The organism is Pseudobutyrivibrio ruminis HUN009 (genome assembly GCF_000703005.1).
GTDB lineage: Bacteria > Bacillota > Clostridia > Lachnospirales > Lachnospiraceae > Pseudobutyrivibrio > Pseudobutyrivibrio ruminis_A.
This window is the reverse complement of sequence record NZ_JNLH01000001.1, coordinates 2333085-2701951: the sequence shown is the minus strand read 5'-3', so window position 1 is coordinate 2701951 and position 368867 is coordinate 2333085. Positions and strand designations below refer to the sequence as shown.

The following is a 368867-nucleotide window of genomic DNA, read 5'->3' as shown; positions in this document are numbered from 1 at the left end:
ATCCAGCAGGTACAGGTACATACTATTTCACACCTGGAACAGCTAACGCAGCTATTGGTCTTACAACAATTGACAAAGCAATTTACTACTTCAACGAGGCTTCACAGCTTCAGACAGGTTGGTTAGAGCTTGGTGGAAACACATTCTTCTTTGATCCACTTGCAAACGGTGCGCTCTACACAGGATGGTGGACAGATCCTACAGTTTGGTACACGTTACTTAGATACAACAGATGGACATATGCTTGTTGGTCTTGCTGTTATCGGTAAGGATATGTACATACTTCAATGGAGCAGGGCTTACAGCAGGTTAGGCTGGGGGTAACAGTTAATGGTCTTACATACATGTTCAATCCTAACGACAACGGAAAGATGTACAGGGCGATGGTGGACAGATGCAACAGGCCACATACTACTGTGATCCTTCAGATGCTCACAGAGTATCAGGTCTTGTAGCAGTTGATGGTTCTATGTACTACTTCAACGAAGCTGGTCAGATGCAGGTAGGTCTCATCACTATCGGTGGTGCTACATACTACTTCGGAGCAGACGGAAAGATGCTTACAGGATTACAGACAATCGGAACATCAGCTTACTACTTTGGTGCTGATGGAAAGATGGCAAACAGGTCTTGTAAATGCTGCTGATGGTAGTGTTTACTATGCAGGTTCAGATGGAAAGCTTATCGCTGGTCAGACAGTAAAGATTGGTGGAAGTGATTACCTCTTCGGACTTGATGGAAAGCTTGTAATTAATCAGACAATCCAGATTGGAACAACTTTGTATCAGACAGATGCAAGTGGTGTAGTAGTAGCTTCAGCTCCAGCTGCAGCTGCTGCACCAACTAAATAATTAATATAGGTTAGAGAAAGAGTAAGAAGACCCCTAGTAGACATCAAGCTCTGATAGTTCTAAAGCGAAACATGTTGTTGAGCGTAGAACTCATCAGGCTTGTAGTCGTAACTAGGGGTCTTCGTATTATTTATATTGTTTAGGTTATTTCAGACCTACGTATTTTTCTTCGCAGTATTTGCAGCGATAAATTTCACGCTCTTCATCAGTGAGGATAAAGATTTGGTCAAGCTCTTGCTCTATAGTGGCTGATGCAACGTGGGTTCTTGCAAGAGATTACATTTTTTATTTCGTGAGGTAGCTTAAGCTGTCTCTTTTCTACAATAACGTCATCTTTAATAATGTTACAGGTGATGTTGTGATCAATGAAACCAAGAATGTCTAAATCGACACGTTCGATTGGGCATTCTATTTTTATAATGTCTTTGCGGCCCATTTTGTTGGACTTGGCATTCATAATCATAGCGATAGTACAATCGCTGCCAAGGTTATCCAAATGAAGGTCGCGGTAAATTGTCATGGATTCGCCGGCCTTGATATGATCAAGCACGAATCCCTGGTGAATTCCACTTATATTAAGCATATTGTCCTCCTATACTAATTCCAAAAGAGTAAGTATCAAAGCCATTCGGATAAATACTCCGTATTTAGCCTGAGTGGAAATACATAGCTCGTGGATCATCGTCCAACATCTACAGAGATTTCGTTAACTCGTGGGAAGTGGATGAAGAACCATCATGTTTTTCTTTTGCAAGTTTCATCTTCTCTGGTGTAAGGACGAAGAAATCCTTCAAGCGGATGTAGTCTTCCTCGTTGAAGAAACGTTCCCTCTGTACACGTGTCATATAGAGAATATCTAGCTCTCCCATAACATCGTCCAAAGAATCAACTTCTTTGTATTCATATCCATTTTTTTCTAAAACATCTTCGCGAATATACTCAGGAACTTTGAGTTCTTCAGGTGAAATTAGTACGAATTTGATTCCAGGATAACGTACTAACGCATTGATAAGAGAATGAACAGTACGGCCGAATTTTAAATCACCGCAAAGTCCGATAGTAAGATCTTTGATTTCTCCACGTAGAGAGCGGATAGTAAATAAATCTGTAAGTGTTTGAGTGGGATGCTGATGACCGCCGTCTCCTGCGTTAATAACTGGAATAAGTGATCGCTGAGAAGCAACGAGTGGAGCGCCTTCTTTAGGATGACGCATAGCGCAGATGTCTGCGTAAGAAGAAATGACGCGAATGGTGTCGGAAACACTTTCGCCTTTGGCTGCTGAAGAAGAATCAGCTGAAGAGAAACCAAGGACTGAACCACCAAGATTAAGCATGGCAGCCTCAAAAGATAGTCGTGTACGTGTGCTTGGTTCGTAGAAACATGTAGCAAGCTTTTTGCCGTGGCATTTCTCGGAATACGAGTCTGGATGATTTTTAATATCCTCCGCCAGGTCCATTAGCTGCTCTAGTTCCTCTCTAGAAAAATCTAGAGGGCTCATTAGATGACGCATTGGAAATCCTCCCTATTAAAATTAATTTCCTGATAACTAAATCGTCTAATTATATCACACTCGTTTCAAAAATAAACTAGTTATGCTAAAATTGTTTTCATGAAATATGCGGATATAATTATTGATATCTCTCACGAGAGATTGGATAAGACATTTGAATATATAGTGCCTACAGAGCTTGAAAATCAAGTAACTGAGGGTGTTCAGGTAGTAATTCCATTTGGACAGGGCAATCGCGCTATTACTGGATATGTAGTTGGGTTGCACAACAAGCCGGAGTTTGATGTTACAAAGCTGAAGCCTATTGCAAGAGTGCTAAAAGATAGCATTGCCATAGAGTCTCAGCTTATTTCTTTGGCTGCATTTCTGAAAAAGAATTATGGTTCTACCATGAATCAAGCGTTAAAGACAGTTATTCCTATCAAGAAAAAGGAAAACGAAAAGCTTAAAAAGGAAATCAGCCTGAACATTTCACTTGAACAGGCTCGGATTGAGCTTACACAGATTCTTACCAAAAAGAATCATGCAGTGGGAAAGGAACGTCTCTTAAGAGAGCTTCTTGAGGTGGATGTTCTTGACTGGGAGCTCGCCACTAAAAAGCTTCAGATTCCATCGTCAAATATTAGGGATTTGGAAGCTAAGGGAATTGTTAAGGTTGAGTCTGTTAGAACATTTAGAAATCCTCATATCAATAAGGATGCAAGCCAAAAGCATATCGTTTTAAATGAGGAGCAGGAAACCGCTGCAGAAACAATCAAGGCAGATATAGATACAGGCCGCAGAAAGACATATCTTATCCATGGTGTTACGGGCTCAGGCAAAACAGAAGTATACATGGATGTTATGGAGCATGTGATTTCCATGGGGCAACAGGTAATTGTTCTTATTCCGGAAATCGCCCTCACATACCAAACTGTTATGCGCTTTTACACCAGGTTTGGGGATAAAGTAAGTATCTTGAATAGTAGGATGTCTCCGGGAGAGCGCTTTGACCAGTTTGAGAGAGCGAAATCCGGGGAAATCAGCATTATGGTAGGGCCTCGTTCTGCGTTGTTCACACCATTTGCCAATCTTGGATTGATTATTATTGATGAGGAGCATGAGCCTAGCTACAAATCAGAAGTCATCCCTAGATATCACGCAAGGGAAACTGCCGTGTATCGCGCAAAGCTTGCTGGCGCTACTGTAATCCTTGGCTCGGCTACTCCTAGCCTTGAGGCATACAGCCGCACACAGACAGGGGAGTATCAGCTCATCACTCTTCATTCCAGAGCTATGGGGCAAGATATGGCCTCTTGCGAGATTGTGGACCTTAGAGCAGAGCTTCAATCAGGCAATCGCTCTATGCTTAGTCGTAGATTGCAGGAGCTGATGGCAGATAGATTAAACAAGCATCAGCAGATTATGCTGTTTCTAAATAGACGTGGTCTTATGGGCTTCGTTTCTTGTAGGGCCTGCGGCCATGTGTTAAAATGTCCACATTGCGATGTTGCTCTTCATTTGCACGCAGGTGGCAAGATGAAATGTCACTATTGCGGCTACACAACAGTAGCAGCAAAGACTTGTCCAAGTTGTGGCAGCAAATATATTGGCAGCTTCAAGGCTGGTACTCAGCGTTTGGAAGAAATAGTTAAAGAACTCTTTCCAACAGCCAGGGTCCTTCGAATGGATGCTGACACCACAAAGGGGAAGGATGGCCACGAGGAAATCCTTTCAGCATTTGCAGCTCACGAGGCAGATGTGCTGATAGGCACCCAGATGATTGTCAAAGGCCACGATTTTGCAAACGTCACTTTAGTTGGTATAATAGCAGCAGATATATCACTAAACGAAAGTGATTATCACAGTGGGGAGCGTACCTTCCAGCTGTTGACCCAAGCAGTAGGACGAGCTGGTAGAGGCTCGGAGCCAGGCATTGCTGTTATTCAGACATATCAGCCTGAAAACTACGCAGTAGTTGCTTCTGCAAATCAGGATTATGACAGCTTCTATAGTCAGGAGTATGCATACAGACGCTTGCTTTCATACCCACCATGCTCACATATTTTGGGTATACAGGTTAGCTGTGACAAGCAGCAGGATGCTATTAAACAAGCAGATATTCTAGCAGATATCATTAGACAGGCGGATGCAAACATCATTATTATGGGGCCAGAGGACGCCTATATTGGAAAGCTAAAGGATGTTTACCGAAGGGTAATCTACGTTAAGGCTGACGAATACGACAGGCTTGTTAATGTAAAAGATACTATCGAGGCATTCTTATTGCAGCAAAAGCAATACAGAAATACCTCTACATGGTTTGATTTTGATCCGATATCTACAATATAACAGGATTTTAGAAAGGAATTATTATGGCACTTTTAGAAATTAGAGAATATGGTAAAGACGATGTTTTACTTAAGAAATGTAAGCCAGTAAAGGAGCTTACACCACGTCTTAAGACCCTCATCGGGGACATGCTTGATACAATGTATGATGCAGATGGTGTTGGACTTGCAGCACCTCAGGTTGGCGTTCTTCGTCGTATCTGCGTTATTGATATAGGAGAGGGCCCAGTTGTTCTTATCAACCCAGAGGTTATCGAAACATCTGGCGAGCAGACTGGTAGCGAGGGATGCCTTTCAGTACCAGGAAAGACAGGTATCGTAACTCGCCCAAATTATGCAAAGGTAAAGGCATTAAACGAAGATATGGAAGAGATTATCGTGGAAGGTGAGGAGCTTATGGCAAGAGCACTTCTTCATGAAATCGATCACTTAGACGGTCATATCTACGTAGATAAGGTAGAGGGAGAGCTCTACAATGTAGAAGATTTCCTTGAGGAAATTGAAGACGAAAAATAATAGTATCCTTTTTGATAAAGGCCATCAACTGTATGTTGATGGCCTTTGTTACATTTAATGGTTAAAATATAGACATAGATGATAAAAATTTAACAATGTGCCGGCAAATTAATTGTTAAATGTAAAAGGAGGAAATAAATTGAAGTATCAAGGACTTTTCGAGCCTATTAAAATTGGAAAGCTCGAAATTAAGAACCGTTATGCAATGGCTCCAATGGGCCCACTTGGTCTTGGAGATTGCGAAGGTGGATGGAATGACAGAGGTATTGATTACTACACAAGACGTGCACAGGGTGGCATTGGTCTTATCATTACAGGTGTAACTTTCTCTGATACAGAGGTAGAGAAGCCTTCATTTCCTAACACACCAAACTCAACATACAACCCAGTTCAGTTCGTAAGAACTAGCCGTGAGATGACAGAGCGTGTACATGCTTATGGCTCAAAGATTTTCTTACAGATGTCAGGTGGATTCGGACGAGTTACTATCCCTACAAACTTAGGTGAGTTCCCACCTGTTTCTGCATCAGCAGTACCTCATAGATGGTTAGACAAGACATGTCGTCCACTTACTGTAGAGGAGATTCATGGTATTGTAGAAAGCTTTGGTAAAGGCGCATACAATGCAAAGCGTGCAGGTTTCGATGGTGTTGAAATTCATGCTGTTCATGAGGGATACCTTATTGATCAGTTCGCTATTTCATTCTTCAACCAGAGAAATGATGAGTACGGCGGAAGCTTAGAAAACAGACTTCGCTTTGCTAAGGAAATCCGTGAAGAAATCGCAAAGACCTGTGGCTGGGACTTCCCAGTTGCAATGAGATTCTCTCTTAAGTCTATGATTAAGGACTTCAGAGAGGGCGCACTTCCAGGAGAAGAATTCGAAGAGAAGGGCCGTGACATAGAGGAAGGTATCGAGGCAGCAAAGCTTCTTGAGAAGTATGGATATGATGCCCTTGACGTAGATGCTGGAACATACGACGCATGGTGGTGGAACCACCCACCAATGTATATGGAAAAGGCTCCTTACAAGGAATTTGCAAAGATTACAAAGGAGCATGTAAACATCCCTGTTATTATGGCAGGTCGTGTTGACAATCCAGATACAGCACTTGATTGCTTAAACAATGATATCTGCGACATGATTTCACTTGGTCGTCCAACACTTGCAGACCCAGATATCGTAAACAAGATTCGCACAAACAAGCTTAGCCAGATTCGTCCATGTATCAGCTGTCAGGAAGGCTGTATGGGACGTATCCAGACATACTCACTTATCAACTGTGCAGTTAACCCACAGGCTGGTAAGGAAAGACTTAACACATACAATCCAATCGTAAAGAAGAAGAGAGTTCTTGTTGTAGGTGGTGGTGTAGCAGGCTGCGAGGCTGCACGAGTACTTGCAGAAAGAGGACATGAGCCTGTTCTTTACGAGGCAGCAGGTCGTCTTGGTGGAAACCTTATCCCAGGTGGTGCACCAGCATTCAAAGAGGATGACATCGCACTTGCTAAGTGGTATGAGGATGAAATGACTCGTCTTGGTGTAGAGGTTCACCTTAATACAAAGGCTACAGAGAAGGAAATTCTCGACAAGAGTTTTGATGCTGTTATCATGGCTACAGGTTCTCGTCCAAAGATGTTCTCTCTTGGCGATGATGAAAAGGTTTACTCAGCAGAGCAGGTACTCCTTGGTCAGAAGGAAGCTGGTGACAATGTTATCGTTGTCGGTGGTGGACTTGTAGGCTGCGAGCTTGCCCTTGATCTTGCACAGAAGGGCAAGAAGGTAACAATCGTTGAGGCACTTGATAAGCTTATGGCAGTGAACGGACCACTTTGTTCAGCAAACAAAGAAATGCTTGAAAAGCTTATTCCTTTCAACGGTATCGATGTTGTTACAGGAGCTCGCGTTACAGGCTTCAACAATGGCGTTCTTTCAGCTACTGTTGGTGAAGAGACAAAGGAACTTAATGCAGATAGCGTAGTTCTTTGTGTTGGTTATGCTAGTGAGAATACACTTTACAACCAGTACAAGAACGAGCTTGATGAGGTTTATCTCCTTGGTGATGCTAGACAGGTTTCAAATATCATGTATGGTATTTGGGATGCTTTCGAAGTAGCAAACCACATTTAATATAAATTAGTTTAATAACCATTTTTTTCGTATAATTTTTTACTCCCCGTGAATGGCCTTGATGGACATATTGTCTATCAAGGTCATTTATTCTATAATTAAATTTATGAATACAAGAAATTTTAAATGTTTTCAAGCTGTATATGAGGAAAGAAATCTACAGGCGGCAGCCAACAAGCTGTTTCTGTCACCACAGGGCCTTAGTAAAATTATCAAGGGCATTGAGGATGAATTTGGAACTAGTTTGTTCATTAGATCAAAGGAAGGTTTCATTCCAACCGAAAGTGGAAGATTATTCTACGAAAAATCCAAAACAATTAGCCGAGATTTAAATGATTTGTTTTCATCAATCGAGGCGTTAAATGAAAAGGAAAAACGTTTCAAGGTGGGCTTTGCAGCAGGAACTATTAGAGCAATTGATGTCCCTAGCGTAGCATCCTTTATGGAAGATAATCCTGAAATACTCGCCAGCTGGTATGAGTATGAAAATGAAAATGTAATTCAGCAGGTGGTAAATGATGAAATAAGCTTTGGATTTGTGGTAGGAAAGCAATCTTTACCAGGCGTAGTGTGCCAGCATGTAAAGGCTATTGATTTGGTTGTTTATGTGTATAAGGACCACAGATTTTGGAATGAAAGCCAAATTGAACTTAAAGATTTAAAGGATGAAAAAATCATTTCCATGAGTGAGAAATATCATGTGTATCATGATATTGTAAATGCATGTCATCTCAATGGTTTTGCTCCAAATATTGTTGCCAAGGTAGATGAAGGAGAGTCGCTGTATCTATTAGCAAAGAATAGAGCAGGTCTTGGAATCTCTCCAAGATTCTTCCCAGAAACAGATGAAATAAAACCACTAGTCATTAAAGACGCATACACATGGAATGTGTATGGAATTTACAGAGAGGACTCTGCGGACAAAGATTTAGCCAAAAAGTTTTTACAGGCTATTAAATAATTGGGAGAAATGAAAAAATGAATAATGGACATCGTGGAAGAGGCAGACGTCGCAGAAGATTGAGACGTAGAAGACAGCTGATGATGGCAGCCTGCTGTCTTGGTCTGGTTGTATTAGTATTGGGAACAGTTCTCATTGTCAAAAAGGTAAAAGGTACGGATGATGAGCCTGTAGAGGTTGCAGCAGAAGTAGATGTTGCAAATGAAGAGCCTGAGGATGGAACTACCATCGAAGTGGTTGAGCCAGAGGCGACAGAGGAGGCCACCGAAGGGACTGATGCAGAAGACCCAGGGGCTTCAACTCAGTCAGAACAGGGAGCGTCAGTAAATGTGGAGGATATTGTCAATGCCAGCAATGTTGGAGAAAACAGCAACACAACATACGGAATTGACGTATCAAAATTCCAGGGCACTATCGATTGGGCAAAGGTTGCCAGCTCAGGAATAAATTTTGCAATGATTCGTGTCGGCTATAGAGACTCTACAACGGGAGAGATTAAGCCTGATACAAACGCAAAATACAACATGCAGGAAGCTGAGAAGAATGGTATAAAAATCGGAGCCTATTTCTTCTCCACTGCAGTTACAAAGGATGAAGCCATAGAAGAGGCCGATTGGGTTGCAAGCTATGTAGCTCAGTATCCTATTACATATCCAGTGGGATACAACTGCGAGGGCTTTGAAAATAGCACCAGCCGCCAGTACAATCTTACAAAGGATGACAGAAGCAATATTGCTGTAGCATTTCTTGGAGAAGTTTATAACAAAGGATATACTCCAATCTTTTATGCTTCTAAGAATGAAATGGCATCAGATGCAAAATGGAACACATCCACAATTGGTGCCAAGTACAAAATCTGGATGGCCTGGTACAATCAGGATTCATCAAATTTGACCACAGGCCCATCGGCTGGATTCAAATATGATATGTGGCAATACACCAATCAGGGAACAATCCCTGGTATTACTAAAAAGGTTGATGTGGATGTAGCATACTTTGGGTACAACGGCACAGAAACTGCTAAGGATACTTCAGAACGAGCTACAGCATCAGCAGATGTTGAGGCATTGATGAAGTTTACAGAGGTCAATGAGACAGTTACAGCAAAGAGCAAGACAAACCTCCGTGATAAGCCTAGTCAAGGCTCAGACAGTAAGGTAATGGTTACTCTTGAAAATGGTCAAACAGCCACAAGAACTGGCACAAGCACCAGTGGCTGGTCGAGGGTAGTTTATAATGGCGCCACATACTACGCTGTATCAAGTTATTTGACCACAGATTTAAGTGCACCTGCACAAACTACTGCGCCAGCTGAGCAAGCTCCGGCAGCAGAGGAAGCACCAGCTCAGGCACCTGGTTTTAAAACTAAATTTACAGATGTTAATGAAACAGTTACTGCAAAGGAAGTTGTAAACCTTCGCTCAAAGCCTAGCGTGACAGATGCTGATTCTCAGGTTGTGGCTACACTTAGTGCAGGCCAGACAGCCATTCGAACAGGTATCAACAACGAATATGGCTGGTCACGTGTAGAATACAATGGACAAGTTCTTTACTGTGTAAGCAGTTATATAAAGGTTGTGGAATAAGAAAAAGCTGGCATTGCTGCCAGCTTTCGATTTATTCATGCTTCAAATAGAATATTGCTAATTGAGTTCGATCTCTCAGGTTGAGCTTTTCTAGAATGGTAGACAGATAGTTACGTACAGTGCCTTCCGAAAGGAAAAGCTTCTGGGAGATTTCTTTGTTGGAGAAGCCTTCAGCAACAAGCTGGATGACTTCAAATTCTTTTTCTGAAATATCGTATTTACGATAATCAAAGCCTTCATCATCGGTGTTAGCCTGATTCATGAGAGTAGGAAGTTTGTCGATGACAGCACCTCCAAATACGCTTTGACCGTTGATTGCAGCGTGAAGTGCAGCAGGAAGAGATTTATAGTCTTGCTTTAAGAGATAGCCTTTTACGCCGAGCTTTAACGCTTTTACGATATATTCATCATCTGAAAATGTAGTTAGGAAGAGAATAGTGGCATCACGGTGCTTTGAGAGAATCTCCTCGGCCGCCTCAAGTCCATTCATATCAGCCATACGGATGTCCATGAGAAGCAAATCTGGCTCAAGCTCATCATAAAGAGCTACAGCTTCCCGACCGCTTCCACCTTTTCCAACTATTTCAAAATCAGCCTCTGCAGAAATAATCATTTCTAGCGACATTGTGATAAGTTCATCATCATCTACAAGTAAAATTCTTTTCTTTTCCATAATCTATCCTCGCTTGTTTTCAAAAGGTAATCTGGCAAACACTGTAAAGCCATCGTTTAAATAGAAATAAGCTTCGCCCCCAAGGGAGCTTGCTCTGTTTTTAATGTTGGTAAGTCCTATTCCATCGTAGCCTTCTGTGGAAATCTTTGTTTTCTGCTCTGGAGTTAGGGTTCCGTTGTCAGTAATGGAAATAGTGCAGAAGCTGTTGTTTTGATGAAGGATGACAGCTACCGAATCGCCATTGGAATGCTTAAGGATGTTTGTAATAGATTCCTTCAGGATACCAATGATTGAAAGCTTGACCTCTGTTGGAAGTGCTTCGTCTAAATCCAATTCCGTATTTACGGTAAAGCTTTTTAGTTCTCCAAGTATTTCATCTATATTTTTCTTTAAGTCGATTGAATCATCATGTAAATCATGTACGGAGCTTCGCATCTTTTCCATGGATTCATCCAGGGTGTCAGAAAGCATCTTTAACTGAGGTGCGATAGCTTCATCTTTGTTTACTGTGACAATGGCTCCAAGTAGGAGGATTCCGCGGGAAAGCAGATGGCCAACATTATCGTGAATCTCCCTAGCAATACGGTTTCTTTCTGCAAGGGTAGCAAGATGTACCTGCTGATCCTGCTCCATTAGCAAAGCTTTATTTTTGCTTTTTAGCATTTCTTCCAGTTCGATACTGTCGTCTCTGGTGCGATGTAAATCATGCTTATAAAAAGTCATTTTGTTGTAAAGCAGGATAGACATGATGGTGAAGCCTGCCAATATTAGAATCAGTGCGAAATGGATTAAAAGATTGTCAGCACCGACGGCCACTAGATAGCTTGCAGCCAAAATAAATGGAATAGCGGTAAGAATTGAATAAATAATCTTCGTATTTACGATAATGCTAGTCTCCATTAATAAAAAAACACAAACAGACATTACCACTGAAATAGTGGTAATGCCATTTGTGTTTATTAGTAATGTTAAACCAATGGCTCCTAAAAGCCTGATGATTATATCATACAGCATATTGCTCCTTTTTCTTTGAGATGATTAGGCCGGCTGCAAAGAAGAGACAAGCGAAAAGCACCTCTATTAGCAAGTATTCAAAGAATGTCTTTCCAAAAATTTTATCTATAGGAGTATCATTTATAAGTCTGATTGCAGCAGTGTACCAATAAAGAGGCATGAAGTGTGCAACCTTTACAATGGATGGTGATAAAAACTGTAGGTCGATAAATACACCGCATAAGAAACTCATTGAAAGCACAAGCATGTTTGTAATCATGTTAATGATGTTTTCATTTGTAGTGATTGCGCTAATCATGTAGGCCATGCCCATTCCAATCAACATCAATGCTAAGACATTTATGCAGTAGAAGAAAAGCTTTCCGTTTGTATCAGCCATACCCATTAGTGCAACAAATAAAACTACGGCTGCTGTGATAATAAAGCCTATGCAGAACACTGCAGCGATGGTTGCAAAATTTCTTGATTTGAAATGCATTCCACTAACGCTTATACGGTTTTTAACATCCTTATCCTTTGTAAAACCAAGCACTGAGCTAATAGAGATACAAAGAATCATAAGTAACGTATATCCGTTAAATGTAAACATTCCAGTGTAGAACGAGCGGTGATTTTCATCAGAGGTATCCATGACAGTGGCCTTTGTATCAGAAAGCTTAATCATGTTTTCTTTTGTGAGAGCAATAGCCTCTTCCTCTGAATATCCACTATTTAAATATACCATAACATCCTGCATATAGGTACGTATTTTCTCGGTTAATAAAAACTGTGGAGCTGTAGCGCCAGGTGCAACGAATTCAAGTAAATCGTCCGTCTCTCCAGCCTTTGCACGTTCTGAGAAATCCTCTGGGATAATCAGTGCATAGTCGTAGATAAGGAATCGAACATTATCATTCATCTCAACCAAGGATGTGGTCTGTGGGTCAACTACGTTCTGAGTTTCCTTAAGGTAGTCTACTAAACCTTGGCTCAATGCAGAATTATCATTATCTGTAATAGCAACCTTTACCACTGAATCCTCAAACATGGTGTCTTTTGTGGTGGCTGATGCCTTTGCAGAAATGTTTCCAAATAATGCGAAGACCGAAAAATATACGATTATGGTAACAAGGCAAGCCTTGGTTGATTTTAGTATTGCATTAAAGACTGACATATTTTCTCCTCCTTAGGAATATGGATGCGACAATGATACAACCTATAACCATACCGCACATGATTGTGATATCCTGATGAAATTCGGCTGTGGCGCCGTAGGTTGAGCGAACGTACATAGCGTTTGTAAGTAGTGCAGCAGGATTGATTTTGTTGATGATAGGGCAGTTATACTGGATAATCTGTTTAATCTGTCCCCACATTAATCCACTGAAGAATGAACATATCATTGTGAAAAACAGTGGCACGGTTACAAGTAATCGTGGATTTCTGATAACAGAGCCCATCAGTGTTCCTGTTGAAATACCAAGAGCACTGCCGATAGTGCAAAGGAGAATCATAGTTCCCATTGGCACGCCCAGGTTGATTCCTAGAATATATTGGATATAAATCACAACTATGATATTTGAAACAATTTGTAAAAGAACTCCAGCAAGTAAGCTTGCAGTAATGCTCATAAACTTTGATGTAGGTGCACATTCAACTCGCTTGCCCATCTCAGACATATTTGCACACATTCCTTCTAGGATTGCTGTGCTAATCCAAGAGCTGAAAAGTGATGTCATTGCAAGCAAAGCGTAGAAGTACTGGATGTACTGACTGGTTTCATTTCCAAAGTTGTATTCACTGATGAAGCTGTTTTCAGAAGTGATTGCCTCAATGGCATCAGCTACCTTTTCAGGATGGTCCTTAGCAATCTGCGTGATTACATCAGTGTAATTATCGTATTCACGAACTATCTCGTTCATGATTGTGGAATCATAGCCATTTGAAATAATGATAGTTTCGACACCATCTTCTGATTCCAGATAGAAGCCTTTGATATCCCCATTATTCATAGCTTTTACAGCATCATCCTTCGAAGAGTATGTGTGAAGATTAAGCACTGTAGTTCCATCATCATTTTCCTTGGAAAGCTCTTCTAGAACCTGGTCAAAGCCAGCTGACACATCAAGTTCATTTACATATCCTACTTCCAAAGTCTGGAAGGTATCAGGATCTTCCTTTATGAGATTTCCGAATCCAAGAAAGAAAGCGGTGGCAAGAACCAGCGGGAAAAGAAAGTTCCAGCCTACCAGCCAGTATTTTCTGGATAAATTTTTTAATGAGTATGTAAAGATTCTAATAAACATTAGTCTCTAAGCTCCTTTCCTGTAATCTCCAAGAACACATCGTTAAGAGTAGGAAGTTCGGTAGTTACGCGGCCAAATGGAACATTGTTGTCTGTAAGGTAGCTGAGCACGTGAACCAGATTGTGTTCGCCGCCATCGCATTTGATTACTACATCATCTCCATCTTCCTTAACCTTGTATACGTGGTTGATTTCCATGAGTCCTGCAAGAATCTCAGGTGATTTGTCAGGCAATCCAATGCGGATTTTCTCGCGGCTGATAAGAGAAGACTTTAGCTCGTTTGTAGTTCCATTTGCAATGTTTTTACCGTGATCCATAATTACAACTCTTGAGCAAAGCTCCTCAACTTCCTCCATGTAGTGTGAGGTGTAGATGACTGTTGCACCGGCCTTGTTCATTTTTTTGATTCCCTCGAGAATTGCATTTCTACTTTGTGGATCAACAGCAACTGTTGGCTCATCAAAGATGACTAGCTTTGGCTTGTGGGCAATTCCGCAGGCGATGTTAAGTCTTCGAAGAAGTCCCCCTGAAAGCTTTTTAGGTTTTTGCTTTTTGAATTCTGTAAGTCCTGTAAACTCAAGTGCTTCTTCAACGTACTGCTTTCTTGTTGCCTTATCCTTTATATAAAGTCCGCAGAAGAAATCTACGTTTTCGTATACATTCAAGGTATCGATAACTGCCACATTCTGCATTACCACACCAATCTGTGATTTGATATCGTAGGCATCTGGACTCATTTCCTTTCCCCAGATTTTGATATCCCCTTTATCAAAAGTAAGAAGAGAAAGAAGACAGTTGATTGTGGTAGTCTTTCCTGAACCATTTGGACCAAGGAGTCCAAGGATTTCCCCTTCTTCAATGTTTAATGAGAAGTGATCTACAGCTACATTCTCACCATATCGCTTTACTAAATTGTCGATTGATACTACTGTGTTACTCATTTCATTTCTCCTTTTTATTTGTGTTACAGCCCTCGGCTGTTTGTTTCTTTTGTTTTGTTCTGAGATTATAATACCGAAACTTTTGTCACATCTGTAGTGAACTGCGTCATAAAGGCACATGACAATTGTCATGTTGTTGAAGTGAGTGGGATATGCTATATTCAACGTAATGTTGAATATGTGGGGGAGGATTACCACTAGCGACTGTAAACTAGGCTGATGCTAGTGGTAAGAAAAGATAGCATTACCACTAGCAATTACAAAGCAAGCCTGTACTAGAGGTAAAAAAAAGATAGCTGTACCACTAGCAATAGCGATTTCAAGGAATGCTAGAGGTAAAGAAATAAAAGATTACCACTAGCAAAGATAAATCTGGGATGTGCTAGAGGTAAAACTCAAAAAATGTACCTCTAGCAGGCAGGAATACAGCTGATGCTAGTGGTAAAGTCAAATATAAAAAGGGATAAGGGAGGTTTTACAATGAACAACATCGAGCGTAGAGACAAAGAGCTGGTATATATTTCCGATGATGAGGTATTTGAGGAGCAAAAGATTGCCAGAAGGCTTACACAGGAGCTGAATACTGTAGATAGGGCAGACTTTGATGCTATCAAGAAGATAGTTAATAAGCTTCTAGGAAAATCAGATAGTGATACATTTATAAATCCTCCTTTTTATTGTGATTATGGAAGCCATATAGAGGTTGGTAAGAATTTCTTCGCAAACTACAATTGCACCATGTTGGATGTTGGAAGAATTAGAATAGGTGATAATGTGCAGATAGCTCCAAATGTAGCTATATATACTGCGGGCCATCCAGTGCATCCTGCCACAAGAAACACTTTGTATGAATATGGAATAGATGTAACCATAGGCAACAATGTGTGGATTGGGGGCAATGTGGTGATATGTCCTGGAGTAACAATAGGGGATAACACTGTGATTGGTGCTGGTTCTGTAGTGACTAAGGATATTCCGGCCTGGTCTATTGCAGCAGGAAATCCTTGCCGCGTAATAAGAAAAATAACAGAGGATGACCGCAACAAATATTTTGCCGGCAGGGAGATAGACGAAGAAGCATGGCAGGATATTCTGCGAATCCAGCGCGAAGCAAATGATGAGCAGAAATATCCGAAGGCATAAACTATATCATTCTATAGTAGAGATATTCTATGAAATATGGCATTGTAGTTTCACCCAGGTTTTTTACATAGGACAGTTATTTCGAAAGAGATAGCTGCTCTTCTTTATTTCGCAAAAATTTAAATATTGTTGATTTGCAAAATTCGCAGATGGAATTAAAATATGATTTGTCTTGATTTTAGGCACTAAAGGTGCTATTTTTAATTTGTAACATAAAATACGTTACAAATTAAAAAGAGGTTTATATATGAAAGAATTTATAGAGAAGAGCATTGGGATGGAAGTAGATATTAAAGACATAGACTATAATGGAAGACTTCCAATGATCTATTCTTCATTATATGATTTTAAGATTGCGAGTATGCATAATATAGAGTGGCTAATAGCAATTCCAAAAGAAAAAATCAATTTGGCTCAATTACGAAAGAACCATAGGCAAATTGAAAAACTTTTGGATATGCGTTGTGCTTTGTATATAAAGAATACCAGCACTTACTCTAAGAATGCAATGATAGCAGATGGAATTCCTTTTATTGTAGAAGATAAGGAAATATATCTTCCATTTTTAGGTATTCTTCTTAATTCTGCTCGTGAAAGAACTATAAAGCCAGTTCAAAGAATATCATTTTTAACTCAAAGAATGGTTCTTACAGCAATTTATGAAAGATGGAGTGAGGTTACAGTTACAAAAGCGGCAGAACAACTAGACATTACAAAAATGTCTGCCTCTAGGTGTTTTGACGAGATAGATTTTTTTGATATGCCAATTCTTGGAACCAAGGGCAAGTCACGTGTCATTAATGTACCGGATGATATAAAGGAACTGTGGAGTAGCATTGAAGTTTATATGAGAAATCCGGTGATTAATAACTTTTATATTAATGATAATTTGAATCTTCCTGTCTTTGGTGGAATGTCAGCGCTTGCTGAATATTCGATGATATCTGATAATAAATATCCGACTTATGTTGTGGCAAAGAAAGATATAAAAGATTTGGTACTAAAGGATAGGTTGGTTGATATAAAAAAAGACGAACCTGGCTGTATTATACAGGAGGTAGGTTACGTGGTTTCTTTTGACAAAGGTGATGCTATTGATCCATTATCACTTTTATTATCATTGTCAGATGATGAAAAAAAAGATGAAAGAATCGAGATTTCTATAAGAGAAATGTTGGAGGAATATGTATGGTAGCGGGGTTGCTGAAATTTAAAGAGTACTTCAAAGACTACGCAGATAGTTATGTATTAATAGGTGGTGCCGCATGTGATATTTTATTCACAGAGAATGAGGCAGACTTTCGAGCAACAAGAGATTTGGATATGGTGCTTATTGTAGAGGCACTTACACCAGAGTTTGCCGGAGTCTTTTGGGATTTTATTAAAGATGGTGATTATAGGCATATAAGTGGAAGTACTGGAAAGCCACAGTTCTATCGTTTTGATAAACCGCAGGTAGAAGGCTTTCCAAAAATGATAGAGTTATTTTCTCGGACAGATTTTGAGCTTAAAAGTCACATTGGTATAACACCACTTCATGTGAGTGATGATATTTCAAGTCTATCGGCCATTCTTTTGGATGATGATTATTATCAGGTCCTTTTGAATGGACGAGTGATAGAGAATGGATTTTCTGTATTAAGACCAGAGTATTTGATTCTATTTAAGGCTAAGGCGTATTTGGACTTGAGTTCACGAAAAGCACAAGGAGAAAAGGTGGACTCTGTGGATATTAAAAAGCATAAGAAAGATGTTTTGAGATTGGCGGTTGAGATGGTTTTGAATCCTGTATCGGATTTGCCAGAATCTGTCATGGAGGATATTCATCATTTCATTAATAGTCTTCGAGAAGATGAATTTGACCAGAATAGTTTGAAGACATATAGAGTTACAAATGATCAGGTGGTGAGTCGCTTGGTAAGTGTTTTCGAAGCTTAAGGCCCAATAAGTACGTATTTTGGGGATAATGAAATTTATAAATCGGCAGTTTGTTGAGCTCTTTTATAAGGGGAAAGAACGCGATAACTTCCAATTTGTCGACATATTTCAAATTTAATATCGAACGTAACATAGAGCAGTTATCTCAAATTGAGATAGCTGCTTTTTATACTTGCTTTGCTAAAGCGCGTTGCACTGTCTTTTCAATAAATTCCATGGCAATACAAAGGGTAGAGAAATAAATAGAAATGTGGTAATATACAAAAGGCTATGACCAAAAGTGTCATAAATATTGAAAACACAGTAAAATCAATACTTTTAGAAGGAGATATATAGAAAATGAAACTAGGAATCGTAGGTTTACCAAACGTTGGCAAATCAACTTTATTTAATTCACTTACAAAGGCAGGAGCACTTGCAGCAAACTATCCATTTGCTACAATCGACCCTAACGTAGGTGTTGTATCTGTACCAGATAAGCGTCTTGATGAGCTTACAAAGATGTATAACTCTAAGAAGACAGTTCCAGCTACAATTGAATTCGTTGATATCGCTGGTCTTGTAAAGGGTGCATCAAAGGGTGAAGGTCTTGGAAACCAGTTCCTTGCAAACATCCGTGAGGTAGATGCAATCGTTCACGTTGTTCGTTGCTTCGAGGATGCTAATGTAGTTCACGTTGATGGCAGCATCGATTCACTGCGTGATATCGAGACAATCAACCTTGAGCTTCTTTTCTCGGACATGGAAGTTATGGAGCGTCGTTACTCTAAGACAGAGCGCAGCGCTCGTATGGACAAGACACTTCAGAAGGAAGCTGCTATGCAGAAGCGCCTTCTTGATCATATGGAAGCTGGCAACATGGCTAAGACTTTCGAGCTTAACGATGAGGATGAGGAAGCTTACTTCAAGGAATACAACCTTCTTACAGCAAAGCCAGTTATCTACGCTGCAAACGTAGAGGATGAGGACCTTGCAGATGATGGTGCAAACAATAAAAACGTACAGGCTGTACGAGAGTACGCTTCAAAGGAAGGTTCAGAGGTATTCGTTATCTCAGCTCAGATTGAGCAGGAGATTTCAGAGCTTGAGTCAGAAGAAGAAAAGCAGGAGTTCCTTGAGGCTATGGGTCTTGAAGAGTCAGGCCTTGATAAGCTTATCACTGCTTCATACAGACTTCTTGGCCTTATCTCTTACCTTACATCAGGAGAGGATGAGACACGTGCTTGGACAATCAAGAAAGGCACAAAGGCTCCACAGGCTGCTGGAAAGATTCACACAGATTTCGAGCGTGGATTCATCAAGGCAGAGGTAGTAAGCTACGATGACCTTATGGCAAACGGCTCTATGACAGCTGCTAAGGAAAAGGGGCTTGTTCGTATGGAAGGTAAGGAATACGTTGTTGAAGATGGAGATGTAATCACATTTAGATTTAATGTATAACAAATTGTGAATTATGTGGGAAAAATCCTTGATTTATCAGCATAGCTGTTGATAAAAAGATTTTGTTTGATATTATATTGATAAAGATAGTTAACAGTTTGTTTTTACCCATAAGGAGGTATTTATGAAACTTACTAATATTAAGGACACAGAAGCATTTTTTAAGGTTATCGATAGCTGCCAGGGAAAGGTAGAGCTTGTTACAGGTGAAGGTGACAGACTTAATCTTAAGTCAAAGCTTTCTCAGTTTGTTTCACTTGCAAATATCTTCCAGGCTGATGAGAGCATTCCTGAGCTTGAGCTTATTGCATACGAGCCAGACGATGCAAAGAAATTATTGGAGTTTATGATTAACCAATAATCACATTGAAAAGAGGAATGAACATTCCGAATTAGAAAGAAAAAGGTTCTCAGTGTACGCTGAGAACCTTTCTTAAAGTTTATAAATAATATTGGAGATTAGTTATGCGAGCTTATGAAAGACTACTAAATTATGTAAAGGTTTACACAACCAGCGATGAAGAGAGCACTACTGTTCCTTCAACTGCCAGACAGTTTGATTTGGCACACAAGCTAGTAGAGGAGCTAAAAGGCCTTGGCATCGAGGATGCAAAGGTAGATGACAAGTGCTACGTTTATGCAAGCATCCCAGCTACAAAGGGATACGAAGACAAAAAGACAATTGGATTTATTGCACACATGGATACTGCACCAGATTTCTGCGGTGAAAACGTAAATCCGATAATCGAGGAAAACTACAACGGTGAAGATATCGTTCTTGGCACATCTGGTAGAACAATCAAAGTATCAGATTTCCCACATCTTAAGGAATTAAAGGGACGTACATTGATTCACACAGATGGCACTACACTTTTAGGTGCCGATGATAAATCAGGTATTGCAGAAATCATGACATTTGCAGAGGAGCTTCTTGCAAGCGATGAGCCACACGGCAAGATTTGCATCGCTTTTACTCCTGATGAGGAGATTGGCGCAGGCGCAGATCATTTTGATGTTGAGTATTTTGGCGCTGACTTCGCATATACGGTAGATGGTGGCGAAGAAAACGCAGTTGAGTATGAAAACTTCAACGCAGCTGAAGCAAAGATTAAGTTCAACGGCGTAAACATTCATCCAGGTGATGCAAAGGACATCATGGTTAATGCAGCACTTGTTGCTATGGAGTTTAATTCAATGCTTCCACCAACACAGACACCTAGCCAGACAGAAGGATACGAAGGCTTCTTCCATCTTCTTGATATGTCTGGAGATGTTGCAGAGGCAAAGCTTTGGTATATTATTCGTGACCACGATGCAGATAAATTCGAAGAGAAGAAAAAGGTTATGGAGCACGCTGCTAACATCATTAATCAGAAATATGGTGAGGGTACATGCGAGCTTAATATTAGAGACCAGTATCAGAACATGCTTGAGATGATCAAGCCACACATGTTCCTTATCGACTACGCTTTCGAGGCATTAAAGGATGCTGGCGAGAATCCAAAGGCTGTTGCTATCCGTGGAGGTACAGATGGTGCTCGTCTTTCATTTATGGGATTGCCTTGTCCAAACCTTGGAACAGGTGGCTACAACTTCCATGGACCAATGGAGCACATTACAGCGGAGGGCATGGATACCGTAGTCAAGGTTCTACATGGTATTACAAGCAAATTTGCTACAGAATAAGTTAGCCAATGAGCTGGTAGCTATCAAGCTCTTGGTGTTGCTCAAGGAGCCAATCTCGCGACGGAGCAATACCAAGGCTTGAGAGCGTAACCAGCGGACTGGGGGAATTATGTCATCTGAAAAGAGAAAAGAATTATTTGTAGATATTTTGATGGATGCCTTGTCAGGCTTGTGTATTGGTATCGCAATTTATAACTTTGCTGCAGATGCCAAGTTTCCTTTGACAGGCTTAACTGGTATTGCAATGATTTTCTATCAGTACTGGGGATGGAAAATCGGTCTTATGACAATCATAATGAACATTCCACTGATAGTGGTTTCATACAAAGTATTGGGACGAAAGTTTCTTCTTAAGACTTTCAAGACTATGGCCATAGGAACTGTCATGATGGATTTTGTGGCACCCCTTGTGCCTAAGATAGAGATTTCAAATATCCTTTTGAATGCTCTAGTGGTAGGTGTGTTTACGGGATTGGGTTATGCTCTTGTTTATATGCGTAACTCATCTACGGGCGGTGCTGATTTTATCATGATGCTTATCAAAGCAAAGAATCCACACATGTCACTTGGTCGAATCTTTTTCATAGTTGATGTGGTTATCATTGTAATCGACACTATTGCATATGCTCATTCATTTGAAGCATTGTGCTATGGTTTTGTAATCAGCTATGTAGGTTCACTTGTTGTTGATAAGGTAATGATTAACGCCGATTCAGGTATGATGTGTATGATTGTTACCAACAAAGCAGAAGCAATTGCAGATGCTATTGATAAAGCAGTTGAGAGAGGTACTACAATCTTCACTGCAAAGGGCGGATACAAAGGCGATGAGCGCCAGGTATTGATGTGCGCCTGCTCTGACAAGCAGATGTATCAGGTCAATCGAGTTGCAAAAAAGATTGACGTGGACGCATTTATTGTCATAATGGAATCAAAGGCAGTATATGGTGAGGGGTTCAAGAGATTTAAACCTTAAGGAGTATAGAAATGTCAGAAAAGATTTGCGTTCTTGGTGTAGCAGGAGGATCTGCTTCAGGCAAGACTACAATTATTAAAAAGCTTCAGGATTATTTTGGAGAGGACATTGCGGTTATCAGCCATGATGCATACTACAAGGCACATCCTGATATGTCATTTGAGGAGCGTAGCAAATTAAACTACGACCATCCTGATTCATTCGAATCAGATAGAATGGCAGAGGATGTTAGAAAGCTTATCAAAGGATATGCTATCGATATGCCAGTTTACGATTATGTAAATCACAATCGTTCAGAGGAGACTATCCGAATTGAGCCAAAGACAGTTATTGTCATGGAAGGTATCCTTATTCTTGAGAACAAAGAGCTTAGAGATTTGATGGACATCAAAATCTTTGTTGATACAGATGCTGATGAGCGTCTCATGCGTCGTATCCAGCGTGATATGATTGAGCGTGGTCGTAGTATCGAATCAATCATTGGTCAGTACAGCGATACTGTAAAGCCAATGCACGAAGAGTTTGTTGAACCTTCAAAGAAGCATGCAGACATCATCATTCCACGTGGTGGAGAGAATGCTGCAGGTCTTGATATGCTCATCACATACATGAACAAAAAGCTTCATGAGGAAGAAAACTAAATAGACATTTATGCAATGTGCGACTTGTGCCACAGTGGTTTTTGTTGATAAGGACGAAAATCGCTGTGGCTCTTTTAATTCCTTTAATTTGGAATATCCCTATGCTAAAATTGAATAGTAATTGATAAAAAATTATCAATTATTGAGTATTAAAAGGGAGAAATAATTAATAATGGGAAACAAACCAATAGTGTTGGCTGTTGCCGGTAAGGGCGGAGTAGGCAAAACTTCGTTAGCTTCGGTGATGGTCAAGTTGTTAGTGGAAGCTTATCCAGACAAACGCATTCTAGCAATCGACGCTGACCCAGCGGTGGGGCTTTCGACAGCACTTGGTGTTGAACCAACTCTTACTCTTGATGATATCAGGAAAGAGGCAGTTGAAGCTGCAGAAAATGGTGATACCAAGGCAACTGTGGAAGTGCTTGGGGAGGCGAGGTATCGTATTTTCGATGCTATGGTAGAACTGGAGGGCTTTTCTTTTATTGCAATAGGAAGACCGGAGGCTGCTGGTTGCTATTGCAAGATCAATACTTATCTCAAGGAAGTAATCTCTTCAGTTTCAGACAATTTTGATTACATAGTAATAGATGGAGAAGCCGGAATCGAGCAGATTAATCGTCGCGTTATGGAGAAGGTTACACATCTCATCCTTATTACAGATTCAAGTAAGAAGGGGTGTGATGTAGTTAAGACTATCAAAAATGTAGCAGATGATTTGGTTATGTATGAAAAGGTGGGCGTTGTAGTAAACCGCGTACCATCTGAGGAGGTTCTGCAGTTTATGGATTTGGGAGACATCCCTCTTCTTGGCTGGATACCTGCAGACGCCAACCTCACCGAATGCGACCTTAAGGGGAAATCGGTGCTAGGAATTCCCAACGACACCGCTATTGTAACCGGACTAAGCACCGCGTTGAATAAGCTAGGAATATTATAAAGTGTACAATATTTATGTGAGCAGGTAACTATCAAGCTCTTGGTGTTACTCAAGGAGCTAATCTCGCGACGGAGTAATACCAAGGCTTGAGAGTGTGACCTGCGGACTAAAGGGAGAAAATATATGAAGGATTTAAAACATCTTATATATTTTGAGAACTTGCTTATGGATGCTGATAATGACCTGGTGCGCGCGGCTCAGGCTGAGGGCCGTGTATGCGTAGGCAGTGTGTGTTATCAGATTCCAGAGGTTCTCATGAATTTAGGCAATTGCTTTACCGTAAGACTTCGTGCACCAAGAACTGGTTCTATGGAGATGGGAACTTACTATTTGACCAGTTTCTTGTGTGAGTATTCAAGAGCATTGCTTGAGCGTGCAATTGAAGGGGGATATCAGTTTTTAGATTGTCTTATTGCACCAGATGGTTGCACCATGATTAACAGATGTGTTGAAAACATGGAGCTTCTTAAAATGAACGACAAGGAGCACTTTTTCTACAAGTATTTAGAGGTTCCAATGAAGGCTGATAATAATGGATTAAACCTCTATGTAGGCCAGTGTCGTTCAAAGATTTTGGAGCCACTTCACGAAAAGTTTGGAGTGGATATCAGTGATGAGGCACTTCGTAAATCCGTAGAGGATCACAATAAAATTTGTCGAATCATTACTGAACTTGGCAATTTCAGAAAAGAGGAAAAGCCACGTATCACAGGATACGAATTCCATATCATCACAATGTGCACCTATGTGTGCCCACAGGATTTACTTCTTGAAAAGCTGGAAGAGACACTTGAAGAAGTAAAGAATCGTGTGCCAGATGAAAAGTGGCCATATCGCGCCAGAGTAGCGGTTGTTGGCTCAGAGGTAGACGATATCGATATGATAAAGCTTATTGAGGAATCAGGAGCATATGTATGTGCTGATAGATTTTGCTTTGGCTCGTTGCCTGGCCGTGAGGAAATCATTCTCAATGATGAGGAGGATGTGCTTACTCAGATTTGTCGTCATTATATGATGAGCTGTATGTGTCCTCGACACATGGATACTCCAAAGATGAATCGACGTCGTGAATACGTTGATGAAATTGCTAAGGAGTACAAGGCTGACGGAATCATCTACGAGCAGATGAAGTTCTGTGATCCATGGGCTTATGAAAGAATGGTAGGAAGCCATGTTCTTCGTGATGAATATGGTTATCCAGTGCTTACAATCGATAGACCATATGCGGTGGGTTCATCGGGACAGATTCGTACCCGAGTCCAGGCCTTCGTGGAAAGTATCGAAATCAAAAAGATACAGGGAGGTAGACGCTAATGGGAAAAGCAGTAGGCAGCTCAAAATTAGGAGAGTTATATAGCGGAGATAAAAAGGTTTTTAAGCACCGTGAGTGGAGAGGAATCAGGGATACCTGGTACGACTACATCAGATGGCTTGGAATCATAGCTATGCTGGGAAAGTTTATGCTCCACCCAAAGAATGTAAAAGGATTTTTCAGATATCGTTGGATGCTTAATTATTTGGCAGTTCCAATGATGATTGACAAACATTCCATGGGACTTCGCGGAGCGCAGCTTCGTATTTGTCGAGAGGAATATGATTTAGTTGCATCTGACGTTGCAAAGCTTCTGACAAAGATTTTTTCAATGGACAGAAACCTTGGAGCAAGTCCAGAAAAGTCAAAGCATGTAGTTCTCATGGATGAAAACGAAATGACCAACATCATGTGCGGCTTCACAAATCTTGAGGGACTTAGCTGGGAGACAGCAAGCTGTTATGTATGTGTTCTTCTTCAGGGAGATGCCATGACACATTATCTGGACGTTGTTCAGGAATGCGGTATGCCAGGTGATGTTTGTCCAATGCCTGCATCTGAGGCCGGCATTTGTATCGATGGAGATATGCCGGTATTTGGTAAGTGCGCAGTTCAGTGCAACACCACCTGTGATGGTTCACTTATGGGAAATGGTGTTATTTCTAGAGCTCTTGAAAGAAATGGAATACCAGTTCATCAGCTTGCAACACCACTTCGTCATACTGAGCCTGGAGTTCAGGAATATGCAGCCCAGGAGGTTCGAAACGCTATCGCATTCATTGAGGAGCAGACAGGCGAGAAATTCGACTGGGATTACTACTTCGTATGTGCAAAGCGAATCAACATAGGTGCCCGTGAATGTACAGAATGGCTTGAACTTACAAAGACAGATTATCCGCAGGTTATTGGAAACAACATCCTGCTTTATCGCGAGACAGAATATATGGCCATCGCAGGAAAGGTTCCAGCATTTGCCAAGCTTGATAAGAAGATTACCAAGATGGCAACAGAGGCATACCAGAAAAAGACAATGCTTGCAAAAGAGTATCGTCATCGTGCAGTTATTTGGGGCGTTCAGTCTCAATTCTACACAGACTTTGTTGCATGGCTTTTGAACTGCTGGGGAATTCTTCCAATGTTCGACATGCTCACAATGGTATCTCTTGATCCTATTTCAGAGGATGACAAGGAACAGGCCATCTACGACATGGCACATCAGTATGAAAACATGATTATGAGAAATCGTACTCACGGTGGTTACGAAGTTCTTCTTGATGACCTTTGGAGATACTGTGAGGAATTCCGTGCAGACATGGTTATCCTTTGGGAGCACATCGCCTGCAAGGCCCTTGACGGTATGCACGGCATGTTTGAAGAGCAGGCGAGAGAACACGGCATCAAATTGGTTTGGGTAAACCATGACCTTTATGATCCACGTGTAATCCCTCGCAAGAATCTTCGCCAGGACGTAAACCGCTACATGCGTTCAGTCCTTCGCGAAGAACCCCTCGACCCATCGTTGGAGGATTACGACGATACTAATTTATGGTAGGAGAATAGAAAGATGAAATATTTTGGTGGATGTGACTCAGGTAGTACTTATACTAAATGCGTCATTATTGATGAGACAGGTAAGATGGTGGCGGACGTCACTCTTAAGAGTCGTATAAATGCAGTGCTATCTTGTCAGGATGCCCTTGATCAGGCAGTGGCACAGGTGCCAGATTTAAATAGTGCAGAGGATTTGACTTATCTTGTAGGTACAGGATATGGCCGTAACAAGGTTCCTTTTGCAGATGAGAATATCTCAGAGATTAGCTGCCATGCCATGGGTGTCCATGTGGCTGACCCAACAGTAAAGGCTATTATTGATATCGGTGGACAGGACGTAAAGGGTATCGCAGTTGATACAGATGGTACAGTTCTTAATTTTGCCATGAATGATAAGTGTGCAGCAGGAACAGGCCGTTTCTTTGAGGCTATGGCAAGAGCATTTGAGATGGATTTGGATGAGTTCTCAAATCTTTCCCTCAAGGCAAAGAATGTTATTCCAATTACAGCGCAGTGTACCGTATTTGCGGAGTCAGAGGTAATCTCACTTGTTGGTGAAGGAAAACCAATGGACGAGATTGCAGCAGGTATCGAGCTTTCAGTTGCAAAGAGATGCTTTGTAATGTCAAAGAAGGCTGGTGCTACAGACAAGATTACACTTACAGGTGGATGTGCAAAGAATGCAGGACTTAAGGCTGCTATCGAGCAGGTTCTTAAGCTCAAGGTTATCGACCTTCCAATTGACCCACAGCTCATGGGTGCACTTGGTGCAGCAGAGTTTGCTAGACAGAAAGGAAATAGATAATGTTGAAAATAATAGGAATTATCGCAATAGTGTTGATATGCCTTTGGATTTTATCCATGATTGTTTATTTCTTCAACCTGGATATGAAACTTACAAGCGCATTACAACCGCTGCTTGCAAAGCATTACGATAAGATTAAGAAAGACAGAAAAATTTAATGAAGCTATATGATGAAAGCATTAAAGAGCTGCTTGCTGGATTAGATATTTCTGAGGCCAAGAGTCTTGATATCGTAAATGCGAATTGGACTGATGTGGGAGACCACAATCTAATTCTTAGAGCTGATATGGCTTATGAGTTAGGAGGCGGCACTCATCCTGCAGTATCAGCTATGGCTGTTACCTGCAATGACAAATTCGTAAATGGGGATGAGGTCTTGCTTATTGGTCCAGATTTAAATGAAATCAAAACAGACACGCCATATGCAAGAATAGCCATTGTGAAGGTGGCTGAGGAAAGCCTTGGGGATGGCAATGCACTTTATAATGCAATTAGAAAAATAGAATACGTTAGGTATCACATTAATCCAAAGGGATACATGACCCGCATTTCTGCATCAAACAACAGAGAGCCGGTAAGAGTTGGGAAGGATGCCCTTAAAGATGGACTAGATTTCGCTAAGGTTGGAAAGCTGTTCCTGGATACCTACCATGAAAACAAAAATATTGAAGCTGTAAAGCTCATATTTATAACTGACCCAGCCTTCGACTACAAGTCATTAGCTGGCCAGGCAAAGCATCTTGAAGATATCACTGGCGCAATAGATCATATCTTCAAGAATGTAATGATGGACTGCGGAAGCTGCTCATTGCAGAAGGTCTGCGATGAAGTGGAGGGCCTTCGTGAGCTCCATTTCTCAGTTCATTAAACATTTAAGTGAGGCAGTAGGCGTAACTGCCGGATTATAGTTAAGAAAGGGAGTATAGGATATGCCAGAGATGAGCAAAGTAATCGTTCCACCACATATGAACGATAAGGAGCCAAGCAAGAAGATTATTGAGCTTGGAAGAAAAATAACAGATGTAATGCCACACAAGATGTTTGGCGTAAAGGTAGAGGACCCAGAGTACTGGGGTCTTGCAGAAATCGTAACAGAGGAGATGGCAGAGGTTGGCCTTACAATGAAGGTTCGTCATCACTACACATTTGAGGATCTCTGCAAAATGAATCCTGAGAAAGCAAAGGATAAAGAAGCTTTCCAGAAGTTACTTGATGATATGTCATACATCGGACTTTTAGAGTACGATTACGGCAATCACTATGATCACAACGGACGTACAGCTCCACAGTCTGAGAGAAGATATGTGCTTCCTATCTTCGTTCCAGGTTCTGCAGAGCTTTTCAACATGGAAGAGTCAGTTCCAGGTGAGCGTTCAAACAATAGAATTAAGCAGCATCCAGCTGTAGCATCATTCTTCGAGAGAATGACATTTATTCCACTTGATGGTTTGACACACCTCATCCCACCAGGAGGTGCTGGTGTAGGTATGCACGTAATTCCTGTTGAGAAGGCTATCGAGTTTGAAAACGAAAAGGTAGACCTTGAGCAGATTTCATATTGGCTCAAGAAATACGAGGGACATATCGGTGTAGGCCAGTGTTCATGCCGTGTATCACGTGCTTGCCTTGAAGAAGGTTGTGGTGATGACGAGATGAACTGGTGTATCGGTCTTGGTGATTTCGCTGACTACTGCCGTGAGACAGGCAAGGGCCACGATATCACATACGAAGAGGCTATGCGCATTGTTGAGCGTGCTGAGACACTTGGCTTCGTTCATCAGATTACAAATATCGATGGTGAGAACAAGATTTTTGGTCTTTGCAATTGTAATGTAAATATTTGTAACGCCCTTCGTACATCACAGCTTTTCAACACACCAAACATGTCACGCAGTGCATACACAGCTCATGTTGAGGCTGAGAAGTGCGTAGCTTGTGGTAAGTGCGTTGAGTACTGCCCAGCAGGTGCTGTTAAGCTTGGTCAGAAGCTTTGCAAGAAGGACGGTTCTGAGGTTGAATATCCAAAGGTAGTTCTTCCAGACAGAGTTCACTGGGGCAAGGATAAATACAACGAAAATTATCGTGATGACAATAGAAAGAACTGCTACGACACAGGTACAGCTCCATGTAAGGTAGCATGTCCTGCACACGTATCTGTCCAGGGTTATGTAAACATGGCAAAGAATGGTCGCTACGATGACGCTCTTGCGCTCATCAAAAAGGACAACCCATTCCCAGCTATCTGCGGCCGTGTATGTAACAAGAGATGTGAGGCTGCTTGTACACGTGGTACTATCGATGCACCAGTTGCTATCGATGATATCAAGAAGTTTATTGCTGAGCGTGATCTTCATGCTGAGACAAGATACATTCCACCAATTGACATCCCTTCAAACCGTTTAACACAGTGGGATGAAAAGATTGCAATCATCGGTTCAGGTCCTGCAGGTCTTTCATGCGCTTACTACCTTGCAACAAAGGGATATAAGCCAACAGTATTTGAAAAGAGCAGTCGTCCAGGTGGTATGCTCACATGGGGTATTCCTACATGGAAGCTTGAGAAAGATGTTGTTGAAGCTGAAATCGATGTTATCCGTCAGCTTGGTGTAGAGATTAAGTGTAACGTTGAGGTTGGTAAGGATATCACACTTGATGAGTTACGTGCTCAGGGCTACAAGGCATTCTACGTAGCAATCGGATGCCAGGGCGGCAAGATTCCACCAATCCCAGGAACAGATGCTAAGGATGGTATTGATATTGCTGTTACATTCCTTCACAAGGCACTTGAAGACCAGAGCCAGAAGATGGATGGTAACGTAGTAGTTGTCGGTGGTGGTAACGTAGCTATCGACTGCGTACGTACAGCTGCTAGATTTGGTGCTGGCAACCCACAGATGTTCTGTCTTGAGTCTAGAGACGAGATGCCAGCAAATAACTCAGAAATAACAGAGACACTTGAGGAAGATATTGCAATCAACAATGGTTGGGGTCCAAAGGAAGTTCTCAAGGATGCTGATGGCAATGTATCTGGTATCGTATTCAAGAAGTGTACATCTGTATTTGATGCTGACCACAAGTTCAATCCTCAGTACGATGAGGATGACACAATGACAGTTGAGTGCAAGCACATCATCTTTGCTATTGGTCAGGGCATCGAGTGGGGTGGACTTCTTGGTGATGGAAAAGAAAAGGTAGAATTCTGGCACGGCAATTATCCAGTAGCGGACAAACTTACATACCAGACAGCACAGCCAGACATCTTTGTTGGTGGTGATGTTTATTCTGGTCCTAAGTTTGCTATCGACGCTATCGAAGCTGGTAAGTGTGCAGCAGATTCTCTCCACAGATTCGTACAGCCTGGTTGCTCTATGACAATCGGTAAGAATCGCCGTGACTTTATTGAGCTTGACAAAGACAACATTCTTGTGGAAGAATATGACACAGCGGGCCGTAATGAGCCAGCTATAGATACAAGCATTGATATGAAGCATTCATTCCGTGATGCTCACCTTACACTTACAGAGGAGCAGGTAAAGGCTGAGGCTAGCCGTTGCTTAAAGTGTGGCGCATCAGTTGTTGATGAGAATAAGTGTATCGGATGTGGTGTCTGCACAACTAAGTGTGCCTTCGACGCTATCACCCTCCACAGAACTCATCCAGAGTGCACACACATGGTTAAGTCTGAGGACAAGTTCAAGCATATCGGTGCTTATGCAGTAAAACGTGCCGCTAAAATTGCATTCTCTCGCAAGAGTGAAGCAGAAAAGCAAGCGGAAAGAGAACATAAGGCCTATAAGAAGGCAAATAAGTAGTCTTCATGGCTTTATATGAGGCAGTAGGCATCAAGCTCTGAGGTCACTCAAGTGAAGCTTTTTATGCTGAACGGAGTGACTCTCAGGCTTGTAGCTGTAACTGCCGGGGTATATTAGAGAGGAAGTATAAGTAATGCATGAATTAGGTATTGTGTTTCATGTGGCGAAACAGGTAGAAGAGGTAGCTCAGGAGAATAACGCAGATCACATCAGCGAAGTAGTTCTTTCAATTGGTGAGGTATCTACAGTTATTCCGGACTATCTTATTGATTGCTGGGCTTGGAATGCTAAAAAGTATCCAAGACTTGATGGCAGTAAGCTTACTTGCGAAACAATTAAGGCAGTGACTTTCTGCGAGGATTGTAAGCAGGAGTATGAGACAGTTGCTTATGGCAAGACATGTCCACATTGTGGAAGTGGCAACACATATCTTGTTACAGGAAACGAGGTTATCCTCAAAGAGGTAATAGCTGACTAGTTAGAGAGCCAATAAGCCTTGCTTGACAATATTTAAACTGTATGAAAAAATATAATACAGTTAAAATATTGAAGAGATAACACAGAAAAGTAGGCGACTTATTATGAAGAAAAAACTATTATCATTAGCAACAGTGGTGCTTAGTGTTTTTGCTTTATCTACTCAGGCGAATGCCACAACACTTAGCCTAGTTTATACAGCATTGGGAGATAGTTTGACAGACCCAAACACATACGCTGGAAAAGATTGGACCACATATCCAGAATACTTGTGTACAGATATGCTTCAGTACGATGTGTATATGACGCTTTGTAATCACGGTATTGGAGGTTACAAGACAGGGGATGTGCTTGAACAGATTAAGACAGATGAGACTGTCATTAATGACATCAAGAATTCAAATGTAATTACATTACAGGTTGGTGCGAATAATATTACATACGCCATGATTTATAGTTTGGCAGATAGTGGATTGATTTCACTTCCATTCTATTATTATTTCCCACCAGAAACAGATATCCCTACCTGTATTACACAGGCTACTGACGTACTTGCAGATAAAGACAACTACTATCATCAAACATATATTACCGGTGTAAAAGATGATTTAGATCAGATTATTTCAACTATCCGTGAGTACAACGCAGATGCAGATATCTACATAGCAACAGTATATTTTGAGCAGGAAACCTTCACTAGAATGTTCCAGGATATGTTTGCTTTTACAACAGACGAAAGCGCATTGTTAGCTGAGCAGTATGGCGTGGCAGCCAATGAAGTTCAAAACTACTTTAAGGATGCAGCTGCTTATAATGACAAGGTATACTATGTAGATAATTCAGATTTGGCCAACATTTATTATTTCCAATATAATGAGGCAGGAGGAATAGCAGATATTCATCCAAATCAGAGTGGTCAAATTGGATTAAAGAACGATTTTAAAAATGCATTTGGAGCAGGTAAAAAGGATCAGATTTTCACTACCACTACAAATGATTTTACAAGTCTAATTCAGAAAGTAACTGATGAATTATAAATAATATTTAAAACGAAAAAAGAACCTTTGGGTGGCTGAAGCCCAAGGTTCTTTTCTTTTGCACATCAACCGACATGCATTTGAAGGGAGAAAATATATGAACGGTCCGAATGACCAAGTAATTAACTAATTAAAAGAAGCAACACAGGTTGCATAATAAGTTTAGAAATGCCATGCTGATGCACCATCTGGCTACACCAGAATATGGTCTGTAATAACCGTAGCTGGCACTTCTGTTTTCATACCAATTACTGCTGAAGTTGATGCTTTGCTCAAACTGTCTATATCTAAAGTTGCTTGGCTCTAATGCGATAGCCCTGGAAATGAATTCCCTGGCGTCGTTTAGATTGCCAAGCCCCTGAGATGCCACTGAAGCGAAGAAGTACCACTGCCCATTGCGGTCACTTTCAGGAATACCATAAAGTACATTTAATGCCGATACAAATTGTCTTGCATTGATGTAATTGGCAGCAGCCTGCATCTTTATAGTAGACTCGCTTGAGCTAGTGTTTTCGTATTCAAAACCACCAGCGTACCAGTTGCCATAACCTGTATTGCCGGAATAGCTGCCGTTTTGGCGCTCATCCATTATCTGGTTGTAAGCAGCCTGGATTTCTTTGAATTTTTCTTCTGCCTGAGCCTTGTTTGGATTGTTGATGTTGGCATCAGGATGATATTTTCTGCTGAGATTTCTGTATGCTTTTTTTATTTCCTCATCTGAGGCGCCTCTTTCGACACCTAAAACGCTGTAAGGATTGAGCATTTATGGTTTCTCCTTTGGAGTGTTTTTCTTTATCTGCAGGTATTCGTATTTGGTCCATACTCCAGTGTAGATAATGTTTCTAAGAATATCTGCATTCTCCACTATTGGCAATCGTTCAAAGGATTTTGCACATTCTGCCATGAGAGATGTAAGATTGATTCTCACGAAAGTTTCGAATTCCTTTGGCGACTCCTTCTTCATAAATGAAAGAGGGTTGTAGTTGCCATTTTTTTCATCCTTTTTTAAATCCTCGTAGGCATCAATGATATAAATGAACTTGCCCATATGAAAGCCCATACAGTGAAGGGTACAACTCCAATCGTCATCCTTCCAATTCATAAGTGTACCAAGCATTTCGCCTGTGTAGCTGGAAACCTTATCAATATTGGTTTCGCGGGCTTTTTCTGCAGCTGAAAGCTGCGCTATATATTTTTCAACAGCAGCAGTTTGCTTTGGATATTTATCCTTGATGCGATTGTAGTCTTTTTTTAGACTATCAGCTGCCAGCTTTGAAATCTTGGAATTGTCATCTTTATAATTATCCATAAGACTGTGATATGAGAGAATGATGTCCATATCAGCAGCATACTGAATGGCTTCGCTATTATAGAAGTCTTTGACCTTGAATGGATGTATTAAGCAACGATGAGTGTCTTTATTAAGATCAGGCTCATACAGGCTTTGCAGAAGTATAGCTAGAAAGCAAAGGTCGTAGTTGAGCAAGAGTTGTCCCTTGAACCCGGCCTCCTTGCCAAGCTGATGACACAATCCACAGTAGAATTGTTGATATATTTTTTTGTCATCCTCTGAAAGCTGCTTTATATCAGCATTTATATATCCAAACAAAATCGATACCTTATCTATACCCTTTTAATAAATTGAGCGTGACACTTACTACATGTTACTTGTATTTTACCTCTACCTCTTGGAGCACGAAGCTTTTGCTTGCAGCATGGGCATTTGAAAATCGCATATACCTTACGCTGCTCATAGTTTGCCTTTGTGCGAGAGAAGAATGTTTTTGCTTTATAAGGAAAACCGGAAAACTTTCTTCTTATGCCTGCTGTCTTTTCAAGGAACTTTTGATTCTCGTAATAACGTTTCTGATAGTTCTTTGAAAGCATGCGCCAAATACTATATACGAGACAAGCCATAGCTATCAGATATAAAATATTTGAACCCGTAATCATGGTGAGAAACATAAGAATGAGAGCAATCCATGTGACTGTTCTGCCAAGTGCATCTACGCCTGTTCTGCCTGAGAAAAACTGTGCCATTTTATATCTGAAATCGTTCATTTTGGCCTCCTCGTGTCGGATATAAATCCGTTGTTGTTTAGTTGCACTTTAACTGTTAAAATAGGGTTCGTCAACACTTTGGAATAGTATTTAATAAAAGTTTAAGATTTGATTTAGAATGCTTGAAATAATATAATAGTTAGTGTAAACTAACTTTAGTTTAATGAGTTGCACTGAGGTAAGTTTTATGATAAGGTTTATGTGAAGTGGATTGTGTGCAACTGAAATTTTATTTCAAAATCCATTTAGTTTAGGAGGAGTTGTTTTGAGAACTTTTGTAAACGAATCAGCAGAAAATTATCTTGAGACTATACTTATGCTCAGCAAGAAATTACCAGTTGTTCGCTCGGTAGATGTTGCTAATGAATTGAACTTCAAAAAGTCATCAGTCAGCATCGCTATGAAGAACCTTCGTGAAAAGAATCATATCACTGTTACAGATGCAGGTTACATATATCTGACAGATGAAGGCAAGGCCATTGCAGAGATGATTCTTGAACGCCACGAGTTCTTTACAGATGTTCTTGTAAAGCTTGGTGTAGATGAGGAAATCGCATCAGAGGATGCATGCAGAATTGAGCATGTACTTAGCAAGGAAAGCTTCAAGGCAATCAAGGATTACGCAGAAAAAAATATTTTAAAATAATACTCCAGCCCTAAAATGGGGCTGGGTTTTTCTTAGTTTTAGCAAGGGGTATTGAAGTATGGATATTATGGAAACAGAGCAGCGTGAGCTTATTATTCAGCAGCTGAGAGAATCAGGCTGTCGAATCACGAAACAGAGATTAACAATCTTGGATATCATTTTAAATGGTGATCCATCTTGTGTTAAGGAAATCTACAGAGAAGCAGTAAAAAAAGATAAAAATATCGGTAGCGCCACTGTTTATCGTATGGTAAATACCCTTGAGGAAATCGGCGTAATCAATCGTAAAAACATGTATCAGGTCGATTGCAGCAACTGCGGACATCTTTGCGAGGATGCAGATTGTGATGACTCATGTCCAGGTGGTAGTTGTCCTGTATGTGAAACCAATGTTGTAGTTACATTGGATGATGATTCTAAAATCGTTATTGGAAGAGAAGAACTTAAGGATTTACTCTACGAAGGGCTCAAGGCTAAGGGCCGTATAAGTGGCCAGAAAATTTCTCGTTTGGCCATGTAGTTGATGCCCTCAGATAGTTGAATTTATAGTTATTCTGATGTATTATTAAAAGGCTGTCAGTGTACTGACGGCCTTTAGTTATGTCAAATTTAGAAGAGGAGATACACAATGACTCAGTCACGTACACACAACTGTAACGAGCTTCGTCTTGCTGATGCAGGAAAAGAAGTTACTCTAGTTGGTTGGTTTGAAAACATTAGAAAGGTTTCGAAGAATCTTGGTTTCCTTATTCTTCGTGATTTTTACGGCACTACACAGGTAGTAGTAGAGACAGAAGACATGATGGCTATCATCGATTCTGTAAATAAGGAGTCTACAATCTCTGTAACAGGTACTGTTCGTGAGCGTTCTTCAAAGAACACAGAGCTTCCTACTGGCGAGATTGAGGTTGTTCCTACAGATATAAAAATCCTTGGTAAGTGTGAACACAATGAGCTTCCATTCGAGATTAACCGTTCAAAGGAAGCTGATGAAAACACACGTCTTAAGTATCGTTATCTTGATCTTCGTAATCCAGAGGTTAAGAGCAAGATTATCCTTCGTAGCAAAATTGTTGCAGAGCTTCGTAGTGCAATGATTGCTCACGATTTCATGGAGATTACAACTCCAATCCTTACATGTTCATCACCTGAGGGAGCACGTGATTACCTTGTTCCAGCACGTAATCACCCTGGCAAGTTCTATGCTCTTCCACAGGCACCACAGCAGTTTAAGCAGATCCTTATGGCATCTGGTTTCGATAGATATTTCCAAATTGCACCTTGCTTCCGTGACGAGGATGCACGTGCTGACCGTTCTCCAGGAGAGTTCTACCAGCTTGATATGGAGATGGCATTTGCTTCTCAGGAAGACGTATTTGCAGTAATTGAGGATGTACTTCCTCCAATCTTTGCAAAGTACGGTGTATACAAGAGTGCTTCAACAGCACCATTCGTTCGTATCCCTTACCGTGAGGCTATGGACAAATACGGTTCAGATAAGCCAGATCTTCGTATCGACCTTGTTCTTCAGGATGCTACAGATGTTATGGCAGATTGTGGATTTGGTCCATTCGAGGGCAATGTTGTTAAGGCTATCGTTGTTGATGGCCTCAACGCTACACGTAAGCAGATTGATGCTATGATAGCAGAGGTAGAGGTTGCTACAGCTCAGAAGACATACTGGTTCAAGCTTGATGAAAATGGAGAGCTTGTTGGTGGTATCGCAAAGTTTCTTCAGGAGAGAAAGCAGGCTGTTATTGATAAGCTTGGTCTTAAGCCTGGTGATTTCGTTGGTCTTGCTGCAGGAAACCTTCTTACAGCTCAGAAGACAGCTGGTGTATTCAGAAAGCTTCTTGGCGCAGCTGCTGAGGGCCATATGAAGAAGGACACATACGAGTTCTGTTGGATTGTTGATTTCCCAATGTACGAAATCGGCGAGGAGTCAGGAGAGCTTGAGTTCTGCCACAACCCATTCTCAATGCCACAGGGCGGCAAGGAAGCTCTTCAGACACAGGAGCCACTTGATATCCTTGCATACCAGTACGACTTAGTATGTAACGGTGTAGAGCTTTCATCAGGTGCTATCAGAAACCATGATCCAGAAATCATGATTGAAGCATTCAAGCTTGTTGGTCTTGGTGAGGAAGATGTTAAGGCTAAGTTCCCTGCTATGTACAATGCATTTACTTATGGTGCACCACCACACGGAGGAATCGCTCCAGGTGTTGACCGTATGATTATGCTTATCGCTGGTGAGGAATCTATCCGTGAAATCATTCCATTCCCAATGAATAAGAACGCACAGGATATTATGATGGACGCACCTGCTACTGTAGATCAGAAGCAGCTCGACGATGTACACATCGCAATCGTAATGCCTAAAGAAAATTAATCTAGAAATTACAAAAGCCCCCAGTTACGGCTACAAGCCTATCGATTTCTCAATTCGACGGAATGTCTCATTTGAGAAATGATAGAGCTTGTGTCCTACTGGGGGCTTTCTTAGTTTTTGAATTATTTATTTATTTTTTGTATTACTGGATAGAATACTGTGCAGATTACCACGCCGAATGTGGCTTGTATAAGGTTTGGAATGATGCCAGCCAGTGAGGCGATTACGCCAGCCTGTAAGTCAGTTCCATTTGCTATAGCAAGCATAAAGATTTCAAATATAAAATAACCAAATACCATAACAAGTTCCCCGATTATTCCACTAATAATTAACTGGGGCAATTCTGTTTTTGTACTAATCACCTTCACGAGCAATTTAAAAACCAGATAGGCAGTCAAGGCTGTTAATGCTTTTATAATAAAGGTGGCTGGCACATAAACAAAATAGCCGCCAATTAAATCTGATAATGCAGAGCCGATTCCGGCTGCAAGAGTTCCCCATATTGGTCCTAAAAGAAGACCTGAAAGTAATACGAAACCATCACCTGGATGAATGTATCCCATGGTAGGTGTTGGTATTTTTATAATCATTGTGCCTACACATGTAAGAGCAGCAAATAATGCGGCTGTGATTAGTGTGCGTGTACGTTCAGTAGTGTTTACAGTTGTTTTTGTTGCTGTGTTACTCATGATTGTCCTCCCATTATATTAATTCTGCGAAAAAGTACTTTCTCATTTGTTATGTTGGAGCTATAATATCACCAAACTGACATCATAAAAATACGCAATATTAACTATTTTTTAGGGGACAGATATGAAGGTATACGAAAAGGTATGTGAATATTACATTAAGCAAATGAAAGAGGGGGCCTTGAAACCTGGGGATAAAATGCCATCTATAAGGACTTCAGAAAAGATACTTGGGGTCAGTCGTACATCCATTGAAACAGGTTTTTTACAGCTTGCCGCTGATGGATATATTTATTCTGTGGAAAAGGTGGGCTATTTTGTTTCTGACATGTTGGAAAATAACAATGAGGATGAAGAACAGGCTCCTCAGAATATAGATTCCGGTTCGAGAGTTTATGAATATGATTTGGCTACCATAGGCGAAGATAAAAGCGTATCTTGTCTGAATCTATGGAGACGATATATGAAATCTGCTTTGAGACAGGAGGATAGACTTCTGTCATATGCTAATAATCAAGGGGAGTATGATTTACGCCAGGAGATTGCTGCATATGTTAGAAAGAATAGAAATATTATATGCAGCGCAGATGATGTTGTGATTGGCGCAGGTTTCCAAAACCTTTTGCAGATTTTAATCCCTTTGATTCCGGGGGAGAAAACTATATCATTCCCTACCAAGGATTTTATGGATGGAGCTATTCTATTTAAAAGTGCTGGTTTCACTGTTAATTTTAGAGATAAGGAAAGTCATGTCATTTATGTAACTCCATCCTACATGACAAAGTGGGGCGATGTAATGACTATGAAGCGACGTAGAGAGTTGGCGGAACATGTGACCAAAAACAATCATCTTCTTATAGAAGATGATTATCAAAATGAATTTGTCTATTCCAGTAAACCAACACCTAGTTTGTATGCCATGACAGGAGGGGAGAATGTGGCTTTTCTGGGTTCGTTCTCAAGGGTTTTGTTACCTAGTGTCAGAATAAGCTTTTTGATTCTTCCTAAAAAAGCCAGAAAGGAATACCTTCAGATAAGAGGTTTGTATAATCAGACTGCTTCTAAAGCTGAGCAGATTGCATTGACTCAGTTTTTAAGAGACGGGCATCTTGATAGACATATTAAAAAGATAAAACGTTTATACGATGATAAAAGAAACCTTATGTATGAAGTGCTTCAAAAACTCTTTTCTGCTGATGCTGAAATCATTATGGGGGAAAGCGGAATGGAAATGGCAATGAGGATAAAAGGAGCTGGAATTCTTGATAAAATAGAAAATTCACAAGTTGCAGTTAACATACTAGAAGCCTCCGAGGATGAAGTAACTGTGCTGCTTTCTTGCAGTAAAATCGAAACTGAAAACATTTATAATGCCATCCAGAAATTAAATGATAGTTTACAAAAATAATTTAGTATGATAATGTACTAAAGTATAAGATAGTTTAGTGATTTATCACACTAAAGTGCGTTAAACATAATTTTAGGAGGCGGATTATATGAAGAAGAGATTATTAGCTACTATTATGGCTTTAACAATGGCTATGGGGTTTGTTGCATGCGGAGCGGACCAGACAAGCCAAACAGAGAATACATCTGATACAGCAGAGTCTACAGAATCAGCAGAGGCATCAGAAAGCGATGTGGCTTATATCCAGGAGAAGGGTAAGCTTATCGTTGGTATCACAGATTTTGCTCCTATGGATTACAAGGATGATAATGGTGAGTGGGTTGGATTTGATGCAGATATGGCAAAGGCTGTAGCAGATAGCCTTGGCGTAGATGTAGAGTTTGTTGAAATCGATTGGGACAACAAAATTCTTGAGCTTGAGAATAAATCAATTGATGTGGTATGGAACGGTATGACACTTACTCCAGAGGTTACAAACGCTATGGAGACAACAAATGCATACTGCAACAATGCTCAGGTTATCGTTGTAAATGCAGACAAGGCTGATTCAGTAACAACAGTAGATGAGGCAAAGGAACTTAGCTTCGCTGTTGAGTCAGGTTCTGCAGGTGAGGCTGCCGCTTCAGACAATGGCCTCGATTATGTAGCTGTAAAATCTCAGGCAGATGCAGTTATGGAAGTTGCTGCAGGCACATCTGATGCATGTATCATCGATCTTCTTATGGCAGGTGCTATGGTAGGAGAAGGAACAAGCTATCCTGACCTTACACACACAGTAGAGCTCACAACAGAGGAGTACGGTGTTGGTTGTAGAAAGGGTTCTGACTTAGCTGCATATATTAATGACCAGTTCAAGACTCTTTATGAAGATGGCACAATGACTGAAATTGCTGAAACATACGGCGTACAGGATGCCGTTGTAGAGCAGTAATCTAAAACTATAAAAAGGATTATTAACAACATGTTTTCAACGGTTACAATATCGCTTTTAGAGGGGTTCTTCGGAACCCTAAAGCTTTTTTCGCTAACTTTATTATTCTCTTTACCACTGGGGCTGATAATTAGCTTTGGTTCTATGAGCAGGACTCCTGTGGTGAGAATGCCAATCAGATTTATCATATGGGTAGTTCGAGGAACACCTCTTATGCTACAGCTTTTGATTATTTTCTATGGACCAGGAATATTCTTTGGCATGAACTTGTGGGGCTCAGGAGATTCAGGCAGATTTACGGCAGCTCTTGTAGCTTTCGTAATCAATTATGCTTGCTACTTCAGTGAAATCTTCCGTGGAGGAATCCAATCTATTCCAAAGGGACAGTATGAAGCTGCCGCAGTGCTTGGACTTACAAGACAGCAAACCTTCTTCAGAATCATACTTCTTCAGGTTGTAAAGAGAATTGTTCCACCTATCTCAAACGAAGTTATCACTCTTGTAAAGGATACATCTCTTGCCAGAGTTATTGCTTTTTATGAAATCATTTGGGAAGGCGAGAGATTTATAAAGAGTGCTGGAATTATTTGGCCTCTTTTCTACACGGGAGTATTTTATTTGATATTCAGCGGATTGCTTACATTGCTTTTCGGCTACATAGAAAAGAAATTAGACTACTTTAAATAATGGATGTGAACTATGGCGATATTAGAAGTTAAAGATATTAGAAAAAGCTTTGATAAAGAAGAAATCCTAAAGGGCATTAGCTTTGATATGGAAAAGGGCCAGACTCTGTCTATTCTTGGAAGCTCTGGAAGTGGTAAGACAACCTTACTTAGATGCTTGAACTTTCTTGAAACTCCTGATTCAGGAACAATTACTGTAAATGGAAATCTTCTTTTTGATGGCAATAATAAACCAGGAAAAAACGAGAATTTAAGAGAAAAGAGATTGCACTTTGGAATGGTTTTCCAACAGTTCAATCTGTTCCCTCAGTATACAGCTTTAGAAAATGTTATTTTGGCTCCAAAGCTTGAAAATAATGGAAAAAGCCAGGCTGAAATTTTGGAAGAGGGAAAAATTCTTTTGAATAAAATGGGACTTTCGGATAGAATGGATAACTATCCGCACCAGTTATCTGGCGGTCAGCAGCAAAGAGTGGCAATTGCACGTGCTCTTGCCCTGAAACCTGACATCCTTTGCTTTGATGAACCTACATCAGCTCTTGACCCGGAGCTTACAGGGGAAGTACTAAAGGTAATCAGAGAGCTTGCTGACAATCATACAACAATGATTATCGTTACACATGAAATCGGTTTTGCCAGAGAAGTTTCAGATGAAATCATTTTCATGGATGGCGGAGTGATAGCTGAGCAGGGAACTCCGGCTCAGGTTATCGACAATCCAGGGGAGGAACGAACTAGACAGTTCTTATCAAATTATCTTAAGTAGAGGAGAATAAAATGGCAACACTAGGAATAGTTATTGCAATTGTAGTGTACCTTGCGGCATTGCTTATTATGGGTGCCACTTTTGCAAAGGACAATCAGACTATTGGCGATTATTATTTAGGTGGTAGAAAGCTTGGACCATTTGTTACAGCAATGAGTGCTGAAGCATCGGATATGTCCTCATGGCTTTTGATGGGTCTTCCTGGAATCGCTTATGCATCAGGTATTTGTGATGTGTTCTGGACAGCACTTGGACTTGGAATTGGAACATATGTAAACTGGTTAATTGTTGCAAAAAGACTTCGCAAATATTCTGAGAAAAACAATTCGGTTACAATACCAGATTTCTTTGAACATAGATTCAGAGACAAAAGCCACATCTTGATGGTGGCATCATCACTTATCATTGTAGTATTCTTTGTACCTTATGTAGGTTCTGGATTCGCTGCATGCGGCAAGCTTTTCTCATCTTTGTTTGGACTTGATTACACAATCGCGATGCTTGTATCTGCAGCAGTAATCATTGGCTATACAGCTACAGGTGGATTTACTGCAGCATCAGTTACAGACTTTCTCCAGTCAATTATTATGACGGTAGCTCTTATTGCAGTTGTTTGCTTTGGCCTATCAACTGTAGGAGGCGTAGCTACTGTTCAGGATTATTCACTTTCACTTGATGGTTATATTAGCCTTCTTGCAACTCATGATTTTGCATCAAGCAGTCGCGTGTCATATGGCGGATTAATCACAATCATTTCTACCATGGCATGGGGACTGGGATATTTTGGAATGCCACATATCCTTCTTAGATTTATGGCAATCGAGGATCCAGAAAAGATTAAGCTTAGCCGTCGCATTTCTACCGTTTGGGTATTTATCGCAATGGGCGTTGCAATTTTTATCGGTGTTATGACAAGAACAATGGTGCATGCAGGGGTGCTTCCAGAGCTTGAAGATTCAGAAAGAGCCATTGTTATCATTGCTCAGACATTAGCAGAGCATGGATTTTTAGCATCACTTTTAGCAGGTGTAATTCTTGCAGGTATCTTGGCATGTACAATGTCTACCTGTGATTCACAGATGCTTGCAGCCTCTTCATCAGTTTCAGAAAACATTTTGCATGAGACTTTTGGAATTGAACTTTCAGAGCATATGCAGATGGTAATGGCAAGAATAGTTCTTATCGCTATTGCGGTTGTAGGTGTAATCATTGCAAGAGACCCTAATAGCTCTGTATTTGGAATTGTTTCATTTGCATGGGCAGGATTTGGCGCAGCATTTGGACCGATAATGCTTTTGGCATTGTTTTGGAAGAGAGCAAATAGATATGGTGCCATCGCAGGAATGATTGGTGGCGGTGTAATGATATTTATTTGGAAGTTCCTTATCAAACCACTTGGTGGTGTATTTGGAATCTATGAATTACTTCCAGGTTTCATCGTAGCCCTTGTTCTTTGCGTAGCTGTAAGCTTGCTTACACCAGCACCAGAACAGGAAATAGTGGATGAGTTCAACTCTGTTTCATAACGTACGACTAAATACGAAGTAGAAAATCATACAGAAACTAAGAAAGCCCCTAGTAGGCATCAAGCTCTGATAATTCTAAAGCGAGGCATGTCGCCGAGCGTAGAATTCATCAGGCTTGTAGCCGTAACTAGGGGCTTTCGTAATACTTTAATTAGCCTTCTACTGAGTAGTTAGGAGCTTCCTTTGTGATGTGAATATCATGTGGATGAGACTCCTTAAGTGAAGCAGCGGAAATCTTAACGAATTTTCCACGTTCCTGAAGCTCTGGGATAGTAGGGCAACCACAGTAACCCATACCTGAACGGATACCACCGACGAGCTGGAAGATAACGTCTTCAAGGCTTCCCTTGTAAGCAACACGTCCTTCAACTCCTTCAGGAACAAGCTTCTTAGCACCTTCCTGGAAGTAACGATCCTTTGAACCGTTTTCCATAGCTGCAAGAGAACCCATACCACGGTATACCTTGTACTTACGACCCTGGAAGAGCTCGAAAGAACCAGGAGCTTCATCACATCCTGCAAACATTGAACCCATCATACATACTGAACCACCAGCAGCGAGAGCCTTTGTCATATCACCTGAGTACTTGATACCACCATCAGCGATGATTGGAATACCGTATTCCCTTGCAACTTCGTAGCATTCCATGATTGCAGAAATCTGTGGAACACCAATACCTGCAACAACACGTGTTGTACAGATTGAACCAGGTCCAATACCAACCTTAACGGCGTCTGCACCGGCCTCAATAAGAGCGCGAGTAGCATCGCCAGTAGCAATATTTCCTGCAATAACCTGAAGATTAGGGTAAGCAGCCTTAACTTTCTTTACAGCATCGATAATGTTCTTTGAGTGACCGTGAGCTGAATCCATTACGATAACGTCAACCTGAGCGTTAACTAAGGCTTCAACACGTTCCATCATATTTCCAGTGATTCCAACACCAGCACCACAGAGAAGACGACCCTGGTCATCCTTTGCAGCGTTTGGATATTTAATCTGCTTCTCAATATCTTTAATTGTGATAAGTCCCTTGAGCTTGAAGTTTTCGTCTACGATAGGAAGCTTTTCTTTACGAGACTTTGCAAGAATTTCCTTTGCCTCTTCTAAAGAGATACCTTCCTTTGCAGTGATAAGACCTTCTGAAGTCATTGATTCGCTAATTTTTTTAGAAAAGTCAGTTTCGAATTTAAGGTCACGATTGGTGATGATACCGATAAGTGTGCCGTCTTCCTTTGTGATAGGTACACCTGAGATTCTGAACTTACCCATAAGTTCGTTTGCTTCAGCAAGTGTGTTGTCTGGTCCTAAGAAGAATGGGTCAGTGATAACGCCGTTCTCAGAACGCTTAACTCTGTCTACTTCTTCAGCCTGAGCTTCGATAGACATATTCTTGTGGATGATACCGATACCACCCTGACGTGCCATGGCGATTGCCATGCGGGATTCTGTAACAGTATCCATAGCAGCACTCATCATAGGGATGTTGAGTTTAATTTTTTTAGTTAAGTTAGTGTGAAGATCAATAAGATTTGGAGTTACTTCCGAATACTGAGGAACCAGTAAGACGTCGTCGAAAGTAATGCCATCACCAATAATCGATGCCATAAAACAACCTCTCTTTCTTTAATGAACATAAATTTTTTAAAATTATATTTAACAAAGTTCCGTTAGTCAATAAAATTATTTGAATAAATATGCTGATTTTTTGCTATTGGAAGAAAGTTTTTTTGACATGTAACTCTGTGAAAGACAAATGTCCGCCTGTGAGGGCGAAAACAAAAAAAATTTACAATTTTGTACTCTAAAATAAACAGAAATGATACTTTGTTCTGTTGAAAAAAATTTTCATTAGTTCTATCATAAACTTACGACATTGTGGGGTTGGGGCCGGTGTTATATTCTCCAATCCTAGTAACTATAAAATGTCCTATATAATAAGGAGGATTTAAAAATGCCAAGAGCAAAACAGTCTATGGATGGTAACCAGGCTGCAGCACACGTTGCTTATGCGTTTACAGACGTCGCTGCTATTTACCCTATCACACCATCCAGCCCAATGGCCGACTTTGTTGATCAGTGGTCAGCAGCAGGCCTTGAAAACATTTTTGGAAATCAAGTAAAGGTTGTAGAAATGGAGTCTGAGGCAGGTGCCGCAGGTGCCGTTCACGGTTCACTTGGTGCAGGTGCACTCACAACTACATTCACAGCTTCACAGGGACTTCTTCTTATGATCCCTAATATGTACAAGATCGCTGCAGAGCAGCTTCCTTGTGTATTCGATGTATCAGCTCGTACAGTTGCTACACAGTCACTTAACATCTTTGGTGATCATTCCGATGTTTATGCTTGTCGTCAGACAGGTTTCGCTATGTTATGCGAGACAAATCCACAGGAAGTTATGGATCTTGCTCCAGTAGCTCACCTTGCAGCTATCGAGGGACATGTTCCAGTACTTAACTTCTTTGATGGTTTCCGTACATCTCACGAGATTCAGAAGATTGAAAAGTGGGATTATGCAGATCTTAAAGAAATGGTTAACATGGATGCAATCGCAGAGTTCAGAGCTCGCGCACTTAATCCAGAGCATCCTACAATGCGTGGTTCACACGAAAACGGAGACGTTTTCTTCCAGCATAGAGAAGCTTGCAACACAGCTTATGATAACTTCCCAGCAGTTGTTCAGAAGTACATGGACAAGGTAAATGCAAAGCTTGGTACAGATTACAAGCTTTTCAACTACTATGGTGCTGCTGACGCTGACAGAATCATCATCGCTATGGGTTCTATCAACGACGTTGCAGAAGAAGTTATCGATTACTTAAACGCACACGGAGAGAAGGTTGGTGTACTTAAGGTACGTCTTTACAGACCATGGTCTTCAGAGGCATTCCTTTCAGCACTTCCTAAGACAGTTAAGAAGATCGCTATCCTTGATAGAACAAAAGAGCCAGGTGCTCTTGCAGATCCACTTTACCTTGATGTTGCTACAACACTTCGTGAAGCAGGTCTTAACGACATCGTTATCTGCGGTGGTAGATACGGTCTTGGTTCTAAGGATACTCCACCTTCATCAGTATTCGCTGTATACAAGGAACTCGAGAAGGATGCTCCAAAGAGCCGTTTCACAATCGGTATCGTAGATGATGTTACTAACCTTTCACTTCCAGAGGTTAAGCCAGCTCCTATTACATCAGCTCCTGGTACAAAGGAGTGCAAGTTCTGGGGTCTTGGTGGTGATGGTACTGTAGGTGCTAACAAGAACTCTACAAAGATCATCGGTGACCACACAGATAAGTACATCCAGGCATACTTCCAGTATGATTCAAAGAAGACTGGTGGTGTTACAATTTCTCACTTGAGATTTGGTGACAACCCAATCAAGTCTCCATACTATATCAACCAGGCTGACTTCGTAGCTTGCCACAACCCAGCATACGTTACACAGGGTATGAAGATGGTACAGGATGTTAAGCCAGGCGGAGTATTCATGATCAACTGCCAGTGGTCAGATGAGGAGCTCGAGAAGCACCTTAACGCTGAGGCAAAGAAGTACATCGCTGACAACAACATCCAGCTTTACACAATCAACGCTATCGACAAGGCTATCGAAATCGGTATGGGTAAGCGTACAAACACAATCCTTCAGTCAGCTTTCTTCAAGCTTGCTGATGTAATGCCTATCGACCAGGCTGTTGAGTACATGAAGGCAGCTGCTAAGAAGTCATACGGCAAGAAGGGTGACGATGTTGTACAGATGAACTACAACGCTATCGATGCTGGTGTTGACGCTGTACATAAGGTAAATGTTCCAGATTCATGGAAGAACCCTACTCCAGACGCTCCTAAGGCTGAGCTTGAGGGTCGTCCAGAGCTCGTTAAGATGGTTAAGAATCTCCTTGAGCCTATCTCTAAGATGGATGGTGATTCACTTCCAGTTTCTGCATTCGTTGGCAACCCTAACGGACAGTTCGAGCTTGGTGCTTCTGCATACGAGAAGCGTGGTACAGCTGTAACAGTTCCTACATGGGATGAGACAAAGTGTATCCAGTGTAACCAGTGTGCATTCGTATGTTCACATGCTACAATCCGTCCATTCCTTCTTACAGAGGATGAGGTTAAGGCAGCTCCAGCAAACATCAAGCTTGCTGATACAAAGCCAAAGGCTTCTGAGCTTAAGTACACAATGTCAGTTTCTCCACTTGACTGTATGGGATGCGGTGAGTGTATCACTGTATGTCCAGTTGGTGCAATCTCAATGGTTCCACAGGCAGAAGAAGCAGACGAGCAGCCAGTATTCAACTACTTAGTTGCTAACGTTGGACGTAAGGAAGCAGCAGGTAGCGACCTTACAGTTAAGGGCTCACAGTTCAACCAGCCACTCCTTGAGTTCTCAGGATCATGTGCAGGTTGTGCAGAGACTTCATACGCTAGACTTATTACACAGCTCTTTGGTGAGCATATGTATATTTCAAACGCTACAGGATGTTCTTCAATTTGGGGTGGTCCTGCAGCTACATCACCATTCACAGTAAACAAGGATTCTAAGAAGGGTCCAGCATGGTGTAACTCACTCTTCGAGGACAACGCTCAGCATGGTATGGGTATGGAAGTAGGACAGAAGTACCTCCGCGAGCGCGCTATCGAGTCTGCTAAGAAGGCAGCTGAGGCTGGTTCTGCAGATCTTAAGGCAGCATTTGCTAAGTTCGAAGAGACAATCAACAGCACACGTGAGAACGGTGCAGCAACAGACGTACTCGTAGCTGAGCTCGAGAAGAACGGTTCTGAGGACGCTAAGGCAGCACTTGCTCTTAAGGATTACCTCGCTAAGAAGTCTGTATGGATCTTCGGTGGTGACGGTTGGGCATACGATATCGGATTCGGCGGTCTTGATCACGTACTTGCTTCTGGCGAGAACGTTAACGTTATGGTATTCGATACAGAGATGTACTCTAACACAGGTGGACAGGCTTCTAAGGCTTCTAACATCGGTGAAGTTTGCCAGTTCGCTGCATCAGGTAAGGAGATGTCTAAGAAGTCTCTTTCTGAGATCGCTATGTCATACGGTTATGTATATGTAGCACAGATCGCTCTTGGTGCTAACATGGCTCAGGCTGTTAAGGTTCTTGCTGAGGCAGAAGCTTACAACGGACCTTCACTTATCATCGGATACGCTCCATGTGAGCTTCACGGTGTTAAGGGCGGTATGAACCACTGCCAGGATGAGATGAAGAAGGCTGTAGAGGCTGGTTACTGGAACCTCTTCTCATTCAACCCAGACCTTAAGAAGGAAGGAAAGAATCCATTCACTCTTACTTCTAAGGAAGGTGACTACAGCAAGTATCAGGACTTCCTTGCAAACGAGACACGTTACTCTCGTCTTACAAAGGCATTCCCAGAGCGTGCTGAGAGACTCTTCGCACTCAACGAGGAGACAGCTAAGGAGCGTTACGCTCACCTCAAGAAGTTAGTAGATCTTTACTCATAAGATTTGACTTTTTACCCCGCACAGAAATGTGCGGGGTTTTTTGTTGCGTTCTTGTACCGTCTTTGATAAAATATACCTATATATTGTGGTATGTAATAAAATCATATATCAAAACTTGCTATTTATAGGAGACAGTAGCAGACAATCTCTTAGGTTTCTAAAGCGAAGCATTCTTCGCTGAGCGTAGAAACACTAAGGATTGTAAGCGTAACTGTCGGACTATGGATTAGTATACTTTTAGGGAGGGTTTTATGAAGTGTCCTTTTTGTGGTAGTAATGATACTAGCGTAATCGACTCAAGACCTGCAGATGACAACACATCAATCAGACGTAGACGTTCATGTCCAGAGTGTGGCAAGCGTTTTACAACATACGAAAAGGTAGAAACAATTCCTTTGATTGTTATCAAAAAGGATAACAACCGTGAGCCATACGACAGAACAAAGATCGAAAAAGGCGTACTTATTGCATGCCGTAAGCGTCCTGTTGCTGCAGCTCAGATTTCAAAAGTAGTAGACGAAATCGAAACAGAAATCTTTTCATTAGAAGAAAAAGAAATTCCTAGCACAAAAATCGGAGAGATTGTTATGGAACATCTCGAGACAGTTGATCCTGTTGCTTATGTGCGTTTCGCATCAGTTTACCGTGAGTTTAAGGATGTTGATACATTTATGGATGAGTTGAAGAGGGTATTGGATAAATAAACTCATTTAGTAGAAGGGGTTAAGTATTTGCTTATCTGGCCGATATAAGATATGTAAGCAAATATGGAGAGTTATATTAATGAACATTTCAGGTATTCGCCCATCTGTTGGGTTTTATGATCAAAATTCCATAAGAATTAGGCCTGAACTCAGTTCAATGTCTGTTGAAGAAACTACTACAGACATTCCTGAGGAGTCTTCATCAGCTTCAGTTACTGAGGAGGACATCGCAGCCGCTAGAAGCAATCAGACATTTGGTTCTTACGACTTTGCTACTCAGTACAAGCCAGGCACTGTATACGATATGAAGGGAGCAGATAGCGATATCAAATCTCTTGATGTTGAAAAGGCAGTCAGCGACATGGAAAAGGATTCAGCAATCCATCGTTATCAGTACTTTGTAGCTAACAAAGCTACCAGCACTTCAGAAACTGCACCAGTCAGAGGAACCGAAAATTTCTCATTATAATAGCAATTTATGAGCACATCAATTGATGTGCTCTTTTTATTGTGCTAAAATCGAGCCTATGAGTAAAAGAAATTTATATCCAAAAGACTATATTAAAAGCACATACGATATCGACTTCGCTAAATTATATGAGGAAGGATATCGAGGAGTTATTTTTGATGTGGACAATACACTTGTCCCACACAATGCGCCAGCAGATGATAGAGCTAAGGCTTTATTTAAAGAACTTCATGAAATAGGTTTTCAGGCTTTACTTTTATCTAATAACAAAGAACCTAGAGTAAAGACCTTCAAAGAGGCAGTAGAATACTGTACTTACATTTATAAGGCGGGAAAGCCTGGCACAGCTGGTTACAAAAAGGCTATGGAACAGATGGGCACAGATGTTACCAACACAATCTTTGTGGGAGATCAGATTCTCACAGATGTGTGGGGAGCTAATAGAGCGGGAATCCGTTCGGTAATGGTTCAGCCAGTTAAAAAGTGGCATGAAGAAATCCAGATTATCTTCAAAAGATTCTTGGAAGCCATCATTCTTCTTGGTTACAGGATTTACAAATTATATGGAACAGACATAAATAAAGTACCTACAAAAGATTCAAAAGGAGAATAAAAATGAAAATCGTAATTGCAAATGATCATGCAGGTGTAGATTTAAAAAACGAGGTAAAGGAATATATTGAAAGCCTTGGACATGAGGTTATTAATATAGGAACAGATTCAAATGAGAGCTGTCACTATCCAGAGTATGGCGCAAAGGCCGCTCGTATGGTAGCTTCAGGTGAGGTTGACTTAGGCGTTCTTATCTGTGGTACAGGTGTTGGTATTTCACTTGCAGCCAACAAAATCAAGGGTATTCGCTGCGGAGTATGTTCAGAGACTACAACAGCTCGTCTTATCCGTCAGCACAACAATGCAAACATGATTGCTTTCGGCGCTAGAATCGTTGGAAACGAGCTTGCAAAGGATATTGTTAAAAGCTTCTTAGAGGCAGAATTTGAAGGTGGCGGAAGACACCAGACAAGAATTGATATGATTACAGCTATTGAAAATGAGGCTTAAGTCTGATATAATTTGTCAGTCTGCGTAGTATAACGTACATAAAAGACTTTATAGTCTACCTATATATATGTTAGAGGAGGAATATTAATAAATGAACGTACAGGTAGAAAATCTTGAAAAGAACATGGCAAAGCTCACTATCACAGTTGATGCAGCTGAGTTAGAAAAGGCTATTACAAAGGCATATAATAAGCAGAAAAACAGCATCTCTGTTCCTGGTTTCCGTAAGGGAAAGGTACCACAGAACATGATTGAAAAGATGTATGGTGCAGAGATTTTCTATGAGGACGCTGCTAATATTATTATGCAGGATACATATCCACAGGCTTATGACGAGTCAAAGCTTGATATCGTATCTCAGCCAAAGATTGATATTACTCAGCTTGAAAAGGGCAAGGACTTCATCTACACAGCAGAAGTTGCTGTTAAGCCAGAAGTTAAGCTTGGTAAGTACAAGGGTGTATCTGTAACAAAGATCGATTCAAAGGTTACAGCTACAGAAGTTAACAACACAATTAAGGCAGAGCTTGAGAGAGCTGCTCGTACAGTTACAAAGACAGGCAAGGCTGCTAAGGGTGACACAGCTGTTATCGATTTCGAAGGCTTCATCGATGGTGTTGCATTCGAAGGTGGTAAGGGCGAGAACTATGACCTTGAGCTTGGTTCAGGTTCATTCATCCCTGGTTTCGAAGATCAGCTTATCGGCCACAAGGCTGGTGAGGATGTAGACGTTGAGGTTACATTCCCTGAGAACTATCAGGCAGAGGATCTTGCAGGTAAGCCAGCAGTATTCAAGTGCCACATCCACGAAGTAAAGGGTAAGGATATCCCTAAGCTTGATGACGAGTATGTAGCAGATACTACAGAGTTCGAAACAGTAGAAGAGTACAAGGCTTCTGTTAAGGAACGTCTTGAGAACAATAAGAAGGCAGAAGGCCGTCGTGCACAGGAAGACGAAGCTATCGCAAAGATCGTTGAGGATTCAGAGATGGAAATCCCTGATGCAATGCTTGACTACCAGGTAGAAAACATGATCAACGACTTCGCTAACAACATGGCACAGCAGGGTCTTTCACTTCAGCAGTACATGCAGTTCACAGGTATGACAATGGATTCATTCCGTGAGCAGGTTCGCCCAGATGCACTTTCACGTACACAGTCTTCACTTGTACTTGAGGCAATTGCAAAGGCAGAAAAGATTGAAGTAGCTGACGCTGACGTTGATGCTAAGCTTGAGGAAATGTCTAAGCAGTACGGCATGGAACTTGATCAGATCAAGAACCTTGTTGGCGAGTCTGAGAAGGAGTCTATGAAGAAGGATATTGCTATCGAAAAGGCAATCGAGCTTATCATGGACAATGTTAAGGAATCTGCTAGAAAGAAGGCTACAAAGAAGGCTGATGATGCTGAGGCAGATGCAGCTGAGGAGAAGCCAGCAAAGAAGACAACAGCTAAGAAGACTACTACAAAGAAGACAACAAAGAAGGCTGATGACGCAGAATAATTAATGTCTGACATCTTATAAAAGTATTAAAATTTTGTAAAATCAAAGACATTAGATTTAAAAACATATATAATATCCTTGTGTTGAAAAACATCTAGGAAGTTAATACACTAGCCTGAGCATACGCTCGGGCTAGGTTTATATTCGAAGGAGGACAAAAATGGCTACAATTCCTTATGTCATTGAACAGAATTCTCGTGGAGAGCGTTCTTATGATATTTACTCACGTCTTTTAAAGGATCGTATCGTATTTTTAGGTGAGGAGGTTAATGAGACTACAGCATCTCTTACAGTTGCTCAGCTTCTTTTCCTTGAATCAGAGGATCCTAGCAAGGATATTCATCTTTACATCAATAGCCCAGGCGGTAGCGTTACAGCTGGTATGGCTATTTACGACACAATGCAGTACATCAAGTGTGATGTATCTACTATCTGCATTGGTATGGCAGCATCTATGGGCGCATTCCTTCTTGCAGGTGGTCAGAAGGGCAAGCGTTTTGCACTTCCAAACTCAGAGGTTATGATTCACCAGCCACTTGGCGGAGCTAAAGGACAGGCTACAGAAATCGAAATCGCTGCAAAGAACATCTTAAAGACTAAAGAAAAGCTCAACCGTATGCTTGCTGAAAACACAGGAAAGCCATACGAGCAGGTTTGTGCTGATACAGAGCGTGATCATTGGCTTGATGCGCAGGAAGCACTTGATTATGGTCTTATTGATGAGATTATTACAAAGAAGAACTAATTTACCGATATATAATTAGTAGGGGTAGTTAGAGTTTAAAGAGGTAATTATGGCAAGAAACGATGATAGAGTTCGTTGTTCTTTCTGCGGAAAGACACAAAATCAGGTTCGCAAGCTTATTGCTGGACCAAATGGTGCATTTATCTGTGACGAGTGCGTAGATATCTGCCAGGAAATTATCGTAGAAGAGTTAGACGACTTCGGTCCAGCTCCTGAGACAGATTCAATCGAAATCAATCTTCAGAAGCCAGAGGATATGAAGGCTTTTCTTGATCAGTATGTTATTGGTCAGGACGAGGCAAAGAAGGTTCTTTCTGTAGCGGTATACAATCATTATAAGCGCATCATGGCTAATCCAGATGACATCGATGTTGAGCTTCAGAAGAGTAACGTTCTTATGCTTGGACCTACAGGTTCAGGAAAGACTCTTTTGGCACAGACATTAGCACGTGTACTTGGTGTTCCATTTGCGATTGCAGATGCAACAACACTTACAGAGGCCGGATATGTTGGTGAGGATGTTGAAAACATTCTTTTAAAGCTTATTCAGGCTGCTGATTTTGATGTAAAGAAAGCAGAAATCGGTATCGTTTATATCGATGAGATTGACAAGATTACAAAGAAATCAGAAAACGTATCAATCACACGTGATGTTTCCGGTGAAGGTGTTCAGCAGGCTCTTCTTAAGATTATCGAGGGGACTGTTGCAAATGTTCCTCCTCAGGGTGGACGTAAGCATCCTCAGCAGGAGACAATTGCCATCGATACAAAGAATATCCTATTCATCTGCGGTGGTGCATTTGAAGGCTTAGATAAAATTATTTCTCAGCGTACAGATGTTAGCCAGATTGGTTTTGGTGCAGATGTTAAGGATAAAAACAATCAAAAGGTTGACGAGCTTCTTCAGCAGGCTCTTCCACAGGATTTCATTAAGTTTGGTCTTATTCCTGAGTTTATCGGACGTGTGCCAATCAATGTATCCTTAAATGAGCTTACAGAGGACGATATGGTTCGTATTCTTAAGGAGCCAAAGAACTCTCTTACAAAGCAGTACCAGGCATTGTTCAAGATGGATGGCGTTAAGCTTGAATTCGAGGACGAGGCACTTCGTGAAATCGCAAAGAAGTCAATCGAAAGAAAGACTGGCGCTCGTGGACTTCGCGCAATCGTTGAAAGCGTTATGATGGACTACATGTATCATGTGCCATCTGATGAGTCAATCACAGAAATCACAGTAAACAAAGAAATGGTTGATAATAACCTTCTCCTTATCGACAAAGATGAAGAAGCAAGCGTTGTTTCAATCGAAGATAAAAAGGAAAAGAGTGCATAATGGTTATCAGATCATGCAATCTTGAAACAGTGTGCGGCCCTACATCCACACTTCCAAAGAATGACCTACCAGAGGTAGCATTCGCTGGCAAGTCAAATGTAGGGAAGTCGTCACTTATAAATGCGGTAATGAACCGCAAAGCACTTGCCAGAGTGTCAGCGCAGCCTGGAAAGACACAGACCATAAATTTCTACAATATCAATGACGAAATTTACGTAGTGGACTTGCCGGGCTATGGTTTTGCTAAGGCTTCTGAAAAGGAGCGTGAGAGATGGGGCAAGATGATAGAAACTTATCTGAACACATCCGATATGATTCGTGCAGTGTTCCTTTTAGTGGATATCAGACATGCACCATCGGCAAACGACAAGCAGATGTTTGAATGGATGGCCTATGTAGGCTACGATCCAATCGTCATCGCCACAAAGGCTGATAAAATTAAACGTAGTCAGCTAGACAAGCAGATTAAAATTCTTAGAGAGGGGCTTGGAGCTGACAAAGATACAATAATTGTTCCATTTTCATCACAGACAAAGCAAGGTCTTGATACAATCCAGGATTTCTTGGATCAGGTTATTGAAAACGAAGCAAGTCTCACTGATGTAGAGGATCTCGATTAATGAAGAAAAGCAAATATTTATTTGTGCTACTACTGCTCATCTCTATTAGTGTGGTGCTGCTGTGTGGCACATTTTTTTATGTAAAACTAAATAACAAGGAAAGTGATGATTCTGAACTTCTTGTAATGACCAGCTGCAATCCTGTATATCTTGCTACTATAAATGTAGTTGGTGATGCAGAAGGAGTTACAGTGCAGAATCTTTCTCAGCCGACCACAGGCTGCCTTCATGATTACACCCTCACCACAGAGGATATGAAAAATCTTTCAAAGGCAGATGTTCTTATTGTAAATGGCGGTGGTATGGAAGGATATTTGGAGGATGTTGTTGAGGCATATCCTAATCTTCCTATTATTGATACATTCGAGGCAGTAGAGGAGGATTATCCTGTTATCATCGAGGAAGAAGCCGAAGAAGAGGAAGAGGACCATAGCCATGGAACTTCAGAAGAACATCATCATGATGAAGGTGCTAATAGTCATATTTGGATGAGTGAAGAAATCTACGCAGGTCAGGTGCAGGCTATTGCTGATGGATTGGCAGCTTTGGATTCAAGCAATGCAAGCGTCTATGCTTCAAATGCTGATACATTTGTAAGCGTTATGGATTCACAGATAGATAACCAGGGTCTGGATGAGACTCTTTCTGGTGCTAATGTTGCAGTGCTTCATGAAGCCTTTGCATACACAGCCCAGTCTCTTGGAGCTAATATTGTGGCAACAATGGACCTAGATGAAGAGCGTCAGGTTAGTGCAGGTGAGGTCAGCGATTTTATTGATGCAATCAATGAAAACAATGTACAGGTTGTTTTTGCAGAATACGATTATGGTCATGCCATGGGCGAACTTATCACAGAGCAGACAGATGCCAAGGTAGTTTACCTTGAGACATTAGTTCATGGTGAATATAGTGGCTTGGATTATATTACTGTATTAAATAAAAACTACGCTGTAATTAAGAATAGTTTGTAGTATATAAGGAAAAATATGAAGAAAATTATTCCATGTGGTTTCCACTGTATAAAATTTAATAATTTGGGCGTGTCATTTGGTGACCAGCAGGTCCTTAGCAACATCAATTTGCATGTACACTGTGGAAACATGACTGCTATTATTGGAAGAAATGGAGCAGGTAAGTCCACATTAGTGAGAGCAATACTTGGTGAGGTTCCATACACTGGAGAGATTCAGTTCAAAAACAAGATGAACGGAACCATGCAAGGGCTAAAGATTGGTTATGTACCACAAAGTGTAAATATCGACAGAACGACACCGCTTTCAGTATATGATTTATTCCAGTCCTTCACAGGTAAGCTCCCTATTCTCTTCAGAAACAAAAAAGAGCATGACCATGTAAAGGAAGCATTGGCGGAGTTTGATGTGGCAGAGCTTATCGACCAGCCTGTAGGTACACTTTCAGGAGGGCAGCTTCAGCGTGTGCTTCTTGCTATGGCTGTGCACGATACACCAAATCTTTTGCTTTTGGATGAGCCTGTATCAGGCATTGATAAAAACGGTATGGATGCTTTCTATGAAAAGATGAAATATTTAAAAGAGACTCACGATTTGGCAATCATCCTTGTAAGTCATGATTTGGACTACGTATATAAATATGCGGACAATGTCATTCTTATAGACAAGACAGTTACCGCAGCAGGCAAGCCAAAGCAGGTTTTCGAGACTGATGCTTTTAAGCATGTTTTTGGCAAGGGCGCTGTAGGAGAAGTGGAGGTGAATGCAAATGTTTAACGAAATGTTTTCATACGCCTTCATGGTAAGGGCTACAATCGCAATTCTTTTGATTTCGCCGCTGTTTGGAATGGTAGGCACAATGATAGTACAAAAGCGCATGGCCTATTTCAGTGATGCACTTGGTCATTCAGCACTTACTGGAATTGCAGCCGGTGTTATTATGGGCATTGCCAACACCACAGTTTCTATGATTATATTTGGAATCTGCTTTGCACTGCTTCTTAATTACATCAGCAGAAAGGGCCTCAGCTCCTCAGATACATTGATTTCAGTATTTGCAAGCTGTGCTACAGCCCTTGGTCTTGCTATTTTGTCCAGGGGTGGAAGCTTTGCAAATTATTCAGCAATTTTGGTAGGTGACATTTTATCAATCACCTCAGCTGAGATTATCCAGTTGATTGTACTGTTTGTAGTTATCCTTGTATTCTGGTGTATCAGCATCAACAGACTTACTGCAATTAGCATTCATGCTACCCTTGCAAAGAGCCGTAGCATTTCAGTGCGAGTGATGGAAGATGCATTTGCGGTGCTTATAGCACTTCTGGTAATGCTTTCTATTAAGTGGGTAGGTATTCTACTTATTAATGCACTGCTGATACTTCCAGCAGCCAGCAGCAGAAATATCTCTGAAAACTTCAGAGAGTACACATACCTTTCCATGATATTCAGTATTTTCTCTGGTGTGGCAGGCTTGTTTGTATCATACTTCACAGATATGGCTACAGGCCCAATGATTGTAATCATCGCCAGTGTGATTTACTTTGCAACATACATATATGGAAAAGATAGATAATGGATGGCTTCCCTTAGGGGAAGCCTTTTATGTTGAATTATGATAAAAATTACATATTATGACGCTTTATGATGAATTATGATAGAACTAGCAAATTATGATGAATTATGATAGAACTAGCAAATTATGATAAATTATGATAAAGTTAACATATAGAAAGAATGCATGATGGAGGTCATAGTATGAAAAAGGATAATCCATTTACTCTTACTTTTGGAAAACAACCGGGTGAATATATCTATAGATATGAAAATACAGAAACTATAATCAGTAGCTTTGAGTCAGATAATCCTATAAGTCAGGCTTATCTTATAGAAGGTGTTAGGGGGAGTGGTAAGACTGTACTTATGACAACTATAGCAAATACGCTTTCAGAAGATGAAAGTTGGGTAGTTGTAGATTTAAACTCAACACAGGATTTAGTAGCAGATTTTGCGCAAAGATTAATTGATGCTTGCAAAAAATTACCTGATTTAATGAAGACAGGTTTTAATATATCTGTAGCAGGTTTTGGTGTTGGAATTAATGGAAGCTCTCAGCCGCAGGATGAGGTTAGTGTCATAGAAAGTATTCTTTCTTCTCTAAAAAAGAAAAACAAGAAGGTACTTGTGACAATAGACGAGGCTATGCCTAATGATAATATGAGGCATTTTGCAAGTCAGTTTCAGATATTTATTAGAAAAGAGTATAATCTATTTCTTCTGATGACAGGTTTGTATGAAAATATATATGCTATTCAAAACGACCCAGCGCTTACATTTTTGCTTAGAACACCTAAGATTAAAATGGAGCCATTAAGTATTCCCCAAATAACAAAGCAATATAAAACTATCTTTAATATGGAGATAGAGGAAGCTCACGATATGGCAATGGTGACAAAAGGATATGCTTTTGCATTCCAAGCTCTGGGAATGCTATATTTTGAATACAGAGATACTTTATCCTTTGAGGATATACTTTCTAAGTTGGATGATTTATTAGATGATTTCGTCTACAAAAAAATATGGGAAGGTCTTACAGATAAGGATAAAGAGATTATAAGAACTGTAGGTCCTAAGAGTAATACTGTTTCTAATATTTGCCAGGAACTTGGAATACCTAATACAAGCTTCCCTAGATACAGAGAGAGATTGATGAAGAAAGGTGTAATTTATACGCCGGAAAGAGGAGTTGTGGAGTTAGCGCTTCCTAGATTTGCAGAAGTAATAGCGTTGTATTAATAACAATAAAAAGATTTCTATGACTTTTCGGTGAAAAACGGTTACAACTAAAAAATGATGATATAATAGGTGATACAGATGGCGGGAAAGCTTACTGTATCGCCTTTTTTGTAACAAAAAAATTTTTTTAAAAAATTTTTCAAAAAGGGGTTAAGTTTCAGAATAAGCTTCCGATATACACTGTGTAAGGCAAGAGATAAATGAAACGGATTTCGTTTATCCAGGTTAACACATCATAATACATAACTAATTTTTTCGGACCAGGACAAGGATGTTAAGGATCGGATAATCAATAATCGTTTTCTATTTATCTATTGCAATCGCAATAGGATTTTTTCATGCGAAGGTAATTGAAAATTTAATACTAGTTTTAGAGCTTGAATTGTACACATACCCTTAATAATAATTTATGGCATGTCGCGCGAGTGCTGTAGTTATTATAGATGTAATTTATTAACAAGTGAGTGCAAAGGCACTTCTCCCAGGAAAGGAATCTAGGGAGTATCTACAAGGAGGTAGAATTTTATGGTAGTACAACACAATATGCAAGCAAGCAATGCTTCAAGAATGCTTAACATCACAACAGGTAATCAGTCAAAGTCAACTGAGAAGCTTTCTTCAGGTTACAAGATTAACCGTGCGGCAGATGATGCAGCTGGTCTTTCAATTTCTGAGAAGATGCGTAAGCAGATCAGAGGTCTTGATCAGGCTTCTACAAACGCACAGGATGGTGTATCTGCAGTGCAGACAGCTGAAGGTGCTTTAACAGAAGTTCACTCAATGCTTCAGAGAATGAACGAGCTTGCAGTACAGGCTTCAAACGGAACAAACAGTGAGTCTGATCGTTCTTCAATCCAGGACGAAATTAATCAGCTTACAACAGAAATCGACCGTGTTGCTGAGACAACAAAGTTCAACGAGACATACTTACTTAAGGGTTCAGATGGAAAGAAGACTGTTCATATTAATGCACATGATGCAGGTCTTGTTGGTACATTCTCACAGAACTCTGTAAAGGCTACATTCCAGATGAAGGCACTTGGCGTAGGTGACAAGTACACAATTGGTGGTACAGAGTATGAAATTGGTGCAGCGGATGCAGCTAGTGCAAAGACAGCAGTAGGGCTTAAGGATGCTGATAAAGCAAAGTATACAGGTCAGACAGTAGAAATCGCTGGAAAGACATGGACATTTGCATCATCAACAGATGAAGAGCTTTACACTCTTAACTATGACGATTTAGCAAACAAATTAAGCGCAGGCACAACAGTTAAGTTCAATGGTAAGTCTGCAACAGTTTTTTCTAAGACGTTAGAAACTGCAGATGGTGGTATCGATCCTAACAATAAGACTCTTATTACAGCAGATGCTGCATATAAGAAGGTTGGTACAGAGCTCATTGCTGCATCTTCAATTGGTACATCGACAATGGCATCTATGACTGATGATGATGGCGCTGATGTAACAGTAAACAGCGTAGACTATCGTAAGTTTGTCATCACAAAGGGCACAAACGAGACAGTTAACGACCTTAACTTCAATCTTCATGTTGGTGCTGACGCTGATATGACAAATAAGATTGGTGTTACAATCGAGTCTATGTCTTCAAAGAGCCTTGGTCTTGCAGGTATTAACGTATCTGATTCAACAGGTAAGGCTGCTACATACGCAATCGATGCAATCGCTGATGCTGTTTCTAAGGTATCTGCACAGAGATCTTCACTCGGTGCTGTTCAGAACAGACTTGAGCACACAATCGCAAACGTTGATAACGTAGTTGAGAACACCAACGCTGCTGAGTCTCGTATCCGTGATACAGACATGGCTGATGAGATGGTTAACTACAGCAAGAATAACATTCTTGCTCAGGCAGGTCAGGCAATGCTTGCTCAGGCTAACCAGTCTACACAGGGTGTACTTTCAATCTTAGGTTAATCCTTAATTGGATAAAGTTACATATTATTCGTTTCGCGCAGACTAGTTGAATAGCTAGTAAATTAGGGGACTTCCTTCGGGAGGTCCTCTTTTTTGTGAAAAAAGTGTGTTTAAAATGTGAAAAAGGTCTTGATTTTTTTTCTGAAATGAAGATAATAATATTAGCTGATGAAAAGGAATTCACAGCATACTTAAATAACGAGACAGAATAGGCTTTATTTCTAAATTCTATTTCTTTTCGATTTTGGGACAAGGATGTTATTAATCGAAACGATAATTTCAATTAATTAATACCCATATTTTATTTATTTTTATATTTGATAGTCGAACAGGTGGCGCGCGTCTGTTTTGATTATAGACTAAATTTTATTTTAAGTGCAGGACGCACTTCTTCTTCGAAAGGATTCGAGGAAGCAACTACATGGAGGTAGAAAAAAATGGTAGTACAACACAATATGCAGGCAATGAATGCCTCAAGAATGCTTAACATCACATCAGGAAATCAGGCAAAGTCAACAGAGAAGCTTTCTTCTGGTTACAAGATTAACCGTGCAGCAGATGATGCAGCTGGTCTTTCAATTTCAGAAAAGATGAGAAAGCAGATCAGAGGACTTGATCAGGCTTCTACAAACGCACAGGATGGTGTATCTGCAGTTCAGACAGCTGAAGGTGCTCTTACAGAAGTTCACTCAATGCTTCAGAGAATGAACGAGCTTGCAGTACAGGCTTCAAACGGTACAAACTCTGAGTCTGACCGTTCTTCAATCCAGGACGAAATCAACCAGCTTACAACAGAAATCGATCGTGTTGCTGAGACAACAAAGTTCAACGAGACATACCTTCTTAAGGGCGATAACGGTACAAAGAAGGTTCAGATTTCAGCTCATGATGCAGGTCTTGTTGGTACATTCTCACAGAACTCTGTAAAAGCTACATTCACAATGAATGAGCTTGGGGTTGGTGATAAGTATACAATCGGTGGCACAGAGTACGAAATCGGTGCTGAAAATGCAAATGCAGCTATGGCAGCTGTTAAGCTTGATTCAACAAATGCAGGTTCAGATGGTTCAAAGGTAAAGGGCCAGACAGTGGAAATCGCTGGAAAGACATGGACATTTGGAGATAAGACTGACGAAGAATTACATACAATTAAGTATGAGGATTTAAGCAAGAAGTTAAGTGCAGGCACAACTGTTAAGTATAACGGTAAGTCAGCTACAATTTTCTCTGAAAGCGCAGGTTCAGATGGAACAGACCCTAACAATAAGACACTTATTACTGCAGAAGGTGCATATACAAAGGTTCAGACAGAGCTTAAAGCAGCTTCTTCAATTGGTGCGACAAGTAAGACTCCAACAGTTACAGAAGCTACAACTTCACCAGCAGGTAAGAAGTCATTTACAATCGAAAAGGGTTATGTTGAGACAAAGAATGACCTTAGCTTCAGCCTTCACGTTGGTGCTGACGCTGATATGACAAACAAGATTAACGTTAAGGTTCAGTCTATGTCAGCTAAGAGCCTTGGTCTTGATGGTATCAATGTATCAGATTCAACAGGTAAGGCTGCTACATATGCTATCGATGCTATCGCTGATGCTGTATCAAAGGTATCTGCACAGAGATCATCACTTGGTGCTGTTCAGAACAGACTTGAGCATACAATTGCAAACGTAGATAACGTAGTTGAGAACACAAATGCAGCTGAGTCACGTATCCGTGATACAGACATGGCTGAGGAAATGGTTAACTACAGCAAGAACAACATTCTTGCTCAGGCAGGTCAGTCAATGCTTGCACAGGCTAACCAGTCAACACAGGGTGTTCTTTCAATCCTTGGCTAATAGCTATTTTGGTTAATAAATTACATTACGTTTTTATAGAGGCTTCCGTTGGAGGCCTCTATTTTTGTGCAAAAATTATTTTTTATAATTTTTCTAAAGTTTGATAGAAGTTTTCCGATAATTGTTATAGATGGAAACAGTAAACATAATGTTTTTGTTGTCCATCTGGGCAGTTTATCTTTTCATTATCGCGCGGAAAAGGGAATTGCCATAATAGCAGCTTTACAATTGAATAAAGCTTGTTATACTACTTTATTTCTTACCTTGATAGCATGTGGAGGTTGGTCACTCCCTTGTTATATAGATACTGGAAATAAGCCTAAAGTATGTATGTTTCCATGTCATGAAACTTATGATTTTTAGTTAATGTTATGCAATAAGCATCTCTCATGAATGGAATCGTGGGAGTATCTACAAGGAGGTAGAAATTATGGTAGTACAACACAATATGCAGGCAGCTAATGCTTCAAGAATGTTAGGAATTACAACAAATGCTCAGTCTAAGTCTACTGAGAAACTTTCAAGTGGTTTTAGAATCAATAGAGCCGCAGATGATGCAGCTGGTCTTTCAATTTCTGAGAAAATGCGTAAGCAGATTCGAGGTCTTGATCAGGCTTCAACAAATGCATCTGATGGTATCTCAGCAGTACAGACCGCCGAGGGTGCCCTTACAGAGGTACATTCTATGTTACAGAGAATGAATGAGTTGGCAGTTCAAGCAGCAAACGGTACAAATTCAGAGTCTGATCGTACATCTATTCAGGATGAAATTAATCAGCTTACAACTGAGATTGATCGTGTCGCAGAGACAACAAAGTTCAACGAGACCTATCTTCTCAAGGGGGATAATGGCACCAAGGAAATCAAAATCAGTGCTCATGATGCAGGCCTATTAGGTACTTTTTCACAGAACTCAATTAAGGCTACATTTACAATGACTGCTCTAGGAGTTGGTGATACATATACAATAGGCGGTACAGAGTATGAGATTGGTGCAGAAACAGCAAATGAAGTTTTAGGAGCGATTGGATTGGATGATTCTTCAAAAGCAATCGTTGGAACAACTATTCAGATTGCCGGAAAGTCATGGACATTTGTAGATAATACAACAGGTACAACTGATGAGGAGTTATTTACAATTAAATATGACGATTTAGCAAGCAAGATTAGTGAAGGCACAAAAGCTGAGTACAACGGTAAATCTGCAACAAGATTCTCTGTTGCAAATGCTAATCTTGTGGAGGAAACAGATCCAAATAATAAGACTCTTATCACAGCAACAGGTGCATACAACAAGGTTAAGACAGAGCTCATAGCAGCGTCTTCAATCGGTGCTACAAAGACACCAGCAACAATTGATACTGCAGGTGATGTTGCTGTAGCTAACGGTAAAAAGACATTTGTCATTACTAAGGGTGCTGTTGATACAAAGAATGATTTGATGTTCAATCTACATGTCGGTGCAGATGCTGATATGACAAATAAGATTGGAGTTAGAATTGAATCATTAACAGCGAAGGCTCTTGGTCTTGATGGTGTTAACGTATCAGATGCTACAGGAAAGCAGGCAACTTACTCAATTGATTGCATTGCCGATGCACTTGCAAAGGTATCTGCACAGCGTTCAGCACTTGGTGCCGTACAGAACAGACTAGAGCACTCAATTGCTAACTTAGACAACGTAGTTGAGAACACAAATGCCGCTGAATCACGTATCCGTGATACAGATATGGCTGACGAGATGGTTACATACAGCAAGAACAATATTCTTGCTCAGGCAGGCCAGTCAATGCTCGCTCAGGCAAATCAGGCAACTCAGGGTGTTCTTTCACTCTTAGGATAATTAGCGTGGCCAAACGCATAGGTACTTTCGAGTACTATCCACAAATTGGGGTCCTTCGGGGCCCCTTTTTAATATGCGAATTATAAAACTTGACGATAGTCAAGTTTTATAATAACATTTTTGTGAGGTGGATATTCATGGAAATAATAAAGAAACTTCAAGACTATAGATACTTAAATTGGAGCAAAACTAGACATAGTTCGGGTACTGTTGGAACTCTTCTTAAAGCAGAGGAGATTGGCCCGGAAGGGAAAATTTACTATAAACTATCTAGGTTTGATTCTCAAAATGGCATAATCGGACACGAAGCTGTTAACGAGCTTATTGTGGACAGATTACTTACAGCGTTAGATATCCCACACTTAAGCTATGATTTGATTCGAGCACAGATTGTTATTAATAATCAGGAATTTGAAACATATATAAACAGATCCTATGATTATAAGATAAAGGGAGAAAAGAAGACTGCTTTTGAGTCCTTTTATCTGGTTAATAAGTATTCAACTGAAACTCCATTTGAGTTCGCGGACAGGTATGGGTGGAAGGAATATATTTATCAGATGTTTATTGTGGATTATTTGATTCTTAATTGCGACAGACATGGAGCAAATATAGAAGTATTGAAGAATAAAAACAGTGTCAGATTAGCACCATTGTTTGATCATGGATTGTCATTATTATTTGATGTTACAAATCCTGACAATCTTAATAAGAATGATTTGTTGGAAGATAAAAAGGTTATGGATTTTGTTGGAAAAGGAAGCACGCTAGAAAATCTCGCTTCTATACCAAAGGAATATTTGATTCCTTTGCCTTCTAATAAAAAGGCTATAATTGGCGGATTGTTTGAAGGATTAGATGATGTTCTAACAGAAGCGTATATAGAAAAAATATCAGAAATGATATCTGAAAGGTGGGCTTTTTATGAAGTATTTCGAAATAAAAAGTGATTTGCCAGGGGATGATAGATTATATGGAATCTTGCAATATGATGAAACACTTGACCAGTATTTAGTGGAGTTACCAGATGATTTGGAATATTGCGATGCGCCACTTTTATTAGATTCTGCCATAGAAAAAGGAACTCGTACAGTGGGGCCCTATGTTTCATATCTTTGGGTAAAGGAACGTATTATTCCGGAAGATAGACAAAATATTGGATATATTCTAAAGGAAGCAGGATTAGATTATTACGATGAATTTAAACTGCTTAATATCAGCGATGGAAGATGCGCGCAGGATGATTTTTACCTGAAACCAATACCAGTAAAATATATGCCAATGGACATAAGTGGGCGACTTGAAAAAAGAGTAGAAGATTTTGTATTGCTACCCGATATGAGATTATTGGTCTTTTTCTACAATGGAAAAGTTAAACTATGTGATTTAAACAAATTTAATGACAGATATGAATGGATTAAATATTTGTCAATAAACGAAAAATATTATTATTCTATAAGATCACTTATTGCAGGTTATGGAGTGGGCTGGGAAGATAGTAGACAAATATCATGTGAAGAATTATTTCACATAGGTATAGAACTTCCACTATCTTACGATGATTTTAAAATGTTTGTTAACCAACGAATTATGTCAACATCAGATGTATGTGATGCATTGGAATGTAGCAGACAAAATGTTAATGATCTGATAAAAAGAGATAAGCTACATCCAGTAAAAGAAATGGATAACGGAAAGCTGTTTTTAAGGGCTGAAATTGAAAGACGTCTGTAGCCAAGTACTTGAAAAAATTGCCTAAAAAACTTATAATTTATTCGGATAAATTTCTTATCCGACTTTAATTTGCCGCTCCATTGGAAATTATGCGGCCATTAATAGAAGGAGTCATATGAAAAAAGTAGAAGATTACATCAGAACTATTCCAGATTTCCCAGAGCCAGGTATCATGTTTAGAGATGTTACTAGCATCTTGCAGGATGCGGAAGGGTTCCGACTTGCTATAGACGAAATGAAGAAGCTTATTGAGAATGTTGATTTCGATGTTATTGCAGGCGCAGAGAGCCGTGGATTCATCTTTGGTGCACCACTTGCATACGCACTTGGCAAGCCATTCGTACTTATTCGTAAAAAGGGTAAGCTTCCATGCGAAACTATCGAAAAGACATATGATCTTGAGTACGGCACAGCCACAATCGAGATGCATAAGGATGCAGTTAAGCCAGGTCAGAAGGTTGTTATCGTAGATGACCTTATCGCTACAGGTGGTACAATCGAAGCTGCAGCACAGCTTGTTGAGGAGCTTGGCGGCGAAGTTGTTAAAATCGTCTTCCTTATGGAGCTCGCTGGTCTTAAGGGACGTGAAAAGCTTGCAAAGTACGACGTAGAGTCAGTTGTTACATACGAAGGAAAGTAATATTAGATTATTGGGCAGTACATTTTGTACTGCCTTTTATTATTAAGAGGTATTGATGGAATTAAAAGAAATAGCATTTATACATACAGGCTTTACACAAAAGTTTGGGATACCCAGGCAAAGTGGTCTGGTTTCAGATGAGATAGGCTATATCGTATTTACGGAGGAGTTTAGAAATCCTACCTTTATCGACGGCATCACAGACTATGACTATCTGTGGCTGTTGTGGGGCTTTTCAAAAAACAAGCCTTTAGAAGGTGGCACAGTTCGTCCGCCACGTTTGGGTGGGGAAAAGCACATGGGAGTGTTTGCCACCCGTGCGCCATACCGTCCCAACAACATCGGCCTTTCATCTGTAAAGCTGATAGAAGTAAAGCAAACTGAAAAAGATGGCCTAGTGCTTGTGGTCAGCGGAGTGGATATGTTAGATGGCACACCTATTTACGATATAAAGCCATATATCCCTTATGCAGACGCTCATCCTGATGCAAGGGGAGGATTTACCGATTCACTTTCTAAGGGGGCTCAGGTAAAGGTGGAATTTCCAGAGGCGCTTCTGGCAAAATTACCACAAGACTTGCGGCAGTCTGCAATAGATGTCCTTAGTCAGGATCCAAGGGCAGGCTATGATAGAGGCAAAAATCGTGATTTTAGATTAGCTTATCATGGGTACGATATAGTATTTGAGTCAGTAAATGATTCACTGATAGTTAAAGAAGTTATCAAAATACTTTAGAAATATTTAAAATAAATATTGTGTTCTTAAAATAGATTTGATATATTAGAACTGTCCAAAGCAATGGAGTTTTGGGCAGTTATTTTTATCTTCAAACATTTTTAATAAGGGGCTTGATGTCTGAAGATTTTCGACTAATTAATGGAGGATAACGCATGAAAAAATTTATTTCATGTGTTCTAGCAGTTTCTATGGTTGGAGGTCTGGTGGCTTGCTCAAGCTCTGAATCTAAAGAGAAAAATTACACAGTCAGCTATGACGGTATTGCCACAGGTGACGTTTCTTCTTCGGGCGTCTCAGTCCACGACCCATCCATATTAGAAGTTGATGGAACATATTATATTTATGGTAGTCATATGACTGCAGCGAAAAGTACAGATTTACTTAATTGGGAAATGATTGGCGATGGCTATATGAAATCTAATCCTGTTTATGGTCAGATTTATGATGTGGAAGATGAAGCTTTTGCTTATTCAGGATCCAAGGATAGTATTATCAAAACAGACGATGGTGGCACACATGTGTGGGCACCGGATGTTATTTACAACGAGACTACGGGTCTTTACTACATGTACTACTGCACAACCAGTACATTTAATGCGTCAAATCTTTGCTTTGGTACCAGCGAATCGCCAGAGGGACCATTTGAATGGCAGGCACCGCTGATTTATTCAGGCTTTAACCTTAGCAATGTGAAGTCTACAGATGTACTTGACTATGTTGATGAGGACTATGTAAAGAAAAACTACATTAAAAGTGGTGGCTACAATTACGAAGATTATCCAAACGCAATTGACCCTACAGTATTTTATGATGCTGATGGAAGAATGTGGATGGTTTATGGCTCATGGTCTGGTGGTATATTCCTGCTTGAGCTTGACCCAGAGACTGGTCTTGTAATTCATCCAGAGGCTGATGAAGCAAACAATGTAGATCCATACTATGGCAAGAAGCTTCTTGGTGGAGGACATATTTCCATTGAAGGACCATACATTATGTACGATGCTAACACAGATTATTACTATCTGTTTGTATCTTATGGTACTTTGACTAGCAACGGTGGATATCAGATTCGTGTGTTCCGTTCTGAGACAGTTGATGGCGAATACGTTGATATGAATGGCGAATATCCAGAAAAGAGTGCTATGCATGAAAACTATGGATTGAAGCTTTCTAGCAACTATAAGCTGCCTAGCTTGGACAGAGCATACATGGCCACAGGCCACAACTCTGCTTTTGTTGATAGCGACGGAAAGGAGTATTTGGTTTACCATACTCGTTTCAACGATGGAGGAGAAAATCACTCTCCAAGACTACATCAGATGCTTATGAATGCAGAAGGATGGCCATGCGATTTACCATATCAGACTCAGGGTGAGACTGTTTCTGAAACCGGTTATAGCATGGATGAGGTAGAGGGAAGATACTATTTCATTAATCAGGGTACAGATATTTCTAGTGATATCGCAAATCCGATAATCATATATCTTAATTCTGATGGCACATGCGAGGGCAAAGAAGTATCTGGTACATGGACTATGACTGATGGCACCTACTATATGAACATCACAATAGATGGAAAAGATTATAGTGGCGTATTCTGCAAGATGCAGGATGAAGCTGGCACAGAATGCATGACATTCTCAGCTGTTGGAAGTAATGAGAGTGTCTGGGGAGTAAAATATTAATAAGGTTTAGGCGGAGAGTGAAAATGGACAAAAATTTTGAATATAACAAACCATGGATTTTGCAGAGAGCAGATCCATATGTATACAGACACACAGATGGCAAGTATTACTTTACTGCCTCTGTGCCTGAATACGATAAAATTGTGTTGCGTGTAAGCGACACATTGGAGGGCCTTAGGGTCGCTGGGGAAGTGGAAATTTGGCATAAGCATGAAAGTGGCCCAATGTCTAAGCACATTTGGGCTCCTGAACTACATTATCTTTTTGGTAAATGGTACATTTACTATGCAGGTGGAGAGGTAGAGGATATTTGGAAGATTCGTCCATATGTCCTTGAGTGTCAGGGAGATGACCCTATTCATGACGAGTGGATTGAAAAGGGCAAAATGACAAGAGCTGATAGTGATGAGTTTTCATTTGAGGCATTTTCTCTGGATGCAACAGTATTCGAAAATGATGGAAAATGGTATTATATTTGGGCAGAGAAAGTTAGCGTAGGCAAGCAGATTTCTAACCTTTATATTGCCAGAATGAAAAACGGATATACGTTAGAAACAGAACAGGTACTTCTTACTACACCTGACTATGACTGGGAACGTCATGGCTATTGGGTAAATGAAGGCCCTGCAGTACTTCAGCGCAACGGCAAGATTTTCGTTACTTACTCTGCAAGTGATACAGGTATTAACTATTGCATGGGTATGCTGACAGCAGATGCAGATAGTGATTTGCTTGATCCATTATCTTGGAAGAAGGAGCGTTATCCAGTTCTTGCTTCATCGCCAGAGCATGTGGTATATGGACCAGGTCACAATTCATTTACAGTAGATGAAGAGGGCAATGATATCCTGGTTTATCACGCTAGAACAGAAACAGAGATTGTGGGAGACCCACTTTACAATCCAAATCGCCATGCAATGCTTATGAAGTTTGATTGGCAGGATGGAAGACCAGTGTTTAATTATGATTGAAAACAGAGTTTGTGCAAGATGTCTGCTTAGAGATATGACAAGAGCAGATGCTGAAATGATTGAAAAATACAAAAATGAACTTAAAGCACAGGACCAGGTGGACGATGATGAATATGAGCGCCGCCTGGCCCTCTGTAAAAATTGCGTCCAGCTAAATGCAGGTACATGCATGTCCTGTGGATGCTATGTAGAATTAAGGGCAGCCATGAAGGCTGCCCATTGTCCACGTAAATCGTGGTAGATATTTAATTGATAGGGCTATAGTTGATGGATACTCTGATATCCTGACCATAGTTACCAAATGTCTTACCAAACAGTGTGACACCACCAATGTGTTCTGCGTCGTCTTCAACGGCGATGCGGAAATCAAGTGGCTGTCCAGGTTTGAGCTTCAAATCGTCTATAGTAACATCTGAAATCTGAAGACCATCGATATATGTACCAAACTTATTTACTACAAGAAGCTTTAAAAGGCCATACTGATTCCAGTTTGGTGGCCACCAGTCAGGTGTAAACATTCCAAGTATTTCACCACCGAAATCTCCAGGGCTAGTCCACATACCAACCTTTTGATCGTTGATTGAAAAAGAGATATCACTTGGCCAATTGTTATCAATACCAGGAGCTTCAGATGAAATCTCAAATGAGATGGAAATCTGAGTGATATTGTTGTTGCTAGGAACGAGATTTGGCAAAGCGTACTCTACGTAGCCTTTTGTGAACCACAGGATATCTGCGTTGAAGTGATCTGGATGAGCAAAGTATCTTGCATCATCGATTTCACCAATAACAGATGCACTGTTTGCAAGGCCACAGGTAGGGCAAATATCGTATTTTGAAAACTGTCCCACTTTAATATCTGTAGTAGATACGTTTGCTAAATCAAGTGGTTTTTCTATTTCTATGACTATTTTGTCTTGAATTACTGAGCATAGCTTTGAATTGCCGTGACTGGCAGATTCGTTAGAAGTGGAGATGAGTCCGCATTCTTCAAGCTTTTTAATGTGACCAGTGAGAGCGCCGTTGCTAAGATTTAGCTGAGTAGCAAGTTGGTTCATGCTCATGCGGTCGTTTTCTAATAGTATGTTTAGAATCTGAATACGAACATCAGAACCTAAAGCTTTAAAAAGCTCGACTCCATCATCCAGGGAAGTTATGTGTATCATAACGTTTCTCCTTTTTATGATTTCTTAAAATATTACTCTTAATTATAAAATTTAACAAAATGGGTGTCAATATAGTTGAGCTTTAGAATTCTATTATTTTAGCAAAAGATAAAATTATTAATGAAAATATACACTTGAAAGCCTGAATTGACAAACAACTTGTTAATAATTGCTAAATCATCCGTGTCTTTTTTGTGAATATTAAAAGAACATCCAAAATAGTTTAGAAAAAACTAAAATAATCATTGACTTGCTGAAGTGGCAGGTTATAATTAAACCATAATAGTTATTGAGCTTTTAGAAAAATATGTTGATTAACTACCAAGCCTCAGTTAATTGTACTATTTATAAAAGCTTGAAACAATTACAACATTTCTTTTTTACAAAAGGAGGAGAAGAATGAAGAAGAAATTGATTAGTGCACTTCTTTGCACATCAATGGCAGCTAGTTTATTCGCTGGTTGCGGTGGCGCTTCAGAAGGTGGGGTAGATCCTGATGCTGCTACAGAAGAAGAAGCTGCTGAGGAAACAGCAGAATCTGAGGTCGTAACAAACACATTTGGTGATCCAAATGGTACACACTTAGAGATGTGGACATTCGTTGAGCTTCACGGTCAGCACTACGGTGTTATGGCTGAGGAGTGGAACAAGCAGCATCCAGACAACACAATCGAAATTACATGTACAACATATCCATATGGCGATATGCACACAAAGCTTCTTACAGCTCTTGAGGCTGGCACAGGTGCTCCAGATATCTGTGACGTAGAAGTTGGTCAGTTCCCTAACGTAGTTGAAGGTCTTGATCAGTGGCTTGTACCATTAAATGATTACGCTGCTGATTACCTTGATACAATGGTTACATCAAGAATGGAAACATATCAGGGTGAGGATGGTAACTACTACGGAGCTCCATACCACGTAGGTGCTACAGTAATGTACTACAACGTAGCTGCAATGTCAGAAGCTATGGGACTTACACAGGATGAAGTAATTGCTAAGATTGATGCAGTTAAGACTTGGGATGATTATGCAGCGCTTGGTGAAGAGTACTTAGGAAATGTTACTGAGGAAGGTAAGTACTGGACATCAGTTGATACAGGCGGAGTTGACTGGCTCTGGATTGCAATGGCTGAGTACGGTGATGACTGGACAGGCGGTTTCGATAATCCAGCAAACGTTCAGCTTGATTCAGTTAAGAACATGCTTTCAATGCAGCAGGATTGGTTAAAGTCAGGTCTTGCAGAGGTTTCTCCAGACGGACATGTTGACCTTGAGGCAGGCTTCCAGAACATTATGGATAGAAACATCGTTTCATTCCCTAAGGCAATGTGGTATATGTCACGTTTCACAAACTACATGCCAGATGAAGCAGGCAACTGGTACATTGCTAAGTGCCCTGTATTCGAGGAAGGCCAGATTTGTTCTGTAGGTATTGGTGGTACAGGTACAGTTGTTACACAGCAGTCTCAGAATATTGATCTTGCAGCAGAGTTCCTTTGCTGGGCAAAGATGTCAGAAGAAGGCGAGCAGCACATCTGGGATACACTTGGATTTGACGTTTGTAACGCAGCTCTTTGGACAGATGATGCATTCGCACATGATGAGAACAACCAGTACAACCAGTTCTTCATCAACTATCCATATGATGTTTTAGCTGAAATCGGAATGGACAACATTGGAAAGATTTCAGTAGTTTCTATCAGCCCAACAATCAATGAGTACTTCTGCACAACAACACTTAACGAAGTACTTGAAGATCCAGATTACTCAATTGATGATGCACTTCAGGAAGCACAGGATGCAATTGATATGGAGCAGTAGGAATTTATAACTAAGGGCCGCTTAGGCGGCCCTATTTTAAAAGATGGAGAAAGGTGCATTATGAAAATCAAGAACTTTTTATATTCTCAGAAGGTGGCACCATACGTTTTTGTTTTACCTTTTGTATTAAGTTTTTTCTTCTTTTGGGTTTATCCTCTTATCACAGCTTTCACAATGAGCTTTCAGGATATTGGGGCTATTAAATCAGAATGGGTTGGGTTTGCTAACTATTCAAAGCTATTACAGGATAAGGTATTTCATATTGCTGTATGGAACAGTGTGAAATACATGTTCTTTACATTAGTATTATTAATTCCATTCCCTATGCTTTTTGCAGTTTTGCTTGATAGTCATTTGGTAAAGGCAAAGGGTGTATGGAAGGCAATTTTATACATGCCAGCATTAACATCAGTTGTTATTTCTGGTACACTTTTCCGCCTGATGTTTACTGAGTATACAACAGGTCAGATGAATATGATTACAGCGGCTTTAGGCCTTGGAACATATAAATGGTTAAAGATGGGCTGGTCAGGTATGCTCGCCCTCTTAATCGTAGCTTGCTGGAGATGGACAGGTGTAAACATGCTTTACTTCTTGTCAGGTCTTAAATCAATCGACAGCTCTTTATATGAAGCAGCCGATATTGATGGAGCTACAGGTTGGCAGAAGTTCAAGTTCGTAACACTTCCTCTTCTTAAGCCAACAACAGTTTATGTACTTACAATTTCAGTATATGCCGGTCTTGCAATGTTCCTGGAGTCATACATGTTATGGGCAGGAAATTCATCACCAAACAATATTGGACTTACAATTGTTGGATATTTGTACAAGCGTGGTATTGAGAAGAATGATATGGGTTATGCATGTGCAGTAGGTGTAGTACTTCTTATCGTTGCTCTTATCATCAACTTTGCTCAGCTTATATTCAACGGAACATTCAAGAAGGGAGAGGATTAATATGTCAAAGCAAAAGACAATGTCTGGCACTCCTAAGAGAACGGTAGGCACAATACTTGGAACAGGATTTTTTGTAATCCTATGTTTAATCATTATTTTCCCTGTATTTGCAGGTTTACTTGCTTCATTCAGACCTGGTACAGAGCTTATTCGTAGAGGTCTTTCAATTGATTTGAACCCTTCTACAATGAACCTTGATAACTACAAATACTTATTCAGCGGCAATGCTGACAGTATTAAATATTTCATGTGGTACAAGAATTCGTTATTAATTACCATTATTTCGGTAGCACTTACTTTGATAGTTTGTTACTTTGTTGCATATGGACTGACAATGTATGAGTTCAGATTCAAAAATCTACTTTTCACAATCGTACTTGCAACAATGATGGTACCTTTCGAAATCTTAATGCTTCCACTTTACAAGGAAATTATTGCATTAAAGCTTATTGATACTTACACAGGTGTAATCATCATAGGTATCTGCGGCGCATCTACAATCTTCTTCTTCAAGCAGTACTTATCAGGACTGCCAAAGGATTTGCTTGATGCAGCAAGAATTGATGGATGTTCAGAATATGGCATTTCAGTGAGAATCATCCTTCCTCTTGCAAAGCCTGCATTTGCTTCAATGGGTATCCTTTGCGCAATGGGTTCATGGAATGCAATTCTGTGGCCACTCTTAGTACTCAAGGGAGCAGAGAAGTTTACACTTCCAATCGGACTTAATACATTGCTTACACCATACGGCAACAACTACGATGTACTTATTGCTGGATCAATGTTTGGAATTTTACCAATCTTCATAATCTTCCTTATTTTCCAGAAGTACATTATCGATGGAATGACTGCAGGTGCGGTAAAAGGCTAAAAAATTTAGATGAGCCTGTAACTAACAAGCTATTATAATTCTCAAGCGAAGAATAACTGAGCGGAGAATTCATAATGCTTGTGAGTGTAACAGGCGGAATGGAGGATAGCCAGTGGCTAAATTAGTTATTAATAACGAAAACAAGAAGAGCACCATTGCTCCAGAAATCTATGGACATTTTTCTGAGCACTTGGGACGTTGTATTTATGAGGGCTTATATGTTGGAGAAAATAGCGATATTCCTAATGTAAACGGAATGCGTACAGACGTTGTAGAAGCTCTTAAAGAGATGAAGGTTCCAGTACTTCGTTGGCCAGGCGGTTGCTTCGCTGACGAGTATCACTGGATGGACGGAATTGGTCCAAAGGAAAAGCGCAAGAAGATGATTAACACTCACTGGGGTGGAGTAGTTGAGGATAATAGCTTCGGTACTCACGAGTTCTTCGAGCTTTGTAGACAGCTTGGCTGTAAGACTTACGTCAATGCAAATTTAGGTTCTGGTACTGTTCGCGAAATGAGCGAATGGGTGGAATATATGACATTCAACGGTGTTTCTCCAATGGCTGATCTCAGAAAAGAGAACGGACATGAGGAGCCATGGGTGGTTGACTATCTTGGAGTTGGTAATGAAAACTGGGGTTGCGGCGGCAATATGAGACCTCAGCACTATGCAGATGAGTATAGACGTTATCAGACATACGTTAGAAACTACAATGGAAACAAGCCAATAGCAAAGATTTGCTGTGGCCCTAATGTGGATGATTATCATTGGACAAAGGAAGTTCTTAATACATGCTTTGACCACACACCAGAACAATTCCATGGATTCATGGATGGTCTTTCTCTTCATTATTACACTCTTCCAGAGACAGAGGACGATTGGAATGTCAAAGGAAGCGCTACAGACTTCACTGAGGAAGTATTCTATCAGACATTGAAGCGTAGCTACTTTATGGAAGAGCTGATTAACAATCATGGTGCAATCATGGATCAATATGACCCAGAAAAGAAAATCGGTCTTATGATTGATGAGTGGGGTATTTGGACAGATGTTGAGCCAGGTACAAATCCAGGATTCTTATATCAGCAAAACACAATGCGTGACGCTCTTGTTGCAGGTATGAATTTGAACATCTTTAACAAGCATTCAGACAGAGTAAAGATGGCATGTATCGCTCAAATGATTAACGTGCTTCAGTCAGTAATGCTTACAGATGGTGAAAAGATGATCAAGACTCCTACATATTATGTATTCAAGATGTATCGTCATCACCAGGGAGCAACACTTCTTGGCTCAGACTTACTTAACGGCGGAACAGTAGGCGCTGGCAAGAATGAACTTCCAAAGATTTTCGAGTCTGTATCAGAGGATGCAGATGGCGTTATTACTATTACCCTAACAAACAACTCTCTTGAATCATCAGAGGATGTTGATGTTCAGCTTACAAAGGATGGCGGCGCTTACAACGTATGCGAGGCTGTTTATGTAACAGGAAAGATGGCTGATCACAACACCTTTGATAATCCAGAGGTTGTAAAGGAACTAGAGTTTAAGGACTACAGCAAGACTTCAGATGGACTGAAGGTTACACTGCCAGCTTGCTCAGTAGTCAGCATAAGATTAAAGAAATAATAATAATCTTCTTTTTCATATCCTTCCATAATACTATAGCAGCACTAGGTTTAGCGGGACTTAGTGCTGCTTTGTTATATCTAGAAATAATAAATGACACTTTACGGAAAGTGGTGTTTGTTAAAATTTAAACAAGATTTTATTGTAGTGCTCAATCAAATATGGTACAATTAAATCCCTCGTTGATATTTGGTTGGTTTTTACCACAAATATATATTTCATCAAAAGGTATTAAGGAAAGGAATGAAAAGATGAAAAAGAGTTTAGTAGCACTTATGTGCGCAGGTGCTCTTTCAGCATCATTATTTGTAGGCTGCGGTTCTACAGATGAGGCTGCAACAGAGCAGACTCAGGCAACTGAGACAACAGAATCAAAATGGACAGGAGAAGCTCCAGTAGCTGCAGAAGGTGAACTTCTTACAGGTATTGGTACAAGCGTATCAATCAACAGCTCAACTGATGCTACAGCAAGTGCTGATGGTACAGCTGAGGCTGATACAACAATCGCTGCTGTAACTGTTGATTCTAATGGTGCAATCGTTGAGTGCGTAATCGATATCGCTCAGACAAAGATTGGCTTCAGTGCAGATGGTAAGATTACATCTGATCTTAACGCAGAGTATCCTTCAAAGAGAGAGCTTGGCGACGATTATGGTATGAAGCCAGCTTCAGCAATTGGTAAGGAATGGTATGAGCAGGCTGATGCTTTCGCTGCATGGGCAGTAGGTAAGACAGCTTCTGATATTAAAGACATGGCAATCACAGAAGGAAAAGCTGGTGATGAAGATCTTGCAGCTTCTGTATCTATCAACGTAACAAGCTTCCAGTCAGCTGTTGTTGAGGCTATGTACACAGCAGTAGCTGGTGGTGCAGCAGAAGGAGACAAGCTTGGTCTTGGTCTTACAACAAGCATTTCTAGTTCAGCAGATGCAACTTCAGATATGGATGGTTTAGCTGAAGCTGATACAACAATTTCTGTTCTTACATTAAATGGTGAGGGAGTAATCACAAGCTCACGTCTTGATGTAGTTCAGGCTAAGATTTCTTTCGATACTAAGGGCGTTATCACATCTGACAAGTCAGCAGATACATTAAGCAAGAATGAACTTGGTGAAGACTACGGTATGAAGCGCGTTTCTGCAATCGGTAAGGAATGGTATGAGCAGGCTCAGGCATATGCTGATTACACAGTTGGAAAGACAATCGATGAAGTAAACGGTATTGCAATCGAAGAAGGCGTTGCTACAGAGGCTGACTTAACTGCATCTGTAACAATCCACGTTACTGATTTCAACACAGCAATCACAAAGGCTGTTGCAAGTGCACAGTAATTAATTTACAATTTGTAATGTAGGGAGTGTATTTACTACACTCCCTCTATTTTTTTGTTAGTGAGTATAATATGGATAAGAAAAAGATATTTGGATGTTTAGCAATAGTCGTATTGATTGCTTTTATAGTATTTATAAAGAAGTTTGGAGGCGATGGTCAGGGCAATGCTCTTACAGAAAAGACCAAGTATAATGCCACATTCTTAGATATATTCGATACAAGGACAGAGATTGTTGGTTATGCTGATTCAGAAGAGGAATTCGCCAAGATGGCTCAGCAACTTAAGGACCAGCTTATCATTTACAACAATCTTTATGATATCTATAACGATTATGAAGGTATAAACAATATAAAGACAATCAACGACAATGCAGGTGTTGCGCCAGTTGAGGTTGATCAGGCTATCATCGATATGCTTAAATTCAGCCAGGAGATGTACTATGAAACTGACGGCCGAGTTAATATTGCCATGGGTTCAGTGCTTTCTATTTGGCATCGTCACAGAGAAATTGGTATGGATGATCCTGAGCGTGCTACACTTCCTGAGATGGAAGAACTTCAGGCTGCAGCAGAGCATACTGATATCAACAATCTCATTATTGATGATGAAAATAACACGGTGTATCTTTCAGACCCTGAGATGTCACTTGATGTGGGAAGCACTGCAAAGGGGTATGCGGTTCAAAAGACTTTAGAGTACGCACGTGAGCAGGGTATGAATAATATCCTTCTTAGTTTAGGTGGAAATGTACAGGGTATCGGTGGTAGAATCGATGGTACTAATTTTAAGCTTGGCATTCAAAATCCAGATTTGGATGGTGAACAGGAATATATCAAAACTGTAGAGATTCAGGATGGACAGTGTGTAGTTTCAAGTGGTGATTATCAGCGATTCTATGAAGTTGATGGAAAAGTTTATTGTCATATCATCAATCCTGACACACTTTTCCCATCTGATACATTTGGACAGGTTTCTATTCTTACAGATGATTCAGGAATGGCAGATGCATTTTCTACCGCAGTGTATAATATGACCTTGGAAGAAGGCTTGGAATTTGTAAACAGCCACGACGGAGTTGAGGCTATGTGGGTGGACCACGAAGGGAATATTTATTATTCCGACAATTTTGAAGAAAGTATTGTAGAGTAATTATGAAGAAAAATGATTTAAAACTAATAGTAACTGTTCTTGCGGTAGCGGTAGTATTTTGGTTTGGAATGAGCTTGTATCAAAAATATAGCACTGCAAATCAGGCTTATGTATTAGTTACTATAGATGGAGTGGAATACGGCAAGTATCCGCTTAATAAGGACACTACCGAAAGGATAGAATTTGAAGATGGTTCTTATAATGTCCTTGAGATAAAGGATGGAGAGGCACAGATTTCAGAAGCAAGCTGTCCAGATCAAATCTGCGTAAATCACATGCATATTCATTACTCAAAGGAAATGATAGTTTGTCTTCCTAATGGATTGATAGCTGAAATTGTTAATGGTGAGGAAAGAGATATTGATGGTTCAACCCATTAATAATCTTGAGGTATAGATTATGAAAACAAATAAGGTGGCATTACTTGGCTTATTTATTGCCCTAGCTTTTGTCCTATCTTATATAGAGTTTTTGCTTCCATTTAGCATTGGAATTCCTGGGGCTAAAATCGGCCTGGCTAATCTTGCAGTGGTAGTAGCTCTTTTTATAATAGGAAAAAAGGACGCTCTAGTATTATCAATCATAAGAGTGTTATTGGTAGGGCTTACATTCGGCAATCTTGCTATGACCATGTATTCAATTGCAGGAGCTGCTCTTTCATACATAATGATGCTTATTGGCATGAAAACAAAGAAGCTTTCAATCACAGGTGTTAGTGTGCTTGGCGGCGTATTTCATAATGTAGGACAAATAATAGTGGCTATGCTTGTTCTTGAAACCGCAGGATTGATTTATTATTTGCCATTTTTGGTTATCATTGGAACTATCTCCGGAGTTGTTATCGGAGTTTTAGCAGCAATGATAGTGGAAAGGTTACGTCTAAACCTCAGATTTTAAATCTGAGGTTTTTTTGTTACAATTAAGGTTGTATAATATATAAATATATAAAATATTTTAAGGCGGTCTTATGAGATATATAAACATGTCACAGTTGGAACCAGGTATGAAGCTTGGTTCAGAAGTATTTGATTCATATGGGCGAGTTTTGCTTGGCGGTAAAGCAGAGCTTACTCAGGAATACATAGATAGATTGACATCACTTGGATTTGACGGATTATACATATCAGATGAGCTTTCAAAGGATATCGAAGTAGAACCAATCATCTCGCCAGTCTTGCGAGGTAAAGGTATAGATTGTGTCCGTAGGCAGGATATTGATGGATGTATGATAGTTGCCAGGGAAATGGTTAAGGAGATTCTTTCAAAGGCCTCTATCACCATTGATATGAATGACCTGCGTGAGACAGACGATTATACTTATTCTCATTCAGTCAATGTGGCATTGTATTGCTCCATTATCGGTCTTTCTCTAGACTATGACGAAAAGGCTCTTGAAGAACTGGCTTTGGCCGGACTCCTTCATGACCTTGGTAAAATGTCTATTCCTAGTGAGATTTTAAATAAAGAGGGGCGCCTAACTCAGGAAGAATATCAGATAATGAAAAGCCATGCTCAGATGAGCTACGATATTATTAAAGAACGATGGGATGTCACTCCTAATGTAAAGGTGGCGGTGCTTTTTCACCATGAAAATGTTGACGGTAGCGGTTATCCTAGAGGGATTACAGCTGAGGACATGACCGACTACACCAAAATCATCCATGTGGCAGATGTGTTTGATGCGCTATTATCAAAGAGGCCGTATAAGAATCCTTATTCTGCATATGAGGTTTCTGAATACATGATGGGAGCATGCGGAATAATGTTTGATAAGGACGTGGTTATGGCGCTTCTCAAGCATGTTCCACTTTATCCTAAGGGTACTGAAATGATTATGTCAGACGGTAGACATTGTATTATTGTTGAAAACAGTGACTTCCACAATTTACGACCAATCATCAGACTTATGGATGGCACCACAATCGATCTAACCGAAAAAGATTACCTGAATATTACTTTGGTTGCGGCAGCTAGTGCAGATTCTTTCTCTCGAGAATCAGAGGAAGAGCGTAATGTTATGATTCAAGCTTATAAACGTTATAAGGTCATGGTAGTAGATGACATGATGACTAATCTCCAAATGGCGAGGGGAATTTTGGAGTACTTCTACGACTTGACTCTTTTAAAAAATGGCAATCAGGCTCTTAAGTATCTGGAAAAGAATGAACCGGTTGATGCCATTGTAATGGATGTTGATATGCCGGGACTTGATGGCGTAGAGACAGCCAGAAGAATCAGGGAGCAGTTACACTTGGATATACCGATTCTGTTTGTTACTACTTTAAATGATAGTGAAACAGTAAAGAGGTGTAGAGAAGTGGGAGCTGGTGGCTATATAGTTAGACCATTCCAGCCTACATTTATCAAATCCGAGTTGAAGAGAATTATTACAGGACGAGGAGATGCTGAATAATGAACGGGGTGTTTACTTTATCATACCTAATTAATGTGGTATGTGTAGCAATTGGTTTTTTTACATTTATAAAGCTAGTATCGAATGACGTATATCTTAGCAGACACAGAATCCTGCCAACTATAGCAGGAATCATCACAGTGTATGATTTCTATTTGTGTATTATTCCATTTGTGCATAGTAAGGATACAGTGGATTTCTTACATTTGCTATGTGATATGTGTGCATTGGTCATCATGTTTATGATGTTTTTCTATTTCTTGTTTATAAAAACACCTAAAAATGTGGCCGTTATAATAACAATTGCAGTTACCATAATGATTGCTCTATGTGTATACGATTTCATAGAGTATTATTTTGGAATCCCAAAGCAAGTTGATGGAGATATGCTTGCAATAATATTTGTATTCATGTCTTCAGTAATAGTTGAGCTGAGAACACCATCAAGGGCATATTTTGACAGAATTGATATTATCGTCGGAAGATACATGCTTTTGGCATTTATAGTTGCTATTACAGGATATTTTTTGCACGACTATTTACTAGGAATGGATGCAATAAGATCTGTAGCATTTGCAATTGATTGCGTTATTTTCTTCTGGCTTGCTATGTCAAACAGAATTGAGGATACAGCAACAATTCTCAAATCGACGATGTTTGATCGAACTGAACGTCCAATTGCTCTTGTGAATTCAGAGTTCTATGTTATTGATGCCAATCAAAAGGCATTAGAGCTTTTTGCTGATGGTCAGGGAATAGGTTTTGCTTTTGAGGATGGAACTACAGAAAGCAAATTCGTCCTTGCAGAAAACATGGTAAAAAGAGAAAGAAATGACAGCGAGTATTATGCCTGCGAAAGATGGTATAGAGTACATTACGCACCTGTTACAGAGGGACAAGAAGTAAAGGGCTATATCATTTCAGCTGTAGATATTACTCAAGAACATAAAGAGGCTACAAATGCCAAGAAAGAAACTGCAAGAAAGAGCCAGTTCTTAGCACAGATGTCCCATGAGCTTAGAAGCCCTTTGCATGCCATTATGGGTGTAAGCGATATTCTTGCCACAAAGAAGGATATCTCAGAAAAGAACAAGAAGCTTATTTCTAATATCAAGAGGGCTTCAGAAAACTTACTTGAGCTTGTTAATGCAATTCTTGATTACAGCAAGCTTGAGGCAGGAAAGTTTGAGTTTACAGAAAAACAATATGATGTAAATGCCAATATTGAGGATATGGCATATTCAACACTCCTTAATTTACAGTCAAAGCCTATAGATTTTAATTTGGCAATCACATCATCTTACCCTAGATATTTGTTTGGAGATGCAATACGCGTCAGAGAGATTTTTCAAAATATCTTATCTAATGCGGTTAAGTTTACTGAAAAAGGAAATATTCATGCTGAACTTTCCTTTGATGAGTTAGAAGATGGTAGGGTGCGAATTGATTTTTCAATTGCAGATACAGGCCAGGGAATGTCTCCAGAGCAGCTTGAGGAGGTATTCAATGAATATGTATCATCTGCAGATGGAGTAGATACAGAAGGAACAGGACTTGGTCTTGCTATTACCCGTCAGCTTATTGCGAAGCTTGGAGGTTCAATCACTGCAGAAAGTGATGGTATATCAGGCTCTGTATTTAAAGGCTATTTTTACCAGAAGCAGTGTGGTGGCGAGCGCATGATGGAGCGTGTTCTCAATAGAAGAACTCTTCTCAATCCAAATCAGGGATTCCATGGATTGCCAGAAAAGGTTGATTACATTTATCCTAGAGCCAGAGTGCTTGTGGCAGATGATATGCGTATCAATCTTGAAATTATGCAGCAGTTTCTTGCACCATGGAAATGTGAAGTTATCACCATGCCTGATGGTGCATCTGCAATAGAAGAAGTTAGTAAAAATCATTATGATTTAGTATTCTTAGATCAGATGATGACGCCAATCAGCGGTTCCGAGGCATGCAAGAAGATTCGTGAGTTTTCAAGCGTGCCAATAGTTCTTGTTACAGCAAATTCCGAAGAAAATGCTAGATATGTAGTGGCTGAATATGGTTTCAGCGATTTCCTGGCCAAGCCAATTCTTGGTGTAAAGCTTCAGGAAATCATGGATAAATATATGCCAAGGAATTTGGCGGAAAAGAACGACAGTGAAACAGTTGTATCTGTTGTAAAGCGAAATCGTCAAAACAGCAGTGTATACCAAAAGACCTTGGATGCATTTGTAAAGGAAATGCAACCACTTCTTTTGAATTTACCTAACTATCGTAAAAACGATAAGGAAATGTTTAAGGTAAAGGTTCACGGTATAGGTGGTGTTAGCAAGCAAATAGGCAGAGAGACTTTTGCTGAGCAGGCTCAGATAATGGAGATGGCAGCAAAGTCAGAGACATGGAGCTACGTTGATGCTCACATGGATGAATTCCTTAATGCATTGTGTGAAGTAGTTGAAGATGCTACAAAGGAGCTTACACAGCTTGCGCCAAATGGCATAGAAGAGCAAATCGAAATAATAGACAGTTCCAATGAAGATGTAACAGATATTCTAAAGGAACTGCTGGATGCTTTTGATAAATATGATCTTAATGCTATTGAAGAGTCACTTGAAAAGTTGGATAAGAGTGATAAAAATCAAGAGTTAATGGCATTATATGACACTTTAAGGAATGCCCACGACAACTTGGAATACGAAGAAGGTACTCAGATTTTGGAGGAATATCTTCAGTTAAAATAATTGGGCGTGTTGCAATTCAATAATGTGTTGCGTTATACTCAAACAGGTTGAAAATTATTTTATGGAATAGGATGGTTTATGGGAGATTTTATTATTAGCTGCTGTTCAACAGCGGATGTGACAGAAGAGTTTTTAAAGGAGAAGGACATTGAACATATCTGCTTTCACTATTATTTAGATGACAAGCCATATGTGGATGATTTATTTAAATCAATGTCTCCTCAGGATTTTTATGGTGCTATGGTAGATGGCGCTATGACAAAAACATCGCAGGTTAATGCAGATGAGTTTTCAGCATACTTTAGAAAGTTTTTAGAGCAGGGAAAGGATGTTATCCATTTAACTCTAGCCAGCGGAATTTCTGGCGTTATCAATTCTGCTAGAATCGCTGCAGAAGAGCTTAGAGAAGAGTTCCCTGACAGAAAGCTTGTAGTTTTTGATAGCCTTACAGCTTCAGCTGGTTATGGCTTATTTATGGACAAGCTTGCTACACTTCGTGATGAAGGCTACAGCTTCGATGAATTAGTTAAGTGGACAGCTGATCATATCCAGAATCAGAACACATGGTTCTTCACTACAGACCTTACATTCTTTATCAGAGGTGGTCGTGTATCAAAGATTTCTGGATGGTTTGGTACAGCTCTCAACATTTGCCCACTTCTAAATGTCAACGATGAAGGGAAGCTTATTCCAAGGCAGAAGTGCCGTGGTAAAAAGATGGTTAAGAAGGCAGCTCTTGCAGCAATAAAAGAGCGTATTGAAAATGGTGAAGATTATGATCAGAATATCTTCATCACTCACTCTGTTTGCTACGATGATGCCAGAGAAATGGCCGATATGCTGGAGGAAGCATTTCCTAAGATGAAAGAAAAAATCCGTATTTTCGATATTGGTCCTACTATTGGAGCACACACTGGTCCAGGTACAGTAGCAATTGGATTCTGGGGCAGAGAAAAAGAGAGATAAATTATGAAAGAGAAAATTAAAAGCCTAAGACTAAATATTACAATATCTGCACTACTCAGTGTTATTATTGGTATTATGCTTTTGATATTTCCAGAGGAAAGTTTAATAACAATTAGCCGAGTTATTGCATGTATCATTGTTTTGGCTGGAATATTAGTGATAATCAGCCAGATTTATGAATTTGGAATGAATGCACTTGGAATAGTTGTTGGAGCAATTCTAGCAATAATTGGTGTATGGATTTTTAAAGCACCATCTTCAATTGTTTCTATCATTCCTATTGCTATTGGTGTAATTCTTATAGTACATGGTGTAATGGATTTAGGAATGTCAATCGAAGCAACAAAAGCCCATGCTCCTCGGGTTTGGATATCATATATTTTTGCTGCATTAAAAATGGCACTTGGTGTTATTTGTATTATGGCAGCATTTAAGCTGGTAACGGTGGCTGTTCAGGCTATTGGTATCATGCTTATTTATGATGGAATTGCAGATTTTGGTATTGTTCACAAGGTTAGAAGAGCAACAGGTTCTGTTGTAGATGGAACAATTACCCGAGAGGAAGATATATAATGGGTCAAATGGAATTTAAAATGGAACGCACAGGTCTCCTTGATATAGGAGATGTGCTTTCCATCACAGAATACGAGCTGCCTAATTCATATTATTATGTGTTAGGCAGGTCTTTTGCTATGTCGGCAAATTACACAACTTTGGAACGTATTAAGGCCAAAGAGGGAAAAGTGGTAGACGTAAAAGAGACGCCTAAGGGATTCTATGTTACAGTTGAATACCAGGATTCTTAAGGAGATATATGAATAATCAATCGCAGAATGCAATAGATATTGTTCTTGCAGAAAGTTTAAAAGAACTTGCTAAAACAAAGCCTATTGAGAAAATTACAATTAAAGAAATCACTGATAAGGCAGGAGTTATTCGCCCTACCTTCTACAATCATTTTCAGGATAAATATGAATTACTTGAATGGATTACTGTCAATGAATTGTTTATGCCTATAGATCCTCTTTTATCCAATGGTATGTTGAAAGAGGCAATCACTTTCGTACACACTACAATGGCAAGAGAAAAGGACTTCTATAAGCGAGCTGCGCAGCTTGAGGGACAGAATTCATTCAACGAAATATATAATCGATGCGTAGCAAATGCTGTTCAAAAGTATATTGATGTAGATAGCCTTGTTCAGATGGCTGATTATAAATGGCTCTCCAAGGAGCTTGTGGCAGAGTTTTTAGGTCATTCAATTAGCTGGATTACAATTCAGTGGATTAAACGAGGCATGACAGTACCAGTTGAAGAATTAACAGATGTTTACGTTAAAATGTTCCATAATTCGCTGATTGAAATAGTTTCAAACAAGTAGAATACAAATATATTACATTGTATCTTGCTAACAAACATGGTTTGGTGGTTGAATATTTTAGTAAATAAAAATTAGAGATATTATAAAATATATTAATAGATATATTAGGAACGGAGTTAGGAATATATGAGCTGGTTGGAAAACCCGCTGATGATAGCAGGTATTTTATTAGATGTATTTGCCGCTATGGAAATACAGGGAGCTATGATTGCTCGCATTAGAAAGCGTACTATTGTCATAGCCTGTACTGTTGTGGCTGGGTTGGAATTGATTTTTTACTTTATTGGTTTTGTTATATGCAGACTGCTTGCACTAAATGGATATGTGTCAGATCCTGTGAATTATGGTGAGATAGTAGCAGTCATAGTATTAGCTTTCCTTGGCATTCGTCTTATTGTAAAAGCAATCAAAAGAGAATTCATACAGGAAAAACGCAAGGATGTACTTAGAGTTTGGGACTACATCAAAATAGTTGTTGTCTCATGTATCTATACAGCAGCTGCAGGCTGTGCTTGTGGCTTGGTCGGAACAACAATCTGGCAGATTATAACCATCATACTTATCATATCTATATTGATGGTTTTGGCAGGCCTTTACACTGGTCTTCATTTTGGATTTGAAATGAAAACAATAGCTTATGTTGCTGGCGCAGCTCTTTTGTGGGGTGTCAGTGTAGAGATACTGTTACATAGAGTTATAGAGATTATATAAAAAGAGTGCTTACAGAAATTTCTGTAAGCACTTTATTTTATGCCAATAAATTATATGAATCTATTTTTTTTAGGATAGAATCTTTGAGAAGCATTTCGCTACTGGATACTTTGCTCTTTAAAAATTCAAGCTTTTGGTCCTGACCATTTTCTCTGTAATAATCAGCTAAGAGAGTGTAGGTTTCGCTAATATCTGAGCCTATTCCAACTGCAAATTCCAAAACTTCAAGTGCGTCATTATGTAGGCCGGCTTCCTTAAGGATTTTGGCGTATGAATTAAGTAAAACACATAATCTATCGAAATCCTCGCCAATTTTAGTCATGGTATCGAAATTAGGTACGCCATACTCTAGTTTAAGATCTGTATTTGATTTCCCAGTAAGGTTTAAAAGCTTATGTGTAGACAATTCTTGAAGTTCATTTTCGATTTCAAGAACTTTTGGGTCATCAGTAAAATTTAATGGAAATTTCTCTATTGGAATGGTAATATATCTTAGATTAGATATATCTTTTGCAGGGGTTATATTTGCGGCCCTTTCGCGGTCCCAAAAATCTTTCTGCGTTTTTTCTTGTTTAGCATCAAGACTCTTTATTCTAAAGGTCAGCCAAATTAAGAATAATAAGAAAAAAGGTAAAATTGGGAAGCCCATGGTTTCTCCTTTACATATTAAGTGAGGTATTTATATGAAGCGTTCTAAGAAGCATCAAATAATCGCAGGAGCAATCCTTGTAGTAGTGCTTGTATGCATGGTATTTACCACATTTGCTGCTGCTATAATCTAAGTTTACTTTGCGCACAATCTAATGTAAAGAGGATTTTGTTATGAATAGAAAGAACATATTACCTATATTATTGGCAACAAGCATGGTTAGTGGTCTTTTTGCAAATTCTACATTTGTCAAGGCGGATGAAATAGAAGAATCCGAGTCATCAGTATCTGACGAAGAGCTTGCCAATGAAGAGGCTGAATTGGCTGTTGCAGATGAAACAGACGATAGAATTATTCCAGATGGTATCTCCATCGCAGGCATATCAGTCAGTGGCATGACAGTTACTGAGGCAGATGCAGTAGTAGCTGATTATTTTTCGAAGTATGATGATGTTGAATTCACTTTATCGGCTAATGATCAAACCATTTCTGCTACAGGGGCAGACCTCTGCATCGGAGCAAAGAATAGCGATGTCACAGAAAAGGCGGCCACATATGGCACATATGGTAATTTTGGTGAGAGGTTCAAGGCTTCACAGGATTTAGCAGAAGGCCGCACAAAGGATTTTGCTTTGTCACTTGGAGTTGATAAGGATGGCGTTATCCTTTATTTGAATTCAGCATCTACACAGGTTAATGATGAGGCCAGTGATGATTATCTTACCAGAGAAAATGGGGAATTCGTTTTCCATGAAGGTACATCAGGAGTAGTTGTTCAAATAGAAGAATCAGCAGCTATCATTGTTGATTATATTGAAAACAGTTGGGATGGAAGTGCAGCCACAATAGCACTTGCCACAGAGGTCAAAGAGCCTAGAGGCAGCAAAGAAGAGCTTGCCGAAATCACAGATTTACTTGGAAGCTATAGCACAGATTACAGCTCATCATCCGCAGCTCGCAAAAACAACGTTGCAAATGGTGTTGGATTTATAAATGGCACAATCCTTTATCCAGGGGATGAATTTTCAGTGCTTAATACAATCACACCATTCTCAGCAGAAAATGGATACATGCTTGCAGGCTCATACGAAAATGGAACTACTGTAGAGACTTACGGTGGAGGTATTTGCCAGGTTTCTACTACTTTATATGGTGCAGTTAGAGCGGCAGAGCTTGAGGTTGTTACTCGTTCATGTCACTCCATGATTGTCACATACGTGCCACCTTCACAGGATGCGGCTATTGCGGAATCTGGTGGAAAGGACTTCCAGATTCGAAATAATAAAAATTATCCTATCTATATCGAAGGATATTGTGATGGCAACAATGCATATTTCAATATCTACGGTAAGGAAGAGGATGATGCTGGACACAGCGTTGAATACGAAACAGAAATTACAGGTGTGAATGTTCAGGCTACCACATGGGTTGCAGATCCAAATGTACCACTCGGTAAAATGACTACTACAGTCAGTGGCCACACAGGATACACAGCTCGTCTTTGGAAGATTGTTTATGAAAACGGTGAGGAGGTAAGCCGTGATGTTTACAACAACAGCCGTTACAATCCATCCAACAGAACAGTTACTGTAGGTATAGCATCGATAGACCCAAATCTTTCATATGCTATGCTTCAGGCGGTAAATACACAGGATGCAGCCACAATAGCAGCGGCTATTTCCTTGTATGCACCAGGAGTAGTTAATTCAACACCGTTTGAAATCACTCCAAAGTATTCTGTTACAAATCCTACATCGGATACAACAGATACCACTACAGACACCACTACAGATACAACAACAGACACTACTACAGACACAACAGTTACAGACAACTCAGAAATATAATTATGGAAATTGGAAAATTACCAGAGAGCGTTCTTAAGCGCTCCGTCATTAAACAATTACATGTAAAACGACCAGAGGTTGGCAATGGTCCAGGAATTGGTGAGGATTGCGCCACACTTAGTGTTGGTCCAGACGAAGAAATCGTTCTTTCAACAGACCCAATCACCGGCACAGCTTCTGATATTGGAGAGCTTGCAGTTACCATTTCTGTAAATGATTTGGCAAGTGCAGGTGCAGAGCCTATCGGCATCCTTCTTACAGTGCTTCTCACACCACGTATGCGGGAGGCAAAGCTAAAGGCAATTATGGAGCAGGTTGATGCAGCCTGCAAGCGCTATAATGTCCAGGTTATCGGCGGTCACACAGAGGTTACAGAGGCTGTCAATCAGCCACTCATTTCGGTGACAGCAGTTGGCAAGGTCAAGAAAGGCCAGATGATTTCCACAGGTGGAGCAAAGCCGGGCATGGATATTGTTCTTACAAAGTGGATTGGCCTTGAAGGAACATCCATCATTGCAAAGGACCACGAAAAGGAATTGCTAGAGCGTTTGCCACAATCATTAATTGATACAGCAAAGGGCTTTGATCAGTACCTTAGCGTTCTTCCAGAAAGTCGCATCGCCGTAGAACACGGAGTGGCAGCTATGCACGATGTTACTGAAGGCGGCATATTTGGTGCACTTTGGGAGATGGGAGAGGCCTCAGGTGTTGGCCTTGATGTTGATTTAAAAGCCATTCCAGTAAAGCAGGAGACTATCGAAGTCTGCGAGTTTTTCGGAATTAATCCATACGAGTTAATTTCTTCAGGAGCGATGCTAATCGCAACCGAGGATGGCAACGGGCTTGTTAGAAAGCTTCGTGATGCGGGGGTAGCATCCGCCATTATCGGGAAGTCCAACTCTTCGAATGATAAGCGTGTAATAAATGGTGATGAGGAACGATTCCTTGAGCCACCAAAAACAGACGCATTGTATAACGTACATTAGCTAAGAAAGTTTAGGGGTGATTATAATGAGAGAAAAGATTTTAACTTACATTGAACATAACAGTAGGATTGATTTAGCAGATTTAGCTATGATGCTTGGCACAGACGAAGCTACAATCATGAACGAGCTTGAGGCTATGGAAAACGAGCATATCATTTGCGGTTATCCTACACTTATCAATTGGGATAAGGCAAGCGTAGAAAAGGTTTCAGCTCTTATCGAGGTACGCGTTACACCTCAGAGAGGTATGGGTTTTGATAAGGTAGCTGAGCGCATCTACAATTATCCTGAAGTTGATGCTGTTTACTTGATCTCAGGCAGTTACGATTTTATGGTTTCAATTGAGGGCCACACACTTAGAGAGGTTGCAGACTTTGTTTCTGCTAAGCTTTCTCCACTTGATTCAGTGCTTAGTACACAGACAAACTTTGTCCTTAAGAAATACAAGGACCACGGCATAATTATGGCGGAAAAGCATGTTGATGAGAGGGAGAAGGTGAGCTTATGAGAAATCCTTTAAATCAAACTATTACAGAAATCAAGCCATCTGGAATCCGTAAGTTTTTTGACATTGTTGCAGAAATGCCAGATGCTATTTCCCTTGGTGTTGGCGAGCCAGACTTCGACACACCATGGAAGGTTAGAGACGAAGCAATCTATTCTCTTGAGAGAGGCCGTACATTCTACACTTCAAACTCAGGTTTAAAGGAGCTTCGTATTGAAATCGCTGATTTTTTAAAGCGTCATTATAATCTAGAATACAATCCACTTACTGAAATGCTTATGACAGTTGGTGGATCAGAGGGTATCGACATAGCACTTCGAGCTATGCTTGATCCAGGTGACGAGGTTCTTATTCCACAGCCTAGCTATGTTTCTTATGAGCCTTGTACCATTTTGGCAGGTGGTAAACCAGTGCCTATCAATCTTAAGGAAGAAAACGAATTCAGACTTAAGCCAGATGAGCTTGAGGCAGCCATCACAGACAAGACAAAGCTTCTTATTATGCCTTTCCCAAACAACCCAACAGGTGCTGTTATGGAAAAAGCAGATTTGGAGCCTATAGTAGAGCTTGTTAAAAAATACGATTTATTTGTTCTTACAGATGAAATCTACGGAGAGCTTACATACACTGGTGAAGGACATGTTTCAATTGCCAGCTTCCCGGGAATGAAGGAGCGTACAATCTACATCAATGGTTTCTCAAAGAGCCATGCTATGACTGGATGGAGATTGGGATATGTATGTGCACCAGAAATCCTTGTAAAGCAGATGACAAAGATTCATCAGTTTGCTATTATGTGTGCGCCTACCACAAGTCAGTATGCAGCTGTTACAGCTATTCGCGATTGCGACGAGGATGTTGCAAACATGCGTGAAGAATATAATGACAGACGTAGATATCTTGTGAATCGTTTCAAAAAAATGGGAATTAAATGTTTCGAACCATACGGAGCATTCTACATTTTCCCATCTATTGCAGAATTCGGAATGAGTTCAGAAGAATTTTGTACAAGACTTCTTCGAGAAAAGGAAGTTGCGGTAGTTCCAGGTACAGCCTTCGGAGAAAGTGGCGAGGGAAATGTGCGTATTTCATATGCATACTCCCTGGAAAATCTTAAGCGCGCCATGGACCGCATCGAAGAGTTCGTGGAAGAATTGAGAGCGAATTAATTTAGAAAGAGTAAGTCAGTAAGCATCAAGCTCTTAGATTTCTCAAGGGAGACGTGATGTCGACCGGAGAAATACTAAGGCTTGTAGCTGTAACTGACGTAGGTATTTGTAATGTTAAACATAGTTTTACATGAGCCTGAAATTCCAGCAAACACTGGAAACATAGGGCGTACATGCTGTGCCACAGGCACACGTCTTCATCTGATTGAGCCACTTGGTTTTGTGCTCACAGACAAGACGGTGAAAAGAGCAGGCATGGATTATTGGGATAAGCTAGAAGTATTCCGGTATGATGATTGGGAAGATTTCAAGGCAAAGAATCCTGATGCAAAGGTTTATATGGCTACTACAAAAGCCAAAAGGACACATACCCAGGTGAATTATGAACCAGACTGCTACATTATGTTTGGCAAGGAATCAGCAGGTATCCCTGAAGAAATCCTTGTAGAAAATGAGGAGAATTGCGTTCGTATTCCAATGGGACACGATATTAGATCACTTAATTTATCAAATTCAGTAGCCGTTGTTTTATACGAAGCACTGAGACAGAATGATTTCCTCGGACTTGAAACTGAGGGCAATTTGCATAGACTCAACTGGAAGGAATAGTGGGTACCATGGCAATAATAAGGTCAAAAGAATTAGTACATGAATATATTAGACGTGACGAAGAGGGCAACGTGGAGAGCATTCAGCTCGCCCTCGACCACGTTAATCTCAACGTTGAACCAGGACAGTTCATATCTATTTTAGGACACAATGGTTCAGGCAAATCTACATTCGCAAAGCACATTAATGCGCTTCTTACTCCATCAGAGGGCACAATCTGGGTAGACGAGATGAACACATCTGATGATGAGTACACATTTGCAGTACGTCAGACTGCAGGTATGGTTTTCCAAAATCCTGATAATCAAATAATAGCCAGTGTTGTAGAAGAGGACGTGGCTTTCGGTCCAGAAAATATCGGCGTTCCTACAGAACAGATTGTGGAACGAGTTGATAAGTCTTTAAAGATGGTTGGAATGACAAAGTATAAGGCTCATTCTCCAAACAAACTATCAGGTGGCCAAAAGCAAAGAGTAGCAATAGCTGGCGTTATGGCGATGGAGCCTAAATGTATCATTTTGGATGAGCCAACAGCCATGCTTGATCCTGATGGACGAGCAGACGTGCTTCGCGCAGTTCACACTCTCAACCGTGAAAAGGGGATTACTGTTATCCTGATTACTCACTACATGGAAGAGGTTGTAGACTCCGACTATGTCTACGTAATGGAAAAGGGCAAGGTCTTCATGGAAGGCAAACCAAGGGAGATTTTCAAGGATGTTGAGCTTCTCAAGGAGCACAGCTTGGATGTTCCTCAGGTTACACTTCTTGCTCATGAGCTTAGAAAAGCAGGGCTCAATCTTCCTGAATGTGTCCTTACAAGACAGGAGCTTGTAGATGCTCTTGCACAGCTTGGAATGAAAAAGGCATCAGGTGTGCGGGTTGCAGAAAAGCCTGTGGCAGAAGATGCTGCTGATAAAAAGAATGTGTTAATACTTGATCATGTTTCATACAAGTATTCGCCAAATACAGCCTATGAAGTAAAGGCCCTAGACGATGTTAGCCTTTCCATAAAAGAGGGAGAGTTCATCGGTATCATTGGTCATACAGGTAGTGGTAAATCTACTCTTGTTCAGCACTTGAATGGACTAGAAAAAGCTACAGAAGGCACAATCTACTACAATGGCCAGGATATTTACGACAAGGATTTTGATATCAGAGACTTGCGTACACAGGTAGGAATGGTATTCCAGTATCCTGAGCATCAGCTTTTTGAAACTACTGTTTTCAAGGATGTTCAGTATGGTCCAAAGAATCAGGGACTTGATGAAAAGGAACAAATCAAGCGTGCATATGAGGCACTTGGTCTAGTTAAGCTTCCAGAAGAGCTATATCTTGCATCTCCATTTGAGCTTTCAGGAGGTCAAAAGCGAAGAGCTGCTATTGCTGGTGTAATTGCAATGAAACCGGCTGTGCTTATTTTGGACGAGCCAACAGCAGGACTTGACCCAAAGGGAAGAGATGATATACTTGGTCTTATTTCAGATATGCATGAAAAACGAAAAGACACAGTTATCCTGGTTTCTCATTCCATGGAGGATGTGGCCAATTACGTTGACCGTATCATCGTAATGGATGCAGGTCGTCCAGCTTTCGATGGCACACCAAAGGAAGTCTTTGCTCACTACAAGGAGCTTGAAAAGATGGGACTTGCCGCTCCACAGGTAACATATGTTATGAATGATTTAAAGGAAATGGGTTATGATGTTGATGCCTCTGCAACAACAGTTTCAGAAGCAACAGAATCCATTTTGAAAGCTTGTAAATAATAGCCGAGACCTTATTGGCTTGGACTAAAAAAGGATTATAAATATGCTACGAGAAATTACATTAGGACAATATTATCCAGCAGAATCAGTTCTTCACTCACTGGATCCAAGAGTGAAGCTGTTTTCTACATTGATTTTTATCATCACATTGTTTTCAGCAGACAATGCAGTTTTATTTGCAATAGTTTTGTTGGCAATGATTGGCATTATTAAGCTTAGTCACGTACCATTTTCATTTATGGTAAAGGGACTAAAGGCCATTGTTGTATTGCTTATTATTGCCGGTCTGTTTAATCTGTTCCTTACACCTGGAAAGACTTTAGTATCATTTTGGATTCTTTCTATTTCAGATGTGGGACTTAAAAATGCAGTGCTTATGACAAGCAGAATGATTCTTCTTATTGTAGGCACATCAATTATGACACTTACAACCACACCAAATCAGCTTACTGATGGTTTGGAGAAATCACTTGGCTTCATGAAAAAGTTCAATGTGCCAGTACATGAGATTTCAATGATGATGTCCATTGCACTACGCTTTATCCCAATCCTCATCGAGGAGACAGACAAAATCATGAAGGCACAAATGGCCAGAGGCGCCGATTTTGAATCAGGCGGACTTATCACAAAGGCCAAAAACATGGTGCCACTGTTAGTGCCACTTTTTGTTTCAGCTTTCAGAAGAGCTAACGATTTATCCCTTGCCATGGAGGCAAGATGTTATAATGGTGGCGAAGGTCGTACAAAGATGCATCCTCTCAAGTATAATTCACTTGATCAGCGAGCATATATTTGTGTAGCCCTTTACATCATCCTATTTTTTGCAGTAAAGGTTATTTTGTAATATGAGAGTAATGATAGTAGTTGCCTATGATGGCAGTAACTATAGTGGCTGGCAGATTCAGCCAAATGGAGTAACAATCGAACAGAAATTGAATGAGGCCCTTACAGATCTTTTGCAGGAGCCAATTTCGATTATGGGAGCAAGTCGTACAGATGCAGGCGTGCATTCACTTGGAAATGTAGCTGTCTTTGACACTAATTCTAGAATGCCAGCTGATAAAATCAGCTTTGCTTTGAATCAGCGTTTGCCTGACGATATTGTGGTTCAGTATTCTTGCCAGGTGGAGGATGATTTTCACCCACGCTACGCAGCTTGCCGTAAGACATACGAATATAAGATTTTAAATCGCAAGATGCCAGACCCTACAAAGCGCAAGGACACATTTCACTATTATTACGATTTAGATGTAGATAAAATGAATGAAGCTGCAGCTTATCTTATCGGTCAGCACGATTTCACTTCATTCTCATCAGTAAAGGCACAGGTTAAATCCCGTGTCCGCACCATCTACACAGCAAAGGTCTACAAAGAAGACGACGTCATCCATATCCGCCTTACAGGCGATGGATTCCTATACAACATGGTTCGTATCATCGCCGGCACCCTTATCAAAGTTGGTGCAGGAGAGATGGAACCAATGTACATGCTTGAAATATTCCGTGGTCGCAACCGCGAGCTTGCTGGACCAACCGCTCCAGCCCATGGGTTAACTATGATTGGAATTGAATATGAATAATATAGCTGAATTGGGAAGGTTTAAGTAGCCCTTGGCTCTAATGAGTCAAGGGTTTTATATTGACAACGAATACGAGATAACCGTATTATATATACGAGGTGATACGAATATGAAAACAGTTGATAAGCAAAAGAAAGCAAATATTTCAATGAATATAAAGTATTTGTTAGAAGTGGAGGATAAACCTCGTAAAAAGGTGTGTAGCGATTTGGGATTCAAGTACACGACCTTTTGTGATTGGGTAAAAGGGAATACTGCTCCCGGATATCATATTCTAGAAAAGCTTGGAGAATATTTTAATGTAGAGCCCTGGGTATTTTATGAGGATGTAGAGGTTATGAAAAAGGAAAGAGCTAAACGTCTTGGAAAATATGCTTTTGGATTAAGTGAAGGGAAACTATTGGATATGGAAGTTATTGAAAAGCTTAATGATGAGCAAATTAAGGAATTAATAGTTACTGGTTTTAGATTTAGACATAGATCATTGGAGGAGTATGTTGAACTATCAGGGAAGCCATTACAGGCTTCTACAGAAATAGAATGGGGAAAACATGTAGGTAGAGAAGTATGGTAGAGCAGGGAGATATTATAAAAATTAATGGTATTAATCACTTGGCATTAGTGATTAGTAAGGATTCATACAATAAGTCCGGTATGGCTATTGTATGTCCTATACTTCAGAAATCTATTGGTTCTACTTTTGAAGTAGAGGTGAGCATTAATGATTCGCTTATGTATGTTGCTAGCGATAGTGTTAGGCAGCTAGATTTGAATATTAGAGAGTACAGCACAAAAGGGCGAGTACCATACAGTAAATTGATTTATATAATAGATATGGCCCAGTCCATAATTGATTATTATTAAATGCTATATAGTCCAATTTTATGGTTGACGGATACAGATTCCTATTGTAAAATGAAACGGTTGATGTAGTAAGGTAACTTATTTCTGTTAGCCCGGAAGTGAGTTTTACTATAATATTCTAGGAAGTGCCCGGACATCACCGACTAGAAGCTTTAGATTTATTTAAGGAGGAATTCTCATGAATACTTATATGCCAAACCCATCTCAGATTGAGAGAAAATGGTATGTAGTTGACGCTGAGGGTCAGACACTTGGACGTCTTTCAGCAGAAGTTGCAAAGGTTTTAAGAGGTAAGAATAAGCCAGTCTTCACTCCACACGCTGATTGTGGTGACTATGTAATCGTAGTTAATGCAGAGAAGATTAAGGTTACAGGTAAGAAGCTTGATCAGAAGATTTACTATCATCACTCAGATTATGTTGGTGGTATGAAGGAGACTTCTCTTCGCGATATGCTTAACACACATCCAGAGAGAGTTATCGAGCACGCTGTTAAGGGCATGCTTCCAAAGGGACCACTTGGTCGTCAGATGTACACAAAGCTTTTCGTATACGCTGGACCAGAGCACAAGCAGCAGGCACAGAAGCCAGAAGTGCTTACATTTTAATAGGAGGTAGATCATGGCTAAGAATACAACAAAGTATTATGGAACTGGTAGAAGAAAGTCTTCAGTTGCTAGAGTATATCTTGTACCTGGCACAGGTAAGATCACTATAAATAAGAGAGATATTGACGAGTACCTTGGTCTTGAGACATTAAAGGTAGTTGTTCGTCAGCCACTTGTAGCTACAAACACAGCTGACAAGTTCGACGTTATCGTTAACGTAAAGGGTGGCGGATACACTGGCCAGGCTGGTGCTATCAGACACGGTATCTCACGTGCACTCCTTGAGGTAGATGCTGAGTACAGACCTACACTTAAGGCTGCTGGATTCCTTACAAGAGATCCTAGAATGAAAGAGCGTAAGAAGTACGGCTTAAAGGCCGCTCGTCGTGCTCCACAGTTTTCAAAGAGATAAGGATTGTTGCAAATTGTGCAACTACAAAAATGCTCCAGGAAGCTTGCTTCCTTGGAGCTTTTTTATTTGCACAATTTATTAGAAGACAAGAAATGATGAAATAGCCCGTAGGGCTATGAATTCATTTTTTGGATTTGCAACAATCCTTATAAATCTATGAGTTCAATCTTATATTGCAGTAATATTTATCTCTTTGCTATGAATTCATTTCTTGGATTTGCAACAATATTTATCTCGTAATAAAATAAATATAGATACTATTTACAAGGAGTTCGCAATGCAAGAATTAGTTTTACACAGAGTATACAAACACTTCAAAGGGGATTATTATTTAGTTGAAGATATAGCTAGGGATTCTGAAACACAGGAAGAAATGGTAGTATATCGCAAGCTGTACGATGATGGTTCTTTGTGGGTAAGACCTAAGGAGATGTTTTTATCCGAAGTGGATCATGAAAAATATCCTGAGGTTACTCAGAAATATAGATTTGAGCTTCAGGAGATTGCTAGCAAAAAGAATCATTAGCTTATTTATTGGTTTATGTTTTGTGAGAGGTATTATTACATGACCAAGATGATGAAAAGAGCTCTAATCAATCTAGGGTTCAGAGTTTTTGTATTTCTATTTATATTGGGTGCATACATATTTCATAAAGAGATGTTGGTAGGTTTTATGACCCATGAGTTTACCTTTGGTATTTCGGAGTATGGAATTAGTGCTTTGCATGTTCTGTGGGGAATCTTTATGATTATGATGCTTCAGCATATCATTCCCCATAAGTATCTTTCTATGGCTTACTTTAAAGGCGATGTCAAAACCTTTGATGAGGTGGAGGGATACTCAAGGCTTGATCTTTTAGAATTTGTCCAGCAGATGAATGTAAGAGCTTGGATTGTAATGCTAGTTTGGTTGACATTTAATGCTGTGTTTGCAGTATTGTATCTCTTTAAGGTAATAGGTGCTGCAGATATGTTGATGTTGACTGTTTTTTTCTATTTGAGCGATTATATATGCATTCTAATTTTCTGTCCATTTCAGTCATTTATCATGCATAATAAATGCTGTATTAACTGCAGAATCTACGACTGGGGATATTTCATGATGTTCACCCCAATGCTGTTTATAAAGAATTTCTTTTCATGGAGTCTTTTCTTTACAGCACTTATAGTTCTTATCAAATGGGAAGTAGGCTATGCGAAACATCCTGAGACATTTTGGTTTGGCAGTAACAAGCATCTTCAATGCATCAATTGCAAAGAAAAGCTTTGTGTAATAAAAAAACAGAAAAGGTCATGAAAGAGTTTAATAAAGCCTTATCGAATTTCATAAATGACGCAGCAGCTGGCGGGGCAGTACGTCACTTGGCTGACTTAGGGTATTCTATATCCCAGATAGCAGATAATCTTGATTATCCCATTCCAAAAGAAAAGATTGCAGGCTATATGTGGGAGCATTTTCTTAATATTGGAAAGATAAGCTTGGAAGAACCAAAGGCGTCCCACGAGAAAGCGTTCTTCGTCAAAGAGCAGGATAGTTTTGGACGAATTAGCTTTAGAAAAGTAACTGAAAACGTTGATAATTCTAATAAGAAATATGTCCAGTGTGATTTTGGAAAGCTACTATATAAACGGGATGAAGCCTTTATAAAACAGCTAGAAAAATTAAATCCAGGTGATAAGGAATACATAGAGCTTATGCCGTGGCCACTTGAGCCTGTGTACCATGAATTGGATGAAAGAATGACCAGAATAAAAAATATAATATAAGTTTAAATTTTTGCTTCAAGGCTCTTCCTTGAAGCAATTTTTTTTGCTATACTATGTTACTGTACAAGTTTAACAGCTTAAAGTATTAAAGTAACATGGAGGAGTAATTAATTGAAAAAAGGTAATCGAGGTAGTTTCTCGGGAAAGATTGGTTTTGTGCTTTCAGCAGCTGGAGCATCAGTAGGATTAGGAAATATTTGGAGATTCCCTTACTTATGTGCTAAATATGGAGGAGGAATCTTTTTAATTGTTTATATAGTTCTTGCTTTAACATTTGGATACACAATGATCGTTGCAGAGACTGCAATAGGACGCGCTACAAACAAAAGCCCAGTAGGGGCATTCAAGGATTTAAGTCACAACAAAATAATGGAATTAGGAGGATGGATTAATGCAATCATTCCAATTCTTATCGTTCCTTATTATTCTGTTATCGGTGGCTGGGTATGTAAGTATCTATTTGAATATATCAGAGCAGATGTAAATGAAATTGCAAGCGATACATTCTTTGTAGATTTCATTACAAATGGATATGATGCAGAGTTTTGGTTTATCGTATTTGCGATATTAGTTTTATTTGTTATTTATAAGGGAGTAGAAAATGGTATTGAGCGAGTATCAAAGTTCGTTATGCCAATCCTGGTAGTTCTTGCCATTCTTATTTGTATTTACTCAGTAACAAGACCGGGTGCGTTTGGTGGAGTAAAGTATTTGTTCATTCCTAATTTTAAGCATTTTTCTATCATGACAATTGTTACTGCTATGGGGCAGATGTTTTATTCTCTATCAATTGCCATGGGTATTCTTATTACATTTGGTTCATATGTAAAGAAGGAAGTTAGCATTGAGGAATCTACAAAACAGGTAGAGATTTTTGATACTGCAATTGCAATTATGGCAAGCCTTATGATTATCCCAACTGTGTTTGCTTTCTCAGGTGGAGATGAAAGCGCATTAAATGCTGGTCCATCCCTTATGTTTATTACCATGCCAAAGATTTTTGCCAGCATGGGATTTGGAAGAATTATCGGTATTCTTTTCTTTGCACTTGTTTTATTTGCTGCAGTTACAAGTGCTATTGCACTTACAGAAAGTGCAGTTTCCACATTTGAAGATGAATTCAAGTGGAGCAGAAAGTTTGGAACAAACGTTATGGCTGTTATCATGGTTGTTCTCGGAAGTTTATCATCACTTGGAAATGGACCACTTGCAAATGTTAAAATCATTGGCATGCAGTTCTTGGATTTCTTTGATTTCCTTACAAACTCAGTGATGATGCCTATAGCAGCGTTTGCTACATGCGTTCTTATTACTAAGTTTATGACAGTAGAAAGACTTGAAGCAGAAGTTGAGCAGGAGAATCATCCATTTAAGAGAAAAGCAGTATTCTCTTTCATGATTAAATTCCTTTGCCCACTGTTTGTTGTTATTATTTTGATTAGTGCTATACTTAACGTGTTTGGGATTATTTCAATGTAAAACATATGATAACAGAAGAAATCAGAGTAGATTTATTTGCAAACCAGGATATTAAATATAGAGATTTTCAAAGCAAGCTTACACCTACTATTGCAGAAGGTTCGGCTATTGGAGTACGCACGCCAATCCTTCGAAAGCTTGCAAAAGGCTATAGTAAGCGAGATGATGTGGCAGAGTTTCTTGATGACTTGCCACATCAATATTTTGATGAAAATCAGATTCATGCCTTTTTGATTGGTGAAATCAAGGATTATGATGAGTGTATATCTAGGCTCAATCAGTTTTTGCCATACGTAGACAACTGGGCTACATGTGACCAAATGTCACCAAAGTGCTTCAAAAAGAATCATGATTTGTTGTCTGGACAGCTTTTAAAATGGATTGGGACAAATGATACCTATACAATCAGGTTTGCTATTGTTTCATACATGTCCCATTTTCTAGATGAAGACTTTAATGAAGAATATTTGAGAATAGTTGCATCAGTCAAATCTGATGAATACTATATAAATATGGCTATAGCATGGTATTTCGCCACAGCTCTTGCTAAGCAGTATGATGCGGCGTTACCATACATAGAAAATAATGTGCTTGATAAATGGACTCATAACAAAGCTATTCAAAAGTCAATTGAAAGCTATAGAGTCAGTGATGAACACAAACAGTATCTTAAATCATTAAAACGGAAGTAATAAACTATGAAGTCACGACAAACATCTGAATCATTCTTACTAAGCGCTATAGTTTCTGCTTCAGGAGGCTTTCAGGATGCCTACACCTACAATCTTAGGGATAAGGTATTTGCAAATGCTCAAACAGGAAATATAGTTCTTATGTCTCAGCATTTAATGCAAAGAGAGTGGGCAAAGGGGCTGCATTACTTATTGCCTATTCTTTCTTTTGCAGTAGGAATACTTATTGCAGAGCAAGTCAGCTTCCATTATCGAAATGCTAAAAAGATTCATTGGCGTCAGATAATACTTTTGATAGAGATTATAGTATTATCGGCTGTAGCATTTGTGCCAGCTTCTTTAAATGTACTGGCAAATGTTTTAGTATCCTTAGCATGTGCTATGCAAGTCCAGTCCTTTAGAAAGGTCAACGGATATCCATATGCAAGCACCATGTGCATTGGCAACCTGAGAAGCGGTACAGAGAGCCTATCAGTTTACCTTAGAAACCATGAAAAAGGTGCTTTAAAAAAGGCAATGCACTACTATGGCATTATTATCGTATTTGCGATAGGAGCAGGTATCGGTGGCATTTTATCTATCATTTTAGGATATAGGTGTATTTTAATATCAAGTATGTTATTATTATTAGCTTTTTTAATGATGCGAAAAGAGCATCTATAAAACAGATTAAATAATTAATCTGATGTCCTTTACACAAATTGTTGACAATTACTAAGTATACTTTTTACAATATAAGTACTGCTTTTAGATTGGAGACAATAATTGGAACTTAATAGTTTTTATGATTTTTATGCAAATAATTGGATTTCAAATGTAATAATAGTCGTAGGAGCAACCATCATTGCTTTGCTCCTCGCCTATCTATTACCTTTTTTTGATAATAAAATCTGTAACAAAATCGGTTTAAATCTACAAGGCGGTGTTAGCTCCAGCAAAAATGCTGGAAAAAGTTCTCTTATCAGACGAACTATCTTAAATGCCGCTTTTGTAATTTATCTTTGCTTTCTATTTTATCTTGTGCTCCTTGCCAGAACACCAAATCCTGATTATGTTGTTCGTAATGCAGGATTTAGTATTTTCACTATGACATGGCAGGATATTGAGCTCCCAGAAGAAGAGTTTATCGAATTCTATCTCAATGTTATGGTATTTATTCCTATGGGATATTTACTTCCATATATTTTCAGATGGTTTAGAAATCATGCATGGAGTAGATCGCTTCTTATGTGTTTTGTTTCATCATTACTTATCGAAAACTTACAGCTTATCACAAAGCGTGGAACATACGATACTGCGGATGTTATAGCAGATACATTTGGTGGATTTATAGGCATAGCCCTTTACATGCACCGTGCATACACTCTTACAAATCCTGAGTGGAGAAAGGACTTTAAGTATTATAAGCGCTGGAAGAAGCTGGCAAAAAATGGAGTTCTTTTTCCATTTGCTAAAAGACTATCTATTAGTCGAGTTATTTTACAGGCAACAGATGAGGATGAGATTTGGAATTTCTATGTAAAGGATTTGGGATTTCAGATTAAGAAGATTATTATTCCAAAGGATGTTACTCAGACAAACTTGCTTCTATCAATGGGACGAACTTCGCTGGAAGTTCATTGCTTAAATAAACAGACCCAGATACCTGCACAGTCAATTGTTTTAGCACATCATAATTTAGATGGAATAAAGAGAAGATTAGATAAAGCGGAAATTACCAGTGAATGTGGAACGGACCCATACACAAATCATAGAATACTGACTGTGATGGGCCCGGATGATACTAAGATTATTTTCCTTGAATCTTAGGCTTATTCAGTTTTTAGATTCATGTACCATCTAAATACTGCAACACCAATGATGATGGCATATCCTGCAATACTGAGGATTGAAGGAATTTCACCTAGGAAGATAATTCCAAGGATTGCCGCAAATACAACCTGTGTATAGTCAAATACGGAAATCTCTTTCGCTGGTGCATACTTGTAAGCGGTTGTAATTGAAAATTGTCCAAGTGATGCACTTACGCCAGCCATAAGTAGGCAGAGCAATTGTGTTGGATTCATTGGTGCGAAATCTGTTATTAAAAATGGCAGAGTCACCACACATGAAAAGAATGAAAAATAAAATACGATAACAGGTGTTTTTACTCCCTGTTGTCCAAGCTTGCGGACACAAACATATGCTGTTCCTGCGCCAAAGCCACCAAATAGGCCGATGAGTGCAGGAACAGTTTCTGTTATAAGGCCTGTTGGTCTGATGATGAATAATGCACCAATAAAAGCAATGATAGTTGCTGCAATATCAATACGCTTTGGATATTCTTTCAAAATAAAAATCGAAAGAATAATAGCAAAGAATGGTGATAGCTTATTTAACATATTGGCATCTGCAATTCCTAATCTATCAATAGCATAGAAGTTTGCAATTAATCCTGATGTTCCGAAAAAGCATCTTGCAAATAAAGGTGGAATACTTGGCCATTCAACTTTAATTCCTACGTTGGCCCTTAGAAGAGCTGCAATGGCAACAAACATGGCCACGAAGTTTCTAAAGAAGGCTTTTTGCATGGTTGGCAAATCTCCTGAAATACGTACAAAGAATGTCATAAGTGAAAAGCCAACAGCGGCTAGTAGGATACATATTATTCCCTTGAGTTTATTATTTTTAGTCATAATTGGTCTCCTAATTCTTGATTATTCCCCAAACACACATTATACAATTAAAGAGTATAGCACGTAATTCATTTTTCTGTCAGCAAGAAGTCATAACTAAATTATGTGAATTGCACCTTATAAAGTTGGTATTGAAGTTGCAAGAAAAATATTGGTAAAATAAGCATAGTAGGAAGGGGGAGAGGCTATGCACAGGATGTCAACAAAGGAAATTTTGGCAGAATCTTTCAAAGAGTTGGCAGAGACAAAACCAATTAATAAAATTACGATTACAAATATTACAGATAATTGTGGTATGACGCAGCCTACTTTTTACAATCATTTTAGGGATAAATATGATTTGATAACTTGGATTTATTTGCAGGAAGCTCAAAAGCATATTAAAAACGTAGGGAAAGATGGCTGGACATGGAAGGATGTAATTAGTTGTAATCTACAGTATTTTATGGAAAACAAGTCTTTTATAATCAACGTATTAAAGAATACCAAGGGGATGGATTCTTTTGTTTTTCAGATGGCCAATACAAACCGTGATTTACTTGTAAAAGAAGTGAAAAGTAAAACAGGAAAAGATGAGTTATCTGATGAAATGATGGCATTGATTAAGATGTATGTATGTGGCATTTGCCAGTACATATGTGGCTGGTTATTGGAACCAAATCCAATGCCATGCGATAAACTAGCCGGCGTTATACAGGAATTTGCTCCTTGTGAAATACGTCCATTTATTTGCGCTTAATTTTGTAAAACTAAATCAATGCAAAATGATTTAGTATTTGCGTTTAGCTATATCTCGACTTTCTGTGATATCGTTGATACATTATTATTGTACACAATACTAATGTGAACGAATTATAGGAGAGTATAAAATGACCAAAACATCAGATAAGGTTTTGTGTTTGGAGAATCAGCTTTGTTTTCCATTGTATGCATGTGCTAAGGAGGTTGTACGTAAGTATAGAAAGCCTCTTGAGGAACTCAATCTTACCTACACCCAGTATATTGTTATGATGGCTTTATGGCAGGCTGGCGATTTGACTGAAGGAGAAATTGGAAAGTGCGTGCATTTGGATTCAGGCACTTTGGCTCCACTTTTAAAGCGATTAGAAAAGCAAGGCATGATTACCAGAGGAAGATCTGAAAAGGATGAGCGAAAGCTTGTTATTAAGCTTACAGATGAGGGGCAGGCATTAAAAGAAAAAGCTAAAAAGGTTCCAGCTCAAATGAAAGGGTGCCTAAATCTTTCAGATGAGGAAAAGGCTCAGTTAAAGAAGCTACTGGATAAGGCTATGCAAGGAATAGGTGAAGAATAAAATAGATTTTTACAATCTTCACATAGATTTCAGATAAGTAACAGTACAAGTTCATAATGGGAGAGTAATATACAATCATCGCAAGAGCGATAAAACTTTTTCATATATCATTCTCCCAAAAAAAGCTGCTGGCGGGCAGCTTTTTTTACTTTGTATTTATAATTGAAAATGATTATCAACAGGAGTATAATGATTTTACAAAATCAAATTACATACAACTGATGCGACGGAATGATACGATCATTTAAGAGGTGTATATATGGAAAAGGAATTTGATATTCAAGCGTATATGACAGCTGGTGTAGAGCGAGTTGTAAAGGATTCAATTCGTGCTACTTTGAAAGATCCAGCTGAAAGCATTTTTATGGCAAAGTTTGCATTAGCAACAAAGAAAGCTTCTGATATTAGAAAGAAATATGAGGGGGAGGGCATACATGTTCCTCCATTTTTGATAGCATCAATCACTAGCAATTGCAACTTACATTGTGCAGGCTGTTATTCTCGTCAGAACGACGCAACAAAGGATTGCGAGCCTGTAAATCAGCTTAGCGATGAACAGTGGCTTACCATCTTCGATGAAGCAGAGGATTTAGGAATTAGCTTTATTCTTTTGGCAGGTGGAGAGCCTCTTCTTAGAAAAGGTGTCATCAAGGCAGCTGCAAAGAAGCCTAATATTCTTTTCCCAATCTTTACAAATGGAGTATTCATCAGTGATGAGTACTTTGAACTATTCGATAAAAACAGAAATCTTGTGCCTATCATGAGCATTGAAGGCCACAAGGAAGCAACTGACAGTCGTCGTGGAGAAGGCATCTACGACAAGCTTATCTCCAACATGGAGACATTCAAAAAGAATAGTCAAATCTTTGGCAATTCTGTAACAGTTACTACAGAAAACTTTGATGATGTTCTTTCAGATGATTTTGTCTCTATGCTTCAGGGATACGGCTGCAAAGCAGTAATTTATGTTGAGTATGTACCTGTATCAGATGAGAGCAAGCACCTAGCCCTTAGCGAGGAGCAGGAAGAGCAGCTTAGAGCTAGAATCGCAACCCTTCGTGAAGACTACGAGGACATGGTTTTCATTTCATTCCCAGGGGACGAAAAATCATCAGGTGGATGCGTTGCAGCAGGCAGAGGATTCTTCCACATCAATTCCCATGGTGGAGCAGAACCATGCCCATTCTCGCCATTTTCCGACACAAACGTAATGGACATGGGCCTTCGAGGTGCTATCTCATCACACCTCTTTCAGGTGCTCCAGGCAGGCGACATCCTAAAAGACGACCACGTAGGCGGCTGCGTTCTCTTCGAAAAGAAGGATCAGGTAGAGGCAATCCTCAAGGAAGCGTAGGATGCCTATTCTCACTAAAAATAGAGGAACAAGTGGCGCCCGCCCTGGGCCCGCAGCCTCACCCCTCCCATGTATCATTGGAGCAGATTTTTTGGATTACCTTAATGTGTAAAGTCGCCCATATGTAGGTGTACTTACGAAGCTTTTACTATTCGAAGGTAATGTATGGGTGGGACGGACAATGTAGTTTATATAATCATCTAGTCTTAACTAGTCTTTGTATTATTACTTTTGCTACTCCGCTCACCAAGAATAATTAAAAAACAGGTTTTGTATACATAAGCACCGCCCTTAAACTCAGTCCATTTCGTTGTCGGGCTTTCGGCGCCGTCCATGGCGCCTCATGCTTATCTATTACAAAACCTGTTTTTATTATTCTAAGTTCGCTCCAAAGCAAATAGTAATTAATACAAAGCTAGTTTAAGACAGATGATTACTAAGAATAGTGTTTGTCCGTCTTCACCCATACCTTACCGATAGAATTGTAAAACTTTGTAAGAACACCTACTAATAAATATGGGCGACTACACATTTAGATAATCCAAAATCTGTGACGTACATGGGATGGGTGAGGCTGCGGGCCCAGGGCGGGCGCCACTTGCTCTCAGGGGATTTGTGAGAATAGGTACTTTGCAATTAGGTGTTGATTTTTTGCCACACTTGTAGCATTATATGTAAGGAATTTAATATGAGACGGGAGCTTGTAGACAGGCTGAGAGGAAGGTGTGACCTTCGACCGAGAACCTGATTTGGATAATGCCAACGTAGGGACGCCGATTAATAATGATATTGATATTATGCGGAAGCTATTTGAGAAATCAGGTAGCTTCCGTTTTTTTATGCAAAAAGGAGGAATAATGGAGTTTAATAGCGAGCTTTATTTTATTACTGACAGTACACCGTATGAGCTAGATGAATTCCTGTGGCGAGTTGAGGATGCTTTAAAGGGTGGCGTTACTTTGATGCAGCTTCGAGAAAAGAATCGAACCACTAAGGAATATATTGAACTGGCACAGGCTGTCCATAAGATTTGCAGAAAGTACAATGTTCCGCTGATTATTGATGATCGTGTGGATGTAATGCTTGCTGTGGATTGCGAAGGGGTCCATTTAGGGGCAGAGGATATGCCACTTGAGATGGCCAGAAGGATTATCGGGCCTGAAAAGATTTTAGGAGCTACTGCAAAGAAGGTTGATGTGGCAAAAGCAGCCTACGAGGCAGGGGCTGATTATCTTGGAGTTGGTGCCATCTATCCAACAACCACAAAGGTAAAAACGATTATTACGTCCACGGAGACATTGGATGCAATATGTAAGGCAGTTCCTGTACCAGTTAATGCTATTGGCGGTTTGAATGCTTCTAATATGGATGTATTAAAAGGAATTGACATAGCTGGGGTATGCGCTGTTTCAGCCATTATGAAAGCAGAGTCACCTAGGCTTGCGGCTGAAAGTATGAAGAAGAAATTTAGGGAGATAAAAGGATGAAGGTAGTTTTATCGATTGCAGGAAGTGATAGTAGTGGCGGCGCAGGAATCCAGGCAGATTTGAAAACTATGACTGCCCATGGAGTCTATGGAATGACCGCTATCACCGCTCTTACTGCACAAAACACTACAGGGGTTACAGAGATTGTAGAGTCAAATCCACATTTTCTGGAGGAACAAATAGATGCCTGTTTAACTGATATTCCGGCAGATGCGGTAAAGATTGGAATGCTTCCATCAGTGGAGCAGGTGAGAGTTGTTGCCAGAAAACTAAAGGAGTATGAAGTGAAAAATATTGTCGTAGATCCGGTTATGGTGGCAACAAGTGGAAGCAGATTGATGGAAAACTCCACACCGGATGTGATGGCTAAAATGCTGTTTCCACTAGCTAGAGTTATTACACCCAATATACCTGAAACTGAAATATTAACAGGAATGCAGATAGAAGACAAGATTGATATGGAACAGGCCGCCAAAAAGCTTGGTGAAAAATATGGCTGTGGAGTTCTTGTAAAGGGGGGCCACTGTGTAGAGGACGCCAGCGATGTTCTTTTTGATAGTGGGTGTGTTACATGGTTTGAAGGCGAAAGAATTAATAGCTCTAACACTCATGGAACAGGCTGCACATTATCAAGTGCTATTGCATCGAATTTGGCGCTGGGGTTTGATTTGAAGGAAGCTATAAGGAATGCAAAAGGTTACATATCTAAAGCAATAGCAGCTGACCCTAATTTGGGAAAAGGTAGTGGACCACTTAATCATATGGTGGCGGTTTAAAAGGAAGGAATAGTAAATGGTTTTCTTAAATGGAAAAGAATATGAGCTAGAAAACATGACACTTGCTGCAGTGTTAGACGTTTTTAAATTTGATGTTAGGACTATTGCAGTGGAAGTCAATGAAGAAATCATTCCAAAAGCAACTTATAATCATACGATTCTTAAGGATGGAGATATCGTAGAGGTAGTAAGTTTTGTTGGAGGTGGTTGATTGATACCGACAAAAGAGGAGTTTTATCAGGCATTGGTAGAACGGCATGGAGCAGACAATCAAAAAAAATTCGACGAAGCGGTTGTTGCAATATGCGGACTAGGAGGTTTGGGGTCCAATATAGCCACATGTCTTGCAAGAGCAGGAGTTGGACACCTAATACTGATAGATTTTGATTCTGTTGATGTAAGTAATTTGCATAGGCAACAGTATAAGATTAATCAGGTTGGAATGGCAAAAACGGATGCCTTATCAGAAAACTTGAAAGAAATAAATCCATTTATAAAAATAGAGACCCATCAAGTTAAGATGACGGAGGCAAACTCAAAATCATTACTAGAAAAAGCATCGATAATATGTGAGGCTTTTGACTCAGCACAATACAAGTCAATGCTTGTAAATCTGGTACTGGAACAAATGCCAGATAAGTATATTCTCTCTAGTTCTGGCATGGCAGGATTTGGTAGTGCCAACGATATAAAGGCTAGAAGAGTATCAAAGAAATTTTATCTTTTAGGTGATGGTGTTAGCGATGTTAATGATGGTATCGGATTGATTTCATCTAGAGTGATGGTTTGTGGAGCACACGAGGCACACATGGTAATTAGAATTCTCATTGGAGAATTGGATGCATAAATGTTAATAGAAAGAGGAAAATGGAATGGAAAATGACAAACTGGTAATCGGTGGTAAAGAATTTGATTCTCGTTTTATCCTTGGCTCTGGAAAGTATTCCATGAAGCTTATTGAAGCGGCAATTAAAGATGCAGGGGCGGAAATTATAACACTTGCCGTTCGTAGAACAAACACCAAGGATGAAGAAAACATTTTGGATTATATTCCAAAGAATGTAACTTTGCTTCCAAATACAAGCGGCGCAAGAGATGCAAAGGAAGCTGTAAGAATAGCACGACTAGCCAGGGAGCTTGGCTGTGGTGATTTTGTAAAAATCGAGATTATGAGGGATACAAAGTATTTACTTCCTGATAATTACGAAACAATTAAGGCTACAGAAATTCTTGCAAAAGAAGGCTTTGTGGTTATGCCTTATATGTACCCAGATTTGAATGTTGCAAGAGAATTGCAAAATGTTGGAGCTGCTTCCATCATGCCACTTGCATCACCGATTGGCTCCAATAAAGGTCTTGCAACAAAAGAGTTTATACAGATTCTTATTGATGAAATAGATTTGCCTATTATTGTAGATGCTGGAATTGGAAAGCCATCACAGGCATGTGAAGCAATGGAAATGGGAGCTGCAGCAATAATGGCAAATACTGCTCTTGCAACAGCTGGAGACTTGACACTTATGGCATCAGCATTCAAAGATGCTATTGAAGCAGGAAGAAAAGCATACTTGGCAGGCCTTGGAAGAGTGCTTACACGTGGTGCAGCAGCATCAGATCCACTTACAGGTTTCTTACATTAGGAGGCATCATGGAAAACACATTTTTATTTGACTCTAAGGAATTATCAGCAACAGGACTAGAGCGAAAGCATCAGATTGAGACAGATCCTTCATCTAGAATCAATCATATGGAATATTTGCCGGGGATGGATATTATTGAGTCGGATGTTCGTAAAAACGTAATGGAACATTTTAATTCCTATGATTACAGCAAATACACAGCTGCAGATGTTAGAAGGGCCCTTGCCAGCGATAAATGTACAATAGAAGATTTTAAGGCACTTCTTTCACCGGCTGCAGAACCATTTTTGGAACAGATGGCAAAGAAGGCACAGCAGGAAACGAGCAAGCACTTTGGAAATACAGTGTATCTTTTTACTCCAATCTATATAGCAAATTACTGCGAGAACTACTGTGTATACTGCGGATTTAATTGCTATAACAAAATAAAAAGATTAAAGCTTTCATATGAGCAAATAGAGCATGAAATGCAGGTTATTGCAGATAGTGGAATGGAAGAAATATTAATTCTTACAGGAGAAAGTCCAGCTAAATCAGACGTTGAATATATAGGTGAAGCATGTAAAATTGCTAGAAAATATTTCAAAATGGTTGGAATCGAAATATATCCTGTAAACGTAAAGGATTACAAATATCTGCATGAGTGCGGTGCGGACTATGTAACCGTTTTTCAGGAAACATACGATTCTGACAAGTATGAGACTCTGCATTTGATGGGTAACAAGAGAATATGGCCATATAGATTTGATGCTCAGGAGCGAGCTCTTATGGGTGGAATGCGAGGGGTTGCCTTTTCTGCACTTTTGGGGCTTTCGGATTTTAGAAAGGATGCTCTGGCATCAGCCTTGCATGTCTACTATTTACAGCGCAAATACCCTTATGCAGAAATGTCATTATCATGCCCTAGACTTCGACCAATTATCAATAATGACACAATCAATCCACTTGATGTAGGGGAAAAGCAGTTGTGCCAGATTATATGTGCATATCGTATATTTTTGCCTTTCTGTGGAATTACAGTATCTTCAAGAGAAACGGCAGAATTTAGAAATGGGATAGTAAAGATTGCTGCTACAAAGGTATCAGCAGGAGTATCAACGGGTATCGGTGACCATGAAGAAAAATATACTGGTGAGGAATCAAGTGACCCTTCTGGGGATGAGCAATTTGAAATTTCTGATGGCAGGAGCCTGGGTACTATGTACATAGATATTTCTGACGAAGGATTACAACCAGTTTTCAATGATTACATATATGTTTAAGGAGAAGAATAATGAGAAAATACACAACACAGATGGACGCAGCAAGACAAGGAATTATTACACCAGAAATGAAGCAGGTGGCCTTAAAGGAGTATCGTACACCTGAAGAAATAATGGAGCTAGTAGCAAGAGGCCAGGTGGCAATTCCTGCAAATGTAAATCATAAGTGTCTTAATCCAGAAGGTGTAGGAAGCATGCTACGTACAAAAATCAATGTTAATCTTGGCGTATCTAGAGACTGTAAGGATTATGATATTGAAATGCAAAAGGTTATGGCTGCAGTGGATATGGGGGCCGAGGCCATTATGGATTTATCCAGCCATGGAAACACAGAGCCATTTAGAAAGAAGCTAGTAGATGAATGTCCAGCAATGATAGGAACTGTGCCTATATATGACAGTGTAATCCATTATCAAAGAGATTTGGCTACACTCACAGCAAAGGATTTTATTGATGTAGTACGTCTTCATGCAGAAAACGGAGTGGACTTTGTTACACTACATTGCGGAATTACACGTAAGACAATTGATCAGATAAAGCTTCATAAAAGAAAAATGAACATTGTATCAAGAGGAGGTTCACTTGTATTTGCCTGGATGTCTATGACAGGGGAGGAGAACCCTTTCTATGAATATTATGATGAGATTTTGGATATCTGCCGTCAGTATGATGTGACAATATCTCTTGGTGATGCATGCAGACCAGGCTGTCTTGCAGATGCCAGCGACGTGTGTCAGATAGAGGAATTAGTTCGATTAGGAGAGCTAACAAAGCGTGCGTGGGCCAAGGATGTTCAGGTTATGGTGGAAGGTCCTGGACATATGCCAATGGACGAAATCGCTGCAAATATGAAGATTCAGCAAAAGGTTTGTATGGGAGCACCATTCTATGTACTGGGGCCTCTTGTTACTGATATTGCTCCAGGATATGACCATATTACATCAGCAATCGGAGGGGCGATAGCGGCTCAAAACGGCGCAGCATTTCTTTGTTATGTTACACCTGCAGAGCATTTGGCTTTGCCTAATCTTGAGGATGTTAAACAGGGAATCATTGCTTCAAAGATTGCAGCACATGCAGCAGATATTGCTAAGCATGTACCACATGCAATGGATAGAGATAATGCCATGGCAGATGCCAGACAGTGTTTTGACTGGGATAAGCAATGGGAATGCTCAATTGACCCAGAGACTGCCCAGGCTATTCGTGCTGATCGCTCACCAGAATTTGATGACACATGTTCTATGTGTGGTAAATTCTGTGCTGTAAGAAGCATGAATAAAGCCTTGGCAGGAGAGTACATAGATATTCTTGGTTAATAAACAAGAACCATCAGGTCAAATGGCCTGATGGTTTTTGTTATTTAATCGAAGGAAGAGTACAAATATTGTCTCCGATTGTAATGTTGTGCTTATTCAAGAACGCCATGAACTCAGGGTTAAGCTCTGGCTGACAAACTGACTGTGGATCGTGAGCGTCACAGCCAATTACAAAGTTGGCCCCCATCTCTGTGGCTAAGTCAAAGAACTTGTCACAAGGATAATTGCGTTTTCCTGTAAATCCAAGAAGATTTACTTCTAGTGGAATATTTAAATCAATGGATGCGGCAATGAGACGTTCCATGTGCTTTTTATAGGTATTGTCATCGCCCTTGTAATAAATCAAATCGGGATGGGCAAGATATGTAAACATACCTGTTTGCATTCCCTCGATTGCAGTATCTACGTAATCAATCAAGTGCTGATCATCAGTGGTAGGAGCTCCAGCATAGAATCCATCAATCTCGTCAGGAATGAAATGCTGTCCCTGAATAATATAATCAACAGGGTAGTTTCTGAGCTCTTTAATCAGCGCATCAAAGTATTTTCTAAAGTATTCTACCTCGAATCCTATGTAAATAGTGATATCGTCCTTGTATTCTTCTCTAAGCTTTACAAGTGTATCAACATAGTTTTCTAATTCCTCCATACCCATTCTGATATGTGATTTATAACTGGATGGATATGGCTGTGGTGTGTGATCTGAAAAACCAAGAATTTTAAACCCATTTGCTATGGCAGATTCAATGTATTCTCGTTCACTGCCAGTGGCGTGATTACATCTTGGTGTATGTGAATGATAATTTGCTAACATAAAAGTTCCTCCGACAATTGAACATAATAACACAAAATAATAAAATATGATAATTAAGGAGGATAAAATTATGTACGACAAGATATCACGATTACTTATGTTTGGGGATTTAACAGAGGATAGTATTCTTTATCAGCTTGGAAAAGCTATTGATATGGTGGAGTCTGGTGATTATAACAAGAGGGAAGCTACCCGCCAGATTAACGCAATTTCAAAGCGACTTCTTATGCTTGCAACGGATTATGGGTTTGATGATAATCTTTGGCATAATTATTTAACCTTCTACATTATTATGAATGAAAATCCATTTTCTCTAGTTACAGAAAAAACTGATGTGAAGCCAGGTTCTGTAAATCATTTGGTAGAAAATGATTTTAGAATTCTAAAAGAACTATTTGATTACGATTTTTCATCTTTGGAAAAGGAGTTGGGCATTGAGTCATTCTCCGTATTTACGAACTACAATTCTGTTAGAAAAAATGAGCAGATGTATAATCGCAATGTTAGTGAAAAGGTTAGAAAGCTGTCAAAAGAGCTTGAGGCTGCAAGGGATGAAAAGGAATTCTTTAACGTAATTACGAATTTCTATAAGGCTTACGGTGTAGGTATGTTTGGCTTGAATAAAGCCTTCAGAATCGAGGAAATAGGATTAAATGATATCAAGTTTGTTCCTATCAATAACATGGATGAGGTTGTCCTGGATGATTTGATAGGATATGAATATCAAAAGCAACAGCTAATTGATAATACGGAAAGCTTTGTAGCTGGCAAAAAAGCAAATAATGTGCTTTTGTTTGGAGATAGTGGAACTGGCAAATCTACAAGTATTAAGGCTATTGTTAATCAGTACTATGATGACGGTCTTCGAATGATTGAGATATATAAGCATCAGTTTAGATATCTATCAAAGATTATAGCCAGCATTAAGAATCGTAATTACAAATACATCATCTATATGGATGATTTGTCATTTGAAGAGCATGAAATAGAGTACAAATTCCTAAAGGCTGTTATTGAAGGTGGCGTTGAGACAAAGCCAGATAACATTTTGATTTATGCTACTTCAAACCGTAGACATTTAATAAAGGAAACATGGAATGATAGAAATGATCAGACCAACACTGATGACAGACATCATTCAGATACAGTAGAAGAAAAGCTTTCGCTTGTTCATCGCTTTGGTGTTACTATCAGCTACTCAAAGCCAATGCAAAGAGAATATATAGATATTGTTCTTGGATTGGCTTCAAGAGCAGGCATCACCATGCCAGAGGAGGAACTTATTGCGAAAGCAAAGGTATGGGAAATGGAGCAGGGTGGTCTTTCAGGAAGAACAGCCCAGCAGTTTATATATCACATATTGGGCCAGCAGAATTAATCTGTCAGCTTGTTTTCTTTGAACATTTTCATCATCTCATTTGTGAGGCTGTAGTCGAGAGGCTGTAATTCGATATCCTCTCGGCTCACCCACTGAGCATATTTCAGTTCTGATTCATCCATTGTAATGGTGTCATCGCCATCTACATCGCAGTAATATCCCAGCAGAATATCGCTGGCAATTCCCCAAGGCTGAGATTTGTAGTAGCGGATATTTTTAACTTTTAGTCCTGTTTCTTCCATTACTTCACGTTCGACAGTTTCTTCCATAGTTTCACCGATTTCTGTAAATCCGGCCACAAGAGCATTGTGAGCAAAACCGGTTTTGTATTTTGTCAGTAATAGCTTATCGCCATTTTTTACACCAACTATTACAGCAGGATTGATTCTAGGGTATCGTGTGCGGCCACAGTTAGGGCAAACTAAAGCGCGCTCAGATTTTGAATGTTCATTCTTTGTACCACATTTTCCACAGAATCTGTTTGCCTCATACCAATCAATCAAGTGGATGGCAGTGTAGGCTGCAAATACATAGTGCTTTGGATAAAGATAATCATTTCTGATTTGTCGCATCGTAAAGAACTGAAAACCTTCAGGAAGAGCGGAGGTATCAGTGTTTGTATCTGTATTGTAAAAGAAGTTTTCTCCATCAATTTCAAAAAAGTATATAGGATTAAGATTTGATTGAATGTCTTTTATCTGTGGGAAAGAAATGGTTTTGCTTTTTTCATCAACATTTAACAGGATTTTTCCGTCGCTATGAACAATGATTAAATCATCTGACTTAGGAATAGCGTCAGTTTTATAGCTATTATTAAGTTTGCTTGGAAAAATATCTTGAATCATATGTACCTCCGAAAATTGATTTTGTACAATTCATTATGTACTTAAAAGTGAAAATGTCAATGTTATTTTAGTATCATCGGGGTTATGGTAGAATATTGTAAATTTGTATTAAATGGTGAAAGATATGATAAAAATTGAAAGTATAGATGATAGTAGAGTAGATATATTTACAAAGTATAACGAGGCTCAGCTATATCATTATTATGAGCCTAATGGAGGCGTATTTATAGCAGAAACTCCAGAGGTAATAAAGAGGGCACTGGCTAGAGGCGCAGAGCCTATTGCTTTTTTAGTTGAGGAAAAGGCATATGAATCACAGGTTGTGCAGGAATTGTTGAGTGATATCAGTGATGATGTAGAAGTATTTGTGGCAGAGCTTAATGTCATCAACAAAATCACTGGTTTTAATCTTACAAGAGGAGTTTTGGCTGCCTGCAAAAGACCGAGCTTGCCTTCAGTTTCTGAAATCCTTCAAGCCTCAAAACGGGTGGCAATCCTTGAGGATGTTATGAATCCAACAAACGTAGGCGCAATATTTAGATCTGCAGCAGCCCTTGGCGTTGATGGCATTATATTAACTCATGATAGTGCAGATCCTTTCTATAGAAGAGCGGCTCGTGTTGCTATGGGAACTGTGTTCCAGGTACCATGGACATATTTTGACAAGGGTTCTGATTATGTTGCTGCTCTTAAAGGAGATGGCTTTGCAGTTGTTTCAATGGCCCTGAAGGATAATGCAATATCTCTTGCAGAACCAGTGCTGAAGGAACAGGAGAAGCTGGCGATTGTATTTGGTACTGAGAGTACCGGAATCAAGCAGGAAACAATAGATGCGTCTGATTTCGTTACAATCATTCCTATGTATCATGGAGTGGATTCTTTAAATGTTGCAGCAGCCAGTGCGGTAACATTTTGGGAGTTATGCAAAAGAGAGTAATAGTTTACAGGAGACTTGATATATGGCTGGAATATTATATGGAATAGGAGTTGGCCCTGGTGATCCAGAGCTGCTTACAATAAAGGCTGTAAAGGCAATTAGGGATGCAGATGTTATTTGCTTGCCTAGAGCTGAAAAGGATAAGTGTAGAGCATATCAAATTGCTCTTCCGGTTGTGCCAGAGCTTGCTTTCAAAAAGGTTATTAGCCTCGATTTTGAGATGACAAAGGATGAGGCTAAGCTCAAGGAAATGCACGAAAGCTTTTATAGTAAATATAAGGAGCTTTTGTTTGAAGGATACAACCTTGCTTTCCTTACAATAGGAGACCCAACTGTATACTCAACATTTGGGTATATAATGAAGCTTGCAAAGAAGGATGGAATAGAAGTAGAAATCATCAATGGTATCACATCATTCTGTGGTACAGCATCTGCGGCGGGAATTCTTATCAGCGAGGCAGATGAAAATGTTCATATCCTTTCAGGCCAAGGAAATCTGGATGAAGAATTAAAAATGTCTGGCACAAAAATAATAATGAAAAGTGGAAAAAATGTTTCTGCAATAAAGGATAAGCTTGTAGAGATGGAAAATGCTGGGATTGTTAACGTATATGCGGTAATAGACTGTGGCATGGAAACAGAACAAATCTTTACAAGTGCTATGACTATTCCAGATGATTCTAGATATATGATGACAATTATAGTAAAAGAAAAATAGGAGAATAATAATGAAATTTGTAGTTCAAAGAGTTAATGAAGCATCTGTAAAAGTAGATGGAAATGTAATAGGTCAAATTGGAAAAGGTTTTTTAGTCCTTATTGGTGTAGCAGATTCTGATACAAAAGAAATAGCAGACAAAATGGTGAAAAAGCTACTAGGGCTTCGCATATTTGATGATGAAAATGACAAGATTAATCTTTCTCTATCAGATGTAGGCGGAGAGCTTCTTTTGATATCTCAATTTACCCTATATGCAAACTGCAAGAAGGGATATCGTCCTTCTTTTATAGAGGCTGGTGCACCGGATATGGCAAATGAAATGTATGAATACATTATTGAAAAATGCAAAGAACAATTCCATGTGGAGACAGGAGAGTTTGGCGCAGATATGAAGGTGTCTTTGCAAAATGATGGCCCATTTACAATCATTTTAGATTCAGCAGAAATCTGCTAGATTTTTAATCATTTATGGGCCTAGAAAGCCTTGACTTGCTATCTGAAATTCTATAGAATACTAAATGTTCGCAGGAATGGCGGAATTGGCAGACGCGCAGGCTTCAGGTGCCTGTGGTAGCAATATCGTGTGGGTTCAAGTCCCATTTCCTGCAGCTTAGCCTCAGTTTTTACTGGGGCTTTTTTTATACAACAAACGAGCGACACCAATTCGAAATCAACCGATTCCTAACTGGTGCCGCCCCTTAACATCGATCCCAATGGACTATACCTCTCTATCTAACTTATTTTAAAAGTAATAATTGTCGCGTGGTTAAAAAATTAATTCTCTGGTGGACCATACCTCCAATCACTAGATTTTGTAGTTACTAAATTAATTCTCTGGTGGACTATACCTCCCTTTCTGCTTTTTTCTCTCTGTTATTTGATAAGTCTATTATACATCCAGGAAGATAAATTGCAAGATAAATGCACGATAAAAATATTATTTGTCAGACAATAACAATGTTCGGATAAGTGTTTTGTGTATAATTCCAATTGAAATCTAAGTTAAAACCCGGAAGGCGGGGTGGAGTGGAAAAGAAAAAAGGCTTCGGTAAAACCGAAGCCTTCGATATGCGGAAGGCGGGACTTGAACCCGCACGCTCGCAATGAGCACAAGATCCTTAGTCTTGCTCGTCTGCCAGTTCCGACACTTCCGCGAACAAAAGATATACTATCAGAGTCTGACTCACATGTCAACAAAAAAATCACATTTTTCTTGTAAGATTTTTTTAGAACTAGTATAATGGGTTGAGATAAATTAAATTGCATAAAACTAAGGAGAGACAACGATGGTATTTTCGATTATTGTTATCATACTGACGGCTCTTTATATTGCAGTGCTGGAGCTGTCTAAAAATATATTATTAGGCTGGGTGGTTGGCATACTTGCGGCTATCTCAATGCTAGTATTAAGGGCAATGCTTATAAAAAGAGATTCGTATAATGTTAAGTCAACAATCATTATGTGGATTGTATTTGTTGCTATATTGGCATGTAACTATGTATTAACAGCTCCACCTTACAAAAATGTTCCAGCAGTTGCAAATAAGAATCCTGATGTGACAGATGTAGTTTCTGTTCAGCAGGGAGATTTGACTGGAGTATATAACGAAGATCATTCTGTAAAGGTATACGCTGGTATTCCTTATGCAAAGGCACCAGTAGGTGAGCTTCGTTTTAAAGAACCACAGCCAGCTGAAAGCTGGGATGGTGTAAGAGCATGCGATGAATTTGGCCCTATGGCGATGCAAGCCCGTACCAATCCTTTATATGACAGTTTGTCACACATCCTTGGCTGGCATGACTATAGAGTGCAATTAGGTGATGAGTATCTTGAGGCTATGAGTGAAGATTGTCTGTATCTTAATGTTTTTGCACCAGAGGAGGCTTCAGACGAGCCATTGCCTGTTATTTTCTATGTTCACGGCGGCAGTCTTTCTACAGGTCAGTCTTCATATACGGAGTATAGAGGCGAGGACTTGGCAAAGAGGGGTGTTATATTCGTAAATTTTGCTTACAGATTAAATGTTTTTGGCTACTATGCAGCTGATGATTTAAAAGAAGAATCGGCTAACGGTACTACAGGTAACTATGGTCTGCTAGATCAGATAGCTGCTCTTCAGTGGGTTTATGACAATATAGAAGCTTTTGGTGGAGATCCAAATCAAATCACAATTGCTGGAGAATCAGCAGGCTCATCTAGCGTAAATGCAATGTGCGTATCACCTCTTACAGATGGATTGTTTAATTATGCTATTGCGGAGTCCAGTGGTATTCTTGCAAGAAAGCCTTTCCATACTTTCAGAGATTATAGTGAGGCAGTAAAAGAAGGAGATGCAGTTCGCAAAGAATTTGGTGTAACTTCTTCTGAGGAGCTTAGGGATATTCCAGCAGAAGAGCTTGTGAAGACATCAACTGACCAATCGGCAATGACTGTCGATGGCTATGCCATTACAGAACAGCCTTATCTTACATATGAAAAGGGGCAAAACCATGAAAAGGCTCTGTTAAATGGATTTAATGCCAAAGAATCAGATGCCTTCTTGCTAGGAACCAAAGCGACAGCTGACAATTATGAGAAGTTATTAGCGGAGGATTTGGGGTCTTACGCAGGGGATATGGCAAAGATTGTTCCGGCAGATTCACCACAGCGTGACCAGCATTTTATTGTTGATGCAATGGGAGATGCCAAGGGTGCATTAAATATTAGCTATTCAGCAATTTGGTTCAGCTATTCACATTATCTTTGGAATAACTATTTGGTGGAACAGGGCGTTCCTACCTATGAATATTACTTTACAAAGACCAATGATTCCTTATCAAATTACCATGCCGGCGAGTTGCCATATGCATATGGAAATCTTTGGAGACATCCAGGATTGTATACGGAAGAGGATTATGCGCTTTCAGATATAATGCAACAGTATTGGGTGAATTTTGCCAAGACTGGAAATCCTAATGGAGACGGACTTCCTAAATGGGAGATGAGAGATGAGAATCAGACAAAGTTGCTGCAGCTTGATACTGATATTAAGATGATAGAAGATCCTAACAGCGAACTATATAAAATAATCGATAAATATCAAGCAACATTTAATTAAATTTATAGAAGAAAAAATAAAAGGGTTATTGTATACTAAATACGAAGGAAACTTTGGGAGAATACAATGACCTTTTTTGATTTGATTTTTATTTTTAGATTGGTACCAATCTTTTTGATTATATATTATATTTTGCCATGCAATTGTCGTGCATGGCTTTTATTGGTTGCAAGTATAGGATTTTACTATATTAATGAGCCGGTGTATATTGCTGTAATTTCAGCGGCTACACTGATTAATTATATTCTGGCTAAATTTCTATCCAAGAAAAAATCAAAGGTTATACTTGCAATCGGTGTTATTATAAACTGTTCATGTCTGTGCTTTTTCAAGGGAGCATCTTCATTTGGTTTAAATATAGTTATTCCTCTTGGCGTTAGCTACTACATTTTCAAAATGATATCTTACCTGGCAGATTTATATAAAGGTAAGATTCAAAAGGTTGAGCTAATAAGCATGGCCAACTATTTCTTTATGTTTCCACAGATTACATCAGGTCCTATTGCCAGATACGACTATGTTGAAAAAAATGATTTTTGGAAAAAGAATGATAAAACAAAGAAAGAAAACTTTTGCAGTATTCTTTTGCAAATAGAAGATGGACTTAAGTATTTTGCCATTGGATTGTTTATGAAGGTGATGATTGCAGATCATCTTTCTGTTCTTTGGAATGATATGAAAACTATCGGATATGAAAGCATTTCAACGCCTCTAGCGTGGCTTGGTGCATACACTTTCTCTTTTGAGTTATATTTTGATTTTTGGGGATATTCACTTATGGCAGCTGGCCTTGGAGTGATGTTGGGATTTCCTTTTATTAGAAACTTTGATCAGCCATATTTTTCAAAGTCTATCTCTGAGTTTTATAGAAATTGGCACAGCACACTAGGTTCGTGGTTCAGAGATTACGTATATTTTCCTCTGGGAGGAAATCGCAAGGGAAAGATACGTACTGTTTTCAATTTATTAGTAGTCTGGATTTTGACTGGTCTTTGGCATGGTCAAACATATAATTTCTGGATATGGGCTGGAATAATATTTTTGATTATTACAATTGAGAAGTTTATTCTGAGCAGATTTGAAAAGCTATTTATGGTGGTAGGGCGTATTAACGTTATGGTAATCATTCCTATTACATGGGTTGTGTTTGCTATTCATTCTATGAAGTATCTTAGACTATATATGTTAAGACTTTTCCCAGTTATAGATATTTCTGTTGCAGTTAATAGTAATGATTATTTGTACATGCTTGAGGATTATTGGATATATTTAGTATTGGCTATTATTTTCACTATTCCAGCATTAACAGGTTTCTATAAAAAACATAAAAATAACGTATTTACGATTTTAGTGATATTTGCAATGTTTTGGATAAGCATTTTTAGTTTGTCTAATTCTGCAGGCAATCCATTTATGTATTTAAGATTCTAGGTGAAGATATGAAAATAAACAGTATTTTATTGTTACTGCTTACAATTATAAGTTCTATTGCGATTGCTGTAGTTGGAGTTGTTTTTAGGGGTACCGTATATACGAAGTATTATTCAAATCCTTATAAAACAACTTCTATAGGTGCCGTTATGCAGGCTGCATCAAATGGCATCTATCCATGGTCAAAAATAGAAGTAAATGAAGAAAAGCAGTCGACAAAAGCAACTAAAAAAACAAATGTAAAGTCTAGCAAGACAAAAAAATATATATCTGTAGATGATAGCTATTTTGATGATGCTTTGTTTATAGGCGATTCACGAATGGTTGGTCTTTCTCAGTATTGTCAGGACATTGATGCTAGAGCTACCTTTTATGCTAAGAAATCCCTCTCTATATATAACATCAGGGATGATAAATGGATAGAAACTGAGGATGGTGATGAAATTAGTTTAGCTGAGGCTTTAGAAACTAATCACTTTTCAAAAGTATATATAATGGTTGGCATAAACGAGCTTGGAAGAGGAGATGAAAATGATTTCAGGCAAGCCTATCAGGACGTAATCAACCAGATTCAGGCAGCAGAGCCAAATGCTTATATATTTATTAATAGCATCATGCATGTTTCAAAAGAGAAAAATGAAACAGATGAGCTATACAACAATACTAATATCAATCTCAGAAATGATGCTATTAAATCATTAGAAGATAAGCAAAACATTTTCTATTTAAATATTAACGAAGCGGTAGATGACGAGGAAGGTAATCTTGATGCGGAGACCACAACAGATGGTGTTCATTTAAAGGGAGCGTGCTATGAACCATGGCATGAATATTTACTTTCTCACGGTGTGGAATAATACACAAAATAAATGTGCAGAATTTTCAGATTTAGCACGTTAAAGTTAGACACTTTAATTTGCAAAAAAGCGTTGACTATTTAGGAATGCGATGCTATTATAATCAAGTCGTCAGGAACAAGTACTGATGTGCGGAAGTGTCGGAACTGGCAGACGAGCAAGACTAAGGATCTTGTGCTCATTGCGAGCGTGCGGGTTCAAGTCCCGCCTTCCGCATTGGTTTGTAGAGCCTAGAAACATTGAAAATTCAATGCTTCTGGGCTTTATTTTTTTGTCTGCACACTTAATAATTCGGACAACTAGGGACAACCTAGCCGTTTAATAGTGTTCTAATCTCATCATCTACATTTATTCTTGCATATGAATAATGTCTTAGATTAGTTTCCACACTGTGACCGAGTAGGCGAGCCCTATCTGTCACTGGGATTCCTTTCGGAATAAACTCATTAGAATTTAAGCTCATTCTAAATGCATGATTTCTAGTGATTGAAAATCCCATACTTCTCATTAATCTTCGTAGGCATGTTTGGTATGCTCCTACTGTAATCCAATCACCATTTACGTCACAGAAAACATATTCTGAAGCTATATGTTTTTCTTCTTGAAGAGTTTTTAAATTCAATAATATTTTTGCTATCTTGTCTGTGATGGGATAATATCTTCCTCCTTGAGATATTCCCTTTTCATCTTTAGTCCATGGCACATAGTACACAATTCTGTTACCAGTTTCACGGTTTGAAAGTTGCTGAGAATGGATATGTATCATACGGTTATCTAATATATCAGCCCACTTGAGTGAACATAATTCAGCGGCACGCATACCAGTTTCTATGGCTAAAAGAATCATAAATCCATAGATAAAATATCCATTATAACGAGCAAATTGCATCCTGCGATATATCTCGTTTTGGATTCTTAGTATGTCATCACGAGAAAGTATTTTCTCTTTGCTTTTTGGCTTTGAATTATCGCATTTAGAGCGAAACTGTTGATTAGATATCCCCTTAACAATATCTACTTGTACATACCCATATTCGACAGCATATCTCCATATAAGATTTAATACGCCTTTGTATTTTAGGAAAGCTTTTGGAGTAGGATTTAAGCGTTCTAACATTTCATTAGTGTATGCTTTCAAATCATCTTTGGAGATTGATTTAATATCCCTTTTCCCAAATTCATCACTAATAAAGTGATTATATTCCTGACGTAATCTTTTTATAGTGAGAGGACTACAATTATCTGTCTTTTCTTTGGTTTCAATTGCCAGTTCAAAGATGTGTTCTAGCGTATTAGCTACGACATAGCAATCGTAATAATCAAGAATCTTATCAATTAATAATTCTTCAGTTCTGGCGTGTAGACGAATATCTCCACTAATTTTAGTTACCCAAAGGTCTCGTGATGCTTCATAACGAATACTCTTAGGTGTTCCATTTGCTTTTATATGTACTTGTGCGACAAGCTTACGCTTTAGAGCAAGTTCTTTTGTTTTACTCATTTCTATTTCTTTTTGCATGTCGGCAACTGAAATGATACCACATTTATATTCATTTTCTAGGTTTAATTGGTAATCTTTTTGATTATTAATCATTCTTCTTAGTTCATTACTAAATTTGAATATCTTGTTCATACTTTTATTCCTTTGATATTAATCTAATTTTGCTATTGCTACATTTTTATGATTTGATAAGTACTTATTCATCAACGATAGTTATCTTACCACCAGATTTGAAAAGATTTTTGAAAGTTTGTTGAAAATAGAAAAAGCCCCTTGCGGAGCTTTTATTATTGTTTGAACCAGAAGTTCTTGTACAGTTTTCTGTAGCCACCTGGATATATGACTATTAGTTTATTTCCTAGATTTGCAAACTCGCTAGGTTCTACAAGATATTCTCGTTTTTCTGTTTGAGTCACACTATTACCTGTTTGACTTAGATTTATTTGCGTATCATAACCAATTAACCTAGCCCAATATTCTTGTTCGTCAGGTTCAGCTGAGTCCAAAATAACCTTGAAACGGAAGTTTGACATCTGTGCTTTTCTATTTTTTTCTGAGTAGGTTAAATCCAAATCTACAAGCCCTTGCGTTAAACATAGTATTGAGACTTTTCTTTTACGATACTTACGCAATCCGGGCAACACGTCTATGATACCAAGGGATGCCATCTCATCAAGACATAGGAGGATTTGGTGGTCAGCCTTTAGTGAACGGGATTTGAAATAATCAAGACATTGTGCTGTTAGTATTTGTGTGAGAGGTGCTAAGTATTCAAGCTGCTCATCAGGTATTCGCACAAAGCAGTTTTTGTATTCAATTACTGACGGTTCAAATGCTATTTCTCCATCTTTAGGTCTTCTTATAGATTCTCTTACTTCTTTATCTGTTACAAACAGAGAAAGTTTTTTATCACATGCTTGCTTTGCGCTTGACGTAAAGCGCTCATCTACGCCTTCAAATGAATTAATCAATGTGATAGCAGTATGATTTCTAGTGCTATCTATATTATTGAGGAGATTTCTCCAACTACTTGATACGATTTCTTCACAAATTTCCACAAAATCCATGCCTTTAAAGTAAAAGGCGGTAAGGCTTGCTGTCAGCATTTTTCGACCTTCCTCATTGTAATATGCACCTGCTTCACTAGCATTTGGGTCATCCGGCATTATTAAGTGTGCAAGCAGTGCTAGAGCCTTTTCTTTTTCCTCGACTGTCTTTTGTATATCGATACACCCAAATATATTATAAGGTGTTCTAGTGCGTTCAGTTATTGTTCTGTCATCTGAATCTTTCAGTCTAACTGGTTCATAGATGATTCTATTACCTATGGTGCTATCTCTACTAATGTCACCGGATATATCAATGACTAAACATGTATTCTTCGGATTTTTTTTATTCCAGCTATTAATTGTGGGCACGAGTATCGAGCTAGTCTTGCCTAGTCCTGTTCCCCCAACGACAAGACAATGTCCCGACGCCTCACTAGGGGAATATAAGACCTTATTACTTTTCTTAGAACCTTTTGGCATTAATCCAAAGATTATTCCACTAGCCTCGTTTTTATCAGCTACTTTCAATTCCTTATACAAAGGATTTGAGCGTTTGTTTTGACCGGGTTTTCCTTGCTTTGATAAATATAGTTCACTATAAAGATATATTACCAACGCAATTACGATTAAGAGGGCTAATGACGGATTATCAATGGCATATTCATGTATATATTTTACAAAGTCTAACATTACCATCTACCTCCGATTGCTCTACCATATTCTCGTGTATACTCCCTACTAGGAGACAGTTGTTTGAGTTCTTTTACTGTTAGGGCTCTTCCATATGCGTTTCTTTTGGTTGCACCATTGAGTATTTTACAACGTAAACCGCATTCATCGTTAAGATATTTTTCAAGGTCTTGATGTAATGTCGAAAGTTGCTGTCTGTTAATTAAATCTCTACTATTGAATCTTAACTCGGTCTCCCCATTTTTCAGTGTTTTATTCATTACTGGTAAGAACGCAAAGTGCATATGTGGTGTTTTTTCGTCCAAATGAACATAACAAGATATGACTCCATTTTAAGGATTTTCAAAATCACCACAGAATCTTTTCATTAAGAAGTTGTATGAATTCCTAAAGAAGGCATCGTGATGCTTAGCATCTAAATTTTTTGGAACAGTCAATATTAATCCTGCCATTACTACAAGGTCTTTCCTTTTCAAATGAGGAATTTCTTCTAGTGCATCTCTTATGTATTGCATTTGAGTGCAATCTCTTTTGGGGGCAAGATTATAATTCAAATGTGTTCTTGAAGGGTCAATATTTTTATTACTATAGTTGTTGGCACTTCGTTCAAAGTGTCTAGTGATATGTCCGCAAGCGGTTATTTTATATTTGGCAATATGCATTTTTTATTTATTCCTTTCTTTATATTTTCAAAACCTTCATTTCAGCTCAATATAATTTTGCAAAGGTCGTAACATTAGCGTTTCGCAATGGTCAAAAATCATCCACTGGATAATTTTTTTCTTGCTCAATCTCAATGTTGCTTCCAATGCAAAATAATAAAGCTTCATTTGGTTTTACATGGTATACCAAAATTTTCGTAGAAAATTATTGGTATTCTCTCGCAAGCTTCGGTACCATGCGAGCCTTGCAAGCTCAACCGGCTGTCATCTGTTCGCATACGACCAGCTGCCATAGGAGCGACTGCGTCCTCCTACGTTCAGATATTTTATTTACTTTTGTAAATAAAATGATCTTCACTACCACAGCCACTAGTTCCTCGAATAATTTCTCAGAACTAGCAAAGGACGTTCCTTCCTTTACGTTCCACGCTTATTGTTGCGCGTGGAACTATTCCTCCCTTGAAGCGCTACAGCCATAAATAGCAGCAAACATATTCTCCTAGAGATGTTGCATAGCAAACAGAAAATCCGTAGTTATTTAGGTCTGTTACAGCTTCTTCCGTAAAAACCCCCGCTATTTGTATTGCCGAAAAATCGTTACTCTTTGAAAAATCCAATAATACATCTAGCATTGCTGAAAGGTTAGAATCGTATTTAAATCTTTTTTCATTAATTACGACCAAATGGTCTTTAGGCAGGAAATGTGCTTCAATTTCATTATTGCCCTCAGCTTTAATAACTGAAATTGAATATGGGTCAGCATTACCACCGCTTGGCACTATCCAACAGCCGTTGTAGTAATACAAGACCTCTGGTCTTTTTCGTGTACGTTTTACTTTAAACGTTTGGATTATTTCTTGTCTTTTCTTCAATATAATATCCTCCATAGATAATTATTGGTTTCGCGTAAAGCATTGACATCACCGGCACCTAAGTCGGTACATATTTAATATGGGAAATTTTTTTGAATAAAAAAAATAAGATGTTATTTAAGATATATTTTTATAGATGTTTATTTGGACTTTTTGACAATAAAAATGGCACAACAGAGTTAAATCTGTTGTGCCAAAGTTATTTTGTTTCCCTTTTATTTTTACATTAGTATTAATTCTTTCTGATAAGCGAAAGAGCGCCAATGATAAAGACAACTGCACCTGCTCCAAATGCTAGTACAACTGCTAATGGAATAGGGCAAGTTTGAGGTATTACCTCAGTTGTTATTAAATCGTCGCATACAGAACAATAAATTTTGCGTTCTCCCTCTGAAAATGAAGAAGCCATTTTAGTTACCTTTGCATCTGATTTTACGTGCTCTGCAAGAGGTAATTCATCTGAATATACGTCTCCACATGTACTGCAAGTATAAGTATCGTATCCATTATTGACACATGTAGAATCTACATGCTCAGATAACGCATATGAGTGCTCACCTGTAGCTGGAATAGCTTCAGTTTTTGTCTTACCTGTAAGTGAGTTCTTGTATGTAATAACACCATCCTTGGCACAAGTAGCCTCAGTTCTGCTAGACTCTACCCAAGCAGCCTCAATTTCTGCATCTGTATACTTAGGTGCAGATGAGGTCTTCTGATTTGTAGCAGAAGATGATGAAGATGATGAAGATGTACTTTGTGAAGCCTTTTCCTCAGCTTCATATTGTGCTGCTAGTTCTGAACAAGCAGCCTCATACGCTGCTGTTAGTTCATCATTAGAACGACCATCACCTTGAATATGAACAGCATAACCATCGAAGTATGCGCCATCCTCTTCAGCTCTAACCTCTGCAGTACCTAATGTAAGTCCTGCAACCATAACAAATGTAAATATAACAATGGATTTAATCAATCTCTTCATTGATTTTTCCTCCTTATTTCTTTCTTTTTAATTAAATTAGCGGTGTTCTATTTTTTGAGGGTTTTCGCGTTTCGCGAAAACCTAATACGTTACAAGTTAACAGTAATATCTCAAAACTGACGTATTATATAACATTATTAGGGATGTGTCAATATCAAGAAAAAGCACTGTCCTTTTTGTCGACAGTGCTTTTGATTAAACCTCTTTTTTGATGTTCCTTTTACTGATTCCCCCAGTTGGCAGCAAGGCTTTTTATTAGCCATGCTGTTTCTGCAGTATCACGAGGTGTCTCTGTATGCGTATCTTGCAGGATATTGCATATTAAACAAGTGATATCTAGTGTTTCAGGATATTGTACCACAACATCCCAGTGACAAATAATAGATGCTAGTAATGTTTCCACTTCAAAAGAATTATACATGTTTAATGTATCTTCAATTCTTTTAAATACACCACTAAGTGAAGGTTCTATCTCATCGGATTGGAGATGTAGCTGCATGCTTGTTATTGCTGATGCGAATTCAATTTTTTGATTTTCTGTTCTAAATGAACATTCTTTATTCACCGATAGTTTTCGGAGTAGTTCGACAGCTTCTAGTGCATAGTTAGGATATTGATTATTGAGACTAAATCTAGAGCTCGTTACGCCGAAGAACTGTCTCAGCGCTTCAATACTATTGATTTGGGAGCTATATAGCTTCCAGCAGATTTTCTCTGCGTCAACATCTTTTGGAAGTGTTACTTCTTTAAACAGTTTCAGCAGTGCCTCTCCAAATGTCTCTTGATTTAAAGATGCGGTAGCTATTATTACTCCTTCTACGAATAAACGGTCTTGTTCACTCAATTCTGTGAACATGTTTTTTAAATATTTATCAGTCATTTTCTGACCTCCTTTGTTTTTAATCTTCGACGTCGATATAGGTATACTATCATCCATAGAGTTGTATGTTAAGCCGGACATTGCTTTTTAAAATTATCACATCAAACCCTTGTAAATAAAGGATTTATGTTTTTAGAAACAGTGCCTAGGTAGCTGCTTTCTGGATTGATGCTTTAAGAGTTTCCTCTTGTCGTTTCAGCTTTTCGATTTGCTTTTGTAAAGTCGAGAGTCGGGTTTTATCATCTCTAGCTTTTTCTGCTGAGTTGTATGCTTCTCCTTCGACATAGTTGAGCCATACTTTTTCACGGGCATTAATTGTTCCTTTAAATACAATGTCTGGATTAACTATGTAAGCTCCATTAGCTTTCCTTATTAAGTCTGCTTGCATCATTTCTTTAAATGTCAAATTTACAGTTTGGATACTGACATTGACCTTTGAAGCAATTTGGTTTTGTGTATATATAAGCTGATTTTCTCGATTTAAATGATTTAATATCCAAAAAGCGACTTTCGTTTTCTGATTAAATATTCCTTCCATAGAGTCAGTTAATTGAGCAAGCCAAATTTTATGAAAATTGAAATCTCTGCGTTCTGTGGATTCTACTTTTAGTGAGACTAGTTCACCTGTATCCTTATTTATATATTCTTGTGTTCCAACCTGCTTATATTTAGTTTTGGTTCTTTTTCTTGCTATCATATTTATATTTCCTTTCCATGTATCATGTAGCTTAATTTTTGTTTATAGAAGCGCTTCAGTTTTAATATGGTTGGAAAATATAAAAAGTAAAAATAAAGCTCCATTTCCAATATTTTTTTTACGGAATCATTCTTAAACTTAACTGACTTTTATACTATATAGATAAGAGTACGAATGAGTGAAAAACACTCTAAATGTTGTATTTATAAGGTTGGTTGGGATTTAGAATATTATGAGATTTCATAATGTATTTTTGATATTGAAAAATATGAGATAGTAAATGTCGTTTTTTATGATATAATTGTGAACGTTGCCACCCCTAGACTAGGCATCAGAAAGGGGGTGCCTCATTGGAAATTCTTATTTCATTTCTAGTTTCCGTTATGGCAAGTATAACAGCCTATTATATTTGCAAATGGTTCGACGGCGACGATAATGGCAATGAGCCTAAGGTATAAGCCACCTTGACCAAAACGGCATAGAAAAAAGCTAGGAGTTGCCGCTCCTAGCTTTTTTTGCTTCATTGTTGAAACTCTTATCTCATTTCTTTGCCTATGTTCATTATATCAACTATTTCTAAATAGTCAACTGGGTGGATTTTCACTGTCAAAATCCTAATGACAAAAGATATTTTATATTTTTTCAAAATAAAATGCAATCGATTATTGAAGGGGCAACCAAAAGGACAACTAGCATTGCCGACATGCTTTTCTCCTTGATTTTATAGGCTTTTCTTATGTAGTTGCGCCTTCAAGTCCCGCCTTCCGCATATTTAGAAAGAGTAACCAATTGATTGGTTGCTCTTTTTTTTATTCTTCTCTAATACATATATAACCAATCAACTGGTTACTCTTTCTTTTCCACCTCACCCCGCCTTCCGCAAGCTGAAAAGAAAATTAAATAATTACAAGTCATATTTGGATTTTTGAGGATAATGTTGTATCCTTTTCTATAAAGAATACAATAAATCGCAATCTTACGGAGGGACATAAGTATGGAATGCATGAAATGTAAAGCGGAGATGTTGAAAGCAAAATTAAAAGGAGATGTAGTTGGTACTGGAGTATACGTAACAACTAAGAGAGAAGGACTATTTGCAACAGAAAAAAATAGTTCGGTTTCTTGCTATGTGTGTCCTAAATGTGGATACATTGAATTAGTTGCTGATAATCCTCAAAATCTTATTTTGTAATTACAACAAATTGATACAAAATCTGACTTATATGGAATTGATATTTCGACTGATATGTTAGAGCAGGGAAAAGAAATCAAGGCATTTATAGCATTATATTAAATAAATATCCTACATATTTGTTAAATATGTCCATTAATAATTAGGATATTAGTCTCGATATCAATACGTAAGAATTTTTACTAGGCTAGGGAAGCGCTTATTTCAACGGAATGAAGTTGAGATAGGTGCTTTTTTTAGTCATCAACAACCCGCTTGGACCTTTCTGGAAAGCGGAGCAGCTTTGACTGACAGATGAGCTGCAGAAAGGAGTTTTATGGCAGAATATTTAGCAGAAAGCAATTATCTATTTCAGAGTAGCATTTCAAGTAGTTATCTTTATTTTTCAAATTTTGCAAATAGAGATACAAGCTTCGAAAATGCTTTGAAAACAACGTCAGATGAACAATTGAATACCCAGGAACTAACAGATGGAGGAAAAAATAAGGGAAATAGCTACACTCGCATTGTATCTGCAACAGTGATGAATAGTGAGTTGCGAACAACTACAGGTGAAGGTGGCATTGCAGCATTTTCTTACCAGGGCGTGATGCAACAGTTTGAAATCAGAATAGATGTTAATGGTGATGATAGAAAGTACACAGCCATCGGTACAGATAAGGATGGAAAACCATTTGAAAAAGAGATAGATCCTTATAATGTTGACCCAACAGATGCAGATTTTACAGAATTTGCTGCTTTATGCTCATATATTCGTGAAACTGAGAATCTTGCTGATGAGACAATGAAGTTTGTGGGAGATTTTGAGGTAAATGATATTTTCGAGAGTATGGATTATCTTACTGTTTTCTCTAGTGAAATGGGAAAGTATGAAAAGGCTGGAATGGGAAATCTTTCCTTAGAAAACTTCATGCCACATATCAATAAGTTGATGGAAACACTTATGGGAGTAACCATGGAGAAGTTCAACGTAAGTCTTGATACTGTTGTGGAAGAACCAGCTGAGCTTCAGACAAAGGATTTGGGATTTGGATTTGTATTGTCACCAGGATCTGCCTTTGGAATGACCGCAACTCAGATTATTAATCCAGACTCAGATGATGTTATTGTTAGAGTGAAGATGTCGGAAGCAAGTGGAGGCGAGACTTTCGATGTAAATATCTCAGAAGTAGATCCAAGAAGTGCAACGGCGATTGAAATGTTTGCATATTGCCAGTACGCCGATTCTATTGGAAAAGGCATAGCAAAGAGTAATTTTCCAAGCTGGAACACGGTGAATAGATATATGGACCCAAGCGGAGTGTTTGAGTTTGATTCTGTTGAGCAGGTAGCTACGAAAAAATTCAATTGGGTTGAAGCAATTTCGGAATCGGATATCTCTTATAAGCGTGAATCAACAGGTGAAATACTTGGTTCAAAAGATATTTTGGAAATGCTCATTGAGAGCTATAAGAAAATCCATGAGAAGGACGATGAAGATGGCGATTGGCGTAAAATGACTGATGAGGAATGGGAAAAACTCTTGGCAAGAGTTGATGCTGATATTGATGATATGGTAGAACGCGTTAAAGAGGAAACTGAGGCGGCTAAGGAAGAACAAGCTAAAGCAGAATTAGAAAAAGAGGCAGAGCTGTTATAAATTGCAGGTGATTGCAGCAGTGACACTTAATGTGTCCTGCTGCTTTTTTGACTTTAAAAATACAAGTCATATTTGGAATATTGAGGATAATATAGTATGCTTTGTAGTAACCTATGCAACTCAAGCGTATTTTTTTGATTTTGGGATGTATGTTTGGTCATTTACTGAGATAGAATCAATTAATTCTAGTTTATAGGTACAACACATGATTAAGACAAAGCGTTTATTATTAAGACGAGTAAAGAAAGAGGATTGGAAAGCAATTCAGAGAATATGGGAAGATGAGGCCGTTTCGCCATATGCTCAGTATGATAATATAAAAGAACTTGATGATTTATCTGTTACCAATAGAATTGCAAGATGGGGGCGCGAAGCAGAATATTATAATCACATTTTCTTTGCAGTCTGTTTACAAGACGAAATTATTGGATACATTTCCTGTAATCGATGCGTTGATGCTTATGAAATAGGATATTGTTTTCATTCAAAATATCATGGACAGGGCTATGCAAAGGAAAGTGTTTTAGGTGTAATTGCTTATCTGCGCGATATTGGTGCTAGTAGATTAGTAGCGGGAACGGCAATAAAAAATATACCATCAATCAGATTATTAAACTCGGTAGGTTTTAAGCAGGTAGGAGCTGAGAAAGTATCTTTTTATAAAGATTCAGAGGGAAAAGATATTTATTTTGATGGTGGAATATTTGAATTGCAACTTGGATGATTATATGGATATGGATTATTGCTGCATCATTGCTATAGAGGGAAATCAGATAGAAATAACGATTTAGTAACTTCGAAGGTGGTGTGGCATAACTTTTAATGGCAAAAGAGAAAACCTACGTGTTATATTCAAAAAACGCATTTTGAACCGTAGAATTTGACTAGGTTCGAAAGAATTATGCTTAGTGCTCTTTGGGTATGTCCTCATATTTAGTGATTAGTCTAATAAAATTAATAATATTTCAATCATTTTAGCAAGATAATACACACTAGGGGTTGAAATTCATATTTTTCTACGGTTGAAATTATAGTTTTAGAATATCAACCGTAGGATTTGGATTTTTTGTTATAAATGGAGCTAGATTAGTAAGGAACGTTGAACGGTAGCCAGTAAAATAATCCCATTTTGTAAAAATTAAAAAAGGATATCCTTTTTTTGTATGTAATATGTATTTTAGAGGTGTCGTTTTATGCATAAAAAGGGGGACAAAATGGGCACAATTCGAGAGATGATTGAGCAGATGGAGAGGGAAACTCTTAGCCCTTATGCCACACTCAATGAAAATTCACGTGGCCGAGAAAAAGACGAGCCACAGTGTGATATCAGACCTCTGTTTCAGAGGGATAGAGATAGAATTCTTCACAGTAAGGCATTTCGCCGTTTGAAGAATAAGACACAGGTCTTTCTTACTCCTCAGGGTGATCATTACAGAACAAGATTATCTCATACTCTAGAAGTTTCACAGAATGCCAGAACTATTGCAAAGGCTTTACGTCTCAATGAGGATTTGGTAGAAGCTATTGCATTAGGGCATGATTTAGGACACACACCATTTGGACATGCTGGCGAAGCTCAGCTAAATGAAATGTGTTCTACTGGTTTTGTGCACTCAGAGCAGAGTGTGCGCATTGTTGAAAAGCTTGAAAAAGGCGGTCAGGGACTTAATCTTACCTGGGAAGTCAGGGATGGAATTCGCAATCACCAGACAAGCGGTCATCCAGCCACACCAGAAGGTCAAATCGTTCGCCTTTCAGACAAGATTGCATATGTAAACAGTGATATAGATGATGCCATTCGTGCGCACATCCTCACAGAAGAAAGTATTCCAATGGAGATTCGCAAGACTCTTGGTATGACTTCAGCAGTCAGATTGGATACTCTTATTCACGACGTTATTATAGAAAGCACTGACAGTCCTGTTATAAAGATGTCTCCTGAAATCGAGCAGGCTATGGCAGAGCTTCGTAAATTCATGTTTGCAAATGTTTACAAGGATTCTGTGGCAAAGACAGAAGAGGTTAAGGCAAAGCGAATGATTCGTGAGTTGTATATGTATTACACAGAGCATTTCGAAGAATTGCCTACTCGCTATCGTGCCATGGAGGATGAGGGCGAAAGCCAGGAAAGAATTATTTGCGATTACATCTCCGGAATGACCGATCAGTATTGCATTACAAAGTTTAATGAATACTTCATGCCAAAAGCATGGGTCGTTGATGGATTCTAATATTATATTTTAGGGAGAATACATGCCTTATTATTCAGATGAAATCGTCGAGGAAGTCAGAACCAGAACTGACATAGTCGATGTTATTTCTCAATATGTTAACCTTCAAAAAAAGGGCAGCCAGTATTTTGGACTTTGTCCCTTTCATAATGAAAAAACAGGCTCATTCTCGGTAAGCCCACAAAAGCAGATGTATTATTGCTTTGGATGTGGAGCCGGAGGAAATGTTTTCAGCTTCCTTATGAACTATGAAAACATGACTTTCAAAGAAGCTATCGAAGAACTTGCTCCTAAATGTGGTGTTACCCTTCCTCAGAGGGAAATGACCTACCAGGAGAGGCAAAGGGCCGACAGACGCAGTCGTTTATTTGAAATAAATAAAGAAGCTGCAGGCTATTACTATAAGATGCTTCGTTCTAAAGAAGGGGAGCAGGCAATGGCCTACTTCACCAAGAGAGAGCTTACAGCTGATACACTTCATAAATTCGGTTTGGGGTGCACCAGCAAATATTCTGATTCCTTATACAAATACCTTCGAGGTAAAGGATACGAGGATGAGATTTTAAAGGATTGTGGTCTTATAACCATCGATGAAAAACGCGGTGGTCACGATAAATTTTGGAATCGTGCCATGTTTCCTATTTTCGATGCCAATGGCAAGGTTGTTGCCTTTGGTGGACGAGTTATGGGGGATGGCGAGCCAAAATATCTTAACTCTCCTGAGACAGAGATATTCAATAAGTCTAAGACCTTGTTTGGCTTATACTTTGCCAGAAAAACAAGGCGTCAGCAGTTCATTCTATGCGAAGGCTATATGGACGTTATATCTTTGCATCAGGCAGGATTCGATAATGCAGTTGCCTCACTTGGTACGGCTCTTACAGAAGGCCATGCCGGCATGCTGAAGCGATATGTCAAAGACGTATATCTCAGCTATGATTCAGATGGGGCAGGTCAAAAGGCTGCACTTCGAGCAATCCCAATTCTCAAAAATGCAGGTATTTCATGTAGGGTCATCAATATGTCACCATACAAGGATCCTGATGAATTTATTAAAGCCTTAGGAGCAGAGGAATACGAAAAACGTATTCAGAATGCGGAAAATAGCTTTATGTATCAGGTGAGAATGCTTGAAAAGAATTACGATTTGACTGATCCTGAAAAAAAGTCCGACTTCCAAAAAGAAGTTGCAAGAATGATTGTTACAGAGTTTCCGACTCAGCTTGAAAGAGAGAACTACACTGAATCAGTGGCGGCTCGTTTCAACATACCTCGTGAAGCTCTTGGCAAATATATTATCGAGCTTGGACAATCTGGAATTACAGCAAAGAACCAGACACAAAACAGAGATTCCGAGCGCCGAAGTACTCCAAAGCCAAAGGACGACGGCATGAAAATGTCACAGCGTTTACTTCTTACCTGGCTTGTAGAAGATACAAGCATATATGGAAAGATACAGGAGTATGTAACACCTGACGATTTCGAAGAAGGTGTTTACAAACAGGTAGCAACAGAGGTATTCAAATATCTTGCCGACGGCAATGCTGTTGATACCGCTCGAATAGTTGATTTGTTTATGGAAGACGAGGATAGGCGAGTAGTTGCCGCTCTATTCAATACAACTGTTGGAGAACTTACAGACAATACGGATCTTAGCAAAGCATTAAAAGAAACTTTGCTTAGAATAAAAAAACATTCACTGGAGCTTGCACAGAAAAACGGTGCAGATTTAAAGAGCTTAGTGGAAGGAAAGAAGAAGCTACAACGACTTGAGCGTTTAGAATTCTCACTATAGAAAGGAATAAAAATGGCAAAAAAGAAAGTTGAAGAACTAATCGAAAACCAGGATTTAGAAGCAGCTGCAGATGCATTTTTAGCAGAAGCAGACGAGGCTGAATCAGAAGAGTCAGAGTCTGATGACAAAGATGTAAACTTTGCAGACTTAGAAGAGATTTCAGCAGAGGATCTTGAATTTAACGAGCATGATTTCGACAACATTGATGAGACAGCTGATGATGAGGACGTTGATGAGTTCCTTGCATCTGTAGGAGCAAAGACATCAGTTGATAGAGATGATGACGATGATGACGATGATGACCTAGATTCATTCGGAAGCGATGAATTAGATTCAAAGGTTACTGAGCTTGTAAAGATTGCAAAGTCTCAGAAGAGCATTATCGAGGATTATGAAATTTCAGAGTTCTTAAAGGACTATAAAATCGATGCAAAGCAGATGGAGCGTATCCTTACATACCTTGATAAGAGAGGTATTGATGTAAACTTCTCTTCAGGCCCATCTGATGCACTTCTTCTTGCTAGTGATGATGAGGATATTGAAGATATCGATATGTCAGTACCTGATTCAGTAAGCATCGAAGATCCAGTTCGTATGTACCTTAAGGAAATTGGTAAGGTACCACTTCTTTCAGCAGAGGAAGAGGTTGAACTTGCTCAGAGAATGGAGGACGGCGATCAGGAAGCAAAGAACAAGCTTGCTGAGGCAAACCTTCGTCTTGTTGTTTCTATTGCAAAGCGTTACGTAGGTCGTGGAATGCTTTTCCTTGATCTTATTCAGGAAGGTAACCTTGGTCTTATGAAGGCTGTTGAAAAGTTTGATTATCACAAGGGTTACAAGTTCTCTACATATGCTACATGGTGGATTAGACAGGCTATCACTCGTGCTATTGCAGATCAGGCTCGTACAATCCGTATCCCTGTACATATGGTTGAGACAATCAACAAACTCATCAGAGTTTCTAGACAGTTACTACAGGAGTATGGCCGCGAACCAACTCCAGAGGAAATTGCAGCAGCAATGGGCATCACAGTAGACAGAGTGCACGAAATCTTAAAGATTTCTCAGGAGCCAGTTTCACTTGAGACTCCTATCGGTGAGGAGGAAGATAGCCACCTTGGTGATTTCCTTCCAGATGAAAATGTTCCAGTGCCAGCAGAGGCTGCAACATTTACACTTTTAAAGGAACAGCTTCACGAGGTTCTTGAGACACTTACAGAGCGTGAGCAGCGCGTTCTTATCCTTAGATTCGGTCTTGAGGATGGAAAGGCACGCACACTTGAAGAAGTAGGTAAGGAATTCAATGTTACTCGTGAGCGTATCAGACAGATTGAGGCAAAGGCTCTTAGAAAGCTTCGTCACCCAAGCCGAAGCAGAAAGCTTAAGGATTACCTTGATCAGTAAAATCATGATTTAATTACAAGGTTTATACATAAATAAATGATAAAATTATCTCCAAGATTACAAATTATATATGACATGGTGCCTAAGTGTGACACCATTGCCGATGTTGGCTGTGACCATGGCTATCTTACAATTTCTCTTTTAGAAAATAAAATGGCTAATAAAGCCATAGCAATGGACGTAAATAAAGGTCCGCTTGAATCAGCAAAGGTTAATGTTGAACGGGCTAATCTTTCAGACCAGGTCACATTCAGATTATCAGATGGATTGGCCAAGCTTGATGAGTCTGAGGCAGATGTCATATGTATTTGTGGTATGGGTGGTGCCTTAATCAAGAGGATTTTAGATGCAAGGCTTATGGTTGCAAAGAGTGCAAAGACACTTATTTTGGAACCTCAGTCAGAATACAGAGCTCTTCGTGAGTATCTTGTGGAAAATGGTTTTCAATTTCTTGATGAAAGCTTATGTACTGAAGAAGGCAAGATTTATCCTATAATGAAAGTTTCGTTTTCTGGCCAACGCACCGAGCTTTCGGATGCTGAGCTTGAATATGGTCCAATCATTATTGAAAAATCTCCAGATTTATTGCAGGTGCTTTTAGAAAAGAATAAAAGAGAATATACATCAATCCTCAATAAGCTTGAATCACTTCAAGCATCAGAAGTCACTGACCCAATACAACATAGAAAAGCGATACTGTTGAATGAGCTTGAGCTAATACAGCAAGTGGAGCTGAAACGGAGGAAGAGTCATGGCTAAAGTAATTATTAACGGTAAGGAAGAGATTTACGAAGACGGTACAAAGTTATTAGACATTGCAGAAGCTCATCAGGCTGATTATAAGGATGATATTGTCCTTGCAAAGTACAAAGGCAGCCTTACCGAGCTACACACGGTTGTAACAGGTGTTGCAGAGCTAGAATTCCTAACTACAGCTGACAAAGACGGTCGTAGAGCATACCGTAGAAGTGTAGTATTTTTACTTCAGCGCGCTCTTATGGATGTATATCCATTGCCAGCAAATCCATACCTTAGGGTAGAGCATTCCTTGGGTCAAGGGGATTTCTGCACTATTGATGGAGTTGGTGAAATCACAGAGGAAAAGCTTGAGGAGCTTAAAAAAGTAATGCTTGATTTAGTTAAGCAGGATATTCCTCTTAAGAAGTATTCAATTAAAACCAGCCAGGCAAAGGAATTGTTCAATAGCTTCAATATGAAAGATAAGGAGCGGTTGCTTAAATATCGTACAAGTTCAAATATAAATGTGTACGATTTGGATGGATGTATTGATTATTTCTACGGATACATGGTACCATCTACCAAGTATCTTCAGTATTTTGATTTGATGAAATTTGAACATGGCTTTATGTTGTTATTCCCTAATGCAAATAAGCTTAAGGGAGACTCAAGGGTAGTTGCAGAGTTTACCAGTCCAATGAAGCTATTTTCAGTTCAGCAGGCAGCATCTGAATTTGGACGAACAATGGGAGTTCCTACTGTTGGTGCATTAAATGATGCTATAGCAAGTGGCAGAATAAAAGACATTGTCTTATCTCAAGAGGCAATTATGGAGCGTAATATTGGCGAGCTTGCTCGTACAATTGCTTCAAACAAGGATGTTAAGTTTGTTATGATGGCTGGCCCTTCATCATCAGGAAAGACCACATTTTCACACAAGCTTTCTGCACAGCTTAGAGCTTTAGGTTGCGTGCCTCATCCAGTACCACTTGATGATTTTTATTTAAACCGTGATCAAATGCCTATAGATGAATATGGAGAAAAGGACTTTGAGTCAATAGAAGGCCTTGATATTCCATATTTTAACGAGTGCATGGTTAAGCTTTTAAAAGGCGAAAGAGTTCTTCTTCCAAATTTTAATTTCAAAATTGGAAAAAGAGAGTATAATGACCACTATATGCAGTTAGGAAAAAATGATATACTTGTTATCGAAGGAATTCATGGACTTAACGATCGAATGAGTTCATCACTTCCTGCTGAAAGCAAATATAAGATTTATCTTTCTGCATTGACACAGCTTTCAATTGATGAACACAATCCACTTTCAACTGCTGACGGCAGATTGATTCGTAGAATTGTACGAGATTCAAGAACGAGAGCTACATCTGCGGCAGAGACCATAGCAATGTGGGATTCTGTTAGAAGAGGAGAGGAAAAATACATTTTCCCATTCCAGGAGCAGGCAGATCATGTTTTCAACACAGCTTTAATATACGAGATGGCAGTGCTTAAGCTATATGTTGATCCTCAACTATATGCAATTCCATCTGATCATCCAATGTATCCAGAGGCAAAGCGTCTCATAAAGCTTTTAGATTACTTCCTTCCAATGGCACCAGATGTTATTCCAAACAATTCTCTGGTTCGCGAGTTTATTGGAGGAAGCTGTATTCTTTAATAATGTTTATAAAGGGCTAGATGAGTAGTCGCTGTTCTATTGTAATGATAGGAGAGAGGAAAGTCCGGGCTTCACAGGGCAAGGGTGCCAGCTAACGGCTGGTGGAGGCAACTCCAAGGATAGTGCAACAGAAATAAACCGCCCATTTTATTGTGGGTAAGGGTGGAAAGGCGGTGTAAGAGACCACCGTTTCGTTGGTAACAACGAAAGCCATGTAAACCCCATCCGAAGCAAGTTCTAAAAAGTGCGTACGCGGCCCGCCAGCACTAGGTTGAACGCTTGAGATTATTGGCGACAGTAATCCTAGATAGATGACTACTTTAAAAGACATAACCCGGCTCACAGTCTAACCCTTTTCTTTTTTCTTTTAATTTGTCAGAATGTTGTCATTTTTTACAAATTCCATCTTACAATTTTAAATATTCGTGGGAATAATTCACGAATGTGAATTTTTTGTGTCTAGACAAGGCAAATCGTGCTATAATAGACCTATCGAAACTATATCTTAGGGGAATAGGAGTTATGGAGGTACTTGTTGTAATGGTTTAGAAGGATGGTGTAAAATGGAATATCAGGTAGGCGATTATTTAGTTCATGAGGGCAGTGGTGTTTGTCAGATTGAAGATATTGATGACATGGAGCTTATGGGCAAAGGTTCTCGCAAAACTTATTACTGCATGTCGCCTGTATTTAAGGCAGGGGCAAAGGTATTTACTCCAATTAGTGGCTCATCAGTTAGGTTACGTCCAGTAGCAAAGCAGGAGACTTTTACTAGAATTCTTGAAAACATTGACAACATTGAGTGCATTGAGGAGCCAAACGAAAGAGCTCTTCAGGAAAAATTTAAAGAGGTAATGGGTGAGTTTACACCTGAGTCATTGGCCCAGGTAGTAAAGACAGTACTTATCAGAAAGTGGCAGAGAATTGCTGCTGGCAAAAAGGTAATGGCCCTTGATGAAAAGACACTTTCAGTCGCAGGTCGCAAGCTTTACGAGGAAATGGCTTTTTCTATGGGAAAGGATATTACATTTGCACAGAATCTTTTTGAGGAAGCTGTTAAAACACATACCGCAAATACTGTTTTAATAGGTGCATAATTTATGATAGCTTACAAAGCAATTACAGAACATATTAAAAATAATAATGGTCTTGTTACAGCTCTTAATGTGCTGGACAAGGCCATTACTTATATTACAGTCTTGCTGTACGCAGGATATCTTGTTTACGGGGCGTTCTTTGACCCTTCAGGAGACTATAATCTTTTGTATAGAAGCATTTTAATTCCTGGGGTTTCTTTTATAATCGTTTCTCTTTTTAGAAAAATCATTAGTGCTCCAAGACCATATGAAGTATATGATTTTGTTCCAGCGTTGAATAAAGATACAAATGGAAAAAGCTTTCCAAGCCGACACGTATTTTCTATTTTCATGGTAGCTTTTACAATCATGCAGTCATCTGTGGCATTAGCAGTGTTTGTGATAATCCTTGGATTAGCACTTGCCGTAATAAGAGTTATTGGCGGTGTGCATTTTATCAAGGATGTAATCGCAGGCTTTGCCGTAGCCCTTATAATTGCAGTTATTTGTTATGGTATTTTATGTGGCGTTTTTGGCCTCATTATGCTACCATTTTAAGTAGGATTATATTGTAGGAGCAATTATATTATATGAAAAAGAGTGCAAAGAAAGCCTTAGCTGTGCTATTTAGCGTTCTTGGCACAGTCCTCGGCTTATATATTGGAGGCTATTGGCTATTTGTTCGGCCAGTTTATTGGCTAGTTACAGGTTTTACTGGTGGTACCCTTACAGCCGGCAATTTAATAATAAACGTTATCAAGATATTTATTGCATCCACCATTGGAGGAGGTATTTGGTGTGTATGCGATATTATTGCAGGGCATTTTAGGGACGATCCTAGAGATGATTGATTTTTGGGGATTATTGCAGCACTAGCTGTTGATAATAAATCATGAAACTTAAATGATTGGGGGTAAAATGTAATGACTGGAAACGTAATTGTGGGACAATCAGGCGGACCGACCGCCGCAATCAACTCTTCTTTAGCAGGAGTGTTCAGAACAGCAAAAGACCGTGGTGCTGGCAAGGTATACGGTATGCTCCACGGAATCAAAGGCTTGATGGAAGAGGATTATATTGATCTTTCTGATTTCATCAAAAATGATTTGGATGTTGAGCTTTTAAAGCGAACTCCAGCAGCGTATCTTGGTTCATGTCGCTTCAAACTTCCTGAAATTCACAAAGACATGGCAACCTATGAAAAAATATTTTCAATTCTTAACAAGCTCGAAATTGAGGCGTTAATCTACATTGGTGGTAACGATTCTATGGATACCATCAAGAAGCTCTCTGATTACGCCATTCTTACAGGTTCCGAAATTAGATTTATAGGATGTCCTAAGACTATCGATAATGATTTAGCACTTACTGACCACACACCTGGATTTGGTAGTGCTGCTAAATATATTGGTACATCAGTTAAAGAGATTATCCGCGATGGCCACTGCCTCGAATATGACAAAGGCCTTGTAACAATTGTGGAAATCATGGGACGTAATGCTGGTTGGCTTACAGGTGCATCTATCCTTGCAAAAGGAGAGGATTGTGAGGGACCAGATTTAATCTATTTACCAGAAGTTGCTTTTGATCTTAGTAAATTTAAGGAAAGAGTTGTAAAGCTTCTTAAAACACAGAAATCAGTAGTTGTATGTATATCTGAAGGTATTCATACAAAAGAAGGTAAATATGTATGTGAGCTAGGTGATAATGTTGAATTCGTAGATGCATTCAATCACAAACAGCTTACAGGAACAGCTGCTTATCTATGTAACTACATTGGAAGAGAGCTTGGCTGTAAGACAAGAGCTATTGAGCTTTCTACACTTCAGAGAGCTGGCTCACATTTAGCTTCACGTGTTGATATTCTTGAAGCATATCAGGTTGGTGGTGCTGCCGTCCTTGCTGCAGATGAGGGAGATACAGGCAAGATGGTTACACTTACTCGCCATTCAGATGATCCTTATCAGTGTGGTACAGAGGTTAAGGATGTTCACAAGATTGCTAATGACGAAAAGCTTGTACCTAGAAATTGGATTACTCATGATGGTACATATGTAACAGAAGCCTTTATTACATATGTTAGACCACTGATACAAGGGGATGTATCGCCTATCATGGTAGATGGTATTCCAAGACACATTTACAGACCAGTTAAAAAATAGTTAATGAGGGGTATGGAGGAGAAAAATGCAGGTATTTCATGGAACAATAATCACTTGTGATGAAAACAATACAATTGCTAATTACTTGGTTGAAAGGGAAGGGCGTATTGCTTATATTGGCAACACATTACCAACTCAGTATGAGGTGGTTCCTCCTATCGAGTTAGGCAAAAATGTTGCTTTGCCTGCATTTGTAGATACCCATACACATTATTCTGGCTTTTCTGTATTACATAAGATGTTTCCAATAAATGATACTGATTCCAATGCAAAGATATTGGAACAGTTGGAAAAATATGCAAAAGAATCAAGAGAGAGTATAATCGTAGGCTTTGGTGCAACAGAGTTTTCTGTTTCAGAAGGATATTTAATTCTTAGAGAACAGATGGATAAGGCTTGTCCTGAAAAGGCCGCATTTATCATAAAACATGATGCCCATTCAGGTGTTGCTAATAGTCTTTTTATTGAGGCTGTTAAGTCTAAGGCGGAAAATCTTAGAGGATTCAATCCTGTTACAGGAGAATTGAAACAGGAAGCTTTTGCTGCCGCCTGCGAATTTATAACTCATGGCTTATCTACCAAGAAAGTCATTGATTCAATGATGGAAACATCAGATTTCCTGGCAAGTAGAGGAGTCGGATTGATTTGCTCAGCTAGTGGTTTAGGTTTTATTCGAGATTATGATTTTGATATGGAGCGTTCGGTAGCGAAAGGACTTGATAATGGAATGCAACTGAGAGTTGCATATCAGTGCTCTAATGTGGATAAGATTACCAAAAAAGATATGAATCGTGTAGTATTTGCAGATTTGGATGGTACTTTTGCCAACTTAGATGCAGCTTTAATAGATGATTATGCTACTGTAAAAAACAAAGGTGTCTCATATTATGATGATATCGATGTTCAAAAGTTCTGTATTAATGCCAACAGGGCGGGCTATCAAATAGCTTTACATGCTGTTGGGGATGCAGCCTTTGAACAGGCGGTAAATGCAATTGCATTAGCCCTTGAGGATTATCCTAGATACGATCATAGACATATCATTTTACACGGTTCACTTCCTACAGAGCGTGCTTTAAAGACCTGCAAGAGATACAATATTATGATTTCCGCTAGGCCTTCTATGCTGTCACATATTTCTGGTGTAGATGATTTTGTTAAAGCGATGTTGTCAGATGATAGATTTGAAAGAATTAATCCACTTAAAACTATCAATGATATGGGAATAAAGGTGTGCTTTAATTCAGATGCTCCTGCCTCTGACCCAAATCCAATTATGTGGATTCACGATGCTTGTAACAACAGAAATCCAGAAGAGTCTGTGTCTGTTTTTGATGCCCTTAGAATGGCTACATATAATGGAGCCTACTCATTATTTGATGAGAAGGAGAGAGGAACGTTGGAGATGGGCAAAAGCTGTGATATAGTTATTCTTGATTCAAATCCATACGAGGTTCCAGTGGAAGAATTAAAGAATATTAATGTTGCAGAATTATATTTGAAGGGAAAGCCTTACCAGAGGTCTAGAATGGGCTCTATGGCAACTATGCTACGAGGTATGTTCCCTCAATAATCACTAGGAGTAATAATGTCATTATCATTAATAATTGGTAACTCGGGTAGTGGTAAATCCACTACCCTTTATAAAAGAATAATAAAAGAAGCTATGGCAAATAAAGACAAGAATTTTCTTGTTATTGTGCCAGAACAGTACACCATGTCCACCCAAAGACTTCTTGTTTCTATGCACCCTAACAAGTGTATTATGAACATCGATGTTCTATCATTTAATCGCTTGGCATACAGAGTATTTGAAGAACTTGGAGCTGGTGTAAATGCTATATTGGATGATACAGGAAAATCACTTGTGATTCGCAAGCTAATAAACTCTAATATTAATGACATAAAGACTTTAAGGAATAATATTACAAGAATCAGCTACATTACTCAGGTTAAGTCATTAATTTCAGAGCTTACTCAGTACAACATCACTCCGGAAAAGCTCAAGGAGATGATTGCCACACCTGTGATGTCGGAAAGCTTCAAAAGAAAAGCCTCGGATTTGTTAGTTTTGTACGAGGCTTTTTTAGATTTTATAAATGGTAAATACGTTACCACTGAGTCTATTCTATCTACTCTAAACGATATGTTAGATAGCTCAGAAATAGTAAATGGTTCAACAGTTGTTTTGGATGGATTTACAGGATTTACGCCTATCCAGTATCAGCTGGTGGAGCACATGCTTGCAATATGTGAAGAGGTTGCTGTTACTATCACAGCAGACGAGGATACACCTCTTTTAGAAAATCTGGCAGATGATGAGTTGTTTTCAATGTCATCTGAATTTGCGATAAGAATGAATAAAATCGCCAAGAGAGTTGGCGTAACTATAAATAAACCTACCTATATTTCCAGAGAAAATGGTTGGCTATCAGATAATGAAATTCTCAGTCATCTTGAAAAGAACATTTTCAGGGCAAAACCACAGAAATATTTAGGTGAAGAGGAGCCAAATAACCACGTTTTGCTGACTAGTCTTAGAAGTCAGCGTGAAGAACTACAGTATGTTGCTATAGAGATTAATAAATTGGTTAGGGAAGGAATGCACTACAAGGATATTGCTGTTGTGGCACCTAACCTGGAGGAGTACAGATATTTAGTTTCAGGGATATGGAGCGATTATGATATCCCTTATTTTGTTGACGCAAAAACAGAGATTTTGTTCCATCCTATGACAGAAGCTATAGATGCTTTGTTTGATATTTTTGATAATGATTTCAGAAGAGAGGACGTCTTTAGATTCTTAAGAACAAACCTTACAGATTTGACCTTCGAAGAAATGGATTATCTGGAGAACTATCTTATTTCTACAGGAATCCGTGGCAAGAAAAAGTATTTTCATCCTTTTGCAATTCGTTCAAATTCTTATTCTAAGGATGAGGACTTACTCAGAGTAAACGAAATTAGAGAAAAGTTTATCGCTCCTTTCATGGCTTTTGATAAGCAAATCTCAAAAAAGTGTTCAGTAAGAACTATTGCTACAGCTTTGTATGAGATTATTTGTTACTTCGATTTTGAAGGACAGATTAAATCAAGGGAAAAGCTATTTGAAGAAGGAAATCAGCCAGTAAAGGCAAAAGAGTACAGTCAGATTTATCAGGTTATAATGGATATACTTGATAAGCTTGTGGGAATTCTTGGGGATGAGGAAATGGATTTGGAAGAATTCCATGATATTTTCGAAGCAGGACTTTCAGCGGCATCAATAGGTGTAATTCCTCCAGCGAATGATAGTGTTATTCTGGGTGATATTGAACGTACACGTTTATCAAATATCAAAGTGCTGTTTTGTATAGGCGCATCTGATGATGCTATCCCAAAGAAGGTGGAGAATGGCGGAATCCTTTCTCAGCTGGAAAGAGAACAGCTTCTTGCTCAAGGTTTTGAACTGGCGCCGTCAGATAGACAAAAATCATTCAGGCAGAGGTTCTACCTCTATCTTATGCTTACAAAGCCAAATGAAAAGCTTTATATTACAATGCCAAGAGTAGATTCAGCGGGAAAAGCTGTTAATCCGTCATATCTTATTGATCTATTAAAAAATATGTTCGAGAATCTGTCCTTAAAGGAGATAGAAAGCTTTGCAATAGAAGATAGATTGTTATCAAAGAAAAGCTCATTGAACTACATGATTGAGCTTGTGAATAAAGCAGCTTCTTTTGGTTTGGAAAGTTTGTCGGAGCAGGAGAGAGTGGTCTTACAGGAGCTTTTAAACTGGGCAAAGGAAGATAGTGCCGAAGAGCTTGATATTCTTTTAAAGGGAGCATTTTTTGAACATAAGAGAGAAGATTTCTCGGATGATATAATGCTTGCCGTTAATGAGGCTTTAAATGCTGATGAGACTATAAAGGGCTCAGTATCCAGATTTGAGCTATACAATGAATGTAGTTATAAATATTTCCTGACATACATTATGAAGCTTCAGGAGCGAGAAAAGTTTGAATTATCCAGCATTGATATGGGTAACTTTTATCATGAGGCAATTCAAAGATATTCTGATAGCCTGAAGGCAGATAATAAAACATTTAAAGGGGTAACAGAGGAAGAGCGTGAAGCATATATTGAGACCGCTATTTCTCAGACATTCCAGTCTATGGCAAAGGTTGCAACTCTGGAGGATTCTACCCAGAGATACATTGTAGAATCTATGAAAGCGACCTTAAGACATGTTGTGGAGATAATTACTACACAGGTATCAAGAGGAGAATTTGAACCTGAACTTTTTGAGAAGAAGATTCAATCTGAAATTATCAACCCTGTCAGTGGGGAAGTGGTTGCTAACCTAAATGGTAAGGTTGACAGAATTGATTTGACAGAAGGGGACGATAGAGCTGTTAGAATCATCGATTATAAATCTAGCGGCCATAAGCTGGATTTGGATGAGTGCTATTATGGCATATCGATGCAGCTGCCTATTTATATGGGAGTCGTTTTAGACAAGCTTAAGGATAAATATCCAAATTCTACTATGCATCCATCAGCTATGCTTTATTATGAAATGGCTAATAAGTTTTTGGAGCTCAGTAGCAGTGGAGAAAACGTCAAAGAAAAACAGTTAAAGCTTAGTAGAATGGAAGGCATCCTTTCATCTGAACCAGAGGATTTGGCTGCAAACGATAGCACAGTTGGAATAGAGGATTGGCAGACAAAGGAATCTTCAATTGTTCCATTTGGTGTAAAAAAAGACGGCGAACTTTTAGCGTCAGCTAATGCAATTAGCAGGGAGGATATGAAAACAGTAATTGATTATGCAGCTTTATCTGCAGCAAAGACTGCCGAAGGCATAATCAATGGCCAGTTTGAACCTGCACCTGCAAAACTTGGAACACAGATAGATGCTTGCAAGTATTGTGGTTTTAAAAGTGTTTGTCACTTTGATGAAAATGAACCAGGATATCAGGCTAGAAATTTGGATAAACATAAAAACAAGTCTGATGTGTTGGAGTTAATGAAGGAAGAATTAGGAGACAAGGATAGTGGCACTAACTAAAGAACAACTATTAGTGAAGGATACAAGAGGCAAGAATATGCTTGTTAGCGCTGCCGCAGGTAGTGGTAAAACCTTCGTGTTAGTTGAGCGAATTATATCTGAAATTCTAGATGAAAAAAATGGAATAGATGTGGATGAGATTCTGGTTGTTACTTTCACTACTGCAGCTGCTGCGGAAATGAAAGACAGAATCAGACGTGCCATTGATAAAGCAATTGCAAATAATGGTGCGGACGCTAGAATCAGGGCGCAGGCTACCCTTATACACAATGCTCATATCCGTACAATCGATAGCTTCTGTAGCTGGGTTGTAAAGAACTATTTCTATGAAATTGATATGGATCCTGCCTTTAGAATTGGAACCTCAGGCGAGTTAAAGATGCTTTGCGATGAGGTGTTCAATGACCTTTTGTCAAAGTATTTGGAAGATGGTGACGAAGATTTTAAGCTACTTGCAGATGCCTATATTTCTGGCAGAAGAACAGACACTTTAAAGGAAATGGTTTTTGCATTACATGATAAAGCTACCAGTTTTGCATGGGTAGATGAATGGTATGACAATGCTTTAAACCTATACAATATTGATAGTGTAGAAGAATTAGAAAAATCTGAATTAGTACAGCAGATTATCGCATATACGGATTTATATGTAGCTGGACTCATAGATTCAGTTGCAAGGCTTTTAGATTTATATGATTCAGATTGTGATTCAAAGGATAAAAACATATTTTCAAATGAGTTGGCACAGCTTAGAGGCATAGCCGAAGCTACTTCTTTTAAAGATAAATACAGTGCTGTTATAGGTACAGATTTTTCTGAAAGATTTGGAAGCAAAGGCACATCCATAAATGAGGATGATTTAGCCAGAGCAAAGGCGCTTAGAGCAAAATACAAAGATGTAGTTGGTAAACTCAAGGAATCATATTATTCAGCCAGTTTGGAAGATATGTTTTCTGATTTGATGTATGTGAAAAAGCAGGCATCAGCCCTGATTAGATTTACAAAAGAATACACAGATGTTCTAAACAAAATAAAAGCCAAGAAAAACATATACGATTTTAATGATATAGAACATATGGCTCTTGAAATCCTTAGAAATAAGGATTCAAAAGAGCATGAAAAAAGACCTGTAGCTATAGAACTGTCGCAGCATTTCAAAGAGGTTATGGTAGATGAATACCAGGATTCTAATGAATTGCAGGAGCAGATTCTTACTGCAATTAGCAACGGAAGCAATTATTTTACTGTAGGTGATGTTAAGCAGTCTATCTACGCTTTCAGACAGGCTAGTCCACAGTTGTTTATAGACAAACTATACTCATATCCAGCTGAGGGAACTGGCAATGATATTCGAATCGATTTAGATAATAACTTCCGAAGCAGATGGCAAGTTCTTGATTTCTGCAATCAGGTATTTGCGCCTCTTATGCAGATGGATGTTGGTGGAGTTGCCTATGATGAAAAGGCAGCTTTAAAGCTTGGAGATAAGAGTTTTCCTGGTGATGAAAAGGACTATGAGTCAGAAATAATAATCGCAACTCAAAATACCGATTCAATGAAGGAGATGAATATTGATAATGGCGATGAGCTTGAAGCCTTAGTTGTAGCAAAGCGCATTAAGGAACTGATGGCGTCAGGTTTTCAGGTCAGTGGCAAAAACGATGAGGGACGATATCTTAGAGATATGCGATTATCAGATGTTGTTATCCTCATGAGAGGTACAAAGGGGCATGCGGACAAATATATTTCCACTCTAAAAGATTATGGCATACCTGCATATGTTGCCGAGGAGACAGGATTCTTTGATAGAGAAGAAATTGAAACAGTACTGTCGATGCTTACAATTATTGATAATCCTTTTAATGATATTCCTCTGGCGGCAGTACTTCATTCTCAAATGTTCGGTTTTTCTTCTGAAAGACTTGCTGAAATACGTACAATTAATCCGGATGAATCATTGTATGGATGCTTGCTTGAGTGGGATAAAACAAAGTCCACAAAGGATGTTTCAGAGTTCCTTGATACATTAAACTATTTCAGGGAGCAGGCAATAGATACACCAATCCATGAAATAATAGAAAATATTTTGGAATATACCAAATATGGAATGTACTGCAAGGCTCTTCCTAATGGCAAGATGGCTTCTGCGAATCTGGATAAACTTGTTGATGAGGCAGTCAATTTCGAGAGCACCAGCTTCAAAGGCTTGTCACGTTTTGTAAGCTATATTGAAAGTCTTAGAACCTATGATGAGGATTTGGGACTGGCTAAAACAGTTGGTGAAAATGATGAGGCTGTCAAAATAATGACCATTCACAAAAGTAAGGGATTGGAATTCCCTGTAGTTTTTGTTTGTGGATGTGGTCGTAGCTTTAGAAACGATACAAGCAATTTTTCATATGATGCTTCACTTGGTGTAGCTTTAAATTATAGAAATCCTGCGACAAGGATTACCTACAAGACACCATTTTTTAATCTGATTCATGCAAAAGCGGCAGCTGAAGAGAGAGGAGAATACTTACGAATTCTCTATGTTGCCCTTACAAGAGCTGTTGATAAATTAATAATTACTGGTGCAATAAAACCATCGAAAGATAAAAGTGTTGTTGATAAGTTAGAAGAGTTTAGCGGGGATGGAAGCAAGCTTAGTTTCCCTACTAAAATAGGGGCATCCACAAGCATCGAGCTTATTATTCGCGCTTTAAATGCATCAGCTAGAGACTACAATAGACGTATTGTAGATTGTCAGGAATTATTTATTGACCAGGTTGAAAAGGGAATTGTAAAGGAACAGGTCAAGAAAACAATTGAAACTATTATTCAGTCTGACAGGGTAGAAAAAAACACTATCGTAAATACATTATCATTTAAATACAATGGTCTTGCAGATAGTAAATATAAAAGTAAGTATTCTGTTTCAGAAATCAAACATCAAGCAATGGAGGATGCGTTTAAGTTTAATGAAGATGCAGCACCAGCTTTTATTCAGAGCGATGAGGAAAGCTATATTCCGCAGTTTATGCGTACAGCTGTAGAAGGAAAAGATGATGAAAGCAAAGTCCCTTCCGGTGCCTTATATGGAACGGCAATGCATAGATTTATGGAATGCTTTGATTTTGCCAGAGATGATTATAATTCAAGCTTTGATGAGCAACTGAAATACATGGAAGCAACAAAAAGCTTATCGGAGGATGAATTTGCAAGAATTAACCATAGAAAACTGAAAGTATTCCTAGAGGATGATTTATCTAATCGTATGTCAAAGGCGGCTTTAAATGGAAAGCTATATAAGGAAAAGCCTTTTGTATTTGGAAGTGATGCAAAGGAATTGTTTGATGATGACGATGTTACTGACGAGATGATCTTAGTGCAGGGTATTATCGATGTATTCTTTGAAGAAGATGATGGAATAATTCTTATGGACTACAAGACTGATAAGGTGGACGAAGATAATGAATTAGTGCTAAGATATGAAAAGCAATTAAAGCTATACAAAGATGCAATTGAGCATGCATATGATGTTCCGGTTAAGGAAGTGCTCATTTATTCATTTGCACTTGAAAGGAGTATAAATATATGTACGACAAATTAGTAGTAGAAACATTTTTGGAAAAGCAGTTACAGCTATTCCCTGAAAAGGTTGCAGAAGATTATGATGAGGCAGTAGAGTTTTTAGAGGACGTATGTGCCACAGTCTGCAAGAATAAAAAAGAGGTACTTGAATATCTTGAAGATGAAATGGATATCACTGGCATGAGCGAAGAAGAAATATTATCAGCCGAAGAAGTTTTCTCTATTTCTGATGGTAGATATCTTGTAGTAGAGGGTTAATATGAAGTTTTATAAGAAGTTATTACCTATCGCATTTGCGATATGCCTAGCGGTTAATTTTACTGGATGCACCATAGGAGATAAAGTAGTTTATTTTGATACATCTAGTGGATATAATACCGTGTTTAAAATCGGAGATTTTAAATGCTCTAAAAAGGAAGCTCTGGTTTATCTTTTAAATGAGAAAAACATATATGGATCTGTTGATGGAGTGAATCTTTGGTCAGAGGATTATGACACTGATACAATGACAAGCTCAATCAAAGATTTAACTATGGAACATTTGACAAGAGTATACATCTTAAATCTTTATGCAAGTGAGCAGGAAATAGAGCTTTCAGAATCAGAAAAAAACGCTTGCTCAGATGCTGCTGAAGAGTACTATAAATCATTAAATTCGGCAGAAAAAAGTTTTACAAAAGCAAAGAAAAAAGACATCGAAAAAATGTATATGCGATATGCTTTGGCCTCTAAAGTATACGAAGAGTTAATGAACTCTGTTGATGAGGAAGTATCAGAGGATGAGGCTCGCGTAATGGAAGCATTTGTACTGTATGTTTCAGACGAATCCACAGCTGAAACTATCCAGGGAATGATAGATTACGGCTATACATTTGAAAGACTTGCATCAACATACACAGAGCTAGATTCTTACCAGGTTACCTTCGCAAGGGGAGAGTATCCTGAGGAAGTAGATGATGTAGTTTTTAATTTAGATACAGATGAAGTTTCAACAGCAATTGCTGCTGATGGAGGATATTATTTCTTCCAGTGTTTGGATAAGTATAACGAAGAATTATCAGAAGAAAATAAAACTGTAATCATTGAGAATCGTCGTAAGCAGGTGCTTGAAGATATTGTTTCTGATTTAGAGGAAAGATATTTTTCAGACATGAATACAAAGCTTTGGGACTCAATAGATTTTCCAGAGGATTCTTCTGAATTAACAAGTGCAAGTTTTTTTGAAACTTTGAATAACCATTTTTAGATAATTCAAAATATAATCAACTTTCTATATATAATTGCAATTTGTACTAAAAAGAATTGATAATTTATATTTTATTAGTAATTTGGTAGAAAATTAATTGAATGTACTAGCAATTGTGTGAGTAAATGACTATAATAAAGGGCATATAAAAAATAATAATTGTTTGCTCATATAGGAGGGTGAAAAAATGGTAACAAATGCAAAGGTTACAGTTGACGATGTAAAGAAGTCAGCTGCATCTGCTGCTACAACTGTAAAGACTGCAGCAGCAAGCGCTAGTGAAGCAACTAAGAAAGCAGTTGCAGAAGTTAAAAAGGAAGCTACAGCAGCTAAGAAGACAGCTACAAAAGCTAAAGCAACAGCAACAAAGAAAGCTACAGCAGTTAAGAAGACAGCTACAAAGACTGTTAAGAAAGCAGCTGCTAAGTCTAAGAAGGCAGTAGTAACAACAGCTGTTGTTCAGTATCAGGATCGTGAATTTACAGAAGCTGAGTGCCTCAAGAAAGCACAGGCTCAGTTCAAGAAGGATTACAAGAAAGAGACTCTTGAAGAGCTCAACATCTACATCAAGCCAGAGGAGCGCAAGATTTATTATGTAGCAAACAAGGATCGTGTTGGTTCAGTAGATCTTTAATCCTAAATAATTTTTATGTCGTAGCACAAAGCTGTATCGTATATACGATGCAGCTTTTTTACGGTCATGCTACGTGGAGGAATGATGAAAAAAAGTTTATTCGCAGTGGCCTATTGGATATTTATAGATATCCTTTTCCTGGCTATTATAGGAGTGTTTACAACACATCCTATTAATTGGTTTATCGCCATTTTAATTGTTGTGTTATGCAGTGTTTATAGTATTGTAAAATCTATTAAAGATACAGGCTATATAAAACAGACATTAGCGATACCAGAAAACAATCATAAACCAGTATATGATTATATTCGTGCTCTTGCGGTATTATTTATTATGTTTGTTCATGTGCTGGCTTTGGATTGGCCATATGCATCAGGTATGGCAGGTACCCCTTTATATGAAGCTTTAAATCTTATTAGATGTATTTCCGGGGTAGGAGGCAACTGTTTATTTTTAATGATATCAGGTGCATTGTTACTACGATTTAAGGATGAAAATCTTTTGACATTTTATGGCAGAAGATTTACCAAGATAATAGTGCCTCTTGTAATATATTATTTTTATTATTTGTGGGAGTATAATGCGCAGCGCTATACATCATTTACAACTGCAATTTATAAAATAATTACTGCAGATTATTCTAAGGCAAATGTTCATCATTTTTGGCTTATATATGTAATCATTTCTTTGTATGTACTGGTACCGTTTTTACGATACATGCTTAAAGAATTGCCATACAAGAAAATGACTGCATTGATATTTGTTCTATACATATATTTTGTTCTTACAAAAGTAATTATCAATGAAAATGCCATGCCAATGAATTTTACATTTTGGCTTATGATTTTCTTAATAGGATATTGGTATAGCTTGGATGAGTCACGCAAATACGATAACATTGCAATGGTGGCTGGAGGAATTGCGCTAATATTATTTGAAGTGGCAATACATATGTATCCACCTATGTCAGATGATTTGGCAGCTCATTATCCATATATGATAGTTGCATCAGTTGGCATAATGGCTTCATTCTTTAAGCTAGGTGATAAGCTTAAAAATATCTATCTCATAAGACTGATTAGTCAATATAGCTATGGCATTATCTTAGGGCATATGTTGGTGCTGGTTTTTGCAGTGAGAAAATATTGTTATGCATTTACCAGCTCGTTAATGCATAAAGGCATGGGATTTTTATTCCTTTCACTAGCTACATTAATGGGTTCTGTAATAATTGCCTATTTCATAGACAACATAACTGTTAAACCTATATCAGCTTTATTTGATATAAAAAAAGTAAATAATTAACATAGCGGCTTTAACATATATCACACGTTTGACATATGTTAAAGCTTTTTTTGTGCCCATATTAGGTGAATAATGCACAAAAATAATTCCAACAATTTGACCTATTTTTACAAAATGAACACTTTAAGCCCTGAATTGTATGTCAACCGATTGACATAGTATATGTTGCATGCTAATATCCAAATTGTAAACAACACACGAACCTATTTGAAGGAGGGTTAATTCTAATGAAGAAGAGGTTATTATCACTTATGGTGGTAGCTGCAATGTCAGCTTCACTAGTTGCTTGTGGTAGCTCAGAGGGTGGTTCATCTGACGGTGCTTCAGGCTCAGGCGTATCAATCACAGTACTTAATTCAAAGACTGAGATTCAGACACAGTTCGAAGAAATGGCTGAAGCTTATGAGGAAGCTACTGGCGTACACGTAGAGGTATACAACGCTGATACTGATACAACAGTTGCATCTCAGGTAGCAACAAAGTATGCATCAAACGATCCATACACACTTACAATGGTTGATGCAAAAGATATTTATTCACTTGCTGATGATTATGCATATGATCTTTCAAATGAAGATTGGGCTAGTCACACAACACTTGGTATCACAGTAAACGATAAGCTTGCTGGTTTCCCAGTTTGTGTAGAGGCAAGAGGAATTATTTACAACGCAGATGCAATTGAGGCAATTACAGGCGAGACATTTGATCCATCATCAGTTGCAACACTTGATGATTTCCAGGCTCTTTTAGATGAGCTTAAGGCTGGCGGAATGGAGACTCCAGTTGGTGTCCTTTCTGAGTATTGGTCACTTGGCGCACATTACTTCGCAGAAGTATATGAGCAGCAGGAAGATCCAGATGCATTCGTTAACTCATTATTAGCTGGCGAAGCTGATCTTGGAAGCAACGAAAAGTTCAACGAGCTTATGGATACATTCGACACATTAATCGCTTACAACTATGCTAAGGGTTCAGCAGCAAACGCTGACCGTGAAGAGTCTTCAATGATGCTTGCACAGGGCGATATCGCATTCATGTTTGGTGGTAACTGGGATTGGTCAGTAATCAACCAGTACGATTACACAGAGAACATGGGAATCATGCCAGTACCTGAAAACACATCTGATGACACAAACACAAAGCTTGTTGGTGGCGGTTCTAAGTACTTCTTCGTAGATAGCTCAGATGCTACAAGCGATGAGCAGAGACAGGCAGCACTTGACTTCCTTAACTGGTTAGTAAGTGATCCTGAAGGAAATGCATTCCTTACAGAGCAGTGCGCACTTGTTCCAGCATTTGACAACATCGATGCTTCAGCACTTGACCCACTTTCATTATCAGTTAAGTCTTATGCAGATGCAGGAAAGCTTATTCCTAACTACAACTACTTACCAGATGATCACATGACAGTTGTAGGTCAGGAAATCATGCAGAAGTATTTGGATGAGGCTATGACAAGAGACGAATTGGTTACAGCAGTAGAAGAGTACTTCAAGACAGCAACACCAATCGAACATTAATATTTGTTAATAAGGGGCCTTGGACTCCAAGGCCCCACTTTTTTTGAAAGGGATAGAATTATGAAAACAAATACAATGAGCTATAAAATAAAGCAGTATTTGCTTTTTGCAGGTATATCAACAGTTATATTTGCCTGCGTGGTAATCATACCTTTCATTTATGGTTTATACTTAACACTTACCAGCTGGGATGGTGTTTCTCGTAACAAACCATTTGTGGGTATTCAAAATTACGTTAACGCATTTGCGGATTCAGGTTATTGGGTTTCATTAGGACGCACATTTATTTATTCAGCAATTGCAGTTGTTCTTGTAAATGCTGTAGCTTTTATCATTGCCTATATGGTAACAAGCGGAATTAAAGGGCAGAATTTTTTCAGAGCAGGTTTCTTCGTACCAAACTTGATCGGTGGTATCGTACTTGGTTACGTTTGGAAATTTGTGTTTAATAAAGCTTTTGTAGCATTGGGAAGCTTTATTTCATCAGGCAATGCTAAGTCACTCCTTGCAACAGAAAATGGGGCGATAGCAGCACTTATTATAGTCTCTGTATGGCAATATGCAGGCTATATGATGCTTATCTATGTTGCAGGATTTATGAGTGTTTCAGAAGATGTTATTGAGGCGGCTAAAATTGATGGCTGTACAGGAACACAGTCAATCATTCACATATCAATTCCACTTATGACAGCGTCATTTGTACAGTGTCTGTTCCTTACAATCACCAGATGTTTCATGGTTTATGATGTAAACCTTTCATTGACAAACGGTGATCCATACGGTAGCTCAGCTCTTGCAGCTATGCACGTATACAATCAGGCATTCGTTAACAAAAACTATGGTACAGGCCAGGCTGAGGCTTTGATCTTGTTTGTTATCTGTGCTGTAATCGGTGGAATTCAAGTTTACGTTGGTAAGAAAGGGGAGGTGCAGGCATAATGGAAAATGAAGTAGCAGCTCGTAATAAAAAAATTAAACATGCCATTATGATTATCGTACTTACGTTATTATTTATTGCATTCGTATTCCCTTTCATAATGGTTATCTTGAACGTTTTCAAGGTTAAGGCTGATATTACAGCAAGTCCACTTGCACTTATTGGTAAGCATGGATTTACACTTGAAAACTTCCCAAATGCTATCAAGAAAATGAATTTCTTTACAGTATTTGGAAACTCATTGTTCGTAACAATTCTTTCTACAATAGGAACCATCATTCTTTCATCTATGACAGCATATCTTATTGTTAGAAATAATTGGAAGGCTAACAAGATTTTATTTGTACTTATGATTGCATCAATGGTTATTCCTTTCCAGGTGCTCATGGTACCTCTTGTTTCCCTATATGGTGGAATTTTTGGTATTTTAAATCATAGAGTTACATTAATATTTATGCACATAGGTTTTTCACTTTCAATGGCAACATTTATGTTCCATGGAAGTATTCACACTAATGTACCTATTTCGTTGGAAGAAGCAGCTACAATTGATGGCTGTAACAAGTGGCAGATTTTCTCTCAAATCGTATTTCCGATATTGAAGCCAACTATTGCTACAGTAGCAATCATTGATGCTATGGCATTCTGGAATGATTATTTGCTTCCATCACTTGTACTTGGTAGAAAGGAATTATATACTATTCCTATTGCAACGAAGGTATTCTATGGGCAGTTTTCTACAGACACAGGATTAATTATGGCAGCACTTTTGCTTGCTATGTTACCTATCCTCATTCTTTATATTTTCTTACAGAGATATATTGTAGAGGGAATAACAGCGGGGGCTGTTAAATAAACAACATTGAATTCGAGGAACGAAGAATTCAGTGTTGTCACTTCCCGTAGAAGTATAAGGGGGTTACAATGGCAACATTAAAAGATGTGGCAGCAGAATGCGGACTGACTGTCACCACGGTATCGAGAGTATTAAATAACAGAGGTTACATTAGCGATAAAACTCGTAAAAAGGTTTATGAAGCTATGGCTAAGCTTAACTATAGACCGAATGAGGTAGCAAGATCTCTATCAAAAAAAACAACTAATACTATCGGGGTCATTGTACCTCATATTAGGCATCCATACTTTGCAGAGATGATAAGTAACATCGAAAATGCTGCTAGTAAGCATGGTTACAAGATTATTTTGTGCAACTCCAAGGGGAGAAACAATAAGGAAAAAGAGTATTTGGATATGTGCACGAGCAATAGGGTTGCAGGAATCATTCTTTTCTCTGGAAGTGTGGCAGTACAGGAATTTACGGACAGCAATATAGCACTTGTTACAGTTGAGCGTTTTGTTGAAAATGGAACAGCAGCTGTAGAGTGCGACAATAAACAAGGGGGAGAACTTGCAGCTCAGCATCTTATTGATTGCGGTTGCAAGAGACTTCTACACGTCAGTGGTATTTTGAATAATTCCATGCCAGCTGATGACAGAGCCCTAGGGTTCATAGAAGTCTGTGAAAAGAACGGAGTATTTTATAAGGTTGTTGCTACTAATATGGGACAATACAACAGCCTTGATTATCATGATATGCTGGAAGGTGCATTGGAATATGACGAAGAAATCGATGGAGTCTTTGCCAGTTCAGATTTGATTGCTTCTCAGATTTTGCAGGTCTGTTCCAAGCTTGGAAAGCGTGTACCTGAGGATATCAAAATAGTTGGATTTGATGATGTAATGATTTCTCAAATCACAAATCCACCAATCTCTACCATTCATCAGCCAATAAAAGAAATGGCTGAGGCGGCTGTTGATATGGTAATAGCAGCGTCAGAAGGCAAGATGGTTCCTAAAAGAACTTTACTTCCAGTTACGCTTGTAAAGAGAGAAAGTACATAATATTTCAGCTCACATCAGGGTTTGATGTGGGCTGTTTTTTTGTTTTAAATAATTTATAATATCTCTAGTTAATTGAAAGGAAGTTATATTATGAGTGAAGAATTAATGGAGATGTTAGCAGAATCTCTTAATGCAAATGAATTTGTAAAATATAATCATATCGTTATGGACGATATTGAGTTGACAGGTGCCACTGCACATATTGATATTGTGCCAGAAACACGTAATGTTCTTGGAATTGCCCACGGTGGAGCGCATTTCACATTGGCAGACACCTGCGCTGGCTATACAGCAAGAGCAGATGGACGCCAGTATGTCACACAGCAGTCAAACTACTATTTCCTTAAAGGCGCCAAATCTGGACGTATTACAGCCAAAGGAAAGGTTGTAAAGCGTACTCGAAAGTTCTGTATCATTGATGTAGAAGTAACAGATGACAATGGAGAATTAGTTAGCAAAGGAACCTTTGATTATTACTGTGTTGCAGATCACCAGTAATGGGTTTAACGAGGAATTATATGAAAGAGATTACATTTGAAGAGCTTTCAAAGCTTGATAATAATAAATATGTTTTGGTTGATACAAGAAATGAAGGAAGTCTTAAGTATGGCATGATACCTGAGGCTATTAGTATCACTCATGAACTATTCGAAGTAGATTTAGATAGCGTGGTAAATAAGCTAGACAAGTCAAAGCAAATAATTCTGTACTGCACCAGAGGACAGGCTTCTATAGAGGATGCAGAAGTTTTAGCAGAGCATGGATTTGATGCAGTAAGCCTTAAGGGTGGATACAACAGCTACCTTTCATACATGATGGATAAGCAAAACTCTGAGGCAGACGACGAGCTTAATGAACAGAGAGCAGAAATAGAAAAGAGCATTCGAAAGAAATTCCACAAGAGCTTGTTTTCTCCATTTGCCAGAGCTTGCAAGGAGTATGAGCTTATAAAAGAAGGGGACCATATCGCTGTTTGTATTTCAGGTGGGAAGGATTCCATGCTGATGGCAAAGCTTTTCCAGGAAATCCAAAGGCATCAAAAGGTCAACTTTGATCTGACTTTCCTTGTAATGGATCCTGGATACAGTGAGGTAAATCGTCGCCTCATTGAGAGCAACGCAAAGCTTATGGGAATACCAATCGTTATCTACGAAAGTGATATTTTTGATGCCGTAGATACTGTTGAAAAGAACCCATGCTACTTGTGTGCTAGAATGCGCCGAGGTCACTTATATTCAAAGGCAAAGGAATTAGGGTGCAACAAAATCGCCCTTGGTCATCACTACGACGATGTTATCGAAACAATCCTTATGGGAATGCTTTACGGAGCTCAGATTCAGACAATGATGCCAAAGCTTCATTCTACAAATTTTGAAGGCATGGAATTGATTCGTCCACTTTATCTTGTTAGACAGGATGATATTATTGCATGGCAAAGATACAATGGATTGCATTTCCTTCAGTGTGCATGTCATTTCACAGAGACATGTGACAGCTGCTCAGTAGATGGTACAAGCGCTTCAAAGCGTCTTGAAACAAGAAATCTTATTGCAGAGCTAAAGAAGGTTAATCCTTATGTAGAGTCGAATATCTTCAGAAGTGTTGAGAATGTAAATCTTGCTACTGTAATAGCTTACAAGCAGTATGGAGTAAAGCATCACTTCCTAGATGACTATGATAATTGCCTATAACGACAATAAAAATGATAAAAAATTATACTATTAGCACTCATTGTATATGAGTGCTAATTTTTTATTGACTTTGATTTTTCCCAGTATTATCATATATTTCAGTGAGATTACTATTCAAAGGAGTGATTAAAATGGGTAACAAAAAAGGTAGTTTATCAATTACAAGTGAAAATATTTTTCCAGTGATCAAAAAGTGGCTATACTCTGATCACGACATTTTCTATAGAGAGCTTATTTCAAATGGTTGCGATGCTATCACTAAGCTCAAGAAGTTGGATATGATGGGAGAGTATTCACTCCCACTTGATTATAAGGCAAAGATTCAGGTTATTGTTAGCCCTGAGGACAAGACACTTACATTCATTGATAATGGTCTTGGTATGACAGCTGATGAGGTAGATGAGTACATCAATCAGATCGCTTTCTCAGGTGCTACAGATTTCCTTGAGAAATATAAGGACAAGGCTGATTCAGATCAGATTATTGGTCATTTCGGTCTTGGATTTTACTCCGCATTTATGGTAGCAGATGAAGTACACATCGATACACTTTCATATAAGGAAGGAGCTACACCAGTTCATTGGGAATGCGATGGCGGCACAGAATTCGAAATGGGCGATGGTGATTGGGACCAGGTAGGTACTAAAATCACATTATTCTTAAACGAAGATTGCCTCGAGTTTGCTAATGAATATAGAGCTCGCGAAGTCATCGAGAAATACTGTTCATTCATGCCTACAGAGATTTTCCTTTCAAAGAAGGATGCTCCAGAGGAGTATGAGACTATCGATGCAGCTGACAAGCTTGATACAGATAAAGTCATTGAAGAAATCCATGAGGATGCTAAGTTCGAGGAAAAAGAAAATGAAAATGGAGAAAAGGAACAGGTAGAGGTTTCTCCTGCAAAGGACAAGCTTAAGATTGTTAAGCGTCCAGTAGCTCTTAATGAGACACATCCACTTTGGACTAAGAATCCTTCAGAGTGTACAGAGGAAGAATACAAGGCATTCTATCGTGATGTATTCCATGACTACAAGGAGCCACTTTTCTGGATTCACCTCAACATGGATTATCCATTTAACCTTAAGGGTATTTTATACTTCCCTAAGATTAACACTGAGTATGATTCAATCGAAGGTACAATCAAGCTTTACAATAATCAGGTATTCATCGCTGACAATATTAAAGAGGTCATCCCTGAGTTCTTGATGCTTCTTAAGGGTGTTATTGATTGTCCAGACCTTCCACTTAATGTATCTCGTTCAGCGCTTCAAAATGATGGCTTTGTTACAAAGATTTCTGAGTACATTACTAAAAAGGTTGCTGATAAGCTTACTGGTATGTGCAAAACAGAAAAAGAATCTTACGAGAAATACTGGGATGACATCGCTCCATTCATCAAGTTCGGTTGCTTAAAGGATAATAAGTTCTGCGATAAGATGAACGATTACATCTTATTCAAGGATATCAATGATAAATACATCACACTTCCTGAGCTCTTAGTTAAGGAAGAAGAAAAAGCTACAGATGAAAATGGTGAAAAGGTCGAGGCAGAGGTTGTTGATGAGGCAAAGACTGACGAGACAAAGGCTGACGAGACAAAGGCTGACGAGACAAAGGCTGACGAGACAAAGGAGCCAGAAGATACTAGAAAGACAGTTTACTATGTAACAGATGTTGCTCAGCAGGGCCAGTACATCAATATGTTCAAAGAGCAGGGCATGAATGCTGTAATCCTTGATCATGCAATTGATACTTCATTTATTACTCAGCTTGAACAGAGAAATGAGAACTACAAGTTCTGCAGAATCGATGCTGATGTTACAGATTCTATGGTTGAGGAAACATCAGAAGACGAGCTTAAGAATGAGACAGAAACATTAACTGAGGTGTTCCGCAAGGCCCTTAACAACGAAGGTCTTGAGGTTAAGGTAGAAAAGTTCAAGAATAAAGATCTTTCTTCTATGCTTACAGTATCAGAAGAGAGCCGCCGTATGCAGGATATGATGAAAATGTACGCTATGGGCGGCATGGATATGAGCATGTTTGGTTCAGCTTCTGAGACACTTGTACTTAATGCAAACAATGACTTAGTTAAGTACATCCTTAATAACAAGGATTCAGAGAATGTACCTACATTTGCAGCTCAGCTTTACGATTTAGCAAAGATTGCAAATGCACCACTTTCACCAGAAGCTATGACAGCGTTTGTTGCAAGATCTAATAAGATCATGATGTTATTAACTAAATAGTAGATGCAAAACTTGCATAGATTTATAACGGTAGGCGTATAAGCCTGCCGTTTTTTTAATATTGCAAAATATATTTAGAATTATCGCGCAACTTATCCGCATTTGTGTGTAAATTGTGAATAAATCATTGAAAAAATGTGTCAACTTAGTTATTATTAATCTATCACACACAATGCTATGGGGGATAGTTATGGCTTCAACTAGTACAAAAAAATGGTGAAAAATGCTATAGTTTATCAAATATATCCACGCTCATTTTGTGACAGCAATGGCGACGGTATAGGGGATATTCCGGGCATAATCTCTAAATTACATTATCTAAAAGAATTGGGTATAGACGCCATTTGGCTTAGCCCAGTTTATCGCAGTCCAGGCTATGACAATGGCTATGACATTTCTGATTACAAAGACATTAATCCCGAATTTGGCACAATGGAAGATATGGAAAGGCTTATTAGTAGAGCCAAAAGACTTGGGATAAAAATCATAATGGATTTGGTTATTAATCATACTTCTGATGAGCACGAATGGTTTCAAAAGGCCTTGGCAGGAGATGATAAATACAGAGACTACTATTATTTTAGAGAGGGTGTAGGAAGCAGCTATCCAAATAACTGGGGCTCTTTCTTTGGTGGTCGAGCATGGTCAAAAACTGAAAAGGGTGATTATTACTTACACCTTTTTAGTAAAAAACAACCGGATTTAAATTGGCAAAATCCCGATGTCTTTGATGAAATAACAGATATCATGAGATTTTGGCTAGATAAGGGTGTTGCTGGATTCAGATGTGATGTAATCAATATCATTTATAAACAATCACTGGAAAATGGAAAAAAGCGTTTAGCATTGACAGGTAGGGAACACTATCTAAACACTGAAGGATGCCATGAATTATTAAAGCGTTTCAACGAGGAAGTGTGGAGCAAATACAAGACATTTATAGTTGGTGAAACTGTTTTTGTGACTCCTGATGATGCAAAGCTTCTTAGTGATGAAAATCGTAAAGAGCTTGATGCTGTGTTCTTCTTTGAGCACATGGATGTAGATAACTACGGAATAAAATGGTTTAAAAAGGGATTTAATCCAAGTAAGCTTATTAAAGTGTTGGATAAATGGCAAAATGCATTGGAGATCCCAGCCAATTATCTTGAAAACCATGATCAGATTCGCTCCGTTAATCACTTTGGAAATGTTGGCAAATACTGGGAGAAAAGTGCAAAACTTTTATGCGGTTTAAATCTTAGCCTTCGAGGAGTTCCTTTTATATATGAGGGTGAGGAAATTGGCATGACAAATGGCGATTTTAAAGGCCTTAAGGAACTAAAAGACGTAGAATCATATAACATTAATCAATCTTTGAAAAAGATGTTATTGGTCCACTCTATTCGACGCAAATTAATTCTTCAGACCACAAGAGACAATGCAAGAACTCCCGTACAATGGGATGCAAGCGATAATGCAGGTTTTACTACAGGTACACCTTGGCTAAAAATTAATGCTAATAAATCATTTATTAATGTTGAGACAGAGCTTAGAGATGATAATAGCATCTTAAACTTCTATAAGAGTATGATTGAATTCCGAAAGAATTCAGAGGCACTACAGGATGGAAATTATAGAAGAGTAGCCTCACCAAGTGATGTTTATATCTTTACCAGAGAATCTATTCATGAAAGACTTTACATTTACTGCAATCTTTCTAGCTTCAACAAGGCTGTAGAATTTTATGGTGACAATATCATCTTTAGTAATTACGAGGAAGCAGAAAGAGAAAACTTCTTCTTAAAGCCATATGAATTTAGAATAGTGGTGGCAAATATATGATAAACAAAAAGCCAGCTCTGCGGAGCTGGCTTTTGCTATATTACTCAGCCTTAGCCAAGTTTTTATTTGCTGTAGAAAGCATAAGCTTAATACGGTTAAGCTGGTTAACTTCAGATGCCCCTGGATCGTAGTCGATAGCAACGATATTTGCCTCTGGGTGCTCATGACGGATACGCTTGATAACACCCTTACCAACTACGTGGTTTGGTAAACATCCAAATGGCTGGATACATACGATGTTGCTTGCACCTGTTTCAATAAGCTCAAGCATTTCACCAGTAAGGAACCATCCTTCACCAGTTTGGTTTCCGATTGATACGATTTCCCTCGCATTTGCTGCAGTATCAGTAATGTATGCTGGAGCAGTAAATCTCTTCGACTTGTTAAATTCATCTCTGGCAGCACTTCTGAGCCATTCAAAGAATTTAATTCCCATGTTGCAATAGAACTTTGTCTTGCGACTTGCACCAAGGTTTTCTTCCTTAAAGTTTGCATTGTAGAAACTGTAAAGAAGGAAGTCAGTAAGGTCTGGTACAACTGCTTCGGCACCTTCCTGCTCAAGTAATTCAGCAAGCTGATTGTTAGCTGCTGGAAGGAACTTAACAAGGATTTCTCCTACGATACCAACACGTGGCTTCTTAAGACCTTCGATGATAGGAAGGTTATCGAAATCACGAATCATTTCGCGACACATTCTCTTAAACTTGCCATGAGAGAGTATCTTTGTGTTAGATACAAACTCTACAACCTTCTTTCTCCACTTATCGTGAAGCTCGTTTGTTGAGCCAGGAACTGCTTCATAAGGACGTACTCTATAAACACAGCGAAGTAAGATATCGCCAAAAGTAAGAGCGTAAAGTCCATGCTGGATAAGGCTTGGTGTAAGCTTGAATCCAGGGTTTGGCTCGAATCCGTTAAGGTTTAATGAAATAACTGGTACATCAGGATATCCTGCCTTTGCAAGAGCTCTACGGATGAATCCAATGTAGTTTGATGCACGACATCCACCACCTGTCTGAGAGATGAGAAGTGCTGTGCGGCTCATATCAAACTCGCCTGTATCGATAGCAGCCATAAGCTGACCGATTACCATAAGTGAAGGGTAGCAAGCATCGTTGTTTACATATTTAAGACCTACATCCACACATGTACGTGTTGGAATGTTTGGAATCACAAGATTATAACCAGCTGCATTGAATGCAGGCTCGATTAAATCAAAGTGGATAGGTGACATCTGTGGGCAGAGGATTGTGTAATTCTTCTTCATTTCCTCTGTAAAAACGATACGGTTGTAATTAGCTGGAACAATAGTGCGCTCCTGCTTCTTCTTTTTCTTAACACGAAGTGCAGCAAGAAGAGAACGAACTCTGATACGAGCAGCACCAAGGTTGTTAACCTCATCAATCTTGAGGCATGTGTAAATCTTGCCAGACTGCGTAAGGATATCAGCTACCTGATCAGTTGTAACGGCATCAAGACCACAACCAAATGAGTTGAGCTGGATTAAATCTAAGTTATCATGCTTCTTAACGTAGTTCGCAGCTGAGTACATACGTGAGTGGAACATCCACTGGTCCATAACGATAAGAGGACGTTCAACCTCACCAAGGTTTGAAATAGAATCCTCAGTAAGTACTGCAATGCCATAGCTGTTGATAAGCTCTGGAATACCGTGGTTAATCTCTGGGTCTACGTGGTATGGACGTCCTGCAAGAACTATACCATGCTTTCCGGTTTCTTCTAGATACTTAAGAATTTCCTGGCCCTTTGCATACATATCATTTCTGAAATGCTCCTGCTCAAGCCATGCTGCATGTGCAGCTGCTTTTACTTCGCTAGCTGAGATATCAAACTCTTCCTTGAATACCTTTTCAAGCTGAGTTGTAAGAATCTCTTCTGAAGAGAATGCCATAAATGGATTAAGGAAACGAACCTTTCCAGTTGTAATTTCATCCACATTATTCTTAATATTTTCAGCGTAAGATGTAACGATAGGGCAGTTGTAGTGGTTGTTTGAATCAGGGAACTCATTTCTCTCGTATGGAATACAAGGATAGTAAATGAAGTCCACATTACCTTCGTTAATAAGCCACTGAACATGACCGTGCGCCATCTTTGCTGGGTAGCACTCTGACTCAGATGGGATTGACTCGATACCCATTTCGTAAACCTTACGGTTTGAACGAGGAGAGAGAACTACTCTAAATTTAAGAGCTTTAAAGAATGTAGCCCAGAATGGGTAATTCTCATATAGGTTAAGGACACGTGGAATACCAACTGTACCACGAGTTGCTTCCTCCTCAGAAAGTGGTTCGTAATCAAATAATCTGTTGTACTTATATTCATAAAGGTTAGGGATGTTTTCTTTGTTCTTAACACCGCCTGCACCCTTTTCACATCTGTTACCAGTGATGAATGAACGTCCGCCTGAGAATCTATTGATTGTAAGTAAGCAGTGGTTCACACAGCCCTGACAACGAGTGAGCTTTGTATCAAATGTAAGGTTGTTAATCTCATCAATGCCAAGTGTAGTTGTAGTAGGATTTTCTTCGTAACGTTCCTTAGCGATAAGGGCACAACCAAAGGCACCCATGATACCTGCAATATCAGGACGAACTACATTTACACCTGCAACCTTTTCAAGAGAACGAAGAACTGCATCATTGTAGAATGTACCACCCTGAACAACGATGTTCTTGCCGAGCTCTGAAGCATCAGAAAGCTTGATAACCTTGAAGAGTGCGTTCTTTATAACTGAGTAAGCAAGACCAGATGAAATATCTGCAACTGAAGCACCTTCCTTCTGTGCCTGCTTAACCTTTGAATTCATAAATACGGTACAACGTGTACCAAGATCGATTGGGTTGAGAGCGAAGAGCGCTTCCTCGGCGAAATCCTGAACTGTGAAATCAAGGGACTTTGCGAAAGTCTCGATGAATGATCCACAACCAGAAGAACATGCTTCGTTAAGTTGTACGCTATCAACAACTCCATTCTTAATACGGATACACTTCATATCCTGACCACCGATATCAAGGATACAGTCTACATCAGGATTAAAGAATGCTGCAGCATAGTAGTGAGCGATTGTCTCTACCTCACCGTCGTCAAGCTGAAGTGCTGCCTTAAGTAAAGCCTCACCATAACCTGTTGAGCAAGAGTGCACGATATGTGTATCTTCAGGCATGATAGAGTAAATTTCTTTAAGAGCCTTAAGTGATGTAGCAAGTGGGCTACCATTATTGCTTGAGTAGAATGAGTAAAGAAGTGTGCCGTCATCACCTACAACAGCAAGCTTTGTAGTAGTAGAACCAGCATCAATACCAAGGTAAACATTACCGTGATAGTTAGCTAAATCACCCTTCTTAACCTGAGCCTTTGCATGTCTGTCCTTGAAGGCTCTGAAATCGTCCTCGCCCTCGAATAAAGGCTCTAGTCTGGCAACCTCAAAGTCCATTTTGATTCCCTGTGAAAGCTTATCGATAAGCTCGTCCATAGGTACGTTCTGATCTTCCTTTGAGTTAAGTGCAGAACCAATAGCTGCAAAAAGATGAGAGTTATCAAGCAAGATAGCATGTTCATCATCTAATTTAAGTGTACGAATAAATGCTTCCCTAAGTTGATCCAAGAAGTGAAGAGGACCACCAAGGAATGCAACGTGACCACGAATTGGCTTACCGCATGCAAGACCTGAGATAGTCTGATTAACTACTGCCTGGAAAATAGAAGCAGATAAGTCTTCCTTTGACGCACCTTCATTGATAAGTGGCTGAATATCTGTCTTTGCAAAAACACCGCAACGAGCAGCGATAGGATAGATAGCTTTATAGTCTTTTGCATATGCATTAAGGCCAGTAGCATCTGTCTGGAGCAAAGAAGCCATCTGATCGATGAATGAACCAGTACCACCTGCACAGATACCGTTCATACGCTGCTCAACATTACCATTTTCGAAGTAAATGATTTTGGCATCCTCGCCACCAAGCTCGATAGCAACATCTGTCTGTGGAGCGTAATGTGTGAGGGCTGTAGAAACAGCTATAACTTCCTGTACAAATTCTACGCCAAGGTGCTTAGCAAGGGTAAGTCCGCCTGAGCCAGTAATCATAGGACGAACTTGAATCTGACCAAGCTTAGACTTGGCTTGAGTTAATAAATCAGTGAGAGTTTGCTGGATGTTAGCAAAGTGTCTCTGATAGTCAGAAAATAAAAGATTGTTATCATCGTCAAGCACTGCAATCTTAACGGTTGTAGAGCCTATATCGATGCCTAATTTGAATAATTTGTTTTCCATATAATAATAATTCTTTCTTATTAATATAATATTTTTGCAACATTACGTATTATAAATGTAGATAAGCAAATATACAATAAACAAAATCTTAAAAATGTTATTCAATTAAAAGACAATTATATTTTATGCAATCGAAAATTTATAAAAAATTTTCTTTACAAATGAATAATGCTGTTGTAATATTTCAGAGTAATTGAGCGTATTTTTTTTAGGAAAGATTTTTCCAAAAAAAAAACGCTTTTTTTATTTTGGAGGGAGCATGTCAAATCTATCAGTAGAAGATATCATCGATTTCGTTGAAGAAAACGACGTAAAGTTTATACGTCTAGCCTTTTGTGACCTATACGGCACGCAAAAAAACATATCAATAATGCCACAGGAGTTGAAACACGCCTTTGAAGAAGGCGTGAATTTCGACTCCTTTTTAATTTTAGGCTATCATGATGGAGATAGTCAGGATTTATTCCTTAAGCCAGATCCGGATACACTTCATATTTTGCCTTGGCGTCCACAATCAGGACGAGTTGTTCGTATGTATTGTGATGTAGTTCTTGCCGACGGCACTCCATTTACTTATGACTATCGTAATTTCTTAAAAGAAACCCTTAATGAATGTGAAAAAGCAGGATTTAGTACTCGTATGGGTCTTAAATCTGAGTTTTATCTATTTAAAACAGATGAAGATGGAAATCCAACTAAAGAACCATTTGATAATGGTGGATATCTTGATGTTGCGCCAAGTGATAAAGGGGAAAACATTCGAAGAGAAATTTGTCTTACCTTGGAAGAAATGGGAATTATTCCACAGACTTCTCATCATGAGAGGGGGCCAGGTCAAAATGAGATTGATTTCATGTCTGCAGATGTTCTTACAACAGCAGATAACCTTGTTACTTATAAAAATGTTGTTGAAAATATAGCAGCCAGAAATGGTGTTTATGCATCTTTTGATCCACTTCCATTGGAAGATGCACCTGGAAATGGTTTACATATCAAGATGGCAAATTACAAAGGGAATGTAAATCTCCAAACAGCTGATGAGGATTTCTCAGAAAGTTTTATGGCAGGTATTCTCAATAGAATGCGAGATATCACTTTATTCCTAAACTGTAGAAAAGATTCTTACAACAGATTTGGAATGGCAGAAGCACCAAAGTATATTACATGGTCTTCACAAAATAACTCAAGACTATTTAGAGTTCCTGAAATTAATGGCAAGAGAGATCATTTTATACTTCGTTCTCCAGATTCTTGTATTAATCCATATTTAGCAAGTGCAATTATTCTACAGGCAGGTCTTGCGGGAATCAAAAATAAAGAAAAGCTTCCACCTGCATTAGAAGTAAATTCTAGATTCTTAACAGAGGATAGATCTGCTTATTTGGAAATGCTACCACTTTCCATTGAGGAAGCTATCGAGTGCGCTGAGAATAGTGAGTTTATCACTAAGTCTTCTTTCAGTGAGGTTACTCAGCGATATATTGATATCATAAAATCTTATATTTAATTTGGAGAGGTTTTATGGAAAGGGCATTGATTGTCTGCAACAACGAAAAAGGAACTCTGTTTTACAAATCCTTTCTTAAAGAAAATGGAATTGTAGATGTGGTTGCAACTGACAATGGACCTCGGGCAAAAAGAGCTATTTTGGACTACGATTTTGATATATGTATTATAAACGGACCTATAGATAATAGCTCTGGAGAAGATTTAGCAATAGATATTGCTGAAAAGAATAATTGCCAGGTCATATTGTTTGTTAAAGCAGAATTTATTGACGAAGTTGCAGAACACGTTGAAGATTACGGTATTATAACTGTTTCAAAGCCAATAAATAAGCAGTTATTTTGGCAGGCTTTGAAACTTGCAAGAGTTGCGCAAAGACGTATTAGTATGGCTCATAAGGAAAGCGCAAAACTAGAGCAAAAGTTAGAGGATATGAAAATCATATCTAGAGCAAAGCTTCTATTGATTGTTAATAATGATATTTCAGAGGAAGGAGCTCATAAAACTATAGAGAAACAAGCAATGGATATGCGAAAATCTCGTGTTGAAGTTGCTAAAGATATTATAAAGAAATACGAAGGAGTTTAAGATGACAAAGCATGTATTTGTTACAGGTGGTGTAGTATCAGGATTAGGAAAAGGTATTACAGCAGCGTCATTAGGACGTTTATTAAAAATGAGAGGTTATAAGGTCGCATCACAAAAACTTGATCCTTATATGAATGTTGATCCTGGCACAATGAGCCCATATCAGCATGGTGAGGTTTTTGTTACAGATGATGGAGCGGAAACAGATCTTGATCTTGGACATTATGAACGCTTTATTGATGAAAGCCTTAACAAATATTCAAATCTTACTTCAGGAAAAGTATATTGGAATGTTCTTAATCGTGAGCGTAAAGGTGAGTATTTAGGCCAGACTGTTCAGGTTATTCCACATATCACAGAAGAAATAAAGAGATTCATTTATATGGGTGCAGAAACATCTGATTGTGATGTTTTGATTACAGAAATTGGTGGAACAACTGGTGATATTGAGTCACAGCCTTTCCTTGAGGCTATTCGCCAGGTATCTCTTGAAAAAGGTCGTGAAAACTGCTTATTTATTCATGTAACTTTGGTTCCATGGCTTTCAGGCTCAGAAGAACATAAATCAAAGCCAACACAACATTCAGTTAAGGAACTACAGTCTCTTGGTATTTCGCCAAATATTATTGTTTGCCGTGTTGATCATCCACTTGAGCAGTCTATTAAGGATAAGATTTCTCTATTCTGTAATGTAAAGAAAGACTGCGTTATTGAGAATGATACCCTTGATTGCTTATATGAAGCACCTCTTATGATGCACAAGTATGGTCTTGATGATGTGGTATGTCGTGAACTTGGTTTAGAAAATCCTTCTCCAGACATTGAAGAATGGGAAAAAATGGTAGATAATATAAAAGGCTTGAAGAAGGTGACAAAAATTGCTATTGTTGGTAAGTACGTTGCACTTCATGATGCTTATTTATCAGTTCGCGAAGCATTATACCACGGCGGATATGCAAACAGTGCTCACGTTGATATCGAATGGGTCGATTCTGAAACAATCACAAAAGACAATGTAAAAGATGTTTTAGGTGGTGTAGATGGAATTCTTGTACCAGGAGGATTTGGCGATAGAGGAGTAGAAGGAAAGATAGTTGCTTGCCAGTTCGCGCGTGAAAATGATATTCCTTATCTTGGCATTTGCTTGGGTATGCAGGTTGCTGCAATTGAGTTTGCAAGAAATGTTTGCGGCCTTGAGGATGCCAATTCTCGTGAGTTTAATAGCACAGGAAAGAATTGCGTAATCGACCTTATGGAAGAGCAGATGGCTGTTCTTAGAAAGGGCGGAACAATGCGCCTTGGAGCATATCCTTGTGCAGTTCAAAAAAATACAAAATTATATGAAGCATATGGTTCAGAAAATATATCTGAGCGCCATAGACATAGATTCGAGTTTAATAATCAATATCGTGAGCTTATGACAGAAAAAGGTCTCACAATTTCAGGTACTTCACCTAATGATGAAGTTGTTGAAGCAATTGAAGTTTCAACAAACAAATTCCATGTAGGTGTACAATTCCATCCTGAGTTTAAGAGCCGCCCAAATAAGCCACATCCATTGTTTGCTGCGTTTATTAAAGCAAGCTTGAAGTAGTTCCCTATAAATTTTTTATATAAAGGAGAAAAAAATGTTAGAGAAAAGATTTAAACTCAAAGAGAACAACACTTCTGTAAAGACCGAAATCATCGCTGGTCTCACCACATTCATGACAATGGCTTATATCATTGCCTTGAATCCAAACCTTCTTACTGGTTACGGTGCAGGCGGTCAGGCACTTTGGAATGGTGTATTCCTTGCCACATGTATTTCATCAGCGGTTGCTATGTTTGTTATGGCTTTCCTTGCAAATAAGCCTTTCTGTCTTGCTCCAGGTATGGGACTTAACTCATTCATGGCTATTGTAATCGGCAACCTTGTTGCTATGACTGGTATGGGATATGTAGAGTCATTCCAGGCAATGCTTTGCATCATTCTTATCGAAGGTATTGTATTCTTTATCCTTTCACTTCTCAATATTCGTGAAAAGATTGTAGATGCAATTCCACTTGGCATTCGTCTTGGTATTTCACCAGCTATTGGACTTATGCTTCTTAACATTGGTTTTGGCTCAAATGTTTACATTGCAGATTCAAACTTCAATCAGTTTTTTGCAATGAAAGATTTCTTCGGAGCTCTTACAGCTTCATACGCTAAGCAGACAATGACAGATGCTTACCCAGTAATGGTTCTTTCTGTTATTACAATGTTTGTTGGTTTGTTTATTATTGTAGTTCTTGCATCAAAGGGTGTTAAAGCTTCAGTTATTATTGGTATGCTTGCTGCATCAGTAATTTACTGGATTGGCGATTTCTTCGTACTTGGCCAGAATCCTTTTGCATCACTTGCAACAGCATCATTTGTTCCTGCATTTGGTGATATGGCTACAACAACACTCTTTAAGTTTAATTTTGCTGGTCTAACTCAGATGGGGTGGTTTACAGCAGTAACACTTGTTATCACATTCTGTATCATTGATATGTTCGATACAATTGGAACATTAGTAGGTACAGCTTCTCGTGCAGGTATGGTTGATAGAGAAGGCAATATGCCAAACATGAAGGAAGCTCTTCTTTCAGATTCTGTCGGAACAATTTTCGGTGCTTGCACAGGTACATCAACAGTTACAACATTTATCGAGTCAGCTTCAGGTGTTGAGGCAGGAGGACGTACAGGTCTTACAGCACTTACATGCGGTATTGCTTTCCTTCTTTGCATTTTCCTTGCACCTATCGCAGCAATCATTCCAGCAGCTGCAACATCAGCAGCGCTCATCTATGTTGGTGTTCTTATGATGACAGGTCTTAAGAAGGTAAACTTTGATGACCTTTCAGTATGTGTACCTGTTACTATTATGCTTATTGCTATGCCTGTTTCAGGTTCAATTGGACATGGTATTGGTCTTGCAATGATTTCTTACACAGTAATCAAGGTGTTCACAGGCAAGGCAAAGGAAGTATCTGCTCTTACATATGTAATCTCAGTACTTTTCCTTATCAAGTTCTTCTTGGCAGTATAAGAAATAATATAGACATTCAAAGGCTAGCTCTAATTACAGAGCTAGCTTTTTTATTGAAAGTGAATATCTGAGTTTCTATTGACTAACTATATGGAGTGTGGAGTATTATGTAAATAGATTTTGCACAATTGAAAGGAGAGGACTAATGGCAAATATATTTGGGGATAACACTAAAAAACTCGGTTTTGGTTTAATGCGTTTACCAAGATTAGATCCTAACAAAGAGGATTCAATTGATGTAGAGACTCTTAAAAAGATGGTTGATACCTTTATTGAAAGAGGATTTACATATTTTGATACTGCTTGGATGTATTGCGGATTTAAGTCCGAAAATGCTACAAAAGAGGCATTGGTAGATAGATATCCTAGAGACAAATTCACCCTTGCCGACAAACTTCATGCTGGCTTCTTTAATAAAGCCGAAGAGATGGATGATATTTTCAACAAGCAGTTGGAAAAGACGGGCGTTTCATATTTTGATTATTACCTTATCCACGATGTGGGCGAGGGACACTATAAGAAATATACAGAGCTTGGAAGCTTTGAATGGCTGGCTAAAAAGAAAGAAGCAGGCCTTGTTAAGCATATGGGATTCTCTTATCATGACAGAGCTGAGCTTTTAGACAGAATTCTCACAGAGCATCCAGAGGTTGAATTCGTTCAGCTTCAGATAAACTACCTTGATTGGGAAAGTGAAGCTATTCAATCAAGAAAATGCTACGAGGTATGTGTAAAGCACAATAAGCCAGTAGTTGTTATGGAACCAGTTAAAGGCGGTACATTAGCAAATGTGCCAGATGCAGTGACAGATTTATTCAAGAACTACGATGCTAATGCTTCAATTCCATCGTGGGCTATACGTTTTGCGGCGTCACTCCCAAATGTAAAGATGGTTCTTTCTGGAATGGGAAGTGAACAGATGCTCCTTGATAACACAGGCTATATGGCAGATTTTAAGCCTCTATCAGAGGAAGAACAAAAGCTTGTTGCTATGGCAAGAGATATTATTAACGGTGCTATTGCAATTCCATGTACAGCATGTGCTTATTGCGTAGACGGCTGTCCAATGAATATTCCAATTCCAAAGTATTTCTCATTGTATAACGCAGAAAAACAGGAATCAAAGGATAAAGGATTTACTATTCAACGTGAATACTACGAGCGTTTAAATGCAAATTTTGGTAAGGCTAGTGATTGCATTAAATGCGGTAAATGTGAGAATATTTGTCCACAACATCTTCCTATTAGAAAGAATCTTGAGCTAGTAGCGGAATTATTTGAAAACTAGAAGTCCATAAATATGTACATACCTTCTGATATTATCTTATACATAAGATGATTCAGGAGGTATTTTTTATGAAAAAGAAACTTGATAAGGAATTAATAGTATCATTGGCAGCTATCTCATTTATTGTAGCAGTAGGAATTATTTTCTTTTTATTATTTATATTTGATATACATATTTCTAGTAATAATGCAGGCGGAGTAATAGGCTCATTCTCAGGGCTTTCTAGCTCAATTTGGCTCTATTTACTTTGTAGAAATTGTTGACTAAGTATTGGGGGTTACCTATAATTAAAGTATCTATATATAGTGTATTTATATTAGCGAAAAAGGCTTTTTCACCGATATAATGTACACTGGGTTTTTAAGGAAGGTAATTGATTATGAATAAATTGTTTAAAAGAGCAGTTAGCTTTGCAGCTATAGCTGTAATGGTTTTTGCGTTTAATATTGTTGCTATGGCACAGGGAACAACCACTATTAATGTTTCTAAAAGTTCAGCGGCAGTTGGTGATTCCATCACAGTTTCAATTTCAGCAACTGAAAGCGGCACAATCACAGTTAAGTATACAGCTAGCATGCTTTCACTTAGTAGTTGCAGTGTTTCTGGGTACACATCTGAAGGAAATGCAGTTTCTTTCTCTGGAAAGGAAGGGGATATCGTATTTTCAGCAGCTTCAGAAGGAACAGCTTCTATCATAGTTTCTTCATCCGCAAATTCAGGTAGCAGCACAACACTTACTATCGGAGGCTCATCTAGCACTTCATCTACAAGCACAGCTACTGAGTCTTCTACAGAAGAAACAGCAGCAGAAGCTACAACAGAAGAAGCTACTGAAACAACAGAAGAGACCACAGAGGAAACACCTGTTGAAACTACAGCGACAAGCGGTGTTGGTACATTAAATTCAGATGGCGGATTTGATATAGATGGTGTTGCGTATGTTGTTTCAGAGAGATTCTCCGATTCTGACATGCCAGCAGGTTTCTCTAAGACAACTGTTACAATCGGTTCAAGTACATACAGCGAGCCTACAAATGGCGCTCTTACATTGCTTTATTTAAAGCCAGCTGACAACACATCTGGCTCAGGTGTTTTCTATTTATATAATGCAGAAGCAGGCACTGTTTCGCCATTCTTAATGCTTGGAACAGCAGATAGCTACGTTATTGTTAGCGATAATGGCTCAGCGCCTACATCTTCTTTTACAGCTACTACACTTGATGTGAATGGTGGTACAGCTACTGCATACACAATTGATGGAGCAGAGTTTTTCTATGTTTATGGTTCAAACCAGGACGGTGCAACAGGCTGGTTTGTATACGACAGCACTTATAAGACTGTTTCCAGGGTAGATGAATCTGCACTTTCTGCTTCAACAACTACAGATACTACAGAAGAGGTAGATGAAACAGAAACAACTACCGACAATAATTTATATGTAGAGAAGCTTAACTTATATCGCAAAATCATCATGGGACTTATAGTTCTTTGTGTGGTACTTTTATTTATCATCATCAACAAAGCTATTAGAGGTCATGGTGATGACGATGATTTCGATGGTGATGTATTTGCTAAGGCACCTACAAAATCTTCTCGTAGATTGCCTCGTTCTATAGTTTTTGGCGGAAAAGATCGTGGCGAAAACGATGGCGAAGACGATGAAGAAGATGATGAATACGATGACGACGAAGAGTACTATGACGACGATGACGAAGAGTACGATGATTTTGATGAAGACGATGAAGACGATGACAGAGATTTCTCTAAATCTAGATTTGAGTCAGAATCATATGAGGCTCGTAGAGCATCTAGTCTTAATATGATGGATTTAAACGACCTATAAAAGGAGCGAAAATATGGAATATTCAAGACAAGCAAAACGTGCAATCACAGGAGCATCAAAGCTTTCAAAGTCATTGCAGCATAGCTATGTTGGTACTGAGCATCTCCTTATTTCTATTATTGAGCAGGAGAACTCACTTGCTGCCAAGGTTTTGAATTCTAATGGTGTAGATAAAGCAGCGTTACTCAAGCTTGTGGAGGAGCTTATCTCTCCAGGCGGTGAGATAGCCATTCAGGAGAGAGATGGCTACACACCTAAAATGGAACAATTATTAGAGCATGCTAGTGAAGAAGCAGCAAAATGCAATTCTAAGACTATAGGAACAGAACATCTTTTATTAGCTATGATTCGTATGCAGGATTGTTCTGGTGCGCGTCTGCTCAATTCCTTAGATATTAACCCACATAAACTATTTTCTGAATTAGTTGCAGGAATGGGTGCAGAAGGTGTTGTATACAAGGAAGAGATGCAGGCTATTAATAGTGGCCGTTCACGTAAAAACGAGGCATCTTACCTGGATCAATTCTCTAGAGATTTAACGGAACTTGCTGAAGAAGGGGAATTGGATCCTGTTGTTGGAAGAGATTCTGAAATTCAGCGTGTAATTCAAATTTTATCTAGACGAGGAAAGAACAACCCTTGTCTTATTGGTGAGCCTGGTGTTGGTAAAACAGCAATTGTTGAAGGCTTAGCAGAAAGAATTGTTGACGGAAATGTTCCTGATTCTGTAAAGGATCTCAGAGTACTTTCACTCGATTTGTCAGGAATGGTTGCTGGTTCAAAGTACCGTGGCGAATTCGAAGAGAGAATTAAAAAAGTTATTGCTGAAGTTATTGAAGAAGGCAATATTCTCCTATTCATAGATGAAATCCACACATTAATTGGGGCTGGTGGAGCTGAAGGTGCTATTGATGCATCTAACATTTTGAAGCCAGCTATGGCTCGTGGCGAGATTCAGATTCTCGGCGCTACAACTATCAATGAGTATCGTAAATACGTAGAAAAGGATGCTGCATTAGAAAGACGTTTCCAACCTGTTATGGTTGAGGAACCTTCTATAGAAGAAACAATTGATATCCTCAAAGGTGTTCGACACTTATACGAAGAGCATCATGGAATCACTATTCCGGATGAAGCTGTTGAGGCATGCGTGCATCTTTCAGAACGCTATATAGCAGACAGATTTTTGCCTGATAAAGCCATCGATTTAATGGATGAGGCAGCTGCTGCTATCAAGCTTAATGACGTAAAGAAAATAACAAAAGATGACAGCTTAGATAAACAAATAGACCAGCTTTCAGAAGATATGGAAAATGCCATTATTGCTGGTGATATTGCGCTTGCTAGTTCAATCAAAAAAGAAAAGGATGAGCTTATCCTCAAGAAAGAAGCGGAGCAAAAGAAGCTTAACAGACGTTCAAAGTCAAAACCTGTTGTTCTCACGGAAAATGATGTCGCAAAGGTTGTGGCATTATGGACAAAGATTCCTGTATCTAAATTAACAGAACAGGAGTCAGTAAGACTTCGTAAAATCGAAAGCATTTTGCACAAGCGTGTTGTTGGCCAAGAAGAGGCAGTTTCTGCAGTTGCCAGAGCAGTTCGTAGAGGTAGAGTGGGACTTAAAGAAAAGGGTAGACCAATTGGTTCGTTCTTATTCCTTGGTCCAACAGGCGTTGGTAAAACAGAGATTTCTAAAGCATTGGCAGAGGCAGTCTTTGGTAATGAATCATCAATGATTAGAGTTGATATGAGTGAATATATGGAGAAGCATTCAGTTTCTAAAATGATTGGCTCACCTCCAGGATATGTTGGTTATGAGGAGGGCGGTCAGCTGTCAGAAAAGGTTCGTCGTAATCCATATTCGGTAATTCTATTTGATGAGATTGAAAAGGCACATCCAGATGTATTCAATGTTCTATTACAGATTTTGGATGATGGTCACGTTACAGATTCACAGGGACGAAAAGTTGACTTTAAGAATACTATTATTATCATGACAAGTAATGCAGGTGCTCAAGCAATTATAGAGCCTAAAAAGCTTGGTTTTGCATCGAAAGAGGATGCCAGCAAAGATTACGAGTTTATGAAGAATGGCGTAATGGAAGAGGTTAAGCGAATCTTTAAGCCTGAATTCCTAAACCGTATTGATGAAACAATAGTATTTAGAGCTCTTACAAAGGATGATATGAAAGAGATTGCTGGCTTGCAGGTTAAGCAGTTTATTGCTAGATGCAAAGAACAGATGGATATTACAGTTACAATTCCAGCATCGGTTAAGACATGGATAGTTGATAAGGCATTTGATCCTAAATACGGAGCTCGTCCAATTCGTAGAAAGATACAGACGGCTCTTGAAGACGTAATGGCAGAGGATATTTTAGCAGGCAAAATAAAGCCATCTGATTCAGTAAAAGCAAAGGTTAAAAAAGACGTAGTAGTTTTTGAAAAATGCTAATAATAATTTGTGGGTCTTGTTGTTAAAATGATATTCCTTTGCTATAATCTGAATAAGACAATCTGCAGGTAAGCAGTGGCTACAGGAGGAATAAAAATGGCTGTGATTAGTGAGTTGATTCGCAGTGAAGCAGACGGAACTATCAGCTTTGGGGATTATACATTAGCTGATAAGAAGAAGCTTGAAGACTACAAACACGACGGAGATTTGTACAAGGTAAAGACATTTTCAGATATCACTAAGTTAGAGCGTAATGGGATGTTTGTTTATGAATCTGTACCTGGTACAGCAGTAGAAAAGTTCAATTGTACTTCTGATTCTGTTTCGTTTACAGTTGAGGGCAAAGAAGATGCAATGATCACTTTAGAGCTTGAACCAGAGACAAGCTATGACATTACTGTAAATGGCGCAAGCGCAGGTCAGATGAAGACTAATCTTGGAGGCAAGCTTAATCTTTCAGTTGAGCTTGATCCAGGGGTTGCAGTAACGGTTCAGGTTAGTAGAGTTTAATACTGTAATTTAAACTATTATCTTCCCACAAATAAAGGTGGGAAGATTTTTTTATTTAGAAGGAGATATATTATGGCAAATAAAAAGGTTTCGGTGTTTTTCTGTCAGGAATGTGGAAACGAAACATCTAAGTGGGCCGGCAAATGTCCATCATGTGGCGCGTGGAACTCTTTAGTTGAAGAAGTTATAGATAAGACGTCCGTTAAAAGTCGAGCAAAGGTATCGGATGTAAAACCTACAAAAATCATCGATGTTACTGCATCCAATGAACAGAGAATATCTACAAATATCGAAGAGTTTAATCGAGTATTAGGCGGAGGAATTGTTCCTGGTTCTATGGTTTTGGTTGGCGGTGATCCTGGTATTGGTAAGTCAACGCTTCTGCTTCAGACATGTCAAAAGCTGTGTTTGTCTGGGGTAAATGTCATGTATGTTTCTGGTGAAGAGTCATTACAGCAAATAAAAATAAGGGCAGATAGAATTGGCAAATTTAATGATAAACTGGATTTATTATGCGAAACAAATCTAGATACTATAAAAGCAGTTGTAGAAAGAGAGATGCCAACTGTTCTTATCATAGATTCTATTCAAACGATGTTCAATGAAGCTGTGGGTTCTGCTCCAGGCTCGGTTTCTCAGGTTAGAGAATCAACGAGTGTATTAATGGAAATAGCCAAAGGCAAAGGTATAGCTGTCTTTATAGTAGGACACGTAACAAAGGAGGGTACTGTTGCAGGACCGAGAGTATTGGAACATATGGTAGATACGGTGTTGTATTTTGAAGGAGATAGGCATGCTTCTTATAGAATACTTCGCGGAGTAAAGAATAGATTTGGGTCAACCAATGAAATCGGCGTTTTTGAAATGAGAGATACTGGTTTAGAGCAGGTGAAGAATCCTTCTGCAGTTATGTTAGATGGCAGACCTGAAAATGCTACTGGTTCTATCGTAACATGTTCTATGGAGGGAACCAGACCTATTCTTGTTGAGATTCAGTCGTTAGTTAGTAAAACGGCTTTTGAAATCCCTAGAAGAATGGCTACAGGGTGCGATTATAATAGAGTCAATTTGTTGGTTGCAGTACTTGAAAGAATGAGAGATGCTAAGGCTAACAAAGCTTGTGGTATATTCTTAGGCAGATCCGACGTATATGTAAATATAGCTGGTGGTATTAGAATTAATGAGCCTGCAATCGATTTGGCAATAGCACTTGCTATATATTCTAGTGAAAAGGACATACCTGTTGACGAAGGAACGATAGTATTTGGTGAGATAGGTTTGTCAGGCGAAGTTAGATCTGTGTCAATGGCAGAGCAGCGAGTTAACGAAGCTAAGAAGCTTGGATTTAAGAGGGTAATAATGCCTATGTCAAATATACCTTCTGTGAAAAATATTGATGGGATTATAGTCGTTGGCGTATCAAATATAAAAGAAGCAGTTGATGCTATATCTCGATAATGAAGATGCTTATGTGACCTATATATGGGCGTCAAAATAGAATTGATAAAATAATTGGTACAATTCACACAATTGCGATGCGATTAGTTAAATAGATTTACTTTAAAAAAACACAGAAATTCTGTTGACACGCCCTATTTTAGGTGATATTATAATCGAGCACTGAGGGAAACGAAGTGCTGAACGGAACAAGGAATTGAAAGAATTGTATAAACAATTTTGATTTCCTAAAAAGTTCACAAAATAAATCAAAAAGTTGTTGACAAAAACACAGCATCGTGATAATATAAACGAGTTGCTGCTGAGGGCAACAACAAAGCGAAGATTGATAACTGAACAGTGAAACAAACCTTGAATTAATACAAGTTTTTATTTAAACATGTATCCTTGAAATTCATTTAAGTTTCTTAATGAAACGAAACCTTTATTAGTAAACAAGTCAGTTTTATACTGATTCGGAATTAAACTTTTTAACATGAGAGTTTGATCCTGGCTCAGGATGAACGCTGGCGGCGTGCTTAACACATGCAAGTCGAACGAAGCAGCTTATTACGATCCCTTCGGGGTGACGATTTGTTGACTGAGTGGCGGACGGGTGAGTAACGCGTGGGTAACCTACCTTGTACAGGGGGATAACAGTTGGAAACGACTGCTAATACCGCATAAGCGCACGGTATCGCATGATACAGTGTGAAAAGTTTTTCGGTATAAGATGGACCCGCGTCTGATTAGCTAGTTGGTGAGGTAACGGCCCACCAAGGCGACGATCAGTAGCCGACCTGAGAGGGTGACCGGCCACATTGGGACTGAGACACGGCCCAAACTCCTACGGGAGGCAGCAGTGGGGAATATTGCACAATGGGCGAAAGCCTGATGCAGCGACGCCGCGTGAGCGAAGAAGTATTTCGGTATGTAAAGCTCTATCAGCAGGGAAGATAATGACGGTACCTGACTAAGAAGCACCGGCTAAATACGTGCCAGCAGCCGCGGTAATACGTATGGTGCAAGCGTTATCCGGATTTACTGGGTGTAAAGGGAGCGTAGGCGGTTTTACAAGTCTGATGTGAAAGCCCGGGGCTCAACTCCGGTATTGCATTGGAAACTGTAGAACTAGAGTGTCGGAGGGGTAAGTGGAATTCCTAGTGTAGCGGTGAAATGCGTAGATATTAGGAGGAACACCAGTGGCGAAGGCGGCTTACTGGACGATTACTGACGCTGAGGCTCGAAAGCGTGGGGAGCAAACAGGATTAGATACCCTGGTAGTCCACGCCGTAAACGATGAATACTAGGTGTTGGCTTCCATAGGGAGTCGGTGCCGCAGCTAACGCAATAAGTATTCCACCTGGGGAGTACGTTCGCAAGAATGAAACTCAAAGGAATTGACGGGGACCCGCACAAGCGGTGGAGCATGTGGTTTAATTCGAAGCAACGCGAAGAACCTTACCAAATCTTGACATCCCGATGACAAAGCATGTAATGTGCTCTCTCTTCGGAGCATCGGTGACAGGTGGTGCATGGTTGTCGTCAGCTCGTGTCGTGAGATGTTGGGTTAAGTCCCGCAACGAGCGCAACCCTTATCTTTAGTAGCCAGCATTTAGGATGGGCACTCTAGAGAGACTGCCCGGGTGAACCGGGAGGAAGGTGGGGATGACGTCAAATCATCATGCCCCTTATGATTTGGGCTACACACGTGCTACAATGGCGTAAACAAAGGGAAGCAATTGGGTGACCATGAGCAAATCTCAAAAATAACGTCTCAGTTCGGATTGTAGTCTGCAACTCGACTACATGAAGCTGGAATCGCTAGTAATCGCGAATCAGAATGTCGCGGTGAATACGTTCCCGGGTCTTGTACACACCGCCCGTCACACCATGGGAGTTGGGAATACCCGAAGTCTGTGACCCAACCGTAAGGAGGGAGCAGCCGAAGGCAGGCTCGATAACTGGGGTGAAGTCGTAACAAGGTAGCCGTATCGGAAGGTGCGGCTGGATCACCTCCTTTCTAAGGAAAAAGTAGAGGATTGTTTCACTGTTCAGGTATTAATCCTGAATTAAATATTTGATTTCCGGTGGCGATGCGGTTAGGGGTAACACCCGTTAACATCCCGAACACGATGGTTAAGACCTAATCGGCCGATGATACTATGCTGGAGACGGCATGGGAAAGCAGGTGGCTGCCGGGTTTGCTAAAACAGCAAGGAAACTTGCTTTCATATATAAACATCACCGCTAAAAGCGGCGATCATTTGAGAGCTTAACAAAGTTAAACTTTCAAATGGTTGAAAGCGAAAGCTTTTGATCAAAATAGCAACTTGAAAACTTCATACAGTAGAGATAAATGATTTTAAGATAATCTTAAATATCAAGACATCCGAGAATTAACAAACCAAACAAGTTCTTATTGAACGATTTTGAAAAATATCAAGCTACATATTTTGAGAGATTAAACAATCAAGAGCGCAGGGTGGATGCCTTGGCACTAAGAGCCGATGAAAGACGTGATAAGCTGCGAAAAGCTTTGGGGAGCTGCAAATAAGCAATGATCCAGAGATATCTGAATGGGGAAACCTAACTGGAAAGACTCCAGTTGACCTAACGCCAACACATAACGTTAGGCCGGGAACCCGGTGAACTGAAACATCTAAGTAGCCGGAGGAAGAGAAAGAAAAATCGATTTCCAAAGTAGCGGCGAGCGAAATGGAAAGAGGGCAAACCGAGATGCGTGCATTTCGGGGTTCGGACTACATAATTGATTCGCAAGTTTTAGCAGAATGGTTTTGGGAAAGCCAGCCAAAGAGAGTGAAAGCCTCGTAAGCGAAAAGATGAGCGACATGGTAGTATCCAGAGTAGGACGAGACACGAGAAACCTTGTCTGAATGAGCGGGGACCACCCCGTAACCCTAAATACTTCTTAGTGACCGATAGCGCATAGTACTGTGAAGGAAAGGTGAAAAGAACCCCGGGAGGGGAGTGAAAGAGAACCTGAAACCCTGTGTTTACAAGCTGTCGAACCACTTTATAGGTGGAACGGCGTACTTTTTGTAGAACGGTCCGGCGAGTTACGATTACTGGCAAGGTTAAGCACCAAAGGTGTGGAGCCGAAGGGATACCAAGTCTGAATAGGGCGAGTAGTCAGTGGTTGTAGACCCGAAACCGGGTGACCTATCCATGTCCAGGCTGAAGTTTCCGTAAAAGGAAATGGAGGGCCGAAGCCACATCCGTTGAAAAGGGTGGGCATGAGGTGTGGATAGCGGAGAAATTCCAATCGAACCCGGAGATAGCTGGTTCTCCTCGAAATAGCTTTAGGGCTAGCCTCGTATTAGACTACTGGAGGTAGAGCACTGAATTCTTAAGGGGGCGTCAAAGCTTACCAAGAGATATCAAACTCCGAATGCCAGATAGCCGATGTACGGGAGTCAGACTATACGAGATAAGTTGGATAGTCAAAAGGGAAACAGCCCAGACCTACAGCTAAGGTCCCAAAGTGTGTGTTAAGTGGTAAAGGATGTGGGATTTCATAGACAACTAGGATGTTGGCTCAGAAGCAGCCATACATTCAAAGAGTGCGTAACAGCTCACTAGTCGAGAGGTCCTGCGCCGAAAATGTCCGGGGCTAAAACACAACACCGAAGCTTAGGAATTAACTTCAGTTAATTGGTAGAGGAGCATTCTTGCGTACGACGAAGCTGTACTGTAAAGAGCAGTGGAGGAACAAGAAGAGAGAATGCCGGAATGAGTAGCGAGATGAAGGTGAGAATCCTTCAGGCCGAATATCTAAGGTTTCCAGAGTAAAGCTGATCTGCTCTGGGTAAGTCGGGGCCTAAGGCGAGGTCGAAAGACGTAGTCGATGGATAACAGGTTGAGATTCCTGTACTGCAATAAATCAGAACTGTGGGGACGCATGGATAAAACTTAAGCCAGGAATGGAAAGACTGGTGCAAGCGAAAGAGTGGATAGGTTGGCAAATCCGCCTATCAACACAAAAGCGTGATGCGTATCGAAATTAAAGTAGAGAAGTAAGTAGAGTCTGTGCCGAGAAAAGCCGCTATTGTATTTATTGTACCCGTACCGTAAACCGACACAGGTGGATGAGGAGAGAATCCTAAGGCCGACGGAAGAAGCATTGTTAAGGAATTCGGCAAAATGACCCCGTAACTTCGGGAGAAGGGGTGCCTACATAAGTAGGCCGCAGAGAATAGGCTCAAGCAACTGTTTAGCAAAAACACAGGTCTATGCGAAACCGTAAGGTGATGTATATGGGCTGACGCCTGCCCGGTGCTGGAAGGTTAAGAGGAGAGGTTAGCGCAAGCGAAGCTTTGAATTTAAGCCCCAGTAAACGGCGGCCGTAACTATAACGGTCCTAAGGTAGCGAAATTCCTTGTCGGGTAAGTTCCGACCCGCACGAAAGGCGTAATGATTTGAGCACTGTCTCGACAATGCATCCGGTGAAATTGAAGTACCAGTGAAGATGCTGGTTACCCGCGCCAGGACGGAAAGACCCCATGGAGCTTTACTCCAGTTTGGTACTGGGATTCGGTACTGCATGTACAGGATAGGTGGGAGACTATGATTATGGGACGCCAGTTTCATATGAGTCACTGTTGGGATACCACCCTTGTAGTATTGGATTTCTAACCAGCCGCCGTGAACCGGTGGTGGGACAATGCCAGGCGGGGAGTTTGACTGGGGCGGTCGCCTCCGAAAGGGTATCGGAGGCGCTCAAAGGTTCCCTCAGAATGGTCGGAAACCATTTGAAGAGTGCAAAGGCAGAAGGGAGCTTGACTGCGACACCGACGGGTGGAGCAGGTACGAAAGTAGGACTTAGTGATCCGGTGGTATAAAGTGGGATTGCCATCGCTCAACGGATAAAAGCTACCCTGGGGATAACAGGCTTATCACTCCCAAGAGTTCACATCGACGGAGTGGTTTGGCACCTCGATGTCGGCTCATCGCATCCTGGGGCTGTAGCAGGTCCCAAGGGTTGGGCTGTTCGCCCATTAAAGCGGTACGCGAGCTGGGTTCAGAACGTCGTGAGACAGTTCGGTCCCTATCCGGCGCGGGCGTAGGATATTTGAGAGGAGCTGCCCCTAGTACGAGAGGACCGGGGTGGACGGACCACTGGTGTATCAGCTGTCGACCAACGGCATAGCTGAGTAGCCAAGTCTGGACGGGATAAACGCTGAAGGCATCTAAGCGTGAAGCCCCCCTCAAGATGAGATATCCCATTCCTTCAAGGAAATAAGATCCCTTATAGACGATAAGGTAGATAGGTTCAAGGTGTAAGTGCGGTAACGCATTCAGCTGATGAATACTAATAGATCGAAGGTTTATTCTAAAAGGAAGATGTGTAGCGAATTTTCGGACACTAAGTTTTACTGTGTGAAGTTTTGAGGTTGCTATAAGAGAAGTAGCAAGCAAGAGCTTGCTTTTTTCGTAGAGAAACCACTATTTGGGGGCGTAGCTCAGTTGGGAGAGCACCTGCCTTGCAAGCAGGGGGTCAAGAGTTCGAATCTCTCCGTCTCCACTAAAGTTCTTGCTAAATTGCAAGAACTTTTTGTTTGCCTATGATAGGAAAATTAATGTGAAAATTTTGTGATTTTTCTATTGAAAGCGACTAGATATTGTGTTAATATTTACTAGTCGCGTGGGTGAGGGACTCAAATCAATTTTGGGTTTTTCGCTTACGATTTAGGGGATTGGTCAAATGGTATGATAGGGGTCTCCAAAACCTTTGGTGGGAGTTCGATTCTCTCATCCCCTGTTTCTAAAGCCTTGAAAGCAATGCTTTCAAGGCTTTTTTCGTATTTAAACTTGATATAAATACACTACTTAATTAATTGAATGTGTAAAAACAAAATGTTATAATAATCTAAAATAGTCAGAAAATTCAATTTATAATTTTCTTAAGGGGTTTTACAATACTACGTGCAAAGGAGAAGGAATTATGCTTGCTACATTGGTACCACTGTTTTATGAAGATATGTCAGTTGCATCATATTGCTTATATGCGCAGAAGGAGAATTTATATGAACATCCCCATTTGCTTGGCGCAGGAAAATATGATGGTGCTGGTTCTATAGTAGGAATTGAAGTTTTCGATAGTGTTTCGGAGGATGACCTTGTTGCAAATTGCAGCATAATGATTCCGATTAATAATATTTCATTGTTTTCTAATATTGAACAGCAGTTGACTGGATTTGATGGTAGAATCGTTTTACTAGTTGATCAGACTATTAAACCAGAGGAATCATACAATAAACGTTTACTTGATTTGAAAAGTAAGGGATTTAAGCTAGCTATGAAGGATTTACCGCTTGCTAGTATTGATGATTTTAAGTTTATGTTAAATGATTTCGACTTATTCCTGATTAACAGTGACGCTGGTGATGTTGTTGCTCAGGCTAAAGAGTTCAAAAAAGTTGTTCCTAATATGGATTTTTGCGCAGAGAACCTACACACAAAAGAGGAATTTTATGCTGCTAAAGATTCAGGTTTATTCAAAATCTTTGAAGGTACTTTCTTTAGAGTCCCTATAAATGAAAAGGATACAGAGGTTTCTCCTATTAAGATTAATTATATGAAGCTGATGACAGTTATAAATCAGCCTGATTTTAATCTTAGCGATGTTTCTAATGTTATAGGGCAGGACCCTGCACTTTCAATTGAATTATTGAAAATTGCCAATAAGCTAACAGTTAATTCTAATATAAGATCAATTGCTCAAGCTACAGCATTGCTTGGACAGAGAGAGATTAGACGTTGGTTAAATACTACATTATTCAATGGCTTGGCGGCAGGTAAGCCTAATGAGATTACACGACTTTCGTTAGTAAGAGCCAGATTTGCGGAGAATCTGGCACCTGTATTTGATTATGCTATGAGAAAAGATGAATTGTTCCTAATGGGACTGTTTTCTCTACTTAATTTAATCTTGGATATGCCTATGGAAAAGGCTCTTGAGCAGGTTGGTGTTAGTAATGAGATAAAGAAGGCTTTAGTAGAAGATGATGGCATCTTTTCACCTCAGCTTGAATTCTTGCTTAGTTACGAAGCTGGTGATTGGCAGGAAGTATCCAGATTAATGGTTCTACACGATATTGAAATGCATGATGTGTACGATGCATATGTAGAAGCCTTGAAATGGTATGGCAATATGTTCATTTAGTGATTTTGTACTCATTTAAATACAAATTTACAAAAATTTAATAATTTGGACACTAAATCAATATATTTTGGTTCCTTGGAAACGCACACTCTGAAAATACTGTTAAACGGCGTAAAATAGGCGATATATGGAAACTGAAATTTATAAAAGTGTTCAGATAAACTTCACATAGCAACTTTTTATAAAAATCAAAAAGTTACTGCACGAATTGATAAGTCTGTGACAAAAATTGCATTGACAGCATTTATAAATGGTGTTATAAAGTATCAAGTACGTTAAGGAAGACGTATTGTAGTAAATGGATTTTGGTTTTTATAGGAGTTGATTTGTTTATGAAGTTTAAAATTAGACTTGAGAACACACAGGACGCAGAAGAGTTTGTTACAGCAGCTGCTAAGTGTGGCGGCGATGTCGATCTTCATAGCGGAGTAGTTTATATCGATGGTAAGTCCCTTCTTGGAGTACTTGCAATGGGAATCAAGAGAGACATGGATGTATATGTTTCAGATCACATCGAACCATCATTTAAAAACGCTGTTAAGAAGTTCGTTGTTGCATAGAATAGAATAAGGTATAATAACCCTGTGTTTATCACAGGGTTTTTTATTTATGAAAGTTTCTAGATTAATAACTCCTGAGGGAGAAAAGGCACAAATAAATATTTCGGTTCGCAACTTGGTCGAGTTTCTCCTTAGAGAAGGAGATATCGATGATAGGAAAGGATCGGTAGATCCTTTTGAGGCAATGCAAGCAGGAAGTAGGATCCATAGAAAAATACAAAGTTCTATGGGTCCATTTTATAGTGCAGAAGTTCCTCTTAAATTCCAGATAGAATATGAAGACTATGTTCTCGGTTTGGAAGGAAGAGCCGATGGCCTTGTTTTAGATAGAGATGAATCGGGAAATGTTGTTACAGCCACTGTAGATGAAATAAAGGGAATGTATATGGATGTAATGACATTTGAGAAGCCTGTGCTAGTACATGAAGCTCAGGCTAAATGCTATGCCTATATGGTAGCTTCTGAATATAAATTGGAAACAATTGAAGTACAGATGACTTATGTTAGTCTAGAGACTGAGGAGGTTAAGTACTTTAATTATGTATATACTTTCGAAGAAATAGAAGATTGGTTTTTGACCATTATTGGAATATTTAAGAAATGGGCAGATTTTCAATACTATCATAAAATGGATCTTCTTGAATCCGCTCAAGGTTTGGAATTCCCATATGATTATAGAGATGGACAAAAGAAGCTTGTTAGCGATGTTTATCGAAGCATATATAGAAGAAAGATTTTGTTTATGCAGGCCCCTACTGGTACAGGAAAGACTATTGCAAATGTTTATCCTGCTGTAATGGCCTTGGGGCAGAATCTTGCTGAGAGAGTTTTTTATCTTACTGCTAAAACAGCTACGGCTATTGCAGCTAGGGATGCATATAGTCTTTTGGTGGAAAAAGGATATGAAGGAAAGACAATTATGTTAACAGCGAAGGAAAAAATGTGCCTTTGCGATGAGGCTGATTGTAATCCGGATTATTGTCCTTATGCTAGGGGCCATTTTGATAGAATTAATGATGTTATATATGAAGTAATCACTAAAGAAACAGTAATAACAAGAGATGTTATTTTAGGCTATGCAGAAGAATACGTGGTTTGTCCTTTTGAATTGGCTCTTGATGTTAGCACATGGTGCGAAGGTATTATCTGTGACTACAACTATGTGTTTGACCCAAATGTATATTTAAAGAGATTTTTTGCTGAAGGCAAAGGCGGAGAGCATATATTCCTTATTGACGAAGCTCACAATATGGTTGATAGAGCTAGAGAAATGTATTCTGAAACGTTGATAAAGGAAGAGATTCTTTCTATAAAAAGATATGCCAAGCCAGTCAGCAAAAAGCTTGTTAATGCATTGGAAAAGTGCAATAGAATAATGCTTGAATATAAGCGCGAGTGTGATCATGACATAACTGTATTAGATGACGTTGATATGCTTTTAAATGCTTGTGACAATTTGCAGATGATATTGGAACAGCTATTTAAAAAAGAAATCAAATTTGGAATATATCAGGATGAAGTTCTAGATTTTTATTTCAGATTGAGAAACTTTACAGCGCTTGCTTATCAACAGGATAGTGACCACTATCGAATATACTGTGATTTTGATGAGGATAAAAACTTTAATCTTCATTTATATTGTATTGATCCATCTGCGCAGCTGCAGGATAGACTTAGAATGGCAAGAGCAACAGTATATTTTAGCGCAACATTACTTCCTATAGATTATTACAAAGATTTGCTTTGTAATGACAAAGATGTATATGCAATATATGTGGACTCGGTTTTTGATCAGAAGAATCGTCTTTTGATGTTAGGCACGGATGTAACCAGCAAGTACACAAGACGAGGTGATGACGAATATCAGAAATTTGCCACTTACATAAATACTATCGTAAATGCGAAGCAGGGAAACTATATGGTTTTTGGTCCTTCATATAAGTTTTTAGAGGATATACAAAGCAAATATAGTGACATAATGGGCGATGTTGATGTAATTGTTCAGCAGCAAAATATGACAGAGCAGGAACGAGAAGATTTCTTGCTGGAATTTGAAAAGAAAAGAGACAAATCAATGGTAGCGTTTTGCACTCTTGGTGGAATCTTTTCAGAGGGAATAGATTTAGTTGGTGGAAAGCTTATTGGCTCAATTATACTTGGAGCAGGCCTTCCTCAGGTTGGCAATGAGCGAAAGCTTATGTCGGACTTCTTTGATGAGAATGGTAAAAATGGATTTGAGTATGCATATTTGTATCCAGGAATGAATAAAGTAATCCAGGCAGCTGGACGTCTTATCAGAACTAAGGACGACGTGGGAGTTATTGCGTTGCTGGACGAACGATTTAGATTTGGAAGTTACAGAAAGACATTTCCAAGAGAATGGAATGACGCTGTATTTACATCCGTAGAAAATGTAGAAGACCAGGTAAAAGCTTTTTGGAAAGATAAATAAACACTTTCGTTAAAAAGTAACAAATTTAATTAAAAAAATAGACTGAAAAAGTATTAGGACATGTGAACAAATTGTGATATACTATCTACAACTGTGGGGTGTGCGAGGTTTTGTACATCCTGCGATACAAAATAAATATCACGGAGGTGTAAAGTGGGCAAGGTAAGAAGAGTTTACGTTGAGAAAAAACCACAGTTTGCAGTATCTGCTAAGTCACTGTATTCCGAAATAGGAAGTTACTTAGGCATCAAGGGTGTTACAGGAGTCAGGGTTCTGATTCGGTATGACATTCAGGATGTTTCTGATGAGGTCTTTAAAAAAGCGGTAAAGACGGTATTTTCGGAGCCACCTGTCGATGATGTTTATGAAGAAACATTCGATTACAATGGCAGAGTTTTTTCTGTTGAGTTTTTACCAGGTCAGTTTGACCAGAGAGCTGATTCTGCGGAGCAGTGTCTTAAACTTCTAAATGAGGATGAGAATCCTACTATTCATACAGCTACTACCTATGTTATTGAGGGTAGCATTTCTGACGATGAATTTAGTGCTATAAAATCACATTGTATTAATCCAGTTGATTCTAGAGAGACTTCACTTGAAAAGCCAGAGTCTCTATCTAATAATTTCGATGAGCCAGCCGACGTTAAGACTTTTGACGGATTCATTTCTATGGCTGAAAATGATTTACGTAATTTATATGATTCCTTAAATCTTGCTATGACATTTAAGGATTTCCTTCACATTCAGAACTATTTTTCCAATGAAGAACACAGAGACCCTACTGTTACAGAAATCAGGGTATTAGATACATATTGGTCTGATCATTGTAGACATACTACATTCTCTACAGAGTTAAAGAACGTTACTATCGAAGATGGTTATTACAAAGCTCCTATCCAGGCTACTTTTGATGATTATCTTGATAACTTCAAGATTCTTTATAAGGATAGAGACGATAAGTTTGTCTGCTTGATGGATTTGGCACTTCTTGCTATGAAGCGTCTTAAGGCTGATGGAAAGCTTGATGATCAGGAAGAATCTGACGAGATTAATGCATGTTCAATCGTTGTTCCTATTAATGTAGATGGAACAGAAGAAGAGTGGCTTATCAACTTCAAGAATGAAACACACAACCATCCAACAGAAATTGAACCATTTGGTGGTGCTGCTACATGTCTTGGAGGTGCAATCAGAGATCCACTTTCAGGACGTACTTATGTATATCAGGCTATGCGTGTTACAGGCGCTGCTGATCCTACAGTTTCAGTAAAGGATACAATCGAAGGAAAGCTTCCACAGAAGAAGCTTGTTCGTGAGGCTGCTCATGGATATAGCTCATATGGTAACCAGATTGGTCTTGCTACAGGATATGTAAAAGAAATCTATCATCCAGATTACGTTGCGAAGCGTATGGAGATTGGTGCTGTTATGGGTGCTGCTCCAAGACGTGCGGTTCAGAGATTAAATTCTGATCCAGGAGATAGAATTATCCTTCTTGGTGGACGTACAGGACGTGATGGTATTGGTGGTGCTACAGGTTCATCTAAGGCACACAATACAGAATCTACTGCAGTATGTGGTGCAGAGGTTCAGAAGGGTAATCCACCTACAGAAAGAAAGATTCAGAGACTTTTCAGACGAGAAGAAGTTTCATATATTATCAAAAAATGTAACGACTTTGGTGCCGGCGGTGTATCAGTAGCAATCGGAGAGCTTGCTCCAGGTCTTACAGTTGATCTTGATAAGGTTCCAAAGAAGTATGCAGGTCTTGATGGCACAGAGCTTGCTATTTCAGAATCTCAGGAGAGAATGGCTGTAGTTGTATCACCAGCTGACGTTAATAAGTTCTTGCAGTATGCTGCAGAAGAAAACCTTGAGGCAATTGAGGTTGCAGTTGTTACTGAGGAGCCACGTCTTGTTCTCAACTGGAGAGGTAAGGAAATCGTAAACCTTTCAAGAGCATTCCTTGATACAAACGGTGCTCATCAGGAGACAGATGTATATGTAGAGCTTCCTGATAGCAATGATAAATATACAGATAAAATTGGCATTGAAAAGGTAGCAAAGGACATTGAAAATAATGATTTAAAGGCGGCATGGCTTGATACACTTGCTGATCTTAATGTTTGCTCACAGAAGGGACTTGTTGAGATGTTTGATGGCTCAATTGGAGCTGGCTCAACACTTATGCCTTTCGGTGGTAGATATCAGCTTACAGAAACTCAGGCAATGGTTGCTAAGGTTCCTGTTGCAGATGGAAATACAGACGCTGTTACAATGATGGCTTATGGATTTAATCCATATGTAAGCTCTTGGTCACCATATCACGGTTCACAGTTAGCAGTACTTGAGTCAATCTCACGTATCGTAGCTACTGGTGGTGACTACAAGAAAATCAGATTTACATTCCAGGAATACTTCCGCAGAATGAGCGAAGATCCAAAGAGATGGAGCCAGCCATTTGCAGCACTTCTTGGTGCTTACAAGGCTCAGATGGAGTTCGGTCTTCCTTCTATAGGTGGTAAGGATTCAATGTCAGGAACATTCAATGAAATTGATGTTCCACCAACACTTGTATCATTTGCTGTAGATGTTGCAAAGCAGCAAGATATTGTTACTCCAGAGCTTAAGGAAGCAGGAGATAAGCTTTTCTTACTTAGAATTCTTCGTGATAATTATGACCAGCCAAATTACAGTCAGGCAAAGGTTGTTTATGAAGTAGTAAGACAGATGGTTGAGCTTGGAAATATCAAGGCTGCATATGCTCTTGATGCATATGGATTAGTACCAGCTGTTTCTAAGATGGCTTTCGGTAACAAGCTTGGTGTAAAGCTTGTTGATGAATGCCAGAACGGATTGTTATTCGGATGTGTAATTGGCGATATCGTAGTTGAAGTTTCAGAGGATGGCGCACTTGCTATCATTCAGGAGCTTGAAAAGAGAGGATTCTCTGATTGTGGCTACGAAGTTGGAGAAGTTACAGATGATGCAACATTCACATACAAGGATGTAAAGATCTCTATGGATGAGGCTCTTGCTGCATGGACAGGAACACTTGAAAAGGTATTCAAGACACGCAGCCATGATGATACATCTCTTGTAAATACAGAGCTTTACAAGGCTAAGAACTTCTACATCAGCAAGAACAAGATTGCTAAGCCAAGAGTATTTATCCCAGTATTCCCAGGAACAAACTGCGAATACGATTCAGCTCGTGCCTTTGAAAAGGCAGGTGCAATCACAAATGTAAAGGTATTCAAGAATCAGAATGCCGAGGATATCAGAGAATCAGTAGATGAGTTTACAAGAGCAATTGCTCAGTCTCAGATTGTTATGTTCCCTGGTGGATTCTCAGCTGGTGATGAGCCAGAGGGTTCAGCTAAATTCTTCGCAACTGCATTTAGAAATGCAAAGATGAAGGAAGCAATTACAAATCTTTTAGAGAATAGAGATGGTTTGATGTTAGGTATCTGTAATGGATTCCAGGCTCTTATTAAGCTTGGTCTTGTACCTTATGGTGAAATCCATACACAGGCAGCTGACTCACCAACTCTTACATACAACACAATAGGACGTCATATTTCTAAGATTGCCTACACAAAGGTAGTCAGCAACAAGTCACCATGGCTTGCAGGTGCACAGCTTGGAGAGACTTATTGTTCACCAGCATCTCACGGTGAGGGTCGTTTCGTCGCATCAGAAGAGTGGATTAAGAAGCTCTTCGAAAACGGACAGGTTGCTACTCAGTACGTAGATGAAAACGGCAATCCTACAATGGATGAAGAATGGAATATCAACGGTAGCTACTATGCAATCGAAGGTATCACAAGTCCAGATGGTAGAGTATTTGGTAAGATGGCTCATGCAGAGCGTAGAGGAAGTGGCGTAGCACTTAACATTTATGGTAATCAGGACATGAAGATTTTCGAATCTGGTGTAGATTACTTCCGCTAAATAAACCGTAAACTCCAAGGTAAACTTTATACCTTGGAGTTTTACTAAAACGAAAATCAATGTGATTTTCTAGAGATTAGTTTAAATAGCTCCCTTCATATTTTTTTTAAATGCCATTTGATATTTCTTGCTATTCTAGTGAGTATAGCGAAAGCGATACTAGAATAGTTAGAAATATCAGATGGTAAATAAGAAGAACTGGGGAGGGAGCGAGAGAAAAAAAGGGTAGAAAAGAGGAAAGATGAAAGCATTTTTAATTTTGGAAGATGGCACAGTATTTGAAGGCACAAGCATAGGATCTACCAGAGAGGTCGTTAGTGAGATTGTTTTCAATACTTCTATGACTGGATATTTGGAAGTTCTGACAGATCCTTCTTATGCAGGCCAGGCCGTATGCATGACATATCCACTTATTGGTAATTACGGTATTACAGATGATATGGAAAGTGGCAGACCATGGCCTGATGGATTTATTGTTAGAGAGCTTAGTAGAATTCCATCAAACTTCCGCTGCAAGGGAACTATTCAGGATTTCTTGGTTAAGCACAATATCACCGGAATTTCAGGTATCGATACACGTGCTCTCACAAAAATCTTACGCGACCGCGGAACAATGAACGGAATGATTACTACAAATGAGCACTTTAATTTCAATGAAATCAAGCCAAAGCTTCAGGCATATAGAACAGGTGACGTAGTTTCAAAGGTTACTTGCCAGGAGAAGACAGTTCTACCAGGAAACGGAAAAAAGGTGGCACTATTAGATTTTGGTGCAAAGAGAAATATTGCAAAGTCTCTTAATGATAGAGGATGTGAGGTTACTATTTATCCTGCTCACACTCCTGCAAAGGAAATCCTTGCAACAGAGCCAGACGGTATTATGCTTTCAAACGGACCTGGCGATCCAAAGGACTGCGGGCCTATCATTGATGAGGTTAAAAAGCTTTATGACAGCAATGTACCAATTTTTGCAATTTGCCTTGGACATCAGCTTATGGCACTTGCAACTGGTCTAGATACTCACAAGCTTAAGTACGGACACAGAGGTGGCAACCATCCTGTAAAGGATTTGGAGACTGGCAAAGTATACATTTCATCACAAAACCACGGTTATGTAGTTGATACAGATGGACTTGATGAAAAAATTGCAGTACCTGCATTTGTGAATGTAAACGATGGAACAAATGAGGGACTTAAGTATACAGGAAAGAACATTTTCACTGTTCAGTTCCATCCTGAGGCATGCCCAGGACCACAGGACAGCGGATATTTGTTTGATAGATTTATTAAGATGATGGGAGGAGAGCAGTAATGCCAAAGAGAAGTGACATTAAGAAAGTAATGGTGATTGGCTCAGGTCCTATCGTCATCGGACAGGCGGCAGAGTTCGATTATGCTGGAACACAGGCATGTCGTTCACTTAAGGAAGAGGGCATCGAGGTTTGCCTTGTTAACTCCAACCCTGCCACAATCATGACTGATAAGGAAATAGCTGATCAGGTTTACATAGAGCCTCTTACAGTAGATGTTTTAAAGCAGATTATTATTAAGGAAAAGCCAGATTCACTTCTTCCAACACTTGGTGGACAGGCTGGACTTAACCTTGGTATGGAGCTTGCAGAGTCAGGATTTCTTGAGGAGCAAGGTGTAAAGCTTATCGGTACAACTGCTGAAACAATTTTCAGAGCTGAGGACAGACAGGCATTCAAGGATACAATGGAAAAGCTTGGTGAGCCTGTTGCAGCATCCCTTGTTGTAAACACAGTTGAGGACGGTATTAAGTTTACTAACACAATCGGATATCCAGTAGTTTTAAGACCTGCTTATACACTTGGTGGTTCAGGCGGTGGTATTGCAAACAACCAGCAGGAGCTTGTAGAAATCCTTACAAATGGACTTAGACTTTCTCGTGTACATGAAGTGCTTGTTGAGCGTTGCATCGCCGGTTGGAAGGAAATCGAGTACGAGGTAATGCGTGATGCCAATGGCAACTGCATCACAGTATGTAACATGGAAAACATCGACCCAGTTGGTGTACATACAGGTGACTCAATTGTAGTTGCTCCTTCACAGACACTTGGTGACAAGGAATATCAGATGCTTCGTACATCTGCACTTCGTATTATAGATGAGCTTGGAATCACAGGTGGATGTAACGTACAGTATGCACTTCACCCAGAAAGCTTTGAGTACTGCGTAATCGAGGTAAATCCACGTGTATCTCGTTCTTCAGCTCTTGCATCAAAAGCTACAGGATACCCAATCGCAAAGGTAGCAGCAAAGATCGCACTTGGTTATACACTTGACGAGATTCCAAACGCAATCACAAAGAAGACTTACGCATCATTTGAGCCAATGCTTGATTATTGCGTAGTAAAGATTCCAAGACTTCCATTTGATAAGTTCATTACAGCTACTAGAAAGCTTACAACTCAGATGAAGGCTACTGGCGAAGTAATGTCTATCTGCAACAACTTTGAAGGTGCCCTTATGAAGGCAATCCGCTCACTTGAGCAGCATGTAGATTCCCTTCTCAGCTACGATTTCTGCGATATGACAGATGAGGAACTTAACGAAGCACTTAAGGTTGTTGATGATAGAAGAATTTACTGTATCGCTGAAGCCCTTAGACGAGGAGCATCATACGAGACTATTCACAATATCACAAAGATTGATATGTGGTTCATTGATAAAATTAAGATTCTTGTTGAAATGGAGCTTAGACTTCAGCAGGAAGAGCTTACAGTTGACCTTCTAAAGGAGGCAAAGAGAATCGAGTTCCCAGATAGCGTAATTGCACATTTAAATGGCAAGATGACTGAGGACCAGGTTCGTCAGATGCGTTATGACAACGGCATAGTAGCTGCATACAAGATGGTTGATACATGTGCAGCGGAGTTTGATGCCATGACACCTTACTACTACAGTGTTTACGGAAGCGAAAACGAAGCTGTAGAGACAAAGGACAGAAAGAAGGTACTTGTACTTGGTTCTGGTCCTATCAGAATCGGTCAGGGTGTTGAGTTTGATTACTGTTCAGTTCATGCTACATGGGCGTTTGCAAAGGAAGGCTGGGAGACAGTTATCGTAAACAACAACCCAGAAACAGTATCAACAGACTTTGATATAGCAGATAAGCTTTACTTCGAACCTCTTACAAACGAGGATGTAGAGTCAATTGTAAATCTTGAAAAGCCAGATGGAGCAATCGTTCAGTTCGGTGGCCAGACAGCTATCAAGCTTACAGAGCACCTTATGAAAATCGGTGTGCCTATCCTCGGTACAAAGGCAGAGGATGTTGATGCAGCAGAGGATAGAGAGCTCTTCGATGAAATCCTTGAGCAGACACAGATTCCAAGGGCTGCCGGTGGCACAGTATTTACAGCAGAGGAAGCAAAGGAAGTTGCTAATCGACTTGGTTATCCAGTGCTTGTTCGTCCTTCATATGTACTTGGTGGACAGGGAATGCAGATTGCTTTCAATGATGAAGAAATCGAAAAGTTCATGGACATCATCAATCAAATTGCTCAGGATCATCCAATCCTTGTAGATAAGTACTTACAGGGCAAGGAGATTGAGGTTGATGCCATCTGCGACGGTGAGAATATTCTCATTCCTGGTATCATGGAGCATATCGAGCGTACTGGTATCCACTCAGGTGATAGTATTTCGGTATATCCTGCTCACACAATCAGCCAGGATATTAAGGACAAGATTGTAGATTATACAGAGCGACTTGCAAAGGCTCTTCACGTACTTGGAATGATAAATATCCAGTTCATCGCCATGGACGGAGAGGTATATGTAATTGAGGTAAACCCACGAAGCTCACGTACAGTTCCATACATCAGTAAGGTAACAGGTATTCCAATTGTTGACCTAGCAGCAAAGGCAATTCTTGGTCACAAAATTACAGATATGGGATACAAACCAGGTCTTCAGCCAGTAGCTGACTACATTGCAATTAAGATGCCAGTGTTCTCATTCGAGAAGTTACGAGGAGCTGAGATTAGCCTTGGACCTGAGATGAAATCTACTGGTGAGTGTCTTGGTATTGCAAAGACATTCGAAGAAGCTCTTTACAAGGCCTTCCTTGGTGCAGGGGTTGTACTTCCTAAGCATAAGCAGATGATTATCACTGTAAAGGATGCTGATAAGCCAGAGGCCCTTGAGGTTGCAAAGAGATTTGAAAAGCTTGGCTACAAGATTTACGCAACACGCTCAACTGCAAAGTATTTGCAGGACGGTGGTGTAGATGCACTTCAGGTTAACAAGATTTCACAGGAATCTCCAAACGTTATGGACCTTATCCTTGGTCACAAGATTGACCTTGTTATCGATACACCTACACAGGGACACGGCGATAAGACAAGAGATGGATTCCTAATTCGTCGAAACTCTATCGAGACTGGTGTAAACTGTATCACAGCAATCGATACTGCAGTAGCACTTGCTACATCACTTGAATCAGCTCCTACGGAATACACTCTTGTGGATGTGGCTAAGATATAAATATATGATTGATTTAAAGCTATCTTGCATTGATATGCAGGATAGCTTTTTTTATTGCTTGACATAGTTAGGATTGGGATGTATATTAAAAATATAAATTGCACGCAATTAAATAGCATATAAAAACGATTATAATTCAGGAGGTAAATTATGGTAGCAGTTAGATATTATTCAAAATCAGGAAATACAAAGCTTCTTGCGGAGGCAATTGGAAAAGGTGCTGGTGTTATTCCTATTTCTGTTGATGAGGATAGCGCAAAGATTACAGAAGACCTTGATGTTTTATTTATTGGCGGTGCTTTGTATGCCTATGGCCTTGATAAAGTGATGAATGAATATTTAGCAGGCATTGATGGAAGTAAGGTTAAGAAGGCAGTAGTATTTTCAACTTCGTGGATTTCAAAGCACTCTATTGATTTAATTAAGAAAGCTTTAGTTGCAAAGGGAATAGAAGTTGCTGATGAGACTTGCTATGTTAGAAATAAGCCAAATGATAAGCAGCTTGCAGAGGCAGAAGCATTTGCTAAGAAGTTTATATAAATTGAAAAAAGGCGTGAACTAAGATTAATAAAAGGATGCTATCTAGTGTTATACAGGTGGCATCCTTTTGTTGTTGTCTTTGGGGCAGTGTTAGAAGTTTTTTAGGGCCTTGTACAGTTATTTTTACCTAATATCGGAAAATAACTGTATTCTAATGCTCTCAGAGTGAACTTGATTTTTGAAAATACAGTTTTTTTGATAGAGTTTTAAATAAAAACTGTATGCTAATATTTGCGATACAGTTTTTTTCAGATGAAATGTATTAAAAACTGTATCAGCGGAATAGTGATAAATGTTACGTACAGTTATTTTAAAGAATTGTATCAAAATAACTGTCATATCAAAAAAATGAATAATTCATGTACAGTGATTTTTTACTGTGTTAGGAAAAAAACTGTACTAACTAGTTCTGTAAAATCATATTCAGCAAGAAGAGAAGCAAGTGGACAGAGATTATGGTATACTTTAAAATAAATGTGGATTATATGCAAAATTTAAGAAAAGTGTTGACCTTCCATCTTATGGAAGGTTTATATTTCAAGCATAGACAAGGCCAAGTCAAAAAAAATACATGGGAGGAATGACATGGAAACAGTACAGGTAGCATCAATGATAGGAATGTGTTTTACACTATTAATTTCATTTGGTTTGCCAATAGGATTATTGTTATATGCAATGAACAAGCTAAAAGCAAAAATGATTAGCTTTTGGATAGGGGCTGCTACATTTGTAGTATTTGCTCTTGTATTAGAGCAGTTGTTGCATGTTGGAATGATTAACCAGTTCGGTGAAGCACTTACTGGAAACATCCTTATAAAAGCAATTTATGGTGGTCTAGCAGCAGGAATCTTTGAAGAGGTTGGTCGTTTTGTTTCAATGAAATTGTTTATGAAGCGACTCCTTAATAAAGAAAATGCATTTATGTACGGTGTTGGTCATGGTGGAATAGAGGCAATGATTATAGTAGGACTGACTACTGTATCAAATCTGATTAGTGCTTATATGATTAATACTGGTTTGATGGAGAAGTCATTGGAGTTATTAGACAGCGATATCAAACAGCAGACTATTGATCAGCTTTCATTATTGTGGACTACTAGCCCAGTGGATTTTTATATGGCAGGGGTAGAGAGAGTTGTTGCCATTACATTACATCTGTCACTTTCCTATATTGTTTATAGGGCAGTCAAAGATGGAAAGATTCAGCTACTTTTCTTATCAATTGCATTACATGCCTTTGCAGATTTTGTAACTGTTTTGGTGGCAGGATATGCACCGGTTATAGTAGTGGAAATCGTATTGATTGTAATAGTTTCCATTATTGCAGTATTTGTTTATAAGAAATTTTCTGCTGAGCAGACAATTGCCTTAGGAGAATAGTTTATGGTCGAAAAGGTTTATAGTACCAGATGCGGGAATATTCATTATTGGATAAATACTAATGGTGAGTGTCAGGATAAACAGCTAGTGTTTTTACCTGGGTTAACTGCAGATCACAGATTATTTGATATGCAGATTGAGTGTTTTGAAGGGAAGTATCCTGTGTTTGTATGGGATGCACCAGCTCATGCCACTTCATATCCATTTGATATGGATTTTTCCTTGGCGGATAAGGCTACTTGGTTAAATGAAATCCTTGTGGAAAATGGTTTCGATAAGCCTGTTATCATAGGGCAGTCTATGGGTGGATATTTGGGTCAGATGTTTATGCAGCTTTTTCCTAATAAAGCGGTCGGGTTTGTATCCATTGATTCCGCTCCATTGCAAAAGCAGTATTATACAGGAATTGAATTGTGGTTACTTCATAGAATGACTCCGGTGTATCGCTATTATCCCTGGAAAACTCTTTTACGGCAGGGAACAAAAGGGGTGGCAACCTCTGAATATGGACGTGCCTTAATGAAGGAGTTTATGATGACCTATGACGGTGACCAGGAAAGATACTCACGTCTTGCAGGCGGTGGCTATAGGATTTTGGTAGAGGCTGTGGAGGAAGAGCTTCCTTATGAGATTGCTTGCCCTGCCATGCTTATATGTGGCACAAAGGATATGGCAGGCTCTACTAAAAGGTACAATAGAGCTTGGCATGCTCGCACCGGATTGCCACTTCATTGGATTGAAGGGGCGGGACATAACGCAAATACGGATAAGCCCGACGAAATTAACAGGCTAATAGAAGAGTTTTTGGAGACAGCATGAAGATTAATCAAGTAGAAGAACTAGTTGGAATTACAAAAAAGAATATTCGCTTTTATGAAGACCAGGGATTGATATGCCCAGAGAGAAATAGGGACAATGGATATAGAGAGTATTCCTTGAAGGATGTGGGACTTCTAAACAAGATTAAGCTCCTTAGAAGCCTGGATGTTCCAATTGAGGATATTCGCAAATTGGAAACAGGACAGGTATCTATGACAGATTGTTTGGATAGCCACATATCTCTTTTTACGCATCGTCAGAAAGAGCTGGATATCATGAAAGAGATGTGTAAAAAAATCATAGAAGCCAATGTTCAGTTTGATAATCTACAGGCTGATTCTTATCTCGAGGATATGAGGAGACTTGAGAAAGGGGGCGTTAAGTTTATGGATGTTAATAAAACTGATATTAAGAAAACAAAGCGAGGTCCAATTATAGCAGCCACAGTAAGTATTATATTTTTCGTTGCTATGATTGCTTTTATTGGATGGGCTGAAATTACAGATCCTGAGACACCAATTGGATTTGTAATTGCTATTATAGTGTTATTTGGAGCAATGATTGTGGGAACACTTCTTGCTTTAAAAGAAAGATTAAAGGAAATAGAAGGAGGAGAAATAAATGAAGCTCGTAAGTATTGAAACAATTCCAGGACAGGAGTTTGAGGTGATTGGAGTAGTAAAAGGAACTATCGTACAGTCTAAAAACTTTGGTAAGGATTTCATGGCTGGTATGAAGACACTTGTTGGTGGTGAGATTAAAGGCTATACAGATATGATTGTTGAAGCCAGACAGATTGCTACAAAGAGAATGGTGGATGAGGCTGAGCAGCTTGGGGCAGATGCTATTGTAGGAGTGAGATATGCTTCGTCATCTGTTATGCAGGGAGCAGCAGAGGTGCTTGCCTATGGAACTGCTGTAAAGTTCTTATAAGACACATTGAGCCAGAAGTTAAAGCTTCTGGCTCTTTTTATATTTATGATGTATAATTGTGCAAAATTTAAATTTATTCTAATGGAGATACGCTATGTCATATTTAATTAAAGACACAACAAAAGAAGAAAGAGAGCAAATTGTAAAGGAATCTCTTGGTAATATTGAGGCAAACTGTGATGGATGCATGGCAGGCCTTGCTGAGATGTATGAGGATTACATAGAAGGGAAAAAGGAGCTTCGAGAGATTAACATGGAATTCAATGCCAGATATGTAAAGGATGACAACATGGAAGGCAGAGATGGCAGAAGCTGCGTAATGTAGGAGGAAATATGACAGATTATAATTTACTAGCAGACCAGATTAAATCACTAGCTGAGGATGAGCCAAATTTCATCCCAGTTCTTTCAAATGCATCGGCAATTTTGTACGATGCAATGCCAGATTTAAACTGGGCAGGATTTTACTTGATGAATAAAGGATCTCTTTTATTGGGACCATTTCAAGGCAAGGTTGCATGCATCAGAATAGCTCTTGGTAAAGGTGTGTGTGGCACTGCAGCAGGAAATGATGAGACACTTGTTGTACCAAATGTGCATGAATTTCCAGGGCATATAGCCTGCGATAGCGCATCCAACTCAGAGATTGTTGTTCCTATTCACAAGGATGGCAAAGTAGTGGGGGTGCTTGATATTGATAGTCCAAAACTTAATAGATTTTCAGAGGATGATAAGCTTGGATTAGAAAAGTTTGTAAAAGCTTTAGAAGAAGTAATTACCTTTGAATAAAAAATGAGTCATTATTACTCAACCTATAGTAAAATAAGTTGGGTAATTTTTTTATATTTTTTTGTAAGATACGAATCTAATTCCTGTCTATATAGATGTAAGGCCTACAAATAACAATTCGAAGGGAGCAAATATGAGAGACGAGGAGATAATAGAGTTATATTTCAATCGTAATGAACGTGCAATTGAAGAGACAGATGTTAAGTATGGCAATTATCTGGCATCTATAGCAGGAAATATTTTGAAGTGTCCAGAGGACGTAGAAGAAACACTAGATGATACATACATGAAGGCTTGGAAAAGAATTCCTCCAACAAGACCTCAGATATTTAGAATTTTCTTGGGAAAGATTACTCGTAACATTGCATTTAATAAATACGAGAATATGACAGCGAAAAAAAGAGGCGGTGGAGAAATAGCTGAAGTACTTGATGAGCTTGAGGAATGTATACCAGATTCAAGTGATGTAGAAGGCTCAATTTTAGGGGCAGAACTATCGCGAATCATCAGGGATTTTGTAAATGGTTTGCCTGAAAGGGAAGCATATATTTTCTCATGTAGATATTTTTACACCGAGGATATCAGTACAATTGCTAAAAAGTTTGGAATGACTCAGAACAACGTATCAGTGACTCTTAGCAGATTAAGAGGAAAGCTACAGAGAACATTAGTAAGGGAGGGATATTTAGCATCATGAGAAGTAGAGATTTGTATTTAAGTATGGTTGGAATCGACGATACAGTATTAGCAAAAGCATATAGATATTCAGATGGAAAAAAGGTTGTAAAATTTCATAGGAGATTATCATTTGTTGCATGCATCTGTTTTGCATTACTTGCAACAGCCACAGCTGCAGCAGCTATACATCATTTCTGGGGAAGAGGAATGAGTGGTGCGCTAAAATCATCTGATGCGCAGCAACAGGCTTTAACTGAGCAGGGCCAGGCTATCGTATATCCTGAGCTTACTGATTATTCTTCATACCAAGTGACAGATCAGGGAATCACTATAGCTCCTGACACAGTAGTTGCAGATGATAAATTTGCTTATGTTTCATTTAAAGTTTCAGGATTTAGCATTTCTGATAAAGAAGAGCCAGGAGTGGATATAGATTATTATTTAGGTGATGAGAAAGATTCAGAGTCTTCATGGGTAAATGGAAGTAGCTACTTCTATGATGGAATTATAATTGATGACAATGGCATGGGCGTTTATGAGGATGGAACACCACTTGAACAGGATGGCTTCATTGGCCATTACCTTGATGAGAATGGAGATTTGGAATATGTAATCCAAATTCAGGCTGTTGATGGATTAAATACAATCCTTGGAAACACTCTTCATATTGAGTTTTCATCACTGGGAATATATCCTGGTAAGGCCGAGTATGAGGCGCAAGTAAAAGGTGATTGGAGCTTTGAATTACAGCTTCCAACAACTAGCAACGCTCAGACTATAACAGTGAATAAAGATGTACCTGAGAGCAATTTTACAATCACAACTATTGACATATCACCTGTTTCAATAACAGTGAACTATAAGGTGAATGGAAAAGTAGAGGCATCTGAGGATGGCACAGGAATACCTTCGTTTACAGGATTTGTTATGAAAGATGGCACTCGATTTCCTTATGTTGGAAACGGAGGTTCCAGCGGATTTACGGATGAAACCGAAGAGTATGCAGTGTGTGCAAGCTGCTTTGATAGAGTTATTGATATTTCAGAAGTACAATCATTGCTATTATGGCCAACTGACTGCGGTGGAGTGGATCAAGTAGAAGTGGAAATACAGTAAAAATATAAATAACGTAAATAAAATGGGACATTCTGGATGGAATGTCTCATTTTTTTATAAAAAAAACACAAAATTGTTGTAATATGTTGCCACATTAAGGTTGTACACAATTCAATTTTAGCATATCATAGAAAAGAATTTTTTTTCGAAAGGAGTATTATATGGAAAAGTCTAAAAAGGAAGGACTTAATCTTCATTCAATTTATGTGAAGATACTTGCACTGATAATAATCAGTGTTGTTGCATTCTTTGTGCTTAACATTGCTTATATTATTCCTAGAGCAAAGGCTACTATCCAGAAAGTAAACGAAAACAATATGCAGGATTTAGCTACTCTATGTTCTGAAATCGTTGAGCAGGAAATTGCAGCAAAAGGACTTGAGGGAGTAGACTATGAAGTACTTAAACCTATTTTTGAGGGAAGAGGTTTAAATGGTATAGATTCGAGCTCGATTTATGTCGTAGATCAGGATGGCATTTTCTTATATCACAAGAAAGAAGATAAAATCGGTACAGAGGTATTTAATGAGGATGTGAAAAATATACTGGCACAAATACCAACCGGTTCCTATGTCCCAAGTGGTATTATTCATTATGTAGATGAGAATGGCGTTGCTAAATATAGTTCATATCAGGTTATAGAGTCAGCAGGTTGGGTTACAGTTTGTGTGGCAAATGAATCTGAGATTATGGCGGAGATTAACCAGATTAGAAATCTTGGAATTCTTTTGTCATGTATAGTCGGTGTTATCGTACTCGTTATTGGTATCATTTCAGCTAAAGGAATTACTGGTCCAATTAAAATTATTACAAACGTAATTGGTAATGTATCAAAACTTGATTTTTCTGCAAATGATGAATTGGAAAAAATTGAGCATAAAAAAGATGAGACTGGAATTATGGCTAGAGCAGTAGGCGATATGGAAGAGAGTCTTCGAAGCATTGTGGAACGTATTGCAAATACTTCTGTTGATTTGGAAGGACATGCTCTTAGACTTAAAGACATCACTGCAGAAATTGATTCTGCCAATGCAGACAATTCAGCTACATCTGAGGAGCTTGCTGCGAGCATGCAGGAAACAAGTGCTACTACAGATGTAATTAGTGAAAGAACAGTTGCAATCAAAGAGAATGCTGATGCTATCGCAGATGAAGTTAAGGTTGGCGCAGACAATGCTGTACAAACTCGCAAGAAAGCCAGCGCAGTTTATGATGAGACAGTAGCAGCTAAGGAAAAGACGGAAAGAATTTACGAAGAGATTAATGCACAGGGACAGGAAGCTCTTGAGAAATCAAAGGCTGTTGAAAAGGTTAATTCTCTTGCTGCTGCAATTCAAGATATTGCAAGCCAGACAAATCTCCTTGCATTAAATGCATCAATAGAAGCAGCTCGTGCAGGCGAGGCAGGTAAGGGCTTTGCTGTTGTAGCTACTGAGATTGGAGGCCTTGCAACTCAGTCTAGCGATACAGTTGCAGGTATTATGGAAATTGTTTCAGAGGTACAGAATTCAGTAGACTTGATGAATGAGTGCCTAACACGAACACTTGCATATATCGAGAACGATGTAGCAAAAGATTACGATAGCTTCCTTAAGATGGCAGATAACTATAAGCTTGATGCAGAGAATTTCTCTGATGTATTAGGAGAGATATCTGATAAGATTGGAGAACTTCAGGAGTCTACAACAGCAATTTCTATTTCAGTTGATGAGATTTCTAAGACTGTAGGTGAGGCAGCAGAGGCTGTTACAACAGTGGCAGAAAAAGCTACAGATGTGGCAATGCTTTCTGACGGTGTGGTAAAGGTCGTTGGAGAGACAGAAGAGAATTCTAATGAGCTTAGAGATATTAAAGATTCATTTACAATTTGATGAAGACAATAATAAAACCAATCCCTGTCATGGGGATTGGTTTTTTGTTTTATTTGAATAATGACATTAGCTTTTGGAAAAATCCTTTTTTGCGTTTTTTATAGGTGAATTCTAGTTTGCTATATTTAGATAGAGGGTCTGCATGTGATTCAAGCTTTGTCAGGAATACTTTAATCCAAACTACATCCTCGTCTTTTCCTTGGAAGTCATCAAAGCTGCTTTCGGCATTGTTGAGACTGTCGTAGCGAACTTTCATTTTTTGTAAGCGAGCGATTGTATGATCCCACTCTGGTAAAACATCTCGTACATCAATTACGGCATTTTTCATTTCTTTTATATATCTGACCACACCGTTTTCCTCAATTTTAAAACGCTTTGCCAATACAGAATCGAAGTACTTGTATTCATCATAGAAGTTTTCATTCACAATTCTGTTTGTATTCATAGTATGTCACCTTTCGTATATTATCTACGTTTATCAGGATAGGCTTCGTAAAAGGCATTTTTATCCTCGTACATGTTTTCATCTGCATATCTCATTGCCAGTCGAAGATTTCCGCTATTTGCATCGTAATAATGTCCTATAGCAAAATTTAACCAATCTGGATCACAGGCCTTTTGTCGCAATAGGGCAAGCTTTTCTAAAAATTCCTCTTCTGTGCTGTTAAGGGATATGATGGCGAATTCGTCACCGCCTGCTCGATATATTTGATCACCTATGAAAACTTCCTTAAGCACCTTGGCAGCATCCTTTAATAATTCATCCCCTGAATTGTGTCCGCCATGGTCATTTATGGTTTTTAATCCATTTAAATCGCAGAAGGCAACTGCAAATGGTTTAGGATCAAGCTTTAGTTTTAGTGAAAGCTCATCAACATTTACATTCATGCAATTTCTGTTTAGAACGCCTGTAAGAATATCAACGTTGCTAAGATATTCTAGCTTTTCCAAAATCATGTGATTAGCAACTTCAGCAGTAAGGAAGAAGCTTATTAGCTCTAAAGTATCCTTTAGACGAGTTGTTTCATTTGTATCAAAATTGGAAATATAAAGATATCCGATGATAACACCATGATGAATAAATGGCATTAAGCACAAGGCCTTACCCCCGGCATCTTTGTAGGTCTTTATCCAATCAGGTGCCTGTGATTCATAGTAGGACATATCTTTATTATTTTGGATAATAATATTATTTGTTTCAGAGAGAAGTTTCTCCCAGCATCCAACAATTTCAAAAGAAAAATTGGAAAATATATCTTTAATACAGTAAGCATTATTACGTACTGATTCACTAATAATTTCAAATTTTTTTTGGTCTGAGTCTACCGTTAAAATACAAGCAGATTCAGAATTAGCATATTCCCTTAAATCTCGTGTGATAATGTCCATACTATTGGAAAATGCATTTTCATTTCGCATCTCCAAACAAACCTTTATTACGAAACTGGAAATATCAGGAGAAACAGCACTAAATTTCCCTGTATCCATTTCTTTGTTTAGAGTGTACATAAACTGGCAGTACGCTATTGTTTCATCATGTTCGCAGTTGACTGGTAATAATATATCTTCAGTCCAGTAACCGTACATTTTTGTAGTATCTACATAGGTGTGAATATGCTCTTTTCCCCAAGCGGCTCTGAAGCATATGTCTTCGAATTTTGGTTCTTTAGGGAGATGAGCTGTATATAATTGCCCTTCAATTACCTCGTCAAAATCTTCAAAGGTAACTTTATTATTACCTTCCTGTTCAATAAACATGTCGTAGTAGCTTCTTTTGAAGATATCGTTTATGGCGTAAAAACGAATGTCACCACAGGTGCCATCAGATTTTTTCTCTACAGACATGATTGTGCATGGAAGAGAAGATAGATTTGCTGTTTGTTTTAGTAGTGAATATAAATTGTTACCCATATCTTACCTATAGAAATAACATTGTATAAGGATTATTATTTATTCTATTTAATATTTGTGCATACTTTGTGAAAAATGTGGTGTTTTTCAAATGATTTTATATTGAAATGACTAGAGTTTTATTTTATTCTATCCCATAATAGAATTATCTACTAAATTGATAGGAGATATATTAAAATGGACGATAGACTAAAAAAACAGTTGGATTTTGCATTAGAAATAGACAAAGAGAAGAACATATTTAGACAAACACATTTGTCAGGCCATGGCAGAAATGAAAATGACGCGGAACATGCTTGGCATATGGCTATCATGGCGTATCTTCTTAGAGAGTATTCAAATGAACCAGTTGATATAGGTAAGGTAATGCTGATGTGCTTGATTCACGATATTGTGGAGATAGATGCAGGGGATACCTATGCATACGATGAGGAAAACAAAAAGACTCAGGCTGCCAGAGAGGAGGCTGCAAAGAAGCGTATATTTGGAATGCTTCCGGAGGATCAGGCAAAGGAATTGATGGCGCTGTTCGAAGAGTTTGAAGCTTATGAAACAGCAGAGGCTAAGTTTGCTCGTTCAATGGATAATGTACAGCCGCTAATGCTTAATAATAGCAATGGTGGGGAAGATTGGCGCAAGCACGGAGTTACTGCTACACAGGTGCATGGTAGACAGGATAAGACAGCCTTGGGTTCAAAAAAGCTTTTTCAGGTAGTTGATGCAATTATTACCGACAATGTAAGTCGAGGAAATATAAAAGACGAATAGTTTTGGAGGAAAAATGAAAGCACTTATTGCAATGAGTGGTGGCGTAGATAGTAGTGTTGCCGCTTTAATGATGAAGGAAAAAGGATATGAGTGCATTGGCTGTACAATGAAGTTGTATGCCAATGAGGATATAGGAGTATGTGATTCTCATACATGTTGTTCTTTAGATGACGTTGAGGATGCTAAGGCTGTAGCACGCCGTTTAGGTATGCCACATCATACCTTTAATTTTCAGGATAAGTTCAGAGAGACTGTAATAGATGATTTTATTTATTGCTATGAAAATGGTATGACACCTAATCCTTGTATTGAATGCAACAAGAACATGAAGTTTGATGAGCTTTATCGCAGAGCCGAGATTCTTGGATGCGAAAAAATTGTTACAGGACATTATGCCAGAATAAGAAAGACTGACAATGGATATCAGCTATTGAAGGGATTAGATCCAAACAAGGATCAAAGCTATGTTTTATATGCTATGACTCAAAAGGAACTGGCACACACTGAATTCCCATTAGGAGAGATTTCTAAGGATGAGGTTAGAAAAATCGCTGAAAGCCACGACTTCATAAATGCAAATAAGCCGGATAGTCAGGATATTTGTTTCGTTCCAGACGGGGATTATGTTTCAGCATTAAAGCGTTTTACGGGTAAGGAATATGCACCAGGTGATTTTGTTGATCAGGACGGCAATGTCATGGGCACCCACAAGGGAATTGTGGGATATACAATAGGTCAGCGAAAGGGACTTGGTATTTCAGCAGAACATCCTCTTTATGTAACAGCACTTGATGTGCCTAACAACAGGGTAGTCCTTGGTAAAAATGAGGATCTGTTTACAACAACAACTATTGTTAAGAATATTAATTGGATTGATCCAACAGATGACCGTCCAACATTTAAGTGCAAGGCTAAGGTTCGCTATAGAATGACTGAACAGCCATGTACAGTAGAGAGACTTGATGCTACTTCAGCAAAGATTGTTTTTGATGAGCCACAGCGAGCAATCACTCCAGGCCAGGCAGCTGTTTTCTATGATGGCGATGTAGTACTTGGCGGTGGAACAATTTTAAGAGACTAGAGTTAAGCGGGTTTTTAAGAGGAGAAATAATGACTAGAGCGGATTTTAGAGAGTTACTTGAAAAAAGAATTGTATTTATTGATGGTGCTACAGGTACTGAGCTTCAGAAAAGGGGAATGCCTGCAGGTGTTTGTCCTGAAAAATGGATTATCGATAATCCTTGGGCTATTCAAGAACTACAAAGAGCTTACTTTGATGCAGGTTCTGATATTGTGCTGGCGCCTACTTTTACAGCCTCTAGAATCAAGCTCTCAGAATATGGATTAGAGGGCAAGCTTGTGGAAATGAATAGACAGCTTGTTCGTTTAACAAGAGAAGTGGCAGGAGATAAAGGCTTTGTTGCAGCAGATATTTCCATGACAGGCAAGCAGCTATATCCTCTTGGGGACCTTATGTTTGAGGATTTAGTGGACTGCTATAAGGAGCAGGTAGAAGCCATTCTTCAGGAAGGTGTTGATCTTTTTGTGGTAGAAACTATGATGAGCCTACAGGAGTGTCGTGCAGCAGTTCTTGCCATTAAAGAAACCTGCGATTTACCAATCATTGTTTCTCTTACATTTAATCCAGATGGAAAGACATTATATGGAACGTCACCAGATACAGCCATGATTGTTCTACAGTCCATGGGTGTAGACTGTGTTGGTATGAATTGTAGTACTGGGCCTGATGCAATGCTTGAGCTTGTTCAGCAGATGGCAGCTGTTGCAAATATTCCTATTATTGTAAAGCCAAATGCAGGATTACCAGAGCTTGAGGATGGCAAGACTGTTTATAAGATGAGCCCTGATGTATTTGCAGATGCCTGTGAAAAGCTTTATGAAGCTGGGGCTTGGCTTTTCGGAGGATGTTGCGGTTCTACACCGGAGCATATATCAGCTTTGGTTTCTCGATTAAAAGATAAAAAACAACATCAGATAGAAAAGAAGCCTATGAGGGTTGTTACTTCTGAGCGAATGAATACCTGGATTGATTTAGACGGACCATTTATGGTAATCGGTGAAAGAATTAATCCTACAGGAAAAAAGAAGTTTCAGGCTAGCCTTTTAGAAGGCTCTTTATCAATGGTTGTGGATTTCGCCAGAGAGCAGGAAGAAAAGGGAGCCAACATTCTCGACGTAAATATGGGTATGAATGGCATCGATGAGAAACAGATGATGCTTGATAGTATTTACGAGGTAACATCGGCAGTTGATTTACCATTATGTCTGGATACCAGTCATGTGGATGTTATGGAAGCTGCACTTCGCATTTATCCGGGGCGCGCGCTTATCAACTCTATATCTGCTGAAAAAGAAAAGATGGAGCCAATGCTTAAGCTCGCAAAGAAATACGGAGCAATGTTTATCACACTGCCTTTATCAGGTGCTGGACTTCCAAAGGATATGGAAGAAAAGAAAGAGCACATTTCAACTGTTCTAAGTGCAGCAGAAGCTATCGGCTTGGAGAGGGATGCAGCAGTGGTGGATGTACTTGTTCAGACAGTAGGTGCTGAGGGCACAGCTGGATTACAGTGCTTTGAAACTATAGAATACTGTAAGAAGGAATTAGGACTCCCTACAGTATGTGGCTTATCCAACATATCCTTTGGAATGCCAAACAGACAGTTTGTAAATGCCACATATCTTACCATAGCTGTTAGTAAGGGCCTTACAATGGCTATTGCAAATCCAAGCCAGGATATGCTTATGTATCAGGCCGCCGCGGCTGATACACTTATGAACAAGCCTGGAGCCTTGGAAAAATATGCATCACTTCCGGTGTTGTCAATGACAGCAGGTGGAGCTGCAGCACAGGCTAGTGCCAGTAAGCCAGCCGCTGATGCTACATCTTCAGAAAGCGCAGTAGCAGAGTGCGTTATTAAAGGCAAAAAGGACCAGATAGTTTCTGAGATTCAAAAGCTTTTAGATGCTGGAATGGAGCCACAGGAAATTATTGAAAATCATCTTATCAAGGGAATAAATGTGGTAGGTGATTTATATGATAAAAAGAAATACTTCCTACCACAGTTAATAGCTGGTGCAAATGCAATGGAAGTTGGTATGAAGCATATCGAGCCGCTTCTTGCCAGCGATTCTAATGAATCAAAGGCTACGGTTGTTATTGCCACGGTGGAGGGAGATATCCATGATATTGGGAAAAACTTGGTTGCTCTAATGCTTAAAAACTACGGTTTTAATGTTATAGATCTGGGCAAGGATGTACCAGCTGCCACAATCATCGATAAGGCAGTAGAGGTAGATGCAGATATTATCGGTTTGTCGGCCCTTATGACTACCACAATGATGCGCATGGATGATGTAGTTAAGCTTGCTAAGGAAAAGGGATGTAGAGCTAAGATTATTATTGGTGGAGCATGTATTAATGAATCCTTTAAGGACGAGATTAATGCTGACGGATATTCGGCTGATGCAGCAGAATGCGTAAAATTGGTTCAAAATATTATGGAGAAATGGGCATAGATTTTTTAACTAAAATCTAGTAATGTATTATTAGTGATATGTGAAATCAAAACGAGGGAGTTTGACTATGACAAAAGAAGAATTAGCTGAGAAGCTTCAGGGATGCCATTATGGTCTTTCAGATGTAGAGGATTCTCTTATTGAAGAGGCTAGAGTGAATGGTCTTGTTATCGGATATGGTAGCTTAAATACTGTTATTCAGTTTGAGGGAGCTACATACGAAGAGGGCGATGAGATCTCTGATGAAAGCGAAATGATGTATGTGGACTATGAAAGTCCAAACACAATCAAGGCTTATTGGAAAGGTCTTTGCAAGGGAGAAAAGGGTGGTAATCCTGATTACTCATGGAGCTACGAAACATCTTTCCCAGTAGCTCATTTCAGAATGATTGGTCGCCGCACTAGAATCAACGACGAAAAGTATTGTGAAGGAATCGTTTTTGAATTAAAAGATCTCCAGGCAAAACATATTGATTTGGAAGGTACAATGTCATATTTCTAAGATTAAAGCAGACTTTAATGTCTGCTTTTTGATTGTTTCTTTCAGGTAATTCCTCTATATAAAAAAAATATTGCGAAAATTAATAATTCTGTTGACATTGTGTGCTTGTTTTGTTATCTTTATGGAGTCGCTTGAAGCGGTAAAACGCTTATAGCTCTGGGATCTTAGCTCAGCTGGGAGAGCATCTGCCTTACAAGCAGAGGGTCACAGGTTCGAGCCCTGTAGGTCCCATTTAATTTAATAAATATGGCGAGATAGCTCAGTTGGCTAGAGCACGCGGTTCATACCCGCGGTGTCGAGGGTTCGAATCCCCCTCTCGCTACTAAAAATAAAAGCTAGACCAAATGGTCTAGCTTTTATTTTTATTCAGCTCGATGTGGATTCAAACAGCCGGCAGGCGAGAATCGAATCCCCTTTCATTCTTTATCATTTTCTTTGTTCGACTTCCGAAACTCACTGAGTTATAATTGTTGCAAAAGCAAAAACTAGGGGGACGGTACATGAGAAAAAGATTATTTGTATTTACGTTGTGCCTTACAATTGCAGCAAGCACCATAGCATGTGGAAAAGATAATGTCTCAGGAGAGGTTGAGCCAGAGGAGCTTGAGGATGCCATTGAGGAGAATAAATCCGAAAACGAAGCAACTGAAAATAAAGATGATTCTTCAAGTGAAGAATCCGAAAATCTTCCAACTATCGAGGTGGTAGAGGGCTATAATTATTCAGATGAATACAATGCAGCTTTTGAGCTTGATGATAGAGTAGGAGCTAATTATAGGGCATCAGGTGCCTCAGAGGTAAGTGAGTTTGCATCCTGGAAAGAAGGCTATAAGGCTTTAGTAGAGGATTTGAGTAGCGAGGATAGTGTTGGGTTTTCATTGATTTATGTTGATTCTGATGACATTCCTGAGCTTATCTACAAGGTTGATGATTCAGATATAGTAATAGCTACATTTACTGGCTCTACAGTAAACCTACTGAGTGGTCAGATTGATTCGGTTTCCTATGTAGAAGGAGACAATGTGCTTTTAGCCACAGAGCATGTTGATGCTAATACATACAATAGTGTAGTGGCAATTAAAGATGGTTATTGGATTAATATTGCTTATGGTACTCAGGGGCCACTTGATCCATGGGCAGAGGATAGCTTTGATGAAAACGGAAATGCGATAATTTCTTATTGGGAGATAAATGGAGAGGAATTGGCCAGTCAGGATGAATATGATGAGCTGTTTGGTAAATACTATGATTCCTCATTTGGCAAAGAAATTACAGAGTTTACTTCTGATGCCTCCCAAATACTAGAACAAATTGAGGCGCTTTAATGTTAAAAGATAAAGATATAAGAGAGCCTCTATTCGATTTTTTAGAGGGATGCTATGGTAAAACACGAATCATCGAGGAAAAGATGATGGGAAAATCAAGGGCAGATGTGATTATGATAATTACCGATGCTCTTGTAGGAATCGAAATAAAATCTGATGCGGACACATATACGAGGCTTGAAGGTCAGATAAAAGACTATGATAAATACTTTGATTACAACATAGTGGTAGTAGGCTCAAGTCATGCAATGCATGTGGAAGAGCATGTTCCAGATTACTGGGGGATTATCACAGTTGACGAAATTGATGAAAAGCCTGATTTCTATTTTCTAAGAAAGCCTGAATACAATAAAAAGGTAAAGCTTAATAGAAAGCTGGAATTGCTGTGGCGACCTGAATTGGGAATCCTTTTACAAAGACTGGGGATGCCGGAATACAAGTCTTTAAGCAAACCTGCAGTTCGTAAAAAGATTATTGAGTGGACAAAAGCTCCAATTGCAAAAGCTGAGGTGGCTCGTATAAAAAGAGTTGCAAAGGAAGCGGGAATGGAACCGGTGATTCCAGAAACCAAGGTCGACCCTGCAGATGTTAGTCATGAGATTAGTGAGCTCTTATTTGAAAGAGATTATGAAAAGCTGTTGGCTGAGATTGCAGCCTTTAGAAAAGCACATTCTCCAAAAAGAAGAGGCCCTAAGAAAAGGACCTCCATCAAAAGAACTAGGCGTGCTGGTAAATAGGAAATTTTAATTCAATAGTGAATGTATCCAAGGTGGTTTTAGCGATGCTAGAGCCGCCTTGTCTTTTCATTAGGCTATTGATGCTAATAAGTCCTATTTTTGCACTTTCATTTTTTCGCGGAACAGATCGAATCTTGTTGCAAATCGAGAGTGTAGCAAACTCACTGTCACATTTTAGTGCCACATGAACCGGTTCGGCTTCATCGGCATATTTGTCTATGTTCGTAAATACGTTGTTGAAGATTCTAAGAATATCATCCGTATTTACGTTTATCTTAAAGGCTTCAGTTGGTTCACCATACTCAAAGTTGAAACCCTGCTCTATTAGTGGAAGTGATAATTCACTTATTATCTGCATTAAGAAATCAATTCCATCGTAGCATGAGAGAGTTTCTTTTGAACGCTCTGGATGAGGATCAAATGCAAGGAAGTACTCGAAAAGTCTATCTGACATTTCTTTAATCTGAAAGCAAGTATCCAATGCGGTATTTACATACTTATCCATTTCTTCTTCTGAATGATAATGGTGCTCTTTTAGAATTTCCAAATAGCCCATCTGTGTGGTGAGAGGAGTCCGCAAGTCGTGGGATAGTGCTGTGACAAGGCTGTTATTGGCCTGTATAGCTTTCTTTTCGTTTTCTATTTGGTTTGCAACAGCAATACTCATTGAGTTTATGTTATCTGCTACATTGGAAATCTCATCATTTCCTTTAACGGGAATACGATAGCTTAAATCTCCACCTGCCAGGATTTCAATTCCAGAAGTAACTTCATTAATGTATCTGATTTTTTTTCGAACCAATATAGTGATTATGACAATAATGAGTAATGCACTTATTCCAATATTAGCAAACTGAATTTTCGAGTATAAATCATATTTGAAGTCCTCAAACACATGCATCTTGCACTCCCCATCAGATAGGGTGATGGTGTAAGTGTATACATATGGATTATACTCATAGGATTCCTCAATCAGTTCGGCGTCAGCTTCTGATATTTCTGCAGCTGAATCATAAGAATAGTCCACGTAAAAATTGTATATGATAATGCCATCACGCTCTAAATAAAAGTACATAAGTGGATGTGACTTAGACCATTTATAAATAAGAGTTTTGTCTTCACTAGATATTTGGTTTTCATCAATATACTCCTGAAAATCTTCTACTGATGAATCCAATCGAGATGGTATATAGACCTCATCTGCCCATTTTGAAAAATAGATAAGCTCATTAACCCGCTGCAGCAAAAAGAATGAAACACCACCGATTATCAAGGAAACAACTATGGATAGCCATAGTTCTAGATATAAGGATTTAGAAAAGAACTTCTTAAATTTTTTCATTGTAGTTTATATCCCTTTCCCCATACTGTAAGAAGATGAACTGGATTAGATGGATCATCCTCGATTTTGGTGCGAAGATTTCTGATGTGAACCATAATAGTAGCGTTGGAACTGTAGAAGTATGGCTCATTCCATATAGTTTCGTATATAAGCTGGGCTGGGAAAACACGCCCCGGGCTTTCTATTAAAAGCTTGAAAATCTGATATTCCAACTCAGATAAATCGATAGCTGTTTCCTGTCCATCTGGGCTGATAACAAAGACTTCATTTCTGTCCTTTGCCACTTTAAAAATGTTATAAGTGTAGTAATTGTCTGAGACAGCTTCCTTTTTGCCCTGATATACATAGTAGCGGCGGAGCATGGATTTTACACGGGCAGTAAGCTCACTATGTGAAAAAGGCTTTGACAGATAATCATCGGCCCCAATAAGAAGGCCCAGAGATTTGTCAGAGTCAGTTCCCTTTGCTGTAAGAAAGAGTATTGGCATTTGATATGTTTCTCGAATTTTCTTGCATACATCCAGTCCAGAAATGCCGGGCATCATAATATCAAGGATTATTAAATCGATAGAGTCGTCCACCATAGTAAGTGCAGTTTCGCCATCGCAAGCCTCTAGAATCTGATAGCCTTCACTTTCTAATAATATATGTAGAATATTTCTTATTTCCTCGTTGTCATCAACAACCAGTATCTTTTGATTTCCCATATTCACTCCTATAAAAAGATAGCTTTATCTGTTTGTATAGTAACACAAAAGCTGTGAATAAATAGTAAAAAGTCATTTCTTTAGATTTCTTTAGATTTACTTAAGGTATTTCTTAAGAATCAAATGGCACAATAGCATCTGTTGATAGAAATCACATGGAGGAAAAAATGAAACTTAAAGAGATACTTAACAAATTGAATTTTACCAACAAATTATATGAAGAAGAATTTTTAGATGAAGAAATAGATGAAAGCTTAGATGAGGAAATGTCTGCAAAGGACAGAACTTTCTTTAAGAAGATGAATAAAAAGGTTGTAGCTTGCATGATAATAGCAGCCCTTGTTATTTCATCTGTGGCAGGAGTAGCCGGGTTTAAATATGTAAAGGCTAAGGGACAGGATTCTGAAAGCGAACCAATTACAATTGAGGCAACAAAGCAAAACATTGAAAAGACTCTTAGCGCTACAGGAACGATTATTTCTGCAGAGGAAAGCGGACAGTTTGCAACTACAACAAGTTCTTATCCCGTAGAGGAAGTATATGTAAAGGTTGGAGATGTTGTAAAGAAGGGAGATCCTCTTTACAAGCTTGATATGACAACTATGGAACAGACACTTTCATATCAGCAGCAGGCTCTCAATATCCAGAATCAGCAAAATGAGATTTCTCAGCAGAATGCAAATCAAGCACTTGCAGACGCACAGAGAAACGGTGCTAATCAAATTAATGATTCAAACAGAAATCTTGAATCAGCTAAGCAGGATCAAAATACTGCAAATCGAAATAAACAGAATGCTAATAACAGTCTTACAGCAGCAAGCAATAGTGAAAATGATGCAAAAAAAGAAATGGATGCTGCAAGCGCAACATTGTCTTCAGCACAGCAAAAGGTGGACAATTTAAACTCAAAAATAACTGATTTACAGAATCAGATAAATAATCCAGGAACAGAACAGGTACAGAAGACTGATGAAAATGGGCAGCTTATGGTGGATGCAGAGGGAAATCCGGTGTACGAAACTAAAACAAAGGATACCGCTGATCTACAGAACCAGTTATCTCAGGCAAAGACAGATTTAGAAACAGCAAAAACTGAGCTTTCTAATGCACAAAGCGATTTTGAAAGCAAGCATACAGCATATAAGAATGCTGTAGCAGCAACAGAATCAGCTAAACAATCTGTACAGTCTGCAGGAGATTCAGTTTCATCTGCAAACCGTTCAGTGGAGTCTGCTCAATCTAGCTTAAATAATACTACAGACTCAGCTAATTCAAATGTTTATACTCAGTCTCAGGCTATAAAGTCTAATGAGTTAAGTTCAAAGTCAAATACTTTATCTGCACAGCAGGAAATTGAAAAATCCCAGGAAGAGCTTTCAAAGGCAACAGTATATGCTTCCCAGGATGGAACAGTTACCAATGTAAACATCGTAAAGGGACAAACATACAGTGGAACAGATGCAGTTGTAATTGATAATGTTACAAGCTTAAAGGCAACAGCTGATATTGATGAGGCTCAGATTCCAAGCGTCCAGGTTGGGCAGAAGGTTCAGATTAAAACAGATGCTACAGGAGATGAGGTGTTAAACGGTACAGTTGTATTTGTTTCTCCTACGGCCACAAAGAACAGCACTAAAACTACAGATGCTACATCTACTACCGCTTCTGTATCAAAGAGCAGAGCTACTTATAGAGTAGACGTCCAGATTGAGGATGCTAATGAAAACCTACGTCTTGGCATGACTGCTAAAATGACATTTATTACTGCATCTTCCGAAAATGCCATTGCTGTACCATCATCAGATATTAAGACTTCAGATGATGGAAGCAAGTATGTAGTGATTCAGACAAAAGACGGAAGCACAAAGAACGTTACAGTGACAACAGGAATTTCAGATGACTTCTATACAGAGATTACTGGCGGAGACCTTAAAGAAGGTGAAATGATTGTTGAGTCTGATATAGATGAAAACAGTGCAGATGCTACATTAGAGTCAATGGGAACTGACGGAGGAATATATTTTGAGTAATGATATTTTGCTATCAGCAAAAAATATAAGAAAAAGCTACTATATTGGAACTCCAAATGAGTTGGAGATTTTACATGGAATAGATTTGGATATTCATAAAGGTGAGTTTGTTTCAATTGTAGGGCAATCAGGCTCAGGTAAAAGTACCCTGATGAATATTCTTGGAATTTTGGATAGGCAGACCTCGGGAGAATATATTCTTGATGGAATAGATATTTCAAAGGCCCCTAATAAGGCATTATCAGCTCTAAGAAATAAGCATATTGGATTCGTTTTTCAGACATACAATCTAATCGCTAGAACAGATGCTATAGCCAACGTGGAGATGCCTATGCTTTATGCAGGAGTTCCGGAAAAGCAACGTAGAAAAAGAGCTATAGAGCTATTAAAGATGGTAGGCATGGAAGAACGTATGCACCACACTCCTGATGAGCTATCAGGTGGACAGAAGCAGCGTGTAGCTATAGCAAGAGCCATGGCGAATGACCCAGATATAATTCTTGCAGACGAGCCAACAGGTGCACTTGATTCTGGAACAGGTAGACTTGTTATGGATATATTCCATGAGCTTCATGAAAAGCAGGGCAAGACCATTGTGCTAATTACTCATTCCAATGAGCTTGCAGCAGAGACTCCAAGAATTGTAACTATTAGCGATGGAAATATTATAGCTGAGAAAAAGATGGCCTAGGTGGCTTGAAAGGAATAGATATGATTAAAGAAAACTGTAAGCTTGCTTTGCTTAGCATTAAGGCAAACAAGATGAGAGCCTTCCTTACAATGCTAGGTATTATCATTGGCGTTGCAGCAGTTATTGCTATCATGACGGTAGGTAATTCTATGACAAAGGGTGTGCAAAAACAGCTGGAAAGCTATGGTGTTCAAAATATTACCATATACGTTAATCCAATTGATTATAACCAGGAGCTTTCAGAGGCTGATTATCAAAATATGAAAATCACTCCAGAAACACTTCATAAACTTGCCAATCAGTTTAAAGGAAAGATTAGTGCAATCTCTGTTGAGTCTAGTGCTGGCTCTGGTACAGTCATTAAGGATGCCAACAAGGCTAATGTAGAGATAACTGGAGTCAGTGCTGGTTATTTTAAAGCCAATAACATAAAGCTTAAGGGCGGTAATCTATTTAACGAGTTTGCATACGAGCAAGGAAAGAATACTGCTATTGTGGCGGACAAATTTGCAGAGCAGCTTTTTGGAGCAAATTATTCATTGGATGATGTGCTTGGAAAAGAGTTCGAAGTTAATGTTGACGATGAATACATGAATATTACTGTAATAGGAGTGTATGAGTATCAGCAGTCGGGCAGTATGATGCGTGGTAGCAATAAAAATATTAGCACTAGTGTATACATTCCACTGAAGACTGCATGGAATTATTCTCATGACGAAACAATCTTTGATGCTACGGTGGTTGCGGCAGAAGGTCAGGACCCGGTAGCTTTATCAACAGAGATTAAATCATATTTAACTGATGTTATGTCAAATACATTAGGAGATAAGTTTTATATTGATGCCTATAGTAATCAAACTATGATTCAGGAGAATACAAAAACTATGAATCAAATGACTCTTGCTATTTCAATGATAGCTGCAATTGCACTGATAGTTGGTGGAATAGGTGTAATGAATATTATGACAGTATCAATCACTGAGCGAACCAAAGAAATCGGTACAAGAAAAGCCTTAGGAGCCCCTGATGGAATGATAATGCTACAGTTTATAAGTGAGGCTATTATCATTTGTCTGATAGGTGGAGTGATTGGAATAGTGGTAGGACTTTTGCTTGGAAATATAGCTGCGCATTTTATGGGATATACACCAGAGGTCTCAATTGCAAGTATATATATGTCGGTAGGATTCTCAATGGCAATAGGTGTATTCTTCGGATACTCACCAGCTAAGCATGCAGCAAATATGAATCCAATTGATGCATTAAGATACGAATAAAATGAATATTATGCATATTATTAATAGCTTCGATGAATATCGGGGCTATTTTTGTTATATTTTTATTGAATTTCCTCTTTATTTTTTATAATTATGTGGTATTATGTTTTAGTATAAAAATACATTATTGAAGAATAATTATACGAAAGAGAGACGGATTATATGAAAAAGAAAGCTACAATTCTTGCATGTATGCTTGCCGCACTTTTCATTGGCTGTGGAAGTGCTGACAACACAAAAACTATTTCATCTATCGATGATTTAGAGGGAGCAAAAATCGGTGTTCAACTTGGAACAACTGGTGATATTTATGCCAGTGATTACGAAGGAGACGAGGCTGGAACAACAGTTGAACGTTATAATAAAATCACTGATGCGGTTCAGGCCTTAAAGCAGGGAAAGATTGATTGTGTTATTGCAGATGAGCAGCCTGCTATTGCAAGTGTTGAAAACGAGGGTTCGCTTGTAATCTTAGATGAGCCATTTGCATTGGAAGAATATGCAATCTGTATTGCAAAGGATAATGATGAGCTTTTAGAGCAGGTTAATGGTGCTATTGCTGAACTTCAGGAAGATGGCACACTTGATTCAATCATTTCTAACTATATTGGAGATGATACAAAGGGCAAGTTTCCATATGAGTCACCTGAGGGAGTTACATACGAAAACGGCACAATCGTAGTCGCTACTAATGCTACTTTTAAGCCATATGAATACTATGATGGTGGCGAAGTAGTTGGTATCGATATGGACATTATGCATGCCATTGGTGATAAGCTTGGTATGAGCATCGAAATAGAAGATATGGAGTTTGATTCAATTATCAATGCAGTTAGCTCTCATAAGGCAGATGTTGGTATTGCTGGAATGACAATGACAGAAGAGCGTGCAAAATCTATTAATTTCTCTACATCATATATCACATCAAAGCAGGTTATGATTGTTAAGGATGCTAATGCAGCAGCTGATGGACAGACATTTACAGAAAAGCTTTATGCGAACTTTGTAAAGGATGGCAGATATCAGTATCTTCTAACAGGTCTTAGAAATACACTTTTAATTGCTCTTTGCGCTGTAATTATTGGTGTAATGATTGGTTTCTTTGTAGCGGTTATCCGTGTCTCATATGATAAAACAGGAGCGCATGTAATCCTTAATGGAATTTGTAAAGTATATCTTACTATCATTCGTGGAACACCAATGATGGTACAGCTTTTGATTATTTACTATGTTGTATTCAAGTCAGTTAATGTTTCTAAGGTGCTTGTAGCAATTATTGCTTTTGCTATTAACTCAGGTGCTTATGTGGCAGAGATTATGCGTGGTGGTATCATGTCTATCGACAATGGTCAGATGGAAGCAGGACGAAGCCTTGGACTTTCTCATAAGCAGACAATGACTGCCATCATCTTGCCACAGGCTATCAAAAATGTTTTACCAGCTCTTGCAAACGAGTTCATCATGCTTATTAAGGAAACATCAATTTGTGGTTACATCGGTCTTACAGATTTGACTCGTGGTGGTGACATTATTCGAAGCCAGACATACGAAGCTTTCCTTCCACTTGTTGCTGTAGCATTCGTATACCTCATTATCGTAGAGTTGCTTACAGTACTTGTTGGTAAATGGGAAAAGAGCTTACGCAAAACAGAAAGAAAGGCTGATTAAGGAGAGATAGCATGAGTGAAGTATTAATTAAAGTAGAAAACTTATCAAAATCATTCGGAAAGAATGAAGTTCTTAAAAATGTAAATATGCAGATTGAAAAGGGCGAGGTTATTGCTATCATCGGACCATCAGGCTGTGGAAAGTCTACATTCATTCGTACATTAAATCAGCTTGAGAATCTCACAGATGGAAAGATTTATCTTGATGGCGAGGATATCACAGCAAAGGGAGTAGATATAAATGATGTAAGACGTCGTGTAGGTATGGTGTTCCAGCACTTCAACCTTTTCCCACATCTTACAATTCAAAAGAATCTTACACTTGCTCCAGTAAAGCTTGGTCTTATGACAGAGGAAGAGGCAAACAAGAAAGCTGCAGAGCTTCTTGAGCGAGTTGGACTAGCAGATAAGGCATCAGCTTATCCAGACAGTCTTTCTGGAGGACAGAAGCAGCGTATTGCTATTGCACGTACACTTGCTATGAATCCGGAGGTTATTTTGTTTGATGAGCCGACATCGGCACTTGATCCTGAAATGGTAGGTGAAGTCCTTAACCTTATGAAGGAACTGGCTGATGATGGTATGACAATGGTAGTTGTAACTCACGAAATGGGATTTGCAAGAGAAGTTGCTGATAGAGTACTGTTCTTTGATGAAATGGGAATCAAAGAAGAAGGAACTCCAGCAGAAATTTTTGATGCTCCAAAGTCTCAGAGATTACAGGACTTCTTGTCAAAAGTACTTTAGTTTTTAAGATAAATGACTATAATAGTATTGAACATTAAATGATAATGGAGCAATACGATTATGGAATCAACACTTAGACGTACATGGGCCGAGGTTAATCTCGACGCCATCGCATATAATTACACAAAGATTCGTGAAAAAATAGGCAGTGATGTCAAGTTTCTTGGCGTAGTAAAGGCCGATGCATATGGACACGGAAGTATTCAAGTTAGTCAGCTCCTTGAGGAATTAGGAGCTGATTATCTTGCTGTCAGCAGTGCAGATGAGGCTTTAGAGCTACGCGTAAATGGCATCAAGATGCCTATTCTTATTTTAGGACATACTCCAAAGGAGCAGGTCCCTCGTCTTATCGAATACGGAATCACTCAGGCTATCACCTGCAAAGCAAAGGCAGATGAGTACAGCGCAGAAGCGGTGAAGGCCGGAGGGGTTTTAAAGGTTCACATCAAAGTTGATACAGGAATGTCCCGCTTAGGGTATCTTTGTGATAATGGCTATTTTGATACAGGTGTCAGCGGTATTGTTGAAGCTTGCAAGATGCCAGGGCTTGAGGCAGAGGGAATATTCACTCACTTTGCAGAGGCAGATGAGTTTGGTCAGGCCAATGATGATTACACAAAGCATCAGTTTGAGTTATTCACTAGAGTCATTTCTGCTGTAGAAGAACAGCTTGATAGCAAGTTTAAGATCAGACATTGTGCCAATACAGGTGCAGTTGCCAGATTTTCTGAAACATACCTAGACATGGTGCGCCCAGGCCTGTTATTATATGGATACGGTGAGTTCGCTCATCAGATGGGACTTCGTCCAGCCATGACTATGAAGACAACTGTCAGCACAATCAAGATTTACCCAGAAGGAACTGCTGTCAGCTACGGCGGAATGTTTGTTACAGACAAGCCAACACGTATTGGTGTTTTGCCATATGGTTATGCAGATGGATTTCTTAGAAGTCTTTCTAATAAATGTTCACTTTACACAAAGGAAGGTCCAGCAAAGCTTAGGGGTAAAATTTGCATGGACATGTGTATGATTGATATCACAGATATGCCTACTGTTGATGTAGGAAGTGAAGTTGAAATATTTGGGGAGAAGAACAGTATTGATGACTTAGCTGCTTGTGCAGGTACTATTCCTTACGAATTAACTTGTGCAGTTAGCAAGCGTGTTCCTCGAGTTTATTATCGAAATGGGGAAGTTATTGATCGTGAGTTAATGCTTAGGATGTAGTAATTGAGGATTATATGAGTACTTCTTTCTTAGATAAAGTAGTAAATGCTATTGAAAATCGAGAAATCAAAGCGTATTATCAGCCACAGTATGATGCCAGTACTGGTAGAATTGTTAGTGCAGAAGCACTTGTTAGATGGGTGAAGCCCAATGGCGAAATAATTAGCCCAGACAAATTCATACCGAGACTTGAAAAGACAGATGATATTAATATCTTAGATTGGTATATGGCAGAGGAAGCCTGTCGAACTATCCATGAAATGGGAGATAAGGCAGTTCCAATTGCTGTTAATTTCTCTAGATGGCATGTAAAGGAAAAAGATTTTTATCGTAAGTTACAAGCCATTCTTACAACATATAAAGTAAAGCCAGAGATGTTTGAGGTTGAAATTACAGAGTCAGCCCTTGCTGTGGAAAATTTAAAATCCATAGAAGAATGGGCCAGAAACATCGCAGACACCGGTGTTAAAATCGCTATAGATGATTTTGGCGCGGGCTTTACATCATTACAGTTTGTAAAGAATCTGCCAGTTAGTTTTTTGAAAGTTGATAAAGCTTTCTTGGAAGATAATTGTCAGGATGATAGGGGACGTGGTACCCTTGAAACTGTATTTTTCTTTGCAAGACGTCTCAGTCTAAAGACTATAGCTGAAGGTGTAGAAACCATGGAGCAGCTTAAGTTTTTGCAGAATATGGACTGTGATAGAGTTCAGGGATATTTATTCTCGAAACCACTTAAAAAAGAAGATTTCCTTGTTGTTGCAATGATAGATAATGCTCCTATGGTTGACGATGATGATTTCCTTAAGAAGCAGGGAACATTTAGTACTCACAGCCTGCTTTTAAGAGCTATGAAGACAGAATACGACATGATAATGTTTGGAAATCTGTATAAGAATAGCTATTATATGATGTATCAGAACCCAGATATTTTCTTTGATGCGCCTACAGCAGGTGTTATTGATGATATGACTGAGAGCGCTTTAAAGATATGTGTTGGAGAATCTTATAAAGTTTACGAAGATAATCTTACAAGACCAGCGCTTTTGAAGGCATTCAATAAAGGAAAAACAAGGGTAGAGGTTGTTGTAGAGCACAATGTAGCAGGTGTTCCACTTAAGTTTAGAACTATAATTCATCTTATGAAACATCCGCACAAGGATGATGTATTGATGATAGGTTTTTCAAGAAAAGTTGAAGAATAAGAAAGAGACCTTTTAAAAGGCCTCTTTTTCTTTATCAAATAGAATTCTATATACACCAATCAAACTTGTGATAAGTGAGAAAACATCGAATGCAAATACAACCCAGTTCTTAAGGAAGAAATCATAAGTTCCAAAACAAAGAATACTGCCGATGCATCCAAGCTTTATCATTAAATCCTTTTTAGATCTAAGTGAAAGTGTAATCATAGTTGCTGCAGCAAAAGGGAGCCAGTCAATCCATCTGTTTTGAGTAGTGATGAAGGTGAATACACCCTGAAAGCCGATGAAGAATATCTGAAGCGGAATAGTAAGATTCCATTTAATGCAGATAAGGTTTCTAAGTAGGCTAACCATGTTTCCTACAACTGCGGCAATACCACCAAGGCAAGCGTAGGATATAGAAAAAAGAACAAACTGTAGGTTCTGTGCCCATAGGATTGTTTTTTTGTGCTTAAGGTATCCGATTAACACCATAAGGATACAAGCCAAAATTGAAAAGATTCGTCCGACTAAAACTAAATTCATTTATTAACTCCTATCAAAAATCATATTTACATATAATATAACAATCTTATGATTTTTTGAAGTTTTTACCTCTTTAAATCGCTAAAGAATTAAGGTAGAATAGATTAACTAGAAAATGTGACAACATGTAAAAGGAGGAAATATGGGCAAGGTATTTAGATTTCACAAAGATGTAGATACAGATCAGATTATCGCTTCCCAGTATCTACTTTTTCCCACAATAGACGAAATGAAAGTGCATACATTTGAGTCCCTAAATGGTGATTTTGCATCTGCGGTAAAGCCTGGTGATTTTGTTGTGGCTGATGAAAACTTTGGATGTGGCTCATCAAGAGAGCAGGCGCCAAGTGTTCTAAAAGCACTAGGAGTTAAAGCAGTTATAGCTAAGTCTTTTGCTCGTATTTTTTATAGAAATTCCATTAATATTGGCATGCCGGTTATTGTCAGTAAAGAGCTTTATGATGTAGTGAAAGATGGTGATGAAATGGAACTGGATTTGAATGCTGGCATCATCAAAGCAAATGGAAAAGAGTATTCTTGTACTAAGCTACCTGAAAAGATGCAGGAAATTTTGGATCAAGGCGGTCTTATAGCATCTTTGGATAAGGAGGATTAGATATGGGAATGACAATGGCAGAAAAGATTATTGCCGCGGCAGCAGGTAAAGAAAGCTGCAAGGCTGGTGATATCGAGACAGTAACACTTGATAGACTGATGAGCAACGACGGCACTACTCATCTTACAATAGACATGTACAACAATTTAAAGCATCCACGTATTGCAGATGTGGATAAGCTTGTATGGGTTATTGACCACAATATCCCTGCTGATAGCCCAAAAACTGCAGCGAGCCATAAAAAGATGAGAGACTTTGCTAGAGAGCATGGAATCACTTTTTATGAGGGGGAGGGAGTATGCCATCAGGTTATGATGGAAAAACACGTACGCCCTGGTGAGTTGATTTTTGGAGCAGATTCACATACATGTGCTTATGGAGCTTTGGGAGCTTTTGGTACTGGCGTTGGTTGCACAGATTATTTATATGCTATGGTTACAGGAACATCATGGCTACTAGTACCTGAGACAATTCGCTTTAATCTCCATGGAAAGCTTAATAAGGGTGTATACGCTAGAGATTTAATCCTTACTATAATTGGTAGAATTTCTGCTAATGGAGCTAACTATAAAGCCATGGAGTTTGCTGGAGAGGGGCTACATGACCTTTCAATTGCTGATAGAATCTCAATCTGCAATTTGTGTGTAGAAGCAGGCGCAAAGACTGCTCTTATGGAGGTCGATGATGTAGCGATGGAGTATTTAACGGCCCATGGACGTGAGCCTAAGGCATTGTTCTCATCAGACGAAGATGCAGTGTTTGCCGAAGTTTATGATATCGATTTATCGGAGATTCAGCCAATTGTTGCAAAGCCTCATTTTGTAGACAGCGTTGTACCAGCATCGGAATGTGAGGGTACAAAGATTAACGAAGCGTTTCTTGGTAGCTGTAACAATGGACGTATAGAGGACTTGAGAGTTGGTGCACAAGTAATCAAAGGAAAGCATGTTGCTGAGGGGGTTAGATTTTTAGTAGTTCCGGCAAGTAGGGAAGTTTACAAGCAGGCTCTAAAGGAAGGACTTCTCGATATATTTATGGCTGCTGGCGCTATGGTTATGAATCCTAATTGTTCAGTGTGTTGGGGTGCGTGCCAGGGAGTTATCGGTGAAGGTGAAACACTTATCTCTACAGGCACTCGTAACTTTAAGGGAAGAGCTGGCCATAAGGATTCCTTTGTATATCTTGCATCAGCGGCAACCGTTACTGCATCCGCGGTAGAAGGATTTATAACTACTGCAGATAAACTTTAGATCAGACTAGATTGGAGAGAATTTATGAGTGACAAGTTTACGGCTAGGATTTGGGTCCTTGGAGATGACATAGATACAGATATAATCTTACCTACAGAGTATTTGGCGTTTAAGACGGTGGAGGAAATGAAGCCTTATGCTTTTAGTCCACTGCGTCCCGATTTGGCATCACAGATTCAGCCAGGAGATATGATTGTTGCAGGTAACAATTTTGGCTGCGGCTCTTCAAGAGAACAGGCTCCAGAGGTTGTAAAGGCCCTTGGGGTTTCATGCGTTGTTGCAAAATCTTACGCAAGAATTTTTTTCAGAAATGCCATTAATAATGGATTACTTTTAATTGAAAATCAGGATTTGTATGATGAGGTAAAAGAAGGTGATATTGCTGAGGTTACACCAGGCAAAGAAATCGTGGTAAATGGTAAATCCTACGAAATAGCCTCACTTCCTGATAACCTGCTGGAAATACTTGAGGCTGGTGGCTTGGTAAAAGCTATGAGAAAGCGTAATGGATTGGATTGATGGTGAAAAAATGGGAAAGACATTAGTAGAAAAAATAATTGGAAATAAAGTAGGGCATGATGTAAAACCAGGAGACATTGTTACTGTAGATGTAGACTGGTGCATGATTGATGACATCATGGTTCCATTTGCTGTTCAGAAGTTTGAAGAGATGGGTTTTTCTAAGGTAAAAAATCCTGACAGCGTTGTTCTTATTTATGATCATTTCCTTCCTGCTACTCAGGTAGATGACACTCGTCATTTCAGAGAGGGAGATGAATTTGCCAAGAAATACGGTATAAAAAATGTTCATAGAACAGACGGTATTTGTCATCAGCTTATGACAGAAGCAGGATATGTTAAGCCTGGTGATATTGCCTTTGGAACAGACAGCCATACAGTTACATATGGTTGTGTTGGCGCCTTCTCAACAGGTATCGGATATACGGAGATGGCGGGCATTCTTGGAACAGGTCAGCTTTGGATAAAAGTTCCTGAGACTATCAAGATTGAAATAGATGGTACATTGCCTGGAAATGTTACATCAAAGGATATAATTCTTAGAATAATAGGGGATTTGACTGCATCTGGAGCTACATATCAGGCTATTGAATTTACTGGAAGCACAGTAGATGCCATGAGTGTAGCTAGCCGAATGACAATGTCGAATATGGCTGTGGAAGCTGGGGCAAAATGTGGTCTGTTTGTTCCAGATGATAAGACTTGTGACTATTGTAAGATAAAATATGACGATAGCATAAAGGCTTTGAAGCCAGATAATGATGCCAAATATTCAAGAATTCTCAGATATAGAGCAGAGGATATGGTTCCGGTTTTGGCATGTCCATCTTTGGTGGATAACATTCATCCAGTTTCAGAGCTTAAGGGGACAAAGGTGGATCAGGTATTCCTTGGCTCATGCACAAATGGTAGATTAGAAGATCTTAGAACAGCAGCCACTATTTTAAAGGGCAAGCATGTTGCACCATTTGTTAAAATGATTGTTACTCCTGCCAGCCGAAAGATTTATAGAGAAGCATTAGCTGACGGCACACTTGAAATCCTTTCAGACGCCGGTGCGATTATTACTACTCCAGGTTGTGGTTTGTGCTGTGGAAGAGGAGGAGGAATTCTTTCAGATAATGAAGTGGTGGTTGCCACTAACAATAGAAATTTCCTTGGAAGAATGGGAACTAGCAAGGTACAGATTTATCTTGCCAGTCCTGCAACAGCTGCAGCAACAGCAATTGCAGGCAAGATAACAGAAGCTTAATTATCGGCTTCCATAAATTCACGGATTTTGCTTTCATTAAGGTTTTCGCCGATTACGATGAAGACCTGCTGACCTACAGACATTGGTGTTAGTTCAAATTCATTTTTTGTAACATTGAACTGATACCAGGTATCGTCTTCATTAAAGAAGCCTTTTGCTCGGAGGATTTCGCCAAATGAAGAATCAGACATAAGAGTGAGGATTTTTTCTTTTAGGCATTCCTTTTTCAATGGGAGCTCAAGAAAATAAACTGTTTTATAACCACTGTCATCAGTGGTTATTTTTTTTATGTATGATCGTGAAGCATAGCTGCTGTTTGAAATTAATTCGAAATCGTTATCATCTAAATCATCCCAATTTTTTTCAAAGACAATAGAATCTACATTTATATTAAGGTTTGCCTTTTCTGCCGCAGATTTTAAGTGTGACTTGGTATTTGCGATATGTTCATTGTCTGTAAGCTGAGTTCTGCTGAGAATGATGCGCCCAGCGTTTGCTATTTGGCTGGCTAAGAAGAAATCTGAATCATCAGAAAGATTATCTTCTAATCGTGCATCAACGATGGTTAAAACTGTACCGATTTCATACCATCTATCAAGTGGCTCATCTCTGAGAACATCAAAAAATTCATCAACATCAAAAATGCCTGATGGTTCAATGATGACTCTATCATAACCACTCATAGCCATGGCGATAAGCTTTGTTTTAAAACGACGTTTGTGACAATCAGCGTCACATCCACCAGCTACCATTTCAAGCTCGCAATTTTCCCCTCGCAAATCATTGAGTAGGAGCATATCAACATTTACTGCGCCGTAGTCGTTTTCTAATATTCCAATACGTTTGCCATGGGAAATGAAGTAATTTGCGTATTTTTTAAGAAAGGTAGTTTTGCCGCTACCCAAGAATCCTGTAATTAAGTCTACTTTTATCATGGTATACCTCGTATCATAGTTATGTAACAATTTAGGTATATTATAAAGGACAACACATTGGTAGTAAATTATTGTTTAAAATTCTAAAAGCATGTGATAGTATTTATACATTGTTTAAAAAGGAGTAATTAATAATGGGAATTGTAGTACTAGGAGCAGTTTTTATTGATATTAAAGGTCACTCTACAGCAAGCTATATTCCAGCAGGTAGAAATGTTGGTACTGTAGAGGAAGTACACGGTGGCGTTAGCCGAAACGTTGTAGAGGATATTGCAAATGTTGAGCTTCGTCCTACTTTTGTTAGTCTTGTAGATGAAAGCGGTATCGGTACAGGCGTACTTGAAAAGCTTAACAATCACAAGGTAGACACCAGATTTGTTCGCCGCACTCCTGATGGAATGGGAAAGTGGCTTGCAGTTTTTGATAATCACGGAGACGTTGTTGCATCTATATCAAAGCGACCAGATCTTTCTGTAATCAATGATATTCTTGATGAAGAGGGAGATGAGATTTTCAAAGATGCAGATAGTATTGCTCTCGAGATTGATATGGAAAAAGATTCAATCAAAAGAGTATTCAAATATGCAGAAAAGTATAATCTTAAGGTATATGCAGCTGTCTCAAACATGAGTATTGCTGTTGAACGCAGAGATTTCTTGAAGAACGTAGAGTGCTTCGTTTGCAATCAGCAGGAGGCAGGCATCCTTTTCATGGATGATTATTCAGAAAAAACACCTGAGGAGATGGAAGAAATCCTTGCAAAGAAAATTCAGGGTGCTCAGATCAAAAAGATGATTGTCACGCTTGGTAGTCAGGGTGCAGTTTATGCAGATATTGATGGCAACACAGGATTCGTACCAGCTAGAAAGGTAGATGTTAAGGATACAACCGGTGCTGGAGATTCATTCTTCGCTGGCGTAACAATTGGTCTTACATACGGCAAAACAATTGAAGAGGCTTGTGAAATTGGATCAACACTTGCAGCATCTGTAATTGTAACTTCAGATAATGTATGCCCACGATTTTTACCTAGTGAGTTCGGCTTAGAAGTATGATAGAATAGTCATGAATAATTTAGGATAATTGATTGGGCTAGAGTAATGTTAGAAAATGATAATCTAAAATACAGACAGATGTATTTTGATATGGATGGTGTTATCAAGCAAGAGACATACGTTTATCACAGAGAATTAACACCAGAGGAGCAGGAGAACTACGACAATTTAGTAGCCGATTCTGACCAAATGACTATTTTTGACTTTATTACTGATTAGACCTTGGATTGCCAAGGTCTTTTTTGCATTATATAAAAGGAGAAATGCTATGAGTTTAACTAATTCAACACTGCAGGAATTTACAGAGAAGCTTGCTTCAAAGACATCAGTACCAGGAGGCGGTGGCGCAAGTGCTATGGTTGCCAGCATTGGAATTGCTCTTGGAGATATGGTTGGGGAGTTTACTGTTGGAAAAAAGAAATATGCAGAGGTAGAACCTGAAATAAAAGAGCTTATGGAAAAGGCTCAGGATATTAGAGTTAAACTTTTAAAATGCATTGATGATGATGCAATTGCCTTTGAACCTCTTTCTAAGGCCTATTCTATCCCAAAGGAAGATCCTACCAGAGATGAAATAATGGAAAAGTGCTTGAAAGATGCTGCACAGGTGCCATTTCAGATTCTTCAGTTGGCATGTGAAGCTGTTGATTTGCAAAGGGAATTTGCAGATAAAGGTTCAGTGCTTATGATTAGCGATGCGGCAACGGGGGTTGCTATGCTTCAAGGTGCAATTAAAGGGGCAGCTGTCAATGTAAAGATAAACACTAAATCCATGAAAGATAGAGATTATGCTACAGATTTAGATTCGAAAGTGACAGCACTAGTTGATGAGTATGTAATAAAATCTGATGAAATATATAAAAGCGTTATGGAAAGATTATAAACTGGAGGAATCATGGCGAAGTTATTAAAAGGTAAAGAAGTAGTAGATGCATTAAATATAAAAATGGCAAATCAGGTGGAAAACCTTAAAACAAAGGGAGTAAATCCTACACTTGCTATTCTTAGAGTGGGTGAGAGAGCAGATGATCTTTCCTACGAAAGAGGAGCAATAAAGCGTTGTGAGCAGGTGGGAGTGACAGTTAGAGTAGAGGCGCTTGACGAGGACGTTTCTGAAGAGGCCTTTTTTGAAAAGCTAAATGAGCTAAACGAGGATGACTCTGTTCATGGAATTCTTATGTTTAGACCACTTCCAAAGCATATTGATGGTGAAAAGGCTAGAAATATGCTTAAGGCTGAAAAGGATGTGGATGGCTGCACAGATCTATCCCTTGCAGGTGTATTTACAAACACGAAACTTGGTTTTGCACCTTGTACAGCAGAGGCTGCAATGGAAATACTTAAGCATTACGAAATTGCACTTTCAGGTAAAAAAGTAGCAGTTATAGGTCGCTCTCTTGTTATTGGAAGACCAGTTGCAATGATGCTGATGCATGAAAATGCTACTGTTACAATTTGCCATACAAGGACAGTAGATGTTCCTTCTATCACAAAGGATGCAGATATCGTAGTGGTTGCTTCTGGTCAAATGGAAAGCGTTGGAAAGGAATTCCTGAAAGAAGGCCAGACTGTAATTGATGTTGGAATAAGCTGGAATGATGAAAAGGGTAAGCTTTGCGGCGATGTAAAGTTTGATGAGGTTGAACCAATTGTAGAGGCCATTACACCTGTGCCAGGAGGTGTTGGAGGTGTTACAACAAGCATTCTTGTAAAGCATGTTGTGGAGGCAGCAGCTAAAAAGACTGTTTAATTTTATAATGTGTGAATTTTTTATACAAAAACTCCGATTAATTATGTAGAATAGTTATTATAAGGGGTTAAGGGAGACGAATTATGATTATCGAGCAGCTAAGGTCAGGGCAGGAGGTCACACTAGAGGTATTAATTGGTGGCTCATCATTTGAATTAAAGACAGAGGTGGTTGGAACTAATGCAGAAACAGGGGCATTGGTTAAGCCCTATGTGTATAACGGACAGGTTGTGGATTTCGCGAATGGTTCTCCGCAGAGCATGACATTTTCACTTCATTGCATAGATCCACACACTGGCGGTAGAGTTGTGTGGAAAAATGTAGCTGTTAACGTTATCAAATTCAGAGGTGTGGATTACTATGCCGTAGATGCCAAGGCTTTTGGTAAAATTGCAGCATCCAGTGAACGAAGAGAGGATGTTAGAGTGCATGTGAAAAAGCCAGGCTCTGCTCTTATGGAAGATGGTCGACGATTCTCCATCTCAGTTTTGGATATTAGCGACAGTGGAGTTTCCTTTATTGGTAATGCTAATAGAGTCACAATAGGTGACATTGTAGAGGTTAACTTTGCTGATAATGCTCATAATTCAGATTTTAGCTTGGCAGTAAAGGCTCGTGTAAATAGAGCTGAAGCTGAAAACAATGGCATATTGTACGCTGGTAAAATTTTAGAGAGAGATAATAAGCTTTTAGCGTATCTATGCTTTAAAGGCATGGACGAAAAGTTAGATAGATAGCGATAGGGACGAATTATATGGCAGACGATAAGTTACGACAAGAGCTACTATATATGGTTCGACTTACTTCTAAATACGATTTCAGTCGTATGGAGGTTGTTGAAGGTATACTGAGGCTAGAAAATGAAAGACAAATTCTAGGCTCTGTTTTTGGTAAGAGATTCAAAACAAGAATATTTGATATAGCAGCTGGCCAAGCTGTGGATGAGACCTGTGTTATTTGCGGACAGCACGCTGATAATAAAGTAATATGCCAGCATTGTCTTTCAACAATAGGTGAAAGCGATTATGCTAAAAATAAAATCAAGACTAAAGAAAACGATAAAAAGCTTAAGCTTCCTGATTTTGGAAAGATAATAGATAAATTAAAATCTATTACTATAAAGAAAGAGGGAAAAGAAGAAGGCAAAGAAACAGTTAAAGAAAAGGCTCCTGGCAAGATTAGTGTTGGCAAAGTAAAACGTTATGTGCAGGGAGTTTTAATTGTTTGTTTAACCTTGATTTTATTTATCCAAATATGGATTTTTGGATTATGGCTTACTATTCCGGATTATAATCCAACAGAGGAAGCTAGGGTTTCTTCAAATCAGGTGGTTCCTGTGGAATCCGCGGATGATGCTTATTCACAGTTGCTGCTAGATTTCCCTGAGGAGGAAGGATATACAGTTACATTTTCCAGAGAGGATGCTGATTATGTGGGAAGGTTTTTGCTTAATCCTGGAGATTGTTGCTTGGAAATAGAAGATAATCTTACTGATGAGGAAAGATACGATTATTTCTTTAAGGAAGATGTTTACGTTTTCTATATTTCATATTTAGAGGAGAATACAGGAAAGGTGGGGATTGCCGAGGTAAACCATGCAGGTTCTATCTTGATAGAAGGTTCGTTTAACGATGGACGTCGTACAGATTCCTTCTATAAATTCAGATAGAATTATCATATTCTACATATTACATTCACAGCCTGGACATAATTCTTTGGTACTATTTCAACTGCGATTTGTAATGAATATGGTTTTTCTCGGAGGTTTTTATGAGACTTAGACCAGATGAAGAGGCAAGATTAAATAGTATCTTGGCGCCAATTAAAAGTGACTTAAGAGTTCAGAAAATGAAGAACTACATCCAACATGGGAGAATAACAACTTTTGATCATGTGGAAAGTGTCACAAGACTTAGTTTTTGGATTAATAAAAGACTTCGTATAGGAGCAGATGATAGAGTCCTTACAATAGGAGCTTTTTTACACGACTATTATTTATACGATTGGCATGTTACTGATGAGGGACATGGGCTTCACGGTTTTTCTCATTCAAACACTGCAAAAGAAAATGCCATTAATGATTTTGGGATAGGAAAAAGAACACAGCATGTTATTGAGAGCCACATGTGGCCACTTAATATCACGAAGGTTCCTAAAAGCAGAGCAGCTTGGATTGTATGTATAGCTGATAAATGCGTATCAACCCGAGAAACACTACTTTGTAGATAAAATTAAATCAAGAATATATTACGCTAGGGCCATTGTATTTGCTTGCAATGGCCCTATATTAATGCTATAACTGTATTAAGGGAAATAGAACAGTTAATGTTCATCGAAAGGACGAATGATATGAAAAAAAAGGTTATAGCTATTGTGCTTGCAGCGATAATTGCGGCTGCAGGAATTTTCGTGTGGAAATCAGGAATTATATCAGGAGGTGCAACTGGTTCTGATGATTCTGCAGAGGTATATGTTATGTCTTTGTCTGATATCATGGGAACTAACAGTGGATATTCCACAAATGTCTTTATGGGCGTTGTGGAAGGCCAGGAGTCTACAGGCATCACAAAAAGTTCTGATAGAGAGTTAGATCAGCTTTTTGTATCTGAAGGCGACACTGTTACAGTTGGTACACCTCTTTTTTCGTATAAAACAGATTCTTTGGTAGCTGAGAATACTCAGTATGGCTTTGAAATTGAAGGCTATAACCTTAGTATTGCTGATTACAACAATGATATTACCAAGACTCAGACTGAGCTTGATAAAATCAAAGGAAATACAGACGAGGATAAAACTAAAAAGGAAGAGCTTACCAACCAGATTAATTCATTAAATACAGACATTGCAATTGCTCAGAACAATATTGAAATGGTAAATGCAAAGATTGAGGCTAACAATAATAAAATTGCAAATTCTACTGTAACTTCTACTGTTGATGGCACAATCACAAAGATCGCAGACGATACAAATCCATACACAACAGATGGTTCTTTTATCACAATTCTTGCATCTAAAGAGATGAGAGTAAAAGGGCAAATTAACGAACAAAACGTTTGGGCAATCAATGTGGATGAGCCTGTAACCCTACGTTCTCGTGTGGACAGCAGCCAAACATGGAAAGGAACTATCACTAAAATCGATACTGAGTCAAAGCAGGAAAACAATGATTCAAACTCGTATGGTGGTTCTTCTGATGCTAGCTCCACAAAATATCCTTTTTACATAACACTTGAGGATAGCGAAGGTCTTATGATGGGTCAGCATTTGTATATTGAGCTTGGTCAGACAGATGCTCCTGAGATGGATTTTACAGATGGAACATATCTGTATGATTACTACATTGCCTATGATGAAGAGGGCAATCCATTTGTATGGGCAGACAACAAAGGACATCTAACAAAGGTTTCTATCGAACTTGGAGACTATTATGAGGAGCAGATGGTTTATTCTGTTTCTGGAATAGACAACGACACATTAATAGCTTTCCCAATGGAAGATTACACAGAGGGAATGAAGACTGTTAGCGAATACGAGGGAGAATAAGAATGATTGTAAAACTTGAAAACATTTACAAGGTTTACGGTGAATCTGGCACAGAAACCTCGGTTCCAGCTTTGAACGATGTGTCACTTACTGTAAACGAAGGTGAATATGTAGCAATCATGGGACCATCAGGTTCGGGAAAGAGTACCCTGATGAATGTTATTGGTTGCTTGGATAAACCTACATCTGGTGTATATTACTTTGAAGATAAGGATGTTTTAAAGCTTAAAGATAGACAGATGTCTGATTTGCGACTTCACTCTATCGGGTTCGTTTTCCAAAGCTTTTATCTTATGAACGAGGAAAATGCAATTGAAAATGTGGCTCTTCCCCTTTCATATGCAGGAGTACCTAAAAAGGAAAGAGAAAGAAGAGCAATTGAGGCACTTACAAGAGTAGGCCTTGCTGATAGAGTAAAGTTCCGTCCAGATCAGCTTTCTGGAGGTCAGAAGCAAAGAGTTGCCATAGCAAGGGCTATTGTTAATAATCCAAAGGTGCTTTTGGCTGATGAGCCTACTGGTGCGTTGGATCAAAAATCTGGTGCAGCTATCATGGACCTTTTTGAAAAGCTTAATGAAGAAGGCACAACAATAATAATGATTACTCATGATGCCAATATTGCCAGTCATGCGAAAAAGACATACAGAATTGTGGATGGCAAGCTTTATCATGGATTAGAGGAGGATAAGGAATGAAAAAGATAATTAAACCTGTCCTCATAATAGTTATAATTTTAGCTTTGGCCGTTGGTGGCTTGTACGGAGGCTACAGATACAGCCAAAGTAAAAAGACTGCCGAGGTTGTTTCACTTAGCATGTATGCTATGGATGGCTACTGGGGAGATTCAATCAATAGCTATGGAGATGTAACATCAGACAAATCCCAAACAACTTATCTGTCTTCAGGAACAGAAATATTATCTGTTAATGTTCAGCCTGGGGACCATGTTAATGAGGGCGATGTCCTGATGACAGTCAAGAAAGAAACACAGGACATTAAAGGCAAAGAGCTTGAAGTAGAAAAAGCTAGACAAGCCTATGTAGCAGACACAGTTACCCTTGAAAGACTTCAGAATACAGCACCTATTCCTGAATATATTTCAAGCTCACCAGACACTCGAACAAGAGAGATTCTTATTGGCAAGGAATATAGATTAAAGGTTGGATCTACTTTTGGTGAGTACAAGGAAGATCATATTGTCTATGAAGAGTTTTTTGATCAGTCAGGAAATCTTACATCTACTCTTTATTATGACGAAAAGGGAAATTCTTTGGACGAAGTAGACGACACTGATAAAATCAACGCAATTGTAAATGCGGACCATTCTCTTTTCGAATGCTACGAAAATTATGAAACAACAGAAGTTACTGTAGGTACATTCTATTACAATGCAGAAACAGGAGAGATGATTGGTCACGAAGGTGTTGATGGCGAAGGAAACGTTGTCGAACGATACAATGCGCCTGTAGGTTATACACCAACTCAGCTTAAGGACAAAATCGAAGAGGTTTCCAACGCACTTAAGAAACACGATCTTGATCTTAGAAAGAAGGAAAATGAGCTGGAGGTTATGAAGAACACCAATGACAATGGTGAGATTCTAGCAAAGGTCTCTGGTACAGTATCGAAGGTTCAAAATAAGGACAATTACAACAACACCCAGCCATTCATGATAGTTACAGCTACAGATGAGTACTATATTTCTGGTAGTATCGGAGAATTCTATCTGGATAGTGTAAATGTTGGAGATACAGTTACTATTTCTTCTTGGGATACAGGCCTTACAGCAGATGCTGTTATTACTTATATCAGTGATACTCCAAATACAGATAACAATAATTTCTATTCTGGAGATGGAAATACAAACAGCAGCAACTATGAGTTTAAGGCAAGCTTCGATAGAAGTAGCGGTATTGAAATAGGTTCAGCAGTAGATATTACAATCACGCCAGCTGGTCAGGAAGATACCGGCCTTTACATCTCAACATACTTTGTTCGTAAGGATGCCGGTGGCAATTATGTTATGAAAATGAATGCTGACAATAAGCTTGAAAAGGTTTATGTAAAAGTTGGTAAAAGCCTTTGGGGGTCAATGATTGAAATTAAAAGCGGTGTTACTATGGATGATTACCTTGCATTCCCTTATGGAAATGGGGCAGTTGAAGGTATGAATTGCAAAATAGTAGATTCTTTTGCGTATTAAGGGAGGACTTATGTTAGAAAATTTACGATTAGCCTTTAGAGGTATATGGACACATAAGCTTAGATCCTTTTTGACAATGCTGGGTATCATTATTGGTATTGCGGCTATTATCGCCATAGTATCTACTATCGAAGGAACCAATCAGCAGATTAAGGAAAATCTTATTGGTTCTGGTTCTAACACAGTTGATATTCAGCTTTATCAAAATGATTGGCCACTTGATTTAAGCTACAGCGAGGCACCATTTGGAGTTCCTCAGGTAAGCGACGAAGCTATATCTGAAATCAGGGATTTGGATGAAGTCAAATCTGCAAGTAAATACGCTAACCGTCAGGTTTATGATGGAGTATATTATTTAAACAATTCCATGAATGGTGGCTATGTAAAGGGCGTTGAAACAGACTATTTTTCGACAGCCAATCTTACAGTTAAAGATGGTAGACTCTTCACTGAAGAGGAGCTTAAAAACTATAAAAAAGTATGCGTTGTTGACGATGGTGTGGTAGAGGATCTGCTTCATAATGATGAGCCAATTGGAAAAATCCTTGAGATTCAGGGTGATTCATATGTAGTAATTGGAGTTGTTGCATCACGTTCAACATTTGAGCCTACAATCAACTCAATTTCGGATTATGAAACTTATATGCAGGATGAATCTGGAACAGTTTATATCCCACTTTCAACCTGGCCTATAAGCTACAAATATGACGAGCCAGAAAATGTTTTAGTTAGAGCTAATTCTACTGATGATATGACTGCGGCAGGAAAGAAGACTGCAGATATTATGAACTCATACATCAGCCCAACTGATGACACTATAAAGTATCAGTCCAAGGATTTGTTGGAACAGGCACAGCAGCTTCAGCAGCTTTCATCATCAACAAATTCAATGCTTATTTGGATTGCCGCAATCTCACTTTTGGTTGGTGGTATCGGCGTAATGAATATTATGCTGGTATCTGTTACAGAGCGTACTGCAGAGATTGGTCTAAAGAAAGCTATTGGAGCTAGAAAAGGAAAAATCATGGGACAGTTCCTTACAGAAGCTGCCGTACTTACATCCATGGGCGGTGTGCTTGGAGTTGCTAGTGGTATTGGACTTGCTCAAATAATATCCATTATGAGTGGCACACCTGTTGCAATATCTTGGCCAGCTGCTTTTATAGCAGTAGTATTTTCTATGGTTATTGGTATTGTATTTGGTATTTTGCCAAGTCATCAGGCAGCTAATCTCAATCCTATCGATGCATTAAGAACTAATTAATTAAAAAATGAAAAACTCACCATTTATGGTGAGTTTTTTTGTTGGACAATATAAATATATATGTATAATTGTCGATACAAAAAATAGCAAGGATGCTAACTACTAGAACTATGGATGGTTCATTTTTATTGTTCACAATAAATCGGTGAGGACGGGTTATGGTAGTTCAGCACAATTCTGCAGCTAGTAATGCTAGCCGAATGTTAAATATAACAGATACATCAATTTCTAAAACCTCTGAGAAGTTGTCCAGTGGATTTAAGATTAACCATGCTGCTGACGATGCAGCCGGACTTTCTATTTCTGAAAAAATGAGAAAGCAGGTAAGAGGGTTAACAAGAGGATTGGATAACGTTGAAGACGGTATTTCTTTTTGTCAGATAGCAGATGGAGCACTTTCTGAGGTTAACGATATGCTTAACAGAATGAAAGAGCTTTCTATTCAGTCTGCTAACGGCACAAATTCACCTTCAGATAGACAAGCCATCAATGAAGAAATTCAACAACTGAAGAGAGAATCTGAAAGAATATTTACCACAACTACGTTTAATCAAAGACAAATCTGGGAACGTAATCCTGTAAGTGAGACTGTAACAAAGGAAATTGAATATAGACCAATTACTTTTAGCGCCCCAAGTTGTGATTATAAAGTTACCAATGAAAATATTGCATCATGGCCAAATGGCGGTTTTAAACTAAAAGTTGTTGAGGCAAATGAGGCTACAGGTGAACCTGGTGGACTAGCCTTTACTTGGAAATCATCAGATTCTAAACCTGTTGAGTATACATCTGCTACAATACCATGGCCTAATCCTGAGACTGCAAGTCAGACTCTTGAATTGGCCAATGCTTTTACTGATGAACAGAAGAGTAACTCTGCATTAAAGGGCGTCAATTGTAAAATCTATTATTCAACTGATTCTAATACAACTATTGATGAAATTAAGAATTACTGTAAACAGGTATCAGTATCTGCTTCCCCAAGTAATTCTATTAGTACAACAATTACTTCCAATGGAGGAGTATCGGCAAGTGCTTCTTTATCGGTATATGCCATACAAAAAACAAATATAAACCTTAATGGATACTCAGACACTTCATTTGCAGAGCCTAATGGTATGACAGCAGTTGATTCTTCAAATGGATTAACTTTTACATTTGATTTTACAAGTAGAGAAGACCCAACAAAGAAGATTGCTGTAACAACAAAACCTTCTAGTGTAAGAATATATAAATATATATCTAGGTTTGATCCGGTAGATAGAGTATCTGTAGATGATCAAACTTTACACTATACAAAAGCGCACAAAAACTCTATATATGAAAACTTCTCCCGTGATGGATGGTGGGGAAAATATGCTACTTTTGATATAAATGGCAATTTTGATGGCTATCAGAATTACACATTGAACTACAGCATTGACTCACAAAATTTGAAAAACTCGCTATTTGATGATGACAGCATAAAAGAAATTCTTTCAGGAAATTATACAAAAAATGTTGGAAATGCAAAAAATGTTGGCGGATTAATGGATGATAAGAATAACAATAATGAAAACATTGCAATTACGTTTTATTATTCTATGAAGGATGCTGATGGAAATAGTTATGGAAATTTTAATTTGACTGTTTCTGGTGATGAAAGAGAGGGCGCGGATTCTTTTATTAATCGCATTAAGGCCATTACAAATAGTGATTTATTTGCAGGAAGTTCAAACTCGGATAGTACAAGTGAAGGAACAGGTACTCGTACTAGTGTGCAATTTCAATTGAATAGCGTTAATGATTATATACCTAAATCTACATTAGAAAAGACCTTTGAACAGCTTGTTGGTTATGAAGATTTGGCGAAAAATATCCATTCAGGTCCTGATTCAGATATGGATGAAAAGCTTGGCATATTCTATAAATGCTTGTCAAATTTTACTATAGGACTTGAAGATGTAGACGTGCTTACAGTTGAATCATCTGAAAGAGCCATGGGACTTATAGATGCAGCGGCAAAGATGGTTGTTGAACAGCGTTCTGTATTTGGAGCATATCAGAATAGACTTGAGCATACTGTAAAGAATCTTGGTAATGTAGCAGAAAATACAACTGCTGCGGAATCTAGAATTAGAGATGCAGATATGTCTGGTGAAATGGTTAAGTATTCGAAGGATAGAATTCTTGGCCAGGCAGGTGAAGCAATGCTTTCACAAGCTAATACTAACGCTAACAGTGTTATGAATTTGTTGCAATAAGAGGCTTGAATGTGATTCTTAGAACAATTAAAATCAACATAGGAATTTTAAAAGCTAGGGAAAATTCCCTAGCTTTTTCATATATGGAGGTTATATGAGTAAATTTATTTCATGGAATGTAAACGGTCTTAGAGCAGTAGTGGGAAAGGGCTTTTGGGATTATTTTGATGAGGTAGATGCAGATATTTTTTGCCTTCAAGAAATCAAGCTCTCCGAGGGACAGTTTGATTCTGAAAAGGAAGGATACCATGTATACTGGAATTATGCAGAAAAGAAGGGCTATTCTGGCACAGCCATTTTTACAAAGAAAGAGCCTATTTCTGTAAGCTATGGTATTGGAATAGAAGAACATGACCATGAAGGAAGAGTTATAACTCTCGAATTCGAGGACTTTTACTTTATTACATGCTATACACCTAATTCTCAGAATGAGCTTAAGCGTCTTGATTACAGAATGACCTGGGAAGATGACTTTAGAGCCTATATGTGTGAACTCAACAAGAAAAAAGGCGTAATCCTTTGCGGCGATTTAAATGTTGCTCATGAGGAAATAGATATCAAGAATCCTAAGACAAACCGTCGCAATGCGGGCTTCACAGATGAGGAGCGCGGCAAGATGACAGAGCTTTTGAATGCTGGATTCGTGGACAGCTTCAGATACTTTTATCCAGACCAGACAGAAATCTATTCATGGTGGTCTTACAGATTCCATGCCAGAGAGAAGAATGCTGGTTGGCGCATTGATTATTTCATAGTGTCAGAGGACATAAAAGAAAGAATGAAGGATGCCAAGATACATACAGAAGTTATGGGCTCAGATCATTGTCCAATAGAATTAGATTTTGAATAGGCATTAGGCAGGCAATATGCTATCATAGATTATATCAGTGGGAGGTGTTTATTATGGCAGATAAAAAAGAAGGTACATTTGTAGTACATGTTAATAAATGTGAAAACGACACATGGCAGGGACAGGTCACATGGGCAGACCGTGACGAAAAGCTCAGCTTCCGCAGCGCCATGGAGTTAATGTCAATTATTGATGCTGCTTTAAACGCAGACGAAGAATAAAACTAACGGCTAGCCATCTGGCTAGCCGTTTTTTTACTTATTTGCCTTTGCAAGGAACTTTTCATTATTGATGATAAATCTTTCGTGAGTACCCATTCCAACAACACCACTTTCATCTGAGCACACAACCTCAAAAGAAAGCTTACGGCCATCTATCTCAATAAGAGTAGCCTCACAAATAATAGTCTTACCAATAGCAGATGGAGCCATATGGCTAACATCTACCTTTGTACCCACCGTACCAAGTCCTTCCTCAAGCTCTGGCTGAACCATTTTCCAGCAGGTTTCTTCCATAAGAGCAATCATCGCAGGCGTTGCAAACACCTCAAGAGCCCCACTAGTAAAAGCCTTCGCAGTATTATCAATGGTCACAACCGTCTCAGCGGTATTCTTCATCCCAATTTCCAACATAGTATAAGTCCTTTCCCTACAAATAAAATTTCTCAACCTCTCCCTATAATACCATACATCACCCCGTACAGACTATCAGTAAAGACTAATTCCTCATCTAATTGTATGCATAAATAGTTTGTGGTATAATTGAACACCGCAAGATTAAGATTATATACGGAGGACGAGATGAAAGAGATTCTTGGACAAATAAAAGAAGTCGTCATCGCTGGTTTTAAAGCAGCTGGTTACGATGAAAAATATGCAATGGTAACACTTTCAAACAGACCTGACCTTTGCCAGTTTCAGTGTAATGGTGCAATGGCAGCAGCTAAGGAGTACAAAAAAGCTCCTATCGCAATCGCTAACGAAGTAGTTGAAAAGTTAGCTGACAATGCAATGTTTTCTAAGTGCGAGGCATGTCCTCCAGGATTTATAAATATGAACCTTTCTGATGAGTTTATTGCTGCATTTGTTAGCGGCATGGCATCAGATACAGAGCGTTTTGGCGTTGATAAGGTAGCCACACCAAAGAAGGTTATGATTGATTACGGCGGACCAAACGTTGCTAAGCCACTTCACGTTGGTCACCTTCGTTCAGCAATCATCGGTGAGTCTATTAAGCGAACAGCTCGCTTCATGGGTGATGAAGTTTACGGTGACGTTCATCTTGGAGACTGGGGTCTTCAGATGGGACTTATCATCACAGAATTAAAGCTTCGTAAGCCAGAGCTTGTATACTTTGATGAAAGCTTTGAGGGAGAATACCCTACAGAAGCTCCTTTCACTATTTCAGAGCTTGAAGAGATTTATCCATGTGCATCTGGAAAGTCAAAGGAAGATCCAGCATACAAAGAAGCTGCTATGACAGCTACATACGAGCTTCAGCATGGCAGAAGAGGATATCAGGCACTTCTTTCTCATATTCTCAATGTTTCAGTTACAGACCTTAAGAGAAACTACGAAAAGCTTGATGTTACATTCGACCTTTGGAAGGGTGAAAGTGATGCACAACCATACATCCCAGATATGGTTCAGAAGATGAAAGACGATGGTTTTGCATACATTTCTGAGGGTGCATTAGTAGTAGATGTCAAAGAAGACACAGATACAAAAGAGGTTCCACCATGTATGATTCTTAAATCAGATGGTGCATCTCTTTACAATACAACAGACCTTGCAACAATGGTATGGCGTATGAAGGATTACAATCCAGATTCAATCATCTACGTAGTAGATAAGCGTCAGGAGCTTTACTTCACACAGGTATTCCGTTGTGCAAAGAAGACAGGCATCGTTCCAGCTGATAAAAACTTATATTTCGTAGGCTTTGGTACAATGAACGGCAAGGACGGTAAGCCATTCAAGACACGTCAGGGTGGCGTTATGAGACTTGAGTATCTCCTTCAGGAAGTAGAAGAGAAGATGCTTGAGAAGATCAAAGAGAATGGTACAATGGATGATGAACAGGCAGCAAAGACAGCATCAGTTGTAGCTCTTTCAGCTGTTAAATATGGTGACCTTTCAAACCAGGCTTCAAAGGATTACATCTTTGATATAGACAGATTCACATCTGCTGAGGGTAACACAGGCCCATATATCCTTTATACAATCGTTCGTTGCAAGTCTATTCTTGCTAAGGCTGGAGTAGACAATGTCGATGGCGATATCTTGCCAGCTCACTCAGAGTCAGAGAGAGGATTACAGCTTGAACTTACAAAGTTCATGGCAGCTCTCACATCTGCTTATGAGGACATGGCACCACACAAGATTTGTGCATACATCTATGATTTAGCTAATGCATTCAATAGATTCTATCACGATACAAAGATTTTAGCTGAGGAGGATGCCGCTGTTAAGGCTAGCTATCTCAAGCTTCTCATGCTTACAAGAGGAGTTCTTGAGAAGTCAATCGATCTTCTTGGCTTCAAAGCACCGGAGCGTATGTAATGTCTGATCAAACATTTTTACCAATTGATTTCGTTAATCGCATGGAGCAGGACTTAGGTCCTGACTTCCATGCGTTTTTACGTTCTTATGATGAGAACAAAATATCAGCCCTTAGATTCAATCCAATTAAGGCAGACGATGCAGCAAAAGCTGCCATCGGCAATATGTTGACAGGCTCAGTAGAGTGGAGCCCAAATGGATATTATTACGATGAGGACACAAGACCAGGTCTTCATCCTTATCATAGCGCTGGGGTATACTATATTCAGGATGCCTCGGCACAGCTTCCAGTAGAAATGCTTTCACCAAATCCAGGGGATTTTTGCCTTGATTTATGCGCTGCACCTGGCGGTAAATCTACTCAGATTGCAGGATATCTTAATGGTGAGGGAATTCTTGTTTCCAACGAGCCAATGAAGAATCGTGCAAAGATTCTTTCAGAAAATGTAGAACGTCTTGGTATCAAAAACTGTATTGTTACATCAGAATATCCAGATAAGCTTGCGGAGCGTTTCGTGGAATACTTTGACAAGATTATGGTGGATGCACCATGCTCTGGTGAAGGTATGTTCAGAAAAAATCATGATGCTTGTAGCGAATGGTCTCTAGAGTCTGTTGAAATGTGTGCAGCAAGACAGGCAGAGATTCTAGACAGAGCCTACGAGATGCTTATCCCAGGTGGAAGAATGTGCTATAGCACATGTACTTTTGCCAGATTAGAGGATGAAGAGGCTGTTGCAGCATTCATTTCAAGACATCCGGATATGAAGCTGATTAAAGAACAGCGTTTATGGCCACATCAGGTAAAGGGAGAGGGACATTACGCAGCTTTACTTGAAAAGGCAGATGCTGATAATCGATATGAAGAATGCAAAGATAATAGGGAAACCTATTCCTTAAAGAAAATAAATGATAAAATATTAAATGACTATTTAATATTCATTAAAGAGACTATGATAAATCCAAAGGAGTGGAGAGGCAATTTGTTGTTGCTTAATGATTTGCTTTATATGTTGCCAGAAAACTGTCCGGATTTTGATGGTCTTCATGTATTAAGAGGAGGCTTGTTCTTAGGCACATTAAAAAAGAACCGCTTTGAGCCAAGTCATGCTCTGGCTTTGGCACTTAAGCCATTTGAGGTGACTAACAGTCATAACTTATCATCAGATAGTGCTGAAATCGATGCATATCTTACAGGGCAATCTATCAGATGTGATGTGAAGGATGGATGGACTCTTATTACAGTTGATGGATATTCAATTGGGTGGGGAAAGGCTGTAAAAGGCCAAATTAAAAATCATTATCCGAAAGGACTTCGTAGGTATGATACATAAAATATACATGCATAAACAGGATATTTATGAGTATGTAATGTTTACAATAGCAGCTGCTGTAATGGTTATTGGAATTTACTTTTTTAAATTCCCAAATCATTTTTCCTTTGGTGGTGTCAGCGGTATTTCTATTGTGTTGGCTGCCCTTTTGCCACATACTCCAGGAAACATCAACCTGGTTATCAATATCTTTTTGTTAGTGCTTGGATTCTTCGTTTTCGGAAAAGAATTTGGAATCAAAACAACATACATCACCTTGCTTGTTTCTATAGGACCAAGCCTTCTTGAAAAGATTCATCCAATGGATGGCCCACTTACTGACGAGCCAGTATTGGAGCTTATGTTTGCAATTGCTTTGCCTGCCTTTGCATCTGCAGTTTTCTTTAATTTAGGTGCATCTTCTGGTGGAACAGATATAGTTGCAATGATTCTTAAAAAATATACAAGTATAAATATTGGAACGGCATTGTTCTTATCAGATGTATTTATCGTTATTTGTGCTTGCTTTGTATTTAATATTCAAACTGGTTTGTTTTCATGTGTAGGCTTATTGGCTAAGTCTTTAGTTGTTGATGAGACTATAGAAAATATTAATCTGGCAAAATATTTTACAATCATATGTTCAAATCCAGATCCAATTGTAAAATACATTACAGAGGAACTGGGAAAGGGCGCCACTATATACAAGGCGGAGGGCGCTTACGGTCATCAGGAAAAGACTATTATTCTTACTATCCTTAAAAGACAGCAGGCTGTAGATCTTAAGAACTATATCAGAAGAAATCATCCTGGTGCATTTATTGCAATTACAAACAGTAGCGAGATTATAGGTAAAGGCTTTAGAGGGTATAACTAATGAACACAACGTGGGGAATACTTGCGCATGTTGATGCAGGTAAGACAACATTATCGGAGGCGGTTCTTTACAACGCAGGAGCTTTGGCGTCCACCGGTCGAGTAGACAAGGGGGACGCCTTTTTAGATACTGATCAGCAGGAGAAGAATAGAGGGATAACTATCTTTTCGAAGCCTGCTGTTTTTGACGTGGAAGGGGGAAGTATTACACTTCTTGATACTCCAGGTCACGTGGATTTTGCAACTGAAACTGAGCGTGCTATTTGGGCTCTGGATTTTGCAATCCTTCTTGTAAGTGGCACCGATGGTGTTCAGGCCCACACAAAGACTCTTTTCGATTTGCTTTCTAAAAACAAAGTTCCAACTATTATTTTTATAAACAAGATGGATATGCCTTCTGTGGCGGCAGATTCTCTACTTCCTAATCTCAAAGAAAAGCTTAGTGGCAACTGCGTTCTTCTTTCAAATTATGAGGATATTGCTGCAGAAGATGAAGAGGCAATGGAGGAGTTTTTTGAAACAGGTAAGCTTTCCGATTATCGTATTTACGATATGATTATTTCAAGGAAAATCTTTCCTGTATTAACTGGATCAGCCCTTAAGGATTCAGGCGTGAAAGAGCTTCTCGACTTTATGAAAAAGTTAAGCAACTATTCAGGTGAGAGGAAAGAAAAGGAAACTGAGTTTGGTGCAAGAATTTATAAAATCGAAAGTCTGGCACGAGATTCAAGACTTACCTTTACAAAGATTACCACAGGTAGCTTAAAGGTAAAGGATACACTTCCAAATGGAGAGAAAGTAGATCAGATAAGACTTTATTCTGGAGCGAAATATACTCAAATAGATGAGGCAAAGGCCGGTGATGTTGTTGCGCTAATTGGTCCTAAAGCTACATTTGCCGGTGAAGGTATGGGAGTGGAGGATAACAGGCCAGAGCTAACTTTAAATCCTGTTCTAAAATATACTCTTAATTTTAAAGACGATACTGTACCTCGTCTTGCTTATCAAAAGCTTAGTGCATTTAATGATGAGGATCCATCTCTTAATGTTAGCTGGAATGATAAGCTTGAGGAAATAACCTTTAATTTGATGGGTGAGGTTCAAACTGAAATCATTCTTAACAGAATCGAAAACGAGCTTGGCATTAAAGCAGAGTTTGTAGAATCAGGTGTTTTATACAAAGAGACTATTGCAGATAAGGTTGAAGGCGTAGGACATTTCGAGCCACTTCGTCATTATGCAGAGGCTCATATTTTGATGGAGCCTGTAGAGCCAGGTAGTGGTATACAGGTGGACACTGATGTTTCTACTGATGATTTGGCTATTAATTGGCAAAGACTTATAACTACACATATTCTTGAAAAGGAGCACCTTGGAGTTGCTATTGGTGCACCTCTTACAGATATAAAGTTTACTGTTATTGGCGGAAGAGCCCATATCAAACATACTGAAGGTGGAGATTTCAGAGAGGCTACCTATCGAGCTATCAGACAAGGACTAATGGAGGTAGGGACAACAATCCTGGAGCCATATTTCAATTTCGAAATTTCCGTTCCTTCAGAACAAATCGGAAGAGTAATGACTGATGTGGAAAACATGAATGGTTCATTTGAAGTTCCGGAGGATAATGGAGACCTTAGCATTATCAGAGGATATGCTCCTGCAGCTGCAATCAGAAACTATCAGTCTGTTCTTGTGACATTTACAAAAGGACAAGGCCAAATTAACCTTACATTTGCTGGTTATTCAGAATGCAAAAATCCAGATGAGGTAATGGAAGCCTACGGATATGATCCAGAATCAGATATAGAAAACCCTGCTTCTTCTGTATTTTGTTCCCATGGTGCAGCGGAAGTTGTTCCATGGTACCAGGTTAAGGATAGATGCCATGTGCCTTGCAGACAGGATAAATCAAATACAGCCATGGATAATGATATTCCTATTAATTCTAAGCGCATGAATCACAACGAAGATGAATGGCTTGATCCAGATGAGATAGACAAAATCCTTCAGCTTGCTACACATAGTAATCAAGGCAAAAATCCTAAAAAGGGATGGCATTATGGGGACAGCAACCGACCAAGAAGAGTTGATTCTGACTATATATATAAAGCTCCAAAGGAGGTAAAGGCAAAGGATAAATATCTGCTTGTGGATGGATATAATCTTATCTACGCTTGGCCTGAATTAAAGGAAGTTCTGGAAATAAATCTGGATGGTGCTAGAGGAAAGCTACTAGATATTCTTAGCAATTATAAAGCCATGACAGACTACAATGTGATTGCAGTTTTTGATGCATATAGAGTGAAAGGCCATGAGGTCACAGCATCTGATTATTTAAATATACATCAGGTTTTCACAGCGGAGGCTCAGACGGCCGATGCATACATAGAGCGCTTTACCCATGAGCATGGTAAAAAATACGATATCACAGTTGTAACCTCTGATGGCTTAGAGCAGGTGATTATCAGAGGAGCTGGGGCAAGACTTCTGTCTTCTAGAGAGTTTATAGAAGAAGTGGAGAGAAAAGCCAAAGAACTTCGAGAAAACTACAACATAAAATAATAGTTTACAAGAGGAAAATAATGAATTTTTAACAATTAATTCATATTAATTATTTATAATCGATGTATTGATGAGGCATAAGTAACCATACTATCAGTTGGAGGGTGAAAAATGACTAGATATCATTTTAAGGATACAGAGAGAAAGGTACTTGAGAAACTTAATATTCCTCTTGTAATCTACCAGCTTATAGATAAAAGAGTTGTGACTATTCTTGTTACAGATGGAATGTGTAAGCTTATGGGAGATTCCCGAGATAATATTGCCAAGTTATTCGACGAAGATATGTATCGGGATACACATCCAGATGATAAGGCAAGGGTTGCAGATGCCGCATTGAAATTTGCTTTAGGCGGAGATAATTTCGATTGTGTTTACAGAACACTTTCACATATCACTAATGACTATGTAATTATACATTCTCATGGTGAACATTTCATTACAGAGGATGGGACTATGCTTTCCAGTACCATATATATGGTGGAAGGCATGGGCGAAGATTTTGAAAATCCCCTTACAGAAAAACTGGCTTCTAATTTCAGAGACATGATGTCAAAGGAAAGTCTGATAAGAGATAATTTTTATGATACTCTTACAGGCTTACCAAACATGTCATATTTTCTTGCTTTGGCAGATGCAGGTAAGCAGGCGATATATGATGAGGGTAAAACTCCTGGTATAGTTTTCTTTGACTTCACCGGTATGAAATACTTCAACGAAAAATTTGGCCTCAAGGAAGGGGACAACCTACTTATTGCATTTGGAGACATTTTAAGGAAATATTTTTCAAATGAAAATTGTGGAAGAATGGGTTCTGACCATTTTGCTGTGTTTACACAGATGGAAGAAATTGAAGCTACACTTCAGAACATTTTCAAAGATATGAAGCACGCAAATGATGGCAAAACCTTGCCGATTCATGTAGGTGTATACTCCATGGCATTTGAGGATGTTCCAGCCAGCAGTGCCTGCGATAGAGCAAAGATTGTTAGTGACAAGGAAAAGGGTGCTTACCTTTCCAAGTATGCCTTTTACGATGAGAATACACATGTTGTTGCCACTCACTATGAATATGTAATTAATACATTTGAAAAAGCAATCAGAGAAGGTTGGATTCAGCCTTACTATCAGCAGATTATGAGATCTGTAAATGGCAGAGTCTGTGATGAGGAAGCTTTGGCACGTTGGATTGATCCAGCAAGAGGAATTATTCCACCTAATCATTTTATTTATGTTCTGGAAGATGCAAAGCTTATTCATAAACTTGATTTATACATTTTGGAATGCGTATTAAGAGATTTGGAAGAAGTGGTTAAGAAGGGATTGCAGATTGTTCCTGTTTCTATCAATCTTTCGAAATACGATTTCGAATTATGCGATATTGTAGAGGAAATAAAAAAGCGAGTAGAGGCCTCAACAATTTCTTCTGAGATGATTACCATAGAAATTACAGAGAGCGTCTCTACATTGGATGAGGAATTCGTTTCTGAACAGATTAGAAGATTCCACGATGCAGGTTTTAAGGTTTGGATGGATGATTTCGGTAGCGGATATTCATCCTTAAATATTTTGCAAAAATTTGATTTTGATTTAATCAAGCTAGATATGCGTTTTATGCGTGAGTTTGGTATGTCCAAGAAAAATCATGTCATAGTAAAAGAGCTTATACAAATGATTACAAAGCTGGGAATTGATACAATTGTAGAAGGTGTCGAGACAATAGAGCAGGTTAAATTTTTGCGAGAAGTTGGGTGTAGCAAAATGCAGGGATTTTACTTTGCAAAGCCTATCCCACTTGATGAATGGTATACAATTTATGGTGCCAAAGTTGGTAATATTATAGAGGCTTTAGAAGAAAGCGAATATTATGCAACCGTTGGCAAAATCAATATTATAGAACCAATCGTAAATAATGATTATAATTGGGATGCTAATGAATTCTTTGGACAGATTCCTACTGGTGTTTTAGAAATTCGGGATGATAGCTCATACATTCTTAGATACAATCGTAACTTCGCAAGGTTCCTTATGAAGATGGGATATCTGGATGAAGTAGATTTGGGAAATGCCATGATTCAACAGAAAAAGGAGCCTATAAAGGAATTCATGGAAGCAGTGGATAAATGTAATGATATCGACAAGTGGGTTCACGTAGAGAATTTGCAGGAACAGGATTATTACACTAGCTTCTTTATTAGGAAAATAGCTGTTAACCCAATTCATGGATATAAGGCCTACGAAGTGGCTATTTTATCAATTGCAGAGGATTGATATTGGTTTGACACTCCATTATAAATGTGGTATTTTCTTTAAGAAATTTATATCGTTCATAGGATTTAGGTGCCCATAGTATTTATGTATGTATGGGTGAAAAGGGAATCTGGTGAGAATCCAGAGCGAAGCCGTCACTGTGTTAGGGAGCTCGCTTTCATATCACTGAGTATTCTTGGGAAGAGAAAGCGTGCGATGATCGAAGTCAGGAGACCTGCCTATTTCTTGTAATTATGATTTGCGGGACTCAAATCATTATTCGCATGAATCTTGGAGGCTAATTGCCTCATGTTTTTGTGTTTTGAATGATTAGAGACTGCCTTTGGCGGTCTTTTTCTTTTCGTGAGTTCTTTTGCAAATTTTTAATTTGAACGATTTTATAGGAGGAAATCATGAAAAAGAGAAGTTTACAGGTTTTAGCACTTTTCATGTCAGCAGCATTTGTATTTGCTGCTTGCGGTAAGACTGCAGATGTGGCTGAGACTACAGAGGAAAGTGTAGAGACAGAGGAGATTGATGATCAGGTGGCAGCAGATAATGTAGCAGCACTTATTGATGCAATTTATGTTCAGGAAAGAACAGATGAGACAGATGCTCAGTGTACAGCTGCAAAGGAAGCATGGGACGCTCTTACTGATGCTCAGAAGGAGCTTGTAGAAGGTGAATATGCAGATCCAGATTATTTTGGAAGAGATACAGGTGATGCTTCTAAGGATGATTCTTTAAACCAGGATGATATTGGTGAGAATGAAATCCTTGTTGTTAGTTTTGGTACTTCATTTAATGATAGTCGTGTTGCTGATATTGGCGGAGTTGAAAAGGCAATTGCGGCAGCATATCCTGATTGGTCAGTAAGACGTGCATTTACAGCACAGATTATTATCAATCACATTCAGGCTCGTGATAATGAAAAGATTGATAATGTGGAGCAGGCTCTTGATAGAGCAGTTGCAAATGGTGTTAAGAACCTTGTTGTTCAACCAACACATTTGATGCACGGCGCTGAGTATGATGAATTAACAGCAGCAGTTGAAGAATATGCTGATAAGTTTGAATCTGTAAAGATTGCTGAGCCACTTCTTGGTGAAGTAGGAGCAGATGCTACAGAAGTAAATGCAGATAAGGAAACAGTTGCAAAGGCTATTACAGCTGAGGCAGTTGCTGATGGTGGTTTCGAAAGCAGAGAAGCAGCAGCTGAAGATGGTGTTGCATTTGTATTCATGGGACACGGTACAAGCCACACTGCAAAGGTTACATACAGCCAGATGCAGACACAGATGGATGAGCTTGGTTATGATAACGTATTTATCGGTACTGTAGAGGGTGAGCCAGAAGAGACCTCTTGCGAGAACATCATCGCTGCAGTTAAGGAAGCTGGTTATACAAAGGTTGTTCTTCGTCCACTTATGGTTGTTGCAGGTGACCATGCAAACAACGATATGGCTGGTGATGATGAGGATTCATGGAAGTCAATGTTTGAGGCAGATGGTTCATTTGAATCTGTAGAGTGCCAGATTGCAGGCCTTGGTGAAATTGCAGATGTTCAGGCTATCTACGTTCAGCACACATCTGATGCAACAGGCGTAGAGCCAGTAGAGTCTGCACATACAGACGAGCTTAAGGAAGGCGAGACATATCTTGCTGACTTTACAACAGACAGCAGCATGTTTCATGTAAATGAAGCTGAAAACGGCAAGGGCGAGCTTACAGTTAAGAATGGTAAGATGTCTATTCACGTATCATTAGTTTCAAAGAAGATTGTTAACCTTTATCTTGGTACAGCTGCAGATGCAGAGAAAGACGAAGCAAATTGGCTTCAGCCAACAGAGGATGAGGTAACATACTCAGATGGAACAACAGAAACTGTATATGGCTTTGACATTCCTGTTGAAGCATTAGATAAGGAATTTGATTTAGCATTATTAGGAGAAAGTGGAAGCTGGTATGACCATAAGGTTTCAGTTTCAAATCCTGAATTAGCAGAATAATAATTTATGAAAAAGAAATTCATTTTTGCTGCAGCGCTGGCTATTAATTTAACAGCCTGCAGCTTTTTTAATAGTAACGAAATAGAAAATACAACAGATGAGATTACAGATGGTGAGTATAGCTGTAATGTTACTCTTACAGGTGGTAGCGGAAAGGCTACAGTAGAATCGCCAGCCACAGTTGTGGTGGAGGGAGAGGAAAAGACTGTTAAGCTTGTATGGTCAAGCTCTCACTATGATTACATGGTGGTTGATGATGTTAAATACGATAATGAGGCAGCGGTAGATGAGAACTCCGTATTTACGATACCATTTTCGGAGTTTGATGAGCCTTTTATTGTAATTGGTGACACTACTGCTATGAGCACTCCTCATGAGATAGAGTATGAGCTGACGGTGTATGCTCCTGGCGAAAATGGGAACGACGAAGCCAAAGAATCTACAGATACAAAAGCAGATTCAGATGATACTTATAGTTTGGGCAACCTAAAATATAAAGAATCATTGGATCTTGATTACGCCAAGGATTTTACAGTTGATTATTATATCGATGATAACAATGGAGAGTATGCATTCATAACAATTACAGGGGCAAGTGTTAATCAGTACTTCCTAAGACCATTACAGAATTCTGAAGCTGAGATTACAGGATTATCGGATAACATTCAGGTTCTTTCTGATATTGATAAAACATATCTTGTTTCCACATCAGTAATGGATTTGATAGTTAATACAGATAGCCTCAATAGCATTAAGTTTTCTGGCACTGATTCAAAGGATTGGTACATAGAAGAAGCTGCGTCTGCTATTAAAGCAGGGGATATTTTATATGCAGGAAAGTATTCTGCTCCTGATTATGAGCTGCTTGTATCAGATGGATGCAATTTTGCTATAGAAAACACCATGATATACCACAATCCGGAAGTGAAGGAAAAGCTTGAAAGCCTTGGAATACCAGTTATGGTTGAGACTTCAAGCTATGAGACATCACCATTGGGAAGACTTGAGTGGATTAAGCTTTATGGCGTGCTGTATGGCAAGCTTGATGCTGCGACGGAAGTATTCGATGCCCAGGTTGCCCGTACAAAAGCTGTTATGGATATGGAAGAGACTGGACTTACAGTTGCATTCTTTTCTGTAAATTCCAATGGCCAGATTACAGTTAGAAAAAATGGTGACTATATTTCTTCTATGATAGATATGGCAGGGGCTACTTATGTACCGGAGAATCTTTCTAATTCAGAAGACGCCTTATCTACAATGAAGATTTCAATGGAAGATTTTTATATTGGAGCAGTAGACGCTGATGTTCTTATTTATAACAGCACTATTGAAGGAGAGCTTGAAAGTGTGGAGGATTTAGTTTCATCTGCACCATCCTTGGCAGATTTTAAAGCTGTGAAGAATAAAAATGTTTATTGTTTAAGCGAAGGCTATTTCCAAAAGACCACAAGTGTGGCAGAATTTATAGAGGAACTGCATTTAATACTTACAGATTCCTACAAATCGGGAGAATGTTTTTACAAACTGAAGGAGTAGCTATGAACTCAGAGAAAAAGAGATTTACATGCCTTTTTATTTCAATGGCATTACTATTATTAATTTGCTTTATTTTTAGTCTTGGAGTTGGCAGTGCGGATATTACCGTAAGTGAGATTATCAAATCTATGATTTCTCCAGGAGATGTTCAGTTTGGAAAAATTATCATATCAATAAGACTTCCTAGAATTATTGCTGCAGTAATTCTAGGAGGCGCTCTTTCAGTATCTGGATATTTGCTTCAAATTTTCTTTGGAAATCCTATTGCTGGTCCATACGTACTTGGAATTTCATCAGGTGCCAAGCTGTTCGTTGCAATTTGCATGGTTGTCTTGGTAGGGCAGGGTGTTTACATAAGCTCATTTATCATGGTTGTAGCAGCATTCATAGGTTCACTAATTGCTATGGGAATAGTAATGATGTTGGCCGGTAAGGTTAGAAATATGTCTTTGTTAGTGGTATGTGGAGTAATGATTGGATATATTTGCTCAGCAGTCACAGAGTTTATTATTACATTTGCAAATGATTCAAATATTGTAAATCTTCATAATTGGTCATTAGGAAGCTTTTCAGGTATAAGCTGGGAGCATGTAATTATTTCAGTAATTATAGTTACAGTAGCTCTTGTGCTTTCATTTGTAATGTCAAAGCCAATTGGGGCGTACCAGCTTGGTGAAGCCTATGCTAGAAATATGGGAGTTAACATCAAACACCTTAGAGTGATATTGATTCTACTTTCCAGCATTTTATCTGCAACTGTAACTGCATTTGCCGGACCAATTTCATTTGTTGGTATAGCAGTGCCTCATATAATGAGAGGAGCAATGAAGACAGCAAAGCCTATAATTATGATTCCTGCATGTTTCTTTGGAGGGGCCATAATTACTTTACTTTGCGATTGTATAGCTCGTACCGCATTTGCACCTACGGAAGTAAGTATTAGTGCAGTGACAGCTGTATTTCTTGCTCCAGTAGTTATTTATATGTTGGTTGCTAGGAGGGCTCTAAGCCGTGGATAAAAAACTTAGTACTATAGCCCTTGAAGTGGGATATAAAAAAGGACAGCCTGTTGTAAAGCAGGTTTCTTTTGATGTAAAGGCTGGGGAGATTATTGCGGTAGTTGGAGCAAACGGAGCAGGCAAATCAACAATACTAAAAACAATCACAAGACAGCTTAATAAGCTTGATGGTAATATTCGCATTTGCGATATAGATGATTCTGAGATTAACGAGGAAGCTATGGCGAAAAAGGTTTCCATGGTTACTACAGAGCGAATTCATCCAGAGCTTATGACCTGCTATGATGTGGTGGCCACAGGTCGCTATCCATATACAGGCAGACTGGGAATTCTCAGTGATGAAGATAGAGAAGCTATCGCATATGCCATAGACTTAGTTGGTGCCGACACCATAGTAAATGAAGATTTTTCCAAAGTCAGTGATGGCCAACGACAGCGAGTAATGCTTGCTAGAGCCATATGTCAGGATACGGACATTATGATTTTAGACGAGCCTACATCCTTTTTGGATATTCAGTTTAAGCTGGATATTCTATCTATTATTAGAAGGCTAGCCAAGGAGCAGAACAAAGCAGTGGTAATGTCCATCCATGAGCTGGAATTTGTTCCTGCAGTGGCAGATACAGTAATTGGTATATACGATAATAGTGTTTATAAAATAGGTTCGCCGAAGGAAATTCTCACAGGAGAAAACCTTGAAGTTATGTATCACATGGCAGCAGGCGAGGGAAAGATTATGGCAGAAGGCTTGTGGCAGTATGCCAATGCTCTTGAGAGGTTGATATGTCAAAAGTAATAATGGTCCAGGGGACTATGTCAAATGTAGGTAAAAGCTTGCTTGTAGGAGGACTATGTAGAGTCTTTGCACAGGATGGATTAAAGGTAGCGCCTTTTAAATCCCAGAACATGGCTCTCAACTCTTTTGTTACGGCTGATGGGCTGGAGCTTGGCAGAGCTCAGGCTATGCAGGCAGAATGCGCTGGGGTTGCTCCTAGTGTATATATGAATCCTATACTACTAAAGCCAACAAATGATGTAGGCTCTCAGGTCATTGTAAATGGTGAGGTAGTTGGCAATATGAGTGCCAGAGACTACTTTGCATATAAGAAGCAACTCGTGCCAGATATTATGACTGCCTACAACAAGCTTCAAGAGTGGGCCGATGTTATTGTAATAGAAGGGGCAGGTAGCCCAGCAGAAATCAATTTGAAATCAGATGATATTGTGAATATGGGCATGGCAAAGCTTGTGGATGCACCAGTTATACTTGTTGGAGATATAGATAGAGGCGGTGTATTTGCGCAGCTCCTTGGCACACTAGAGCTTTTGGAAGAGGATGAAAGAGCCAGAGTAAAGGGCCTTGTAATAAATAAGTTTAGAGGGGACAAGAGCTTACTAGATTCAGGAATCACTATGATAGAGGATATGGGAAAGGTGCCGGTAGTAGGTACAGTTCCATATGTTCATCTTATGATAGATGATGAGGATAGTCTTAGCGAGAGGCTAGATAATAAATGGGATAGTAGCTCAGAGTCATTAATTGATATAGCTGTTATTCGTCTTCCTAGAATATCCAATTTCACAGATGTGGCTCCATTTGAAAGCATTAATGGTGTAAAGATTAGGTTTGTGAATAATCCTAGGGAGATAGAAGGAGCAGATTTGGTAATTATCCCTGGCAGCAAGAATACCATTTCTGATATGAAGTGGATGAGAGAATCGGGAATGGAAGCTGCAATTAATCGTTTCTCTGTAAATGGTCCGGTTGTTGGAATATGCGGTGGCTTCCAAATGATGGGAAATACCATATTGGATCCAGAGGGCGTGGAGAATGAATCAGAGGATGGACTTGCATTATCTTCAATCAGAGGCTTAGGCTTGCTTCCTCTAATGACCACATTACAGTCATCTAAGCATCGCTCTCAGACAGAAGATTGCTTTGATGACCTTACAGGCATCTATGAATCATTATCAGGTGAAGAGTTCGTAGGCTATGAGATTCACAATGGTATAACAAACATAGATTATGATTCTATAGAAGATACATTTCCTAAGACTGAGTCTCCTGATTTGGTGGAACGAGATGATGAAGGAAATATCATCCTTGTACAGAACGGAAATATACTTGGAACTTACGTACATGGTATCTTCGATAATGGAGATTTGGCATATAGGCTGGTAGAGGCCATTGCGTCTGGAAAGGGAGTTATACTTCAGGCACAAGATTATGATTTTAATGCAATAAAGGAAGCCGAGTATGACAAGCTTGCAGATGTTGTAAGAAATAATCTAGATATGGATTTTATATATAGTCTAATTAAGTAAAGCAGGTAAATATATGGAAATCGAATACGTTTTACCAACGGAAATAGAAAAGCGTAGTTTTGAAATAATCGGTAAAGAATTACAGGATATGGGTATCACCCTAGATAGGGAACAGGAACCAATCACCAAAAGAGTGATACATACAAGTGCAGACTTTGATTATGCAAATACAATGCGCTACTCAGATGGTGCAATAGAAAAAGCAAAAGAGCTAATACGAAATGGTGCTCATATAGTTACAGATACTAATATGGCCTTATCTGGCATTAATAAAAAGCGTTTAGCAGAATATGGAGGCCAGGTCCATTGCTTTATGGCAGATGAGGATGTTGCAAGGGAGGCCAAGGAACGTCAGGTTACCCGAGCCACTGTATCTATGGAACGAGCTGCCGGTTTAAATGTACCGGTAATATTTGCTATAGGTAATGCACCAACGGCGCTAATATCCTTGTATGAGCAAATGACTGAAGGTAAATTCACTCCTGAGTTTGTAATAGGAGTGCCAGTAGGCTTCGTTAATGTGATTGCAGCCAAAGAACTATTCTTAAATTCAGATGTGCCATACATTATTAACGAAGGCAGAAAGGGTGGTAGTAACATAGCGGCGGCTATCGTAAATGCCATACTGTATAATATAGATAAATAATAAATTGAGGTGAAGAATGAAAAAAGGCTTTACCACAGGAAGCTGTGCAGCTGCAGCAGCAAAGGCAGCTACATATATGCTTTTAACAGGAACTAAAAAAGAAAAAATCAGTATAGAGACTCCTGCAAAGATAATGTTTGATGCAGATATAGTAGATATTACTATGAATGAGAATCATGTGAGCTGTAGTGTTGTAAAGGATGGTGGAGATGATCCAGATGTTACAACAGGAAGTCATGTGGTTGCAGCAGTCTCAATTGAGGATAATGGGACAGAAAGCAGTACCGATTCTAATCTCTCTATCATGATTGATGGAGGAGAGGGAGTAGGAAGAGTTACTTTGCCAGGACTGGACCAGCCAGTAGGCAATGCAGCAATCAACCATGTCCCAAGGAAAATGATAATAAAAGAAGTATCAGAGGTATGTCAGCTTCTAGACTTCAATGGATGCTTGAAGATAATCATATCGGTGCCAGAAGGGGAAGAACTGGCAAACAAGACCTTTAACCCAAGGCTTGGTATTGTTGGAGGAATATCCATACTTGGTACAACAGGAATAGTAGAGCCTATGAGTTCAAAAGCTTTGATAGACACTATTAAAGTGGAGCTTAATCAAAAGAAGGCCCTTGGTATGAGGAATGCCATTATAACCCCAGGCAACTATGGTCTAAAGTTTATGGCCGATAATTACGGATACGATCTTGATAAAAGTGTAAAGTGTTCCAATTTTATAGGTGAGACTGTGGATATGGTTTGTGACCTGGGATTTGAAACAATGCTTATTACAGGACACATAGGTAAGCTTGTAAAGGTTGCAGGGGGAATAATGAATACCCATTCCCATGAGGCTGATTCACGAATGGAAATTCTTGCCAGCTGTGCCATAAGAGCAGGGGCAGATGCAGCAGTAGCTATAAAGATACTAGATTGCTTTAATACAGAAGAGGCATTACACATAATAGAGAATGCAGGTCTTTTGAAGGAGACCATGGATATTGTACTTGAGAAGATTTTGTTCTATCTCAACTTTAGAGCACAAGGTCGTATAAAAATCCAATGTATTTTATATTCAAATGAGTTTGGCTTATTGGCAGAATCAGAAAGGGCCAAAGCTATATTAGAGGAGATTAGATGATTTATTTTGTTGGAGCAGGATGTGGTGCAGCAGACTTAATTACTGTAAGAGGTATGAACCTTTTAAAGAGTGCTGATGTTATCGTATATGCGGGATCGCTTGTTAATCCACAGCTACTGGATTACGCCAGTGAGGATTGCCAAATATATAATAGTGCCACTATGACATTAGATGAAGTTATGGATGTGATGGTAAAGGCTGCAAAGGAAGGTAAAAAGGTAGTTCGACTTCACACTGGAGAGCCAAGCATCTACGGGGCAGTACAGGAGCAGATGCATGTTTTGGATGAAAAGGGGCTTTCCTATGAAAGCTGTCCAGGTGTTAGTGCATGCTTTGGTGCAGCAGCCAGTTTAAATCTTGAATATACACTTCCAGAAATCAGTCAGTCTCTTATTATTACAAGAATGGAAGGCAAGACTCCAGTTCCTAAAAAGGAATCAATCGAAAGCTTTGCGGCACATGGAGCATCAATGGCCATATATCTTAGCAGTGGAATGATGGATGAGCTTTCAAAGCGTCTTATAGATGGGGGATATTCAAGTGATACACCTGCTGCCATAGTGTACAAAGCGTCTTGGCCAGATGAAAAGAAATTCATTTGTACCGTAGGTACTTTAGCTGAAACAGCAGATTCAAACGGTATCAAAAATTTGGCAGTGGTTTTAGTAGGGGATGTTATTTCTAAATCCGGATATGCGTTATCCAAATTGTATTCAGCAGATTTCGAAACTGGCTTTAGAAAAGCAAGGAGTTAGGGTGAAAGCAAAAATAATAGGGGTTACATATTTTACCAATAACGGAAAAAAGGTTTTTGATAAGCTTAAGGCTGAATGCAAGGATTTAATTATCGAAGAAAAGCCAGATGATATTGAGTTATCGGTATGGACCAAGGAAGCCTTCGAGTGCCATACACCTCTTATTTTTATATGTGCAACAGGCATTGCTGTTAGAACAATTGCCCCATTTGTAACAAACAAGCTTTCCGACAGTCCGGTAATTGTTATTGATGAGCTGGGCAAAAATGTAATTCCAATTTTGTCAGGTCACTATGGTGGAGCAAACGATATTGCAAACACATTGGCAAGAGCACTTAATGCAGGTCTGATTATTACAACTGCAACAGATATTAATAACGTATTTGCGATAGATGTATTTGCAAGAAACAACGGATTTAAAATAATAAATAAGGATGGAATAAAGGATATCTCTAAAAAGGTTTTAAATGGTGGAAGGATATCAATTAAGTCAAAAATAGATAGCACTATTGTTGGCCAGGTTCCTAAAGAAATAGAAATGGTAGAAAAGGGAAAGGCTGATGTGATTATCTCAGATGAGGTAGCTAGTGGTTTCACCTTAGTACCTAAAAGACTGGTTCTTGGTATGGGATGCAAAAAGGGAAAGAGCTTTAAGGAACTTCTAACCTTTGTCACTTGTGAGTATTCAATCGAATATTTAAGAGAGCATCTATATGGTATTGCTACAATTGATGTAAAAGAAAATGAAATCGGATTGATTAAGCTGGCTCAGTTTTTTGGAGCAAAGTTTTTAACTTATACATCAGAAGAACTTGAAGCAGTTGCAGGAGATTTTACTGATTCAGAATTTGTAAAAAACACTGTTGGGGTTTCAAATGTTTGTGAGAGAGCAGCAGTGCTTGGGGCAGGACTATCAACCAGAGACTTGGTACTGGAAAAGACTGCTGATAATGGTATGACTCTTGCAGCAGCAACTAGAAAGACAATAGACTTAAAGTTTTAATCAGGAGGATTAATGACAGGACATATTTATATCATTGGCATGGGGCCAGGCTACAAAGAAATGATGACATACGAAGCATATCAGGCTATGGCTATGTCTGATGTGATTGTTGGATATACAGTATATATAGACTTGGTAAAGGAACATTTTCCAGATAAGGAATTTTTCACTACACCAATGAGGCAGGAAATCGAAAGGTGTAAGGCCTGCTATGATTATGCCAAAGAAGGAAAGAAAGTAGCGTTTATTTGCAGCGGAGATGCAGGAGTCTACGGTATGGCGGCACCGATGTATGAGCTTTTGCCAGAATATGAGACTCAGAATATTACATCAGATGACATTACTGTTATTCCTGGAGTGACAGCTGCAATTTCTGGTGCAGCCCAGCTTGGGGCACCAATTAATCATGATTTTTGCGTAATAAGTCTTAGCGATTTACTTACACCATGGGAGACCATCGAACGCAGACTTAGGGCTGCTATTCAGGGAGATTTTGCAATTGCAATTTATAACCCTTCTAGCAAAAAGCGACATGACTATTTAAAAAAGGCATGTCAAATTATGCTTGATGCTGGAGCAGATAAAAACAGAGCCTGTGGTTTCGTTGAAAATATAGGACGAGATGGCACAAAGACTGTGGTTTGCACTCTTGATGAGCTTAAGGATGCTCAGGTGAATATGTTTACTACTGTGTTTGTTGGAAACAGCAAAAGTGAAATTATTCAGGGGAAGTTAGTTACAAAAAGAGGGTATGAAATCTAATGAAAAAGGTAATCATTTTTGGTGGAACAACAGAGGGAAGAATTCTTGCTGAATCATTAGCTCATGAGCAAATTGGTTCGGTTTATTGTGTTGCCACTGAATATGGCAAGCAACAGCTTGAGTCTTCTGAATACATCCAGGTTAGATGCGGAAGAATGGATTTCAAGGAAATGGCAAAGCTGTTTTCTGAGGTAAATCCAGATGCCATTATAGATGCCACACATCCCTTTGCAGAGGTTGTTAAGCAGGAAATAGAATCGGCGATTTTCGCATACAAGGATGTACCTTTTTTCAGAGTTGTTAGGGATGAAGAAAATGTAGATTACAGCAACTGCACATTTTTTGATTCCACAGAAGAATGTGCTGATGCCTTAGAAAAAATAAATGGAAAAATTTTTCTAACAACAGGTAGCAAGGAGCTGGCTGTATTTTGTAAAAATGAAGCAATAAGAGAACGCATTATAGCCAGAGTGATTCCTAGTGAGGAGAGTATTCGTATCTGCAGTGAAAATGGGCTGAAGGGAAGTCAGATCATTGCAATGCAGGGACCATTTTCAGCTGGTATGAATCTTTCATTCCTCCGTGAAAGTGAAGCGAAAGTACTTGTAATGAAAGAGGGAGGAAAGGCTAGCGGAGAGGCTGCACGTATTGTTGCTGCAAATAAAGCTCAGATTCCTACCTACATCATCAGAAGGCCAGAAGAAAAGGTGAAAGGGTATTCACTTTTTGAGACGAGAGATAAAGTACTTCAGTTGTTTGGAATCGAAGCAACTGAATATGGCGTATTAGAGGGAGTTGATACCAAAATCTATGTTACCTTAGCAGGCTTTGGCATGGGATTTGGTTCAATCACAGCAGAAGTAGAACAGGCTATCCTTGAAGCAGATTATATTTTGGGCGCTCCAAGAATGCTTGTAGGTATAGAGACAGATAGCAAGAAATTCCCTTATTATTTGGCAAAAGATATTGTACCAAAGCTAAGTGAGCTAGCTACTGATATAAAGTTTGGTACGAAAAAAGCAGTTGTATTATTTTCAGGAGACACAGGCTTTTACAGCGGCGCTAAAAAGCTAAAGGAAGCACTTGATAAAGAGCCACTTCTTAAAGCAAGTATTCTTCCAGGAATATCATCAATTAGTGCTTTAGCTGCCAGAATTGGTGAGTCGTGGCAGGATGCAAAGCTTCTAAGCACCCATGGTGTTGAAGAACAATTGTGGATGCCTTTACTTACTGAGCAAATAAAACACAATGAAAAAGTGTTTGTTATAACATCAGGCAGTAAGGATGTTAGGGCAATAGGTGAAATCCTAAAGAATCTTGATACAGCTGGAACCCCAAGATTTTCAATACTTGTTGGAACGAATCTATATGCTGATGAAAAGGTTCAAAGACTTTCAATCGACAAGTGTGGCAACTTCAATGAAGACGGACTTTCCACAGTATTTATTAAAAATACCAAACCGGAAGCGAAGGTTCTTACTCCAGGACTTTCGGATTTAGCTTTTGATAGAGATAAAGTTCCTATGTCCAAGGAAGAGATTAGAGCACTTTCCATTTGTAAATTGCAGATTACAAAAAATGCCGTTTGCTACGACATTGGAAGTGGCAGCGGTTCTGTTGCTGTTGAAATGGGATTGCTGGATTCATCGGTACAGGTCTATGCAGTAGAATTCAAGCCAGAGGCATGCCAGCTTATTCAAAAGAATATTGATAAGTTTGGTTTGAAAAATGTTCATTTGATTTCTGGTATCGCACCAGATTCACTTCAGGATTTGCCTGCTCCAACTCATGTTTTTATTGGAGGAAGTGGAGGTAGACTTGAGGATATTTTGCACGTACTGATGAAGTACGAAAAGCCAATTAAGGTAGTCATCAATTCCGTTACAATCGAAACTATCGCAGAGATTAATTCTGTGATTAAGAAATATAATTTTAATGATGTTGATGTAGTGCAGATTGCTGTAAGCAAAGCTAAAAAAGCAGGAGACTACAACATATTACAGGGACAGAATCCTGTTTACATTGCTACATTTACACTATAGATATTGGAGACAAAATGACAATTCCAAGAATTATGATTGCTGCGCCAAATAGCGGCTCCGGCAAAACTACAATTACATGTGGAATGCTACAAGCTCTGAAAAATGCAGGGAAGAATCCCTGCTCATTTAAGTGCGGTCCTGACTACATTGATCCTATGTATCACAGGCAGGTACTTGGCATTTCGGCTGGCAATTTAGACACCTTCTTTACGGATAAGCAAAAGACGGTCTCTATTTTTGCTGAGGAGGCCGAAGGCGACATCGCTGTTATTGAAGGAGTGATGGGGTTATTCGATGGAGTTGGTGGCATACAGGAAATGGGCTCTAGCTATGATGTGGCTCATGCCCTGGAATGTCCAATTATTCTTGTGGTTGATGCCAGAGGAGCAGGCAGGTCCGTGCTGGCTCAGATAAAGGGATTTTTAGATTACGATAAATACAATCTGATAAAGGCAGTAATTCTCAATAAAACATCACCAAGCTTTGGTAATATTCTAAAGCCTCTCATAGAGGAGGAGCTTGGAATCAAATGTCTTGGAGTGATGCCTAATGACAGTCAGATTCTTGTTTCAAGTAGGCATTTAGGATTAGTTCTTCCAGAAGAAATATCAGACTTAAAAGAACAGCAAAACAAAGTGGCTAACCTTTTGACGGAAAATATTTCTATGGATGAGCTTTTTAAAATAGCAAGCTCTGCTAGTAATCTGGTTGAAACAGGTGACCAAGATAAAATAGAATATAACGTAAATACGAATCCTATTAGACTTGCAGTAGCTAGAGATGAAGCTTTCTGTTTTTACTACAGAGAAAATCTCAGAATGCTTCAAAAAAATGGTGTTGAGTTGGTAGAGTTTTCACCTTTAAATGATAAGTCTCTTCCAGAGAATATATCAGGCTTGTTGCTAGGAGGCGGATATCCGGAAAACTATCTTGATGAGCTTTCGGCAAATTCTAAAATGAAGTCGGCTATTAAAGAAGCACTGGAGTCTGGAATACCTACGCTGGCAGAGTGTGGCGGATTCATGTATTTGTTAGATGAAATACTGGATAAGGAAGGCGCAAGCTTTCAAATGGTTGGCGCATTAAAGGGGAAGGCTTATTGGACTGGCAAGCTGGTTCGATTTGGCTATGTTATAATCAATGATAATAGTGGTATGGAAATAAAGGGGCATGAATTTCACTATTATGATACAGATAATAATGGTGAGGATTGCGTTGCTACAAAGCCTACCGGAAGCAGGTCATGGGCATGCATTCATCATAAAAATGGAAGCTACATGGGATTTGCCCACATGTACTATCCATCCAATCCTAAGTTCGTATCAAATTTTGTGGAGGCTATGAAAAATTATGGGAGAAACTAGATTTTTAATTGACGACATTCTTGAAAACAAAATTAAGCTAGAACCAGTCAACAAAGATGCTTTTGCAAAAATGAAAAAGGAATGGGACAGAGTATCAAAGCCAATTGATAGTTTTGGAACTTTTGAAAATATCCATTCAAAAATTGCTGCAATTCAAGGCTTTGAAAGTCCAGATTTATATCATATGCGTCTTGTTGTGTTCTGCGGAGATCATGGTGTTGTTGAGGAAGGCGTTAGCCAGACAAGCCAGGATGTTACACGTATCTGTGCTACTAATATTGGCAAAGGGCTTACAACTGCTGGCACAATGGCAAAATCTCTTGGTATAGATATTGTATCTGTTGATGTGGGAATAAATAGTCCAAAGGAAGTTCCCTACACATTAAACAGACGAGTAAAATATGGAACATGCAATTTCCTAAAGCAACCAGCAATGTCAGTGGAAGAATTCTGTCGTGCTGTTCAGGTTGGTATGGACCTTGCCAAGGAAAGCAAGGAACAAGGATTTACATGTCTTCTTGTTGGGGAAATGGGAATTGGCAATACCACATCGGCTGCTGTAATGGCAGGGTATTTGCTTGATTTAAATGCAGAGGCTGTTACCGGTCGCGGGGCAGGTCTTGATGATGAAGCCTTCAGCAAGAAGCGTGCAGTAGTTTCTATGGCACTTTCAATGTACAGTGGATTATCACCAGTAGAAATCTGCAGTAACTTTGGCGGATTGGAGCTGGCTGCAATGACAGGTATGATTTTAGGCGGCGCTCTCTACAAAATCCCGGTTATTTTGGATGGTATGCTCAGTATGGTTTCTGCTCTAGTGGCAGACAGACTTCTTGATAACACAAAGGATTACATGATCCCTTCTCATATCAGCAAGGAGCCAGTTGCAATGAAGCTTGCATCTAAGCTTTCTCTGGAGCCAGTCATCGATGCAAAGATGGCAGTTGGCGAAGGGGCAGGTGCAGTGATGGTAGTGCCAAGTCTTCGTCTTGCAGATGTAGCTTTTCATGATGCACTTAAATTCGGTGATTCCGGAGTTGATCAATACGAAAATTTTTCAGAGGCAAAATGATTACATTAGTTTATGGTGGAAGCAGTAGTGGTAAATCTGAATATGCAGAGAACCTTGTTTGTTCCACAGGATATAAAAATAAATATTACCTTGCGACCATGAAGCACAGTGATGATGCTAAGGATAGAATCATGCGTCACAGAAATCTCAGGCAAGGCAAAGGCTTTGTAACTTTAGAGCATGATGTGGATATCGTAAATGCCATATCTGAAATCGACAACATTGACTCGGGAGATTTCTCTACAAACAAGGCTGACTTAGATGGAGAAATAGTTCTACTGGAATGTATGTCTAATCTGGTGGCCAATGAAATGTTTAGAGATGGCGAGATTAATTCGGCGGGTGATTGTGTTGCAAAGATACTTTCGGATGTGAAGGAGCTTGAAGAAAGCGTTTCTTCCCTTGTGATTGTTTCAAACAATGTATTTGAAGATGGCATATCCTATGATGTTGGTACAAAAGAGTACTTAAGAGCGTTAGGTGCTATCAATCGAAAGCTTGCTGCAGTTGCAGAAGAAGTATACGAAGTAGTTGTAGGAATAGGAATAAAATTATGAAAATTATAAAAGCATTTATTGTGGCTTTTTCCATGTATTCGAGAATACCAATGCCAAAGTTTAATTGGGAATCAGAGGATATGAAATATCATTTGATATTTTTCCCTTGGGTAGGAGCCGTAATTGGTGGACTTGAATATTTACTATATATTTTCTATGAGACATATCAGATTCCAAGCCTTGTGATGGCGTTGCTTGCAATCGCCATTCCTTTGGGAGTAACTGGTGGATTTCATTTGGATGGATTTATGGACATGGAAGATGCTATGAGTTCATGGCAAACCAGGGAGAAACGCTTAGAAATTTTAAAAGACCCACATATTGGAGCTTTTTCTGTAATTAACGTAATTACGGTAGGGATACTTTTTTTTGCAATGGTTTTATTGATGTCAAAACAAGTATTTACAATCTGGTGCTTTAGCTTTTTTGTTTCAAGAGCGTTAAGTGGTATCTGTGTTGTTCGTTGCAAAAAGGCAAAGGAAGATGGATTGCTACACACAGAAGCTAAAACTGCAAGTGATAAGGTTGTTTTTGTAGCATTACTTATCCAGCTTATATTAGTTATTTTGTTTAGCATATATTTAAATCCTTTATATGGCATTTTTATGGCAATAATGGGAATTGAAGTAGCAATCATAGATATGAGAAAAGCAAAAAGGTTGTTAGGCGGCATAACCGGAGATGTTATGGGATGGTTTGTTGTAAATGCAGAAGTGTTAATAGCTGTTGTTCTTGGATTAACAAGTATTAATTGGTGATTATATGGTTTTAATAGTAGGCGGAAGCTATCAGGGAAAAACAGAATATGCTACATCTAATTTTGCTGGTTATAAATTCTTCAATCAGCTTCATCTTTTTATTAAAAAAAGAATGGATGAAGGCATGGGGCAGGAAGCTATTTTAAAAGAAATCCATGAAGCTATTTCAGAAGGCGACTGGGTTCTTATAGCAGATGAACTGGGAAACGGCGTTGTTCCAATGGATGAAAAGGATAATGAATGGCGCGAGGTTTCCGGACGCATTCTAATCGAGCTTGCAAAGGAAGCCGAGGAAGTCCACAGGGTAGTGCTTGGTATTGGTCAAAGGATTAAATGATGGATAGAACAATTACTCTTATAAGGCATGGCCGTACATCAGGAAATCGTGAGAAGAGATATGTGGGGGCCACTGATGAGGCCCTTAGTTCAGAAGGGGAACTTGATATAAAAACAAGAGCTTATCCCAAAGCTGATATTGTTTTCTCAAGCCCAATGATTCGCTGCTTGCAAACAGCAAGTATTATTTATCCAGATATGGAACCTATTGTTATTCCTGAATTCAGAGAGACTGATTTTGGTAGATTTGAGGGAAAGAATTATCAGGAACTTTCAGGAGATAAGGAATATCAGGCCTGGATTGAATCTAATGGAGAAGCTCCTTTTCCTGGCGGAGAAAGCAGAAGCCAGGCTTCATTAAGAGCTATGAAGGGCTTTGAAAAGCTTTTGGCGCAAAGCCTAGATTATGAAAACATTTCGGTTGTTGTTCACGGTGGCACAATCATGGCCATTTTAAGCAATATATTTGGGGGAGATTATTATTCATATCACGTAGAAAACGGCGAGGGATACACATTTGATTTATCACATGACGGCCTTTATAGTGGGCTTTGTACTAGATCTTTTAATAGGTGATCCATACTGCTTACCACATCCTGTAAGATGGATAGGAAAGCTGATTGATTATCTGACAAACAAACTCCTAAAACAGGAGTACACATCTAAAAAGAAAAATAGAAATGGTTTAATTCTGGTTATTCTTGTAATTCTAGCTACGATAGTGATATCAGGCTCTATTTTAGTAGTATCTTACACGATTAATTCATATTTTGGAATTATAATAGAATCTGTAATGAGCTATCAGTGTCTTGCTTCCAAGAGCCTCTATACTGAAAGTATGAAAGTATATTATGCTTTAAAGGAGAGAGGGCTTGAAGCTGGAAGAGAGGCAGTGTCTATGATAGTCGGACGAGACACAGCTTCTTTGGATGAAACTGGTGTGACAAAGGCTGCAGTGGAAACCGTGGCAGAGAACACATCAGATGGTGTGATTGCTCCGATGGTTTATTTAGCTATTGGTGGACCTGTTTTGGGTATGGCTTACAAAGCTATCAACACCATGGATTCCATGATAGGTTACAAAAATGACAGATTCTGCGACTTTGGGAAATACGCCGCAAAGCTGGATGACATTGTAAATTATATTCCTGCTAGAATCAGTGCACTTTTGATGATTTTATCCTGCCTGTTTTTGGGGCCAGGCTATAGCATGTCAAATGCATTTAGGATTTTCAAAAGGGATAGATACAATCATGCCAGTCCAAATTCCGCACAAACAGAAAGTGCTTGCGCTGGAGCGCTTGGAATTAAGCTGGCTGGCCCAGCAAGCTATTTTGGTAAAATTGTAGAGAAGCCATTTATTGGAGATGGACTTAGAGCTGTAGAGCTTGAAGATATTAAAAGAGCGAATAAGCTGATGCTTGCTACATCGGTGGTTTGCGAATTATTATTTGTTTTTATTTTAGTTTTATTGTTGTAAGGAGATTTTGACATGCATGGAGGAGACATCTACAGAAACAACATACACTTCGACTTTTCAGTTAATATAAACCCTCTTGGAGTTCCTTCGGAGGTGCAATGGGTATTAACTGAAGCGGCATTACATGCTAATAAATACCCTGATATTTATCACGAGCAATTGGCAAAAGATACAGCTGCCATATTTGATTTATTAGAAACCGAAGTTGTTTTTGGAAATGGTGCATCCGAATTGATAATGGCCATATGCCATACATTTACACCTAAAAAGGCTATGCTTTTAGCACCTAGCTTTTCAGGATACGAACATTGCATTACAGGAGCAGCACCGGATTGTAATATTATTTATCATTACCTCAGAGAAGAGGATGATTTTGCATTAAAGGAAGATTTACTAGATAAAATCAAGGATGAAAAGCCAAACATCCTATTTCTGACCACACCGAATAATCCTAATGGCTTGCTTATAGAAAAGACATTGCTGGATGAAATCATTTCCCTATGTGAAAAGCAGGGGACAGTAGTTGTAGTGGATGAATGTTTCTTAACACTTACAGGAAAAGAAAAGGAATTGTCATTGGCTTACAATATACGGAATTATAAAAATGTTATTGTGCTTAGAGCCTTCACAAAAACCTTTGCTATCCCAGGTGTAAGAATAGGATATGCAATTTGCAGACAATCATTAGCTGATGCTATTAAGATGCATTTGCCTGAGTGGAATTTATCTATATTCGCTCAAATGGCTGGGGCCGAGTGTTTGAAGCATCAGGATTACATTTCAGAATCAGTTAGAATAATTAATGATGAAAGAACGTACTTATCTTCTGAATTAAAAGATTTAGGATTTAAGGTTTATCCATCAGATTCCAATTACATTCTATTCAAGTGTGATATATCAGATTTAAAAGAAAAGCTTTTAGAATTCAATATTTTGATTAGAGATTGCTCTGATTTTAAGGGACTTACTAAGGGCTTTTACAGAGTTGCTATAAAGCAGCACAACGAAAACGAAGGGCTGCTTTCAGCAATAGAAAGTATCGTTAAGGGTTAACTATCCAGTTCCTTAATGTATTTTCTCATAGTGTTCATTACAAGCTTCTTATTGCCACTCCAAAGGGGTGCGATAAGGAGCTTTTTTGGTCCATCTCCAGTGAGTCTGTGAATAACTGTTTCCTTTGGAAGAACCTTGAGACATTCACCTACAACCTGGCAGTATTCCTCCAGTGATAAAACATGAAAAGGGTTTTCCTCATAGATATCAGCAAGCTTTGTTCCAGTCAAAATATGAAGAAGCTGTAGCTTTATTCCAAATAAAGTGGGAGAGAGCTGGCCTAAGTATTTTACAGATTCAATCATGTCAGCAGTGGATTCTCCTGGAAGCCCCAAAATCACATGGACTACAACTTTAAGCCCTGCATCAGTAAGTCGTTTGTATGCATCTTCAAATACACTCAATTCATAGCCTCTGTTAATGAAGCGGGCTGTTTCTTCATGGATTGTTTGCAGTCCAAGCTCTACCCAAACTTCCTTTTTCTGATTCAGCTTACCTAAAAAGGCTATCATTTCATCAGAAAGACAGTCGGGACGAGTTCCAATAGATATGCCAACGATATATTGAAAGCTGATTGTTTCTTCAAAAAGCTTCATTAAGCGTTTTTCATCACCATAAGTATTAGTGAAGGATTGAAAATAAGCTATATATTTTCGCTCTGATTCTGGGATTTTATTTGATATTTTTTGATCTACCCTGGATTTGGCTTGGATAATCTGTTGCTCTATGTCTGTATTATAGGAGCTGGCAAAATCACCAGAGCCTCCTTCGGAACAGAAGATACATCCACCGGTGCTTAATTTTCCGTCTCTGTTAGGGCAGGAGCAGCCAGATGAAAGTGACAGCTTGTAGACCTTTGTATTGTATTTTTCCTTTAGATAATCAGATAAACTTGTATATTCCATACACTGATTTTATAAAGTTAAGTAAAATCTTTCAACACAAACTAAATAATGGTCGAAAAAATAATAACTTAAACGTTTACGAAACTTTTACGAAACTATTGACAGCGAATCAATTGCATGCTATCTTACTGTCTTGTAGTGTGTAACTTGTAACCAATCAAGGCACGAACTATGCATAAACTTATTGTATTTATGTGGGTTCGTGCCTTTTTCTATGCCCATAAATCCTCAAATGTTGCCAAATTGGTAATTTGAGATTCATTAAAAGGCTCATTCACATAGATACGGGAAAATGTATAGTGAAAAGGAGTACTTTAAATGAAAGACAAAATTTTTGCAGTATTGCAGCGTGTTGGTAGATCATTCATGTTGCCAATCGCAATCCTTCCAGTAGCAGGTTTGTTACTTGGAATCGGTGGTTCATTCACAAACGAGACAATGCTTGAGACTTACCACCTTACAAAGGCATTAGGCCCTGGAACAGTTGGAAACGCTATTCTTACAGTTATGTCTGATGCAGGTAATATCGTATTTGCTAACTTACCAATCATCTTTGCTATCGGTGTTGCAATCGGTATGGCAAAGAAGGAGAAGGAAGTAGCAGCTTTAGCAGCAGCAATTGCATTCCTTATCATGCATGCTTCAATCGGCGCTATGATTACAATTCACGGTGGCCCAGAGGCACTTCTTGAGGGTGCAACAACTTCAGTTTGTGGTATCACTTCATTACAGATGGGTGTATTCGGTGGTATGATCGTAGGACTTGGTGTTGCTTCACTTCACAACAAGTACTACAAGATTCAGCTTCCACAGGTATTATCATTCTTCGGTGGTACAAGATTCGTACCTATCGTTTCAGGTTTGGTATACACATTAGTTGGTATCGTAATGTTCTTCGTATGGCCATTCGTACAGCAGGGTATCTACGCAGTAGGCGCTGTTGTTCTTGATTCAGGTTATTTTGGAACATGGGTATACGGTCTCATGGAGAGACTTCTCATCCCATTTGGTCTTCACCATGTATTCTACCTTCCATTCTGGCAGACAGCTGTTGGTGGAACATTAGAAGTTGGTGGACAGGTAATTGAAGGTGCACAGAACATCTTCTTTGCGCAGCTTGCTGATCCTACAGTTGATCACTTCGCAGTATCTGCAACAAGATTTATGTCAGGAAAGTTCCCACTTATGATTTTTGGTCTTCCTGGAGCAGCTCTTGCTATGTATCGTACAGCTCTTCCAGAGAAGAGAAAGGAAGTTGGTGGACTTCTTCTTTCAGCAGCACTTACATCTATGCTTACAGGTATCACTGAGCCAATCGAGTTTACATTCTTATTCGTAGCTCCAGCTCTTTACGGTATCCACTGTGTATTTGCAGGTGCAGCATACATGCTTATGCATATGTGCGGTGTTGGTGTTGGTATGACATTCTCAGGTGGTCTTATCGACTTAACACTTTTCGGTATTCTTCCAGGCAATGCTAGAACAAGCTGGATTTGGGTACCTATTGTCGGAGTAGGTTATTTTGTAGTATATTATTTCTTATTTAGCTTCCTTATTAAGAAGTTTGATCTTAAGACACCAGGTAGAGACGCAGAAGAGGAAGTTAAGCTTTACAGACGTAGTGATTACAATGCAAAGAAAGAGTCAGTTTCTGACGAGACTTCTGCAAAGATCACAAATGGTCTCGGCGGCAAGAAGAACATCTCTGATGTTGACTGCTGCGCTACAAGACTTCGTTGTACAGTTTTCAAGCCAGAGCTTGTAAACGATGCTTTACTTAAGAGCACAGGTGCTTCAGGTGTAGTTCACAAGGGTAACGGCGTTCAGATTATTTATGGACCACACGTTACAGTTATCAAGTCAAATCTTGAAGATTATCTTGAGACTGCTCCAAATGAAGAATATAATGGGGCTAACGAGGCAGTAGCTGAAGAGGCTAAGGCAGAAGAGACAGCTGAGCCAACAGGAAAGCTTGTTAAGACAGTAGTTCTTGGCAGTCCACTTACTGGTACAGCAGCTGATTTATCAGAGACTCCAGATGAGGTTTTTGCGCAGAAGATGATGGGTGATGGCGCTGTTATCACACCAGCAGATGGAAAGGTTTACGCTCCAGCTGATGGTACAGTTGTATTCGTATTCGATACAAATCACGCAATCGGATTCAAGACAGATGATGATGTAGCTATGCTACTTCACTTTGGTATTGATACAGTTAAGCTTAAGGGCGAAGGCTTTAACGTACTTGTTAAGGCTGGACAGCAGGTTAAGAAGGGTGATGTATTGATGGAAGCTGATTTAGATTTCATCTCAAAGAATGCACCTTCAATCGCTACTCCAGTTCTTTGCACAGAGCTTAAGAGTAATCAGAAGCTTCGTCGTATCGGCGATGGTTCAATTAAAGCAGGAGAGGATTTACTCGCAGTAGACTTTTATGAGTAAATGTATTTAGGAGATCAGATGTATAGAGTTGAAAAAGTTCTAAATCACAATGCGCTGATTGGCATCTTGGATAATACGACCCAAGAGTACCTTATTATGGGCAAGGGAATTGGCTTCGGCAAGCATGTTAGTGAAACGATAGAAGTATCAGAAGAACATAAGGTTTATTCCTTAAAAGAATCTACCGAACGTGGTGGAAAAAAGGAATTAGCAACTAGTATTGACCCTGTATATCTTGAAATCGCAAATGAGATTCTGGACAGAGCGGAGGCAGCATTTAAGACAATCGACAGAGACGTTATGTTGCCTTTGGCTGACCACATTGAATTTGCCGTTAAACGTAGCAAAAACAATGAGCAACTTAGAAACCCCTTAACGGACGACATTAGAGTTTTGTTCCACGCTGAATATAAAGTGGCAGAAAACGCTAAAGGTCTTTTGAAGGAGCGTCTTGACGTAGAGCTTACCGACGACGAAATCGGATATATAGCTTTGCATATACATTCATCTATTATGGATCAGGCAGTTTCGTCTGCTATGCAAATGGCTGAGGCTGTCCGAGAATGTGTCACCATGGTAGAGAAGGAAACGGGAAAAAAGATAGACACAACTTCATTGTCCTATAATAGGTTGTTGAATCATATAAGATACATGATTGCCCGAACTATGAATGGCGAGGTGATTAAACTTGATATGAACGATTATATCAACGCCTCTGCTGCTAATTCATTTAAGATGTCTCAGAAGATATGTAAAGAGCTAGGAAAGAGCTTGGGAAAAGAAATTCACCAGGCGGAAATCGGGTACTTAGCGATGCATATCGAAAGAGTCGCTCTTGATGAAATGAACTAGATACTTTAGGTTGCCTAGTAATAGGCAACCTTTTTTTGTATCCATTTTCCAAAGAATATATAAATAATTGTACACAATTAATACAATGATAACTATAGAACTTTTCACAATTCTGTGCTATCATATTTCGTTAGTGGGTTTATAATATATTCTTTGGAAAAGAGAGGTTTTTAATATGACAAAGATTGATATAATTTCAGGATTTTTAGGTGCAGGAAAGACTACTTACATCAAGAAAATGCTTGAAGAAGCATACAAGGGTGAGAAAGTAGTTCTTATTGAAAATGAGTTTGGTGAGGTAGGTATCGATGGCGGCTTCCTTAAGGATGCTGGTATCACTATTTCAGAGATGAACTCTGGATGTATTTGCTGTTCACTGGTTGGTGACTTTGATAAGAACTTACACGAGGTTCTTGAGAAGTTCTCTCCAGACAGAATCCTTATCGAGCCATCAGGCGTAGGTAAGCTTTCAGATGTTATGACATCTGTTATCAAGCTTGAGGATACAGCAGATGTTAAGCTTACAGGTCTTGTTACAGTTGTTAATGCACTCAAGGCTTCAAAGCAGATGAAGGCTTTTGGTGAGTTCTTCAACAACCAGATCGAGTTCGCCACAACAGTTGTACTTTCACGTTCACAGACAGCTACAGAAGATCAGCTTGAGTTCTGTGTAAAGCAGATTCAGAAGCTTAATCCAAAGGCTGCTATTATTACAACTCCATGGGATGAAATCTCAGGAGAAAAGCTTCTTTCAGTTATGGAAGGACAGGACAACCTTGCTTCAGAGATGAAGCATCTTGCAGAGGAAGCTCACGAGCATGAAGAGGAAGAGCATGAGCACGAGCATCATCACGATCACGACCACGACCATGATCATGAAGAGCATGAGCATCATCACGACCACGACCATGACCACGAGGAGCACGAGCATCATCACGATCATGACCATGATCACGAAGAGCATGAGCATCACCATCATCATGAGCATGATGAGAACTGCACATGCGGTTGCCACGATCATGAACATCATCACCATGCTGATGAAGTATTCAATACATGGGGAATTGAGACTCCTCACAAGTTCGAAAAGTCTACAATCGAAAAGGCTATGAAGGCATTTGCTGACACAACAGACTACGGTACAATCATCCGTTCAAAGGGTATGGTTGAGGATGTTAACGGCGGTTGGATTTACTTCGACTTCGTTGACGGTGAATACGAGCTTAGAGCTGGCGATCCAGACTACACAGGACGTCTTGTTGTTATCGGTGCAGATATTGATGAGCACAAGGTTGAGGAGCTTTTCGGTCTTTAATCAGTAGTTCGTTAGATTTAATTAATAGAGGTTAATATGGCAAAAGATATACCAGTTTATGTCTTTACTGGATTTATGGATAGTGGAAAAACTACCCTTATCCAGGAGACATTGTTTGAAAATGACTTCACTCAAGGTGGAGACGATAAAATCCTCATTTTGTCTTGTGAGGATGGAGATGTTGAATATGACATCGAAAAGCTTAAGACAATCAATGCAAAGGTTGCTACAATCGAATCAGAGGATGAGTTCAATCTTGAAAATCTTACAAAGATTTCAAAGGAATATGATCCAGATGTAGTTTTCCTTGAGTACAACGGTACATGGGGCGTGGATCACATTTATGATGAGCCACTACCAGAAGGATGGGTACCAGCGCAGTCACTGGCTACAGTTGATGCTACTACATTTGAAAACTACCTTAATAACATGCGTACCATGATGATGGAGCAGCTCTTTAAGGCAGAGGTAGTTATCTTCAACAGATGTACTGATGCCACACCAAAATCAAAGTTCCGTGGTCAGATTAAATCAATGAACAGACCAGCACAAATCGTTTATGAGCGTGCAGATGGATCAATTGATGATACACCAGAGGAGCTGCCATTTGATTTAAATGCAGATGTAATCGAGATTTCTGATGCAGATTATGCTTTGTGGTTTATGGATTGTATGGATTCGCCAAAGAAATACGATGGCAAGACAGTCCACTTCACTGGTTTAGTCTACAATCCAAATGATGGAAAGCTTAGAAGAGATGTATTTATTCCAGGAAGATTTGCAATGACATGCTGTGTTGAGGATATTCAGTTCCTTGGCATGAAGTGTAAGTGGGATAAGGCATCTACTTTAGGTCACAGAAGCTGGATTGATATTACGGCTACAATCAAAGTAGAATTCGCAAAAGAATACAAAGGAAAAGGCCCTGTTCTCTATCCAGTATCGGTAGAGCCTACAGAAAAGCCAGAAGATGAATTGGTTTATTTTAGTTAAATAAAGTTACATCAAATGTAACCCCACACAACATTCATAATAAAGGCAATTATCTATGATGTGTGGGGTAATCTTTTGCTTAATAATAATTTTAAATATTTAAACTTTTATAAGCACAAATTTGCTTTAGCACTTTACAAAGCTAAAGAAATGATATACATTATATAGAAATGTGAAAAGGGAAGGAGTCTATTTTATGTATCAAATCTTAAAGAAGGAAATGCTTTCAGATAAGATTTACCTTATGGTAGTAAAAGCCCCTAGAGTTGCATCAGGATGTCTACCAGGTCAGTTTATCATTGTAAAAATTGATGAAGAAGGAGAAAGAATTCCTCTTACTATATGTGATTACGATAGAAACGAAGGCACAGTTACTATTGTATTCCAGACAGTTGGTGCTTCAACTGAGCGTATGGCTTTACTTAACGAAGGAGATGCATTTGATGATTTCGTTGGTCCTTTAGGTCAGCCTTCAGAGCTTTGCATCGAGGCAAACCTTGAAGAGACAAAGAAAAAGAAAATCGTATTCATCGCAGGTGGTGTTGGAACTGCACCAGTTTATCCACAGGTTAAATGGCTCAAGGAGCACGGTGTTGATTCAACAGTTATTATCGGTGCTCGTACAAAGGATATCCTTTTCTATGAGGATGAGATGAGAGCAGTAGCTACAGAGCTTTATCTTGCTACAGATGATGGAAGCTATGGATTCCACGGCAATGGCTGTCAGCAGCTTCAGGCTCTTATCGATGAAGGAAAGAGCTTCGACCACTGCGTTGCAATCGGTCCTATGATTATGATGAAATTTGTTTGCCTCCTTACAAAAGAGCTTGGCATCCCTACAGTTGTATCTATGAACCCAATCATGGTTGATGGTACAGGTATGTGTGGTGCTTGTCGACTTGTAGTTGGTGATGAAGTTAAATTCGCTTGTGTAGACGGTCCTGAGTTTGATGGTCACTTAGTTGACTTTGATCAGGCTATGGCTCGTGCTAAGCAGTACAAGACTGAAGAAGGAAGAGCTCTTCTTAAACTTCAGGAAGGTGACACTCATCACGGTGGATGTGGAAATTGCGGAGGTGACAAATAATGGCAGATATGATGGTTAGAGTACCTATTTCTGAGCAGGATCCAAAGGTTCGTGCTACAAACTTTGATGAGGTATGTCTTGGATATACAGAGGAAGAGGCCGTTGCAGAAGCAAGCCGTTGCTTAAACTGCAAGAATCCTAAATGCGTAGGCGGATGTCCTGTATCTATCAATATTCCTGCATTTATCGAGCAGGTTAAGAATCGTAACTTTGAGAGAGCATACGAAATCATTTCTGAGTCTTCAGCACTTCCTGCAGTTTGCGGTCGTGTATGTCCTCAGGAATCACAGTGCGAAGGTCAGTGTGTTCGCGGAATCAAGGGTGAAGCCGTTGCAATCGGTAAGCTTGAGCGTTTTGTTGCTGACTGGGCTAGAGAAAACGGCATCAAGCCAAAGAACACATCTACTCCAAATGGTCACAAGGTTGCAGTTATTGGTTCAGGCCCTTCAGGTCTTACAGCTGCTGGTGATCTTGCAAAGGCTGGATACGATGTTACTGTATTTGAAGCACTTCACGAAATGGGTGGTGTATTAGTATACGGTATTCCTGAGTTCCGTCTTCCAAAGGACAAGGTTGTCAAGGCTGAGGTTGAGAACGTAAAGGCTCTCGGCGTTAAATTCGAAAAGAACGTTATCATTGGTCGTTCTATTACAATTGATGAGCTTATTGAAAAGGAAGGCTTTGAAGCTGTATTTATCGGCTCAGGCGCAGGTCTTCCAATGTTTATGCATATTCCTGGCGAACAGGCAAACGGAGTATTCTCTGCTAACGAATTCCTTACAAGAAACAATCTTATGAAGGCATTCAAGGAAGGATACGACACACCAATCGCCCGTGGTAAGAAAGTAGTTGTTGTTGGTGGTGGTAACGTAGCTATGGATGCAGCTCGTACAGCACTTCGTCTTGGAGCTGAGGTACACGTTGTATACCGTCGTAGCGAAGCAGAGCTTCCAGCAAGAGCAGAAGAAGTACATCACGCAAAGGAAGAAGGCGTAATCTTTGATCTTCTTCAGAATCCTGTAGAAATCCTTGTTAACGAGGAAGGCGCAGTTCGTGGATGCAAGATTATCAAGATGGAACTTGGTGAGCCAGACGCTTCAGGTCGTCGTAGACCAGTAGAAATCCCTGGCAGCGAGTACGAAATCGAGTGCGATACAGTTATCATGTCACTTGGTACTTCACCAAACCCACTTATCTCTAGCACAACAGCTGGACTTGAGACAAACAAGAAAGGCTGCTTAATCGCAACAGAAGATGGCGCAACCACAAAGACTGGCGTTTACGCTGGTGGTGATGCCGTAACTGGTGCCGCAACCGTAATCCTTGCCATGGGAGCCGGCAAAACAGCCGCAGCTGCCATCGACAAGTACTTCCAGTCAAAATAAACTCAAATTCCCATGCCTCTGGTAACTCCAGGGGCATTTTTGCACCCCGCTATATTATATTTACTGTCAGCCCCAGCCCCTAAGGCAGTCCCTGCCACCAAATCCCTGCACATTGCATTCAGATTATGATTTTCTAAGTGGGCAGTGTCGCTTTCTTTATATGCAGGTGTTCTTTCAATTCTTTGCACTGCTAACGCCTATGTATGTAGCTAGGCAGACACTCTCTATTTTTAGAATTTATCTCCACAACAAACTTAGGAATAATTGCGGCGACATTTGTAGTGAGCCTAGAAAATTAGAAAGGGGTATTTTGAGATGATTATGCGCGAGGCGCCATGGACGGCGCCGAGAGCCCGACAACGAAATGGACTGAGTTAAAGGGCGGCGCATAAACATCCAAAATCCCCTTTCTAAATTTTCTTGGCAAACGGAGTATGAGCGCAATTATCCTAAATTTGTGTGGAGATAATAATAAGCCTAAAGGTGTCTGTCCTCTACATACATTGGCTTCGCATTGCAAAACCAATGAAAGGACACCTGCTAAAAGCTCCCTTTGCCCACTAAGAAAATCTATAATCTTCGCAAAATCGTGCAGGGATTTCGGTGGCAGGTACCTTCTTAGGGGCCGGGGCTGGCGTAGTTTTTTGGTGGCGGGGTGCAAAATGCCGGAAGATGTGAGAGGGGCATGGGAATTGGGGAGACAATAAGAAAGGGACTCCCGATTGGGAGTCCCTGTTATTTTTGTAGTGAAAACAGTTCTTAGTCGAACTGTCCAAAGGCGTACTTGAAAAATGAAACTGGTTCAACGCCTTCCTTTTTCTTTCTTGCACAATACTTTTCGTAATCAGCATACACGCTGTACATTTGGAATGATACTTCTTCGAACATTCTAATTACCTCCTAAAATCTCTCTTTATCTTTGTTACAGCTGATATATTAAACCCATATTTGTCATTTGTCAACAAAAATAATTTGAAGATATTGTGAAAATTGTATAAACGGAATTGTATTGAGATAGTTTCCAGACTTTAGTATAATTTAGCTATAGGAAACTGAATATATAAATTATAGTTTTTGGGAGTTTAGTATGAACGAGCGCATATTAGAAGGAGCCTTAAAGGTTTTCAGAGAAAAAGGTCCGAAATTTACAATGGATGATATTGCTTCTGAGATGAAAATGAGCAAGAAAACCATTTATACCATCTTTACAGATAAGAACGAGCTTATGTGTGAGATGATGAATTTTGCATTTGACCTTATTAAAGAATCAGAGGATAAGATTTATTACGATAATAGTCTTACTAGAATAGAGAAGATTCGTAGTATTTTGTCTGTTTTACCTGAGTCTTACTATGGCTTTGAATATACAGCGATGCATCAGTTGGCTACAAAGTATCCTAAGGCATACGAGATTATGCAGGAGAGATTGGATAGCGGCTGGGACAAGACACTCGATCTTTTAAAGGGCGGTATAGCTGAAGGCGAAATCAGAGAGATTGACCTAAATATCTTCAAGCTTATGTATGAAGCTTGTGTTGAACAGCTTTTAATGGGAGATTTCCTTCAGGGAAGTTCTAAAGATTATCCTACAGCTTTGGCGGAAGTTGTGGATGTAATGGTAGACGGTATAATTGTAAAGGGAAAATGATAAATGGCACAAAGAGTATATTTAGACAGAAAGTGGAGATTTAATGAAAAATTTGAAGAGGAAATGATAAGTCAGCCTATGAAGGAAAGCACACTTATCAATATTCCTCACACTGTCAAAGAGACACCTTTTTCATATTTTGATGAGGGTATCTACCAGATGGTTTCAGCTTACCAAAAGAGTATTTTTGCTCCTGCGCAGTGGGCTGACAAACTTCTTATTCTTACATTTGAAGCAGTTGGACACTGCTGTGATGTCTATATTAATGGTCGTCATATGAAGCATCATGAGTGCGGCTATACAGCATTTTCAATCGATGTATCAGATGTTCTTAATTATGGTGAAGAGAACCTTATCACTGTAAAGGTTGATTCCAGAGAAAGTCTTAACCAGCCTCCATTTGGTTATGTAGTTGACTATATGACTTATGGTGGTATCTATAGAGATGTTTATTTCGAAGTTAAAGAACAAACCCATTTTAAGAGCCTGTTTGTTCAGCCTTCATTGCTTGAGCGAGTTTCTACAAGCAAGAGAACTCCAAAGCAAATCAAAATGATGAAGGTTCAGGGTATTATTAAAACTGAATGTATCCTTTCTGAAAACATTTATGAGCTTGCTGTTGATGAGCATGTTTTTATTAAGCAGTATTTAGACGAGGATTTGTTGATATCTCAGCCTGTTGGTGGCCTTGAAAAGGTGGAGGATGGATATCTACTGAATCTTACCACAGCACCTACCACTGTTAAGCTTTGGGATGTTGAAAGCCCACATCTGTATCAGATTAAGACACAGCTTGTTATTGATGACAATGTTGTAGACGAGCATGTTGAAACTATCGGTTTCAGAAGCTCAGAATTCAGAAAGAATGGCTATTACTTAAATGGTAGAAAGCTAAAGCTTAGAGGATTAAACAGACATCAGTCATATCCTTATGTTGGATATGCAATGCCAGAGTCTATGCAGCGTTTGGATGCCAAAATTCTAAAAGAAGAGTTGGCGCTTAATGCAGTTCGTACTTCACATTATCCTCAGTCACATTATTTCATTGATGAATGTGACAAATTAGGATTGCTTGTATTTACAGAGATTCCTGGATGGCAGCATATAGGTGATGCTGATTGGAAGAACATCGCTGTAGAAAATACAAAGGACATGGTTCTTCAGTATCGTCATCATCCTTCAATCATCCTTTGGGGAGTTCGTATAAACGAATCACAGGATGACGACGAGTTTTATACTAGAACAAACGAGGTTGCACACGAATATGACCCTACACGCCCTACAGGCGGCGTTAGAGCCCATGCAAAGAGCTCGTTGCTAGAAGATGTCTACACATACAATGATTTCGTTCATTCAGGCGCTAATAAGGGTTGCTCAAAGAAATCAGATATCACTTCAAATGATGAAAAGCCTTATTTGGTTAGTGAGTACAATGGTCATATGTACCCAACAAAGACTTTCGATGCTGAGGAACACAGACAGGAGCATGCAATTAGACATGCAAATGTCCTTGATGCAATTGCAGGGGAGCCTGATATTGCAGGTTCATTTGGATGGTGCATGTTTGACTACAACACACATAAGGACTTCGGCTCTGGTGATAGAATCTGTTATCACGGGGTAATGGATATGTTCAGAAATCCAAAGCTTGCGGCTTCAGTGTACTCAGCTTTTTCTGATATAGAGACAGTATTGGATATCACTACAAGCTTTGATATTGGTGAGCATCCAGCCTGCAATAGAGGAAAGTCATACATCATTACAAATGCAGATTCTGTAAAGATGTATAAGAATGATGTGCTTATTAAGGAATACTTCCCATCAGATAGCAAATATGAGAATCTCAAGCATGGTCCAATTCTCATTGATGACTTTGTTGGTGATGCTGTAGAGCAGGATGGAGAATTCACAAAGGGCCAGGCAAAGCTCATTAAGAAGGCTTTAAATGATGTTACACTTGGTGGTTTCAAAATTACACCATCGCTTGCATGGACAGCCTTTAGATTGGTTGTTTTCCATCATGTGAGTCCAAGCAAGGCGGTTCCAATTTACAACAAGTTTATTGGTGACTGGGGCGGTGAATCTAGAGAATACAAATTCGAAGCTATCAAGGACGGTCAGGTAGTAAAGACTGTTAAAAAGGCGGCTGTTACAAAAGCTCATATTAATGCCAAAATCAGCCACACACTTTTAACAGAGCTACACACATATGATGTGGCAGAGGTTCGCATCACAATAGCTGATCAAAATGACAATCAGCTGTATTTCTTTGGTCAGCCAATTTCCTTCGAGGTTGAGGGGCCTTTCGAAATAATAGGACCAAAGGTGGTATCCCCAATGGGTGGTTCCACAGGAGTATATATAAAATCTATAGGTGAAGATGGAGACGGAAAGCTTACAATCTCATGTGATGGATTGGAGCCAGTGGAAATCGGTATATCTGCAGAATGTTTAATTAATTAAGGGGTAAAAAGATGGAAGACAAAAGTAAAGTAATTTTTGGAAACGTAATCTCAGATAAGGATTACAAAAAAGCATGTAAAACAAAGGAAAAGAACATCAAGAAATATGGTGATGATTCAAATGTAGATTACAATATCGTAATTGCGAAGAATGATCACATTGGTGACTCTCTTGGTGTATATGACGTTCTCTTAAAGGACGGCGAATCTAAGGAATCCTTTGATACTGAAAAGGGTGTTATCGTTGGAAATATCCGTATGGGATTTGGTCATTATCGTATTTCCATGGCTATGGCATCAGCTGCAAAGTCTATGGGCTACATACCATATTGGATGGATTTAAATGGCTATCCACAGACTACCTGCACAAAGGTTATCAGCGCTCAGAATGATTTGTATTCACTTGGTTCAAGACTTTCAAAGAACAAGCTTTTCAACAAGTTTATTTGGGAGCCAGCAAACTATGAGTGGTTTAGAAAGCTTTCTTACAACTCTTCAGACCAGAAGAATGCCGAGCTTATGGCTACAGTTTACAAGAATGTTCCAAAGGAAATCCCTGTAATTGGTACACATGCATGGCCAGCTCAGGCTGCTGTACATGCAGGAATGAAGTATGTTGTAAATGCTATTCCAGACAACTGGCCAATGGCCCTTCATTTTGCTGAAGGAGCAGTTCATGCTATTCAGTGTAAGAATGCATATATGGGATACAGAATCTGCAATGGTATGGCGGGAGATACAGTTTGCAAGCCAATGCCAAATGATTCTTTAGTATACACAGGTCACTACATTGATCATGAGCTTGTTTCTAATATCGAGGTAGATTGCCAGGCTCGTCTTGATAGAAAGAAGAATGGCAAGCCAATGCGTTTCCTTCTTACAATCGGTGGCGCTGGTGCACAGAAAGAAATCTTTGCTGCAATCATCAAGTATTTATTGCCTGAGATTAAATCAAATCGTGCAGCATTATATGTAAATGTTGGCGATTACAAGAATGTATGGGATGATTTGATGGCAGAAATCCCTCAGATGAAAGAAGTTGTTACAGAGCACTTCAATGAGTTTGATGCTACAACTAAGTTTGCTGAGGAAGCTTTGACAGGTGATGTTGAAGGAATCCACGGATTCTATCACGAAAACATTTTTGAAGCAGTTTACTGCACAAACTTACTTATGAGAAGCTGCGATGTACTTGTTACAAAGCCATCAGAGCTTGCATTCTATCCAGTGCCAAAGCTTTTCATCAAGCGTGTTGGAAAGCACGAAATGTGGGGCGCTATCCATTCAGCAGAAATGGGTGATGGAACACTTGAGTGTAGAGATATTCCTCATACACTTCAGATGATAGATTTATTTATGCAGGACGACAGACTTCTTACAGATATGTGTGAGAGCATCAAAGTTAATAAGACTGTTGGGGTTTACGATGGTGCGTATAAGGTTGTTGAGCTTGCCATGGGGCTTAAGAATAAGAACTAATTAGGAGGAGAGTATAATGGCAGAAAAAAGAAGTTTATCGGGAGTTGAAAAATTTGCCTATGGTATAGGAGCTGTTGGAAAAGACATGGTTTACATGCTTTCAGCTTCATACGTACTTTACTATTTCCAGGACATCATGGGTGTCAATGCAATTGCGATGGGTATTATCCTTTTGGTTGCCCGTGTATTCGATGCATTCAATGATCCAATCATGGGTGTAATTGTTGCAAAGACAAAGACTCGTTGGGGAAAGTTCCGTCCTTGGCTTTTAATTGGAACTATTACAAACACAGTTCTTTTGATTTTAATGTTTTCGGCACCACCAACAGCTACAGCTAAGGGGCTTGTTGCTTACGCAGCTGTTACATACATCATGTGGGGCGTTACATACACAATGATGGATATTCCATACTGGTCAATGGTTCCAGCTTTTACAGATAGCGGTAAGGAGCGTGAGGGCTTATCAGCACTTGCTCGTTCATGCGCTGGTGTTGGTTCTGCACTTGTTACAATTGTTACTGTTATGGCTGTTGCAGCACTTGGTTCTAAGGCAGCTGCTAATAGCACAGACAATATCACAAAGACATTTGATTCTAGCAACACAGAGTTCTGTCTTTATGTTGTTGAGCGTGATGCAGATGGAAATGCTACATCAAACACAGGAACTGTTATTGGAAATGATATTGTACTTAATGTAACAGGTATCCAGAAGGTTTTTGACGGTATTGTAGATGAAGAAAACGGTTACAATGGCGTTGTATCTTTAAATGGTGATAACACAAATTATAGCTTTACATATGGTGACACTACTTATGTAGAGGGAGATGATTGTGATATTAACGTAGCTATGGATAGCGTAGATTCAGGTAAGGTAGCTATTGCACTTTACGTTCCAAGTGATGCATTTGCAAAGTATATGGACGGAGAGGTTGATCTTAGCAACGTAACAATTGATATGACTTCTACAATGGAAGTTGAGCGTCTTGGCTTCAAGTACTTCTCAATTATCATCGGTGCATTATTCATTCTCTTTATTGGCATCACATGTGCATGCATTAAAGAAAAGTCTACAGTAGATATGCAGACAGCATCAATTGGTCAGATGTTCAAGGCTCTTATCCAGAATGATCAGGCAATGACAATTGTTATAACAATCGTTCTTGTAAATACAGCACTTTACATTACATCAAACCTTTTGATTTACTTCTTCAAGTATGATTTAGCAGGAAGCAACTGGCAGGGTAATTACACATTGTTCAACACATTTGCAGGTGGTATGCAGATTCTTGCAATGATGATTTTATTCCCTCTTCTTAGAAAAGCCTTTACAACACTTCGTATTTTCTATATTTGCGTAGCAGCAGAAATAGTAGGATACATCGTTCTTCTTGTAATGGCACTTAGCGGTGTAACAAATGTATTTATTTTCTTCTTACCAGGCTTCCTTATCATGTCTGGTGCAGGAATCCTTAACGTTGTAGTTACTGTATTCCTGGCAAACACAGTAGATTACGGTGAGCTCAAGAACTATCGTAGAGACGAATCAGTTATTTTCTCTATGCAGACATTCGTAGTTAAGCTTGCATCTGGTATTGCAGCTCTTGTTGCATCAGTTTGTCTTGCTATTTTCAACATCCAGAAGGATAGTGCAGCAACTCTTGATGTGGCTGGTCTTCAGGAAAAGGTTGCAAACAGTGGACTTCTTGAGTCTATTGATGCAAATTCAGTAATCGGACTTAGAATGATTATGACAGTTGGACCAACAATCGTTCTTGTTATCGCATTCTTGTTCTTTAGATCAAAATATATTTTGACTGATGAAAAGCTTGCTGAGATTTCAGATGAATTAAAAGCTCGTAAATAAATAATATGTTAAGATTAATCTTGTAATTTTTACAAGAGTTGGAGGTTTTTAGATGATTAAAGCTGATGGAAAGGTATTTTTCTTAAATACCAAGTCAACAACATACGCATTTCGCGTAATGGAAACAGGTCAGCTGGAACATATGTATTACGGAAGGCTCATCAATTGCGATGAGCCATCTGTGCTTAAAGAAAAGCGTGCATTTGCTCCAGGAAATACTATTACATACGATGATGCACACCAGGATTTAACATTAGAGGATGTTAGACTTGAGCTTTCTGCAATTGGTAAGGGTGATTTAAGAGAGCCTATGCTAGAAGTAGTTTGTGCTGACGGAAGCACATCATTGGACTTCGTTTATGATTCATATGAGGTTATTTCAGGAAAGCCTGAGTTCAAGACTTTGCCAAGCTCATACGACGAATCAGGCAAGGTAGAAACTCTCAACGTAACCATGAAGGATAAGAATCACGGATTCACTTTGATTCTTTCATATTCAGTGTTTGAAGAGTGCGATGTAATTACTCGCTCTGCCAAGTTTATTAATACTTCAGATGAAAGCGTTCGCCTTACACGTATGCTTTCTATGCTTATGGATTACGATCATCCTGGTATGAAGATTACTTCATTCCACGGTGGCTGGACACGTGAGATGAATAAGAGTGATGTGATTCTTCCAGCAGGTAAGTTTGTTAATGCATCATTTACAGGCACTAGCTCAAATAGATGCAATCCTTTATTTATGATTTCTGAGCCAGATTCATGTGAGGAATCTGGTGATGTATGGGGATTCAATTTACTTTACTCTGGCAATCATTATTCAGCTACAGAGGTTTCTTCATTTAAGAAGACAAGAGTTGTATATGGAATCAATCCTCAGAACTTTGCATGGGATTTAGCAGCAGGAGAGGAGTTTGAAGCACCAGAGGCTGTTCTTACATATTCAGCTGCTGGTTTCAGACAGATGAGCCTTAATATGCATGATTTCGTTCGTGAGCATATTACACGTGGCCCATGGAAGAAGAAGGAACGTCCAGTTCTTATTAATAGCTGGGAGGCTTCTTACTTTGATTTCACTGAGAGTTCACTTCTTAAGCTTGCAAAGACAGCTAAAAATGCCGGCGTAGAATTGTTCGTTATGGATGATGGCTGGTTCGGAGATAGAAATGATGACCATAGAGCCCTTGGCGATTGGGATATTGTTAATAAAAAGAAGCTTCCAGGTGGCTTAGAGGGTCTTTCTAAGAAGGTAAATGACCTTGGTCTTATGTTTGGTCTTTGGGTTGAGCCAGAGATGATTAACGTTGATAGTGAGCTTTACAGAAAGCATCCAGATTGGGCTATCGATATTCCAAACATGGATCATTCAGAGGGACGTTTTCAGCGATTACTTGACCTTTGCAATCCAGAGGTTGTTGATTACATGATTGAGAGAATGAGTGAGATATTCTCTACACCTGGCCTTGCTTACATCAAATGGGATATGAATAGGAACTTCTCAGATTACTATTCAAAGTATCTCCCAGCTGATAAGCAGCTTGAGGTTAGCCATAGATATGTTCTTGGCTTCTACAGACTGTTAAAGACATTGGCTGAGCGCTTCCCAGAGATTCTGATGGAAGGTTGTGCATCTGGCGGTAACAGATTTGACCTTGGTGTGCTTTGCTATTATCCACAGATTTGGGCAAGTGATAATACAGATGCTGTTAGCAGACTTGCTATTCAGGATGGATATTCATACGGCTATCCACAATCTACATATACAGCACATGTTTCTGCATGTCCAAACCATCAGACACTTCGTGTTACACCACTTGAATCACGCTTTGCTGTAGCAAGCTTTGGTGTGCTTGGATATGAGCTCAATCTTAACGATATGAAATCAGAAGATATTGCAGCTGTTAAGGCACAAATCGAGCTTTACAAGCAGTATCGTAAGACATTGCAGTTTGGCGATTTCTATCGCCACAGAGCGGACAACATTTATCAGTGGAGCATCGTTGATAAGGATAAATCTACATCTGTTTCAATGCTTATGCAGCGTGAAATCGTAGCAGGAGACCAGTACTTGAAGCTTGAGATGGCGGGCCTTGATCCACAGACAAAGTACCACTTCTTTGGACGCAAGCTTGAATATAACGTAAAGGGATTTGGTGATTTGGTAAATACAGTTTCTCCAATCCATATTAAGCAGGATTCACTTGTACATAATCTTGTTGCGAAGTTTGTTAAGATGCCTGGTGAAATAGAAGATTACGTGGCTTATGGAGATGCACTTAATTCCAACGGAGTTAAGCTAATGCAGAGCTTCGTAGGTACCGGCTACAACGAAGAAGTTCGCTACTTCCCAGACTTCGGAGCACGCCTCTATTTCGTAGAGAAAGCAGAATAGCATAAATACAAAAAGAACCAGTAACTATCAAGCTCTATGTGTTACTCAAGGAGAACTTTCCATGTTCGACGGAGTAATACATAGGCTTGAGAGTGTAACTGGTTCTTTTTAATTTACTGGTTCTTTTTTATTTTACTCTGTTACAGTACTTTCGATACTGAAGTAGTTCATCTTGTCGTTGAGGCTTACGGCAAGGTCCTTGAGTTCGGCGGCAGCTTCGTTGATCATAGCGAATGTTGTGTTGAGCTCTTCCATAGAAGCAGTAGTCTCCTGAGAAGATGCTGCATTCTGCTGAGAAATAGCAGAGAGCTCTGAAATAATATCGTTGAAGCTTGCCTTAAGGTTGTTAAGAAGTTCAACCTTATCAGCAATTGTCTTTGTACTAATATCTACGCTGTTTACGTTGTTAACAACGCCGTCCATATCTGACTTAGTGCTGTTAAGCTGAGCGTTTTGCTTGTTAAATGCTACGTTAAGCTTTTCAATAGTATCAACACTCATCTGTGACTCTTCAACAAGCTTGTCTACAATGTCATTAATTGAAACAGCTGCATCCTTTGATTGGATAGCAAGGGAACCAATTTCAGAAGCAACAACGGCAAATCCTCTACCGTATTCTCCAGCTCTGGCAGCTTCGATAGAAGCGTTAAGAGAAAGGAGATTAGTCTGCTCTGAGATAGAAGTAATAGCGCTTGAAGCATCAGCAATGTTCTTAACAGCGTCATTTGTAGCCTGAATCTGAGTGTGAATTTCTGTCATAGCAACCATAACCTGTTCGTTCTGAAGCATAAGCTCATTGATTGCATCTACAGTGTGGTTTGCATCTTCAAGCATTTCTGTAGCAGCCTTTGAAAGCTCCCTAACACTTGAAGTGATATCATCAATGCTTTCACCCATTTCTGTTGTATTTGATAATGAGCTTTCAACGTTTTCAGCCTGAGCTACTGCGCCCTTGCTGATATCCTCTACAGCGTTTGCTACCTGATCTGCAACATGGAGTGCAGTGTCAGCAGAAGTTGCAAGACTTTCTCCTGATTTTGTAACCTCGTCAGACAGATTAAGTGTTGTTTGGATAACATCTGAAAGCTTATCACGAAGTTCTGCAGAGCTTTCGGCAATGACTCCAATTTCGTCAGTTCTATCAAATGTTTTGTCATTTATATAGAATGAAAGTTCACCATCCTCTAATTTCTTTAAACCATCAACAATGTCCTGAATAGCCCTTGTAGACTTGTTTACCATCCAGTGACCGATTGAAAGGTTAAGGAAGAAGAAGAAGACATAAACTCCCATGATGATTAAGCGAGCATGCCATAAAGCAGCTTCTACTGAATCAGTTTCCCTACCAGCAAATACCATACCAACAATTGAACCATCAGAATTAGTAAGAGGTAAGTAGTATGCATACCATTTGCTATCACTGCCATCTATAGTAAAGTTTGTTGCAAGATATTCTTCACCATTTGTAAGAACTTTTTCTACAACAGTATCTGAAGCCTTTGTGCCTTCCATACGTTCGCCTGTTTCAGAATTTACAAGGGAAGTGATGTAACGTGTGTCTCCGTAGAAGACTGTGAAATCCATTCCAGTCTGCTCGTGCAAGCTATCAAGCTGCTCTTGAAAATCATCGTGTACAGCGAAATTCGCCTTAAGAATTGTTCCATTTGAAGCAACTGACCAATCACCGTTCCATTCGTGGTCCATTGCATCCATCAAGAATACTGCAGATGCATGAAGCTCTTCTGTAAAAGAATCATAATATGCTTTCTTAACGAAAGAGATTCCAATAATAGCGATTGTTGTGGCCATAAGCAATGCTAATGCAGATGCTAATAATAATACCTGGCGCACTAATTTCTTATTTTTTTTCATGATAAACCTTTCTGATTGCAATACAATCAAACTCGACAATAAAATAAGCATGGGACATATAATATGACACCATGCTTAGAATTCGAGTGTATATATTAAGTAGTTGCAACTGGCTGACATTTTAAAGTCCCTATAGTTTTGCGTCACAAGCTTTCGCTTGTTTTGCCCATATAAAGTGTTTGTTCACAAATATTTCACAATTTGCTCGAAAACAGTCACAATTATATACGCTGTTTTTTAGGTTGGCAACTACTTTTGTTAATTATTTATCATTTTTGACAGTTTTGCATAATTTAAATCGTATACAGAATAATTTTATTGTACATGCTTATCAATATAATTGCTGCGGTACTTGCTGTATACAATCTTTTGAGATTTGTATAGGCCAGTGTAGCCTGATACCCAATAGCTGAAGGCTACAGCAAGCAAGAAGTAAGGCATCGGTTCATAGCCGAATAGCTCAAAGCATATTAGTAAGCTTGAGATAGGACAGTTGGTAACACCACAAAACAGAGCGCCCATTCCTACAGCTGCCATTAGAGCTGGAGGGAATCCTATTAAACCACCGATTGCTGCACCAAGTGTGGCACCAATGAAAAGAGTAGGAACAATTTCACCACCTTTGTATCCGCAGGACAATGTAAGGGTGGTAAATATCATTTTTAAAAGGAATGCGCCAAGCCCGATAGATGCACCTGTGAAGCAGGACATTATTATAGAAGATCCTGTGCTGTTATATGTTTGATTTCCTACTAATAATGTAAGAATCAAAACTGAAGTACCACCAACAACGGCTTTAATATAAGGATTGATGATTTTGCCACTAAGGAATTCTTCGTACTTGTGAAGCATAGTGCAGAACAATATAGAAGCAAAGCCGCATATTATAGCAAATACACAGATGATAATAGCTGTTTTGATAGTAAACTTTGGGATGACCTCTATTGGATAGATTTCAGCACCAAGTCCAAAGTATGCAGCGATGTATCTTGCAACCAGTGATGAAATAACACATGGAACAAGTGCTGCATAGTGCATGATTCCAACGGAAATAACTTCCATGGAGAAAATTGCAGCTGCCATTGGTGTGCCGAATAAAGCTGAAAATGCTGCACTCATACCACACATTATCATAGTCTTTTTGTTAGTGTCACTAAGGTGAAGGGCACGACCCACACCATTTCCTATAGCGCCGCCCATCTGTAAGGCAGCTCCCTCACGACCGGCAGAACCACCTACTAAGTGTGTAATCAATGTAGCTATGAAAATCAGTGGAGCAAGTCTAAATGGCAGACGCTCATCTGACTGAATCGCAGCAATAACAGTGTTTGTTCCGCTGTCTTTAACCTTTAGAATCTTCTTATATATAAATGTGATTAGCACTGCACCTATCGGCAAGAAATATATAAGCCATGGATTGGATTCGCGGACAGATATGACTTCTCGCATGCTAAGTCCGAAGGCGGTAGCAAATAATCCTACTAGAACACCTATTACGATAGCTGCGATTGTCCAGCTGAAAACAGACATTGCTCGATGACCGTTGTGATCGATTTTGTGAAATAACGTTTCTTTAAATTCTCTATTATCCATATTTTCCCTCTTTATTTGATATATCTTGTATGCTAACACTCTGTATTTTTTCACGCAAGAAATACATTGACTTTACTTGATAAAATATACAAAATTATTTTAGAAACAATATTTGGGAGACAATATGGAAAACGTATTTATTGTAAACAAAGCGAGTAGAACAGGAAAAGCTGAAGATGTTTGGAATAAGATAGAAGAATATCTTGAAAGTGAAGGTGTAGATTACGAAGTTCACTTTACAGCCAAGGCTTATGATGCAACTGAATTTGCAAAGAAAGCCACATCTTCGGGAGAGGATGTTCATTTATTTGTTATGGGTGGAGATGGCACTTTAAATGAAGCGCTTAATGGAATAGTAGATTTTGAACATACCTTATATACACCGCTGCCATCAGGCTCTGCTAATGATTTTGTTAAAGGCATAGGATTGGAAGGAAGCACGCTTGATATTTTAAAACGAGCTCTTAAGGATGAGGGTTTCAAAAGCATTGATATAGGAAAGGTTACTTATAATAAAGAAGGAGAGGAGCATAGTCGTCTTTTTGGCGTTAGTGCGGGAATTGGTGTAGATGCCTATGTTTGCTTACAGGCACTTGATAGCAAGCTAAAGAAATTTCTTAATAAGTTTGGCCTTGGTTCGGCAACATATGGCCTTCTTACTGTGGGAGATATTTTCACAATGCCATTTTCAGATGCGGTTGTTACCACCTATTTTGATGGAGTAAAAGAGGAACGTAATATTAAAAGTACTATATTCGCTGCTGCCATGAATTGCCCGGCAGAGGGCGGTGGTATACCAATGGCTCCAAAGGCCACAGCTGACTCCGGATATCTTACAGCATTTATTGCCCATGACATTAGTAGAATTAAATGTTTTGGATTATTACCTTTTTTAGTTGCAGGTAAGCATGAGGGAAGGAAGGGATTTGATTTATTAAAATTTAATAAATTGGAGATATCTATGGATGATCAAATGTGTGTACATGCTGATGGTGAACATGTTGGATTTTATAATAAAATTTTATTTGAATGTTTGCCCTCAAAGTTGAAAATTAGGGGCTTTTAAGGAATACAAATTCTTAAAAATGTATTAAATTTTTATTAAGCAAAATATTGTTATTTTCTTGACGACCAAGTATAATAGAAACTGAGGGAAAGAGAAGAAGTTTCTCTTTTAATTTCTAATAATTATTAAGGAGGATGGATATGTTTTTCCAAATCACTAATCTTTGGCAGATCCTTGGATGGTTCCTTGTATTTGCAGGATTAATTCTCATGAACGAACTCGGCCGTCGTACAAAGGTCGGCGGAATGATTATTTTCGTAATCATCCCATGTATTCTTACAGTATATTTCATTCTTGCACACGTTGGTTTATTCGGCGGTGCAGCAAACCCAACTGTTGCTTATATGGATGGTTGGTTCCACTACTTCAAGCTCTACGCAGCAGATATCGGATGCGTCGGCTTCATGATGATCAAGTATAAGTGGGGCATTGGTAAAGAAAAATGGTTTGCTTGGTGGCCATGGTTCATCGTAGCAGCAAACATCATGATTGCTAATGTTTCAGATATGGAGTCTGCTCTTGCAGCATACTCAATCACAGGCGACCTTTCAGGTGCTTGGTGGTGCTCAAACGAAGGTGTATTCATCTACGGTGGATGGTGGAACGTTGTTAACGCTCTTGCTGGTATGATCAACATCTTCTGTATGACAGGTTGTGTAAAGCTTTACACATCAAACGACAAGAATCAGGCAGATATGATTTGGCCAGATATGACAATCTGGTTCATCATCGCATATGATGTATGGAACTTTGAGTATACATATCTTAACCTTCCTACACATACATGGTACTGTGGTGTTGCACTTCTTCTTGCTCCTACATTTGCTAACGCACTTTGGAACAAGGGTGCATGGATCCAGAACCGTGCTAACACACTTGCAATCTGGTGTATGTGGGCTCAGGTAGTACCTCTCTTCCAGTTAAAGGGTACATTCGCAGCTGTACTTCCACGTGTATACGGTGGCGCTACAGAGGCTGGTGTTACAACAATGGATCTTTATGAGAAGGCTATCGCTCTTTACCAGGCAGGCCAGGGCAAGACAGCAGCAGCTAACGAAGCTATCGCAGCAATGGGTATCACAGCTGATCCTTCAATGCAGGGATTTGTAGCTATGATGGCACTTGCAATTAACGTTCTTTGCATCTCTGTTATCATTAGAAACGCAATCAGAATCGGTGGAAACCCATATTCTAACTGCGTATTCGAGGGAACAAAGGACTTCGACGAGGCTATGGCTCGTGCAGCAAAATAATTCATGAGATTTTAAGGCATCCGCTTAGGCGGGTGCCTTTTTTGTATTCATCAATATTTAGTGAATAGTATTTTAAATTCATCTAAATATAGGTATAATATTCACATGAATATGCCTAATTTTGATTAAGGCGATATATTAGGGAGAATCTAATGTACAAAGTTTACTATATTATGCATAGTAGCTTCTTGGTGGAGCTAGAAGATAGATATTTACTATTTGATTATTTTGATAAATCAGTAGTGGCAGATACAGTGCAGTTTCATGGCTGCCTGCCAGAGCTTAATCCTGATAAATACCTTTATGTTTTTGCAAGTCATAGCCATAAGGATCATTGGTGGCTGGAAAATCTCCGTCTTGCTGACTCAAGAGACAATATCAAGTTTATTTTGTCGAAGGACATTAGATTAGGCCGCAACTATCTTATTAGAAATGGCTTTGATTTATCTATAAAAGACAAGATTCAGTTTGTAACATCCATGAAGAAGTATCAGGTGGATGATATGACTATAGAAACCCTTCGTTCTACAGATGCGGGAGTGGCATTCGTAATCAGCGTAAATGGCATGAACATTTATCATGCAGGGGATTTAAACTGGTGGAATGCTGAGGGCCGTGGGGAGCTATACGGTGAAGTATATGGTCGAGAGTACAAGCGAGCTTTGAAATCTATTTTAAACAAGCATTTTGATATAGGATTTGTCCCATTGGATTCTCGAATGGGGGAGGATGGTTATTTCCTTGGCTTGGATTATTTCATCAAGAACATTGATTGCGACAACATCTTCCCTATGCATATGTGGGGAGATTACAAATGGATTGATAGATTCAAGAGTCGCCCAGATATTGCAAATCTTAGGGAGAGAGTTGTGGATATAGATAGGGAAAATATGATTTTTGAGATAGAGGACTAGAATGGTTTTTAGCAAGAGTCTTACAGCGGAAGAATTTAATCCAGAGATTATCATGAATTCTGGACAGGTTTTTAGAATGAAGAAGGAGACTGCCGGCGCAGACGGCATGCCTGATACATATAGCGCCTGTTCAGGAGATAATGATGTTTATTTCTATTTGAATAGAGAAAAAGATACCTGGGATTTTGCCTGTGAAGAAAGCCAGTGGGAATTCTGGTGCAGATATTTTGATTTCGACACAGATTATACTTCCTACAACAACATTATTCGAAAGAGTAATGATAAGTTCTTAAAGGATTCTTTGAAGGATGCTTTTGGTATGCGTATCCTTAGGCAGGATTTGTGGGAAGTTTTCATATCCTATGTGATTTCCCAGAATAACAATATCCCAAAGATTAAGAAATCTATACAGATTCTTTGTGATAGATACTCAGATGGAATACATTTTCCTAAGGCAGATGTGCTTGCCTTCATACCAGAAGCAGAGCTAATGGATGGCACAGCCTTAGGCTATCGCGCAGATTACATAAAAGGAATATCCGAAAGGGTAGCAGCAGGTATGCTTGATATAGAGGCTATTAGCAAGCTTCCTTATGCAGACGCCATGGAAGCGCTACTTAAAATCAAAGGTATAGGGCCTAAAGTAGCAAACTGCATTATGCTTTACGGATTCCATTTTATGGAAAGTTATCCAATTGATACTTGGATGAAGAAAATCATATCAGAAGACTATAAGGACTATAATACTAAGGATGCTTATTTGGATTACATCAACAGTGAGTATCCCGGTTTTCAAGGGTATGTTCAACAATTACAGTTTTATCATAAGAGAAAAGGCTGAGTAATGTTTAAATATCATATTTTTGCACTTTTATTGGGAACCATATTGGATTATGTATTTGGAAACATATATTGTATATGGAATCCTTTCGACACAATTAAAGATTGGGTAAAGTTTTTGGATAGAGCCTTGCTGGGAGATGAGATTATCCTTTTGGAGAAGTCAAAGCAGCGCAGCCTTGGGGCTTGGTTGATTATTCTTGTTGTATTTCCTGTATTTGCTGGAATTCTCTTTTTTGCCATGCTTACATATGAGATACATCCATGGTTTGGCGTGCTTTTTGAAGCATTGGCTACATATTATTGCTTGAATTACAACAGACTATATTATGGCGGATTAGGTGTTGCGGCAGACTATTATGGTAATGGCACTGCAGCTATGAAGCACACTGCCAGTCTATTAATTGGATGTCAGGTGGAGGTTGATACAGAAGATGCTATCACGTCAGAGACTATCACTTATATTGCAAATGAAGCATCAGATAGTGTTTTGTCACCGCTTTTTGTAATGTTTCTATTTGGGCCAGTGGGAGGCTTTGTTTATATGGCTCTTGATATTATCGAAGGTCAAATCGGCACTTATGAATCGGGCACATTCAACTCTCGATACGATTATTTTGGTCAGCCTATTGTAAAGCTTAATAGCATAGTGGACTATTTGCCATCCAGGTTTAGCGGTGCACTTGTTGTTTTTGCTGCAAGACATACATTTGGAGGCTTCAACGGCAAAAACGCTAGATTTATTCATTTAAGAGACAGGAAAAAAGCTATATCTGCATTTGCAGGAGCATTAGATATCGGGCTGGACAATGGCCTAATAGGAGATTTTGATAAACCAATCGAAGTATCAGATATAAATAAAGCAGTAAACCTACTTAAAAACAGTTTTATGTTATGCCAGGCAATTTTCGTGATTTTATTGTTATTTTTCTGAATTACGGGTGGAATTTAAAAATACTTTGGATTATAATTTAACCAAGTATGTAATATAGGTTTAATTGGCTATAAATATTGTGATTAGGAGGAATTGCTATGTCTGCATTTTTATCTTGTTTTGCAAGTTATCTAATTAAAATGATCATACTAGTTGCTTTAGGTCTTTGTGGCGGTTTTATTGGAATTAAGCTCCGCCAGTCTAGCGACAGGAAGAAGGGTGTTTCTGAGCAAGTAACAGAGGCTTCTTCCGAAGAATAATATTTGGAGGACTATTGTTTTGAATACCGGTGTTAATGATTTACGACGCGCCTACTTGGAGTTTTTTGAGAGCAAGGGCCATCTTTGCCTCAATAGTTTTTCTCTTGTACCACATAATGATAACAGCTTATTGCTTATCAATGCTGGTATGGCACCACTTAAGCCATACTTTACAGGACAGGAGATTCCACCACGTAGACGCGTTACAACATGTCAGAAATGTGTTAGAACAGGAGACATTGACAATGTAGGTAAGACGGCTCGCCATCTTACTTTTTTTGAGATGCTTGGTAATTTCTCATTTGGTGATTATTTCAAGCATGAGGCAATTGCCTGGTCATGGGAATTCCTTACAGAGGTTCTCAAACTAGACAAAGACAGACTTTATCCTTCTATTTATGGTGAGGATGAAGAAGCCTTCGAAATCTGGACAAAGGAAATCGGTGTAGCTCCAGAGCGCATCACTCGTTTCTATCGTGATCCAGAGACAGGCGAATGCGACAATTTCTGGGAGCACGGTGCTGGTCCTTGCGGTCCTTGCTCAGAGATTTACTATGATCGTGGAGAAAAATACGGATGCGGCAAGCCAGATTGTAAGGTCGGTTGTGATTGCGACCGCTACATGGAAGTTTGGAACAACGTATTTACTCAGTTTAATGGCGATGGCCATGGCGGCTATGAAGAGCTTGAGCAGAAGAACATCGATACAGGTATGGGTCTTGAGAGACTTGCTGTAGTTATGCAGGATGTTGATTCTGTTTTCGATATCGACACTATGAAGGCAATCCGTGACAAGATCTGCGAGATGTCTGGAAAGAAGTATCATGTTGATGCTCTTGACGATGTTTCAATTCGTCTTATTACAGATCATATCCGTTCATCTACATTCCTTGTATCAGATGGTGTTACACCTTCAAACGAAGGTAGAGGATACGTGCTTCGTCGTCTTATCCGTCGTGCTGCAAAGCATGGTCGCGCACTTGGAATCCAGGGCACATTCATGGCTAAGCTTGCAGAGACAGTTATCAATGAATGTAAGGATGGTTATCCAGAGCTTTGGGAGAAGAGAGAGTACATCTTCAAGACTCTTACAGCTGAGGAAGACCAGTTCAATAAAACTATCGACAAGGGTCTTGAAATCCTTGCTGGTATGGAAGAAAAGCTTGTTGCTTCAGGTTCAAAGGAGCTTTCAGGCGAGGATACATTCAAGCTTTACGATACTTATGGATTCCCTGTAGATCTTACAGCAGAAATCCTTGAGGAAAAGGGATTCAGCTACGATGCTGCTGGATTCGAAGCTTGCATGGAAGAGCAGAGACAGAAGGCTCGTGCTGCTCGTAAAGAGACAAACTACATGGGTGCAGACGCATCTGTTTACGATGATATCGACTTGAATGTTACTTCTGAGTTCGTAGGCTATGACAAGACTACATCAGAATCTACAGTTACAGTTCTTACAACAGAGACAGAAATCGTAGATACAATCGCAGAAGGTACAGTTGGTACAATCATCGTTCCTGAGACACCATTCTACGCTACAATGGGTGGTCAGATTGGCGACACAGGTATCATCTCTACACCAAACGGTGAGTTCGAAGTTAAGGACACAATCAAGCTCAAGGGTGGCAAGATTGGTCACGTAGGTCAGATGGTTTCTGGTATGATTAAGGTTGGCGATAAGGTTACTCTTAAGGTAGACGATGCTCGCCGTGCTCGTATCTGCAAGAACCACTCAGCTACTCACCTTCTTCAGAAGGCACTTCGCGAGGTACTTGGTACACACGTAGAACAAAAGGGTTCTTACCAGGATGCTGACAGAACACGTTTCGATTTTTCTCATTTCTCAGCAATGACAGATGAGGAAATCGCAAAGGTTGAAAAGATGGTAAATGACAAGATTGCTGAAGGACTTGAGGTTACAACAGCTATCATGTCAATTGATGAAGCAAAGAAGAGCGGTGCTATGGCTCTCTTTGGTGAGAAATATGGCGACGAAGTTCGCGTAGTAAAGATGGGAGATTTCTCTACTGAGCTTTGCGGTGGTACACACGTTGCAAACACATCAGAAATCTCAGCATTCAAAATTCTTTCAGAGTCAGGTGTTGCTTCAGGTACACGTCGTATCGAAGCTATCACAGGTGCTGCTGTATTCGAATACTATGCAGATATCGAAGCTAAGCTTAATGCTGCAGCTGCTGCTCTCAAGTGCCAGCCTGCAGATGTTGAGGAAAAGATTGCACATCTTCAGAAGCAGCTCAAGGAGGCAAACTCAGAGCTTGAGTCTATGAAGGCAAAGGCTGCACAGGCTGCTGTTGGTGATGTTATGGATTCGGTTGAAGAGGTTAATGGAGTTAAGCTTCTTGCTACTTCAGTTTCTGGAGTTGATATGAACGGACTTCGTGATCTTGGTGATGACCTTAAGACAAAGCTTGGCGAGGGCGTTATCGTTCTTGCATCTGATTGCGATGGCAAGGTAAACCTTGTTGTTATGGCTACAGATGAGGCTCAGGCTAAGGGCGCACACGCTGGTAACCTTGTAAAGGCTATTGCACCTAAGGTTGGCGGTGGCGGCGGTGGTCGTCCAAACATGGCTCAGGCTGGTGGAAAGAACCCAGCAGGCATCCCAGATGCCCTTGCGGAAGCCAAAGCCGTATTAGCAAGTATGGTCTAAGAGTTGTATAAATTGCGTCCCCATATCCTTGGCAAGCGCGAGGAGGAAGGCTAAACGTAAGCCAGTAAGCAACAAGCTCTTAAATCTCTCGAGCGAGACATTTTAGTCGAGCGGAGAGATACTAAGGCTTGTAGCTGTAACTGGCGATGTATGGAAGGTGGCCTCCGGGAGCAAGATATACTTGGATGACGCAATAATATAAAAATATAGTTGACAAATACTTGATTTATGCTAAAATGCTTGTTAGTGCTTTAGAGTATTAAGTACAAGTCCCCAGATGGAGGGAGGTTAGGAATAGACTATGTCATATGTTACAGTTAAAGAAAACGAATCATTAGACAGCGCTCTTCGCAGATTTAAGAGAAACTGTGCTAAGGCTGGTATCCAGCAGGAGATTCGTAAGCGTGAGCACTATGAGAAGCCTTCAGTAAAGCGTAAGAAGAAGTCTGAGGCTGCTAGAAAGCGTAAATTTTAATTAAAATTTATGTTTAAGAATTTATGAAATCATGGCCTGTACCAGTTTTGGGTACAGGCTATTTTTCGGTTTACGTAAAGTATATTATTTTGGAGGTTATATGGCACGTTCAGTTGAAGAAGAGATTAAGAGACGTCGTACTTTTGCAATTATTTCCCATCCCGATGCAGGTAAGACTACCCTTACAGAAAAATTCCTTCTATACGGAGGACAGATCAATTTAGCTGGTTCGGTAAAGGGAAAAGCTACAGCAAGACATGCAGTATCGGACTGGATGGAAATCGAGAAGGAGAGAGGTATTTCCGTTACTTCTTCTGTTTTGCAGTTTGAGTACGATGGTTATTGCATTAATATCCTTGATACACCTGGACACCAGGATTTCTCCGAGGATACATATAGAACACTTATGGCTGCCGATTCTGCAGTCATGGTTATCGATGCATCAAAGGGTGTTGAGGCACAGACTAGAAAGCTTTTCAAGGTTTGTGTTATGAGACACATCCCTATTTTTACATTTATTAATAAGATGGACCGTGATGCAAACGACACTTTCGAGCTTCTTGACGATATTGAAAATGAGCTTGGAATTGCCACAGTTCCTGTTAACTGGCCAATCGGCTCAGGTAAGGGATTCAAGGGTGTATATGATAGAAACGAGCGCACTGTGCGTATGTTCTCTGATACACAAAAGGGTACAAAGCAGGGTGAGGAGCGTATTCTTTCTATAGATGATCCTGCTCTTAAGGATGAAATCGGACAGGAAAAATACGACCAGCTTATGGAAGAACTTGAGCTTATCGATGGAGCTGGTGCTGAGTTTGATCAGGAGCTTGTTACAAAGGGTGAGCTTTCACCAGTATTCTTTGGATCAGCCCTTACAAACTTTGGTGTTGAAACATTCCTTGAGCACTTCCTTCAGATGACATACAGTCCACTTCCTAGAAAGAGTGATGCTGGCGAGATTAGCCCATTCTCTGAGGATTTCTCAGCTTTCGTATTTAAGATTCAGGCTAATATGAATAAGGCTCATCGTGATAGAGTAGCATTCCTTCGTGTTTGCTCAGGTACATTCGATGCCACAAAGGAATATCTTCACGTGCAGGGGGGCAGAAAGGCTAAGCTTTCAGCACCTCAGCAGATGATGGCTGATGAGCGTAAAATCGTTGATAAGGCTTATGCAGGCGATATTATTGGTGTATTTGATCCAGGTCTTTACAGCATTGGTGATACATTTACATCTGCTAAAAAGCCATTCAAGTTCGAGGGTATTCCAACATTTGCTCCAGAGCATTTTGCCCGCGTACGTCAGATTGATACAATGAAGCGTAAGCAGTTCATGAAGGGAATCACACAGATTGCCCAGGAAGGTGCAATCCAGATTTTCCAGGAGTTTAATACAGGTATGGAGGAAATCATCGTAGGTGTTGTTGGTGTTCTTCAGTTTGATGTATTAAAATATAGATTGAGCAACGAATACAACGTTGAGATTGCTCTTGAAAACTTACCATACGAGCACATAAGATGGATTGAAGGAGACTACGATTTAGATAAGATTTCTGGTACATCTGATATGAAGAAAATCAAGGACTTAAAGGACAGACCACTTCTTTTATTCGTAAATTCATGGTCTGTTGGAATGGTTCAGGATAGAAACGAAGGATTAGTTTTATCTGAATTCGGTACAAATTAATGACTATAAAAGAAGCTGCTATTGATAGAAAAAATAACCTTAATATAATTCGACTTATTGCCAGTCTTATGGTTGTGTACATGCATGCCTTTGCGATTTGCATTGCAGATCAGTCAAAGGATGTGTTTTACACACTTACCAACCACAAGGCTTTGGCTGGTGGAATTGCGGTGTACATTTTTTTCATCATTAGTGGCTTTTTAATTTGTAGGAGTTTCGACAGAACGAAGAGTGTAGTTAAGTATTTCAAGGCACGTTTTCTTCGTATTTGGCCACTACTTTTTGTGGTTGTGATGGTGATGGCATTTGTACTGGGACCTATTCTGTCGGAATACAGCTTTGAGGAATATATGCAGGGAGATATTCTTGGCTTTCTAAAGAACATCTTCTTTATCCATGACACCACCACTTTGCCAGGCGTATACAATTATCACTATAATCACAGCTTAAACGGCTCTTTATGGACTTTGATGTACGAAGTTATGTGGTATGTCATTGTGGCCGTCATTTCGCCTCTATGGAAGCGATTCAAGGCATCTGGAATACTTATGGTTGTGGCTTTAGGCGGCATCTATATTCTTTACACATACAATAGCCCTGGGGACATCGGGCCACTTACAACAAGCTTTATGCTTAATTTTTCAAAGCTTGGTATGTTCTTTGCTATGGGAATGTGCTATTACCTGTTCGGAGATTACATCATAATTTCTTGGAAGATAGCACTAGTTGCAGTAGTTGGGCTTATCCTTGGAATTTGTTTTACAGATTTCATTATTATATTTTGCATTTTTGGAGCGTACATCATTTTTTATCTTGCCTTCCAAAAGCGTTTTGTAGCCACCTGGTACGATAAAGTAGGAGATTTGTCTTACGGAATATATATCATGGCGTTCCCAATCCAGCAGACTTTGGTTGAGTGCATAGGCACACCTACTGAGATATATCACACCATGTCTATGGATCCATATTTAAATATGTTGTACACATTACTAATCGTTATTCCTTTGGCTTGGATTAGCTGGCATTGCATCGAAAGACCATGTTTGAGGCTAAAATAAAGCTTGACGATGGTTTTTATACCGTGTATATTATTGGGCAGTGACTTATGTCACTGTCTTTTATTTTTTCGAATTTTTTTATCCCATTTTTTGTTGACATTTATAAACAGGTTCACTATTATTATATTAAAGAAACGAACAGTTGTTCCGAACGGAGGTTTTATAAAATGGCAAACGAAGATAAGCTTAAAGCATTAGATGCTGCGATTTCGCAGATAGAAAAGCAATACGGAAAGGGCTCAGTCATGAAGCTGGGAGAGGGAGCTAACATCCAGGTAGAAACAGTTCCTACTGGCTCAATCAGCCTTGATATTGCACTTGGACAGGGTGGTTTCCCTAAGGGACGTATCATCGAAATCTACGGTCCAGAATCATCTGGTAAGACTACACTTGCACTTCACGCAGTTGCTGAGGTTCAGAAGCAGGGGGGTATCGCAGGCTTCATCGATGCAGAGCATGCTCTCGATCCTAAATACGCAAAAGCAATCGGTGTAAACATCGATGATTTATATATTTCTCAGCCTGATAACGGTGAGCAGGCGCTTGAAATCACAGAGACTATGGTTCGTTCAGGAGCTATGGACATTATCGTTGTGGATTCAGTTGCAGCTCTTGTACCAAAGGCAGAAATTGACGGAGATATGGGTGATTCTCACGTAGGTCTTCACGCACGTCTTATGTCACAGGCTATGAGAAAGCTCACAGGTATTGTTGCAAAGACAAACTGCGTAGTTATCTTTATCAACCAGCTTCGTGAAAAGGTTGGTGTTATGTTCGGTAACCCAGAGACTACTACTGGTGGTCGTGCTCTTAAGTTCTATGCATCAGTTCGTATCGATGTACGTCGTATCGAAGCATTAAAGCAGAACGGCGAGGTAATCGGAAACAGAACACGTGCCAAAATCGTTAAGAACAAGGTAGCACCTCCATTCCGTGAGGCAGAGTTCGATATCATGTTTGGCGAGGGAATCTCTCGTGAAGGTGACATCCTTGATGTTGGTACAAATCTTGATATCATTCAGAAGTCTGGTGCTTGGTATGCATACCTTGGCGAAAAGATTGGCCAGGGCCGCGAAAACGCTAAGATGTACTTGAAGCAGAATCCAGAGGTTTGCGAGGAGATTGCACAGGCAATTCGCGACCACTATGCAGAAACTGACGAGAGCGAAGTTGGTCTTGTTGGTGGTGAAAAAGAATCTGATATTCCTACAGAGGTTATTGAATAATCATGGAAGTAGTATCTCTTGTTAAATTAACAAAGGGAAGAGCAAAAATCTGTCTCGCTGGCGGGGCAGATTTTGTTCTATATAAAAAAGAATACGAAAGCTACGGTATCGAAGAAGGGGCGGATTTACCGGAGGATAAATACCAGGAAATCATTACCGAAATCATCATTCCTCGTTGCAAGAAGCGTGCCCTTCACCTTCTAGAAAAGCAGGACCGTTCCGAGAAAAATCTCAGGGATAAGCTTCGTGAGGGCGGATACTCAGAGGATGTGGTGGATATCGCTATCGACTACATCAATGAATATGGCTATTTGGATGACGCCAGAATGGCTGCCAGCCACATCCGTTTTTATCAGGATTCCCGCAGCAAACAGAGGCTCAAGCAGGACTTAATTGGCAAGGGCATATCTAGCGATGTTATCGACAGAGTTTTGGAAGAGGAGTACACCGGGGATGAATCAGCGCTCATAGAGCGTCTCCTTGAGAAAAAGCATTATGATAAGGAAAATGCCACCTACGAAGACAGAGCCAAAATCTATCGCTTTTTAATGGGGAGAGGTTTCTCATCAGATGCTATCAATAGGGTGATAAAATAGTCCCTAGGCTCCACTATATATGGTATACACATGCTTGACATAGACCATTTATACAGTTAAACTAAATGTGTTGATGTTTATAAATGAGGGCATTATAGCTTTTATTTTATATTCCAATTAGAAAATTAAATAAGGAGGTGCTCCTGTGAACGCAGTAACGATGATTATTGTTGCACTTGTCGTTGCCGTTGTTGCAGTTGTTATCACTCTTGCTGTTTCAAACAAGATTCATGAGACACAGGGCAGAAACAAGATTGGTTCTGCAGAGGAGAAGGCTCGTGAAATCATTGATGAGGCAGTTAAGAATGCGGAGGCTAAAAAGAGAGAGGCTATGCTCGAGGCAAAGGAAGATGCCATGAGACAAAAGAACGATCTCGATAAAGAAATCCGTGAGCGCCGAGCAGAAATTCAGAGAAGTGAGCACAGATTATCTCAGAAAGAAGATAACCTTGATAAAAAGCTCGATGCAGTTGAAAAACGTGAGGCTGAATTCGCTCGTCAGGAACAACAGCTTAACAAGCAGCGCGAGGAAGTTGCAAAGCTTAATCAGCAGCGTGTGCAGGAACTAGAGAGAATCTCAGGACTTACCTCCGAACAAGCAAAAGAACAACTTTTAAAATCTGTAGAAGAAGATGTCAAATTAGACGCAGCAAAACTTATTAAGGAAAGCTTAGCTCAGGCAAAGGATGAGGCTGATAAAAAGGCACGTGAAATAGTCGTTAGTGCTATTCAGAAGTGCTCAGCAGATCATGTTGCAGAGACTACTATTTCAGTAGTACAGCTTCCTAATGATGAGATGAAGGGAAGAATCATTGGTAGAGAGGGTCGTAACATTCGTACTCTTGAAACTATGACTGGCGTAGAATTAATTATTGATGATACACCAGAAGCAGTTATCTTATCTGCATTTGATCCAGTAAGACGTGAGATTGCACGTATTGCTTTGGAGAAGCTCATTGTAGACGGACGTATTCATCCAGCTAGAATTGAGGAGACAGTAGAAAAGGCTAAGAAAGAAGTAGAACAGCAAATCCGCGAGGAAGGCGATGCAGCTGCACTTGAGGTTGGTGTTCAGGGTATTCACCCAGAGCTTCTTAGACTTCTTGGAAAGATGAAATTTAGAACCAGCTACGGTCAGAATGTATTAAAGCATTCAATTGAGGTTGCTCAGTTATCAGGATTACTTGCTGCAGAGCTTGGTCTTGATGTTAGATTAGCAAAGCGTGCAGGTTTGTTGCATGATATTGGAAAGGCAGTAGATAGAGAGCAGGAGGGTACTCACGTACAGCTCGGAGCAGATCTTTGCCGCAAGTACAAAGAGTCTCAAACAGTTATCAATGCTGTTGAGGCACATCATGGCGATGTAGAGCCAGAAACTCTTATAGCTTGTATTGTTCAGGCAGCTGATACAATTAGTGCAGCTCGTCCAGGTGCAAGACGCGAGGCTATGGAGACATATACAAACAGATTAAAAGAACTTGAAGAAATTTCAAACAGCTTTAAGGGTGTTGAAAAGTCTTTTGCTATTCAAGCAGGTAGAGAGATTCGTATCATGGTGGTTCCTGAACAGGTTTCAGATGCCGATATGGTCATCATGGCGAGGGATATTTCAAAGCAGATTGAATCACAGCTCGAATATCCTGGACAGATTAAGGTTAACGTAATTCGTGAATCACGAGTTACAGACTACGCAAAGTAAAAAAACTTAGCGGGTGGATATCCACCCGCTTTTTTTGAACCCATTTTTAGGAAAATCATTAAATTAGGGGTTGATTTAATCAATACAAAGTATTAGAATACTACCATAATGAAAAGCAACAGGGAGAATATAATACAAGGAGAATGATTATGGAGAAAATTGAAAGAGTAAAGAGAGAGCTAGTACATAAGGGGGCAATCCTGGACATTTATGAGGACACTGTTAGGCTTCCTAATGGAAAGGAAGAAAAGTGGGATTTTGTCAGCCACAGAATGGGAGCAGCTTGCGTATTGGCTATTCATCCTAGCGGCAAAATCATCATGGTGCGCCAGTACAGAAACGCACTTGATAGATTCACACTTGAGGTGCCAGCTGGAAAGCGTGATTCAGTAGATGAAGATACCAGCATTTGCGCAGCCAGAGAGCTTGAGGAGGAGACAGGATTCAGAGCAGGAAAGCTAGAAAAGCTTTTATCACTTAAATCTACAGTAGCATTCTGCGACGAATTTATTGATGTTTATTTGGCTACAGATTTGAAAGAAATTGGAGAGCAGCATTTGGATGAAGCTGAAGATATTGAAATAGAGCTTTATGATTTGGAAGACCTTCTTGTTATGTGCTATTCAGGCAAGCTCCAGGATGCCAAGACTGTTGCAGCTATCATGGCCTACGCAGCGAAAATGAACTAGAAATAGTCTTAATTTAGGAAAGCTCTTTATGCTTCTCTAAGTTTTAGAATAATGGAGAAAAAATATGGATGAAAGAGATGAGAATAAAGCTGCGGTTCACCGAGTTTTTATATTTTTAGTAGGATTGCTTGGAGTGGGAATTGTTTTATTCGGAGCTTACAATACTGTGCTGACTTTTTTATATCTAAAATGGGGGCTTTGGAATAACAATTACTTCGCATTTACGATAGGTATTTATAGCGTAATATCAGTCATAGGATTGATTACAATCTGGTGTGCATTCAAGCTTCGTATTAAGCTACTTCCTAATGAAATTGATATTGAAAGAAATCTGGAAAAATCAGAAAAGATTGCAGACATTAGAGAAGCCAGGGAGAAAAAAGCCTTAGAAAAGCAAAATGAAATCGATGCTAAGAATCGTGAGAAACGAGCAATTCTTGCTGAAGAACGTGCTGCTAAGTATCAGGAAAATCTTCGCAAGAAAGCAGAAATCGAAAAGAAGAATGTTGAGCGTGGCAAGAAGCCTGAGTTTACAAATTTTGCGGCAAAGCACTATAGCGATAAGTTGGAACTATTCTCTACAAGAAAAATGTATCTTTGGTATTATCTTAGGATTGTCTTTGGATTTGCGCTTATGGTTGGAACAGTGGTGTTTGGTGTTAAATACACCAGCTATGCTGGCTCAACATACAGTGGCATGTTCTATTTTATGCTGTTTTTGATGGTCGTTTTCTTTTGGACAGGGCTTCTTATGTTCTTTGGTGCAATAGGAACGCTGGCTCGTCTAAAGACTAGCTATATTGTGAGCTTCCAGGATAAGCTTTATGTCTTTAGATTGAAGTGGATCAGAATTGAAGAGGCTGCGTCAATTGAAGGCGTGTTTGCTCATTCTGTCTTTGGCAAGCTTATAAACTCAATTGCAATATATGCAGCTATAGGTGAATACAGTAATAAGTTTAGACAAGTTATCGATTCAGAAGATATTAATGACAAGGTGATGGGCATGATGGGCGGCTACGAGTTTGATAGCTTGGTAGAACTGCTGCCAATTAACAGCAAAGCCATGACTGTAAGTGTAAGAAAGCTTTATTATAAAGCTTATGTGAAAGCAGTAGGATAGCTTCTTAGGGGAGATGCTTATATAAAAAACTGGCGCATACCTAAGTGGGCAAGCAAATAGGTATACGCCATTTTCATTTCTGAAGTGGGCAAGCAAATCAGAATATGAAAAAATGGTGCCAAAATAGAATCCCCGCTTAGGGACTCTATTTTGACACCATTGTCTGAAAAAATATTACTATATCAGATAATTAAATGCAAGAATAAAAATTTAATTTTAAGAGGGAGCAAAATGGAAGATTTACAAAGAATTCAGGAGCTGGAGGACAGAGTCCAGAAGCTTGAAGCTGAAGTGAAGGAGCTGAAGAGTGCTGTAGCAGTAAAGCCACAGCCACAACCTCAGCCAATAATGCGGGACAGTCACCCGGGGCAGTACTACAATCAGTATATTCCACCAGTGCAGCAAACACCACAGCCAACTCCACAGCCAGCGCAGCAGTACTATCAGCCACAGCCAGCCAGGACACAGGCGAAGGCGCAGCCTACCAAGCAGAGCATGGAGTCATTTATTGGGAAATATGGCATGGCCATTGGCGCATCACTGCTTATATTCATAGCCATAGTTATGTTTGCTGTTTGGATTATTCCAGTGTTGGGAGATGCTGTGAAGATTGCAGCAATGTTTATTTTCAGCGGAGCCTTTATAGTAGCGGGAGAGCTGAATGCTAAAAAGAAGGGAGTAAACAAGTGGAATACGTCTCTGACAGGATGTGGAACAGGTGCTGTTTTTGTTTCGCTGTTTGTGACCTATGGTTACTTTGAAGCAATCAACATCATTGCACTTTACGTACTGCTTGTATTATGGGCGGCAGCGTTGTGTTTCCTTGGCAGAAAGAAGTCATTCGTATTTACCATAATCGGCCAGACCGGAATATTTGTAGCTGCAGTATTTAGTGCTATTCAAATGCATACCTTGGATGAATGCCTGGTAGTGCTAGTGATGCTTGTACTTGCGGAAGTATCATTCTTTATAAATGACCTATTGGTGAAGAACTACTGGAGTTCATTCTCCACATGGTGCGGAACGATTATCGCATTTACGTTAGTCACAATCAAATACCTGGCAGGTGTCTATGGATTTGGTGGCAATGAAGTAAATCCAGTGGACATAATAATATTAGTATTCACACTTGTGGTAATTATGTATTCATCACTGGTGCAGCTTTTATTTTTGGAAAACGAAAAGCATACCATTACCTTTGTAGTTCAGACAATCCTAACACTATTTCCAATGGAATTTTTGTTGATCTATTCATTAAATGGGTACATTGGAAATCTGGAATCAGAGAGAATAGGAGATTTGCTAATACTTACAATTGCGCTTATCGATTTCTTTGTTGTTGATAGATTCGTTAAGCTTGAAGCTGCAAAGATTGCTACATACACAGCAGAAATTATTTTTGCATTATTTATTTTTATTGCAAACTTCAACATGGTGGTTTGTGATCATGAATCCCTATCTGTAATAGGTGGTATTCTTGCAGTATTGATAGAGATAGGAGCATGTGTATATTCAAGATTCAAGCGCAATTTGGTTGCCAGATTCTACAGCCTAACAATGATTATATTGATTATTGCTGCTGAATTTGATAATTCGATATTTGGACTGATATTGGTTGTTACAATGTTTGCGTTTGCAGTAGCAGAGAGAATTACCGAGAAAGAAGAGCATGTTAATGTGGTTTATGATAATGTGCTTTACCTGTGGATTATAGGAATGATTGCATATACAATCCATTTAATCAATGATATTCATAAAATCTCTGGATCATTTGAATTATTCTGCATTATAATGACAGCGCTGCAGATATTTGCTTACAAAAAGAAATTTGCAGCTATTAAAGTGTCATATGAAAAGACTTGCAATATCATGTTCTATATTGTTAACGTCTTCCTGGTTGTATTCTACACAACCGAAATGATGATATTTACAAAATCGCCATTTGCAATTCTCTACGGCCTATTGATTACTACATTGGTATCAATCAATGTAAAGAGCCTGCTGGATAATTACAAATGGGCTGGGGCATATGTTGCTTTCAAATATACCTATGTATGCTTGATGTTCTTGCTTGCATATGAATCATATGGCATCATGCTAAGCGTGGCATTCCTCGTGATAGCGCTGGCATCGATTATCCTGGGATTCAGGATGAAGTACAAGTCCATGAGACTGTACGGCCTGGTGCTTTCAATTGCAAGCATTGTGAAGCTTGTGTTGATTGATGTGAACTATGAGGATTTGCTGCTTAGAGCAGTGGGATTTTTGATTTGCGGATTCCTTTGCTTTGGAATCAGTTATATTTACAACAGACTGGATAAGCAAGAGATTCAATAAAGAAAACTCAAGTCGGATTAATCTGACTTGAGTTTTTGTTTTAGTTGCGTTCTGCAATTGTATAAAGAAGATGACGTGTGTCTTCCCAACCAAGGCAAGGGTCTGTGATTGACTGGCCATATGTCTGGTGGTCGGAGATAGGCTGGCAACCTTCGATGAGGTAGCTTTCTATCATGACACCCTTAACAAGATTCTTGATATCTTCCGAATGATTTCGATTGTGCATTACTTCCTTCACGATACGAATCTGCTCTTTGTACTGCTTGTTTGAATTTGAGTGGTTGGCATCGATGATACATGCAGGATTAACAAGATCCATCTTTTCGTACATGTTGTGAAGTCTGATTAAGTCTTCGTAGTGGTAGTTTTGCACGCTATTGCCGTGCTTTGATACGGCACCGCGGAGGATTGTGTGGGCTAGTGGATTTCCTGTAGTGGTTACTTCGTATCCAGAGAAGGTGAAGTGATGTGGATGCTGGGCCGCATATACGGAATTTAGCATTACAGAGAAATCGCCAGATGTAGGATTCTTCATTCCCGATGCTACGTCGAAGCCTGAAACAGTGAGACGATGATGCTGATCCTCAACTGAGCGGGCACCGATTGCCACGTAGGAAAGAAGATCATCTACATAGCCCCAGTTTTCAGGGTAGAGCATTTCATCAGCAGGAGTGAGCTCTGATTCTGTCATGGCACGGATATGCATCTTTCTCATTGCAATGAGGCCTGCCACCATATCAGGGGCTTCATTTGGGTCAGGCTGAGAAGCGATTCCTTTGTAGCCGCTGCCTGTGGTACGCGGCTTGTTGGTGTAGATTCTAGGAACTACCAAAACTCTGTCTTTTATATCCTCAGCAACTCGTGCTAGCTTTTCGATGTATTCGCAAACGGCGTCCTCATTATCAGCAGAGCATGGACCAATTATGCAGAGAAAACGGTCATCTTTTCCAGTGATTATGTCGGTCACTTCTTTGTCACGTTGCTTTTTGATTTCCTGGACCTTTGGTGGAACAGGAAGCATCTCCTTGATTTCCTCTGGAGTAGGCATTTTCTTAAGATAATTGAAACTCATTATTTTCCCTCACTTCTATAGATTTAGTCAAAACATGTCTCTTTAATTAAGTCGATTGGCATATCCTTGCCAGTCCAAAGCTTAAAGGCTGCAGCCCCTTGGTATAGAAGCATGTATTTGCCATTCATTGTCTTGCAACCGCAGGCTTTTGCATCCTTTAAAAGTCTGGTTTCAGCAGGATGATAAATTACATCGCAAACTGTAAGTCCAGGATGAAGAAATTCCTTTGGAACAAGGGAACGGTCGTCGTCGCCCATACCAACATTTGTACTATTTATAAGGATATCACTTTCTTGAAGAGAAAAGTTGAGAATATCCATGTCTTCCATGTCGTAAACGAAAAGATCGCAGTTGGTAGATTTTGTAAGTCGGTCTGCAAAATCTACAACCTTCTGGAAAGATGCGTTTTTTCTTTTGAAGATATTAATCTTTTCCACACCTTCCATGGCCGCCTGTGTGATGATAGAAGTGGCAGCGCCACCAGCACCAAGAATAGTGATAGTAGTACCAGTGTATTTGATTCCACAATCCTTCATAGATTGAAGAAAGCCAATGCCATCTGTGGTGTAGCCTACTAATTTGCCATCCTGACAAACGCAGGTGTTTACTGATTGAGCCAGTTCAGCTGCTTCATCGATTTCATCCAGAAGTGGGATGATAGCAGTTTTTAAAGGCATTGTGAGATTGAAATTACAGCAGTTGATTTTTTTCAAACCCTCAACAGCTGTAGGCAAATCTTCCTTACTTACATCAAAGGCCATATATGAAAAATCAAGCCCTAAAGCATCAAAGGCTGTATTATGCATCGCTGGTGAGATGCTGTGTGAAACTGGACTGCCGAGTAAACAAATTAAATTAGTAGAACCTGTAGGATTCATATACAGTTACCTCCTTGTGTAAGATTTTTCATATACTTTATCACTTTTATCAACTAAAGTACATAAATTTTTGACGAAAGGTGTATTTAGTTTGTAAGTTGTGTTAAAATAAATCGGCAAGTAAATACGTAGGCGTAGCGTAGCTGGATAACGCATCGGACTCCGACTCCGAAGACCGCCGGTTCGAATCCGGCCGTCTACAGTTGTTCGGCAAACTATTTGCAGCATGGAGGGCACATGAACTTACAAGATTTAAAAACAAAACTTAAAAATATAATTGATATTTCAAAGGATTTTATCATTAATTATAAAAGATACTTTTTAGCAGGTGGAATTTTCATCGTCATGGCGTTGGTTCTTTTCCTTGGAACTAGCAGTGGCGGTGGTGATAGCAAATCCACATCGGGAGTTTATAAGAGCTTCAAAAAGAATAATAATTCAGAGCTGACTACTCTTATTAATAATTACTACACAGCATACGCAGAGGGCGATACAGACACACTTGCCACTCTTGCAACACCTGTTAGTGATCAGGAAATCAGCTACATTGCTTTCTATAGCCAGTACATCGAGAGCTTCAACGATGTTCAGATTTACACAAAGCCAGGCCTCACAGATAATTCTTATCTCGTAACTACAGAGGTTGAGCTCAAGTACAACGACATCGATACAGCAGCTCCTGGCCTTGATTTCTTCTATGTTGAAACAAACGAAGATGGAAAGCTTTACATCAACAACATTTACGGTTCATTCAACCAGAACAACAACATTTACGAGATGGATACAGAAATCTCTGATCTTATTGCAGTTTACATTCGTCAGCAGGATTTGCTTGATTTAAAGGCAGAGGTTGATGAGGCATACGAGTCAGCACTTGAAAGTGATGAAAATCTTTCAGCACTTATGTCAGATACATTGCCAGCAGCTATCATCCAGTGGAACACAGATTACACTGCTCAGGAAGCGGCAGCAGCTGAGGAAGCTGCAAAGGCAGAGGAAGAAGCGGCAGCAGCTGCAGAGGCCGAGGCACAGGCAGCAGCAGAAGCTGAAGAGGAAGCAAACTCTTACACAGGCACTACAAATGCAAAGGCAAATGTTCGCTCAGCAGCAGATGCTAGCAGCGATAAGCTTGGTTCTCTTGAAAGTGGTACCGAAATCACTATCTACGGTGAGGAGGGAGACTTCTACAAGTTTGATTACAACGGAACAAAGGCGTACATCACAAAGGATGCGGTTAATGTAGGCGACGCAGAGGAAGAGACAACAGAGGATACAGAGGACACAGACGAGGAAGAGACAACAAACGCTGCAGCACTTACAGCTGGTGATAAAGTCACTCTTACATCTACAGTAAATATTCGTTCAGCAATGGATTCATCTGCATCAAAGGTTGCAGTTGCTTATGCAGGCGAAGAGGTAGAGGTAGTTATGAGCTATGCCGAAGGCTGGACAAAGGTTAAGTATGGAAAGAAAGAAGGCTACATCAGAACAGACCTTTTACAAGAGTAATTCAGATTAATGATTAATTTTAATGGAGACCAAGTTTTTTGGTCTCCATTGTATTATGGAGGCATACTTGGAAGAGAGTATTAGATTAAATAAATATTTGAGCGATGCCGGGGTATGTAGCAGGCGAGCGGCGGACAAGGCAATAGAGGAGGGGCGAGTTCTTGTAAATGGCAAGCCTGCAGAAATGGGCATGCGCATAGGGCCAGATGATGATGTGGTTTTCGATGGCAAGCCAGTTTCAAACGCAGATAAAAAGCCGGTGCTTATCGCCTACAACAAGCCTGTTGGGATTGTTTGCACAGCAGAAAAGCGCGAAAAGAACAATATCATCGACCACATCAATTATCCAGAGCGCATTTATCCTATTGGCCGTTTGGACAAGGATAGCAACGGTCTGATTCTTCTTACAAATCAGGGTGATTTAGTAAACAAGATTATGAGAGCGGCTAATGCTCATGAAAAGGAATATATTGTTACTGTTGATAAGGATATAGACAGTGATTTTATTAAGAAAATGTCGGCTGGCGTATATTTGGATGAGCTGGAAGTGACCACCAGAAAGTGTCAGGTTGAAAAGCTTTCCAAAAGGACATTCAAAATCATTTTGACTCAAGGACTGAATCGACAGATTCGTCGCATGTGTCAAATGCTTGGCTACAGGGTTCGAAGCCTCAAGCGCGTTCGTATTATGAATATCGAGCTAAAGGACCTTCAGGAGGACACCTACAGAGACGTTACGGAAGCAGAGCTAAAGGTGCTCTACAAAATGCTTGAAGGCTCTAGAAACTAAGGTAAAAGGGGTAGAATAATGGAACTTAATGAATACAAGAAATTAATCGATGAAATCGATTATCACATGGATAGATACTACAATCAAAACGAGCCAGAAATCAGCGATTTTGAGTATGATCAGCTGATGCAAAAGCTCAAGGCAGCCGAGGCAGAGCATCCGGAATGGGTGACACCTGATTCACCTTCTCAAAAGATTGGTGGCGTTGCCATGCGTGAAGCTGGTGTAAAGGTTACTCACGATGTGCCAATGCTTTCTATAGAGGATGTTTTTGACAAGGCTGATGTAATAGCCTGGATTGCAAAGGTAAAGGCGGTACATCCTGATGCTAAGTTTAGTGTGGAGGCCAAAATCGACGGCCTTAGCATGACTCTTCGCTACGAAAAGGATTCAAAGGGCAAGCTAAAGCTCAAGATGGGAGAGACTCGTGGTGATGGACTTATCGGCGAGGATGTTACCGCAAATGCATTAGTTATCCCAGATGTTAATCAATATCTTGATTTGCCATATGATAGCCTTCAGCTTCGCGGCGAGGTTTATATGTCTCACGAGGATTTCGATAGATACAATGCCACTCAGGAGCTTAATGGTGGAAAGCTTGCTGCCAATCCACGTAATTTGGCGGCCGGTACACTTCGTCAGCTTGATGCAAACATCACCAAGGAACGTGGATTAAAGATGTTTGTATTCAACGTACAGCAGGGGCCAGAGGAGCTTACAAAGAGCCACTGCGACGGCATGGATATACTTGAAAAGGCAGGTGTTGCCACTGTCTTCCATAAAAAGTGTGAAACAGCAGAGGAAGTCCTTGCTGTAATTGATGAAATCGGTGATTTAAGAGGACAGTTCCCATTTGATATTGATGGCGCAGTTGTAAAGATTGATCAGGTTTCTTACCGTAATGATTTTTCTACCAGTGCTAAATACACTAACGGCCATATCGCCTACAAGTACCCACCAGAGGAAAAGGAGACAAAGCTTCTTGATGTGGAGCTTTCAGTTGGTAGAACAGGCCGTGTTAACCCTACAGCTATTTTTGAGCCAATTCGTTTATGCGGTACAACAGTTAGCCGCGCCACTCTTCACAATCAGGATTTCATCGATGATTTGGATATCGGTATCGGAGATACGATAGTAGTTTACAAATCTGGCGAAATCATTCCAAAGATAAAGGAAGTGGTTCACTCAAAGCGTCCAGAAGGCACAGTTACTTACAAGATTCCAAATGTGTGTCCTGTATGCGGTGGTCCTGTTTCCAGGGATGCTGACACAGCAGATATGAAGTGTTTGAACCCAAGTTGCCCAGCTCAGTTGGTTCGCCATATCATCAATTTCGTATCAAGAGATGCTATGGATATCAAGGGATTTGGCGAGGTTTATATTGAGGACCTTGTCAGCCAGGAATATATAAAGGATATTGCAGATGTATTTGCCCTCAAGGATAAGAGGGATGAGCTTATCGAAAAGGGAATCATCGGCAAGGAAAAGAACACAGACAAGCTTCTTGGAGCAATCGAGGCAGCAAAGAGCAACGACGCCTACAGATTGTTTACAGGCTTTGGTATTCCTAATGTTGGAAAGGCAGCTGCTAAGGCCCTTCTTTCCCAATTTAAGGACATTGAAAAGATTATGAGCCTTACAGTAGAGGAGCTTATTCAGGTAAACGATATCGGTGAAATTAGCGCTAATTCTATTTATGATTATCTTCACGATGATGTGAATATCGATATTATTAATCGTCTGAAGGCAGCTGGCGTAAACATGGTAGAAGAGGAAAAGGAAGGCGCAAGTGATAAGTTTGCAGGACTTACATTTGTTATCACCGGTACTTTGCCTACTATGGGCAGAAAAGAAGCTCAGGAGCTTATCGAGCTCAACGGCGGTAAGTGCTCTGGCTCTGTTTCTAAAAAGACTAATTATGTATTGGCAGGCGAGGCTGCAGGCAGCAAGCTTGATAAAGCCAATGCTTTGGGGGTAAATGTTATAAGTGAGGAAGAGTTAATTTCCATGTTAAATAGTTAAATGGTAACCATTTATCTATAAATAAAACACATATGGATACTATAATGTGTGTATGTTAGATTTATCCCGTTTTAATGATTTGAAAAAATACCTGGTGCTTCCATTGCTATTAGCATTCGTAACAGTTGTGCTTTTAGTATTTGGAAGCTCTAGATTCACAGTGAATTCAGAATCCAAGATCAGTCCTATCGATGAAGGCTGGTCTGTTTTTCGTGGGGTTGAAGTTCGGCGTGATATAAACTTAGGCGATTACTATATAGGCGAAAGCAAGCGAGGAGAGACTATTATCACTGAAAATGAAATTTCAGTGGAAAAACAAGGCACAACCCTTATGTTTCTCAGCAAGCTCAACACAGTGGATGTGTATTTGGATGATGAATTGATTTATACATATGGCAGAGAGTACCTGAAAACAGGAAGCTTTGTGCCAAAGAAGTATAATATTGTGACTCTTGATACAAAACCTGGAGTTCATAAGCTTATTATTGTGTATACCTTTACAGAGAATAATTCCATCAGAAGGTTTATGCCTGTTTTTTACGGCCAAAAGAGCGATTTAATAAAGACATTTTACAGTCACCACAGAATATCTATTTTCATTGGTGCCTTTCTTGTGATGTATTCCTGCATTATTTTTGCATTGTGGGTTTATTTGCTGATTACAAGAAAGAATGATATCGAAATTCTGGTAGGAGCAATTTTTGCAAATTTGCTAGGAGTATATATATTTGCCAGAAATGACATCTTTTGTTTTATAGGCAATCGAGAGATGTTTTTCTCTATGGTAGAGTATACTTCCTTTTACTTGATTCCATTGGGATTTAGTATGCTGATCTATTCTATTCATAGTCATAATATTCAAAATAAGATACGTGTAATTGCTGTTGTTAATATAATTTTCCCTATTGTTATATGGATTTTGCATATCTCTAATATTGTACATGTTAACCATTTTTTAAATGCTGTGGGTGTACTTGATATTGTCGAAATGTTTATAATTCTGCCATCTCTTATTAAAAACCTGGTAGTTTACAGAAGAGAACATGCGGATAGTGATATAAGCGTAGGAATGGACGCTGAAATATATCTGTTTATCGGTTTCATAATAATGATGGTAATGTCACTTATCGAAATTGGAACTAAGCCTAGCGTTAAGGTTAATGAAAGTGAGTATATTTCCCATACAGGACTATTTACTTCTATTAATTTCCTTGAGCTGGGCATGCTGTTTTTTATCATGTGTCACTTTATCTATTACTTCATGAACAGCGTTAATCACATCAGTGCAAATCGCATCAAGGGACAATTAGAAGGCTTGGCATATACGGATGCTCTTACAGGACTGATGAATAGAGCGGCCCTAAGTGAGTTTTATAGCGCTCTGCGAGGAAACTATGGAATAGTAAGTATCGATTTGGACCGACTAAAGTACGTTAATGATAATATGGGCCATATGGCTGGTGATAGGATGCTTAAAACATTTGCCAATATCCTGAAAAAATCCTTCAAGTCTGCAGGCATAATAGCCAGAACTGGCGGTGATGAATTCCTCGTTGTATTCCAAAGCGCTAATGAGCTGTTATGCAAAAAATGTATAGATGAAATGAATCGGGAGATGGCTGAGTTTAATAGTGTAAATGATGAATTCACACTTTCGGCATCAGCAGGATTTGCATTTAATCACGAGGTGAAGAGTGGCAGATATCAGGATGTATTTTATCTTGCTGACCAGCGTATGTATAAGATGAAGGAGGCTCACCATGGGTAAAAAGATTTTATGTCTAGGCGTAGCCATGGGAACATTTTTAATGTTGATGTTGGTGGGCCATTTCTTCTTGAAGCCTCATAATTACGACAGCGTTGTTGTGTTAGATGAGGGGTGGAGAGTTTATTACAACGACACCATTTATGAAAATGTGGCATTGTCAGATTTAAGAAAAATAATTGGCAACGGGACTCACAAAGGGGATGTGATACATATGGTGCATCCTAGCGTAGAGGTGAACAAGTTTGTGTCACCTACTATTATGTTTGAGTCCAGATTCAGCGCTTGGATTTTGTACTCCAGCACCCTAGAAGTAGAACATGAATTTCTAGATTCCTATAAGAATGGAAAGTTTATAGGTTGTGAGAATAATTTCGTAAGCCTTCCTAACACAGATAGGCCGGTGGATATTTCCATTTCACTGTTGGTTACTGAGGATGGAGCCTACAATTACTTTGAAGCTCCGGCCTTGGCAGGCTATTATACATTGCTTTTATATAGTATTTATAATAATATATTTATTTTTATGTCGGCGGCTTTTCTTGTAATATTTGGACTTATGTTTTTTGCTGTAGGCTTGGGATTTCGAAGTGATATGCCAGAGATAAACATGCAGATGTATTCTTCACTTGTGTTTATAGCCCTGGGAATATGGCTTTTGGCTCAGTTCAGACTTTTAGATTTGTTTGTGGAGACAAATGGTCATCAGACAGAGATAGAATACATTTCTTTGTATATGGTTGTACCGCTGATGTATTTGGTAATGGGGTCTATGAGAAATTACCTTCATAAGACTTTGTTCCAGTTTTTCTTAACAATTGGAGCAATCATTCCTTTGGTTTTGATAGGATTGCATTTTGTTGGAATTGCTCACATTAATCAGTATCTGTTTATTTATCAGATAGATGCTATGGTCCTGATTGTATTCATGTTTGTAATGATTTTAGTTAAGGATGCAGGCTCAAATCTGATAACACAGACACAGTACATACAGATTATGGGACAGGCTATGCTGGCCATATCCTTTATCTTTAATATTTTCTTCTACTACATGGAAGTGCTGGGATATTCAAAGCAGATAATGCTTTCGAAAAAAGCTGTGCCTCTGGGAGCCATCAGCATGGTATTTGCAACTTTGGTGAACTACAATATTTTCATTTCAGAGTCAATCGCTAGAAAGAAAGAGTACGAATCTCTGGCGCATTTGGCATATGCCGACGAGCTTACAGGCATAGCAAATAGATCTAAATATGAGAAATACATTAAAAGCATTTCGGAAAAGACAGATGATTATTGTATTATCAGCATTGATTTAAATGGATTGAAGGAAATCAATGACAATCAGGGGCATTTGATGGGAGATAAATATCTCTTTGAATTTGGTGGCGAGCTGGAGAAATGCTTTGGAAATGATGGATTTATAGCACGAATCGGTGGAGATGAGTTTGTGGTTATCCTTACCGGAGAGAGCATGTCACAGGTGGATTATTTGATAGATGGAATGAAGCATGCACTTGCAACGCTCAACGAAAAGGACCCAATCATCAATCGAAGTGCAGCTATCGGATATGCGTATCGCCACGAATGCGAGGGCAAGGATGCCAATGCGGTATATCTGCTTGCAGATGAAAGAATGTACAAGAATAAACAATTGATGCATGGCACAAGAAGGTAGGTTGTGTTATTATTAGAAATTATAAATTGAGAAGGATTTTTTTATAATAACAGAGGAGAATAATAGGTATGCCAATCAGAACACAAAACGATTTACCTGCAAAGGCAATACTTGAGCATGAGAATATTTTCGTCATGGACGAAAATCGATCTACCCACCAGGACATCAGACCTATCAGTATTGGGATTCTTAATCTGATGCCATTAAAAGAAGCCACAGAGCTTCAGTTGTTACGTTCTCTTTCAAACACACCTTTGCAGGTGGATGTGACTTTCCTTACAGTAGGAAGTCACGAAAGCAAAAACACAAGCAAGACTCATCTGAACAACTTCTATGAAAAGATAGAAGATGTGTATGACAGATATTTCGATGGACTTATCATCACAGGCGCACCACTGGAGCAGATGCCTTTTGAAGAGGTGGAATACTGGGATGAGATGTGCAAAATCTTTGAGTGGACAAAGACACATGTGACATCCACTCTGCATCTGTGCTGGGGATGCCAGGCGGGGCTTTACTACAGATACGGCATCGATAAATACGATTTGGACGAAAAGAAATTTGGCGTATTCCCACACCGAGTATTGAATCGCAAGATACCACTTGTGCGTGGCTTTGACGATGTTTTCTATGCACCACACAGCCGTCACACTGGCGTGCGCACCGAGGATATCGAAGCATGCGAGGATTTGGTAGTGTGCGCAAAGAGCGAGGAAGCCGGGGTATTCCTGTGCATGTCTAAGGATGGAAGCAACATCTTCGTGATGGGCCACCCAGAGTACGACCGCTACACACTAGACAGCGAATACAAGCGCGATTTGGGCAAAGGCCTTGAAATTGCAATGCCTGAAAATTATTACCCAGACGACGATCCGGAGCAGAAGCCTCTGCTACAGTGGCGAAGCCACGGGAATATCTTGTATTCGAACTGGTTGAATTATTACGTATATCAGAACACCCCTTACGAGTGGAATAAGATTAGCGAGAAATAAAGAATGAATTGATTTAAGTGCCGCTGCCTTTTGGTTTCGGCACTTTTGATTTATCACAAGAAGCCTGTCAGCCCGCTATCTTCCATTGGGCTGTGATAAATTTTGTCTGATTTGACTTAGGATTTATCACAAGTGAACGAAGACAAGGGGCTGCTGAGACTTCTTGTGATAAAAATCAGTCAAAATCCTCAAATTTTTATCACAAACCAACGACAGCATGCGGCTTCCGAGACTTCATGTGATAAAATCTAGTGTAAATTTTCATTTTTTTTATCACAGCAAGTCTGTCCAGCCCGCTATCTTTCGTTGTGTTGTGATAGATAATTTAAAGTGGGGCGTAAGTGAATTATTGGTTAATTATCTTATATGAACTTCATAAGGCAAGATATCTATACTTGAAAAGATGTATATTGTTTTTTTGAAGTAATCCGATATATTATGTAAGTAAGAAAGGCGTATGCCTTGGTGGGTTGACACCTAAAATCTGATACTTTTTCCAGACATAGGTGCTGGAGGTTGGCAGGCAACGGAAAAACCTGATATTTTCCAGACATAGGTGCTGGAGGTTGGCAGACAACGGAAAAATCAACCACTGAATGGGGATGTACATTGCTACGGCATATGCATTCCCATTTTAAATGTTAAGGATAATAGGTGTTATGGACGATAAAAAAGATGAAGCTTTACAAGCTCTAAATGAATATTATGAGCAAATAGATGAGGATGAACAATCGGTTGACGAGAGCTTTAAGAGAGATATTGACGATTTGTTTCAATGATGCTAATATCTTTATTAGTGAACGTACTGGAGAAACTTGTGAAGCCTCTGGTCCGGAAGGCTCCTGAGGGGGCCTTTCGTTATTTATAGGGAAATTATGGATAAACCGTTCAAGACATATGATGAGTTGCTTGATTTTCTAGAGAGCAAAACTGAAGAAATATACATAGACCAGCGACTCTGGTGGAGCCCAGAAGTACTGGTCTATTTTTATGCCAAGGATCAGGTGCCCACTGACTGAAGGCATATATAGTAACTGTCAATAGATATAAATAACCGTGTCGATTATGTTTTAAATGCACAGAAATGGAAAATATAATTTTTCAAACAACTGTATCTATGGTAATATTAGTTCGGTAATTAAGTGGAGGATGAATTGCTGTGGACTTAGAAGTTAAAGAATTATGCGCTTTAGATATAAATATATATAAATGCATCACAGAGAATATTGACACAGATAGGGTCGTTTTAACAAACAAGTCAGTTATTCATATAGCAGATCATCATCCAGATGCATATAATGACGTTCTTATAGAACTTAAGGATACTATAATTAGTCCAGATTTTATTATTAGTGACAGTAAGCATGAAAACACTGGACTTGTTATAAAGAAGATTGAATCTAGTGAAAAACCTGACCAGCATACATTTATTGTTTTAAAGATATGTACAGATTCGCAGAATGGGCAATTAGCTAATTCTATTATTTCTGGATGGAAAATCAGTGACAAACGATTACAAAGCTATTTGAGGAATAAGCAGGTTCTTTACAAAAAAGAGAAATCTTGATACAATATTCATACAAATAAGAGATATTTGAGGTGGTAAATTTCGTTGCAACCACACACCCTATGGGTCAAAAGAGATGCTACAGAGGCGACGGTAGCCAAATATCTTTTAGAACGCAGAGGACTCTGAGAAATCAGGGTCCTTTTGATATTTATAAGTGGTTTATATAGGCCAGAACTCTGGTGCCGCCCAGACTAACTGGTCTATTATTATGTCAAAAATGGTGTTTTGATCATAATTAATGGCTCCATCTACTTACAAATGGAGCGCAATGGAGCGCGGTTTTGGAAAAGCCCTTTTAGCCCGCTGGAGGAGCGGCTTTGAAAAATTTGCGCCCGTGTTATTACGTGTACCAGAATACTCCTTATGAGTGGAATAAGATTAGTGAGAAATAAAGATTGAATTGTGCCGACACTGACGGCACAATTTAGTTATGAAGACTTCTGTCGGAAACGGCAGAAGTTTTTAATTTATTTCGTAAATACGATATAATAGTGAAAAATGAATTTGATCTTTGTTAACAAATCGGCGTTTTTTAGGGCTCTTTTTTCTTTGAAGGTATAATCTTGGGCTGATATGGGAGGTAGTTATACCCTTTTATTATTTATGAGGGACTAATATGAAGTCAAAAAGGTATAACTGGCATAGGAATTTATGGAAGGTTATACCTTATAGTGGGTAATGAGACAATGGATTGAAGTCAAAAAGGTATAACTAAGAGCAATAATGATAGATGGTTATACCTTTTTGTCCAGCAGGTAAGCTTCAATTGTTCTTTTAATAATATCTTCGGTAAGTGGTGAATTAATAGTTTCAAAGGTACATATCAGATTATGGCCTGGAACATAGCCTTTGTTGATATAACTATTAAGTTTGTTCATTGCATTGAATCGATATTCAGTATTGTCCATCATTCCAAAGTGTTCCCAGATTAATTCAATGTCTTCAGAAGCCTTATATATTGTAAAATCTGGGAAATATATAGTTCCATTAATCTCGAGCCCACATTCATATTTAAATGGAATACTATAATCTGATAATCCACGAACTATAAGCGTCTCTGATTTAGATCTTACGGTAATTCCAGCAGATGTTTTAAATCGAAGTGTTTCCTGGTGTTTGTCATTATGTATATAAGGTTGTGATAGCCATTTCTGCTGTTTTATGTAATTGGGATTTAGCAAGGCCTGAAGAAGATTACTATAGCCTGGAATGTTATAGAGTAGATCTGTTGAAGAGATTTTTGGAGTTCTATCTAATTTTAGTTTAATTGATGCTATCTCATTTTCAATTTCTTGCTTGCGAACCTTGTTATATCGCTTCTTGGCAAGGGCAGTTGCTAATGCAATCTTTTCTTTTTTGATGTAGGTTCTTTTTACAGTTCCATGGTTCTTTTCTATTTGAAAATATTTGAAACCATTTGAAGTTTTAACCGCATTAAGTGACCCATTAGGGGCTTTGGAAAGTTCCTTGGTAATTTTAGCTAGCTCAGATTTTAAATCGTCAATTCTTTGCTCTTGTGATGAAGTTTTGTTCATTAATATCCTTTCTAAATTAATAGTAAAATCAGGGAGTTATCACTCGAATGAGCATTTGAAAAACAACAAAAATATATAACAAGATTTATGCTTAATCAAGAACCAAATTATGATATATGTAGATTATTATAGTTACTTTACATATTGCTGCAAAGGTCTCATCGCAGGCTGCAAATGCCCCCGCATTGTTTATTTCGTAAATATTTAATAAAATAAATTCAGGAGGATGGAGGGTAGATAATGATGATATTGAGAGATTTCAAAAAAGAAGATGCTCAGATAATAACCGGGTGGCTCAGATCGGAGGAGGAATTATACAAATGGTCTGCTGACAGATATAATAAGTATCCGCTTTCAGGCGAAGATATTAATGATAATTATGCCTCTCAGCTTGAAACGGGGAGATTCATTCCTCTCACTGCAGTGGATGATAATGAGGATATTATTGGACATTTCATCATAAGGTATCCGAGAGATGACGATGACAGTTCTGTTCGATTTGGTTTTGTAATTGTGAGTCCTGAGTTTCGGGGAAAGGGATACGGAAAAGAGCTGCTCAAGCTTGGAATAGAGTATGTAAAGGAAAATATGACTGCCACAAGAATTGACCTGGGCGTATTCGAGAATAATGAGAGCGCAAGGCATTGTTATGAAGCGATAGGGTTTACGGAGTATGCAAGAAGAGAGTGCCAGATGCCAATCGGCATCTGGAATTGTGTGGATATGGAGTTGTTTATAAAAAGTTTTTAGCAACAATAGGAGGAAAGGTAGAGCTTACTGATAGAATTGCTTATTATCTTGAGATTGGAAAAGTTAAGAAGGTAACTAAGACAAAGAGGTACTCTATTGACGTAGGTGTAATAACTGAAGATACAATCACAAAATATAGTTTGTTCAGAAAAGCATAGAGCCTTTTTCAAGGAAAAAATTGGTAAAACATTTTCTTTTAATGTACAGTTTCAGAAATGGCTAAAAGCAAATGTTGGAAATACAAAAAGAGTTTACCAGGGCAAAATAGATATGAGGATTCTGACCTAGATGTATTAAGTAGATAATGGTGTAACAACATGATTTTATAAAATAGAAATGTGCAGAAAATGCAAATTGCAAATGCAGAAAGATTTTGAGTTGTTTGCACTGCTTAAATATTATGGTACTATAATAGTGATCTGGGCGAGAGCTCTTTGGATCACCGTAGGCGGGAAGAATTTCCCGCCATTTTTTAGGTATTGATAAAAAGCGATTATAAAGTTTTTTCATAGATCAGCGACTATTGGGACGCCTAGAATTTTTGGTCTATTATTATGCCCAGATTGTGGGGACATTGCCCCCACAATCTGGGCATAATAAGTAAAAGCCTTAAAGGATAAAGAACTATAAAGTGAAAATTTTGCAACATGGTGTTGCAAAATTAGTGTACCTCATAGGGCTAGAAAAATCAGTTGATTTGGCGAGGGTATTTCAGGCTAAATGAAAAAATACCTCAGCGAAAAGCCAGTGTTTATGAGGAGTTGAAATTTCAAAGTACATGGTTATTACGTGTATCAGAACACTCCTTATGAGTGGAATAAGATTAGTGAGAAATAAAGATTAATTGTGCCGACACTGACGGCACAATTTAGTTATGGAGACTTCTGTCGGAAACGGCAGAAGTCTCTTCCTATTTCAGCCAGAATTCTGTATATACAGTGTTTATGGGAATAAGTGAAAAAATCACTGTAATAGGAAATGTGTACATACAGTTATTCTTAATGATGATGCGATAATAACTGTATAAATGTATTAGATAACTTCTGTTTTAGCAATATTGGATAGATTTTTTAGCTTCTAATAACGGTCTAATAACTGATAGTACAGTGATTATTATAATTATAGAGAAAAAAACTGTATGAGGCCAAATTTGAAAATATTTTTGTACAGTGATAATGTCATTAAGTTCAAAATAACCTGTAGAAGGTACGATGCATTTTTTTATTTTACAGATTAATCTGTTATACTATTATTAGTATATAGTTGAAACTAGGTAGAGGAGATTAGTAATATGAATCAGGAATCATTTTCATTTGTAATATATATGATTCATGCTTGTGCTAATAAATGGGGAAAACTTCCTTCTGAAGTTTATTCATTACTTAGTAGTGTTGATTGTATTAATAATTATTTGGTAAAGCACTTTGATATTATTCACACGCAAAGTACGTCATATGTTATCGATGACATTACAGATTATTTGAATGCAAGAGGAGTGAAAATATGATTGTCTACCATGGTGGAATAGATGTAATTGAAAAGCCAGATATCAATCATTCTTATAGACCTTTGGATTTTGGTAAAGGTTTTTATATTACCACAGTTAAGGAACAGGCAGAAAAATGGGCTAAAAGAAAAGCTGATATTTTCGATAAGGATGTGGCTGTTGTCAACTGTTATGATATGAAAGAAGGCACTGATAGTTTTATAATTAAGACTTTTCCTGATGATTTGACTGAATGGATAGATTTTGTTTGTGCTTGCCGTGATGGAGCTGAAGAATACAAACAATATGATATCATTATGGGAAAAGTAGCTGATGATAAAGTTTTTAGAGTAGTGGATATGTATCATCAAGGCATTTGGGATAGAGATAGAGCTTTAAAAGAAATTAAGGTATATGAAACTTATGATCAGATAGCTTTTATTTCTCAAAAAGCTATAGATAGTCTGTTGACTTTTAATTGTTCTTATGAGGTAAAATAATGGATGATAGAGTACTGGAACAAGTATATCAGGAAAGCTTAGAAGAAAGGCTGATTTCTTATATAGCTGATGAAAATAATATTTCTTTAGAGAAAGCCATGGCTATATATTATGGGAGCAAACTTTCTAATAAAATAAATCAAGGTAATGAGGGAATACAATACTTGGATTATAAGGTTCTTGCGGACATATTGAAAGAGACAGAACCGGAGCTTTTTGATAAGTAAATAAGATATATTATTTTGCCCTGAGCAATCAGGGCATTTTTTATTTTACCCAATTAAGTGTATAATGCATTTATAAATTTTTTAATTAGGAGGACATACTATGATTAAGATATACGGAATGCACACATGCCCTTACTGTGACTTTCTGCAGCCACAGATTCAGGGAAAGGAAGATCAGTTTCAATATATAGATATAGGTCAGCATGTTCAAAATATGCATGAGTTTATGGATATGAGAGATAACAGACCTGAGTTTGACCATTCAAAGGAAATAGGAGATATAGGAATTCCATGTTTTGTATTTGAGGATGGAAGAATCAGTCTTGACCCAGCAGATGCAGGACTTGTTGAATACGATGGTACATCTTCTTGCTCTATCGAGGATCATAAAGCTGGCAAAAAAGGTTGCTAGTTAAATGGCAGAATAATACGTGGCAGTTCTTAGTGTTTTTTAGGAAAACATAATCAAGCTTAATCCCATCAACTGGAATTTCTGTAAGCATATTTAGGTATAGGATGATGGAAAGGGAGAAGGGACATGATTAGTAAGCTTTTAGCGGAAAAGTTTATTGAACAGGTAACAGAATACACTTCATATAATGTAAACATTATGGATGAGGATGGTGTAATAATAGCAAGCAGAAACAGTGAGCGAGTGGGGCAGTATCACGAGATTGCTTACAGGATTGTTCATGGGGAAGAGGATATAGTTGATACTACAACCATTGAGCAGTTTCCAAACGTTCTTCCAGGCATAAACATGGTAATTGAGATGGATGGAAGGCGAGAGGGAGTAGTTGGTCTTACTGGAGAGCCAGAGGAAGTCAGACCTGTAGCAATGATTGTAAAGATGGCAATTCAGTCTATGCTTCGCTATGAAAAGCAGCAAGAAAAAGCTAGACTACGTGAAAATCGAAAAGAACGTTTTATCCATATGTTAACTGAGGTTGAGTATGCAGATTCGCAGGAAATACGTGAGTTGGCTGAGGAACTTGGCTATCCTGAAGAGAGAATAAGAATTCCTATCTTAGCTATTATGGATGGGGTTAATGCATCTGATTTTTTAGTACATCTTAAAAAGAGTCCTTATCATACTCTAAAAGATGTTTCTTTGGCTCTTGATGAAAAGAGAGTTATCATATTTAAGACTATGCCTGACACAGTTAGCGAATTATTCTCTGATTACAAATACATAGTTGGAGAGTATTTAAGCCCAGTTCTTAGGTGGATGAAAGAAAATGATACTCAGGCGAAGTTTTATATTGGCAGTTTCCAAGATTCTTATGCGCGGTATTACTATGCATACAGACATTGCAGATGGTTACAGGAATATATAAAAACAGAGGGAAGCTCTGTCTTCTTCTATGATCATGTAGGAGAGTATTTGCATTTCATTACTCCAATGAGAGATATGGCAAATATGTTTTATATCTTTGAAAGCAAATTCCCGGAAGGAAAGATAGATGATTTCATAGAGACAGTTGGAGCTTTAATTAGAAATAACTTTAACTTTAATAAAGCAGCCCAGGAGTTATTCATACATAAGAATACATTGGTATATCGATACAATAAATACAAGGAATTGATGGATATAGATCCAGTGGCTAAAGCTTCTGATAGAAGCTTTTTGGAGAGTTTCTACACCTATTTGTATAGGAAGAGGAACAAATACAATATATAATGTGTTGTGTTCTCAACACAAAAAATCAATGCTCTTTTTGTAATGATAGTACATTAAATTCTATAACGCCCTCCCTTATCATAAAAGTATCTTATAAATGCTTTAAGAAGGGAGGGCGGTTCCATGACTGGATTTCCGTTAATAATCATCTTTATTTTGGCAATCGTATTAATGATTGTTATGATCTCAAAATTCAAGATTCACCCATTTATTTCAATTATGTGCATCTCTTTGGTATTAGGTCTGTTAGCGGGTATTCCTATTGTTGATGTCACATTAGAGGACGGAACAACAAAGGCTGGTATAGCTACTGTAATTGGTCAGGGCTTCTCTGGCACATTCACATCTATTGGTATTGTTATTATCCTTGGTGCTTTAATAGGAAGTATCTTGGAGAAAACAGGTGCAGCTTTAAAACTTGCTGACATAGTAATTAAGATTGTAGGCAAGAATCATCCTGTACTTGCTATGGAGCTTATGGGTTGGGTTGTTTCAATCCCAGTATTCTGTGATTCAGGATTTGTAATCTTAAACCCTATCCGTAAAGCTTTAGTAAAGAGAACAGCTTCATCGTCTGTTGCAATGACAGTTGGTCTTGCAGCTGGTCTATTTACATCACACGTATTTATACCTCCTACACCAGGTCCAATTGCTGCAGCAAATACACTTGGAATTGGTGACAATTTACTTCTTGTAATTGGACTTGGTTTAGTATGTTCAATCTGTCCACTTATTGCAGCATATTTCTATGCTACATTCATTGGCAAGAAGGTTAAAGCTGATGATGAATTCGATACAAATGCTGTTAGCAAAACATACGAAGAATTAGTTGCTGAGTATGGTAAGCTTCCAAATGGATTCTCAGCTCTTGCACCTATTATCGTTCCTATCATCCTTATGGCATTATCTTCAATTGTTACAATGGCTAAGGTAACAGGCGCTGGTGCTAACATCTGCAAGTTCTTAGGAACACCTATTATCGCTCTTGCAGTTGGTACAATCTTTGCTGTTATTCAGCTTTGCGGAGCTAAAAAGATTGATGAGTTTTATGACATCGTAAATGATACTTTAAAGACAGTTGGTCCTATTCTTTTCATTACAGCTGCTGGTGGTGTACTTGGTAAAGTTATCGCTTCTTCTGATATGGTTAACTACATTTCAGAGCATGCAACAGTACTTTCAGCAATGGGCATCTTTTTCCCATTCTTACTTTCAGCTATCTTAAAGAGTGCTCAGGGATCATCTACAGTAGCACTTACAACAACAGCTGGTATTGTAGCTCCACTTCTTCCAGTGCTTGGATTTACTACACCAGCACAGATAACACTTGTATGTATGGCAATCGGAGCAGGTGCTATGACAGTATCGCATGCTAACGATTCTTACTATTGGGTTGTTACAAACTTTGGTGAGATGACTCCTGAAAGAGGTTACAAGACCTGGACAGTAGCATCACTTGTTATGGGTATCGCAGCTATTATTGAAATAGCTATTCTTAGCCTATTCATACATTAATAATATGACCGAGGAAGTTTTATGAATCAGAAATTAAGGAATGATATTGATTATATTGTTGAAAACACTATAAAAGAAGTTCTGCCTGATGAGGCGGTTACTAGAGCTCTTAACAATTTCTCTTATGGAAAAGGTAAAGTGATTCTAGTAGCCGCTGGAAAGGCGGCTTGGCAAATGGCCGCAGCAGCAAAAAAGGTTCTTAAAAGATTAGATGGCGGCATTGTAATAACAAAATATGATCATGTGAAAAGCAACATTGAGGGGATACAATGCTTTGAAGCAGGACATCCAGTACCTGATCAAAATAGCTTTGATGCGACAAAAAAAGCTATTGAATTAGTGGAAGGCCTAGCAGAAGAAGATACAGTTATCTTTTTGCTTTCCGGTGGTGGAAGTGCCCTGTTTGAATTGCCATTAATTTCTGGTGAAGAACTACAAGATATTACAAAGCAGTTACTTGCTAGTGGTGCAGATATAGTAGAGATAAACACTATTCGCAAGCGTCTTAGTAAAGTAAAGGGCGGTAGATTTGCTCTAGCTTGTGCTCCAGCCAAAGTATTTAGTATTGTGCTTAGCGACATAGTTGGTGATCCACTTGATATGATAGCAAGTGGTCCAGCATATCCTGATTTTTCTACATGTGATGAAGCAAAAGAAATAGTTCGTAAATACAATATCAAGCTTTCTAAGGAAGCTGAAGAGCTATTAGATAAAGAAACTCCTAAAGAATTAAATAATGTTGAAACTCACATAACGGGATCTGTACGAGAGCTTTGTAGAGCTGCTGCTAGCAACAGTGGAAAGTTAGGTTACAAGCCTATTATTCTGACCGATGAACTTTGCTGCGAGGCAAGAGAAGCAGGAAGTTTTCTTGCTAGCATCGCAAAGACTAAAGCAAAAGAAAATGAAAGGCTTGCCATTATTGCTGGTGGAGAGACAGTGGTTCATCTTACTGGTACAGGAAAGGGTGGAAGAAATCAGGAACTTGCACTCAGCGCTGCTATAGGAATAGCTGGAAATAGAGGCATTGCTGTAGCATCAGTTGGAAGTGATGGAACAGATGGCCCAACAGATGCCGCTGGAGGCTATGTTGATAACGAGACTCATCAAGAATTACTGGCTAAAGGAATCAACATACATGATGTTTTAAAAGATAATGATGCATACAATGCATTAAAAGCAGTTGATGGTCTGATAATAACTGGCGCAACAGGAACGAACGTGAATGATGTTGCTATAGCATTGATTGATATCTAATCACTGAGGACTCTGAGTAATCAGAGTCCTTTTTTTAGATATGTCGCCTCTTTTTTCTTTGAACACTATATTATAAACTAATATATATTAAACTCACGGGAGGATTATTAGGTGATAAGTATCTTACTTGCGAAGAAAATAGCAGAATTTTTTATTTTTATCATTTTGGGATTTTTAATTGTTAGATGCAATATTTTGAAATCGACAGACTCAGAGGTAGTTACAAAACTTTGCATCTATCTTATGACTCCTGCAATAATTATTAATGCCTTTCAAATAGACGCTACCGGTAATGTTATAAGAGGATTGTTATTAGCAGTATTTAATGCTGTCATTATTCATATAGTCTGCATTATAATAGCCAAACTATATGGAAGACTTACAAACGCAACCGAAGTAGAAAGAGCATCTATTATATATTCTAATGGTGGAAATCTAATAGTACCTATAGTCGGATCGGTTCTCGGTGATGAATGGGTTGTTTATTCTGCAGCATTTGTTGCAGTCTTTAATATATTCGTATGGACCCATGGAAGAGGAATGTTTGCTAAAGAAGATGGCATTCCATGGAAGAAAATATTACTTAATGTAAATATTATCTCTATAGGAGTAGGGTTATTTATGTTAGTTTTCGACTATAAATTTACAGGAATTGCATCTTCCGTGATATCCTCCCTAGCAGATATGGTTGGTCCGGTATCAATGATTATAGTTGGAATGGTTTTAGGGGGCATGAAAGTACAAAACATCTTTTCTAACAATAGAATCTGGGGCGTAATATGTATGCGTTTGATCATATGTCCTCTTGTCATTCTTTTAATAATGAGCTTATTACCAGTTGAATCTTTTGTCCCAGGAGGAGATACAGTTATGCTTGTCTCTTTTTTGGCAGCATGTGCTCCATGTGCTGCAACAATAAATCAATTTGCCATTTTGTATTCAAAAAATGCCGAATACGCAAGCGCAATAAATATTTTGTCTACTTTGTTATGTATTCTTACCATGCCTATAATGGTTTATTTATTTCAGATTAATCACTAATATAGAGTTCAATTTTTACAAAATGGTTGTCAATACAGCTTGCATCTCTAGGAGACAGTTAACGTTTTAATCACAGGCTGGTGCTATCATAAATCCATGGAGGGGTGAGCTATGGATGCTATGGTACCAGTTAAAGATGATCAAGAAGCTGCAAATGAATACTTCGAATTATATATGTCGCTGCGAGTTGCGCTGAGAGAGGGCAAGATTGAAACCACTGATGTGGAAGAATATCTGGCATATAAGGAACGAATGCTCCCAAAGAAAGCTAGGGAAATTGCGCAGGAGATGATTTTAAATGTTAAAGACTACCAATAGGTGGTCTTTTTGCGTATAGAAACCATGGAGAATTTTTATGGGAGTATTAATTATTATAGGATTAATTTCAATATTTGTACTTAGTGCAATAAACAGTACACCTGAAGCTATTGGAAAAAGAGGCGAAAATGAAATCGCAAAGGACCTTTATAGCATATATTTTTGGGGATACGAGGGTTATTGCCTAAAGAATATTTATGTTCCCAGAGAAGATGGCTCTACTTCGGAAATAGATTTGTTATATATAACATGCAAAGGTTTTTTTGTTATTGAAAGTAAGAATTATAGCGGATATATTTTTGGCGACGATAGAAGGAGCGAGTGGACCAGTACGCTTTATGGTGGAAGAGCTTGGTTTGGCCGTAGTAAGGTTAATAAATATAAGTTTTATAATCCTGTTTGGCAAAATAATACTCATATTAAAGCTTTAAAACATTATTTAGGAGATATATCTGCGATATCGATTATTGTATTTGGCAGCAACTGTGAATTAAAAAATATAAATGTAAATGCGAATAATGTATATATCTGTTACGAGAATGACCTTAAGAAATTAATAAAGAGTATTTGGAATTCAACACCTACAAGATATACTAGGGAAGAAGTAGACAGGTACTACAATAGGCTTTTGCCATTGACGGGTGCTACTACTGAAGCGAAAAGAGCTCATGTTCAAAAGATTTACGAGAAACAACAAGGCGAAAAGTGTCCACGTTGTGGAGGAACTTTGATATTAAGACAAGCTAAAAAAGGAATCTATGCAGGCAATCAGTTTTACGGATGTTCTAATTATCCAAGGTGTAAATATATAAGAAACAATTAGACATGAAAAACGCCCAAGAGAAACCTCTTGGGCGTGATTATTTATAACAAGCAACAAGGATTTTGGGCGGGCGTCCAATAGCTCCCGCATCTCTCGGAGTTACCTCCTGTCAAACCATCGGCGTGTAGACGTGGACGAATTCTTCTACCTCCAAAACCCTTGTATTTGTTATTATCATAATATCATGACTATTTTTTCTTGTAAAGAATAGCCTTATTCTTTAGAAGTCTTTTCCATTCTTTTTCACGAATGGTTTGGAATGTAATCACTGAGTTTTTATACTCAGGATTATCTGTAGATGTTGCGAGTCGAACAACAGCTTTTAGGTGAATATTATCATCTATTAAAATATCCTTTAATGCAACAGCACTATTGGGTTTATTAGCTTCAATAATGTAGTCTGGTTCTTCGACAGTCGTTTTAATATATTCAAGATAAAGCTTGTAGTCATTTGGATGGCGTTGCTTTATGTGTTGTAGTCGTTCATTAGTTAATATAACATCATCTGTTACTATATCTTCTGTGACACAGTTATAAATAGCTTTATGTAGCTTAGCTATAATATTCATTTTTTGATTCTTTCTAGTAGCTGATTTATCAAGCTACTCATATATTGTAACATATAAGATTCGAACATAAAATCGAAAAGTGTTCGAGAAAATGTTCGAAATCGAATACATATTTTGAAGGGTAGTAGAAAAAAACAAATAGTTTTATTTAACGGTTTAATCACAGTGGAGTGCTATCATACATCAATGGAGGTGATATAAATGAAAAAAATAGTAAGTATATTATTGATATCTCTAATGCTTAGTTTAGCAATGGGGTGTGGCAGTACAAATTCTGAAAAAATACAAGGCGATTCGCAAAGTGTCACAAATCATACAGATGAAGAAGATGTTAATAATGATACTAATCAAAAGGTTGAAGTGGATGAAGGTTTGATCGATGTCGAAGTCACTCTTCCTGCTTCTTTTTTCTCTGATTCAGAGGAAGAAGTAACTCAAGAGTCATTAGAGGAAAAAATTAAGGATGAAGATGGTATTAAATCTGTTAAATTAAATGAAGATGGCTCGGTTACATATGAAATGACAAAAAAGAAACAGGGGGAAATGCTTGATGAAATAAAAGCAAGTATTGATGAATCCTGTCAGTCACTGGTTGATAGTGAAGACACATCATTTGTTTCAATTGACTACAACGATGATGTAACAGAATTTACTTGTGTTATGACAAATACAGAACCTAATTTATCGGAAAGTTTTTCAGTTATTTCTATTTACTTGCTTGGTGCTTATTACAATACATTTGCAGGTGAAAGCGATTTTGATGTAAAAGTTCAATACGTAAACGAAGAATCTGGTGAAACAGTTTACGAGGGAAGCTATCAAGAATGGTTGAAAAAAACAGAATCATCCGATAATTAGGCTTAATAATAAAGCATATATCCAGGTTTTATAAGAAGGCGGAGCATAAGCTCCGCCTTTATTAAAGTTTATAATTAGTAACCAACACCAGCAACGCCATATAATGCTTGATCTTCAGTGAAGCCTTCAAATAACAATTGTGCAATAAGTCTGTCACGAGAGAATGCAGACCAACTCATATATGATTTTGCTTTTTTCACTGCTTGGTCATACCAATTAGCACCACAATTAGTAATGGCATATTCTGCCTCTAGTTCGGTATATCCTTCAAATAATAATTGATTATATAATCCACTTTGAGAAAAAGAAGTCCAGCTCAAATATGATTTAGCGTCAGAAAGTGCTTGGGTGTACCAATTAGCACCACAATTAGTAACAGCATATTCGGCTTCTATTTCGGTAAATCCTTCAAAAAGTAATTGTTCATATAAACCTTCCTGAGAAAAATTAGTCCAACTTAAATATGATTTTGCCTTTTTTAATGCTTGCTTGCCCCCAGTAGTGTTAGCAACTGCCTTCAGTTGTTGATCTTTTAGAATGATAGCATTTACATCTGTACCTGGAGCGTATGGCAGTCTACCTTCTTTTGCTCCGTTTGTCAGATAGTGATTGTATAGTGCAGTTGAATCGGTGCCTAAAACAGCAACTACATCTGGATTTGATATAGCATAAAATTCAGCATCGAATACAGAACCGTCACTCATAACAGCTGGAGCTGCAAATGCAGTTTCTGATAAAACAAAAATAGATAAAGCGATTGCAAGAAAACTAAAAAATGTTTTTTTCATGTAAATCCCTCCTTGATAAAAACATTTTTATCTCCCGGATTTTCATTCTACATTCATATATTGTTTATTTTGTGAAATGAAGTTTCAAAATTAATGAAGAAGTTGCTGGATATCAGCTGCAAATATGTTACAAAAAAATTTATGTGCTATAATATCCCTAGTTGATTTAAGAATTAATATATCGTATATACGATTTTACGTAGGAGCTATTTATAATGATTGTTTACGATGGGGTGAAAACAGATTTTCTAAAAAGCTGTGAGAATGATTCTATAGCGCTAGAGATAGAACAAAATATTCTTTCAAAAATGGGTAGACATACTCCTAAAGCAGAATTTCGTTCTTGGGAAAACTCACTTAACTATATGTACAAGGTTCTAAATGACGATGAGATTCCTAATGATTCTGGTATAGCTATCGAGTTCAACATTCCTCAGACTTCTAAACGAGTTGATTTCATAATTTCAGGTTACAACGATTCCCATGAACCAAATATGATTATCGTGGAGCTCAAGCAGTGGGATGAGCTTAAAGCGGTGGATGGGGTAGATGCACTTGTTGAAACATATACTGGTGGTGCAGTCAGAAAGGTAGTTCATCCATCGTATCAAGCTTGGAGCTATGCTCAGTTAATCAAAGATTATAATGCGTCAGTTCAGGATAGACGAGTGAAATTACATCCTTGTGCTTGTATGCATAATTATGTTCGTCAGAAAGACGATCCTGTCGATGCAGAACAGTATAAAGACTATTTAGAAGATGCTCCTGTATTTACAAAGGGCCATGCTTCGGATTTACGAAAGTTTATAAAGCAATCAATTGTCTACGGTGATAAGAAAGATATTTTATATCTTGTTGATCATGGCAAGATTCGTCCATCTAAGAGTTTGCAAAATTCCATTGCATCAATGCTTAAGGGCAATAAAGAGTTCATTATGATTGATGAGCAAAAGGTTGCATATGAAGAAATTTTGCGACTTTCATTGATGTGCCAGAAGGATTTTAAGAAACGTACTATTATTGTAAAAGGCGGTCCTGGTACAGGGAAATCTGTTATAGCTGTAAACCTTTTGGCGGAACTTACATTACGAGACCAGATGGTACAGTATGTTTCAAAGAATAGTGCACCACGCCAGGTTTATCTTCAGAAGCTTAAGGGAGAGATGAAGAAAAGCTCTGTTGATAATATGTTCAAGGGCTCAGGTACATATACGGAAACAGGATTGAACGTAGCTCATACGTTGTTGGTTGATGAAGCTCATAGACTGAATGCAAAATCTGGTATGTTCCACAACAAAGGAGAAAATCAGATTAAGGAGATAATTCATTCAGCATACTGCAGTGTGTTCTTTATAGATGAGAGTCAAAGAGTAACAATGGATGACATTGGCTCTGTTGAAGAGATTGAAAAATGGGCTAGAGAAGAAGAGTCAGAATTGTCATATCTTGAATTGCAATCACAGTTTAGATGTAATGGTTCTGATGGATATTTGGCATGGCTTGACGATGTTTTGGATATTCGAGAAACAGCTAACTATGATTTAGAGGGAATAGATTATGACATACGAATTCTAGATTCTCCTATGGAAGTGCGCAAATTGGTTATAGAGAAGAATAAATCTTCTAATCGAGCGCGTATATTAGCTGGCTACTGCTGGGAATGGTTAAAGGCCGAGCAAAACAATACTAATTATCATGATATCAAGATAGATGATTTTGAAATGAGCTGGAATCTTGGTGGAGGCGAACCATTTGCAGTGAGTGATACTTCGGTAAATGAGGTTGGTTGTATTCATACATCTCAGGGGCTGGAGTTTGATTATGTTGGTGTTATCATAGGTGATGATATGCGATATGAGGGTGGAAAAGTTGTTACAGACTTTACTCGTAGAGCTAAGACAGATCAATCACTAAAGGGAATCAAGAAACTTTACAAAGAAGATCCTGAGCTTGCAAATAGTAAGGCAGATGAAATAATCAAAAACACATATAGAACATTGCTCACTAGAGGAATGAAAGGGTGCTATATATATTGTACCGACAAGAATATGGAAGCATATTTAAAGAAAAGGCTTGAAATGTGCCATAAAAATTAGAGAGTCTACGGACTCTCTTTTTCTATGCCTATAAGAAAAATTATATGATATAATTATTTTAGTTTGGTGTTATATTACTCAGGGAGAATAATAGTGGGAAAGTTAGTAAGGGATAAGATTCCACAGATAATCCAGGCTGATGGAAAGAGTCCAATAATTAGGACTTTGTCTGAAGAGGATTACTTGCAGGAATTGGACAAAAAACTAAATGAAGAAGTGGCAGAGTATCAGGCTGACAAATCCATAGAGGAAATGGCTGATGTGTTGGAAGTGCTTTATGCAATATGTGAAGCCAGAGGACACTCTTTGGAGGAGCTTGAGCAAGTACGCAAGGAGAAGTCTGATAAGCGCGGAGCTTTTAAAGAACGTATTTATTGGGAGGGGAACCGCTGATGAATCTGCCATATTCTGATGAACTTCATATCGAATATCTGAGTCGACTTTTTGATAATACTAGCGAGTGCTATAAGTTCTTTTGGTTTAAGGCTATTCTTGAAAAAGTGGTTACTGGCCATACAGAAATAGCATTTGAAGGACTGGTTGATGACATGATTGCTAGTGCCTGGTACATGGTTACAGAGTATCATCTGAACCTTGGACCAAAGGATACGTTGGAAAGTCTGGTCAATCTCATAAAAGATAAGAATCCAAGCTTTACTTCAAATATCAAAAAGCCTGAGCTTATCGCATATTTATCTGAGACGCAGGATAAAGAAATAAATTCAAAGAAGAGAACATTGATATTAAATGTTCCTTATCGTTTACAAGCACCTTTTGTTCCTGGAATAAAGGGGAAAGCTTGGGATGTTCCCAAAGATACACTTATTGAAAATATTAATAGTCACAGTGGCATCATCTATTACTTCCTAGGGTTAAACGGCCTCTCATCCAAAATCATTGTGAAGGATGAATGGGTTAATTACTTTGTGAAGAATCAGGAGATTATTCGAGGCTGGCTTGAGTACAACATGATTCTATATTTGCAAAGAAGAAATCCAAATGTGCCAGGTATTGCTGATAAGCTGTACCCACCACAGGAACGTAAATTGGATGATGTGAAGAAATACTGGAAGCTGATTCTGACTGTATCGCCAGAGCCAGTGGAAGAGATTTATGGCAAGACTATACTGACTCCAAACGATATATCTATAGATCATTTTGTGCCTTGGTCATACGTGGCGCATGATGAGATGTGGAATTTGCATCCGACTACTAGGAGCATCAACAGTTCAAAGAGTAATAACTTGCCTGAGTGGAATACCTACTTTGAACGTTTAGCGGAGCTTGAGTATCGTTCATATAGAATGATGCGTAAATTCGATATAGTCCGTAAGGAGTTTGAGAAGTGCGCCAAGAAGCATTTCAATGATGACAAAATTAAATATCGTATATACGAATCAGAAATAGAGTATGAACAGTTTCAAAAAGAGCTTGAAGCGGTGATACTTCCGGTATATAAGTCGGCACAGAATTGCGGATTTATGGAATGGAAGTATCTAGAAAATGTAAAATTTTAATTTGGTCATTTTTAGTTTAATTTAGTCATTTGAGGGTCAAATGACTAAATTAAAAATTGTGATGACTAAATTGAATTGTGTTAAAGCAGGGAGATTATATGGAAACTAGACGCAGATTATTTGAAATCATTGAGGTGGCAAAGGAAAATGACAGGGTGAGTGATATTTATGACACCTTTATGTTGCTTGTTATTGTGATAAGTATAATTCCTTTGGCCTTTACATCTACAAATATTGTTTTCAATATTATAGATAAAGTCTCAGCAATTATTTTTATAATTGATTATTTGGTTAGAATGGCAACCGCCGACTATAAGCTAAATCGAGGTCTGAAATCTTTTGTAATGTATCCATTTACACCTATGGCAATTATTGATTTGGTTTCTATTTTGCCATCAATAACTGTAATTAATAGTGGGTGGAGACTTCTGAAAATCTTTAGGTTGTTTAGAACATTAAGAGTGTTTAGGGTGTTCAAAGTAGTTAGATATTCTAAAAGCATTCATATTTTTATCAAGGTATTCCAAAAGCAAAGAGAAGCTTTTATTACAATTATGGGAATAGCCATTGTGTATATTTTAGTTGCAGCATTGGTAATTCTCAACGTTGAGCCAGAAACATTTGGAGATTATTTTCATGCAGTTTATTGGGCGACAATTTCATTAACTACAATGGGATATGGAGATATATATCCTGTATCTGCTGTCGGACAACTGATAACTATGATTAGTTCTTTTATAGGTATTGCAATTGTTGCAATGCCAGCTGGAGTTATTACAGCTGGGTTTATGGAAGAGCTTAGTAAGCACAATAATAATTTGAATTAGAAAGAAAAGATATGGGGGAAGAAAAAATATTTTTTTTTAGTAAAGGTGGATTGGATAAACATTGGATTTATGGAAATAAATTGAACTATAATCTCAGTTGCGATTTTATTCAAAAACTAAATTACGATTATGAGGACTATATCGAATATACGAATCCTAGAAATATAAAAGGGCGGAAGGATGTTTATTATATGGTCCAAGTGGCAGTATGGATAATGGATACTTGCGAAGCATTTGAAAAACTGATAGAACCGCAATTATTGGCAAATTTTGTCTTTTCAGAAACAGATAAAATGATGTCTATTCAAAAGTATTTAAAGGCAATCCGATCTGCGCTTGTTGCACATCCTTTAAGTACGAATAGACATCCTAATTATGGATTTAATGGGGATTTTATATCCATAGATATCGGTTATCCCAAAAAACAAATTTTTTTTGAAGTTTTTAAAAACAAGTTTTCTGTGATTACTTTGGCTGGTATTGTGCCAGCAAAAAGTTTCAGGGATTGCGATTTTTGTATTACAGGGTATCGAAAAGATAAAGGGGCAGAGTTTTATGAGCACATAGGTTTTAACAAATCGGATATTGATACTTGCGTAAAACTATATAAACAAAAAATGTATGAATTGGATGTATATATGAAAAAAATGAAGAGAAAGGATTGGTGGTAGTGTTAAGCTTGAAAATATATAAATAATATAGAATTGAGGGGGTTTTATGAAGATTATTAGTATGACATGTCCTAGTTGTGGGGCATCAATTCAGGTAGATTCAGACAAGAAAAATTCAAATTGTAATTACTGTGGAAATCCACTTTTTACAGACTATAATAATTCTGAAGAAGCAATTAATAATACAAAAGATATAGGAACCAGTAATTCTAATGCTCAGTTTGGAAGGGCAGAACAACCTAAAAAAAGAAAAACATGGTTATGGGTTTTGGGATGGCTATTTGTATTTCCTGTGCCTCTTACAATGTTAGTTGTAAGAAGCAAAAAGCTTAGCAAGCCAATAAAAATCACAATAATTGCCGTAGGCATAATTCTATATATGTTAATTGCATTTATTGGAAACAGTTCTAGTGATTCAAATGATTTATCTTCAGACGGAGTTACAAATAATATTAAAGAATTTTCTATTTATAAAGATGAATTTGAAGTTGTTGAAGGAGAGAGCACAACAGCTTCTAGTATTAATGTTAAAGTAAAGGATAGAGATTCCTTTTCTCCAGAAGATGTAGTATTTAAAAGTGATAACGAAAACGTTGCAACTATAAGATATGAACGAGATGCAATGACAACTACATTATATTATGTTATCGATGGTGTAGCACCAGGTGAAACTGAAGTTTACGCAACATCAAAAGATGGGACAATTGAATCTGAGCATATCAAAGTAGTTGTAAAGGATGATGGCTTGATTGATCCAGAATCAATTGAGTTGCAAACAGAAAAAACTGTTTTAGGATTAGGTGGAACCACATATATATCAATCATCACTACTCCAGAAAATGCGTCGGTAAAAAATGTCAATTGGAGTTCAAGTGATGAAAATGTAATAACCATAGATGAAAATGGCTGTGCAAAAGCAGTAGCTGCTGGGAGTGCAACCATAACTGCAACAGTGCAAGGAAATATTCAGAATTCGTGTGATTTATCTGTTGATGAAAACATGAGAGCAATGAAGGTAAATGTTCAACGCTCTCGTTTGAGTTCAAATAATATAGGTAGTGATTGGTCCTATTCTGATCAAATTGATGGTGAAAATGTATCTGGCACGAAAGAGATTTCTGTGGGGGATACAATTACATTTTATTCTAAGTATGTTGAATCAGATGAGAATCCAGACGTTGGTCAAGGTTCAGCAACTCATATAGTTACAGCAGAAGATTTACAAAATGGATTTTCAGAAACAATCGATTTTTATGTAACTGAAAATGGCGGAAAAAATAGTGGGCAGAGTGTACATTTTTCTGTTACATATAATTTTACAATAGAGTAGTGAGGACATAAAAATGGGAATGCGATTCAGAAAATCTGTAAAAATCTGTAAAGGTGTTAGAGTGAATTTTTCAAAGTCTGGCGCAAGCTTGTCTTTGGGCGGACAAGGACATTCTCTGAATGTTGGTGGACGTGGAGCTAGAGCTACGGTAGGAATACCAGGAACGGGGTTGTCGTATAGTAAAAGTCTTACTAGCGGTCATAGGTCAAAATCTTCAAGAGGATATCACAATTCAACATCTGCTAATAGAGAAACCGGAGCAGCAGTTCCAAGTCAGGTGCAGCTTGTGATGAATGCTGAAGGAAGAGTTGAAATTAGAGATAAAAATGGTGCGCTAATTACAGATCAGTCTGTAATCAGAAAGATTAAAGCTACAGATTCCTATAAGAATATGGTGCGGAATCTTGAGACTCAACGCCAAGAAAAATTAGATGAAATTTATAATAATTCTATAGATGATAATAGTAAGTTTATTGATATATATAAAATGTCTCCACAGGTAGACAATGAAGAACAATATATCAATATCTTAAATAGTTTACGACCACCTGTCTATGTTAAAAAAGAATTTGAAATTATATATCCTACAGAAGAGCACATCCGAAATATTCTTATTGCAGAAGCCAGGGAAAATGTTAAGGGGAATATCTTTAATGTTGGAAAATTGCGTAGGGAATATGTTACAGCTAATCTTCAAAATCGATTAAACACGGCTATCGCAGATTGGGAACAAAAAAAGTCTCAATTTGATATGGAAGAAGCTGCTAATGAGGTTTCTCAGAATGAAAGATTTAACACTGAATTCATAGCTAATAAGCAGTATCTGATTAATTTAATTAATGGAGAAGATGAAGAAGTAACTAATACGGTTGAATCATGGATTTCTTCTTGCGAATTACCAGTAGAGATAGATGTTGATTATGATTGGCATAAAGCAGCGCATATAATGTATTTAGATGTAGATTTACCTGAAATTGAGGATATTCCAAATCAAGAGATAGTTAGATTAACAAGTGGTAATCTCAAAGAAAAGAAAAAGTCTCAAGCTACTCTCAAGCAGGAATATGTAAATTTAGTATTCGGATTGGCGATTTTCATTTCTGCTAATGTTTTCAATGCTAGTCCGAGCATTAAAGGAATAACTATTTCGGGATACACTCAGCGGCGTAATAAAGACGGAGACATTAATGATGAGTATGTTTATTCGATAAAATTTGTACGAGATATATTTGAAAGTAGCATCTTGAAAAATGTAGATCCAAGAGACTTTTGCATGAGATTTGAAAATCGTTGCAATATTACGAGTAGCATGTTAATGAAAAAGATTGAGCCATATGCTGCGGAGGATGGCTATGCTTCAACTGATAGTCGCCCAGTGAATAAAACTGCTTTATATATTGAGAATAATGTACAAGCCAGCGATTATATAAGCAATGAGATTGTAGAAAACAGTATCACTGATATCAAATCGCGAGAGCAACTTATTATGCAGTCATTTGCAAATAGTTTGGAACAAAATAATCTTGCTATTTCTTATAAAACAAAGAGGCTAAATGATGGAAGTTTAGAGGTCTCATATAAAGGGAGAGTTTTAGGCGCTATCAATGTAGAAAACAACAATCATTATATTACATACCAAATGGGAAACAGCGGTAAGTACAAACAATTTGATGGCGAAGACAACGAATTGGCTGAAAATACTGCAAAATGGATTAGATATATTCTGAATTATATATAGAAACGGCTTGATTAGGAGGATATATTACATGGCAAAAAATGCAAAGGAAATATTAAAATTTTTATTTCCGGAATATCAAATTAAAGTGGCCATAGATGAACATGGATTTATTGCAAAATCAGAAAATAACGTGCGTGAAAAGGAAATCTCAGAACAGATTATCAGGCAAAACAATGTTCAGCAAATAACAACACCTTCATATTCTCCTGTGCAAACGCCACTCCCTAAAGTGAATTCGTCTTCATGTACTTCTGGCATATCAAAAACATCAACTAAGGCATATGCTCCGATAAAGGAAGATTCAAAACTTGTATCAAAAGCGAATGATGCGTTTGAGGGCTTAGATGATGCACTAAAGGAGTATTGGGTTGGCTCAAAAAATGATTGCATTTCTATTTGTAAGGCTTTTAAACGTCCATATGTTAAAGGATTTGATAACAAGAAGCCTAAGAATACAATTTTAATTATAGGTGAGGAAAGTAGAGGAAAAATATATTCAATTAAGTGCATCAGTGACTTACTAAAGAAAAAGAAAATATTTAGATATTCTGAAGTTGCAGTTATGAATCTAATTGATTATACAGCTGACACTTCAAATGGATTATTCCTTAGCGATTTATATAAAGTGTTAAACAGTAACACTGAGACGGTCGCTTTTGAAAATATTGATAAAGCAACCCTGCCCCAGCTTGATATTATTTATCAGCTCATTGTTGAAGGTTCATACAAGTTATCAAAACGTTATATGGTAAACAATGGTAGCTTAATTGAAGCAACAGGAGTACTAAATACAGAACTGATATCGGATATTGTATCTAATGGAAAATTCTTCGTATTGACCACGACTGTCGCCCAAGAAAAAATAGTTTCTATTCTAGGAAATAAGATTGTCAAAGAACTAGGAGATGTAATTGTTCTTGATTCAATTAACGAAGAACAAGTAAAAGATTTAGCATACACTTTATGTATAAATATGGCTGGTAAATGCCGCAATAATTTACACATTAAAGTAGAATTTGATGATTCTCTTGTTAATGAATTGGCAAAGCATTATCGGGTAAATCAAGGAGTTAAGGCCTTAGCTGATTATATAGACGATAACCTATACGAAACTCTTGCAGAAATGAAGCTTCAAGAAAAATTGTGGGATGATGAAAAAGCAAGATTAACATACGATAATGGGTATTGTGTGCTGTTGATGGGCGGAGAAATTATAAGGGTATCTGATTATAAAAAGAATTTTAATTCAATGGAACTAGAAGATGCTCGTAAAGAGTTAAATCAAGTTATAGGACTATCAGGGGTTAAAGAGTATGTTTTGAATCTTGAAAACAACTATAAAGTTCAACAGATGCGAGAAGGGAAAGGTTTGAAGAAATCTGACGTCTCTATGCATATGATCTTTGTCGGTAATCCAGGAACAGGTAAAACTACAATAGCAAGAATTGTTGCTAAATATTTAAAAGCGATAGGAGTACTTTCATCTGGTCACTTATGTGAGGTTACTCGAGCAGATTTGGTTGGTCAATATGCTGGTCACACAGCTGTTAAAACTACAGATGTGATAAAGAGCGCTATTGGCGGAGTTCTATTTATTGATGAAGCATATTCTTTATGTAGAGGAAAAGAGGATATTTTTGGGTTAGAAGCTATAGATGCACTTGTAAAAGGAATGGAAGATAATAGAGATGATCTTGTCGTAATATTAGCTGGTTATAATGATGAAATGCAGGAGTTCTTGAAATCAAATAGTGGTTTAAAGTCACGATTCCCTAATATAGTGCAATTTGAGGATTATACTATTGATGAAATGCTACAGATTGCAAATGTAACAGCAAATGCAAAAGGATACAAGATATCTACTACATGTACTGAAGGTTTGCAACGCATTTTCGAAAAACATCAAATAAAAGGGAAAAATGACAGTGGCAATGGTAGATTAGTAAGAAATATCATTGAAGAAGCGATTTTAAATCAATCTCAAAGAATTATAAAAAATCCAGAGGATGATATTGAATTATTAATACCATCAGATTTTGGATTAGATAAAACAGTAGAATTTGATTTAGAAAAAGAGCTTTCAAAAATTATAGGTCTTGATAACGTAAAAGATTTTGTTCGTACTCAGTACAAAATGTGTTTAGCTAGAGAAAAACGATTGAAAGCAGATATTGATGTAGATACATCACAAGCTTTAAATATGATATTTTCCGGCAACCCAGGAACAGGTAAAACTACGATTGCACGTGTTGTTGCAGATATGTTCAAATCAATGGGAATATTAAAGTCGGGCCAGTTAATTGAGACGGATAAAACTGGTCTAATTGCTGAATATGTTGGACAAACTGCAAAGAAAACTGAAGATGTATTTAAAAGCGCATTAGGTGGAGTTTTATTTATTGATGAAGCATACTCAATTACAAATGACGGGGGTAGTTTTGGGCAGGAGTGCATAGATACGCTTGTTAAACTTATAGAAGACTATAAAGGCGAGATAATAGTAATCCTAGCTGGTTATACAAAAGAAATGCATGATTTTCTCAAAGGAAACTCTGGTCTTGAATCCAGATTTCCACTAAGAATAGACTTCCCTGATTATACTGAAGGAGAGTTATTCAAAATAGGAAAGCAAATGATTAATACTCGTGGTTTTTCTATTACACAAGAAGCTGAAAAAGTATTTGAGGAAGAGATAATCAACTTAAAAAAACATTCTACTCAGTCTTCTGGAAATGGCAGAATGGTGCGTAATTATATTGAAGATATCATCCGTAGGCAAAGTTCTCGAATAGCTGAAGAAGATGTTACAGGTGTAGACTTAACGCAAATTATTCCAGAAGATATTAAGTCTTTAAATAATGTATCCAACGAATATGATTTGGAAAAAGAACTATCTAAAGTCATTGGTCTTGAATCTGTTAAAAAGTATATTCGTAGTCTAAATGCACGCTTACTAATGCAGACCGAAAGGAAACGTGCTGGACTAAAAACAGATTCAACTCAAACAATGCATATGATTTTTGCTGGTAACCCTGGAACTGGTAAAACCATGATGGCTCGAACTGTTGCAGATGTTCTGTATCATATGAATGTCATTCAATCAAATAAATTGATAGAAACAGATCGTTCAGGGCTAGTAGCTGGATATGTAGGACAAACAGCAATAAAAACGCGACAGGTGATTGAAACTGCATTAGGTGGGGTCTTATTTATTGATGAAGCATATTCACTTGCTCAAGGTGGTGAAAATGATTTTGGACAAGAAGCAATAGATACGCTTGTAAAAATGATGGATGATAACAGAGATAGGCTTGTCGTTATTCTAGCTGGATATACTGAGGATATGAATTATTTTCTAAGCAAAAATGCAGGTTTGCAATCACGCTTTGCGAACATAATAGAATTCCCTGACTATAATACAGATGAGCTTCTTCAAATTGCAGATAATATGTATTCGGAACAAGGATATACATTGAATAATGAAGCAAAAGCCGTTCTGAGAGAAAAACTAGATGTTGCGCGACAAAATAAACAATTTGGAAATGGTAGATATGTCAGAAATGTATTTGAAAGATCACTTAATAATCAAGCATTGAGACTTAGTACAGATACTAATTTAACAAAAGAAGAGCTTGTTACTATTACAAAAGATGACCTACAGGAGGCATAGATATATGAAAGAGATTATTTTTAATATAATAGCTGCAATTTGGTTTATCGCCGTCCTTTTAGGTACATTATTTTTTGGTACAATATTTACGGTTATGGTTTTCTTTTTTGATATAGTGCAAATGCTGAAAACAGGCTTTTCTGTATCGCCAATAGGATTTGTTTTTTGCTTTATTTTTGGATTAGTATTCGCGATTACAGGATTTGTTCCAGTTTTTAGAAGATGCTACTATAAATTGCCTTGGCTTTATCCATATTGCGTAATGTTGACAATGAATCTGTTTATTATTTCAATTGCCGAAAGTATTCTTGCTAAAGGCTTTTCGGTGATTAGTACTCCACGGCATATTATTACGGTGATATTAATGTTGGTTCAGGTTATCGGCTGTCGAATAGCCATGAGTGTATACTTTAATAAATATCCAATGATTTTGCACAAATATGATAGAGCAGCATAGGAGGAATTCTGATGGACGAAATACGCCAAAATAATTCAAATTCAGATCTCGTAGATGAAAAAAAAATAAGTGATGTACACTCCAATAACTATATCCCATTGGAAGATGAACATGAGTATATTAATGATTTACCAACGGATTCTTCAAATAAATATGAGACAAATGAATCAAAGTTTACAAAAAGAATCAAGCGTGGTGCGGGTATTTTTTTAGCAGTTGGAATAATAACTATGATAGCATATGCCACTATAGGTTCGAGTTCCTCAGTCAATACAAGCGCTGATGCCAAAGCTGCATTAGAAACACATATGTCAACAACACTTACAGCAGGTACTAGAATTTTAGCAAAAGATGAAACCTATATTGGAGGGGATCTTACTATTACACATTCATCCAACGAAGATGAAACAACAATATATGTATGGGATTACGCAGCAGAAGATGGGGATTATGTCCAAATAACAGTAGATGGAACCCCTTTAGGAGACCCTTTTATGATTAAGAATACACCAGTAACATTTTCTGTACCTACTACAGGAGAAATAACTGTAATCGGCACTAGAGATGGAGGTGGAGGCATCACTTATGGTGTTTATTACGAGGTAAATCAAACTACTTATTTTAATGGTATGAATCAGGGTGGTGATAATACATATACATTGATACGAGAGTAATTGTGCTATTGTTTTAGATGTAAACTTTGACATTTTAGAGGATAAATGGTTTATGAGAAAAGTATTAAATTTTATTTTCTGGATTTTTTCGATATTGGATATAGTTATTGCCCTAGCGTATTTTACTGTTCAAGTATCTGCGGGCATACCTTTTTTCATTGCTGCCATCGTTATAAATCCTATTTTACACAAATTAATTCAAGAAAATATTAAGCATCTGAATCCTTTAATTTATTTTCTAGTAGCATTTGTTTTTATTATCTTTGGGTTTGCCGTAGCACCAGTAATTGAAAATGAAGACTCTGAACAAATTGTTACTGAGGAAGACGTTGAAACTGCGAGTATACCAACAAAAGAAGATGTCAAATCAACAACTGATTCATCAAATACAATTAATAATTCAGTGGATTCAACAGAAGAAGCTACACCTGATAATAACTCAGATGAAGAGGAAATTGTTTTATATGAACCATGCAAAAATATTAATAGTTTTCTAGTAAGGTATAATGAAAAAGTAATAACCGATTATGCCATTACTTCAGATAATGTTGGAATTAGTGAGGCTAGTATTTCTTCAGCGAAATATCATGCACAGGCATATTTTGGTACTATGTATGCCAATATATTTAGTTCTTCGGGAACAGGGCAGATATCTGTGGATTTGAGTGGAAATACAAATTTAGTTGATGCCAGGGCTGAATTAGAAGGAATCTGCTTAGCAATAGAAGATGAATTATCCGATGACGAATTAGAAAATATTTATCAGATATTATTAGATGGGAAGTATACAAATAATTATCAAGGATACAAAATTGGAAAATTAAATATTTATGGCTATACTAAGACATCAGATGGAACTAATGGATATGTAGAGTGGAACATTATAGGTGAAGATTTAGATTGGTTGGATTAGTGTAGTTGTCTTAAATATCAATAAGAAATGTATATGGGAGGAATTATATCATGAATGTAAAGAAAATAATAGAATGGATAGGAGTAGCTTGTTTTGCTATGTTGGCATTGGCAGCATTTGCATTAGGAGGGATAGTAAGTGGAATTATTTTCTTGCTAATTGCTTTTATCTGTTCACCATTTAGAGGTTTACTGTTAAATCTTTTACCTGAGAAATTCAATAATAAGGTAATAACAATTGTTGCTGCAGTTGTATTATCTTTTTCTGCTTTAATTGGGATTCCTACAGATTCAAGTGAGCCAGTTGGGGAAACCACAGAGAAATCAGTAGAAAAAGAAACAACTAAAGAAGTTGCAACTGTTGAGGAAAAAGATTCAGATGAAGCTAATTCAGAAACAAGTACAGAATCAGTTGAAGACGTGGCTTCGGATGCTTCAACTATTCAAGAATCCGAAGAAAAAGAAGAGTCTAAAACAGAATCTAAGGCAGAAACAGATGCAACTTCAAATACTGCGAATTCAAATAATCAAGAAGCTGTAGCAAGTACACAAACAGAAGAATCTGCTTCTATTCAAACACCAGCAAATGACGTTTCAAACAATCAAGAATCAACCAATAATCAATCAACAGCTTCAGCAAATACTGGCAATGCAAATAATTTTTCAACTGGAACAGCCCCAGTATCTGGTAGTTATTATATAGTCAATAGTACAAATGGTAAGGTACATACTTCTTCGTGTAGTCGATTACCAGATAATGATCATCAGATAATATACAACACAAAAGAAGAAGTTTTGAATGCAGGCTATAGCGACCCTTGTGGTATATGTAAACCTTGGTAGTTATCTAATAATGTAATAATAAACAGTGTATAAGAGGATACTTTTAAGAGAGTATCCTCTTTGATGTATGAGGAATATCGAATGCAGACAACAAAAAAGTTCTTACAAGAAGAATTTCCGGATATAGCAAAACTATGGCATCCTACGGCTAATGGAAATCTCACTCCAGGAGATGTAACACCATATTCAAATAAAATTGTATATTGGACATGCGACAGTAACCATCTATATCCACGTTCTGTATATTCTCAAACATCCAAAGGGCACAATTGTCCTGTATGCAATGGGAAACTACTTGTTAGGGGAACCAATGATCTTAAAACTAAATTTCCAGACGTGGCTGCGGAATGGGATTATTCGCTTAATGATGATGATCCACAAAACTATTCATATATATCACGAAAAGTGGTTAATTGGAAATGTGTAACCTGTGGTCACGAATGGCGAAGGGCAATAGGGGATAGATGTATTCATGGGAGTTGTTGCCCTCAATGCGCAAATAAAAAAAGATGGCAAACAAGATATAGTAATATGGTTCTAGGTATCACGGACCCAGCTTTACTTGAAGAATGGGATTATGAATTAAATGAAAAAGGGCCTGAATGCTATACTCCCAAGAGCAATGCGACTGTATTTTGGCATTGTAAAAAGTGTGGATATCGCTATCCTGCAAAAATATCAAATAAAGCTAATGGGCGAAAGTGTGCCTGCTGCCAAAGGAAAATAGTTGTACCAGGAAAAAACGATTTAGCCACAACCCATCCTAATTTGGCGAAAGAATGGGACTATGAGAGGAACGAAAATCTCACTCCCCAAATGGTTTTATACGGTACAAGGAAAAAAGTATATTGGAAATGTCCAGCTGGCCATAGCTACCCTGCCGCAATAAATCATAGAACTTCCTATGGGCATGAAACAAATTGTCCTATTTGTAATAGTGGTAGACAAACATCTTTTGCCGAGCAAGCAGTATTTTTTTATGTAAAAAAATATTTTCCTGATGCTATTAATCGTTATAAAGATATATTCAATAATGGTATGGAACTAGATATTTTTATTCCGTCAATTAGAATAGCGATAGAATATGATGGCGAAGCTTGGCATAAAAAAGACAAACGTGAACGAGAGAAAAAGAAATGGGAGATATGTAAAAAAAATAATATTCGTCTTATACGTCTAGTTGAAAAAATGAGCCCTGGAGAATGGATACAGGCAGATGAAGGATTCTCTATCGAAGATGGTCCTATGTATGAACCTGAGCAATTGGAAAAAGTAATTCGCTTTTTATTAGACAAATTACAATTTTATCTTCCAACAAGAAAACTATTTGATATAAATATAAAACGAGATGAGCCTACTATAAGAAAATATATGACAATAATAAAAGGCTCTTTGAAGGAAAAATACCCTCTTATTGCAAATGAGTGGAATTATGAACTTAATGGTAATCTGACACCAGATAAAGTCAAACCAGGTTCCGATATCATGGTATGGTGGACGTGCCCGGATTGTCGAAATATATATCAAGCTACTGTAAGTCATAGAACTGGGAAAAAACCTACTGGTTGTCCTAAATGTAGCATAAAGAAAAATGCAATGGCAAAGTCGCGTGCTGTTGAAATGATAGATCTAGATTCTGAAAAAGTAATACAGGAATTTGTTTCACTATCAGAAGCGTCTAGAAAAATGAACATTAGTCAGGGAAATATCGGCTCTGTTTGTAGAGGAGGCACTGGACGAACCCAGGCAGGTGGATATGGTTGGAGATACAAAAAATAATACTTAGAAATTATTTATGCTGATGTTGATATAGGGAGATTATGTAATCATATATGCTTGGCCTCATTGAGGACAGGCAATTTTTTAGGATAGTGTGTACAGGAGGGTAATTCTGTATATAAGGGGATAGAAAATTAATAATTATATAAACTTGAAACGAGGACCAAAATGCTAATATACAACGGAACGAAAATGGATTTCATGCATGATACAGAGAATGACTTACTAGAGAATAAGTTGTATGAAACAATAAAGAAAAAGATGAATAGAACTACAGGATTGAGTGAGCTTAATTCATGGAGAAATTCCCTAAAAGAAATGTATATTACCATGAATGATTCAGAAATCCCAAACGATGTAGGTGTAGCTATTGAATATAACATTCCACAGACTTCAAAAAGAATTGACTTTATGATTTCAGGATTAGATAAAGATAATAAAGGGAATGTTGTAATAATCGAGTTGAAACAATGGGAAGAACTTACGGCAATCAAAAGTCAGGATTGCATCGTAGAAACTTTTATCGGTAAAGCCGATAGAAGAGTTCCTCATCCAAGTTATCAGGCGTGGTCTTATGCAGCGTTAATAAAGGATTACAATGAATTTGTACAGGAGAAGGAGATAAAACTACATCCATGTGCATATTTACATAATTATCCTCGCAAAGCTAATGATCCGATTGATGCGGAACAATATCAAGAAATTTTGGATGAAGCTCCTGCATTTACTTATGGTCAGCGTGAGCAGTTAAAGAATTTTATAAAGAGCAATATTAAAAAGGGGGAATATGACCAGACCCTTTTAAGAATCGATAATGGAAAGATTAAGCCTTCAAAACAGCTCCAGGATTCAATTGCCAGCATGCTTAAAGGTAATCAAGAATTTGTAATGTTGGATGATCAAAAAGTTGTTTATGAAGAGATTCTGGAAAACTCTCTCAAATCTCAAAAAGATAGAAATAAAAGAACAATTATTGTACAAGGTGGTCCTGGAACAGGAAAGACAGTAGTAGCAATTAATCTATTAGCGGAACTTACAAAAAGAAATCAGTTTGCACAGTATGTAACTAAGAATGCCGAAGTACGAAAAGTGTATTCATACAAACTAAAGGGCTCTTTTAAAAAGAAGAGTGTTGATTTGTTGTTCACTGGGTCAGGAAGTTTTACAAGTGCTCCTAATAATTCTGTGGGAACTATTATTGCTGATGAAGCGCATCGTTTAAACGAAAAGTCCGGCATGTTCCAAAATCTTGGCGAGAATCAAATTAAAGAAATCATTCATGCGGCAGCATGTAGCGTATTCTTTATAGATGAAAGTCAAAGGGTGACTACAAAGGATATAGGTAGTGTTGCTGAAATAGAAAAATGGGCTGAGTTGGAAGGCTCTGAAGTTACAAAGATGGAGCTTACATCTCAATTTAGATGTAATGGTTCAGATGGTTATCTAGCATGGTTAGATAATGTTTTAGAAATAAGAGATACAGCAAATTTCGATTTGGACGATATAGATTATGATATCCGTATTTGCGATACACCTTTTGAACTTGAACATTGGGTAGTAGATAAAAATCACCTTAGAAATCGGGCTAGAATTCTTGCTGGGTATTGTTGGAATTGGCCTAAGACAACAAGAAGTGATTCATCATATCATGACATCCAAATAGGTAATTACGGTATTAGTTGGAACCTTGATAATGGTGATGCGTTTGCCGTTAATGAAGAATCAGTACATGAAGCTGGATGTATTCATACTTCACAAGGTTTGGAATTCGATTACGTTGGAGTAATAATAGGTGATGACATGCGATATGAAAATGGTCATGTTATTACTGACTTTACAAAAAGAGCAGATACTGATTCTTCAATGAAGGGCATAAAGACGTTGAATTCAAAACATCCTGCTGAAGCTCAAAAGATTTCAGATGAGATTATTAAGAATACTTATAGAACACTTATGACTAGAGGAATGAAGGGATGCTATGTATATTGCACTAATCAAGCCTTAGCTCGTTATTTAAAGCAACAGTTGAAACAAGAGGTATAGAAAAGTATATGAACATACAAATCTTCGGCACGAAGAAGTGCAACGATACAAAGAAAGCAGAGCGTTTTTTCAAAGAGCGTGGCATCAAATATCAGTTTATCGATATGAAAGAAAAAGGCATGAGCAAGGGTGAGCTTACATCTGTTGCTTCTGCTAATGGTGGTATCGCAAATATGGTTAACGTAAATGCGAAGGACCAGGATGCTGTTGCTTTGTTTCAGCATATTACTGATGAGGACAAGTTGGAGAAGCTTCTTGAATCACAGCATATTATTAAGACTCCAGTTGTGCGAAATGGAAAGCAGTCTACACTTGGCTATCAGCCTGATGTATGGAAAAAGTGGGAGTAGAACTACTATAAATGTAGTGAAAAATAGAGACTTAAAATGTCATGAGTAGGGGGAATATAAAATGTGGGAGATGGATTACGATGCGGCAGCATCACATTGGGAAAAGAAGGATGCGGACTCTGTTCATATGGAGCCAGCAGCATTAAAAGAAAAGATTGAAGCTTTTATCGGTGCTCATAATACATGTGCATTGGCTACAGCTTCTATGGATTGCGTGCGCAACACACCTATTGAATATAACTATGTAGATGTAAACTTTTACTTTTTCTCAGAGGGTGGCTTGAAGTTCAGAGGGCTGAAGGAGAATAAGAATGTGGGTATTGCCATTTTTGAACCTTACGGTGGTTTTGGTCAGCTGAAAAGTTTGCAGGTGCAGGGAGTGGCGTCTATGGTGGAGCCATTTTCGGATGAGTATCTGAAACTTATGGAGCACAAGAAGATCCCTGTGGAGGTTATGAAGAAGTTGCCGCAACCTATGAATTTGATTAAGGTTGAGCCATCTTCATTTGACTATCTGGATTCAGAGTTGAAGAAGGATGGGTTCGGGAGTAGGCAGCACTTGGATGTATAGAACCAGGCGATTAATACAAGTGCTAATTATTATAAGGAGCACTATACAAGAGATTTTGAAATAAAGGCTACTGATATAGGTATTGTAAATGGTCCGTTTGAGGACGATGTTCTAAAATTATACACATTGATTTGATAATATATAAGAGCTTAATTGTTTATCATTATGATTTTCATTTAAGCTCTTATTGTTATTTTATCAAGATGTATGAGTAGTTATTATTATTGGAGTAAATAGAAATGGTTGAGGGTCTATTAACTATTATTCTTTCTTTAGGGCTATTTGTTTGGTTTAGTTCATTACTCGAAAAAAAAGCTTACAAATTAAATAATAATTCCAATAGAGTTATTGAAAGAAAGGTTATTCTTGATTCTCATTTAAAATATGAGGTTGAGATTACTGAGAAAGAAATATATGCCAAAGTAATAGGGCATATAGATTTTGATATGAATCCATTATTAAATATTCCCGAAAGAATAAACGGGATACCAATTGTTAGTATTGGGGATGGAGCGTTTGAGAATGATAACAATATTGATACTGTTAATATATCAAATACTATTGAAGAAATTGGTACTAGGGCATTTGCAAATAGTTCTATAAGAAAAATAATAATAAATGAAGAAAACAGCATTAGAATAATTGCTGATGGTGCATTCTATTGGTGCAAGAATCTTTACATTGATATGTTTTGCAATCTTCATAATATTTACATAGGCAGGGAGGCATTTAACTATGTAAAGCTTGGTGATATTGTGTTAAATGATACATATGAGTTTACTTGTGGTTCCTTCAAAGGTGCACTAATAGATAGTTTAAAAATTGACATTAGTGGAGAAGAGCTTCCTAAAGAGGCATTCATGTTTTCTTCTGTAAAAAGTGTTCATATAAATGGTCAAACGATTAAAAAGATTTGTTCGGATTGTTTCAGTGGATGTTCAAAGTTAGAGAAAATCCTTATTCCTGATTCGGTTAATTATATAGATGATGATGCTTTTGAAATTAAGGAAACAGCATTTGTTCATAGAAAAGATGGGGAAATAGACTTGAGATATAATCCTATTCATAGGAGTTCGATTACAAAGGCGATATTTTATTGTAACGCTGGTTCTTATGCTCAATCATATGCACAGAATAAAAAAATTAAATGTCGTCCATATGGTGAATTCTTTCAATAATAGAGATAAAAATCGCATATTTAAGATAGATGTTATAATTAACTAATATTTAAATTATAAAAAATGCATGAGGGCAAAGACAATTTTCAAATTCTATAGAAAATGGAGATAAGATAGGGAATTTTTGACTGGTTACTATACTAAAGAGAAGCGTGTCGTTGGTGTTAAGCGGATTATTGGACATAGTAATTAATAAGTTTGATATTTGGAATGGTTTCGTTGAGGTATATTGTGCGGGATAATTCGGGGTTTGGAGGAAACTCTTTATTTGATTCAAATCATGATGGCCATATAGATGCTTTCGAAGCAGATCAGGCTGAATGCTTTTTACATGACTGTGATACATATGATCAGATTGCTTTTAAATCAAGCGGCAGTGATGGGGATAAATCGACTACAAGATACTCTAACAGCTTGAAAGTTGAAAGAATACATGATAAAGAAGTTGTTAACATGGCGTTCTTGAAGCAACTTGGTATTGTTGTTGCTTCTATAGTTGCTGGAATCATAGCCATACTAGTTATCTGGAAAATTATAGATGCTCCTTATGCAGCATATGAAAAATCATTAGCCCGCTTGCAAGGAAGTATTCAAAATATAGATTACGATAAATATGTAGCTCAAAACGATTGGCTATTTTCTATATCAACTACTAGAGCAGAATTTGAAAGTGACAAATATAAATATGATGCGGGAGAGGAAGTTACTCAGAATAATAGTGTCTATGTTGATGGAGTATACGATGTAGGATTTGAGAAGCAATCCAGTAAAGCACAGGCATTACTTATGTGCTCAATGTGTAATCAAGTAATTCAAGAGGCTGAAGATATTTATCATAACAGTGATTATTATGAAAAATACGGTAAGCTATTAGAAGCTGGTGAGACAGTTCCATTTAGAAAGGATGTTACTATTGTAGGTTATGAGACAGAATATCGATTGCAAGTAGGTACTCTTGATGGGGACTACTTTCTAACAATGCGTTCAAATGGTGAGGGCAATTTTGTTTCAAAGACATATATTAATGACCAAGAATATTACTACAAATATGATTTGCGATACACAGATGGGGAGCTTACTACATTTAAGTTACAATCCTATGATACTCCTTATGGATATGGTTATTTCTTTGATGACGGGGAATTAATTTCACATACGAAGAGCAATTCGAACAGCAGTAGCAATGATGCATCATCTTATAGTAATAATTCTTATAGTAATCGTGATTCTTATAATAGCGGAAGATATAAGGATGCAGACAGTTTTGCTGAAGACTATTATGAGGAATTTTATGATTATGATGATTACGAAGACGATGAAGATGCTTATGATGAAGCAGTGGATTATTGGAACGATTGGAATGATTAGATAGTTTAGAGGTGTTTATGAGATATAAAATTAGACAGGTTGAGGTTGTTGAATATGTACTTGAGGCTGATAATGTGAATGAAGTAAATGAGTTTATACAATGTCACACTTCAAGGGAATTGCGAGCTGTATACCCAGATTTAGATACAATATATTCTGCTGAAATACTTGAGAAAACGGTTATGCCAGCCAATTTTAGATACTCGGATAATATTCCGATGATTCCTGATGAGTGGCCTGATTACTATCAAAAGAGCTATTTGCCTGATGAGGATGATCCTGATATACCGTTTAATTAAAGCAATGTTGATAGTCTTATAAGGCAATAAATCGCTTGTTGCTGCTTTACACATAACTTATAATAAAATCGATATTAGGAAAAGGAGGTAGTTGCCTATGTACAATTACTCAAACTTCCTCCACAATGTGGAGGCCTAATCTCGATTCGCGGGTTGAAGCGAAGCTTGCCCGCTCTTATATATTAGCTGCAGGGCTTGCTCTGCAGCACTTTTTAAATTCTATCGGCGAAGCCGATTACAATCCTTCCTTGCTCGCGTTAGCGAGTGGTCTGTGGAGCTCGGGCAGACCTGGCCCTGGAAGGGCCTGCTAGGAATGGTACAATAATAAAAACAAGGAAAAAGGCATGAGTTGGAGAAGCTTCTTGAATCACAGCAGATTATCAAGACTCCAGTTGTGAGAAATGGAAAGCAGTCTACACTTGGCTATCAGCCTGATGTTTGGAAGAAGTGGGAGTAATATGGCAGAAGAGATTTTTGACATCGTGGATGAAAACGGGCAGCCTATGGGCGAAACAGTGACCAGATCACAGGCGCATGCTGAGGGCATTAGACATAGAACAGCACACATATGGGTGGTTCGTGAAAATGGAGATAAGACAGAGGTTCTTTTACAGAAGAGAGCTATGAATAAGGATTCTTTTCCGGGCAGATATGACACTTCATCAGCTGGGCATATTCAGGCTGGGGATGAGCCATTGGAATCTGCTGTTAGAGAATTGCATTCGTCTATATCTATGACGAGGAGGTAGGAATCGATAACCTTACCATTCAAAAGGAAGAGCTGGACAGTGTAGAGTGGTTCGACCTAGAGGAAGTGTATCAGGCATGCCAGCCACCAAGGGATGAGAAATTCTGTGTTCCTATGGGCGGGCTTGAGATGATTCGTAAATACGTTCTACAGACATTCGCACAATAAATATCTCTAAAATAATGTGCGAATGCTCATATTTTATTGACATTCACACATTATTCGATATAAAATTAATGTGCGAAAGGTGGTGGAGAAATGAGCAATATTATTGATAAATTAATTGCAGAATCGACAGA

General features: G+C 38.8%; 320 protein-coding genes, 8 tRNA genes, 3 rRNA genes, 1 other RNA gene, 7 pseudogenes and 3 riboswitches (1 of these 342 only partly in view). Of the genes and pseudogenes, 297 read left to right on the top strand and 42 right to left on the bottom strand.

The window, feature by feature from the left end:
- From BO15_RS0112285 to BO15_RS0112275, 3 genes and pseudogenes are all read left to right on the top strand, one after another.
- Nucleotides 1–269, top strand: a pseudogene (locus BO15_RS0112285) (hypothetical protein); the annotation flags it as partial.
- Nucleotides 270–394: 125 nt separating this feature from the next.
- A complete protein-coding gene (locus BO15_RS0112280; protein ID WP_033154569.1) occupies nucleotides 395–646 on the top strand; it encodes an N-acetylmuramoyl-L-alanine amidase family protein in 252 nt (83 codons plus the stop codon).
- Nucleotides 609–851 (top strand): hypothetical protein, encoded by a 243-nt coding sequence (locus BO15_RS0112275; protein WP_033154568.1) that lies wholly within the window; start codon nucleotides 609–611, stop codon nucleotides 849–851. The genes BO15_RS0112280 and BO15_RS0112275 overlap by 38 nt, the downstream gene beginning before the upstream one ends.
- Nucleotides 852–995: 144 nt before the next feature.
- Here the strand turns inward: BO15_RS0112275 and BO15_RS12905 are convergent.
- Nucleotides 996–1434, bottom strand: a pseudogene (locus BO15_RS12905) (aspartate carbamoyltransferase regulatory subunit).
- Between the two features lie 9 nt (nucleotides 1435–1443).
- A pseudogene (pyrB, locus tag BO15_RS12900) lies at nucleotides 1444–2362 on the bottom strand (aspartate carbamoyltransferase).
- Between the two features lie 99 nt (nucleotides 2363–2461).
- On the opposite strand from pyrB, the gene priA reads away from it, so the two are divergent.
- From priA to BO15_RS0112240, 5 genes are all read left to right on the top strand, one after another.
- Nucleotides 2462–4693: a replication restart helicase PriA gene (priA, locus tag BO15_RS0112260; RefSeq protein WP_033154567.1), complete on the top strand. Its 2232-nt coding sequence runs from the start codon at nucleotides 2462–2464 to the stop codon at nucleotides 4691–4693.
- A 23-nt stretch (nucleotides 4694–4716) separates the two neighbouring features.
- Nucleotides 4717–5208 (top strand): peptide deformylase, encoded by a 492-nt coding sequence (def, locus tag BO15_RS0112255; RefSeq protein ID WP_033154566.1) that lies wholly within the window; start codon nucleotides 4717–4719, stop codon nucleotides 5206–5208.
- 139 nt (nucleotides 5209–5347) lie between these two features.
- The gene (locus BO15_RS0112250; RefSeq protein WP_033154565.1) at nucleotides 5348–7339 is read left to right on the top strand and encodes an FAD-dependent oxidoreductase; all 1992 of its coding nucleotides are present in this window, start codon (nucleotides 5348–5350) and stop codon (nucleotides 7337–7339) included.
- 106 nt (nucleotides 7340–7445) lie between these two features.
- Complete coding sequence (locus BO15_RS0112245) at nucleotides 7446–8300, top strand: LysR family transcriptional regulator (RefSeq protein ID WP_167541232.1); 855 nt, start codon at nucleotides 7446–7448, stop codon at nucleotides 8298–8300.
- Nucleotides 8301–8317: 17 nt separating this feature from the next.
- Nucleotides 8318–9886: a GH25 family lysozyme gene (locus BO15_RS0112240; RefSeq protein WP_033154563.1), complete on the top strand. Its 1569-nt coding sequence runs from the start codon at nucleotides 8318–8320 to the stop codon at nucleotides 9884–9886.
- Nucleotides 9887–9917: 31 nt separating this feature from the next.
- Here the strand turns inward: BO15_RS0112240 and BO15_RS0112235 are convergent, their stop codons facing one another.
- From BO15_RS0112235 to BO15_RS0112215, 5 genes are read right to left on the bottom strand one after another with little or no spacing between them, the layout of a single operon-like run.
- Complete coding sequence (locus BO15_RS0112235) at nucleotides 9918–10559, bottom strand: response regulator (RefSeq protein ID WP_033154562.1); 642 nt, start codon at nucleotides 10557–10559, stop codon at nucleotides 9918–9920.
- A 3-nt stretch (nucleotides 10560–10562) separates the two neighbouring features.
- Nucleotides 10563–11573 carry a sensor histidine kinase gene (locus tag BO15_RS0112230; RefSeq protein ID WP_052169922.1) on the bottom strand — a complete coding sequence of 337 codons (1011 nt, stop codon included), beginning with the start codon at nucleotides 11571–11573 and terminating at the stop codon, nucleotides 10563–10565.
- Entirely contained in the window at nucleotides 11563–12726 is a 1164-nt protein-coding gene (locus tag BO15_RS0112225; protein ID WP_033154561.1) for an ABC transporter permease, read from the bottom strand. Before BO15_RS0112225 ends, BO15_RS0112230 begins: the two co-directional genes overlap by 11 nt.
- Nucleotides 12713–13858, bottom strand: coding sequence for an ABC transporter permease (locus BO15_RS0112220; RefSeq protein ID WP_033154560.1), 1146 nt, complete (start codon nucleotides 13856–13858; stop codon nucleotides 12713–12715). Before BO15_RS0112220 ends, BO15_RS0112225 begins: the two co-directional genes overlap by 14 nt.
- A complete protein-coding gene (locus BO15_RS0112215) occupies nucleotides 13858–14799 on the bottom strand; it encodes an ABC transporter ATP-binding protein (RefSeq protein WP_033154559.1) in 942 nt (313 codons plus the stop codon). The genes BO15_RS0112220 and BO15_RS0112215 overlap by 1 nt, the downstream gene beginning before the upstream one ends.
- 480 nt (nucleotides 14800–15279) lie before the next feature.
- Between BO15_RS0112215 and BO15_RS0112210 the strand changes: the two genes are divergently transcribed.
- The 17 genes from BO15_RS0112210 (at nucleotide 15280) to BO15_RS0112135 (ending at nucleotide 32554) form a co-directional block, all read left to right on the top strand.
- Entirely contained in the window at nucleotides 15280–15942 is a 663-nt protein-coding gene (locus BO15_RS0112210; protein WP_033154558.1) for a sugar O-acetyltransferase, read from the top strand.
- 247 nt (nucleotides 15943–16189) lie between these two features.
- Complete coding sequence (locus BO15_RS0112205) at nucleotides 16190–17137, top strand: hypothetical protein (protein WP_033154557.1); 948 nt, start codon at nucleotides 16190–16192, stop codon at nucleotides 17135–17137.
- The gene (locus BO15_RS0112200) at nucleotides 17131–17880 is read left to right on the top strand and encodes a hypothetical protein (protein WP_033154556.1); all 750 of its coding nucleotides are present in this window, start codon (nucleotides 17131–17133) and stop codon (nucleotides 17878–17880) included. The genes BO15_RS0112205 and BO15_RS0112200 overlap by 7 nt, the downstream gene beginning before the upstream one ends.
- 339 nt (nucleotides 17881–18219) lie before the next feature.
- Entirely contained in the window at nucleotides 18220–19320 is a 1101-nt protein-coding gene (gene ychF, locus BO15_RS0112195) for a redox-regulated ATPase YchF (RefSeq protein ID WP_033154555.1), read from the top strand.
- A 124-nt stretch (nucleotides 19321–19444) separates the two neighbouring features.
- Nucleotides 19445–19681 (top strand): hypothetical protein, encoded by a 237-nt coding sequence (locus tag BO15_RS0112190; protein ID WP_033154554.1) that lies wholly within the window; start codon nucleotides 19445–19447, stop codon nucleotides 19679–19681.
- Between the two features lie 104 nt (nucleotides 19682–19785).
- Entirely contained in the window at nucleotides 19786–21006 is a 1221-nt protein-coding gene (gene pepT / locus BO15_RS0112185; protein WP_033154553.1) for a peptidase T, read from the top strand.
- Between the two features lie 109 nt (nucleotides 21007–21115).
- Nucleotides 21116–21982, top strand: a complete 867-nt coding sequence (locus BO15_RS0112180; RefSeq protein ID WP_033154552.1) for a YitT family protein — start codon at nucleotides 21116–21118, stop codon at nucleotides 21980–21982.
- Between the two features lie 11 nt (nucleotides 21983–21993).
- Entirely contained in the window at nucleotides 21994–22623 is a 630-nt protein-coding gene (gene udk / locus BO15_RS0112175) for a uridine kinase (RefSeq protein WP_033154551.1), read from the top strand.
- Between the two features lie 172 nt (nucleotides 22624–22795).
- Complete coding sequence (locus BO15_RS0112170; protein WP_033154550.1) at nucleotides 22796–23560, top strand: AAA family ATPase; 765 nt, start codon at nucleotides 22796–22798, stop codon at nucleotides 23558–23560.
- Nucleotides 23561–23683: 123 nt separating this feature from the next.
- Nucleotides 23684–24874 carry a 2-hydroxyacyl-CoA dehydratase family protein gene (locus BO15_RS0112165; protein WP_033154549.1) on the top strand — a complete coding sequence of 397 codons (1191 nt, stop codon included), beginning with the start codon at nucleotides 23684–23686 and terminating at the stop codon, nucleotides 24872–24874.
- On the top strand, nucleotides 24874–26424 hold the full coding sequence (locus tag BO15_RS0112160; RefSeq protein ID WP_033154548.1) for a 2-hydroxyacyl-CoA dehydratase family protein: 1551 nt from the start codon (nucleotides 24874–24876) through the stop codon (nucleotides 26422–26424). Before BO15_RS0112165 ends, BO15_RS0112160 begins: the two co-directional genes overlap by 1 nt.
- A gap of 12 nt (nucleotides 26425–26436) precedes the next feature.
- Nucleotides 26437–27228 carry an acyl-CoA dehydratase activase gene (locus tag BO15_RS0112155; RefSeq protein WP_033154547.1) on the top strand — a complete coding sequence of 264 codons (792 nt, stop codon included), beginning with the start codon at nucleotides 26437–26439 and terminating at the stop codon, nucleotides 27226–27228.
- Complete coding sequence (locus BO15_RS13720; protein ID WP_167541231.1) at nucleotides 27228–27386, top strand: hypothetical protein; 159 nt, start codon at nucleotides 27228–27230, stop codon at nucleotides 27384–27386. Before BO15_RS0112155 ends, BO15_RS13720 begins: the two co-directional genes overlap by 1 nt.
- The gene (locus BO15_RS0112150) at nucleotides 27386–28096 is read left to right on the top strand and encodes a carbon monoxide dehydrogenase (RefSeq protein ID WP_033154546.1); all 711 of its coding nucleotides are present in this window, start codon (nucleotides 27386–27388) and stop codon (nucleotides 28094–28096) included. Before BO15_RS13720 ends, BO15_RS0112150 begins: the two co-directional genes overlap by 1 nt.
- Nucleotides 28097–28157: 61 nt before the next feature.
- A complete protein-coding gene (locus BO15_RS0112145; protein WP_081828667.1) occupies nucleotides 28158–31040 on the top strand; it encodes an FAD-dependent oxidoreductase in 2883 nt (960 codons plus the stop codon).
- Between the two features lie 133 nt (nucleotides 31041–31173).
- The gene (locus BO15_RS0112140; RefSeq protein ID WP_033154545.1) at nucleotides 31174–31518 is read left to right on the top strand and encodes a hydrogenase maturation nickel metallochaperone HypA; all 345 of its coding nucleotides are present in this window, start codon (nucleotides 31174–31176) and stop codon (nucleotides 31516–31518) included.
- A 103-nt stretch (nucleotides 31519–31621) separates the two neighbouring features.
- Nucleotides 31622–32554, top strand: a complete 933-nt coding sequence (locus tag BO15_RS0112135) for an SGNH/GDSL hydrolase family protein (RefSeq protein ID WP_033154544.1) — start codon at nucleotides 31622–31624, stop codon at nucleotides 32552–32554.
- Between the two features lie 130 nt (nucleotides 32555–32684).
- Here BO15_RS0112135 and BO15_RS0112130 read toward each other — a convergent pair whose 3' ends face one another.
- From BO15_RS0112130 to BO15_RS0112120, 3 genes are read right to left on the bottom strand one after another with little or no spacing between them, the layout of a single operon-like run.
- Nucleotides 32685–33317 (bottom strand): J domain-containing protein, encoded by a 633-nt coding sequence (locus tag BO15_RS0112130; protein ID WP_033154543.1) that lies wholly within the window; start codon nucleotides 33315–33317, stop codon nucleotides 32685–32687.
- Complete coding sequence (locus BO15_RS0112125; protein WP_033154542.1) at nucleotides 33318–34163, bottom strand: DUF5685 family protein; 846 nt, start codon at nucleotides 34161–34163, stop codon at nucleotides 33318–33320. It abuts the gene before it with no gap.
- Between the two features lie 14 nt (nucleotides 34164–34177).
- A complete protein-coding gene (locus BO15_RS0112120) occupies nucleotides 34178–34615 on the bottom strand; it encodes a hypothetical protein (protein WP_052169921.1) in 438 nt (145 codons plus the stop codon).
- A gap of 265 nt (nucleotides 34616–34880) precedes the next feature.
- Between BO15_RS0112120 and BO15_RS0112115 the strand changes: the two genes are divergently transcribed.
- The 3 genes from BO15_RS0112115 (at nucleotide 34881) to aspS (ending at nucleotide 37653) form a co-directional block, all read left to right on the top strand.
- Entirely contained in the window at nucleotides 34881–35261 is a 381-nt protein-coding gene (locus tag BO15_RS0112115; RefSeq protein WP_033154541.1) for a metal-dependent transcriptional regulator, read from the top strand.
- 58 nt (nucleotides 35262–35319) lie between these two features.
- A complete protein-coding gene (locus BO15_RS0112110) occupies nucleotides 35320–35781 on the top strand; it encodes a Fur family transcriptional regulator (RefSeq protein ID WP_033154540.1) in 462 nt (153 codons plus the stop codon).
- A gap of 108 nt (nucleotides 35782–35889) precedes the next feature.
- The gene (aspS, locus tag BO15_RS0112105; RefSeq protein ID WP_033154539.1) at nucleotides 35890–37653 is read left to right on the top strand and encodes an aspartate--tRNA ligase; all 1764 of its coding nucleotides are present in this window, start codon (nucleotides 35890–35892) and stop codon (nucleotides 37651–37653) included.
- A gap of 122 nt (nucleotides 37654–37775) precedes the next feature.
- On the opposite strand, the gene BO15_RS0112100 is transcribed toward aspS, so the two are convergent.
- Nucleotides 37776–38342, bottom strand: a complete 567-nt coding sequence (locus BO15_RS0112100) for an ECF transporter S component (protein ID WP_052169920.1) — start codon at nucleotides 38340–38342, stop codon at nucleotides 37776–37778.
- 124 nt (nucleotides 38343–38466) lie between these two features.
- Between BO15_RS0112100 and BO15_RS0112095 the strand changes: the two genes are divergently transcribed.
- The 5 genes from BO15_RS0112095 to BO15_RS0112075 all read left to right on the top strand — a co-directional run bounded on the left by BO15_RS0112095 (nucleotide 38467) and on the right by BO15_RS0112075 (nucleotide 43659).
- Entirely contained in the window at nucleotides 38467–39750 is a 1284-nt protein-coding gene (locus BO15_RS0112095; RefSeq protein ID WP_033154538.1) for a PLP-dependent aminotransferase family protein, read from the top strand.
- An 88-nt stretch (nucleotides 39751–39838) separates the two neighbouring features.
- On the top strand, nucleotides 39839–40681 hold the full coding sequence (locus BO15_RS0112090) for a transporter substrate-binding domain-containing protein (RefSeq protein ID WP_033154537.1): 843 nt from the start codon (nucleotides 39839–39841) through the stop codon (nucleotides 40679–40681).
- A gap of 30 nt (nucleotides 40682–40711) precedes the next feature.
- Nucleotides 40712–41368 (top strand): amino acid ABC transporter permease, encoded by a 657-nt coding sequence (locus tag BO15_RS0112085; protein WP_033154536.1) that lies wholly within the window; start codon nucleotides 40712–40714, stop codon nucleotides 41366–41368.
- A gap of 12 nt (nucleotides 41369–41380) precedes the next feature.
- Nucleotides 41381–42133: an amino acid ABC transporter ATP-binding protein gene (locus BO15_RS0112080; protein WP_033154535.1), complete on the top strand. Its 753-nt coding sequence runs from the start codon at nucleotides 41381–41383 to the stop codon at nucleotides 42131–42133.
- A gap of 11 nt (nucleotides 42134–42144) precedes the next feature.
- Entirely contained in the window at nucleotides 42145–43659 is a 1515-nt protein-coding gene (locus tag BO15_RS0112075) for a sodium/proline symporter (protein WP_033154534.1), read from the top strand.
- A gap of 151 nt (nucleotides 43660–43810) precedes the next feature.
- Here BO15_RS0112075 and guaB read toward each other — a convergent pair whose 3' ends face one another.
- Nucleotides 43811–45268, bottom strand: coding sequence for an IMP dehydrogenase (gene guaB, locus BO15_RS0112070; protein WP_033154533.1), 1458 nt, complete (start codon nucleotides 45266–45268; stop codon nucleotides 43811–43813).
- A 346-nt stretch (nucleotides 45269–45614) separates the two neighbouring features.
- Between guaB and nifJ the strand changes: the two genes are divergently transcribed.
- From nifJ to BO15_RS0111950, 23 genes and pseudogenes are all read left to right on the top strand, one after another.
- A complete protein-coding gene (gene nifJ / locus BO15_RS0112065; RefSeq protein WP_033154532.1) occupies nucleotides 45615–49148 on the top strand; it encodes a pyruvate:ferredoxin (flavodoxin) oxidoreductase in 3534 nt (1177 codons plus the stop codon).
- 251 nt (nucleotides 49149–49399) lie between these two features.
- Nucleotides 49400–49852, top strand: a complete 453-nt coding sequence (gene nrdR, locus BO15_RS0112060; protein WP_033154531.1) for a transcriptional regulator NrdR — start codon at nucleotides 49400–49402, stop codon at nucleotides 49850–49852.
- A gap of 79 nt (nucleotides 49853–49931) precedes the next feature.
- Nucleotides 49932–50321: a hypothetical protein gene (locus tag BO15_RS0112055; protein WP_033154530.1), complete on the top strand. Its 390-nt coding sequence runs from the start codon at nucleotides 49932–49934 to the stop codon at nucleotides 50319–50321.
- Between the two features lie 58 nt (nucleotides 50322–50379).
- On the top strand, nucleotides 50380–50934 hold the full coding sequence (locus tag BO15_RS0112050; RefSeq protein ID WP_033154890.1) for a YqeG family HAD IIIA-type phosphatase: 555 nt from the start codon (nucleotides 50380–50382) through the stop codon (nucleotides 50932–50934).
- Nucleotides 50935–50936: 2 nt separating this feature from the next.
- Complete coding sequence (gene rpiB, locus BO15_RS0112045; protein ID WP_033154529.1) at nucleotides 50937–51383, top strand: ribose 5-phosphate isomerase B; 447 nt, start codon at nucleotides 50937–50939, stop codon at nucleotides 51381–51383.
- Between the two features lie 91 nt (nucleotides 51384–51474).
- Nucleotides 51475–52797 (top strand): annotated as a pseudogene (gene tig, locus BO15_RS0112040) (trigger factor); the annotation flags it as partial.
- Nucleotides 52798–53047: 250 nt separating this feature from the next.
- A complete protein-coding gene (gene clpP, locus BO15_RS0112035) occupies nucleotides 53048–53632 on the top strand; it encodes an ATP-dependent Clp endopeptidase proteolytic subunit ClpP (RefSeq protein ID WP_033154528.1) in 585 nt (194 codons plus the stop codon).
- A 46-nt stretch (nucleotides 53633–53678) separates the two neighbouring features.
- Nucleotides 53679–54965: an ATP-dependent Clp protease ATP-binding subunit ClpX gene (gene clpX / locus BO15_RS0112030; protein WP_099047352.1), complete on the top strand. Its 1287-nt coding sequence runs from the start codon at nucleotides 53679–53681 to the stop codon at nucleotides 54963–54965.
- The gene (yihA, locus tag BO15_RS0112025; RefSeq protein WP_033154526.1) at nucleotides 54965–55585 is read left to right on the top strand and encodes a ribosome biogenesis GTP-binding protein YihA/YsxC; all 621 of its coding nucleotides are present in this window, start codon (nucleotides 54965–54967) and stop codon (nucleotides 55583–55585) included. The genes clpX and yihA overlap by 1 nt, the downstream gene beginning before the upstream one ends.
- A complete protein-coding gene (locus BO15_RS0112020) occupies nucleotides 55585–56556 on the top strand; it encodes a metal ABC transporter substrate-binding protein (RefSeq protein ID WP_052169918.1) in 972 nt (323 codons plus the stop codon). Before yihA ends, BO15_RS0112020 begins: the two co-directional genes overlap by 1 nt.
- Before the next feature lie 15 nt (nucleotides 56557–56571).
- On the top strand, nucleotides 56572–57333 hold the full coding sequence (locus BO15_RS0112015; protein WP_033154525.1) for a metal ABC transporter ATP-binding protein: 762 nt from the start codon (nucleotides 56572–56574) through the stop codon (nucleotides 57331–57333).
- Entirely contained in the window at nucleotides 57326–58129 is an 804-nt protein-coding gene (locus tag BO15_RS0112010) for a metal ABC transporter permease (protein ID WP_049960413.1), read from the top strand. Before BO15_RS0112015 ends, BO15_RS0112010 begins: the two co-directional genes overlap by 8 nt.
- Nucleotides 58130–58311: 182 nt before the next feature.
- The gene (locus BO15_RS0112005) at nucleotides 58312–59349 is read left to right on the top strand and encodes a hypothetical protein (RefSeq protein ID WP_033154523.1); all 1038 of its coding nucleotides are present in this window, start codon (nucleotides 58312–58314) and stop codon (nucleotides 59347–59349) included.
- 525 nt (nucleotides 59350–59874) lie between these two features.
- Nucleotides 59875–61284 (top strand): flagellin, encoded by a 1410-nt coding sequence (locus BO15_RS0112000; protein WP_033154522.1) that lies wholly within the window; start codon nucleotides 59875–59877, stop codon nucleotides 61282–61284.
- A gap of 437 nt (nucleotides 61285–61721) precedes the next feature.
- A complete protein-coding gene (locus BO15_RS0111995) occupies nucleotides 61722–63125 on the top strand; it encodes a flagellin (protein WP_033154521.1) in 1404 nt (467 codons plus the stop codon).
- A gap of 430 nt (nucleotides 63126–63555) precedes the next feature.
- Nucleotides 63556–64968 carry a flagellin gene (locus tag BO15_RS0111985; protein ID WP_033154519.1) on the top strand — a complete coding sequence of 471 codons (1413 nt, stop codon included), beginning with the start codon at nucleotides 63556–63558 and terminating at the stop codon, nucleotides 64966–64968.
- A 137-nt stretch (nucleotides 64969–65105) separates the two neighbouring features.
- Nucleotides 65106–65918 (top strand): hypothetical protein, encoded by an 813-nt coding sequence (locus BO15_RS0111980; protein WP_033154518.1) that lies wholly within the window; start codon nucleotides 65106–65108, stop codon nucleotides 65916–65918.
- A complete protein-coding gene (locus tag BO15_RS13790) occupies nucleotides 65893–66702 on the top strand; it encodes a hypothetical protein (protein WP_052169917.1) in 810 nt (269 codons plus the stop codon). The genes BO15_RS0111980 and BO15_RS13790 overlap by 26 nt, the downstream gene beginning before the upstream one ends.
- Before the next feature lie 115 nt (nucleotides 66703–66817).
- The gene (locus tag BO15_RS0111970) at nucleotides 66818–67342 is read left to right on the top strand and encodes an adenine phosphoribosyltransferase (RefSeq protein ID WP_033154517.1); all 525 of its coding nucleotides are present in this window, start codon (nucleotides 66818–66820) and stop codon (nucleotides 67340–67342) included.
- A gap of 55 nt (nucleotides 67343–67397) precedes the next feature.
- Entirely contained in the window at nucleotides 67398–68078 is a 681-nt protein-coding gene (tsaA, locus tag BO15_RS0111965; RefSeq protein WP_033154516.1) for a tRNA (N6-threonylcarbamoyladenosine(37)-N6)-methyltransferase TrmO, read from the top strand.
- Between the two features lie 155 nt (nucleotides 68079–68233).
- On the top strand, nucleotides 68234–69766 hold the full coding sequence (locus tag BO15_RS0111960; protein WP_033154515.1) for a glycoside hydrolase family 43 protein: 1533 nt from the start codon (nucleotides 68234–68236) through the stop codon (nucleotides 69764–69766).
- A 23-nt stretch (nucleotides 69767–69789) separates the two neighbouring features.
- Nucleotides 69790–70737, top strand: coding sequence for a family 43 glycosylhydrolase (locus tag BO15_RS0111955; RefSeq protein ID WP_033154514.1), 948 nt, complete (start codon nucleotides 69790–69792; stop codon nucleotides 70735–70737).
- A complete protein-coding gene (locus tag BO15_RS0111950) occupies nucleotides 70730–70978 on the top strand; it encodes a DUF6171 family protein (protein ID WP_033154513.1) in 249 nt (82 codons plus the stop codon). The genes BO15_RS0111955 and BO15_RS0111950 overlap by 8 nt, the downstream gene beginning before the upstream one ends.
- Before the next feature lie 4 nt (nucleotides 70979–70982).
- Here BO15_RS0111950 and BO15_RS0111945 read toward each other — a convergent pair whose 3' ends face one another.
- Nucleotides 70983–71903: an ArsR/SmtB family transcription factor gene (locus BO15_RS0111945; RefSeq protein ID WP_033154512.1), complete on the bottom strand. Its 921-nt coding sequence runs from the start codon at nucleotides 71901–71903 to the stop codon at nucleotides 70983–70985.
- Nucleotides 71904–72302: 399 nt separating this feature from the next.
- Here BO15_RS0111945 and BO15_RS0111940 point away from each other — a divergent pair, with 399 nt between their 5' ends.
- The 15 genes from BO15_RS0111940 (at nucleotide 72303) to BO15_RS0111870 (ending at nucleotide 87870) form a co-directional block, all read left to right on the top strand.
- A complete protein-coding gene (locus BO15_RS0111940) occupies nucleotides 72303–73727 on the top strand; it encodes an ABC transporter substrate-binding protein (protein WP_033154511.1) in 1425 nt (474 codons plus the stop codon).
- Nucleotides 73728–73787: 60 nt separating this feature from the next.
- On the top strand, nucleotides 73788–74684 hold the full coding sequence (locus BO15_RS0111935; protein WP_033154510.1) for a carbohydrate ABC transporter permease: 897 nt from the start codon (nucleotides 73788–73790) through the stop codon (nucleotides 74682–74684).
- Between the two features lies 1 nt (nucleotide 74685).
- On the top strand, nucleotides 74686–75555 hold the full coding sequence (locus BO15_RS0111930) for a carbohydrate ABC transporter permease (protein WP_081828665.1): 870 nt from the start codon (nucleotides 74686–74688) through the stop codon (nucleotides 75553–75555).
- Between the two features lie 112 nt (nucleotides 75556–75667).
- Nucleotides 75668–77188, top strand: a complete 1521-nt coding sequence (locus BO15_RS0111925; protein ID WP_033154509.1) for an alpha-N-arabinofuranosidase — start codon at nucleotides 75668–75670, stop codon at nucleotides 77186–77188.
- Nucleotides 77189–77439: 251 nt separating this feature from the next.
- Nucleotides 77440–78519 (top strand): hypothetical protein, encoded by a 1080-nt coding sequence (locus BO15_RS0111920; RefSeq protein ID WP_033154508.1) that lies wholly within the window; start codon nucleotides 77440–77442, stop codon nucleotides 78517–78519.
- Between the two features lie 71 nt (nucleotides 78520–78590).
- On the top strand, nucleotides 78591–79670 hold the full coding sequence (locus BO15_RS0111915) for an FAD:protein FMN transferase (protein WP_033154507.1): 1080 nt from the start codon (nucleotides 78591–78593) through the stop codon (nucleotides 79668–79670).
- Nucleotides 79671–79672: 2 nt separating this feature from the next.
- Nucleotides 79673–80050, top strand: a complete 378-nt coding sequence (locus BO15_RS0111910; RefSeq protein WP_033154506.1) for a NusG domain II-containing protein — start codon at nucleotides 79673–79675, stop codon at nucleotides 80048–80050.
- 19 nt (nucleotides 80051–80069) lie between these two features.
- The gene (locus BO15_RS0111905; RefSeq protein WP_033154505.1) at nucleotides 80070–80567 is read left to right on the top strand and encodes a Gx transporter family protein; all 498 of its coding nucleotides are present in this window, start codon (nucleotides 80070–80072) and stop codon (nucleotides 80565–80567) included.
- Between the two features lie 85 nt (nucleotides 80568–80652).
- The gene (locus BO15_RS0111900; protein ID WP_242843767.1) at nucleotides 80653–82083 is read left to right on the top strand and encodes an HD domain-containing phosphohydrolase; all 1431 of its coding nucleotides are present in this window, start codon (nucleotides 80653–80655) and stop codon (nucleotides 82081–82083) included.
- Complete coding sequence (locus tag BO15_RS0111895; RefSeq protein WP_033154503.1) at nucleotides 82083–84812, top strand: response regulator; 2730 nt, start codon at nucleotides 82083–82085, stop codon at nucleotides 84810–84812. The genes BO15_RS0111900 and BO15_RS0111895 overlap by 1 nt, the downstream gene beginning before the upstream one ends.
- Nucleotides 84813–84890: 78 nt before the next feature.
- Nucleotides 84891–85778, top strand: coding sequence for a DegV family protein (locus BO15_RS0111890; RefSeq protein ID WP_033154502.1), 888 nt, complete (start codon nucleotides 84891–84893; stop codon nucleotides 85776–85778).
- Nucleotides 85779–85781: 3 nt separating this feature from the next.
- Entirely contained in the window at nucleotides 85782–86351 is a 570-nt protein-coding gene (locus BO15_RS0111885) for an HdeD family acid-resistance protein (protein ID WP_052169916.1), read from the top strand.
- Complete coding sequence (locus tag BO15_RS0111880) at nucleotides 86351–86584, top strand: hypothetical protein (RefSeq protein ID WP_033154501.1); 234 nt, start codon at nucleotides 86351–86353, stop codon at nucleotides 86582–86584. The genes BO15_RS0111885 and BO15_RS0111880 overlap by 1 nt, the downstream gene beginning before the upstream one ends.
- Nucleotides 86585–86592: 8 nt before the next feature.
- A complete protein-coding gene (locus BO15_RS0111875; RefSeq protein WP_033154500.1) occupies nucleotides 86593–87159 on the top strand; it encodes a TetR/AcrR family transcriptional regulator C-terminal domain-containing protein in 567 nt (188 codons plus the stop codon).
- Nucleotides 87160–87285: 126 nt separating this feature from the next.
- The gene (locus BO15_RS0111870; RefSeq protein ID WP_081828663.1) at nucleotides 87286–87870 is read left to right on the top strand and encodes a manganese efflux pump; all 585 of its coding nucleotides are present in this window, start codon (nucleotides 87286–87288) and stop codon (nucleotides 87868–87870) included.
- A 37-nt stretch (nucleotides 87871–87907) separates the two neighbouring features.
- On the opposite strand, the gene BO15_RS0111865 is transcribed toward BO15_RS0111870, so the two are convergent.
- Nucleotides 87908–88519, bottom strand: coding sequence for a hypothetical protein (locus tag BO15_RS0111865; protein ID WP_033154498.1), 612 nt, complete (start codon nucleotides 88517–88519; stop codon nucleotides 87908–87910).
- Between the two features lie 173 nt (nucleotides 88520–88692).
- Between BO15_RS0111865 and BO15_RS0111860 the strand changes: the two genes are divergently transcribed.
- From BO15_RS0111860 to BO15_RS13340, 19 genes are all read left to right on the top strand, one after another.
- Nucleotides 88693–90366: a VanW family protein gene (locus tag BO15_RS0111860; RefSeq protein ID WP_052169915.1), complete on the top strand. Its 1674-nt coding sequence runs from the start codon at nucleotides 88693–88695 to the stop codon at nucleotides 90364–90366.
- Between the two features lie 2 nt (nucleotides 90367–90368).
- Entirely contained in the window at nucleotides 90369–91352 is a 984-nt protein-coding gene (locus BO15_RS0111855) for an AIR synthase family protein (RefSeq protein WP_033154497.1), read from the top strand.
- Between the two features lie 25 nt (nucleotides 91353–91377).
- Nucleotides 91378–91860: an Lrp/AsnC family transcriptional regulator gene (locus tag BO15_RS0111850; RefSeq protein WP_033154496.1), complete on the top strand. Its 483-nt coding sequence runs from the start codon at nucleotides 91378–91380 to the stop codon at nucleotides 91858–91860.
- On the top strand, nucleotides 91857–93026 hold the full coding sequence (locus tag BO15_RS0111845; protein ID WP_033154495.1) for a pyridoxal phosphate-dependent aminotransferase: 1170 nt from the start codon (nucleotides 91857–91859) through the stop codon (nucleotides 93024–93026). The genes BO15_RS0111850 and BO15_RS0111845 overlap by 4 nt, the downstream gene beginning before the upstream one ends.
- 111 nt (nucleotides 93027–93137) lie before the next feature.
- Entirely contained in the window at nucleotides 93138–93635 is a 498-nt protein-coding gene (trmL, locus tag BO15_RS0111840) for a tRNA (uridine(34)/cytosine(34)/5-carboxymethylaminomethyluridine(34)-2'-O)-methyltransferase TrmL (RefSeq protein ID WP_033154494.1), read from the top strand.
- A gap of 8 nt (nucleotides 93636–93643) precedes the next feature.
- Entirely contained in the window at nucleotides 93644–95404 is a 1761-nt protein-coding gene (locus BO15_RS0111835; protein WP_033154883.1) for an energy-coupling factor transporter ATPase, read from the top strand.
- Nucleotides 95405–95447: 43 nt separating this feature from the next.
- Nucleotides 95448–96248 carry an energy-coupling factor transporter transmembrane component T family protein gene (locus BO15_RS0111830; RefSeq protein WP_033154493.1) on the top strand — a complete coding sequence of 267 codons (801 nt, stop codon included), beginning with the start codon at nucleotides 95448–95450 and terminating at the stop codon, nucleotides 96246–96248.
- Nucleotide 96249: 1 nt separating this feature from the next.
- Complete coding sequence (gene truA / locus BO15_RS0111825) at nucleotides 96250–96984, top strand: tRNA pseudouridine(38-40) synthase TruA (protein WP_033154492.1); 735 nt, start codon at nucleotides 96250–96252, stop codon at nucleotides 96982–96984.
- A gap of 109 nt (nucleotides 96985–97093) precedes the next feature.
- A complete protein-coding gene (locus tag BO15_RS13345) occupies nucleotides 97094–97558 on the top strand; it encodes a hypothetical protein (RefSeq protein ID WP_052169914.1) in 465 nt (154 codons plus the stop codon).
- A complete protein-coding gene (locus tag BO15_RS0111815) occupies nucleotides 97552–97848 on the top strand; it encodes a type II toxin-antitoxin system PemK/MazF family toxin (RefSeq protein ID WP_033154491.1) in 297 nt (98 codons plus the stop codon). The genes BO15_RS13345 and BO15_RS0111815 overlap by 7 nt, the downstream gene beginning before the upstream one ends.
- A 178-nt stretch (nucleotides 97849–98026) precedes the next feature.
- On the top strand, nucleotides 98027–98455 hold the full coding sequence (rplM, locus tag BO15_RS0111810; RefSeq protein WP_033154490.1) for a 50S ribosomal protein L13: 429 nt from the start codon (nucleotides 98027–98029) through the stop codon (nucleotides 98453–98455).
- A 13-nt stretch (nucleotides 98456–98468) separates the two neighbouring features.
- Nucleotides 98469–98867 carry a 30S ribosomal protein S9 gene (gene rpsI, locus BO15_RS0111805; RefSeq protein ID WP_033154489.1) on the top strand — a complete coding sequence of 133 codons (399 nt, stop codon included), beginning with the start codon at nucleotides 98469–98471 and terminating at the stop codon, nucleotides 98865–98867.
- 277 nt (nucleotides 98868–99144) lie between these two features.
- The gene (locus BO15_RS0111800; protein WP_033154488.1) at nucleotides 99145–99393 is read left to right on the top strand and encodes a DUF1653 domain-containing protein; all 249 of its coding nucleotides are present in this window, start codon (nucleotides 99145–99147) and stop codon (nucleotides 99391–99393) included.
- Nucleotides 99394–99432: 39 nt separating this feature from the next.
- Nucleotides 99433–100164: a hypothetical protein gene (locus BO15_RS0111795; RefSeq protein ID WP_033154487.1), complete on the top strand. Its 732-nt coding sequence runs from the start codon at nucleotides 99433–99435 to the stop codon at nucleotides 100162–100164.
- Nucleotides 100161–100634, top strand: coding sequence for a hypothetical protein (locus BO15_RS0111790; RefSeq protein ID WP_033154486.1), 474 nt, complete (start codon nucleotides 100161–100163; stop codon nucleotides 100632–100634). The genes BO15_RS0111795 and BO15_RS0111790 overlap by 4 nt, the downstream gene beginning before the upstream one ends.
- Nucleotides 100635–100745: 111 nt before the next feature.
- Complete coding sequence (locus BO15_RS0111785) at nucleotides 100746–102113, top strand: sodium-dependent transporter (protein WP_033154485.1); 1368 nt, start codon at nucleotides 100746–100748, stop codon at nucleotides 102111–102113.
- A gap of 5 nt (nucleotides 102114–102118) precedes the next feature.
- Nucleotides 102119–102805 carry a DNA alkylation repair protein gene (locus tag BO15_RS13715; RefSeq protein ID WP_033154484.1) on the top strand — a complete coding sequence of 229 codons (687 nt, stop codon included), beginning with the start codon at nucleotides 102119–102121 and terminating at the stop codon, nucleotides 102803–102805.
- Between the two features lie 6 nt (nucleotides 102806–102811).
- Nucleotides 102812–103468, top strand: coding sequence for a YoaK family protein (locus tag BO15_RS13710; RefSeq protein WP_033154483.1), 657 nt, complete (start codon nucleotides 102812–102814; stop codon nucleotides 103466–103468).
- Between the two features lie 102 nt (nucleotides 103469–103570).
- The gene (locus BO15_RS13340; protein ID WP_052169913.1) at nucleotides 103571–104614 is read left to right on the top strand and encodes a VanZ family protein; all 1044 of its coding nucleotides are present in this window, start codon (nucleotides 103571–103573) and stop codon (nucleotides 104612–104614) included.
- 2 nt (nucleotides 104615–104616) lie between these two features.
- Here BO15_RS13340 and BO15_RS0111765 read toward each other — a convergent pair whose 3' ends face one another.
- The gene (locus tag BO15_RS0111765) at nucleotides 104617–105480 is read right to left on the bottom strand and encodes a DMT family transporter (protein WP_033154482.1); all 864 of its coding nucleotides are present in this window, start codon (nucleotides 105478–105480) and stop codon (nucleotides 104617–104619) included.
- A gap of 196 nt (nucleotides 105481–105676) precedes the next feature.
- On the opposite strand from BO15_RS0111765, the gene BO15_RS0111760 reads away from it, so the two are divergent.
- The 10 genes from BO15_RS0111760 (at nucleotide 105677) to thiC (ending at nucleotide 114631) form a co-directional block, all read left to right on the top strand.
- A complete protein-coding gene (locus tag BO15_RS0111760) occupies nucleotides 105677–106219 on the top strand; it encodes a TetR/AcrR family transcriptional regulator C-terminal domain-containing protein (RefSeq protein WP_167541230.1) in 543 nt (180 codons plus the stop codon).
- 130 nt (nucleotides 106220–106349) lie between these two features.
- Nucleotides 106350–106793, top strand: coding sequence for a MarR family winged helix-turn-helix transcriptional regulator (locus BO15_RS0111755; RefSeq protein ID WP_033154480.1), 444 nt, complete (start codon nucleotides 106350–106352; stop codon nucleotides 106791–106793).
- A gap of 259 nt (nucleotides 106794–107052) precedes the next feature.
- The gene (locus tag BO15_RS0111750) at nucleotides 107053–108147 is read left to right on the top strand and encodes a radical SAM/SPASM domain-containing protein (RefSeq protein ID WP_033154479.1); all 1095 of its coding nucleotides are present in this window, start codon (nucleotides 107053–107055) and stop codon (nucleotides 108145–108147) included.
- Nucleotides 108148–108830: 683 nt separating this feature from the next.
- A riboswitch (TPP riboswitch) is annotated at nucleotides 108831–108935 on the top strand.
- Nucleotides 108936–109004: 69 nt separating this feature from the next.
- Nucleotides 109005–109634 carry a thiamine phosphate synthase gene (thiE, locus tag BO15_RS0111745; protein ID WP_081828661.1) on the top strand — a complete coding sequence of 210 codons (630 nt, stop codon included), beginning with the start codon at nucleotides 109005–109007 and terminating at the stop codon, nucleotides 109632–109634.
- Nucleotides 109631–110410, top strand: a complete 780-nt coding sequence (thiD, locus tag BO15_RS0111740; protein ID WP_033154477.1) for a bifunctional hydroxymethylpyrimidine kinase/phosphomethylpyrimidine kinase — start codon at nucleotides 109631–109633, stop codon at nucleotides 110408–110410. Before thiE ends, thiD begins: the two co-directional genes overlap by 4 nt.
- Before the next feature lie 16 nt (nucleotides 110411–110426).
- Nucleotides 110427–110621 carry a sulfur carrier protein ThiS gene (thiS, locus tag BO15_RS0111735; protein ID WP_033154476.1) on the top strand — a complete coding sequence of 65 codons (195 nt, stop codon included), beginning with the start codon at nucleotides 110427–110429 and terminating at the stop codon, nucleotides 110619–110621.
- Entirely contained in the window at nucleotides 110622–111257 is a 636-nt protein-coding gene (gene thiF, locus BO15_RS0111730) for a sulfur carrier protein ThiS adenylyltransferase ThiF (RefSeq protein WP_033154475.1), read from the top strand.
- A gap of 25 nt (nucleotides 111258–111282) precedes the next feature.
- Nucleotides 111283–112050: a thiazole synthase gene (locus tag BO15_RS0111725; RefSeq protein ID WP_033154474.1), complete on the top strand. Its 768-nt coding sequence runs from the start codon at nucleotides 111283–111285 to the stop codon at nucleotides 112048–112050.
- A gap of 8 nt (nucleotides 112051–112058) precedes the next feature.
- Nucleotides 112059–113312 (top strand): 2-iminoacetate synthase ThiH, encoded by a 1254-nt coding sequence (gene thiH, locus BO15_RS0111720; RefSeq protein ID WP_033154473.1) that lies wholly within the window; start codon nucleotides 112059–112061, stop codon nucleotides 113310–113312.
- Between the two features lie 11 nt (nucleotides 113313–113323).
- Nucleotides 113324–114631: a phosphomethylpyrimidine synthase ThiC gene (thiC, locus tag BO15_RS0111715; protein WP_033154472.1), complete on the top strand. Its 1308-nt coding sequence runs from the start codon at nucleotides 113324–113326 to the stop codon at nucleotides 114629–114631.
- 40 nt (nucleotides 114632–114671) lie between these two features.
- On the opposite strand, the gene BO15_RS0111710 is transcribed toward thiC, so the two are convergent.
- Nucleotides 114672–115445, bottom strand: coding sequence for a histidinol-phosphatase (locus BO15_RS0111710; protein ID WP_052169912.1), 774 nt, complete (start codon nucleotides 115443–115445; stop codon nucleotides 114672–114674).
- Nucleotides 115446–115515: 70 nt separating this feature from the next.
- Here BO15_RS0111710 and BO15_RS0111705 point away from each other — a divergent pair, with 70 nt between their 5' ends.
- Nucleotides 115516–116823 carry an ATP-binding protein gene (locus tag BO15_RS0111705; protein WP_033154471.1) on the top strand — a complete coding sequence of 436 codons (1308 nt, stop codon included), beginning with the start codon at nucleotides 115516–115518 and terminating at the stop codon, nucleotides 116821–116823.
- Here the strand turns inward: BO15_RS0111705 and nudC are convergent.
- Nucleotides 116820–117668, bottom strand: a complete 849-nt coding sequence (nudC, locus tag BO15_RS0111700; protein ID WP_033154470.1) for an NAD(+) diphosphatase — start codon at nucleotides 117666–117668, stop codon at nucleotides 116820–116822. The two genes, BO15_RS0111705 and nudC, sit on opposite strands and share 4 nt — an antisense overlap.
- A 124-nt stretch (nucleotides 117669–117792) precedes the next feature.
- Here nudC and BO15_RS0111695 point away from each other — a divergent pair, with 124 nt between their 5' ends.
- The 4 genes from BO15_RS0111695 (at nucleotide 117793) to BO15_RS0111680 (ending at nucleotide 119934) form a co-directional block, all read left to right on the top strand.
- Nucleotides 117793–118605, top strand: coding sequence for a TrmH family RNA methyltransferase (locus BO15_RS0111695; protein WP_242843766.1), 813 nt, complete (start codon nucleotides 117793–117795; stop codon nucleotides 118603–118605).
- A gap of 22 nt (nucleotides 118606–118627) precedes the next feature.
- Complete coding sequence (gene cobI, locus BO15_RS0111690; protein ID WP_033154468.1) at nucleotides 118628–119323, top strand: precorrin-2 C(20)-methyltransferase; 696 nt, start codon at nucleotides 118628–118630, stop codon at nucleotides 119321–119323.
- A 10-nt stretch (nucleotides 119324–119333) separates the two neighbouring features.
- Nucleotides 119334–119780, top strand: coding sequence for a D-aminoacyl-tRNA deacylase (gene dtd / locus BO15_RS0111685; RefSeq protein WP_033154467.1), 447 nt, complete (start codon nucleotides 119334–119336; stop codon nucleotides 119778–119780).
- A 70-nt stretch (nucleotides 119781–119850) separates the two neighbouring features.
- Nucleotides 119851–119934, top strand: a tRNA-Leu gene (locus BO15_RS0111680).
- A 461-nt stretch (nucleotides 119935–120395) separates the two neighbouring features.
- Here the strand turns inward: BO15_RS0111680 and BO15_RS0111675 are convergent.
- Nucleotides 120396–120480 (bottom strand) — tRNA-Leu (locus BO15_RS0111675).
- Nucleotides 120481–120612: 132 nt separating this feature from the next.
- Here BO15_RS0111675 and BO15_RS0111670 point away from each other — a divergent pair.
- The 4 genes from BO15_RS0111670 to BO15_RS0111655 all read left to right on the top strand — a co-directional run bounded on the left by BO15_RS0111670 (nucleotide 120613) and on the right by BO15_RS0111655 (nucleotide 124928).
- Nucleotides 120613–122424 carry a carboxylesterase/lipase family protein gene (locus BO15_RS0111670; protein WP_033154466.1) on the top strand — a complete coding sequence of 604 codons (1812 nt, stop codon included), beginning with the start codon at nucleotides 120613–120615 and terminating at the stop codon, nucleotides 122422–122424.
- Nucleotides 122425–122490: 66 nt separating this feature from the next.
- Nucleotides 122491–123855 (top strand): MBOAT family O-acyltransferase, encoded by a 1365-nt coding sequence (locus BO15_RS0111665; RefSeq protein ID WP_033154465.1) that lies wholly within the window; start codon nucleotides 122491–122493, stop codon nucleotides 123853–123855.
- A gap of 8 nt (nucleotides 123856–123863) precedes the next feature.
- Nucleotides 123864–124712: a GDSL-type esterase/lipase family protein gene (locus BO15_RS0111660; RefSeq protein ID WP_052169911.1), complete on the top strand. Its 849-nt coding sequence runs from the start codon at nucleotides 123864–123866 to the stop codon at nucleotides 124710–124712.
- 131 nt (nucleotides 124713–124843) lie between these two features.
- Nucleotides 124844–124928 (top strand) — tRNA-Leu (locus BO15_RS0111655).
- Between the two features lie 94 nt (nucleotides 124929–125022).
- Here BO15_RS0111655 and BO15_RS0111650 read toward each other — a convergent pair.
- The 7 genes and pseudogenes from BO15_RS0111650 to BO15_RS0111615 all read right to left on the bottom strand — a co-directional run bounded on the left by BO15_RS0111650 (nucleotide 125023) and on the right by BO15_RS0111615 (nucleotide 132042).
- Nucleotides 125023–126345, bottom strand: coding sequence for a tyrosine-type recombinase/integrase (locus BO15_RS0111650; protein ID WP_033154464.1), 1323 nt, complete (start codon nucleotides 126343–126345; stop codon nucleotides 125023–125025).
- A 155-nt stretch (nucleotides 126346–126500) separates the two neighbouring features.
- Nucleotides 126501–127952, bottom strand: a complete 1452-nt coding sequence (locus BO15_RS0111645) for a type IV secretory system conjugative DNA transfer family protein (protein ID WP_033154463.1) — start codon at nucleotides 127950–127952, stop codon at nucleotides 126501–126503.
- Nucleotides 127952–128614 (bottom strand): annotated as a pseudogene (gene mobV / locus BO15_RS13845) (MobV family relaxase). The gene BO15_RS0111645 and the pseudogene mobV overlap by 1 nt, the downstream one beginning before the upstream one ends.
- 467 nt (nucleotides 128615–129081) lie before the next feature.
- Complete coding sequence (locus BO15_RS0111630; RefSeq protein WP_033154460.1) at nucleotides 129082–129486, bottom strand: hypothetical protein; 405 nt, start codon at nucleotides 129484–129486, stop codon at nucleotides 129082–129084.
- 232 nt (nucleotides 129487–129718) lie between these two features.
- Nucleotides 129719–130465 (bottom strand): hypothetical protein, encoded by a 747-nt coding sequence (locus BO15_RS0111625; RefSeq protein ID WP_033154459.1) that lies wholly within the window; start codon nucleotides 130463–130465, stop codon nucleotides 129719–129721.
- A 220-nt stretch (nucleotides 130466–130685) separates the two neighbouring features.
- Entirely contained in the window at nucleotides 130686–131345 is a 660-nt protein-coding gene (locus BO15_RS0111620; protein ID WP_033154458.1) for a hypothetical protein, read from the bottom strand.
- 145 nt (nucleotides 131346–131490) lie between these two features.
- On the bottom strand, nucleotides 131491–132042 hold the full coding sequence (locus BO15_RS0111615) for a replication/maintenance protein RepL (RefSeq protein WP_033154457.1): 552 nt from the start codon (nucleotides 132040–132042) through the stop codon (nucleotides 131491–131493).
- Nucleotides 132043–133036: 994 nt separating this feature from the next.
- Here BO15_RS0111615 and BO15_RS0111610 point away from each other — a divergent pair.
- The 28 genes from BO15_RS0111610 to BO15_RS0111480 all read left to right on the top strand — a co-directional run bounded on the left by BO15_RS0111610 (nucleotide 133037) and on the right by BO15_RS0111480 (nucleotide 167891).
- On the top strand, nucleotides 133037–133234 hold the full coding sequence (locus BO15_RS0111610; RefSeq protein ID WP_033154456.1) for a hypothetical protein: 198 nt from the start codon (nucleotides 133037–133039) through the stop codon (nucleotides 133232–133234).
- 316 nt (nucleotides 133235–133550) lie between these two features.
- Entirely contained in the window at nucleotides 133551–134873 is a 1323-nt protein-coding gene (locus BO15_RS0111605; RefSeq protein ID WP_033154455.1) for a hypothetical protein, read from the top strand.
- A gap of 205 nt (nucleotides 134874–135078) precedes the next feature.
- Nucleotides 135079–135597 (top strand): GNAT family N-acetyltransferase, encoded by a 519-nt coding sequence (locus tag BO15_RS0111600; RefSeq protein ID WP_052169910.1) that lies wholly within the window; start codon nucleotides 135079–135081, stop codon nucleotides 135595–135597.
- A 490-nt stretch (nucleotides 135598–136087) separates the two neighbouring features.
- Entirely contained in the window at nucleotides 136088–137104 is a 1017-nt protein-coding gene (locus BO15_RS0111595; RefSeq protein ID WP_033154454.1) for a deoxyguanosinetriphosphate triphosphohydrolase, read from the top strand.
- 22 nt (nucleotides 137105–137126) lie between these two features.
- Nucleotides 137127–138899, top strand: a complete 1773-nt coding sequence (gene dnaG, locus BO15_RS0111590) for a DNA primase (RefSeq protein WP_033154453.1) — start codon at nucleotides 137127–137129, stop codon at nucleotides 138897–138899.
- Nucleotides 138900–138911: 12 nt separating this feature from the next.
- Nucleotides 138912–140303, top strand: a complete 1392-nt coding sequence (rpoD, locus tag BO15_RS0111585; RefSeq protein ID WP_167541229.1) for an RNA polymerase sigma factor RpoD — start codon at nucleotides 138912–138914, stop codon at nucleotides 140301–140303.
- Between the two features lie 36 nt (nucleotides 140304–140339).
- Entirely contained in the window at nucleotides 140340–141062 is a 723-nt protein-coding gene (locus BO15_RS0111580; protein WP_052169909.1) for a tRNA (adenine(22)-N(1))-methyltransferase, read from the top strand.
- Entirely contained in the window at nucleotides 141055–142719 is a 1665-nt protein-coding gene (locus BO15_RS0111575; RefSeq protein ID WP_033154452.1) for a nucleoside kinase, read from the top strand. The genes BO15_RS0111580 and BO15_RS0111575 overlap by 8 nt, the downstream gene beginning before the upstream one ends.
- Nucleotides 142720–142731: 12 nt before the next feature.
- Nucleotides 142732–143077, top strand: an RNA gene (gene rnpB, locus BO15_RS13355) — RNase P RNA component class A.
- A gap of 205 nt (nucleotides 143078–143282) precedes the next feature.
- Nucleotides 143283–143816, top strand: coding sequence for a CarD family transcriptional regulator (locus BO15_RS0111570; protein WP_033154451.1), 534 nt, complete (start codon nucleotides 143283–143285; stop codon nucleotides 143814–143816).
- Nucleotides 143817–143819: 3 nt separating this feature from the next.
- A complete protein-coding gene (locus tag BO15_RS0111565; RefSeq protein ID WP_033154450.1) occupies nucleotides 143820–144353 on the top strand; it encodes a phosphatase PAP2 family protein in 534 nt (177 codons plus the stop codon).
- 32 nt (nucleotides 144354–144385) lie between these two features.
- A complete protein-coding gene (locus BO15_RS0111560; protein WP_033154449.1) occupies nucleotides 144386–144646 on the top strand; it encodes a hypothetical protein in 261 nt (86 codons plus the stop codon).
- A 72-nt stretch (nucleotides 144647–144718) separates the two neighbouring features.
- Nucleotides 144719–145957, top strand: a complete 1239-nt coding sequence (locus BO15_RS0111555; protein ID WP_033154448.1) for a 6-phosphofructokinase — start codon at nucleotides 144719–144721, stop codon at nucleotides 145955–145957.
- 25 nt (nucleotides 145958–145982) lie between these two features.
- Complete coding sequence (locus BO15_RS0111550; protein ID WP_033154447.1) at nucleotides 145983–147530, top strand: amidohydrolase; 1548 nt, start codon at nucleotides 145983–145985, stop codon at nucleotides 147528–147530.
- A 15-nt stretch (nucleotides 147531–147545) separates the two neighbouring features.
- On the top strand, nucleotides 147546–151007 hold the full coding sequence (locus BO15_RS0111545) for a PD-(D/E)XK nuclease family protein (RefSeq protein WP_033154446.1): 3462 nt from the start codon (nucleotides 147546–147548) through the stop codon (nucleotides 151005–151007).
- Nucleotides 150994–154599, top strand: coding sequence for a helicase-exonuclease AddAB subunit AddA (gene addA, locus BO15_RS0111540; protein ID WP_157752345.1), 3606 nt, complete (start codon nucleotides 150994–150996; stop codon nucleotides 154597–154599). Before BO15_RS0111545 ends, addA begins: the two co-directional genes overlap by 14 nt.
- Entirely contained in the window at nucleotides 154584–154838 is a 255-nt protein-coding gene (locus BO15_RS0111535) for a hypothetical protein (protein WP_033154444.1), read from the top strand. Before addA ends, BO15_RS0111535 begins: the two co-directional genes overlap by 16 nt.
- 1 nt (nucleotide 154839) lies before the next feature.
- Nucleotides 154840–155826, top strand: coding sequence for a peptidylprolyl isomerase (locus BO15_RS0111530; RefSeq protein WP_033154443.1), 987 nt, complete (start codon nucleotides 154840–154842; stop codon nucleotides 155824–155826).
- A gap of 187 nt (nucleotides 155827–156013) precedes the next feature.
- Nucleotides 156014–156460, top strand: coding sequence for a DUF6465 family protein (locus BO15_RS13335; protein ID WP_052169908.1), 447 nt, complete (start codon nucleotides 156014–156016; stop codon nucleotides 156458–156460).
- 81 nt (nucleotides 156461–156541) lie between these two features.
- Entirely contained in the window at nucleotides 156542–157765 is a 1224-nt protein-coding gene (locus tag BO15_RS0111520) for an acyltransferase (RefSeq protein ID WP_167541228.1), read from the top strand.
- Between the two features lie 227 nt (nucleotides 157766–157992).
- Nucleotides 157993–159285, top strand: coding sequence for an ABC transporter substrate-binding protein (locus BO15_RS0111515; protein ID WP_033154441.1), 1293 nt, complete (start codon nucleotides 157993–157995; stop codon nucleotides 159283–159285).
- A gap of 60 nt (nucleotides 159286–159345) precedes the next feature.
- Complete coding sequence (locus BO15_RS0111510) at nucleotides 159346–160224, top strand: carbohydrate ABC transporter permease (protein ID WP_033154440.1); 879 nt, start codon at nucleotides 159346–159348, stop codon at nucleotides 160222–160224.
- On the top strand, nucleotides 160224–161078 hold the full coding sequence (locus BO15_RS0111505) for a carbohydrate ABC transporter permease (RefSeq protein ID WP_033154439.1): 855 nt from the start codon (nucleotides 160224–160226) through the stop codon (nucleotides 161076–161078). Before BO15_RS0111510 ends, BO15_RS0111505 begins: the two co-directional genes overlap by 1 nt.
- 68 nt (nucleotides 161079–161146) lie before the next feature.
- Nucleotides 161147–162124: a LacI family DNA-binding transcriptional regulator gene (locus tag BO15_RS0111500; RefSeq protein WP_033154438.1), complete on the top strand. Its 978-nt coding sequence runs from the start codon at nucleotides 161147–161149 to the stop codon at nucleotides 162122–162124.
- Between the two features lie 90 nt (nucleotides 162125–162214).
- A complete protein-coding gene (locus tag BO15_RS0111495; protein ID WP_033154437.1) occupies nucleotides 162215–162622 on the top strand; it encodes a PaaI family thioesterase in 408 nt (135 codons plus the stop codon).
- Between the two features lie 20 nt (nucleotides 162623–162642).
- Nucleotides 162643–163815, top strand: a complete 1173-nt coding sequence (locus BO15_RS0111490; RefSeq protein ID WP_033154436.1) for an ATP-binding protein — start codon at nucleotides 162643–162645, stop codon at nucleotides 163813–163815.
- Nucleotides 163816–163946: 131 nt separating this feature from the next.
- A complete protein-coding gene (gene htpG / locus BO15_RS0111485) occupies nucleotides 163947–166067 on the top strand; it encodes a molecular chaperone HtpG (RefSeq protein ID WP_033154435.1) in 2121 nt (706 codons plus the stop codon).
- A 213-nt stretch (nucleotides 166068–166280) separates the two neighbouring features.
- Complete coding sequence (locus BO15_RS0111480) at nucleotides 166281–167891, top strand: alpha-glucosidase (protein WP_033154434.1); 1611 nt, start codon at nucleotides 166281–166283, stop codon at nucleotides 167889–167891.
- Between the two features lie 40 nt (nucleotides 167892–167931).
- Here the strand turns inward: BO15_RS0111480 and BO15_RS0111475 are convergent, their stop codons facing one another.
- Entirely contained in the window at nucleotides 167932–172185 is a 4254-nt protein-coding gene (locus BO15_RS0111475) for a 2-hydroxyacyl-CoA dehydratase (RefSeq protein ID WP_033154433.1), read from the bottom strand.
- A 259-nt stretch (nucleotides 172186–172444) separates the two neighbouring features.
- Between BO15_RS0111475 and BO15_RS0111470 the strand changes: the two genes are divergently transcribed.
- The 31 genes from BO15_RS0111470 (at nucleotide 172445) to BO15_RS0111320 (ending at nucleotide 211658) form a co-directional block, all read left to right on the top strand.
- Nucleotides 172445–173692: a glutamine synthetase family protein gene (locus tag BO15_RS0111470; protein ID WP_033154432.1), complete on the top strand. Its 1248-nt coding sequence runs from the start codon at nucleotides 172445–172447 to the stop codon at nucleotides 173690–173692.
- 14 nt (nucleotides 173693–173706) lie between these two features.
- The gene (locus tag BO15_RS0111465; RefSeq protein ID WP_033154431.1) at nucleotides 173707–174279 is read left to right on the top strand and encodes an ANTAR domain-containing response regulator; all 573 of its coding nucleotides are present in this window, start codon (nucleotides 173707–173709) and stop codon (nucleotides 174277–174279) included.
- Between the two features lies 1 nt (nucleotide 174280).
- Nucleotides 174281–175873, top strand: coding sequence for a CTP synthase (locus BO15_RS0111460; protein ID WP_033154430.1), 1593 nt, complete (start codon nucleotides 174281–174283; stop codon nucleotides 175871–175873).
- A gap of 34 nt (nucleotides 175874–175907) precedes the next feature.
- Nucleotides 175908–177335, top strand: coding sequence for an NCS2 family permease (locus tag BO15_RS0111455; RefSeq protein ID WP_033154429.1), 1428 nt, complete (start codon nucleotides 175908–175910; stop codon nucleotides 177333–177335).
- Between the two features lie 145 nt (nucleotides 177336–177480).
- Entirely contained in the window at nucleotides 177481–178623 is a 1143-nt protein-coding gene (locus BO15_RS0111450) for an aldo/keto reductase (RefSeq protein ID WP_033154428.1), read from the top strand.
- 68 nt (nucleotides 178624–178691) lie between these two features.
- On the top strand, nucleotides 178692–178886 hold the full coding sequence (locus tag BO15_RS0111445) for a hypothetical protein (RefSeq protein ID WP_033154427.1): 195 nt from the start codon (nucleotides 178692–178694) through the stop codon (nucleotides 178884–178886).
- Nucleotides 178887–179002: 116 nt separating this feature from the next.
- On the top strand, nucleotides 179003–180466 hold the full coding sequence (locus tag BO15_RS0111440; RefSeq protein ID WP_033154426.1) for a hypothetical protein: 1464 nt from the start codon (nucleotides 179003–179005) through the stop codon (nucleotides 180464–180466).
- A gap of 13 nt (nucleotides 180467–180479) precedes the next feature.
- Nucleotides 180480–182921 (top strand): ATP-dependent Clp protease ATP-binding subunit, encoded by a 2442-nt coding sequence (locus BO15_RS0111435; RefSeq protein WP_033154425.1) that lies wholly within the window; start codon nucleotides 180480–180482, stop codon nucleotides 182919–182921.
- Between the two features lie 96 nt (nucleotides 182922–183017).
- Nucleotides 183018–183431 carry a hypothetical protein gene (locus tag BO15_RS0111430; RefSeq protein ID WP_033154424.1) on the top strand — a complete coding sequence of 138 codons (414 nt, stop codon included), beginning with the start codon at nucleotides 183018–183020 and terminating at the stop codon, nucleotides 183429–183431.
- A 72-nt stretch (nucleotides 183432–183503) separates the two neighbouring features.
- The gene (gene radA / locus BO15_RS0111425; RefSeq protein ID WP_033154423.1) at nucleotides 183504–184889 is read left to right on the top strand and encodes a DNA repair protein RadA; all 1386 of its coding nucleotides are present in this window, start codon (nucleotides 183504–183506) and stop codon (nucleotides 184887–184889) included.
- Nucleotides 184890–185360: 471 nt separating this feature from the next.
- Nucleotides 185361–186891 (top strand): 16S ribosomal RNA (locus tag BO15_RS0111420).
- A 63-nt stretch (nucleotides 186892–186954) separates the two neighbouring features.
- A 5S ribosomal RNA gene (gene rrf / locus BO15_RS0111415) occupies nucleotides 186955–187072 on the top strand.
- A 258-nt stretch (nucleotides 187073–187330) separates the two neighbouring features.
- Nucleotides 187331–190224 (top strand): 23S ribosomal RNA (locus BO15_RS0111410).
- The 16S, 23S and 5S rRNA genes sit together here with 2 tRNA genes alongside, the layout of an rRNA operon.
- A gap of 116 nt (nucleotides 190225–190340) precedes the next feature.
- A tRNA-Ala gene (locus BO15_RS0111405) sits at nucleotides 190341–190413 on the top strand.
- Between the two features lie 166 nt (nucleotides 190414–190579).
- Nucleotides 190580–190650, top strand: a tRNA-Trp gene (locus tag BO15_RS0111400).
- 183 nt (nucleotides 190651–190833) lie between these two features.
- Complete coding sequence (locus BO15_RS0111395) at nucleotides 190834–192054, top strand: EAL and HDOD domain-containing protein (RefSeq protein ID WP_033154422.1); 1221 nt, start codon at nucleotides 190834–190836, stop codon at nucleotides 192052–192054.
- 332 nt (nucleotides 192055–192386) lie between these two features.
- Nucleotides 192387–192614, top strand: a complete 228-nt coding sequence (locus BO15_RS0111390) for an HPr family phosphocarrier protein (RefSeq protein WP_052169907.1) — start codon at nucleotides 192387–192389, stop codon at nucleotides 192612–192614.
- A 49-nt stretch (nucleotides 192615–192663) separates the two neighbouring features.
- Complete coding sequence (locus BO15_RS0111385; protein ID WP_033154420.1) at nucleotides 192664–195066, top strand: ATP-dependent DNA helicase; 2403 nt, start codon at nucleotides 192664–192666, stop codon at nucleotides 195064–195066.
- A 153-nt stretch (nucleotides 195067–195219) separates the two neighbouring features.
- A complete protein-coding gene (locus tag BO15_RS0111380) occupies nucleotides 195220–199020 on the top strand; it encodes a phosphoribosylformylglycinamidine synthase (RefSeq protein WP_033154419.1) in 3801 nt (1266 codons plus the stop codon).
- Between the two features lie 241 nt (nucleotides 199021–199261).
- Nucleotides 199262–200332, top strand: a complete 1071-nt coding sequence (locus BO15_RS0111375) for a carbamoyl phosphate synthase small subunit (RefSeq protein ID WP_033154418.1) — start codon at nucleotides 199262–199264, stop codon at nucleotides 200330–200332.
- Complete coding sequence (gene carB / locus BO15_RS0111370) at nucleotides 200332–203532, top strand: carbamoyl-phosphate synthase large subunit (RefSeq protein WP_033154417.1); 3201 nt, start codon at nucleotides 200332–200334, stop codon at nucleotides 203530–203532. Before BO15_RS0111375 ends, carB begins: the two co-directional genes overlap by 1 nt.
- Before the next feature lie 150 nt (nucleotides 203533–203682).
- Entirely contained in the window at nucleotides 203683–204072 is a 390-nt protein-coding gene (locus tag BO15_RS0111365) for a flavodoxin family protein (RefSeq protein ID WP_052169906.1), read from the top strand.
- Nucleotides 204073–204657: 585 nt separating this feature from the next.
- Nucleotides 204658–205452, top strand: coding sequence for a YhfC family intramembrane metalloprotease (locus tag BO15_RS0111360; protein WP_033154416.1), 795 nt, complete (start codon nucleotides 204658–204660; stop codon nucleotides 205450–205452).
- A gap of 3 nt (nucleotides 205453–205455) precedes the next feature.
- Complete coding sequence (locus BO15_RS0111355; protein WP_033154415.1) at nucleotides 205456–206271, top strand: alpha/beta fold hydrolase; 816 nt, start codon at nucleotides 205456–205458, stop codon at nucleotides 206269–206271.
- Nucleotides 206268–206912 carry a MerR family transcriptional regulator gene (locus BO15_RS0111350; protein WP_033154414.1) on the top strand — a complete coding sequence of 215 codons (645 nt, stop codon included), beginning with the start codon at nucleotides 206268–206270 and terminating at the stop codon, nucleotides 206910–206912. Before BO15_RS0111355 ends, BO15_RS0111350 begins: the two co-directional genes overlap by 4 nt.
- Complete coding sequence (locus BO15_RS0111345; protein ID WP_033154413.1) at nucleotides 206893–207204, top strand: YbjQ family protein; 312 nt, start codon at nucleotides 206893–206895, stop codon at nucleotides 207202–207204. The genes BO15_RS0111350 and BO15_RS0111345 overlap by 20 nt, the downstream gene beginning before the upstream one ends.
- Nucleotides 207205–207298: 94 nt before the next feature.
- Nucleotides 207299–207529 (top strand): hypothetical protein, encoded by a 231-nt coding sequence (locus BO15_RS0111340; protein WP_015550048.1) that lies wholly within the window; start codon nucleotides 207299–207301, stop codon nucleotides 207527–207529.
- Between the two features lie 8 nt (nucleotides 207530–207537).
- On the top strand, nucleotides 207538–207993 hold the full coding sequence (locus tag BO15_RS0111335; RefSeq protein ID WP_033154412.1) for a GAF domain-containing protein: 456 nt from the start codon (nucleotides 207538–207540) through the stop codon (nucleotides 207991–207993).
- Between the two features lie 133 nt (nucleotides 207994–208126).
- A complete protein-coding gene (locus BO15_RS0111330) occupies nucleotides 208127–208690 on the top strand; it encodes an RNA polymerase sigma factor (RefSeq protein ID WP_033154411.1) in 564 nt (187 codons plus the stop codon).
- On the top strand, nucleotides 208687–209787 hold the full coding sequence (locus BO15_RS0111325) for a DUF4179 domain-containing protein (RefSeq protein ID WP_052169905.1): 1101 nt from the start codon (nucleotides 208687–208689) through the stop codon (nucleotides 209785–209787). Before BO15_RS0111330 ends, BO15_RS0111325 begins: the two co-directional genes overlap by 4 nt.
- 161 nt (nucleotides 209788–209948) lie before the next feature.
- Nucleotides 209949–211658 carry a methyl-accepting chemotaxis protein gene (locus tag BO15_RS0111320; protein ID WP_033154410.1) on the top strand — a complete coding sequence of 570 codons (1710 nt, stop codon included), beginning with the start codon at nucleotides 209949–209951 and terminating at the stop codon, nucleotides 211656–211658.
- Between the two features lie 49 nt (nucleotides 211659–211707).
- Here BO15_RS0111320 and BO15_RS0111315 read toward each other — a convergent pair whose 3' ends face one another.
- Nucleotides 211708–212103: a DUF6548 family protein gene (locus BO15_RS0111315; RefSeq protein WP_033154409.1), complete on the bottom strand. Its 396-nt coding sequence runs from the start codon at nucleotides 212101–212103 to the stop codon at nucleotides 211708–211710.
- A 20-nt stretch (nucleotides 212104–212123) separates the two neighbouring features.
- The gene (locus BO15_RS0111310; RefSeq protein WP_033154408.1) at nucleotides 212124–213569 is read right to left on the bottom strand and encodes a GGDEF domain-containing protein; all 1446 of its coding nucleotides are present in this window, start codon (nucleotides 213567–213569) and stop codon (nucleotides 212124–212126) included.
- 177 nt (nucleotides 213570–213746) lie between these two features.
- On the opposite strand from BO15_RS0111310, the gene BO15_RS0111305 reads away from it, so the two are divergent.
- The 8 genes from BO15_RS0111305 to BO15_RS0111270 all read left to right on the top strand — a co-directional run bounded on the left by BO15_RS0111305 (nucleotide 213747) and on the right by BO15_RS0111270 (nucleotide 220441).
- Nucleotides 213747–214337 carry an HD domain-containing protein gene (locus BO15_RS0111305; protein ID WP_033154407.1) on the top strand — a complete coding sequence of 197 codons (591 nt, stop codon included), beginning with the start codon at nucleotides 213747–213749 and terminating at the stop codon, nucleotides 214335–214337.
- A 13-nt stretch (nucleotides 214338–214350) separates the two neighbouring features.
- Nucleotides 214351–215418, top strand: a complete 1068-nt coding sequence (gene mnmA / locus BO15_RS0111300; RefSeq protein WP_033154406.1) for a tRNA 2-thiouridine(34) synthase MnmA — start codon at nucleotides 214351–214353, stop codon at nucleotides 215416–215418.
- 29 nt (nucleotides 215419–215447) lie between these two features.
- Nucleotides 215448–217877, top strand: a complete 2430-nt coding sequence (locus tag BO15_RS0111295) for a homocysteine S-methyltransferase family protein (RefSeq protein ID WP_033154405.1) — start codon at nucleotides 215448–215450, stop codon at nucleotides 217875–217877.
- Between the two features lie 67 nt (nucleotides 217878–217944).
- The gene (locus BO15_RS0111290; protein WP_033154404.1) at nucleotides 217945–218379 is read left to right on the top strand and encodes a hypothetical protein; all 435 of its coding nucleotides are present in this window, start codon (nucleotides 217945–217947) and stop codon (nucleotides 218377–218379) included.
- Between the two features lie 158 nt (nucleotides 218380–218537).
- Nucleotides 218538–218610, top strand: a tRNA-Val gene (locus BO15_RS0111285).
- 17 nt (nucleotides 218611–218627) lie between these two features.
- A tRNA-Met gene (locus tag BO15_RS0111280) sits at nucleotides 218628–218701 on the top strand.
- A 178-nt stretch (nucleotides 218702–218879) separates the two neighbouring features.
- Nucleotides 218880–219704, top strand: coding sequence for a hypothetical protein (locus BO15_RS0111275; protein WP_033154403.1), 825 nt, complete (start codon nucleotides 218880–218882; stop codon nucleotides 219702–219704).
- On the top strand, nucleotides 219704–220441 hold the full coding sequence (locus BO15_RS0111270; RefSeq protein WP_033154402.1) for a sce7726 family protein: 738 nt from the start codon (nucleotides 219704–219706) through the stop codon (nucleotides 220439–220441). Before BO15_RS0111275 ends, BO15_RS0111270 begins: the two co-directional genes overlap by 1 nt.
- Here BO15_RS0111270 and BO15_RS0111265 read toward each other — a convergent pair.
- Both BO15_RS0111265 and BO15_RS0111260 read right to left on the bottom strand, forming a co-directional pair.
- Nucleotides 220422–221783 (bottom strand): HAMP domain-containing sensor histidine kinase, encoded by a 1362-nt coding sequence (locus BO15_RS0111265; protein WP_033154401.1) that lies wholly within the window; start codon nucleotides 221781–221783, stop codon nucleotides 220422–220424. The genes BO15_RS0111270 and BO15_RS0111265 overlap by 20 nt on opposite strands.
- A complete protein-coding gene (locus BO15_RS0111260) occupies nucleotides 221780–222490 on the bottom strand; it encodes a response regulator transcription factor (protein ID WP_033154400.1) in 711 nt (236 codons plus the stop codon). The genes BO15_RS0111265 and BO15_RS0111260 overlap by 4 nt, the downstream gene beginning before the upstream one ends.
- A gap of 167 nt (nucleotides 222491–222657) precedes the next feature.
- Between BO15_RS0111260 and BO15_RS0111255 the strand changes: the two genes are divergently transcribed.
- From BO15_RS0111255 to BO15_RS0111225, 7 genes are all read left to right on the top strand, one after another.
- On the top strand, nucleotides 222658–224520 hold the full coding sequence (locus BO15_RS0111255) for an efflux RND transporter periplasmic adaptor subunit (protein WP_033154399.1): 1863 nt from the start codon (nucleotides 222658–222660) through the stop codon (nucleotides 224518–224520).
- A complete protein-coding gene (locus BO15_RS0111250) occupies nucleotides 224510–225211 on the top strand; it encodes an ABC transporter ATP-binding protein (protein WP_416389649.1) in 702 nt (233 codons plus the stop codon). The genes BO15_RS0111255 and BO15_RS0111250 overlap by 11 nt, the downstream gene beginning before the upstream one ends.
- Before the next feature lie 20 nt (nucleotides 225212–225231).
- Nucleotides 225232–226488: an ABC transporter permease gene (locus tag BO15_RS0111245; protein ID WP_033154397.1), complete on the top strand. Its 1257-nt coding sequence runs from the start codon at nucleotides 225232–225234 to the stop codon at nucleotides 226486–226488.
- A 162-nt stretch (nucleotides 226489–226650) separates the two neighbouring features.
- Complete coding sequence (locus BO15_RS0111240) at nucleotides 226651–228156, top strand: ABC transporter substrate-binding protein/permease (RefSeq protein ID WP_033154396.1); 1506 nt, start codon at nucleotides 226651–226653, stop codon at nucleotides 228154–228156.
- 11 nt (nucleotides 228157–228167) lie between these two features.
- Entirely contained in the window at nucleotides 228168–228902 is a 735-nt protein-coding gene (locus BO15_RS0111235) for an amino acid ABC transporter ATP-binding protein (RefSeq protein ID WP_033154395.1), read from the top strand.
- Between the two features lie 60 nt (nucleotides 228903–228962).
- Nucleotides 228963–230132: an alanine racemase gene (gene alr, locus BO15_RS0111230; protein WP_033154394.1), complete on the top strand. Its 1170-nt coding sequence runs from the start codon at nucleotides 228963–228965 to the stop codon at nucleotides 230130–230132.
- 14 nt (nucleotides 230133–230146) lie between these two features.
- Nucleotides 230147–231337 (top strand): EAL domain-containing protein, encoded by a 1191-nt coding sequence (locus tag BO15_RS0111225; RefSeq protein WP_052169904.1) that lies wholly within the window; start codon nucleotides 230147–230149, stop codon nucleotides 231335–231337.
- Between the two features lie 12 nt (nucleotides 231338–231349).
- Here the strand turns inward: BO15_RS0111225 and BO15_RS0111220 are convergent, their stop codons facing one another.
- Nucleotides 231350–231862 (bottom strand): YgjV family protein, encoded by a 513-nt coding sequence (locus BO15_RS0111220; RefSeq protein ID WP_033154393.1) that lies wholly within the window; start codon nucleotides 231860–231862, stop codon nucleotides 231350–231352.
- A 142-nt stretch (nucleotides 231863–232004) separates the two neighbouring features.
- Between BO15_RS0111220 and leuD the strand changes: the two genes are divergently transcribed.
- From leuD to BO15_RS0111200, 4 genes are read left to right on the top strand one after another with little or no spacing between them, the layout of a single operon-like run.
- A complete protein-coding gene (gene leuD, locus BO15_RS0111215; protein WP_033154392.1) occupies nucleotides 232005–232478 on the top strand; it encodes a 3-isopropylmalate dehydratase in 474 nt (157 codons plus the stop codon).
- 2 nt (nucleotides 232479–232480) lie between these two features.
- A complete protein-coding gene (locus tag BO15_RS0111210) occupies nucleotides 232481–233728 on the top strand; it encodes a 3-isopropylmalate dehydratase large subunit (protein WP_033154391.1) in 1248 nt (415 codons plus the stop codon).
- A 24-nt stretch (nucleotides 233729–233752) separates the two neighbouring features.
- Nucleotides 233753–234247, top strand: a complete 495-nt coding sequence (locus tag BO15_RS0111205) for a 3-isopropylmalate dehydratase (protein WP_033154390.1) — start codon at nucleotides 233753–233755, stop codon at nucleotides 234245–234247.
- 10 nt (nucleotides 234248–234257) lie between these two features.
- Nucleotides 234258–235499, top strand: a complete 1242-nt coding sequence (locus BO15_RS0111200; protein ID WP_033154871.1) for a 3-isopropylmalate dehydratase large subunit — start codon at nucleotides 234258–234260, stop codon at nucleotides 235497–235499.
- Here the strand turns inward: BO15_RS0111200 and BO15_RS0111195 are convergent.
- A complete protein-coding gene (locus BO15_RS0111195) occupies nucleotides 235496–236434 on the bottom strand; it encodes a CobW family GTP-binding protein (RefSeq protein WP_033154389.1) in 939 nt (312 codons plus the stop codon). The genes BO15_RS0111200 and BO15_RS0111195 overlap by 4 nt on opposite strands.
- 134 nt (nucleotides 236435–236568) lie before the next feature.
- Here BO15_RS0111195 and BO15_RS0111190 point away from each other — a divergent pair, with 134 nt between their 5' ends.
- The 14 genes from BO15_RS0111190 to BO15_RS13700 all read left to right on the top strand — a co-directional run bounded on the left by BO15_RS0111190 (nucleotide 236569) and on the right by BO15_RS13700 (nucleotide 249563).
- Nucleotides 236569–237489: a carbohydrate kinase family protein gene (locus BO15_RS0111190; protein ID WP_033154388.1), complete on the top strand. Its 921-nt coding sequence runs from the start codon at nucleotides 236569–236571 to the stop codon at nucleotides 237487–237489.
- A 45-nt stretch (nucleotides 237490–237534) separates the two neighbouring features.
- Nucleotides 237535–237708 carry a hypothetical protein gene (locus BO15_RS13655; RefSeq protein ID WP_155952487.1) on the top strand — a complete coding sequence of 58 codons (174 nt, stop codon included), beginning with the start codon at nucleotides 237535–237537 and terminating at the stop codon, nucleotides 237706–237708.
- 49 nt (nucleotides 237709–237757) lie between these two features.
- Nucleotides 237758–238372, top strand: coding sequence for a cyclodeaminase/cyclohydrolase family protein (locus tag BO15_RS0111185; RefSeq protein WP_033154387.1), 615 nt, complete (start codon nucleotides 237758–237760; stop codon nucleotides 238370–238372).
- Nucleotides 238373–238384: 12 nt separating this feature from the next.
- Complete coding sequence (locus BO15_RS0111180; RefSeq protein WP_033154386.1) at nucleotides 238385–239239, top strand: bifunctional 5,10-methylenetetrahydrofolate dehydrogenase/5,10-methenyltetrahydrofolate cyclohydrolase; 855 nt, start codon at nucleotides 238385–238387, stop codon at nucleotides 239237–239239.
- Between the two features lie 83 nt (nucleotides 239240–239322).
- A complete protein-coding gene (locus tag BO15_RS0111175) occupies nucleotides 239323–239976 on the top strand; it encodes a PilZ domain-containing protein (RefSeq protein WP_033154385.1) in 654 nt (217 codons plus the stop codon).
- Nucleotides 239977–239993: 17 nt separating this feature from the next.
- Nucleotides 239994–240908, top strand: a complete 915-nt coding sequence (locus BO15_RS0111170; protein WP_157752344.1) for a hypothetical protein — start codon at nucleotides 239994–239996, stop codon at nucleotides 240906–240908.
- A gap of 101 nt (nucleotides 240909–241009) precedes the next feature.
- Nucleotides 241010–241468 (top strand): HD domain-containing protein, encoded by a 459-nt coding sequence (locus BO15_RS0111165; RefSeq protein WP_033154383.1) that lies wholly within the window; start codon nucleotides 241010–241012, stop codon nucleotides 241466–241468.
- 120 nt (nucleotides 241469–241588) lie between these two features.
- Nucleotides 241589–242782 carry an efflux RND transporter periplasmic adaptor subunit gene (locus BO15_RS0111160; protein WP_033154382.1) on the top strand — a complete coding sequence of 398 codons (1194 nt, stop codon included), beginning with the start codon at nucleotides 241589–241591 and terminating at the stop codon, nucleotides 242780–242782.
- A gap of 2 nt (nucleotides 242783–242784) precedes the next feature.
- Nucleotides 242785–243477, top strand: coding sequence for an ABC transporter ATP-binding protein (locus BO15_RS0111155; RefSeq protein WP_033154381.1), 693 nt, complete (start codon nucleotides 242785–242787; stop codon nucleotides 243475–243477).
- Nucleotides 243474–244985: an HlyD family efflux transporter periplasmic adaptor subunit gene (locus BO15_RS0111150; protein WP_033154380.1), complete on the top strand. Its 1512-nt coding sequence runs from the start codon at nucleotides 243474–243476 to the stop codon at nucleotides 244983–244985. The genes BO15_RS0111155 and BO15_RS0111150 overlap by 4 nt, the downstream gene beginning before the upstream one ends.
- Before the next feature lie 10 nt (nucleotides 244986–244995).
- Nucleotides 244996–246249, top strand: coding sequence for an ABC transporter permease (locus BO15_RS0111145; RefSeq protein ID WP_033154379.1), 1254 nt, complete (start codon nucleotides 244996–244998; stop codon nucleotides 246247–246249).
- Nucleotides 246250–246407: 158 nt separating this feature from the next.
- Nucleotides 246408–248492: a flagellin gene (locus BO15_RS13840; RefSeq protein ID WP_033154378.1), complete on the top strand. Its 2085-nt coding sequence runs from the start codon at nucleotides 246408–246410 to the stop codon at nucleotides 248490–248492.
- Between the two features lie 94 nt (nucleotides 248493–248586).
- Nucleotides 248587–249342, top strand: coding sequence for an exodeoxyribonuclease III (locus BO15_RS0111135; protein WP_033154377.1), 756 nt, complete (start codon nucleotides 248587–248589; stop codon nucleotides 249340–249342).
- A 53-nt stretch (nucleotides 249343–249395) separates the two neighbouring features.
- Nucleotides 249396–249563 carry a hypothetical protein gene (locus tag BO15_RS13700; RefSeq protein WP_167541227.1) on the top strand — a complete coding sequence of 56 codons (168 nt, stop codon included), beginning with the start codon at nucleotides 249396–249398 and terminating at the stop codon, nucleotides 249561–249563.
- Nucleotides 249564–249596: 33 nt separating this feature from the next.
- Here the strand turns inward: BO15_RS13700 and BO15_RS0111130 are convergent, their stop codons facing one another.
- Nucleotides 249597–249974: a thioesterase family protein gene (locus tag BO15_RS0111130; RefSeq protein WP_033154376.1), complete on the bottom strand. Its 378-nt coding sequence runs from the start codon at nucleotides 249972–249974 to the stop codon at nucleotides 249597–249599.
- Nucleotides 249975–250142: 168 nt separating this feature from the next.
- On the opposite strand from BO15_RS0111130, the gene argS reads away from it, so the two are divergent.
- The 24 genes from argS to BO15_RS0111010 all read left to right on the top strand — a co-directional run bounded on the left by argS (nucleotide 250143) and on the right by BO15_RS0111010 (nucleotide 278762).
- The gene (gene argS, locus BO15_RS0111125; protein ID WP_033154375.1) at nucleotides 250143–251903 is read left to right on the top strand and encodes an arginine--tRNA ligase; all 1761 of its coding nucleotides are present in this window, start codon (nucleotides 250143–250145) and stop codon (nucleotides 251901–251903) included.
- On the top strand, nucleotides 251903–253237 hold the full coding sequence (locus BO15_RS0111120; RefSeq protein ID WP_033154374.1) for an RsmF rRNA methyltransferase first C-terminal domain-containing protein: 1335 nt from the start codon (nucleotides 251903–251905) through the stop codon (nucleotides 253235–253237). Before argS ends, BO15_RS0111120 begins: the two co-directional genes overlap by 1 nt.
- Nucleotides 253227–254093 (top strand): YitT family protein, encoded by an 867-nt coding sequence (locus tag BO15_RS0111115; protein WP_033154373.1) that lies wholly within the window; start codon nucleotides 253227–253229, stop codon nucleotides 254091–254093. The genes BO15_RS0111120 and BO15_RS0111115 overlap by 11 nt, the downstream gene beginning before the upstream one ends.
- On the top strand, nucleotides 254093–256657 hold the full coding sequence (locus tag BO15_RS0111110) for a translation factor GTPase family protein (protein ID WP_081828651.1): 2565 nt from the start codon (nucleotides 254093–254095) through the stop codon (nucleotides 256655–256657). The genes BO15_RS0111115 and BO15_RS0111110 overlap by 1 nt, the downstream gene beginning before the upstream one ends.
- A 111-nt stretch (nucleotides 256658–256768) precedes the next feature.
- On the top strand, nucleotides 256769–258928 hold the full coding sequence (locus tag BO15_RS0111105) for a GGDEF domain-containing phosphodiesterase (RefSeq protein WP_052169903.1): 2160 nt from the start codon (nucleotides 256769–256771) through the stop codon (nucleotides 258926–258928).
- Between the two features lie 50 nt (nucleotides 258929–258978).
- Nucleotides 258979–259165, top strand: a riboswitch (cobalamin riboswitch).
- A gap of 155 nt (nucleotides 259166–259320) precedes the next feature.
- A complete protein-coding gene (locus BO15_RS0111100) occupies nucleotides 259321–260916 on the top strand; it encodes a sirohydrochlorin cobaltochelatase (protein WP_052169902.1) in 1596 nt (531 codons plus the stop codon).
- A gap of 6 nt (nucleotides 260917–260922) precedes the next feature.
- Entirely contained in the window at nucleotides 260923–262455 is a 1533-nt protein-coding gene (locus BO15_RS0111095; RefSeq protein WP_081828650.1) for an ABC transporter substrate-binding protein, read from the top strand.
- A 2-nt stretch (nucleotides 262456–262457) separates the two neighbouring features.
- Nucleotides 262458–263474 (top strand): FecCD family ABC transporter permease, encoded by a 1017-nt coding sequence (locus BO15_RS0111090; protein ID WP_033154371.1) that lies wholly within the window; start codon nucleotides 262458–262460, stop codon nucleotides 263472–263474.
- Complete coding sequence (locus BO15_RS0111085; protein WP_052169901.1) at nucleotides 263467–264270, top strand: ABC transporter ATP-binding protein; 804 nt, start codon at nucleotides 263467–263469, stop codon at nucleotides 264268–264270. Before BO15_RS0111090 ends, BO15_RS0111085 begins: the two co-directional genes overlap by 8 nt.
- The gene (locus tag BO15_RS0111080) at nucleotides 264258–265799 is read left to right on the top strand and encodes a cobyric acid synthase (RefSeq protein ID WP_033154370.1); all 1542 of its coding nucleotides are present in this window, start codon (nucleotides 264258–264260) and stop codon (nucleotides 265797–265799) included. The genes BO15_RS0111085 and BO15_RS0111080 overlap by 13 nt, the downstream gene beginning before the upstream one ends.
- 13 nt (nucleotides 265800–265812) lie before the next feature.
- The gene (locus BO15_RS0111075; RefSeq protein ID WP_033154369.1) at nucleotides 265813–266445 is read left to right on the top strand and encodes a precorrin-8X methylmutase; all 633 of its coding nucleotides are present in this window, start codon (nucleotides 265813–265815) and stop codon (nucleotides 266443–266445) included.
- Nucleotides 266446–266461: 16 nt separating this feature from the next.
- Nucleotides 266462–267580 (top strand): cobalt-precorrin-5B (C(1))-methyltransferase CbiD, encoded by a 1119-nt coding sequence (gene cbiD / locus BO15_RS0111070; RefSeq protein WP_033154368.1) that lies wholly within the window; start codon nucleotides 266462–266464, stop codon nucleotides 267578–267580.
- Nucleotides 267577–268335 (top strand): precorrin-4 C(11)-methyltransferase, encoded by a 759-nt coding sequence (cobM, locus tag BO15_RS0111065; RefSeq protein WP_033154367.1) that lies wholly within the window; start codon nucleotides 267577–267579, stop codon nucleotides 268333–268335. Before cbiD ends, cobM begins: the two co-directional genes overlap by 4 nt.
- Before the next feature lies 1 nt (nucleotide 268336).
- On the top strand, nucleotides 268337–269338 hold the full coding sequence (locus BO15_RS0111060; protein ID WP_052169900.1) for a cobalt-precorrin 5A hydrolase: 1002 nt from the start codon (nucleotides 268337–268339) through the stop codon (nucleotides 269336–269338).
- A gap of 12 nt (nucleotides 269339–269350) precedes the next feature.
- On the top strand, nucleotides 269351–270100 hold the full coding sequence (gene cobJ, locus BO15_RS0111055) for a precorrin-3B C(17)-methyltransferase (protein WP_033154366.1): 750 nt from the start codon (nucleotides 269351–269353) through the stop codon (nucleotides 270098–270100).
- Nucleotides 270100–272142 carry a bifunctional cobalt-precorrin-7 (C(5))-methyltransferase/cobalt-precorrin-6B (C(15))-methyltransferase gene (locus tag BO15_RS0111050; RefSeq protein ID WP_033154365.1) on the top strand — a complete coding sequence of 681 codons (2043 nt, stop codon included), beginning with the start codon at nucleotides 270100–270102 and terminating at the stop codon, nucleotides 272140–272142. Before cobJ ends, BO15_RS0111050 begins: the two co-directional genes overlap by 1 nt.
- A 14-nt stretch (nucleotides 272143–272156) precedes the next feature.
- On the top strand, nucleotides 272157–273506 hold the full coding sequence (locus tag BO15_RS0111045) for a cobyrinate a,c-diamide synthase (protein WP_033154364.1): 1350 nt from the start codon (nucleotides 272157–272159) through the stop codon (nucleotides 273504–273506).
- Nucleotides 273493–274578, top strand: coding sequence for a nicotinate-nucleotide--dimethylbenzimidazole phosphoribosyltransferase (locus tag BO15_RS0111040; RefSeq protein ID WP_052169899.1), 1086 nt, complete (start codon nucleotides 273493–273495; stop codon nucleotides 274576–274578). The genes BO15_RS0111045 and BO15_RS0111040 overlap by 14 nt, the downstream gene beginning before the upstream one ends.
- Nucleotides 274575–275135: a bifunctional adenosylcobinamide kinase/adenosylcobinamide-phosphate guanylyltransferase gene (locus BO15_RS0111035; protein WP_033154363.1), complete on the top strand. Its 561-nt coding sequence runs from the start codon at nucleotides 274575–274577 to the stop codon at nucleotides 275133–275135. Before BO15_RS0111040 ends, BO15_RS0111035 begins: the two co-directional genes overlap by 4 nt.
- Nucleotides 275132–275893 (top strand): adenosylcobinamide-GDP ribazoletransferase, encoded by a 762-nt coding sequence (locus BO15_RS0111030; RefSeq protein WP_033154362.1) that lies wholly within the window; start codon nucleotides 275132–275134, stop codon nucleotides 275891–275893. The genes BO15_RS0111035 and BO15_RS0111030 overlap by 4 nt, the downstream gene beginning before the upstream one ends.
- Nucleotides 275894–275897: 4 nt before the next feature.
- The gene (locus tag BO15_RS0111025) at nucleotides 275898–276230 is read left to right on the top strand and encodes a bifunctional adenosylcobinamide kinase/adenosylcobinamide-phosphate guanylyltransferase (protein WP_033154361.1); all 333 of its coding nucleotides are present in this window, start codon (nucleotides 275898–275900) and stop codon (nucleotides 276228–276230) included.
- Nucleotides 276227–276805 (top strand): histidine phosphatase family protein, encoded by a 579-nt coding sequence (locus BO15_RS0111020; protein ID WP_033154360.1) that lies wholly within the window; start codon nucleotides 276227–276229, stop codon nucleotides 276803–276805. The genes BO15_RS0111025 and BO15_RS0111020 overlap by 4 nt, the downstream gene beginning before the upstream one ends.
- Nucleotides 276747–277709, top strand: coding sequence for an adenosylcobinamide-phosphate synthase CbiB (gene cbiB, locus BO15_RS0111015; RefSeq protein ID WP_033154359.1), 963 nt, complete (start codon nucleotides 276747–276749; stop codon nucleotides 277707–277709). The genes BO15_RS0111020 and cbiB overlap by 59 nt, the downstream gene beginning before the upstream one ends.
- A 12-nt stretch (nucleotides 277710–277721) precedes the next feature.
- Nucleotides 277722–278762: a pyridoxal phosphate-dependent aminotransferase gene (locus tag BO15_RS0111010; protein WP_033154358.1), complete on the top strand. Its 1041-nt coding sequence runs from the start codon at nucleotides 277722–277724 to the stop codon at nucleotides 278760–278762.
- On the opposite strand, the gene BO15_RS0111005 is transcribed toward BO15_RS0111010, so the two are convergent.
- Nucleotides 278759–279667: a TIGR01212 family radical SAM protein gene (locus BO15_RS0111005; RefSeq protein ID WP_033154357.1), complete on the bottom strand. Its 909-nt coding sequence runs from the start codon at nucleotides 279665–279667 to the stop codon at nucleotides 278759–278761. The genes BO15_RS0111010 and BO15_RS0111005 overlap by 4 nt on opposite strands.
- Nucleotides 279668–279985: 318 nt before the next feature.
- Between BO15_RS0111005 and BO15_RS0111000 the strand changes: the two genes are divergently transcribed.
- The 6 genes from BO15_RS0111000 to gltA all read left to right on the top strand — a co-directional run bounded on the left by BO15_RS0111000 (nucleotide 279986) and on the right by gltA (nucleotide 287738).
- Entirely contained in the window at nucleotides 279986–282106 is a 2121-nt protein-coding gene (locus BO15_RS0111000) for a PTS transporter subunit IIABC (RefSeq protein ID WP_033154356.1), read from the top strand.
- An 18-nt stretch (nucleotides 282107–282124) separates the two neighbouring features.
- Entirely contained in the window at nucleotides 282125–282958 is an 834-nt protein-coding gene (locus BO15_RS0110995) for a PRD domain-containing protein (RefSeq protein WP_033154864.1), read from the top strand.
- Nucleotides 282959–283133: 175 nt separating this feature from the next.
- Nucleotides 283134–284273 carry a CobW family GTP-binding protein gene (locus BO15_RS0110990; RefSeq protein ID WP_033154355.1) on the top strand — a complete coding sequence of 380 codons (1140 nt, stop codon included), beginning with the start codon at nucleotides 283134–283136 and terminating at the stop codon, nucleotides 284271–284273.
- Between the two features lie 36 nt (nucleotides 284274–284309).
- Nucleotides 284310–285266 carry a GTP-binding protein gene (locus BO15_RS0110985; protein ID WP_033154354.1) on the top strand — a complete coding sequence of 319 codons (957 nt, stop codon included), beginning with the start codon at nucleotides 284310–284312 and terminating at the stop codon, nucleotides 285264–285266.
- Between the two features lie 196 nt (nucleotides 285267–285462).
- A complete protein-coding gene (locus BO15_RS0110980) occupies nucleotides 285463–286353 on the top strand; it encodes a sulfide/dihydroorotate dehydrogenase-like FAD/NAD-binding protein (RefSeq protein ID WP_033154353.1) in 891 nt (296 codons plus the stop codon).
- Complete coding sequence (gene gltA / locus BO15_RS0110975; protein WP_033154352.1) at nucleotides 286353–287738, top strand: NADPH-dependent glutamate synthase; 1386 nt, start codon at nucleotides 286353–286355, stop codon at nucleotides 287736–287738. Before BO15_RS0110980 ends, gltA begins: the two co-directional genes overlap by 1 nt.
- 759 nt (nucleotides 287739–288497) lie before the next feature.
- Here the strand turns inward: gltA and BO15_RS13865 are convergent.
- Nucleotides 288498–288626 (bottom strand): hypothetical protein, encoded by a 129-nt coding sequence (locus tag BO15_RS13865; protein ID WP_272867642.1) that lies wholly within the window; start codon nucleotides 288624–288626, stop codon nucleotides 288498–288500.
- 199 nt (nucleotides 288627–288825) lie between these two features.
- Between BO15_RS13865 and BO15_RS0110965 the strand changes: the two genes are divergently transcribed.
- The 6 genes and pseudogenes from BO15_RS0110965 to BO15_RS0110940 all read left to right on the top strand — a co-directional run bounded on the left by BO15_RS0110965 (nucleotide 288826) and on the right by BO15_RS0110940 (nucleotide 297583).
- Nucleotides 288826–289386, top strand: a complete 561-nt coding sequence (locus tag BO15_RS0110965; protein WP_033154350.1) for a TetR/AcrR family transcriptional regulator — start codon at nucleotides 288826–288828, stop codon at nucleotides 289384–289386.
- A 3-nt stretch (nucleotides 289387–289389) separates the two neighbouring features.
- A complete protein-coding gene (locus BO15_RS0110960; protein ID WP_033154349.1) occupies nucleotides 289390–291849 on the top strand; it encodes a glycoside hydrolase family 2 protein in 2460 nt (819 codons plus the stop codon).
- Between the two features lie 11 nt (nucleotides 291850–291860).
- Nucleotides 291861–293327 carry a DUF6937 domain-containing protein gene (locus BO15_RS0110955; protein WP_033154348.1) on the top strand — a complete coding sequence of 489 codons (1467 nt, stop codon included), beginning with the start codon at nucleotides 291861–291863 and terminating at the stop codon, nucleotides 293325–293327.
- Between the two features lie 16 nt (nucleotides 293328–293343).
- A pseudogene (locus BO15_RS13915) lies at nucleotides 293344–293871 on the top strand (MFS transporter); the annotation flags it as partial.
- Nucleotides 293851–295191 carry an MFS transporter gene (locus BO15_RS13880; RefSeq protein WP_099047368.1) on the top strand — a complete coding sequence of 447 codons (1341 nt, stop codon included), beginning with the start codon at nucleotides 293851–293853 and terminating at the stop codon, nucleotides 295189–295191. The pseudogene BO15_RS13915 and the gene BO15_RS13880, both read left to right, overlap by 21 nt.
- Nucleotides 295192–295243: 52 nt before the next feature.
- Entirely contained in the window at nucleotides 295244–297583 is a 2340-nt protein-coding gene (locus BO15_RS0110940; RefSeq protein ID WP_033154347.1) for an alpha-galactosidase, read from the top strand.
- 132 nt (nucleotides 297584–297715) lie between these two features.
- Here the strand turns inward: BO15_RS0110940 and BO15_RS0110935 are convergent, their stop codons facing one another.
- Nucleotides 297716–299455, bottom strand: coding sequence for a methyl-accepting chemotaxis protein (locus BO15_RS0110935; protein ID WP_033154346.1), 1740 nt, complete (start codon nucleotides 299453–299455; stop codon nucleotides 297716–297718).
- A gap of 101 nt (nucleotides 299456–299556) precedes the next feature.
- A riboswitch (cyclic di-GMP riboswitch) is annotated at nucleotides 299557–299632 on the bottom strand.
- 138 nt (nucleotides 299633–299770) lie between these two features.
- Nucleotides 299771–301048 carry a chloride channel protein gene (locus BO15_RS0110930; protein ID WP_033154345.1) on the bottom strand — a complete coding sequence of 426 codons (1278 nt, stop codon included), beginning with the start codon at nucleotides 301046–301048 and terminating at the stop codon, nucleotides 299771–299773.
- Nucleotides 301049–301172: 124 nt separating this feature from the next.
- On the opposite strand from BO15_RS0110930, the gene BO15_RS0110925 reads away from it, so the two are divergent.
- The 16 genes from BO15_RS0110925 (at nucleotide 301173) to BO15_RS0110855 (ending at nucleotide 319876) form a co-directional block, all read left to right on the top strand.
- The gene (locus BO15_RS0110925; RefSeq protein ID WP_033154344.1) at nucleotides 301173–302114 is read left to right on the top strand and encodes a diacylglycerol/lipid kinase family protein; all 942 of its coding nucleotides are present in this window, start codon (nucleotides 301173–301175) and stop codon (nucleotides 302112–302114) included.
- A 140-nt stretch (nucleotides 302115–302254) separates the two neighbouring features.
- A complete protein-coding gene (locus BO15_RS0110920; protein ID WP_033154343.1) occupies nucleotides 302255–303367 on the top strand; it encodes a DUF5692 family protein in 1113 nt (370 codons plus the stop codon).
- Nucleotides 303368–303519: 152 nt separating this feature from the next.
- Entirely contained in the window at nucleotides 303520–304281 is a 762-nt protein-coding gene (locus tag BO15_RS0110915) for an MBL fold metallo-hydrolase (RefSeq protein WP_033154342.1), read from the top strand.
- A gap of 1 nt (nucleotide 304282) precedes the next feature.
- A complete protein-coding gene (locus tag BO15_RS0110910) occupies nucleotides 304283–305122 on the top strand; it encodes a DNA-3-methyladenine glycosylase 2 (protein WP_052169898.1) in 840 nt (279 codons plus the stop codon).
- Between the two features lie 3 nt (nucleotides 305123–305125).
- On the top strand, nucleotides 305126–306055 hold the full coding sequence (locus tag BO15_RS0110905; protein ID WP_033154341.1) for a cobalamin biosynthesis protein CobD/CbiB: 930 nt from the start codon (nucleotides 305126–305128) through the stop codon (nucleotides 306053–306055).
- A gap of 98 nt (nucleotides 306056–306153) precedes the next feature.
- The gene (locus BO15_RS13695) at nucleotides 306154–306315 is read left to right on the top strand and encodes a hypothetical protein (protein WP_167541226.1); all 162 of its coding nucleotides are present in this window, start codon (nucleotides 306154–306156) and stop codon (nucleotides 306313–306315) included.
- A 19-nt stretch (nucleotides 306316–306334) separates the two neighbouring features.
- Nucleotides 306335–308986 carry an alanine--tRNA ligase gene (alaS, locus tag BO15_RS0110900; RefSeq protein WP_330372031.1) on the top strand — a complete coding sequence of 884 codons (2652 nt, stop codon included), beginning with the start codon at nucleotides 306335–306337 and terminating at the stop codon, nucleotides 308984–308986.
- Between the two features lie 301 nt (nucleotides 308987–309287).
- Nucleotides 309288–309461: a 30S ribosomal protein S21 gene (rpsU, locus tag BO15_RS0110895; RefSeq protein ID WP_028236498.1), complete on the top strand. Its 174-nt coding sequence runs from the start codon at nucleotides 309288–309290 to the stop codon at nucleotides 309459–309461.
- A 100-nt stretch (nucleotides 309462–309561) separates the two neighbouring features.
- Complete coding sequence (locus BO15_RS0110890; RefSeq protein WP_033154339.1) at nucleotides 309562–311151, top strand: peptide chain release factor 3; 1590 nt, start codon at nucleotides 309562–309564, stop codon at nucleotides 311149–311151.
- Complete coding sequence (locus tag BO15_RS0110885; protein WP_033154338.1) at nucleotides 311151–312209, top strand: acyltransferase family protein; 1059 nt, start codon at nucleotides 311151–311153, stop codon at nucleotides 312207–312209. Before BO15_RS0110890 ends, BO15_RS0110885 begins: the two co-directional genes overlap by 1 nt.
- Before the next feature lie 167 nt (nucleotides 312210–312376).
- On the top strand, nucleotides 312377–313435 hold the full coding sequence (recA, locus tag BO15_RS0110880) for a recombinase RecA (protein ID WP_033154337.1): 1059 nt from the start codon (nucleotides 312377–312379) through the stop codon (nucleotides 313433–313435).
- A gap of 2 nt (nucleotides 313436–313437) precedes the next feature.
- A complete protein-coding gene (locus tag BO15_RS0110875) occupies nucleotides 313438–314031 on the top strand; it encodes a regulatory protein RecX (protein ID WP_052169897.1) in 594 nt (197 codons plus the stop codon).
- Between the two features lie 160 nt (nucleotides 314032–314191).
- Entirely contained in the window at nucleotides 314192–315730 is a 1539-nt protein-coding gene (gene rny / locus BO15_RS0110870) for a ribonuclease Y (RefSeq protein WP_033154335.1), read from the top strand.
- Nucleotides 315731–315879: 149 nt separating this feature from the next.
- Entirely contained in the window at nucleotides 315880–316419 is a 540-nt protein-coding gene (locus BO15_RS0110865; RefSeq protein ID WP_081828646.1) for an NUDIX hydrolase, read from the top strand.
- Between the two features lie 64 nt (nucleotides 316420–316483).
- The gene (locus BO15_RS0110860; protein ID WP_033154334.1) at nucleotides 316484–317539 is read left to right on the top strand and encodes a hypothetical protein; all 1056 of its coding nucleotides are present in this window, start codon (nucleotides 316484–316486) and stop codon (nucleotides 317537–317539) included.
- Nucleotides 317540–317770: 231 nt separating this feature from the next.
- The gene (locus BO15_RS0110855) at nucleotides 317771–319876 is read left to right on the top strand and encodes a DUF2339 domain-containing protein (RefSeq protein ID WP_033154333.1); all 2106 of its coding nucleotides are present in this window, start codon (nucleotides 317771–317773) and stop codon (nucleotides 319874–319876) included.
- A gap of 40 nt (nucleotides 319877–319916) precedes the next feature.
- Here the strand turns inward: BO15_RS0110855 and BO15_RS0110850 are convergent, their stop codons facing one another.
- Both BO15_RS0110850 and BO15_RS0110845 read right to left on the bottom strand, forming a co-directional pair.
- Nucleotides 319917–320948 (bottom strand): 3-deoxy-7-phosphoheptulonate synthase, encoded by a 1032-nt coding sequence (locus tag BO15_RS0110850; RefSeq protein WP_033154332.1) that lies wholly within the window; start codon nucleotides 320946–320948, stop codon nucleotides 319917–319919.
- Between the two features lie 23 nt (nucleotides 320949–320971).
- The gene (locus BO15_RS0110845) at nucleotides 320972–321826 is read right to left on the bottom strand and encodes a shikimate dehydrogenase (RefSeq protein WP_033154331.1); all 855 of its coding nucleotides are present in this window, start codon (nucleotides 321824–321826) and stop codon (nucleotides 320972–320974) included.
- A gap of 128 nt (nucleotides 321827–321954) precedes the next feature.
- On the opposite strand from BO15_RS0110845, the gene BO15_RS0110840 reads away from it, so the two are divergent.
- From BO15_RS0110840 to BO15_RS13325, 8 genes are all read left to right on the top strand, one after another.
- Nucleotides 321955–322028 (top strand) — tRNA-Arg (locus BO15_RS0110840).
- A 35-nt stretch (nucleotides 322029–322063) separates the two neighbouring features.
- Nucleotides 322064–323335, top strand: a complete 1272-nt coding sequence (locus BO15_RS0110835) for an SH3 domain-containing protein (RefSeq protein WP_033154330.1) — start codon at nucleotides 322064–322066, stop codon at nucleotides 323333–323335.
- 55 nt (nucleotides 323336–323390) lie between these two features.
- Complete coding sequence (locus tag BO15_RS0110830; RefSeq protein ID WP_033154329.1) at nucleotides 323391–324125, top strand: pseudouridine synthase; 735 nt, start codon at nucleotides 323391–323393, stop codon at nucleotides 324123–324125.
- Between the two features lie 18 nt (nucleotides 324126–324143).
- Nucleotides 324144–326147, top strand: coding sequence for an NAD-dependent DNA ligase LigA (gene ligA, locus BO15_RS0110825; protein ID WP_033154328.1), 2004 nt, complete (start codon nucleotides 324144–324146; stop codon nucleotides 326145–326147).
- A 52-nt stretch (nucleotides 326148–326199) separates the two neighbouring features.
- Entirely contained in the window at nucleotides 326200–327915 is a 1716-nt protein-coding gene (locus tag BO15_RS0110820) for a GGDEF domain-containing protein (protein ID WP_033154327.1), read from the top strand.
- On the top strand, nucleotides 327908–329587 hold the full coding sequence (locus BO15_RS0110815) for a GGDEF domain-containing protein (RefSeq protein WP_033154326.1): 1680 nt from the start codon (nucleotides 327908–327910) through the stop codon (nucleotides 329585–329587). The genes BO15_RS0110820 and BO15_RS0110815 overlap by 8 nt, the downstream gene beginning before the upstream one ends.
- A 68-nt stretch (nucleotides 329588–329655) precedes the next feature.
- Nucleotides 329656–330579 (top strand): homoserine O-acetyltransferase MetA, encoded by a 924-nt coding sequence (metA, locus tag BO15_RS0110810; RefSeq protein WP_033154325.1) that lies wholly within the window; start codon nucleotides 329656–329658, stop codon nucleotides 330577–330579.
- A 1159-nt stretch (nucleotides 330580–331738) separates the two neighbouring features.
- Entirely contained in the window at nucleotides 331739–332146 is a 408-nt protein-coding gene (locus BO15_RS13325) for a PBECR2 nuclease fold domain-containing protein (RefSeq protein WP_052169896.1), read from the top strand.
- 737 nt (nucleotides 332147–332883) lie between these two features.
- Here BO15_RS13325 and BO15_RS0110800 read toward each other — a convergent pair.
- Entirely contained in the window at nucleotides 332884–333684 is an 801-nt protein-coding gene (locus BO15_RS0110800; RefSeq protein WP_033154324.1) for a hypothetical protein, read from the bottom strand.
- Nucleotides 333685–333924: 240 nt separating this feature from the next.
- Between BO15_RS0110800 and BO15_RS0110795 the strand changes: the two genes are divergently transcribed.
- From BO15_RS0110795 to BO15_RS0110740, 13 genes are all read left to right on the top strand, one after another.
- Nucleotides 333925–334434 carry a GNAT family N-acetyltransferase gene (locus tag BO15_RS0110795; RefSeq protein WP_052169895.1) on the top strand — a complete coding sequence of 170 codons (510 nt, stop codon included), beginning with the start codon at nucleotides 333925–333927 and terminating at the stop codon, nucleotides 334432–334434.
- A complete protein-coding gene (locus tag BO15_RS13940; RefSeq protein WP_420329328.1) occupies nucleotides 334371–334592 on the top strand; it encodes a hypothetical protein in 222 nt (73 codons plus the stop codon). Before BO15_RS0110795 ends, BO15_RS13940 begins: the two co-directional genes overlap by 64 nt.
- Nucleotides 334549–334722 (top strand): DUF6434 domain-containing protein, encoded by a 174-nt coding sequence (locus tag BO15_RS13935; protein ID WP_420329330.1) that lies wholly within the window; start codon nucleotides 334549–334551, stop codon nucleotides 334720–334722. Before BO15_RS13940 ends, BO15_RS13935 begins: the two co-directional genes overlap by 44 nt.
- Before the next feature lie 1003 nt (nucleotides 334723–335725).
- The gene (locus BO15_RS0110785) at nucleotides 335726–335941 is read left to right on the top strand and encodes a DUF3791 domain-containing protein (RefSeq protein ID WP_033154323.1); all 216 of its coding nucleotides are present in this window, start codon (nucleotides 335726–335728) and stop codon (nucleotides 335939–335941) included.
- Nucleotides 335938–336420: a DUF3990 domain-containing protein gene (locus tag BO15_RS0110780; RefSeq protein ID WP_033154322.1), complete on the top strand. Its 483-nt coding sequence runs from the start codon at nucleotides 335938–335940 to the stop codon at nucleotides 336418–336420. The genes BO15_RS0110785 and BO15_RS0110780 overlap by 4 nt, the downstream gene beginning before the upstream one ends.
- Nucleotides 336420–336647 (top strand): hypothetical protein, encoded by a 228-nt coding sequence (locus BO15_RS0110775; RefSeq protein ID WP_033154321.1) that lies wholly within the window; start codon nucleotides 336420–336422, stop codon nucleotides 336645–336647. The genes BO15_RS0110780 and BO15_RS0110775 overlap by 1 nt, the downstream gene beginning before the upstream one ends.
- Nucleotides 336648–336747: 100 nt before the next feature.
- Entirely contained in the window at nucleotides 336748–337059 is a 312-nt protein-coding gene (locus BO15_RS0110770; RefSeq protein WP_033154320.1) for a glutaredoxin, read from the top strand.
- A 126-nt stretch (nucleotides 337060–337185) separates the two neighbouring features.
- Entirely contained in the window at nucleotides 337186–338328 is a 1143-nt protein-coding gene (locus BO15_RS0110765) for a CdaR family transcriptional regulator (protein WP_033154319.1), read from the top strand.
- A 123-nt stretch (nucleotides 338329–338451) separates the two neighbouring features.
- The gene (locus BO15_RS0110760; protein ID WP_033154318.1) at nucleotides 338452–339843 is read left to right on the top strand and encodes a GntP family permease; all 1392 of its coding nucleotides are present in this window, start codon (nucleotides 338452–338454) and stop codon (nucleotides 339841–339843) included.
- A gap of 21 nt (nucleotides 339844–339864) precedes the next feature.
- Nucleotides 339865–341100 carry a glycerate kinase type-2 family protein gene (locus tag BO15_RS0110755; RefSeq protein ID WP_033154317.1) on the top strand — a complete coding sequence of 412 codons (1236 nt, stop codon included), beginning with the start codon at nucleotides 339865–339867 and terminating at the stop codon, nucleotides 341098–341100.
- Nucleotides 341101–341211: 111 nt separating this feature from the next.
- Nucleotides 341212–342141, top strand: coding sequence for an AEC family transporter (locus tag BO15_RS0110750; protein WP_033154316.1), 930 nt, complete (start codon nucleotides 341212–341214; stop codon nucleotides 342139–342141).
- A gap of 111 nt (nucleotides 342142–342252) precedes the next feature.
- A complete protein-coding gene (locus BO15_RS0110745; protein ID WP_033154315.1) occupies nucleotides 342253–342459 on the top strand; it encodes a hypothetical protein in 207 nt (68 codons plus the stop codon).
- A gap of 37 nt (nucleotides 342460–342496) precedes the next feature.
- Complete coding sequence (locus tag BO15_RS0110740; RefSeq protein WP_033154314.1) at nucleotides 342497–343282, top strand: nuclease-related domain-containing protein; 786 nt, start codon at nucleotides 342497–342499, stop codon at nucleotides 343280–343282.
- A 188-nt stretch (nucleotides 343283–343470) separates the two neighbouring features.
- Here BO15_RS0110740 and BO15_RS0110735 read toward each other — a convergent pair whose 3' ends face one another.
- On the bottom strand, nucleotides 343471–343851 hold the full coding sequence (locus BO15_RS0110735; protein WP_033154313.1) for a PBECR2 nuclease fold domain-containing protein: 381 nt from the start codon (nucleotides 343849–343851) through the stop codon (nucleotides 343471–343473).
- 201 nt (nucleotides 343852–344052) lie between these two features.
- On the opposite strand from BO15_RS0110735, the gene BO15_RS0110730 reads away from it, so the two are divergent.
- A complete protein-coding gene (locus tag BO15_RS0110730; RefSeq protein WP_033154312.1) occupies nucleotides 344053–344709 on the top strand; it encodes a hypothetical protein in 657 nt (218 codons plus the stop codon).
- A gap of 74 nt (nucleotides 344710–344783) precedes the next feature.
- On the opposite strand, the gene BO15_RS13320 is transcribed toward BO15_RS0110730, so the two are convergent.
- Entirely contained in the window at nucleotides 344784–345497 is a 714-nt protein-coding gene (locus BO15_RS13320; protein ID WP_052169894.1) for an Ltp family lipoprotein, read from the bottom strand.
- 215 nt (nucleotides 345498–345712) lie between these two features.
- Here BO15_RS13320 and BO15_RS0110720 point away from each other — a divergent pair, with 215 nt between their 5' ends.
- From BO15_RS0110720 to BO15_RS0110615, 22 genes and pseudogenes are all read left to right on the top strand, one after another.
- Nucleotides 345713–347593, top strand: a complete 1881-nt coding sequence (locus BO15_RS0110720; protein ID WP_033154311.1) for a DUF2075 domain-containing protein — start codon at nucleotides 345713–345715, stop codon at nucleotides 347591–347593.
- A gap of 93 nt (nucleotides 347594–347686) precedes the next feature.
- Nucleotides 347687–347986 (top strand): nucleoside triphosphate pyrophosphohydrolase, encoded by a 300-nt coding sequence (locus BO15_RS0110715; protein ID WP_330372028.1) that lies wholly within the window; start codon nucleotides 347687–347689, stop codon nucleotides 347984–347986.
- Entirely contained in the window at nucleotides 347986–349110 is a 1125-nt protein-coding gene (locus BO15_RS0110710) for an HNH endonuclease domain-containing protein (RefSeq protein WP_033154310.1), read from the top strand. The genes BO15_RS0110715 and BO15_RS0110710 overlap by 1 nt, the downstream gene beginning before the upstream one ends.
- A 98-nt stretch (nucleotides 349111–349208) precedes the next feature.
- Nucleotides 349209–349937, top strand: a complete 729-nt coding sequence (locus BO15_RS0110705; RefSeq protein WP_033154309.1) for an ion transporter — start codon at nucleotides 349209–349211, stop codon at nucleotides 349935–349937.
- Between the two features lie 11 nt (nucleotides 349938–349948).
- Entirely contained in the window at nucleotides 349949–350608 is a 660-nt protein-coding gene (locus BO15_RS0110700) for a hypothetical protein (protein ID WP_033154308.1), read from the top strand.
- A gap of 46 nt (nucleotides 350609–350654) precedes the next feature.
- Nucleotides 350655–351938 (top strand): Ig-like domain-containing protein, encoded by a 1284-nt coding sequence (locus BO15_RS12890; protein ID WP_036978900.1) that lies wholly within the window; start codon nucleotides 350655–350657, stop codon nucleotides 351936–351938.
- Between the two features lie 13 nt (nucleotides 351939–351951).
- On the top strand, nucleotides 351952–353676 hold the full coding sequence (locus tag BO15_RS13315; RefSeq protein WP_052169893.1) for a DUF4236 domain-containing protein: 1725 nt from the start codon (nucleotides 351952–351954) through the stop codon (nucleotides 353674–353676).
- A 28-nt stretch (nucleotides 353677–353704) separates the two neighbouring features.
- Nucleotides 353705–357346, top strand: a complete 3642-nt coding sequence (locus BO15_RS0110685; RefSeq protein ID WP_033154307.1) for an AAA family ATPase — start codon at nucleotides 353705–353707, stop codon at nucleotides 357344–357346.
- 4 nt (nucleotides 357347–357350) lie between these two features.
- On the top strand, nucleotides 357351–357803 hold the full coding sequence (locus tag BO15_RS0110680) for a hypothetical protein (protein WP_052169892.1): 453 nt from the start codon (nucleotides 357351–357353) through the stop codon (nucleotides 357801–357803).
- Between the two features lie 11 nt (nucleotides 357804–357814).
- The gene (locus BO15_RS0110675) at nucleotides 357815–358477 is read left to right on the top strand and encodes a hypothetical protein (RefSeq protein ID WP_033154306.1); all 663 of its coding nucleotides are present in this window, start codon (nucleotides 357815–357817) and stop codon (nucleotides 358475–358477) included.
- 52 nt (nucleotides 358478–358529) lie between these two features.
- Nucleotides 358530–359390 carry a hypothetical protein gene (locus tag BO15_RS0110670; RefSeq protein ID WP_033154305.1) on the top strand — a complete coding sequence of 287 codons (861 nt, stop codon included), beginning with the start codon at nucleotides 358530–358532 and terminating at the stop codon, nucleotides 359388–359390.
- Between the two features lie 50 nt (nucleotides 359391–359440).
- Entirely contained in the window at nucleotides 359441–360232 is a 792-nt protein-coding gene (locus tag BO15_RS0110665) for a hypothetical protein (RefSeq protein WP_033154304.1), read from the top strand.
- Nucleotides 360233–360313: 81 nt separating this feature from the next.
- Nucleotides 360314–362011 carry a zinc-ribbon domain-containing protein gene (locus tag BO15_RS0110660; RefSeq protein ID WP_033154303.1) on the top strand — a complete coding sequence of 566 codons (1698 nt, stop codon included), beginning with the start codon at nucleotides 360314–360316 and terminating at the stop codon, nucleotides 362009–362011.
- Between the two features lie 168 nt (nucleotides 362012–362179).
- Nucleotides 362180–364054: a DUF2075 domain-containing protein gene (locus tag BO15_RS0110655; protein WP_033154302.1), complete on the top strand. Its 1875-nt coding sequence runs from the start codon at nucleotides 362180–362182 to the stop codon at nucleotides 364052–364054.
- A gap of 8 nt (nucleotides 364055–364062) precedes the next feature.
- Nucleotides 364063–364404, top strand: a complete 342-nt coding sequence (locus BO15_RS0110650; protein ID WP_033154301.1) for an arsenate reductase family protein — start codon at nucleotides 364063–364065, stop codon at nucleotides 364402–364404.
- A gap of 61 nt (nucleotides 364405–364465) precedes the next feature.
- The gene (locus BO15_RS0110645) at nucleotides 364466–364975 is read left to right on the top strand and encodes a pyridoxamine 5'-phosphate oxidase family protein (protein WP_033154300.1); all 510 of its coding nucleotides are present in this window, start codon (nucleotides 364466–364468) and stop codon (nucleotides 364973–364975) included.
- Nucleotides 364976–365214: 239 nt separating this feature from the next.
- Nucleotides 365215–366153, top strand: coding sequence for a leucine-rich repeat domain-containing protein (locus BO15_RS0110640; RefSeq protein WP_033154299.1), 939 nt, complete (start codon nucleotides 365215–365217; stop codon nucleotides 366151–366153).
- A 231-nt stretch (nucleotides 366154–366384) separates the two neighbouring features.
- Entirely contained in the window at nucleotides 366385–367521 is a 1137-nt protein-coding gene (locus BO15_RS0110635) for a hypothetical protein (RefSeq protein ID WP_033154298.1), read from the top strand.
- Nucleotides 367522–367538: 17 nt separating this feature from the next.
- A complete protein-coding gene (locus BO15_RS0110630) occupies nucleotides 367539–367820 on the top strand; it encodes a hypothetical protein (RefSeq protein WP_033154297.1) in 282 nt (93 codons plus the stop codon).
- A gap of 346 nt (nucleotides 367821–368166) precedes the next feature.
- A pseudogene (locus BO15_RS13910) lies at nucleotides 368167–368277 on the top strand (arsenate reductase family protein); the annotation flags it as partial.
- Nucleotide 368278: 1 nt separating this feature from the next.
- Entirely contained in the window at nucleotides 368279–368569 is a 291-nt protein-coding gene (locus BO15_RS13875) for an NUDIX hydrolase (protein WP_330372027.1), read from the top strand.
- Nucleotides 368570–368826: 257 nt separating this feature from the next.
- Nucleotides 368827–368867: the beginning of a type IV toxin-antitoxin system AbiEi family antitoxin domain-containing protein gene (locus tag BO15_RS0110615; RefSeq protein WP_033154296.1), read on the top strand. The gene runs 547 nt beyond the window's last position; 41 of the gene's 588 nt are visible here — the first part of the coding sequence; it begins with the start codon at nucleotides 368827–368829; its stop codon lies beyond the right edge, outside the window.

What these genes read in the sequence shown, in the direction of transcription:
- BO15_RS0112280 (WP_033154569.1), top strand. Translation starts at nt 395, where the DNA reads ATGCAACAGGCCACATACTACTGTGATCCTTCAGATGCTCACAGAGTA.
- BO15_RS0112275 (WP_033154568.1), top strand. Translation starts at nt 609, where the DNA reads ATGGAAAGATGGCAAACAGGTCTTGTAAATGCTGCTGATGGTAGTGTT.
- priA (WP_033154567.1), top strand. Translation starts at nt 2,462, where the DNA reads ATGAAATATGCGGATATAATTATTGATATCTCTCACGAGAGATTGGAT.
- def (WP_033154566.1), top strand. Translation starts at nt 4,717, where the DNA reads ATGGCACTTTTAGAAATTAGAGAATATGGTAAAGACGATGTTTTACTT.
- BO15_RS0112245 (WP_167541232.1), top strand. Translation starts at nt 7,446, where the DNA reads ATGAATACAAGAAATTTTAAATGTTTTCAAGCTGTATATGAGGAAAGA.
- BO15_RS0112240 (WP_033154563.1), top strand. Translation starts at nt 8,318, where the DNA reads ATGAATAATGGACATCGTGGAAGAGGCAGACGTCGCAGAAGATTGAGA.
- BO15_RS0112235 (WP_033154562.1), bottom strand. Translation starts at nt 10,559, where the DNA reads ATGGAAAAGAAAAGAATTTTACTTGTAGATGATGATGAACTTATCACA.
- BO15_RS0112230 (WP_052169922.1), bottom strand. Translation starts at nt 11,573, where the DNA reads ATGCTGTATGATATAATCATCAGGCTTTTAGGAGCCATTGGTTTAACA.
- BO15_RS0112225 (WP_033154561.1), bottom strand. Translation starts at nt 12,726, where the DNA reads ATGTCAGTCTTTAATGCAATACTAAAATCAACCAAGGCTTGCCTTGTT.
- BO15_RS0112220 (WP_033154560.1), bottom strand. Translation starts at nt 13,858, where the DNA reads ATGTTTATTAGAATCTTTACATACTCATTAAAAAATTTATCCAGAAAA.
- BO15_RS0112215 (WP_033154559.1), bottom strand. Translation starts at nt 14,799, where the DNA reads ATGAGTAACACAGTAGTATCAATCGACAATTTAGTAAAGCGATATGGT.
- BO15_RS0112210 (WP_033154558.1), top strand. Translation starts at nt 15,280, where the DNA reads ATGAACAACATCGAGCGTAGAGACAAAGAGCTGGTATATATTTCCGAT.
- BO15_RS0112205 (WP_033154557.1), top strand. Translation starts at nt 16,190, where the DNA reads ATGAAAGAATTTATAGAGAAGAGCATTGGGATGGAAGTAGATATTAAA.
- BO15_RS0112200 (WP_033154556.1), top strand. Translation starts at nt 17,131, where the DNA reads ATGGTAGCGGGGTTGCTGAAATTTAAAGAGTACTTCAAAGACTACGCA.
- ychF (WP_033154555.1), top strand. Translation starts at nt 18,220, where the DNA reads ATGAAACTAGGAATCGTAGGTTTACCAAACGTTGGCAAATCAACTTTA.
- BO15_RS0112190 (WP_033154554.1), top strand. Translation starts at nt 19,445, where the DNA reads ATGAAACTTACTAATATTAAGGACACAGAAGCATTTTTTAAGGTTATC.
- pepT (WP_033154553.1), top strand. Translation starts at nt 19,786, where the DNA reads ATGCGAGCTTATGAAAGACTACTAAATTATGTAAAGGTTTACACAACC.
- BO15_RS0112180 (WP_033154552.1), top strand. Translation starts at nt 21,116, where the DNA reads ATGTCATCTGAAAAGAGAAAAGAATTATTTGTAGATATTTTGATGGAT.
- udk (WP_033154551.1), top strand. Translation starts at nt 21,994, where the DNA reads ATGTCAGAAAAGATTTGCGTTCTTGGTGTAGCAGGAGGATCTGCTTCA.
- BO15_RS0112170 (WP_033154550.1), top strand. Translation starts at nt 22,796, where the DNA reads ATGGGAAACAAACCAATAGTGTTGGCTGTTGCCGGTAAGGGCGGAGTA.
- BO15_RS0112165 (WP_033154549.1), top strand. Translation starts at nt 23,684, where the DNA reads ATGAAGGATTTAAAACATCTTATATATTTTGAGAACTTGCTTATGGAT.
- BO15_RS0112160 (WP_033154548.1), top strand. Translation starts at nt 24,874, where the DNA reads ATGGGAAAAGCAGTAGGCAGCTCAAAATTAGGAGAGTTATATAGCGGA.
- BO15_RS0112155 (WP_033154547.1), top strand. Translation starts at nt 26,437, where the DNA reads ATGAAATATTTTGGTGGATGTGACTCAGGTAGTACTTATACTAAATGC.
- BO15_RS13720 (WP_167541231.1), top strand. Translation starts at nt 27,228, where the DNA reads ATGTTGAAAATAATAGGAATTATCGCAATAGTGTTGATATGCCTTTGG.
- BO15_RS0112150 (WP_033154546.1), top strand. Translation starts at nt 27,386, where the DNA reads ATGAAGCTATATGATGAAAGCATTAAAGAGCTGCTTGCTGGATTAGAT.
- BO15_RS0112145 (WP_081828667.1), top strand. Translation starts at nt 28,158, where the DNA reads ATGCCAGAGATGAGCAAAGTAATCGTTCCACCACATATGAACGATAAG.
- BO15_RS0112140 (WP_033154545.1), top strand. Translation starts at nt 31,174, where the DNA reads ATGCATGAATTAGGTATTGTGTTTCATGTGGCGAAACAGGTAGAAGAG.
- BO15_RS0112135 (WP_033154544.1), top strand. Translation starts at nt 31,622, where the DNA reads ATGAAGAAAAAACTATTATCATTAGCAACAGTGGTGCTTAGTGTTTTT.
- BO15_RS0112130 (WP_033154543.1), bottom strand. Translation starts at nt 33,317, where the DNA reads ATGCTCAATCCTTACAGCGTTTTAGGTGTCGAAAGAGGCGCCTCAGAT.
- BO15_RS0112120 (WP_052169921.1), bottom strand. Translation starts at nt 34,615, where the DNA reads ATGAACGATTTCAGATATAAAATGGCACAGTTTTTCTCAGGCAGAACA.
- BO15_RS0112110 (WP_033154540.1), top strand. Translation starts at nt 35,320, where the DNA reads ATGGATATTATGGAAACAGAGCAGCGTGAGCTTATTATTCAGCAGCTG.
- aspS (WP_033154539.1), top strand. Translation starts at nt 35,890, where the DNA reads ATGACTCAGTCACGTACACACAACTGTAACGAGCTTCGTCTTGCTGAT.
- BO15_RS0112100 (WP_052169920.1), bottom strand. Translation starts at nt 38,342, where the DNA reads ATGAGTAACACAGCAACAAAAACAACTGTAAACACTACTGAACGTACA.
- BO15_RS0112095 (WP_033154538.1), top strand. Translation starts at nt 38,467, where the DNA reads ATGAAGGTATACGAAAAGGTATGTGAATATTACATTAAGCAAATGAAA.
- BO15_RS0112090 (WP_033154537.1), top strand. Translation starts at nt 39,839, where the DNA reads ATGAAGAAGAGATTATTAGCTACTATTATGGCTTTAACAATGGCTATG.
- BO15_RS0112085 (WP_033154536.1), top strand. Translation starts at nt 40,712, where the DNA reads ATGTTTTCAACGGTTACAATATCGCTTTTAGAGGGGTTCTTCGGAACC.
- BO15_RS0112080 (WP_033154535.1), top strand. Translation starts at nt 41,381, where the DNA reads ATGGCGATATTAGAAGTTAAAGATATTAGAAAAAGCTTTGATAAAGAA.
- BO15_RS0112075 (WP_033154534.1), top strand. Translation starts at nt 42,145, where the DNA reads ATGGCAACACTAGGAATAGTTATTGCAATTGTAGTGTACCTTGCGGCA.
- guaB (WP_033154533.1), bottom strand. Translation starts at nt 45,268, where the DNA reads ATGGCATCGATTATTGGTGATGGCATTACTTTCGACGACGTCTTACTG.
- nifJ (WP_033154532.1), top strand. Translation starts at nt 45,615, where the DNA reads ATGCCAAGAGCAAAACAGTCTATGGATGGTAACCAGGCTGCAGCACAC.
- nrdR (WP_033154531.1), top strand. Translation starts at nt 49,400, where the DNA reads ATGAAGTGTCCTTTTTGTGGTAGTAATGATACTAGCGTAATCGACTCA.
- BO15_RS0112055 (WP_033154530.1), top strand. Translation starts at nt 49,932, where the DNA reads ATGAACATTTCAGGTATTCGCCCATCTGTTGGGTTTTATGATCAAAAT.
- BO15_RS0112050 (WP_033154890.1), top strand. Translation starts at nt 50,380, where the DNA reads ATGAGTAAAAGAAATTTATATCCAAAAGACTATATTAAAAGCACATAC.
- rpiB (WP_033154529.1), top strand. Translation starts at nt 50,937, where the DNA reads ATGAAAATCGTAATTGCAAATGATCATGCAGGTGTAGATTTAAAAAAC.
- clpP (WP_033154528.1), top strand. Translation starts at nt 53,048, where the DNA reads ATGGCTACAATTCCTTATGTCATTGAACAGAATTCTCGTGGAGAGCGT.
- yihA (WP_033154526.1), top strand. Translation starts at nt 54,965, where the DNA reads ATGGTTATCAGATCATGCAATCTTGAAACAGTGTGCGGCCCTACATCC.
- BO15_RS0112020 (WP_052169918.1), top strand. Translation starts at nt 55,585, where the DNA reads ATGAAGAAAAGCAAATATTTATTTGTGCTACTACTGCTCATCTCTATT.
- BO15_RS0112015 (WP_033154525.1), top strand. Translation starts at nt 56,572, where the DNA reads ATGAAGAAAATTATTCCATGTGGTTTCCACTGTATAAAATTTAATAAT.
- BO15_RS0112010 (WP_049960413.1), top strand. Translation starts at nt 57,326, where the DNA reads ATGTTTAACGAAATGTTTTCATACGCCTTCATGGTAAGGGCTACAATC.
- BO15_RS0112005 (WP_033154523.1), top strand. Translation starts at nt 58,312, where the DNA reads ATGAAAAAGGATAATCCATTTACTCTTACTTTTGGAAAACAACCGGGT.
- BO15_RS0112000 (WP_033154522.1), top strand. Translation starts at nt 59,875, where the DNA reads ATGGTAGTACAACACAATATGCAAGCAAGCAATGCTTCAAGAATGCTT.
- BO15_RS0111995 (WP_033154521.1), top strand. Translation starts at nt 61,722, where the DNA reads ATGGTAGTACAACACAATATGCAGGCAATGAATGCCTCAAGAATGCTT.
- BO15_RS0111985 (WP_033154519.1), top strand. Translation starts at nt 63,556, where the DNA reads ATGGTAGTACAACACAATATGCAGGCAGCTAATGCTTCAAGAATGTTA.
- BO15_RS0111980 (WP_033154518.1), top strand. Translation starts at nt 65,106, where the DNA reads ATGGAAATAATAAAGAAACTTCAAGACTATAGATACTTAAATTGGAGC.
- BO15_RS13790 (WP_052169917.1), top strand. Translation starts at nt 65,893, where the DNA reads ATGAAGTATTTCGAAATAAAAAGTGATTTGCCAGGGGATGATAGATTA.
- BO15_RS0111970 (WP_033154517.1), top strand. Translation starts at nt 66,818, where the DNA reads ATGAAAAAAGTAGAAGATTACATCAGAACTATTCCAGATTTCCCAGAG.
- tsaA (WP_033154516.1), top strand. Translation starts at nt 67,398, where the DNA reads ATGGAATTAAAAGAAATAGCATTTATACATACAGGCTTTACACAAAAG.
- BO15_RS0111960 (WP_033154515.1), top strand. Translation starts at nt 68,234, where the DNA reads ATGAAAAAATTTATTTCATGTGTTCTAGCAGTTTCTATGGTTGGAGGT.
- BO15_RS0111955 (WP_033154514.1), top strand. Translation starts at nt 69,790, where the DNA reads ATGGACAAAAATTTTGAATATAACAAACCATGGATTTTGCAGAGAGCA.
- BO15_RS0111950 (WP_033154513.1), top strand. Translation starts at nt 70,730, where the DNA reads ATGATTGAAAACAGAGTTTGTGCAAGATGTCTGCTTAGAGATATGACA.
- BO15_RS0111945 (WP_033154512.1), bottom strand. Translation starts at nt 71,903, where the DNA reads ATGATACACATAACTTCCCTGGATGATGGAGTCGAGCTTTTTAAAGCT.
- BO15_RS0111940 (WP_033154511.1), top strand. Translation starts at nt 72,303, where the DNA reads ATGAAGAAGAAATTGATTAGTGCACTTCTTTGCACATCAATGGCAGCT.
- BO15_RS0111935 (WP_033154510.1), top strand. Translation starts at nt 73,788, where the DNA reads ATGAAAATCAAGAACTTTTTATATTCTCAGAAGGTGGCACCATACGTT.
- BO15_RS0111930 (WP_081828665.1), top strand. Translation starts at nt 74,686, where the DNA reads ATGTCAAAGCAAAAGACAATGTCTGGCACTCCTAAGAGAACGGTAGGC.
- BO15_RS0111920 (WP_033154508.1), top strand. Translation starts at nt 77,440, where the DNA reads ATGAAAAAGAGTTTAGTAGCACTTATGTGCGCAGGTGCTCTTTCAGCA.
- BO15_RS0111915 (WP_033154507.1), top strand. Translation starts at nt 78,591, where the DNA reads ATGGATAAGAAAAAGATATTTGGATGTTTAGCAATAGTCGTATTGATT.
- BO15_RS0111910 (WP_033154506.1), top strand. Translation starts at nt 79,673, where the DNA reads ATGAAGAAAAATGATTTAAAACTAATAGTAACTGTTCTTGCGGTAGCG.
- BO15_RS0111905 (WP_033154505.1), top strand. Translation starts at nt 80,070, where the DNA reads ATGAAAACAAATAAGGTGGCATTACTTGGCTTATTTATTGCCCTAGCT.
- BO15_RS0111900 (WP_242843767.1), top strand. Translation starts at nt 80,653, where the DNA reads ATGTCACAGTTGGAACCAGGTATGAAGCTTGGTTCAGAAGTATTTGAT.
- BO15_RS0111895 (WP_033154503.1), top strand. Translation starts at nt 82,083, where the DNA reads ATGAACGGGGTGTTTACTTTATCATACCTAATTAATGTGGTATGTGTA.
- BO15_RS0111890 (WP_033154502.1), top strand. Translation starts at nt 84,891, where the DNA reads ATGGGAGATTTTATTATTAGCTGCTGTTCAACAGCGGATGTGACAGAA.
- BO15_RS0111885 (WP_052169916.1), top strand. Translation starts at nt 85,782, where the DNA reads ATGAAAGAGAAAATTAAAAGCCTAAGACTAAATATTACAATATCTGCA.
- BO15_RS0111880 (WP_033154501.1), top strand. Translation starts at nt 86,351, where the DNA reads ATGGGTCAAATGGAATTTAAAATGGAACGCACAGGTCTCCTTGATATA.
- BO15_RS0111875 (WP_033154500.1), top strand. Translation starts at nt 86,593, where the DNA reads ATGAATAATCAATCGCAGAATGCAATAGATATTGTTCTTGCAGAAAGT.
- BO15_RS0111870 (WP_081828663.1), top strand. Translation starts at nt 87,286, where the DNA reads ATGAGCTGGTTGGAAAACCCGCTGATGATAGCAGGTATTTTATTAGAT.
- BO15_RS0111865 (WP_033154498.1), bottom strand. Translation starts at nt 88,519, where the DNA reads ATGGGCTTCCCAATTTTACCTTTTTTCTTATTATTCTTAATTTGGCTG.
- BO15_RS0111860 (WP_052169915.1), top strand. Translation starts at nt 88,693, where the DNA reads ATGAATAGAAAGAACATATTACCTATATTATTGGCAACAAGCATGGTT.
- BO15_RS0111855 (WP_033154497.1), top strand. Translation starts at nt 90,369, where the DNA reads ATGGAAATTGGAAAATTACCAGAGAGCGTTCTTAAGCGCTCCGTCATT.
- BO15_RS0111850 (WP_033154496.1), top strand. Translation starts at nt 91,378, where the DNA reads ATGAGAGAAAAGATTTTAACTTACATTGAACATAACAGTAGGATTGAT.
- BO15_RS0111845 (WP_033154495.1), top strand. Translation starts at nt 91,857, where the DNA reads ATGAGAAATCCTTTAAATCAAACTATTACAGAAATCAAGCCATCTGGA.
- trmL (WP_033154494.1), top strand. Translation starts at nt 93,138, where the DNA reads ATGTTAAACATAGTTTTACATGAGCCTGAAATTCCAGCAAACACTGGA.
- BO15_RS0111835 (WP_033154883.1), top strand. Translation starts at nt 93,644, where the DNA reads ATGGCAATAATAAGGTCAAAAGAATTAGTACATGAATATATTAGACGT.
- BO15_RS0111830 (WP_033154493.1), top strand. Translation starts at nt 95,448, where the DNA reads ATGCTACGAGAAATTACATTAGGACAATATTATCCAGCAGAATCAGTT.
- truA (WP_033154492.1), top strand. Translation starts at nt 96,250, where the DNA reads ATGAGAGTAATGATAGTAGTTGCCTATGATGGCAGTAACTATAGTGGC.
- BO15_RS13345 (WP_052169914.1), top strand. Translation starts at nt 97,094, where the DNA reads ATGAAAACAGTTGATAAGCAAAAGAAAGCAAATATTTCAATGAATATA.
- BO15_RS0111815 (WP_033154491.1), top strand. Translation starts at nt 97,552, where the DNA reads ATGGTAGAGCAGGGAGATATTATAAAAATTAATGGTATTAATCACTTG.
- rplM (WP_033154490.1), top strand. Translation starts at nt 98,027, where the DNA reads ATGAATACTTATATGCCAAACCCATCTCAGATTGAGAGAAAATGGTAT.
- rpsI (WP_033154489.1), top strand. Translation starts at nt 98,469, where the DNA reads ATGGCTAAGAATACAACAAAGTATTATGGAACTGGTAGAAGAAAGTCT.
- BO15_RS0111800 (WP_033154488.1), top strand. Translation starts at nt 99,145, where the DNA reads ATGCAAGAATTAGTTTTACACAGAGTATACAAACACTTCAAAGGGGAT.
- BO15_RS0111795 (WP_033154487.1), top strand. Translation starts at nt 99,433, where the DNA reads ATGACCAAGATGATGAAAAGAGCTCTAATCAATCTAGGGTTCAGAGTT.
- BO15_RS0111790 (WP_033154486.1), top strand. Translation starts at nt 100,161, where the DNA reads ATGAAAGAGTTTAATAAAGCCTTATCGAATTTCATAAATGACGCAGCA.
- BO15_RS13715 (WP_033154484.1), top strand. Translation starts at nt 102,119, where the DNA reads ATGATAACAGAAGAAATCAGAGTAGATTTATTTGCAAACCAGGATATT.
- BO15_RS13710 (WP_033154483.1), top strand. Translation starts at nt 102,812, where the DNA reads ATGAAGTCACGACAAACATCTGAATCATTCTTACTAAGCGCTATAGTT.
- BO15_RS0111765 (WP_033154482.1), bottom strand. Translation starts at nt 105,480, where the DNA reads ATGACTAAAAATAATAAACTCAAGGGAATAATATGTATCCTACTAGCC.
- BO15_RS0111760 (WP_167541230.1), top strand. Translation starts at nt 105,677, where the DNA reads ATGTCAACAAAGGAAATTTTGGCAGAATCTTTCAAAGAGTTGGCAGAG.
- BO15_RS0111755 (WP_033154480.1), top strand. Translation starts at nt 106,350, where the DNA reads ATGACCAAAACATCAGATAAGGTTTTGTGTTTGGAGAATCAGCTTTGT.
- BO15_RS0111750 (WP_033154479.1), top strand. Translation starts at nt 107,053, where the DNA reads ATGGAAAAGGAATTTGATATTCAAGCGTATATGACAGCTGGTGTAGAG.
- thiE (WP_081828661.1), top strand. Translation starts at nt 109,005, where the DNA reads ATGGAGTTTAATAGCGAGCTTTATTTTATTACTGACAGTACACCGTAT.
- thiD (WP_033154477.1), top strand. Translation starts at nt 109,631, where the DNA reads ATGAAGGTAGTTTTATCGATTGCAGGAAGTGATAGTAGTGGCGGCGCA.
- thiS (WP_033154476.1), top strand. Translation starts at nt 110,427, where the DNA reads ATGGTTTTCTTAAATGGAAAAGAATATGAGCTAGAAAACATGACACTT.
- BO15_RS0111725 (WP_033154474.1), top strand. Translation starts at nt 111,283, where the DNA reads ATGGAAAATGACAAACTGGTAATCGGTGGTAAAGAATTTGATTCTCGT.
- thiH (WP_033154473.1), top strand. Translation starts at nt 112,059, where the DNA reads ATGGAAAACACATTTTTATTTGACTCTAAGGAATTATCAGCAACAGGA.
- thiC (WP_033154472.1), top strand. Translation starts at nt 113,324, where the DNA reads ATGAGAAAATACACAACACAGATGGACGCAGCAAGACAAGGAATTATT.
- BO15_RS0111710 (WP_052169912.1), bottom strand. Translation starts at nt 115,445, where the DNA reads ATGTTAGCAAATTATCATTCACATACACCAAGATGTAATCACGCCACT.
- BO15_RS0111705 (WP_033154471.1), top strand. Translation starts at nt 115,516, where the DNA reads ATGTACGACAAGATATCACGATTACTTATGTTTGGGGATTTAACAGAG.
- nudC (WP_033154470.1), bottom strand. Translation starts at nt 117,668, where the DNA reads ATGATTCAAGATATTTTTCCAAGCAAACTTAATAATAGCTATAAAACT.
- BO15_RS0111695 (WP_242843766.1), top strand. Translation starts at nt 117,793, where the DNA reads ATGATAAAAATTGAAAGTATAGATGATAGTAGAGTAGATATATTTACA.
- cobI (WP_033154468.1), top strand. Translation starts at nt 118,628, where the DNA reads ATGGCTGGAATATTATATGGAATAGGAGTTGGCCCTGGTGATCCAGAG.
- dtd (WP_033154467.1), top strand. Translation starts at nt 119,334, where the DNA reads ATGAAATTTGTAGTTCAAAGAGTTAATGAAGCATCTGTAAAAGTAGAT.
- BO15_RS0111670 (WP_033154466.1), top strand. Translation starts at nt 120,613, where the DNA reads ATGGTATTTTCGATTATTGTTATCATACTGACGGCTCTTTATATTGCA.
- BO15_RS0111665 (WP_033154465.1), top strand. Translation starts at nt 122,491, where the DNA reads ATGACCTTTTTTGATTTGATTTTTATTTTTAGATTGGTACCAATCTTT.
- BO15_RS0111660 (WP_052169911.1), top strand. Translation starts at nt 123,864, where the DNA reads ATGAAAATAAACAGTATTTTATTGTTACTGCTTACAATTATAAGTTCT.
- BO15_RS0111650 (WP_033154464.1), bottom strand. Translation starts at nt 126,345, where the DNA reads ATGAACAAGATATTCAAATTTAGTAATGAACTAAGAAGAATGATTAAT.
- BO15_RS0111645 (WP_033154463.1), bottom strand. Translation starts at nt 127,952, where the DNA reads ATGTTAGACTTTGTAAAATATATACATGAATATGCCATTGATAATCCG.
- BO15_RS0111625 (WP_033154459.1), bottom strand. Translation starts at nt 130,465, where the DNA reads ATGAAGAGATTGATTAAATCCATTGTTATATTTACATTTGTTATGGTT.
- BO15_RS0111620 (WP_033154458.1), bottom strand. Translation starts at nt 131,345, where the DNA reads ATGACTGATAAATATTTAAAAAACATGTTCACAGAATTGAGTGAACAA.
- BO15_RS0111615 (WP_033154457.1), bottom strand. Translation starts at nt 132,042, where the DNA reads ATGATAGCAAGAAAAAGAACCAAAACTAAATATAAGCAGGTTGGAACA.
- BO15_RS0111610 (WP_033154456.1), top strand. Translation starts at nt 133,037, where the DNA reads ATGGAATGCATGAAATGTAAAGCGGAGATGTTGAAAGCAAAATTAAAA.
- BO15_RS0111605 (WP_033154455.1), top strand. Translation starts at nt 133,551, where the DNA reads ATGGCAGAATATTTAGCAGAAAGCAATTATCTATTTCAGAGTAGCATT.
- BO15_RS0111600 (WP_052169910.1), top strand. Translation starts at nt 135,079, where the DNA reads ATGATTAAGACAAAGCGTTTATTATTAAGACGAGTAAAGAAAGAGGAT.
- BO15_RS0111595 (WP_033154454.1), top strand. Translation starts at nt 136,088, where the DNA reads ATGGGCACAATTCGAGAGATGATTGAGCAGATGGAGAGGGAAACTCTT.
- dnaG (WP_033154453.1), top strand. Translation starts at nt 137,127, where the DNA reads ATGCCTTATTATTCAGATGAAATCGTCGAGGAAGTCAGAACCAGAACT.
- rpoD (WP_167541229.1), top strand. Translation starts at nt 138,912, where the DNA reads ATGGCAAAAAAGAAAGTTGAAGAACTAATCGAAAACCAGGATTTAGAA.
- BO15_RS0111580 (WP_052169909.1), top strand. Translation starts at nt 140,340, where the DNA reads ATGATAAAATTATCTCCAAGATTACAAATTATATATGACATGGTGCCT.
- BO15_RS0111575 (WP_033154452.1), top strand. Translation starts at nt 141,055, where the DNA reads ATGGCTAAAGTAATTATTAACGGTAAGGAAGAGATTTACGAAGACGGT.
- BO15_RS0111570 (WP_033154451.1), top strand. Translation starts at nt 143,283, where the DNA reads ATGGAATATCAGGTAGGCGATTATTTAGTTCATGAGGGCAGTGGTGTT.
- BO15_RS0111565 (WP_033154450.1), top strand. Translation starts at nt 143,820, where the DNA reads ATGATAGCTTACAAAGCAATTACAGAACATATTAAAAATAATAATGGT.
- BO15_RS0111560 (WP_033154449.1), top strand. Translation starts at nt 144,386, where the DNA reads ATGAAAAAGAGTGCAAAGAAAGCCTTAGCTGTGCTATTTAGCGTTCTT.
- BO15_RS0111555 (WP_033154448.1), top strand. Translation starts at nt 144,719, where the DNA reads ATGACTGGAAACGTAATTGTGGGACAATCAGGCGGACCGACCGCCGCA.
- BO15_RS0111550 (WP_033154447.1), top strand. Translation starts at nt 145,983, where the DNA reads ATGCAGGTATTTCATGGAACAATAATCACTTGTGATGAAAACAATACA.
- BO15_RS0111545 (WP_033154446.1), top strand. Translation starts at nt 147,546, where the DNA reads ATGTCATTATCATTAATAATTGGTAACTCGGGTAGTGGTAAATCCACT.
- BO15_RS0111535 (WP_033154444.1), top strand. Translation starts at nt 154,584, where the DNA reads ATGTACGACAAATTAGTAGTAGAAACATTTTTGGAAAAGCAGTTACAG.
- BO15_RS0111530 (WP_033154443.1), top strand. Translation starts at nt 154,840, where the DNA reads ATGAAGTTTTATAAGAAGTTATTACCTATCGCATTTGCGATATGCCTA.
- BO15_RS13335 (WP_052169908.1), top strand. Translation starts at nt 156,014, where the DNA reads ATGGTAACAAATGCAAAGGTTACAGTTGACGATGTAAAGAAGTCAGCT.
- BO15_RS0111520 (WP_167541228.1), top strand. Translation starts at nt 156,542, where the DNA reads ATGATGAAAAAAAGTTTATTCGCAGTGGCCTATTGGATATTTATAGAT.
- BO15_RS0111515 (WP_033154441.1), top strand. Translation starts at nt 157,993, where the DNA reads ATGAAGAAGAGGTTATTATCACTTATGGTGGTAGCTGCAATGTCAGCT.
- BO15_RS0111510 (WP_033154440.1), top strand. Translation starts at nt 159,346, where the DNA reads ATGAAAACAAATACAATGAGCTATAAAATAAAGCAGTATTTGCTTTTT.
- BO15_RS0111505 (WP_033154439.1), top strand. Translation starts at nt 160,224, where the DNA reads ATGGAAAATGAAGTAGCAGCTCGTAATAAAAAAATTAAACATGCCATT.
- BO15_RS0111500 (WP_033154438.1), top strand. Translation starts at nt 161,147, where the DNA reads ATGGCAACATTAAAAGATGTGGCAGCAGAATGCGGACTGACTGTCACC.
- BO15_RS0111495 (WP_033154437.1), top strand. Translation starts at nt 162,215, where the DNA reads ATGAGTGAAGAATTAATGGAGATGTTAGCAGAATCTCTTAATGCAAAT.
- BO15_RS0111490 (WP_033154436.1), top strand. Translation starts at nt 162,643, where the DNA reads ATGAAAGAGATTACATTTGAAGAGCTTTCAAAGCTTGATAATAATAAA.
- htpG (WP_033154435.1), top strand. Translation starts at nt 163,947, where the DNA reads ATGGGTAACAAAAAAGGTAGTTTATCAATTACAAGTGAAAATATTTTT.
- BO15_RS0111480 (WP_033154434.1), top strand. Translation starts at nt 166,281, where the DNA reads ATGGTGAAAAATGCTATAGTTTATCAAATATATCCACGCTCATTTTGT.
- BO15_RS0111475 (WP_033154433.1), bottom strand. Translation starts at nt 172,185, where the DNA reads ATGGAAAACAAATTATTCAAATTAGGCATCGATATAGGCTCTACAACC.
- BO15_RS0111470 (WP_033154432.1), top strand. Translation starts at nt 172,445, where the DNA reads ATGTCAAATCTATCAGTAGAAGATATCATCGATTTCGTTGAAGAAAAC.
- BO15_RS0111465 (WP_033154431.1), top strand. Translation starts at nt 173,707, where the DNA reads ATGGAAAGGGCATTGATTGTCTGCAACAACGAAAAAGGAACTCTGTTT.
- BO15_RS0111460 (WP_033154430.1), top strand. Translation starts at nt 174,281, where the DNA reads ATGACAAAGCATGTATTTGTTACAGGTGGTGTAGTATCAGGATTAGGA.
- BO15_RS0111455 (WP_033154429.1), top strand. Translation starts at nt 175,908, where the DNA reads ATGTTAGAGAAAAGATTTAAACTCAAAGAGAACAACACTTCTGTAAAG.
- BO15_RS0111450 (WP_033154428.1), top strand. Translation starts at nt 177,481, where the DNA reads ATGGCAAATATATTTGGGGATAACACTAAAAAACTCGGTTTTGGTTTA.
- BO15_RS0111445 (WP_033154427.1), top strand. Translation starts at nt 178,692, where the DNA reads ATGAAAAAGAAACTTGATAAGGAATTAATAGTATCATTGGCAGCTATC.
- BO15_RS0111440 (WP_033154426.1), top strand. Translation starts at nt 179,003, where the DNA reads ATGAATAAATTGTTTAAAAGAGCAGTTAGCTTTGCAGCTATAGCTGTA.
- BO15_RS0111435 (WP_033154425.1), top strand. Translation starts at nt 180,480, where the DNA reads ATGGAATATTCAAGACAAGCAAAACGTGCAATCACAGGAGCATCAAAG.
- BO15_RS0111430 (WP_033154424.1), top strand. Translation starts at nt 183,018, where the DNA reads ATGGCTGTGATTAGTGAGTTGATTCGCAGTGAAGCAGACGGAACTATC.
- radA (WP_033154423.1), top strand. Translation starts at nt 183,504, where the DNA reads ATGGCAAATAAAAAGGTTTCGGTGTTTTTCTGTCAGGAATGTGGAAAC.
- BO15_RS0111395 (WP_033154422.1), top strand. Translation starts at nt 190,834, where the DNA reads ATGCTTGCTACATTGGTACCACTGTTTTATGAAGATATGTCAGTTGCA.
- BO15_RS0111390 (WP_052169907.1), top strand. Translation starts at nt 192,387, where the DNA reads ATGAAGTTTAAAATTAGACTTGAGAACACACAGGACGCAGAAGAGTTT.
- BO15_RS0111385 (WP_033154420.1), top strand. Translation starts at nt 192,664, where the DNA reads ATGAAAGTTTCTAGATTAATAACTCCTGAGGGAGAAAAGGCACAAATA.
- BO15_RS0111375 (WP_033154418.1), top strand. Translation starts at nt 199,262, where the DNA reads ATGAAAGCATTTTTAATTTTGGAAGATGGCACAGTATTTGAAGGCACA.
- carB (WP_033154417.1), top strand. Translation starts at nt 200,332, where the DNA reads ATGCCAAAGAGAAGTGACATTAAGAAAGTAATGGTGATTGGCTCAGGT.
- BO15_RS0111365 (WP_052169906.1), top strand. Translation starts at nt 203,683, where the DNA reads ATGGTAGCAGTTAGATATTATTCAAAATCAGGAAATACAAAGCTTCTT.
- BO15_RS0111360 (WP_033154416.1), top strand. Translation starts at nt 204,658, where the DNA reads ATGGAAACAGTACAGGTAGCATCAATGATAGGAATGTGTTTTACACTA.
- BO15_RS0111355 (WP_033154415.1), top strand. Translation starts at nt 205,456, where the DNA reads ATGGTCGAAAAGGTTTATAGTACCAGATGCGGGAATATTCATTATTGG.
- BO15_RS0111350 (WP_033154414.1), top strand. Translation starts at nt 206,268, where the DNA reads ATGAAGATTAATCAAGTAGAAGAACTAGTTGGAATTACAAAAAAGAAT.
- BO15_RS0111345 (WP_033154413.1), top strand. Translation starts at nt 206,893, where the DNA reads ATGAAGCTCGTAAGTATTGAAACAATTCCAGGACAGGAGTTTGAGGTG.
- BO15_RS0111340 (WP_015550048.1), top strand. Translation starts at nt 207,299, where the DNA reads ATGTCATATTTAATTAAAGACACAACAAAAGAAGAAAGAGAGCAAATT.
- BO15_RS0111335 (WP_033154412.1), top strand. Translation starts at nt 207,538, where the DNA reads ATGACAGATTATAATTTACTAGCAGACCAGATTAAATCACTAGCTGAG.
- BO15_RS0111330 (WP_033154411.1), top strand. Translation starts at nt 208,127, where the DNA reads ATGAGAGACGAGGAGATAATAGAGTTATATTTCAATCGTAATGAACGT.
- BO15_RS0111325 (WP_052169905.1), top strand. Translation starts at nt 208,687, where the DNA reads ATGAGAAGTAGAGATTTGTATTTAAGTATGGTTGGAATCGACGATACA.
- BO15_RS0111320 (WP_033154410.1), top strand. Translation starts at nt 209,949, where the DNA reads ATGGAAAAGTCTAAAAAGGAAGGACTTAATCTTCATTCAATTTATGTG.
- BO15_RS0111315 (WP_033154409.1), bottom strand. Translation starts at nt 212,103, where the DNA reads ATGAATACAAACAGAATTGTGAATGAAAACTTCTATGATGAATACAAG.
- BO15_RS0111310 (WP_033154408.1), bottom strand. Translation starts at nt 213,569, where the DNA reads ATGGGTAACAATTTATATTCACTACTAAAACAAACAGCAAATCTATCT.
- BO15_RS0111305 (WP_033154407.1), top strand. Translation starts at nt 213,747, where the DNA reads ATGGACGATAGACTAAAAAAACAGTTGGATTTTGCATTAGAAATAGAC.
- mnmA (WP_033154406.1), top strand. Translation starts at nt 214,351, where the DNA reads ATGAAAGCACTTATTGCAATGAGTGGTGGCGTAGATAGTAGTGTTGCC.
- BO15_RS0111295 (WP_033154405.1), top strand. Translation starts at nt 215,448, where the DNA reads ATGACTAGAGCGGATTTTAGAGAGTTACTTGAAAAAAGAATTGTATTT.
- BO15_RS0111290 (WP_033154404.1), top strand. Translation starts at nt 217,945, where the DNA reads ATGACAAAAGAAGAATTAGCTGAGAAGCTTCAGGGATGCCATTATGGT.
- BO15_RS0111275 (WP_033154403.1), top strand. Translation starts at nt 218,880, where the DNA reads ATGAGAAAAAGATTATTTGTATTTACGTTGTGCCTTACAATTGCAGCA.
- BO15_RS0111270 (WP_033154402.1), top strand. Translation starts at nt 219,704, where the DNA reads ATGTTAAAAGATAAAGATATAAGAGAGCCTCTATTCGATTTTTTAGAG.
- BO15_RS0111265 (WP_033154401.1), bottom strand. Translation starts at nt 221,783, where the DNA reads ATGAAAAAATTTAAGAAGTTCTTTTCTAAATCCTTATATCTAGAACTA.
- BO15_RS0111260 (WP_033154400.1), bottom strand. Translation starts at nt 222,490, where the DNA reads ATGGGAAATCAAAAGATACTGGTTGTTGATGACAACGAGGAAATAAGA.
- BO15_RS0111255 (WP_033154399.1), top strand. Translation starts at nt 222,658, where the DNA reads ATGAAACTTAAAGAGATACTTAACAAATTGAATTTTACCAACAAATTA.
- BO15_RS0111245 (WP_033154397.1), top strand. Translation starts at nt 225,232, where the DNA reads ATGATTAAAGAAAACTGTAAGCTTGCTTTGCTTAGCATTAAGGCAAAC.
- BO15_RS0111240 (WP_033154396.1), top strand. Translation starts at nt 226,651, where the DNA reads ATGAAAAAGAAAGCTACAATTCTTGCATGTATGCTTGCCGCACTTTTC.
- BO15_RS0111235 (WP_033154395.1), top strand. Translation starts at nt 228,168, where the DNA reads ATGAGTGAAGTATTAATTAAAGTAGAAAACTTATCAAAATCATTCGGA.
- alr (WP_033154394.1), top strand. Translation starts at nt 228,963, where the DNA reads ATGGAATCAACACTTAGACGTACATGGGCCGAGGTTAATCTCGACGCC.
- BO15_RS0111225 (WP_052169904.1), top strand. Translation starts at nt 230,147, where the DNA reads ATGAGTACTTCTTTCTTAGATAAAGTAGTAAATGCTATTGAAAATCGA.
- BO15_RS0111220 (WP_033154393.1), bottom strand. Translation starts at nt 231,862, where the DNA reads ATGAATTTAGTTTTAGTCGGACGAATCTTTTCAATTTTGGCTTGTATC.
- leuD (WP_033154392.1), top strand. Translation starts at nt 232,005, where the DNA reads ATGGGCAAGGTATTTAGATTTCACAAAGATGTAGATACAGATCAGATT.
- BO15_RS0111210 (WP_033154391.1), top strand. Translation starts at nt 232,481, where the DNA reads ATGGGAATGACAATGGCAGAAAAGATTATTGCCGCGGCAGCAGGTAAA.
- BO15_RS0111205 (WP_033154390.1), top strand. Translation starts at nt 233,753, where the DNA reads ATGAGTGACAAGTTTACGGCTAGGATTTGGGTCCTTGGAGATGACATA.
- BO15_RS0111200 (WP_033154871.1), top strand. Translation starts at nt 234,258, where the DNA reads ATGGGAAAGACATTAGTAGAAAAAATAATTGGAAATAAAGTAGGGCAT.
- BO15_RS0111195 (WP_033154389.1), bottom strand. Translation starts at nt 236,434, where the DNA reads ATGATAAAAGTAGACTTAATTACAGGATTCTTGGGTAGCGGCAAAACT.
- BO15_RS0111190 (WP_033154388.1), top strand. Translation starts at nt 236,569, where the DNA reads ATGGGAATTGTAGTACTAGGAGCAGTTTTTATTGATATTAAAGGTCAC.
- BO15_RS13655 (WP_155952487.1), top strand. Translation starts at nt 237,535, where the DNA reads ATGTTAGAAAATGATAATCTAAAATACAGACAGATGTATTTTGATATG.
- BO15_RS0111185 (WP_033154387.1), top strand. Translation starts at nt 237,758, where the DNA reads ATGAGTTTAACTAATTCAACACTGCAGGAATTTACAGAGAAGCTTGCT.
- BO15_RS0111180 (WP_033154386.1), top strand. Translation starts at nt 238,385, where the DNA reads ATGGCGAAGTTATTAAAAGGTAAAGAAGTAGTAGATGCATTAAATATA.
- BO15_RS0111175 (WP_033154385.1), top strand. Translation starts at nt 239,323, where the DNA reads ATGATTATCGAGCAGCTAAGGTCAGGGCAGGAGGTCACACTAGAGGTA.
- BO15_RS0111170 (WP_157752344.1), top strand. Translation starts at nt 239,994, where the DNA reads ATGGCAGACGATAAGTTACGACAAGAGCTACTATATATGGTTCGACTT.
- BO15_RS0111165 (WP_033154383.1), top strand. Translation starts at nt 241,010, where the DNA reads ATGAGACTTAGACCAGATGAAGAGGCAAGATTAAATAGTATCTTGGCG.
- BO15_RS0111160 (WP_033154382.1), top strand. Translation starts at nt 241,589, where the DNA reads ATGAAAAAAAAGGTTATAGCTATTGTGCTTGCAGCGATAATTGCGGCT.
- BO15_RS0111155 (WP_033154381.1), top strand. Translation starts at nt 242,785, where the DNA reads ATGATTGTAAAACTTGAAAACATTTACAAGGTTTACGGTGAATCTGGC.
- BO15_RS0111150 (WP_033154380.1), top strand. Translation starts at nt 243,474, where the DNA reads ATGAAAAAGATAATTAAACCTGTCCTCATAATAGTTATAATTTTAGCT.
- BO15_RS0111145 (WP_033154379.1), top strand. Translation starts at nt 244,996, where the DNA reads ATGTTAGAAAATTTACGATTAGCCTTTAGAGGTATATGGACACATAAG.
- BO15_RS13840 (WP_033154378.1), top strand. Translation starts at nt 246,408, where the DNA reads ATGGTAGTTCAGCACAATTCTGCAGCTAGTAATGCTAGCCGAATGTTA.
- BO15_RS0111135 (WP_033154377.1), top strand. Translation starts at nt 248,587, where the DNA reads ATGAGTAAATTTATTTCATGGAATGTAAACGGTCTTAGAGCAGTAGTG.
- BO15_RS13700 (WP_167541227.1), top strand. Translation starts at nt 249,396, where the DNA reads ATGGCAGATAAAAAAGAAGGTACATTTGTAGTACATGTTAATAAATGT.
- BO15_RS0111130 (WP_033154376.1), bottom strand. Translation starts at nt 249,974, where the DNA reads ATGTTGGAAATTGGGATGAAGAATACCGCTGAGACGGTTGTGACCATT.
- argS (WP_033154375.1), top strand. Translation starts at nt 250,143, where the DNA reads ATGAAAGAGATTCTTGGACAAATAAAAGAAGTCGTCATCGCTGGTTTT.
- BO15_RS0111120 (WP_033154374.1), top strand. Translation starts at nt 251,903, where the DNA reads ATGTCTGATCAAACATTTTTACCAATTGATTTCGTTAATCGCATGGAG.
- BO15_RS0111115 (WP_033154373.1), top strand. Translation starts at nt 253,227, where the DNA reads ATGATACATAAAATATACATGCATAAACAGGATATTTATGAGTATGTA.
- BO15_RS0111110 (WP_081828651.1), top strand. Translation starts at nt 254,093, where the DNA reads ATGAACACAACGTGGGGAATACTTGCGCATGTTGATGCAGGTAAGACA.
- BO15_RS0111105 (WP_052169903.1), top strand. Translation starts at nt 256,769, where the DNA reads ATGACTAGATATCATTTTAAGGATACAGAGAGAAAGGTACTTGAGAAA.
- BO15_RS0111100 (WP_052169902.1), top strand. Translation starts at nt 259,321, where the DNA reads ATGAAAAAGAGAAGTTTACAGGTTTTAGCACTTTTCATGTCAGCAGCA.
- BO15_RS0111095 (WP_081828650.1), top strand. Translation starts at nt 260,923, where the DNA reads ATGAAAAAGAAATTCATTTTTGCTGCAGCGCTGGCTATTAATTTAACA.
- BO15_RS0111090 (WP_033154371.1), top strand. Translation starts at nt 262,458, where the DNA reads ATGAACTCAGAGAAAAAGAGATTTACATGCCTTTTTATTTCAATGGCA.
- BO15_RS0111080 (WP_033154370.1), top strand. Translation starts at nt 264,258, where the DNA reads ATGTCAAAAGTAATAATGGTCCAGGGGACTATGTCAAATGTAGGTAAA.
- BO15_RS0111075 (WP_033154369.1), top strand. Translation starts at nt 265,813, where the DNA reads ATGGAAATCGAATACGTTTTACCAACGGAAATAGAAAAGCGTAGTTTT.
- cbiD (WP_033154368.1), top strand. Translation starts at nt 266,462, where the DNA reads ATGAAAAAAGGCTTTACCACAGGAAGCTGTGCAGCTGCAGCAGCAAAG.
- cobM (WP_033154367.1), top strand. Translation starts at nt 267,577, where the DNA reads ATGATTTATTTTGTTGGAGCAGGATGTGGTGCAGCAGACTTAATTACT.
- cobJ (WP_033154366.1), top strand. Translation starts at nt 269,351, where the DNA reads ATGACAGGACATATTTATATCATTGGCATGGGGCCAGGCTACAAAGAA.
- BO15_RS0111050 (WP_033154365.1), top strand. Translation starts at nt 270,100, where the DNA reads ATGAAAAAGGTAATCATTTTTGGTGGAACAACAGAGGGAAGAATTCTT.
- BO15_RS0111045 (WP_033154364.1), top strand. Translation starts at nt 272,157, where the DNA reads ATGACAATTCCAAGAATTATGATTGCTGCGCCAAATAGCGGCTCCGGC.
- BO15_RS0111040 (WP_052169899.1), top strand. Translation starts at nt 273,493, where the DNA reads ATGGGAGAAACTAGATTTTTAATTGACGACATTCTTGAAAACAAAATT.
- BO15_RS0111035 (WP_033154363.1), top strand. Translation starts at nt 274,575, where the DNA reads ATGATTACATTAGTTTATGGTGGAAGCAGTAGTGGTAAATCTGAATAT.
- BO15_RS0111030 (WP_033154362.1), top strand. Translation starts at nt 275,132, where the DNA reads ATGAAAATTATAAAAGCATTTATTGTGGCTTTTTCCATGTATTCGAGA.
- BO15_RS0111025 (WP_033154361.1), top strand. Translation starts at nt 275,898, where the DNA reads ATGGTTTTAATAGTAGGCGGAAGCTATCAGGGAAAAACAGAATATGCT.
- BO15_RS0111020 (WP_033154360.1), top strand. Translation starts at nt 276,227, where the DNA reads ATGATGGATAGAACAATTACTCTTATAAGGCATGGCCGTACATCAGGA.
- BO15_RS0111010 (WP_033154358.1), top strand. Translation starts at nt 277,722, where the DNA reads ATGCATGGAGGAGACATCTACAGAAACAACATACACTTCGACTTTTCA.
- BO15_RS0111005 (WP_033154357.1), bottom strand. Translation starts at nt 279,667, where the DNA reads ATGGAATATACAAGTTTATCTGATTATCTAAAGGAAAAATACAATACA.
- BO15_RS0111000 (WP_033154356.1), top strand. Translation starts at nt 279,986, where the DNA reads ATGAAAGACAAAATTTTTGCAGTATTGCAGCGTGTTGGTAGATCATTC.
- BO15_RS0110995 (WP_033154864.1), top strand. Translation starts at nt 282,125, where the DNA reads ATGTATAGAGTTGAAAAAGTTCTAAATCACAATGCGCTGATTGGCATC.
- BO15_RS0110990 (WP_033154355.1), top strand. Translation starts at nt 283,134, where the DNA reads ATGACAAAGATTGATATAATTTCAGGATTTTTAGGTGCAGGAAAGACT.
- BO15_RS0110985 (WP_033154354.1), top strand. Translation starts at nt 284,310, where the DNA reads ATGGCAAAAGATATACCAGTTTATGTCTTTACTGGATTTATGGATAGT.
- BO15_RS0110980 (WP_033154353.1), top strand. Translation starts at nt 285,463, where the DNA reads ATGTATCAAATCTTAAAGAAGGAAATGCTTTCAGATAAGATTTACCTT.
- gltA (WP_033154352.1), top strand. Translation starts at nt 286,353, where the DNA reads ATGGCAGATATGATGGTTAGAGTACCTATTTCTGAGCAGGATCCAAAG.
- BO15_RS13865 (WP_272867642.1), bottom strand. Translation starts at nt 288,626, where the DNA reads ATGTTCGAAGAAGTATCATTCCAAATGTACAGCGTGTATGCTGATTAC.
- BO15_RS0110965 (WP_033154350.1), top strand. Translation starts at nt 288,826, where the DNA reads ATGAACGAGCGCATATTAGAAGGAGCCTTAAAGGTTTTCAGAGAAAAA.
- BO15_RS0110960 (WP_033154349.1), top strand. Translation starts at nt 289,390, where the DNA reads ATGGCACAAAGAGTATATTTAGACAGAAAGTGGAGATTTAATGAAAAA.
- BO15_RS0110955 (WP_033154348.1), top strand. Translation starts at nt 291,861, where the DNA reads ATGGAAGACAAAAGTAAAGTAATTTTTGGAAACGTAATCTCAGATAAG.
- BO15_RS13880 (WP_099047368.1), top strand. Translation starts at nt 293,851, where the DNA reads ATGGCTGTTGCAGCACTTGGTTCTAAGGCAGCTGCTAATAGCACAGAC.
- BO15_RS0110940 (WP_033154347.1), top strand. Translation starts at nt 295,244, where the DNA reads ATGATTAAAGCTGATGGAAAGGTATTTTTCTTAAATACCAAGTCAACA.
- BO15_RS0110935 (WP_033154346.1), bottom strand. Translation starts at nt 299,455, where the DNA reads ATGAAAAAAAATAAGAAATTAGTGCGCCAGGTATTATTATTAGCATCT.
- BO15_RS0110930 (WP_033154345.1), bottom strand. Translation starts at nt 301,048, where the DNA reads ATGGATAATAGAGAATTTAAAGAAACGTTATTTCACAAAATCGATCAC.
- BO15_RS0110925 (WP_033154344.1), top strand. Translation starts at nt 301,173, where the DNA reads ATGGAAAACGTATTTATTGTAAACAAAGCGAGTAGAACAGGAAAAGCT.
- BO15_RS0110920 (WP_033154343.1), top strand. Translation starts at nt 302,255, where the DNA reads ATGTTTTTCCAAATCACTAATCTTTGGCAGATCCTTGGATGGTTCCTT.
- BO15_RS0110915 (WP_033154342.1), top strand. Translation starts at nt 303,520, where the DNA reads ATGTACAAAGTTTACTATATTATGCATAGTAGCTTCTTGGTGGAGCTA.
- BO15_RS0110910 (WP_052169898.1), top strand. Translation starts at nt 304,283, where the DNA reads ATGGTTTTTAGCAAGAGTCTTACAGCGGAAGAATTTAATCCAGAGATT.
- BO15_RS0110905 (WP_033154341.1), top strand. Translation starts at nt 305,126, where the DNA reads ATGTTTAAATATCATATTTTTGCACTTTTATTGGGAACCATATTGGAT.
- BO15_RS13695 (WP_167541226.1), top strand. Translation starts at nt 306,154, where the DNA reads ATGTCTGCATTTTTATCTTGTTTTGCAAGTTATCTAATTAAAATGATC.
- rpsU (WP_028236498.1), top strand. Translation starts at nt 309,288, where the DNA reads ATGTCATATGTTACAGTTAAAGAAAACGAATCATTAGACAGCGCTCTT.
- BO15_RS0110890 (WP_033154339.1), top strand. Translation starts at nt 309,562, where the DNA reads ATGGCACGTTCAGTTGAAGAAGAGATTAAGAGACGTCGTACTTTTGCA.
- BO15_RS0110885 (WP_033154338.1), top strand. Translation starts at nt 311,151, where the DNA reads ATGACTATAAAAGAAGCTGCTATTGATAGAAAAAATAACCTTAATATA.
- recA (WP_033154337.1), top strand. Translation starts at nt 312,377, where the DNA reads ATGGCAAACGAAGATAAGCTTAAAGCATTAGATGCTGCGATTTCGCAG.
- BO15_RS0110875 (WP_052169897.1), top strand. Translation starts at nt 313,438, where the DNA reads ATGGAAGTAGTATCTCTTGTTAAATTAACAAAGGGAAGAGCAAAAATC.
- rny (WP_033154335.1), top strand. Translation starts at nt 314,192, where the DNA reads ATGATTATTGTTGCACTTGTCGTTGCCGTTGTTGCAGTTGTTATCACT.
- BO15_RS0110865 (WP_081828646.1), top strand. Translation starts at nt 315,880, where the DNA reads ATGGAGAAAATTGAAAGAGTAAAGAGAGAGCTAGTACATAAGGGGGCA.
- BO15_RS0110860 (WP_033154334.1), top strand. Translation starts at nt 316,484, where the DNA reads ATGGATGAAAGAGATGAGAATAAAGCTGCGGTTCACCGAGTTTTTATA.
- BO15_RS0110855 (WP_033154333.1), top strand. Translation starts at nt 317,771, where the DNA reads ATGGAAGATTTACAAAGAATTCAGGAGCTGGAGGACAGAGTCCAGAAG.
- BO15_RS0110850 (WP_033154332.1), bottom strand. Translation starts at nt 320,948, where the DNA reads ATGAGTTTCAATTATCTTAAGAAAATGCCTACTCCAGAGGAAATCAAG.
- BO15_RS0110845 (WP_033154331.1), bottom strand. Translation starts at nt 321,826, where the DNA reads ATGAATCCTACAGGTTCTACTAATTTAATTTGTTTACTCGGCAGTCCA.
- BO15_RS0110835 (WP_033154330.1), top strand. Translation starts at nt 322,064, where the DNA reads ATGAACTTACAAGATTTAAAAACAAAACTTAAAAATATAATTGATATT.
- BO15_RS0110830 (WP_033154329.1), top strand. Translation starts at nt 323,391, where the DNA reads ATGGAGGCATACTTGGAAGAGAGTATTAGATTAAATAAATATTTGAGC.
- ligA (WP_033154328.1), top strand. Translation starts at nt 324,144, where the DNA reads ATGGAACTTAATGAATACAAGAAATTAATCGATGAAATCGATTATCAC.
- BO15_RS0110820 (WP_033154327.1), top strand. Translation starts at nt 326,200, where the DNA reads ATGTTAGATTTATCCCGTTTTAATGATTTGAAAAAATACCTGGTGCTT.
- BO15_RS0110815 (WP_033154326.1), top strand. Translation starts at nt 327,908, where the DNA reads ATGGGTAAAAAGATTTTATGTCTAGGCGTAGCCATGGGAACATTTTTA.
- metA (WP_033154325.1), top strand. Translation starts at nt 329,656, where the DNA reads ATGCCAATCAGAACACAAAACGATTTACCTGCAAAGGCAATACTTGAG.
- BO15_RS0110800 (WP_033154324.1), bottom strand. Translation starts at nt 333,684, where the DNA reads ATGAACAAAACTTCATCACAAGAGCAAAGAATTGACGATTTAAAATCT.
- BO15_RS0110795 (WP_052169895.1), top strand. Translation starts at nt 333,925, where the DNA reads ATGATGATATTGAGAGATTTCAAAAAAGAAGATGCTCAGATAATAACC.
- BO15_RS0110785 (WP_033154323.1), top strand. Translation starts at nt 335,726, where the DNA reads ATGAATCAGGAATCATTTTCATTTGTAATATATATGATTCATGCTTGT.
- BO15_RS0110780 (WP_033154322.1), top strand. Translation starts at nt 335,938, where the DNA reads ATGATTGTCTACCATGGTGGAATAGATGTAATTGAAAAGCCAGATATC.
- BO15_RS0110775 (WP_033154321.1), top strand. Translation starts at nt 336,420, where the DNA reads ATGGATGATAGAGTACTGGAACAAGTATATCAGGAAAGCTTAGAAGAA.
- BO15_RS0110770 (WP_033154320.1), top strand. Translation starts at nt 336,748, where the DNA reads ATGATTAAGATATACGGAATGCACACATGCCCTTACTGTGACTTTCTG.
- BO15_RS0110765 (WP_033154319.1), top strand. Translation starts at nt 337,186, where the DNA reads ATGATTAGTAAGCTTTTAGCGGAAAAGTTTATTGAACAGGTAACAGAA.
- BO15_RS0110760 (WP_033154318.1), top strand. Translation starts at nt 338,452, where the DNA reads ATGACTGGATTTCCGTTAATAATCATCTTTATTTTGGCAATCGTATTA.
- BO15_RS0110755 (WP_033154317.1), top strand. Translation starts at nt 339,865, where the DNA reads ATGAATCAGAAATTAAGGAATGATATTGATTATATTGTTGAAAACACT.
- BO15_RS0110745 (WP_033154315.1), top strand. Translation starts at nt 342,253, where the DNA reads ATGGATGCTATGGTACCAGTTAAAGATGATCAAGAAGCTGCAAATGAA.
- BO15_RS0110740 (WP_033154314.1), top strand. Translation starts at nt 342,497, where the DNA reads ATGGGAGTATTAATTATTATAGGATTAATTTCAATATTTGTACTTAGT.
- BO15_RS0110735 (WP_033154313.1), bottom strand. Translation starts at nt 343,851, where the DNA reads ATGAATATTATAGCTAAGCTACATAAAGCTATTTATAACTGTGTCACA.
- BO15_RS0110730 (WP_033154312.1), top strand. Translation starts at nt 344,053, where the DNA reads ATGAAAAAAATAGTAAGTATATTATTGATATCTCTAATGCTTAGTTTA.
- BO15_RS13320 (WP_052169894.1), bottom strand. Translation starts at nt 345,497, where the DNA reads ATGAAAAAAACATTTTTTAGTTTTCTTGCAATCGCTTTATCTATTTTT.
- BO15_RS0110720 (WP_033154311.1), top strand. Translation starts at nt 345,713, where the DNA reads ATGATTGTTTACGATGGGGTGAAAACAGATTTTCTAAAAAGCTGTGAG.
- BO15_RS0110710 (WP_033154310.1), top strand. Translation starts at nt 347,986, where the DNA reads ATGAATCTGCCATATTCTGATGAACTTCATATCGAATATCTGAGTCGA.
- BO15_RS0110705 (WP_033154309.1), top strand. Translation starts at nt 349,209, where the DNA reads ATGGAAACTAGACGCAGATTATTTGAAATCATTGAGGTGGCAAAGGAA.
- BO15_RS0110700 (WP_033154308.1), top strand. Translation starts at nt 349,949, where the DNA reads ATGGGGGAAGAAAAAATATTTTTTTTTAGTAAAGGTGGATTGGATAAA.
- BO15_RS12890 (WP_036978900.1), top strand. Translation starts at nt 350,655, where the DNA reads ATGAAGATTATTAGTATGACATGTCCTAGTTGTGGGGCATCAATTCAG.
- BO15_RS13315 (WP_052169893.1), top strand. Translation starts at nt 351,952, where the DNA reads ATGGGAATGCGATTCAGAAAATCTGTAAAAATCTGTAAAGGTGTTAGA.
- BO15_RS0110685 (WP_033154307.1), top strand. Translation starts at nt 353,705, where the DNA reads ATGGCAAAAAATGCAAAGGAAATATTAAAATTTTTATTTCCGGAATAT.
- BO15_RS0110680 (WP_052169892.1), top strand. Translation starts at nt 357,351, where the DNA reads ATGAAAGAGATTATTTTTAATATAATAGCTGCAATTTGGTTTATCGCC.
- BO15_RS0110675 (WP_033154306.1), top strand. Translation starts at nt 357,815, where the DNA reads ATGGACGAAATACGCCAAAATAATTCAAATTCAGATCTCGTAGATGAA.
- BO15_RS0110670 (WP_033154305.1), top strand. Translation starts at nt 358,530, where the DNA reads ATGAGAAAAGTATTAAATTTTATTTTCTGGATTTTTTCGATATTGGAT.
- BO15_RS0110665 (WP_033154304.1), top strand. Translation starts at nt 359,441, where the DNA reads ATGAATGTAAAGAAAATAATAGAATGGATAGGAGTAGCTTGTTTTGCT.
- BO15_RS0110660 (WP_033154303.1), top strand. Translation starts at nt 360,314, where the DNA reads ATGCAGACAACAAAAAAGTTCTTACAAGAAGAATTTCCGGATATAGCA.
- BO15_RS0110655 (WP_033154302.1), top strand. Translation starts at nt 362,180, where the DNA reads ATGCTAATATACAACGGAACGAAAATGGATTTCATGCATGATACAGAG.
- BO15_RS0110650 (WP_033154301.1), top strand. Translation starts at nt 364,063, where the DNA reads ATGAACATACAAATCTTCGGCACGAAGAAGTGCAACGATACAAAGAAA.
- BO15_RS0110645 (WP_033154300.1), top strand. Translation starts at nt 364,466, where the DNA reads ATGTGGGAGATGGATTACGATGCGGCAGCATCACATTGGGAAAAGAAG.
- BO15_RS0110640 (WP_033154299.1), top strand. Translation starts at nt 365,215, where the DNA reads ATGGTTGAGGGTCTATTAACTATTATTCTTTCTTTAGGGCTATTTGTT.
- BO15_RS0110630 (WP_033154297.1), top strand. Translation starts at nt 367,539, where the DNA reads ATGAGATATAAAATTAGACAGGTTGAGGTTGTTGAATATGTACTTGAG.
- BO15_RS13875 (WP_330372027.1), top strand. Translation starts at nt 368,279, where the DNA reads ATGGCAGAAGAGATTTTTGACATCGTGGATGAAAACGGGCAGCCTATG.